We start from the raw sequence: 454,697 nt of genomic DNA, 5'->3' as shown, positions 1-454,697 counted from the left end.
ACCTGCGTCAGCCGGGCTTCATCCACCTCGGGTTGGCTCTGCCGTTCGGCAAAAAATGCTGCCACCTGTCGTTCGTTTTGCCACATGCGGTTCAGGTAGAGGCGATCCCCCCTCAGCACCAGCGGCGCTGGCGTTTCGCCTTCGCTGACGGCATGCGATGCCAGCAGCGTTTGCCGCCAGTCTTCAGGGTTTCCGGCCTGCTCAAACAGCGGGCTAAAGATCGTTCCTGCACTGGCATAGGCTTCTGGCGTCAGGCGCGAAAGTGGCAAACAGACGTGACCTTCACCGGCGTCGTGGCTGAGTAGCGCCGCAGCCAGCATCACCGCCGGTTCATCTTCTGTTGCCACCGTCAGAGCGAACTGCACATCCAGCGGGCGCAGCAGCTTCAGCTCTGCCGCTTCACGTAATTTTGTTGTCATACTCATGGCGTCGCCTCCTGCGTCTCTCCGGCAAATAACGCATCCATCTGTTCGATCAGTGCCGCGTCAGGACGCGTGGTGAAGATACCCTGCTGCGGGTTTTGCGCCTCAACGCCACGTAAAAAGAGGTAGATTACGCCGCCGAAATGCTGTTCATAGCGGTAATCCGCGATGCGGTGGCGCAAGTAACGATGCAGCGCCAGGCTATATAATTGATACTGCAAGTCGTAGCGGTGCGACTGCATTGCCGTCGCCATCGCCTCCTGCGTATAGGCCTCCGCGCTTTCGCCCAGCCAGTTGGATTTGTAATCCAGCAGGTAGTAGCGCCCGTCGTGGCGAAAGACGAGATCGATAAAGCCTTTCAGCATGCCGCGCACATCGCGGAAATCGAGCGGCGGGCACCCTGCCGACAGCGGATCGTAGCGCCGGATTAGCGCATCCAGTGCCTGAGCGCTCATCGTCTTCGTCACAGGCAAGTAGAACTCCATCTCCACCTGTTTCTCCTTCGCCGTAAGCTGGCTCAGCGAAATGCCCGTTCCGGCCAGCGGTGCATGCAGCACGCTCTCCAGCCAGCGCCTCAGTACCGGCTCCCAGTGCTCTTCGTAACCCCCTGCCAGCACTCTTTCTGCCACCCATTGCGGCGAGATTGGCTGGGTAAAATCCAGATCTTCAAACAGGCTGTGTAAAAAGGTTCCCGGCGCTGCGCCACGCGGAAACTGGTGCGGCGTCAGCATCGGTTCAGCCACAACCTCACGCTCACCGGCTGCATCGATATCCAGACGCGGCAGTAGATCCTGGGCGATGCCGTGAGCACGCTGCTGCAAGCCGGAATAGCTGGTCACGCGCCAGTCGTCGGCAATTTTACGCGTCACTTCCCGTGCGCTCAGAGCAGGCAACGCCGTTTGCGGCAGCTGCCAGCGGTCGCTATCAGCGGCTGACGGCGTGCAAAGGGCGATATCGTCATTGCACAGCGCCTGTAATGCACGCTGCAAACCGGCAGCATCGAGCGCTTCACCTTTCTGAATCAGCCGCCCAAGCGCGCTCTGATGGAAATCAGTTTCGCCCGTTTTGCCACCGCGACGGCGAATCAGCGGCGCAATCCCCAGGCTGCAATGCCAGACCGAGCGCGTTAATGCCACATAGAGCAGGCGCAAATCTTCCGCCAGGCGCTCGGTTTCCGCCAGTTCGACACTCTCGTCGCCGTGGCTTAAATCGAGCATCGCCGCAAACGATTCGCGGTCATGATAGAAACCCTGATCCTGTACGCGGAAATTCGCAATAAACGGCAGCCAGACCAGCGGGTACTCAAGGCCTTTGGATTTGTGGATGGTGACAATCTGCACCAGATGTTTGTCGCTCTCCAGACGCAACTGCTCGCTGGAGGCATTGGCATTCGGTTCGGCGATGCGCTGCGCCAGCCAGCGGGTAAGTGCATGCTCACTTTCAAGCTGCGTTCCGGCTTCCTGCAACAGCTCGCTGATATGCAGAATATCGGTTAACCGCCGCTCACCGCCAGGCGTCGCCAGTAAATTCTCTGCCACATTGCGCGCACTCATCAACGTGCGCAGCATCGCCATCACACCGCGTTTTTGCCATAGTTCGCGGTAGTGAGAGAACTCCTCAACTTTCTCATCCCACGCCTGTTCATCGAGATTCAGCGCTTCAATATCCTGTGCGGTCAACCCCAGCATGGAGGTGGCTAATGCGCTACGCAACGTACTCTCTCGCTCCGGCGCCAGCACGGCATGCAACAGCCACAACAGCTCCTGCGCTTCCGGCGTGTCGAACACGCTGTCGCGGTTAGAGAGATAGACGGAGGGGATATCCAGTAGCATCAGGGCATCACGAATAAGCGACGCTTCGTGGCGGCTACGCACCAGCACGGTGATATCCGAGGCTCTGACCGGACGCACTTTCTCATGCTCGCCCTCACCTTCGTACAGCAGTGCCTCGCCCTGCTGGCCAGCACTCAGCCAGTCGCGGATCTGCGAGGCGCAGAGCTGCGCCATAAACCCCTGGTAATCGCCGACGCCGACGCCTTCGCCGTCCATCAGCCACATTTTCATGGCTGGCTGCATTTCCCCACGAAAGGTAAAGCGCAGGCCCGCATTTTTAGCGGCGGATTTAACCGGCAGGAATGGGATCTGGCGAAACATAAAGGCGTCTTCCATCTGCATAAACAGGCGGTTAACGCTGGCAATCATTCCCGGCGACGAGCGCCAGTTGGTATCAAGGGTATAGCGAGCGCTCACTTCATCGCGCGCTTTCATATAGGTAAAAATATCGGCGCCGCGAAACGCATAGATGGCCTGCTTCGGGTCGCCAATCAACAACAGACCGCACTCTGGCTGCTCATGCCAGATACGGCTGAAAATACGGTATTGCTGCGGATCGGTATCCTGAAATTCATCGATCATCGCCACCGGGAAGCGTTCGCGGATCGCAGCGGCCAGCGCCTCGCCGTTCGGGCTGCGCAATGCGCTATCCAGACGGCTGAGCATATCGTCAAAGCCCAGTTCGCCGCGACGACGCTTCTCTTTCGCCACCGCCTCGCGGATTTCACGCATTGCGCTGGTCAGCACCAGATCGTCAAGCGTTAACGGCTGAGCCAGTAGTTCCTCGATTGCGACAAAAAGCGGATGTTCCGGCACCACGCCATCCGCTTTGGTGCGTTCAGCAAGGAAAGACTGAGCAAACTTCTCCAGTGCCTCCGGCAGCAGGTAACTGCGCGTTTCTTCCTGCGCCCAGGCGGACACTCGCTCAATATACTTTGCCTGGTTGCCGCGGTTGAATTTGCGCCTGTCGATGCCGGACGCTTCAATCACCGGTTCCACTTCGGCCACCGCGGCATTCCACTGCTGCTTGATAGCTTCAATCCGGGCGATAATGCGCTGATGGCGGGAAACCAGCGTTTCATCTGCCGGCGGTGGAGATTTGATTTGCGGCGCTTCGCCCTGCAGGTAGCGGTCGATCGCCTTCAGCAGTTCCTGCGGTCCTTTCCACGAGGCATGAATCGCCTGGGCAATCTCGCGCGGCAGCGGGTAGCAGTGACGCCGCCAGAAATCCGCGCAGGCCTGATAGCGCAACAGGGATTCATCTTCCACCAGTTGCTGTTCAAACAGCATGCCGGATTCGAACGCGTTCAGGCTGAGCATGCGCTGGCAGAAGCCATGAATGGTAAAGACTGCCGCTTCATCCATTTGCCGCTCGGCCAGCATCAGCCAGTACGCCGCCTGCTGCTTATCGGCGATCTCCTCCAGCAAACGGGCATATAAGGGGTTGCTGCTGCTTTCCCGCAGGCAGGCAATACGTAACTCATGGATATTACTGCGGATACGGCCACGCAGCTCTTCGGTCGCGGCCTCGGTGAAAGTCACCACCAGCAGCTCTTCAACGCTGAGTGGTCGAGGGAAGGCGGCATTGCCGCCCAGCCCTAATAGCAGCCGCAAATAGAGTGCGGCGATGGTGAATGTCTTGCCGGTGCCCGCCGAGGCTTCAATCAGGCGCTCGCCGGTAAGCGGCAAGCGCAGGGGATCAAGGGTCTCAGCAGTGGTTTCACTCATCTTTCTCGGTCATCTTCGGTAAGGATTGCTGCAGGGCGCTGACGCTGTCCCAGACCTTCCAGCCTTGCGGTTGAGCATATTCCGCTTTCCCGCTCTGGCTACCGGAGATCTGCGACAATATCGCCATGCCTTGCGGCTCTACCACCGCCTGATGGAAGAAGTCGGCAAGTTTCTGCGGCGTCAGCAGTTTTATCTGAGCGACTACTTTATCACGTGAATCGAAGCGCATATTGCCGCGATCGAAATCTTTGCTGAGTTTGGAAGCCTCTTCACCTAACGTTTGCGGCGCTTGCACTATTTGCGCAATCACCCCCTGCTGAATTTGGGCAAACTCTTCCGGTTTCATCGCCCGCAGCTTCGCTTCCGCTGTCGGGAAGAAGGCCTTATAGCGCTCCCAGAGATACGCCGGTTGCTTATCATTGCTCTGTAGCAGGAAACCCATGCCCCACTGACGGCCAACGCTCATCGGGAAAGCAAACACGGCGTAGCCAAGCTGTTCCTCAGTACGTAACTGGTTATAGAACCACGGCTGTACAATTTGCCCCAGCATCGCGCTGTAGGCTGAACTGCTGTACTCATCAAAACCCGGTGGTACGAACACCGCGGCCAGCGCGGAATCCGTGCTGTTGCCCGCCTTTTCAAAGCTCACATTCTGCTGTTTATCAACCACGACGTCCTGGTTACGGCACCACACTGTGCCATTGGCACCCAGCTGTTTTTGTACCGCATGAGCAAGGTCTTTCGCCTGCTGCTCGCCAAGGTTACCAACCACGAGAAATTCCGGACGCGCATTGCTCTTCAGTGCATCGCGATAGTGCAAAATGTCCTGCAGAGAGATTGATGGCAACAGTGCACGACGATCTTCACGCAGGAAGTACGGGACCTGCGACAGCATCTGCACTGGCATAATCGCCTGATCGAAGGCTTTACCCTTCTCTGCCGAATCCATCATTTGCGCGTACCAGGATTTGGCCTGCGCAAGCTGTTCTTCCGTCGGTGTATAGCTGAAATATCCGCTCAACAGCGCCTGGAAAAGCTGTGGCAGGCGCTGGGTGTAACCATTGGCGTTAAGCATCAAGCCATTGTTGGCATTCGTAGAGAAGGTGATGCCCCCGACAGCCGCCTGGTTGCTCAGTTGATCGAGCGCAAGCCCCGCCAGATAGTCATTCAGCGCAAACATCACCTGGCTCTTCGCAGTATCCATCGCCTGTGGATTACGCAGCACCACGCTGACATCCGCCTTCGGTTCGCTGGCAAAATAGCGGCTCGGCATATACACCACGCGTAGCGTCGGCTCATCGACAATCAGCTCGGGATGCTCGTACTGCTTCTGCGGTTTGATCAGCGTGAAATCGTCCGGAATATAGGGGTTCAGCTCGGGGAATTTCAGCGTAATGCTGCTCTCCCGCTTCTGCCAGTCGGCAAAGGTTTCCGGGGAAATTTTATCGACCTGATAAGGCGCATCGACAAAATAGGCAGTTTTATTGTGCGGCTCATCCGGGCTGATATACCAGATGCGGGCGTTTTGCGGCGTCATTTCGTTAAGACGCGCCTGCACCGCTTTGGCATCAAACTGGTCGGCGATATTTACCGAATCCAGCGTATGCGCAACCGGTACGCGGATCATGGTATCCGCCAGCCACTCAACATAATCCATATCGCGGGTAATGGAGGGGTAGCGAAAATCAAGGTCAAGAATATGGGAAAGCTCGTCGAAATAACGCTTATCGATGCCTTTTTCACGCAGCAGTTGCAGGTAGCTGAAAATCGCCGCCACCACCTGATCGCGATTCGCCTGACCTTTATCTGTCAGAGTAGCGGAAATCGCCAGCACGCCGCTGTTGCCGTTGACCACTGGATCGGAGTCGCCACGGATCCCTTCAACCAGCCCCTGGCTTTGTAGCCAGTCAGAGAGCGTGCCCGGACTGCGATTGCCAATCAGATAGGTGATCAACTCGTCCGTTTTACTGCGAAACGCAGCGGTGTTGTTATCGATACGGAACTCAACACGCAGCACTTTGCGCGGCACAGCCGGAACATAGTGAATGATGACACCTTTCTGCGCGTCGGTGACGACGGGAACGGTGATTTCCGGCTTCGTGATGTTTTTATTCGGCACACGGCCATAGGTCTGTACCGCAAGCGTCGCCAGTTCGTTCAGCGGACGGTTGCTGTAGATGACCGCTTTCATCAGGTTCGCAGAGTAGAATTTATCGCGAAACGCCAGCAGCGCCTGGTGTACCGGGCTGCCCGGTTTGTCGCTCAGCGTTTCGAGGTTGCCGCCGGAGAAGCGCGCTCCCGGATGCGCCGGGTTAATGGTCTCAGCGCTGACCTGCGCCATCCGCATCCCGTCACGGGTACGCGCCATGGTCAGCTCGGCGTTGACCGCGTTGCGTTCGCGCTCGCCATATTTTTTATCCAGCAACGGGGCGGCAATCGCATCCGCCAGACGATCAACGGCGCCGTCCAGCGCGTTATTTTCCACTTCCAGGTAGTAAGCGGTGCGGTAAGGCGCAGTACTGGCGTTATGGCTGCCACCATGCAACTTGAGGTATTCGGCAAGGCTGTCCGGTTGCGGGTATTTTTTGGAACCCATCAGGGTCATGTGTTCCAGGTAATGCGCAAGGCCAGGATGGGAATCAGGATCCTCCAGCGAACCGATCGGTACGACCAGCGCGGAGAGAGATTTCACCGCCTGCGGATCGGATACCAACAGCACAACCATGCCATTATCCAGACGAATCGCCTGATACTGGCGGGTATCTTTATCGCTCTTGTGGATCGTTTCCTGAACCGGTTGCCAACCATTGTCGGCCTGACTGAATGGCGCCCAGAGGGCAAAAAACAGGACGAAAACTTTTAACCAGGTGCTGCGGGGCATTCACGAACCTCATCATTAACGTTTCTGGCGGCTCCAGTAACTGTGGAACTGCCAGATATACTCGCACTGGCTTTGCCAGCACTCTTGTTATATCAGTCCGTGACCGTCGCGCATAATAATGGATGCTTACGGCTTGCGCAATTTTTATACAATCAGTCGGACTGATTATGTCGATAAAGCGGTAACAGGAAACGGCGCGCCTGTTCGGTGATTTCAGCGTAACACTCTGGCTCAAGGGTACGCCACAACCGCTGATACCATATATCTTCGCCTTCACCGCGAACCATCATATTGCCCTCCCAGGCTTGCAGAAATTTGCTTTGCGCTTTCTGTAGCGTTTCCTCGTCCATTAACATGGCATCATTTGCGGCGTCATAACAGGCTTTTATCCACGCGCCGCCGCTTTCCGGCACCAGTAGCAGCGGTTTCGTCATCCCTTCCCGGTAACCGTCGATCATCAGTGCCAGAGAGTCCATCGCCTGCTCTGGTTTCAGCGGCGGGAATCGCCACTCACCTTCTTTACGCACAAACAACCGGCTTTCGCCGGTACCACCGCTGGCACAGTAGACAAGATGCTCAAGCCAAAGTTGCAGCCCCTGAGAAACGCTCAATAAAGAGGGTCGCCAGCGTAGCAGGCCATCCGGCTGCACACGTGACAACCAGCCCGTCAAATGAACGCCTGCACAGTGAAGATCGATCTCCTGGCTTACGGCAGGTTGACGATGCTCGATGACGCGACCAGCAAGTTCCTGCATCTCCTGGCACTGTGTTTCCCAGATAATTTCGCCAAAAGCGCCATAAGGCAGCAGGCCCGCAGCGCGATAACGGCGGAATAATTTATCTTCGTCCTGCTGCTCCACTAATGTGTTGAGCAGTTCAAGATTCAACTGGTACCGGTCTAAACCATCAAGGATAAACGGCTCGGCATCAGGGATCTCACTCTCTTCCGGACGGAAGTTGACCCGTAAACGCATCTGGAAAAAAGCCCTTACCGGATGCGCCCAGAAGCGCTGAAGCTGATCGAAGGAGAGCGTTTCCAGCGGCTGACTTTCCAGCGTCTGGATAAACGGTGAATGCGCTTCACCCTGCGAACTCGCCGCAGGCAGCCATTCACGGGCATAACTCTGCCACTCGTCAGCAGTAAAGTTCGCCGGATCGAACGGCATACGGGTATGTAAATGCGTGATATGCGCTTTCACCCGACGCTCGCTGTCATCGCAGTTCAGCGCTTCATCCCCCACCAGGCAGTGGCTTTGGCCAATGTAATCGACCAGTTCCTGCACCAACACGGAAGGGAAACGCTCTTTGTTATCCTGGATAGAACGGCCGATATAGCTGATGTAGAGCTGCTGCTGCGCCGAAATCAGCGCTTCCAGGAAGAGATAACGGTCGTCGTCGCGGCGGCTGCGATCGCCGCGCTGCGGCTTCTGGCTCATCAAATCAAACCCCAGCGGCGGGAGCGTGCGCGGGTAAACGCCGTCATTCATGCCTAACAGACAAACAACTTTAAAGGGAATGGAACGCATCGGCATCAGGGTACAGATATTGACCGGACCGGCGAGAAAACGCTGGCTGATACGCTCCTGATCCAGGCGCTGGGCCAGCTCATCGCGGAGTAAAGAAAGCGGGATCGATTCGCCATACTTCGCGCCAACACCCTGAGTGATGATCGCCTGCCACTCCTGCTCGATCAGCGCCAGCGCCGCTTCGGTATCCTGATCGGGCAGGAAAAAGTCGTTGAGCATATCACGGCAAACCGGAAGCCACTCCTCCAGCGGACGCGCTTCAGAAAGCCCGCGACGCCAGATATTCAATTGCATCAGCAGCGTTGCCAGATGCCCCACCAGTTCAGCAATCAGCCCACTTGATTCATCGTAGGGCAGAACGGATTGCCATTCGCCGTGGCGGCTCTCCATAGCATAACCGATGAGCATACGCGTGAGGCCAAACTGCCAGGTGTGCTGCCCGGTCGGCGGCAACTCAAGCTCGCGCATGTTGTCATCATCCATCCCCCAGCGAATACCGGACTCATTAACCCACAACCGCAGGTAACGCAGCCCCTCTTCATCGATGTTAAAACGCGCAGCCAGCACCGGAACATCCAGCAGCGCCAGCACATCTTCAGAAACAAAGCGGCTGTCCGGCAGCGATAGCAGGCTAATAAAAGCCTGCAGCGCCGGATGCGCCTGCCGGGCGCGGCGGTCGGAAATAGCATAGGGAAGATAGCGCTCGCCGCTGGCACTGCCGAAAACGGCCTGGATGTAGGGGCTATAACTGTCGATATCCGCCACCATCACCACAATATCGCGCGGCGTCAGTTCCGGATCGGCTTCCAGCATCGCCAGTAAACGATCGTGCAGGATCTCCACTTCACGCTGCGGGCTATGGCAGACATGTACCGTCACGCTGCGATCGTCGAGTGATAGCGTTCGCTTTTTGTCGCTGTGGGCAAACTCTTCCGCAGTCACGCCAGCCACGGCGCTGTTTTGCAACTCAAGGATGTCGTACTTCAGGTTTTGCAGCAGGGAACCGGGCGTGATATCAACAAAAGCATCCAGTTCCTCGTAACGATCCATGCCTGCCAGCAGAAAAATGTTATCGCGCCCCAGCTTTCCCCACGAGGCCAACAACGGGTTTCCTACATCCTGTTCACCGTCGTCATTAAACAGACCACCTGCGTTTTGCGTATCGCGAAACAGCGGAAACAGACGATCTTCCCGGTGATGGCGACGCTGGCGGGTAACCAGCCTTGCCAGAAATGCGGGATCTTTGATATCTCCCCAGTAGTAACGACAGGGATTGGTAAACAGCAGATGAACATCAATGTGCTTACCCAGCGCCTGCAGAGCCTGTAAATAGACTGGCGGCAGAGCAGAAATACCGCAGATGAAGACGCGGGACGGCAGACCTGCGGGCGGCGTCTGTGCCGATTCGAGTGTGTTGATAAAACGTTGATAGAGGTTGGCGCGGTGCCAGTGAGGCTGACCAAGCGCAGCGGTATGTTCCACCAGAGCACGCCAGAGCGGAGCCTGCCACTGTTGCGCCTCGCCCAACCCATCAACGGTTTCGCCCGCTTCCCAGCGTGTCAGCCATTCCGGACGGTAGACAAGGTACTGGTCGTAAAGATCCGCCACCCGCGACGAAAGCTGAAACAGTTTGCGCTTGTCGTCATCGTCATTCAGGTAGTGACGCAACATGGCGAACTCTTCGCGCTCCAGCATGTCCGGCAACAGCGACATGAGCTTCCAGCCCATGCTCTGCTTGCTAAAAGCGCTCTCTTTGGGAATGTCATAGAGCACGCTGACAAACATGTCCCAGATGAAACTAGCCGGGAGCGGAAAGGTGATATTGGCGGCGATGCCAAACTTTTGCGCCAGCGTCATCTGAAGCCATTGCGCCATGCCGGTGCTTTGCACCAGAACCACTTCCGGTTCAAAGGGATCGTCGAGTCTGTCTCGCTCAACGATAAACTCCATCAATGCTTCCAGCACATCCAGGCGATTGGAGTGGTAAACCCTTAACATAAGCGCTCCTGACTACTGACGGTTCGGACAAAATAATCGCGTCATCTGCCCCTGCCTGCCCACTGGTGAGGTGACGGTGACGTTGATGCTGACACATCCCTCTGCCGTTGTCTGCCCCCGGTTTACCTGCCAGCCAGGCGGCAAAGGCGGTGCGTCGGGTTGCGCCTGTTGCCATGCATATCGCCACAACTGCCGCCACTGGCTGGCAGACCAGAACCCTGATGCCAGTGCCCGATGATAACCGCCCAGTGCGGTAACCACCATCACCATCAGCAGCATCGCCAGCAATACCTCCGTCAGGCTGAAACCCCGTTGCTTGTTCAGGGAAGCAGACATAGCGCCACCTCGTTTAGCGGACAAAAATCACTCCAGCCATGCGGCAAAAAGCGGATATTACCACCGCTTACTGCCCCCAGATGCCACAGTACATCCTCTTCGTTCGCAACGATCAGCAACGCGGAACCATCGCTGAAAATGCGCAGACAACTGCGCCAACCCGCGCCAGAAGGTTGCCGACACTGTAACAAGGGTTGCGATGGCCATACCTGATGTTGCGCCCACGCCATCGCCGAGTGGATTTCAGCAATATTGCGTAATCCGTGAATCTCACGATTTACGCGCCACAAATGGCTGGAAAGTTGCTGATTCAGGCCATTCAGCATCAGGCTTCCGAGCACCAGTAGCAGCAATACCAGTGCCAGCGATGACATTCCCCGTTGACGATTCATAAGTTATATCCGATGACGTCCATCACAGCGTTCGCCGTCGTTCCTGCATCACCGGGAAGAGAGGCGGTGAGCGCGACACTAAGCTGTGGGGCATATCCTGTCGTCTCGCGCCTGGTCACGTTAAAACGCGAGACAGACATCTGGGCAGGATCGGTCGTTTTTTCCCAGCCCCGTCCGGTACAGGACGTTGCGCCACGCAATGTCTCCAGCGCACCATTTTGCAGACGAAACCCCGTTTGCTCCGGTTCGCTGCTCGCAGAAGATTCCCAGCGTCCGTTGCTGTTGGCATCCCACTGCATTATCACGCACTCTCCGCTACTGCTGATAACCAGCGGCTGGCCAGTGCAACTGCCGTTGCAGTAGCCCGCCCGCTGTAACTGTTTTGCTACCGCCCAGAGTCGTTGCCAGAGATCGTCCTCCAGCGTCTGGATACGAGTATGTTGCAAAACGGCGGCTTGCAGTGCCGGTAAAAAGCGGGCAGAAGCCAGCAGTAATATGCTGCCGATAGCCATTGCCAGTACGGTTTCTAGCAATGAAAAACCCCGTTGACTGTTCAACATTGATCGTCCTTCGCGTTCTGACACATTCTGATGCGCCCCCAGGCTGAAACCACGATCCGCCACTCTCCGGCACTGCTGCGAACGCGAATATGCCCGGGCCATGCGGTGTTGCGCAAACCAAAGAAGCCGAGCGACGGCGTCACATCCAGGAGCGTCACCTCAGGCCAGGCGGGCATAACGGCGAGCGGGCCTGGCGTGGCGCATCCCGCAGAGGGCATATTGAGCAGGCACCAGCCTTCGCTCCCCCGTGCCGAATAAACCCGTTGCGCCTGATTATGCCAGTTCGCCTCCTCGCGTAACCGTTCCAGAAAGTGGCGAACTTGTAGCGCGGTCTGCCATAACCGCTGCTGCGCCTGCCAGTGCTGCCAGCCCGAGAGCCCCATACCGCTCAGGATCGCGATCAGCGCAACGGCAATAAGCGTTTCAATAAGGGTAAAACCCGCTTCGTTTTTCATGGCGGCAGTGTGCAAGCGGTGGATGTTCAGGTCGAGGCAGAAAAGGGAAAATTACGAGGTGTTACGAGAGAAAAAAATGCATTTGCAGTGGCTTGCACAGCGGTTGCGAGCAACGCCGAAAAACCGTTTTTTGATGAAAAAAAACCGGCGCATTACTGCACCGGTTGTGTAATGTTCAGCCTGGTCAGACAGCGACCGGCGCTTTAATTGCCGGGTGCGGATCGTAACCTTCAATGTCGAAATCTTCGAAGCGGTAATCAAACAGCGACTCTGGCTTACGTTTGATCACCAGTTTCGGCAGCGCGCGGGGTTCGCGGCTGAGTTGCAGATGCGTCTGCTCAAGGTGGTTGCTGTAGAGGTGCGTATCGCCCCCCGTCCAGACAAAATCACCCGGCTCCAAATCGCACTGCTGCGCCATCATATGTACCAGCAATGCATAGCTGGCGATATTGAACGGCAGCCCAAGGAACACATCACAGGAACGCTGATAGAGCTGGCAGGAGAGCTTGCCGTCCGCTACATAGAACTGGAAGAACGCATGGCAAGGCGCCAGCGCCATTTTGTCCAGTTCGCCGACGTTCCAGGCAGAAACGATAATACGGCGAGAGTCCGGATCGTTTTTCAACTGGTTGATAACCGTTGAAATCTGATCGATATGGCGGCCATCCGGTGTTGGCCATGCGCGCCACTGTTTACCGTATACCGGTCCGAGATCACCCCGCTCGTTGGCCCATTCATCCCAGATGGTGACGTTGTTTTCGCGCAGATAAGCGATATTGGTATCGCCCTGCAGGAACCACAGCAGTTCATGGATAATTGAACGCAAATGGCAGCGCTTGGTGGTCACCAGCGGGAAACCGTCCTGCAGATTAAAACGCATCTGATGGCCAAAAATAGACAGCGTGCCTGTCCCGGTGCGGTCATTTTTCGGGGTGCCTTCGGTCAGCACCTTTTGCATCAATTCTAAATACTGTTTCATGGTTCCTCAGGAAACGTGTTGCGGCGAACGATGGCGGTACGCCCAGATCATCATAATAGCGCCTGCGACAATCATTGGAATGGAGAGGATCTGCCCCATGCTGATGTACTGCACCCATTCGCCGGTAAACTGCGCATCGGGCTGGCGGAAAAATTCAACAATGATACGGAACGCACCGTAGCCAATCAGGAACAAGCCGGAGACCGCGCCGGTCGGGCGTGGTTTACGGATAAACAGGTTAAGGATGATAAACAGGACAACGCCTTCCAGCGCCAGCTCATAGAGCTGTGACATATGACGTGGCAGCACGCCGTATGTATCAAAAATCGACTGCCATTCCGGATGCGCTGGCAGCAACGCGACATCTTCCGCACGCGAGCCGGGGAACAACATAGTAAAAGGGAATGAGGGATCAACGCGGCCCCATAATTCACCATTGATAAAGTTGCCCAGACGTCCGGCCCCCAGACCAAATGGGATCAGCGGCGCAATAAAATCAGAGACCTGGAAGAAGCTGCGTTTAGTACGACGCGCGAAAATCACCATCACGACGATAACGCCAATCAGGCCGCCGTGGAAGGACATACCGCCATCCCACACGCGGAACAGATAGAGCGGATCGGCAAGGAATAGAGGGAAATTGTAGAACAACACGTAGCCGAGGCGGCCCCCCAGAAATACCCCCAGGAAACCTGCATAGAGCAGATTTTCCACTTCGTTTTTCGTCCAGCCGCTGCCCGGACGGTTCGCCCGACGCGTAGCCAGCCACATTGCAAAAACGAACCCTACGAGGTACATCAACCCGTACCAGTGCAGGGAGACGGGTCCAATGGAAAAAATCACCGGATCAAAATCGGGAAAACGCAGATAGCCACTGTTCATCTGTCACCACAACTTGTTGTTCTTCCGCCGAAAGTGGACAGCGGTTTACATATGCGGTCGCAACCGGCGGCCGCTCCAAAGGGGCGAATCATAGCATAAGGGGGATGCATGAGTTGCGCCGAAGTTGTAAAAGATATGTATAGTCAAACAGCCACGCGCTTATTTTACCTCTGAACAAGCAGACGCTTAAATCCCGCCGCGGATCAGGCCGCCCAACCCGCGCCGCTCCATAAAAGCGGCAATCTGATGGCGAACTTCGGCAGTTAATTGCGCCTCAAGCGTGCGATTTGCCAGCACCTGCGCCTCTTCAGCATCAATACGCCGCAGCAAATATTTGATGCGCGCGACCGAACGCCCATTCATCGACAAATGGCGATAACCAAGGCCTATCAGCACGGCGACACACATCGGATCCCCGGCCATTTCACCGCACAGGCAAAGGTCGATGCCTAACCGTTCCGCCTCAGTAGCCACCATCGACAGCGCACGCAGCACGGCCGGATGCAGACTGTCATACATTGTCGCTACGCGGGTATTGTTGCGATCCACCGCCAGAATATACTGTGTCAGATCGTTAGTGCCGATGGAGATAAAATCAACGCGGCTTGCCAGATGCGACAACATAAACACCATTGAGGGCACTTCCAGCATCACGCCAATACGCGGGCGTGGAATGGCGTAGCCGATCATCTCTTCGACTTCACGTCCGGCGCGTTCAATGAGCCGTTTTGCCTCATCCACCTCGTCAATGCTGGTGATCATCGGCAGCAGAATACTGAGGTTGCCGGTCGCCGCATTAGCGCGCAGCATGGCGCGCACCTGCACGAGGAAAATTTCCGGCTGATCGAGCGTAATACGAATGCCTCGCCAGCCAAGACAGGGATTTTCCTCGCTGATGGGCATATAGGGCAGTTGTTTATCGGCGCCAATATCCAGCGTACGCAGCGTTACCGGCTTGTCGTTGAACATTTGCAGCATGCCCTGATATTGCGCCACCTGCTCCTCTTCCGACGGAAAGCCGCTTTGCAGCATAAAGGGAATTTCAGTGCGGTACAGCCCGATACCGTCGATGCGGCTGCCGAGTTTCTCTTCATGCTCCGGGCTTAAGCCAGCATTCAGCATCACTTTCACCCGCTCGCCGCTTTTAAGCTGCGCCGCCAGATTGACATCATCTTCGGCGAGACGGCTGAGCTCATTTTCCTCAGTGATGAGACGCTGGTATTCCTGTAGCAGAACCGGTTCCGGATCCACCAGCAATTCGCCGCGGTAACCATCGACAATCAGCGTACGGCGATGCAGCGCAGAAGGCTGGATATCCGCCCCCATCACCGTCGGAATGCCAAGCGCGCGCACCATGATCGCGGCATGAGAGTTGGCGGCACCGTCGCGCACCACTACGCCCACCAGCCGATCGTGCGGCAACTCTGCCAGCGTTGTCGCCGAAAGCTCATCGGCGACCAGCACAAAGCGCTCCGGCCAGGTATTCGGCCCCTGAATATTGTCATCAAGGTGGAACAGCAGACGCTGGCCGAGGGTCCGGAGATCGCCGGCCCGTTCTTTCAGATAACCATCGCTGAGCGCGGCAAACTGTTCGGCGAAACTTTCAATCACCGTTTTCACCGCCCATTCGGCCACCACGCCTCTGTCCACTTCTTCGAACAGCTCACGGCGCAAACGCGCATCGGAGAGCAGGTGGGAATAGAGATCGAAAATCGCCGCCGTCTCTTTTTGCGCACCGGCGGAAAAACGCTTGCTGTAACGGCGGAATTCGTTGGCAGCCTCTTCCAGCGCGCTGGTCAGCCTTTCACGCTCAAGCGAGGTATCCAGCGTCGATGCCGGATAAACCTGCTCCATCAACGGCAGGGTTTGATCCATCCAACCTTCGGCAATGGCAACCCCCGGCGAAGCAGGCAGCGCGCGAATACGAGTCTGCCGATACTGACCAAACAAGGCATTTAATTGTGACTGGGAAAGGATCCCGGCGACCTGGGTAGCCAGTGTGACCAGAAAGGACTCTTCGCTTTCATTGTACTGGCGCAGCTCACGCTGCTGCACAACCAGTACGCCAAGCAACTGACGACGCTGGATAATTGGTACGCCGAGAAACGCGCGAAAACGCTCCTCTTTTACCGCAGGAATATATTTAAAGCTGGGATGTTTCTGCGCATCGGCAAGGTTGATAGGCTCCGCCAGTCGGCCAACCAGGCCCACGATCCCCTGATCGAATGCGAGCGTGACAGTGCGGCCACGCGGCTTTTTTAAGCCGCGCGTCGCCATCAGATAAAAACAGCGCCTGTCGTGATCTGCAAGATAGACCGAGCATACTTCGGTTTCCATCGCCAGACACACGTCGGTAACCAGTATCTCCAGCGCTTCGTTAAGACGCGGCGCGCTGGCAACTTTCTCAACTATTTCTCGCAGTCGGGTGAGCATAATGTGGGTGGCTTAACCTCGTTTACGTCGCCAGGCAGGTGCGTTTTGTGGCTTAGGAGGCGTTTCCTGAAGCGATAACACCGCACTTGCAAACTCTTTCATCACCCGTCGGTAGACGTCGCGTTTAAACGAGACTACCTGACGAACAGGATACCAGTAGCTTACCCAACGCCAGCCATCAAACTCAGGAGTGCTACTGGTTTGCATATTGATTTCTGCATCATTACCAATCAACTGCAAAAGAAACCATTTTTGTTTCTGGCCGATACAAACCGGCTTTGTGTCCCAACGCACCAAACGTTTCGGTAACTTGTAACGCAACCAGTTACGGGTAGAAGCAAGGATACGAACATCTTTACGACTTAAGCCCACTTCCTCGAACAGTTCCCGGTACATCGCCTGCTCCGGGGTCTCGCCTGGGTTGATTCCCCCCTGGGGAAATTGCCATGAGTGCTGCCCGAAGCGTCTGGCCCACATCACCTGGCCCTGTCGATTGCAGATTACGATTCCCACATTTGGGCGGTAGCCATCGTCATCAATCACCGGACTACCTCAAAATAAACCTGAATGACGAGATTGTTTCACACTCCCGGAAAACGGTAAACCACTCTATGACAGGGATACGAACGGATAACGATTGAATAACTCACAGTTTGCATAAGAGTTATAAACATCACCCCCTGCCTCAGACGGGTTTTATTCACCTTTTCTGTGGATAGAGTTGTGAAAAAGTATGGAATTACCCAGGGAAAACCCAGAACAGTCTGAATAACCCATTTATCGGGTAAAAAAATAAAACTCGGTGATTCATTTAGTTAAGTGACTTATCACCGGTTTTTTGCAGCATTACGTGACGATCATCACTCTTAGGATCCTGGCGCTGATGAAAGATCGAACAGAGCCGTTTTTATCCACAGATTATGCCAATAAGTTAGGCATATTTTGTGCAGAAACTCGATTTTCATCGCACGTCAAGGCTGTAAATGGAAACAGTAGTGAGGGTTTTCATCAGTTATCCCATTTTTCTGTGGATAACATGGTGTAAGATCCTGTTCATTGTCAGTGACCAGATTTGGAAAACCTGGCAGGCTGTTGCGCAACACATTACAAACACAAATAAATTATCTTTTAAATCATTGCGTTGCCTATATTCCACTGAAAACGGTAAACTACCAGACTACAGTGGAAAACTACTGCCTGTTTTTTAATCAAAAGGTTAGTGACATGTTCGCGTTGTCTCCCTTCACTTCGCCACCAGAATCCGAGGCTCAGTTACTCGCTCAGGCACAGCGCCTGGCAGGCTATTCGCTTGGCGAACTGGCGGCATTGGTGGGACTGCCGGTGCCGCGCGATCTGAAACGGGATAAAGGCTGGATCGGTGTGTTGCTTGAGCTATGGCTGGGCGCCAGCGCCGGAAGCAAACCCGAACAGGACTTCGCCGCGCTGGGCGTCGAGTTAAAAACCATTCCGGTGGATAACCAGGGCCGCCCGCTGGAAACCACCTTTGTTTGCGTCGCGCCACTCACCGGGAATAGCGGCGTGGTGTGGGAAACCAGCCATGTCCGGCACAAGCTGAAACGCGTGTTATGGATCCCGATAGAGGGTTCACGCGAGATCCCGGTAGCCGATCGCCGTGTCGGATCGCCGTTGCTCTGGAGCCCCAATGAGGAAGAAGAGCAGCAGTTGCGCCAGGACTGGGAAGAGTTGATGGATCTGATTGTGTTGGGCCAGGTCACGCGTATTACCGCCCGTCACGGCGAAGTCCTGCAATTACGTCCCAAGGCCGCCAACAGCAAAGCGTTAACGGAAGCGATTGGCGAACATGGGGAGCCTATTCTCACGCTACCTCGCGGTTTCTACCTGAAAAAGAACTTCACCCGCTCGCTGCTGGCTCGCCACTTTTTTCTATCCGGCTATTAATTTTTTGCCACAGCCTCACCGACGCTTATAATTAGCGCTTCTTTTTTTGCAGGACTTTTATTGATGTTATTTGCATGGATCACCGACCCTAACGCCTGGCTTGCGCTCGGTACGCTGACGCTGCTGGAGATCGTGTTAGGGATCGATAATATTATTTTCCTCTCTCTGGTTGTTGCAAAGTTACCTACCGCGCAACGTAATCACGCCCGTCGGCTTGGGCTGGCAGCGGCAATGCTGATGCGACTGCTGCTGCTGGCTTCTATTGCCTGGGTAACAAGACTGACGCATCCGTTATTCACCCTTTTTGATCACAGCGTTTCGGCGCGTGACATGATCCTTTTTCTCGGCGGATTGTTCCTGATCTGGAAAGCGAGCAAAGAGATCCACGAGTCGATCGAAGGTGAAGAAGAAGGGCTGAAAACTAACGTTCACTCTTTCCTCGGCGCTATCGTGCAGATCATGCTGCTGGATATCATTTTCAGTCTCGATTCGGTGATTACCGCAGTGGGTCTCTCCGATCATCTGTTCATCATGATGGCCGCCGTCGTGATCGCTGTTGGCGTGATGATGTTTGCCGCGCGTCCGATTGGCGAATTTGTCGATCGCCATCCGTCGGTCAAAATGCTGGCGCTGTCGTTTTTGATTCTGGTCGGCTTTACGCTGATCCTCGAAAGCGTTTCGATTCATGTGCCGAAAGGTTATATCTACTTCGCGATGTTCTTCTCTATCGCTGTCGAGTGGCTTAACCTGTTGCGCAACAAAAAAAATCCACTGTAAGCAAAGCGCTTCCCCGGTCGGGGAAGCGCTTTTCACTTCCTTACCTGCTCTAACCGCTATTTTCAGAAAATCTCCCTTTTCCATCGCGAAACAGCGGGTTATTACTAGACTGTGTGTGACGCATGCAATGAGAGGGTCTGAGTGATGAAAAAATGGGCGGTGATTATTTCCGCAGTAGGTTTAGCTTTTGCGGTTTCCGGATGCAGTAGCGATTACGTAATGGCAACAAAAGACGGCAGAATGATCCTGACGGATGGTAAGCCGGAAATTGATGATGATACCGGGCTGGTCAGCTATCGCGATCAGCAAGGCAACAAAATGCAGATTAACCGTGATGATGTCTCCCAGATTATCGAACGCTAAGAAATATCTTTAAAGGTCAGTGACCTGCTGACCTTTTTGTGAATTTTCCCTTTCCCTTTTGCTTCCCCTCTGCCATGTTTATAGTCCTTTGTCAGGACTACTGACGTTGTATTTTTAAGGAAGCCGGCTATGCAGTATCACCGTATCCCCCACAGTTCGCTGGAAATCAGCACCCTGGGGCTGGGCACAATGACGTTTGGTGAACAAAACAGCGAAGCCGACGCCCATGCACAGCTCGATTACGCCGTCAGCCAGGGAATCAACCTGATTGATGTCGCAGAGATGTACCCTGTTCCGCCACGCCCGGAAACGCAGGGTTTAACCGAAACCTATGTCGGCAACTGGCTGGCAAAACGCGGCAACCGCGAAAAGCTGGTTATCGCCTCTAAAGTCAGCGGCCCAAGCCGCAACAATGACAGCGGGATCCGTCCGGATCAGGCGCTCGATCGTAAAAACATCCGCAGCGCGCTGGATGAAAGTTTAAAACGTCTGCAAACCGATTATCTCGATCTCTACCAGGTTCACTGGCCGCAGCGCGCCACTAACTGCTTCGGCAAGCTGGGTTATAGCTGGGTAGAGAGCGCGCCGGTCATAACGCTGCTGGAAACGCTGGAAGCGCTGACTGAGTTTCAGCGCGCGGGCAAAATTCGTTATATCGGCGTCTCGAACGAAACCGCCTTTGGCGTGATGCGCTATCTGCATCTGGCGGAAAAGCATGAACTGCCGCGCATTGTCACCATCCAGAACCCGTACAGTCTGCTAAACCGCAGCTTTGAAGTGGGCCTTGCGGAAGTGAGCCAGTATGAAGGTGTAGAACTGCTGGCCTACTCCTGCCTCGCCTTCGGCACGCTGACCGGGAAATACCTCAACGGGGCGAAACCCGCAGGCGCGCGCAACACGCTGTTCAGCCGCTTTACGCGTTACAGCGGTGAGCAGGCGCAAAAAGCGGTGGCGGCTTATGTGGATATTGCGAAGCGACACAATCTCGATCCGGCGCAGATGGCGCTGGCGTTTGTCCGTCGCCAGCCCTTCGTCGCCAGCACCCTGCTGGGCGCGACGACGATGGAACAGTTGAAAACCAATGTGGAAAGCCTGCATCTGGATCTGAGCCAGGATGTGCTGGCGGAGATTGAAGCGGCGCACCAGATATATACCTACCCGGCGCCGTAAACTTACCGGCGGCGCTGCCAGAACCACAGCGCCGCTATCGCCAGCGCAAAGATCACGCCAAAGCCGACGCCCGTTCCCACTACCGGAGCGCCGGCTTTTACCGCCAGCGAGTACAGCCCCAGCATTACCAGCATTGCCATGTTTTCGCCGAGATTCTGCACGGCAATCGCATTGCCCGCCCCGACCGACGCTTTACCAATCGCCTGTAGCAACGCATTCAGTGGCACGACAAAAAAGCCGCCCAGCATGCCGATCAGCATCAGAACGCCATAAGCAGGCAGCAAAGCATGTTGTAACGAAAACAGCACCACCGCGACGCCAATCAAAACCCCTGCAGGCATACAGCGCGCGACAGTTTCCAGCGTGACCAGCTTCGCCGCCAGCCCGGCACCGACCACAATCCCGACCGCCACCATCGCGTTCAGATAGGTCGGCGTGGCGTTGTCAGTAATACCCAGCGCTACCGGCACCCACAGCACCAGCAGGAAGCGCAGCGTCACACCCGCCCCCCAGAACAGGCTGGTGCCAACCAGCGAAAAGCGGGTTTCACCGTTGCGCCACAAACTTTTGCAGGCGCTAAAGAAGCTGTACGTCATCGGCGTAAAACGCCAGGACTGCCCCGGCCGCGCAGCGGGCAGCTTTGGGATCAGTAAATTTGCGACGACCGCGCCCGCATAAACCAGCGTACAAACGCCCAGCGCAGCAAGCACATGCCAGTCGGCCAGCACGCCACCCGCCACAGAACCGAGCAGAATGGCGGCAATAGTTGATGACTCCATCAGCCCATTGGCTTTAACCAGCTTATCCCCGGAAGTGATCTCGCCGAGGATGCCGTACTTCGCCGGAGAGTAAGCCGCCGCGCCAATGCCCACCAGCAGATAGCCGACAAAGGGATTCACGCCAAAGCAAATGCTCGCAGCGCCCAGCAGCTTTAAGCCGTTCGCCATCATCATTACCCGGCCTTTGGCGAAACTATCCGCCACCTGACCGACAAATGGGGCAAACAGGATGTAAGCGCCCACAAACACCATTTGCAGGATCGGCTGGCTCCAGTCCGGGTAAAACTCAGCCTTCAGCAGCGCCAGCGTGGCAAACAGCAGCGCATTGTCGCCAAATGCCGAAAGGAACTGGGCGGCGATCACCGCCATCATTCCGCGCGACCACAGCGAGGCGTTGATCTCAGGTTTAAGCATGTTGGGTTTCCGCCTCGTCAACCATCGTTTTGAGCGTGACAAAATCTGGCTTGCCGCTGCCCAGCACCGGCAGTTGCTTGAGATAACGAATGTCACGCGGTACCGCCAGTTCAGGGATACCCTGCGCACGCGCATACTGCAGAAGTTTATCGCGCGTCAGCGATTCATCGTTCGTAAACATCACCAGCGCTTCACCTTTGCTGGCATCACTTTTAATCACCGTGGCATGCATTTTCTCCGGCGACACCGCCAGCGCCAGCTGTTCCACCGTCTCCAGCGAGATCATCTCACCGGCAATTTTGGCAAAACGCTTCGCGCGCCCCTGAATCTGCACAAATCCTTGCTCATCAAAACGCACAATATCGCCAGTGTCGTACCAGCCAGCTTCCTGCTCGCCATGAATATTCTCCGCCGACGGCGCTTCCAGCACGCCGGGGTTTTCTACCCGCAGATAGCCGGCCATCACGTTCGGCCCTTTCAGTTGCAGGCGTCCGCCCTCTTCAATACCCGGCACTGCCATCAGACGCGCATCCATTCCCGGCAGAATACGGCCAACCGTGTCCGGTTTCGCCGCCATCGGCACGTTAATCGAAACCACCGGCGCACATTCGGTTACGCCATAACCTTCCAGAATGCGCAGGCCGAATTTGTCCTGCCACAACTGGCGCGTGCTCTCCTGGAGCTTTTCGGCGCCAGCCACAACATACCGCAGGCGGAAAAAGTCGTAAGGATTGGCGAAACGCGCATAGTTGCCGAGAAAGGTCGAGGTGCCAAACAGCACGGTACAGTTGCGGTCATAGACCAGTTCCGGCACCACGCGATAGTGCAGCGGGCTGGGATAGAGAAACACTTCCGCCCCGGTCAGCAGCGGCGTAAACAACCCTACCGTCAGGCCAAACGAGTGGAACAGCGGTAGCGCCGACATAAAGCGGTCGTTGGCGGTAAAGTCAGCGATGGTTTTGATCTGCTCAACGTTAGCCAGAATGCTCTTGTGGCTATGCACCACGCCTTTCGGGTTGCCTTCAGAACCGGAGGTAAAGAGCACCAGCGCTGGATCCTCCGGTTTCTGCGCCACCTGCGCTTTTAGCGGCGTCAGCAAATGGCGAAAAATCCACACTTTATCTTGCAGCGTAACATCGCCCTTCAGATCTTCCAGATAGACCCAACGCACCTGGGTAAGCTGCTCCGGCAGATGCCAGAGCTTGCCTTTATCTATAAAGGTTCGCGAGGTGAAGATGGTTTTGATTTGCGCTGCCGTGATGGCGCTGCCAAGCCCTTTCACCCCGGCAGTGTAGTTCATCATCGCCGGAATTCGGCCACGGGCAATCGCCCCAAAAATGACCGCCGCGCTGATGCCTGCATTAGGCAGCATCAGGCCAATTTTCTCCCCCTGCTCACTGTATTTTTCCAGGATGCGCGCAACGAACAGCGTCTTGGTCAGCAGCTTGCGGTAGCTGTCGGGAGTAAAGTTAATGTCTTCGACGCAGGGCTTGTTGGCACCGAAACGGTACTGCGCGGCGAGAAATGCTTCAAACAGCGTTTCGCGCGGGCGCACGGCCATGCGCGCTTCCATCATGATTTGGTGCAACATCTCACCGGCGATTTTGCGGCGATCGCGCGCGCGCGGTGCTTCCGGCATCGGTAAAGATGTCGGCGGCAGAATATGCAGCGTAATGCGCGGAAACAGACGCTGTTTAACCAGCCCTTTCAGGCGGCTGAAATAAGTCAGCTCGGCGCCATCAATACGCAGCGGTATTACCGTTGCGCCCGATTTGGCGGCGACAAAACCCGCGCCGTCATAGATTTTCATCAGCGAACCCGAGAGCGAAATGCGCCCTTCCGGGAAAATCACCACCGGGCGGCCCTGCTCGATCAGGCGCACCAGATATTTAATCGACATCGGTTTGGTGGGGTCGAGAGGGACAAAGTCAACGATAGAGCGGATCCAGCGCATATACCACTGGCTGCTAATCGAGGAATAAACCGCAAAAACCGGGCGTACAGGCAGGAACAGCGCCAGCAGAATGCCATCAATAAAGGAGACATGGTTAGGGGTAATCAACACACGTTCGCCGTGTAGTGCTTCAGTGCTGCCGGTCAACTGCACCCGGAACAAAACGCGAAACAGTTCGCGAAAAAAGCCCAGTAGCATCTCAACTCCTTTTGCCAGAGAAATAAGTAAGTTTGCAAATTGTGGCAGATTACACGAGAAGTGCTGGAGGAGAAATTCAGGGCAAAAAAAAACCTGCGCGTCCGCGCAGGTTGGTGCAAGAAATGAGTACGAAGAGCGTACCGAATAAATCACCAATCAATACCTCTGGGATCTTGATTGTGGCGTTGGCGCGGGCGTACCGCCAGCGGGAAAAAGCAAGGGAATGAGCCGAAGTGAAACGAGGTGTGTCGATTCGCTTTGCTTGTAACAACGCGGGCAAAAAAAAACCTGCGCATCTGCGCAGGTTGGTGTAATTCGAGTATGCAACCCGGGGGCTGCGCTCACCTATCAATACCTCTGGGATAACCACTCTGTCATGGGGGAGAACGCGCCACCAGCAGACAATCGAAACAGCTTTGCGCAAAGTGTAACTAAAGGTTTTACCTGTATTAATCGGCAAAACTTTTTTGTGTAACGGTTCCACGGCTTTCCAACGCGTCACTTCACGTTTGCACACTACCAGCAGGTAACTGCCTTGATTAGCCATTCCTTTTCCGTAACACTACACAGTGTGTAAACGCTTACCCCTAAGGAAGGTGCGCCATGGCGACCATTAAAGATGTAGCACTGCTGGCAGGCGTCTCCGTTGCAACGGTTTCCCGTGTGATTAACGACTCGCCAAAAGCGAGCGAATCTTCACGGCTGGCGGTGCAAAGTGCAATGGATGCGCTGAATTATCACCCGAACGCCAACGCCCGCGCGCTGGCGCAGCAATCGACGGAAACCGTCGGTCTGGTGGTCGGCGATGTTTCAGATCCTTTTTTCGGCGCGATGGTGAAAGCCGTTGAGCAAGTCGCTTCCGCCACCGGTAATTTTCTGCTGATTGGCAACGGCTACCACAACGAAGAGAAAGAGCGCAAAGCCATCGAGCAGTTGATCCGCCATCGCTGCGGCGCGCTGGTGGTACACGCCAAAACTATCCCCGATGAAGAGCTGGCTTCGCTGATGAAGCAAATTCCTGGCATGGTACTGATCAACCGTATTCTGCCGGGTTTTGAACAGCGCTGCGTGGCGCTCGACGACCGCTACGGCGCGTGGCTGGCAACCCGCCACCTGATCCAGCAAGGCCATACGCGCATTGGCTACCTTTGCTCCAACCACGCCATTTCCGACGCGGAAGATCGTTTGCAGGGTTATTACGATGCGCTGAAAGAGAATGGCCTGCCCTGCAATGACCGACTGGTGACCTTCGCCGAGCCGGATGAAAGCGGCGGCGAACAGGCGATGACTGAACTGCTAGGTCGCGGCAGAAACTTTACCGCCGTTGCCTGTTACAACGATTCGATGGCGGCGGGCGCAATGGGCGTACTGAATGATAATGGCATTGATGTGCCGGGCGAGATTTCACTGATTGGTTTCGATGATGTGCTGGTGTCGCGCTATGTGCGTCCCCGGCTGACCACCGTCCGTTACCCGATTGTCACCATGGCGACACAGGCCGCCGAGCTGGCGCTGGCGCTGGCGGAAAACCGTCCGCTGCCGGAGATAACGCATCTGTTTAACCCGACGCTGGTGCGCCGCCATTCAGTGATTGCCCCGCAGGAGAGTTAACGCGGGTTGCCCTGAGCCTGATTGCTTGCCGGAAGGCGTTAATGCTTATCCGGCCTGCATATTCTTCTGCGTTTAGCCGAAAAACTCACAGCGCAATGCGATACAAATGCACATGCGTGTTCGGGTAATCCAGCCCGTCGCCAATATACTCCCAGCCGTAGCGCTCATAAAAATCGCGGCAGGCGGAATAGAGATGTAACTGGCTAAATCCCATTGCTTTTGCCTGCGCCATTACATGATGCTGTAGCTGCCCGGCCAGCCCCTGCCCGCGCGCGCTTTCTTTTACATACAACGCGGCCAGCCACGGGAAAAGATCCTGACGGCTGATCAAATCGCAACGCCACAGCCCCACGGTCGCCAGCAGTTCATCGCCGTCAACCAGCACAAACGTCAACGGTAACGCGCCCGGCGTCTGGCTGTGATCAATAATGCTGGCAAAGAAATCGCGCGGCAGGGAATCGCCAAACTCATGCCACAGCCACTCGATAACCTGCGGCGCAAAGCGCGGCGCTTCGTAGAGAGGAAGGATTTTCACATCAATTTTCCCTGGAAGATGGGGACGGATTCAAACAGATAGCCGTCGAAATCCGGCGCATCTTCATCAGATAGCTCCAGCAGGCTTTTTTTGACATTTTCCAGATGCTGCCACATCGCCTGCCATGCGCCCATCACATCGCGGCGACGCACCGCTGCCAGCAGCGTTTGCCGGTCGCCCAGCCATTTCAGGCGATACGGACGGCTGGCGATATGCACATTAAACTGTTGCCACAGCGGGCTACTGTCCATCTGGTGCCAGATGCTCTCTACCGTTGCCAGCAGCATCTGGTTTTGCGAAGCCCCGGCCAGCACCAGATGAAACATCTTGCTGTTGTCCTGGGTGGTGTCATTCAGGGCGATGGCGCGCTGCTCTTGTTCGAGAATCCGCCGCAGGTTGTCAACATCCGCCCGCGTCGCCATAGTCGCCGCAAAGGCAGCAATATTGCTCTCCAGCAACTGACGCGCTTGCAGGATCTCGAACGGGCCAACATCGCTACTGAGAAAGCGCTCTTCCTCGTTTTCATGGGCCTGCGGAATACGCATCACATAGACGCCCGACCCCTGGCGAATATCAACCGTGCCCTGCAATTCCAGCATCAGCAGCGCTTCGCGCACAATGGTGCGGCTGACGCCATATTTTTCGGCGATATTGCGCTCCGGCGGCAGGCGGGAGCCAACGGGATAGTGCCCCTGGATGATTTGCTCGCGTAAATCCTCGCCAATCTCCTGGTACTGTTTTTTTTCCGGCGGAACGACGGCCTTCTCCACAATATCACCTGCACTTATTAGTTATTGCGCGCTATCTTACTTCATCATCGAGGGTAAGGGTCAACCGGCGCTCATCGCTCAGCGCGCGGAACCAGTGCAGCGACTTTTTCGCCCGCCGATCGCGGTTGTGCTGCAGATCGATCTCCACCAGCCCATAGCGGTTTTTAAAGGCGTTCATCGGCGAAACGTTGTCGGTAAACGCCCACAGCATATAGCCGTGGCAGTTCGCGCCTTCTTCCCGCGCCCGCAGCGTCTGATACAGATGCGCGGCGATGAACTCAATGCGGTAATCATCCTCAATGGTTCCCTCAGCATTGCGGAACTGCCCTTCGTTCTCCACGCCCATGCCGCTTTCCGCAACAAACCACGGAATATTGCCGTACTCGTTTTTGATGCGCATCGCCATGTCATAGATGATCTCCGGCAGGATCTCCCAGCCGCGCGATTTGTTCATCTTTCTGCCCGGCAGCTCAAACGGCTCATAGTAATACGCCGGGTGGAACGGTGTCTCCGGGTGCCAGGCGCGCGATGGCGCTTTCACACGGTGCGGATAGTAAAGATTGATGCCCAGTTCATCGACGGTGTTGTCGCGAATGATCGCCAGTTCCTCTGCGCTGTAATCCCATTTAACGTTCTGTTTTTCCAGCAGATCCACCAGCTCCTGCGGATAGTAGCCTTTCACCAGCGGATCGAGGAACACGCGGTTATAGAACAGATCGTAACGCTGTGCCGCCAGTACATCGTGCGGAGCGCTGGAACGTGGGTAAGTCACTTCCGGGTTGAGAATGCAACCGACAGTTCCGGCGTACCCCTTCTCGCGAAACAGCTTCACCACTTTTGCCGTCGCCAGGTTTTTGTGGTGGTTCCACTGCATCCAGGTGCTGGTGTTCTGCTCATACGGCCAGCGCAGCGCATCAAGATAGACGCGGGTTTGCACCACAATCGGCTCATTAAAGGTAAACCAGCGCGTCACTTTATGGTGGAAGCGCGCAAACACTTTCTCAACGTACAGCAGATAGAGTTCGACCACTCTCTTTGAGGCCCAGCCGCCGTAGGTTTCCAGCAGATAACCGGGCAGCTCGTAGTGCTCCAGACAGATCATCGGCGTTATGCCATGGCGCTGCATCTCATCAAAAAGCTGGTCGTAATAGCTGGCGTAAGTCTCATCCACCACGCCCTGCTCGTAATCGGTAAGAAAGCGCGACCAGTTGATCGAGGTGCGGTAGTGGGTTAACCCCGCCTGCTTCATCAGTTGCACATCTTCGCGAAAACGCTGGTAGAAATTCGTGGCCACCGCCGGGCCATAACCCTCATGCCAGACGTGGCGATCGTTTTTGTACCAGAGATCAGGCCACGAATCCTGGCCCGCCTTTTTCCCTTCCCAGCCTTCGGTTTGCCAGGCCGATGCCGCCGCGCCCAGAATAAACGACGGCGGGATGGCAATGGTTTTTGTACTCATAACATCCTCAGGCATTGTTGGCGGCTTGCGCCTGTAATTGCGCCTGTTCCGCGCGGCGGGAGGCGATCTTCACAAACGGCAGATAGATAACGACGGCGGTAACAATGCAGATTAACTGGGTAACCACCGCCCCCATTGAGCCTGCGGTAGAGAGCCAGGCATTGATCAACGGCGGCGTCGTCCAGGGCACCATCACCACGGCTTTCCCGGCAAAACCGGTTACCGTCGCGAAGTAGCCGATCGAGCCGGTCACCAGCGGGGTGATAATGAACGGAATGGCGAGGATCGGGTTCAGCATGATCGGCATACCGAAGATCACCGGCTCGTTAATATTGAAGATCCCAGGACCTATCGACAGCTTGGCGATCTCTTTCATCTCTTTGCGTTTCGTGGCGATCATTACCGCAATCAGCAGGCCGATGGTCAGGCCGGAACCGCCGATGCTCATGTACACATCCCAGAACGGCATGGTGATGATGTTCGGCACCTCTTTCCCTTGCTCAAAGGCGCTCATATTGACGGTGATCGCCCCCAGCAGCAGCGGTTCGCGGATCGGTTTGATCATTTGGTTGCCGTGAATACCGATCACCCAGAACAATTGCGCGACAAACATCAGCAGCAGAATGCCGGGCAGGCTTTGTACCACGCGCTCCAGCGGTTGCTGCACCACCTGATACACGGCGTCATACAGATACATGCCGGTCACCTGATGGAAGACGAAGCCGAAAGTGGCGATCAGCGTGGTGGTAATGATCGCCGGGATCAGCGCCGAGAACGAGGCAGAAACGTTCGGCGGTACGGTATCCGGCATTTTGATCTTCAGGCTCTCGCGGTTTTCCAGCCAGCAGTAGACTTCCACCGACAAAATAGCGATAAACATGCCGAGGAACAGGCTGCGGGTATCGGAGAACTGGCGCAGCAGCACATCTTTCACCACGTGCATCTGGCCATCCACCATCATCTCGACAGTAGTGGGCGTCACGCAGATAAAGCAGATCACCGCCAGCAGACCGGGAAACAGCGACTTGATGCCGTTAATACGCCCCAGTTCAATACCAATTAAAAACACCGCACCAATGTTGAGGAAGTTCAGCGTGGCATAGTTAATGGCGCTGGTAATCGGTTTGAGCGCGGCGAGAAACGACAGCGCCTGGAAGCTGGCGAGACCGTTTTTCGGGTCCAGTACCATGTTGGAAATTAATACCGAGAACGCGCCGACAATAATGACCGGCATCAGCGTAATAAACGAAGATTTGATCGCCATGATATAGCGATAGCTGTTGAACTTGGTGGCGAAACTACCCAGAGAATCAATGAGTTTTTCTTGTAGGGCCATAGGGTCACACCTCAGTTAAGGGGGGCTTTTTTTATCGGTACAGGTATACAGCCGGATTCCATTTGGCATACCAAAAATAGCCACAGCGTTAGAAAAGTTCTGTGACCCGGCTCGCAAGCCCTCTACTGGTATTCCAAAACGAAGCGATTACTCACATTGGCATGCCACCTTAGCTTTTTCAGGGATATTTCCGTACTTAAGCCAAACCCACCCGCTACGCCTTAACCCGCGAAATGAGTGTGTTAAACTGCCTCTCATTAATGCGGAGAGCTTGTCATGGTCACAATGCTGGATGTTTCACTGCGCGCAGGCGTGTCGAAAGCGACGGTTTCCCGGGTGCTCAACAAAACGGGGCAAGTCAAAGAGAGCACCCGCGCTCAGGTTTTTAAAGCGATGGAAGAGCTGGGGTACCGCCCCAATTTTCTGGCGCAATCGCTGGCGAATCGTACCAGTAATAGCATTGGCCTGGTGGTTTCCAGCTTTGACGGTTTCTATTTTGGCCGCCTGCTACAGCAGGCTTCCCGCCGGACGGAATTTCACGGTAAGCAACTGATTGTCACCGACGGTCACGACACGCCGGAGCGGGAAACGCTGGCGGTGCAGATGCTGGCGGACCGTCGCTGCGACGCCATTATTCTCTATACCCGTTTTATGAGTGAAAACAGCATCCTGCGTTTGATCGATGAAACGCCGATGCCGCTGATCGTGATCAACCGCGAATTATCCCAGGCGCATGATAAATGTGTCTTCTTCGAGCAGCAGGATGCCGCCTTCCAGGCGGTGGATTATCTGGCGGGCCTTGGCCACCGCGAGATCGCCTGCATCACCGTGCCAATTCATACTCCCACCGGCAAAGCGCGACTAATGGGGTATCGCAAGGCGCTGGAAAAACATGGAATTAGCTGGGATGCGGGAAGAGTAAAATACGGCGACGCCACCATGACGCGCGGCTATGAGTTGTGCCGTGAGATGTTGCAGGAAGGGGCGCATTTCAGTGCCTTGTTCGCCTGTAACGATGATATGGCGCTCGGCGCATCGAAGGCACTCTACCAGGCCGGTTTGCGCATTCCGCAGGATATTTCGCTGTTTGGTTTTGATGATGCGCCCAGCGCTCGCTGGCTGGAGCCTGGGCTGTCAACGGTCTATCTGCCGATCGATACCATGATCGCCACGGCTATCGATCAGGCAATCAAACTGGCGAATGCCGACGAGATTGAACCGATCCCCCCGTTTACCGGCACGCTGGTATTGCGCGATTCGGTGGCGGCGGGACCGTATCAGGATTAGAACTGCTCCAGCGCCAGCAGCTCGTCGATGGTCTGACGGCGGCGGATCAGGCGCGCAACGCCATGATCAAACAGCACTTCCGGCAGCAGCGGGCGGCTGTTGTAGTTTGACGACATCGATGCGCCGTACGCGCCGGTATCATGCAGCACCAGATAATCCCCCGCTTTTACCGCAGGCAGCGCGCGGGTTTCCACTTTCCCGCCCTCTTGTTGGGTAAAGACATCGCCGGATTCACACAGCGGCCCTGCAACCACGGTGTCGATAAGTTCAGCCTGATGCAGATCGCGGCCATCGCCAGCCAGCGCGGTAATGTGATGATAGCTGCCGTACATCGCCGGGCGCATCAGATCGTTAAAACCGGCGTCAATCAGCACAAAGTGGCGGCTACCCATATTCTTCACGCTGCGCACCTGCGATACCAGTACGCCGGATTCAGCAACCAGGAAGCGTCCCGGTTCGATCTCCAGTTTCACCGCATGGCCGAGATGTTTGGCGATTTGCTCGCGAGCGGCATTCCACAAACCAAAATAGTGAGCCGTATCAACCTGATCTTCCCCTTCATGGTAGGGAATGGAAAGCCCGCCACCGGCGGAGATAGCCGGCAGATCCTGGCCGAAATCCACCACCTGACGCACCATTGCGCCGCACACCTGCTCAAGATGGCCGTAATCAACGCCGGAACCGATGTGCATATGAATGCCCGCCAGTTTTAGCTGATAGCGCTGCATCACCGCCAGAGCCGCATTGAGATCGCTGTACCAGATACCGTGTTTGCTATTTTCACCGCCGGTATTGGTTTTCTGGCTGTGGCCGTGGCCAAAACCCGGATTGACGCGCAGCCAGACGCGATGGCCCGGCGACACAGCGCCGAGCTGTTCCAGCATATCGACGGAACCGGCGTTCACCGCAATGCCCAGCTCGCTGACGCGCGCCAGCGTGGCGTCATCAATCACATCGGCAGTGAAAACAATATCGTCCGGATGCGTTTGCGGATCGTAACCCGCTGCTAACGCACGCTCGATCTCGCCCAGCGACACCGAATCAACTTTCACGCCCTGCTCGCGCATCAGGCGCAGAATATGAATATTTGAGCACGCCTTTTGCGCGAAACGCACCACATCAAACGCGCTGAGTTTGGCGATTTGCGCGCGAATAATTTGCGCATCATAAACCCATACCGGGCAGCCAAATTCAGCAGGCAGCCGCAGCAGGTTTTCGGCATTCAGGTCGGTATCGGTCTGGTGTAGTGAGCGTGGCATGGTGAACTCCGTCAGCAATTTTTACTGATTACGCCACAGCGCGAAGGGAATAAAAAATATCGTTTTATCGCGACTCTATGCAAAAATGATATGGATAACCCACAGCAACGAGATCCCGCGATGCCAGTTGTTAACTTGCGCCATATCGAAATTTTTCACGCGGTGATGACCACCGGCAATCTGACTGAAGCCGCAGCCTTGCTGCATACCTCGCAGCCGACGGTCAGCCGCGAGCTGGCGCGCTGTGAAAAGGTGCTGGGGCTGAAGCTGTTTGAACGTTCGCGCGGGCGTTTGCATCCTACGGTACAAGGGCTGCGGCTGTTTGAAGAGGTGCAGCGCTCATGGTACGGGCTGGACCGAATTGTCAGCGTCGCCGAAAGCCTGCGCGAGTTTCGCCAGGGGGAACTCTCCGTCGCCTGTTTGCCCGTCTTCTCGCAATCTTTTTTACCGCTGCTGTTACAACCTTTTCTCGCCCGCTATCCGGATGTCAGCCTGAACATTGTGCCGCAGGAGTCGCCGTTGCTGGAGGAGTGGCTGTCGGCACAGCGCCATGATTTAGGCCTGACCGAAACGCTGAGCACCCCGGCGGGCACCGAACGTACGCCGTTGCTGACCTGTAATGAAGTGTGCGTGATGCCGCAGGAGCACCCGCTGGCCAGCAAAACGGTGCTGACGCCAGCCGATTTTCAGGGGGAGAATTACATCAGCCTGTCGCGTACCGATAGCTACCGGCAACTGCTGGATGCGCTGTTTACGGAACATCAGGTGAAACGGCGAATGGTGCTGGAAACCCACAGCGCCGCCTCGGTTTGTGCAATGGTGCGCGCGGGCGTTGGGCTTTCTGTGGTTAACCCGCTGACAGCGCTGGATTACGCCGCCAGCGGTATCGCCGTGCGCCGTTTTAGTATCGACGTCCCCTTTACCGTCAGTCTGATCCGCCCACTGCATCGTCCGGCGTCGGCGCTGGTGGATGCTTTCGCGCGCCATTTACAGGCAGCCATGCCGCTGATCGCCCAGCCGCTGGCCGCCATGCTGGGCGAGTCCTAAGAGAGCATAAAATTCACTGCATCGGCCGCGTGCAGCGCGGCGGTGTCAAACACCTTAATCGGGCTGCTCTTTTCCGGTATCAGCAGGCCAATCTCGGTACAGCCGAAAATCACCCCTTCGGCGCCTTCACTCGCCATTTGTTTGATCAGATTGATAAAATAGTAACGCGACTCATCGCTGAATGTGCCAAGGCACAGCTCTTCAAAGATGATTTCATTCACGCGTTCGCGATCTTCCGGGCCGGGTACGCAGGTTTCGATACCAAACTGTTTTTCCAGCCGCCCGCGATAAAAATCCTGCTCCATGGTGTAACGCGTGCCCAGCAGCGCGACGTTGCGCATGCCCGCGCTTTCAATGGCGCGCCCGGTGGCATCGGCAATATGCAGGAACGGAATATGGCAACGCTCTTCAATTTGCCCGGCCACTTTGTGCATGGTGTTGGTACAAAGCACAATGGCTTGCGCGCCAGCCTGCTCCAGACCCGCAGCGGCCTGCGCGAGGATCTCACCCGCTTTATGCCACTGTGCCGTTGCCTGGCAGGCTTCGATTTCGTGAAAATCCAGGCTGTGCAGCAACAAACTGGCGGAGTGCAGACCTCCCATCCGGGCCTTCACACCCTCGTTAATCAGGCGATAGTAAGGGATGGTCGATTCCCAGCTCATCCCACCCAGCAGCCCTATCGTTTTCATAGCGTTTCTCCGTCAGGTTTTGCAATCAGTCAATCAAAGTTGTGATCGACTTTCAACTTCTCTGGTCTCGCGTTTATTTTTGCGGAACGCTGAGATAAATTATTTTGAAACAACGTTTCACTAACTCTTTTCTTCACTACAGGACAGCCCGATGTTTATCTTCCATAAAGACACTCAGCTTGACGATCTGGGCAACGGCGTAACGCGTCGTATCCTCGCCCATGGCGGCAAAATGATGGCGGTCGAAGTCATGTTCGAACAAGGTGCCATCGGCCCGATGCACAACCATCCTCACGAACAGCTCACGTATGTCTTATCCGGTGAATTCGAATTTACCATCGGTGATGAGAAACATATCGTCACCGCAGGCGATACTCTTTATAAGCAACCGCACATTATGCACGGCTGCGTCTGCCTGAAGGCGGGAACCCTGCTTGATACCTTCACCCCGGTGCGCGAAGATTTCTTAAAATAATGATAGTAAGCACCCTAATTAACGCCCCCATTATTGGGGGCGTTTTTTATTTCCCACAGACAGTAAAATAATTCGCCAGATCATCGTTTTCATTTTGAATGGTTTCATTCTGCGATACTTAATCCGCGGCAACAATAGGTGTTTATTTCCCCTGGATGATTCTGTAAACCCCGTGTTTTTCGGGCGAAAAACGCTACCACCTCACTTTATTGAAACATCGTTTCGACTTTGATCACATTTCGCGAATTAATCGAATGACGCGAATTTAAAACCCAATAAAATATTTTAAAACGATGTTTTACAAATCAAGAATGCATGTTCAGACGTTATTAAAACCAGGGGTTTTACTAATAATTTCTGGTAGTTAGACCTACATTGCGCTGGCTACGGCAAATATTGTGAGCGAGCGCACATACAGACGCTGTTTTTATCCCCGCGGCTACGGCGGCGGGAGAAAGTAACTCTCCGAATCCGTATTACACATTGTTCGCCAGGTAGGTATGTATGAATGAAAACAGACTACTGGGATTGGCCTGGATATCGCCCTACATTATTGGGTTGATAGTCTTTACGGCTTTCCCATTCATTTCATCATTCTTTCTCAGTTTTACTGAGTACGATTTGATGAGCCCGCCGGTATTTAACGGCATCGAAAACTATCGCTACATGTTTACGGAAGATACCCTCTTCTGGAAATCGATGGGCGTGACTTTTGCTTATGTCTTTTTGACCATCCCGCTGAAACTGGCCTTTGCGCTGGGTATTGCCTTTGTGCTGAATTTTAAACTTCGCGGCATCGGCTTTTTCCGTACGGCTTACTACATTCCGTCCATTCTCGGCAGCTCTGTCGCCATTGCCGTACTGTGGCGCGCGCTGTTCGCCATTGATGGCCTGCTGAACAGCTTTATCGGCGTGTTCGGCCTGGATCCGGTGAACTGGCTGGGCGAACCGTCGCTGGCGCTGATGTCGGTGACGCTGCTGCGCGTGTGGCAGTTTGGCTCTGCAATGGTGATCTTCCTTGCCGCACTGCAAAACGTCCCGCAATCCCAGTACGAAGCGGCAATGATCGACGGTGCCAGCAAGTGGCAGATGTTCATGAAAGTGACCGTACCGCTGATTACGCCGGTGATTTTCTTCAACTTTATTATGCAGACCACGCAGGCGTTTCAGGAGTTTACCGGCCCGTATGTCATCACCGGCGGCGGCCCGACCTATTACACCTATCTGTTCTCGCTCTACATCTACGATACCGCCTTCAAATATTTCGATATGGGCTACGGTGCGGCGCTGGCCTGGGTTCTGTTCCTGGTCGTGGCGGTCTTTGCCTCCATCGCCTTTAAATCCTCGAAATATTGGGTGTTCTACTCTGCCGATAAGGGAGGCAAAAATGGCTGATATCCAACATCTCACGCCGGGCATGAAGGAAGCCGAACGTGAAGTGGCGCGCACCCTGCGCCGCGAGAAAATCAGCGCCTGGATCCGCTATACGATCCTGCTCTTTGTCGGCCTGTTAATGCTTTACCCGCTGGCGTGGATGTTCTCTGCGTCGTTCAAACCGAACCATGAAATCTTCACCACGCTGGGGCTGTGGCCGACGCACGCAACGTGGGACGGTTTTATCAACGGCTGGAAAACAGGGACGGAGTACACCTTCGGCCATTACATGCTGAACACCTTCAAGTATGTGATCCCGAAAGTGATCCTGACGATTATCTCTTCAACGGTGGTGGCTTACGGTTTCGCCCGCTTTGAAATCCCGTGGAAGAACTTCTGGTTCGGTACGCTGATCGCCACCATGCTGCTGCCAAGCACCGTGCTGCTGATCCCGCAGTACCTGATGTTCCGTGAAATGGGCATGCTCAACAGCTATATGCCGCTCTATCTGCCACTGGCTTTCGCCACACAAGGTTTCTTCGTCTTTATGTTGATTCAGTTCTTACGCGGCGTGCCGCGCGACATGGAAGAAGCGGCGCAGATCGACGGGTGTAACTCCTGGCAGGTACTGTGGTACGTGGTGGTGCCGATCCTGAAACCGGCCATTATCTCTGTCGCGCTGTTCCAGTTCATGTGGTCAATGAACGACTTTATCGGGCCGCTGATTTACGTCTACAGCGTGGATAAATACCCGATCGCACTGGCGCTGAAAATGTCCATCGACGTGACCGAAGGTGCGCCGTGGAACGAAATTCTGGCAATGGCGAGTATCTCCATTCTGCCGTCCATCATTGTCTTCTTCCTGGCACAACGCTACTTCGTACAGGGCGTAACCAGCAGCGGAATTAAAGGTTAAGAGGGAAGTATCATGGCTGAAGTGATTTTCAACAAACTGGAAAAGGTCTACTCCAACGGCTTCAAAGCGGTACATGGTATCGACCTGAAAATTGCCGACGGTGAATTTATGGTCATTGTCGGACCAAGCGGCTGCGCCAAATCCACCACCCTGCGTATGCTGGCAGGCCTTGAAACCATCAGCGGCGGCGAAGTGCGCATCGGCGAGAAGATCGTCAATAACCTCGCACCGAAGGCGCGCGGTATTGCCATGGTGTTCCAGAACTACGCGCTCTACCCGCATATGACCGTGCGGGAAAACCTCGCCTTCGGCCTGAAGCTGAGCAAGCTGCCGAAAGATGAGATCACCAAACAGGTGGATGAAGCGGCGAAAATCCTCGAACTGGAAGAGCTGATGGACCGGCTGCCGCGTCAGCTTTCCGGCGGCCAGGCGCAGCGTGTAGCGGTCGGCCGCGCGATTGTGAAAAAGCCGGATGTGTTCCTGTTCGACGAACCGCTGTCGAACCTCGATGCCAAACTGCGTGCTTCCATGCGCATCCGTATTTCCGACCTGCACAAGCAGTTGAAGAAATCCGGTAAACCGGCAACCACTGTGTATGTCACCCACGATCAGACCGAAGCGATGACCATGGGCGATCGCATCTGCGTGATGAAGCTCGGCCATATCATGCAGGTCGATACCCCGGACAACCTCTATCACTACCCGAAAAACATGTTCGTGGCGGGCTTTATCGGCGCGCCGGAAATGAACATCAAACCAGCGAAAATTGTGAAAAAGGGTGAGCAACTGCATATCACCCTCGGCCACGAAACGCTGGCGCTGAATGCGCGTCAGCAGGAGAAAGTGGTGGGCTATGCCGACAAAGAGGTGTTCTTCGGCGTACGTCCGGAATTTGTCTCCGTTGCCGATGAGCCGTTCGATGAAGACTGCGGCAGCGGCGATCTGGTGCGTGTCGAAAACATGGGGCACGAGTTCTTTATTTACCTGAAAGTCGCTGACTACGAGTTAACGGCACGAATTCCTTCCGATGAAGCTAAGCCAATGATTGCAAAGGGACTTCATCGTAAGGTGTATTTTAAGTTTGATATGAATAAGTGTCATATTTTTGACGCAAAAACAGAACAGAACATTTCCCTATAAAAAACGAAATCCTTCGGGATGCGTCGAGGCGGCAAGCCGGTGCATCCCCGGGAGCTTATATCAGTAAGTGACCGGGGTGCGCAGGCGCAGTCAACAACGCAGCAGCCTGAAGAATAAAGTTTAAACAAACTCTGGAGTATAAAAATGAAAAAAGTGCTTATAGGCGCCGTTATCTCCGCAACTCTGGGCATGTGCGCTGTACCCGCAACTGCTGCTGATAATGTTGACCTGCGTATGTCCTGGTGGGGGGGCAACGGTCGTCATCAGGTCACATTAAAAGCGCTGGAAGAGTTTCACAAACAGCATCCGAACATTAACGTTAAATCCGAATATACCGGCTGGGACGGCCACCTCTCCCGTCTGACCACACAAATCGCAGGCGGTACCGAACCGGATGTAATGCAAACCAACTGGAACTGGCTGCCGATTTTCTCGAAAAATGGCGAAGGCTTCTACGACCTGAACCAGGTGAAAGACATCATCGATTTGAGCCAGTTCGACGCCAAAGAGCTGCAATCCACCACCGTTGACGGCAAGCTGAACGGCATTCCGATCTCCGTTACCGCGCGCGTCTTCTACTTTAACGATGAGCAGTGGAAAAAAGCGGGCGTCACCTTCCCGAAAACCTGGGATGAGCTGTTAGCCGCAGGCAAAACTTTCGAAAGCAAGCTCGGCAAACAGTATTACCCGGTGGTGCTGGAGCATCAGGATACGCTGGCGCTGCTGAACTCTTACATGGTGCAGAAGTACAACATTCCGGCCGTTGACGAAAAAGCGAAGAAATTCAGCTACAGCAGCGAGCAGTGGGTGGAATTCTTCCAGATGTATAAAAAACTGGTCGATAGCCATGTGATGCCGGATGCCAAATATTATGCGTCGTTCGGTAAGAGCAACATGTATGAGATGAAACCGTGGATCGAAGGTGAATGGGCCGGTACTTATATGTGGAACTCCACCATCACCAAATACTCCGACAACCTGAAGCCGCCAGCCAAACTGGTGCTGGGTGATTACCCGATGTTGCCGGGTGCAACGGACGCGGGTCTGTTCTTCAAACCGGCGCAGATGCTGTCGATTGGTAAATCCACCAAACATCCGAAAGAAGCGGCAGAAGTGATTAACTTCCTGCTCAACAGCAAAGAGGGTGTGGAAACTCTGGGTCTGGAGCGTGGCGTGCCGCTGAGCAAAGCCGCAGTGCAAACGCTGACCGCCAACGGTGCAATCAAAGAGAACGATCCCTCGGTGGCGGGTCTGCGCCTGGCGCAGTCTCTGCCGACCAAACTCTCTGTGTCGCCGTACTTTGACGATCCGCAGATTGTTGCCCAGTTCGGCACGGCGATTCAGTACATCGATTATGGTCAGAAATCCGTGGAAGAAACAGCCGCTGATTTCCAGCGCCAGGCTGAACGAATCCTGAAACGCGCGATGCGCTAACGTTTTTCCGTCACGACATACCCTGCCTGCCCGCGGCAGGGTATTTTTTTATCTAAGGAGCCGCAGATGGCAAAGGGGAAAATTGTTCCACTCACCTTCCGTCACCAGCACGATGAAAAAACGGGGCACGAGGTTATTCGTCTGACGCCGCCGCACATTATTTGTCACCGTAATTACTTCTACCAAAAATGCTTTACCCGCGACGGCGGGAAACTCCTTTTCGGCGGCGCATTTGAAGGCCACTGGAATTACTATTTACTGGATCTCGCCCGTCACGAAGCAACACAGTTAACCGAAGGCGCCGGGGATAATACTTTCGGCGGCTTTTTATCGGCGGACGATCGTTCACTGTGGTATGTAAAAAACACCCGCGAATTACGGCGCGTTGATCTGCACACACTGGAAGAGCATATCGTTTATCAGGTCGATGACGACTGGGTGGCTTACGGCACCTGGGTGGCGAATTCAACCTGCACAAAACTGGTGGGTATCGAAATCAAGAAAAGCGACTGGCAACCGCTGACCGACTGGCAAAAATTCCGCGACTTCTACTTTACGCAGCCGGAATGCCGGTTGATCCGCATCGATTTACACAGCGGCGAACGCGACACGTTGCTGCAGGAAAAACGCTGGCTGGGGCACCCGATTTACCGTCCGTTTGATGATTCCACCGTGGCATTTTGTCATGAAGGGCCGCGCGATGTGATTGATGCGCGTATGTGGTTGATTAATGAAGATGGCAGCAACCTGCGCAAAGTCCGCCAGCACCAGCCGGGAGAGAGCTTTACCCATGAATTCTGGGTACCGGACGGCTCCGCGCTCTATTACGTGGCACATCAGGAGAACGATCCGCGGCGCTACCTGTTCAGCGCCGATCCGCAGACGCTGGAAAACCGTCAGTTAATGGCGATCCCACCCTGCTCGCATTTGATGAGTAACGAAGATGGCAGTTTAGTGGTGGGCGACGGCGCGCCGCACCATACCGGCGCTATTCATCTTAACGATCCGTTTATCTGGGTTTTCGATATCAACAGCGGCGAGCAGACCGCGATTTGCCAGCATAACAGTAGCTGGAAAGTGCTGGACGGCGACCGCCAGGTGACGCATCCGCATCCGTCGTTTACGCCGGATAATCAATGGGTGCTCTACACCTCGGATGCCGAAGGAATGCCAGCGCTCTATCTGGCGCGGGTGTAATGGTTATTGCGGGTGTAATGGTTATTGCCCGGTGGCGCTGCGCTTACCGGGCCTACGCGCTGCAACACCTTCAGCGATGAGACAATTTTTGGTTACACCAGGCTCACAGCCGGGGTTGTGTCCCCCGCGGGGATTGAGAAGGGGTGCGCGGCAGCATCCCTTCTCCCGTTCACGAGCCACAGAGCTTACGCGTCTGCTAAACATATGATGAACGGAACAATTCCACATACGTCAAACCGTTAAACCCCAATATCCCGCAGCTTCTCGCCGGACATCAGACGACGCTCGATATGCTCCAGCGTGACGTTTTTGGTTTCCGGTACCAGCCAGAACGTGACGCCGACAAACACCAGATTCAGCGCCGTATAGAGCCAGAACGTCCCGGCCGCGCCAATCGCATCCAGCAACGTCAGGAAACTCGCGCCAATAATCATGTTCGACACCCAGTTAGTGGTGGTTGAACAGGTGATACCAAAGTCACGGCATTTCAGCGGCTGGATCTCCGAGCAGAGGATCCACACGACCGGCGCGGCGCTCATCGCATATCCGGCGATGCACATCATAGTCATGCCGACCGACAGCCAGGACAAACCGCTGGACGCCGTGCCGTTATCAAACTGCATCAGACAGTAACCGAGGATCAGCGTGCCAATCGCCATCACGCTGAAACCAATTTTCAGCGCCGGTTTACGCCCTGCTTTATCCACCGTAAATACCGCGATAAAGGTGGCGAACATAAAGGTCAACCCGACCACCAGCGTGGCGATCATCTGCTCCTCAGTGGTCGTAAACCCGGCCATTTTAAAGATGCGCGGCGCGTAATACATGATGATGTTCATCCCGGTAAACTGCTGCATCGCCTGCAACAACATGCCGAGGAACACCGCGCGGCGCACATTGCGGTTGGTTTTAAACAACTGAAAACCGCCCTGTTTCAGTTTCAGGCTTTCGCGGATCTCGTTCAGCTCCTCGCGCGCTTTTTCCGAGGTATCGCGCAGCATCCGCAGCACCTCTTCCGCTTCGATATGACGCCCTTTTTGCGCCAGCCAGCGCGGGCTGTTGGGGAGGAAAATCACCAGAATAATCAAAAGCACCGCCGGCAACGCCAGCACGCCGAGCATCGCCCGCCAGTTACCGCTGTAGCTGAACGCCGTATCGGAGAGGAATGCCAGCACAATCCCCAGCGTTACCATCAACTGGTACATGCTGATCATCTTGCCGCGTACGTTTTCGCTGGCCATTTCTGAGAGATAGAGCGGTGCAGTGTATGAAGCAATCCCCACCGCAATGCCCAACAGCACGCGAGAAAGGAGCAGCATTTCCACGCTACCGGCAAACGCCGAACCGAGTGAACCGGCAACAAACAGCACCGCACCGGCCATCAGGCTGTATTTACGCCCCAGGCGGAACGAGAGCCAGCCGTTAAACAGTGCGCCCAGCGCTGCGCCAAGCATCATGCTGCTCACCACCCACTCCTGCAGGCGGCTGCTCAACACAAAATGATCGGTAATAAACGGCAGCGCACCGGCGATCACGCCGATATCAAGGCCAAACAACAGCCCGGCGACCGCTGCCGAAACAGAAACAAACAGGTTCATCCGCCGGGTGTCACGCAACGCGCGCGGAAGTGTTACAGAGTCATTACTGATAGAAGTCATTTTTTCCCTGCCTGCACAAAGTAAGGTGTTCTATGAAAGTAAGTCAGCAACCGCAGGGAGCGTCAGTGAGGAACTCGCGAAGATATGGATTAATTCGCTATGGCATAGTGTTTTGTGATGGAGTTTACAATTTTGAAAATATAGTTTAAGCACTAAACTAATTTTAAATATCTAATTTTTATAAAATTTATAAAGAAGAGTGTGATTTCACGAGAAATAGATATGGATTTTTCAATTAAACACATATGGACAAACATTATGCAGATATAAAAAAGCCTGCCCGCAGGCAGGCTTTTTCAGGCGCCGGCAGGCGAGTTAGCGTGCCAGCCAGCCGCCATCAACGGCCACGGTGTAACCGTTGATATAGTCAGATGCTTTCGACGCGAGGAACACCACCGGCCCTTTCAGATCGCTCGGCAGACCCCAACGCGCAGCCGGGATACGATCGAGGATCTCGGCGCTGCGCTGTTCGTCGGCGCGCAGTTGCTGGGTGTTGTTGGTCGCCATGTAGCCCGGCGCAATCGCATTGACGTTGATATTGTGCTTCGCCCATTCGTTAGCCAGCAGACGGGTGATGCCCATTACGCCGCTTTTTGACGCGGTGTAAGACGGAACGCGAATGCCGCCCTGGAAGGAGAGCATGGAAGCGATGTTGATGATCTTGCCGCCGTTACCCTGAGCGATAAAGTGTTTCGCCGCCGCCTGAGACATAAAGAATACGCTCTTGATGTTCAGGTTCATGACGTCATCCCAGTCCCGCTCGCTGAAGTTGATCGCGTCTTCACGGCGGATCAAACCGGCGTTATTTACCAGAATATCGATCTTACCGAACTCTGCGACCGCACGTTCCAGCAGTGCCGGAATGCCGTCGATCTTACGCAGATCGGCGGTCAGGCTGAGAAAACGACGGCCCAGCGCGGTCACGCGCTCGATGGTTTCTGTTGGTTCAACGATGTTGATGCCAACGATGTCGCAGCCTGCTTCCGCCAGACCCAGCGCCATCCCCTGACCGAGACCGGTATCGCAACCGCTCACCACCGCAACCTTACCTTGAAGAGAAAATGCATCCAGAATCATGTTAGTTCCTTAATCTATCAGCGCCTGTACCGGACAGGCATGGTTTTATGCTGCCCGCAATTAGCGCAGATCTTTTACAGCGACGTGATCCATGTCATCAAAGACCTGGTTCTCACCCACCATTCCCCAGATGAAGGTGTACGCACGCGTACCGACACCCGAGTGAATGGACCAGCTTGGAGAAATGACGGCTTGCTCGTTGTGCATCACGATATGACGCGTTTGCTGCGGTTCTCCCATCATGTGGAAAACGCAGGCATCCTCTTCCATGTTGAAGTAGAAATAGACTTCCATGCGGCGTTCATGGGTATGGCACGGCATGGTGTTCCACAAGTTGCCCGGCGCAAGCTCGGTCAGCCCCATGCTTAACTGGCAGGTTTCCAGCACATCCGGCACGAAATATTTATTGATGGTGCGGCGGTTACTGGTGAGCGGATCGCCAAGGGTGACCGGCGCGACATCCGCAGGGGTCACTTTTTTCGTTGGGAAGGTCATGTGCGCCGGCGCGCAGTTGTAGTAGAACTTGGCCGGTTTTGCGCTATCGATGCTGGCGAAAACCACTTCTTTCGCGCCTTTGCCAACGTATAACGCATCGCGGTGACCAATTTCATAGCACTGGCCGTCAACGGTAATGGTACCCGGACCGCCAATGTTGATGACCCCCAGCTCGCGGCGTTCGAGGAAATAGGTCACGCCAAGTTGCTTACCCACTTCGCCGCCGACAGAAACGTTTTTCTGTACCGGCTTAATGCCGCCGACAATGATGCGGTCGATGTGGCTGTAGACCATGGTGTATTCGTCATCAACGAACACTTTTTCAACTAAAAACTCATTGCGCAGGCCCTGGGTATCCAGCGTTTTGGCGTGCGCACTGTGGATGCTTTGTCTGACTTCCACAATAACCTCCGACGTAAATTTGACCGAAACGGCGCAAAACGGAACTGGAAACGTCGTTCCGTTTTTTCTTTAGACGCATCTTATCCCGGCTAAAACATGTTTTCAATTATTAATAAAACAACGTTTCAATTTTTATGCTGATTATTATGAAATCTGTAAGTGCGATCACGATTGTTTGGCGTTGACAGCGCCAGCGGAGGGGTTTCTTTACATCCTGAGCTTGAAATTAATAATATCAAACAATAAGTTAAGCTAATCTTTGAATTCCGGCAGCCGATCAGCACTTTTCCTGTTTAAAATCAAAGTTCGCTTTCACCCGGCTTCTTCTTCTCTCCACATACTGCGTAATAGCTGGAATTTTCTTATAAAGTGCGTCAGCAATCACACATACTGAAACAATGTTTTGATAATTTAATACCCTGTTTTTAAACTTATGAGAATCAGTGGTCATCATTGGGACGCACGCTTTCCCAGCAGACCCGAAAAAGGAGCGAAATAATGGCGAAAGGCATGCGGGTAAAACTCAATTATGCAATCAGCCGCGATCCGGATACCGGCGCGGAAGTCACCCGCTTAACCCCACCGGAAGTGACCTGTCACCGGAATTACTTTTATCAAAAGTGTTTCTTTAATGATGGCAGCCATCTGCTATTCGCCGGTGAATTTGACGGACACTGGAACTACTACCTGCTGGATATCGCCAAAGCCGAAGCCATTCAGTTAACGGAAGGCGCGGGCGACAACACCTTCGGTGGTTTTCTCTCTCCGGATGACAGCGCGCTCTACTATGTGAAAAACGATCGCACCCTGCGCGAAGTGAATTTGCAGACGCTGGCAGAGCGTGAAGTTTATCGCGTGCCGGATGAGTGGGTCGGTTACGGCACCTGGGTTGCCAATAGCGATTGCAGCAAACTGGTGGGGATCGAGATTGCCGCCAGCGACTGGACGCCGCTGAATGACTGGAAACTGTTCCATGATTTCTTCCACAAAGGGCCGCACTGCCGCCTGCTGCGTGTCGATCTGAAAAGCGGCGCAAGCAGCGTAATCCATGAAGAGAAAAACTGGCTCGGACATCCCATTTACCGTCCGTTCGATGACAATACCGTCGCGTTCTGCCATGAAGGCCCACACGATCTGGTGGATGCGCGGATGTGGCTGGTGAATGAAGACGGCAGCAACGTGCGCAAAGTGAAAGATCACGCTGAAGGCGAAAGCTGCACGCACGAATTCTGGGTGCCGAACGGTTCTGCGCTGGTGTATGTCTCGTATCTGAAGGGAGAACAGGGCCGCATGATTTACCGTTTCAACCCGGATACCGGCGTCAATGAAGCTGTAATGCCCATGCCTGCCTGCTCGCATCTGATGAGTAATTTCGACGGCACGCTGCTGGTTGGTGATGGTTCCGGTACGCCGGTGGATGTGAAAGATACCAGCGGTTACACCATCGATAACGATCCTTATTTGTACGTTTTCGACGTGGCGCAAAAAGGCTATTTCCGCGTGGCGCGCCACGACACCTCATGGGCGACGTTTGCCAACAGCCGCCAGGTGACTCATCCACATCCGTCGTTCACACCGGACGACAGCGCGATTTTGTTTAGTTCGGATAAAGACGGCAAACCGGCGCTCTATATCGCGAAACTTCCGGAACAACGCACCTTGTTGCAAGCATAGATTTTGAGTAAGTGTTTCTGTAACTGGCCTTGCCCTCCCCGGAGGGCTTTTTTTTACCTCCCTATGCCCTATGCCCGTCATACTTCGCGTTGCAGATGCGTTGGCTTTCCTCGCGAACCCCAGTCACTTACTTCAGTAAGCTCCTGGGGATTCGCTGCGTCGCCGCCTTCCTGCAACGCGAATTATTTAAGGCATACATTCACGAGAACATAAAAAGACCGTCTTGTTGTAGGCCGGATACGCGTTCGCGCCATCCGGCATGCAACGCACCTGCAGCGTGAAGTATGACGGGCATATGACGGGCATAAAAATCCCCGGCCAAAAGCTCCGGGGAATTTATTGAGGGTAATGCAGACAATCAGAAAGAGTACGCGACACCGACGCGGAAACGGGTCTGGCGTTCGTCAGTGGTTTTCACGCCAACGTTGCCGACTTCCACATACGGAGACCAGTTTTTATCCAGTTTATAGGCCACTTTAGCGTTGTATTCGTTGGAATAGGTTTTGTTGTTTTCGCGAATAACATCTTCGGTGCTTTTGGCGTAAACATAGTTCAGCTCAACGCGATAATCGCCCATCGCCCAGCCGAGCCATGCATCGAATTTGTTGACCTTGTTATCAACGGTGCTGGAATCCGGGTTACGTGTGTATTCATAGCGGTAACGGCCGGCAATATAAACGCCGTTATCGAAGCTGTACTGCGCATGAATATAGGGTTTATAGATAGAGTTGGTATCTTTACTTTCGATATTAAAGCCTGGTGTTAACGCAATATTTTTGGTCGCTGCCCAGCGCCAGTTAATGGATTCTTCGTGACCGTTACCGACGATTTCCGTTAGCGGTTTATCCGCATCGTCGCCGCCCGATTTCCATTTCGCTTCCACACCAAAACCAACGCCATTTTCAAAGCGGTGAGAAACCGCAACGCGATCGGCGTTTGAACCGCTATCGATGTATTCATGACGTAAGTCTACAGTGACCGCTTGTGAAGCGAAGGATGCGCCAAGGAGTGAAGCAAGAGCCAGAGATTTTTTAAACATGAGTTACCCCAAGAAATTAAAATTATGTTCCATTTTTATGGAATTCTATTTTATTTTTATGAGAACTTTATTTTAGTGATCGCGATCGTAAATATTTGTCTGCGGCGGAACTATGTATAACGGCGTGATGAATATCAATAAATTGCAGTTAAAAGCAGTAACAAACAGGGTCAAGATCACACCATTTTTCTATTAACGGTTATCTTACATAGTTAAATACAAATAAAAAACACAATGCAAAACATAGAGCTACAACCAAAACCGACTAATAATAAGCCAGCTTATCTTGATCATTTCAAATTGTAACGCGGGGGATAATATAGATATAGAGATTTAAATAAATGATTTAATTAAATCGAGCATGTTATTAGCGCGAGAAAGAGAAGTTTTATTTTAATTGAAACAACACTTGCGATGGGTGTCACAAATAATAAAGCCTTCCGGATGGAAGGCTTTATTCGCAATAAGGAAGAGATTAATCGCGTTCAACGGCCAACGCCACGCCCTGCCCGCCGCCGATACAAAGTGTCGCCAGCCCTTTGCGGACATTGCGCTTTTGCATCTCATGCAGCAACGAAACCAGAATTCGGCAACCGGAAGCGCCAATCGGATGGCCCAGCGCAATAGCGCCGCCGTTGACGTTAACGCGCTTCTCATCCCATTCGAGGATTTTCCCCACCGACAGCGCCTGCGCCGCATAAGCTTCGTTGGCTTCGATCAGATCGACATCGTCAAGCTGCCAGCCTGCGCGCTCCAGACAGCGACGCATGGCATAAACCGGCGCGATCCCCATCAACGCCGGATCGACGCCAACGCTGGCAAAGGCGCGAATTCGCGCCAGCACCGGTAAATTCAGTTCGGCCGCTTTGCCTTCGCTCATCATCAGCACGGCAGCAGCGCCATCGTTCAGCGGCGACGCATTTCCGGCAGTGACTGAACCCGTCTGTTCAAAGGCGGGCGTCAGTTTCGCCAGCGCTTCCGCACTGGGATCGGTGCGCGGCTGCTCATCGGTCTCCACCAGCAGCGGTTGCCCGTCCGCGCTCTGCGTCTTCACCGGGACTATTTCATCACGAAAACGGCCAGCATCAATCGCCGCACGCGCTTTATGCTGCGAACTTAACGCCCACTCATCCTGCCGCTCGCGGCTGATGCCATACTCGCGCGCCAGATTCTCGGCGGTAACGCCCATATGATAATCATTGAACGCATCCCACAGGCCATCATGCACCAGGCTGTCAATCAACTGGCTGTTACCCAGTCGCGCCCCGGTGCGGCTGTCGGTCAGAACATGCGGCGCGCGGCTCATATTTTCCTGACCGCCCGCGATCACCACATCCGCCTCGCCGCACTGAATCGCTTGCGATGCCAGATGCAGCGCCTTTAGCCCGGAACCGCACACGTCGTTGATGGTAATGGCGGAAACGGTGTTCGGCAGGCCGCCTTTGATGGCCGACTGGCGGGCAGGGTTTTGCCCGGCTCCGGCGGTCAGCACCTGGCCTAAAATCACTTCATCAATATCCTGTGGCTGTACGCCGCTGCGTTCCACCAGCGCCTGCACCACCAGGCTACCCAGTTCTACGGCAGAATGGCGCGACAGCGCTCCCTGAAAACAGCCGATCGGCGTACGCACCGCCGCCACAATCACGACATCTTTCATTGCTGGCTCCCGCAGTCACTGAACCTGGCAATAGTAGTGCATTGTTAATGAGTGTTAACGCAGATGTTTAAAATTGGTGAGATTAATCACAAGGAATAAGAGAAGGGGCAGAAGGAAATGGCGCGCGGCCAGGTAAAACCGCGCGCGAAGGGGATCAGTTGTTAACCGGGATCACCGCACCTTTATATTTGGTGCGGATCCAGTCCTGAATCTCTTTGGAGTGCAGCACGTTCACCAGCGCCACGATATCTTTTTTCTTCTCGTCGCCGCGGTGTACGGTAATGATGTTGGCATACGGGTTGTTTTCACCGCTCTCAACGGCGATCGGATCGTGTACCGGATCCAGGCCCGCATCGATGGCGTAGTTGGCGTTGATCACCACCGCATCGCCTTCATTGTTGTTATACATCTGCGGCAGCAGTGCGGCTTCCACGTTCGGCAGGAACTTCAGCTTTTTCGGGTTCTCAACGATATCGTCGATACGCGCCGTCACTTTATCCACGCCCGGTTTCAGCTTGATCACGCCCGCTTTTTCGAAGATGGAGAGAATACGCCCCTCTTCAGAAACGGCATCACGCATGATCACTTTGCCGCCTACCGGCAGGTCTTTCAGCGATTTGTATTTTTTAGAGTAGATACCAATCGGCTCGATATGAATCGCGCCGGCGCTGACGAAATCATAAGATTTGTCGCCCGCATGATCTTTGATAACGCTGTTCAGGTACGGAATGTGCTGGAAGTAGTTCGCATCCAGTTCGCGGCTTGCCAGCGCGGTGTTCGGCAGGATGTAATCCTGGAACGGTTTGATCTCAAGATCGATGCCCTGCTTCGCCAGAATCGGTTTCGCCTGCTCAAGGATTTCCGCGTGCGGCACGTTGGATGCGCCGACGGTCAGTGTATCCGCCCAGGAGGAGAAGCTCAGAACGCTAAGGGTTGCTGCGGCAATCAGTGTCAGTGTTTTTTTCATGATGGTGGTTTCCAATAATTATCGTTTATCTAACAGAGAAGTGATCACGTCGCCGCAGAACTGAATAATGAAGACGATGATAAGAATCGTCACCGTCGCCACCAGCGTGACGTCGTTGTGGTTGCGCTGGAATCCTTCCAGATAAGCAAGATTACCCAACCCGCCCGCGCCAATAACTCCGGCCATGGCGCTATAACTCACCAGCGCAATCAGCGTCACGGTAATACCGGACACCAGCGCAGGCGATGATTCAGGCAGTAATACCCGGAAGACCAGTGTGCTCAGCCGCGCGCCCATTGAACGCGTCGCCTCGATCACCCCTTTATCCACCTCGCGCAGCGCAATCTCGACTAAGCGCGCGTAAAACGGCGCCGCACCGACAATCAGCGCGGGCAGCGCGGCATTCGCGCCGAGAATGGTCCCGACGATGGTTTTGGTAAAAGGGATCAACAGCACAATCAAAATGATGAACGGGATAGAGCGGAAAACATTCACCACAATCGAAATCACGCTATACAGCGTGCGGTTCTGGAACAGCCCGCCGCGCGCCGTCAGAAACAGCGCCAGTCCCAGCAAAATACCCAGTACGAATGTTGCCGCGCCGGAGAGCGCCGTCATATATAACGTCTCTTGCGTCGCCGCCCAGAGTTGTTCCCATTTCAGATGCGGGAAGAAAGAGTCAGCCATGTGTTACGACCTCGCTTGCAATATCGGTGTTGCGCAAATCCGCAAGGATATTGTCCAGTTGTTCCGGGGTCGCCTTCACGTGCACCCATAATTGTCCAAAAACACCGTGTGCCGTCTGCGACATCTTGCCGTGCAGAATATTGAACGGCAGACCGTAACGCAGCGTCAGTTCGCCAACGATCGGCTGGTGCGTACTGTGGCCGGTAAACGTCAGCTTAATAACCGTGCCGTCGAGATCGCTGTTCAACTCCGGGTTGAACGTCTCTTCTTCTTTATACTGGCTTACCTGGCGCACAAACTGACGGGTAATCGGCTGCTGCGGATGGGTAAAGACGTTCAGCACGTCGCCCTCTTCCACTACTTTGCCGTTCTCCATTACCGCGACCCGATCGCAGATTTTGCGCACCACGTGCATTTCATGGGTGATCAGCACGATGGTCAGTTTGAAACGGCGATTAATATCCAGCAGCAGATCGAGGATCTGATCGGTGGTCTGCGGATCCAGTGCCGAGGTCGCTTCATCGCACAGCAGGACGTCCGGGTTATTCGCCAGCGCGCGCGCAATGCCAACGCGCTGTTTCTGCCCGCCGCTAAGCTGCGACGGATAGGCATTCTCGCGGCCTTTCAGCCCCACCAGCTCGATCAGTTCCGCCACGCGGGCCTGAATTTTCGCTTTTGGCGCACCGGCAATCTGCATTGAAAAGGCGATGTTTTCGCTGACCGTGCGCGACCACAATAAATTGAAGTGCTGGAAGACCATGCTGATCTTCAGACGCGCCTGACGCAGGGCTTCGCCCTTTGCTTGCGCAATGTCCTGACCGTTAATCACCACGCTGCCGCTGGTCGGCTTTTCCAGGCCATTCAGTAAACGGATCAGCGTACTTTTTCCAGCACCGCTGTAGCCAATAATTCCGTAAATTTGCCCCTGCTCAACCGTCAGATTGACGCTATCGACGGCGGTAATCGATGCCTTTCCCTGGTCGAAAATTTTGGAAATATTCCTTAGCACGATCATTCGTTGGTGTTTCCGTTTGGCGGTTTAGCAGTATGGATGTCCAGGTGATAATAATCAGCCGCAGTTATATTTCAAATAACTAAATGTCACTCGCTTATAACCAAAAGCGCTAAAAGCGGCAGAATGCGGAATTTGGCCATAAGGATTTTTTTCGCAATCTATTACCGAAAAACGCATAACTCCGGCAAAGAAGCGGCAAAAAGTGCATGAAATCAGCGCAAAAAGGCGTTTTTTAGCTATTAACACGTCCGGACGACTATACGGCTCTCCTTCCCGATGGCTAAACAGAGCTTTATATTTCCGTTTGTTCTAAACGCCGAATAAAGATTCTTTAAAAGCGAAAAATGACAGACCTATCATCCGTGCATCAGTTTTTTCCACGGGTGAATACACAATGTCTGTCTTCCATTCAGTAACCGAATTGATCGGCCAAACGCCGCTGTTGCAGTTGCATAAACTGGCAAGCGGCCCCTGCGAATTATTTCTCAAACTGGAAAACCAGAACCCCGGTGGTTCGATTAAAGATCGCGTGGCGTTGTCGATGATCAATGAAGCCGAGCGGCTGGGTCTGCTCGCGCCTGGCGGTACGATTATTGAAGCTACGGCTGGCAATACCGGGCTGGGGCTGGCGCTGATCGCCGCGCAAAAAGGCTATTCGCTGATCCTGGTGGTGCCGGACAAAATGAGCCGCGAGAAGATTTTCCACCTGCGCGCGCTGGGTGCAAAAGTGGTGCTGACGCGTTCCGACGTCAACAAAGGCCATCCGGCTTATTACCAGGATTACGCCCGTCGTCTGGCACAAGAAACGCCGGGAGCGTTTTACATCGATCAGTTCAATAACGAAGCCAACCCTCTGGCGCACGCGACCACGACCGCTCCAGAAATTTTTGCCCAGCTCGACGGGCGAATTGACGCCATCGTTGTCGGCGTTGGTTCCGGCGGCACGCTTGGCGGTTTACAGGCCTGGTTCGCGCAACACTCACCGCATACCGAGTTCGTCCTGGCGGATCCGGCAGGATCGATCCTCGCCGATCAGGTTGAAACCGGTCGTTATGGTGAGCCGGGTTCCTGGCTGGTTGAAGGTATCGGTGAGGATTTTATTCCGCCGCTGGCGCAGATCGACGGCGTGCATAAAGCCTTCCGCGTCACTGACCGTGAAGCCTTTGCCACCGCACGCGAGTTGCTGCAACAGGAGGGTATTCTGGCGGGATCGTCCACCGGCACCCTGCTCAGCGCCGCGCTGCGTTACTGCCAGGCGCAAACTTCGCCAAAACGCGTGGTCACTTTCGCCTGCGATAGCGGCAACAAATACCTGTCGAAAATGTTTAATGACGACTGGATGCGCCAGCAAGGTCTGCTGACCCGCCCGTCGAATGGCGATCTCACGGATTTTATCGCCCTGCGTCACGACGAAGGTGCCACCGTGACCGCCGCGCCGGAAGACAGCCTCGCCGCCGTACTGGCGCGCATGCGGCTGTATGACATTTCGCAACTGCCGGTGCTGGAAAACGGCCAACTGGTCGGCATCGTCGATGAGTGGGATTTGATAAGCCACGTGCAGGGCGACAGCCAGCGCTTCTCCCTGCCGGTTCGCCAGGCGATGACACGTAACGTAGAAATTCTCGATAAGCATGCGCCGGAAAGCGCACTGCGCAACATTTTCGATCGCGGCCTGGTGGCGGTGATCGCCGATAACGGCCGCTTTGTCGGCCTGATAACCCGTAGCGATGTGCTGACGACCTGGCGCAACCGTCTTGAACAATAAGGAAAACAAAATGAAAAACCTGGCAACGCAAAGCGTCCACAGCGGCGTCTTCAACGACCAACACGGCGCGGTCATGCCGCCGATTTATGCCACCTCCACCTTTGCACAGCCTGCGCCGGGCCAGCACACCGGTTATGAATATTCGCGCAGCGGCAACCCGACGCGCCACGCGCTGGAAACAGCTATCGCCGAACTGGAAGGCGGTACACGCGGTTATGCTTTTGCCTCCGGCCTCGCCAGTATCTCCACGGTGCTGGAACTGCTGGATAAAGACAGCCATCTGGTGGCGATTGATGATGTCTATGGCGGCACGTATCGCCTGATTGAAAACGTGCGCCGCCGCAGCGCCGGGTTGCAGGTAAGCTGGGTGAAGCCGGACGATCTGGCCGGGCTGGAAGCCGCCATTCGCCCGGAGACTAAAATGATCTGGGTGGAAACGCCCACCAACCCGCTGTTGAAGCTGGCGGATCTGGCCGCTATCGCCGCCATCGCCAAACGTCACAACGTGCTGAGCGTGGCGGATAACACCTTCGCATCGCCGGTGATCCATCGCCCGCTGGAGCTGGGTTTCGATATTGTGGTGCACTCCGCCACCAAATACCTGAACGGCCATTCGGATGTGGTTGCCGGTCTGGCGGTCGTCGGTGATAACCCGCAACTGGCGGAAAAACTCGGTTATCTGCAAAACGCCGTCGGCGGCGTGCTCGATCCCTTCAGTAGTTTCCTGACGCTGCGCGGTATCCGCACCCTTTCCCTGCGCGTGGAGCGCCACAGCAGCAACGCGCTGGCGCTTGCACGCTGGCTGGAGCAGCAACCGCAGGTGGAAAAAGTGTGGTTTCCGTGGCTGGAATCCCACCCGCAATATCAACTGGCCCGCACGCAGATGGCGCTGCCGGGCGGCATGATTTCCGTGGTGGTGAAAGGCGACGATGCGCGGGCAAGCGAGATCATCAAAAAATTAACACTGTTTACGCTGGCTGAGAGCCTGGGCGGCGTCGAAAGCCTGGTCAGCCAGCCATTCAGCATGACCCACGCTTCAATCCCGCTGGAACAGCGGCTGGCGAACGGCATTACGCCACAGTTGATTCGCCTGTCGGTGGGTATTGAAGATGAAAAGGATCTGATTGCCGACTGGAAACAGGCGCTGGCCTGAGACGTTAAAAGGGAGCCTGATGGCTCCCTTTTAGCTGCAAGAGGTATCCCGCGCGGAAACAACCTGGTTGCGTCCCTGTCTTTTCGCCGCATAGAGTGCGGTATCAGCCCGATGGATCAGGCCGCTGGCAATCATATGCAGCGGTTTATCTTCATATTCCGGCTGCCCGGCCCGCAATGTCGCCACGCCAATGCTGATGGTAATAAAGCCGATGGGGCTGGCGTCATGCGGCATCTGTAGCGCGCTGACACGACTGCGCACGCCTTCAGCCATCCCCATCGCCTGCGCCAAATCGGTGCCAGGTAAGATAATCAGAAACTCTTCGCCGCCATAGCGGCTGACATTATTGTCGCTGCGCAGTTGCGATGCGGTCAGGGTTTTGGCAACGATGCGCAGGCAGTCATCTCCGGCCTGATGCCCCTGGCTGTCGTTGTAATTTTTGAAGTAATCGATATCCGCCAGGCAAACCGACAGCGGAAAATCCTCCTGCAACGCGCGGGCAATCTCCGCCAGCAGACACTCATCCATATAGCGACGGTTAAACAAACCGGTCAGATGGTCGAGCTGGGCGTACTGTTGCAGCACTTTATTCGCGCTGGCGAGCTTATGTTCCGCATGACGACGCTCGGTGATATCCACCCAGGTCACCGATAAACCGACGACCGCATCCATCGCATCGCGCACCGGCACCGACTGAATATCGTAGCAGCGATCGCGCCAGCCGAGTTCGCGCGAAGGCAACTCTTCGCCATTGTCAGCAAGGGCAAAATCGGTAAGGAAAAAGGGCCAGTAGTCAGGCATCAACTGCTGAACATGGCTTTCAAAGCCCTGCGGTACAGTGTTCCCCAACAACTTCGCCATCGCTTTGTTGGACATCACCATTCGCCCCTGGCGATCGATCATGCACAGCGCCACCGGCGTGGTTTCATAGATGGTTTCCAGTTGCAGAACCCGCTCGCCAAGGTTGGAGATATTGCGATCGATGCCGCGATAGCCTCGCAGTTCCCCCTGCTCATCAAAGAGCGGAACGCCGCTGGTCTCAAGCACCACAATGCTGCCATCAGCACGCTGGTTACGGTTTACCAGGCCGGAGAAGGCCCGTTTTTCCATCACGATCGCGCCAAACGCGCCTGCCACGCGCTCAGCTTCCCCCGGCGGCATAAAATCGAAGGGCGTTTTGCCAATGACCTCTTTCGGCGACACGCCAAGCAGTTCCGTGACCACCTCGGAAGACCAGGTATAACGTCCCTGCGCATCCACTTCCCAAACCCAGTCCGAATTATTGTTCAGCAGCTCGAAGAGGTGCCTGGTATCTTCATCCTGGTGATCGACTTTTTTTTCATTATTCATGATCTTGTTCCGCATGACTCGCGATGCGCTTAACGACTCTTTGGTGAGCGAGATAGCGTTTCTCGCCGATCCCTGCGTCCTGATATTCACCCTGCCAGAATGCGCCCAGGTCGCAAGAGAACCACCATAATATAACTACCTGTAATACATAAACTGCCGACTATGCACAGGAAAGTGAATCATATTCGCACGTATTTGCGTAATGGCGGTCGGCGATCCCCGATCCTGCAGGTCTATTGCGGCCCTACCTGCGCTGTCGTCCAGCAAGAGAAGTCATCATAGCCTCGTTGCGCAACATTGCGTCAGGCTTTTTCGTTATCGCCGCTCCGTATTCGCCGCTGGCAGTATTTATTTATGCAATCACTGTTATTAACGCTGAATAATAGAAAGTAGCTATCGCTATAAATTAATTTCCCTAAAGCTAAATTTACTCGTGGATTTTTCATTTTTTACAGGTAAGATAATTTATCTTTATTTATTCAGCATAGCTGCAAAAGAAATATTTTCGAACGGTATTTCTATATATATAAGTGAATTAATAAACATCATCTATAAAACAAAAAAATGACGCCCAGCTTGCTGGCGCGCCATCATTCATCGTTTTTCATACATGCCCGCCCGGCAAGGGATGGCATCGGTTTATTATCGATCAGGGTAATATTTCATTATGAACATCGACACGAGCAAAAATAAAACCACCAGTACCAATCCTTCACGGCAAGCGCATCGTCAAATGTCATGGGGAATGCTATTTTTCTGCTTATTTCTGGTGGCACTGAAATTCTTCAGTTAGGCGGCAGGATAATATTATTAAAAAAGGAATAAAATAATCCCCCGGCACTGGACGCGCACCGGGGGTTATTCCGGCCTGATATTCCTTTCAGACCTGGGCCACTGCTACCTTGCGATTTCACTCATAACGCATTTCGGGTTGTAACCGGCTTTGCAACCATCCCGCCAGCGCAGAAGCATTCAGGGCGCGGGAGTAGAGATAGCCCTGGGCAATGTCGCACTGCAAATCACGCAGTTGATTACGCTGCTGCTCGGTTTCCACCCCTTCGGCAACCACGGTCTGATGCAGACTTTGGCCGATTTTCACCACCGTAGTGGCGATGGCTTTCATTTTGCTGCCTTCGCTGAGATCGCGCATAAAGCTCTGGTCGATTTTCAGCTCTGTCATCGGTAAATGCGCCAGACGCGACAGGCAGGAGAAACCGGTGCCAAAATCGTCCATCGACAGCCCGACGCCCAGTTCGCGCACCGCGCAGATCACTTCCATCGTTTCCGGGCGCTTGTCCATCATCACCCCTTCGGTGATCTCGATGGTCAGGCAGCTCGACGGAATGCGGTATTGCCGCAGCAGATAGGAGATGTAATGCGGCAGGCTGCTGTTATAAAAGTTGATCGGCGAAAGATTTACCGATACCACCGGCACATGAATGCCGTTACTGCGCCATTCCGCCATCTGACGGCAAGCTTCATGGAGTGTCCAGCGACCAATGGCTTCAATCTCGCCGGTCTCTTCGGCCAGGGTGATAAATTTTCCAGGGGGAATATCGCCCAGTACCGGATCGGTCCAGCGCGCCAGCGCTTCTACACCATAAAGCTCACCATTCTTCAGCCATATTTGCGGTTGATAGTGCAAATGCAGCAAATTGCTGGCGATGGCGAGCTTCAGCGCCGCCGCCAGTTTTAAACGTTCCTGGTCGACCTGATTCATCTCGGTGCTGAAGAACAGGTAACCGCCGGACGCCGCCGCCTTCGCCAGATGTGAGGCGTGGTTGGCATGTTTGATCAAGCCATCGCGCGAAACGCCGTGATCCGGGTACAGGCTGATACCGGTGCTGACCGTCACATTCAGCGCCAGATCGGCAACATTAAACGGCATACGGAACAGCGCCTGGATCTTCTGCGCAATGCTGGTGGCGCGGGTGTAATCGCAATCCGGGATCACCAGCACAAACGCATCGCTGTCGGCGTGGCTGACAAATCCCTGGCGGGAGAATTCCGTCATCAGGCGTTGCGCAATCACCACCAGCACGTTATCCCCTGCGGCGTAGCCCAGCGCATCATTGACGTCTTTAAAATGATCGAGATCGAGGAAGAAAAACGCCGCGCGATCGCACACGCTGCTGGCCAGCGTCTGATCAATATACTGGTGCAGCGCGCCACGATTCGGCAGGCCGGTAAGCCGATCAAAGGTCGAGAGCTTCGTGACACGCTCCTGATCGATGTGTACGACAATACGACAGGGAGAACCGATGCTGCCGCTACCTTCATAACTAATGGTCGCGGCCAGCGATGTCTCTTCACCGGTAGCGGAGATCACCGTTAACGCACGCTCACTTTCGGTGCCCGTCGGCATCACATCGAGTGAGCCAAACAACGGAATCGCAGAGGCTTTACATCCTAGCACAGAAATTCGCGGGTAGCCCCATAATTTCTCCGCCGCACGATTAAAGAAAAACACGGTTTCCATACTATCCAGTAGTACGACAGCATCGTGAACATTTTCGAGTGCGGCAAGCATATTATCAGAGCCGAAAATATCATTTTCAGAATGCATAATCTTTTTTTCTTAAAGAAGAGTTCGTCGACATCCTAATTGAAAAAATAACCAGGTTCAATATCAACCAGCCGCAATATTAATAGACAACGACATTTATAGACAAATTCTATATATAAAATGCAATTTATCGTTAAAGAAACAACACAGGTGGCCGACAAATAAAAAGTGATTTAAAAAAGTGAATTATGGATAAATAATGAAGATTGCAACCTTTCGTAATTATCAATTAAAAGACTGACTTTCCGCACAGCGATAACTTTTCCCTCTACGCTGGCTATAATGCCCATGCAGGCTGGGTTTGCTTCACGATGCCGTTATAAATAAAGAAATCATTCATAGACACATTAAATAAGTTCATTACCATTTATCGATAACGTCACTTGACCTTAACTGACCGCCGCCGACAGTATATAAGGAAATTCTCATTTAAAGCGCATGACGGGAATTTTTATTGATGCCGTCTATTTAGCTTTAGCGCCCTGCACAGTCGCACGGTAATAGAGAAGGCGTATTGCTTATTATAGTTCGTATTCAACACATCGGGGTCAGGCAAACACTATGTACGATGATTTAGGTTCTTTGGCTGAAAAACTGAAAATGTCCGGTGTTTCTTTCCAGGAAATGACTGAAGATGGTGAAACAATGCAAGCAGTAACCACAACAGCAGTAGCACCCGGCATCAGCAATGAAGTGCAGGAATCGACGGTTGCCGTCAGCCCGGCAGCAAGCCGTAAGGAAACCAGTAATGCCAGCGCTCCGGCGGACATCCCGGCCAACACCCTCTCCTGGCCGAAAAGCAAACCGGTACCCGTTGCCGCGCCGGAGGCCTTCGCGACACCGGCCGGAGGTATTCTGGACAGCGTTGCGGCCATCAGCCGCCCGGCTGAGGTTGAAATTCGCGAACGCAATCCTGTTCGTCTGGATATGTTATTTACGGTCATTGGCAAATAAATGCCAACAGGTGAAATCGCCGTGTGGCAATAATAAAGCACGATTTATCATGTCCTGCCAGCCAATAATGTCGCTGCATTTCGTGCGACAAAGATGAGTCGGCCAGGTTGTGAATTTTAACAGGTCACCGGAACAGTTTTGTGCCGGTCTGCCTTTATTCTATTCTGTGCAAGATTATAAACATGAAAAAAATCATCAGATTTATTTTCACGCTGGTACTACTTTTATTATCGCTGCTGGTGGTCATCACACCGATGAACAGCGATAAACAATACCTCTTTGGCCTGAGCGTGATGGCTGTTGTATTAATTCTTGGGCGGGTGAAAGGAAAAAAAGCGGTGTTAGCAATGCTGACACTCTCGGTACTGATGTCCACGCGCTATATCTGGTGGCGCGCCACCACAACGTTGCATTTCGATTCAACGCTGGAAATGCTGCTCGGCAGCTTGCTGTTTGCGGCAGAAATATATTCGTGGACGATTCTGTTGCTCGGTTATATTCAAATGGCCTGGCCATTAGAACGCCCTATTGCGCCATTACCGCCGGATAAATCCACCTGGCCGACGGTCGATATTTATGTGCCGTCATATAATGAAAGTCTCGATGTCGTGCGCGATACCGTGCTGGCGGCGCAGTGTATTGAATATCCGCAGGACAAGGTCAAAGTCTATATTCTTGACGATGGAAAACGCGATGAATTCCGCGATTTCGCCGCCGAAGCGGGCGTCCATTACATCATCCGCCCGGATAACAGCCACGCGAAGGCGGGCAACCTGAACCACGCCATGACCCTCACCCAGGGTGAGCTGATTTGCGTGTTCGATTGCGACCACGTTGCCACCCGCGTCTTTTTGCAGGCTACCGTCGGCGAGTTTTTCCGCGATGAAAAACTGGCGCTAATCCAGACGCCGCACCACTTCTACTCCCTCGATCCGTTTGAACGCAACCTGACGGCAGCAAAACGCGTTCCGCACGAAGGTGCGCTGTTCTATGGCCCGGTACAGAAAGGGAACGATAACTGGAATGCCACCTTCTTCTGCGGTTCCTGCGCGGTGATCCGTCGCAGCGCGTTAAATGAAGTTGGCGGTTTTGCGGTAGAAACGGTGACCGAAGATGCCCACACCGCGCTGAAATTACAGCGTCGCGGCTGGAACACAGCATTCCTTGATATCCCACTGGCGGCCGGGCTGGCAACCGAACGGCTGGCGCTGCATGTGAACCAGCGTATTCGCTGGGCGCGCGGCATGACGCAAATTTTCCGTATTGATAACCCGCTGCTCGGGCGCGGCCTGAAGCTGACCCAGCGCATTTGTTACCTTAATGCAATGCTGCACTTCCAGTATGGCCTGCCGCGCGTGGTGTTCCTCACCTCGCCGTTGGTGTTTATGTTGTTCAACCTCAACATTATTTCCTCCTCAGCGACGCTGATTTTTGCCTACGTGCTGCCGCACCTGGTGCTCTCCACGATGGTGAACTCGCGCATCACCGGGCGTTATCGTTACGCGTTCTGGGGCGAAATTTACGAAACGGTGATGGCATTCCACCTGATCCTGCCGACACTGCTGAGCCTGATTTCACCGCGGCTGGGGAAATTCAACGTGACCGACAAAGGCGATCTGACGGACCGCGACTACTTCGACTCTCACACCGTACGCCCGCTGATCATCACCACGCTACTGATGGTCGGCAGCATGATCTGGGTGGGCGTGCGCTACTTCATGCACGACTACGCCGGGATCGATCCGCGCGTCATTCTGTTCAATATCGCGTGGGGCACTTTCAGTACCATCATTTTGCTGGCCTCGATTGCCGTGGCGAAAGAGACCAAACAGATCCGCAAAACCATCCGTATTTACGCCCGCCTGCCGGTGACCGTGCTCTTTTCCGACGGCTCGCAAATGCAGACCCGTACCTTTGATATCTCGATGGGTGGCGCGCGCGTGGCGCTGGTGAAAGGGGAAGATCTGAGCAGCAAAACTCCGGTCCGTATCGAACTGGGTCTGGGCGGTGAGATTGCCCATGTGCCTATTCTCTCTGCGGGTACCGGCGTCGGCGATATTCGTCTGGAGTTTGACACGCTGCCGCTGAGCGAACGCCGCAAGCTGGTCCGCGTGGTGCTTTCCCGCGCCGATGCCTGGTATCGTCCGCCGCATGCGCCGGATCGCCCACTCGCTTCCTTTCTGGGGATTTTGCAGTGTGTGTTTGAGCTGTTTTTCGGTCGCAAAAAAATGGCGGGCGGTTTTAACAGCCAGATGAAGGTCGTCGCGAAAAAGCAGGAAGAGGTTAACAATGCGCTGTAAGCCTATCGCACTTGCCACCCTGCTTGCCTGTTCGGTGAATACCCCGGCGTTTGCGCTCTCAAGCGATAACGACGCGCCGCCGACGCTGCCGACACCGCTTTCGCTGCAAGGAACAACGCCTGCGCAGCCGCAGCAGATGGTTCCGGCGAATACCAGCAACCAGAATATCACCAGCACCCTGAGCTTTGGCGATATGGGCGCAACCGGCGGGCTGACGCTCTCCGGTCAGCAGTTGCAAAACGGCGTGTCGTTCAACCTGCCGGGCGATCTGGTGATCACCGACGCACATATCAGTCTGAATGTGCAGGTCAACCGCAGCGATGTCAGCGGCGAAAACCTGCAACTGATGCTGAATGGTCAGCCGCTGGGCGCCATCCCGCTCGATCAGTTGCAGCAGGATAAAGGTTACTGGCAACTGGATGTCCCGGCCTCGATGGTCGCGTCCAGCAACAACCTCAGCTTCCAGCTGAAAACCGGCGACGACATTATTAATAATGTCTGGAGCTGCCAGCGCCCGCTGCCCGCAGATTATAAAGTGACGTTACAGCCAGAATCGTCGCTGAACTATCAGGGATTGTGGCTGAACGTTCGCAAAACGCTGGGCACATTCCCGCGCCCCTTCGTCGATATCAAACAGACCAAAGATCTGGCGATCAGCATAGCTTACCCGGCGACGCCAGATGCGGACGTGCTGACCGCGTCAGCGATTGTCGCCTCGCAGTTTGGCGCATTAAGCAACGGCAAACCCAGCCGCTTTGACGTGCAGTACGATGCCCTGCCCGTCGGCAACGGCATTCTGATTGGCAAACCGGGCCAGACCATTGGCGGCATCACCCTGCCGGAAACCAACGGCGCAGCGTTGCAGGTGATTGATAACCCGCAAAACCCGGCCTGGAAATTGCTGATCATTAGCGGCCACAACGAGATGCAGCTACGCCAGGCGGCGTGGCGTCTGACATTACCGGCGCTGCCAGACAGCGACACGCTGGATGTGCCGACGCTGAAAATCGCCCAGCGAGCCGCCTACGATGCGCCGCGCTGGATCAACACTGAACACCCGGTTGCCGTGCGCTCGCTGCTGACGGATGAGGGCGCGCTGATTGCCCACGGCGTCTGGCACGGCGAGAACCGTCTGCCGTTTCGTACCGCGCCGGATCTGTTCCTGTGGGATGGCTCCTCCGTACCGCTGCACCTCAACTACAGCTTTGCGCAGAAAAACTGGATTGACGATCAGGACTCCTTCCTCAACGTCAGCCTGAACGGCGAGTTCCTTAAACGTCTGCCGGTCAGCAAAGAGGGAATGCTGGCGCCGGTGCTGTCGATGCTCGGTTTATCGCAGCGCCAGCAGAGCGCAGTGGTCAACATCGATCCGCGCGCCATTCTCGGCAGCAATCAACTCGGTTTCTGGTTCGGCCTGAAACCGCAGAAAAACGCTCCCTGCAACGCCATGGCGGATGAGAACATCCAGAGCCGGATTGACGGTGATTCAACGCTCGATTTCAGCCGCGCATGGCACTTCGGCAAGCTGCCGAACCTAGCGTGGTTCAGCGGCGCAATGTTCCCGTTCACGCGCCATGCTGACCTCGCGCAAACCACGGTACTGATGCCTGCGCACCCTACGGTTGATGACGCCACCGTGCTGCTGAACCTGATGGCACAATCCGGGCGCGACACGGGCGTTACCGCCAACTATCTACACCTCTATACCGGCCTGCCCGGACAGGAAGAGGCGCAACAGCAGCTGGCCGACAGCGATGTGCTGGCGATTGGCAGCCTGAGCAACGGCGAGATGCTGAATCCGCTGCTGCAAAACAGCGCCTTTGCGTTGAATGAAAATACGCTGGAAGTGAAAACCGCCAGTGCCGTAAGCCGCGTGTTATCGCTGCTGCGCGGCGATCAGGCGCGCACGGATATGGATGCGGCTGAGTATCTCAGCGACAACAATCAGTGGCGCGGCTTGCTGAGCATGCGCTCGCCGTGGAACGCACAGCGCGTGGTGGTAGTCGCGACAGCGACCGACAACCACCAGCTTTCGCAACTGGCGGAAGACATGAACAAACCGGCCTTTCTCTCCATCGCCGGGGGCGATTTCACCGCCGTTAATAGCGCCGGGGAGATCAAAAGCTGGCGGGTGGGCGAGCAATTCACCAGCGGCAACCTGCCCGGTTATATGAAAATTTTGTGGTTTGCCAGCGAGCATATTTTCTGGCTGGTCGCCCTTGCCTGCCTGATTGCTGCGGTTTCCGGCCCGATGCTGTTCACCCTACTTCAGCGCCACGCCCAACAACGCCTGCAGGATAAAACAAAAAAATGAATACGCGTAAACAACTGACGCAGGCTTTTTACCTGCTGTGCCTGGTGGGCGCCAGCCATCCTGCTGCTGCCGATACCGCTGACGCCAGCGCGAATGCGGCCGCAGTGAAAAAATTGCTGGCGCAGGCCAGCTACTGGCACAGCAAAGCGCACGACGATATGGCCATCGATGCGCTGCAAAAAGTGCTGGCTGCGGATGATAAGAATATCGATGCCATGTATCTGATGGCGCTTTATCAACTGCAACAAGGCAACGTGCAGCAATCGGAAGTGTGGCGCAAAAAAATCGCCGATATTTCGCCGCAGGACCCGCGCCTGAGCGCGCTGACCAGCGCCAACACTCTGCGCAATATCCCGCAGGATAAACTCAACGCGGCGCGTCAGCTGGCAAGCCGTGGGCAGATTAAAGAGTCCATTGCCGCCTGGCGCGCGCTATTTAATGGCAATCCGCCGCCGGATGACGTGGCGCTGGAGTATTACCAGACCATGGCCGGTGACAGCGCCAGTTGGGGCGAGGCAGTCGCCGCCATGCGTCAGCGTGCCAGCGTGATGCCGGACGATGAGCCAACGAAAAAGGCGCTGGCGATGGCGCTCACTTATCAGGAATCCACGCGCCGGGAAGGGATCGCCCTGCTCAGCACGCTGGCTGCCGATGATAAAAGCGCCGACAAAGCCTTGCAGCAAGCGCTGCTGTGGCTGGATGCCAAAGCCAGCGATCTGCCAGCGTATACTGCCTGGGCGCAGCGCCATCCGGAAGACAGTGCACCAATGGATCACTACCGTAAAAGCGTGGAAGGCGATGCCACCAAAGCGGGCTTTGATGCATTGAACGGCGGCGATCTCGGCAGCGCCAAAGATCGCTTCTCCGAAGCGCTGCAAACCCGCGCCAATAATGGCAACGCGCTGGCCGGGATGGGCTATGTCGCACTGCGGCAGAACAACTTTGCCGATGCCGAGAAATTCCTGCGTCGTGCGGCGCAAGAAGATGCCAGTAACCAGAACAGCGCGCAGTGGATAAAAGATGCCGATAACGCCCGTTTCTACGCCGCGCTGGGCCAGGCCCGTAGCCTGAGCCAGAAAGGCAGCTACGACCAGGCGCTGGCAAGTTTGCAGAGCGCCGACAGCCACGATGAAAACCAGCAGCAGGCGGCGGGTATGCTGCGGGCCGATATCCTGCGGCGTCAGGGCAAGCTGTCGCAATCCGAAGAGGAGTACCGCCAGTTGCTGGCGCAGCGTCCACAGAATACCGATATCAGAACGGGTTTGTGGTGGGTGCTGAAGCAGCAGAATAAACAGGCAGAAGCAGACGCCATGCTGCAAACCCTGCCCGCCAGTCTGCGTACCCGTTACGCCGCCGTTGGCGATAACGGCGACAACGAACGCAAAGCCGCGCAGGCCGCGTTGCAGGCCGGAAACAGCTCACGGGCGATGCAGATCCTGCAAAACGCCTCCGGCAAATACCCGCGCAATGTCTGGCTGCAACTCGATTACGCCCGCGCGCTGCGCAAAGCGGGCCAGAAACAGCAGGCCTCGGCGTTAATGTCTGGCGTGGCGCAACGCGACAGCAGCAATAAAGAAGCGCTGTATGCCGCTGCGGTCTATGCCGCCGAAGAGAGCGACTGGTCGCGCGCGCAAAGCCTGCTCGCCCGCGTGCCGCGCAGCAGTTACAGCGCCGATATGACCGCACTGTACACGCGCGTGCAGATCAACCAACAACTGGATATTGCCCGCAACTATCTGCGTCTTGGCAATGCGACCGCGGCGCGCAACTCGTTACTGGCTCTGCAACGTAATCCGCCGCAATCGCCGGTCGATGCGGGCCGTCTTGCTGAGTTATTGATGCAGAGCGGCGACAGCGCTGGCGCGCTGCAACTGGTACGCGGCAGCCAGGCGCAGGGGTTACACGGTTCGGTACTGGATTATGCCGGGCAGATCCGCGTGCTGAACCAGGCCGGGCAGTTTGCTGAAGCCGAAAGCCTGCTGAATGCGCCGGTATTGCAGAACGGTGCCAGCGAGCAGGAGATGAGCGCGATCCGCTTAGGCGGTTTGATCGTTCGCGCCGATCGCCTGCGGGAAAAGGGGCAAATCGGCAAAGCCTGGTCACTGTTAATGCCGGAACTGCAAAACAATCCGACCAATACCGATCTGTTGCTGGCCGTGGCGCGCGTCTACCAGGCCGATCATATGGATGACAAAGCCACGGAAATCTATCAGTACGTGCTGCGAAAATCGCCACGGGATAAGCAAGCGCTGACCGGAATGGTGAATATGGCGCTGGCCCGCGGCGATAACGACGAAGCGCGGCGAACCTTTGCCGGGCTGGAGCCGAGCCAGGATGCCGATTATATGCTGCTGGCCGCGCGCGTGGCGGCGGCCAACGGTGAAAATCAGCGGGCGATGTCGCTGCTGCGCACTGCCCAGTGGCGTCTGCAACAGGGCGGCGATGACGATAGCGATGAACTGAGTTCGGTGATGTCGCTGCCGTCGCCAACGCGTCAGGCGCAGCTCACTGCAATGAGCGGCATCAACACCATGATGCGCGATCTGCAAGAGAAAAGTGCCACCTGGACCAGCGGCGGCGTTTCATTGCGTAGCCGTAATGGTGAATCGGGTCTTGGCGCGCTGGATGAAGTGCAGGCACCGCTGATCCTTTCGGGCGCGGTGGGCGACAGCACGCGCCTGAGCCTGAACATCACGCCAACATCGCTAAACGCTGGCGAGATGTCCGGTGAGGCGGCGAACCGCTTCGGTTCCGGGGCGCTGGAACATGCGGAGAAACTGGCAGAAGCGGCGGCCAGTACCAGCACAACGACCACTTCAACCAACGCCTCCAGCCAGGGTTCACAGCAGGCAAACGGCGTGGCAGCAAGCCTCAGCCTGAGCGGTGACAGCTACAAACTGGATGTTGGCAGCACACCGACCGGCGGCGAGTTCACCCGTCTGGTGGGCGGCGTGGAGTGGAACCCGAAACTGACGCAGAACAGTTCGCTGAACCTGAAAGCAGAACGCCGTGCCGTCACCGACAGCCTGCTGTCGTATGTTGGGGTAAAGGATAAGAGCACCGGTGAAAGCTGGGGCGGCATCACCCGTAACGGCGTTTCGGCGCAGTACGCCTGGGATAACGACCTGATCGGGCTTTATACCCGTCTGGGCTTCGATACCTACGTCGGAACAAATGTGCCGACCAACCACGCCGTCACCGCGCAGGCGGGCAGCTATCTGCGGCCCTGGAAAACCAGCGACAGCGAGCTGAAAGTGGGGGTGAACGTCAACTATATGAACTTTGACCGCAACCTGAGCTACTACACCCTCGGCCAGGGCGGTTACTTCAGCCCGCAAGATTTTATGGCGGTATCGCTGCCGGTGACGCTGACGCGCCACATTAACGACTGGGATCTGACGCTCAATGGCGCAGTGGGTTATCAGTCTTATAAGCAGGATAAAAGCGATTACTTCCCGGGCCACAGTAGCCTGCAATCAGAATTAAACAGTTACGCCAGCGACGATGACGATGTGGACGCTGTCTACAAAGCCACTTCGAAAAACGGCATTGGCTATACGCTGGGCGTGGATGCGCGTTACCACCTCAGCAACAACCTGGCTCTCGGTGCGAACTTAGGGTACGACACCTTCGGCAGTTATAACGAAGGCAAGGCGTTGGTGTATTTCAAATATTACGTCGATCAAGACAAATAACCCGTGGGATAGATGATGTTTAGCAATCAGGACACTTATTTACAACGCAATTATCAGGCTGGCTGGCATGACCTGGTGTATCTGTTTTTTAACGAATACACCGAAGGCCGGGGTGATAAAGATCCCGAAGCCCTGAGACGTATCGGCCAGATGATGGCCCAGTGGTATCCCATTGATGGCGCCGCCACGGTGAACGAACTGGAAGCGAGCATTAACCGGGTGCTGGAGCTGTTCAACTGGGGCTTTGTCAAAATGGCGCCCGCCCAGCGCGAACTGATCCTGCTGCACTGCGCGTGGCCGCATGCGCCGGAATACCGTGACGAAGCGGGCTGGCGTCGCGCCAGCGCCTATGTGCTGGAAGGCGCGTATTCGCAGTGGCTGGTGTCACAGGGCGCGGGCAATCAGGTGCCGGTGCGCTGGAAGGATAACGCCACCGAAGATGTGCTGATTTTCCGCTACGCCATTAACGAATGACGTCGCAAAGGCATATCCACCCTATATCAACGATCAGGTGACCATCATGTTTAATGAAATCATGGTTTCAGGCAGGAAACTTGAAATCGAGGCAGTTAATTATATGGAGGATAATGCCTTTGTTTCGCTGGTTCTCGATACCTCCGGCCAGCTTATTCACGCCAGTCCGTTTTTCTATCAATTAACGGGTTTCAGTCGTGATGAGGTGCTGGGCAAAGTATTGTTTCAGTCGACGGATGAAACGGTTGCTATTTCACTGGCGATGGCGATTAGTATTGCGAAAAAAACCGGTGATAACTGGCAGGGCGAAATATCGCAGCAGAAAAAAAACGGCGAGATGCTTTGGCTTGATACCCGCTTAATGCCGCGTCGCGATGAAACGGGTGAAATATTTGCCTTTATCCTGCTGGGGTTTGATATTACCCGGCATATGGCGATCCGCGAGAAATTACATTTTCGTGCGCACAATGATGCATTAACCAAAACCCTGAATCGCCAGGGTTACTATATTCGTAGCCGCAAAAAAATCCGTGCCGCTAACGCGCGCGGCGCACAGATTGTGGTGGCGATACTGGATCTCGATAACTTTAAAAATATTAACGACGATCTGGGGCATGCGGCAGGCGATGAAGTGCTGCGCTGCTTTATCAGCCGGGTAAAACAGTGTATTTCCCGCACCACACTGCTTGGCCGGCTTGGCGGTGACGAATTCGCCCTCACCTATATTGATGGCGTTGACGAACCTGCCGGTCGCGGCGTGCTGCAATTAATTGTCGAAGCCACGCGCCAGCCGATGTATTTGCATTACCTGCAACAAACCGTGGAATTATCGGTGAGTATTGGTGTTGCCAGTTATCCGGAACACGGGCCGAACTTTTCCTCTATTTTAAAAGCCGCTGATACCGCCCTTTATAAAGTGAAGGCGCGAGGCGGTGATGATTTTATTAACTACCAGGTTCCAGGCGTAAATGAATCGGGTGGCATCATCAACAGCATTGTGTGTTGATTTTTAAACAGCAAAATAAATAACAGGAAACAATTATGTTAAAGGCTGTAATCCCAGTGGCAGGGCTCGGTACGCGTATGCTTCCGGCAACCAAGGCTATCCCGAAAGAGATGTTACCGATCGTGGATAAGCCGCTTATTCAGTATATCGTGCAGGAGTGTTACGCCTGCGGGATCCGCGAAATCGTACTGGTTACGCACTCTTCCAAAAACGCCATCGAAAACCATTTCGATACCTCTTTTGAACTGGAGTCGCTGCTGGAATCGCGCGTGAAAAATCAGCTGCTGGAAGAGGTGCGGACTATCTGTCCGGCAGGCATGAACATTATGCATGTGCGCCAGGGGCACTCCAAAGGTCTGGGCCACGCGGTGCTGTGCGCGGAACCGCTAATTGGCGATAACGACTTCGTGGTGCTGCTGCCGGACGTGTTGATCGACGACAGCCGTTGCGATCTGTCGCAGGATAACCTGGCGGCAATGATCGATCGCTTCACCACGACGGGCGCCAGCCAGTTAATGATTGAAACCGTTAACCACGAAGATGTTTCCCGCTATGGCGTGGTGGATTGCGGCGGCATGAACCTCCCGGCAGGTGGTTTTGGTCTGGTAAAAGGCATGGTGGAAAAACCGGCCGTTGACGAAGCGCCGTCCGACATGGCGGTGGTTGGCCGCTATGTGCTTTCAAAAGCGATTTGGCCGCTGCTGCGTAAAACGCCGATCGGCGCAGGCGGTGAAATCCAGTTGACCGATGCTATCGCGATGCTGCTGGAGAACGCGCCTGTAGAAGCTTACGCCCTGACCGGTAAATCTCACGACTGCGGCGACAAGATTGGCTATATGAAAGCTTTTGTGGAGTACGGCTTACGTCACGGCGCGACCGGCCCGGCTTTCCGCCAGTGGTTGCAGCACGAATTGACGTTAAAACCCGTGGCTGACGCCGTTGAACGCATCGCCGAAGCGGTATAACGACTGAGCCGGTAACTGCCCTATTTTCACCACAGGATGTCTCATGTTAAGAACCACCTGGCTCATGCCGTGCCTGCTATTGTCGCTGGCCATGACCGCTTTTTCAGCCCGCTGTCAGGACAGCAACTGGGGGCTGTTTAAACAGAACTACCTGAGTCAGGATGGCCGCATTATCGACCATGAAAATGGCGATATTAGCCATTCGGAAGGTCAGGGATATGGCATGTTACTGGCCGTCGTTAACGACGATCCCGCCACATTTGAAAAAGTGTGGCGCTGGACGCGCAACACCTTATTACGCCCATCGCTGTGGCTGTTTGCCTGGCGCTACGATCCACGCGAACGCAAAGTGACGGACGATAATAACGCCAGCGACGGCGACACATTGATCGCCTGGGCGTTATTGCTGGCGGGCAATAAATGGCACGATGAGAGTTATCTCACTGCCTCGGAAAATATTCAGGATGCAATTATCAACTGCCTGGTGATTGAACAGGATTCCCGGACATTACTCCTGCCGGGCCTCACTGGGTTTACCAAAGACGATGGGTATATTCTCAACCCATCCTATTTTGTTTTTCCGGCCTGGGAGAGTTTCTGGCAGCAACGGCATAACAATATTTGGTTAAAACTGAAGAAATCGAGCCTCGAATTACTCAATAAAGCGCGTTTTGGTAAGAGCCAACTGCCCAGCGACTGGATTTTTGTTAAGAATAGTGGTGAAGTCATGCCAGCCGCGAACTGGCCGGCAAGATTCAGCTACGATGCGATTCGCATTCCGCTTTATTTAAGCCTCAGCGATGCGCAGCAACATTCGATGGAAAATTTCCGTCATTTTTGGGCGGGCTACACTCGCAATGACACGCCCGCGTGGGTGGATGTCTCAGACAACGAACGGGCAAGTTATCCGATGTCTGGCGGCATTCTGGCGGTGCGTGATTTAACCATGGGCGACTATCCACAGATGGAAACGTCTTTGCGTTCGGGTGAAGGTTATTATTTGTCCGCATTACATATGTTGTCGTTATTTGCGGCTTCGTTGAAGACGCATTAGTGGTATTACACGCAATGTCCGGCGCGGGAGTGCACCGGAGTCGGGCAGGATGCCGCTGAAAGTGAAAGCAATAATAAAAACCATCAAATCTCATGTACAGGCATGAGGGGGAAACCTGATGACAGAGTTGAAAATAATAAGACGTCATTTACACAACACGTTGCTACAGGTGGGCTCTCAACTACGCGGAAATTTGCGCCCCGGGGACCATAATGAACATCCGTAATCTTGAGTATCTTGTCGCGCTGGCGAAGCACCGACATTTTCAGCGCGCCGCTGAAGCCTGCAACGTCAGTCAACCGACGTTAAGCGCTCAGTTGCGTAAACTGGAAAACGAACTCGGTTTACAACTGCTGGAACGTACGACGCGCAAGATCCGCTTTACGCAAACCGGGCTGCGGCTGGTTGAGCAAACCCAGGTGGTGCTGCGGGAGATTGAAGCGCTGAAAAATATGGCCAGCAGCAGCCACTATCAGAGCCTGATGCAGACGCTGGATGTCGGCATTATTCCGACGCTGGCACCCTATATTTTTTCCCATTTGAATGCCGTTTGCCGCGAGAATTTCCCGGAAATTGAGCTGGAGATCCACGAAGCGCAGACCAACCAGTTGCTGTATATGCTGGAGTCCGACACCATCAAATGCGCGATCATGACTTCCAATAAAGACACCAGTAAATACGTTGAACTGCCGCTGTTCGACGAGCCGCTGGTGCTGGGCGTCAGCCATCAACACCCCTACTCGCGCATGAACGAAATCGATATGGGGCATTTGAAAAATAATAAGATTCTGATGATTGACGATGGCAACTGTCTGCACAGCCAGGTGCTGCGCTACTGTTATCAGTTCGAGCTGGAACCGGATTCACGTTTTGTGGCGATGCACCTGGAAACCCTGCGGCGCGGCGTGGCGTTTAATCGCGGCGTGTCCTTCTTCCCGTTGCTCTCGACCCAGCAAGGGAGCAACGAAAATATTCGTTATATCCGCTGTGTCAGCCCGGAACCGAAACGTAAAGTGGTGTTGATATTTCATCGCAGCGATCCAATGCGTAAGAAATATGAAATTCTGCGTAATGCGATCGCACGTTATATGGAGCGCTACCTGATCGACTATAACGCGATGGCGTAATGCTAACGGCGCGGCGCTGAAGCGGCGACGGAATCGCGATTATGACGGCAATCTTGCGCCTGCGAGGTTGCCGATTTTTTTATCAGCCCCTGCATTAATTCTTCCGGTAATAACGTCCCCCGGTGGTACATCTCTTCGATATTCAGCCACAGGCTTACCAGCATGATGGTGTAATCCGCCACCGAGGCGGGCGCATGCAGAGGGGCCATAAACGGAAAATGAACCAGCAGTTGCTGTTTATCCTCCTCCGTTACGACTCCCTGATACCAGGGCGCAGAGAGTTGGCGATAAACGTCGGCCTCCTCCAGCGAACAGGCCCAGCTCAGGCGCACTGCGATGGTTTTCACGAACGGCGGGATCGAGGTGTTTTCCTCCGCAAGCGGAGTCAGACTCGACGTAAGATCGTGACCGTGCGATTCAGCGTTCATTTTTTCCCTCAATGCCTGGCGGGTAGCAAACTATATTCATCGACCCGTGCGGAAAATACTTTAGGCTTATTATTTAAAATAGAGAATAAAATGAAAATGATCCATGCGGATTGTCTTAAATCTTAAAAAAAATCATATAAAGCAATGGGTTATTTTACAACCAATTATTGATGGCATCGATCTAAAATAGCCTTTTTGATTTATTCCATAAATTAAACCACACCATTAATCGATTCACCTCCAGGGTTATTGCACTTATTTCATTATTTACGTGAAAATCTATCCCCGCCATCTGCAAGCTTGATGACGTTATCGGCAAACGGATTCCGCACGAGGCGTTTTTACCGACAAATACCGCGCTTTATTCCATCTATTTGCTGCATCAATGGGTGAGATCCTGTGCTCTGATAACCTGATATTTTTCCCTTTGCCGCTCACAACAGGAACAGTGACTCATGGATCCGTTTCAGCAAATTTTGAAGTCTACGCTCGCCCGCACAGAGAGCGTGCCGCAGACCACCACGCCGCCGACGCTGCCGGAAGCGGAGCGTGTTTCCTGGACTGCCAGTGTCGCGGCGGAAGATTTTCTGGCGCTGGCTAAAGCACGGCGCACCATTTATACGCTGGGCAAAGATCTGCCGGTCGCGGAAGAGACGGTGATCGATACCATTAAAGAGGCGATTCGCCAGGCGCCATCGGCGTTCAATTCGCAAAGTTCGCGCGCGCTGATCCTGCTGGGCAAGGAGCACGATCGCTTCTGGGGGCTGGTGCGCGAACAGTTGCGTAAAGTGATCCCGGCAGAAAGTTTCCACGCCACTTCCGACAAACTCGACGGCTTTACCGCCGCTGCCGGTTCGGTGCTGTTTTTTGAAGATCAGGAAATAGTGACCGCGCTGCAACGCCAGTACATCGCCTATGCGGATAACTTCCCTGTCTGGTCAGAACAGAGCAGCGGTATTGCCCAGTATGCCGTCTGGCTGGCGCTGGCAGAGAAAAGCATTGGCGCTAACCTGCAACACTACAACCCGCTGATCGATCAGGATGTGCGCGAGACATGGAATATTCCGCCGAGCTGGAAACTGCGCGCGGAGATGAACTTCGGCAGCATCATTGCGCCCGCCGATGAGAAAACCTAGATTGATGACGACAGGCGTTTTATCGTCGCCAGATAATTCGCTGTAAATAGCTGCCTGCGGGCAGCTATTTTGTTTTTAGGGTAAATATTCAGCACAGCCTGTCGCACAAAGCGAAACCCTCTTTTTGTGGTTGCTGAGTTAATTTCGTCGGATAAGATATTTCTAATTTCATTATTCATTGCAGAAGGAAGAAACATGAACCTGCAAAGCATTTTGGGTAAACAGGTGCTGGGGGTACTGGCTTATTATTGCGGCGAAAAGATTACCGTTAATATTTGCGCCACTTACCCGAACAGCGATAATTCATTACGCGTTTTTTTCCATAACGGCCACCAGCTCGCCGTTGATGATTTTGCCACAGTCCATCTTGATAACCGTACCGGCGTTGACGAATTTGACGCCAACATCTCCGTATACCGTAGTTCTTACAAAGGACGGGTGATCGCCATTGATGGCGACTGGGTGGTGCTGGCGCCGCGGGAATGCCAGTTGCTGCACGGCTTTAAGAAGGTTATCGATATTAAAGAAACGGGCTATCGCTACCCGGACGATCCGCGCGCCGATACGCTGGTCCCGTTCACTACATTAACGGCATTACCGCCACTGGAAATAAAAGATCATCATAATAAAGTCGGCGTATTAATTACCCACGCGCAGGAACAACCGCATACGACGGTGCTGGCTTTTCTTTCGTCTTCAGATAACGACATATTTTTAATCACGTTCCCTGAGACATTTAAATCGAAAGTGCTGAAAAAAGATAACCGCTGCCTTTTCGCCATGGATGAGCGTGCAAATTATATTTTCGAGAACGCCATTCACTGGAATTACACCACCTTTGAAGGCCGCGCATTTTTAATTCCCAACGGCAGCCCATTATTTCTGCAAGTTCGTGAAGCGTTTATCGAGAAAAACCCGTGGGAGATGGCCTTTTTCCTGCGTGAAGATCTGGAGATGTACCACATCAAGAGCGACCATCTGGTCTGCTCCGGCGAAAGCGCCTGACAGAAAACCCTCCGCGGCCAGGCGCGGCGCGGAGGGCGTAGCTTACTCGTCGAAGAACCAGTAGCCCTGATTTACCAGCCAGGCCAGCTCTTCGGCAAAGTCCGGGTTGTCCAGCGCGTTACCCAGCTCTTTCTGCCCGATCACCGTATAACGGCACAGCGCGTCGGCGGCCTGCGGCTCGGTCGTTTCCAGGCATTCGCTGTTCACAAAGAAGCTGTCGCCGATATGGAGTACTCGCAGCCCGCTCAGGCGAGTCAGCACCTGCCCTTCCTGCAACGCCGCAACAATCTCGTCGGCGCTGTAGTCGTCCGGCTCGGGCGACACATCCAGTTCATGGCGCGGCGTGGTAATAAAGCTGCCAAACCACTGTTTGAAATGAACCGGATCGTTGATCATGTCGATCATCATGCCGCGCAGGCGATCGAGTTCATACTCTTCCACCCGCCCCGGATGTTCACGACAGGTTAAATCCGGATCGCTGTAGTGCTCGTTACCGAGATCGTTTTCCAGTGCGTAGTCGGCAAAGCTGCTGATCAGATCGCGACCGTTCGGCCCGCGAAAACCGATCGAGTAGTTGAACGCCGCTTCGTGAGTGAAACCATCGTGAGGGAATCCAGGCGGAATGTAGAGGATATCGCCCGGCTCCAGATCTTCATCAATGATCGGCTCGAAAGGATCGACGTGCAGCAGCGCCGGATGCGGGCAAAACTGGCGCATCGGCAACTTATCGCCCACGCGCCAGCGGCGGCTGCCCATCCCCTGAATAATAAATACATCGTACTGGTCGATATGCGGACCAACGCCGCCGCCCGGTACGGAATAAGAGATCATCAGATCGTCAAAGCGCCACTCCGGCAACACGCGAAACGGCTTCACCAGTTCGGCGGAAGGTGCGTGCCAGTGGTTTACCGCCTGCGCCAACAGCGACCAGTCGGTTTCGCCCAGATGATCAAACTCCTCGAAGGGGCCATGCCACGCCTGCCATTGCCCATTTTTGTGGCTGACAATGCGGCTGTCGATTTCCGGTTCCATCGCCAGACCAGCCAGTTCATCAGGCGTGATCGGATCAACGAAGTCCGGGAAGGCGCGTTTCAGAACGACAGGTTTCTTTTGCCAGTATTTTTCAAGAAATTCCGGCCAGTTCAGGTTGAGTTGGTAAGCCATGGATTCACACCAGTAAGAAGGGACACCAGCAGATTATAAAGAGCGCGACGGGTTGCCCGCCTTGTCATTGGTCAAGCGCATGCAGGACTTATGATGGCGCAATATCCAGTTGGCCCAACACCGCAAGTAACGCATCCACCTTCGGCAGTAGCTGCTTGCGTCGCGGCCACACCAGGGTCAGCGCCAGCCCCTCCGGTTGATGCTGTGGCAGGATCACTACCAGCTCGCCGCGCTGCAATTGCGTATGCACCAGCCAGGTGGGCAACTGGCCGACGCCCAGCCCGGCGCAAATCGCCTGCACCTGCGCATCAACATCGCCCAGCGCCATGCGCCAGGGCACCGTGCGCCACTCCGGATAGCCGTCGGCGGTGGTGAAGATCCAGGGTTTGCTGCTGCCATCGACCCGCTCGTAAAGGATCGCTTTATGCCGCAACAGTTGTGCCTCATCCTGCGGCATGCCTTCACGTTGCAGGTAATCGGGCGATGCGCAAAACACCATCTTTTCGCGCCCAATGTGTCGGCACCCCAGCGAGGCGGGCAGTTCAGAGGTTTGGCCGATCCGCACGGCAACGTCGATGCCCTCTTCAAACAGATCGACGAAGCGATCGGAAAAGGTCAGGCTGAGTTCGATCTCCGGGTGCTGCTGGCAAAAAGGGATCAGCAGTGGCATCACGCCCAGCCGTCCGTAAGTATTCGGTACCGCCAGCCGCAAACGACCGGAAGGGATGGTGCGGTGCGCCGCCAGCACCGATTCGGCTTCCGCCAGGTCTTCCAGAATGCGCAGACAGGTCTGGTAATAAGCCTGCCCGGCGTCGGTTAACTCCAGCCGCCGGGTGGTGCGCTCCAGCAGCCGCGAACCCAGCCGGGCCTCCAGACGACCGACGCTTTTACTGATCGCCGACCCTGTCAGATGCAGCCGTTCGGCGGCGGCGGTAAAGCTCCCTGCTTCGACGCAGGCGACAAAGGGGATGATATCTTTAAGACGTTGGTCGCGCATAGATTCGTGAATTCAGGTCAGTAATAGTGTGAATTAATACCAGAGATAAGAAATAAATTCTTCATTAGTCTGTACTCATCACGATAGAGGAGAACATTCATATGCAGAAGAAAGCATTAATTGTCGGCATCAGCGGCGTTATTGGCCGCGCACTGGCCGAACAACTGCTCAGCGAAGGGTGGCAGGTTTGCGGATTGTCACGCGGGCGCGGCGCTGTCCCCGCAGGCTGCATCAGCCTGACGGCGGATCTGACCGATGCGGCAGCCGTGGCTGCGGCGCTTCAAACGCAGCAGCCGGATGCGCTGTTTTTCAGTGTCTGGGCACGCCAGGAAAACGAAAAAGCCAATATTCGCGTCAATGGTGCGATGGTGAAAAATGTTATTGCAGCGCTGGGTGAACGGCTGGCCGGGAAACACGTGGCGCTGGTCACTGGCATGAAACACTACCTCGGCCCGTTCGAGGCCTATGGCAAGGGCAATGTTCCGGTCACGCCGTTTCGCGAGGAACAGGGCCGCCAGGATGTGGAGAATTTCTATTATGCCCAGGAGGATGAAGTGTTCGCCGGGGCGCAAAAATATGGCTATCGCTGGAGTGTTCATCGCCCGCACAGCATCATTGGTTATGCCGTCGGCAATGCTATGAATATGGGGTTGACGCTGGCGGTTTACGCCACACTTTGTCGTGAAAAAGGCTGGCCGTTTATCTTCCCCGGCTCGCCGGAGCAGTGGAACGGCGTGTCGGACGTGACGGACGCTGGCCTGCTGGCAGAACAACTGAGCTGGGCGGCGCAAAGCGAAAACGCGGCAAATGAAGATTTTAACGCCGTTAATGGCGATGTTTTCCGCTGGAACTGGCTCTGGCCTCGGCTGGCTGCTTATTTTGCCATTGAATCTGCGCCCTACCCGGAAAGCATGCAACCGCTGGAAGGAAGAATGCAGGATGCGCAAGCCGCGTGGACAGAGATTGCAGCGAAATACCATTTGCGCGAAGCGGATATCAGCAAACTTGCCTCCTGGTGGCATACCGACGCCGATCTTGGTCGTCCAATGGAGGCGTTCGCCGATATGAGCAAAAGCCGCAAAGCGGGCTTTACTGGTTATCGCAGCACGCTGGATGCGTTCACCGCGTTGTTCGATCGCCTGAAAGCGGAAAATATTATTCCGCGCTAAGACAATGCCCGGAGGCGCAACGCGCTCCGGGCGCAGTGTCGGCTAAGTTTGGCGAGTAAGCCGGGTTATTGATGCTGACCGTACACCTCAATATCAGCACTATTGCCGATGAAAAATTTGCTGGCTGGCTCTCAGCTTTTGGCACGGAAACGGGCCACTTTCGCCCGGTTGCCGCACAGCGCCATGCTGCACCAGCGGCGGCGATGCGCTTTGGTGCGGTCGTAAAACCAGAGTATGCACTCCGGATGCTCGCACTGGCGAACATACTCAAATTGCCCGTGTGTGATTAGCTCTGCCGCCTGCTCTGCTACTGGTGCCAGCGCCCGTAGCGGCGTATCCCGTTGATACAAACGCTGGATCTGTAACGCGCCTTCGGCGTCAGTATTCACCTGCAAATAGCTCTGCGCCTGCGCCAGATAATCGTTAAGCTGCGCCAGCGACGGCGTATGGCCGTTTTTTTTCTCTTCTACCAGTTGCAGGATCAACGCGCGCAACTTACGCGCTTCAGCCAGCAGCTCTCCCGGTTTAGCGATAAAGGTGTCTGACAGTGTTCCCTGCCCGCTCTGTTGCAACCAGTTTTTGACATCCTCATCGGACTGCCAAAAGTCGTGCGTGCCTTGCTCCGCCCAGGCCTGCGTATTGATAAAGTCCAGCGCGCCTTGCTCGGCGATAAACCACGGGCCTTCGGTACCTGTTGTCGAGGGTGCTGCCATGTTGCGACTCCAGTAAGGTATTCATTTCGTCATTGTAACCGATAAAATTAATTTTACACAGTTACATTAATCCACCATACTCAATCCCGACGTAACCCCTTAAATTCAATTTAAACGGTTTCAAGTGAGGTATTGATATGGCTGGCAACACCCATTTCCCTGTTCGTTATCAGTTCGTTGACGCCGATGGCGTCCGGGTTTTCTACCGTGAAGCAGGTACGCCGGGTAACCCGGTACTTTTGCTGCTGCATGGTTTTCCCAGCTCATCACACCAGTATCGAGAGCTGATCCCGCTGCTGGCGGATCGGTTCCACATCATCGCTCCGGATCTGCCAGGTTTCGGTTTTACGGAAGTGCCCGCCGAACGGAATTATGTTTACCGTTTTGATACGCTGGCTGCGACGATGGTGGCTTTTGTCGATGCGCTGGATCTGCAACGTTTTGCGATGTATGTCTTTGATTACGGCGCGCCGACCGGCCTGCGTCTGGCGCTGCATTACCCCGAACGCATCAGCGGGCTCATTTCGCAAAACGGTAATGCCTATCTGGAAGGATTAGGGGATGCATGGGCGCCAGTACGCGCTTACTGGGATGCACCCACAGCCGAAAACCGCCAGGCGGTGAATGATGCGATTTTGCATTTAGAAGGCACGAAATGGCAGTATCTGCACGGCGTTAGCGATCCTGCGCAGGTTGCGCCAGAAGGTTACCAACTGGATGCCCTGTTGATGGAACGGCCCGGCAATAAAGCGATCCAGTTGGATCTGTTTCTGGATTATGCCAATAACCTGAAACGTTATCCGGAATTTCAGGCTTTCTTCCGCGCCTGGCAGCCACCAGCGCTGATTATCTGGGGCAAACACGATCCGTTCTTTATTCCGCCGGGGGCTGAAGCCTGGAAACGCGATAACCCAAACGCAGTGGTCGAACTGCTCGATACTGGCCACTTCGCGCTGGAAACCCATGCCGGTTACATCGCACAACGCATTCGCGAAGTCATCGGCGAGGCGCTGGGCTAAGGAAAGTGTGCGCCCACTTATCGTGGGCGCAGATTGTCAGGCCTGAGTCTGGAACATAATGGTGTCCGACGTAAACGAGCCATCTTCGCCGATCAGGAAGTGCTGCTTCACCTCTTCCGACGTTTGCTGTTGCAGAAAGCGAATTGCCGCACGCAATACTTCCGGCGTTTTCATGCGTTCAACCCATGAGTTGTATTCCAGCGCCAGGCGATCGGTTAACAGCTTATCGACCGTCATCCCGCTCTGCTGCGTCATTTGCAGCCACTCCGCCGCCGAGTAGTTGCGCACGTGAGACGGATCGCGCAGTACTTCGATAGTTTGCAGCCAGATATCCAGCACCGGACGGCCCGGCGAGGCGATATCCATTAAGATAAATTTACCACCAGGCTTCAGCACACGTTTCACCTCACGCAGCGCCAGCGCAACATCATGCCAGTGATGAGCAGAGTAACGGCTGATCACCACATCAAACGCGCCATCGGCAAAGGGCAATTGTTCCGCCGCGCCATGTACCGTGTTGATATTGCTCAGTTGACGATCGCGGGCCGCCTGGCGCACCACGTCGAGCATTTTTTCTGACAGATCGTAAGCCGTCACTTCACGGACGACGCCAGCCGCGACAAAACTGGCATGCCCGGCACCGCAGCCCAGATCCAGAACTGCGGCAGCAGGATTTTCACTGAGCCACTCCGCCAGCCGCACCAAATCTGCGCCCTGCGCGTGAACCTGGCTGGTGAGGTAGGCCTGCGCCTGGTCGCCAAACTGTTGTTTCGTTAATTCATGATGATTGACCGCCATTCTCTTGTTCCTTTTTTAGCTCGACAAAAATTTGCTCTTTGCCGACTATACGACCCTCTTTATAGGGGTACAATATGGCTACTTATACTGGTATTAATGAGTACCACCATGGAAAATACTCTCTTTGCCGGGCCAAAAACTCTCGGCGCCTTTTTACGTGCACAGCGGGAAAAAACCGCGCCGGCCGATATTGGCCTGCCGGCGCAAGGTCGGCGGCGCACCCGTGGATTACGCCGGGAAGAAGTGGCGCAGCTCAGCGGTATCAGCACCACCTGGTATACCTGGATTGAACAGGGGCGCGACATTGTCGTGTCACCGCAAACCTTGTCCAATATTGCTGGCGTATTAAAAATGACGCAGGCGGAGCGGAAGTATCTGTTCCACCTGGCGCTGCAAAACGATCCGCAGGAAGAGCATGTCATTACCGTGGAAGAATCGGTGCTGGCGACGGTGAATCAGGTGCAGTGCCCCTGTTATTTGCTGGATGTAACCTGGAATATGGTAGCGTGGAATACGCCCGCTGAAGCGCTATTTAGCGGCTGGCTGGATAAGGATACCCAGCCGAATATGATGAGTTTTATGTTTCGTCATCCCCTTGCGCAAACGCTGGTGGTTGACTGGGAGACGCGCGCCAGCCGGATTGTCGCAGAATTGCGTGCCGATGCGATGCACTATCCGCACGATCAGGGATTGAATCATTTAGTGCAGAGTCTGAGTAACGACAGCGAACTGTTTCGCACTTTCTGGTCGCGCCAGCAGGTGGTGGTGCGCGAAGGCGGCGAACGCGTTTTTCATCATCCGCAGCAGGGGGAGCTGCATTTCCGGCAGATGACCTGGCAATTAACCAGTAATCGCGCGATCAAAATGATTATGTTAATGGCGGAATAATGCAGAATAAAAAAAGCAGATCAGAAATCTGACCTGCTTTTTTTTATTTACGGAATTCGACAGTATTCGAACCGGCCTGGAAAAACGCGGCGATATTATCAAATGTGTTCATTGCAGATTTGCAAAAAATACATTTAGCACCGACCGGGTTTTTCTCAGTGACATCAAAACTGGAAATTCGGTATTGCGACCCGTGGCAGCACGGGCAGCGAAAATGGATACGATTCGTAATGGTAAATCCTTAGCGCGGAACCACGTTGGCCGCAGCCGGACCTTTCGGGCCGTTTTCGATAGTAAATTCAACCTCTTGATTTTCTTCAAGAGTACGGTACGCATTGCTCTGGATAGCAGAGAAATGTACGAATACATCTTTGCTGCCATCTTTCGGAGTAATGAAACCGAAGCCTTTCTCAGCGTTGAACCATTTAACGATACCGTTCATTTTAGTAGACATGCTTGTTACCTTCTTTTTTGTTCGCCGAATACGGCAGTAATGGTCTGAGACATTATTTTTTATCAGAGTGTAAAGCGAAGACCCAAAAAGAAGTAGCAAGGAGGTACTTAGAGATGAGAAAGACTTTAGTGAACTACTGGAGATAATGATTTATCAAACCGACGACGCATTAACTCATGGCTGCACTTATTTCGCAAGCGTTAATTTTAAAAAATTTGTCAGCGCCCTTTTTCACCAACATAACCAAACACATCGGGCACTCTCTTGCCAGCAACCGCAAACCAAACGGCTTATGTGTGAAGCCGATCGCAAAACCAGGCACAGGCAAACGTTACTATAAATACTAGTATGGTAGTTGAGTGTTTTCTTTTAGAGGTGCAATGAGCATGCAAATGACAATGCGCTGGTTTGGGCCAGTTGAAGACAAAATCCCACTGGAATATATCCGCCAGGTACCGGGCGTCGAAGGAGTAGTAGGAGCGTTGTACGATGTGCCGGTAGGTGAAGTATGGCCAAAAGAGAAAATCAACGCGCTTGCCGGGCAAGTCCGTGATGCCGGGCTTAAGATGGAAGTCATTGAAAGCGTTAATATTCATGACGATATTAAGATCGGTCTCCCCAGCCGCGATCGGCTGATTGCCAATTACCAGCAAACCATCCGCAACCTTGCAGAAGTAGGGATAAAAGTCATCTGCTACAACTTTATGCCGGTTTTTGACTGGATGAAGACCGAGATGAATTACGTATTGCCGGACGGCTCGCTGACGATGGCGTTCGAAAAGAAAGGCATCGATAAAACGCTGGATGAAGTGGTTAAAGAGGTGCTGGAAAATTCCAACGGCTTTGCGCTTCCAGGTTGGGAACCAGAACGTCTGGCGAAAGTACAAGAGCTGTTTGCCAAATATAAAGATGTTGATGACCAGAAATTACGTGAAAACCTGGTTTACTTCCTTGAGCGCGTTATTCCGGTCTGTGAAGAAGTCGGTATTAAAATGGCGATTCATCCGGACGATCCGCCGTATTCTATTTTTGGTCTTCCGCGCATCGTTAAAAATCGTGACGATCTCGACTGGATTTGTAATGCAGTCGATTCTGAAGCCAACGGTATTACTTTATGTACCGGTTCGATTGCCGAGGATCCCGAAAATAACGTGTGCCAAATCCTGGCCGAATTTACACGCCGAAAACGTATTCACTTTGCGCACGTGCGCAATATCAAACTGATTAAAGATAAAGATTTCTATGAATCCGCGCACTTATCCCGCTACGGTTCGCTGGATATGTACGAGGTCATGAAAGCCTTGCATGACAACGGGTTTGACGGTTACATCCGTCCGGATCACGGGCGTTTCATCTGGGGCGAAACCGGTCGGCCAGGCTACGGTCTTTACGATCGGGCGCTCGGCGTAACCTATTTACACGGTCTCTGGGAAGCACTCGAAAAACAAAACTAATTTTATTCGGGCCGGTGGTTCCACCGGCTTTTCTTGATAGCCAATCCGTAAGGTATTCTCTATGTCCCCGCTGTTAGCCTTATTCTGGGTGCTGGTAGGTATTGCACTTCTGGTTCTTATGAACCTGAAATACAAATTTCACAATATTTTCGCGCTACTGATTGCAGGTATATTTGTCGCAATCATGGAAGGTATTCCACTCGATAAAATTGTGTCTGTCGTTCAGGACGGTCTGGGCAGTATTCTCGGCCATCTTGCACTTATTATTTTGTTCGGCGCGATTATCGGTAAATTTATGACCGAATCCGGTGCCAGCCAGAGGATTGCCGATAGTGTTATTGAGCACTGCGGCACACGTTTCCTCACCGTCGGTTTGATGTTTATTGGCGTGATTTTCGGCATCGCCATGTTTTATGAAGTCGCTTTCCTGATTGCCATGCCACTGGTATTAAACATCGCCAAAAAAGCCCATATTCCCTATATGAAACTGGTTGTGCCAACGGTGGTCGGCGCAACCATGGGGCACAGTTTGTTCCCACCGCAGCCAGGACCGGTCGCGCTGATCAGTGCGTTTAATGCCGATATTGTGCAGGTCTATCTGTATGGCATCCTGGTCATTATTCCGGCGCTGTTTTGTGCAGGTATTTTATTACCGAAATATTTACCGGGAATCAAAACGATCCCGCTAAATTCACTGCTAAAACCCGTGGAGGAAAAAACAGCCCAGGATCTGCCGCCGTTTAGCATCAGTATTTTGATTCCGCTGATCCCGGCGGTACTGATGATTGTGGCCTCGCTGGTAAAAGGTCTGATGCCCGCTGGCTCGGAGCTGGTAAAGGTCTGTGTTTTTTTCGGCAGCGCGGAAATCAGTATGCTGCTTGCAACGCTTGCGGCAATCTGGTTTCTCGGCATTAAGCGCGGCATGACGCCGGACGGAGTAACCCATTGCGTCAGCGATGCGATTGCTAAAATTGCCAACGTCCTGTTTGTGATTAGCGCCGGAGGGATCCTGAAGCAGGTGATTGTGGTTTCCGGCGTTGGCAATCATATCGTGGACATTATGAGTAACGTCCCGCTGTCACCGTTTATCGTGGCGTGGATCATCACGGCCATCATCCGTATTCTGACCGGGCAAGGCGCCGTTGCGGCGATTACCTCCGCAGGCATCGTCGCGCCGATGGTCAGCGCTTTTCATTTAAACCCGGCGTTGATGTGCCTGGCTGTCGCCTGCGGCAGTAACACCATTACGCTGATGTATGACGGCGGCTTCCTGCTGTTTAAAGAAACCTTTGGCATCTCCATGAAAGATACCTTTAAAACCTGGGGGCTGCTGGAACTGATTAACTCGGTTGTCGGGTTAGGCATGGTGCTGCTGCTTAGCCTGTTTATCGCCTGACGTTTGCACTTAGGGGAAAAGGGAAGTCCCCATCACAATAACCTGCCCTTCTCATTCGCCATTCGGGATGCTACGTTTATCAGCAATAACATCCAACCCGGCCAGCCAATGTAACGACATCTCGTTGTAAACACACTTTTTTCATCGTGCAGCGCATGCTGTACGCAGAGTTCTGTTTGCCTGAGATGTTAACAATGAAGACGTTATTGATGGTATTAGTGCAGGCACTACGCCAGCACCGCTGGCTGTGCCTTTTCGGCTGCGCGTATATTTTCTCTTCTGTCGGTAATGGGCTGACGCAGACCATTATTCTGGGCCAGCTTCTGCGCTGGCACGCCTCTCCAGCGACACTCACGCTCACCTATATGCTGGCGACGTTGCCTGGTTTTTTTGGCAGCCTCCTCGGCGAGCGTTTATGCCGCCATGTTTCACCGCTGCGTTTACTGCTGCTAAGCGAGCTGGCGGGACTGGCCGGTTTACTGCTACCACTTTACGGTCTGCTGGCACACAGCATCCCCGCGCTTCTGGCTTTGCAATCCATCGAAGCGTTTGTCGCCGGGTTATCCTGGCCCGCCATGAGCCTGGTGTTCAAACGTGGTTTAAGTACTGCGGAACTGCCCGCGGCGACCAGCATGGAGACCGTGATCTTCGCCGCGCAGGTTCTGCTCGGAACCGGGATTGGCGTTTTGCTGTTCGGCAGAATGTCGCCGCTCGTCCTGCTCGGCATCGATGCCACAAGTTTTGTGTTGGCGATCGCACTGTTAGGCATCACCTCTCGCTATTTACGGTTGCCCCCGGGGGATGCAGAAGAGATGCGTCACAAAGTGAGCTGGAGCAGGTTATCCACCTTGCAGCAACGAAGCCTGCTTATGTTGCCTGCTCTTGCCGCCGTTGGCGCGCCTGCGATGGCACTCTTGCCCGCGCTGATACAGCAAACTCAGCCAGATACCGCCGCCGGGCTGGCGCTGCCGCTAATTTTTGCCCGCAGCCTGGGGCAACTGTGCGGTCCACTACTGCTGAAGGCCAACCGGCTGGAACAGTACGCCGCAAGTAATCGTTATCTGCTCTGTTGCCTGCTGGCTTTTCTTGCCGCCTATTGTCTGTTGCCGGGATTATCGGCATGGACGGCTGCTGCGCTGGTGATGATCTTTCTGGCGCATCTGGCGTCGAATGTCGTATTCGCTCTTGGAACCTTCAGTTTGTTGCATACATTCCCGGAAGAGTCGGTCTCTGCCGCCAGCGCAAAAGCGTGGCGCTGGCAGGCGATGAGTGCGGCTCTGGCAACGCTGACGGCGGCGTTTTTGTCCGAAAAATGGGGAGCAGCACAAGCGTTATACAGTGTGTCGTTTATGGCGCTGGTGCTGGTAATGGCCGTACTGATTCGCTACCGACGGTAACGATGAAGGGTGTGCACCGGCTAACACCGGTGCACATTTTTATGCGCGGATATCGTCATATTCACGAGTGTTATCAAACTCGTGTTTGGCAAACGGGCACAGCGGAATAATTTTACGGTTCTCGGCCCGCATTTTTTCCACCACGCGCGCCACAAGCTGTTTACCCACGCCTTGCCCTTTCAGGCTGGGATCAACATCAGTGTGTTCAATAATACTGAGATGTTCGCCCGTCGGCACAAATACAATCTCGGCAACCTGAACGCCCTGGGCGTCGTTGACGTAAAATTTGTTGTGACCTTCCAGTATTTCCATCTTTTTCTCACTCAGTTATGGCGGTATTTGAGCGCACCGCTTGGGCAGGTATCAATCACGTTGATCACCGTCTCAACATCCACTTCGTCCGGAATGATCCACGGTTTACGTTTCAGGTTAAAAAGCTTCGCATTACCGCGTACACAGTTTCCTGAGTGCTTACAAATGGCCGTATTGAAGTAAACATCAATTTTTTCACCGGTATACACGCGATAACCCGCGTCCAGTAGATCTTTATCCACGACATTGCCTCCGCTGTTTTTATCGGGTGTTGAAGACATCATAACCTTGTTACGGGATTGTGAATATCGTGACGCAAGATATGAAATCCTTCTTCAGCACCCGGCTCAACAAAGTAGCGGGTGATCGCTTCAAACTGTGCATCAGAAGCAGCAAAATCATGGTTACCCGCCGCATTCCGCCGCCGCAATCGCGCTTTGCACTCCTCGTCAGCCACCGGCAAATAGTGCAGGCAATGCGCTGCGCCCGAAGTGTGAATCAAAGACATCATCCACTGGCGACTGGCAAGCGTATTAGCAGGAAAATCCAGCACGACGCTGACACCCGCTTTAAGCAGTGCAACGGTATGCGGACCGATAGCGCTCCTGAGTTTTTCCGAGTAGTGAACGTAGTCCCCTACGCTGCTCATCACATCCTTAAACAGCAACGCCAGCCAGCGATCTTCACTTAAGAGCACGGTGCCCGGTGTTTTTGCCAGCCCAGCGGCAAGCGTTGATTTACCGGACGCAATTTTGCCGCACAGGATATGCAGAGTTGGTGCAGAATGCGCCATCGTTTCTCCTTTATATATACGCGACTTTTATCAACCTGGCCCGTCGCTGGCCGCCGCAAGCAACGGCACAATCAGATCGCTTAACGGCGTTGGAATACCCTGCTTCCGCCCGTACCGCTGTATAACGCCGTTACGGATATCCCACTCAAGCACTCGTCCGGCCTGGCGGTCAGCGAGAATAGAGGTACCCAGATCCGCCGGTGCACGATGAAAAACATCAACGATCTCCTGCGGCACGTCATCACTTAATACCGCACCTTCCGCACGCGCCACCGCAAGACATTCGCGTAAATAAGCTAATGCCACCTCTGTGATATCGGAGCGTGAAAACATTCCGGCGCGACGCCCTGACAGCACCATCAAGCCCGCAACCGCATTCTGCAACAACTTGCGCCATGCAATAGAGGTGAAATCAGCAGCGAGATCGACTTCACAGCGCGTGCCCTGCAACACCTCGACCACACGTTGGGCCGCTGGCGTATCAGGCAATGTCAGGCGCGGCTTAGCACGCAGCCAGACAGAAGCATCGGGTTCTCGCTGCGCAGGAAACCATACCACTGATGGCAGAATCGTCGCACCTGCAACATAAGCGGCAAATTGTAATTTCTGCTCAACGCCATTTTGTAACACGCAAACCACCGTATGCTCGTCGCACAAAACATTCAGCCAGGCCGCGGTGGCGTCCAGTTGCGTTGTCTTCACTGCGACAAACACCAGATCAAACGGCTGTTTGATTTCGGCAGGCTCGGTCAACACCGGGCCCGGCACAATAATGCGCCCCTCGTCAAAACGTAATTCGAGCTGAGGATACGCCGTACGTCCACAAATTACAGGAGTTCGACCTACTTCGTGCAGGGCCGCAACCACAGTCGTTCCGATGGCCCCCGGCCCAATGAGGGCCACTTTAGGATTTTCAGAAATCATGAACTTCCTCCAGATGATCTTTCACTGCCCTTGCGTCTGTATAAAAGGATGAAAAACAATACCACCGGCAATCAACGCGGTGACAGATGCTCTGCTTATCACGCTCAAATCGGCATTGTCTGGTGGTTATGAATACGCTTAATCTAATACAACTTTTTTACAAGTTTACGCCAGATGCTCTCAGCCGCCCCTTGTTTCGATAACGCGTCAAAGGCCTGTGGTCAGCAATGGGCTCATGACAGGATAGAGAGAAAAGCGTCAACAACATATTCGTATTTATTACCCATTCATTTGCTCGAAAAAATCTTAATTATTAGTTCTTAAAACCTCATAACCAATTACAGACAAATAATTAAGAACCATTTAAAAAATCATATCAGTTTAGATTTGTAAAATATTCGTAACTATATAAAATCATGATAGAAAAAACGTCATAATAAACATCTGCGCATCATTCCAGTATGTCTGTAAATGCTGTGAATGAAGTTTAATTTAATTGATCTCGTTACTCCGCCTGTAATATCATCCTGGTATTGCAACAGCTAAATTGTTACTACTCTGTTTTTATTGATGTCGAAAACAGAGCTTGTCCCTATTGACATTTGACAAGGAAGATATTTGTGGGAGTATTCAATTACAAAGATCACGGAGAAGAAGAAACAGCGCATTATTTTATAACACACTGATAATGTTAACAAAGCATGACAATAATACTGATGATGGTTTCGCTGACAACCTGGGGTTTTATGTTCCCACGAACAACCTTTGTTACGAATTGATGGAGCGCAGAGTGGCTCACTTTTATTGAGTATCGACGCTCACGCTCCCGACCTTGATTCGGAATCTATGTTAATTGAAGCGATGAATAACTCAGACTGGCCCGCAGCATCTGAAAAAAATCGAATAACATTACCAGTCTGAATAATACACCTAACATTTACTGAATTTATGAAATAATTAATGCTATGAAACTTTTTTCTCATAAAATGACCGCCATATATTGTATGGCATTGGTTTTTATCACTGGTTGCCGTGATGAAAATAAAAAAAATCTGCAAGGGTATATTGAAGGTGAATTCGTCTATATTTCGTCTGAAAGTTCCGCGCTGATTTCAAAAGTGATGGTTAAGCGTGGCCAAAATGTAGCTGCAGGACAAACGTTGATTGTTCTGGATGATGATTATGAAAAAAAACAGGTCGAAATAGCGAATCAAACGCATGCAAGCGAGGTCTCGACTCTGGCCGATCTGGGTAAAGGCGGTCGCGATACCGAACTGGAAATTCTGAAAGCACAGCTCTCACAGGCGCAGCATGACGCCGAAGTGTCCCGTTCGAAATTTGGCCGCTACCAGAAGCTGCAATCCAAAGGCTACGTGTCCGAGCAGGAACTTGAGCAGTCCGAGGCAGATAACAAAATGAAATGGGACAGAGTGCAGGAATTGACCTCCCAACTGAAAAATAAATCCCTGCCTTCGCGCGTCGATCAAATTGAGGCTCAAAAGGCCAGAGTGGAAAGTTCTTTATTACAGGTCAAACAGAGCCAAATCGCGCTGAACAAACGCATTTTACGCAGCACCGGTAGCGCCAAGGTTTACGACATTATGTATCACACTGGCGAAGTGGCCTCACCTGGCGCGCCACTCATCTCATTACTGCCGGAAGATACCATTAAAATCCGCTTTTTTGTCCGCACCCCTCAGCTTTATAAAATCGCGCAGGGTATGCTAATCGCAGTCAAAATCGAAGGCCGTGAAGAACCGGTGCCAGCAAAAGTGACCTATATTTCGCCCAAAGCCGAATTCACGCCACCGGTTATTTTCACCTCTGCGCACAAAGAGCGAATGGTCTTTATGATCGAAGCGATGCCGATCGAACCGGATGAAAAGCTCCATCCGGGTCAGCCCGTCGAGGTCATATTATGATGGATTATTGCATCAAACTTCAGAACGTGAATAAGTCATTCGGCTCCAGGCATGTCGTGAAAGATCTCACGCTGAATATCCCTACCGGTAAAATCACCGGTTTTCTCGGGCCAAATGGCAGCGGGAAAACAACAGCAATGCGCATGATGTGCGGGCTACTGAAGCCGGACAGCGGTTCAGGTAGCTGTTTTGATTTCGATATTTTTAAGCAGCGAGAGTCCATTAAACCGATGATCGGTTATATGACGCAGTATTTCTCACTGTGGGAAAATCTTACGGTCCGGGAAAACCTGCTATTTCTGGCCAAAATACGGAATATTCCCCAACCGATAAAACGCGTCGAAGAGCTTATTAACGAATTTGCTCTACAGCGCTTTCGGGATGTTCTGACGCACCATTTATCCGGCGGCTGGAAACAACGCGTCTCGCTCTCGGCCAGCATCTTGCACGATCCGAAGATAATATTGCTGGATGAACCGACGGCGGGTGTCGATCCCTATGCCCGCCGGGAATTCTGGAAAATTTTGCATTATCTTTCCAGCAAAGGCATGACGATTCTGGTCAGCACGCACTATATGGACGAGGCTGAACGCTGTAACCATCTGGCGTGGATGTCCTATGGTAATTTGCTGGCTTCTGGTTCGGCCGAAAGCATTATTCAATCCCAGGGGCTGACAACATTCGCTATTAAAGGTCCGAATCTGCACGATCTGGAATACCGCTTCAGCGATATCGACGAGATCGAACAGACAGTGATCTTCAGCAACACGCTGTTTGTTACCAGCAAACAGAGCAACACACTTAATACTATTGTTGGCGCCTTGCCCGATAACTACCACGTTGAAAAAACTGCCACCACACTTGAAGATTCGTTCGCACATTTGATGAAACAGGCTGTACCAATATGAATAAATTAAAATTGATATACGAGCGCGTCATGGCAATTATCGTGAAAGAGCTCTTCGAGCTACGCCGCGATAAGGTCAGCTTGCTGATGATCTTTGCGATTCCGTTAATCAACCTCTGTATTATTGGTTTTTCGGTAAATACTGACCCTAAATTTGTACGCACCGCGCTGATCGATCACGACGTCTCTTCCTTCAGCCGTACGCTGGTAACCGGGATGACCAATACGGATTATTTTGCCATCCAGCGGGTTACCAGTGAGCAAGAGGCCGATAAGCTATTTCGTGAAGGTGCAGTGCAGTTGGTCGTCATTATTCCAGCCGGGTTTTCCAGAGATCTCATCGCCGCCAGGAAGCCACAGCTGTTAGTCCAGACCGATGCCAGCGATCCCGCTGCCACAGCAAACGCTACACAGGCACTGACAACATTGCTTAACGATGTGTTCAGACACGATACGAAAAACTTACCGGGTCTGCAAAAAGAGAACATACAGTTGGTCGATGTTGTAGTGCATAAACTCTATAACCCGGAGGGAATAACCCGTCTAAATATTGTACCAGGGCTTGCGGGGGTCATACTCTCCATGATCCTGATTCTGATGACCAGTCTTTCCATCATTCGTGAAAGAGAGAAAGACTCCATCATGCACATCATCAATTCGCCAGTCACCGCATGGGAAATCATGCTGGGTAAGGTTTTCCCCTATTTTTGTGTTGGTCTGTTACAAGCTGCGTTTATCGTTATGATGGCGGTTTATGTCATGGATGTTCCGATCATGGGATCGTTTATTTCCCTGGCATTGCTGCTAACGATCTTCATCATTCTCTGTCTGGCAATCGGCGTCATATTTTCTACGGTCACGAAAAGTCAGCTCCAGGTGATGCAACTGGCTTCATTTTACTTTTTATTATCGACCATGCTTTCCGGTTTCATGAACACGTTCTATGGCATGCCTTTCTGGTCGCAACTGTTGGGTTCAGTGCTTCCGCTCACATATTTTTTACGCCTTGTCAGAGGGATTATACTGAAGGGTTACGCTCTGAATGAAATGTCACCTGATTTCATGTCGCTGTTATTTCTTACCGTATTCTTATCGTTACTCTGTTGCATTCTTTTTCATCGTGTGGTTAAAAAGCTCTAGATCATCATTGGTAAACGCATTATCTGCTCTTATTTTTCCCCGTCCATAATATGGTTGTGTGTTGAGCACACCAGTCAATAATGCAGAAAATAACTCAAGCATCCGTTATGAAAATACTTATCGGATGCCTGGCACTCGTCCAGCCTCCCTTCTATATCAGGCAATCAAATCACACTTATCACCTCTTCAGTTATCACACGAGCTTCATCACTTGCCTTTTTAACAAACTATGAATAGCCGCAAATCAAAATTACCCCAGTCAAACAAAATCATCTTCTGCAAGACGCTATAATTTGGTGCATTAATATTTTCCGCCAAAGAATACCATTCACTATAATAACCAAACAAAAAGTAATATTTAGTTCGTAAACCATTATGAAATGACCTTAAATAAATATAAAACACACGTATAAAAAATCCTGCACGCCCCCTCCACAACTTAATCTAGCTATTGAAAATGAAGATATTTTTTAGATAAGAACCAATACAGACAATTGTGACCAGATAATAATTTTCTTAAAAATAGAACAACTAAGAAAAGACATCTTTGCAATATAAAAAACTGCATATAGAATTCTCACTGCAATCACGAGATGATTCTTCGAAATGTAAAATATCGTAGCTGCAAATCATAATGCCGCATAAAAGAATGCGACAATAAAAATGATAAAACAGCCTGCGATTATCTCTGACGCGCTACACAAATATATCTTTTATATACCTGATGATAATCATTAGATTCGTCATCTTTATTAAACAAGGACTATGTTATGAAAAATCTGAAAACTACCGCACTGGCATCATTTGTTGTACTGGCATTATCTTCTATTTCTTCTGTAAGTGCAGCTGACGGTACAATTAACTTTACCGGTGAAATTACCGATGCAGGTTGCAACACTTCCGTTAACGGTTCAAGCGCTACGACTGGCGACGTTGATATGGGTAAAGTTGTAAAAACTTCCTTTAAAGGCGTTGGTTCAACTGTTGACGGTTCTGCAAGCAGCACTGGCTTCACCATCGAAATGGATGACTGCCCGTCTACCATAACGTCTGTAACCTTCAAGTTTGATGGTCAGAACGAAAATGGCGACGACACTGTACTTGCTCTGACCGCAGGCGCTAATTCCGCTACCGGCGTTGGCATCCAGTTGTACGATAAAGATCGTAATGTTATCCAGCTGGCTAAAGCTTCCGCACCGTACACCATTACCAACACTGGCGCAGGCAGCACCAACTCCCTGCCGTTCTACGCCAAATACATCCAGACTCAAAATACGGTAACCACCGGTCCGGCTAACTCTGTTGCGACCTTTACCGTTAACTACTAATCACCTTTGGCCTGTTCTCGTGAGGGAACAGGCCTCTTTTTTAAAAGATGTTAACCATGCTCAAAATATCTGCATATGCACTTTCCCTTATTTTTTGCTGCGCTTCGGCACAGGCTGGCGTGGTGCTTGGCGGTACGCGCATCATTTATGAAGAAGGGAAAAAAGAAGTCTCCATCGACATCGAAAATAAAGGGTCAGTGCCTTATCTCATTCAATCCTGGGTTGAAAATCAGGATGGAGTGAAAACCGGTGATTTTTTAGTAACTCCGCCATTATTTCGCCTTGACGGTGATAAAAAAAATGCGTTACGTATTTTTAAACTGGTAAAAGAACTCCCAGTCGACCGGGAATCGCTCTTTTTCCTTAACGCAAAATCTATTCCAGGCGGCATGCCGGACAGCAACACGTTGCAGATTGCAATCCGCAATCGTTTAAAACTTATTTATCGCCCTACAGCTTTGAAAAAAGAAACACCAGAGAACCGAACTGAGGAATTAATCTGGAGCAGAACGGGTAATAAATTAAAAGTCACAAATCCTGGTCCGTATTATCAGAATTTCATGTTTATCAAAATCAATGATAAAGACATTGAGCTGAAAGATAAAAACTATGCAGCCCCTTTTACAGATACCTGGTTTGATATTGGTGCCATCAATGGTAATCAAATTAGCTGGAAAATCATAAATGATTATGGTTCGGCTGGCCCTCTCCACAGGAAAAACTTATAGTAATACATGAGGTTATAAAAATGAAAGATGAGTCTTTCAGCGCCAATTATAAGACGGGGTTAAGCCTGTTGATTCGCGTTACTCTTGTGTCATTTTTTTTTCAGATTGTGTCGCAGCCAAAAGCTTCTTCAACCCTGAATTTTTAAAAAATAGCGATCAGCAAAATGAAGTCGGCGACCTCTCTTATTTTGACATGGGATTGCGCCAGATCCCTGGTACCTACCGTGTTGACATTTGGTTAAATGGTAAAGCAATTGAAACAAGTGACGTTGAATTCAGGGCCCAGAAAGATGAAACAAGCGATGCTATTGAGCTGTCTCCTTGCCTTAATCTGCAAAAATTGATTTCATTAGGTTTAAATGAAAATTACATCAAGCAGAATGCATGGCTGGCAAAAGACCCTCAGCGTTGTGATATTCTTTCACTTATTCCAGAAGCTACGGCACAGTATGATACGGAACACCAACGTCTTAATTTAAGCATACCTCAAGCCGCATTAGTCCGTAAAAACCTGAATATTGTTCCTCCTGAACAATTTGATCAGGGGATTCCGGCATTTCTGCTAAATTATAAATTTCTGGCCAGCCAGACAAGTTCCAGGCAAACCTCTGCCAGACAGGATAGTTACCATCTGAACCTGCGGCCAGGTCTGAATATTGGAGCATGGCGTTTACGTCATTATTCTACCTGGTCAAGAACAACCGATAATTATCGAAATAATGATTCGTGGGATAACATTTATACCTACGCGCAGCGCGATATTATTCCGTTACGTAGCTCTCTCGTTTTAGGACAGAGTACGTCACCCGGGGATATTTTCGACAGCGTTGGTTTTACGGGTATGCAACTGGCAACAGACGAGACAATGTCTCCCGAAAACGTTACTGGCTATGCTCCAATCATCCGGGGTATTGCTAAAAGTAATGCCAAAATTGTTATTCGACAAAACGGTTACCAGATTTATGAAACTTATGTTTCTCCTGGTGCATTTGAAATTGATGATTTGTACCAAACGAACTCTAATGGCGATTTACAAGTTACCGTCCAGGAGTCCGATGGTAGTCAGCAAATCTTCACGGTGCCTTACGCCTCGCTACCCATCATGCGCCGGGAAGGCAGTCTCAAGTACAGCCTGACCTCTGGTGTTTATCGCACCTATGACAACAGTATTGCTAAAACGCCCTTTACACAGGCCAACGCCAGCTATGGTCTACCGTTTAATGCCACCCTCTACGGCGGGATTCAGGCTGCGTCGAAATATCAGGCTCTGGCTACCGGTATTGGGAAAAATATGGGAAAAATTGGCGCAGTATCAGTTGACGTGACGCAGGCGTGGTCAAAAAAACAGGATACCGATAAAAGTGATGGCCAATCCTGGCGTATTCGCTATAGCAAAAATGTTACCCAGACAGGTACTAATTTCGCTATTGCGGGTTATCGATACTCAACCTCTGGTTTCTATACGCTCGCTGATGTGCTGAATACGTACCGCGATGATCACCGCAGATATCAGATGTATCGTGTCAGAAACCGCACCGAAATGAATATCAACCAGAACATTGGCGATCGCCTTGGCTACGTTTCCGTAGGCGGGGTCGTTGAAGATTACTGGGATAATAACCGGCAAAACAGATCGATCAGTACCAGCTACAGCAATAGCTGGAACAACATTAGCTACAGCCTGAACTATAGCTACGTGCGATCCATACAGAACAGAGGGCATTTCGAGAAAACGTACAATGATCAGATAATTAGCCTGACGGTTAGTCTTCCTTTCGATCAGTGGCTGCACACAAATCATAGTCTCTATGCCTTTAATAACATGAATATCGCCAGGCCTGGTGAGGCCTCGTTTATGGCTGGTCTGGCCGGTACCGCGCTTGAAGAGAATAACCTCAACTGGAGCATCCAGCAGGGCTATGGGAATAAATCGAATGCCAGCGGCAACCTCGATCTCTCCTGGCAGGGAACGTATGGCGAACTGGTTTCCTCTTATGGTTACAGCCAGCAGTCACGCCGCTTCAGCTATGGCGCTTCAGGGGGAATGGTTGTCCATGAACGCGGCCTGACGTTAAGCCAGTCGCTTGGGGAAAGCGTGGCTCTGGTTGAAGCACCGGGAGCGGCGGGAACCAGTGTGTCAAATCATACCGGCGTGAAGACAGATTTCCGGGGTTATACCGTGGTGCCGTATGTTACCCCGTATCGCCTGAACGATATTGTACTTAACAGCGAGACGCTTCCCGATAACATGGAACTGAACAGCAACACTGCAACGGTTGTACCGACGCGCGGGGCGGTTGTGCGTTCAAGTTTTGCCGGAAAAGTGGGGATAAAAGGATTCATCAGATTACTGGACCGTTCAGGAAAAATTCTCCCCTTCGGTGCGACAGTAACGCTACAGGATGCAGAAAATAACGAGTCCAACTTCGTGGGTGAAGATGGGCAAGTCTATTTAACTGGTCTGAGCGAACAAGGTTCTCTTCTCGCGAAATGGGGCAATGAAGCCAATAAACAGTGCAAAGCTTCTTACGACTTCCGTGACACCCCTACGCCACCAACTGGCATCCAGCAAGTTGAGGCTATCTGCCAGTAAGATTTCAGGAAAGTTAATATATGAAGAGATATATTTTTATCACATCCGTAGTGATGTTATCACTATTCCATTCTGCTTCGTCCTGGGCTGTTGGATGTCGAGCCATAGCTTCTGGCATGGGAGTGGAAGGTAATAAGCTCGAGTACCGTCTGAATAGTCCATTAATTGCCATTGATCCTAATGCCCCCATAGGGGAAATATTATGGACCCGCAATATAGATACTTCGGGAAGGAAATGGAGTTGCAATTCCACTGCGCAACGCCCCTATATTTCATCAATGGGCCCGGCATACTCGACGATTATTGGTAGCAATACAAGAGGGAATATTTATTCGACGGGTGTAGAGGGGCTTGGTATTCAGATCAGCGATCTCTACCAACCTAACAGAGTTGTTCCCAATAAAGCCTGGCCTACAGCACCACAAACCTCAGACTGGACAAGTAACAGTTACACGCGCATTGACTTTATTAAAGTTGGTAAGATTGGCTCCGGAAGTATGCCCAATGGTCCTGTAGCAACATATTCGATGGACGGGGTAACTGTTATGACAGTTTCTGCCTACAGTTCAACATTAAAATTTAAAAGTTGCACTATTGATGGCAGCTATAATCGCACGATTAACCTGGGAAAACTTAATTTGCGTGATATAAATCCAACATCTAAAGATGTTCCTTTTACATTAACACTCACCTGCCAGGCGGATTCTGTTCCTGCATATGTCCAGTTTGATGCGCTCCATGGCAGCAGCGGTGATGGTCTATTAAACATCGATTCAAACGTTGCCAATCCGGCGACAGGTGTTGCAGTAGAGATTGTTGATGCCTATAGCCACGTACCATTAAAATTTGCAAAAGAAACTAAATATCACTTGAACAACGAAACAGAAATTTATATCTCACTCGCTGCAAGGTACAAAAAAATCTCATCCATGATTACACCAGGCCAGGCTAATGCAGGGATGACTATTACAATTAACGAGCGTTAGCCTCTTTTTTAAAGTCTTAAACAACACACATGTTATTTAACAACAAGTATTTTCAGAGACTTCATTAAATATTAAATGGCTGGATTTCACAAAATTTAAGTTGTTTTTAAGATATGACATCCTGAAAATAACGACTATCAGCACGGGACTCATTACCGAACGCTGAATTTTGTCAGTTGAAAAATTTGCAATACTACAATTATCTGAAAACACACTTAAGGTAAACTATGAAAACATTATCTGTTCAAGACATGAATAATGTGTCTGGGGCTTATTCCTGGAATAACTGGACTTCTATTTTTAGTAACACTGTTGAAGCCATTGCAAGCGCAGCTATGGGCGCAGCTATGGGTTTTGCTGGTGGTGCCGCCATTGGTGGTAAACATGGTGGTGACGGCGGCGGTCTGCTGGGTATTGGTTCAATCGGACAGGGTGTTGGTATGATTGGCGCCGGTATTATCGGTAGCATTTCATGTGCAGTTGGCGCAACGATTGTAGGTTTCGACAAAACCTGGGAATATTCTAAAAAATTCCTGGATGGTCTTTTCAGCGGTACTTTTGTTCCGTGATTAAGTTTTAATCCTGAATCCAGGCCCGACATGTTCGGGCCTTTTTTAACCTCCAGGTAATATGCCAATGGGCCAGAAATTATTCAGACAAGAAGCCGTCGATCACCAACGAAGTTACTGGAAAGGCAAGGTCATTTTATTTAAAGGCGTATCACCTTTTATTATTTCAGCGTGCTGCATCGCTTTTATGGCAATTCTTATCGTCATGCTTTGCTTCTTTAAATTCACACAACGCATCGATGTTGTAGGTGAAGTGATTACCCTCCCCCATCCATTAAATATTTCATCACCTCAGATGGGTTTTATATCTCAACAATTTATTCAGGTTGGTGATACGGTTAAAAAAGGCGATATGCTTTTTGAACTGGATGTATCTAAAAGCACCAATGCGGGTAATGTATCCGATACGAATATTTCGATGATAAAGGCTAAAATTGCCAATGCCGAAGAAATCATCAATAAACTGAAAGTGAACAAAGATGATTTTATCGCTACAACAAAACGGCAAATCCAGCGTTATGAGCGTTCACTTGCGGAAACTGATGGGCTGCTAACTACGGCGAAGCAGGGTTTAACGAAAATGGAGGGCGCGCTTCAGAACTATAATCAGTACCTGAAGAAAGGGCTCATTAACAAAGATCAGTACAATAACCAGCATTCACTTTATGTGCAGCAGCAGAATGCCTTTCAGTCATTATCGACGCAGAAAATGCAGCTTGAACTACAACTCACCCAGTCGCGCAGTGATATTACGGTTAAATCTGCAGAACTGGATAACCAGATTGCATCGCAATATAACCAGCTGAGTGATTTCCAATCTCAGCTCATTGAAACGAATGCTAATGGAAAAATTCTGGTAAAATCGACCATTGCTGGCAGAGTGGAGTCCATTGCTGTTACTCCTGGCCAAATGGTTGATGCAGGAAGCAGTCTGGCCCAGATCAAACAATTAACAGATATTAAGTACTACTTATTATTATGGCTTCCCGATAACAGCCTGCCTTATGTGAAAATCGGCGACACTGTGAATATCCGCTATGATGCATTCCCTTCAGATAAATTTGGACAGTTCTCTGGAAAGATAAAATCAATATCATCCATACCGGCAACACGGCGAGAACTGTCTGAATATAGCGCAGGCCAGACCAACACCAATTCACAGCTTACACTTTACAAAGCAATAATAGATATCAAAGAAAATGAATTTATTTATAAAAATAAAAAACTAGCATTATCAAATGGCCTGAAAGCCAAAAGTATTGTCTTCATGGAAGAAAGACCATTTTATCAGTGGCTGTTCTCGCCCGCGTATAAAGTTGCACAGAGTTTGACAGGGCCAAAAAATGAATAAAGCCATTATTGATACTATATTTAAAAGAATCAATTTCTCCATTAGAAATAAAGTACCCGTTATTATTCAGTCTGAAGCGGCAGAGTGCGGCAATGCTTGTTTATCCATGATCTGCGGTTACTACGGTAAAAACATCGATCTCTTTAATTTTCGCAATCGCTATGGTTCGCCCGCGCAAGGGGCAACGTTAACCGATCTTAACCAGGTTGCGCAGACGACAGGGTTGAAAACACGCGCCCTCTCACTCGACATGGATGAAATAAAAGAGCTACGCCTTCCTTGTGTCCTGCACTGGTCATTGAATCACTTTGTGGTACTGGTCGCGATAAAAGGCAAACGTTTCGTGATTAACGACCCGGCAATGGGTCGGCGCGTTATTCATCAGAAAGAGATGTCTGAGAATTTCAGCGGCATCGCCCTCGAAGCGTGGCCCGACAGCCATTTTACACAGGAAAAACAGCGCTCGCGGCTCAACTTACTGGATTTAATGTGCAATATTGTTGGCCTGAAATCGGCGCTGAGTAAAATCTTTATGCTTTCCATTGTCATTGAGGCGGTCAACCTTCTCATGCCAATGGGCACGCAGCTGGTCACCGACCACGTTATCACCGCCCATGACAACAACCTGCTGCTGGTGATCTGCGCCGGGCTGCTGTTTTTTACCCTATTCAAGACCGCAGTCAGCATGATAAGGGCATGGGTATCTCTGAAGCTGAATACGCTAACCGATATACAGTGGAAGACCAGCTTTTTTGATCATCTGTTGAGTTTGCCGCTCGCCTTTTTTGAAAAGCGCAATCTGGGCGATATCCAGTCACGATTTTCTTCTCTGGATACCATCCGCGCCACCTTCACAAATAACATTGTGATGGGAACAATCGACTCCATTATGACCGTGGGCGTACTGATTATGATGAGTCTGTACGGTGGCTGGTTGGTCTGGGTCGTGCTCGGCTTTACCGTGTGTTACGCGGCAATGCGTATTATCACTTACAAATTTTACCGTACGATCAGCGAAGAGCTGATCGTTAAACGCGCGCGTTCGGGTTCCCATTTTATGGAGACGCTGTACGGTATTGCGACCATAAAATCACTGAACCTTAAAAACCGCCGTTCTCAGCACTGGCTCAATACCAATATCGACGTCAGCAACGCCAGCCTGAGGCAGACGCGCTTTGATATGTTATTCGGCGGTATCAATACTTTTATCAACTCTGTCGATCAGGTAGTTATTCTGTGGCTTGGCGCATTGATGGTAATGGATAACACCATGACCATCGGTATGTTTATGGCGTTTAACGCCTATCGTGGCCAGTTTGCCCAGCGCGCCTCGTCGCTTATTGACCTGGCAATGCAGTTCAAGATGCTATCGCTGCATAACGAGCGTATTTCAGAAATTATCTTCAGCAAACCGGAAGCGGAATCACCGCCGCGGAAAGTTTTCGAGGACAGCGCTGGCGTCCCGCTGCAGGTGCAGAATTTGTCGTATCAATATGACAAATTGACCAGGCCGGTGTTTTCCAATGTGAATATTACCGTTGCCGCGGGCGAATCCGTGGCATTAACGGGTGCCTCCGGAATTGGTAAAACCACTCTGCTGAAAGTGATGTCCGGCCTGCTTACACCCGATCAGGGAGATATTTTCGTCGGTGATTTTGACGTCAAAAAAATCGGTGTAAATAATTACCGCGCTTGTACTGCCTGTGTATTGCAGGAAGATCGCCTTTTTTCAGGTTCTATTGCCGATAATATTTCCGGCTTTGAAGATAATGCCGATCGGCAACTGATTATTGAATGTGCCATAAAGTGCAATATCCATGAAGAGATCATGCGCATGCCAATGGGTTACGAGACGATTATCGGTGAATTAGGCAGTGGCATCTCTGGTGGTCAGAAACAACGTTTATTGATCGCTCGTGCACTTTATCAGAAACCTAATATTTTATTTATGGATGAGGCCACCAGCCATCTTGATGCAAATAATGAAAGAATGATTAACAACGCGATTGAGTCATTAAATATTACGCGCATTATTGTGGCTCACCGTCCGTCTACTATTGCCTGTGCAGACAGGGTTATTGATCTTTCCAAAATATCATCGCTATAAAGGAGAATGATAAATGAATATGTTAAAGGGAATAAACACGGGAGTTATCAACTCGGCAGATGGTGTACCTGTAATTGCGCTGAAAGTGATTGATTCTACCGATAGCGAGCAGTTACTTTTACTGCCACCTAATCAGTTGCAGGAGGTGATGTTTGCTCTGTTTAGCTGTTACCGCTCTTTGCATCGGCTCTACCAACAATCGCCAGACCAGATTCGTGAGCAGGTGAACGCTCACTCACAAACATTGAGCACCCATGTTCCGGCAATTTTTCTCGATGAGGTACAAAGCACCAGTGCTGAACGTTGCGTAACGAATTTTGTGCTCAAGCAGCGGCAGGACAGAATTAATTTCTTATTTTTATTACAGAATGGTGAAAATCTGTTACTGGTCTTAGACTATACGCAAATAGAATATGTTCTCAGTCTGCTGACAAACACTATCCAGAATGCGGGTAACGAGCAATTAATGGCACTGTGTTTGACTATGAATGACTTTATCCCGTTTTATGTCACCACCTTTAATAAGGATGAAAATAAAGGGATCGATTACAATCAATTTTCGGCGCCAGACTGGAAATCAGAGATTTTCGACACATTTCATTCCATTTTATTTATCCAGCCTGATGGCACAATTGCCTGTGGCGCGATCATTAAAGCAGAACCTGCATTTCCGACAGGTCGTATTGAGTTCATTGCAAAAATTTTATTGCATAATAATAAAATTTTCGTGCCGTATAAGAATCACACTATGAGTATCGATCATACCCGACTGGATATACCTGCGGGCGATGAGAGTATGGAAACGCTATTACGCGCGCATATAGAGCATCGGACAACGAAGCAGGGATAACAGGCTAACAGAGGAATATGGAGCGGGCGAAGGGAATCGAACAAAAATCCATTCCACTTCTGTAACCTACTGACAGATAACGATATTGCGATCAGCATAGGTAACTGATTACGTGATAATAGAGGATCATTATCGTGTCAATCAAGGGCCAGGCTTACCTTTACAAGCGAAAAGATGGAATCTGGATGTTTCAGATCTTCGTCCCGAAGTACCTCAGATTTTTATATCCGTGCCGGATGTGGCGCAAAACCACTTCAACCCGCGATTTCAATGAGGCTCGACGGTTTAGAAACCACCTGTTATTAGAATGGGAAGACAGACAGATCCGCGCTCAACCATGTATTACATCGGGTACGGTCAGGACGTGCAGGACGATTTAACAGAGGAGTTTTCTTTAGAATGGTGATCGATATGAAACACTTGATTGTGCTGATAGTGGCGCTATTACCAGCCCTGGCGAATGCCGGACAGATAACCCTGATTCTCAGTGATGAAGAGGAGACAGGCAACGCGAAGATTTGCGTATACAGCAACGCCAATTATACGGAGATAGTGACGATCAGACCGTCGCAGCAATGCCGCTACACAATGACCTTTGAGGAGGAGTAACCCCCTTTACTGGTTGTTACGAAACATAATTTTGCTTAAGTCTAATACTTGTTGCCCATGTGGTCATTGCTTGTAAAATAGCCACTGAAATTATTTCCATAGCAAGTAGAGGGACTTATGAAGCAATACACCAATGAACTCACCGCCGAAATGCTGGCAGCATTTGACCAGTCACCATTAACAGCTGAACAGCTCGCGGAAATGAACGAAGAAGCCCGTAATCTGATCGCTGAAAGAAACGCCTACAACCTCGCTCACCCAGTTACAGCCGCTTATCTGATTGCTACAGAGGGTAGCTTAACCCGCAACGGGGGAACGGTTATCAGTGAATACAACGGGCAGCAGATCGAAATTGAAGACGGAACACGCCTAAATGTATCTCTTGTGGGTGATGAAGTTCGTTATCCAGATGGAACCACCGCGAAAATCAGCACTGGAGTAGGCAATACCTCTGGTGACTCCGCCGCTCTTGTCGGTAGCTTACTCGACAACGGCGACGAAATTATCAGTAGCCCACAGAATGCCGGAAGAAGAGTAGTCCGAGCAGGGGAATCGTTGCCAGAAAACTTTCTGAAATAAGGCGGTCACTATGGCATCGGTTAACAGAGGCTGCACAGTTCACGGTAAGAACGTTGGTCTACATGGAGATAAAACATCTACAGGCGCACAATGTATTGCCGCCCGCCCCGGTATGTCTGTCATGGGCAAGTGGAAACTCTATATCGGCGATAAGACCACCCCTTGCCCGAAATGCGGGAAAGTGGGGGTGATAGTGAGCGGTGATCCTCGCTGCTCAAATAGCGCCGCAGTCGCCGTGGACGGTGCAGAAATCCACTGCGGTTGTCCACAGGGTACTAATTTTCTTATCGCGCCTGGCACCGTTGAGGTGAATACCCCTTCTTGGGCGACAGCGCCTGTAGAGCCAGTGCAACATGCACAGGCAGCGAAGAAGCAAAACACCTTTGCTGATACCTGCAAGCCAGAAGATAACCAGCTATTGAACGGCGTTTACCTCTGGACTGAAACAACAAGTGCAGGTCATGCTTTCGTTTCAGTGCATGAGAATAACAGCATCTATCTCTACACCTATGGACGCTATGGATGAATCGCCACGGATAATCTAGACACTTCCGAGCCGTTGATAATACTGGTTTTCATATTCTGTCGGTGACATCTGTTCGCTAGAACCATGCCGACGCTTACTGTTATAAAACATTTCGATGTAATCAAAAATATCACTGCGGGCTTCTTCCCGCGTTCCGTAGATCTTTTTCTTTATCCGTTCACGTTTCAACAACTGGAAAAAACTTTCTGCAACCGCATTATCATGGCAGTTACCGCGACGGCTCATGCTACCCTCCAGGCCGTGTGATTTCAGGAACGACTGCCACTCATGGCTTGTGTACTGACTGCCCTGATCCGAATGAACCAGCACCTGTTTTTCGGGATTACGCCGCCATACAGCCATCAGCAGTGCGTTCAGGACAATGTCCTTTGTCATCCGGGATTGCATGGACCAGCCGATAATTTTGCGTGAGAACAGATCAACAACAACGGCAAGATACAGCCAGCCTTCGTGGGTCCTGATGTAGGTTATGTCCGTTACCCAACGCTCATCAGGAGCATCCGGATTGAACTGTCGCTGGAGCCTGTTGGGTGACACGATACTGGCCTCGCCTTTACGTGCCCGCGGGCTTCGGTATCCGACCTGAGCCTTTATTCCGACACGTTTCATCAGTCTCCAGACTCTGTTTACTCCGCACTGTTGCCCGCTGTCACGCAGATCCAGATGGATTTTGCGATAACCATAGACGCATCCCGACTCCAGCCAGAACTGTTTAATCTGTCCTGTCAGTCTCAGGTCTGCCTGATGGCGTTGTGAATGCGGCTGCTGAAGCCAGGCGTAAAAACCACTGGGATGAACATCCAGCACCCGACAGAGCAGGCGAACAGGCCAGCAACAGGAGTTGTCACGGATAAAGGCGTACCTCAGTCGGACAGCTTTGCGAAGTACGCCGCGGCTTTTTTTAATATGTCCCGTTCGTCGGTAACCCGTTTCAGCTCTTTCTGGAGACGGCGGATCTCGGCCTGAGCATCTGACTGTTCTTTATTAGTGGAAGAATCCGGACCGTACTTCTTTATCCAGGCATAAAGGCTGTGGGTGGTGATATCGAGACGTGTTGCAACGCTGGCAACAGAATAACCGCGATCAACAACCTGTTTGACTGCTTCAGTTTTAAACTCTTCGGGATAACGCTTACCGCTCATGGGCACCTCTCTTTAAGCCATCTTAAATGACTCTGAGGTGTCTGTTAAACCCGTGGCGATTCAGGACGCACTGATAAAAGTACCTTCACTGGGGATGGGATTTTAGACTTTTTCCAAGATGAAGATGCGCGTAAGTATTACCGATACGAACTTTATGAAATGGGTGCTCGCGCTTTCCGCATTGATGATGCAGATCCTAAAATAACCCGTAACTTCTTCGAAAACCTTTGGAATGGCGGTGTAGCACCAATTCAAACGCCAAACATGCAAGACGGTACAAAGCGAAGAGGCCGCACGATTGATAAGTATGATGTGACTGGTAGCAACTGTACCACCCACTCAGTTGAGGGGATCAAGTTTGCTGGCTCAAAGTTATTCGATCACGGTTACACATCCACGACAACACAGCTACCAATCGACATAGAAGAAGATTTCACTATTCCGGTATCACTGCAAAGTTATCTTGAATCAAAGAGTGCAGACTTCTCCTCAATGCTCGTTGTCGAAATGACTAATACATTCAAACAGCAGTACCCTAACACCGAGAACAAAAGCCCTCAACCAATGGGAGGGAGTGCAAAAATTCAACAAGCTGCTGCCGATTCCGCTGCTGTTGCTGGCTCAACATCCCCATACTCAGGCGGTACAGTAGGCGGTTCATTGGGAAGCACTTACGATGATGAATAAGAAGTTCTGGATCAGGTGGATGAGTATCGCGCTGATCTGCGTAGCGTATTACGTTATCGTGCTTTATTTCGATCTGGTCTTCGCTCTTAACTTTTCAGAGACAATGAGCCAAGGAGGAGAATTTACCCCTTCTCAATGCACTTGGTTTGTTAAGGAGCTATCGCAAAATCACTCTGATTCGGCTTTAGCCTCTATCATTGGTTTCGCTGTCTGCGTCCCTCTGATCCTGCTTATCTTCAAGAAAGTGAGATGACCGCCAAAGGCTGGAGAGATCCTGCCTTTCCCCTTTTCCCTAATTTTAGACAATAGAAGCCATAAAGCCCCGTTGGTGATACAGCAACAAGCGTAGCGACTTCATCAGACTGTCAGAGGGATCACACCTTATCAGGATAACCGTGTACCCTTGCGGGAGCGTGGCTGAAGCGCTGATAGAGCCTACATGTCGTTTGTAGGTACGTTATCACCATAAACCTGTTTACGTGGCTCATAGGGCCGCACGTCGGGCTTTAATGCGTGTGTTCAATCTGTCGATGACATAACGATGCCTGGATGGGCTTTTTCTTCACGTTTTCTATCGCGGTGTGAGGATGCAACTGCCGCCAACGCTGAGTTATACTGTCATCTCACCATGTAACTTAGCGTGACAGTTACCAAGGGCGGATCACAATGGTAGAACCCATAGGCGACTAAAATAGGTAACTATTTAAGTTGCTGATAGAGAAGGCTTTTAAGGCTTCTCCACAAGGGGAAATTCTGGAGCGGGCGAAGGGAATCGAACCCTCGTATAGAGCTTGGGAAGCTCTCGTTCTACCATTGAACTACGCCCGCGTCGAAGTGCGTAACGCATTATAGTCTTTACGCACCGTCTGGCAAGATACGCCTGCGCTAACAGGTTAATTTATCGTCTGTTCGGCGCATTTTTAACATTTGGGTGGGCTGCCCTGCGGCGGTAAATAACGCAGCGGATCAATCGCCGTTGCCCGGTAGCGCAGCTGGAAGTGCAAGCGAACAGAATCCGCATCACTGCTGCCCATGGTGGCGATCTTCTGCCCCGCTTTCACGTTCTGTCCGTTATTCACCAGCATCGTATCGTTGTGCGCGTAGGCCGTAATGTAATCTTCGCTGTGCTTAATCATGATCAGATTACCGTAGCCACGAAGCTGGCTACCAACGTATACCACCTTCCCTGCACCAGCAGCATAGATGGCTTGCCCGCGCGAACCTGCAATATCAATCCCCTTATTCCCGCCGTCGGACGTGGAGTAACCCATAATCACTTTCCCGCTGGTCGGCCATCGCCAGCAGCGTTGCCCTACCGGCGGCCATGAGGATTGCGGCACGGCGGAGGAAGGCGTGACTTTAGCGGTTTTCGTGCTGGTTTTACCCGAGGATGCGCTGGCTTTAGAACCATTAACCTTCAACCGCTGCCCCACTTCGATGGTATATGGCGGGGAGATCCCGTTCATGCTGGCGAGATCTTTCACGCTGGTTCCGGTAATGCGTGAAATACGGTACAGCGTATCGCCCCGCTTAACCGTATAGGTGGAGCCGGAATAATTGCCTCCGGAAGAGGATTTCCCGGCGCAACCTGCCAGCAATAAAGCGAACGCCAGGCAAAAGGCAATGCGGAACGGGTTACTCATCAGGCGTCCTGCGCGCAAAACAGATCCTCGATTAAAATAAATGGCGACCTATGATAACAGCCACAATCCGGATGCCAATACTTTCACGATGAATGGCGCGGCATCGGGTAGCCCTGAGCAATGATTTCCATCATTTCCGGCAGATACGGCATCGCCGGCATCTTCACCAGAGCCGGGTAAAATACCTGTGGCGACGGAAAAACATCCACTACGTGGCAGTTTATTAATTTAGCTGCATCCACCTCTGATGACGGCAGCAGCGTTGCCGCAGCAAGACCAGACTCCAGCCATTCCAGAATCACACCAGGCTGGGTGATATGCATGATCACCCGCGGATTCCCACCCGCTTTACGGAACAGGTCGATTAACATCTCATACGTTCCGGCATCTTTTGCCCGGTGCAGCAGCACCAGCGGAAATGCCGCCAGCGCCTGGTAATCAAATGGGCTCGCTGGCATTTCAGGCAAACACTGTTTGCTGATCACCGCAACCAGCCGTACCGGATCGAAGGAGACATAATCAAAGCCTTCACTGCGGTAGGGGCGCTGGATCAACGCCAGATCGATCGCACCTTCGTTAAGCATGGTTTCCAGATGGCTGGAATCCGTTACCGAAATATTAATCTCCGCATCGGGATGACGCTTATAAAGCTCCAGCAACAATGGCTTGAAATACGATTGAAAAAGATGGGTTAAGCCGATTCTTAACTTGAATTTTTCTTTATTAGCAATAGCGATCGTTTCGCGGGCGGTGTCTTCAACCTGACGTAATATTTCGCATGCTTTACGATAAAGAAAATATCCGGCATCGGTTGGCTCAATACGATTTCCCTGGCGGGTAAACAGTGAAACCTGTAGCTCTTCTTCCAGTTCCTGGATCCGTTTACTCAATGGCGGCTGCGCCATATTCAGCACTTTCGCGGCCTGGCTTACGGATCCCTGCTCTATAACGCGGCAAAAATAGCGCAACCTTTTCAAATCCATACAGATCTACTCCACGATCCCCCGGCGCTCAGTATCACACTTAGCGCAGCAAAGGAAAAGTCTGGTTTTTTAATCAAATTAGAAACCTAAATTTAACAATTTTATAAATAGTACTTTTTTGATCTGGTCTGAGTCAGGAAAACGGTATTTGTTTAATGTTCCCTGGAAAAATAAGGTAGCCACCGACAGTAAACCCTTTTTCCGATGGAACAGACTATGTCAAATAGCGAAAATAAAAATACCAGCGGCGTTACAGATTTACGCTCGGCGATTGAATTATTAAAAACACTGCCCGGCGAATATGTCGAAACCGATACTGAAGTTGATCCACACGCCGAACTTTCCGGTGTTTACCGTTACGTTGGCGCGGGCGGCACCTGCCAGCGCCCAACACGTAAAAACGGCCCGGTGATGATGTTCAACAAAGTGAAGGGCTTCCAGGATATCAGCGTGGCTATCGGCCTGAACGGCTCGCGTAAACGCGTCAGCCATTTCCTCAACTGCGCGCCGGAAAAATTGGGCCACCTGCTGAAAGATTCCGTGCAGAACCCTATTCCGCCAGTACTGACCAAAGACAATGCCGTCTGCCAACAGGTGGTTCATCTGGCCAGCGACGCTAACTTCGACCTGCGCAAACTGCTACCAGCACCAACCAATACCGAAGAGGATGCCGGCCCGTACATCACAATGGGTCTATGCTACGCTTCCGATCCTGAAACACACGAATCCGATATCACCATTCATCGCCTTTGCGTACAGAGCCGCGACGAGCTGTCGATGTGGTTAACCCCGGGTCGCCATATCGATGCATTCCGCATGAAAGCGGAAGCCGCCGGGAAACCACTGCCGATCTCGATCAGCATTGGCGTCGATCCTGCTATCGAAATCGCCGCCTGCTTTGAGCCACCAACCACCCCGCTGGGTTATGACGAACTGAGCGTTGCCGGTGCCCTGCGCGGCAAGGCTGTAGAAATGGTGCAGTGTAAAACCATCAACGAACGCGCCATTGCGCATGCGGAGATCGTTATCGAAGGCGAACTGCTGCCGAACGTACGTCTGCGTGAAGATCAGAACACCAATACCGGTAAAGCGATGCCTGAATTTCCCGGCTATACCGGCGAGGCCAAAGATGCACTGCCGGTAATCAAAGTCAAAGCCGTCACCCATCGCTACAACCCGATCTGGCGTACCACTGTGGGTCCAGGCGAAGAACACGTCAATATGGCGGGCATCCCGACGGAAGCCAGTATCCTCGATATGGTGGGCCGTGCAATGCCGGGCAAGCTGCTCAACGTGTTCGCTCACTCTGCGGGTGGCGGTAAACTTCTGGCGGTGATGCAATTCAAAAAATTCTCCCCGGCGGATGAAGGCCGTCAGCGCCAGGCAGCCCTGCTGGCATTCTCTGCCTTCCCGGAACTGAAACACGTGATTCTGGTTGATGAAGACGTGGATATTTTCGACAGCGACGATGTGCTGTGGGCGATGCAAACCCGATATCAGGGTGATGTCGATACCGTCACGATTCCCGGGGTTCGCTGTCATCCGCTCGATCCCTCGCAGATCCCGGCTTACAGCCCGAGCATTTTGCAGCAGGGAATGTCCTGCAAAACCCTCTTTGACTGTACGGTGCCATTCCACCTGAAAAGCCATTTTGAACGCTCGAAGTTTAAAGAGGTTGATGTGAAACGCTTCCTGCCAGATTTCGAGTAAGGGGAACAATGTGGCGGCATCTCAACGCATCATTGTCGGCATTAGCGGTGCTTCTGGTTTTCAGTATGGCGTAAAGGCACTTGAGCTTTTACGTGCGCAGGCTCCTGAAGTCCACCTGGTTATCTCAAAAGGGGCGGAAAAAACCTGTGAGCTGGAAACGGACTATCAGTTGGATGAGGTGATGGCACTGGCAGATGTGGTTCACCCTATTGGTAATCTTGGCGCAGCCATTTCCAGCGGATCGTTTAAAACAATGGGCATGCTCGTTGCCCCCTGTTCCATGCGTTCGCTGGGATCCATCGCAAACTGCCTGACAGATAACCTGCTAACCCGGGCCGCCGACGTGGTGCTTAAAGAGCGCCGCCGTCTGGTGCTGCTGGCGCGCGAAACGCCACTTAACCTCGGACATATTCGCAACATGTTGGCGGTAACAGAAATGGGCGGAATTATTTTCCCGCCGGTTCCGGCGCTATACCAGCGCCCGCAAACCACTGATGAAATCATTACCCACAGCGTCAGCCGCGCGTTAGACCTGTTTGGTATTGATGTGAAAAACCTTCCGCGTTGGGGCGAGGGCAACCTGGCTCATAACGCGTAATCATGCAGGAAATATTATGTTAATCGGTCCTTATGTGAATGGCGCTGCCGTTATTGTCGGCGGTTTGCTGGGTTCACTCGTTGGCAAACGTATTCCGGAGCGCGTGAAAGTGGCGCTGCCCCTGACCTTTGGTCTCTGTTCGGTCGGTCTTGGTATCAACCTGGTGATAAAAGTGAAGTTCATGCCTGCCGTGGTTCTGGCGATGGTGCTGGGCGCAGTCATTGGCGAAGCATTCTTTCTGGAAAAACAGATCGGTAGAGCGGCAGGCACAACACGCGGCTTAATCAACCGCGTGTTCCCACCGGTTCAGGGCCTGGGCCACGATGAATTTACGGAGAAATTTGTCGCGATTCTGGTGCTGTTTTGCGCCAGCGGCACCGGTATCTTCGGTGCGATGCATGAAGGCATGACTGGCGATCCCTCCATCCTGTATATCAAAACGGTGCTCGATTTGTTTACCGCCGCCATTTTCGCCACCATGCTGGGCTTCTCAGTCATGACCATCGGTTTACCACTGATTGCCGTGCAGGTTGCGCTGGCAACGCTGGCGGTTTACATCCTGCACATGATCACTCCGGACATGATGGGGGATTTCTCCTGCGCGGGAGGGCTAATCATGGTCGCAACGGGGCTGCGGATTTGTAATATCAAGCCGTTCCCGGTGGCGAATATGTTGCCCGGACTGGTACTGGTAATGCCCTTTTCCGCTCTCTGGGCAAAACTTTTCGCCTGATAGTTGGTTATAATCGCGTTTGCCCGGTGGCGCTGTGGCTGGCTGGTTTGCAGAGATCGTGTTCCCTGTAAACTGGCTAAGTCCAGCGCCACCCGGCGTTTTACGTTCGGGAGCCGTTATGGGTAAACAAGAGCACGTTATTTTAGTGAATGAGCAGGGAGTGGTAACCGGTACGCAGGAAAAGTACGCCGCACATACATCGCAAACGCCGTTACATCTGGCTTTTTCATGCTGGATTTTTAATGCCGCAGGGCAGTCTCTGGTGACACGGCGTGCATTAAGCAAAAAAGCCTGGCCAGGCGTCTGGACGAACTCCGTATGCGGGCATCCGCAAAAAGGGGAAACCACCGAACAGGCTCTTATTCGCCGCTGCCGTTATGAAGTCGGCGCCGGGCTCGGGCACATTACCGCCATCGCACCAGAGTTCCGTTACCGTGAAACCGATCCTTCCGGCATCGTGGAAAACGAAATCTGCCCGGTCTTCGCCGCACAAATCACAACGCCGTTGACGATTAACTACGATGAAGTGATGGAATATCAGTGGGTGGATCTGGAAGCGTTATTGCAGGCGCTCAATGCTACGCCCTGGGCTTTTAGCCCCTGGATGGTGGCAGAAGCAGCCACTGCGCAGCCCGCGCTCAGAAATTTTGCCGCCACATTGCAGGTATAAAAAAGCCCCGACGTTGTTCACGCCGGGGCTTTTTTTATCGCTGGGCGATTACTTCACCGGACGCATTGCCGGGAACAGAATCACGTCGCGAATGGTGTGGCTGTTGGTAAACAGCATTACCATACGGTCGATACCAATGCCCAGACCCGCCGTCGGCGGCAGACCGTGTTCCAGCGCGGTCACGTAGTCTTCGTCGAAGAACATCGCTTCGTCGTCGCCCGCATCCTTCGCTGCAACCTGGTCAGCAAAACGCTGCGCCTGATCTTCCGCGTCATTCAGCTCGCTAAAGCCGTTACCAATTTCACGACCGCCGATGAAGAACTCGAAGCGATCGGTGATTTCCGGATTAACGTCGTTACGGCGCGCCAGCGGGGAAACTTCCGCCGGGTATTCCGTAATAAAGGTCGGTTGAATAAGATGTGCTTCGGCCACTTCTTCGAAGATTTCGGTCACGATACGGCCCAGACCCCAGCTCTTCTCAACTTTGATACCGATGCTTTCAGCAATCGCCTTCGCGCTGTCGAAGTTATCCAGATCCGCCATGTTGGTTTCCGGACGGTATTTCTTGATCGCTTCGCGCATGGTCAGTTTTTCGAACGGTTTGCCGAAGTCGAAAACTTCATCGCCGTAAGGCACTTCGGTTTTGCCGAGGATGTTCTGCGCCAGCGTGCGGAACAACGATTCGGTCAGTTCGATCAGATCTTTATAATCCGCATACGCCATATAGAGTTCCATCATGGTGAACTCAGGGTTATGGCGAACGGAGATACCTTCGTTACGGAAGTTACGGTTGATTTCGAACACGCGCTCGAAGCCGCCAACCACCAGACGTTTGAGGTACAGTTCCGGCGCGATACGCAGATACATGTCCAGATCAAGCGCGTTATGATGAGTGATAAACGGACGCGCGGACGCACCGCCAGGGATCACTTGCATCATCGGCGTTTCAACTTCCATAAAGTCGCGGCTCACCATAAACTGGCGAATACCGGCCAGGATCTGCGAACGCACTTTAAAGGTATTGCGGGATTCATCGTTAGAGATGAGGTCCAGGTAACGCTGGCGATAACGCGCTTCCTGATCCTGCAAGCCGTGGAATTTATCCGGCAGCGGACGCAGAGCTTTAGTCAACAGACGCAGTTCGGTGCAGTGAATGGAAAGTTCGCCGGTCTTGGTTTTGAACAGCTTGCCGCGCGCGCCGAGGATATCGCCGAGGTCCCATTTTTTGAACTGCTCGTTATACACGCCTTCTGCAAGATCATCGCGCGCAACGTACAGCTGAATTCGACCGCCCACATCCTGCAAGGTTACGAATGAGGCTTTACCCATAATGCGGCGGGTCATCATGCGGCCAGCAACGGCCACTTCAATGCCCAGGGCTTCCAGTTCTTCGTTCTCTTTGCCATCAAATTCAGCGTGCAGCTTGTCAGAGGTCTGGTCACGACGGAAATCGTTCGGGAACGGCACACCCTGCTCGCGCAGTTGCGCCAGCTTCTCGCGGCGGGTTTTCAGTTCATTGTTAAGATCGACTGCCGCGTCAGCGCCCTGTGCTTGTTGTTCAGACATGTTGGTTCCTCATAACCCTGCTTTCAAACTTGCTTCGATGAATTGATCCAGGCTGCCGTCCAGCACCGCCTGCGTATTGCGGGTTTCAACCCCGGTACGCAGATCTTTGATGCGGGAATCATCCAGGACATAAGAACGGATCTGGCTTCCCCAGCCGATATCGGACTTGGTGTCTTCCATCGCCTGTTTCTCCGCATTTTTCTTCTGCATTTCCAGTTCATAAAGCTTCGCTTTCATCTGCTTCATGGCCTGGTCTTTGTTTTTATGCTGAGAACGGTCGTTCTGGCACTGCGTTACCAGTCCGGTCGGAATATGGGTAATACGTACCGCAGATTCCGTACGGTTAACGTGCTGGCCGCCCGCGCCGGATGCGCGATAGACGTCAATACGCAGATCCGCCGGGTTAATCTCGATATCAATATCGTCTTCCACTTCCGGGTAGACAAATGCGGAGCTAAAGGAGGTATGACGACGGCCGCCGGAGTCGAACGGGCTCTTACGCACCAGGCGGTGAACGCCGGTTTCGGTACGCAGCCAGCCGTAGGCGTAATCGCCGATAATCTTGATGGTCACAGATTTAATACCCGCGACTTCACCTTCAGATTCTTCGATAATTTCAGTTTTGAAGCCGCGAGCTTCCGCCCAGCGCAGATACATGCGCATCAGCATGCTCGCCCAGTCCTGCGCTTCGGTACCACCGGAGCCCGCCTGGATATCGAGGTAGCAATCGGCGCTGTCATACTCGCCGGAGAACATGCGACGGAACTCAAGTTGCGCCAGCTTCTCTTCCAGCCCGTCCAGCTCGGCGACCGCTTCGTTAAAGGTTTCTTCGTCGTCAGCTTCTACCGCCAGCTCCAGCAGGCCGGAGACATCTTCCAGCCCCTGCGACATTTGATCGAGGGTATCGACGATAGCTTCAAGTGAGGAGCGCTCTTTGCCCAGCGCCTGTGCGCGCTCTGGCTCATTCCAGACGTCCGGCTGCTCCAGCTCGGCGTTTACTTCTTCCAGACGCTCTTTCTTGGCGTCATAGTCAAAGATACCCCCTAAGAACGTCGGAGCGCTCCGTGAGGTCCTGAATACGATTTTTTACCGGGTTAATTTCAAACATGGTCTGATTTCTTTTAATGGACTTGTCAAAATGCGGTGATAAGGGCGGGAGTTTACCGGATCCACGCCCTTTTTTGTAGCGAATACTGGCGCTAAAGTGGCCAGAGATTTTCGATGATAAGCTGTACGCTACGATTCCCGCGGAACTCGTTGACATCAAGTTTATAAGCAATATTCACCTGCCGCACGCCGTTATCCGGCCAGCAGGTGGTATCGACGTTAAATGCAATGCCATCAAGCAGCGGACCGCCTCCAACCGGCTCAAGCATCACCTTCAGGTGATGCTCGCCCACCAGCCGCTGCTGCAACAGCCGAAACTCGCCATCGAACAGCGGCTCCGGGAACATTTGCCCCCACGGCCCGGCTTCACGCAGCATTTCGGCGACATCCAGCGTCATCTCTTGCGGCGTTAGCGGGCCGTCAGAAACAATTTCACCCTGCAACAGCGCCGGATCCAGCCATTCCGTCACCAGTTCGCCGAAGCGCTGTTGAAACTCTTCAAAACGCTGCTCTTCGAGCGTCAAACCGGCAGCCATCGCATGACCGCCGAATTTAAGCATCATGCCAGGATAGAGCATATCCAGGCGCTCCAGCGCATCACGCATGTGCAGCCCCTGAATCGAACGCCCGGAACCTTTCAGAACGCCATCGCCAGCAGGCGCAAAGGCAATCACCGGCCGATGAAAACGCTCTTTGATTCGCGAGGCAAGAATCCCCACCACACCCTGATGCCATTCGGGATGGTACATCGCCAGCCCACCGGGCAAGGTATCGCGGCTTCGTTCAAGCTGCTCGCACAAGGTTAGCGCCTCGGCCTGCATACCTTGTTCGATCTCTTTGCGCGTCTGATTCAGCGCATCCAGATCGTTAGCCAACTGACGTGCTTCGCCGAGGTTATCGCATAACAGCAGCGCAACACCCACCGACATATCATCCAGCCTGCCCGCCGCATTCAGGCGTGGACCCAGCGCAAAACCCAGGTCGCTCGCCGCCAGTTTCTGCGCGTCACGGTTGGCGATTTCAAGCAGCGCTTTAATGCCAGGCCGACAGCGCCCGGCGCGGATCCGGCTCAGGCCCTGCCAGGTGAGAATACGGTTGTTGGCATCAAGCGGCACCACGTCTGCTACTGTTCCCAGAGCGACAAGATCGAGCAGTTCCGCAAGATTCGGCATAGCCAGCCCGCGCGATTCAAACCAGCCGTTGTCGCGCAGAAAAGCGCGTAGCGCCAGCATCAGATAAAAAGCGACACCGACGCCCGCCAGCGATTTCGACGGAAAATCACAGTCGCGCAGGTTGGGGTTCACGATGGCTTCCGCATCAGGCAGGGTATCACCAGGCAAGTGGTGATCCGTCACGACCACAGGAATACCCAGTTCGTGCGCCCGCTCCACCCCGGCATGCGAGGAAATACCGTTGTCGACTGTCAGGATCAACTGCGCGCCGCGCGCATGCGCCTGATCGACCACTTCCGGGCTGAGACCGTAACCGTCATCAAAACGATTCGGCACCAGGTAGCTCACATTTTCACAGCCCAGCGCGCGCAGCGCCAGGACGCTGAGCGCCGTGCTGGTTGCGCCATCGGCGTCAAAATCACCGACCACGATAATGCGTAAACCTTCGCGCAGCGCGTGATAAAGGTGCGAAACCGCCTCATCAATGCCGGTAAGTTGCTGCCAGGGCAGCATGCCTTTTACGCTGCGCTCCAGTTCGCTGGCCTTACGCACGCCGCGGCTGGCGTAGAGCCGACGCAGTAACGGCGGTAAGTCTTCCGCCAGTTCCGCCGAATCATCCACCTTACGGCGGCGAAGTTGTATCTGAGCTTTCACGCGTCTTATTTACCGCTGGTGGCTTGCTGATGTTTGTCGAGGAAGGCTTTCATCTCAGCCGGTGCCTGATAGCCCGGAACAAGGTAGCCATCGTTCAGCACAATGGCCGGTGTTCCGTTGACGCCAAACTGCACACCCAGCGCATAGTGGTTAGCAATATCAATATCGCAACTGGCCGGTTTGATGCCTTTGCCATCCATCGCGTCATCAAAGGCTTTATTGCGATCTTTAGCACACCAGATCGCTTTCATCTGGTTTTCAACTTCACTCGGCACACCCTGACGCGGGAACGCCAGATAGCGGACGGTGATACCCAGCGCGTTGTAATCCGCCATCTCACTGTGCAGTTTCTGGCAGTAGCCGCAGGTGATGTCGGTGAACACAGTGATCACATGTTTTTCTTTCGGCGCTTTGTAGACAATCATCTCTTTTTCCAGCGCGTTAAGATGCGGCAACAGCATTTGCGTGGTGACGTTCACCGGCTGCGCGCCGCTGACATCGTACATCGGCCCCTGGATAATATGTTTGCCGTCTTCGGTCACATACAGCACGCCGCTGTTGGTCAATACCGCTTTCATTCCGGCGACGGGAGCGGGCAATATCTCAGAGCTCTGTACACCCAGTTTTGCCAACGACTGCTTGATAGCGGCGTCGTCTGCATGCGCAACGCCAGAAAAAGCCGCTGCCAGCAGGGTGAACATAATCAAACCATTTTTCATAAAACATCCTTTAATTATCAGCCATCACGCCCGCGGGTGATGCTGTTCATGAAGCTTACGCAGCCGCTCGGTAGCCACATGCGTATAAATTTGCGTTGTAGAAAGATCCTGATGCCCCAGTAGCATTTGCACCACGCGCAGATCCGCGCCGTGATTGAGCAAATGCGTGGCAAAAGCATGACGTAAAACGTGAGGGGAAAGCTTTTCGCTGTCAATCCCCGCCAGCACAGCATAGTGCTTGATACGGTGCCAGAAAGTCTGGCGCGTCATCTGCTGAGCGCGCTGGCTGGGGAATAGCACATCAATCGATACGCCGTTCAGCAGCCACGGACGCCCGTGTTCAAGGTAGTTTTCCACCCAGTACACCGCATTTTCACCCAACGGTACCAGCCGTTCTTTATTACCTTTACCAATCACCCGCAACACGCCCTGGCGCAGGCTAATATCGCTCATGGTCAACCCGACCAGTTCAGAGACGCGAAGCCCGGTGGCATATAAAACCTCAAGCATGGCTTTATCGCGTAACTCCAGCGGTTGGTCAACTACCGGCGCCTGTAAAAGTCTCTCAACCTGCGCTTCCGTTAAGTCTTTTGGCAGACGCTGCGGCAGCTTCGGCGAGGCCAGTTGCGCGCTGGGATCGTCACTACGGATTTTCTCCCGGTACAGGTACTGGAAGAGTCTTCGCACGGCGCTGAGCAGACGCGCTGAACTGGTAGCTTTGTAGCCACCATCCACGCGTTCGGCCAGCAGCGCATGTAAATCATCACTTCTCGCCAGGGCCAGACTACTTCCACGATGATGCAGCCACTCGGCCACGCCTTGCAAATCGCGACGGTAGGCGCTGAGCGTGTTGTCCGCCAGATTGTTTTCCAGCCAGAGCGCATCAAGAAATTGTTCGATACGTGCGAAATCCTGTTCCATTGAAACGCCTCCGTTTCTCAATCGCTGCATTATGCCTGATAGCCGTACGATTCTGGTACACTGCTCACAAAGAGACATCCGGAATTGAGAAGTTTACGTTATGAATATTGGCCTGTTTTACGGTTCCAGCACTTGCTATACCGAAATGGCGGCGGAGAAAATTCGCGAAATTATCGGGCCGGAACTGGTGACGCTGCACAATCTGAAAGATGACGCACCCGCGCTGATGGAGCAATATGATGCGCTTATCCTCGGCATTCCGACCTGGGATTTTGGCGAATTGCAGGAAGACTGGGAAGCCATCTGGGATCAGCTTGATGACCTCAATCTTGACGGCAAAATCATCGCGCTATACGGCATGGGCGATCAGCTCGGCTACGGCGAATGGTTCCTTGATGCACTGGGCATGCTGCATGACAAACTGGCACCCAAAGGCGTGACGTTCATCGGCTACTGGCCGACGGAAGGTTACGAATTTACCAGCAGCAAACCGGTAATTGCCAATGGTCAACTGTTTGTCGGCCTGGCGCTGGACGAAACCAATCAGTATGACCTGAGCGATTCGCGCATTCAGTCATGGTGTGAGCAAATCCTGACAGAGATGGCGGAACGGCTGGTTTAAAGGCAGCCACATCCCCTGTTAATGCAGCCCCTGCGCCGGTTTCTGTGATATCACCCGGCGCAGATCGCGCCACTCCTGCGCATCCATGCTGTCTGCCGCCAGCCATAAATGTTGACGGCGCCCATCCTCTTCACGGCGCAAGCGCAGCATCATTCCACTACGTAACATCCACGGCGTTCCGATGATATCCCATTCCATGCCCTGCCAGCGCAGGCGGGAATCCATCAGCAGTTTGAGTTCGCCATGACAGGCATTGATCCGCCGCTGGCTGCGCACGCAATCAAAAACCACCAGCGACAGCAACAGCAGCCACAGCGGTGTGTAACTCAAAGGCCAGGGCATCAGCAAAATGAGTGCAGCGCCCAGACCGTGGAGCAAAAGCGAAATCCATTGTGCGCGCCAGGAGACGCGTAACTCAGATTGCCACAGGACCACGATCCCGATTCCGTGTCTGGATTAACTGCACCATTCTTTGTAACTCCGTGTCCTGAGGCTTACCGTGATTCATTAACCAGTTGAATAAATCAGGATCGTCACTTTCCAGCAGACGAACAAACAGCTGTTTGTCATCATCGCTCAGCGTGTCGTACTCATGTTCGAAAAAAGGCATTATTGAGATGTCGAGTTCACGCATTCCACGGCGGCACGCCCAGTGGATACGGGCTTTGTTGTTAATATCCATGATCTTCTCCCTTCATCGGCATAATGGCCCATTGTAACGTGTTTTTAATATTCCTTTTGCGGAATATTTCGCTTCGCGGGGCCGCTTCCAGAATTAATCGCACCCACTGCAAAAAATATCATTGCGCTGCGTAATGCTTCGCAACGCATGCACAATGGCACAAAACGCATGCTTTATTACTTGCATTGAACAACGGCTCTTTTACCATTAAGAACCAACACAGCGTTAAGCTAATCAGGACATTATTATGCCTTTTACTCCGTTTCCTCCGCGCCAGCCGACCGCATCATCACGTCTGCCGCTGACGCTTATGACGCTCGATGACTGGGCGCTGGCAACGATTACCGGCGCAGATAGCGAAAAATACCTGCAAGGCCAGGTGACCGCCGATGTCACCACTATGATGGCTGAACAGCACCTGCTGGCGGCACACTGTGATTCTAAAGGGAAAATGTGGAGCAATATGCGGTTGTTCCACTTTCAGGACGGTTTTGCCTGGATCCTGCGCCGCAGCGTGCGTGAAGCGCAGCTTCGTGAACTGAAGAAATACGCCGTATTCTCTAAAGTCGCCATTGCACAAGACGATGAACACGTGCTACTGGGCGTGGCCGGTTTTCAGGCGCGCGCGGCGCTGGCGAATCTCTTTACCATCCTTCCGGACAGTGAAAAACAGGTTGTGCAGGAAGGCGATACCACCCTGTTGTGGTTTGCACACCCTGCCGAGCGTTTCCTGCTGGTAACCAACGCAGCAACAGCGGAACTGGTGGCCGAAAAACTGCGTGGCGAAGCGCAGCTTAATAACAGTCAACAGTGGCTGGCGCTGAATATCGAAGCGGGCTTGCCGGTTATTGATGCGCCAAACAGCGGGCAGTTTATCCCACAGGCCACTAACCTACAGGCGCTGGGCGGCATCAGCTTTAAAAAAGGCTGTTACACCGGCCAGGAGATGGTGGCACGAGCAAAATTCCGCGGCGCCAACAAGCGCGCATTGTGGTATCTGGCAGGGACAGCCAGCCGGGTGCCGGAAGCGGGAGAAGATCTTGAGTTGAAGATGGGAGACAACTGGCGCCGTACCGGTACCGTGCTGGCATCTGTGCAGCTTGATGACGGACGCCTTCTGGTTCAGGTGGTGATGAACAACGATATGGAACCTGGCAGCGTTTTCCGCGTGCGCGACGATGCGAATACGTTGAGCATCGAGCCGCTGCCTTATTCACTGGAAGAGTAAACGCGCTAAGCCGGGGCGGAAACCGCCACCGGCTTTAACTTAAAGCTGTCCGACGTACAAATAAATCGCCAGGAAGTGACAGACGCTGCCGCCCAGCACGAAGCCGTGCCAGATTGCGTGGTTATAAGGGATGCGTTTGCAGACGTAAAAAATCACGCCGAGCGAATAGACCAGGCCACCCACAGCCAGTAGCGTTACGCCTCCAACCGACAGGCGCGTGGCAAGCTGATAAATCACAATTAGCGACAGCCAGCCCATGGTCAGGTAGGTCACCAGCGACAGCACTTTAAAGCGATGGGCAATGGTAAGTTTAAATAAGATCCCCAGCAGAGCGAGGCTCCAGATGACGATCATCAGCCCGCGCGCCAGCGGCGAATCCAGCCCAACCAGCAGAAACGGTGTATACGTTCCGGCAATCAGCAGATAAATGGCACAGTGGTCAAATTTCTTCAGCCACGCCTTGGCACGCTGGTACGGAATGGCATGGTAAAGCGTAGAGGCAAGGAACAGCAAAATCATGCTACCGCCATAAAGCGAGTAACTGGTGATAGCCATTGTACTGGCCTTTGCATCTACCGCCTGTACCAGCAGCAGTACCAGCCCGACGATACCGAACACCAGCCCAATTCCGTGGCTAATGCTGTTGGCGATTTCTTCTGCCAGTGTGTATCCCTGTGCGATTAAGGGTTTCTTGGCCATAGCTAACTCCGGGAGAACTCAAAAAAACATTGCGTCACTAGAGTAACTGAGAATGATTCCAGTGCACACCTGTACGCTAAAAAAATTCGTATCAATATATATTCACGGCAGCATTTAAGCCGACGACTGGCGTTACAACTGTTCAACCTTCTCGCAAGGAACATACGCCCATAAAACGTGAATGTAGGATGAAAGTATGAAGCGGAAATGACAATATGCAGGCCGCTAAATCAGATTCTTATGCCGGGAACAAAACTCAGGGCAAGCCAGCCAGAGTTATGGCAGCATGTAGTCACGCAATTACACACTGGCTGGCAACGTTAACAGAGAGTAAAGGACACCACCGTGACGATGTTTACCCACTCTGCCATCGCCAGCCTCAATAATCTGGAGATGATGGTCTATCACTATGTAGTCAAAAACCGCGACAAAGTGATGTATATGACGATCCGCGAACTGGCCGATGCGGCGGGCGTCTCCACCACTACGGTGCTACGCTTTTGCCGCAAGCTCAACTGTGAAGGCTATTCGGAGTTTCGCGTCCGCTTCAAATTATATTTAGAGCAAAATGAGTTACCACAGGCGAATTTTGGTGCCAGTGAAGTTATTAGTTTTTTTAAAAGCGTAAATAACGATGAATTTGATGCCCTGCTGAATAAAGCCGTCGATATAATATTATCCTCAGAGCGTATTATCTTTGTTGGCGCTGGCACATCCGGCGCACTGGCAAAATATGGCGCCCGTTTCTTCTCTAATATTGGAAAATTCAGCAACCATATTGATGACCCTTATTTCCCGGTCACCAATGATATGGCAAAAAATGCCCTGGCAATTGTCCTTTCCGTCTCTGGTGAGACCGAGGAGATCCTGCGTTTTGCCGGGCAGTTCAGCCTGCATCACTGCAAAGTGCTGTCGATTACCAGCCACGAACAGTCGCGCCTGGCGAAACTGGCGGATTTCAATCTCTCCTGGCATATTCCTCCTACGCGTATTCCCGGCGGCTACGATATTACGACGCAAATTCCGGTCATTTATATTCTGGAATCGCTGGGGCGCAAGCTGGCGAAGAAAATAGCATAAAAAAACAGAGTGTTTTTCTGGTGTAACAAATTACCCAGATGGCAATTTGTTATATCGTGACATTTAAATCACCTTTGTTAGACTCGTTAATAGCCAATATGACGAGAAGAGCAAAGATGAAAAAACTGACCTTACCAAAAGATTTTCTATGGGGCGGCGCCGTTGCCGCGCACCAGGTTGAAGGTGGCTGGAATAAAGGCGGCAAAGGCCCAAGCATTTGTGACGTGCTGACCGGCGGCGCACACGGCGTACCGCGCGAGATCACCAGCGAAGTGGTGGCCGGGAAATATTACCCGAACCATGAAGCGATCGATTTCCACGGTCACTATAAAGAAGACATCAAGCTATTCGCCGAAATGGGCTTTAAATGCTTTCGCACCTCGATCGCCTGGACCCGTATCTTTCCGAAAGGGGATGAGCAGCAGCCTAACGAAGAAGGGCTGAAATTCTACGACGATATGTTCGATGAGCTGCTGAAATATAACATCGAACCGGTGATCACCCTCTCCCACTTCGAGATGCCGCTGCATCTGGTGCAGGAATATGGCGGCTGGACCAACCGTAAAGTAGTCGATTTCTTCGTACGCTTCGCGGAAGTGGTTTTCGAACGCTACAAGCACAAGGTCAAATACTGGATGACCTTCAATGAAATCAACAACCAGCGTAACTGGCGCGCACCGCTGTTCGGCTACTGCTGCTCCGGCGTGGTCTATACCGATCATGAGAACCCGGAAGAGACCATGTACCAGGTGCTGCACCATCAGTTCGTCGCCAGCGCCCTGGCAGTGAAAGCGGCCCGCCGCATCAACCCGGAAATGAAAGTCGGCTGTATGCTGGCGATGGTTGCGCTCTATCCCTTCTCCTGTAAGCCGGAAGATGTCATGTTTGCGCAGGAATCAATGCGCGAGCGCTATGTCTTTACCGACGTACAACTGCGTGGTTACTACCCGTCCTATGTGCTGAACGAATGGGAGCGCCGCGGCTTCTCCATCAAAATGGAAAACGGCGACGAGCAGATCCTGCGTGAAGGCACCTGCGATTACCTGGGTTTCAGCTATTACATGACCAATGCGGTGAAAGCGGAAGGCGGCAGCGGCGATGCTATCTCCGGCTTCGAAGGCAGCGTGCCGAACCCGCACGTCAAAGCCTCCGACTGGGGCTGGCAGATCGATCCCGTCGGGCTGCGCTACTCTCTGTGCGAACTGTATGAACGCTACCAGAAACCGTTGTTCATCGTTGAAAACGGCTTTGGCGCTTACGACAAAGTCGAAGCCGATGGCAGCATCAACGATGACTACCGCATCGATTATCTGCGCGCGCACGTTGAAGAGATGATGAAAGCAGTCACTTACGATGGCGTGGATCTGATGGGCTATACACCGTGGGGCTGCATCGACTGCGTCTCCTTCACCACCGGCCAGTACAGCAAGCGTTACGGTTTTATCTATGTGAACAAGCACGACGACGGTACGGGTGATATGTCCCGCTCCCGCAAGAAGAGCTTTAACTGGTACAAAGAGGTGATCGCCAGCAATGGCGAAAAGCTGTGATGCTTTGAGACGTTGCCGGATGCCAGCGGCACAAAGCATCGTGGGCTAACCAGAGCGGGACATGTTTTCTTTGTGCGGTGCTCAGTAAAATGACACGCGGGTTCACGGTGCTCTCGTCGCCGGGTCGGCAAGCAGCGTATCGGCGATATCCAGCATGGCGCGCAAGCGGTCCATATGCCGGAGATCCTGGTGGTAGCCGACCCATATCTCTCTGGATGGCAGTTGATCTTCAGTCTGAATACGTTGCAGCCCGGAAACGGCGTCTCCCAGTGGCCGTGGTAGCACGGCCACTCCCATCCCTCGCAGGCACATTTGCGCCTGAACAGCCCGGCTTGTGCTGGTGAAAACACGCCTGGAGCGGGGAAATCTGTCGAGCAACCATGTGACGTCAGGAAAATGTGACTGGGCGGTGTTCATCAGAATAAGCCCCACTGACGCCGGATCGTGGTGCAGTGTCTGTGCGGTTTCAGGCGTACCGTAAAGACCATAGGAAATGGTCATCAGGCGACGCTGGACAATGTCCGGCTCGGTAAAAGGCACGAGACGAAAGGCCACATCGGCATCGCGCCGGGATAAATTAAGTAAGCGGTAGCTGGCGATGATCTCCGGTACCACGGCCGGATGACGGCGCGTCAATTCGACCAGCACCGGTGCCAGCACATAACCCGCAAACCACTCGGCACATGAAATCCGCAAAATACCTTCGAGCCGTTGGTGATTACCCGCCAGGCGTCTTTCCAGTGCCAGCGCAGAATTTTCCATCGATTCCGCCAGGTTCAGCACCGCGTCTCCGGCATCGGTCAGCACCAGCCCCTCACGCGTGCGGCGAAACAGCGGCTGTTGTGCCTCATCTTCGAGCGCTTTGATCCGTCGGCCCACCGTCGGATGGCTCACGCCCAGGCTTCGGGCGGCCTCGCCGAACGATCCTTTGCGGATCACCGCCAGAAATATCCGTACGTCGCTCCACTCCATACCCGCCCCCATTCAAAAATGAACATCAAATATACATAAATGGCAGTTCCCTAACAATTATGCAGGCATCACCATAATGTCTCTTCACTGAACCGGCTGCTATGGCCTCATCCAGGATCTGAAAGTATGAACAAATTAAAAAACAAAGTTGCCATCGTCACAGGTGCATCCAAAGGTATCGGTGCCGGGATTGCCCGCCAACTGGCAGCGGAGGGAGCAAGGGTTATCGTCAACTACGCCACCAGCAAAACCGGTGCAGACAGCGTGGTTGCGGATATCAAAGCCGCAGGCGGAGAGGCCGTGGCGGCCGCCGCAGACGTTACCAACCAGCGCGAGGTTGAGGCGCTGGTTAGCTCAGCGATTGAACATTTTGGGCGGCTGGACATTGTGGTGAATAACTCGGGGATTTATCAGTTCGCCAGGATCGAAGAAACCACCGAAGCGCTGTACCGCAAGCAGTTCGACATCAATGTGCTTGGCCCGTTGCTGGTCTGCGCCGCCGCCGTGCCACATCTGGAGAAAGGCGGGAGCATCATCAACATCAGTTCGTTCGTCACACGCGTATTTATGCCAGAGAGCGCTATTTATAGCGGCTCCAAAGGTGCCATTGACGCCATTACCGGCGTACTCGCGCGCGAGCTTGGTCCGCGCGGCATCCGCGTTAACGCCGTTAACCCTGGTCTTGTCGAAACTGAAGGTACGCACGCTACCGGGGCGATGGGTTCGGACTTCCAGACCTGGAACGAAGCGCAGACGCCGCTTGGTCGTATCGGTCAGGTGCAGGACATCGCGCCGATAGTCTCTTACCTTGCATCAGACGACTCAGGATGGGTGACCGGCGAGGTCATTATGGCGTCTGGCGGCATGCGCTAACCCGCCGCAATTCAATAAAGGCTGCCAGGCTGTTCGCATGCAGGAGAGAGCCGGGATACCTCCGCACACGAATCCACATGTTTCATTTGTTCTACCCATTTTGCTTGATTGGAAACCGCAGGGTTTCCGGGAGGGGTTATGTCAGCACATAACATGACGCACGCTGAACCTCGTCGCTGGGCGATGTTCGTAATTTTATTGGTGGGAGCTTTCCTGCCACCACTCGATTTTTTTATCGTTAATGTGGCGCTCCCGTCAATCCAGAGCGATTTAGCCTCTTCGTCTTCTGCGGAGCAACTGGTTATCTCATCGTATGCCGCGGTATATGCGACCACCTTAATCACTGGTGGACGGCTGGGTGATCTGTATGGTCGTGGCAGGATGTTTTTCCTTGGGCTGATTGGTTTTGCGGCTGCATCACTGTTGTGCGGGATCGCCGGATCGCCGTGGGTGTTGATTGTCGGGCGCGCACTCCAGGGCGCTTCGGCCGCCGTCATGGCTCCGCAGGCACTTGCATCCGTGCAGGCCATTTTTCCTGAAACAGAGAAGCCGTTAGCGCTGGGTTTATATGGTGCCGTGTTTGGCCTTGCCTCCGTTATCGGACAGGCGCTGGGCGGCATCCTGATTACATTGAATCTGTTCAACCTGGGATGGCGGGCCATTTTTCTTGTTAACCTGCCAGTGGCGCTGCTGGTGATTGTTTTTGGTATTCCATTGCTGAAAGAGACACGGGCGCCACATGCCCGCAAACTTGATCCCGGCGGCATGCTGCTGGCAACAGCAACGTTGAGCGCACTGATTATTCCGTTGATTGAAGGCCGTGAGGCGGGCTGGCCCTGGTGGACGTGCCTGTTATTCCTTGCAGCTCCGCTGCTGGCCTCGCTGTTATGGCGTTATGAAATACGCCTCAGCCGTCATGGCGGCTCACCGCTGCTGGATCCTGTCGCGTTACGAGCGCCAGGGCTGGGTTGCGGGCTGGCGATCGCGCTGTTGTTCTATTCCATCGCCGCATTCTTTTTACTGTTTTCGGTTTACCTGCAAAGCGCACTGCATGTCGATGCGCTAACGGCTGGCCTGATTTTTCTGCCTTTTGGTGCCGGTTTTCTGATTGGGCCGTTGCTCACCCCGTACCTGCGGCGTTTTGCCGGAAATTACCTGAGCACGATCGGGATGGGATGCGAAACCATCGGGTTAGCAGGACTGGCATGGCTGGTAACCGCAACGGCGACGGGCGCGACTCCCGCAATGACGCTACTCGCCGCGCTACTGTTTATCACCGGTTTTGGCCAGGGTCTGGCGATGCCAATGCTGATGCGCATGCTAACAGGCCGCGTCGCACCGGAATTTGCAGGCATGATTGCCGGCATCACCAGCTCAGCTTTGCAAGTCAGCACCGCGCTCAGCGTCGCGGTGATGGGCGGTATTTTTTACAGTATTGTGGGCGACAGCCATAGCGCGACGGATATCACCCATGCGTTTGTCGTCGCAGTCCTGACAATGGCGTGCTGCCTCGCTGCGGGAGCAGGGTTAAGTATCAGACTTATCCGGCAACCTGTTGGGTTAACGCCGGTGACGAAGGGTTTTCCCTGAGCTGCTGCAGATCAAAACATAACGAGCACTGCAGTATGTGAATCATGGTAAAGCGTTCAGCTGCTTCTTGCCTGACGCGGCGCGCATCACTACTACAATCATCACCGTTCCCCAAAAGCAAAGGGCGCCGAAGCGCCCTTAAAAAATAGCTGAATCAGCGAATTACTGATATTCGCTCATCGGTACACAGGAGCAGAACAGGTTACGGTCGCCGTAGACATCATCCAGACGTTTGACGGTTGGCCAGTATTTGTTTGTGAAGCCTGCCGGGAATACGGCCAGCTCGCGGGTATAACCGTGGTTCCACTCCGCCACCAGCTCATTCTGGGTGTGCGGCGCGTTCACCAGCGGGTTATCTTCCAGCGTCCATTCGCCCTGCTTCACGCGGTCGATTTCGCCACGGATCGCCAGCATCGCATCGATAAAACGATCCAGTTCGACTTTGCTTTCCGATTCTGTCGGCTCCACCATCAGCGTACCAGCAACCGGGAAAGACATGGTTGGAGCATGGAAACCATAGTCAATCAAACGCTTAGCAATATCCAGTTCACTAATCCCGGTCTCTTCTTTCAACGGACGAATATCGAGAATGCATTCATGCGCCACACGGCCATCGCGCCCGGTATACAGCACCGGGAACGCCTCTTTCAGACGGCTGGCGATGTAGTTAGCATTGAGAATCGCCACCTGGCTGGCCTGCTTCAACCCTTCCGCGCCCATCATCCGGATATACATCCAGCTAATCGGCAGAATCGACGCGCTGCCAAACGGTGCGGCAGAAACCGCCCCCTGGCGCGTCAACATGCCTTCGATTTGCACCACGCTGTGCCCCGGAACAAACGGCGCCAGATGCGCTTTCACGCCGATCGGCCCCATACCCGGACCGCCACCGCCGTGCGGAATACAGAACGTTTTATGCAGGTTGAGGTGGGACACATCCGCGCCGATAAAGCCCGGCGAAGTAATGCCCACCTGGGCGTTCATGTTTGCGCCATCGAGGTAAACCTGGCCGCCAAACTGATGCACCACTTCGCACACGTCACGGATCGTCTCTTCATATACGCCGTGAGTGGACGGATAGGTCACCATAATGCAGGAGAGGTTATCACCCGCCTGCTCAGCTTTCGCGCGCAAATCGGCAAGGTCGATGTTGCCGTTTTTATCACAGGCAACGACCACCACCTGCATCCCCGCCATCTGCGCCGACGCAGGGTTAGTGCCGTGCGCGGAACTTGGGATCAGACAGATATCGCGATGGCCTTCGTTGCGGCTTTCGTGGTAGTGGCGAATGGCCAGCAGGCCTGCGTATTCTCCCTGCGCGCCGGAGTTTGGCTGCATGCAGAGCGCATCGTAACCGGTGAGCTTGACCAGCCACTCGGAAAGCTGAGTAATCATCTGATGATAGCCTTCAGCCTGTTCCGGCGGGCAGAACGGATGCAGTTCCGCGAACTCCGGCCAGGTGATAGGGATCATTTCGGCTGCCGCGTTCAGTTTCATGGTGCAGGAACCCAGCGGGATCATCGCCTGATTCAGCGCCAGATCTTTGCGTTCCAGAGAGTGCATATAGCGCATCATCTCGGTTTCGCTGTGATAACGGTTGAAAACCGGGTGCGTCAGGAACGCATCATCGCGCAGCATCCCCTGCGGAATGGAACGGCTATCGAGCGCAACATCTTTGTCCAGCGCATCAATATCCAGACCATGATTGTCACCCAGCAGAACACTAAACAGCGCCAGCACATCTTCGCGAGTGGTCGTTTCGTCCAGCGTAATACCCACCGCGTTCAGAATGTCGCTGCGCAGGTTGATCTCATGCGCCTGAGCGCGCGCCAGCACGGCGGCTTTATCCGCGACCTCAACGCACAGCGTATCGAAGTAGTGCGCATGACGCAGTTTCAGCCCCTTATGCTGCAAGCCGGTAGCGAGAATGTCGGCCAGGCGGTGAATGCGGCCCGCAATGCGTTTCAGCCCTTCCGGGCCGTGGAACACCGCGTACAGGCTGGCGATATTGGCCAGCAGCACCTGTGAAGTACAGATGTTAGAGTTGGCTTTCTCGCGGCGGATATGCTGTTCGCGGGTCTGCATCGCCATGCGCAGCGCAGTGTTACCGGCAGCATCTTTGGAAACCCCGATAATGCGCCCAGGCATGGAGCGTTTGAATTCATCTTTAGCAGCAAAGAATGCCGCGTGCGGACCGCCGTAGCCCATCGGCACGCCGAAACGCTGAGCGGAGCCAAACACGATGTCGGCACCCTGCTTGCCTGGCGCCGTCAACTGTACCAGCGCCATAAAATCGGCGGCGACGCTAACCACGATTTTGCGGGCTTTCAGCTCCGCAATCAGCGCACTGTAATTGTGTACTTCGCCGGTGGTGCCAACCTGTTGCAGCAGAACACCGAAAACATCCTGGTGATCCAGCACTTTGTCAGCCGCATCAACAATCACCTCAAACCCGAAGGTTTCGGCGCGCGTGCGCACGACATCCAGCGTTTGCGGGTGCACATCATCGGCAACGAAGAAACGGTTAGCGCCTTTCAGTTTGCTCACGCGCTTCGCCATCGCCATCGCTTCAGCAGCGGCGGTCGCTTCATCCAGCAGGGAAGCAGAGGCGATATCCAGGCCGGTCAAATCCAGCGTCACCTGCTGAAAGTTGAGCAGCGCTTCCAGGCGCCCTTGCGATACTTCCGGCTGATACGGCGTATACGCGGTGTACCAGCCTGGATTTTCCAGCATATTACGCAGGATCACCGGCGGTAACTGCACTGCGGTGTAGCCCATGCCAATGTAAGACTTAAAGCGCTTGTTGCGGCCCGCGATGGCTTTCAGTTCGGCAAGCGCGGCGAATTCGGTGGTAGCTTCACCCACCTGCGGCGGCGTGGCGAGCTGAATATCTTTCGGTACGATCTGCGCAATCAGGGCATTTAGCGAATCTGCCCCTACGGTGTTCAGCATCTCCTGCTGTTGCGATGCGTCCGGGCCAATATGCCTGCCGATAAATGCGGCGCGATTTTCAAGCTGACTTAACGTCTGAGTCATGAGCGATGGTTCCTGAAACGTGCGGTGAATCGTATTCGGAAATTATCTGAATACGCTAAAGCTTTCGCGTTGCAGGAAGGCGGCGATGCTGCAAATCCCCAGGCGCTTACATCAGTAAGTAACTGGGTGAGCGAGCAAGCCAACGCGCCTGCAACGTGAAGGATGACGCGTATTTATTCGTCTTCTAACAATGCGGCGTATGCCGTTGCATCCAGCAGCGCAGCAACTTCCGATTCGTCACTGGCTTTGATTTTGAAGATCCAGCCTTCGCCGTACGGCTCGCTGTTAACCAGCTCCGGAGAGTCATTCAGCGCATCGTTAACGGCTACGATTTCACCGCCAATCGGCGCGTAGATATCAGAAGCGGCTTTTACCGATTCGGCAACGGCGCAGTCATCGCCAGCACTAACGGTCGCGCCCACTTCCGGCAGGTCGACAAACACCATATCACCCAGCAGTTCCTGAGCATGCTCAGTGATGCCAACGGTATAACTACCGTCTGCTTCTTTGCGCAGCCATTCGTGTTCTTTGCTGTATTTCAGTTCGCCCGGTACGTTGCTCATTTTATTCTCTCCAGATAAAAATTACGTTACGCGACAGCTTTGCCGTTGCGCACAAAAACAGGTTTGGTCACTTTGACCGGCATTTCGCGGTTACGGATCTGCACAATTGCCGTTTCGCCAATTCCGGCCGGAACGCGCGCCAGTGCAATACTGTAGCCAAGCGTCGGCGAGAAGGTCCCGCTGGTGATCACACCTTTTTGCACGTTGCCGTGCGCATCAGTAAAGTGCACAGGTAACTCATTACGCAGCACACCTTTTTCCGTCATCACCAGACCAACCAGCTGTTCGGTGCCTTTTTCGCGCTGTTGCTCCAGCGCTTCACGACCGATGAACTGGCGATCCTGCGGTTCCCAGGCGATGGTCCAGCCCATATTGGCAGCCAGCGGAGAGATGCTTTCATCCATCTCCTGGCCATAAAGATTCATGCCCGCTTCCAGGCGCAGCGTATCGCGGGCGCCGAGTCCGCAAGGTTTTACGCCCGCTTTCAGCAGATCCTGCCAAAAGCTGGCGGCTTTTTCGTTCGGCAAGGCAATCTCGTAACCCGCTTCACCGGTGTAGCCCGTGGTCGCGATAAACAGCTCGCCCTCTTCAACGCCGAAGAACGGTTTCATTCCCTCGACCGCGCTGCGCTGCGCATCGGTAAACAGGCTGGCGGCTTTCGCCTGCGCGTTTGGCCCCTGAACCGCGATCAGCGACAGGTCGTCACGGACGGTGATATCAATGGCAAAAGGTTCGGCGTGTTGGGTAATCCAGGAGAGGTCTTTTTCGCGGGTGGCGGAGTTTACAACGAGGCGGAAGAAGTCTTCGGTAAAGTAGTAGACGATCAAATCATCAATCACGCCGCCCGAGGCATTCAGCATGCCGGTGTAGAGGGCTTTGCCGGGCTTCGTGAGTTTGGCCACATCGTTTGCCAGCAAATATTGCAGAAACTCCCGGGTGCGGCTGCCTTTCAGATCGACGATAGTCATGTGCGAAACATCGAACATCCCGGCATCGCTACGCACTGCGTGGTGCTCATCAATCTGCGAGCCGTAATGCAGCGGCATCATCCAGCCATGGAAATCCACCATGCGGGCGCCGCATAGCTTGTGTTGTTCATACAAAGGGGTCTGCTGAGCCATCTTGTCCTCGTCGAATAAGCTGCGCTATCACGTTTTTCGGCGGCGTTCATTTCGCCAAAACGACCAGCGTCAACGGCCATTTCGGACGCCGACGCAAACGTTATCTTTTGCCTGAACTTAACACCGAAAGCGGCACTTAACCATAAGAGAAAATGGGCCATCACATTAGCTTATGACCTATTTAGCTAAAAACAGCAACAGAATTTTGTGCCAGATAAAAACGAAATCACCCACACAAAACATCAATAAAGCGACGTAGTTGCGCCCTATTTCAATATTTCACTCCGCAAAAGCATCATTTTTTCTGCAGTGCGAAAAATCATACATGAGTAAATCTAATCCGAAAAACGAGGTGAAATTAGAATATTTCAAATGAGGCAGGGAGTCCCCTTCCCGTTTGCGGGAAGGGAAATGTGATGGGGTTAACGTAACCACTCCGGAAGGTCATTCAGGCCGAGCGCCTGGCGCAGCAGTTGTGTTTTTACCCCCGGAAGGGTATCCGCCAGTTTCAGACCAATATCACGCAGCAGCTTCTTCGCCGGGTTCGATCCGGCAAACAGTTCGCGGAAGCCCTGCATTCCCGCCAGCATTAGCGCCGCACTGTGTTTACGGCTGCGCTCGTAGCGACGCAGATAGAGATGCTGGCCGATATCTTTTCCTTCACGGCGAAGACGGCGCAGCTCGGTAATCAATTCCGCAACATCCATAAAGCCCAGATTTACGCCCTGCCCGGCCAGCGGATGGATGGTATGCGCAGCATCGCCCACCAGCGCCAGACGATGACCGGCGAAGTGGCGCGCATAGCGACCGGTGAGCGGATAGACCTGGCGCTCGCTTTCCACGCGGCACAGACCAAGACGATTATCAAAGGCCACGCACAGCGCCTGGTTGAACGTCTCATCGCTGGCCTGTTGCAGCGTTTTCGCTTGATCCGGCGGCAACGACCAGACGATCGAGCATAAATGTGGATCGTTCAGCGGCAGAAACGCCAGAATGCCATCGTTATCGAACACCTGCCGCGCGACGGCCTGATGTGGCTCCTCGGTGCGAATGGTCGCTACCAGCGCGTGATGGTGATAATCCCAGAAAGTTAGCGGAATATCCGCTTTGTTACGCAACCAGGAGTTCGCGCCATCCGCCCCGACCACCAGCCGGGCCGTGAGCATCGTGCCATCTTTTAAGGTGAGGAACGCGTCGTTCTCACCCCAGGCCACCTGCTGTAATTCGGCAGGGGCAATCATAGTGACATCCTGACACTGCTGAGCTTTATCCCACAGCGCCTGATGAATCACTGCGTTTTCAATAATATAGCCAAGGTGAGGATAGCCCATGCTTTGGTCGTCAAAGGAGATGCGGCCAAAGCTGTCTTTGTCCCACACCTCCATGCCGTGATAGCGTCCCGCGCGATGGGCAATGATGTTTGACCACACGCCAAGATGCGTCAGAAGTTTTTCGCTGGCGGCGTTAATCGCCGATACGCGCAGCGCCGGTGGTGCATCTTCCGCCAGCGGCTGCGGAACATTCTGCTCCAGCACCGCAACCCGTAAACCACTCCCCTGCAACCCGCAAGCCAGCGCCAGACCAACCATGCCGCCGCCGACAATCGCAACATCAACACTCTGCACTCTTTGCTCCTTTGATTAACGGGCTACCCAACCGAGGGTACGCTGCGCCAGCACATCGCGCGCCGGGGTAAATAGTTCCATCGCCATCAGCCCGATATTGCGCCCGACGACAAGCGGCGCCCAGCGGTTGGCAAACAGATGCACCAGCCCGTCGGTAACGCCTATGGTGGCGCTTTTGTCCGCCTGGCGCTGGTGACGGTAGCGCGTCAGCACCGGATAACAGCCGACATCTTTCTGCTTCGCCCATGCCTCCGCCAGCGTTTCCGCCAGCGTCATAACATCGCGCATGCCGAGGTTAAACCCTTGTCCGGCGATAGGATGCAGCGTCTGAGCCGCATTGCCGACCAGCACCGCGCGATGAGAAACCGGCGACGACGCGTTAGTCAACATCAGGGGATAAACGCTGCGTTTTCCGGCGTGTTCAATACGTCCCAGACGCCAGCCGAAAGCTTTTTGTAGCTCATGGCAAAAACGTTCGTCAGACCAGCCAGTCACCTGCTGCTGTTTTTCCAGCGGATGACACCACACCAGTGAGCAGCGCCCCTGCGACATCGGCAACATCGCCAGCGGCCCGTGCTCGGTGAAACGTTCGAATGCGCGTCCCTGGTGCGGAACAGAGGTAGTGACGTTGGCAATGACTGCGGCCTGGTGATAGGGCGTTTTCTGCCAGAGGATCCCCAGTTGCTCGCCCATGCCCGAACGGGAACCGTCCGCCGCGACCAGCAACTGGCCAATAATCAGCTCGCCGCTTTCCAGCGTTACCGATACCTGTTGCTCATTACGGGTAAAACTGCTGACCCGATCGGGGCAATGCAGCGTCACGCCCGGCGCATTTTGCAGCAAGGTAAAGAGCCGCTGGCCGATATCATGCAGCTCAACCACCTGGCCCAGCGCATCAAGGTGATAATCCTGCGCATCCAGCGTGACAAAACCGGCGTGACCACGATCGCTGACATGAACGGTTGAAATGGGCGTTGCACAACGGGCTATCGCCTGCCAGATCCCGACGCGCGCAAGCTGCTGGCACGTGCCTGCCGCCAGCGCAATAGCACGGGCATCAAAACCAGGATGATGGTGAGCACCCGGTGCTGTAGCCTCTACCAGGTGAACCGGTAATTTCCCCTGCGTCAGATGTGAAATGACCAGCGCGAGCGTCGCACCGGCCATGCCGCCGCCAACAATAATCACACTCATGAACGGCTCGCCGCCATCAGTGCTTCGATATCATCCGCCTTTTTAACCACGCTGGCGGTGAGATTCTCGTTACCCTCTTCGGTAATAACGATGTCATCTTCCACGCGAATACCAATGCCGCGATACTGCTCGGGAACATCCGCATCCGGGGCAATATAGAGGCCCGGCTCAACGGTCAACACCATGCCTGGCGCCAGCTCGCGGGAACGGTCCTGGCCGTAAACGCCGACGTCATGAACATCCAGCCCCAGCCAGTGGCTTAACCCGTGCATAAAGAATGGGCGGTGGGCATTTTTTGCGATCAATTCATCGACTTCGCCCTGCAGAATGCCAAGCTTCGCCAGACCGGTGATCATAATGCGCACTACTTCGCCGGTGACGGCCTGGATGGAGGTGCCCGGACGAAACAGTTCCAGCGCACGTTCCAGCGATGCCAGCACAATGTCGTAAATTTCACGCTGCGCCGGGCTGAATTTCCCGTTTACCGGGAAGGTGCGGGTAATATCCCCGGCGTATCCCATATATTCGCAGCCAGCATCAATCAGCACTAAATCGCCGTCACGCATCTGGCTTTCATTTTCGGTGTAGTGCAGGATGCAGCCGTTCTCCCCCGAACCGACGATGGTGTTGTAGGACGGGAAACGCGCGCCGTGGCGGTTAAATTCATGCTGAATTTCACCCTCAAGCTGATATTCGAACAGGCCAGGTCGGCAAACCTGCATGGCACGGGTATGAGCCAGCGCGGAGATCTCCCCGGCGCGACGCATCACCTCGATCTCTTCGGCCGACTTAAACAGACGCATCTCGTGGACGATCGGACGCCAGTCAGTCAGCGTGGCAGGCGCTGTCAGATTCTGTCGCGCGCCTTTGCGCAGCTTCTCCAGCGCAGTGAACAGGATGGTATCCGCGTACTCATACTCACCCTGCGCGTGATAAACCGCGTCGAGGCCATTGAGCAACTGATAAAGGTGGGTGTTGATCTCCGGGAACGCCAGCGCACGGTCGACGCCCAGCTTTGCCGGCGCGGCTTCCTGACCAAGGCGGCGGCCAAACCAGATCTCGGCGGTTTTATCACGCACACGGTTGAACAGCACGCTATGGTTGTGGGTGTCATCGCTCTTTATCAGCACCAGCACCGCTTCGGGTTCGTGAAAACCGGTGAAGTACCAGAAATCGCTGTTCTGACGATACGGGTATTCACTGTCTGCGCTGCGGGTCGCTTCCGGCGCGGCAAAGATCAATGCCGCGCTACCCGGAACCATCTGCGCCAGCAATGTCTGGCGACGACGGAGAAACTCAAGCTGTGTCATGACACCTCCTTCCTACAAGACGAATTAATGTAACGTCGGCTTACGCACTTCCGGCGCGGTCGGCTGCGGGTGCGTGAACGTATCGTGGCACAGCAACGCAGCAACGCGGACGTATTCGATGATCTCTTCAAGCGACATTTCCAGCTCTTCCTGATCTTCTTCTTCGTCATAACCCAGTTGTGCGATGTTACGCAAATCGTCAATCGCTTCGCCGGTTTCGCCAGTCACTTTGTCGAGCTTCGGTTGCGAGACGCCTAACCCGAGCAGGAAATGGTTTACCCAGCCAGCCAGTGCATCGGCTCTGTCGAAAACGCTAACATCATCGCCCTCCGGCAAATAGAGCTGGAACAAAAAGCCGTCGTCTTCCAGTGAATCGCTGGTCGCCGCGTGCATTGCCCGCAGTGCCTGTGCCAGCTCATGACCAAAAGCCAGCCCGTCATTAGTTAAATCATGCAGCAACGGCTGCCAGGAGCTGTCATTGTTGCCACCGCAGATCATCCCCGCGATAAGCCCATGCATTTCGGCAGGAAGCAGCCCCACGCCCTGTTGGTTAAGCAACTGGCCTACATCGTTGTAACCAGGTATTTCGTTCTGTATAGACATACGCATTCGTCGTCGTTGGGGGGAATATTCATGATATGCTACCACTTTGGCCCCTGGTGATATACCCGTGATACTTCACGTTACATGCCATTGCATGTGACATGAGTCATTAAGGTATAGACGCAAAAAACTTGAAAGTGCTCACCAGGCTAGCTTATAGTGTCGCCCCTTCGCAGCCCAGGACTCGGATGCGAAGGCAGAGCGCAGTCAAACAGCAGGAAGGTGGCATGTCTGCACAACCCGTCGATATCCAAATTTTTGGTCGTTCACTGCGAGTGAACTGCCCGCCTGAACAGAGGGACGCTCTTAACCAGGCTGCGGAGGATCTGAATCAGCGGTTGCAAGATCTGAAAGTTCGCACTAGAGTCACAAATACTGAGCAGTTGGTGTTTATCGCCGCGCTGAACATCAGCTACGAGCTAACTCAGGAAAAGGCAAAAACCCGCGAATACGCAGCCAACATGGAACAGCGTATCCGAATGTTACAGCAGACCATCGAACAGGCATTGCTTGATCAGGGTCGCATAACAGACAGGCCGGGGCCTAAGTTTGAATAACACTTCAGGATCAACTGTGGTAGAGTGATCGTGAAGACAAAATTTCTCTGAGATGTTTGCAAGCGGGCCAGTCCCCTGAGCCGATATTTCATACCACAAGAATGTGGCGATCCATGGTTGGTGAGCATGCTCGGTCCGTCCGAGAAGCCTTAAAATCATGACGACGCATTCACCTTGAACCAAGGGTTCAAGGGTTACAGCCTGCGGCGGCATCTCGGAGATTCCCTTCTTTTTCTACCCAAAACCATGACACAACTTCCTGATTTTCCCTCTTCGCGACAAGAAATCCGCAAACTTATCCGCCAGCGTCGACGTGCGCTAAGCAGCGAGCAGCAGGCGCATTTTGCCCAGCAGGCCGCCGCGCGCATGATGGCATATCCGCCCGTCGTGATGGCGCATACCGTGGCGTTGTTTCTCTCTTTCGATGGTGAACTGGATACCCAGCCGTTGATTGAACAACTCTGGCGCAGCGGAAAACGGGTTTACCTGCCGGTGCTGCACCCGTTTAGCCCGGGCAATCTGCTCTTTCTGCATTACCACCCGCACAGCGAACTGGTGATTAATCGCCTGAAGATTCAGGAGCCGAAACTGGACGTGCGCGATGTCCTGCCGCTTAATCAGTTGGATGTGTTGGTTACGCCGCTGGTGGCGTTCGACGAACAAGGCCAGCGTTTAGGTATGGGCGGCGGTTTTTACGATCGCACCCTGCAAAACTGGCGCGCTTACAACTTACAGCCCGTGGGCTACGCGCATGACTGTCAGGGCGTTCAGGCCCTGCCTGTGGAAGAGTGGGATATTCCGCTACCTGCGGTAGTCACACCATCAAAAGTGTGGGAGTGGTAACAGGTTTCCCCCTCCCTTGTGGGAGAGGAAAACACAATACTTATCAGAACAGCAGACGGGCGCGAATCGTGCCGGGAATCGCTTTCATGCTCTGCAACGCTTTTTGCGCAACATCTTCTTCCGCTTCGATATCAACCACGACATAACCCATGTACGGCGTTGTTTGCAGGTACTGCGCCGCGATGTTGATATTCTGGCTGGCAAAGATTTGGTTGAGTGCAGTCAGCACGCCAGGACGGTTTTCGTGGATGTGCAGCAGGCGACGGCCGCCGTGCATCGGCAAAGAAACTTCCGGGAAGTTAACAGCCGACAACGTAGAACCGTTGTCAGAATATTTAATCAGTTTACCTGCTACTTCAAGACCGATATTTTCCTGCGCTTCTTGCGTTGAACCGCCGATGTGCGGCGTCAACAGCACGTTGTCAAACTCACACAGCGGGGAATCAAACGGATCGCTGTTGGTGGCAGGTTCCGTCGGGAAGACGTCAATTGCCGCACCGGCCAGATGTTTGCTTTTCAGCGCATCACATAGCGCCGGAATATCGACCACCGTGCCGCGAGAAGCGTTGATCAGCAGCGCGCCAGGCTTCATCAATTTCAGCTCCTCAACGCCAATCATATCTTTGGTTGACGGGGTTTCCGGCACATGCAGGCTCACCACATCGCTCATGTTCAGCAGATCAGAAAGATGCTGTACCTGCGTGGCGTTGCCCAGCGGCAGTTTGCTTTCAATATCGTAGAAGAAAACGTGCATCCCCAGCGATTCCGCCAGAATACCCAACTGCGTACCGATATGACCATAACCGATAATACCGAGCTTTTTACCGCGCGCTTCGTAAGAACCGACCGCCAGTTTGTTCCAGACACCACGGTGCGCTTTCGCGTTCGCTTCAGGAATACCACGCATCAGCAGCAACAGTTCGCCAATAACCAGTTCCGCCACGGAACGGGTGTTGGAGAACGGTGCATTGAACACCGGGATACCACGTTTTGCAGCCGCGTCCAGATTCACCTGGTTAGTACCAATACAGAAACAGCCCACAGCGACTAATTTTTCCGCCGCCGCGATAACATCTTCAGTCAGTTGAGTACGGGATCGCAGGCCGATAAAGTGGGCATCACGGATGGACTCTTTAAGCTGCTCGGTGTCCAGCGCACCTTTGTGGAATTCAATGTTGGTATAACCCGCCGCACGGAGGCTATCCAGTGCTTTCTGATGCACCCCTTCGACGAGCAGAAATTTAATCTTGTCTTTCTCCAGTGATACCTTTGCCATTTACCCGACCCTGTTTTTTGTCTTGACTGTGATGTTGTGCGAAATGCAATTTTCTTCAGTCAACATATCAAAAAAAACTATTGCAGCAATATGAACGTTTGCGTGCGCACTCTGAAGAAATGTCATACAGCGAGGAATGGCAGATAAAAATGCTGTTAAAGCGTGGAGTAGTGGCAGGTAGTGCATAATCAGCGGATAAATGTGACAGATATCACCAAATTTGCCGATCGTGTTTTTTTACAGGGAGGCGAACGCCTCCCCGTCAGATCATTTTATGATGGTTTTCACACCATCGGCGGTGCCGATCAGCGCCACATCCGCGCCACGATTGGCGAATAACCCTACAGTGACTACGCCCGGGATGCTATTGATGCTGTTTTCCAGTGCAATCGGATCGATGATCTCCAGCCCATAAACGTCGAGGATCACGTTGCCATTATCGGTGACAACGTTCTGACGATATTCCGGGCGACCGCCCAGCTTCACCAGTTGACGCGCAACGGCGCTGCGAGCCATCGGGATAACCTCCACCGGCAGCGGGAATTTCCCCAGGATATCAACCTGCTTGGATGCATCAGCGATACAGATAAATTTATCCGCTACCGAGGCGATAATTTTCTCACGCGTCAGCGCTGCGCCGCCGCCTTTGATCATCTGCATCTGGCCGTTGATTTCGTCCGCGCCATCAACGTAGATACCCAGTTTATCCACTTCGTTGAGATCGAACACGGTAATGCCAAGACTTTTCAGTTTCGCGGTGGAGGCATCCGAACTGGAAACCGCGCCTTCGATCTGGCCTTTCATCGTGCCGAGCGCATCAATAAAGTGCGTCGCAGTGGAGCCAGTGCCTACGCCGACAATAGTTCCGGGCTCAACATACTTGAGTGCCGCCCAGCCCACTGCCTTTTTGAGTTCATCCTGCGTCATGGTCGTTCGCCTGTGGTGTGAAATTTCAGGCGCATTATAGACCACCCTTCGCCTAAATGTCCCTGTGACCAGTGTCACATTACGCGACGTCCAATTTCGTCTGATTCTAATAAAAATTTATGTCATAGTGCTGAGTAATCATTTTTCAGGAGATTGGCCGAGCAATGAAACGTCCGGACTACAGAACCTTACAGGCGCTTGATGCGGTCATTCGTGAGCGTGGGTTTGAGCGCGCCGCGCAAAAACTGTGTATTACTCAGTCCGCCGTGTCGCAGCGCATAAAACAGCTCGAAAACATGTTCGGCCAGCCATTGCTGGTACGTACTGTTCCGCCGCGTCCCACCGAACAAGGGCAGAAACTGCTGGCGCTGTTGCGTCAGGTCGAGCTGCTGGAAGAAGAGTGGCTGGGCGATGAGCAAACAGGCTCGACGCCGTTGCTGTTGTCGCTGGCGGTCAATGCCGACAGCCTGGCAACCTGGCTGCTGCCTGCGCTGGCGCCGGTACTGGTGGATTCGCCTATCCGGCTGAACTTGCAGGTTGAGGATGAAACCCGCACCCAGGAGCGACTGCGTCGCGGCGAAGTGGTTGGTGCGGTCAGTATTCAGCCGCAGGCGCTGCCGAGCTGCCTTGTCGATCAACTTGGCGCGCTGGATTACCTGTTTGTCGGTTCCAGAGAATTCGCCGAACGCTATTTTCCTAATGGCGTAACCCGCTCAGCGCTGCTGAAAGCCCCGGCGGTGGCGTTCGACCATCTGGATGATATGCATCAGGCATTTTTGCAGCAATATTTCGATTTACCGCCGGGTAGCGTGCCCTGTCATATCGTGAATTCATCGGAAGCGTTTGTGCAACTGGCGCGCCAGGGCACGACCTGCTGTATGATCCCGCACCTGCAAATCGAGAAAGAGTTAAAGAGCGGTGATTTGATCGATCTGACGCCAGGCCTGTTACAGCGCCGTATGCTCTACTGGCACCGTTTTGCGCCGGAAAGCCGGATGATGCGCAACGTGACGGATGCGCTGCTGGAGTATGGACATCGGGTATTAAGGCAGGATTGAACAGCTAACCTCTCCCCGACCGGGGAGAGGATGAACAACTTTACTTCGCCGCGGTGGCTGCCGGCTGCTCAGCTTGAGCAGGCTCAAGCTGGAACACCACATCAACCTGATCGTCAAACTGAATCGTCGGCTGCTCGTAGGTTTCCTGGGTGGAAACCGGCGCGGCATCCGCTTTCATCATCCGGACCATTGGGCTTGGCTGATAATTAGAAACATGGTAGCGAATGCTGTAAACCGGGCCGAGTTTGGCATTGAAACCGGCTGCCAGCTGCTGCGCCTGATGGGTCGCATCATCGATCGCTGCTTTGCGCGCTTTATCTTTGAAAGAGTCCGCTTGCGCAACGCCCAGCGACACGGAGCGAATCTCGTTCAGACCCGCTTTCAGCGCGCCATCCAGCAGTGAGTTAAGCTTATCCAGCTCGCGCAATGTCACTTCAACCGTACGCACAGCGCGATAACCTTTCAGGATGCTTTTGCCGTTCTGGTAATCGTAATCTGGCTGGGTGCGTAAGTTTGCGGAATTAATGTCTTTCCTGGCAATACCATTTTGCTCAAGAAAACTCAGGTATTGCGCAACGCGGTCATCGGCCTGTTTTTTCGCTGATGCGGCGTCTTTTGCAGCGACGTTCACTTCAATCGCCAGCGTGGCGATATCCGGAGTCGCATCCACGCTAGCCGTGCCTGAGGTGACGATATGCGGACCGTCAGGCAATTCGTTTGCCTGTACCGCCATTGCGCTGAAACCGACTGCCGCCGCCAGGGCCATCACTTTAAATTTCACAGTTGCTCCTCCATGTTGCGTTAATACGTCCGAATACGCAGACGCCTTGGCAGCAAGCTTAGCGGCTCAGCGTGAATTGTCCATCGGACTTACCCTAACTGAATAATCCCTGTACATGATGAATACCTTCATGCGCAAGCTGGAAGGCAATAAACCACATCACCAACCCAACCACAGCATTGATTAGCCGCTGCGCTTTCGCCGTGCGCAAACGCGGAGCAAGCCAGGCAGCGAGTAACGCAAGGCTGAAGAACCACAGGAAAGAAGCGCTCACCGTTCCCAGCGCGAACCAGCGCTTTGGCTCCGCATCCAGCTGTCCGCCGAGACTACCCAGCACCACGAAAGTGTCGAGATAGACATGCGGGTTGAGCCAGGTAACCGCCAGCATGGTCGCAATGATACGCCAGCGCCCCTGGCGTAATGCTTCGGCGCTTGCCAGTTCGAGATGACTACTCAGTGCCGTTTTCAGTGCGCCAAAACCGTACCATAGCAGAAACGCCACACCGCCCCAGGTCACCAGCGCCAGCAGCCACGGGGATTGCATCAACAGCGCGCTGCCGCCAAACACGCCAGCGCAGATCAGCACCACATCGCTCATCGTGCATAAAAAGGCAGTCATGATGTGATACTGCCTGCGGATCCCCTGGTTCATCACAAAAGCGTTTTGCGGCCCAAGCGGCAGGATCAACGCGGCCCCAAGCATAAGGCCTTGAAAGTAATAAGATAACACGTCGTAATTCCGTCAGATTGTTTCGGAAGCAGACTATAGCGCGGGAACATCATTAGCGGAAATTGATAATTTTAATCGTTAAGTAGCAATGCTAATGTTGATGAGCAAAAAGAAGGCCGGCGCCGCCGGCCCCATATCTTACTGCTCTGTCTGCTCATGAGAACGTTTGAGGTTTACGTCCATCTGCGGGAACGGGAAGCTGATGCCATTCTCGTCAAAGCGACGTTTGATCAGCTCCAGCACATCCCAGTAAACGGCTTGCAGATCGCTACTCTTACTCCAGACACGCACCACAAAGTTAATGGAGGACGGCCCCAGTTCATTCAGACGCACCGTCATTTCGCGATCTTTGATAATGCGTTCATCAGCCTGGATAATTTCAGTCAGAATGCGTTTCACCTGGTCGATATCAGAATCGTAAGCCACACCGATAATAAATTCGTTGCGACGCACCGGCTCACGAGAGAAGTTCACGATATTTCCGGCAATGATTTTACCATTTGGGATCACCACGATACGCCCGTCCACCGTACGCATAGTGGTGGAGAAAATCTGCACCTGCAACACGGTTCCGGCAACGCCACCCAAATCGACATATTCCCCCGAACGGAACGGGCGGAAAGTCACCAGCAGCACGCCAGCGGCGAGGTTCGAAAGCGAACCCTGCAACGCCAGACCGATGGCTAAACCGGCGGCACCCAGTACGGCAATCACCGAGGCCGTCTGCACGCCGACGCGACCCAACGCGGCAATCAGGGTAAAGGCGATAATGCCATAGCGTACCAGCGCGGAGAGAAAATCAGCCACGGTAGCGTCGATGTGTCGCGCAACCATCACGCGATTAACCGTATTCGAGACAATACGCGCCACAATCATACCGACAATAATGATGGCGATAGCCGCCACAATGTTAACGGCATAGCTCAGCAGCAGCGCCTGATTGTTCACCAGCCACGAGCCTGCGTCGTTAATGCTGTCAACAACGTTAAGATCTTCCATTCGTGCTTCCTTATGTTGTTCCAAAATGGGAAAACCACCCCTTCAAGCAAGGAGAGATCCCTAAAGGGTAAACAAAAAGCCGCATTTACGCCAAGTAGATCACACTTTGTGCTCTACGCCAGCTTATTGAAATGGCAATAAAAAAGGCCCGCATTTTGCGGGCCTTTTCAGATAAAGCAGCGGAAATTACAGAACGTCTACTGCATTCAGTTCTTTGAAAGCCTGCTCCAGACGAGTCACCATGCTGGTCTGCGCTGCACGCAGCCATACACGCGGATCGTAGTATTTTTTGTTCGGCTGGTCTGCGCCTTTCGGGTTGCCCAGTTGGCCCTGCAGGTAGCCTTCGTTTTCTTTGTAGTACTTCAGGATACCTTCCCAGGTTGCCCATTGGGTGTCGGTATCGATGTTCATTTTGATAACGCCGTAGCTTACAGAGTCTTTGATTTCCTGAGCAGTAGAACCGGAACCGCCATGGAATACGAAGTTCAGGCTGTTGTGCGGCAGGTTATGTTTTTTGGAAACATATTCCTGAGAATCGCGCAGGATAGTCGGGGTCAGTTTCACGTTACCCGGTTTGTAGACACCGTGTACGTTACCGAAGGAAGCTGCGATGGTGAAACGCGGGCTGATTTTGCTCAGCTCAGTGTAAGCGTAATCAACGTCTTCCGGCTGGGTGTACAGTGCAGAAGCGTCCATATGGCTGTTGTCCACGCCATCTTCTTCACCACCAGTGCAACCCAGTTCGATTTCCAGAGTCATGCCCATTTTGGACATGCGCGCCAGATATTTGGAGCTAATGGCAATGTTCTCTTCCAGAGACTCTTCGGAAAGGTCGATCATGTGAGAAGAGAACAGCGGTTTACCGGTTGCAGCGAAGTGTTTTTCACCCGCGTCCAGCAGACCGTCAATCCACGGCAGCAGTTTTTTCGCGCAGTGGTCAGTGTGCAGAATGACCGGAACGCCGTAATGTTCTGCCATCTGATGAACATGGTGGGCGCCAGAGATTGCGCCGAGGATTGCTGCGCCCTGAGGAACGTCAGTTTTCACGCCTTTACCGGCAATAAACGCAGCGCCGCCGTTAGAGAACTGAACGATAACCGGTGCTTTAACTTTGGCAGCAGCTTCCAGAACGGCGTTGATGGAATCAGTACCCACGCAGTTAACCGCTGGCAGAGCAAAGTTATTTTCTTTAGCTACCTGGAACACTTTCTGAACGTCATCACCAGTGATCACGCCAGGTTTTACGAAATCAAAAATTTTAGACATGTACGTAGTCCTGTATCTTCGGCCGTTTCAGCTCGTCATAATTCGTGCTGCCAGTGGGCTGGCTTCTCTCGCGCCTCCAGTGACTCACTATGGCGAGTTTTTGGAGTTTCGCTGCGTCACCGTCTTCTGGCAGCGCGAATTAGTTAGAGCAACAATTGAATCGTTTTGAAAAACAGGCGGGGTTATCCCGCCTGAACAATTTTACTTCTTAGCACGCTCTTCGAGCATGGCTACTGCAGGCAGAACTTTGCCTTCCACGAATTCGAGGAATGCGCCGCCGCCAGTAGAGATGTAGGAAATCTTGTCAGCAATACCGAACAGGTCGATAGCAGCCAGAGTGTCACCACCGCCTGCGATGGAGAACGCGTCGCTGTCGGCGATAGCGTTAGCCACGATTTCAGTACCTTTACGGAAGTTCGGGAATTCAAACACGCCAACCGGACCATTCCACAGAATAGTTTTGGCATTTTTCAGAATTTCAGCCAGTTTTTCAGCAGATGCATCGCCCAGATCCAGAATTTGCTCATCATCTTTGATGTCATTGACGGATTTCAGGGTTGCCGTTGCGGTTTCAGAGAACTCGGTGGCTACGCGAACATCAGTCGGGACCGGAATATCGCAAGTGCCCAGCAGACGTTTTGCTTCGTCAACCAGGTCAGCTTCGTACAGGGATTTACCTACGTTGTGGCCCTGAGCAGCGACGAAGGTGTTAGCGATACCGCCACCAACGATCAGCTGGTCAGCAATTTTGGACAGAGAGTCCAGAACGGTCAGCTTAGTGGAAACTTTAGAACCGCCAACAATAGCAACCATCGGACGAGCCGGTTCTTTCAGCGCTTTACCCAGCGCGTCCAGTTCGTCAGCCAGCAGCGGGCCTGCGCACGCTACGTCAGCGAATTTGCCGATACCGTGAGTAGAAGCCTGCGCACGGTGAGCAGTACCGAATGCGTCCATAACGAATACGTCGCACAGCGCAGCGTATTTTTTCGCCAGCGCTTCGTCGTCTTTCTTCTCGCCTTTGTTGAAGCGAACGTTTTCCAGAACAACCAGTTCACCGGCAGCCACTTCAACGCCGTCCAGGTAATCTTTAACCAGACGAACCGGGTTGGAGAGTTTGTCTTTCAGATAGTTAACAACCGGCAGCAGAGAGAATTCTTCGTTGTACTCGCCTTCGGTCGGACGACCCAGATGGGAAGTTACCATCACTTTCGCACCCTGCTTCAGCGCCAGTTCAATAGTTGGCAGGGAAGCACGGATACGCGCGTCGCTGGTGACTTTGCCATCTTTAACCGGCACGTTCAGATCAGCACGGATGAAAACGCGTTTACCAGCCAGATCCAGATCGGTCATCTTAATTACAGACATGGTGAATCCTCTCAATGATTCTTAAAGTTTTGCGAGCGCTGTCGCGCCCTACCTGAAACCAATAGCCGACATTGCTAACGTCGTGTCGAGCATCCGGTTAGCAAAGCCCCATTCGTTGTCGCACCACACAAGGGTTTTAATAAGGTGCGCACCACTTACCCGCGTCTGTGTGCCATCAACAATGGCGCTGTGCGGATCGTGATTAAAATCGGTTGAAACCAACGGTAATTCCGTATAATCAACTATACCATGAAATGTCCCACGCGCTGCTTTTTGCAGCAACATGTTGACTTCCATAGCTTTTACAGGTTTTTTCACCGTTACGCTCAGATCGATCGCGGTCACGTTAATTGTCGGTACGCGCACCGCTATCGCTTCAAATCTGTCATTAAACTGCGGGAAAATTCGCGTGATGCCCGCCGCCAGTTTGGTATCCACCGGAATGATCGACTGGCTGGCCGCACGCGTACGCCGCAGATCGGAATGGTAAGCGTCAATCACTTGCTGGTCATGCATCGCGGAGTGAATAGTTGTCACCGTTCCCGACTCAATGCCATAAGCATCGTCGAGCAGTTTTATGACCGGAATAATACAGTTTGTCGTACAGGAGGCATTAGAGACCAGAAGGTCTTCAGAGCGAAGGGTTTCCTGGTTAACACCGAAAACAATCGTTGCGTCGAGATCGTGGCTGCCAGGATGGGAAAAGAGCACTTTTTTCGCGCCTGCCGCCAGATGCGCCTCGCCATCCTCACGGTTGCCGTATACGCCGGTACAGTCGAGCACCACATCTACACCCAGCTCGCGCCACGGCAGTGCCGCAATTGAGCGCTCATGCAGGATGCGAATTACGTCGTCACCCACAAACAATTGTTCGCGCTCCTGGCGAACATCCCAGGCAAAACGCCCGTGGCTGGTGTCATATTTCAATAAATGCGCCATGCCCACAGCATCGGCCAGTTCATTGATTGCCACCACGGTGATTTCCGCCCGACGCCCGGATTCATATAAAGCACGAACCACGTTGCGCCCAATGCGACCGAAACCATTAATCGCTATGCGTACGGTCATAATTCTCCTGCAAGGCTAGCTGGCCTGAAGTGGATGACAGAGTAATCCAGCCACCACAGAAGGGGAATCCTCGCCTGCCTTAAACTGCGTTTGTTTGGTTAATTGTCGAACATTTAATCGACTGAAACGCTTCAGCTAGAATAAGCGAAACAAGGAATAAAAGGAATGATTGTCCAGACGGTTTCGCCAGTAATCTGACTTGCATCACATTTTTGCAGGAATAATCAGCGCGGCCAGAAGGTTCTTTCGTGAGGAAAATAACCGACAGAAAGAGGATGAGCGCAACAAAGCGTCCCTGCATGACCCGGTTGATGAAGAAAAGCAAAATCCTTTTCTGGCGCTGATTAAAACCAGCTATGCTCCAGCGCCTTCGGCTCGGTGCGTTCTGCGCGCGGCATCTCAACCGGCTGCGACGAGAGTTGCTTAGCCCACAGATCGGCCACCCACTTCACCCCCTTCGCGGTGAAACGCGCCTGAGACCAGCTACGTTTGTTTTCCCCGACGCCACCATGGACAGTGAAGTAACCTTCATCAATATGGTACTGCTGCGGCATCAATGCACCGTTTACACGCTGCATAATATTGCGCTCAAGCAAAAAGCGTCGGAACAGAGACTCTTTCACGCGCAGCATCTTGCAAAGCTGACGAAAACCAAGCGACTCTTCAACCCTGACATAGCGGTCAAAGAACTCCGCCTTTGGGGCTGAGAGAGCAAGTAACTCTTCCGCTCGCTGACGTTTTTCGTACTGCTCAGCCCAGGCGCGTGCGGCGGCGGCAGGATTCGTAAAATCGGGCAGACTGATAAGCTTCTCTTTCTCCTGCCAGCGATCGAGCATTTCTGCCGTAAAGGTCGGCGAGAGGCGCGAAACCGTCAGCAATGAGTCTCGTTTATTAAGCAAAAATTCTTGTCGCATCTCGCCTTCTCGCTCGTACGGGTGCTCTTTCACCGGCTGGGAGAGCCGCTGCGCGGTTTCCAGGCTTTTCACCATCCGCTTCACTTCGCCATGCGTCACGCCTGTCAATTTTGCGATTTCACGGCTGCTGATTGTCGCCAGCACAGGCTGAGAATTGAGATTGTCACCAGGAATTATCATAGGTTCACTCCTTACTCACATTCACCCTGGATAATTTGCAGAATTATTATACAACTTACTGGATGTATATCCAGTATATTTTTCATGCACGGATCAATGTCGTTTTAGTCGAGTCACTAAGAAGAGAGTGTTGGGTCAGGAGGCAGAAGATTAGGGGTATAGCTGAATGACGGATGGCGCTTCGCTTATCCGGTCTACATATTCTGCAACCCCGTAGACTTGATAATGCTCAAGCGCCATCCGAAATGACTTTTCATGCAGGCCCGGCAGGCGGAGCGCCGCCGGGCAAGAGTGGTTACAGCAGCGCTTTCGCTTTTGCCACCACATTGTCAACGGTAAAACCAAACTCTTCAAACAACAGTTCTGCCGGAGCAGATTCGCCGAAGGTGGTCATACCCACTACCGCGCCGTTCAGGCCGACGTATTTGTACCAGAAGTCCGCAATGCCGGCTTCGATAGCCACACGGGCAGAAACCGCTTTCGGCAGCACGGATTCACGGTATGCCGCATCCTGTTTGTCGAAGGTGTCGGTCGACGGCATGGAAACCACGCGCGCCTTCACGCCTTCGGCAGTCAGTTTTTCATAAGCAGCAACCGCCAGTTCCACTTCGGAACCGGTAGCAATCAGGATCAGTTCCGGCTGACCAGCACTCTCTTTCAGCACGTAGGCGCCACGGGCGACATCTGCCAGTTGCTGTGCCGTACGCTCCTGCTGCGCCAGGTTCTGACGGGAAAGGATCAGCGCAGTCGGACCGTCAGCACGTTCAACGCCATATTTCCACGCCACTGCGGATTCCACCTGGTCACACGGACGCCAGGTGCTGACGTTCGGGGTCAGGCGCAGGGAAGCTACCTGCTCGACCGGCTGGTGCGTCGGGCCGTCTTCGCCCAGACCGATGGAGTCGTGGGTGTAAACCAGCACCTGACGCTGTTTCATCAGCGCCGCCATACGCACCGCATTACGGGCATATTCAACGAACATCAGGAAGGTCGAGGTATACGGCAGGAAACCGCCATGCAGCGAGATACCATTGGCAATTGCCGTCATACCGAACTCGCGCACGCCGTAGTGAATGTAGTTACCGGCAGTGTCTTCGTTAATCGCTTTCGAACCGGACCAGATAGTCAGGTTGGATGGCGCCAGGTCAGCGGAGCCGCCGAGGAATTCCGGCAACAGCGGACCGAAAGCTTCAATGGCATTTTGCGACGCTTTGCGGCTGGCGATTTTCGCCGGGTTAGCCTGAAGCTTCTCGACAAACGCCTGCGCTTTGGCATCGAAATCAGACGGCAGTTCGCCCTTCATACGGCGGGTGAACTCAGCGGCTTCCTGCGGGAAGGCTTTGGCGTAAGCGGCGAATTTGTCGTTCCACGCCGCTTCTTTGGCCTGGCCGGCTTCTTTCGCATCCCACTGTGCATAGATTTCAGACGGGATTTCAAACGGCGCGTATTTCCAGCCGAGCGCTTCACGGGTCAGAGCGATTTCAGCATCGCCCAGCGGCGCACCGTGGGAATCGTGGGTACCGGCTTTGTTCGGCGAACCGAAACCGATGATGGTTTTGCACATCAGCAGCGACGGTTTATCGGTAACAGCACGGGCTTCTTCCACTGCACGTTTGATGGCGTCCGCGTCGTGGCCGTCAATGCCGCGCACTACGTGCCAGCCGTAGGCTTCAAAGCGTTTCGCCGTGTCATCGGTGAACCAGCCTTCAACATGGCCGTCGATGGAGATGCCGTTGTCATCGTAGAACGCAACCAGTTTGCCCAGTTTCAGCGTACCGGCCAGGGAGCAGGCTTCATGGGAAATGCCTTCCATCATGCAGCCGTCGCCCATAAAGGCGTAGGTGAAGTGGTCAACAATCTCGTGCCCAGGACGGTTGAACTGCGCTGCGAGAGTTTTCTCTGCAATCGCCATGCCCACGGCGTTGGCAATGCCCTGCCCCAGCGGACCAGTGGTAGTTTCCACACCCGCGGTGTAACCCACTTCCGGGTGGCCCGGAGTTTTCGAGTGCAGCTGACGGAAGTTCTGCAGCTCGGACATCGGCAGATCATAGCCGGTGAGGTGCAGCAGGCTGTAAATCAGCATCGAACCGTGGCCGTTGGACAGCACAAAGCGGTCGCGATCGGCCCAGGCCGGATTCGTCGGGTTGTGGTTCAGAAAATCACGCCACAGGACCTCGGCGATGTCCGCCATACCCATCGGGGCTCCCGGGTGACCGGATTTGGCTTTCTGTACCGCGTCCATGCTCAGCGCACGAATAGCATTGGCAAGCTCTTTACGTGAGGACATTTTGACTCCAGATCGGACTGTTAAGGGCTGTTCCCGTAACGACTTGACGACAGCGCGTTTTGGGCTACGCCGGAAAAAAGTGCCAACAATGTAACCCAAGCGGCATGCCATGTACATGGAGCATCCTTTTGCCGATTCAGAAATCTCTGGAAGCCGCTCGCATGTTGCGCAATCTACTCGCCTGGCACTCTGACTCTTCCTTATACTGACAATCTGCAGGTTCGTCTTGAGCCGGCGTAGTTAGCAGCATATTGACTCAACCATTACGGAAAATAACAAATGAAAATTCGCCCGCTTCTCTTTGCTCTGGGAATAACAACCGTCCTTGCTGGCTGCCAGAATATGGACTCAAATGCTTTTCTCAGCTCCGGCGCAGAAGCTTTTCAGGCCTACACGCTGAGCGATGCGCAAGTAAAAGCATTAAGTGATGACGCCTGTAAACAGATGGACAGTAAAGCAACCATCGCGCCCGCCAGCAGCACCTACAGCCAGCGCCTGGCTAAAATTGCTGCTGCGCTCGGCGATAACATCAACGGCCAGCCGGTCAACTACAAGATTTATGTGGCAAAAGACGTGAATGCTTTTGCCATGGCAAACGGCTGCATCCGCGTCTACAGCGCGCTGATGGATATGATGACCGACAACGAAGTTGAAGCGGTGATCGGCCACGAAATGGGCCACGTTGCGCTGGGCCATGTGAAAAAAGGGATGCAGGTGGCGCTGGGCACCAATGCGATACGCGCAGCCGCAGCGTCAGCAGGCGGTATTGTCGGCAGCCTGTCGCAGTCGCAGCTCGGCGCACTGGGCGAACAACTGGTAAATTCACAGTTCTCTCAGCGCCAGGAATCCGAAGCGGATGACTACTCCTACGATCTGTTGCGCAAACGCGGCATCAACCCGGCAGGGCTGGCGACCAGCTTTGAGAAACTGGCAAAAATGGAAGAGGGTCGGCAGAGTTCGATGTTTGACGATCATCCGGCATCGGCGGAGCGCGCCCAGCATATTCGCGATCGCATGGCCGCAGACGGAATTAAATAATCGCATTGGGAGGCAATATAGCCTCCCTTTTTGCCAGGCCTGAAAAATATTCATCTCAGAAAAAACGCATTAATTGCCAAAACAATAGCACGGAACGCCAAATAGAAATCCCGTTACCACAAGTGTATTATTTTTTAAAAAAATCTGATGCAGTAATTTATTTCGCAGAGCAGAATCACAAACATATTTCCCCACTTAAATATTGGGGTATGTCCAGATAATAAATAATCTACCCCTGCTCTGCTACTTTCTGGGACAAGCCGATGGCAAGCCAGCAGTGCAGCAGACAACGATTGCTTTCGGGATCGTTTCAGGTAACTATAAATCAGCAAGTTATTTCTTTTGGCATTCTACAGACAGAGAAGTTCCCTCAGTGAAAAAACAATTATCCTTACTCGCTTTAAGTATTATTCTGGCAGTTCCGGCATTCGCCAGTCAGCAATCCTCAAGCCAGGGTTTTATTGACGACAGTCATTTAGATCTCTTTTTACGCAATGCTTATATTAATCGTGATTATCGCAGCGGCGCAGATAATAAAGCGGAATGGGGTCAGGGATTTATTACCACCTTTCAATCTGGCTTCACTCAGGGGCTGGTAGGTTTTGGTGTTGACGGTATTGCGCAATACGGAGTACGCCTCGATGGCGGCCGTGGCCGCAGCGGCGCAGGCGGTATCGACTTCTTTGCTCAGGATAATGACGGCAAAGCAAAATCCGATCTGGCTAAATTTGGTGCGACCGCCAAAATGCGTATCTCCAATACCGTACTGAGCTATGGTACCCAGCGCCCGGAACTGCCCATCCTGAATGCCGACAGCTCCCGTTTACTGTACGAAACCTATACCGGTACGATGCTGACCTCGAAAGAGGTTGACGGTCTGGAAGTAAACGCCGGTTACTTCACTGATGAGCAGCGTAAAAGTGATGACAGCCACAACACTGGGCTGAAAAGCCTGAGCTTCGGCGGAGCCAGCTATCAATTTAACGATCAATTCAGCGGTGCGCTCTATGCATCCCGCGTGGAAGACGTACTGAATAAACAATACCTCGGTCTGAATTTCAAACAACCGTTCAGCACCGGCCAGCAGGTGGTTCTGGATTTCAACGGTTATAACTCGCGTCTGGATCAGGGTTATGCAGACAGCCAGAATACCGGCCGCAGCAACAGTATCTAGAGCCTGGCCGCCAGCTATATTTGGGATATTCACACCTTTAAACTGGCGTACCAGCAGAGTAGCGGCAGCACCGGCTATCACTACGGCAGCTACAAAAACGTGGGCGGCGTCGGCGATGGTGGCAACACCATCTGGCTGGCGAACTCCTACTGGTCGGATTTTAACGGTGAAGATGAGCGTTCGTGGCAGGCTTCTTACGGGCTGGATTTTGCCGGTCTGGGCTTACCGGGTCTGAGTTGGACCACCGCTTATGTACGCGGCGACAACATCAAAACCACCGAAACCAGTAACGGTAAAGAGCATGAATGGTTCAACCAGCTTCAGTACCAGGTGCAGAGTGGCCCGGCGAAAGATCTGAAACTGAAAGTGCGCTACTCCGTACTGCGCGTTTCCGACAATGCCAGCGATTACAATATTGGCGGCAACGAAGTTCGCCTCTACGCAGAATATCCGTTCAACGTATTCTGATAAAAAAATCCCTTCCGCGCCTGCTGGCGGGAAGGGATTTATTTCATCACAGCGTCATTACTGTGTTATTCATCTTCCAGATAGGTGTAACCGTACAGGCCCGATTCGAACTCTTCAAGGAACTGCTGTTGCAGCGCTTCGTCCAGACCGGTCTGCTTCACCTGATCGCGGAACTGCGTCAGTAACGTATTCGGATCGAGTTGCACATACTGCAACATATCCGCCACCGTATCCCCTTCGTCAGACAGTTCAACTTCCACACTGCCATCCGGGAAGACAAACACGTCAACCGCTTCGGTATCACCAAACAGGTTATGCATGTTGCCGAGGATCTCCTGATACGCGCCCACCATAAAGAAGCCCAGGATTGGTGGGTTCTCCGGATCGTACTCCGGGATCGGCATGGTGGTCGCGATGCCGTCGCCATCCACGTAATGATCAATGGCGCCGTCTGAATCACAGGTGATATCGAGCAGCACCGCGCGGCGTTCCGGCGCATGGTTCAGCCCTTCCAGCGGCAGCACCGGGAACAGTTGATCGATACCCCAGGCATCCGGCATCGACTGGAACAGCGAGAAGTTGACGTACATTTTGTCCGCCATACGTTCCTGCAATTCGTCGATAATCGGGCGATGCGCGCGGTTGCTCGGATCGAGCTGCTTCTGCACTTCATGGCACATATTCAGATAGAGCTGCTCGGCCCAGGCTCGTTCTTGCAGGCTGAAAGCGCCAGAGGAATAGCCGACATGAATATCATGCAGATCCATCTGGCTGTCATGCAGCCATTCACGCAGCGAACGGCGGGTGCCAGGCTCGTGCATCTCCTGCCAGGTTTCCCACATGCTTTGCAGCGCACGCGGCGCATCTTCCGCCGGTGGAGTCGCTTGCGTGTACTCGTTACGTTCAACGCCAATAATGTTAGAAACCAGCACAGTGTGATGCGCCGTCACCGCGCGACCGGATTCGGTGATTACCGTCGGATGCGGCAAGCCATGCTCTTCGCAGGCATCGCCAATCGCCCAAATGATGTTGTTGGCATACTCGTTCAGGCCATAGTTGACCGAGCAGTCGGACTGCGAGCGTGTACCTTCATAATCCACGCCCAGACCGCCGCCGACATCGAAGCACTGGATATTGACGCCCAGCTTATGCAGCTCGACGTAGAAACGCGCGGATTCACGCACGCCCGTCGCGATATCACGGATGTTGGCCATCTGCGAACCGAGGTGGAAGTGCAGCAACTGAATGCTGTCGAGACGCCCGCGCTCGCGCAGGATCTCCACCAGTTGCAGCACCTGCGTTGCCGCAAGGCCAAATTTCGATTTCTCGCCGCCGGAGGATTGCCATTTGCCGGAACCTTGCGATGCCAGACGCGCGCGTACGCCGAGGCGTGGCACCACGTTCAGGCGTTCAGCTTCTTCCAGTACGATGGCGATTTCGGTCATTTTCTCAATCACCAGATAGACCTTGTGGCCCATCTTTTCGCCAATCAGCGCAAGACGAATGTATTCACGATCTTTATAACCGTTACAGACAATCACCGAACGGGTCATGCCGGCATGTGCCAGAACGGCCATCAATTCCGCTTTGGAACCGGCTTCCAGCCCCAGCGGTTCGCCGGAATGGATCAGGGATTCAATCACACGGCGATGCTGGTTCACCTTGATCGGGTAAACCAGGAAATAATCGCCGTTGTAGCCGTAGGACTCACGCGCTCGTTTGAACGCGGCATTAATCGAGCGCAGACGGTGTTGCAGGATCTGCGGGAAGCAGAACAATGCGGGCAGACGTTGCCCCTGTGCTTCACGTGCTTTTACCAGCTGTGCCAGGTCGACACGGGCTTCCGGGACGTCCGGATCCGGGCAAACGCTGATATGGCCCAGCTCGTTGACGTCGTAGTAGTTATTGCCCCACCAGGCAATGTTATAAGTACGAAGCATCTTGCTGGCTTCCTGGGAGCTCATCGCAACCTCCTGCATGGAACGTAGTACACCCTGTTCGCCTGCTGACGAAGGCGAAAACGAAGACATGTCGTCAGACATAGCGAACCTCAATCTATAAAAGTGTATACCCTGCGCACATCACGCTGAGCGATTGCCGAAGCGCGAAGAGACACAGGAATAAAATAGTTGACTACTATCGCAGTGACACATAGCGATAACAACCCATAAACAGCCTGGCATAGCCTGATTTCAGGCCAACGCCACGCCTGTGCGACCGGTTTCTTTTTCATATCATTGTAAAACACGCATCCGAACGTCTGTATGACAGCCCGGCGAAACCACGAGAAAACTCCTGTATTAGCAGGAGAGCCCTTGTTCAGGTATCACAACGCCTTACCGGCCCTGGAGTCCTGGGAAGCGCCGAAATGGGTATAACATCGGCAGGTTTGCAGATTAGAAATGCAGGTTGCGGGGAATAAACGCACGCCAGAACGGCGCGACAGATTCTGCGGAAAACGACGGTTCATTATCTCTTATCACCTCCAACGCAAGCCATAGCGACCCGCGACAAGCCAAAGCCCTGAATCAACTGCTTAACCCGGCTGGAAGTGGCGACACGGCGTTTTGGCCGTGCGCTTTTTTTTAAGAGCCGCGCGCGGCGTTTTATACCGACAACGGGGTGAAAATGCAAAATAAAAAAGCTGTGTTTGCCGCATTGTCAGGAAAAATTTCCGTCACTATTTGTGTCAGGATGAGGTCAGGATCAAAAAAAGGCTGGAAATGGGTTCAACAAGTGACCTAAAATAGCCGTCCAGATGTTAATCCATCCAGATTGATTAACTCTCAGACTTCTTGTGCCATCATCTGCAATCTGCGCCGCCAGGCGTGAAAACATCCGGGCACAGAATTCGAGCTAACCGTATTACTCCAGGGTGAAAACTTACTATGGCAAAACACCTTTTTACGTCCGAGTCCGTTTCTGAAGGGCATCCTGACAAAATTGCTGACCAAATTTCAGACGCCGTGCTGGATGCCATCCTCGAACAGGATCCGAAAGCGCGCGTTGCATGCGAAACCTATGTTAAAACCGGTATGGTACTGGTTGGCGGTGAAATCACTACCAGCGCATGGGTCGATATCGAAGAGATCACCCGTAACACCGTACGCGAAATCGGCTATGTGCACTCCGACATGGGCTTTGATGCCAATTCTTGCGCCGTACTGAGCGCCATTGGTAAGCAATCTCCGGACATCAATCAGGGTGTTGACCGTGCCGATCCGCTGGAACAGGGCGCAGGCGACCAGGGCCTGATGTTTGGTTACGCGACCAATGAAACTGACGTGTTGATGCCAGCACCGATCACCTACGCCCACCGTCTGGTAGAGCGTCAGGCTGAAGTGCGTAAAAACGGCACCCTGCCGTGGCTGCGCCCGGACGCAAAAAGCCAGGTCACTTTCCAGTATGATGACGGCAAAATCGCCGGCATCGATGCTGTCGTTCTGTCTACACAGCACGCTGAAGAGATTGACCAGAAATCGCTGCAAGAAGCGGTCATGGAAGAGATCATCAAGCCGATCCTGCCAGCCGAGTGGCTGAACGCGTCCACCAAATTCTTTATCAACCCGACCGGCCGTTTCGTTATCGGCGGCCCAATGGGCGATTGTGGTCTGACCGGCCGTAAAATCATCGTTGATACCTACGGCGGTATGGCTCGTCACGGTGGCGGCGCGTTCTCCGGTAAAGATCCGTCGAAAGTGGACCGTTCCGCAGCATATGCCGCTCGTTACGTGGCGAAAAACATCGTTGCTGCAGGTCTGGCCGATCGTTGTGAAATTCAGGTTTCCTACGCTATCGGTATCGCAGAACCGACGTCCATCATGGTGGAAACATTCGGTACTGAGAAAGTGCCAACCGAGCAACTGACGCTGCTGGTCCGCGAATTCTTCGACCTGCGTCCGTATGGCCTGATCCAGATGCTGGATCTGCTGCACCCGATCTACAAACAAACCGCTGCATACGGTCACTTTGGTCGCGAAACTTTCCCATGGGAAAAAACCGACAAAGCCGCTCTGCTGCGTGAAGCTGCCGGCCTGTAATAATCCGCTGACAGTTTTCTTCTAAAGGCCAGCCTCGTGCTGGCCTTTTGCATTTCTCGTCCGGTTATTTTCGCCGTCTATACTGTTAACGCCTGCCTGGTATTTTTCTGAAAGCGATTACACCTCACCGCTTCGCTGATTTTTTCAGATTTTTCCTTTTGAAAAAGGAATGAAGCAGAGTTGTTACATTAAGTTTCGGCTTAGTCTGAAACTTCTCCTTGGCACTCACCTTTCAACGTAAACAATCCTATAATATTTAACACTTTTATTTACATTACCGTTCTTAGCGTAATGTAACCGATTACACTCATGTGATGTGAATCACGTAATTTTGCCGGTAACTGGCCTACTTTTGTCACCGGAAAAACCAATACATCAATGGAGGGCATCATGCCTGACAATAAAAAACAGGGGCATTCAAATAAGGCGATGACCTTTTTTGTTTGTTTCCTCGCTGCACTGGCAGGATTACTTTTTGGTCTGGATATTGGGGTTATTGCTGGTGCGCTGCCCTTTATCACCAAAGACTTTCAAATTAGCTCACATACCCAGGAGTGGGTGGTCAGTTCAATGATGTTCGGCGCCGCCGTCGGTGCTGTTGGTAGCGGCTGGCTCTCCTGGCGCCTGGGGCGTAAAAAAAGTTTGATGATTGGCGCCGTGTTGTTTGTGGCGGGATCGCTGTGCTCTGCCGCTGCGCCAAATGTGGAAGTGTTGATTATTTCCCGCGTGCTGCTTGGTCTGGCCGTTGGGATCGCCTCCTACACCGCGCCGCTCTACCTTTCCGAGATCGCACCGGAAAAAATTCGCGGCAGCATGATCTCCATGTATCAGTTAATGATCACCATCGGGATTCTCGGCGCGTATCTCTCGGACACGGCCTTTAGCTACAGCGGTGCATGGCGCTGGATGCTGGGCGTGATCATCATTCCGGCGATTCTGCTGCTGATTGGGGTCTTCTTCCTGCCGGACAGTCCGCGCTGGTTTGCCGCTAAACGCCGCTTCCACGATGCCGAACGCGTGCTGCTACGCCTGCGCGACACCAGCGCGGAAGCGAAAAATGAACTGGAAGAGATTCGCGAAAGCCTGAAAGTGAAACAGACCGGCTGGGCGCTGTTTAAAGAGAACAGCAATTTCCGCCGCGCGGTGTTCCTCGGCGTGCTGTTGCAAATCATGCAACAGTTCACCGGTATGAATGTCATCATGTACTACGCGCCGAAAATCTTCGAACTGGCGGGTTACAGCAATACCAACGAGCAGATGTGGGGCACCGTTATCGTTGGTCTGACCAACGTGCTGGCAACCTTTATCGCTATCGGTCTGGTAGACCGCTGGGGACGTAAACCGACGCTGGTGCTGGGCTTCCTGGTAATGGCCGCCGGGATGGGTATTCTCGGTACGATGCTGCACCTCGGCATCCACTCACCATCAGCGCAGTACTTTGCGGTCGCCATGTTGCTGATGTTCATTGTGGGTTTTGCCATGAGCGCCGGTCCGCTGATCTGGGTACTGTGCTCCGAAATCCAGCCGCTGAAAGGCCGCGACTTCGGTATCACCTGCTCCACCGCCACTAACTGGATTGCCAATATGATCGTCGGCGCAACTTTCCTGACGATGCTGAACTCACTGGGCAATGCCAATACCTTCTGGGTTTACGGCGCGCTGAACCTGTTGTTCATTGTACTGACCCTGTGGCTGGTGCCGGAAACCAAACACGTTTCGCTGGAGCACATCGAGCGTAACCTGATGCGCGGCCGTCCGCTGCGCGAGATCGGTTCCCACAATTAACCCTTCAGGCTTCCTCTGCGGAGGAAGCCTCTGTTTTGCCTGTTGCACTCGCGCTTCGCCGATCCTATTCTCAGCACTTATGAAAACTCCCCGTCTCCCCATCGCCATCCAGCAAGCCGTCATGCAGAGCCTGCGGGATAAACTTGCCCTTGCGAACCAGAAACTGGAGCGCAGCTATCCCGAACCTAAAGTGGTGTATCAACAGCGTGGCACAGCTGCGGGCACGGCCTGGCTGGCGGATTACGAAATCCGTCTCAACCCTGTGCTGCTGCTGGAAAACCAGCAGGCATTTGTTGAAGAAGTGGTTCCGCATGAGCTGGCGCATCTGCTGGTGTGGAAACACTTCGGTCGCGTTGCGCCGCACGGTAAAGAGTGGAAATGGATGATGGAGGGCGTGCTTGGCGTTCCTGCCCGCCGCACGCACCAGTTCGAACTGGAATCGGTAAGACGCAATACTTTCCCATACCATTGTCGGTGCCAGCAGCACCAGCTTACGGTACGCCGACACAACCGCGTGCTGCGCGGCGAGGCCGTTTACCGCTGTGTACGCTGTGGCGAACCGCTCATTGCCGACGCGACTAACTGAATCCATTAAGAAATTTTCTGCTCTTACTGATTGCATCAGACAACGCCTTCCGCTACGTTGCGAACTCGTTTCACAGGGAGTTCGCTATGTTTCGTCTTTTCTCACTTTTCATCGCACTGATCGCCATTCCCGCTTTCGCAGCAGATGGCATAAACAGCTTTGCCCAGGCAAAAGCGGCGGGAGCCAAAGTTAACGCCGACGCACCGGGCGACTTCTATTGCGGCTGCAAAATTAACTGGCAGGGTAAAAAAGGCGTGGTTGACCTTGCTTCCTGCGGCTACAAGGTGCGAAAAAATGAAAACCGCGCCAGCCGCATTGAATGGGAGCACGTGATGCCTGCATGGCAGTTCGGCCATCTGCGCCAGTGCTGGCAGGATGGCGGCCGGAAAAACTGCGCCAAAGATCCGGTCTACCGCAAAATTGAAAGCGATATGCACAACCTGCAACCTGCCGTCGGTGAAGTGAATGGCGATCGCGGCAACTTTATGTATAGCCAGTGGAATGGCGGCGACGGTCAGTATGGCCAGTGCGGCATGAAGATTGATTTCAAAGAGAAGCTTGCTGAGCCGCCAGCCCGCGCCCGCGGTGCGATTGCCCGTACCTACTTCTATATGCGCGATCAATATCAGCTCAGCCTTTCACGACAGCAAACGCAACTGTTTACTGCGTGGGATAAGCAGTATCCGGTGACCGACTGGGAATGCACGCGCGATGCGCGCATTGCCGAGGTGCAGGGCAACCACAACCCTTACGTGCAGCGCGCTTGCATGGCGCGAAAGAGCTAACCTACACTAGCGACAATTGATTATCGACAGGTGCAGTGGCGCACTTTCCACCCATGAGCCGCTGCATCTCCTGACAGACGGAATTTCAAAACATGCGTATTCCCCGCATCCATCACCCTGAACCTCTCCAGCCGGGCCATGAAATCGCGCTGAGCGAAGATGCTGCAAACCACGTTGGCCGCGTGCTGCGTATGGGGCCGGGCCAGGCTATTCAACTGTTCGACGGATCCAATCAGGTGTTCGACGCCGAGATTGTTCGCGCGGATAAGAAAAGCGTGATGGTCAACATTTTGCGTAGCGAAGTGGACGACCGTGAATCCCCGCTGCATATCCATCTGGGCCAGGTGATGTCGCGCGGCGAAAAGATGGAATTCACCATTCAGAAGTCGATAGAGCTGGGTGTAAGCCTCATTACGCCACTTTTTTCTGAGCGCTGCGGGGTTAAACTGGATGCCGAACGCCTGAACAAAAAGCTCCAGCAGTGGCAGAAAATCGCCATTGCCGCTTGCGAACAGTGCGGTCGTAACCGTATTCCGGATATTCGCCCGGCGATGGATCTGGAAGCGTGGTGCGCCGAAGAAGATGCTGGTCTGAAACTGAACCTGCATCCGCGTGCCAGCCAGAGCATCAACACGCTTCCGCTGCCGGTTGAGCGCATTCGATTGCTGATAGGCCCGGAAGGCGGCCTCTCTGCCGATGAGATCGCCATGACCGCTCGCTACCAGTTTACGGATATTTTGTTAGGGCCACGCGTACTGCGTACAGAAACTACGGCGCTTACCGCCATCACCGCGCTTCAGGTCCGCTTTGGCGACCTGGGTTGAAAGGAGAAGCAGAATGATCAAGCTTGGCATCGTGATGGATCCCATCGCGGACATTAACATCAAAAAAGACACCAGCTTCGCCATGCTGCTGGAAGCACAGCGCCGCGGCTATGAGCTGCACTATATGGAGATGGCGGATCTTTACCTGATCAATGGTGAAGCCCGCGCCCGCACCCGCACGCTTTCCGTCGAACAGAACTACGACAAATGGTACGAATTCGGCAGCGAGCAGGATATTGCGCTGGCCGATCTGGACACCATCCTGATGCGTAAAGATCCGCCGTTCGACACCGAGTATATCTATGCGACCTACATTCTTGAGCGTGCGGAAGAGAAAGGCACGCTGATCGTTAACAAGCCGCAGAGCCTGCGTGACTGTAATGAAAAATTGTTCACCGCCTGGTTCCCGGATCTGACACCGGAAACGCTGGTTACGCGCAACAAAGCGCAGTTGAAAGCGTTCTGGCAAAAGCACACCGACATCATCCTTAAACCGCTGGACGGCATGGGCGGCACGTCGATTTTCCGCGTCAAAGAGGGCGATCCGAACCTGTCGGTGATTACGGAAACGCTGACCGAACTGGGTAGCCGCTATTGCATGGCGCAAAACTATCTGCCAGCGATCAAAGACGGCGACAAACGCGTGCTGGTGGTTGACGGTGAACCGGTGCCTTACTGCCTGGCGCGCATCCCGCAGGGCGGCGAAACCCGCGGCAATCTGGCGGCGGGCGGCCGCGGCGAACCACGTCCGTTAAGCGAAAGCGACTGGGCGATTGCGCGCAAAGTTGCGCCGGTGTTGAAAGCCAAAGGGCTGATTTTTGTTGGCCTGGATATTATCGGCGACCGCCTGACCGAAATTAACGTAACCAGCCCAACCTGCGTACGTGAAATTGAGGCTGAATTCCCGATCTCCATCACCGGCATGCTGATGGATGCCATCGAAAAACGTCTGGGTAAATAATCTCAGCGCACGGGGCGGGAAGGATCCCGCCCATGACAGCATTGCCAGGTGACAGATCTGCGCTTTCCCCCCATACTAGGCTGTCGCTTTTTTGAACCAGGAAACAGAACCTCTGACAATGAATTTACAGCATCACTTTCTTATTGCCATGCCTGCTCTTCAGGATCCTCTCTTTCGGCGCTCGGTAGTCTATATCTGCGAGTACAACGACGAAGGTGCAATGGGGCTGATTATTAATAAGCCGCTGGAAAACCTGAAAGTTGACGGTGTCCTGGAAAAACTCAAAATCCAGCCAGAAGCGCGGGATCCAGCCATCCGTCTGGACAAACCGGTGCTGCTGGGCGGCCCGCTGGCGGAAGATCGTGGTTTTATCCTGCATACGCCGCCCGCCACATTCGCTTCCAGCATTCGCGTTTCGGATAACACCGTGGTCACCACCTCACGCGATGTGCTGGAAACCCTTGGAACGGCAGAACAGCCGAGCGAAGTGCTGGTCGCGCTGGGATACGCCTCGTGGGAAAAAGGGCAACTGGAGCAAGAGATCATGGATAACGCCTGGCTCACCGCCCCGGCCGATCTCAACATTCTGTTCAAAACGCCGATCGCCGACCGCTGGCGCGAAGCGGCAAAACTTATCGGTATTGATATCTCCACCATGCCTGGCGTAGCGGGGCATGCCTGATGAGCGGAACCTTGCTGGCCTTTGATTTTGGCACCAAAAGTATTGGCGTCGCCATTGGGCAACGCATCACCGGCACGGCGCGTCCGCTCACCGCGCTGAAAGCGCAGGACGGCACGCCAGACTGGAAGCTTATCGAAAAACTACTGAAAGAGTGGCAGCCGGAAACGGTCATCGTCGGTTTGCCGCTCAATATGGATGGCACCGAACAGCCGCTGACGGCGCGCGCGCGCAATTTCGCCAATAAAGTGCACGGTCGTTTTGGCGTGAAAGTTACGCTGCATGATGAGCGGTTAAGTACCGTAGAAGCGCGCGCCGGTTTGTTCGAACGCGGCGGTTTTCGCGCACTCGACAAAGGCAGCGTTGATTCCGCCTCCGCCGTGATCATCCTCGAAAGCTATTTCGAGCAGCACGCCTGATCCTCGCTTCAATTCAATTTTGTAACAACCTCACCTGAATAAAGCCGCGCCTCGACCGCGGCTTTTTGCCGATCGTTTTCACAGTTTCTGACCGCCCTTTTTGCATTCCTCTGATTGTTTCTATAAAAGAAACATAACAGAGCGATAAATCTGTCAGGCCTTTTCCGTCAGATGGCTGGCCAGTGTATGAAGCGCCTGCAAGCGGGTTTCGACCTCAGCGTCTTCGATGTTCCACATTCCGGCAAAGGCCAGCGCCGCAGAGTGCGCGCCGAGGGGTTTGGCCATCGACACTTCGCCGTCGTCATGATGCCAGACCACATGGCCCTGCTGACGCTGAAGAGCGACATGCGGGCCAAGCTGCTGCCACTGCTCGTCGGTAAAGCGTTTTTGCAGTTCATCATCGCTTTCCGCCGCCAGCAGCGACATGCCGATGACAGATTGCCAGGCGGGCAGCATATGAAAACCAGCCAGCGCCTGGCTGACCTGACTACCGGGTTCGGAGTGATAGATATAGATGACCTGATCCTCCCACAGCACGCCCATCGCCACCACGATGTCTTTCGGGGCGTGGCGTTCAAGCAGGGGGAGCGCCTGGGAGAAAAGCGCCGAGCCGCGAATCGCCTGCGCCGCCAGCGCATGGATACCAGGCCCCGGCAGATAGCGTCGCTGAGCATCCTGCATGGTCAGGCCGATCGACGCCATGGTCATCAGCAACCGGTTGACACGCGTAGTGTTAATGCCCATCAGGCGAGCCAGCTCGCGGCAACCAATGGCGCGGCCACTGGAAACCAGATACTGCAGGCAGCGGATACCATCAATCAGGCTTTGGTTAGGTTGTGAGGACATTCAGGATTCGCTCATCAGATTGCTCAAAATTCGATTTTACCGTCAGTAAAGAAGGATACAAGGTTATGAAGATCTTTCCCCATAGCGAGGCAAGAACCTTTCCGACGCAGCATCTTCGCTGCGATCTGTTGGTCGCAGGCGGCGGCCTTGCCGGTCTTTGCGCCGCTCTTGCAGCTGCCCGCGACGGCTTACAAGTGGTGCTGATTCAGGACAGGCCAGTACTTGGCGGGAATGCCTCCAGCGAAGTAAGACTGTGGGCGAATGGCGCCACGTCGCATATGGGGAACAATAACCGCTGGGCGCGCGAAGGCGGCATCATGGGCGAAATCATGGAAGAGAACCTCTGGCGCAACAAAGAGGGTAACCCGGTGATGTTCGATCTGGTCCTGCTGGATCTGGCAAAAAGCCAGTCGGGGTTAACGCTTTTGCTGAATACCGCCGTTTATGAAGTGGAAAAAGAGCAGCAGCGCATTACCCGGATCAAAGCCTTCAATCCGATCAACGAAACCTTTTACAGCGTAAATGCAGCGCAGTTTTGCGACGCCACTGGCGATGGCGTGCTGGGTTTTCTGGCGGGCGCTGAATATCGCGAGGGCGCGGAAGAGGCACAAGAGCTGGGCGAGAAAATGGCGCCGGGGGATCATTTCGGCCATAAGCTGGGTCATTCGATCTACTTCTACACCAAACAAACCGATGGACCGGTCAACTTTGTACCGCCCTCTTTTGCGCTGCAAGATATAACCGAAATCCCGCGCTACAAGCGGCTGACATCGACGCTGAACGGTTGCGATCTGTGGTGGCTGGAGTGGGGAGGCCGTCTGGATACCGTGCATGAAAGCGAAGAGATCAAATGGGAACTGTGGAAAATCGTCTGGGGCGTCTGGGATCATATTAAAAACTCCGGCAACTTCCCGGAAGCTGCGAATATGACCATCGAATGGGTGGGCGCAATTCCTGGCAAGCGCGAAAGCCGCCGCTTCCTCGGCGATCATTTACTGTGCCAGCAGGATATTATCGAACAACGCGATCACTACGATGCCGTGGCTTACGGAGGCTGGTCGATCGACCTGCATCCGGCAGATGGCGTTTACAGCACGCACGACGGCTGCCGCCAGTTTCACAGCAAAGGTACCTATACCATTCCATTTCGCTGCCTTTATAGCCGCTCGCTGGACAATCTGTTCCTCACCGGCAGGCTGATTTCCGCCTCCCATGTCGCGTTTGGCAGCGCCCGCGTGATGTGCACCTGCGGTCTGCTGGGTGAAGTGGTGGGCCGCGCCGCCGCTCTTTGTAAAACAGAGCGCCTTACCCCGCGTGAACTGGCGGAGCCTGCACACATCGGCTTACTGCAACAGCAGTTACAGGCTAACGGCTGCTATATTGCACGACGCTGGCTGAACGATCCGGCGGCCGGAGCGGAGGTCAGCGCCAGTAGTGAATATCAACTGACTGAACTTCCTGCCAGTGGTCGCTGGCACGCATTAATGGGGCGGATGGCGCTGCTGCTGCCGGTACAGGCTGGTGCGCAGTTGCCGGATATCGCGCTGTTTCTGCGGGCCAAAACGCCGCAAACGCTGGCAGTATCCCTGCTCGGCAGCGCGCGTGCCGGAAATTTTACCCCCGATTATCAATACGCCGAGTCTGTATTACAGGTTTCCGGCGAAGCCTGGCACACCTTGTCATTCCGCTGGCAGAGTGACCGCGACCAGTATCTGTTTATCGCCTTCGACGTGCAGGATGTGGTCGAGATCGCTCTGACGGATACGCATCTGCCCGGCATGATGACGGTATTTAACAGCCTGAATGCACGCGTGGCGAAACACACTCGTCAGGTTGTCGATGGCGATTATGGCGTCGACGAGTTCGACTTCTGGCTGCCGCGCCGTCATCCGCAACAAATTATGCCTGCCCTGCGTTTCAGCCAGCCATTAATGGCCTGGAGCGTACAAAATGTGCTCAACGGACGCCTGCGCCCGGAGCAGCAGATCAACGGCTGGACGCCGGATGCTAACGATCCAACGCCGGAAATCGTCTGGCGTTGGGCGACGCCGCGCCAGATCCACCATCTGACGCTGGTACAGGACAACGACTTTGATAACGCCATGGAGTCGGTGCAAATGGGCCATCACTACGCGGTGACGCCACACTGTATTACGCACTACCGCCTGTGGGCGGACGATAAACTTCTGGCTGAAGTGCGGGAGAATCACCACTCCGTCTGCCAGCACCGGTTCCCCGAACCGCTGACAGCATTGAGCGTTCGGCTGGAGATCCTCGCGACAGCAGGCGCCCTGCCTGCGGTGTATTCGCTAAACGTATGTTAAAGCCACCCCTGCTGAACGCGCTGTTGGTGACTTTGCGCAAAGGTCTGCATGCCCGCCTGCTGCCCGGTCTGCATCACGCCGGGCAACTGGTGCGTTTTGCCTTCGCGGATCAGATTCGCGATCGCCGGAGAGTTAATCAGCAGCTCAAACAGCGCGATCCGCCCACCCCGCGTGTCTGCTTCCAGCCTCTGCGCCAGCACCGCTTGCAGGCTTCCGGCCAACTGGCTGCGTACCGGATCTTTCTCCTGCGCCGGAAACGTATCCACCAGACGTTCCACCGCCTGCGCTGCCCCACGTGTATGCAGCGTGGCCAGCACCAGATGCCCGGTCTCTGCAGCAGTCAAAGCCAGGCGGATGGTTTCACTGTCGCGCAGCTCGCCCAGCAGGATCACATCCGGATCTTCACGTAGCGCCGCACGCAAACCGGCAGCGAATGAGCTACAGTGCTGGCCGATCTCCCGCTGCTGGATCAGGCACCGCTTGCTGGTATGGACAAATTCAATCGGATCTTCCAGCGTCAAAATATGCCCGTCATGATGTTGGTTGAGATGCTCAACCATCGCCGCCAGGGTCGTGGATTTACCGCTGCCAGTGGCCCCGGTAACCAGAATCAGCCCGTTATCCCGCTCTAGCAGAGTGTTCAGCGCGACGGGCACATCCAGTTCAGCAAGCAATGGGCTGCTTTGCGCCAGCAGTCGCAGCGCCAGCGAGACGCCCTGATGATGGCTGAACGCACCAGCACGCAAGCGCTGTCCGCGCGCGGTGGTCAGGGCAAAATCAACCTGCCCCTGTTCTCGCCATTGCTGCTGCAGCGCGCTGCTCAGATAAGCATTGAGAAACCCGCTGATGTCAGGCGCGGTAAAAGGCGCAGGCACCAGCCGTCCCTGCTGTCGCCAGCGCGGTGGACAATGACTGCACAGGTGTAGATCCGAGACATTATGCTTTACACTAAGCTCCACTATTTCATCTATATCCATAACGCTATCCTGGAAACATGAACGATATTGCGCACAACCTGGCACAGGTCCGGGACAAAATCTCCGCTGCCGCAACACAATGCGGCCGTGCTCCAGCAGAAGTTACTTTACTTGCAGTGAGCAAAACCAAGCCTGCGAGCGCTGTCGCAGAAGCCATCGACGCCGGACAGCGCGCGTTTGGAGAAAACTATGTTCAGGAAGGGGTCGATAAGATCCTTCACTTCCGCGAGGCGGGCGTAGATGACCTGCAATGGCACTTTATCGGGCCGTTGCAGTCCAACAAAAGCCGTCTGGTAGCCGAACATTTCGACTGGTGCCACACCATAGATCGTTTGCGGATCGCCAGCCGCTTAAGCGAACAGCGCCCCGCCGACCTGCCGCCACTGAATGTGCTGATTCAGGTCAACATCAGCGACGAACAGAGCAAATCGGGCATTGCCCTCGGCGAGCTGGATGCGCTGGCGGCACAGGTTGTTGAATTACCTGGCATTTGTCTGCGAGGTTTGATGGCGATCCCCGCGCCGGAAACGGAGTACGCGCGGCAGTTTGCCGTAGCACGGCAAATGGCTGTAGCATTTGAAGCGCTCAAAACACGTTATCCAACGGTGGATACCCTGTCGCTGGGCATGACGGACGACATGACCGCCGCCATTGCGGCTGGCAGCACGATGGTGCGCATCGGGACAGCCATTTTTGGTGCGCGCGATTACACGAAAAATTAAGGAATACTGAGGAACGCCATGAAGACGTTGACTTTCCTGCTCTCGACAGTGCTTGAACTCTATACGATGGTTCTGCTGTTGCGCGTCTGGATGCAGTGGGCACGCTGCGATTTTTACAACCCGTTTTCGCAGTTTGTAGTGAAAGCTACACAGCCGATTGTCGGGCCGCTGCGCCGTGTCATTCCGCCACTGGGGCCGCTGGATAGCGCCTCGCTGCTGATCGCTTTTGTACTCAGTTTTATCAAGGCGATCGTGCTGTTTATGGTGATCACGTTCCAGCCGATCATCTGGATTTCCGCGCTGCTGATTTTACTGAAAACCATCGGTCTGATGATTTTCTGGGTACTGCTGGTCATGGCGATCATGAGTTGGGTCAGCCAGGGCCGTAGCCCGGTCGAGTACGTTTTAATACAGTTGACGGAACCGCTGCTGCGCCCAATCCGTAATCTGCTGCCAGCGATGGGCGGCATCGACTTCTCGCCGATGATCCTGGTGCTGCTGCTGTACGTCATCAATATGGGCGTTGCGGAGCTACTGCAATCCACCGGCGATATTCTTCTGCCGGGGTTGTGGATGGCACTATGAGTGCCGTTTTTACCTGTGAAGAGGGGCTGGTTTTGCGGCTGTACATTCAGCCGAAAGCCAGCCGCGACAACATTATCGGGTTGCATGGCGACGAACTGAAAGTCGCCATCACCGCTCCGCCTGTAGACGGCCAGGCAAATGCGCACCTGGTCAAATACCTCGCAAAGCAGTTTCGCGTGGCAAAAAACCAGGTGGTGATTGAAAAAGGCGAGCTGGGCCGCCATAAGCAGATTAAAATTACCCACCCGCAACAGATCCCGACGGAAGTCGCGGCGCTAATCGATTAGGATCCACTATGCAAAAAGTTGTCCTCGCGACCGGTAATGCCGGTAAAGTGCGCGAGCTTGCCTCGCTATTGAATGATTTCGGCCTCGACGTGGTCGCACAAACTGAACTGGGCGTTGAGTCCGCAGAAGAGACCGGGCTGACGTTTATTGAGAACGCCATCCTCAAAGCTCGCCACGCGGCGCAGGTTACCGGTTTGCCCGCCATCGCTGACGATTCCGGCCTGGCGGTTGATGCATTGCAGGGCGCCCCGGGGATCTATTCGGCGCGCTATTCCGGCGTGGATGCAACCGATCAGCAGAATCTGGAAAAGCTGCTCGATGCGCTGAAATCGGTCCCGGATGAACAACGTACCGCACAGTTCCACTGTGTGCTGGTCTATATGCGTCATGCGAACGATCCGACGCCGTTGGTATGTCACGGTAGCTGGTCAGGCGTGATCGCGCAGCAACCGGCTGGCAGCGGCGGTTTTGGCTACGATCCGATTTTCTTTGTTCCTTCCAGGGGTAAAACCGCTGCGGAACTTACTCGCGAAGAGAAAAGCGCCATTTCCCATCGCGGTCAGGCGTTAAAATTGTTACTGGAAGCACTGCGTAATGGCTGATTTGCCACCTTTGAGCCTTTATATCCATATTCCCTGGTGCGTGCAGAAATGCCCGTACTGCGACTTCAACTCGCACGCGCTGAAGGGCGAAGTGCCGCACGACGATTACGTTCAGCATCTGCTGAACGACCTCGATGCTGACGCGCCCCGGGCGCAGGGACGTGAAATAAAGACCATCTTTATTGGTGGCGGCACACCGAGCCTGCTGTCCGGCCCGGCGATGCAAACGCTGCTGGATGGCGTGCGCGCCCGGCTGCCGATGGCGGCCGATGCGGAAATTACCATGGAAGCCAACCCAGGCACCGTGGAAGCCGACCGTTTTGTCGATTACCAGCGTGCGGGCGTGAACCGTATCTCCATCGGCGTACAAAGCTTCAGTGAAACCAAGCTTCAGCGGCTCGGGCGAATTCACGGCCCGGAGGAAGCGAAACGCGCGGCAAAGCTGGCAAGCGGGCTGGGGTTGCGCAGCTTTAACCTCGATTTGATGCACGGCCTGCCGGATCAGTCGCTGGAAGAGGCGCTGGACGATCTGCGTCAGGCCATCGAACTTAACCCACCGCACCTGTCGTGGTATCAACTGACTATCGAACCCAATACGCTGTTTGGCTCGCGCCCGCCGGTGCTGCCGGATGACGATGCACTGTGGGATATTTTCGAGCAGGGACACCAGATCCTTACCGCGGCCGGCTATCAGCAGTATGAAACCTCAGCCTATGCGAAACCGGGCTATCAGTGTCAGCATAACCTCAACTACTGGCGCTTTGGCGATTACCTGGGTATTGGTTGCGGCGCGCACGGTAAAGTCACTTTTCCGGATGGGCGCATCCTGCGCACGGCGAAAACCCGCCATCCGCGTGGGTATATGCAGGGAAAATACCTTGATAAGCAGCATGATGTTGAAGCGCAGGATAAACCGTTCGAATTCTTTATGAATCGCTTTCGCCTGCTGGAGCCTGCGCCACGCGCTGAATTCACCCGCTACACCGGGCTGGATGAAAGTACAATACGCCCGCAGATCGAGCAGGCGCTGGCATTAAATTATTTGAATGAATGTGACACGTACTGGCAAATAACCGAACACGGTAAGCTGTTTCTCAATTCTCTGCTTGAGTTGTTTCTGACTGAATAAAGACTTTGGCCCTCTGCGCAGAACGCAGAGGGCCAAAGTACTACAGAAAGATTAATGATTCCGTTGCTGCAAAGCGTGTCGAACTAATACCACAGCACTGGCAATAACCCCACCACACAGCGCCGCTAAAATAATAAATAAAACCCGACCCGCCCCCTCTTTTTTGGTAGGTAAAGACGGGGAAAGCTGATATTTAAACGGCGTAAAGGTGATATCTTTAATATCCAGTTTTTCCAGTTCCGCCAGGCGATGTTCACGATAACGGAAATCCGCATTAAGCCGGGTAACATCGACAATTGACTGTTCGATTTTAAGCTTTTCAGCAATGCCATCAGCCCCCAGAGCGATGGAATAATCCGGGTCATCCTGTACGGATTGCCCATTACTGTAAACAGGACGCTTAATACCGGCAGCATTTGCCACTTCCAGCGAGTAATTTAGGCGCTTCAACTTGGTGTCATGCAGCGTATTCATCCGCTCACGCTCCATCGCCAGCGACTCCCTCTCCGTATCCTTTTTTAAATCCACTTCTTCGCGCAGATAATCTAATGTTTCTTTAACAACCAACGCAGAAATATAATTGATATAGCTGTTAAGAATTTCCTTAGCCTCGCCAGCCGTCGGGGCGGTGAAGCTTAATGTCCAGGACTGGTAAGGCACGTTATCGGCACTTTTCACCGGCGTGTTATTGACCGCCTTGATCTTCCCGGACAGCAGTACAATGCCGCGGCGTAACTCTTCAGCATCGGGATTAGAAGCCATCAGCTTGCCGGCCACCAGCGGAGACGATGCCAGGAACTCTTCACGCAGCGACTCAGAATTAAACTTTTTCAGGAACAGGTTAAATACTTCAACCTTATCAAGAGAAGGTTTAACATCGAGAACCTGCAAAGTAGAAAGGGTCTTTTGCAGCTGGCTCCATTGCGGTTTTTCTGCTGGCGTGATTTCTGCCTGGCTGGTCCATTTTGGCGTTAATAACGCACTAATGAAGAATCCGACCAGAGAAAACATCAGAATAGTCGAGATAATGATTCGCTTACTTTCCCACAAGGTACTAATTAAACCGAGCAGATCAAGCTCGGTATTTTTGTACCGCTCAGGAAAATCTTCATAGATTGAGGCGTCATTTTTCGATTGAATATGTAGTGATGTCATACAAGTAAGTATCGATTCCATGATTTGAAATTCGATACTATCATCAATAAGAGAGTTCTTAAAGTAAATTAATTCTCTATATTTCAGTCACATTAATACAAGCTCCTGTCAACCTACCTTAATTAATATCATAAGGCGGCTTGAAAGGATTCCAGAGATATAATACAGCGGGTAAAATAATAAGCCCGACTAATATAGCCGGGCTTTATTTGACTATTCCGAAAATAAAAAACTATAAGAGCGGATCACTTCAATCCGGCGGTCAACGCTTTGCGGTTTTCTTCCAGCGAGACGACGCGCTTACACACGTCTTTGCCAAACTGCTGGAAATCCGCTTCCTGGTTTTTCCACTCATCCTGAATAGCCGTCTGTAAACCGCCGAGGCTCCCCAGCACGCTCTGTAGCGGATTACCGCCGCTCTTCAGCACGGCTTTAGCACCCATTTCGTTGATGCTGTCCTGCAGAATGCCGCCCATTGTCTGGTTCACCAGTTGCTGACCATTGGCGCGCACTTCATCAATCGCTTTGTAGTGGAATGTCAGGCCATCGTTGCGATGTTCAATAATGCGGTTCATCTGCTCTTTCAGTTGCGCATCCAGCCTGGTCAGACGGTTGCGCATGCTGCTATTCTCTCCCACCTGTTTGACAATGATCGTATCCAGCGCTGCACGGCTTTTCTCCACGCGACTGCGCGCGCCATCGTCAATCCATGGCAGAGCACTGCGCAATTCGGCCTGGTAATCCTTCGCCTGTTCGCGCTGCGCAGCGGTTAGCGAAGGTTGCTTGCCGTTAAACATGACATTGCCGTCCGGGGTGATCACCAGGTTACCGTTCTCACCTTTCACCTGCACGGTTTGCGGGCTGATGATCACATCGTCACGCGGCGTCACGCCACATTGATAATCAGCCTGAGCCGCAAATGCGGTAACCGTAAGAGCCGCCGCCAACAGCGTTTTGCGCATCATAAAAAACTCCTGTAGAGACAAAACGGGCCAGCTAATGCTGGCCCCTTATGCTTTATTAGTCCCACCAAACGTCGAAAAGTTCGCTGATGCGTACCTCGCTCAGTTTGCGGTCTTCCAGCCACTTACGCACAATGGCCTGATGTTCTTCGGTACATTTACCGATTTCCTGCAAACAAATCAGACCGTCCCAGGCCAGATAACCACTGCCGTCAAACGCCAGCTTATTCGGCTCGATCACTTCCTGAATAAAGTCATCAACGGTTTTATCGATCTGCTCTTCGCTGGTACCTTCCGGAAAACGCCATGCAACGGAAAAACCCAGTTCCTGGAACTCGTCGATATGCATTTTTTTACGCAAGCGACGACTGCGGTTTGTTGCCATTATTTCACCCTCTCGAACATTAAGTCCCATACGCCGTGACCAAGACGGTGGCCACGCTGTTCAAATTTAGTCACTGGACGCGAATCCGGACGCGGCACAAAGTCATTCGTCGCCGACAAGTTTTTATAACCGTCGATAGAGGACATCACTTCAAGCATATGTTGCGCATAGGCTTCCCAGTCAGTCGCCATATGGAACACGCCGCCCAGCTTGAGCTTGCTTTTCACCAGTTCAGCAAACGGTACCTGAACGATGCGGCGTTTATTATGACGCGCTTTATGCCACGGGTCAGGGAAAAACAGCTGCACCATATTTAAAGAATTGTCAGGAATCATTTTATGCAGCACTTCGACCGCGTCATGGCACATCACGCGTAGGTTCTCAACGCCCTCTTCATGCGCAGAAGAGAGGCAAGCGCCGACGCCCGGCGAGTGCACTTCAATACCAAGGAAGTTCTGCTCCGGACGCATTTTCGCCATCTCCACCAGCGAAGCGCCCATGCCGAAACCAATTTCCAGCGTCACCGGCGCCGTGCGACCAAACAGCGCGACGAGATCCAGCGGCTGTTCGCTGAACTCAACGCCCATCACCGGCCAGTAATTTTCCAGCGCGTGCTGCTGCCCTTTGGTCAGGCGGCCCTGGCGACGGACAAAGCTACGAATCCGGCGCAATGGGCGGCCGTTTTCATCAAATTCCGGTGAAATGACGTCGTTATTCATAAAATGATCTGCTCGTGAGAGTGTTCAGGAAACGGGCATTATCCAAAGTTAATCGCATGATGCAAGCACCGGAAAGTTCCGGTTTACAGGCCAACGCCTCTGTGCTGCAATCTTCGCCCCTGACAACGCGATTCTGGTGACCATGCAAGCGTCTCAATTTTCAGCCCAGGTTCTGGACTGGTACGATAAATACGGGCGAAAAACCCTGCCCTGGCAAATTGAAAAAACGCCTTACAAAGTATGGCTGTCGGAAGTGATGTTGCAACAGACGCAGGTTGCAACCGTTATTCCTTATTTCCAGCGTTTTATGGCCCGTTTCCCGACGGTGACCGATCTGGCAAACGCTCCGCTGGATGAAGTGCTGCATCTGTGGACCGGGCTCGGCTACTACGCCCGCGCCCGCAATCTGCATAAAGCCGCACAGCAGGTGGCGAACCTGCATGGCGGTCGTTTCCCGGAAACCTTTGATGAAGTGGCCGCGCTTCCTGGCGTTGGCCGTTCCACTGCAGGCGCGATCCTCTCACTGTCGCTGGGTAAACATTTTCCCATCCTCGACGGTAACGTTAAACGTGTGCTGGCACGCTGCTACGCCGTTGCGGGCTGGCCGGGTAAAAAAGAGGTGGAAAAGCGGCTGTGGGATATCAGCACTGAAGTCACACCGGCAAAAGGGGTGGAGCGCTTTAACCAGGCGATGATGGATCTCGGTGCTATCGTCTGTACACGTTCCAGACCGAAGTGCGAATTGTGCCCGTTGCAAACCTGCTGCGAAGCAAAAGCGGCGCAGTCGTGGGCACAATATCCCGGTAAAAAACCCAAACAGACGCTGCCTGAACGCAGCGGCTATTTCCTGCTGATGCAGCATGAAGGCGAGGTTTATCTCGAACAGCGCCCGCCCAGCGGGCTGTGGGGCGGTCTGTTCTGTTTCCCGCAGTTCAGCGATGAAGCGGGTCTGCGCGACTGGCTGGCGCAGAGGAACATTAGCGCCGATAATCTCAGCCAGCTTGTGGCGTTCCGCCATACCTTCAGCCATTTCCATCTGGATATTGTGCCTATGTGGCTTGGCGTGTCCTCGTTCTCATCCTGCATGGATGATGGCGCGGGTCTCTGGTATAACTTGGCGCAGCCGCCATCCGTCGGTCTGGCGGCTCCAGTGGAACGCCTGATACAGCAATTACGCGCCGAAGCGAAGTAGCACGGCGCGCAAGTAGAGAGGATTTTTTATGAGCAGAACCATTTTTTGTACCTTCCTGCAACGCGAAGCAGAGGGACAAGACTTCCAGCTCTATCCGGGCGATCTGGGTAAACGCATTTATAACGAGATCTCGAAAGAGGCCTGGAAGCAGTGGCAGCAGAAGCAAACCATGCTGATTAACGAGAAAAAGCTCAACATGATGAATACCGAGCACCGCAAACTGCTGGAACAGGAGATGGTGAATTTCCTGTTTGAAGGTAAAGACGTGCATATCGAAGGCTATACGCCGCAAGAGAAAAAATAAGCGGCTAAATACCTGCACGGCTGGCAATGTCGCGAAACAGGGAGATATTGCCAGCGCCCGGGCGTCACAGGCGCGTTTTCCCCAAACACAATTGCATCCGGAATGATGAAAAAATTTTTAGCGCTAGTGATGATCGCGCCGTTACTGATTTCTTGTTCCAGCTCTAACAAATCGGGCGAAGCCTATAACGAAGCCTGGATTAAAGACACTAACGGTTTTGATATTTTGATGGGGCAGTTCGCCCACAACATTGAGAATCTTTGGGGATTTAACGAAGTCCTGATCGCCGGGCCGAAGGACTACGTTAAATACACCGACCAGTACCAGACTCGCAGCCACATCAACTTTGATGCAGGTACCATCACCATCGAAACGATCTCCGGCACCGATCCGGCTGCACATCTGCGCCAGGCGATTATCAAAACCCTGCTGATGGGCGACGATCCCGGATCTATCGACCTCTATTCTGATACCGATGATATCCCGATCTCCAAAGAACCGTTCCTTTACGGCCAGGTGCTGGATAACAACGGTGAAGCGATCCGCTGGGAGTGGCGCGCGGCGCGCTTTGCGGATTACCTGCTGCAAACCCGGCTGAAAAAACGCAGTAACGGCTTACGCGTTATCTATAGTGTGACGATCAATCTGGTGCCGAATCATCTGGACAAACGTGCGCATAAATATATCGGTATGGTACGCCAGGCCTCGCGGAAATATGGCGTCGATGAGTCGCTGATTCTGGCGATTATGCAGACGGAGTCGTCGTTTAACCCGTACGCGGTTAGCCGCTCTGACGCGCTGGGCCTGATGCAGGTGGTACAGCACAGCGCCGGGAAAGATGTCTTCCGCGCCCAGGGCAGATCCGGTACGCCGGATCGCAGCTATCTGTTCGATCCGCAGAGCAATATTGATATCGGCACCGCATATCTGGCGATGCTGAATAATGTTTATCTCTCCGGCATCAGTAACCCGACATCCCGGCGTTATGCAGTGATCACCGCCTATAACGGTGGTGCGGGCAGCGTACTTCGCGTCTTTTCCAGCGATAAGATGCAGGCCGCCAATATCATCAACACCATGACTCCAGGTGATGTTTACCAGACACTGACCACCCGCCATCCGTCGGCGGAATCCCGCCGCTACCTCTATAAAGTCAATTCGGCTCAGAAGACCTGGCGTCGCAACTGATCTTGTGCCTCTTTCGTGCATTTGTGCGAAAGAGGCATAAGGTATTCATCTGCGTGATGCAAACGGTTGCGCTAAAGTGTGATATCCGTCACCATATGTAAATGCAATCAGAGGAAGTTTGCATTTTTATGTCGGGCATAACAAATTCGCCACCCAGGTGATGATAGAATCCTGACACATAACAATATTAATTGTGCCCATTCCAACATCTGTCCGTCTCCTTTGTGAGGAAATTAGCATGAATCTTAAGCTGCAGCTGAAAGTCATTATCTTTCTGCAGTTCTGCCTGTGGGGAAGCTGGCTGACGACGCTTGGCTCGTATATGTTCGTCACGCTGAAATTTGATGGTGCATCCATTGGTGCGGTATATAGTTCGCTGGGCATTGCCTCGCTGCTGATGCCGCCGCTGCTCGGTATCATTGCCGACAAATGGCTGAGCGCGAAATGGGTTTATGCTCTGTGCCACCTGGTCGGTGCGATCACCCTGTTTATTGCCGCAGGTGTTACCACGCCGGGCGCGATGTTTGCCATTATTCTGCTCAACTCGCTGGCCTATATGCCAACGCTGAGCCTGGTAAACACCATCTCTTACTTCCGCCTGAAATCCGCCGGGCACGATATCGTTACCGATTTCCCGCCAATCCGTATCTGGGGCACCATTGGCTTTATCCTGGCGATGTGGGTGGTGAGCTTCTCCGGCTTCGAACTGAGCCATATGCAGCTCTATATCGGTGCTGTGTTGTCGCTGGTGCTGAGCCTGTTCTCCCTGACGTTGCCGCACATGCCGGTTGCGAAAAGCACCGAGAAACAGACCTGGGTGGAAATGCTGGGCCTGAACGCTTTCGCGCTGTTTAAAAACAAGCGCATGGCGATCTTCTTCATCTTCTCGATGATGCTGGGCGCAGAGTTGCAGATCACCAACATGTTCGGCAACACCTTCCTGCACAGCTTCGATGCCAACCCGCTGTTTGCGAATAGCTTCATCGTGACCCATGCGTCAGTGATGATGTCTATTTCGCAGATTTCCGAAACTGTCTTCATCCTCGCGATTCCGTTCTTTATGAGCCGCTACGGCATCAAGAACGTAATGATGATCAGTATCTTCGCCTGGGTTCTGCGTTTTGGTCTGTTCGCCTATGGCGACCCGACACCGTTCGGTACCGTGCTGCTGGTGCTGTCGATGATTGTCTACGGCTGCGCATTCGACTTCTTCAACATCTCCGGTTCGGTGTTCGTTGAGAAAGAGGTAAACCCGGCGATCCGCGCCAGTGCACAGGGTATGCTGCTGATGATGACCAACGGCTTCGGCTGTATCCTCGGCGGTATGGCCAGCGGTAAAGTGGTAGAGATCTACACCACCGCAGGCGTTACCGACTGGAAAACCGTATGGCTGATTTTTGCCGGTTATTCGCTGGTACTGGCTTTTGCCTTCGTGACACTGTTTAAATACAAACATGTGCGCGAACCTGCGGCAGTCGCCCAGAAAGCGTAAGACAAAAAACCCGGCCTGAGCGCCGGGTTTTTTTATGCCTTTTTAATACCTCTCGGCCTGTTCCGGCCGGGTAAATCCACAGACCGGAGAATCCAGCGCCATCCGGCAATGGGGCAGCCGCTATCTCAATCGACTTATCTGTGCTGGAAAAGCCCGGATGAATAACGCCGCCCGATGCAGCGCTATGGAAGTTGCGCCAACACGTACGCGACCGCCAGCAAATCGGCGCTGCCGCCGGGGCTTAAGCGTCGGGACATCAGCGCCCTGTCCATTTCAGACAACGCATCGTTATCCCAGCCGACCGCCAGTAAAGTCGCCGCATAATCCTGCACATAGCGCAGCCCGGCAATGCCGCCGCGCGACACCAGATTGCTGTCCGGGTTTGCCGCCATCAGACGCAATAACGCATGCTGCAGCCGCCTTTCGCCCTGCTCCTGATGCCAGAACGGCAATACTGCGCGGCGCACGGTGGCAAAACCCTGTTCGGCCTCGCCGCGCGCCCCAGTAAGACCATACTCCAGAAACTGTTTCTCACCTGCCGTCACAGCCTGTGGCCGGGCCGCCAGTTCACGCGCCACCAGCCCGCGACAGATTTCACTGACCTGCCGGCACAACGTTTCGGCCTGTAGCGGCCGGCGTTGTCCCTGCAATCGTCCGGCGGCAAAACAGAGCAGCCCCAGCGAAAAAATCCCGCCTTTGTGGGTATTCACCCCGCCGGTGGCAGCAAACATCGCCTGTTCGCACGCAATGCCCGCCGGGCGCAGCAGGCGCAACTGGACTCCTGCCGCCTTGTGGGCATGTTCACGCCCGGCCTGTTCAAAGACGGAAAACCATGGCGTGATGGCCGCAATGCTGCGTAAAAACAGCGCATGATCCATATCCTGGTGCGAGCCGTTGTTCGCCCGGTCCACCAGCCCCGGTTTCGGCGTGAGATCCAGTTCGAGGCGCAGCGCCCGGGCAGCAAGCTCCGGTACGCTGATAACCACGGATTTAGTCGCGAGCAAACCAGCCATCAATCAGTTTCTCCACGCGGGCAACCACTTCATCTACCGGGTGGCGGCGCGAACGCGCGCAGCCGTGCGCCGGCTCATCGCACACCAGGCAACGGCGGGTAGTCAGATCCAGTGAATGTCGTCCAACCTGTCCCGCCTGCGGGCACAGCACATCAAAGTCCCACAGACGTCCCAGCGGATGCGTCTGTTCCATCTCAACGCACTGCGCCTTGATTTCCACCGCCGGATGCGCAACACACCACAGGGCTTCTGCGCCGGTCGGCAGCCACAGTACCTGCCGGTCCAGCACCTGCCAGCGGTTCTGCCACAGCAGTTGATCGCAGGCCTGTAACGCCACTCCCATAGTATTGCGATAGCGAATACTATCTTTTACCGCGCCGGGCGTCACCAGCGTCAGTGAAATGACCGGTTGTTGATAGTGAGCGAGCCAGTCAGCCTGACGCGCTGCACGGCTGTCTTTCGCCGCCAGCAGCGCTTCAAGGCTGACGCCCGCCCGGACGGGCGTCAGTGTCGTCATGCATTTTCCTCTTTAACCTGACGGACAACGTCAATGACGGTGCCATCACGGTAGCGGATCACCCCGACAATACGGTCAGTAAAGGCGATCGGTTTAGGTTCACCGGTCAGCGAGATGGCGCGTTGATACAGTGCTTCGATATCAACAATTTTCAGCCCCGCCGCCAGCAGGCGTTCGCGGATTTCCGGACGCGCCGGGTTCACCGCAATCCCGTGGTCCGTCACCAGCACGTCGATGCTTTCCCCTGGCGTCAACAGTGTGGTCACGCGTTTCACTACCGTCGGAATACGGCTGCGCAGTAACGGCGCCACGACAATGGTCAGGTTTGCCGCGGCCGCCACATCACAGTGACCACCGGATGCGCCGCGCATCACACCGTCTGAACCGGTAATCACATTGACGTTAAACTCCGTGTCGATCTCCAGCGCGCTGAGGATCACCACGTCCAGCTGGTCGCAGCTGGCCGCTTTGCCGCCAGGATTGGCATAGACATCAGTCGAGATCTCAACGTGATTCGGATTACGGCGCAGCGATGCCGCCGCTTCGCCGTCAAAACACTGCGTATCCAGCAGTTTGCCGATCAGCCCTTTCTCATGCAGCTCCACCAGCCCGCCAGTGATACCGCCGAGCGCGAAACTGGCCTTCACTCCGTGGCGCTCCATTTTCTCTTCCATAAAGCGGGTCGCCGCCGTCGCCGCGGCTCCGGAGCCGGTCTGCATGGAAAAGCCATCTTTGAAATAGCCGGAGTGCTCGATCACATCCGCCGCATAGCGCGCGATCATCAGTTCTCGCGGGTTGCTGGTGACGCGCGCCGCGCCGACGCTGATTTTTGCCGGATCGCCCACGCTCTCCACCTGCACAATCAGATCCACCTGATCCTGACCGAGGCTGGCGGGCATATTCGGGAACGGCACCAGCGCTTCGGTCAGCAGCACCACTTTACGGGCGAACTTCGCATCCACCATCGCGTAGCCCAGCGAACCGCAGCAGGATTTCCCCTGTGTGCCGTTGGCGTTGCCAAACTCATCGCTGCAGGGTACGCCAAGAAAGGCGACGTCAATCTTCAGTTCGCCATCCTGTAACAGTCTGACGCGCCCGCCATGGGAGTGAATTTGTACCGGTTCCGCCATCAGGCCATGAGAGATGGCATCCGCCAGCCTGCCGCGCATGCCGGAGGTGTAAATGCGGGTAATCACGCCACTCTCAATGTGTTCGATGAGCGCATCGTTGCAGGTCATCAGCGAACTGGAAGCCAGCGTCAGATTTTTAAACCCCAGACGCGCCAGCGTGGCGACAACGTTGTTAATCACCCGGTCGCCTTCGCGAAAGGCGTGGTGGAACGAAATGGTCATCCCGTCTTTCAGGCCGCTGCGGGCGATGGCGTCTTCCAGCGTGGCGCAGAGTTTGCGCGTGTGTTTGCTGTTAACGTCCGCCAGCCACGGCGTGGCGGCATGAGCGCTGTCGAAGGGTTTTAATTCACGCAGATGGGGAAAATTAACGTGAAGAAGCTCTGTCTGATTCATTGTTCTGTCCTTACCGACGCACGCCGGACGCGGCCGCACGTTCCAGCACCATCTGCGCGTGATTAATAATCGGGGCGTCGATCATTTTGCCGTTCAGCGAGACGACGCCAAGCCCGTTGCGTTCACCCTCTTCCGCCGCTTCAATAACCCGCTGCGCGTGGTCCACTTCCTGCTGCGTTGGCGCATAGGCGTTATGCAACAGATCGATTTGCCGCGGGTTTATCAGCGACTTGCCGTTGAAGCCCATTTTGCGGATCAACTCGACTTCGCGCAGGAATCCGGCTTCGTCGTTAACGTCTGACCACACCACATCGAAAGCATCGATACCGGCAGCGCGCGCGGCATGCAGCACGGCGCAGCGGGCATAAAACAGCTCGGTGCCGTCGCCGCGTTCAGTCTGCATATCCATCACATAGTCGAAAGCGGCCAGCGCAATACCGATCAGGCGCTGAGAGCTGCGGGCAATCGCCACGGCATTAATAACGCCGATCGCAGATTCGATGGCCGCCATCACGCGGGTCGATCCCACTTCACGTCCGCAGGCCAGCTCGATACGTTCGAGGTGGCGCTCCAGTTCGTAGATATCTTCCGGGGTATCCGTTTTCGGTAAGCGCACCACATCCACACCGGCACGCACGACCGCTTCCAGATCCGGCAGGCCAAACGGCGTGTTCAGCGGGTTGATACGCACCACGGTTTCGATATCCTGGTACATCGGGTGTTGCAGGGCATGAAACACCAGCAGGCGCGCGGTGTCTTTTTCACGCAGGGCGACGGCGTCTTCCAGATCGAACATGATCGAATCCGGACGATAGATAAACGCGGTGGAGAGCATGGCGGCGTTAGCGCCCGGCAGAAACAGCATGCTACGACGGAGTTTTTTCACAGCAGTTTCCCCCAGTCGATCCCGGTTCCTTCCGATGCGCGCAGTACCGCACTCTGTAAGCGTGCGCGGATAACGCAGTCCAGCGCGCCTTTATCTTCAATGATGATCAAGCCCTGGTGAACCGCCATTGCCCGCAGCGTGTCGTTCACCACCTTGCGGATCTGATCGCCAAACTGCTTGATAACCTCGCTGTGAACAACGACTTCCAGCTCGCCTTCGGCGGGGGCTATTTTCACCATCAGGTCGCTGGACTCCATGGTTCCGGCCAGCGCCTCCCTCACAATTTTCATATTTTGATTCCTGATTTTTAAACGGCTTCCGCGCTGTAGTGGGATTCGAGATGCGCGAAAGTGGTATCCGGTACAATTTCCCGAATACGGGAAAACTGGTGTGTTTGCAGTAAACGGCGCACTTCAGACGCGGAGATGGCATTACCGGTCGCTTTAATGCGCGGGATCTCCACCACCTCCACCGCCCCGGCCAGCAGCTGATGCATGGTCTGGTTGTACTGGCGGGTGATGTCGCAAAAAGGTTCGCTGCCGATAAAGCGGTGAGTGATGCCCAGCGCCGGCGCGATGTGGTTACGGAAAATCAACAGGTCTATTTCGCTCCACGCCTGCTGCACTTTGCCGGACTCTTTCAGGAAATAAGCCGGGAAAGTGGCGCGGGAAATAATGTACTGGGAGCCTTCGTGAACGATGACGTTCGGCAGATGCGCCACGCCCGCTTTCACCATCTTCAGCCGCGCGGCAAAGGGGAAGAACGAGGCGTCTTCGCGTACCACGAACAGGTGCAGCCAGTCGCAGGCCTGTGCGGCCTGCTCCACCAGGTGGCGGTGCCCCAGCGTAAAGGGATTGGCATTCATCACAATCGCGCCGGTGCGTTTGCCCGGCATGCGATCGACCTGCAACGTGCGGCAGTAACGCTGAATCCCCGACGGGGTATTCTCCATCAGCACCGCGTTGTTGCCGCTTTGCGCCACCGGCCAGAAGCCGCTGTGGCGAAAACGTTCCAGGTTGCAGGGGCGCGTGCAGAGGAACAGATGAAAATGTCCCCGCGCCAGCGCCAGATGGGATACCTCCGCCAGCAGGTGCGCACTGAGATTCTCGCCGCGTAGCTGTTCATCCACTGCAACACACTTGATGACGTTGGCGGCCAGGCCCGCACAACCCACCAGCCGGTTTCCCGACCAGGCTTCAACGAAGGTGGTGATGTCACTGTCCATGCCTAATCCGCTGTCTGCGAGCAACGTGCGGACTGAGGCCAGCCGTTGAGTATTGCCGTTGACTTCCGCCACGCGGAAGTCGATGGAGGGTCGTGCCTGCATGGTGTTGCCTTCGTCCTTAGTGTGCCGCCGTCAGCGAATGGGCTGGCGCTGGCGCATCAATAATCACATTACTGAGGTGACCGATATTCTCGATCTCCACTTCGATGCGATCGCCCGCTTTCATAAACAGCGGCGGGTTGCGTTTTTTGCCGACGCCACCCGGCGAGCCGGTGATGATGACATCGCCCGGCGTCAGGCTGGTGAAGGTACTGATGTACTCGATAAGCTCGGCAACCTTATGGATCATGCTGGCGGTGTTATCGTCCTGCACCATGCGGCCATTCAGCCAGGTACGGATCGCTAACTGATGCGGATCAGGGATCTCATCCGCCGTCGTCATCCACGGGCCAAACGCGCCGGTCTGCCGCCAGTTTTTCCCGGCGGTAAACCAGGTGTGCTGCCAGTCGCGCGCCGAACCATCCATGTAGCAGCTGTAACCGGCAACGTGGCTTAACGCCGCCTCACGGGAGATATCCTCCCCACCTTTGCCGATGATCACGGCCAGCTCGCCTTCGTAGTCGAATTCACTGGAGTGGCGCGGCTTCAGTACCGGCGCGTTATGGCCGGTTTGCGAATCCGCAAAGCGAACAAACAGCGTCGGCGCCGGGTTGTGCTGATCAAACTCTTTGCGCTTTTCGGCGTAGTTCATGCCAACGCAGAGAATTTTGGCCGGGTTATCGATGACCGGCAGAAATTGCAGGTCGTCGAAGCGGATATCCGGCGTTTCACCGTTCAGTTGTTGCGCTTCATTCAGCGCGTTGGCAGCGAGCAGTGATTTCAAATCACCGTAACGATCGCCCAGACGCTGCCCCAGATTGATCACGCCATCAGCCTTGACGATGCCGTAACTCCGGACCCCCTGATGGACAAAGCTTGCGAGTTTCATATCAGTTCCTGTAACACTTGAATCAAACGAGGAAATTGCCGAGCACCAACAGCGATACCGAGACGTTGATCGCGCCGCCGATACGGGTAGCGATCTGCGCGAACGGCATCAGGCTCATGCGGTTACCCGCCGTCAGGATGGCAACATCCCCTGTACCGCCCTGGCCACTCTGGCAGCAGGAAACGATGGCCACATCAATCGGATGCATGCCGATCTTTTTGCCCACGAAAAAGCCGGTGGCAACCAGTGCGGAAACGGTACTCACTATCACCAGCAGGTTGTCGATGGTGAACGCGTGAACCAGCTCTTCCCATGGCGTGATAGCTACACCGACGGCGAAGAGGATGGGATAGGTAACGGAGGTCTGGAAGAATTTGTATACCACCTGAGAGCCTTCCAGCAGACGCGGAGAAACACCGTGCGCCAGCTTGATCAGAACGGCAACAAACAACATACCGACCGGCGCAGGCAGGCCAATCAACTTGTGGCCGAGCATGCCGATCATGTACAGCAGCACAGCCAGCAGCGCGCCAGCCGCGATAGTGGTGACATCGGTTTTACCAGAGAAAGCCGGTGCAGCCGGAGCCTGTTCATCACCGTTGCTGCGATTCGGCATTAACTGCCCTTCGCCGGTCAGGTGCGGGAAGCGTTTCCCCAATTGATTCAGACAGCCAGAGATGATGATGGCAGTCAGGCCGCCGAGCATAACCATCGGCAATACGCGACCGAGCGCAACGCCCTGATCCATATGCAGCAGCGTCGCGTAACCGATGGAGAGCGGGATCGCCCCTTCACCGACACCACCCGCCATAATCGGCAGAATGATAAAGAAGAAGATCTGGAACGGCTCCATACCGAGCGCCAGGCCCACACCCATCCCCACCAGCATGCCGACGATTTCGCCGCACAGCATCGGGAAGAAAATACGCAGGAAGCCCTGGATCAACGTGGTGCGGTTCATGCTCATGATGCTGCCGACAATGATGCAGCAGATATAGAGATAAAGAATGTTGGTGGATTTGTAGAACTTGGTGGTGGATTCCACGACCACATCCGGCAGCAAGCCGTAGTAAACCATCGCCGACGGAATAAAGGTGGCGCAAATGGCCGCCGCGCCCAGTTTGCCGACGATCGGCAGACGTTTGCCGAACTCACCGCAGGCAAAACCGAAGAATGCCAGCGTGGCCACCATCACCACGATATCGCTCGGTAACTTACCGCCCAGGCAGTCGACGGCAATTAATGCTCCGGCTAACAGGAATAATGGCAGCGGAATAATCCCAATTTTCCAGGTATCCATAATGTGCCACCATTTCTCTTTCAGTGGTTTCTTTTGAATCTCAAGCGATTCAGAGGTAACAGAGAATGAATCGTCAGTTGTGCTCATAATTAAGCCCCTTGGTTATTTTGTGCGTACAGAGTAAAGGGCTAAAAACGCACTTTATGTGAGGGAATGCATAATAAAATCGTTGTTTTAATGGCACCTATGGTTTTTATGGTTTCTTTTATTTTGTGTGATTCATCGCTTATTTATTGCTGTGGTTTTTATGGTTTTTTTATATAGAAATACAACTTAATAACATTTCCAAAAAAGAATATTTAACAGGCCGTTTTTAAGCACCAGACCACGCTGTGCAAGGGATCACAAGTTTCCAGTAAACTCCGCACGCATGTTAGAAAAGATGCTACATTGGCGCATTGTTGGCTGCCGTGCGTGATGTCATGAAAGTCTCTTTCCAAATCAAACTTTTTATTTCACTGGTGCTTTTTTTCTCCGGCCTCTTCGTTTTATTAGGCGTTTATTATTACAAGGATGTTGGTCGCCAGCTATACCAGGAGATGAGCGCAAGAGCCAAAATACAGGCGGAAGAAATAGCGATCATTCCGAATTTACGCCGGTCGGTTGCTGATAAAGATATTCGAGCCATCGCGCAATTTATGCATAAAGTAGTAGCGCACAGCGATGCAAGCTTTATTGTTATCGGCGATGACAAAGGGCTGCATCTATTTCACTCAGTGCATTCTGATGTCGTCGGAAAAACGTTGATTGGCGGTGACAATGCCGAGGTACTACAGGGAAAAAGTACAACGACCATTCGCAAAGGAGGGCTGGGGATTTCACTACGCAGCAAAGCGCCAATATTTGATGATACCGGGCATGTGGTGGGGATTGTTTCCGTCGGCTACCTGACCAGCTATCTCGACACGATCACACTGGGTAAAGTGATCAACATTTTTATCGCCGCAGTGCTGTTACTGGTCGCACTGTTTGTTTTTTCCTGGTTTTTTACCCGCAGCATCAAAAAGCAGATCTTCTCACTGGAGCCGCGCGAAATTGGCCTGCTGGTGCGCCAGCAGAAAGCGATGATGGAGTCGATCTACGAAGGGGTAATCGCCATTGATAGCGAACTGCGTATTGAGGTGATTAACCAGGCGGCGCGTAAACTGTTGGGTTTAAGCCAGCCGACGCGCGCGCTACGCGGACAAACCATCGCCGAAGTCATTGCACCAGTGCCCTTTTTCGCCCGCGAGGTGATGCTGGAGAATGACACGCACGATGAGATTTGCCGGTTCAACCAGTTGACAGTCATTGCCAGCCGGGTGCGCATTATGCTGGAGAATAAGTTACAGGGCTGGGTGATCACCTTCCGCGACCGCAATGAGATCGACAGCCTCAGCGCGCAACTAAGCCAGGTAAAACGCTATGTCGATAACCTGCGCATTATGCGCCATGAGCAACTCAATCGCATGGCCACGCTGTCGGGGTTGCTGCACATGGAGCGTTACGACGACGCCATTCGCTATATTCAGGCGCAGTCAGAGCATGCGCAGGAACTGCTGGACTTTATCTCATCGCACTTTAGTTCGCCGACATTGTGCGGCCTGTTGTTGGGTAAAGCGGCACGCGCCCGCGAAAAAGGTGTCGAACTGGCGTTTGATCCGTCGTGCCGGATGGATCGCCCCTGCCGCACGCTGGGCGAGGCAGAGCTGATTTCGATCATTGGCAATCTGCTGGATAACGCCATTGAAGCGACACAGCGCGCAGAGTTGCCGCACGAGCCGGTCGAGGTGCTGATCCTGCAGCATGAACACGAGTTGATTATTGAGGTGGCGGATCGCGGCGTGGGGATCGCGCCAGAAATCCGCGAGCACATTTTTGAGCGCGGGATAACCACCAAACGCCGTGGCGATCATGGTATCGGGCTGTACCTGATCGCCAACTATGTCGCGCATGTCGGCGGGTCGATTGAGGTCTCGGCCAACGAACCGCGCGGTACCATTTTCTCTTTGTTTATTCCTGAAACGGGCAACGTACTGCGTCCCGTACCGACCCTGGAAGATCAGAATTATGCAACATGAACTGATAGACGTGCTGATAGTGGAAGATGAACACGCCCTTGCGCAGCTTCATGCGGAGCTTATCGGCAAACATCCGCGCTTGCGGCTGGTGGGAATCGCCTCGTCGCTGGCAGAAGCAAAAGTCATGCTGGACAGCATGCAACCGCAGCTGGTTCTGCTGGATAACTATCTGCCGGATGGCAAAGGCATTACGCTGATTAGCGATACGCAAATTATCCGCGCCAACTGCTCAGTGATTTTTATTACCGCCGCCAGCGACATGGATACCTGTAGCCAGGCGATCCGCAATGGCGCGTTCGACTATATCCTCAAACCGGTGTCGTGGAAGCGGTTGAGCCAGTCGCTGGAGCGCTTTGTACAGTTTGCCGACCAGCAACGGGTGTGGAAAATCGTCGATCAGCAAAACGTCGATTCACTCTATCAATTGCAGGCCAAAAACTACCGCCAAGACAATGGCAGTAAGGGCATTGAGGAGAACACGCTGGCGCTGGTACAAAAGCTGTTTGCCGACGATGCCGAACGCTGTTTTTCCGTTGATGAGGTGGTCAGTGAGACAGGATTAAGTAAAACCACTACCCGTCGCTACCTCGAACACTGCGTGGAGGCTGGTTTTCTGGTGGTCGAGATGCAGTACGGAAAAATCGGCCACCCGCGCCGTATGTATCGCCGGGTGGCCGCGTAATGCTGTCCCTTATCGGACAAAGGAGCGAGGTTACTTCAGCACATAGCCGTACAGGCGTTTGATCCCGTCGGCATCGGTTTCGGAATAGACGCCCTGCAACTCCGGAGAAAAGCCCGGTAGCAGATTGACGCCTTCTTCCAGCGCCAGGAAGTAGCGCTGGACGGCCCCGCCCCACACTTCACCCGGCACCACGCACAGCACGCCCGGCGGGTAAGGCAGCGCGCCTTCAGCGGCGATGCGCCCTTCTGCCTCACTGATACGCACCAGTTCAACGTTACCGCGAATAAACTCGCTGTTGGCGTCCTGAGGATTCATCACCACCGCTGGCAGGCTCTCTTTGCGGAACATCGCTTTTTGCAGATCCTTCACATCAAAGCTGACATACAGATCGTGCATCTCCTGGCACAGCTCACGCAGGGTGTAATCGCGGTAGCGCACCGGGTATTTGTTAAATATAGTCGGCAACACATCGGCGAGCGGCGTGTCATCCTCAATATGCTGTTCAAACTGACCGAGCATCGCCACCAACTGCGCCATCTTCTCTGCGCTCTCGGCTGGCGTCAGCAGGAACAGGATCGAGTTGAGATCGCACTTCTCCGGTACAATGCCGTTCTCGCGCAGGAAGTGCGCCAGAATGGTCGCCGGGATCCCAAAATCGGCGTATTCCCCGGTTTCCGCATCGATACCGGGCGTGGTCAGCAGCAGCTTGCAGGGATCGACAAAGTACTGTTCGCGCGCATAGCCCTCAAAGCCGTGCCATTTGTCACCCGGCTCAAAGCTGAAGAAGCGGCGTTCGCGGGCAATCACCTCGGTGGGATGATCCTGCCACGGGCGGCCAGCGATCTCTGGCGGCACGAAAGGTTTGATCATTTTGCAGTTGGCAATGATCGCCTTGCGCGCTTCGATCCCCAGCGCCACACACTCGGCCCACAGGCGGCGCCCGCTCTCGCCCTGATGGATTTTGGCGTTCACATCCAGCGCGGCGAACAGTGGATAGAACGGGCTGGTCGAGGCATGCAGCATAAAGGCGTTATTCAACCGCTTATGCGGGCAGAATCGCGCCTGACCGCGCAGATGGTTATCCTTCTTGTGGATCTGCGAGGTTTGCGAGAAACCGGCCTGCTGTTTGTGCACCGACTGCGTGACAAAAATACCCGGATCGTTTTCGTTCAGATCCAGCAGCAGCGGCGAGCAGTCCGCCATCATCGGGATAAACTGCTCGTAACCAACCCACGCCGAGTCAAACAGAATGTAATCACACAGGCTGCCAATCTTGTCGATCACCTGACGGGCGTTGTAGATAGTGCCATCGTAAGTCCCTAGCTGGATCACTGCCAGGCGAAACGGACGTGGATGATCAGCCTTATGCGGTGCGACATCGCGGATCAGATCGCGCAGGTATTTCTCATCGAAACAGTGCTCGTCGATGCCGCCGATAAAACCAAACGGGTTACGTGCCGCTTCCAGGTAAACCGGCGTTGCTCCGGCCTGGATCAGCGCGCCGTGATGATTGGATTTATGGTTATTGCGGTCGAACAGCACCAGATCGCCGCGAGTCAGCAGCGCGTTGGTCACCACCTTATTAGCGGCGGATGTACCGTTGAGGACGAAATAGGTTTTGTCAGCGTTAAACACTTTCGCCGCGAATTTCTGCGCATGCTTCGCCGATCCTTCATGGATCAACAGATCGCCCAGTTTGACGTCGGCGTTACACATGTCGGCGCGAAAGACGTTCTCGCCGAAGAATTCATAGAACTGGCGTCCTGCCGGATGCTTTTTGAAAAATTCACCGTGCTGATGACCCGGACAGGCAAAGGTGCTGTTGTCCATCTCGACATACTGGCGCAGCGTATCGAAAAACGGCGGCAGTAAATTGTTTTCATAATCGACGGCGGCAGCTTCCAGCTCCAGCCACTCCTGATCTTTACCAGAGATAACCGCCGTAATGCCTTCCGGCATATCGACCGGCTCACCGGAAAACAAGAATACCGGCACGTTAAAGCCTGTCCGTTTGAGCAGCGCCAGAATGCCGCTACGACTCTCCGCAACTGTTATGACGACTGCCGCCACATCCGTAAAGTCGGTACTCTCCAGCGTCACCACTTCTCGGTGGGTGGAAAGCAGGGATACCAGCTCGCAGCTGACGGCAATTTTCATCGATTTCATAAGCACGAATACCCGTTTCAGGGGAGTAAAAGACCCCGGACGAAGCTGCAGCTTCGCCCAACGAACGTGTCTGACTGGAACCAGCTCCAACCGCCAGACATCAGTAAAAGCAGAACGTCTCTGATCTTACTGTTGTCCTACAGTGAGCGTGCGTTACCCTCACCGCATGGTGAGTGAAGTAGGCGATAAAATGAGACGGGCGCCCGTTTGCGCAGGCGCGCAATCTCTCTGGCTAACGGCTGAATGGTGCGTCATCAGGCGGCCCCGTTGAGGTAGAAGAAAATTCGCGCAATCATGGCACCTTTCCCCCACTGGCGCAACCAACGCAGCCTCAACCGCGCATAAAAATGCTATTCTGCGCGGCATATTATTCAGTTATATGAAACACAGGAGTGATGGCGTGTTAACAGGTCCTTTTATCAATGCCGCCGCCGTATTGATCGGTGGAACAATTGGCGCCTTGCTCAGCCACCGGCTGCCGGAGCGGGTGCGTAATTCAATGCCGTCGATTTTTGGACTCGCCTCGTTAGGTATCGGCATCCTGCTGGTCATCAAGTGCGTGAACCTGCCGGTGATGGTGCTGGCGACGCTGGTGGGTACGCTTATTGGCGAGCTTTGCTACGTGGAACGCGGGATCAGCGGCGGTGTCAACGCGCTGCGCAATCTGGTGCAAAAACGCAAAGACGGTGAAGCCAACAGCGCGCATGAATCTTTTATTCAGAGCCTGGTGGCGATCATCATTCTGTTCTGCGCCAGCGGCACCGGGATTTTTGGCGCCATGCGTGAAGGGATGACCGGCGATCCGAGCATTTTGATCGCCAAAGCGTTTCTCGACTTCTTTACGGCGGTGATCTTCGCCACTTCACTGGGTTTTGCCGTCGCGGTGATTTCCGTGCCGATGCTGATTATTCAACTGACGCTCGCCACCTGCGCAACGCTGATCCTGCCGCTGACCACACCTGCGATGATGGGCGATTTCACCGCCGTGGGCGGTGTTTTACTGCTGGCGACCGGGCTACGTATTTGCGGCATCAAGATGTTTGCGGTGGCGAATATGCTGCCTGCGCTGGTGATTGCGATGCCCGTATCCGCGCTGTGGACGGCATTTTTTGCCTGAGTTAGCGTGTAGTATCAACAAAGTGGTGATAGATTGTGCAGTCCGCTACGAATTAAAGAAATTTCGTTGACGGAGCGTGGGGAATCAGGTTTAATGCGCCCCGTTGCCCGGATAGCTCAGTCGGTAGAGCAGGGGATTGAAAATCCCCGTGTCCTTGGTTCGATTCCGAGTCCGGGCACCACTATTTAAAGAACCCAGCCTATGGCTGGGTTTTTGCTTTTCTGCTTCCGGACTCTCCATCGAACTCCGTTCGATTATTCGCCGCAAGCGGCTCACCCCTTCGGGGCCAGCGCGACAAGCGCGCTGTTCAACGCCTGACGGCGTTAGTCCGGGTCCGGGCACCACTATTTAAAGAACCCAGCCTATGGCTGGGTTTTTGCTTTTCTGCTTCCGGACTCTCCATCGAACTCCGTTCGATTATTCGCCGCAAGCGGCTCACCCCTTCGGGGCCAGCGCGACAAGCGCGCTGTTCAACGCCTGACGGCGTTAGTCCGGGTCCGGGCACCACTTCTTCAAAGAACCCGCTCAAAAGGCGGTTTTTGCTTTTCTGGCTACGGTCAGACTGCTTATGGCGTCAGGGGCTGATTATGTGGATTTGCCTCAACTTTACCGGCAGAAAACGCCTCAAGTGAGAAATTAATAAAGGCGCGAATCTTGGGTGTCATTCTTTTATCCCTGAGATATAACAGCCATACCTGTCTTTCTCTTATATGCCATTCCTGAAACAGGCGTACCAGTCTCCCTGAAATCATGTCCTCCGACAGAAGTATTTCTGGCTGCATAACAATCCCAAGACCTGACCGGGCCGCTACCCTCAGCGCCTGTCCATTGTTAATCGTCAGTTTACTGTTTACCGGGATTTCAATTTTTTCCTCACCTCTGCTCAGCCTCCATGGCGAACGGGACGACGTCGAGAGAGAAAGCAACTGATGCTCGAAAAGCTCAGAAGGATGTGCCGGTGTGCCATATGCTTGCAGATATTCCGGTGATGCACAGACTGCCATCCGGTATGGCATCAATGGTCTGCCAATCATACTGCTGTCATTCAGCTCCCCAATTCTGAAAGCAATGTCGATCCCTTCATCAACCAAATCGATAACCCGATCGGTCAGAGTAATGTCAATCTCAACATCCAGTGCCATTTTCCTGTAACGCTGCAGCGCGGGTATGAGACATTCGGTACCAAAAGATATGGGAGCGGTTAGCCTCAGTTTCCCGGCAAAGGAGTGCTGCAATCCTTCAGCCTGCGTTTCGGAGGCCGCCACCCTTTCCAGAATGTCATGGCACTGCTCCAGATAACTGAGGCCAAAATCGGTCAGCTTTTGCTTCCGCGTTGTCCGGTTCAGCAATCGCATTCCCAACCGATCCTCCAGTGCCGCTATATACTGACCCACCATCGCCGGAGTAATGAGCAGCTTTCTTGAGGCAGCACTCATCGATCCGGATCTGGCCACTTCAGCAAAAACCGTCATCGCCCGGAAAAGATCCATTCGATACCTTTACTTTAAAGTCATTAAATTTATAGGCTGATTATCCTTAAAAAACTATTTTATTACTATCCCGGTTGAACTTAATGACACCCGGAGAATTTATGAACAGATTGCGTTTCGTGGACAAAGCCGTTGTGGTTACCGGTGCCGGTAGTGGGATGGGACGGACAGCAGCAATAAGGCTGGCATCAGAAGGCGCAAAGGTTATGCTCCTTGGCCGGCAGGCAGGGATGCTCGAAGAAGTACGTGATGAAATAAAACGAGCAGATGGCCTTTCTTATGTTTTCCCCTGTGATATCAGAAGCCAAAGCCAGGTGGAAAAGACCTTTACCGCTGTTGCTTCTGTTTGCGGGCAAGTTGATGCCCTGTTTGCGAATGCAGGGTATCTCGGGGCTTTTAAACCGCTGGCTGAAGCAGATATCGCGGACTTCAGTGAGCCACTGGAAACCAATCTCAATGGAACATTTCTGACGATCCGCCACTGTCTGCCCCTGATAAAGAAAGGCGCAATTCTGATCAATGCTTCCTGGACCACCGGAAGTGTGATGCCCGGCGCAGGGATTTATGCAGCAACGAAAGCAGCATTGCTTGCAATAATGCGTACACTGGCCGTGGAATGTGGCCCCCGAGGTATAAGAGTCAATGCTGTCAGCCCCGGAGTTATTCTCACCCCGATGGCAGCATCAGCACTACCCGAAGAAACGGTTAACGCGCTGGCTTCACGTTCATTATTACAACGCAATGGTGTTCCTGAAGACATCTCAGGGACAGTGGCATGGTTACTTTCTGATGATGCCAGTTATGTTACAGGGCAGGAAATTATGGTGGATGGCGGTTTCACTATCGGTGGAATGAGGTAACCACTTTTCGTTCAGGACCATGTGATGAAAATCATTTTTATGACATGGTCGCTGGCAATCACTGTGATTTCTCCTGACCTTCCTCGGCTTCCATCCCGTCATCTACTACAGCCGCTCATTCTCTGTCAGGGGAATATCCTGCACCATCCGAATCAGGTGATTCTGGCATTCCGGATACTGTACTTCAGATGACGTTTTCGGAAGGTAAACAGTACCTTGCGCAGGCCATGTGGTGCGGACATTGCTCAAAAAAATCATAGATACAGAAACCATGCCCCCGATGGTACCAGCGCCAGGATTTGCCTCCTGCTGCCTGGCCTGCAGCTATGGCACCTTGCTCAGGTATACCAGCCTTTTATTTCGTCGCGCCAAACCACATATCCCGGTTACCGTTAAGTTTTTTGCCACACGACGGTAATTCTCCTACGGCACGGGTGATGACAAACAACCCATGCCGGAACAGATAACCGAGAAACGGGAAAGTTATGAGGGAGTCTAAGCCACAGTTAATCTGCCGCTGGAACGGCTGGTCGTATCATGATTGACACGAAAAGTGGATATCGCCTCCGCCAGCGCGCTGGCTTGCAGCTCCAGTGAATTGGCTGCGGCAGCGGCTTGTTCAACCAGCGAGGCGTTCTGCTGAGTGACACCATCCATCTGCGAAACGGCAAGATTAACCTGATCTATCCCGGAGGCTTGTTCGCGCGAAGCGTGGGATATTTCCGCAACGGTATCAGTAACATGTTTAACGGATGTCACAATTTCGAGCATGGCAGCCCCTGCCCGCCCGACTTGCTCAGTTCCCGCATTCACCCTGTCCGTTGAGTTTTGGATCAAATCTTTGATCTCTTTAGCGGCTGAAGCGGAACGCTGAGCCAGCGTACGCACTTCACTGGCGACGACCGCGAAACCTTTCCCTTGCTCTCCGGCCCTGGCTGCTTCAACGGCGGCATTGAGCGCCAGAATATTCGTCTGGAAAGAGATGCTGTCAATCATGGAGACAATGTCAGCGATTTTGCTGGAGCTTGTAGCAATTTCATCCATGGTCTGAACCACTTCCGATACCGCTTTTCCGCCCGATTCGGCAATTTCTGACGCCTTAAGGGCCAGCAAATTCGCCTGGTACGCGTTGTCAGCATTCTGCTTCACGATGGAGGCAAGCTGTTCCATTGATGCCGCCGTTTCTTCAAGCGAGGATGCCTGTTCTTCCGTGCGGGATGAAAGATCTAAATTCCCTGCAGCAATCTCCCGGGAACCCACATGTATTTCATCCACCCCGTTTCGAACCTGCGCCACTAAATTACGCAGACTCTCCTGCATACCGCGAATAGCGTTGAGAAGTTTGCCGATTTCATTATTACCGGCCATCTGAATATTTGTTGTTAAATCGCCTTTGGCGACAGTATCAAGATGTTCAATAGCATAATTTAGAGGCCGTAATATTACATTACGAAGAACATACAAAACAGCAACACTAATTAAAAGAGCGAGCAACAATCCCACAAACATAACCCATAATAACTGACGGTATTGTTTTTGTTGCTCATCTACCAAATTATTAACAATTTCATTGGTGCTTTTTTGATATTTTTCCAGTGCGGCTGAGAAACGCCCGCCAGCTTTATCAATTTGCTGCACGTTAACATCGTAGTAACCTTGTACGTCCCCAGCCTTAAGTAATTGCTCAGCCTTATCAAGGAGTGTATTCAGCGCGCCAGCCGAGGTAACCAACTCGGTTTTTATCTCTTCATCCCGGCTATCCATCACCGGCAGAGTTTCAAATCTTCGCAGGTTGACCAGCATCCTTTCGTGGGTGGTCTGAATATTTTTAAATACCCATGCCTCGGTTTTTCCCTCTTTTAACAAGCTTGCATAGACCAGCGCAAAACCAGCACGCGTACGGGCTGAGTCTTTGTAGATATCATTAATCAGGATCACCCGACTGTCAGAATTGTGAATAAATTCAGTCGTGTTTGTTGAACGGGTAAATGCGAAAAAACCCACGGATGAGATAGCCACAATAATCAATACAAATATCGATATTGCGCCTGACAGCGCCACCCTGACAGAAATGTTTTTCATTAATACATCCTTACCTGCGTGTTCCGTAAACCCTCGTGTTATCGGTAACACCATCATCGGCAAGGCCGCTGAATTGTTTAACCTCTTTCTGTAAATTTTGCGAGTCTGCCATTACGCTCCTCTTATTGACTATTACCCCCTGAGCCGCGGCATGAAAAAGCTTAAAAATTAATACTGGCTGCAATTGAACTTGTGGTATGTCGGAATAACAAGTTTACTTCCACAGTGTTTACAAACGCGATGGCTTTCGACCATTAGCAACATTAATCAATCAGGAGGAAAAATGCATACGTTAGGAATGATTACCGATGCAGCAATTGTGCTCATTATTTATTTTTTGGTTAAAAAAAGACGCCATTCAGCCGCAGGCAACAAAACTCAGAAAAAACAGAATTAAACTTTTCACCGGGGTCACTTCCTGGCCCTATAGTACGCCGCTACTTTTCATGCCGTGCCGCGAACCGGTCTTTCCCACGACAGACAGACAATCGTTAAGCTCGTTACCTGACTACAAAAGAATAGTTCCCTGTCGATAATTATATTTCTTATCATTCTGAAGAAATTACTGATATTCATAGCGCCTTCCACTCATACTTTCTCGTTTTCCTTGCCAGTAAACTCCCATCATTATTTAACGCAAGGAAAGGGTTATTCATGAAAATTAAAATTATCGCACTGGCCGTGGCGCTATTCAGTGCCAATAATGCATTGGCTACCGAAAATATCTCTCTTGATATGTATCGCCAGTTATTACCCAAAGATTCCTCTGGCCAGATTGATTATGATCTACATCTGGCAGATAAATTATCACTGCCGTATCACTGCAATATTAAGCAAGACAGTGAAGGCCGTTATGAAATTGATCTGGATAACTGCGAACATCATGATCTTAACTGGAAAAAAGATCGTTCCGGCGTGGTGAAACTGGATCTGCTGGGTGATAGCTCCGATGCCACCATGGTTGAACATAAGTTGTGGGCGATGGCCTTCGCGCAAGCCTATGTCAGCACCATGATCCAGATGCAGTTCGGGCTGGACAAAGAGAACGGTACCTTTGATTTGCAGCGTCCTTTCGGCGTGGGCGAGAGCTTTGGTAACTATTTCGCGCGTAATATGGGACCGAACTACTTTGTCTCTAAAGGGCTTCAGGAAAGTTCATTAGGCCGCGATCTTCCTGCTCCATCGGAAGAAGGAGATGACGGCGTCCTACAAATTGAATATCCGGGCAGCGCCTGGAGTGAATTACAGGGAACTGGCGGCGGCGGTTTCCCGCGTATTTTTGGTATGATGCAACCGAAAAAAATCCTCGACTCCTTCTCCGGCCCGGCACGCAATATTATTGGTTCAGCCGTAACCAGCGGCTTTTATAACGGTTCGGTGATTGGGATTAACACCGGTTCTCTGCCGTGGGATAAAAATAAGACCGATACGACAGTGCGTATTCAGGACTTTATTCAGGACAGTAAGGATAAAGATACATTAGCGATGGTAATGAGCTACATGTACAACCGTGGCCCCTATTCCGTTAAAGAATTGCTGCTGAAAAGCGAGCAAAGTTTCCAGCATTGTATGGCTCTGACAGACCATCTGGAGAGCGATCCGGCCTGTTTCGTTCAGTTGAATGATTTCGGGACTCGCTATATTCGCCAGATCCCATATGTCACTCAAATGCTTAACGAAGCAAGCCTGAAAGAAGAAACCCGCTATGAAACGCAACTGACGCGCCTTGATGTCAGCAACTACTTTGACCTGCTGGCCCGCTATGGTTTCTACAGCAATGCGGAGATGGCGAAAGCCAAGCCTGCCGCGATGGCCCGCTTCGATGAACTGGCGAAAAACGGCGAGATTTCCTGGTCTCACGATTTTGCCAAAGTTCTGGAAGCGCTGATGGTGGAACTGCCGGTCACCCAGTTTGCAGAGAAGAGCCCTATTGACGAGTCGCTGGTTTCTACGCTGACTAACAGTGACGACCAACGTCTGTTCCTCTCCGTGGCGGATAATGTGGGTACGATCGTCTCGCACGACTGGCTGGAGCCGAATGCTAAAATCGCGCTGATGCCGGGTAGCCAGGTGCAGCAGGCCGCATTTGAAAATGGCGCAGGTATGGATTGTGCAACGCTGATCCAGGATCAGCTCAGCAGCCTGGACGGCACGGCACCGGTGCATCTTTTCATTCAGCAGGAGAATGGCCAGTGCTCGATCAGCCAGGAAGGGGATGAAACCCCGTCCGAAAAACCGGGCATTCCGCAGAACGTTCAGGCCAGCAATATCACCACCACCACTGTGACCTTAAGCTGGAAAAAAGTGGCCGGTGATGTCGCTCGCTATCAGGTATACCGTAATGGCGAGCTGCTCGAAAGCCCGAAGTCAGAGTCGTTTACCGACAGCAATCTGAAGCCAGGCACTGCATACGTTTACCAGGTCGCAGCAGAGTTCAGCAACGGTTTAGTGTCCAACCTCAGCGCTTCGCTGAATGTGAAAACGTTAGCGGATGATGCGGAAGAAACGCCAGCGCCGGGTGATGTTACGCCATGGGCAGAGGGCGCCGTATATAAAGTCGGCGATCGCGTGTCGTTCAACGGCAAAACCTATTCCTGCCTGCAAGCGCATAGCGCTATTGTCGGCTGGGATCCGGTCAGCGTTCCGGCACTCTGGAAGCTTGAAAGCGCTCGTTAATAGCGAGCATTGACAATAAAAAAGCCCGGTACGCAAGTATCGGGCTTTTTCCGTGGTGATAAAAAATTAGAACAGCGCTTTACCCGAAGCGTCTTTGACATTCGCTTTCCAGGCGGCACGAACCTGGCTGGTTACAGACTCCGGCAGCGGCGCATAATCGAGGCTGCTCGCAATCGCGTTACCGTTTTTGTAAGACCAGTCGAAGAATTTCAGCACTTCTGCGCCTTTCGCTGCGTCATCCTGTTTTTTGTAGACCAGGATAAAGGTCGTGGAGGAGATCGGCCACGCGTCTTTGCCTTTCTGGAAGGTCAGATCCTGGGCGAAAGATTTGCTCCAGTCAGCCCCTTTGGCGCTGTTACTGAAGCTCTGCTGCGACGGTTCAACCACTTTACCGTCGGCATCAAACAGTTTGGTCCAGGTCAGGTTGTTCTGTTTGGCATAGGCGTATTCCACGTAACCAATGGAACCAGGCAGACGCTGTACGAAAGCGGCTACGCCATCGTTGCCTTTACCACCGAGACCGACTGGCCAGTTAACGGTTGAACCTTTACCAATTTTGCTTGCCCAGTCTGCGTTCACTTTAGACAGGTAGCTGGTGAAGACGAATGACGTGCCGGAGCCATCTGCACGACGCACAACGTTGATATTGGTGTCCGGCAGTTTTACTTTTGGGTTCAGCTTAGTGATTTCCGGATCGTTCCATTTTTTGATGGTGCCCAGGTAGATATCACCCAGCGTTTTACCATCCAGCGTCAGCTCGCCGGATTTCACGCCCGGGATGTTCACTGCCAGCACCACACCGCCAATCACAGTCGGAAACTGGAACAGGCCATTTTTTGCCAAATCTTCATCGCTCATCGGGGCGTCGGATGCGCCAAAATCAACGGTTTTTGCAATGATCTGTTTGATACCACCAGACGAACCAATTCCCTGGTAGTTGACCTGAGAACCCACTTGTTTCTGATATTCAGCGGCCCACTTTGCGTATACCGGGGCCGGGAAGGTACCGCCTGCGCCAGTGACATTGGTTGCTGCGAAAACGGTAGTCGTAGAAAGCGCAAGTGCTGCGGCCATCAGGCGAACAGATGCATTAAACGTTGCCATAATCTCTCCAAAAACGAAAAAGTTGATAGATTTTTGAATAATTTTGCGGACGGAGGGAAGGATAGAGCGCTTATATGACAATTTTGTGTCATGACAAAAAATAGAGCGGTATCAATCAGCAGAAAAAAACCTCCGGGCAATTACCCGGAGGAGTGAATGAAAAGCAAAATAAAAATGAAATTAACCTAAGGGTTAAAATGTGCAACCCGGCAATCACAGATTGGGCGAAGTTGCAGTAGCCGGGGATTATTAGATAGTGAAAAAATCGCAGCTATATGACAAAAGCCCCAAAAGAGTGTAAGCGTATTTTTCTACACATGACCGTATCGTTACAATTCGCGACTGACGGCGCTGACGATATTTATCGCCGCCCGGAAGACTTTCCATCCTGTTATTTTCCGGGCGGGTCTTTACTTACACTTGTTATTTCCGCAGTGCTATCGCGTTATTTAGCGTGACCGGTTCAGACTGGCCCGCAGAATCTTTACACCACAGTTTTTCATAGGTATAACCGGTCAGATCTTCCACCACCGCCCGCGCTTGCGGCGCAACATTCTGTTTCAGACCGTTCGCCTTCAGACGATCGAGTTCATCAACGAAAATCTTGTGCGTGCGCTTGTTCAAATGGAATGTCAGCGCCTGCCACAATGCCACCAGCAATAACCCAACGGTGCCGACAAACAGCAGCAGCACAATGGTGGTCACCGCTTCCTGCGGCTGTACCTGGCTGCCTTTAACGAAACCACCGCTTTGCAGTAACAGACCGACAATAAAGGTGGCAATCGCGACGGTGGTTTTGCGTGAGAAGGTCATTACGGCGGCAAACAGCCCTTCCCGGCGCTGGCCGGAAATCATTTCGTCAATATCCGGAATGAACGGGAAAACGTTCCACGGCGTGAACTCCAGCACACAGCGGCCAACCTGATACACCCCGGCAAGAATCACCAGCAATAGCACCTTGTTCTCCGTCGGGAACTGGTACACCAGGAAGAAACCGCCCAGACACAGGATCATTACGCTGTAGGCGAAAACATAAAGCCGCGATGGGCCATATTTAATCATCGCCACACCCGCCGCCAGCGTTACCGGCAGCCCGACGATACTCATCGACAACAGGGTTCCCGCCAGTGAAGAGGAGACGTGCAGGCAGTAGACACAGAAGAAAACAAACACTGTGTTATAGACATCTTTTGCCGTGAATGAGAACAGATAGATAGCCAGATGTTTACGAAAAGCCCGCACTTTAAGCGTTGAAGCGTAATCTTTAAACAGGGTGAAAACCGCCTGCAATTTCTGGCTCGCGCTGGTCGGCTGGTAGCCTTTTTCCATCTCCGTCAGCATTTCCGGCGTTAATTCACGTTCCCAGGTGACTCGCCAGGAAATAAACACACAGAGCATAAACAGCACGGCAAAAACGATACCGTTAATCAGATAGGCATCGGCATTTTTCTCCCCCAGCCAGCCAATCAACACGCCAGGAATAAACGTGGCGAGGAATGTACCAGCAGCGGAAAGAAACATACGACAGGTGGAAAGTTTAGTGCGTTCATTAAAATCTTTGGTCATTTCCGAGGGCAGCGTTTCCCAGGGAATAAGCACCATTGCCGCGATCACTTCAAATGCCAGGTACACGGCGAGATAAAAGAGAAAATTCATCCCGTCGAGCCATAACAAAATATAAACCAGCATTAATGGTGCGCCGATTAGCAAGAAAAACCGGCGGCGGCCAAATTTCTTGCCGAAATAGTTTTTGTAAAAGTGGTCGGTGAAGCGCCCCATAAATAAGCTGACGATAGCATCAACAATACGGGCAATCGCCACAATCGAAGCCGCTTCAATCGGTGACAGGCCAACAAAGGTGGTATAGAAAAAGAGTAACCATGCACCAATAACGGTAAATGCGCCGCCGCCCATAATATCCGTCATGCCGTAGCCGATACTGACGGGAATAGTGACTTTCCGGTTTTTGCGGATCATAGCGTCTCTCCGCGTTTATGCAGCTTACCCGCCAGCGGGAAACCGTTAACCCAATGAGTTTGTTGTTTATTTTTCATGGACATCAAAACTCCATAAGCAAATCTTCATTCAACCATGTCCAGCGTAAAGCCGGGGGCGTTAAGGCAAATACATCACGGCTTTCACGGTATCTCCCTTACGGTTTTTGTGTCTACTACCATACAAGATAAGGTGTTTGAATTGTGACCGGGGGCGAAGGGTGCAGAAAAAAATCCCTTAAAAAGACGGAAATGAGAGGTGAAACGCAATTTCAAAATGGATTTTGGTGGGGTAAGAAAATAAAAAACCCGCCTGTTTTAGGGCGGGTTCTAATCCGGTACGCACAGTTCATTCCAGTAGCTGTAGCGCATCACCAGATGGAAGCGCTCATTTTTCATCGTAAATCCATACAGAAGGATGATAATCAAGGCCGTAGAGCAGGCCGAATGGGATCATCAGCGCCACATGGCGACCAGAATCATATTCCCCCTCCTCCACGTGTACAGGCAGCACGGGAGCAAGGCGCTCAAGCCACTGTTGCAATATTTTCTTCATCCGCAAGTTCTCCGGCTAAGGTTGACCTTTTCAGTTAAGCGCAAACGCTTCCATAACCAAAACGAGAATTTTTGCGCTGGATTGCCGAAAATCGCATATACCACAGCAGATCATTGTCGCTAACAGTGTTTATTGATGAGAATGACCTTCATTGCGGGATATAAAAAAGCCCCTGCACGATCGCAGAGGCAAGGCTGTGTCCGAGCCATCAAACGTATTAGTTAAATACCATACCGCCATCAATCAGCAGGGACTGACCGGTCATATAGTCTGAATCCGGCCCTGCAAGATATGAGACGCAAGCTGCCACATCTTCGGGTTCTGACAAGCGCCCAAGCGTGATGCGTTTGGCGAACTGTTCGGTGCCGTAACCGAGCGGTTTGCCCGCGGCATCAGAGACCTGGCGATCGATTTCGGCCCACATCGGGGTTTTCACAATCCCCGGACAGTAACCGTTAACCGTAATGCCCAGCGGCGCCAGATCGCGCGCGGCGGTCTGGGTTAAACCGCGCACGGCGAATTTGCTCGAACTGTAAACCGCCAGTTCCGGGTTGCCGACATGCCCCGCCTGCGAGCAGGCATTGATGATTTTGCCACCGTGTTTTTCCGCTTTAAAAGCGCTGACCGCAGCCTGAATCCCCCAAATCACACCTTTAACATTGATGTTATAAACCTTATCCACCACTTCCGGGGTGATCGATTCAATGGGGGTTGAAGGCGCAACGCCTGCGTTATTGACGATGACATCAAAGCCTTTTAGCTTGCTTCTGGCCTCTTCCACCGCGGCAAAAACCTGTTCGCGATCGGAAACATCTACTGTTACAGCAATCGCGCTGCCCTGATGGCTATTGATCTCGTCGGCCACGGCTTTGGCGGTGGCGGCGTTATAGTCGGCAACGGCGACGGCAAAACCATCTTTCGCCAGACGCAGCGCAATGGCTTTACCAATTCCCTGACCGGCGCCGGTCACGAATGCGACTTTTTTCATCACTTCTCCTTGGTTATTCAAAGAATCTGGTTAAGGTTGAGCTGGCCCATCAACAGCGGGTTATCGCTGTAATCCACCGGAATGGCGACGACTGCCGGGCCCTCTGTGTCCATCGCTGCACGCAGGGTCGGTTCAAGTTCCGCCGTGCTCCCGACGGCAAAACCTTTCGCGCCAAATGCTTCGGCATAGGCTTTAAAATCCACCGGGCCGAAATTCACCCCGGAGAGACGCTGGTATTTTTTCTCTTCCTGAATCGCCACCATGTTGTAGGCGTTATCCACCCAGATGATGTGCAACACATTCGCGCCGAGACGCACAGCGGTTTCCAGCTCCATGCTGGATTGCAGAAAACCGCCATCGCCGGAAACCGACACCACTTTGCGCCCGGGGTTAACCAGCCAGGCGCCAATCGCCCACGGCAGTGAGACGCCCATCGTCTGTTGACCGTTAGAAATCATCATCTGGCGAGCGCGGAAGCTATAGAGATAGCGGGCGATCCAGATGTGAAAACTGCCCATATCGACTGTCAGCGTCACGTCGTTATTCACGATGTCCTGCATCGCCCGCACAATGCGCAGCGGATGAATGGCAAACTGGTTAAGCTGCGCGCCTTTGCGATTGAGCAAATCGCGCTGGTTGCAGCGATCAATCAAAATCTCCGACGCGCGCGGGGTGAGGATCAGCGGTTTTTCAATCTTCGCCGCCAGTTTGTCCAGCGTGCTGGCGATGTCGCCAATCAGCTCAACGTCCGGAATATAGTTTCGCTCTTCATAGGCGGGCAGCACATCAATATGCACCAGTCTGGCGTTGCCGGTGTTCCACATCGCAGGTTCATATTCCACCGGGCTGTAACCAATACAGATAACCAGATCCGCCAGATGCAGAAGCCGATCCCCGGCCTGGTTATTGAATAAGCCAACGCGTCCGGCGAAACGGCTGAAATGTTGCTGGTTGACTGCGCCTGCCGCCTGGTAAGTACTGGTGACCGGAATGTGGCTTTTTTCCAGCAGCAGATGCAGCGCCTCGATATTCTCCTGTCGGCTGGCCATCAGCCCCAGCAGAAACACCGGGTTTTCCGCCGCGGCGATCATTTTTGCCACGTCGTTGATCATCGCATCCGGCGCAGCGCCTAACGCAGGAGGCGAGCCGGCAGGCAGGATCGCGCCGCTGGCGGGTTGATCGGCAATATCCTGCGGAAGGCTGACAAAAGAGCTGCCCGGGCGCCCCTGCTCTGCGGCGCGAAACGCATTCGACACCACTTCTGCAATGGCATCAGAAGAAGGGACTTCCACGGCGTATTTGGTTACCGGGCTAAACATCGCGACGGTATCCATGCTTTGGTGCACCAGTTTGGCTTTGTCGGCGCGTTTAACCGCGCCGCCCAGCGCCACCACCGGATCGCCTTCGCTGTTCGCGGTCGCCATGCCGGTGATAAGGTTGGAGCAGCCGGGCCCGGAGGTGACCAGCGCCACACCCGCCTTGCCGGTAATACGTCCGACTGCACCCGCCATAAAGGCGGCATTGGCTTCGTGACGAACCGGAATTATTTGGATGGATGAATCCAGAAGGGAGTCAAAAACTTTATCGATTTTCGCGCCTGGAATGCCGAAAACCTGTTTAACGCCCTGAGCTTCCAGTTGTTTCACCACCATGTCGGCGCCATGCGCCCACTGCTGCGTATGGTTTTCATTGCTCATTAGTCACTCCTTTGTCCGTGTCTCAGCTCTCTACCGAACGAATTGCGGCATCGAGATTATCCGGGTGCAGATCGGCCTGAAGAAACGCCTCATCCGCTGGCAAATCAACCATCAGTTTGTGAATCTCACCGAAGGTCAACGTGCCGTGATCCAACTGATAATCCAGCAAATGACCACCGCCGCGTCGATCGTCGGTAATAAAGTGTTCGTGATAACCGGCAACATTGATTCCCTGCATATGCTGCGGTGTGCGGAAACCAACCAATACGCCCGCGCGGCTGTTAAAGCGAAAGACCGGCTGATCGTCGAGTACGTCGGTCATCGCCCGATAAGGTGGCGTCTGGCGCGGCACGGTGCGGGTGTGCGCGTGGCGAAAATGGCCCTCAATGCGCAGGGCGCAAAAGAGGTTGTCGGAAGGAATCTGTTTATCAACGATCTCGTGCAGTTGTTGACGGCTGACGGGAGCATCGAACTGCTGGCTGTAGCTCGGCCGGAACCAGGTCATCACGGCGAACGGTGTTTTTTGATCCGGACGCGCCTCCCTGGCGCTGCCATCTGCACGCAACTGATAGACTTCGCTGTTGAAGGCAATCAGTTCGCCATCCAGTTCATTAAACGTGCCGAGTCCAAAGTCGCCGTGATTGAGTAAATCCTTAATCGTGGTATTTCCTTCGTAAACCCCACTTAATAGCGCACTCATTAGCGATGTTTGATATATCACACATTCAGGTTTGCTTTTAGAAAAAGCACGAATTGTTTCACTTAAATTTTCTTTGCAGGAACAATCATTTAGATTAGTCATCCTCTAATACCTCATTGAGTAGACCTTTAGAAAAGCTGATTAAATATTGACTCGCTTCAGCGAGAGATTCCAATATACAAACCATCAAGGTTTGAGATGTTTTCGATATGGAACTTCGTTATCTACGCTATTTTGTCGCCGTTGCGCAGACGCAACATTTCACCCGCGCGGCGGAAATGCTGGGCATGTCGCAGCCGCCGCTGAGCCAGCAAATTCGCCGTCTTGAGCAGGAAGTGGGGACGCCGTTATTTCACCGTTTAACGCGCGGTGTGGAGCTTACCGAGGCGGGCGAAGCCTTCTACGAAGATGCCTGCCAGATCCTCGCCTTAAGTGATGCCGCACTGGAAAAAGCCAAAGGTATCGCGCGGGGGATCAACGGCAAACTCTATCTCGGCGTGACCAGTTCCAACGCTTTTCACATCCGCATTTTTGCCGTGCTGCGCCAGTTTCAGCATGACTATCCGCAGGTCATGCTCCATCAGAAAGAGGACAATATGGCGACGCTCATGCAGGAGCTGGATGAAGGGCTGATCGATGTCGCTTTTGTGCGCCTGCCCTGTGAAAACAGCAAAATCTTTAATCTGAAATTGATTGATGAAGAGCCGATGCTAATTGCGTTACACCGCTCACATCCGCTGGCTGATGAAGCCGATCTCGCGCTGTCGGAGCTGCGTGATACGCCTTTGGTGATCTTCCCGCAGGCGGTGGCGCCAGGGCTGTACGAACTGATTTACAACGCCTGTCTGCGCGCCGGCATTAATATGAGCCACCCGCAGCAGGCATCGCAATTTTCTTCATCGCTGAGCATGGTCAGCGCAGGATTTGGTTTCGCCATTGTCCCGCAATCCATGTCCTGCTTTAGTCATCCGCTGGTGACGTTCCACCGCATCAAAGGTGAAGTGTTGAAAACAGACGTGGCGCTGGCATGGAGAAAATTCGAGCGTTCACCGGCGGTGAAGCGGTTTATTGATAACTTCTGAACAAAAACGCCCGGTCTGCGCCGGGCGCGTGGCATTTAGCGGCGATGCGTATTGACCACCTGACCGATCCCTTTTCCTTCCAGCGCTTCGTGCGGATCGGCAAAGAAATCGATATTGAAGTACGTATCATCGGTAAGTAATTCAATGTGATACCAGTATTGCGGCGGGCTGATGCCAAAGTGCCCGGCCTCAATCACCACTTCCACTTCCGGCGTGGTGTCGTACTCACCGGCAAAACCGAAATACTTCACTGCGCCCTGCATTACCGATAAACGGCCATAAACGCCCTTTTTCGTATTGTGATGGGTGAGCAGCGCCTGCGGTACCGTCTCTTTCGTCCAGAAAGGCGTGGAGCGGGTATGGCGGAAGTGAACCGGAATTTGATATGCCATCGTGAACCTCCTGAAGTGTCGTATTACCAGCCGCACACATTGGTTTCTTCATCCGATTCGTAACCACGGACAATGTTAATCAACTCTTTTACCGAATCGGCGGCATTAAGCGGATCTTTCAACACTTCAAGGCTGGAAAATTCTTTATCAACAGAAACGCCATTATTATTGTTCGTGACCGTCAGAATATATTCACTGTTATTTTCGCTAAACCCGGAAGTCAGCTCCGCAACCGCTTCTGCGGCGACATCCGGTACATATAACGACATCGGCTTCAGCCATATTTTTTCTTTCGTTTCATGCTTGCCGGAATGAGAAACCGCTAAAGAATATCCTTTATTTTCAGTCGTCATGATAAATATCTCACTCTTCCAGCAAAATTTTCGGGTCAACATAGAAATCGACGCTAAATATTGTGTCGTCGGTTAATGCTTCAATGTTGTGCCATTTTTCCGGCGGAAAGACGGCAAATTCCCCGGCATTGATCGTCACGGTTTCCACCGGCTGCGGGCTGGTTTCATCCGCGTAACCGTTATAGCGGATCGCCCCTTGCGACACGCTCAGTCGCGGGTAAACACCCTGCCGGGTACCGGCGTCCAGATGGCGTTTCCAGATAGACGCCGGGGCGGTTTCTTTCGTCCACAATGGCGTCGTACGAGTGTGAACATAGTTTGCGGGTATGGTGATACGTTGCATGTTTCATCCTCAAAGTTCTCAGCAAGCGGAGCTCACCGGGAGGGGGAAAAGCATATGTTGCATATCATATACCTCTTTTATGATTTGTAGACTACTTTTTTTAGTGGTTATTTCTTGCTAATTTTCGCTACTCAAAAAGGGTTATTGTAAAAGACCATCAACAGGGTGAAAAATAGTCTCATTACGGCTTTAAATATAAGAGAAAAGGGACAATGAAAAGCAAATCAAAACTCAATTCATTCTATTACGGCTTTCCCGTTTTTATGGTCACAACGCAAGATAGCGAAGGGAAAAATAATATTTGCGCAGCTTCATCATCAATTTCACTTGGCGAGAAAATTATTATTGGAATAAGTAAAGGTAGCAAAACACATAGCAATTTAATTGCCGGTTCCGATGCGGTCATCAATATTCCCGATCATACCCTGTGGGAGAAAGTCGAGCAGGTTGGCAGGCTGACTGGCGGCGATACGCTGTCGGAAAACCAGACCAAATGGGGCGTGGAAATTTGCCATGATAAATTCGCCAAAGCCGGGTTGACTGCGGAAGCCTCAATTGACGTGGCGCCGCCGCGCATTGCTGAATGCCCGATTCAGGCGGAATGCCGTTTAGTGTCCATCAGCGATAAAGGCCGTTTTATTCTCGCCGAGCTGGATATTGTCAATCTGTGGGTAGAAAACCCACTCTTAGGTGAAAACGGCATTGTTGATTCCACCCAATGGAAGCCGCTTATTTTTAATTTCCGCGAATACGACACGGTCGGTGATGCGCTGGGCTTTAACGTTAAATACGGCAACTGATAACGAAAATTGCCCCCGTTGCCGGGGGCAATGCCTGAAAATTTACTCCAGCAGGGTTTTATCCCAGCCATCGAAAATCGCAGCCAGGCTGTATTGCGCTGCGTTCGCCTTCGTGAGCTGGTAGCGCGCGCCGCCCTGCCCGGCGCCAGGCCCGCGATTATCGGATTCATAAAAACGGCTATCTTCCGGGTAGAACCAGATTTTATTCCCGGCTTTATCTTTGCCGGACATTTTGTCCCAGCCGTAAATATGGTCGTCAATCTCGCAGTGAATAAATGCCGCCAGGCCAATGGCATGCGGATCGGCATAACGCCCGTCACTGAATTCAGTGGTTGGATGCCACGGACGCCCAAGCGCAAAGCTGTTTGCCGGCACGCCCGGCTCTTTGCTTAATTTACTGTTGATAATAAACAGGCCAAATTTCTGATCCTGTTGGGTGGCGGGCGCGGTGATATAGCCGTACGGCGGGTCGATATCATTGCGGTTGCGGGCAATAATGTCGCAGCGGTCAAACACCGCAATGCCAGGGCCAAAGATAAAATCGACATGACCGCTAACTTCACAATCGGTGAAATAACTGCGGCTGCCGCTTTTGCTGTAGAACGTGTCCTGATACCCCTCCAGCCGGACATGGCGGAAACGCGCCTTATCTGCACCTTCTGAAATCATCAGCGCTACCGCCTGCGTATCTTTCAGTTTTTTCGGATCGGTATCCGCCAGAGCGGCATTGGCCGGAAAATCAAAGCTGTTGCGGATGGTCAGGTTCTCGATCGTCACGCCGGTGGCGCGGATCTCCACCGTACTGGTACGCCCGGTTCCCCACTTTTTCCCGCTGGCATCCAGCGCGCCCGCAGGGGTATTCGCTTCAATCTGCGTCCGATCTTTTGACTGCCCCACCAGCGTGACCGGTTTTTCAATCACCAGCCGCTCGTTCCAGCGTCCCTCTTTGATCAGAATGCGCCACGGCGTACCGCTTTTCGGCGCAGCGGCCAACGCCTGGCTGATGGTGGCAAACTCGCCCGCCTGCGGTGTGGCGGAAACGACCGCGTTCCACTCTTCTGCCAGTGCAGAGAACGGGCTGGTGCCAATACAAGCCAGCAACAGCACGGAATAGTGCAGTGTCCTCATCAAAACTCTCCTTCGTTTTTCAGTGTGTCAGTCAGCACGCACAACGAAGGTGTCTGGCGAATTTGCCGGGCCACCAGCGTGACAGCATTTGCCATTACGGGCAGACAGCCCAACAGCGCAGTAAATCCCAGAGGGTATTGCATAGGTATTCTCCTGAAACAGATCCTCCCGGCCTTACAGCCCGGTGTAATTGAAAATTTCTGTTTCCTGGAAAATGCGAACTTAACAAAATGCCGGAGCGCGCAATGCATATCCGGCTAAAAGAAGGTGTTAATTATTATAGAGATAAAAACGAAACGAAGTTTTACACATTAAAAAACACTGTTTTGAGATCAGATTCAAAAATATGACAGATGGCAAACAAGCCCGCAGCAAAGCGGGCGGGAGATCACAAAGCAAACACGCGCGCGCAGCCGTTAATCTGGATATTGACCTTCATACCCGGCAACCAGCCTGGCCGGGTAACGGTCTGCACGGTGATGCGTTCATCTGTATGCGCAAAAGCGAGCGTCAGCGCGGAGAGATAACCCACGAAATCGATATCCACAATGTGCGCCTGCGGCAGCCCCGCTGCGCTATCGCACGGCTCAACGCTGATTTGCTCCGGGCGCAGCATAATGCGCCGCGTGCCGGAAGCAGATACATCATCAACCGGAATATCGCCAAGCTGGCAGCGCGCTTTCCCTTGCGTCACCTCGGCAGGCAGAATCAGCGCGTCGCCTAAAAACAGCGCCGTTTCTTCATCCGCAGGCTGCGAATAGACCTCAAAGGGCGAGCCAATCTGGGCAAAGCGCCCGTGACGAATCACCGCAATCTGGCTGGCGAATGACAGTGCCTCTTTCTGATCGTGAGTGACCAGAATCGACGCCACACCCGCCTGAGTGAGTAAATCTGCCGTCGCTTTACGCGTGGCGGCACGCAAACCAGTATCAAGCGCGGAGAAAGGCTCATCGAGCAGCATCAGCGCCGGTTGTTGCGCCAGCGCACGCGCCAGAGCAACGCGCTGCTGTTGACCGCCGGAGATCTCATGCGGCCAGCGCTGGGCCAGTTTGCTATCCAGCGACACCATTGCCATTAACGCATCCACGCGCGCACGCTTCCCATGACGGGAGCCGCTCAGCCCCCAGGCAATGTTTTCCCCCACGCGCAAATGCGGGAACAACGCACCTTCTTGCGGAACAAAACCAATTTTACGTTGATGAGCGGGAACAAACTGATCGCCAGCAAATAGCGGCTTTCCGTGCATCATTATCTGTCCGCTGTCCGGCCGCTCAAACCCGGCAATCAACCGCAATAACGTGGTTTTCCCCGAGCCAGACGGACCAACAATCGCCGTACGGCTGCCGGGAGGAATAAGCAGGTTCACACTGTCCAGCACACGTGCGGAGCCAAAGGATTTGGAAATATTGCTCAGTTCTAACATCTTAAAGACCCGACAGTTTTTGTGATTGCTTATAAAGAAGGCCGGTCAACGGCAGGGAAATCAAAATCATCAGCAGCGCGTAAGGTGAGGCCGCAACATAATCGATCTCGCTGGTGAGCGCCCAGAAACCGGTCGCCAGCGTGCGAGTACCAAGGGGTGAAAGCAGCAGCGTGGCGGTCAGTTCATTGCTGACACCGAGAAAGACCAGCGCTGCAGCCGCCGCAGCACCAGGAGCCGCCAGCCGCAGCGTGACGCTCAGTAGCGCTCTGCCGGGCGAAGTACCAAGGCTTTGCGCCACCTGTTCCAGTTCCACCGGCGCTTGCGCAATCCCGGCGCGCAGATTGATGAGCGCTCTGGGCATCAGCATCAGCATATACGCCAGAAACAGCGTCACTTCAGTCTGGTAGATTGGCCTTGCGTAATGAATGGTGACGGTGACCAGCGCCAGCGCGACAACAATGCCCGGCAGCGAACTGGTGACGTAGTTACATCCCTCCAGCACGCGAATCAGCGGACGCGGATGGCGCACCGCAAGCCAGGCCGTCGGCAGCGCAAATGCCGTTGTCAGCAGCGCGCCGCAAAATGCCAGAAATAACGTCTGACGCAAAGAGAGCCACAAATCGGCGCTGGACCAGTTCGCCAACCCGCCAAGCCACAGCCAGCGGGCGAGCACTATCATCGGCGTACCGAGCGCAAGGATCGCCATCACCAGCATCAGCGCGAATCCACACGCTGAACTCCCGCGGCCAAGCACAACGCGGTGCTGTTTACGCGCCGCGCCTGCGCCGACGCGAGCATAACGCGCTTTACCGCGCGCGGCGGTCTCCAGTAATAGCAACGCCAGACAGCAGAGGGCGAGCACGCCCGCCAGCATGTTGGCAGCCGGACCACTAAAGGTGGATTGAAACTGGTCATAAATGGCGGTGGTGAAGGTATCAAAACGGATCATCACGAACAGGCCATATTCCGCCAGTAAATGCAGCGCAACCAGCAGCGCGCCGCCGCAAATCGCCAGCTTGAGTTGCGGCAAAACCACGCGGAAAAAGATGCGCCACGGCGGTGTGCCCAGCGAGGCGGCTACATCTTCAAGACCCGGATCCAGCCGACGTAATACGGCGGCTACCGGCATATAAATAAAGGGAAAATAGGCCAGCACTGCGAGAAAAACGGCGGCGGGCAAACCATTGAAACCCGGCGCGACGCTGACCCAGGCATAACTTTGCACAAACGCCGGGATCGCCAGCGGCGCAACGGCCAGCAGCGACCAGACGCGTCGCCCAGGCAGCGTGGTTCGCTCCGTCAGCCATGCCATGGCAATTCCTGCCGCCACACAGGCCGGAACAGCGCAGGCAATCAGCAAAAAGGTGTTGTTGAGCAGCTCGCCAACGCGCGGGCGGAAAATGAGCGCCTTCACCGTTGACCACCCGGTATCAATACCCACCCCAATAACAAATCCCACGGGCAGTAAAGCAAGCAGTGCCGCAAAAGTGGCTAATACCACCAGCACCCCGGAAGGGCGGCGCCGGACGGTTTGGCTGGCCGCGCGGCGTGTCGCCGGAAGACTCAAACTGGACATAAAACGCTCATTCATACCGCAATTACAGGAGACCGGCCTCGGTCATTAACTCGCTCACTTTTTTGCTGTTCAGCGCAGAAGGCTCGACCTTTGGCGCATCCAGTTGATTCAGCGGCACCAATTTCGCGTTGGAAGCCGCGCCCGCACCGACGGCATATTCAAAAGCGGTATTGGTACGCAGCATATCCTGCCCGGTTTTACCGGTGATCCACTTGATGAAGGCCTGCGCCTGTTTCTGGTGCTTACTGGAGGCTAAAACACCACCGCCGGAAATGCTGACGAAAGCGCCCGGATCCTGATGCTTAAAGTAGTAAAGCTGGGTGTTTTTGCTGTTCTCGCCGGTTTTGGCCTGATCAACAAAGTAGTAGTAGTGGTAGATAACACCGCCATCAATCTGCCCGGCATTAACCGCTTTTAAGACGGTGCTGTTACCTTTATAAGGCACGAAATTAGTCTTCATGGCTTTCAGCCAGTCGAGCGTGGCCTTTTCGCCTTTCAGCGTGAGCATCGCGCTGACAATCGCCTGGAAGTCTGCGCCTGACGGAGATGCCGCCCAACGGCCTTTCCATTCCGGTTTGGCTAAATCCATTATCGATGCCGGAAGCTGCGCCGCGCTGATTTTTGTCGGGTTATAAACAAACACCGTGCTGCGCGCGGCAATACCGATCCAGCGGCCATGCGCCGGGCGGAACTGCGCTGGCACCTGCTTCAGGGTATCGGCATCCAGCGGCGCGAACAGGTTGGCATTATCGACCAGCGTCATTGCTGGTGAGTTTTCGGTGAGGAAGACATCAGCAGGAGAAACCTTTCCTTCCTGAACAAGCTGGTTGCCCAGTTCCGTGTCGCCACCGTTACGCAGCGTCACTTTAATACCCGTTTCTTTGGTGAATTCATCAACCCAGGATTTTGTCAGGTTTTCGTGCTGCGCGTTGTACACCACGATCCCGTCGTCGTTATTGGCGGCAGATGCCGCAGACGCGGCGAAAACCGAAGAGATGACCAGTGCGATTGAACAGAACGGCAAAAAGCGATTCTTCATCCTCATTCCTTTTAAAATAAGTGTAATAGTCAGCGCATGCGAGCCGCCAGAAGTTTAATACTAGCAAAGGTGAAATGAGAATCGAAATAATTATCAAAAAGAGCGTTTCGAAATTAAATCCCATAAAAATATGGTTAACTAAATTAATCCTCCAGTTATTAACTACAGGATATTCTTAAGATTAAGACAACCTTAAGTTACGCAGAAATATTTCATCTATTATTAAGCATGAGGTTCTGGCAACTGTTGATTTTCTTTGAGAGGATAACAAATTAGCACCTGAACACGCGGAATAAAATACAGGCATCGCATAACAGCCTGAAAAGGTAAAGAAAATAGCTATGAAAAATAAAAAGATAGATACAATGGCAAAAGTGGCTATGCGCAGCAGAGGCTTGTCGGTGAAGGAGAGACGCGTTCGCTATCAGGGGAAAATTTTCACTTTTAAATATGTATCCGGCCACTATGAAGTGTTCTTTAATGATGAAAAGGTCGATGTTATCGAAACAGAAAACATCAATCAGGCAATTGCCGACTACAAAGAAAAACACAACAAAACCAAACGCCAGATACCGTAGAAATTAACCACATAATTAATGTGGCTGTACCACTCATCTTCATCATAATAACCCACCGTTTATCCCGGCAAATTCCTCATAAAGCCAATATTAAGCATGCTAAGTAAATGGCGCATTCTGTCGTCCCAAAAACGGCAGCGATGTGCCCTCTCTCGCAGCAAAACGCCAGACAGCCGCAATCCTCAGCATTAAATTGCTGAAGCAAAATGGCACCGATACTGACTTAAACTAAATACACAACAACACAGCTATGATATTCAGCTCAGGCCACCCATAACATATAAGATATATTTTATGGATAAATTCTGAATAGCCTTCGCCTTTATTACAAATTTACCGCCAGAGGATTATTCCAGATCCGTTGGCTGCGATTCTCCAGGCGTGAATGTCTGCACTTCCTGCGCGACTTTTTTGGCTTCCTGCTTGCGTTGTACATGTTCGCTGTTTTCTTTCTCGGCCCGGGCGATGTCCAGTTCCTGTTGTGTTACTTTTTTGCCGGAAAAGGCGTCAATCATTTCCGTACTACCGTCAGGATATTTAACAACCGTTACCAGACGTCCACCAAATTGCGGAATGCCGGTCATCGCCAGCGAATAATCAATTTGATGATTTTCGACTTCTTTCTTTTCTGCGAGCTGCTGCTCCGCCTTTATAGCCTTCGCCTCTTTATGGCTTTCGGCGCGGCTGGAGAGCGTCACTTTAGTACTTTCATCCTGATGAGATTTGTTACCCGCTCCGCTTTCACTGGTGGTGTGTGGATCGGCTTTGGCCGCCGTACTTTCTTGTGTTGCATTGGCAAGGTGCGTGGTTGCCTGAATCGCCTGAATCTCCTGCATCATTATCTCCGCTGATGGTTACCCAGATAATCCGCTAATGACTCCTCCGATCTGAGTCGAAAAAAACCCCTCATAACGATTATCGACAGCAGAGAGAAACGGATTAATAACAAATAATGATGAAATAATCAGCGCTACAGACAAAATTTAAATAAGCAAATACCGATCAATAATATAATAATTTACGTTAAGGTGAAGTTACTAAGTTAAATATTATTTAAGTCATCTCTTAAAAATTAATTATGCACATTACAGCAGTATTTATTTCTTATTGTTAAAACGTTCGCGTGTGGAAATGCTACGGCCGTCGAACACCGCACGATAACCGCATCCGACGCAAAACGAACTCCCCGCGTCTGCGGCATGCTGCTACTCTCAAACTCTCACAAAATGAAAAACAGCAGGAGTGACCATGAGTCAACAACCTTTACATGCCGCACCGCTAAGCTGGGGCCACGGCCCCCGAACTTTCGAGATCTTTATCGAACCCACCTGCCCCTTCTCCGTCCGGGCGTTTAACAAACTGGAAGCGCTGTTAGAAACTGTCGGCGAAGAGAACGTGACGGTCAAAATTCGCCTGCAATCACAGCCCTGGCATCTCTTCTCTGGTGTGATTGTGCGCTGTATCCTCGCGGCTTCGACGCTACCCGATGGCAAAAACGCCGCGCATAAGGTACTGCGTGCAGTTGCCGATCATCGTGAAGAGTTTGAATTTACGGATCATTGCAGCGGCCCGAATATGGATGCCACACCGCAGCAGATTATTGAGCGCATTGAAAACTACAGTGGCGTGAAACTGGCAGACGCTTTTGCCCGTCCGGAGCTGCAAACCGAAATCAAATGGCACTGCAAATATGCGCGCCAGAACGGCATTCATGTTTCCCCAACTTTTATGGTCAATGGGCTGGTGCAGGCCGATCTTGGCAGCGGTGATGATATCAGTGTCTGGGCGCAGCGCATCCTTGCCTGAACCCGCAACCATTTATACTCACTTAACCTGAACTTCAACACATCAACGAAAAGGCGGACCAAAATGTCAGACAACTACCAGCCACCGAAGGTCTGGACGTGGGATAAATCCAGCGGCGGCGCTTTCGCGAATATCAACCGCCCGGTTTCCGGCCCGACGCACGACAAAACATTGCCGGTGGGCAAACATCCGCTCCAGCTCTATTCGCTCGGCACGCCGAATGGTCAGAAAGTCACGATCATGCTGGAAGAACTGCTGGCAAAAGGGGTTAGCGAGGCGGAGTACGACGCCTGGCTGATTCGTATCGGCGAAGGGGATCAATTCTCCAGCGGTTTTGTCGACGTCAACCCGAACTCCAAAATCCCGGCGCTGCGCGATCACAGCACGACGCCGCCGACGCGCGTATTTGAATCCGGTGCCATCCTGCTGTATCTGGCAGAAAAATTCGGCCACTTCCTGCCAAAAGATCCGGCAGGACGCACAGAAACGTTGAACTGGTTGTTCTGGTTACAAGGCTCTGCGCCATTCCTCGGCGGCGGTTTTGGCCACTTCTACAACTATGCGCCGGTTAAAATTGAGTACGCCATCAACCGCTTTACCATGGAAGCCAAACGCCAGCTGGACGTGCTGGATAAACAACTGGCCAACCATAAATTCATCGCGGGTGATGAGTACACCATTGCCGATATGGCGATTTGGCCGTGGTACGGCAACGTGGTACTTGGCAATGTGTATGACGCCGCCGAATTCCTCGATGCGGGCAGCTACAAAAATGTGCAGCGCTGGGCACAGGAGATTTTCGCCCGCCCGGCAGTGAAACGCGGTCGCATCGTTAACCGTACGTTCGGCGCGCCGAACGAGCAGTTGCACGAGCGCCATGACGCCAGCGATTTCGATACGCAGACCGAAGATAAACGCAACGCCTAATCTTCCACACCGGGTGGAATGCCGCCCGGTTTCTTATCCCGCCGCCAGCTCGTCGCTCTCCATTTGCCGAAGCGCCGCAAGCGTCGCCAGCGCCTCTTGCTCATCAATAATGCTCATAGCAAAACCGACATGTACCAGCACCCACTGGCCGAGCAATTGCTGTGGCGATTCTTCGCACACCAGCGCGATATTAACGTCGCGACGCACACCACACACATCGACCTGCGCCAGTTGATGAAAATCTTCGCCAACGGCCACCACCTGGCCCGGTACGCCTATACACATCGTTGTCTTACTCCACTTCAATACTTTTGATCTGCACGCCGTCGCTGTGCTCAATATGCAACGTCGGGCAGTGACAGCGCGGGCACTCGTCGTGCCGGGTGATCTCTACCGACGCGCTACAGTTCCAGCACCACGCTTGCGCGGGTTTATGGATGATATGCAGCGCGCACCCCTGTGCCAGCGTATCGCGACAGGCAATATCGAAACCGAACCGCAGGGCGCTCTCTTCGATACAGGCCAGCGCGCCGATTTCCAGCCAGACGCCGGTCACGCGCTGCGCGCCATGCTGCTTCGCCTGCTGTTCGATAATTTCCACCGCATTCTGGCACAGCGATAACTCATGCATGCTGCGCGCCTCGCTGGCCGAACAGCAGCGCGCGGCGGCTCAAGCTGGCATCCGTTACTGGTAGCGAGAGCGCCATCTTCAGGCAGTTATCCGCCAGTTGTACGCCCTGTTGCGGACTGAGATCGGGCGTTAATGGCGACATCAAGGAGCAACTCAGGTACTGCCCCAGCGCCGGTAATTCGCCAACGGAAAAGGTCATCTCGCCGTAGGGCAGTTGCAACCCCAGCCGCTCGCTAACGCGCCGCACCGGCCAGCATTGCTGCGGGCCGGGATAGATGTGCAAGCTCAGCATCCACGGCGTCAACACGCAGCCAAGCCACTGGTTTTCAAACAGAGTAAATGGTGTGGAGTACACGTCCATTTGCGGATGCACAAACGGCAGCCCCTGCATTTCATGGGCTGCAATCGCCTTAAAAGCCTGCTGCACTTCGCGGTGCGGCGAAACGTCAAATCCTGGTAATTCATCATTATGCATGAGCAGTCTCCCGTGGCGTCAGCACAACGCCGGATTCAGCCAACGCATCAATCACCGCCGCCAGCGCGCTATCAAGGCTGGCTTCCACGATTGGCGTCATGCCGATATGCGGCTCCAGCGAGGCTGGCGTAACGCCAATCAGCGTCAGTTTCGCCGGAAACTCACCGGTAAAACGCAGTGCCGACAGTACGTCCGCCAGCCCCAACTGGTGCGGGGAAATTTTATTGCTGAACAGCGTCGGCACTTCGTCATCACGCAGGATGATGACCCTTCCAGGCTCGCTTTTCCGGCTGACGATCGCGTCGGCAATAATCAGGTGATCGCGGTTAGCCATCGCGTCGAGCAATTCCATTCCGGCGGTACCGCCATCCAGCGCTTCAACCTCTTCAGGCAGATGGAAGCGCTGCGCCAGCGCCTCCACAACCCGTACGCCAATCGCTTCGTCGGTCAATAAAATGTTGCCGACGCCCAGCACTAAAATCGACATCACAGCACCTTCACCGACACAACGTCGTTGCCATCCGCGTCCAGCACATGCACTGCGCAGGACATGCAGGGATCGAACGAATGCACGGTGCGCACCACTTCCAGCGGTTTTTGCACGTCCGCAACCGGCGTGCCCACCAGCGACAGTTCGTACGGCCCGGCATCATCATTAAAGTTGCGCGGCCCGGCATTCCAGGTCGAGGGTACAACCGCCTGATAGTTCGCGATTTTACCGTCTTTGATCACCACCCAGTGGGAAAGCATGCCGCGCGGCGCTTCCAGAAAGCCGACGCCTTTAAACTCGCCGCTCTGCGGAATGTCGGTTTTCGCATAGGTTTGCATGTCGCCTTTGCCGATATTATCGATCAGCGCCTGATACTGATTTTGCAACACGCCGTGCAGTTCGCAGGCGTGAACGGTGCGGCCAATAATGCGCCCCAGCGTTGAATGTAGCTGCGCCACGCCGATCGTTTTGCCGGTCAGTTTCTGGTAGATAGCGACAATATCATTCAGCTTCGTCGCTGTGGTTTCGTGCTTCGCCGCCAGTTTGCAGAGCATATTAGCCAGCGGACCAACCTCCACCGTTTTGCCGTAAAAGGTAGGCGATTTCACCCAGGAATATTTGCCCTCTTCCTGCCAACCGGTGTACTGCGGTAATGTCGTGCCCTGCCACGGCTCCTGTGGCGCCTCGTCTTTGTACCAGGCGTGTTTTGCGCTCTCCTGGATCCCTTTCACCATAAAGGGATCGTCACCGGTGGTGATCGCCCGGAAGGTGCTGAGATCGGCGTTTTCAATGTACCCGCCAGCGAACAGGAAGCTGCCATTTTTCGCATCGGTGGGGAATTCCGGCGTACTGAGGTAATTTACCGCACCTTTGCCGAGCGACAACCACTCGGGATAGAACGCAGCAATGACAGCGGTATCGACTTTATAAACCTGTTCAATAAAGCCTTCGAGGCGATCGATAAACGACTTCAGGTACATCAGGCGTTCAAGGTTCAGCACTTCAATACCGTCGAGATTGATCGGGTTGGCGACACCGCCGACCGCCAGATTCTGGATATGCGGTGACTTGCCGCCGAGCAGCGCCACAATGCGGTTAGCATCGCGCTGGCACTCCAGCGCCTGCAGGTAGTGTGCGACGGCTATCAGGTTCACTTCCGGCGGTAACTTCATTGCCGGATGTCCCCAGTAACCGTTGGCAAAAATACCCAACTGGCCGCTGGCAACCAGCGCTTTGATCTTATCCTGCACCGCTTTGAACTCGCCTTCGCTGTTCAGCGGCCAGTCAGAGATCCCTTTCAGCAGCGCGGCGGCTTTTGCCGGATCGGCCTGCAATGCCGAGGTGATATCCACCCAGTCGAGCGCTGAAAGCTGATAGAAGTGGACGATGTGATCGTGGATCGAGTGCGCGGCAAGAATGATATTGCGGATGTACTGCGCATTCAGCGGCACATTAACCTTCAGCGCACTTTCTACTGCCCGCACCGAGGCGATCGCGTGAATGGTGGTACAAACACCACAAATACGCTGCATGATGATCCAGGCATCGCGCGGATCGCGATCCTTCACAATCTCTTCCATTCCGCGCCACATGGTGCCCGATGACCAGGCCTTTGATACAACGCCGTTTTCAATTTCGCAATCAATGCGTAAATGACCCTCAATGCGGGTCACCGGATCGATGGTGATACGTTGACTCATGCTTCGCTCGCCTCATGTCGCGCAGATGTTTTTAACGGAGGAATAATCGGCAACAGACGTATGAGTAAGATGTATGCACAGACTTCAATTGCCACAAAACCAATAGAGATCATCAGCTCCTCCCAGGTCGGGAAGTAGCCGTATCCGTTGCCGGGATTGAACGCCAGCAGCGAATAGGAGAGTCGCCACAGCGCGCAGCCTAACAGCATGCTGAGCGCGGCCAGGAACAGAACGCGGGAATCATTGCGCCAGCGGGAAACGCGCAGTGCCAGCAGCGGGAAAGCCAGCAGTGCCAGTTCCAGCCAGAATATCAGGCTGTAAAAATCCCCGGCGAATGCGTAATGCCACTTGCCGCGCCAGCTGATTTCACCGACGCGCAGCAGCAGGAACAGCGCCAGCAGGACGCTTAGCACGCCCATCAGTTTATTGAACAGGCGCTTCTCATCCGGGCCGTTGCCGCGCAGGCTGGCCTGCATTAAGGAGCCTTCAAAGATAACGATCGAAAAGCCCATAATAAAAGCAGTCAGCAGTGAGAAGAGCGGCAGCATTTCGTAGCTTTGCCACAGCGGATAGACTTTGTATCCGGCGGCAATCATCAGCGATCCCATCGATGACTGGTGCATCGTCGGCAGCAGCGCGCCAAGGGCGATGATAAAAAACATCACCTTGTTTAGACGGCGCAGCGAGACCTTCCAGCCCAGCCTTTCCAGCAGCGCAGGCGCAAATTCCAGCGCCATCACGCCGATATAGATGGTCATACAGACTGCCGTTTCGAACAGCACCGAATTGACGTTGAAGTATCCGGGAATATAGAAATACGGCAGATTCCAGTAACGGCCAACATCGATAGTGATGGATAACCCACCCAGCGAGTAACCGAACAGGCTGCACAACAGCGCCGGACGTACCAGCGGATGGTAATCGCCGCGGTTGAAGACATAGACCGCCCACGCCAGCGCCCAGCCGCCGCAGGCAAAACCGGTGCCGATCAGCAGGTCGAAGGCGATCCAGATCCCCCACGGATAACCGCCGTTCAGATCGGAGACCGATCCAAGGCCGAAGATCAGACGCTTGAGAATAAAGATCGCGCACAGCACGATCAGCGGGGCGAACAGTAGCACAGGTTTGCTCAGCAGCTTACCGCCCATGGCTTGTGGATCATGACTCATGGTCATCCTCCTCGTGGTGCGCCTTTGTATTACGCCGTACCAGCGCCGTCAGACCTGCCAGCACCGCCAGCGGCAACATCATGCCTTTGTACACCGTATGCTGAACGTGTTCGGATCGCGCGCCGGTCGCCAGGGAGTCCAGCGCCGGTAAACCAAGATCCGTATAAGGCACGCCTGTCAGCACCAGCACCTGTGTGCCGCCGCCCTCTTTCTCGCCGTACAAGTGCGGGTAATAGTGCGGGACATCGTGAAGGTAAACATCGTCGGCATGCAGCGTCTGGCGGGGATAGCGATATTCGGAACCCGGCTTCAGCGTGAGGCGTTTTTTGGCTTCGGCCAGTAACTCCTCGCGGGTGCCGTAAATCACCGCCCCTGCCGGGCAAACTTCCACGCAGCCGGGAAGCTCGCCTTTATCAAGACGTTCGACGCCTTTCTGATTGCAGAGCTGGCATTTGTGGATCTGGCCGAACGGGTTGTCGTAATCATATTTCGGCACGTCGAAAGGACAGGCGACCATACAGTAGCGGCAGCCGGTACAGACATCCGGGTTGTAATGAACAATGCCGGTGACAGCGTCTTTCTTCAGCGCCTGTACCGGGCAGACCGACACGCAGTTGGCATCCACACAGTGCATGCACTGCTTTTTGATGTAGGCATAGCCATTTTCGGTCTGGTCTTTGTTTTGCCCGTTACCGCTGTGCCAGACCTGAATAATGTTGTTGGTATACGGAGAGAGTTTGTCGTTGTTCGACCAGGTTTGTTCACCCTGCGGATTAGGCACCGGCGAGTTGATCGCCTGGCAGCGTGAGACGCAGGCCTGGCAGCCGACACAGAGCGTCGAGTCATATAGCATTCCCAGCGCTCCGGGGATCGGCGGCCGGTTTTGCGCAGCAGCAAAACTGGCGGACGATCCCCCCACCAGCAGCGCCCCGCCGGACGCTACTTTGAGAAAATCACGTCTGTTCACGGCTATTCTCCCTGCGAATCAGCGTCGTTTTTCTTCTGTTGCCGTCCCAGCTCGCGCACCGTCATCACGCCAACGCCCGCCACCAGACCGACTACGCCACCCAGCAGACCGACGGCCGTTGCTGACACCGTGCCGCCCTCTTTCAGTTGCACGTCAGGTTTTTCAGCGCGCGGTGTTGGATTTTCGACATGAGCAAGCTGAGAGATGCCTTTATGAAAGCCAACGCCTTCTTCATTACAGCCGTAACAAGGGTGACCAATAGCAACTGGCCATGCGCCGCCGACATCGCAGAACTGTAACGTCGAGCAGTTGCCCCAGGTTTCCGGTCCTTTACAGCCGAGGTGATAAAGACACCAGCCCTGCCGGTGCCCGGCATCGCCGAACTCTTTCGCAAAACGCCCGGCATCGAAGTGCGGACGGCGTTCGCAGTGTTCATGGATCAAGCGCCCATAAGCAAACGCGGGCCGGTTTTTGCTGTCCAGCGCCGGAGGTTTGCCAAAGGTGATGAGATGCGCCACGGTAGCAAGGAAATTCTGTGGGTTCGGCGGACAGCCAGGAATATTAATCACCGTTTTCCCCGGCAGCACCGCCTGCAAACTGACCGCGCCGGTAGGATTCACACCTGCCGCCGCCACACCACCCCAGGCGGCGCAGGAACCGATCGCAATAATAGCGGCTGCGTTTTCTGCCGCCTTACGAATATGGTCAACAATAGGCTCGCCGGCCACCATGCAGTAAATGCCGCCGTCTTTCATCGGAATAGAGCCGTCAACCACCAGCACGTACTGGCCTTTATACTGCTCCAGCGCATGGTGTTTGTTCTCTTCGGCCTGATGCCCGAACGCGGCGGAAAGCACTTCGTGGTACTCCAGCGAAATGGTTTCCAGCACAAGGTTTTCAACGGTGGGATGAGTGGCGCGAAGCAACGATTCGGTACATCCGGTGCACTCCTGCGCACCAATCCAGACAACCGGAGGACGTTGCGGATGGCTGATGGCTTCTGCCATCTCTGCTGCCGCTTTTCCGCTCAGTCCCATCGTGGCCGCCAGCGCGGCACACAGCTTCATAAAATCACGACGACTCACACCCTGGGATGCTAAATGTAAATTATCTCCTGCCATTTATTTTTATTCCTCAGCCCGAACTAAGAATATTCTCCATCCAACAGGAAGAAGAGTGCTGCGATCGCTCCGACAATTAAGCACATAAAAATCAGGGGCATTATGCAAAAATGAGACGGGGATTACAGTACACGGACTCAGCGTAGGGGTATTAGGGCACAAATGAACAAAAAAAAATGAAAGTCACCCTCGACAAAAGTGACCTTCATAAAAGAGAACTACATATTGAGCGAAGCGTATTGTTATGTTTCGAGGCGGTATCCCGCTATAAAAAATCGGAGCACTATGCTTGAGTGACTCTCGCGAAAGAAGTCCATCACCATCTCTTTATCCAGCCCGTAGCGGCGAGTGAGAATACCTGCTTCCCACGCGCTGAGCTGTCGATCGCCTGTCTTTTCAAACATGCGGTGCGAAAACCCAAGGACAAAACCCCGCTTATAGTCCGGGCAGAAATGCGCCACATTGCTGGCGCTATCCGCCTGCGCTGCATTCAGCCCGGCCATTAAACCTTTACCAAAATGGTTTTCCATCGTTATCACCCCCAATCGCTATATAAAAAATTATATAACGATCTGTTGCGGGGGTGATAGCGCTGATTAAAACGCCACCCATTCATCCGACGATGCGGCAGATTTAGAAGTAGTTTTGCGCGACAAATCCGGTTTTACCAGCGCTGTCGTCGCAGGGTTATGCTGCTCGTTACTGGAAAGACGGAACTTCTGAACAGAACGTTGCAGCTCTTCTGTCTGGCGCTCCAGCGCCGCCGCTGCCGCAGAGATCTGCTCCACCAGCGAGGCGTTCTGCTGCGTGACGCTATCCATCTGGCTGATCGCGACGCCCACCTGAGAGATACCTTTACTCTGCTCTGCAGAGGCCGAGGCAATTTCTTTCATAATGGTGGTCACTTCGGTCACGGCCTTAAGGATACTTTCCATGGTGGTGCCGGTGTCATTAACCAGTTGCGCCCCTTTCTCGACGCGGCTGACTGAATCGGCGATCAGCGTTTCGATCTCTTTCGCCGCGCCCGCACTGCGGCTGGCAAGATTACGGACTTCCCCGGCGACGACGGCAAAGCCACGCCCTTGCTCACCTGCCCGCGCCGCTTCAACCGCAGCGTTCAGCGCCAGAATGTTCGTCTGGAAGGCAATGCTGTTAATGACAGTGGTGATCTCAGCAATTTTCTTCGAGCTACCGGAAATACCGTCCATCGTGCTGATAACGTCTTTAACCAGCGCGCCGCCTTTACTGGCGGTGGCTGACGCCACTTCCGCCAGTTGGCTGGCCTGACTGGCGTTATCCGCATTCAGTTTGACCGTTGAAGTCAGTTCTTCCATGCTGGCTGCCGTCTGCTCCAGCGCGGCGGCCTGTTCTTCGGTACGGGAAGAGAGATCATTATTGCCGGAAGAGATCTCGCTCGCCCCGCGCCAGATATTTTCGCTACCGTTGCGGATACTGCTAACCGCTTCACGCAGGCTATCCTGCATTGCCAGCAACAGCGGCACGACTTTGCCGACGCAGTTACGACCAAAATCTTCCAGCGGCTGGCTGAGATCGCCCTGCGCCATCACCGTGAAATGCGCGCGGATACGATCCAGCGGGCGCACCAGCATGTTGACCAGATAGCGATCGGTAAAGAGCAGGATCAACAGGCCAATCACCATCGCTGAAATAATTGCCACGCGAGTAGTTTTCGTCTGGCTATCAACGACAACGCGCGTCTGATCGAGCATCTCACCCGCGGCTTTATTAAAGTTTTCCGTCGCTGAACCAAAGCTGCGGCTTAAACCCGGCGTAACATTATTCGCTTGCTGGCGATAAGCGTCAGATGTTCCCTGCTGCGCCAGTTGAAATTGCGGCGTGATCCCCTGCTCCAGCAGCGCCTGCCAGTTACTGATCACTTGTTCAGAGATTTTCGCATCTATCGGCCCTGGTGAAATCGCTTTAAACGCCGCCAGATAACGGGTCATATTGTCCAGCGCCTGTTGAACCGGCGCCATATCCGGCGAGCCACCCGCAGCTTTGGCTTCCATCACGCGACTGAGACGAGTCACAAACCGAAAGTACTGATCATTGCCCTGGCTAAGCAGAGTCATCTGTGACACTAACTGGCGATCTACCTCATTACCGTCGGCCACTTTTGACAGAGAAAAAACGCTATACAAACCAACGCCTGACCACAGCAGACCGAAGATCCCGAGGATCGCCAGCATAACGGCTCGTATAGTAAAGTTACGAAGCATACTCATAATATTATCCTTGCGGTGAAGGTACATTCTCGCCTGCGGGCGAGAGTTATCTCCGTTATCGGCATGGACAAGAAAATTCTGCATGGTAAAAGTGAAAAAAATGATAAAAAAAATTTCACCCTTCTCTTTTTTCGTCAGCCTGCATCGGGGCCGTACAGAATCTTATTCCGTCTCATCATTGGGTTATTAATCGTTGTCATCACCACGGCATTTATTTACAATAAATAAACATAACCTATTGTTTTTTAACAAAATGAAAATAAAAATTAATCAGCTAATTATTTCTTTAGGTAATGATTTAAAAATCTTTAATTAATAAGACGGAAAAGAGAATTCCCTCGTTTATATATAAAAAAAGAAAAATTAAAATGTTACCGAAAGTTAAAATAAGAATTTTTAAAAAGTTAAAAAATGAATAAAAAAACGCAGGAAAATAATGCCATTAATAATGGAAAAAGGTTTTTTACAACAAATAAAAATGATGATTAAGGAGTATTAAAATTTATTTTAAGTATGGTTAACTAATTATTTATCATTCTGACCATTGTGATGTTTTTACACACTTACTGACGCGGAAACATCGCCGTAAGCCGCATGAATACAGGCCTGAAGCGATACAGCAGTGAACTTACGAACGCTATCATACGCCCGGTTTCAGCCGCAGCGAGAAGAAATATTTATATTCAGCGCGGCATCCGTGCTATTTCCGATCGCTCACTGGCATTTCGCCCGAAAGATTTTTCGCAGACATTTATCCAGGAATTTTCGCAGAAGAACGAGAGCACCTAACGTAAATTAATAGCGCAGTTTTACTTGCAAACCGGATAATAAAAATGCGCCATTATCTTTACAGAATGTGTCATTCGCCACTTAACAGCATAAAAATCGACAATAAATCCATCTTATAAAGTTATAAATCAATAATTACCGATTAACGATACATTCAGCCAATGGAGATTCCCTGCTATTTTTTCAGGAACGATCCACTCAATGCAGATATTTTTCAAACCATCCAAGGGTTCGTTGCCAGGCCAGTTCCGCCGCCGCACGATCGTAGCGCGGCGTTGAATCGTTATGAAAACCGTGGTTAACGGCCGGGTAGATGTAAGCTTCAAACACCTTGTGGTTGGCCTTCAGCGCCTGTTCATAGGCAGGCCAGCCTTCGTTAATGTTTTTGTCCAGCGCAGCGTAGTGGAGCAGTAACGGCGCCTTGATTTTTGCCACCCCGTCGACTGGCGGCTGGCGGCCATAAAACGGCACCGCACAGGCCAGCTCCGGGTAAGCAACCGCCGCTGCGTTAGCAACGCCGCCGCCATAACAAAAGCCGGTGATGCCTACTTTGCCAGTGGCATCCGGATGCTTTTGCAGAAACTCAATGGCGGCAAAGAAGTCATTCATCAGTTTTGTAGGATCGACTTTTTGTTGCAGCTCGCGTCCTTCATCATCATTGCCGGGATAGCCGCCAACGGAGCTTAAACCATCCGGAGCCAGCGCGATGTAACCGGCTTTGGCAACGCGGCGGGCAACATCTTCGATATACGGATTCAGCCCGCGATTTTCATGTACCACCACTACGGCTGGCACTTTACCCGTCGCTTTTGTCGGTTTAACCAGATAACCGCGAACCTCACCGTGACCGTTGGACGAGGGATAGGTAATGTACTCGGGGCGAATATCCGGATCGGTAAATTCGACCTGCGTTGCCAGCGCGTAGTTGGGCTTTAGCAGGTTGAACAACGCCAGCGCGGTCATGCCGCCGACCGTGTATTTGCCAGCTATCTGTAAAAACTCGCGCTTGTTGATCTTGCCGTGCGCGTAGTAATCATAGTAGTCGAGCAACTCTTGCGGGAAATCTTTCGCTGTCAAACGCGTCATTCTCTGTCTCCTCCATTTAGCCATTCTAAGCAAAGCATAGCGTTACGGTTCTTGCCCAAAAAATGCGCAGATATAACCATAACCTTTTGATAAGCAGAAAACGGACGTAAGATAAAAACGCTGTTTCGATTTTCATATAAAAGCCAGATAAGAAAGGAGACATCATGCCCGGTTTCGCCAATCCGAATCGCTACGAACAGATGCAGTATCGATACTGCGGTAAAAGCGGCCTGCAACTACCCGCGCTTTCCCTCGGTTTGTGGCACAGTTTTGGTTATGGGCAGGCGCGGGACTCGCAACGCGCCCTGCTGCGTAAAGCGTTTGACCTTGGCATTACCCACTTTGATTTAGCCAACAACTACGGGCCGCCGGCGGGCAGTGCGGAAGAGAATTTTGGTCGCCTGCTGCGCGATGACTTTGCCGCTTATCGCGACGAAATCATTATCTCCACCAAGGCTGGCTACGATATGTGGCCTGGCCCGTATGGTTCCGGCGGCTCACGTAAATACCTGCTGGCCAGCCTCGATCAGAGCCTGAAACGCATGGGCGTTGAATACGTGGATATTTTTTATTCGCACCGCGTAGATGAAAAAACGCCGATGGAAGAGACCGCAGCAGCGCTCGCCCAGGCGGTGCAAAGCGGTAAAGCGCTGTACGTCGGCATCTCTTCTTACTCCACTGAACGTACGCAACAGATGGCAGCGTTGCTGCGCGAGTGGAAGATCCCGCTACTTATCCATCAGCCTTCGTACAACCTGCTGAACCGCTGGGTCGACAAAACCGGCCTGCTCGATACGCTGGAAGATAATGGCGTGGGATGTATCGCGTTTACCCCGCTGGCGCAGGGGCTGTTGACCGGCAAATACCTGAACGGCATTCCGGAAGGTTCCCGTATGCAGCGTGAAGGCAAGAAAGTGCGCGGTTTGACGGAGAAAATGCTGACAGAGAGCAACCTCAACAGCCTGCGGTTACTCAATGAGATGGCGCAACATCGTGGGCAGTCGATGGCGCAAATGGCGTTGAGCTGGTTATTGAAAGATCAGCGCGTTACCTCCGTGCTGATTGGCGCAAGCCGTCCGGAGCAGATTGAAGAGAACGTACTGGCGCTGAATAACCTGACGTTCAGTGAAGAGGAACTGGCGCAAATCGATCAACATGTTGCCGACGGCGAGTTGAATCTGTGGCAGGCATCGTCAGATAAGTAACAAAAAAGCCGGGTAGCGCTGCTTGCCCGGCTTTCAACTCTCTTGCGGTTTTTATCAGTGATTATGGCGCGTCAGGCGATCCAGATATCCCATGACGAAAGCAGACAAAACAAACGTCAGATGAATTATCACGTACCACATCAGTTTATTGTCCGGGACGTTTTTCGCGTCCATAAACACACGCAGCAGATGAATCGAAGAGATCGCTACAATGGAAGCCGCCACTTTATTCTTAAGCGAAGTCGCGTCCATTTTGCCGAGCCAGTTCAGCTTCTCTTTGTGCTCGGCAATATCCAGTTGCGACACGAAATTCTCATAGCCGGAAAACATCACCATCACCAGCAACCCACCCACCAGCGTCATATCCACCAGCGACAGCAGCGTCAGGATCAGATCGGCTTCCGCCAGGTTGAAGACATTAGGCAGGACGTGAATAATCTCCTGAAAGAATTTCAGCGTCAGCGCAAGTAAAGCGAGGGAAAGGCCAAAGTAGACCGGGGCGAGCAACCAGCGCGAGGCGTACATTGCGTTTTCCAGAAAGCGTTCCATGTGGCGTTAGTGTCCTGTCAGATAGCGAAACCGACGCCCAGTATATCTCAGGATGGCAAACAATTTGCAACACCCGGCCTGGCGGGGTTACACATCCTCCGGGTTCACCCATGGCCGCTGATTCTCAGGCCAGACCAGCACCACCAGCGCCGGATAAGCTTCCATACTGAACTCGCGAAAACACTGGCGCAGATTGAGGACATCCAGATCGGACTGCGAGACTTTTTCACCGTTGATACAGCGTTTTTTTATATTGTCGTAATACTTATACACCGCTGAATTGAGATCGCTACAGCGACGCTGTGCTTCAAATAAACCCGGCGTACTATTTAATTCCGCCATGTTCATACGTTTAATTGTCGCATGAAGAAAATCAATATATTCATGGTTGACGCGCCAGTACCATACCGGAGTAATCGCGTTCATTAATACCGAGAAATGATCTTCGCCCTCCTCTTTCGACAATGGCTGATACTGCGGAGGGCGATTGTCAATTTCACTAAGGGGAGTTTTTTTATTGTACTCACGCATCAATAAAAGTACGCCGCCCGTCAGCAGCAATATAGCAATAACAGAATAAAAAATACTGTTCATGAGCAGGCTCCTTTTTTTTGATTTTAAAAGTGCGCCGTGATATTGTCAACGAACCTCACGCCCGCACTCCCTCTTCCTTGTTGATATTAAAGGACATTAGAAATGCTTCCCGAGAATCTTGTCCCGGCACGATTTCATATTTCTACTGCTGAAACCAGCCCTGGAGAAGAAGGAACAGAAGCTAATTTAGCTCAGGGGAAAACAACCCTCGACGATCATGCCAACGATATATTAGCTAATGCCAGCCGCGGTGGGCAGTCAAGAAATATGTTACTTGAAGAGCGTGATCGCCATATAAAAGAGCGTCTGCTGCGGGTAGTAAAAATCGAGACATTCGCTCGTCTGCTTAATGACTTACAGGAAGAGGGCGAGATTGAACCCCAGGCATTAAGCCAAATAATTACCGAAAAAACGCAGCAAATTAATGAAAACGGGAATGAGATTTGGCTTAACCTGATTACTCGCGAAAAGGACGGGCCACTATTTTATAAGCTTGGGGATGAATAACGTGAGCGATGTCGATAATAATGTTTATTTAACTTTAAATGACAAAAATAGCGATGAATTTATCTTAGAGCACAATAAAGAGGCGCTGATACTCAGTAAAAATGAAACCATTGCCCGTATTGCCCATGAGCTGGTTTCCATTCCTGCGGCGCTTGTGCGCCTGAAATGGCAGAACCGCCGTGAAATCTACCCGTTACAGGTGAAAGAGGAAATTTACGGCGCGGTGATCAATGCCATCATCGAGCTAAAGCCGGAACTGCGCGACAAAATCATGGGGCGGCTGGAGGCTAACTACCAGCATTTACTGGCGCGGGAAACCGCGACGCTGCGCCTGAGCCGCAAACTCAGCGACGGCGAATACCATACGACGACGGTCACCACCGTCGCGCCAGAATCAGGCAACCAAAAAACCGCGCCGGAGAAGCAAGAAAAAACCGCAGGCACAAAATTAAAATAAGCGTGTCGCTTTTTTTATTCCTTCATATATCCGATATAAAAAAAGCTGGCCTTTGCCAGCTTTTCTCGCTTATCAGCACCGCGTTTAGTGTGCTTTAACCGTCTCTTCGCCCACCAGACCGATTTTGAGATAGCCCGCCTGATGCAGGGTATCCATCACTTTCATCATCGTCTCGTAATCCACGGTTTTATCCGCACGGAAGAAGATCGTGGTGTCCTTTTTACCTTCCGTCACAGCATTGAGCTGGTTAACCATCGTCTCGTCGGTTACCGGATCGTTGCCGATGAACATGGTGTTATCCGCTTTCACCGACAGGTAGACCGGTTTTTCCGGACGCGGCTGCGGCTGGCTGGTAGAGGCCGGAAGATTCACTTTTACATCAACGGTGGCAAGCGGCGCGGCCACCATAAAGATAATCAGCAGCACCAACATAACGTCGATAAACGGCGTCACGTTAATTTCATGCATTTCGCCGTTATCATCCAGGTTTTCATTAAGACGCATTGCCATGGAGAATCAACCTACACGTAATTTCGACGCGGCGCGAACCGGCTGCGCATTGCTGGCCGCCAGGTCAAGATCGCGGCTTTGCAGCAGCAGAACCTGTGCAGCAACATCGCCAAGCATAGCTTTGTAATTGCCAATCATGCGGGCAAAGACGTTATAAATTACCACCGCCGGAATTGCCGCTACCAGGCCGATAGCCGTTGCCAGCAGCGCTTCTGCGATACCGGGTGCCACAACAGCAAGGTTAGTGGTCTGCGTCTGCGCAATACCAATAAAGCTGTTCATGATGCCCCAGACCGTACCAAACAGGCCAATAAACGGTGAAATCGCGCCAATCGTCGCGAGATAGCCGTTGCCGCGCCCCATATGGCGGCCTGTCGCCGCAACACGGCGTTCGAGGCGGAAACCGGTACGCTCTTTAATGCCTTCGTTGTCTTCGCTGCCTGCGGATAACTCCAGTTCATTCTGGGCTTCATTAATTAATGACAGGCTCAGACTTCTGGCGTGGAAAGAGGAGGCAATTTCGCTGGCCTGATCCAAAGAACGCGCTTCAGCCAGTTTCTGCTGCTCGCGCTTAAGGCGGCGCTTCTGCGAGATCATCTCCGCGCTTTTACTGAAGAACAGCGCCCATGTAACGACTGACGCGAGAATCAGGCCGATCATCACAATTTTTACGACGATGTCGGCATGGTGATACATACCCCACACGGATAGATCCGTCTGCATCAAATTATTACCCACTGTGTATCTCCGAGACGCAAATCACAAAATCTGCGCGTAATAATATCAAAATGCCACCGAATTGATAGTGGTTCTCATTAGTATTTACATAGTGCCGTAAAGAGAAGCCTGTTTCTTTGCGCTAACACAGCAAACCGCCGCGCAAGGCACGGAATGCGAAAAAATTAACGCTCAGCCGCCAACATGGCGATGCATCAATGCGCAATCATGGTAGTCTGGACATCCAGACGTATAAAAACAGGTTGAGCAACAATGACGGCGAAGCATATAGATACCGCTCTGGTAAACGCAGGGCGCAGTAAAAAATACACGCAGGGTTCGGTGAACAGCGTTATCCAGCGCGCGTCTTCACTGGTATTCGACACGGTTGAAGCCAAAAAACATGCCACGCGCAATCGCGCCAATGGTGAATTGTTTTACGGCCGTCGCGGTACACTGACGCACTTCTCATTACAGGAAGCGATGTGCGAACTTGAAGGCGGTGCGGGCTGTGCGCTCTTCCCCTGCGGAGCGGCAGCGGTGGCCAATACCATTCTGGCGTTTGTCGAACAGGGCGATCATGTGTTGATGACCAACACGGCCTACGAGCCAAGCCAGGATTTCTGCACCAAAATTCTCGCCAAACTAGGCGTCACTACCAGTTGGTTTGACCCGCTGATCGGCGCCAGTATCGTCAAGCTGATCCAGCCCAACACCAAAGTGGTATTTCTCGAATCTCCCGGTTCAATCACCATGGAAGTCCACGACGTTCCGGCCATCGTTCAGGCGGTAAGAAGCGTCGCGCCAGAGGCGATCATCATGATCGATAACACCTGGGCGGCGGGGATCCTGTTTAAGGCGCTGGAATTCGACATTGATATCTCCATTCAGGCCGCCACTAAATATCTGATTGGCCACTCCGACGGCATGATCGGTACGGCGGTATCCAATGCACGTTGTTGGGAACAGCTGCGCGAAAATGCCTACCTGATGGGACAAATGGTCGATGCCGACACCGCCTATATGACCAGCCGGGGTCTGCGTACGCTGGGCGTCCGTTTGCGTCAGCATCATGAAAGCAGCCTGAAGATTGCCGAATGGCTGGCAACGCATCCGCAAGTGGCGCGCGTTAACCATCCCGCACTGCCTGGCAGTAAAGGCCATGAATACTGGAAACGCGACTTCACCGGCAGCAGCGGTCTGTTCTCGTTCGTGCTTAATAAACGACTGAGTAATGAAGAGTTATCGCAATATCTCGACCACTTCAAACTGTTCAGCATGGCCTATTCATGGGGCGGCTATGAATCCCTGATTCTGGCGAACCAGCCAGAACAGCTCGCGGCGATTCGCCCGGATGGCGGCGTCGATTTCAGCGGAACATTAATCCGTCTGCATATCGGTTTAGAGAATGTTGATGATCTGATTGAAGATTTAGTGGCAGGCTTCCAGCGCATCGTGTAAACCTGGCGACCGGGGCAGCAAGGCGGGAAATTTCTTATTTCTTGCGCCCCGGATCAAGGTGTTTCAGGCGAGTTGGAGTACAATAGCCTCCTCTACGCAGTACCACAGGAAAGTCCATGGCTGTTATTCAAGATATTATTGCTGCGCTCTGGCATCACGACTTTGCTGCGCTGGCAAATCCACATGTTGTCGGTGTCGTTTATCTGGTTATGTTTGCTACGTTGTTTTTAGAAAACGGCTTGCTTCCTGCCTCATTTTTACCGGGCGACAGCCTTTTACTGCTCGCGGGCGCACTGGTTGCGCGCGGCTGCATGGACTTCATCTCCACCCTCGCGATCCTCACCACCGCTGCCAGCCTCGGCTGCTGGCTGAGTTATCTGCAAGGGAAATGGCTCGGCAATACGCGGGTGGTAAAGAGCTGGCTATCGCATCTGCCAGTGAAATATCACGAACGGGCGACTTATATGTTTGACCGTCATGGTCTGCTGGCGCTGCTGGCCGGTCGCTTTCTTGCGTTTGTGCGCACGCTGCTGCCTACCATGGCGGGTATTTCCGGCCTGTCGAACCGCCGCTTCCAGCTGTTTAACTGGCTGAGCGCGCTGCTGTGGGTTGGCGTGGTGATGTCGCTGGGCTATGCCATCAGCATGATCCCTTTCGTCAAACGTCATGAAGACCAGGTGATGACCTTCCTGATGCTGCTGCCGCTGTTCCTGCTGGTGATTGGCCTTGTCGGCGCGGTCACCGTGGTGCTGAAGAAAAAGTATTGCAACGCCTGATTCTCCCCTCTCCGCTTTGGGAGAGGGTAAATTACGCGCCCTGTATCAGGCGGATCCTTGCCACATCTTCACCCGGCGTCAGGCCGAAATACCGCTTAAATTCGCGGCTGAATTGCGACGGGCTTTCATACCCTACGCGTATTGCCGCCGCGCTGGCTTTCATGCCGTCATGCACCATCAGCATCCGCGCTTTGTGCAGGCGAAATGTTTTCAAATACTGCAACGGCGACGTGCTGGTAACTGACTTAAAGTTGTGGTGAAACGCCGAGACGCTCATATTGGCTTCCGCCGCCAGCTGATCCACGCTCAGGTTTTCCGTGTACTGGCTTTCAATACGTTTCAGCACGCGGCTGATCAGGCTGAAATGCGTTTGACGGCTGACCAACGCCAGCAGCGCTTCGCCGCGCGGCCCGGTCAGCACGTGGTACAGCATTTCGCGGATAATCTGCTTACCGAGAATACGGGCATCCAGCGGATGCTCCATCACATCCAGCAAACGTTCTGCCGCGCAGAGGATCTCTTCCGACAGCACCGCTGAGTTGATACCGCTGGCCGCAGCGCCAGGGTGGAAATATTCGTCTTCACCAATATCCATCAGCAGCTCCTGCAATTGCAGGATATCGACATTTAGGCGCAGCCCCGCCAACGGCACCTCCGGCGTAGCGAAGGTTTCGCACTCAAACGGCAGCGGAACCGTCAGCAGCAAATATTCATTGGTGTCATAACGGAACACCCTTTCATTGATATAACCAATTTTATGGCCGGAAAAGAGAAAAACGATCCCTGGCTGGTACATCACCGGCGTACGGGTTCCCGGCTGCGTACCATACAGCAGGCGAATATCCGGCAATAACTCAGCCAGACGGTTTTCATTAATTTTCAGTCGTTTAATTTTTTCTGTCAGTTGCAGGCAAATCTCTTCACGCTTCATTTTTCGCTACTCCGGCAAGACATTTTGACGAACACAGTGTGCAGAGTTTTGTGCTTTTTCTCCAGCCGCATGGAGAAACAGGCAAGACATCGGCAGGAATGTGCATTGAGAGAGTGGACGCGCACGCCCACAATAACCGTCATCAGGCAGTCCGCTGCCTCCTTTTTCTTTCACCTCTAGTTAGAAGGGAACGAGCAATGAACAACTTCAATCTGCATACCCCGACCCGCATTCTGTTTGGTAAAGGCGCGATTGCCGACCTGCGTGGGCAAATCCCAACTGGCGCGCGCGTGCTGATCACTTATGGTGGCGGCAGCGTGAAGAAAAACGGCGTACTGGATCAGGTTTACAGCGCACTGGAAGGGCTGGACATTCTTGAATTCAGCGGTATCGAACCAAACCCGACGTACGAAACCCTGATGAAAGCCGTAAAAATTGTCCGCGAAGAAAACGTTACCTTCCTGCTGGCCGTGGGCGGGGGCTCTGTGCTGGACGGCACCAAATTTATCGCCGCTGCGGCAAACTATGCTGATGGCGTTGATCCGTGGCACATCCTGCAAACCGGCGGCAGAGAAATCAAAAGCGCCATTCCGATGGGTTCCGTGCTGACACTGCCCGCTACCGGCTCTGAATCCAATGCCGGTGCCGTGGTTTCACGCAAAGCCACGGGTGACAAGCAGGCATTCCACTCGGCGTTCGTCCAGCCGGTGTTTGCCGTGCTGGATCCGGTTTACACCTACACTCTGCCGCCGCGCCAGGTGGCGAATGGTGTGGTCGATGCGTTCGTGCACACCGTTGAGCAGTACGTCACTTATCCGGTGAACGGCAAAATTCAGGATCGCTTTGCCGAAGGTATTCTGCTGACGCTTATCGAAGAAGGCCCGAAAGCATTGCAGGAACCGGAAAACTACGATGTTCGTGCCAACGTGATGTGGGCAGCGACACAGGCGCTGAACGGTCTGATTGGCGCGGGCGTCCCGCAGGACTGGGCAACCCATATGCTGGGCCATGAACTGACTGCAATGCACGGGCTGGATCACGCGCAGACACTGGCGATTGTGCTGCCGGCGCTGTGGAATGAAAAACGTGAAACCAAACGCGAAAAACTGCTGCAATACGCAGAACGCGTATGGAATATCACTGAAGGTTCCGAAAATGAGCGCATTGATGCCGCAATCGCAGCCACCCGCAACTTCTTCGAACGCATGGGCGTACCGACGCGCCTTTCCGGCTACGGCCTTGACGGTAGCTCCATCCCGGCGCTGCTGGCGAAACTGGAAGAACATGGCATGACGCAACTTGGCGAACATCACGATATTACGCTGGATGTCAGCCGTCGTATCTACGAAGCGGCACGCTAAGCACTGAAAAGCCCGGCTTCCGTTTTTGGTTTTTTCGACCACACTTAAGGCAAACCACCTTACCGGGCTTGTCCCGGTAAGCCCATTGAAAGGAGAAATGCATGACACATCCCACCGTGATTAAGCTTTCCGATGGCAACCTGATGCCGCAGCTCGGCCTTGGCGTGTGGAAAGCAAGCAACGAGGAAGTGGTAACCGCCATTCATAAAGCACTGGAAGTGGGCTATCGTTCTATCGATACCGCAACGGCCTACAAAAATGAAGACGGCGTTGGCAAAGCATTAGCCAGTGCAGGCGTGGCGCGCGAGGAACTCTTTATCACCACCAAACTGTGGAACGATGATCAGAAACGACCGGCAGAAGCCCTGCAGGAGAGCCTGAAAAAGCTCCAGCTCGACTATATCGATCTCTGGCTGATGCACTGGCCGGTTCCGGCGATCGATCATTACGTGGACGCCTGGAAGGGCATGATCGAACTGCAAAAACAGGGACTGGTGAAGAGCATCGGCGTGTGCAACTTCCAGGTTCATCATCTGCAAAAGATCATCGATGAAACCGGCGTAGTGCCAGTGATCAACCAGATCGAGTTGCATCCGCTGATGCAGCAGCGCCAGCTCCATGCCTGGAATGCCACACACAAGATCCAGACTGAATCCTGGAGCCCGCTGGCGCAGGGCGGCGAAGGGGTTTTTGATCAGAAAATTATCCGCGATCTGGCGGATAAATACGGCAAAACACCGGCGCAGGTGGTGATCCGCTGGCATCTCGACAGCGGGCTGATAGTGATCCCGAAATCGGTCACGCCGGCGCGTATTGCCGAGAACTTCAATGTCTGGGATTTCCGTCTGGACAAAGATGAGCTGGCGGAAATCGCCAAACTGGAACAGGGCAAACGGCTGGGGCCAGATCCGGATCAGTTCGGTGGTTAATGTCTTATCCGGTTTATTGATAAACAAAACCCGGCTTTTTTGCCGGGTTTTTTATTGCGCTTAACGAACGCGCGGTGCGCGCTTTTTCGCCGGTGCCGCAGCGGCGCTCTTGCCGTTGCTGCGCTGGTGCACAATCGGCGTGTGTTTGGTCAGTGCCGGGCGCGACTGGCGATTCTGGCGGCGTGCTTCGCACATCTCGTCCATCGTCGGCGCAGGCACCAGACAATCACGGCGTGAACCGATCAGATGTTTTTTGCCCATCGCTTCCAGCGCTTCGCGCAGCAGCGGCCAGTTCGCCGGATCGTGGTAACGCAGCAGCGCTTTATGCAGACGACGCTGTTTATCCCCTTTCGGCACCACCACTTCCTCGCTCTTGTAGTCGATTTTCGACAGCGGGTTTTTGCCGGTGTAATACATGGTGGTTGAGTTAGCCAGCGGCGAAGGATAGAAGTTCTGCACCTGGTCGAGACGGAAACGGTGGCGTTTCAGCCACAGCGCCAGGTTCACCATATCCTCATCACGCGTGCCCGGGTGCGCCGAGATAAAGTACGGGATCAGATACTGCTCCTTACCCGCCTCTTTCGAATAGGTATCGAACAGCTGTTTAAAGCGATCGTAGCTGCCCATGCCCGGCTTCATCATTTTCGACAGCGGCCCCTCTTCGGTATGCTCAGGGGCGATCTTCAGGTAACCACCAACGTGGTGCGTCGCCAGTTCCTTCACATAACGCGGATCTTCCACCGCCAGATCGTAACGCACACCAGAGGCAATCAGGATCTTCTTGATACCTTTCAGGCTACGCGCACGGCGATAAAGATCGATAGTCGGCTGATGGTTGGTGTCCATGTGCGGACAGATATCCGGATAAACACAGGAGAGACGACGGCAGGTTTGCTCCGCGCGCGGCGATTTGCAGCGCAACATATACATGTTGGCCGTCGGGCCGCCCAGATCGGAAATCACGCCGGTAAAACCTGGCACCGAATCACGGATCGCTTCGATTTCATTGATAATCGAATCTTCAGAGCGGCTCTGAATAATGCGCCCTTCATGCTCGGTGATGGAACAGAAAGAGCAACCGCCAAAACAGCCGCGCATGATGTTGATCGAAAAGCGGATCATCTCGTACGCCGGAATACGGCTCTTACCGTATGACGGATGCGGCACGCGCTGGTACGGCAGTGCAAAAACGCTGTCCATCTCTTCAGTGGAGAGCGGAATCGCTGGCGGGTTGATCCAGATATAACGATCGCCATGCTTTTGTAACAGCGCACGGGCGCAACCGGGGTTAGTTTCATGATGCAAAATACGCGACGCATGCGCGTAGAGCACCTTGTCGCTTTTTACCTTCTCGTAGGAAGGCAACAGCACGTAGGTTTTCTCCCACGGTTTCGGGCGCGGCGGCTGAACGGTGACGCGCTTCACTTCCTGTGCCTGCGGTGCGACCGGTTTATTATCCGCGCACGGCAGATCTTCACCATAAGGATGCGGGATCGGATCGATTTTGCCCGGCGTATCCAGACGGGTGGAATCCACCCCGCTCCAGCCCGGCAACGCTTCCTTAACTATGATCGCCGTGTTACGAACATCGCGGATCTCCGCGATCGGTTCTCCGGCGGCAAGGCGGTGCGCCACTTCAACCAGCGGGCGTTCACCGTTGCCGAACATCAGCATGTCCGCTTTGGCATCGATCAACACCGAGCGGCGCACGGTATCAGACCAGTAATCGTAATGCGCGGTACGTCGCAGGCTGGCTTCAATACCGCCAAGGATCACCGGCACATCTTTCCACGCCTCTTTGCAGCGCTGGGTATACACCAGCGTGGCGCGATCCGGACGTTTACCGGCAACGTTATCTGCCGTGTAGGCATCGTCGTGGCGCAGCTTACGATCGGCGGTATAGCGGTTGATCATCGAGTCCATGTTTCCGGCGGTTACGCCGAAGAACAGGTTTGGTTTGCCCAGACGCATAAAGTCGTCTTTGCTGTTCCAGTCCGGCTGCGAAATGATGCCGACGCGGAAACCCTGCGCTTCCAGCATACGGCCGCAAATCGCCATGCCGAAGCTCGGGTGATCGACATACGCATCGCCGGTAACCAGAATAATGTCGCAGCTATCCCAGCCAAGTTGATCCATCTCTTCGCGCATCATCGGCAAAAAAGGCGCAGGGCCGAAGCAGGCCGCCCAGTACTGGGGCCAGGAGAAAAGGTCACGATCCGGCTGGATCAGGGATATTGCGCTCATTTTGCTTCCAAAATTGGTAAAAAAATAATCAAAGGCCGGCGATTATACGCCGGATTGTAGCGGGAAATGAAGGAGTATTACGCGCTTGTTTCCGGTGCCCAAAAAGCTCAGGAAACATAAGCCTGATAAGTGCTTTATCAGGCTGTGGAATTTACGCCGACGGGTTGACCAGCAGTTGCCCCACCGAGCCACGATCGGCCATTTCCAGCGTCTGGCTCTGGAACTGAAAAGGAAAGTGCGGCCATGAAGGCTGACCAAACCACACCAGCAGTTCAACCTGCCCGTCGATCCACACCGTGTCTTTCCAGCCCCGATCTTCCGGGAACGGCAGCGCGCCGTTCACGTTGCGCACGAGGAACATTACGCCTTCAATGTGGAACGACTGCGGCATTTCTGCGCGCACGGTCCAGCGTTCCCATATCCCTTGCTGTGTGGTGATATCAATACGCTGCGTGTCCCACAATTGACCGTTAATGCCCGGATCGCTGCCCAACGTAATATCGCGGCTGCGCGTCGGCGTGCCGGCCAGGACATCGGACGGCAGCAGACGCATCGGCAGCGTATCAGTTACCAGCGGCAGCAGCCCGGTCGGACGCAGCGTCAGCACCAGCGTAGAGATTAAAATGCTGGACGGCTCAAAAATGCCGCGCAGTCTGTCCATCAAACTCGCCGCCTCACCGCAGGTGATCGACACTTCATCGCCGTTGGTCATATCCACCAGCACTTCGCGACGCTCGCCGGGCGCCAGCGACAGTTGTTTCACGGAAACGGGCGCAGGTAAAAACCCCTGATCGCCCGCAATCACATGCAGCGCGCGGCCATCGCTCATTTGCAACTGATAGCGGCGGGAATTGGAGGCATTCAGTAAGCGCAGGCGCACCCACCCGCGCGAGACTTCAACATACGGGCTTTGCGCGCCGTTCACCATCAGGGTATCGCCGACAAATCCGCCGCTCCCCGGCTCGCTGTACTCCGGCGTACCGAAGTTATCCAGCCTTTTGTCCTGAATAATGACCGGAAAATCATCCACGCCGTAGTGGTTCGGCACCGGCAGCGATTTGCTGATTTCATCTTCCACCAGCCACATACCGGCAAGGCCGCTGTAAACCTGTTGAGCGCTGCGGTTCGGCGTGTTGGCGTGATACCACAGCGTCGCCGCGCTCTGGCGGATCGGCAGCACCGGCGCCCAGTCGTTGTTCGCCGTCATCATCCGCGCGGCACCGCCCATTAGCGGGCCTGGCACCTGCAAACCGCTGACGGTCATGGCGACATTCTCCGCCAGCCGGTTACTGTAAATCAGCTTAACGTCGTCACCGTTCCAGACGCGAATGGTCGGCCCCAGATAACGCCCATTAATGCCGGAAACCTGCGCGCGGGTACCGGTAGCAAATGACCAGTGCGCGCGTTGCAGCGTCATAAATAGCGGCTGGCCGCGTCGCGATTCCAGTAGAGGAGGAACCGGCAGCGGGGGTTGCTGCCCGGCAGCATTTGCCCTCAGCGGCACCGCGCCTGCACAAAGCGCAACTCCTGATGCCTGAAGAAACTGACGCCGACTGAGTGACATATTTGCTCCGTGTAAAACTAACTCAATACGCCGAAAGCGATACCGCCGCCGGACTTGCTTTGTGACGAAAGATTAAACCCGGCCGGCTGCTTCGCGTTCGGCAACTTCTTTATCAAGCTCTTCAATCTTCTTTGCCATCAGATCATGGCAGTGCATCGCCAACTGGCGAACCTGATCTTTACCAAACTGCGCCACATCAATAGGCGGCAGCATCTCAACAATCGCCAGCCCGTTGCGCAGGCGGTTAAGGTTGATTTTGTTAGAGGTGGTAGAAACACAAACCGGGATAATCGGCACGCCCGCCGCAATCGCCGCGTGAAATGCGCCGGTTTTAAACGGCAGCAGACCGCGTCCACGGCTACGGGTGCCTTCCGGGAACATCCAGACAGAGATATTGCGTTTCTGGATCTGTTTCACCACCTGAGCAATGGTGCCGTGCGCTTTCGCACGGTTATCACGGTCGATCAGCAGGTTGCCAGCCAGCCAGTAAAGCTGGCCGAAAAACGGGATCCACAGCAGGCTCTTTTTGCCCACCGTCACCGTTGGCGGCAGCACAATGCTGGACGCCGTAACCATATCGTAGTTGTTCTGGTGGTTGGCGATGTAAATCGCGTTACCGAATTTCTCAGCGCCCGGCGGCAGGCGAGTTTCTACTTTCAGCCCAAGTACCGGCGCAAGCCGACCAAACATATGGCCGAACGTGGCGACATGCTTAGGATTACGCGGACTGAACAGACAGTAGATTGACCCGAATACGCACACCAGAATGGAGTAAATAACAACGATGATTACACGAAAAATGAATAGCATAGCGACCTCTGAAGCCCATACCTTTGAGCATAATATCCATGCCTGCAATGATGCTAAAACAGGCTGTGCCACCAATGACCATTACCTGGTCTGGACTTTTTGTTATGCGGCCTTTAAAACAACGTATTGTTAATCGCAATGCACGAATAAACAACGCTTTTACGGGAAATTTTACGTGTACATGCGCCCCTCCAGGAAGGAGAGGCGCACACTTTAGGAAGATTATTCTTCGCTATCGCCTACCGTCGGACGGGAAGGTGCATCAATCTCCACGCGGTCGATTTTCTGCAAGCCGCGCATCAACGTACCGCGGCGTCCGCGCTCGCCCTGCACTTTCTGCAACTCTTCCGGACGCAGTTTGATTTTACGTTTGCCGACGTGGATGGTCAGCGTGCTGAGCGGCGGCAGCAAATAGAGATGCGCCAGACTATCAACACCTTTCGCCGCATCCGCCGACGGAATGCCAATGATCTTGTTGCCTTTGCCTTTCGACAACTGCGGCAACTCGCTCACCGGGAACATCAGCATACGCCCTGCGGTGGTGATGGCCAGCAGCATATCGTCATCGTTGTCGATCGCCAGCGGCGGCATCACTTTCGCCCCATCCGGCAGGCTGATCAGCGTTTTACCGGCGCGGTTGCGCGCCACTAAATCGTTGAAGGTGCAGACAAAGCCGTAACCAGCATCGGAAGCCATCAGCAGCTTCTGATCGTCGTTACTCATGATCATATGCTCAACCGTCGCGCCCGGCGGCAGCGTCAGCTTACCGGTTAACGGTTCGCCCTGGCCGCGCGCAGACGGCAGCGTAATCGGATCGATAGCGTAACTGCGCCCGGTGGTATCAATAAACACCACGGGCTGGTTGCTCTTACCTTTTACCGACGCCTTCCAGCTGTCTCCGGCTTTGTAGCTCAGACCCTGCGCATCGATGTCATGGCCTTTGGCGCTGCGCACCCAGCCCATTTGCGACAGCACGATAGTAACCGGCTCGGACGGCTGCATGTCATGCTCGTTCATCGCTTTCGCTTCTTCACGCTCATGCAGCGGCGAACGGCGATCGTCGCCAAATGCTGTGGCATCAGCCTGCAGCTCTTTCTTCAGCAGATTGTCCATCTTGCGCTCGGAAGCCAGGATCGCCTGCAACTGATCGCGCTCTTTTTCCAGATCGTTTTGCTCACCGCGAATTTTCATCTCTTCCAGTTTGGCGAGATGACGCAGTTTTAACTCAAGGATCGCTTCCGCCTGCGTTTCACTGATGCCAAAACGCGACATCAACGCCGGTTTCGGATCATCTTCAGTACGGATAATTTCGATCACTTCGTCGATATTGAGAAACGCCACCAGCAAACCTTCAAGGATATGCAGGCGTTTAAGCACTTTCTCCAGACGATGGTTCAGACGGCGACGTACGGTATCGCGGCGGAACGCCAGCCATTCGGTAAGGATCTCCAGCAGGTTTTTCACCGCCGGGCGACCATCCAGACCGATCATGTTCAGGTTAATGCGATAGCTCTTTTCCAGATCGGTGGTGGCGAACAGGTGATTCATCACCTGCTCCATATCCACGCGATTAGAGCGCGGCACAATCACCAGACGCGTCGGGTTTTCATGATCCGACTCGTCACGCAGATCATCGACCATCGGCAGCTTTTTATTGCGCATCTGGGCGGCAATCTGCTCCAGCACGCGCGCGCCGGAAACCTGATGCGGCAGCGCCGTGATCACTACTGCGCCATCCTCTTTTTTCCACACCGCGCGCATGCGCACCGAGCCGCGACCGTTCTGGTAAATTTTACGAATTTCAGCGCGGGAGGTGATGATCTCTGCTTCAGTCGGATAATCCGGCCCCTGCACAATATCCAGCAGTTGATCGAGCGTGGTTTTCGGCTGTTCAATCAGGGCGATGGCGGCATTCGCCACTTCACGCAGGTTGTGCGGCGGAATGTCTGTCGCCATCCCAACCGCAATACCGGTAGTGCCGTTCAGCAGGATGTTCGGCAACCGTGCAGGCAGCATTTTCGGCTCCTGCAACGTACCATCGAAGTTCGGCACCCAGTCAACGGTGCCCTGGCCCAGTTCACTGAGCAGCAGTTCGGCGTATTTCGACAGGCGGGATTCGGTATAACGCATGGCGGCGAAGGATTTCGGATCGTCCGGCGCGCCCCAGTTGCCCTGGCCATCCACCAGCGGATAGCGGTAGGAGAACGGCTGCGCCATCAGCACCATCGCTTCGTAACAGGCGCTATCGCCGTGCGGATGGTATTTACCCAATACATCGCCGACCGTACGGGCGGATTTTTTAAACTTCGCGCTGGCGTTCAACCCCAGCTCTGACATTGCGTAAACGATGCGGCGCTGAACCGGTTTCAGGCCATCACCGATAAACGGCAACGCACGATCCATGATGACGTACATGGAGTAGTTCAGGTATGCGTTTTCCGTAAATTCATGCAGCGCAAGGCGCTCTGCCATATCGCTCATTAATCGAGATTCCTCAACGTATGCGGCCGCCTGTGCGGCGGCAATATTGCCGCAGATACTACCTTATCTGCGGCGAAGAGTCATAGCGATGAGCGATTTTTCGCGCACAACAGGCGCTTACTGAGTGACTTTGCGAATCTCTTTGACGTCGATTTCCACTGAATTCCAGTCTTTATCGACTTCGCCCTGAATTTCGACCACATCCTGTGGCCCGACCGTCACGCCATTCCAGCGTTTACGGTTGATATCGACATTGATGGTGCCGGTTGCATCCTTAAATAAATAAGTATCGTCAGAGAGGCGCTCGACAATGTTGCCACGCAGCGTAACCCAGGCATCGTCACGCAGCGACTTAGCGCTTTCGACGGTCGCTTTGCTGCTGTCCGGGCCGGTAAATCCACCGCTCTGCTGCGCAGATCCCGGACCGGTAAAGCCCCCCTGATTTGCCGCGAAAGCGGGGGCGGAACACAGTGCAATAGCGGCGATAATTGCAGAAATCTTCTTCATCTTTTCTCTCCCTTTTCCTGTGGTTTCCGCTCATTTAACCTGCAACTTCTTAACAACTTCTTAAGGGGAGAAAAGAAAAATTTCCGCTGTACATTACCTGTCGCAAGCGGTTTAACTGCGTGAGAGTCTAGTGAGAAAGGAGGCCATGTGCGCATTTTATTGATTGAAGATGACACGCTCATCGGCGATGGCATCAAAGCCGGGCTGAGCAAAAAAGGATTTAGCATTGACTGGTTCACCGAAGGCAAGCAGGGTCAGGCCGCGCTGTTTGCCGCGCCTTACGATGCGGTGATCCTGGATTTAACGCTGCCAGGCATTGACGGGCTGGATATTCTTCGCCACTGGCGCAGCCAAAAACGCAGCGAACCGGTATTAATCCTCACCGCCCGCGATGCCATTGACCAGCGTGTCGAAGGTTTGCGCCTGGGCGCGGATGATTATCTGTGCAAACCTTTTGCGCTGGTCGAAGTCGCCGCCCGGCTGGAAGTGCTTATTCGCCGCACCCACGGGCAGACGCAAAGCGTGCTGCAACACGGCCCAGTAACCCTTGATCCTGTCAGCCTGATTGCCACGCTTGAGGGCGAAACGCTGGTGTTAAAGCCAAAAGAGTTTGCCCTGCTGGAGCTGTTGCTGCGCAACGCCGGACGCGTGTTGCCGCGTAAATTAATCGAAGAAAAACTCTATAACTGGGACGATGAAGTCTCCAGCAACGCGGTTGAAGTGCATGTCCACCACTTGCGGCGCAAGCTCGGTAGCGCGTTTATCCGCACCGTTCATGGCATCGGTTATACGCTGGGAGACGCATGAAAATTGCCCGTCCACTGAGTCTGCGTCTGCGCCTGACCCTACTCTTCTTTCTGCTGGCTATGGCGGCCTGGCTGTGCGCCAGCCTGGTGGCCTGGGATCAGACGCGTTCAAAGCTCGATAAATTGTTCGATACGCAGCAAATGTTGTTTGCCAAACGCTTAAGCGTGATGGAATTTGAACAGCTTAAAAATCCCGCGCCGCAGATCGCCAGCAAGAAGATCAAACACGGTCATCTGGACGATGATGCGCTGGCATTCGCCATCTATTCAACCGACGGCAAAATGCTGCTGCACGACGGCGAAAACGGCAAAGAGATCCCTTACAGCTATCGGCGAGAAGGCTTTGATAATGGTCATTTGCGCGATGATGACGAACGCTGGCGTTTTCTCTGGCTGACCGCACCGGACAATACCTTCCGCATTGTGGTCGGCCAGGAGTGGGAATATCGCCAGGAGATGGCACTGGAGATCATTACCTCCCAGCTCACGCCCTGGCTGGTGGCCCTGCCATTAATGCTGATCTTACTGATCGTGCTGCTGAGTATTGAATTGCGGCCACTGAAAAAACTGGCGCTGGCACTGCGGCATCGCGCGCCGGATCTCGCTCAACCACTCAATACGCAAGGCGTGCCCAGCGAGGTGCGGCCGCTAGTCGATGCGCTGAATCAGCTTTTTGCCCGCACGCACACCATGATGCTGCGCGAGCGGCGCTTCACCTCAGATGCCGCGCATGAGCTGCGTAGCCCGCTGGCGGCGCTGAAAGTACAAACCGAAGTGGCGCAGCTTTCCGATGACGACCCCGAAGCGCTGCAAAAGGCGCTCTCCCAGCTGCATCGCGGTATTGATCGCGCCACACGCCTGGTTGATCAGTTACTCACCTTATCAAGGCTGGATTCGCTGGATAATCTGGCGGATATCGAAACCGTTGCGCTGGAGAACGTATTGCAATCGGCCATCATGGATATTTATCACCCGGCGCAACAAGCGGGTATTGAAGTGCGTTTACATCTGAATACGCCCTCCGTCAGCCGCGAAGGCCAGCCGCTGTTGCTCAGCCTGCTGATCCGCAATCTGCTGGATAATGCGATCCGCTACAGCCCGCCGGGAAGCACGGTGGATGTCACGCTCGATAGCCACTCACTGACCGTGCGGGATAACGGCCCCGGCATGAGCGATGAGATGCAAAAGCGCGCCGGTGAGCGTTTCTACCGCCCGCCAGGGCAAAGCGCCACCGGCAGCGGGCTCGGTTTGTCGATTGTTAAACGCATCGCCAGGCTGCATCACATGTCGGTTTCCTTCAGCAATCATCCTGAGGGAGGCTTTGTCGCGCAAATAACGTGGTAACGCGATTATTGCCCCCAACGTAAAAGTCTTTGCACTTTTTGCCAATTTTTCCGTGCCGATGTTCAGGGTAACATTGCCGTCATTCGATTTTGATTGAGGACATCCCATGAGCAATATTCTGATTATCAACGGTGCGAAAAAATTCGCGCACTCTAATGGTCAACTGAACGACACCCTGACCGAAGTCGCGGAAAGCTATCTGCGCGACCTCGGACATGATGTTAAAACCGTGCGTACCGACGGCGAGTACGACATCAAGGCGGAAGTGCAGAACTTCCTGTGGGCCGACACCATTATCTGGCAGATGCCGGGCTGGTGGATGGGCGCGCCGTGGACGGTGAAGAAATATATGGATGACGTGTTCACCGAAGGTCACGGTTCACTGTACGCCAGCGATGGCCGTACCCGTTCCGATGCCTCCAAAAAATACGGTTCCGGCGGTCTGATTCAGGGCAAAACCTATATGCTGTCGCTGACCTGGAATGCGCCGATGGAAGCGTTCACCGAGAAAGATCAGTTCTTCCACGGTGTCGGCGTTGATGGTGTTTACCTGCCGTTCCACAAAGCGAATCAGTTCCTCGGCATGGAAGCGCTGCCGACCTTTATCACCAATGACGTGATTAAAATGCCTGACGTGCCGCGCTATATCGCAGAATATCGCAAGCATCTGGCGGAGATTTTTGCTTAACTGTGTAGCTGGACTTAGAAGGAGTTAGCCAATTATGTTGACAGTTATTGCCGAAATCCGTACCCGTCCCGGGCAGCATCATCGCCAGGCGGTGCTCGATCAGTTCGCGAAAATCGTTCCTGTTGTGTTGCAGGAAGAGGGTTGTCACGGCTATGAGCCGCTGGTCGATCACGCTGCGGGCGTTAGTTTCCAGGCTACTGCGCCGGATTCCATTATGATGGTGGAGCTGTGGGAAAGCGTGGCGCATCTTGAAGCGCACCTGCAAACGCCGCACATGAAAGCGTGGAGCGAAGCGGTCAAAAGCGACGTGCTGGAAACGCATATCCGCATTCTGCAAGCGGGTCTTTGAGCATGCGACCCTCACCGCACGGCGAGGGGAAGTGACGAAAGCCGGATAAGCGCAGCCGCTATCCGGCATTTTTATTTCTACCAGTACAGTTTCCAGCTCTGCGAAAAGCGCGCCAGCGCCTCCACATAGAAGTAATCCCCCCAGCTACAGCACTCATCCACCCCTTTATTGCCCGACAGATGGTAGACCGAATGTTTCAGCAGCCCGGTCGTGGCTTCATTTTTCCCGGCCAGGTAGTGCTTACCCAGCGACGACATAATGCGCATCGCCCATTGTTGATAGCGCGCGCGATCGGGATCGGTCACCGGCAGATGTTTAATCAGTTCCAGCAAGCCGCACACCGCAATCGCCGCCGAAGAGGAGTCACGCAGCGCATCGCTGCCCACCAGCGCCAGATCCCAGTGGCACACCGCATCTTCCGGTAGACGGTTGAGGAAGTAATTCGCCAGCCGTTTCGACAGCGCCACCATCTCTTTATCACCGGTGTAAATAAAGCTCAGCAGGAAACCATAAATCCCCCACGCCTGGCCGCGCGACCAGCAGGAGTCATCGGCATACCCCTGCTGCGTGTTGCCATAGCACGGTGCGCCCGTTTGCACGTCCATATAATACGTGTGAAAAGTGGAAGCATCTTCACGGATCAGGTATTTCGCCGCTTGCTGTACATGTGCCTGCGCAGCCTGGGCAAAGCGCCGATCCCCGGTCTGCTCACTGGCCCAGTAAAGCAGCGGCAGATTCATGTTGCAGTCGATGATCATGCGCCCGGCCTGCTCAGGATCCTGCAAATCGCCCCACGCCTGGATGATCTGCGCTTTCTCGTGAAAGCGTTCCAGCAGTGCTTCGGCAGCCAGCAGGGCAAACCCGCGCGCCTCATGATTGCTGGTCAGACGCCAGGCCGCCACGCAGGAGAGCGTATATAAGAAGCCCAGATCGTGTGTGTTGGTATCGTGACGTCCGGCAATGCGCAGACCAAACGAGCGCACGTGGCGCTCCGCCATCGCACGGAAACCGTCATCGCCGCTCATCTCCCACGCCAGCCACAATTGCCCGGTCCAGAAGCTGGTGGTCCACTCAACATTTTCGGTCAGCGGATAATACCCCTGGACGCAGGTTTCGGCGGGGAATTTATCACCGAAATCCGTTAAATGACGGCGAATCAGTTCAAGGGTATGCGCACGCGCGGAATCCAGTTCATCTTTAAACGACTGCACATCCATCGGCGTGCCCGGATAATCGCGTAACGTTTCCTCAACGATTTTACTTAACATATTTCGGTTCCTTGTTGTTACAGAAAATAAGATCAGCGCGCTGCATTATCGCGGGCAATATCTAATGGTCCATGTTGTCGCCATTTGCTCTGGCAGGCAGACAAGGTAAATAACGAAATAAAAGTAAAGCTCAGTGCAATACAGCCCATAATGATGTAGGTATTTTCAAAGCCGATACGGTCATATAATATTCCGGCCGGAGAAGAGACCACCACATTACCGACATACAGCATGGCCTGATAACCTAATAAATACATGGTGGCGTTAACCCGCTTATCAAAATGCTCGGCGATATATTTAAATACCGACACCAACAGCAGGCAGATTTCCAGACCGTACAGCGGTTTTAATACCGAAATCAGCAGATGCGATTCGCACAGCCCGGAAATAATCAGCCGCGCGCCCACTACCAACCCGACAATCAGCAACCCGCGCTTTGCACCGATAAAATTAACGAACAGCGGGATCACCATATACATGACAAATTCCATGCCGGACTGCACCGTGCCCAGGTAACCAAACACCGCGTTGCCCTGGTGGATATCCGTAAAGAAGGTGACAAAGTAGCGGGAGAACTGCTGTTCCGCGATAAACATCATCCACGCCACGCCTGCAACATACAGGCAGAAAGCCCAGAATTTGCGGTTACGCAGCAGCGCGTAAACATCCGCTGGCACGATTTTCTCTTTCGTCAGCACATCGCTGGCGTGAGCGGAGTGGACATTCACTTTCAGGCTCAGTAGAACCACCAGCATGATCAGCGAGGCAACAGAACCCATGATGAAGTTATAAGCTGGCGAGAGGTTAAACAGCAGGCCGGAAAACGACGATGCAACAGCCCAGCCGAGCGATCCCCACATGCGGATTTGCCCGAACTCCATGCCGTTTAAGCGACTGTAACGATCGGTATAGGATTCGCAGGCAGCAACCCCGGCATACCAGGCAAAACTTAAATAAATCGCGCCGACAATAATGCCCACTAAGGTATTGGAAATAAGTAGCGGTTGATACACGTAGATAAAAAATGGTGCCATCAGCGCAGACATCAGCACAACAAAATAGAGCAAATATTTGCTCATGCCGATTTTATCCAGGATATAACCATATATTGGTTTCAGGATCACTGAAAATATCCCATTAATAGCAAATACAGTACCAATTACCGTTCCGCTAAGATTGGCTTTTTGCCCCAACCAGATAGCCAGCAAACCAATACTGGCGGACCAGGTAAAAAAGTAGAGAAATATAAAGCTGCTGATTTTGTAATACTCTGCTTTATTATTAATGGCTATTCTTTCCATACTATCCTCGACGAAAGCATGTAGGGTTCAGAGATATTTACCCGGCCGCAGCCGGGCGTTTAATTAAAATGTAATGACGATTTTTTCCTGCGCGGGCGAATGGATCACCAGCGCATCTTCTTCTATGGATAATTGCGGTAAGTGCGAATGAAACACCTGCTCTGTCACGGCCGCCTGCACCGCACAGGCCAGCCATTGCCGGCCCGGCATTATCGTGCCGCGCAGCACAGGAATGGAGGCGCAAGGAGCAAACATAATGCTGCTGTTCGGCGGCGTTACCACGCTGTCAGCTTCCCGCGGATTATCAGCCAGCAGTTCGAAAATACCGCTGACGCCATTTTCCGCCGCTACCAGGCTGCCGTTTTGCTCATGACGATGCGGGGCTTTCAGCACCGCAAAACCGCCCTCGACGCTCTGTAAATGGCGTTGTGAATCAATGCGATGCACGCGTAAATGCCAGTTTTCACAGGGAATAAGCCACGTCGAGATCTGCACGTCATGCCACGGTGACCAGCGGGAGAAAATCGCCTGTGGGCTGACCACAACCTCGTCACATTCGCGGCGGCCGCGGAAGTAGTTATCACCTTCACTGAGTAACAGCATCGAATCACAGGCCGCATGCTTGATGCCATAGCGCCCACGTTCAATGGTGAAACCGAACCGGCTGGAGTAGGCAAATTTGGTGTATTTCGCCTCGGTATTGACGTAGTTGTTCAGTTCCAACTGACCGGACGTCAGCATCCAGACATGCCGTGATTGATCGGTATGCACGAGGATCTGCCCCGCCGGCGGAATAACGCGCTGTGGAGCCAGCGCGGGCAGCGGCAGCTCTTCCGATCGCCAGAAGGTATGGGATTCCGGCAGCGCAAGGATCAAAAAGACTTTCAGCGCCCAGTAGGGCGAGCCCGGCGAGTTGTAGTCTTCGCACATCGCCAGGTTCGGATAAGCAAAACCGAGCGTCAGGATGCCGTCGCGATCGAAAATCGGCTGCCGTAGCCACCAGCGCAAATGGCGCAGGATCAGCCCTTTCACCACGCCGGGTGAAAAGACCTCCAGCCCGGAGAACGCCACCGCGCTCCAGAAAGCCACCATCGCAAAACGGTAGGTCAGGCTGCGGCCAAACGGCACGGACTCCCCTTCTGCCGCCGACATATAGATAAAGTCCTGTGCAAACAGGCTGGCTCGCTGGCGGATAATCGCCGCGCGTTCTGCATCCTCTTCCCCATTCAGCGTGGCGTAGATCAGGCCATAGAAATGGAACGCCATCGAAATGTAGTAATCCTTTGGTCGGCCAGGACCATCGGAATACCAGCCGTCGCCAAGGTAATAGGCATCCATCAGGCGAAAACGGTGTGCGATAGCTGCTGGCTCCCAGGGTAATCCGGCGCGTTTAAACCCCAGTTGCACCATGATGGCAAAGAAATTCCAGTTACTGTCGGGCATCTCAGCATCGGTGATTTGATTAAGCCACTGATGCAGATTATCGGCCTCAGTCTCGCTGAATTTCACCGCCAGCTTATCGCCGAGTAACGCCAGCCCCAGACCGTAAGCGGCCATCTCCACCAGCCGCTGATCGTACGGCCCTGTTTTCCCCCAGAAACCGGCACATTGTGGATCGGTACCGCGCTTAATGGCCGTCAGATATTTATCGCTGAACGTTTCCACATCGCCGCCCGCCATCAACGGAAACAACCCCCACAACGCGCGGGACAGCCCCTCCATTTCGGCAATATCTACGCTGTAATGCGCGCTGGTTGCTCCCAGCGAAAATCGCGCTGCGCCCTGTGGAAACTGCTTATCAAGCGCGTCCAGCATCTGCGTCAACGCGCAGGCTACCTCCGCGCGGGATGACAATGGATTTGAGGTTTTCACTTCCGCCGCCTGCATAGGTTTCTCTCCCGTATCGTGTGGCAGAAGCATAGTGAATCGCCAGGAAGGGGAAATGTTAGCTCTGTCACACCGCCAAGCTTTAGCTGAACCCGTTGTTGAGGAAATTTAAAACTGTGGTTTATAAATAGCGACATCGGGGCAAAAGTTGAGTTTGGTTGCACTATGGCAGACAACTGGCAAACAGAGAGACTGGAACTGATCACCCTCAACGATGCGGTTGCATCGTTCAGCCGCCTGTTTGCCAATACGGTGCGCTATCACCACTGGCATCAGTGCCTGGAAGTGCTGTACGTCGAGGAGGGGTTTGGCGTGGTGATCGTCGATAACCGCCAGTACACCATGCGCCCTGGACGGCTGTTTTTCTTTCCACCGCTCACCATCCATAAAGTGATGGTCGATGAGCAGGCGCAGGCGAGTTATCGCCGCACTATCATTCATGTTGACCACCACGCGATCCTCCGTTATTTCCGCGATTTTCCGCACAATCACAGCCGTTTGCAGCGACTTTCTCAGCGCGGCGGCGCGGCGGTGGTGATGGATGCAGCAACTATTCACGCCCATATCGACCATCTGTTCAGCGGCTACGCCAAGCTGGCCGCCAGCGCGAAACTGAACGGCGAACAAGTCGCCTGCCTGTTGTTGAATTTGCTAAGTATGTTGCCGGAAGAGAGTGAGAAATTGCCGGAAGAAGGTTGCGGCATTGCCACGCCAGTGATGTTCTGGCTGGAAGAGAACTACCAGCAAAAATTCAGCCTGGAAAAGCTGGCGCAGGAGCTGGGGAAATCGCGCAGCTACATCTCGCGCCGCTTCCATGAAGAAACCGGCGAGCCGATTAATCACTATCTCAACACCATTCGCCTGCGCAAAGCCTGCGACTATCTGCTGCACAGCCCGCACAGCATTCGCGACATCGCCGCACTGGTGGGATTTTCTGACGTCACCTGGTTTATTAGCGCTTTCAGGAAAGGTATCGGTGAAACACCGCTGCAATACCGTAAAAATCACGCGTCGCAACGGCGCTGACTGTTGCCCGTGGCGCGCTTTTGCTATGGTGAGGCACTGATAATTCTGCGGAAAAGACGTATGGAACGGCTGGATTGCGATCGCATGTTTGTGGCGGTGATGGAAACGGGTAGCTTTACCGGTGCGGCGCTACGCTGCGGTACCAGCCACGGCCAGGCGTCAAAACTCATCTCCCGCCTGGAACAGGAGTTGGGCGTTAATCTGCTGCGACGCAGCACCCGCTCGTTGACGCCAACCGAAGTTGGGCTGGCCTATTACGACCGTATCCGCCAGTTGTTGATTGATTACGATGCGCTTAACGATGCAGTGCGCAATATCGCCAATGCCCCCTCTGGTTTGCTGCGCATCTCTGCGCCCGTCACGTTTGGTACTTCCCAGCTCACGCCGCATCTGGTGGCGTTTGCCCGTAGCTACCCGGAAATCGAACTGGATGTCAGCTTTGCCGACCGGCTGGTCAACGTGGTGGATGAAGGGTTCGATGTTGCCCTGCGCATTGGCGCGCTTTCCGACAGCAGCCTGGTGGCCCGCCGCCTGTGCGCAATCCGCAATGTGGTGGTTGCCTCGCCGGATTACCTTGCCCGACAGGGTGAGCCCACGCACTGGCAGCAACTTGAGCAACACAGCCTGATTGTGGATACCAACTTCCGCGATCCCTGGCACTGGCCTTTTCTCGATGAGCACAAACAACAGCATCTTCAGCCGGTGCGCGGACATATTAAATTTTCCAACGCTGAAGTGTGCCTTGAAGCCGCCTGCGCCGGCCTGGGCATAGCGCGCATTCCGGTGTTTGTCGCCGGTAAGGCATTGAAAGAGCAGCGCGTAAAACCCGTACTGGCTGCCTATGAAGCCCCGCCGCTGGCGCTGTTCGCCGTTTATCCGCCCGCTCGTTACCTGGCGCAGAAATCCCGCGTGCTGATCGATTTTCTGGTGGACGCTTTCTCGCTGCAACCGGAATGGGAACAGGGGTGGTGATAATTTCCAAAATGGAAATAAACATCCCTGTTTTACGCAGATAATTTTCCAGCTGGAAAGACTTTACACTCCTCTCATCAACTGACTGAGAGGAACACTACCATGTTTGACCAACGCACTACCCCGTATGCCGCACTGATTATGCGCCTGGCGCTCGGTATTCTGTTTCTGGCGCACTTTAGTCTGAAATTTTTCGCCTTCACCCCAGCGGGCACCGCGAAGTTCTTCGCCTCGCTCGGTCTGCCAGGCTGGCTGGCGTATGTCACCATGGCGGTTGAACTGGTAGGGGCGATTGCCCTGATCCTCGGTGTTTACGCACGTATTGTGGCGATTGTGCTGATCCCGATTCTGCTCGGCGCGATCTTCACCGTTCATGGCCCGGCCGGTTTCTTCTTTACTAACCCGAACGGCGGTTGGGAGTTCCCGGCCTTCTGGATTGTTGGTCTGTTAACACTGGCGCTGACGGGCGACGGCAAATTTGCCCTGAAGCCCACCCCGGTAAAAGGCTAACGGAGGCAGCATGCTGATTGAGGGTAAATGGACGGCCGACTGGCACCCGGTTCAGGCCACCGACGAGAAAGGCGGTTTTGTTCGCCAGACCTCCAGCTTTCGCCACTGGGTGACCCCGGACGGGGCGCCCGGTATCACTGGCGAAGGCGGATTTATCGCCGAACCTGGCCGCTACCATCTGTATGTGGCGCTCATTTGCCCCTGGGCCTCGCGCACGCTGATTGCCCGCAAGCTGAAAGGGCTGGAATCGGTGATCAGCGTGTCAGTGGTTGAACCGTGGCTGCTGGATGAAGGCTGGCACTTTGGCGACTACCCAGGCGCCGACCGTGACACACTGAATCAGGCCGAATGGCTGCACCAGCTCTATACCCGCGCCGACCCGCGCTTTACCGGGCGCGCAACGGTGCCGGTGCTGTGGGATAAGCAAACCCACACCATCGTCAATAACGAGTCGGCCGACATTGTCCGTATGCTGAACAGCGGCTTTGGTTCGCTGGCAAATAACGCGGTCGATCTCTATCCGGCGCACCTGCACGATGAGATCGACCAGTTGAATGCGGAGATCTACCCGAACCTCAATAACGGGGTCTATCGCGCAGGTTTTGCCACCACCCAGGTGAGTTACGAAGAAGCGGTGAACGATGTGTTCAGCCAGCTTGATAAGCTGGAAAACCACCTCGTCCAGCGCACGTTCCTGTGCGGCACGCAGCTTACCGAGGCAGATATTCGCCTGTTCGTCACGCTGGTTCGCTTCGATACGGCTTACCACGGATTGTTTAAATGCAATCTTCGTAAGCTGACGGAGTATCCGCATCTGGATCGCTATCTGCGCGAGATGCTGGCAGTTCCTGGTATTCGCGAGACGGTGAATATTGACCATATCAAGCAGGGTTATTACTCGATTAAAGCCCTCAACCCCAATGGTATTGTTCCACAAGGGCCGGATTTACGCGCTTACGGGCTGTGACAGGAAGCGATAATGAAAAAATTGATTGTGCTGTTGCATGGCGTCGGTAGCCGTGGCTCGGATTTGCAAGGTCTGGGGAAATACTGGTCGCAAACTCTCGACGATGTGATTATCGCCACGCCGGACGGGCCGTCGCCTTTTGATATGGGGCCGGGTTTCCAGTGGTTCAGCGTTAACGGCATCACCGATGAAACGCGCGCCGCACGCATTGCCGAAGCCCGCAGTGCCTTTAACGCCACCATTAATGGCCTGCTGGAGAAACACGATGTGCAGCCCGGGCGAGACAAGCTGGTGCTGAGCGGTTTTTCGCAAGGAGCGATTATGTCGCTGGATGCGTTGGTCAACGCCCGGTGGCCGCTGGCAGCGGTGGTGGCGTTTTCCGGTCGTCTGGCCTCGGCACAGCCATGGCAGCCTGCGCCGCACACGCCGGTGCTGCTGGTGCATGGAGCGAGCGATCCGGTGATTCACTATCAGCAGAGCCAGCACGCTGCCGAACTGCTTGGCGCGGCGGGTGTCGATGTTGATACCTATTTTGAGCCTGGCGTGCCGCACACCATTACGGCGAACGGCGCGATGAAAGCAGCGAACTTCCTGCTGCCGCTGCTTAACCGCGTAGATTAAGAGACAAAAAGGGATGCCGCCCGGCATCCCTTGTCTTACGCCACCAGTTGCTGCATGACTTTGATAAACGCAGCTGTCACCTGTTCTTCCTGCGCGTGACGCCCCGCTTCAATCACCCAGCGTCCTCCGGTCATCACCCTTTTTATCGGGTTCGTCGAACAGGCGAAAATCCAGCGATTCAGACGTTCACGATCGCCTGCGGCAGCAAGGAAAGGATCGCGGCTGTCGAGCAACAGCATATCCGCGCGATGACCGGTCGCCAGTTGACCAATCGCCTGCCCCAGCGCGCGGCGTCCGCCCTGCAATGCGCCCTGATACAGCACATTGCCGATATAAGGTTCATCCGGCAGATGAAGCAAGTTGCGCCGCCGTTTGTTTAACCGCTGCCCGTACTCAAACCAGCGCAAATCCTCGCTGACGCTGACGCTGATATGGCTGTCGGAGCCAATCCCCCAGCGCCCCTGCTGCGCAAGATAGTCCGGCCCCGGGAAAATACCGTCGCCAAGATTGGCTTCAGTGGTCAGGCAGAGGCCCGCCACTGCGCCGGAAGCGGCAATCTGTTGGGTTTCCTGCGGCGTAAGGTGCGTGGCGTGAATCAAACACCACTGCTCATCCACCGGCATATGCTGGTAAAGCCACTCTACCGGACGCAGCCCGGACCAGGCCACGCAGTCATCGACCTCTTTTTGCTGCTCGGCAATATGAATATGCACCGGCTGCGCTTGCAGGCAGGCGTTGAGCACGCGCTGCATCTGCTCCGGCGTAACGGCCCGTAGCGAGTGGAAGCACAGCCCGGTACGCTGCATCGGCTCAGCGGCAAGCTGCGACGTCAGCGCCTCATGTAGCGCGAGATAGCCTTCCGTATCGTGAATAAAGCGGCTCTGCCCGGCGGTCGCTGGCTGCCCGCCAAATCCGGAGAAGCTGTAAAGCACCGGCAGTAACGTCAGGCCAATGCCCGCCGTTTTCGCCGCTTGCGAAATACGCAACGCCAGCTCTGCAGGCTGCGCATAAGGTTTTCCGCCGCGATCGTGGTGCAAATAGTGAAACTCGGCCACCGAGGTATAACCGGCCTTCAGCATTTCGATGTACAGATAGCTGGCGATGGTTTCCAGTTGCTCGGGGGTGATTTTATCCACCAGCCGGTACATCAAATCGCGCCATGTCCAGAAGCTGTCTGCCGGATCGCCCACCACTTCGGTCAGCCCGGCCATTGCGCGCTGAAAGGCGTGCGAATGCAGGTTTGGCATGCCCGGCACCAGGAAACCGTCCAGGCGAATCGTATTGTCGTCTGGCTGACTACCGCTTTCCAGCGCGGTGATGATGCCCTGTGCGGAAACCGTAATGCGGACATTCTCCGCCCAGCCCTGCGGCAACAATGCTTTTGCCGCGAAATATACCGTCATATATCCCCTCACCGCCTGCCGTTATTTAAGATGTATATACATGTTTATATATATACATCCAATTGTGCGTAGAGTAAACTTCAACGGTCATCCGGCCGAGGAAAGGGTTAATGGAGCAAAGCGAAATTTTTAAAGCAGCCGCAAGCGAGACGCATCTCGATCAGCCCGCCCCTTTTTATGAAAGGGTGAAGAGCATGATCAAAACCAATATCCACAGCGGCGCCTGGCCGGTGAACTACCGTGTGCCTTCCGAAAGCGAGCTGGTCAGTCAGTTTGGCTATAGCCGGATGACGATTAACCGCGCGCTGCGTGAACTGACCGCCGAAGGGCTGCTGGTGCGCATGCAGGGCGTGGGCACCTTTGTCGCCGAAGTGCGCGGACAGTCGGCGCTGCTGGAAATTAACAACATTGCCGATGAGATTGCCAGCCGCGGCCATCGCCATCACGCCAGAGTGCTGGAGCTGACCCAACTGCATGCAGATGCCCAGCAAGCGCTGGCTTTTAATCTGCCGAAAGGCAGCCGCCTGTTCCATTCGCTAATTTGCCATTATGAAAACGGCGTTCCGGTGATGCTGGAAGACAGGCTGGTGAATGCGCTGATTGTGCCGGACTATCTGCAACAGGATTTCACCCGTATCACCCCGAATGCCTATCTCTCTTCCATCGCGCCGATTGTCGAGGGCGAGCATATAATCGAAGCCGTGAACGTGCCCCGCAGCGAGTGCGTTTATCTGGAAATTGATGAGCACACCCCCTGCCTGCAAGTGAACCGCCGCACCTGGACCGGTCGTCAGGACAAAAAAATCGTCACCAGCGTGCGCCTGGTCTATCCCGGTTCGCGCTACCGCCTGGAAGGAAGTATGCGCAAATGAAGCGCCTACCTTATAGCGGCTACGCTGAGATGCGCTGGAAAAATGGCCTGGGCGTCACCCGTGAAGTGTGCCGTTTTCCCGCCAGCGAACAGTATGACTGGCGTATATCGGTTGCAACGATCCGCGAAGACGGTGCGTTCTCACGTTTCTCCGGTTACCTGCGAAATATCAGCGTGCTGGAAGGCGAAGGTATGTTTCTGACGGTTGATGGCCAGCGCAGCGCGTTAATTCCACCGTTTCAGGCGACGGATTTCAACGGCGACAGCGAGGTGTTTTGCGAGGTTGTCGGCGGGCCGTTACTCGATTTCAACGTGATTTATCGCCGTGAAACCACTCAGGCAACAGTGCGCTGGCTGCGCGATGGCGCATGGCAACATCAACAGGGAACAATGCTGCTGTTCAATGCCGGGAATTTACTTGATGTTATCGTCGAGGGAGAACGCCATACTCTGCAACATTACGACAGCCTGCTAATTGATAACCCGGCGACGGTTGCCGTCCACGCAGGCAGCGACACGCTTTTCGCCTGCGTGACGCTGACATTCCGTTAACGCCCGCTAAACTGCGGCGTCTGCCTGTTCTGAAACGCCGCCAGCCCGGCGGCACGATCCTCACTATCGGCAATCAACGCCGAGAGCGCCCGCTCATAAGCCACTCCCGCACTTAATGGCATTTCGTAGCTGGCCAGCACCGCTTTTTTGATCATCGCGGCCGCCAGCGGCGCGGCTTTGGCGATTTGTCGCGCGACGCTTAGCGCCTGCGTTTCCAGTTCGTCAGGCTGAACCAACTGGCTAATCAGCCCCGCCTGGCGCGCCTCCTCGCCATTGATGCGTCTGGCACAAAGCAGCATCTCCATCGCCAGTGATTTCCCTACCGCACGCACCAGCCGCTGGGTGCCTCCGGCGCCGGGAATAATGCCGATGTGGCTTTCCGGTAACCCAAACTGTGCCGTGGTGTCGGCAATAATAATGTCGCACAGCAGCGCCAGCTCCAGCCCACCGCCGAGCGCATAACCTGAAACGGCAGCAATCACTGGTTTTTCGATGGCGGCAATGCGATCCCATTTCTCGCTAAAACCGCTGCGCCATAAAGTGATGGCGGAAGCCGACGCCAGCGTGCCGGTATCTGCCCCGGCAGAGAAGGCCTTCGGGCCGCCCAACAGCACAATGGCACGCACCTGCGGATCCTGCTCAAGCTGCTGAAGCGTGGTGACCAGCGCATCCAGCATCTCTGCGGTCAGGGCGTTATATTTCTGCGGGCGGTTCAGCGTCACCACGGCGACGGCATCTTCATGACGGCACACAACATCACTCATCGTCTGTACCCCTTGCCGTCAGGCTGGTGACGATCGCTTCACGGTGACGCATTGCCGCCGCCGCGCTTTGCCCGTCCCAGCAATAAAAGCCTTCCCCGCTTTTCACCCCCAGTTGTTTCGCGGCGACTTTCTCCAGCAGCCAGGGCGGCAGCGTCGTGCTGTTATCCAGCGCGGGCAGCAATATCCCGGCGACTTTCTCAACCGTATCCAGCCCGGCGAAATCCATCAGTTTCATTGGCCCCATCGCCGCCCAGCGCGGTGCCAGCGTACGCTGCACTGCACGGTCAACATCCTCAACCGAGCCAATCCCGGCGCTCACCAGGTAGAGCGCCTCGCGCAGCATGGCGTATTGCAGGCGGTTGATAATAAAGCCCGGAATGTCCTGATTCACGGTGATGGTCTCTTTGCCAAGCTGTGTGCACAAATCGCGAACGCGCTGGCAAACGTCGTCGGCGGTTTTCTCGCCGCGCACAATTTCAATCATCGGCATGGTATCCGCCGGGTTAAACCAGTGCATACCAATCAGCCGCTGCGGGTTACTGAGTACCGATGCCAGCTGCGTGATGGAGACGCTGGAAGTATTGGTCGTCAGCAGGCAGTCTGCGGAAACCTGTGACTCAATAAGGCTGAACAGATGCTGTTTGAGCGCCACCTCTTCCGCCACGTTTTCCGACACCATATCCGCGCCCGCCAGGCAGCTTTCCAGCGACGTGCTGTACTGCACATCGGCCTGGGCGACCCGCGATTCAACGATCGCCTGAGCTTTATCCAGCGTTTCCTGCGAGCGGGAATAGAGGCTGACGCGATAACCCGCGCGGGCCATGACGACAGCAATGCGTGCGCCCATGGTTCCGGCGCCAATCACCGCCACTTTATTAATTTGCGACATGCTGTTTTCCCCTAAATCACACCCTGCGTTTGCAGTTGCGCAAGCGTTGCCTCATCCATACCCAACACTTCACGCAATACTGTAAGCGTATGTTCCCCCAGCACCGGCGGGATCAGCGCCGGTTCGCCCGGCGCACCACTCATTTTCACCGGCTGCGGCACAATGGAGATCGCGCCTGCTCGCGGGTGCTGGATCTGTTTCACCAGCTCACGTTCGTGGGCGTAATCACTGTCGAGGATCTGGTCGAGGCGCAGCACCGGCGAGGCCGGAACGCCAGCGCTATCCAGCAGCGCCTGCGCGTCGCTGACGCTTTTATCTGCCAGCCAGCGTTCAATCTCTTCCCGCAAGGGCTGTTGATGCGCCAGCCGCTGCGGATCGCTGGCAAAGCGAGGATCGTCCACCAGTGCGGGATTTCCCATTGCGCTGGCAAGCTGGCGGAAGAGTTTGTCGTTGGCGACGGCAATAACAATATGTCCATCCTGCGCCCGGTAGCTGTCCATCGGCGCGCTGATCGGGTGCGCATTACCAAGCCGCCCGGCGCTGGGCTGGCCGCCGATCCACTGGGTTAACGACACCATTTGCAGCGTCACCATGGTATCGAGCATCGAAACATCCAGATGCTGGCCCTTGCCGGTAATGCCACGCTGAAGCAGCGCCGCCAGTACCGCCCAACTGCCATATAGCCCGGCGACCACATCACCAATCGCATCGCCAACGCGCGTGGGTTCGCCGTTTGCCCAGCCGGTGACCTGCATAATGCCGCCAATCGCCTGGATGATATGGTCGTAAGCCGCTTTATGCGCCAGCGAGCCTTGCTGACCAAAACCGGAGATGCTGACGTAAACCAGACGCGGATTGATGGCCTGTAGCGTCGCATAATCAATCCCCAGCCGCTGGGTTACACCGGGGCGAAAGTTCTCCACCAGCACGTCCGAACAGGCGACCAGATCTTTGAGGATCGCTAAGCCCTGCGGGCTTTTCAGATCCAGCGTGACGCTTTTTTTGCCGTGGTTGAGCTGCATAAAGTAGCTGCTCTCGCCGTTGATATGCGGCGTAAAAGCGCGGGAATCGTCGCCGCTGCCTGGCATCTCGATCTTGATAACTTCAGCGCCAAGATCGTTAAGCAGCGAGGCGCACCACGGGCCCGCCAACACGCGCGACAGATCGAGTACCCGTACACCACTGAGCGGCTTAATGGCTTCACTCATCAGCTCCCTCCTGAATCAGTAAAGTGAGCTGGCGGCTCAATTCGCCATCAGCAATCAGATCCCGGACGGCGTGCATATCCGTGTACAGCGGCGTGTCGGTTTCACGAAATGCCACTTGCTGGCGCACCTTCGCCAGCGTCAGTTCCGCCCCCACCGAGGCGCGTAGCGGGCGGTGAAATTCAATCGCCTGACAAGCGCACAGCAGTTCAATAGCCACGATATCCACTGCGTTTGCCACCGCCTGCATCGCTTTTCGCGCCGAAGAGACACCCATGCTGATATGGTCTTCCTGCCCGGCACAGGTGGAAACCGTATGTACGCTGGCGGGCGCCGCCAGGCTGCGGTTATCCCCGGCGAGCGCGGCGGCGACATACGGCGGGATCATCATCCCGGAATTAGCCCCGCTTTTGCCGACCAGAAACGCCGGCAACCCGCTGAGATGCACGTTAGTGATACGGTCAGAACGCGCTTGCGACGCGGTACTCAGTTGCGCGATAGCCACCGCCAGCGCATCGAGCGCCAGCGCCAGCGGCGCACCGTGACCGTTGCCACCAGGCAAAATCGCCAGCGCATCGTCTTCGATTAAAAATACCGGGTTGTCAGTCACCGAATTGAGTTCAGTGGTGACGATATGACGGCAGTGCGCCAGTTGATCGCGCACTGCGCCATGGATTTGCGGGATGCAGCGCAAGCTGAGAGCATCCTGCACCCGGTGGTCGCGGTAACGCTGAAGGATCTCGCTGCCGCGCAGTAAGCGGCGCAAAATCTGCGCCGTTTCTTGTTGCCCGTCATGGGGACGCAAAGCGTGCAGACGCGCGTCATAGCCGCGGGTGTTGCCTTTCAGCGCTTCGAGACACATGCCGCCTGCCATATCCGCGACCGGCAGCAACTGCTCGAAATCCCGCACCGCCAGACAGGCCAGTGCGGTAATTTCGTAGGTGCCGCTGATCAGCGCGTGCCCTTCGCGTGGGCCGGGAATGCGTGGCGCAATGCCCGCTTTCGCCAGCGCTTCGGCGGAGGGCAACAACTCACCCTGATACCAGCACTGCCCTTCGCCAAACAGCGATAAGCCGATATGTGCGGTAGCAATCAGATACCCCACGGAACCGCTGGCAGGTGACCACGGCGTCACCTGCCGGTTCAGCATCAGGCACATCCGCTGCGCCAGTTCAGCGCTGACGCCGCTGTAACCCTGCAATAACGATTTCAGCATCACCGCCATCATCGCCCGCACTTCCCGCACCGACAGATCCGGCCCCATCCCGCAGGCGTGGCTGCGCAGCATATTGAGCTGTACGCTGGCAATTTGATCCGCAGAGAGACGCTCAGTCACCAGGTCTCCCACGCCGGTCGTCAGACCATAAATCACCTTCCCTTCAGCAATCGCGTTGTGAATGTAGCCGCTGACCTTATCCATTTGCGCCAGCGCATCATCAGCCAGAACAACCGGCGCGCCATCGGCAATGCGTACCAGTTCATCAATGGTAGTGGCAACAGTGCCTAAGGTGACCGCATCCGCCTGCGGCGTGGAAGAACGGGTTGTCGTCGTCATCTCGCAGCCGTTCCTTACTTGCTCAGTTGGTGTTTAACCAGCCACTGGTGCGCCACATCATCAATGCTGGCGAACTCAGAAAGCTGTTCGTTCATGGAAATCAGATCTTCGGTGGTAAGCTGCGCGGAGATTTTGTTCAGCGTGCTTTCAATGGTCGGGTTCAGCGTGCTGCTGGCGACAATCGGCACGATGTTCTGCGCGGCAAACAGGTGCTTCGGATCTTCCAGCGCGACAAGGTGATCTTTTTTGATCTCCGGCGTTGTGGAAGTCAGGTCAGCGACCTGAATCTGGTTGTTTTTCAGCGCCGTCAGCGTCAGCGGGCCAGCGACATCCAGCACCTTGAAAGTTTTGAAATTCAGGCCGTATACTTCACGCAGGCCGGGAACGCCTTCATGACGGGTTTTCCACTCCGCCGGGCCGCCAAGCACTAATTGCCCGGCGACAGGCTTCAGGTCATCGATGGTTTTCAGTTTGTATTTTTCTGCTGTTTTCTTCGTTACCGCCAGTACATCGCTGTTCTGCGCCGTAGAAGTGTTGAGCATTTTCAGTTTTTCCGGCAGCTTAGCGGCCAGCGCTTTTGCCACATCTTCCGAGCTGTGCGCTTCATTTTTCGCATCCAGATAGCTCAGCAGCGCGCCGCTGTACTCCGGGATCACGGTGATGGAACCGTCCAGCAGCGCCGGGATATAGACTTCACGGCTACCAATATTGAGTTTTTTCTCAACTGGAATATTTTGTGCTTCCAGCGCCCCGGCGTAGATGGTCGCCAGCAGTTGGTTTTCCGGAAAATCCGCCGAACCAATAATCACTTTCTGGCCGGCATCAGCAGCCCAGACAGAAGAAGCGACAGACAGCAGCGCGGCACTGAACAACGTTAAATAGCGTTTCTTAATCATCTTATTAACCTTCTGTAATTAAAGGATTCAACATCACTGGTTTTTGGTTTTCCGGGTGATGCCCGGTGAAACCACGACTTTCCCTGAAAGCGAAAAAAAGAGATCAATGATCAATGCCAGCAGCGCGACGAGGATGGCCCCGGCGGTCATCTGCGCAAAGTCGTTGGCGGCACGCCCGTCGATAATCAATCGTCCCAGGCCCCCGAGTGAAACATATGCCGCGATGGTCGCGGTGGAGACAATTTGCAGTGCGGCGCTGCGGATCCCGGAGAGGATCAGCGGCATTGCGCAGGGCAACTCGACCTGCAACAGCACCTGAAGCGGCGTCAGGCCAATCCCTTTTGCCGCGTCATGCACGCTGGGATCGACAGAACGGATCCCGGCATGTACGCCCAGCGCCACTGGCGGCAGCGCCAGCACCACCAGCACGATAATGCAGGGCAAAACAAAGGCCATATCCGATTCGAAATAACCCGCCAGCAGGATCACCAGCAAAATAATCAGGCCAAAAGAGGGCAGCGAACGCAGGGCGTTGGTGGTGCCAATCAGCAGCGCCTCCCCTTTCCCGGTATGGCCGGTATAGCAGCCGACCGGAAAAGCAATGGCAACGGCAATCGCCAGCGCCGCAGCGCTGTAACCGATATGCTGCAACAGCAGCGGCACAATGCCGTCGTCGCCATACCAGTGGCTGAGATCGAGAAACCATTCACTCATCAGTTATCCCCTTTGTGGTTGCCAGCGGCTTAATGAACGGGTTATCGCCACCACCAGGCAATCCAGAATGAAGGCCAGCGCGATGCACAGCACAATCCCGGCGATAATCGGGGTGAGGAACTGAAGCTGAAAGCCCTGGGTAAACAGCGAACCTAACTGCGGTGCGCCAATCAGCGCAGCCACCGAAACAATGCTGACGTTAGAAACCACCGCCACGCGTAGCCCGGAACCGATCACCGGCACGGCAAGCGGCAGGTCGATCTGCAAAAATTGCTGTAGCGGTTTGTACCCCAGCGCGAAAGCGGACTGGCGGGTATCTTCGGCAACGGAATCCAGCCCGTCGCACACGGTTCTTACCAGTAGCGCGAAGCTGTAAATGGTCAGCGCCACGACCACGTTGATCGGGTCGAGAATCTGCGTATTCAGCAGCGGCGGCAGCAGCACGAACAGCGCCAGCGAAGGAATGGTGTACAGCAAGCCGAACAGGTTCAGCACGATCCCTTTCACTTTCGGCAGGTTATTGACCGCCCAGCCCACCGGGATCGCCAGCAGCAGGCCGATCAGGATCGGCGTAATCGACAAATAGCAGTGCCAGAGCAGCAGGTTGAGGATCCTGTCACTTTGCCCCCACAGCCAGTCAAATCTCATAGCGCCTCCTGCGTCAGCGACTTGCAGGCATCCAGCACATTTTCCAGCGCCAGCGATCCCTGCGGGGCAAGCTGTTCATCAACCACCACAGCGCGATGGCAGGGAGAGCTGAGCGCCGAATCCAGCAACTGGCGCAGCGTGCCGCCCTGCGGAGAAAACGTCGCGCCGAGATTCACGTTCTCCGGCGTAATCACCGCTACCTGCTGATGCGTGTCAAACCAGCCGCAGGCTTTGCCCTGCTGCGTCACCAGCAGCCAGCGCTGCGCGCTGATACCACGCGCCTGCGCAAGGGTTGCGCCCATTTCGATGGCCGGTTCCGCCTGCAACGCCGTCAGCGGTGCGGAGGTGTGAAAACTGAGTTTGCGATAACCGCGGTCGCGGCCAATGAAATCGGCAACAAATTCACTCTGCGGCGCATTCAGCAATTCGCCCGGCGTCGCCAGTTGCGCCAGCTTGCCGCCGGGTTTCAGCACCGCAACGCAATCACCCAGTTTCATCGCTTCATCGATATCGTGGGTGACCATAATGATGGTCTTACTGACCTCTTTCTGAATGCGCAGAAATTCTTCCTGCAATTGTTCACGCACAACGGGATCGACTGCACTGAAGGGTTCGTCCATCAGCATAAATTCCGGGTCGGCCGCCAGCGCGCGTGCCACGCCGACGCGCTGCTGTTGCCCGCCGGAGAGTTGCCACGGGTAGCGTTTCGCCAGTTGCGGCGCCAGGCCGACCACTTCCAGTAATTCCGCCGCTCTGGCCCTGGCTTTGCTTTTCGCCGCGCCATTAAGAATGGCGGTCGTAGCGATGTTATCGATGATGGTTTTATGCGGGAACAACCCGGCATTCTGGATCACGTAACCAATGCGCCGACGCAACTGCACCACATCCATCTGCGCGGTGGATTCGCCATTGAGCAAAATCGTGCCGGAAGAGGGTTCGACCAGCCGGTTGATCATGCGTAATGAGGTGGTTTTGCCGCAGCCCGACGGCCCTACCAGCACGGTAATTTTGCCTCCTGGCGCGACAAAGTTCAGGCCATCGACCACGACGGTACCGTCGTCGTAATGCTTGGTCACATTGTTGAAAGTAATCATCGTTACGCCTTATGGTCATCATTTGCCGTCCCGTTATGACGGCGATGCAAAATGCTTTATGTATATCCTTGTATGTACAACTTGCAAGCCATGTGCCATAACGTAATCGCAACATATATCGATAAATTAAAATGCATCAAAAACAATAAGATAATTATATTTCGTTAATAAAATCAGTCTAACCTGGCGGATTAGTCCTGCTTTATTGCCCTGCTCTCTCGCCATAAAACAGCGCATGAATGCACTTAAAATGATCGTTTTTCTGCCGTTAAGCACAATAATAGTGCAGTAAAGCGCGCTAAAATATCTTCCCCCAACACCACGCAAAAAACAGATAATTACAACTAACTGTTTTATATAGATAATAAATAAATCGATCAAAGTGGCACCATATGTGCTTATCATGTATATACAAGACAACATCAGTAAGCATTTATTCCGCTATCAAACAAAGAAGGTAAACCGCATGAGTAGTGAATTTTCCCGTTATCGTGATGTTGAGATCAGAGCGCCGCGCGGCACGACATTGAATGCGAAAAGCTGGCTGACCGAAGCGCCGCTGCGCATGCTGATGAACAACCTTGATCCCGAAGTCGCGGAAAACCCGAAAGAGCTGGTGGTTTACGGGGGGATTGGACGGGCAGCGCGTAACTGGGAGTGCTTTGACAAAATGGTGGAAGCGCTGAAACAGCTTAACGATGACGAAACGCTGCTGGTGCAGTCCGGCAAACCGGTCGGCGTGTTTAAAACCCACAGCAATGCGCCGCGCGTACTGATAGCCAACTCCAACCTGGTTCCCCACTGGGCTAACTGGGAGCACTTCAACGAACTGGACGCTAAAGGGCTGGCGATGTACGGCCAGATGACCGCTGGCTCCTGGATCTATATCGGTAGCCAGGGGATCGTTCAGGGCACGTATGAGACCTTCGTCGAAGCGGGTCGCCAGCATTATGACGGTTCGCTGGTTGGTCGCTGGGTGCTGACTGCTGGTCTGGGCGGTATGGGCGGCGCACAGCCGTTGGCCGCCACGCTGGCGGGCGCCTGCTCGCTGAACATTGAGTGTCAGCAATCCCGCATCGATTTCCGCCTGCGTACCGGTTATGTGGATGAGCAGGCAACGGATCTGGATGATGCACTGGCGCGTATTGAACGCTACACCCGCGAAGGCAAAGCTATCTCTGTCGCGCTGCACGGCAATGCGGCGGAAGTCTTACCGGAATTGGTTAAACGCGGTGTTCGTCCGGATATCGTGACCGATCAAACCAGCGCCCACGATCCGCTGAACGGCTATCTGCCGATTGGCTGGCAGTGGGAAGAGTATCGCGAACGCGCGAAGGCGGAGCCAGCGGTAGTGATTCAGGCGGCGAAAGCTTCAATGGCGGAGCACGTTAAAGCGATGCTCGCCTTCCAGCAGCAGGGCATCCCAACCTTCGATTACGGCAACAATATTCGCCAGATGGCGAAAGAGATGGGCGTCAGCAACGCCTTCGATTTCCCGGGTTTTGTACCCGCTTATATTCGCCCACTGTTCTGCCGCGGTATCGGGCCGTTCCGCTGGGCCGCGCTCTCCGGCGATCCGGAAGATATCTATCGCACCGATGAAAAGGTGAAAGAGCTGATCGCGGATGATGCGCATCTGCACCGCTGGCTGGATATGGCGAAAGAGCGCATCAGTTTCCAGGGCCTGCCAGCACGTATTTGCTGGGTGGGTCTGGGGCAGCGCGCGCGTCTGGGGCTGGCGTTTAACGAAATGGTGCGTCGCGGTGAAGTCTCGGCGCCGATTGTCATTGGCCGCGATCACCTGGACTCCGGCTCCGTTGCCAGCCCGAACCGCGAAACCGAAGCGATGAAAGATGGTTCCGATGCAGTTTCCGACTGGCCGCTGCTGAACGCATTGCTTAATACTGCCAGCGGCGCAACCTGGGTTTCCCTGCACCACGGCGGCGGCGTCGGCATGGGCTTCTCACAGCATTCGGGGATGGTTATCGTCTGCGATGGCACGGATGAAGCGGCAGAACGTATCGCCCGCGTACTGCATAACGATCCGGCGACGGGCGTGATGCGCCATGCCGATGCAGGCTATGATTCCGCTGTCGCCTGTGCCAAAGAGCACGGCCTCAACCTGCCGATGATTGCAAAGTAAAACCGGCGGCGCGGCGATGGCCGCGCCGAACCATGACGGGAGAACGCGGATGCGCATTTTATGGCGTCACTGCCAGATTGCCACCATGGAAGCGGGCAAATATAACCTGATTCCACACGCGGCGATGATCACCGATGGCCCGCGCATTGTATGGCTGGGCGAAGAGGGAACGCAGCCGGACGATGCGATTGATCGTGAAGTGGATCTGCACGGACGGCTGGTTACGCCAGGGCTAATCGATTGCCATAGCCACAGCGTATTTGGCGGCGATCGCAGCCAGGAGTTTGAGATGCGTCTCAACGGCGCGAGTTACGCGGAGATCGCCGCAGCCGGCGGTGGCATTATCAGTACCGTGAACGCCACCCGCAACGCCAGCCAGCAACAACTGCTGGAAAGCGCCCGCAAGCGCATTCACGCGCTGCGCAAAGATGGCGTTACCACGCTTGAGATCAAATCCGGCTACGGCCTCAGCTTTGCCGATGAAGGCAAAATGTTGCAGGTGATCCGCGCGCTTGGCGCAGAAATGCCACTCACTATCTTTAGCACCTGTCTCGCGGCGCATGCATTGCCGGGCGAGTATCAGGGGCGCGCCGACGACTATATCGACGAGATTTGCCAGCACTGGCTGCCCGCCTGGCACGTACAAGGGCTGGTCGATGCGGTCGATGCTTTTTGTGAACATCTGGCCTTTTCACCGCAGCAAGTGGAACGGGTTTTCCATAAAGCGCAGCAACTTGGCTTACCGGTAAAACTGCATGCCGAACAGCTTTCACTGCTGCATGGCGCTGGTCTGGCCGCCCGCTACAACGCGCTTTCCGCCGATCATCTGGAGTATTTGTGTGAAGAGGATATCGTGCTGATGGCGGAGCATGGCACCACAGCTGTTCTGCTGCCGGGTGCCTTTTACTTTTTACGCGAGAGCCAGCAGCCACCGGTGGCGCTGCTGCGTCAGCACCAGGTGCCGATGGCCATTTCCAGCGATCTGAACCCCGGCACGTCGCCCGTGTTGTCTCTGCGCCTGATGATGAACATGGCCTGCACGTTGTTCCGTCTGACGCCTGAAGAAGCGCTGGCGGGAGTGACCTGTCATGCCGCCCGCGCATTAGGTATCAGCGATCGCTGCGGTACGCTACAGGCAGGTAAAGAGGCCAGCTTTGTCGCGTGGGATGTTGCTCATCCGGCAGAACTCAGCTACTGGCTGGGTGGAACGCTGTCGAAACAGGTTATTTATCAGGGGGAGGAAGTGTGGCATGACTAACGGATTCGAATTACATCAGGGTCGGCTGCCGCTGCTGGTCAGCATGCCCCATCCTGGCACGCACCTGACGCCGGAGATCGCCCGCGGTCTTACTGCGCGGGCGCAGCGCCTGGAGGATACGGACTGGCATATTCCGCTGCTGTATCAGCCGATTCGCGAGCTTGGCGCCAGTGTGTTGAGCGCCAGGTATTCCCGCTATGTCGTGGATTTAAACCGCCCGGCGGATGACAAACCGCTATACAGCACGGCCACCACCGGCCTGTTTCCGGGGACTTTTTTTGACGGCGAGCCGCTGTTCGAAGCGGGCAAAGCGCCGGATGACGCCACGAAAGCCGCCATTTTGCACAACGTATGGCAGCCTTATCACCAGGCGCTGGCGCAGGAACTGGCGCGGTTGCGTGATACCTTTGGCTACGCGTTGCTGTGGGATGCGCACTCCATCAAATCGGTGGTTCCGCGTCTGTTTGAAGGCAAACTGCCGGATCTGAATTTCGGCACTGCCGATGGGGCAAGCTGCGCGCCGGAGCTGAGCCGCGCATTGCTGGACTGCTGCGAGGCGTTTCCGCACTACAGCAAAGTGCTCAACGGCCGCTTTAAAGGCGGGTATATCACCCGCCATTACGGCGCACCGCAACAGAACATTCATGCGGTACAACTGGAAGTGGCGCAGTGCTGCTACATGGATGAGACGAGCTTTGCGTTCTGCGAAGAGAAGAGCGAACGCTTTCGCGAGCTGCTGAGCGCCCTGATAAACACGGCGCTTGCATGGGGCGAACAGAACCTGAGCCGCTAAGTAAAAAGGGATGCGCTAAGCATCCCTTTTTCGTGATGGGTTTTATCAGGCTTCGATATCGGCCATATCGCCTTTTTCTTGCAGCCAGTTGCGGCGATCTTCGGAACGCTTTTTGGCCAGCAGCATATCCATCATGGCGGTGGTTTGCTGCTCATCTTCATCGCTGATGATCAGCTGTACCAGACGGCGGGTGTTCGGATCGAGCGTGGTTTCACGAAGCTGCATCGGGTTCATCTCGCCCAGCCCTTTAAAGCGCTGCACGTTCGGTTTGCCTTTCTTGCGCTTAAGTTGCTCCAGCACGCCGGTTTTCTCTTCTTCCGTCAGCGCGTAATACACCTCTTTGCCGAGGTCGATACGGTACAACGGCGGCAGCGCCACGTAGACGTGACCATGCTTCACCAGCGCGCGGAAGTGACGCACGAACAGCGCGCACAGCAGTGTGGCAATGTGCAGACCATCGGAATCCGCATCGGCGAGGATACAGATCTTGCCGTAGCGTAGCTGGCTGAGATCGTCGCTGTCCGGATCAATGCCGATCGCCACGGAAATGTCGTGCACTTCCTGCGAGGCCAGCACTTCGTCCGAAGAGACTTCCCAGGTGTTCAGGATTTTACCTTTCAGCGGCATGATCGCCTGATATTCACGATCGCGCGCCTGCTTAGCGGAGCCGCCCGCCGAGTCACCCTCCACGAGGAACAGCTCGGTACGGTTCAGATCCTGCGCGGTGCAATCCGCCAGTTTACCCGGCAGCGCCGGACCGCTGGTCAGCTTTTTACGCACCACTTTTTTGGCGGCGCGCATACGACGCTGGGCGCTGGAAATCGCCATTTCGGCCAGCAGTTCAGCAGTCTGAATATTCTGGTTCAGCCACAGGCTGAACGCATCTTTCACCACGCCGGAGACAAACGCGGCGCACTGACGAGAAGAAAGGCGTTCTTTAGTCTGCCCGGCGAACTGTGGATCCTGCATTTTTACCGACAACACGTACGCGCAGCGTTCCCAGATATCTTCCGCCGAAAGCTTCACGCCGCGCGGCAGAATATTGCGGTATTCGCAGAACTCGCGCATGGCATCCAGCAACCCCTGGCGCAGGCCGTTAACGTGCGTCCCACCCTGCAAGGTCGGGATCAGGTTGACGTAGCTTTCCGTCAGCAGCTCACCGCCTTCCGGCAGCCACAGTAGCGCCCAGTCCACCGCTTCGGTTTCAGCAGAGAAATTGCCAATAAACGGTTTCTCCGGCAGCGTCTGCAGGCCGTTGACTGCTTCGCACAGGTAGTCGTTCAGGCCATCCTGATAACACCAGCGCTGCTCGGCGTTGTTCACTTCATCTTTGAAGATAATTTCCACGCCGGGGCAGAGTACCGCTTTTGCTTTCAGCAGATGCGTCAGGCGGGAAACCGAGAAACGCGGGCTATCAAAGAAGGATTCATCCGGCCAGAAATGGACGCTGGTCCCGGTATTGCGTTTGCCGCAGGTACCGATAACCTGCAGATCCTCGACCTTTTCGCCATTTTCAAACGCAATGCTATAAATCTGTCCGTCACGTTTTACCTGTACTTCCACGCGACGCGACAGGGCGTTCACCACGGAAATGCCAACGCCGTGCAAGCCACCGGAGAACTGATAGTTCTTATTTGAGAATTTACCGCCCGCGTGCAGGCGGCAGAGGATCAGCTCAACGGCCGGAACGCCCTCTTCCGGGTGAATGTCCACCGGCATGCCGCGCCCGTCGTCGATAACTTCCAGCGACTGGTCGGCGTGCAGGATCACCTCCACGCGTTTGGCGTGCCCCGCCAGCGCCTCATCGACACTGTTATCAATGACTTCCTGCCCGAGGTGGTTCGGGCGAGTGGTATCGGTGTACATCCCCGGACGGCGGCGAACCGGCTCAAGCCCGGTGAGTACCTCTATGGCATCAGCGTTATAGGATTGCGTCATGGTTTGTTCGTAGATAGTGACCGCATCGTTTCCCTGTTGGCTCAATGCAGCCCAAGGAAATCGATAATCTGTGTGAAATGATTCTCAAAGCCCACAAAGGCATGATTCCCGCCCTCTTCTACAGTCTGGCGACAGGCATCGTAATAGGCCACCGCCTGGCGGTAATCGAGCACTTCGTCCCCGGTCTGTTGCAGCAGCCAGATAAGATCCGGCGCTTCAAGCGGGTCAACTTGCATCACTTTGAGCTCGTAAATATGGCGAGACTCTAGCACATATTGTTCCCCAGTGTAGGGATTCTCGTTATTGCCGAGGTAATCGGCCAGTAACTCAAACGGACGCACAGCCGGGTTGATCACCACCGCTGGCAGCATAAAGCATTGCGAGAGCCAGGTTGCGTAGTAACCGCCCAGCGACGATCCGACGACGCCAAGCTGCCGCCCGCCCTGCTCAAGCACCAGCGACTCCAGCAATTCAGCTGCAGCAGCGGGATAAGGCGGCAATTGCGGCACCAGCACGGCGATGTCGGGATAGTGCTGCGACAGCCATTGCGACAACTGCGTGGCCTTCGCCGAACGCGGCGAACTGTTAAAGCCATGCAGATAGAGAAGAGTGGACATTAGTAGCCTTCTGAAGCCGTATCGGGGCGGAACTGCGTGCTCTCCAGCCGGCAGACTTCGGTATGCAGCGTTCCGTCATCATAGAGCTCCAGCCAGCGCCATCCCGGTGCAATGGTATCGAGCGTAAAGTTAGCGCAGTGCGGTTTGAACTGCACACAGGTTGACGGCGTCGCCAGCAGGCGGCGGCCATTCCAGTCGAGATCCAGCTCCTGGTGAATATGCCCGCACAGCAGGTGGCGCACTTTCGGAAAGCGCTGAAGCACATTATTCAGTTCGCCCGCGTTACGCAGGCTGTGCTGATCGAGCCAGCTACAACCGGATGGCAGCGGATGATGATGAAGCAGCAGCAAAGTGTGCCGCTCCGGGCTGTCGGAGAGTTTATTCTCCAGCCACTCAAGCTGAAATTCGCTCAGTTCGCCATGAGGGACGCCAAACACCTGGCTATCCAGCAGTAGAATTTGCCAATGATCGCCGATAAATACGCGTTTTGCCGGTGATATTCCCGCATCCTGCAACGCGCTGTACATGGCGGGCTGGAAATCGTGATTACCCGGTAACCAGACGCAAGGCGCAGTGAATCTTGCGATGCCTTCAGCAAAATGCTGATAAGCCGCAGCGGAGTGATCCTGTGCCAGGTCGCCGGTGGCGACGATCAGATCGCAAGGGCGCTGCTGGGCCTGGATAGCCTCCAGTACCGCCTGATAACTTTCCCAGGTATTGACCCCTAACAGCGTCTCGTGCTTTTCGGCAAACAGGTGAGAATCAGTAATTTGTAAGACCCTGACTCTGGACTCACCGGCCAGAGAGAGGTTTAACAGGCTTTCCAAATGGTGTCCTTAGGTTTCATGACGCTAACAAACCGGAATCGCCATTGCTCCATGTGCTAAACAGTAACGTAGCCAATCGGCCAGAAACTGATTAATTTGATGCTTTTCGTCGCGTTGATGCAACTTTTTATTAGGATAATCATAACGCGCTTTGAAACGAAAGATCTGCTGACTTGAACACACTTCAGCGACCATCGCGTCGTGGTACAGGCGCACCGTCATGGACGGCAGGCTCCAGTAGCTCACGGCAGGCACCGTCTGTTCAATTTCCACCAGCGTCGTATAACGCGTCGCTTCTACTATCGTTAACCGATATTGTGCGTTAGTCACCTGATAGCTCACCGTTTGGCCCGCTTCATCATTACGCGGCAACAGACGACGCAACTGAGCGAAATTGGTTTCGCACAGGCGCATCATTTCAGGGAAGTCAGGTGTATAGCGCTTCATTTTTTCCACTCGTTTCGTAAGCTCTCATGATGCAGTTGCAGCCATTGCAGGGCGATGACAGATGCTGCGTTATCGATTTTCCCCTCTTCTACCCACTGGTAAGCCTGCTCCCGACTCACCACATGAACCCGAATATCTTCGTTTTCATCCACCAGACCATGAACACCTTCGGCCTGAGTGGCATCCACTTCACCGACAAAGACGGCGGAACGCTCGCTGGTGCCGCCAGGACTTGCCAGATAGCTCAATACTTTTTTTGCGCGCCCGACGGTTAACCCCGCCTCTTCAACAGCTTCGCGGCGCACAACGTCTTCTTCGGTTTCGCCCTCTTCAATCATACCGGCGACCATCTCCAGCAGCCATGGGCTTTCGCTGGTATCGAATGCCGCAATACGGATCTGTTCGATCAGCACAACTTCGTCGCGCACTGGGTCAAAGGGTAGCAAGACTGCGGCGTGACCGCGTTCAAAAATTTCACGACGTACTTCGCCGCTCATCTCACCATTGAATAAACGGTGGCGAAAGCGGTAAAGATCAAGCGAAAAAAAACCGCTATAGAGTGTTTCTCGTGCAATAATTTCTACATCGTTTTTTGTGAAAGTCATTTCGGGTGATATTGGCTTACTCATTGGCGGCATCTCATTCGAAAATAATGACAAAAATCTGGATTTCAGACCCGTTTAATTACTGTTGCAAGCGCTATATGGTACATTGGTGCAAATTTATGCCAATGGCACGGAACGCCAAGCTGAGGCGATGCCCGTTTCTGCTAGAATCGGCGATTATTTTTCCCAATTTAGACCAGCGCTAATACTGCTTCACAACAAGGAATGCAAATGAAGAAATTGCTCTCCCTCCTTATCGGTCTGAGCCTCACCGGTTTCAGCACCATGAGCCAGGCAGAAAACCTGCTTCAGGTATACCAGCAGGCTCGTTTGAGTAACCCGGATCTGCGTAAATCCGCCGCTGATCGCGATGCCGCCTTTGAGAAAATTAATGAAGCGCGCAGCCCTTTATTACCTCAGCTCGGTTTGGGCGCTGATTATACGTATACCAATGGCTTTCGTGATAGTAATGGTGTCGATTCGAATGTAACCAGTGGCTCTTTGCAACTGACGCAAACTATTTTTGATATGTCGAAATGGCGCGCGCTGACGCTGCAAGAAAAAACGGCTGGCATTCAGGATGTCACCTGGCAAACCGATCAGCAAACCCTGATTCTGAACACGGCGACTGCCTATTTTAACGTGCTGAGCGCGATTGATGCGCTCTCCTACACGGAAGCGCAGAAACAGGCGATTTACCGTCAGTTGGATCAAACCACCCAGCGTTTTAACGTTGGCCTGGTCGCCATTACCGACGTACAGAACGCCCGTTCCCAGTATGACAGCGTGCTGGCGAACGAAGTGACCGCCCGCAACAACCTCGACAATGCCCTGGAATCACTGCGTCAGGTTACCGGCAACTACTATCCGGAGCTGGCGTCACTGAATGTCGACGGCTTTAAAACCGACAAACCGAAACCGGTGAACGCTCTGCTGAAGGAAGCGGAAAGCCGTAACCTGACGCTGCTGCAGGCGCGTCTGAGCCAGGATCTGGCGCGTGAGCAAATCCGCCAGGCGCAGGACGGCCATCTGCCAACACTTAATTTAACGGCGTCCACCAGCGTTTCGAATACCAAATACAGCGGTTCCGCGACACGTGGCAACGCAGTTTCCTCCTCCTCCTATGCGGATCGGGACATCGGTCAGAACTCTGTTGGCCTGAGCTTCAGCCTGCCGCTTTATAGCGGTGGTTCGGTAACGTCACAGGTTAAACAGGCGCAGTACAACTTTGTTGGCGCAAGCGAACAGTTGGAAAGCGCGCATCGTAGCGTCGTACAGAACGTGCGCTCCTCTTTCAACAACGTGAACGCGTCTATCAGCAGCATCAACGCCTACAAACAAGCGGTTGTTTCTGCCCAAAGCTCCCTGGATGCGATGGAAGCAGGTTACTCCGTGGGTACGCGTACCATTGTTGATGTGCTGGATGCGACCACCACGCTGTATAACGCCAAACAGCAGCTCTCCAGCGCACGTTATAACTACCTGATCAATGAGCTGAATATCAAATCAGCGCTGGGTACGTTGAACGAGCAGGATTTGCAGGCGCTGAACAACTCGCTGGGTAAAAACGTCTCCACGACGCCGGAAAGCGTCGCACCGGAGAACCCGCAGCAGGATGCAAGCGTTGATAACTTCAACGGCAACGTACAGCCTGCCGCAGCACGCACCAGCGTTAAACGCTAATCAGCACCAATCCGCAACGGGGGCAATCCAGCCCCCGTTTTTACGTAAGGCAACGTAAAGGCCTCCCCTCCTCGCTTTAACTTCAACCACTCATCCTCTATCCTGAGCGTTTTACATATGCCTTTGGGATCCAGGAAGATAACAATGAAACGGACAAAAAACATCCAACACGCGACGTTCCGCAAAAGCTGGAGCGCACGTCATTTAACACCTGTCGCACTGGCGGTGACTGCCGTTTTCATGCTGGCAGGCTGTGAAAAAAGCGACGAAACGGTTTCCCTGTACCAGAATGCGGACGATTGTTCGTCGGCAAACCCGGGGAAAAGCGCTGAGTGTAAAACCGCGTACAACAACGCGCTGAAAGAAGCTGAGCGTACGGCGCCGAAATACGCGACGCGCGAAGACTGCGTGGCAGAATTCGGTGAAGGCCAGTGCCAGCAGACGCCGGTTCAGGCGGGCATGACGCCGGAAAATCAGGCACAGGCACAGTCCGGCGGCAGCTTCTGGATGCCGCTGATGGCGGGCTATATGATGGGCCGCCTGATGGGCGGTGGCGCAGGTTTTGCCCAGCAGCCGCTGTTCAGCTCGCGTAATCCGGCAAGCCCGGCTTACGGCCAGTACACCGATGCATCCGGTAAAGGCTATGGCGCAGCGCAGCCGGGCCGCACCATGACCGTACCGAAAACAGCGATGGCGCCAAAACCGGCGACCACAACCACGGTGACCCGTGGCGGCTTTGGTGAATCTGTTGCGAAGCAGAACACGATGCAGCGCCGCGTAAGCGGTACGCCGACCCGCTCGATGGGCGGTTGATGGTCATGGAAAGAATCGCAATTACCGAACGCCCGGACTGGCGCGAAAAAGCCACCGAATATGGTTTTAATTTTCACACCATGTACGGAGAACCGTACTGGTGTGAAGAAGCGTACTACAAGCTGACGCTTGCTCAGGTTGAGAAGCTGGAAGAGGTTACCGCTGAGCTGCACCAGATGTGTCTGAAAGTGGTGGAAAAAGTGGTTGCCAGCGACGAGCTGATGGCCAAATTCCGCATTCCAAAACACACCTGGGGCTTTGTACGCCAGTCCTGGGCAACGCAGCAACCGTCGCTCTATTCGCGTCTCGATCTCGCCTGGGATGGCGTGGGCGAACCCAAATTGCTGGAGAATAATGCAGATACACCAACGTCTCTGTATGAAGCCGCTTTTTTCCAGTGGATCTGGCTGGAAGACCAGCTTAACGCCGGAAACTTGCCAACGGGCAGCGATCAATTCAACAGCCTGCAAGAGCAGCTCATTGCGCGTTTCGCCGAGCTTCGCGAGCAGCATGGTTTCCAGTTGCTGCACTTCACCTGCTGCCGGGATACCGTTGAAGATCGCGGTACCGTGCAGTATTTGCAGGATTGCGCGGCAGAAGCGGAGCTGGCGTCGGAGTTCCTCTATATCGAGGATATCGGCCTTGGCGAGAAAGGCCAGTTTACCGACCTTCAGGATCAGGTGATTGGCAACCTGTTCAAGCTTTATCCGTGGGAATACATGCTGCGCGAAATGTTCTCCACCAAGCTGGAAGATGCCGGTGTTCGCTGGCTGGAACCCGCCTGGAAGAGCATTATTTCCAATAAAGCGCTGTTGCCGCTGCTGTGGGAGATGTTCCCCAATCATCCCAATCTGCTGCCTGCGTACTTTGCCGAAGACAATTATCCGCAAATGGAAAAGTACGTCGTGAAACCGATTTTCTCCCGTGAAGGCGCAAATGTGTCGATCGTTGAGAACGGAAAAACGGTCGAGGCGGTTGAAGGGCCGTACGGCGAAGAGGGCATGATTGTGCAGCAGTTCCACCCGCTGCCAAAATTCGGCGACAGTTATACGCTGATCGGCAGTTGGCTGATCAACGATCAACCCGCAGGAATCGGCATTCGTGAAGATCGCGCGCTGATCACCCAGGACCTGTCACGTTTCTATCCGCATATCTTTACCGAATAACGTAAAAGAGCATCTACGTGGTGACAATAACAACCCGGCCAAACGCGCCGGGTTTGTTTTTACAGGCCCAGTCGACATCCCTAAAGTACGCCAAACAGTTTCGGCAGAAACAGCGAGATCGCCGGAATATAAGTCACCAGCATCAGCACGAAGAACAGGATCGCATAGAACGGCAGCATCGCTTTCACCACCTGCTCGATCTTCTGTTTACTCACCGCGCTGGCGACAAACAATACCGATCCCACCGGCGGCGTAATCAACCCAATGCCGAGGTTGACCAGCATAATCATGCCGAAGTGCACCGGATCGATCCCCAGCGCATTTGTCACCGGCAGCAACACCGGCGTGAGGATCAGGATCAGCGGTGCCATATCCATCAGCGTGCCAATCAGTAACAGCATGATATTGATGCACATCAGAATAACGTACTTGTTATCTGAGATGCTGGTGAACGCTTCGGTGATGCGGGCAGGAAGCTGCATGTAGGTCATGATCGCGCCGAATGCAGCGGCAAAACCAATCAGGATCATCACAATGCTCACCGTTTTTACGGTGCGATACATCAGCTTCGGTAACTCCGACCATTTGTAATCGCGGTAAATAAACATAGTGACGAAGAAAGCCCACAGGCAGGCAATTGCCGCTGACTCCGTGGCGGTAAAGATCCCCGAGAGAATGCCACCCATGATGATCACTACCGTCATCAGCCCCCATAACGTATCAACAAAAATCTTTAACGCCTGGCGAAACGGTATGCGCTCTCCCTTCGGATAACCGCGTTTGTGGGCAAATGCCACGCACATCACCATCAGAGTAAAACTCAGCAGCAATCCCGGCAGGATCCCGGCGATAAACAGCGCAGCAATCGAGACTGTGCCGCCGGTTGCCAGCGAATAGATTACCGAGTTATGACTGGGCGGCGTCAGGATCGCCTGTACCGAGCCGCTGGCAGTTACGGCCGCAGCAAAATCGCGCGGATACCCTTTTTTGTCCATCTCCGGGATCATCACCGAGCCGATCGAGGCAGTATCTGCAACCGATGATCCGGAAATTGCGCCGAAGAATGTCGATGCAACGATATTCACCAGCGACAGGCCGCCGCGAATAAAACCGACAAATATATAAGCAAAATTCACCAGCCGACGCGCAATACCGCCCTCGGCCATAATCGCTCCGGCGAGAATAAAGAAAGGGATCGCCAGCAGTGAGAATTTATTGACGCCGTTGGTCAGTTGGATCATCACTGCTTCCAGCGGAATATCAATATACCATGCGCCCAGTACCGCGCTGATCCCCACGGCATAAGCGACCGGAACACCCACCGCCAGCATAATGGCTAACGTAAAAACGAGAATAAATGCATCCATAAACGTTCCTTACTGGATGATCGGATTAACCCGACGAGCCCACCATCACCACCGATCGGTGATATTGCGCGCCACACAACATCTTTTCGAGAATAAACAGCAACGTGATTGCTGAGCCGATCGGCAGCGGCAAATAGGTTTCACCGGCGGTAAAAAACGGGAATTCAGCAACAGGCTGCTCCCATAATTCCGCACACAGCGCGCTGCTGTACCAGAGAATAAAGAGGCTAATCGCCATCAGCATCAGGTCGGCGACCACAAAACAGATCTTACGCGCGCGTTCGCTTAAGCGGTCAGTGACCATACTGACGGCGATATGTGAACCCGCGCGGTAACTTACCGCTGCGCCGACAAAGGTAAACGTCACCATGCAAATAATGGCTATCGGTTCCGGCCAGGATAAAGCGCTGTTCATTACGTAGCGCGCAAAGATCCCCAGCGGAATAATCGCCACCATAATCAGCAGCGCAATTCCGGCGATCCACATTGATATTCGGTAAAGGATATCCATCAACAACGAATAGCGTTCAGCCATAACGATTTTCCCGCGGCAGAAAATAAAGATATAACAGACAAAATAATTATCGGGGCAAGGCTTCCCCTGCCCGTAGCTGTTATTGCACGTCTTTAATGCGGGTCATCAGATCCTGATGGTCTTTGCCGTATTTATCGCGTACTGATTGTGTCGCCTCGTAAAAGGCGGTGGTATCCATATCATGGAATTGCACGCCGCCCGCTTTCATGGCTTCCAGCGACTTCTGATTGTAGGTTTTCCACAATTCACGCTGTTCGTCCTGGGCTTCTTTCGCCAGCTTGAGGATCAATTCCTGATCCTCTTTTTTCAACTTATCCCATTTAACTTTAGAAAATAAAAACAGCTCCGGAATAATAAAGTGCTTACTCCAGGTGTAATTCTTCACAACGGGTAAATAGTTATGCGCAACAAAGGTTGGAGGGTTATTTTCTGTGCCATCAATCACGCCGGTTTGCATACCGCTAAATACTTCGCTAACGCCCATGGCGACCGAGTTGGCTCCCATGGCTTTCAGCGTATCAAGCGCAATCGGGCTGCCCTGCACGCGAATTTTCATCCCTTTCAGGTCTTCCGCTTTCGTGACTGGCGCTTTGGTAATCAAATTACGCGTACCGGCATCCATCCAGCCAAGGAAAACCAACCGCGATTTACTGCTTTCCGACAGGCGATTGCCAATCTCCTGGCCAATCATTCCGTCGAGCACTTTATGCATATGATCTTCATCGCGAAAAATATAGGGCAGCGTAAAGACATTGATCTCCGGTAATATTGCTGCCACTGGCGTCATCGACACGCGAATAATATCTATTGCACCGATTTGCGCCTGTTCAATAACCTGTTTCTCATCGCCTAACACACCGCCAGGAAAGGTTTTAATATCCAGTCGACCATCCGTAGCTGCACTGAGTTTTTCTCCCATATGTTTTACCGCAACAACATTGGGGTAATCTGCCGGGTGAACATCGGCTGCACGAAAAGTTTGGGCTAAAGAGGCGTGAGAGATAAACAGCAGAGCGGAACTAATACAGACTTTTAGTAAGGTTTTCGCTGAATTCATATTTCCGTGTCTCCAGAGGTTTACTGCTTTTTAGGTAAATAAGAGCGACCACGAACAGGGGTTCGAGGTACAACACCAGATAATTTTTATGGGATTGTCTGAGACATTAGACTCTTTGAGAGTAGTCACTCGGCGGGATTCTTGCGACGATAATGTTCACAAAAAAGAGTAAATTCAGCACAGCGTTTTATTTTTGCAGCACAGGTCTTTTTATTTTCAAAAAAACCGTATTTCAGATGTGATTTTTTGCGATCTTCCTCGAATTTTTCCACATCCAGGAGAATGAAAAGGGTGGCTGCCAGAGCCACCCTTTATTTTAACCAACCTGAACCGAAAGCATACTCAGCGAACCCATCTCAATACCGTCTATCGGGATAGTAATGGCCTCGGTGCCGTTCCATGCGCCCAGCACATACAGCAGCGGCAGGTAGTGATCCGGGGTTGGGTTAGATAACGCTCCGCCTTCATGATCGAGGTAATTTACCAGCGGATGCTGCTCAACCGGGCCCTGCCAGGTGAGGTTCGCTTTCACATAATCGTTGAACGATGTGGCCCACGGATACGGCGTATTTTCGCCATGCCAGCGTGCGGTACGCAGGTTATGCACCACGTTGCCGCTGGCCACCAGCATAATGCCCTCATCACGCAGCGCCGCCAGCTTGCGGCCCATCTCAAAATGCCATGCTGCGGGTTTCGTGCTGTCGATACTGAGTTGCACCATCGGGATGTCGGCATTCGGGTACATTTTAATCAGCACGCCCCAGGAGCCGTGGTCAAAGCCCCAGGCTTCCTTATCAAGCACAACGGGCACAGGTGCCAGTAAATCAACCAGATGCTGAGCCAGTTCCGGCGAACCCGGTGCCGGATAATGAGTATCGTACAACGCTTGCGGGAAACCACCGAAATCATGGATAGTTTTCGGCGCTTCCATCGCGGTAACGCCAGTACCACGGGTAAACCAGTGGGCGGATACCACCACAATCGCTTTCGGGCGCGGCAGCGTCTCGCCTAACATTCCCCAGGCGCGGGTATAAACGTTATCTTCCAGAACATTCATTGGGCTACCGTGGCCCAGGAACAGTGCTGGCATACGAGGTGCAGACATGGTGATATCCTTACTGAGTGTGTCAATTTGATAACGACACATTACGCCTTTTCATGGTGCGAAGAACTCAGATAACCATGATGAAGATCTTCAGTAATTTTGAATGTAAGCATCAAGTAAAGATAAGGCTCCGGCCTCGCTTTTCAGGTAACAAACTCTTACATTAATGAGAATGATTATCATAAAGGAGTAATTCATGTCGGTACCGTTGATTCTGACCATCCTGGCTGGCGCAGCGACCTTTATCGGCGCGATTCTTGGCGTGTTAGGCCAGAAACCATCAAACCGCGTACTGGCGTTCTCGCTCGGCTTTGCTGCCGGAATCATGTTATTGATTTCGTTAATGGAGATGCTGCCCGCTGCACTGGCGACGGAAAATATGTCACCGATGCTCGGCTATGGCATGTTTGTCGTGGGCCTGCTGGGGTATTTCGCGCTGGATCGCATGTTACCCCATGCACACCCGCAGGATTTAATGCAGGGTACGCGGCGAACCTTTCCGCGCGGCCTGCGCCGTACCGCCATTTTGCTGACGATGGGTATCAGTCTCCATAACTTCCCGGAAGGCATCGCCACCTATGTCACCGCCAGTAACGACCTGGAATTAGGCCTCGGTATCGCCTTTGCGGTCGCGTTGCACAATATTCCTGAAGGACTTGCGGTTGCCGGGCCGGTTTACGCGGCAACCGGTTCAAAACGCAGCGCGGTATTCTGGGCGGGAATCTCAGGGCTGGCGGAGATCCTCGGCGGCGTCCTGGCATGGTTGATCCTCGGCAGTCTGCTCTCGCCAGTGGTGATGGCGGCCATTATGGCAACCGTCGCCGGGATTATGGTGGCATTGTCGGTGGATGAACTGATGCCGCTGGCGAAAGAGATCGATCCCAACAACAATCCCAGCTATGGCGTGCTGTGCGGTATGTCGGTGATGGGCTTAAGCCTTGTGGCGTTGCAGGCGATGGGATTTAGCGGCTGAGGATCGGGACGCTCTTGCAGAGGGCAGGCGCGTCTTATTCGCCCTGCCCGACGCGGCGAGTTTTCTTCAGCTCTTCGAGCACCCGTTGATAAGCTTTATAGATCGCTTCGCGATCGTGGCGGCAGGCTTTGCAATGGCGTTTAAGTACGTGGACATAGCCGAAAACGACGATGACAATCGCCAGAAGCCAGTACCATGAGATAAACATATTGCCTCCCTTATTTCCGGCAAACATTGGTTAACAAACCAATGACAAAATAGCGTTAACTTAATGAATTATAATGCTTTAAAACTGTTTTTTATGTCCGTAGAGCAGGTACCACTTTATAAGTAGCACCGCGAAATTTCAATGCGTGAATATTATAAATGCGACAAACATTGACGCAGGACAGGCAAAAAAAATCCGCAGCTTTCGGCCGAGGATTTTTTATCACTAACGCAAGTTAGCTGGCTTTACGCTCATGTTCCTGGCGGTAAGCCACCAGATCTTCAATGGTCACAACAGCCATATTGTGTTGCTTAGCAAATTCGATGCACTCCGGCGCGCGCGCCATTGAGCCATCATCATTGGTTAATTCACACAGCACGCCCGCCGGTTTAAAACCCGCCAGCGTCACTAAATCGATCGTTGCTTCAGTATGACCGCCACGGGTCAATACGCCGCCAAGCTGCGCGCGCAGCGGGAAAACGTGGCCAGGACGGTTCAGATCGGAAGGTTTCGCGCCATCGGCAATCGCCGCGCGAACGGTGGTAAGACGGTCAGCCGCCGAAACACCGGTTGTTACGCCATGCGCCGCTTCGATAGTAACGGTAAAACCGGTGCCGTAGGCGCTGGTATTGTTCTCGACCATCATCGGCAGATCGAGCTGTTTCCGGCGTTCGTCGGTCAGGCACAGGCAAACAATGCCGCTGCCGTGGCGAATAGTCAGCGCCATTTGCTCAACGGTCATGGTTTCTGCGGCGAAAATCATATCGCCTTCATTTTCACGGTCCTCGTCGTCGAGCACCATCACACCACGGCCTTCGCGCAGCGCGGCGAGAGCATGTTCAATACGTTCGAAAGGCGTGCCAAAAGAAGAAAGCAGCGTCTGATTCATGGTAAAAGACCTCAATAAAGTTATGGTTACCAGAATCAGGGCAGTCTTAGGAGTGTCGCAATGCGGCAAAAAAATAACGCGAGCGGGCGTCATTGCCCGACAGATTCGTTACTCTCTCCCATCCGGACTTTAACCGTCGGCCCCGGAATTACACCGGATCTGCTGACCTTCAAACGTTAGCCTGAAGCGCTCGCGGGCTTTCAGCATCTGCTGATTTACCGCCGGTGGGGAATTTCGCCCCGCCCTGAGAATAAGCGGGATAACTATAACGCCATTGATAATCTTCGGCAATGCATAAGCTTCAAACAATTCTGGTTTATCACCTGGGTTTATCACACTACAATGACTTATTGAGCCTATCCGAGCAGGGAACCTAAAATGATTGACCCAAAGAAAATTGAACAGATTGCGCGTCAGGTTCACGAATCCATGCCCAAGGGGATCCGTGAGTTCGGGGAAGATGTGGAAAAGAAAATTCGTCAGACGTTACAGGCACAGTTAACTCGCCTGGATCTGGTGAGCCGCGAAGAGTTTGACGTGCAAACGCAGGTATTGCTGCGCACCCGCGAGAAACTGGCGCTGCTGGAGCAACGCCTGAGTGAACTCGAAAATCAGGGGAAAAGCGCAGAAGTCAAACCCGCTCCGGCCATTCCACCGGTAGACGATCAGGCGTAATAGCTTTTGCGCCGAATGGCGCGAGCGCTTTCCGGGCCTGCTCATTATGCAGGCCCGATAACAGGTTTAATCGCCCTGCTTCTGGATCTTTTTGATGATATTGGTGGTTGAACAACCATCTTCAAAGTTGAGCACCAGCACTTCCCCGCCGTTAGCCCAGACTTCTTTGCTGCCCGCAATATCTTCCGCTTTGTAGTCGCCACCTTTTACCAGCAGATCCGGCAAAATTCCGGCAATCAGACGCTGCGGCGTATCTTCTTCAAACGATACAACCCAGTCCACCGCTTCCAGCGCGCTCAGCACGATCATGCGCTGCTCCAGCGGGTTCACCGGGCGGGTTTCGCCTTTCAGCCGTTTGGTGGAAGCGTCGCTGTTAACCGCAACAATCAGGCGATCGCCGAGCTTGCGCGCATTCGCCAGATAAGAGACATGCCCGGCGTGCAAAATGTCGAAGACTCCGTTCGTCATCACCACCTTTTCACCGCGCTTACGCGCCGCAGCGACTGCCGCTTTCAGCTCTTCTTCGCTCATCACGCCGAAGCCGGTTTCTGCACGGCCGCGCACGGCGTTTTCCAGCTCGATAGGCGATACCGTTGAGGTACCGAGTTTACCAACCACTACGCCTGCGGCTGCGTTCGCAAAGTAGCAGGCTTCTTCCAGCGAATTACCCGCCGCCAGCGTTGCTGCCAGCACGCCAATCACCGTATCGCCGGCACCGGTCACGTCATACACTTCCTGTGCCTGGGTCGGCATGTGCAGCGGCGCTTTGCCCGGTTGCAGCAGCGTCATACCTTGCTCGGAGCGGGTCACCAGCAGCGCAGAAAGGTCGTAATCGGCAATCACTTTCATGCCGCGTTCAACGATCTCGTCTTCGTTTTTGCATTTCCCGGCCACCGCTTCAAACTCCGACAGGTTCGGGGTCAGCAGCGTAGCGCCGCGATAGCGCTCAAAATCAGTGCCTTTCGGATCGATCAGTACCGGCACGCCCGCTTTACGCGCCAGCGCAATCATCTGCTGAACGCTGGCCAGCGCGCCTTTGGCGTAATCAGAAAGCACCAGCGCGCCAATGCTGCCGAGCGCCTGGCTGATGCGCTCATGCATCGGCAGGGGATCGACGCCTTCAAACCCTTCTTCAAAGTCCAGGCGGATCAGTTGCTGGTTGCGCGACAGAACGCGCAGTTTGGTAATGGTGGGATGAGTGGGAACAGAAACGAAGTCGCATTTTACATTGACATCCGCCAGCGCCTTGCTCAGTGCGCGAGCCGCATCATCAATACCTGTCAGACCCACCAGACGCGCCGTTGCGCCCAGCGAAGCAATGTTCATCGCCACGTTCGCCGCGCCGCCCGGGCGTTCTTCAATCGTATCGACTTTCACCACCGGCACCGGGGCTTCCGGAGAGATGCGGCTGGTTGGCCCGTACCAGTAACGGTCCAGCATCACATCGCCAACCACCATTACACCCGCCTGGTTAAACTCTGGCAGCGTCACTTTCATTCCTGTCTCCTGAGAGATACAAAATTTGCGCGCGATAATATCATACTTACGCCGGAGCGCACGGTTCCACCAGCCACTTGTCCCAGCTGGTTTTGATCAGCTGGCGTTCGGCGACAAAACACGACAACGCCACATGCCCCGGCAACTCCTGTAATGCCAGGTGGTGCAACTCATCGCGCAGCGTGGTGTAAGCCTGCGTCAGCGCCAGCGCTTCCTGTTCATCCATGATGTTGTTCTGCGCCAGCCCTTCCAGAATGCGCACGTTATCAGACCAGCGCGTCAGCTTCGGTTTGTCATGCGCATAGCGCAGCACCAGATACTGAGCGATAAACTCAATGTCGGTGATACCGCCTTCATCGGCTTTCAGATCGAAGCGATCTTTATGCTTGTTACCAAGGTGAGCACGCATCTTCTCGCGCATCTCGCGCACCTCGGTTTGCAATGTTGCGCCATCGCGCGGGATCATCAGAATATCGCGGCGAATGGCATCAAACTCCACGGCCAGTTGCGGATCGCCGTACACCACGCGCGCGCGCGCCAACGCCTGATGTTCCCACGTCCAGGCTTCATTTTTCTGGTAATCCGCGAAGGATTCGGTGGTCGTCACTAACATTCCCGCCGCGCCGGACGGGCGCAGGCGCGCATCCACTTCATAGAGAATGCCGGACGAAGTACGTGTGCTGAACAGGTGCATGATGCGCTGGGCAAGACGCAGATAGAACTGGCGGCCATCGATCTCCCGCTCGCCGTCGGTCATCACATCCATCGGGCAATCGTGCAAAAAGACCAGGTCGAGATCGGAGCTGTAACCCAACTCCCAGCCGCCAAGTTTGCCGTAACCAACGACGGCAAACCCACGCCCTTCCCGATCGCGCAGATGCATTGGCTGACCATAACGCGCCACCATTTGTCCCCATGCCTGCTGCACTACCGCATCGATAATCGCTTCCGCAAGCCACGTCAGATGATCGCTCACTTTCATTACCGGGAGCGTACCGGCAATATCCGCCGCGGCGACGCGCAGCAACTGCGCCTGTTTAAACTGCCGCAGCGCTTCCAGTTGTTGCTCTTCATCATCCTCCGGCACGCGGAGCAGATATTGCCGCAGTTCGTCGCGGTAGGCGTTCATCGCCGTCGGCTGATAAAGCGTAGTGGGATCGAGCAGCTCATCGAGCAGGATTGGGTAACGCGCCAGCTGGCTGGCCACCATCGGCGATGCCGCACAAAGGGAAATAAGATGCTTCAGCGCGCCGGGGAATTCGCTCAGCAGTTCAAGATAAGTGGTACGCGTAATGATGCCTGTCAGCAGCGGCGTCAGGCGCGACAACGGCACTGGCGCGTCGTCTCGCGAGCAGACATCGCTCAGCAAATGCGGCATCAGATGATCCAGCACCTGGCGCCCGCGCGGGCCGATGGTGCGCTTATCCATCTCTTTACGGAAATCAGCAATCAGCGCCACTACGCGGCGGCGATCGTCATCGGAAAGATGTGCCAGCACCGGCGTGGTGTCATCTTCCTGCAGCGCATCCTGCCACAGTTCACGCCAGTTTTCGGAAAGCACATCTTCCGGCGAGTCGCTCTCGTCGTCGCCGATCAGCTCATTGAAGACGCGACGTACAGCGGCCATATGCGTTTCCAGCGTACTGCTGAGTTCATCCCAGCTTGCCACGCCCATTCCCCAGGCCAGCCGGGCGCGGTTGAGATCGTCGCCCGGCAAGGTCTGCGTCTGTTCGTCATTAATGCTTTGCAGCAGGTTTTCCAGACGCCGTAACCAAAGGTAGGCCGCCCGTAACCTGCCAGCTTCGCCTTCAGGTAACAGGTGCAGCTGATCGATGGCTTCCAGCGTTGGCAACAGTGAGCGGGATTGCAGCGCCGGTTCACGGCCACCGCGAATCAACTGAAAAACCTGCACGATAAATTCGATTTCACGAATGCCACCCGCGCCCAGCTTAATGTTGTCTTTCAGGCCACGGCGGCGGACTTCGCGGGCAATCATGCCTTTCATATTACGCAGCGACTGGATCACGCTGAAATCAATGTAGCGGCGGAAAACAAAGGGACGCAGCATGGCACGCAGCTCACGGGCGTGTTTACCGTCGTTATCGCCCATAATTCGCGCTTTCACCATCGCATAGCGCTCCCAGTCGCGCCCCTGCTCCTGGTAATAATCCTCCAGCGCGGCAAAGCTGAGCACCAGCGGGCCGCTATCGCCGAAGGGGCGTAAACGCATATCTACGCGATAGACAAAACCATCCTGCGTTGGCTGGTCGAGTACCTTGATCAGCCGTTGCCCCAGGCGGGTGAAGAACTGAGCGTTATCCAGCTCGCGCCGGCCGCCACGGGTTGCCCCGTTTTCCGGCCAGGCGAAGATCAGATCGATATCGGAAGAGAAATTGAGTTCGCCGCCGCCAAGTTTGCCCATGCCTAAAATCAGCATCGGCTGCGCAACGCCCTGCGGGTTACAGGGCGTTCCCCATTCGCGGCAACAGGCGTCGTACAGCCAGTCGCGCGCGGCGACGATCAGCGTTTCCGCCAGCACGCTCAGTTGCTGCAAGACATCTTCTTCTGCCACCAGCCGCAGCGCCTGCACCCAGGCAATACGCACCATTACCCGACGGCGGAACTGGCGCAGAACGCGCATCAGTGCCGCTTCATCCGTGACATCCCGCAGTGCCGCACTGAGCCATTGCGCGTAGTGCTGCCACTCCGTTGCCTGCGGCGGCGCGCTTTCCAGCTCGGCCAGCCATTCAGGATATGTGATGATACTGTCCTGAACGAAATCACTAAAAGTGAGTACTGACTGCGCCTGCGCACTGAGTGGCTGTGCGGTTAGCACCTCCGGCAGACGGGAAAGCACAGTGTGCCAGTGCTGCGATAACGGCGAGGCATGCGGCATCCGAAGTATCCTTTAGTTAGCGTTTTCCGCTGTGCAGCCAGAACGGCTCCTGCGTAATTGCGGTATTACGAAAGTGTTCGATCTCGATTCTCTGGCGCGTTTCAATGGCGTGGTACAGCCCCTGCCAGTTCTCCAGCCATTCGTTTGCCAGCGCGCGATCGTAATGGCCTGCCAGCAGCAATGCGCTGTCGATGTCACGCGCCAGGCGTGGCAACTGGTCGCGATAGCTGTCGCCCAGCGGTTGCGCGAAGGCTTTTTTCAGCTCCGCCGCGCTGCGCGAAAGATGTACATCGGCGAAGCGTTTAAATGAATCGGCAAATTTTGCCTGCGCTTTTTCATCAAGGAAGGCGCGCCAGCCCTGCGTTACCAGCCACTCGGTCAACAGCAGTTTTGCCATTGCCGAAGGCGCATCCCATACCGCAGTGTCGGCAGAAACCGCCGAAGTCAGCGTGGCTTCCACCTGCGTCAGTAAATCACGTAAGTGAGCGCTCGCTTTACGCGGCACAATACCGCCAAAAAGCGCCAGCGTATGGCGGATTAACGCAATCGCACGCAGTACATCCTGCTTTGCCGCGTTGTTGCCGCGCACCCACAACTCTTCATGGTATTGCCACTGGGAAAGCGCCAGTTCCAGCGCGGCAGCAAAAGCTTGCTCAACGCTGGCCTTCGGGACGGTTTGCAGAATGTCCGTTGGACGGCGCTCGCGTGGGGCATTGCCCTGCGCCAGATGGTAACCACGCGCGGCTTTGCTCAGACTTCCCTGACGCAAAACGGAGAGCGTCACTAGCTGGCGCGCCAGCTTAAGGATATCCGCAGGATCGCCACTCAGCAGCTCCAGCTCCAGCTCGCAAATCGGCTCAGCGGATTCCCCGGCTTTCACTTCGCCGAGATCAAGGCCAATCTCAATTCGGCTCTCACCTACATTGACCAGCCATTTTTCACGGTAAAAATCGGTGCTGAACAGCGGACGCGTACGCGCTTGTAAATCGGCAGGCAGCTCGCCATCGGGCCATACTTCGGCAGGGAAGCGCGACAGATCAAGCTCCGGGCTGGCAAGCGGAATATTGTATTCAGGACGCTGATGTAAACCGCCAATCACCCGTCCGGCAATTTTCATCGTCATCTCATACTGACCGTCAAAACCCCGGATGCGCAGCCCCATATCATGGCCGCGCAGCCAGTTGTCAGGTGTCTCATAGTAAATATTCAGTAACTGGCTGGCGGCGATATGTTCTTCGGTCAGCGTATGTAGATGGTGACGAAGCGTTTCCACGCTGTCGGCATTAACGATAAACTTTAATTCGATTTCCTGAGCCATGGCCTTGCACTTATGGTTATGTCACATCAGTGAAAATTTCGGCGAACTAACGCCCCTGATGTTTGTCAGTAGATAGTATTGTGTGCCAAATTGCCATGCAATGCGCAATTTGCTGGGTGCAAAAGTTCGTATAAGCGCGCAGTTTGACCCGGAAGATTCCGATTGATGCCACCTGCCAGGTGTCGTCAGACTGATGTCACTGTTTCCCATTCACATTTAACGAAAATAATGACTGCCTGATGCCAAAATTACGCCTGATTGGATTGACCCTGGTTGCACTGAGTGTGTCCGTTGGGATCCACGCTGAAGAAAAACGGTATGTTTCCGACGAACTGAATACCTGGGTACGTAGTGGCCCTGGCGATAATTATCGCCTTGTCGGTACGGTAAATGCCGGCGAGGAAGTGACTCTGCTGCAACAAAACAACGATTACGGCCAGGTGCGCGACAGCACCGGGCGCACCTCCTGGATCCCGCTGAAAGAGTTGAATGTAGAGCCAAGCCTGCGTACTCGCGTACCGGAGCTGGAGAACCAGGTCAAAACGTTGACCGATAAACTGAACAATATCGATAACACCTGGAACCAGCGCACGGCTGAAATGCAGCAAAAAGTGGCGCAGAGCGACGGGGTGATCAACGGCCTGAAAGATGAAAACCAGAAGCTGAAAAATGAGTTAATCGTCGCGCAGAAGAAAGTGAACGCGGCGAATCTGCAACTGGACGACAAGCAGCGCACCATCATTATGCAGTGGTTTATGTATGGCGGCGGCGTGCTGGGCGCGGGTTTAATCCTCGGCCTGCTGTTGCCGCATATGATCCCAAGCCGCAAGCGCAAAGATCGCTGGATGAGTTAAGGACATTCGCCATCTTCTCTACACTTACGTATTATCTGTCGACTTATGTGTAGAGGAGAGTGGTGTGAAGAGTTATCTGGTCGGTGGTGCTGTACGTGATTCGTTGTTAGGCCTGCCAGTCAAAGACAGAGACTGGGTTGTGGTCGGCGCCACGCCGGAAGAGATGCTCAACGCGGGCTACCAGCAGGTAGGTCGCGATTTCCCTGTGTTTCTCCACCCGCAAAGCCGCGAAGAGTATGCGCTGGCCCGCACCGAACGTAAATCCGGCTCGGGTTATACCGGGTTTATCGTTCATGCCGCCCCCGATGTCTCCCTTGAACAAGATTTACTGCGCCGGGATTTAACCGTCAACGCACTGGCGCAGGACGAAAACGGGCACATCATCGACCCGTTTAATGGTCAGCACGATCTACGTAACCGCATTTTGCGTCATGTCTCCCCGGCTTTTAGCGAAGATCCGCTGCGCGTACTGCGCGTAGCCCGCTTCGCAGCCCGCTATGCTCACCTTAGTTTTCGGATTGCCGACGAAACGATGTCGCTGATGCGCGCCATGACCGATGCTGGCGAACTGGCGCATCTGACCACAGAGCGCGTCTGGAAAGAGACCGAGAACGCGCTGCATGCCCGTAATCCTCAGGTCTATTTCCAGGTACTGCGCGACTGCGGCGCGCTGAAGGTGCTGTTCCCGGAGGTCGATGCGCTGTTTGGCGTGCCCGCTCCGGCGAAGTGGCACCCGGAAATCGACACCGGCGTTCACACGCTGATGACACTGACGATGGCCGCGATGCTCAGCCCGGAAGTGGACGTGCGTTTCGCCACGTTATGTCACGATCTGGGCAAAGCGCTGACGCCAAAAGAGCTCTGGCCGCGCCATCATGGCCACGGCCCGGCGGGCGTCAAACTGGTCGCAGGGCTGTGCCAGCGTCTGCGCGTACCAAACGAGATCCGCGATCTGGCAAAACTGGTGGCGGAGTTTCACGATCTGATCCACACCTTCCCCATTTTGCAGCCCAAAACCATTGTGAAGTTGTTCGACTCAATTGATGCGTGGCGTAAACCGCAGCGCGTAGAGCAAATTGCCCTGACCAGCGAAGCCGATGTGCGTGGACGTACCGGTTTTGAAGCCTGCGACTATCCGCAAGGACGTTTACTGCGTGAAGCGTGGGAAGTGGCTCGTGCCGTTCCAACCAAAGCGGTGATTGAAGCCGGTTTTAAGGGGGCGGAAGTCCGCGAAGAGTTGACGCGCCGCCGGATAGCCGCGCTGGCGCAGTGGAAAGCGCATCGTTGCCCTCAGCCCGCAGACTGAGGGCGCGAGCCTTAGAAGAAGACCAGATACACAGCCGCTGCGACGATAAAACGGTAAATCGCGAACGGAATAAAAGAGATGCGTTTAATCAGCTCAAGGAAGGTTTTGATGGCGATCAGCGCGACAATAAAAGCGGTGATGAAACCCACGGCAAACATCGGAATATCGCCGGTGGTGAGAAACCCCATGCTCTTATAGAGATCCAGTGCGGTTGCGCCCAGCATCATTGGCACAGCCAGCAGGAAAGAGAACTCTGATGCGGCATAGCGGCTAACGCCCATCAGCATCCCACCGGAAATGGTCGCCCCGGAGCGGGAGAATCCAGGCCATAGCGCCAGACACTGGAAACAACCAATAATGAACGCCTGGCGATAAGTCATATCATCCACGCCCTGCGCGCGCGGCACTTTCGGCTTCAGCACTTCTGCGGCAATCAGCAGAAAGCCGCCGACCACCAGCGCATAAGTCACGTTGAGCGGGTTAAACAGCGACTTGATGGTGTCATGGAATACCAGACCCATCACCACCGCCGGAATCATACCTAAAATGATATGAATCAGCGAAAGGCGTCCCGTACCGGTGCCTTCATGCGGTTGCTTGCCGAAGTGAATGCCAATTAAACCAAACAGGCGTCGCCAGAACATCACGACAACCGCCAGAATCGAGCCCAACTGAATCACAACCTCGAACGTTTTTGCTGTATCACCTTCAAATCCCAGCAAATGTCCGACGATAATCATGTGACCAGTGCTGGAAACCGGCAGGAACTCCGTCAATCCTTCAACGACACCCAAAATGGCTGCCACCAGCAGCGAATGCAGATCGCTCATCAATAAACCCCTAAAAAAGATATAAAAAACGGCCCCCCGAGGAGTAGCCGTGAATGGCCATCATCTATGACCTGAATACTAGCGCTTGGTTTAACTATTATGAATTTAAATACTTTCTTTCAGATTTAACCCACGCTCAATGATTACACCGACGCTCTGCGCCCGCGCCACGGCACCTGGTTTGCTCAGTTTGATGCGTATCCACGGCGACTGAAAACGCGCCAGCAGCAGTTCGGCCACCTCTTCCGCAACACGTTCAACCAGCGCAAAACGTCCCCCTTCCACATGACCGACAACCGCATCGGCGATATCGGCATAGCTGAGACAATCATTCACATCATCACTTTTCGCCGCCTGACGGTTATCCCAGGCCATTTCGATATCGAACACCAGTTTCTGCTCAATGGTCTGTTCCCAGTCGTAAACACCAATAGTGGTGATTACCGAAAGCTGCTCAATAAATACAATATCCATCACATTCCACCCGCAGTTTGTTTCAACACTGTGCTGCCAGGCCCGATCTTTCCTGCGGTCTGGCAGATTTTGCGCATTCACTGGATACCACTTTCCAGAATTTATGCGTATTATCCATCGATGCAGAGAATAAAACGACTTTTTCACAACGGAACAGCGTCATGAGTGCAATCGCGCCTGGAATGATCCTCCTTGCGTACCTTTGTGGCTCAATCTCCAGCGCCATTCTGGTCTGCCGCCTCGCCGGTCTTCCCGATCCGCGAGCAAGCGGTTCCGGCAATCCCGGAGCGACCAACGTTTTACGCATTGGCGGCAAGGGAGCAGCCGTAACGGTATTGATTTTCGATATTCTGAAAGGAATGCTGCCCGTCTGGGGCGCTTATGCGCTTGGCGTAACCCCGTTTTGGCTGGGGCTTATTGCTATCGCCGCCTGTCTTGGTCATATCTGGCCGGTATTTTTTAAATTTCAGGGTGGTAAAGGCGTAGCAACGGCGTTTGGCGCGATTGCGCCGATAGGCTGGGATTTAACGGGCGTCATGGCGGGAACCTGGCTTTTAACCGTGTTGTTGAGCGGTTACTCATCGCTGGGCGCGATTGTCAGCGCGCTGATCGCGCCGTTCTATGTCTGGTGGTTCAAACCGCAGTTCACCTTCCCGGTGGCGATGCTTTCCTGTCTGATTCTGCTGCGCCATCATGACAATATTCAGCGCCTGTGGCGCCGCCAGGAAACCAAAATCTGGTCGAAGCTGAAGAAGAAAAAAGAAGAGTAAGCCCGGCGGCATCTCAGCAACCGGGCTGTTGCAGTTTACGCCGCCGGCAGATCCGCCAGTGGCCAGCGCGGACGAACCGTTACGCCAAGCCCGACATCATTTCCTGCTTTCAGACGTACCATGCCCGCATAGGCGATCATCGCACCATTATCGGTACAAAACTCCGGACGCGCATAAAAGACTTCGCCGCGACGCTTTTGCATCATTTCCGCCAGTTTTGCCCGCAGAGTGCGGTTGGCGCTCACGCCGCCCGCCATCACCAGACGCGTAAAACCGGTCTGATCCAGCGCGCGTTTGCATTTGATCATCAGCGTATCAACCACGGCATCCTCAAATGCTCGTGCAATGTCGGCACGGGTTTGCTCGTCATCGCCATTGGTGCGAATGGTGTTTGCAGCAAACGTTTTCAGCCCGGAAAAGCTAAAATCCAGCCCTGGACGATCGGTCATCGGGCGCGGGAAGACAAAACGGCCTTCAGTGCCCTGCGACGCCAGTTTTGACAGCATCGGCCCGCCGGGGTAATCAAGCCCCAACAGTTTGGCAGTTTTATCAAATGCTTCACCGGCGGCATCGTCAATTGACTCGCCCAGCAGTTCGTAATGACCAATACCGGTGACACTGATGAGCTGCGTGTGCCCGCCGGAAACCAGCAGTGCTACAAACGGGAAAGCCGGAGGGTTTTCTTCCAGCATCGGCGCCAGCAGATGCCCTTCCATATGGTGAACCGGAATCGCCGGGACATCCCAGGCGAAAGCCAGCGAACGTCCGACCGTCGCGCCAACCAGCAGCGCGCCAACCAGGCCTGGTCCAGCCGTGTAGGCCACAGCATCGATATCTTTTGCCGCTAGCCCGGCTTCTTTCAGCGCAGCCTGAATCAGCGGCACGGTTTTACGCACATGGTCGCGGGAAGCCAGTTCCGGCACCACACCACCGTAATCCGCGTGCAGTTTTACTTGACTATACAGTTGGTTGGCTAAAAGCCCCTGGTGGTCGTCATAAATTGCGATGCCAGTTTCATCGCAGGATGTTTCAATGCCCAGTACGCGCATGGATCTGTTTACCTCTTTGCAATACCGCGCAGTGTAGGGCGAATACCGGTCGATGTAAAACTTTGCTCACCCCAGGTGAGGAGTTCGTGTATACTCCTCACCCTTACAAAAGTCCCTTTCAAAAAGCGCGTCGGTGCTTTACAAAGCAGCAGTAGTTGCAGTAAAATTCCGCACCATTTTGAAATATGCTGGTGTGAACGCCAGCGGCAAACCGAATTAATCAAAGGTGAGAGGCACATGCCGGTAATTAAAGTACGTGAAAACGAGCCGTTCGACGTAGCTCTGCGTCGCTTCAAACGTTCCTGCGAAAAAGCAGGTGTTCTGGCGGAAGTTCGTCGTCGTGAGTTCTATGAAAAACCGACTACCGAACGCAAACGCGCTAAAGCATCCGCAGTGAAACGTCACGCGAAGAAACTGGCTCGCGAAAACGCACGCCGTACTCGTCTGTACTAATCTCTGGAGAGCGGCACGCTCTCAGATTTAGACCGAGTTGTAGTTGTAAGGCCGTGCTTCCGAAAGGAATGCGCGGCTTATTTTCGTTTATAACCTGATATAACCAGCGTGATTTGTGCCACATTCAGCGGCCTGAAGAACGAGGGCTATAAAAGATCAAAACGGGGCCTATGGCTGGACGAATCCCACGTGTTTTTATCAATGACCTGCTGGCGCGCACCGACATCGTCGATCTCATCGACGCGCGTGTAAAGCTGAAAAAGCAGGGCAAGAACTACCACGCGTGTTGTCCATTCCATAATGAAAAAACCCCTTCTTTCACCGTAAACGGTGAAAAACAGTTTTATCACTGCTTTGGCTGCGGCGCGCACGGTAACGCCCTCGACTTTTTAATGAACTACGACAAGCTCGAGTTCGTGGAAAGCGTCGAAGAACTGGCTGCCATGCACAACCTTGAAGTGCCTTTTGAAGCAGGCAGCGGGCCCAGCCTGATAGAGCGCCATCAACGACAAACGCTCTACCAGTTGATGGACGGGCTCAACGCATTTTATCAGCAATCTCTGACGCAACCTGCTGCTGAACCGGCGCGCCAGTATCTGGCAAGGCGCGGTTTGAGTAGCGAAATTATTGCGCGTTTCGCCATTGGTTACGCCCCTCCCGGCTGGGACAACGTGTTAAAGCGTTTTGGCGGCAATAGCGAAAACCGCAAATCTCTGATCGATGCCGGCATGCTGGTAACGAACGATCAGGGGCGCAGTTACGATCGCTTCCGTGAACGGGTAATGTTCCCCATTCGCGACAAGCGTGGCCGGGTGATTGGTTTTGGCGGGCGTGTTCTAGGTAACGATACGCCCAAATACCTCAACTCCCCGGAGACCGATATTTTTCATAAAGGCCGCCAGTTGTATGGCCTTTATGAAGCGCAATTGGATAACGATGAACCTCAGCGTCTGTTGGTCGTCGAAGGCTATATGGACGTGGTTGCGCTGGCGCAGTACGGCATCAACTATGCGGTTGCTTCGCTGGGCACCTCCACCACGGCAGATCATATCCAGTTGCTGTTCAGAGTGACGAAAAACGTCATCTGTTGTTATGACGGTGACCGGGCTGGTCGTGATGCCGCCTGGCGTGCGCTGGAAACCGCGCTACCTTATATGAGCGACGGTCGTCAACTGCGGTTTATGTTCCTGCCGGATGGTGAAGATCCGGATACGCTGGTGCGTAAAGAGGGCAAAGCAGCGTTCGAAGCGCGGATGGAGCAGGCTCAGCCGCTCTCCACGTTTTTGTTTAACAGCCTGTTGCCGCAGGCGGATTTGACGACGCCGGATGGCACCACGCAACTTGCCGCACTGGCGCTGCCGTTAATCAATCAGGTGCCAGGCGAGACGTTACGCATTCAGTTGCGACAGCTGCTGGGGAACAAGATTGGTATTTTCGACGATGCGCAACTTGATCGTTTAATGCCAAAACAAGCGGAAAACAGCGCTCCGCGCCCCGCTCCGCAGCTAAAACGCACAACCATGCGTATACTTATAGGGTTATTGATCCAGAACCCGGAGCTGGCATCAGCGGTTCCGTCATTAGAAGGGCTGGATCAATCCAGGCTCCCCGGGCTTGGCTTATTTGCAGAACTGGTCAACACTTGTTTGTCTCAGCCAGGCCTGACTACCGGACAGCTGCTGGAGCACTATCGCGGCACCAAAGAGGCGGCAACCCTTGAAAAACTGTCGATGTGGGACGATATAGCAGATAAGGAAATCGCAGAAGAAGCGTTTACCGACTCGCTCAATCATATGTTTGATTCGATGCTTGAACGGCGACAGGAAGAGCTGATAGCTCGCGATCGTACGCACGGTTTAAGCAGCGAAGAACGCCGGGAGCTCTGGCAGTTAAACCAGGAACTGGCGAAAAAATGAATTCAACGGCTTAAGTGCCGATAACCGATCGGGTTGATCCCGACAGCCGCGATGAGGGCCAGCGGCAAAAATATAAATACACCCTCGCGTTAAATGTTGGCTGTTTATTTCGCCGACCGACACCAACCCTCATGAATTTAAGTGTGGATACCGTCTTATGGAGCAAAACCCGCAGTCACAGCTGAAGCTACTTGTCACCCGTGGTAAGGAGCAAGGCTATCTGACCTATGCCGAGGTCAATGACCATCTGCCGGAAGATATCGTCGACTCCGATCAGATCGAAGACATCATCCAAATGATCAACGACATGGGCATTCAGGTGATGGAAGAAGCACCGGATGCTGATGATTTGCTGCTGGCTGAGACCACTGCCGACACGGACGATGACGCTGCCGAAGCGGCTGCGCAAGTGCTTTCCAGCGTGGAATCTGAAATCGGGCGCACGACCGACCCGGTTCGCATGTATATGCGTGAAATGGGTACCGTTGAACTGCTGACCCGTGAAGGCGAAATTGACATCGCCAAACGTATCGAAGACGGGATTAACCAGGTTCAGTGCTCCGTTGCCGAGTACCCGGAAGCCATTACCTATCTGTTAGAACAATACGACCGCGTCGAAGCGGAACAGGCGCGTCTGTCCGATTTGATCACCGGCTTTGTCGATCCAAATGCGGAAGAAGATCTTGCGCCAACGGCAACGCATGTCGGCTCTGAGCTCTCCAGCGAAGAGATGGATGACGACGATGATGACGAAGATGAAGACGACGATGACAGCAGCGACGATGACAACAGCATCGATCCTGAGCTGGCCCGTGAAAAATTCGGCGAGCTGCGTACCCAGTACGAACTGACCCGCGACACGATCAAAGCCAAAGGCCGCAGCCACGCTGCAGCACAGGAAGAGATCCTCAAGCTGTCTGAAGTCTTCAAGCAGTTCCGTCTGGTGCCGAAACAGTTCGACTACCTGGTGAACAGCATGCGTATCATGATGGATCGCGTGCGCACTCAGGAACGCATCATCATGAAGCTGTGCGTTGAACAGTGCAAAATGCCGAAGAAAAACTTCATTACGCTGTTCACCGGCAATGAAACCAGCGAAACCTGGTTCAATGCTGCGCTGGCGATGAACAAACCGTGGTCCGAAAAGCTGCATGAAGTGACAGAAGAAGTTCAGCGCAGCCTGCAAAAACTGCAACAGATTGAAGAAGAAACCGGCCTGACCATCGAGCAGGTAAAAGATATCAACCGTCGTATGTCCATCGGCGAAGCGAAAGCGCGCCGTGCGAAGAAAGAGATGGTGGAAGCGAACCTGCGTCTGGTTATTTCTATCGCCAAGAAATACACCAACCGTGGTCTGCAATTCCTCGATCTAATTCAGGAAGGCAACATCGGTCTGATGAAAGCGGTTGATAAGTTCGAATACCGCCGTGGTTACAAGTTCTCCACCTACGCAACCTGGTGGATCCGTCAGGCGATTACCCGCTCCATCGCGGATCAGGCGCGCACCATCCGTATTCCGGTGCATATGATTGAGACCATTAACAAACTCAACCGTATCTCCCGCCAGATGCTGCAGGAAATGGGTCGTGAGCCGACGCCGGAAGAGCTGGCCGAACGCATGTTGATGCCGGAAGATAAAATCCGCAAAGTGCTGAAAATCGCCAAAGAGCCAATCTCCATGGAAACACCGATTGGTGATGATGAAGATTCGCATCTGGGTGATTTTATCGAGGATACCACCCTCGAGCTGCCGCTGGACTCAGCCACCACCGAGAGCCTGCGTGCGGCAACGCACGACGTGCTGGCTGGTCTGACAGCCCGTGAAGCGAAAGTACTGCGTATGCGTTTCGGTATCGATATGAACACCGACCACACGCTGGAAGAAGTGGGTAAACAGTTTGACGTTACCCGCGAACGTATCCGTCAGATCGAAGCGAAAGCGCTGCGTAAACTGCGCCATCCGAGCCGATCTGAAGTGCTGCGTAGCTTCCTCGACGATTAATTTATCGCATCGTTATAACGAAAGGCTCCCACGGGAGCCTTTTTTATTTCCGCCGCACTACAGCCCTCTTGTCACCAGCGCATCATCCAGTTCGCGGTAAGCGGCTACCAGTTTATCCAGCGTCGCGCGATTTAACCCACTGGGATTGGGCAGCACCCAAATTTGCGTCACGCCAATGCTCATTGTCTGCTTGCCCCAGTTAGCACCTCTGACGCTGAATGCCTGCTCGAAGGCCTGTTTACCGAGGATCGCCAGCGCTGCAGGCTGATACTCTTCGATCTTCATAACCAGCTCTCTGCCGCCGGTACGCAGCTCATGCAGCGCCACTTCGCTGGCCTGTACCGTCGGGCGCTCCACCAGCATGGTGATGCCACAGCGCGTATCCAGCAAATGAATCTCCTCTTCCGGTCGCAGCAGCCTGTCGGTAAAGCCGGCCTGATGGATTACCTTCCAGAAACGGTTGCCAGGATGCGCAAAGTGGAAGCCGGTATGCGCGGAAGATTTACCCGGATTGATACCACAAAACACCACGCGCAGCCCGGGAGCGAGAATATCATTGATCATAGTTATTCCTGGTCAATTGTCATAAACACCAGTATAAGGGATTGAAAATCCGCTGTTTATAAAAACATCAGCCAGGATATTCATGCTGGATTGCAGGGGTAAGTTACTTTATAATCCCCCCGCTGTGGCCCCTTAGCTCAGTGGTTAGAGCAGGCGACTCATAATCGCTTGGTCGTTGGTTCAAACCCAACAGGGGCCACCAAATTTTAGCTTTAAAATCATGTGATTAAGCCACCTCCTGCGGTGGCTTTTTTGTTTCTTGATTTCTAATTGGCAGCAAAATGGCAGCAGGTTTTATAACGCTTACCAGCAAAGCCAATAAAAAACCCGCTCAAGGCGGGTAATTTTAGAACCATAACTGACGCTGTCCGGTCTGGTTTGGGTGCGGTGGCGCGGGATTTATTTTACCAGGGGTAACTATATAGCGCTCTATCGATTCCATCGTCACGAAGGTGCAACTGCAATTAATATTCGTGCACTGATGATACCTTTCTTTTGTGTTCTCACTTAGATAGCGGCTGGTACGTGCATGCGCGGCGTGCTTACACTGTGGACAATGGAACATGATTCACCCTCTTCACGAAACGTGAATGCATAATACTCAAAAATTCACATATTGATAATAAAAAACACAAAACCTACCAGAAAGAGATTTCAATATCTCTAAACACGTCAGCAGATAACCTACCCCGCCATATGGCTGGCTATCTCTTTTATTCCCCCTCATCATCACTATCTGCAACGGCATCATACTCAACATTTGATAGTTTCACCTCAAGCTCTACCCCCGTCGTGAAACCGCTGTTGTTTAACGTGTGAGTCACTTTGGTAATAATCCACGCCTGCTCATCGATAATGCTCTTAAACCCCGAGACTTTCACCGGCGTTTCCGGGTAAAGATCGGCGCGGCCGACGGCCAGACTTATCGAGAATTCCGCGACACCGCGCTGCAGCTTGTCCCACTTCGCCTGAGCCGCCCGCATGGCCTGGGCTTTTGTGGCATACACCGTTGTAAGTGCAAACACGTTATCCGCCTCACCGGCCAGATATTCGCCCTCACGGGCTTCCGGTACTTTAGCTTCCTTCTTTTTGGCTTTGGCTTTCGGATGCTGTAGCGCGCGTAAATGCTGCTCTCTGGGCTTGCGCTTCACCTTCACTTTTTTCGGTTTCGGGTCTTTGGTGTGAAGCCACTGCGCCGTAACGCCGGTGTAAGCGCCCCGGTCGGCAATCGCAAACTGGTGCCGGTCGCCATCGCGGCGGGTGATCGTCACCTGCGGAATGGGCTTGCCGCTGGCGGTTGTGGCATTCCCGGCTCTGAGAAACAGCAGCTTCCCCGCCTTGACCGACACCTCGCCACCGTTCCGGTCAGCCAGCCGTGTCAGAAATTTAGCGTCGGATTCCTGCGTCTGGTCGATATGCGGGATATGAATCCCGGCCAGCGCCGGGGTGACACTCGCCGTCAGTTTGTTACGTGCGGCGATCGCCGCCACGATATCGCCGAGGGTTTTGTCGTGCCAGGACTCTTCACGCCGGGAATTCAGCGTACCGCGAAAATCAGCGCTGCGGGCGCGTATGGTCACGGTATCAGGCGCGCCCCGGTGCTCAACCTCATCAACGGTAAAACTGCCCTTGCCGACCAGCGCGGAATCTTTCCAGCCGAGATACAGGGTCAGTACCGCGCCGCGCACCGGCAACTGCACAAGGCCGTCGCTGTCATCGAGCTCAATATCAAGCTGGTCAGCCTCAAAGCCCCGGTTATCCGTCATCGTGAGGTTTATCAGCCGGTTGCTGATGGTGCCGGTGATATCCTTACTGTCCAGTTTCAGCATAAATGCGGGAGTGAGTGAGCTCCCCGCCTGGCTGTAGAGTATTTCTGACATCATAACCCCGGCATGGTGATTAATCTGGTGGCGGCGTCTTTTGCTTTACCGGCCAGCATGTCAGCCTGCTGACTCAGGTCGCCATATACCGCCGCCAGCGACTCATCCACGCGCGTTAACGCCAGCGTAAAATCAATCTTGCGGGGTGAGCCGTCCGAAAAAAACTCCGCGCCGGTTTCGTTAATGCTGTTGATGACATACATGCCGTAAATCTGGCCGGTTCCGGCTATCAGCGGCCACGCCTTACCCTGTTCGGCCATCTGCCTGAGCGCGGTCAGCGTCAGCGTCCCGCCGGTGATTTCCGGGTAAAGCGTGCCGTTGAGCGTGATTTTTTCCTCCCCGACGCCGAGGAACTGGAAAGCATCGCGCCTGCCGACGCGGCTGTTTGACGGCCAGCGATATTCCGCGTCGCGCTGCATGCCCTGAAACGGCAGTGTCTGGCGCATAAAGACAAAGAAACCTAATGCGAGCATCATCTCTGAATGTCTCCCTTATCCGTCGTGGCGCATGCTGGAACGTTCGCGGGCGCGTTTCTCACGGTCAGCCTTTTCAACGGCATCCTGCAACTGCCGCCCGAGTTCGCCGCCCGGTGCGCCGCCGTTCTGCATCGTGATGTTGTAATGGCTTTGCCGGTTATCGACATAGGATTTACCACCGGGGGCAACGGCGGGCTGATATCCCTGATAACCGCCATAGGTACTGGTTGCCGGGATATAGGTGCCGTTCTGCGCCGCCGCGCCAGCTTTTACGGCTTTCTGGTCAAGATCGCTGGATTCTTTATTGATGAGACCGAGTTTATCGAGCACCCAGTCTATGCCCTGTTTCAGTTTGTTAAACGCGGTAAGCGGCATCAGCAGTGCATCTGCCAGCGCCTGTCCAAACAGGACGCCGGTATCCCTGCAGGCGTTAAGCGTGTCCTGCGTGGATTTGACCGGCGCAATCAGGTTTGTGAACCAGTCCCACACCGCCTTTAATTTCCCGCCGAGCCAGTCAAAAACGGGCTTAAGCGGCGAAAACAGTTCCCCGACCGGCGCAAATGCGGCGCTTAGCCCCTCAACAACCCCGCTGAAAAAGGCGCTGATGGGCTCCCAGTATTTACGGATGAGCAGCGCACCGGCGACAATCGCCACCCCGATCGCCACAATCGGCCATGTCAGCGCACCGAGCACCGTCATAATTGCCCCGCCCGCCACACTGAAGACCGTCCCGAGCACACCGGCAGCGGCGATAATCGCGTTAACGCCCATCACAACCGGCCAGGCAACCAGACCAATAGCGCCGACCAGCCCCACCACGCCGACAGCCACCGCCGCAATCACGCCCAGCGTCTGCGCCAGCCCTTTGTTTTTCTGTATCCAGCCATCAAGCCTGAGCACGTAACCTGTAGCGGTCTGCACCAGTTTTCGGAGCGAGGATTCCTGCTGATCAAACAGGTCAGTACCGACCGCCTCATAAGCCGACTGGAACTCTTTAAAGTCGCCGCCAAGGTTGTCCTGCATGACGTTGACCAGTTCCTCCGTTTTCCCGTCCGAGGCTTTAAACGCAGCGGTCAGTGCATCCAGTTTCCCGCCCGATGCGGCGGCCATTAACACCGCCGCTGATGAGCTGGCTTCTTCGCCGAATATCGTTTTCAGGTATTCGGCGCGCTGGCCGGTGCCGAGTTTGTTTTTCTCAAAACTGGCCTGCATTTCTTTCAGGATGCTGAAGATGGGCCGGGTGTTACCTTTTTTATCTGCCGTGGTGATACCGAGCTCTTTAATCGCCCGGTACGCCTCGCCGGTCGGTGCCTGTAAGCGCGTTATCACCGCGCGGCTCCCCGTACCGGCCATCGAGCCGGTGATTTTCGCATCATGTAACGCGCCCACCATGGCGGCGGCCTGCTCGATACTCACCCCGGCATTTTTTGCCACCGGCGCGGCATAGGTCAGCGCATCACTCAGCCCGTCAAAGTCAGCGGCGGTTTTGTTCATCGTCATGGAGAGAACATCACCGATGTGCGCGACCTTATCGTTTGAGAGCTGAAACGCGGATTTCATCCCCATCAACAGACCGGCGTTCTCTTCCATCGTGCGCCGGTTAGCCAGCGCCATATTCAGGGTCACCGGCGTGACAGCCTGAATCGCGGCCGCATCACCGCCCCCTTTGGCGATGATGATTTGCGCCCCGGCAGCGTCGTCAGCCGAGGCGGCTGTGTTGTCGCCGAGCTGGCGCGCCTGTTTGCGCAATGCAGTCATTTCCGCCGAGTCTTTACCCACGCCGAGCACCGCCTGAAGCTCCGAGTTTTTTTGCGCGAAGTCATAGCCCGGTTTCAGCAGCGCCGCCCCGGCAAGCGTTGCCGTGGTTGCCATTCCCGCCCCTGCCGCGCCCACCGCTGCCGCATTCCCGGCGAGCGCCTTTCCGGCCTGATAGCGCTGTTTTACCCGGCTGAGTTTCTCCTGTTGCGCACTGACGCGCGCCAGCGCCTCACGCTGCCGGTTGAGCTGTGACGTGGTTTCACTGATGGTGGCTTTGAGTTTTCGCTCGTCAGCGGCCAGCGTGCGGGTGTTTATCCCGGCAAGGCTGAGCTCCTGCCGCTGACGCTGCACGGATTCACGCAGGCTGTTGTGTTTAAGCTGGAGCGCGGCGGCGCTTTTGCGTGCCGTCTCCATTGCCTGCGCCTGCGCGCGGGTCGGCTGTTCAGTGTTTTTAAACTGAATCGCCAGCGCGGCGGCTTCGTCTCTGGCTTTTTTCAGCGCCTGCTCAGTGACCGCCAGTTGTGCGCGGGTTTTGCGAAAGCCGTCAATCTTTGACGCCTGTCCGTTGAGCTCACGCAATGCGGTTTGTGTTGTGCGCATCCCTCCGGCCAGCTCCTTGCTGGCCTTGTCGATGGATTTTAACGGGCGGGTCGCCTGGTCAACAGCTTTGAGTAATACCTGTAATTTCACGCTACTCATTCGTGTTTCCGCTTCGCTGGATGGCTTTTTCTCGCCATGTAATGAGCTCTGTCAGGCTCAGGGGATAGATCTCTGAGGGCGGCCAGTGAAAAATCACCGCGATATCCGCCATCAGGTCATCAACAGAGAGAGTGTCGGGGAAATTTACTGCGCCGAATTCGGTGACAAAAAACCGATCACCTTACCCGCCAGGGCAACAAGGTCGGGCAGCTCAAGCGCGGCGACTTCCTGCTCGGTGAGCGAGGGGGCGCTCATACGCGGCAGCACTTTAATCAGGGCGTCAACTTCGGAGTTTGCCACCGCCGCAAGGCTGACGCCGCGCAGCGTCCCGGCGTTCGGTTTAATCAGGGTGATGGCGTCAATAATCTGCTCACCGCGCTTAACAGGATTTTCCAGGGTGATCACGTTGTCGTTATTCATGGTTTTCTCTTTTTAATCAGGTTTTCGGGTTAACCGGCCAGCGCACCGGCCGGGGTGAACATTACAGGCCGATATTGCGACGGTGCTGCTCCAGCCGGTCGGTGCCGTTGACCTTCTCCACCATGTTGAGGGTGTCGATTTCAACCAGCTCTTTGCCATCCATCGTCAGTTTGAAATAAGTACAGACGACCGAAATTTTCGCTTCGGTGTCTTCGCCGGGTTTGTTCTCGCCGGTGTCGATTTCCTTCTGACGGCCACGCATCACCACTTCAACGGCGACCGTTTCGCCGGTGTCGTCGCGCTGGAAGGAACCGGCAAAGCGAACCGGCACGGCATCGACGCCGGTCGCACCGTACAGCTCCCAGATAACCGAATCCGGGAAGCCGCCGAGCGACCATTCCATCGACAGCGCATCATCATCAAGGCCGAGGTCAACCGGCGCGACGCCGTTCATACCCGCCCCGCGATAGTTTTCGAGCTTGCGTGTCAGCTTCGGCAGGGTGATCGACTTCGCGATACCCTGATAGCTGTAGCCATTGAGAAACACATTCATGTATTTCAGCTTGCGTGGCATTGCCATTCAGTCAGGCTCCTTAATTGCTGTTAACCGAGGAGACCAGTGTCGCCAGATATTTATCGGTGATGCGCTGGCGCAGGGTCAGGTTTTCGAGTGGGGGAACCGGCGTATAGTCATAATCGATATACAGTTTCCCGGCTTTCAGTGTTTCCGCGTCGTTGGCGTCCTCGTCAAACCAGCAGGTCGCATCCACGATGTAGCCGTTACTTTTCAGCTCACGGAATTTCGCGTTAATACCGTCCACGATGTCGCGGATAAGCGTCGCGGTGATCGGCTTATCAACCGCCCACATATGCGCTTCGGTCATCGTGTCAGCGATAACCTGCGCCGTGCGGGTATAGTTCTCAAACAGGAAAAGCGGGTCATCGGAACAGGTGCGGTTGCCCCAGAAGCGAAAGCCATCCTTGCGGATAAGCGTGGTCACGCCCGCCTCGTTGAGCAAATCGGCATCGGTGCCCGGCTCCTGCAAATCCCAGAACACCGAGGCGCTGATGCCGGTCACGCCGTTGACGCCGACGTTAGACAGGGTTTTATGCCAGCCGACAGACTGGTCGATATACGCACGCAGACCGAGGGCGCGGGCGGTGGCGTAAGCCGTAGCGGTCGCATTTTTCACGGTGTCCCAGGCGAGAAAATCCGGCCAGATAACCATGAGTTCACGCTGGCTGAAGTTGTCGCGGTATCTGATGGCATCAGAGATGGTTTTACAGCCCCACGCGCTGACATAGCCGAACGCGCGCAGCTTCTGGCAAACGGGCGCAAGCGCGGTCGCCACCTCCGGCGTGTCGAATCCCGGCACACCGAGGATGCGGGGTTTAACGCCGGTAACGGCTTCGGCAGTCAGCAGCGCTTTCAGGCCGGTGTATTTGCCGTTCTCGTCCGTGGTGCCGATGATGTTGGAAATGGTCTGCGCGATCGCCTCTTCTTCATCGTCGCCGGTTCCCTCCGCCACGCGTACGACGACGGTCACCGGTTTTGACTGGTCGGCGATGGCCCGGAGTGACGCGGCCAGCGTGCCTTTTTTACCGGCTTTGGCGATGGCGCTTTGCACGCTGGTGATCAGCACCGGCTCATTGAGGGGGAAAGTGGCCGCGTCGGCATCGCTGGCGGTACACACCATGCCGACGATTGCCGTTGAGACCGTGGAAATGACGCGCGTGCCGTCGTTAATTTCGACGACCTGCACACCATGATGATAATCACTCATCCGTTTAACTCCGAGGGGTTGGGGTGAGTGTTATTGTCTGGTGTGCCACAGCCGGACGCTATTTATCAGGGTTGGTTAAGTTGCAATACAACTCCCGGAAAATATATCGCTCAATAATCCCTCACGCGATTTGGCTTACGGGATTCATTCAGCCCGGAATTCATTTTTTACAGCTGGTATCCTTTACTAACCATTTGCAATATACGAGAATTCTGAATTGTTGAATTACGGATAACTTACAGCTCGACCAAATAATTAGAGAATACAAACATGATTTATGATTGTTTTTTGTATTACGATGAAGACATGTTGCTTGACATTCGTTTGAATACTCTCATGGACGTTGTTGATCGCTTTGTGATTGTGGAATCAACTCATACGTTTACCGGAAAACCAAGAAACCTGCACTTCAATATTGAAAAATTTGCCCGTTTTAAAGACAAAATTATCTATGTCGTCCATGATGAGGAACCTCTTAAGAAAGAAACTAAGGGGGTTGCGGACGAAGTCGATGCATGGGCTAACGAAGCGGCACAGAGAAACGCGATTATGCAAGGCCTTAAGTATGCACAGGATGATGATCTGATCCTGGTCTCTGATGTTGACGAAATATTTTCACCGGAAGCCATCAGAGCAATTAATCCTAAAAAACTCTGTACGACGCTGCATATGGGTTTTTATAACTACCAGTTTAACTTACAGGTATTTAATACTGATGGCAGTAAAAGGCTGTGTAAGTTGCCGCGAGCAACGACTTTTCGCAATTTAAAGGGCTATTTCAAAGGCAAGCCGGAAGACTTCAGGAACATTAAGAAGTCCTGCCTGAACAAAGGTTTTATTTTGAAGACTCTCTTTAAATTCCGTCATACGGTTATGTCTGATGCTGGCTGGCACTTCTCATGGATTATGAGCCCGGAACGCATTTCGGAGAAAATGTCTACGATCTCGCATACTGAGTATGATCTCCCCCACCTCAACAATAAAGAACATATTATTGATGCCCTTACCAATGCAAAGGATATATGGGGGCGAGATCGTAAAATGGCGCGACAGGAATTAACAAAAGCTAAATTCCCGTCCTACCTTGTGGATAATGCTGATAAATTTAAACACTTCATCCTGTAACCCCTCAGCCAGTTAAATAAAACATTTAACTGGCTGGCTTATCAGGCCATTCAGGATTATGGGTATCAACGCGGCTCAGCATAACCCGGTATGTTTTCCAGGCAATCAGGCTACTTTCATCATCTTCCGTAGCCATCCCTAAATCAACAGCATCCTGCAAAACTGAAATCATTGTTGTGGCTTGACTGATGAGCCGGTTTTTCTCTTGCTCCGCTATATCCCGGGTTGATGGCTCCTGCGACAGAAATTTACCACCCTGATATTTATAGACCGCAGTTGATATGTCATCAGGATAATCAACGACCTCATAAACGTTCATTCCCTCAGCAAGGGTGAGAAAATTTGGATTATCAGAAAACGTTACCACAAATTCACTTTCATCAGTGGCAATGAATTTATTAACGCCTTTCCACTCTTTATCACGAATTTCATACCAGTCGCGATTATGTTCGTCTTCAAAATATATATAAGAATACCCTGAGCCATCCTCTTTCACATTTTTTGAGATTTTTATATTTTTGAATTCAATCATAACTAGTTACCTACCTGTCGCCAGCTTCCGCTCGCAGTCTTGACCATAAGGGCGCGATAGTAGTACCCCATAAAACGACTGTCGCCTAAATCCGTTCTGATATTTACCCCGGTAATAAAGCATCCTGAGGGTGCTTCCCATGATGTCATACTGTTATGAGCTCCGTTTTGTAACGCCTGGCTACCTCGCTGAGCATCATTTAAATATCGGCCATCCATTTCCGATTTCGTGAAATAACGGGCATCGAAATTTGCATAGTTGCCCGGAATGATTTGTCCGGCCATTTGTAATAGACCGGTTCGGACATTGATATAACCCGCCATCCCTTCATTCCCGGTGAGCGTGGAATAAAAACCGATCCCGTACCAGGATTTAATCAACATGTTGGCGCTGTTAAAGCTGGCATCATCCTTGCCAAAGGTAATGCCGGTCTGCTTATCCGATATCCAGAATCCACTGTGAAGATTCAGCTCGCCGTTTATGGTTCCTCCGGCGGCATCGATACTGGAAACCCATGCGCTCCAGACGTTGTTCCAGTATGTACGGATATAGCTGCGCGAATTATTATAAATACGGTAAATCTGCGTAATACCGGCGTGTTTATAGACCTCAAGTGAACCAGCACTAGCTTCCGGGTAGTTAGCGCCAGCCGCTGCAAAATCATTTGTATTCTGATAATACAGCCCTGGTGTCATAAACGTGTTGAGATCCGCCGCATTACCAATAGCCACCGCCTGACCGTTAAAAATATCCTGCGCCGTCACGTTAATATCAGCGGATAATTCCCGGCCATTAACCTTACGGGTTAGTGGAACCCGGCTGTTTGCATTGTCATTTGCTGTCCTGACGGCTTTCGGTGTCGCGGCCTGCGCTTCGCTGTTACTGTCCGTCGCGCTGCTGAGCTGGACAATCCCCTTCTGCGTCGTGGTCGCGTCCTGCGCGGTGTATTTGCTGCCTGCAAGGTCATACGCCGCTTTCACCGCTTTGGGCGTGGCGGCAAGATTCTCCGCCGCGCTGTTTGTGGCACTGCTGAGCTGTGTGAAGCCTTTTTCCGTCAGGGTGGCATCGGGATGGCGTCGCGATTGCTCATGCTCCGCGAGTCTGTCATCGACATAATCCTGTGTGGCCATCACGACGGAACCGTCAATAGCCAGCTCAACAGACGCAACATCGGACAGCATAATCACCATGCGCAGGGTCTGCGCCCGCCCGGAACCCTCTTCGAGCTTTGGCTTGTAGCTTTCGGCCATATTGCCGACGGCGACCAGTGTGCCGGTGTCGTCATAAAGCCCCATTTCACGCAGCCAGAAACCGCCCGTTTCCGGCGGGATAACCAGCTCGGCCACCACGTAATTTTTATGTTTATTGTCCTGGCTGATTTTATTCAGCGTATGGCGCCAGACTTCATTGATAAGTTTTGTCTGCCCGGCCTCCGGTTGCGGCAGCGAACCGCCGCCATCGCCAACGGCCATCGCGGTAATATTCACCTTTTTCCCGCCCGGCGTGAGGGCTGCCGCAAATTTTGCCACCCCTGCCGTGGTGACGACGGTTTTGTATTTCGTTGCCATGTTCTTTCACTCACTCCGGGTAAACAGTGGTCACGTCGCCGCTGTAATTCACGCCACCGGCAAAGAGATACCCGGCAACGTCCTGAATAATATTGAGGCCGATAAGATGACGGCTGGCGGGCTTCGCATCATCAATAAGCCGCTCCATCTCGGTATACATCTCTTCGGTGATGCCGGTTTCCAGTACGCCAATATCAAGCCGGAATGTGCCTGGCGGATCGCCGGTTTCCCACCACTCGGTAACATTAATGAGATAACCCAGCGGCTCGACCACGCGCCGCACTGCGCCGATGGTGCCTTTATGACAGTGGATAAAATAGGCGCTGCGGATAACGTCACGTTTCGTCTCTTCCGGCCAGTTCTCGTCCCACCGGTCAACGGAAAACGCCCAGGCCAGCCACGGCAACAGGCTGACCGGACAAACGTCAGGGTTCCACAGGCGGCGCAGCGGTATCGGGGTGTTTTCGATTTCAGCACAGGCACGCGCGGCGGCCACCTCCAGCGCCGAGGAGCCCACCGGCAACAACCGAGAATCACTCATCGGAGCCCCCGACAACTATCCGGTAATCAGTGCAAAAAGAAGCCTGTGTTTTATCGAGTACGATGTCAGCCGCCGGGGCGGCCAGTTCAACACGCTGCACACCTTCAACATGGAGCGCGGCATAAATGGCAGATTTGCGGATATCACGACCGAGGCGATGTTGTGCGCTGATATACGCTTTGAGTTTGGCCTCTGCCGCACTGCGAACCGGCTCACTTTCCGGGCCAGGGTAGAGATAAAGCGTGGCATCAATCCGGTAATCAACAATCGCCGCTGACTGCACTGTCACGCGGTCGGCAACCGGCCTCACATCCTCATCGTTAAGGGCATTTCGCACGACTGTCAGCAAATCAGCCGACGCCGCGCCGTTATCCTCACGCGACAACACCGACACGGTCACGCAAGCGGGCTCCGGGCTGATAACGGAAATATCCGCGACACGCCCGTCGGCGCTGCGACCATGAAATTCATAAGCCCCGGTTGAGCCCGCCACGCTCAGCCCTTCCATTGCCTGCTGAATGCGTAGCCGGTAATCGTTGTCGGCTTCCGTCACTGCCGCGACGGGCGGGAGTGCGGTTTCATCAGCCGGGGTGATCACCAGCCTCGCGACGTCATAATTCGCGCCAATAACGTCGAGGTCATTGCCGGTGGCATAGGCCAGCATCGTCGCGCGGGCGGCTTCGTTCACGCGCTGACGCCAGATAACCTCCCTGTAGGCGTTCTCCTCAAGGAACTTGGTCAGCGGCTCGGATTCCAGCGCCAGCGTGCGGGCAACGGCATCCTGCTCATCAGCAGGGAACAGCGAAACCAGTGTCGCCTTGCGCTCAGCGAGGATGCTCTCGTAATCGAGCTCCTCAACCACATCCGGGGCGGGTAACTCGCTCAGGTCAACAATCGGCATGGGTTCAACTCACAGGAAGGGTTAATGAAAGGGTTTCACCGGTGCTGACGAGCTGGCCGGTCACATTGACGGTCATCCGGCCTTCGGTCTGTTCGGTTGTGATTTCACTCAGCGTGATGCGCGGCTCCCACTTCAGCAGCGCCATATAGCAGGCCACGCGGATTTGCAGCGTGAGCGCCGGTGTCTGCGGCTGGTCAATCAGCGTGGAGAGCAACGAGCCATATTCCCGGCGCATCACGCGGGAGCCGACCGGCGTTCGCAGAATATCGCCCATGCTCTGACTGACGTGCTGTGAATCGGTAAGCGCGCGGCCATTTACACGGCTCATGCCAATATAGTTCACTGTCACAGGGGTGCTCCTGTTGTGCCGCCGCTGTCGCCGGGGTGTTGATGGGTATGCAATACCTTGCCGTTGGAGGACAACGCGCCGCCGCTGTGCTCGATATCGCCGCGCATGGTGCCGCCTTTCTGCACTTCCAGCGAGCCGGTGATGAGCTTACTGGTGCAGACCACCTCCGGCGTGTCGAGTGTGATGCGCGAAGAGGCCTTGACCAGCACCACCGGCACGGTGGCGGTAAGGGATTCAGACGCGGTAACGTCGGCGGTTTTAATACCGCTGACGGTCAGCGCGCTGGTCGCCGGTTCGTATTCGATGACCGCGCCATCCGGGAAAGCAATATGCAGGGCATCAGCCGAGGCCGACGGCGCAGGATGGTCATCGGAGAAAATACCGGGCAACACAAACGCGGTATCGAGCTCGCCACCCACAGCCAGAATTAATACCTGTTCACCGACGGAAGGAGCCCACCATGTACGGGAGCGACCGGCGCGCTGCGTCAGCCACTGGAGCCAGTCGGTGATATTGCCGCCGGTCTGCACGCGACAGCGACCGGCACCGGGGTCAGTTTCGACAATGACACCGGTGCGTATCATGTTGCGCAGCGCGCGGGCAAGTTCGTTAATGTTTGCTGGTATGTTCATACAACGAAGAATGCCGCTGATATTAATAAGCGGCAATCTTCAAATGTTATATAGTGCTCCACACAACCCGGGCTCTCATTTATCTCCTGCAACAGTAACCTGATGAGTAAAATAAATTGGCTCCTTTATTTCCTCACAAATAATTTTAAATTTAATAACCCCCTCCCCCTCCTTAATAGGGAAAAGAGTTATATCATCAAATTTTAAGGACAGACTTTGTAAGAGTTTTTTCGCCCTGAGCGTTATGCAATTCCTTTCATAATTCACCCAACTCGACGCATCCTTTCGGTATATACGAGGCATAATTCTTGATTGAGCATTTAAAAATACACCTTTACCATCAATAAAATCACCTTCATTCATTTTCACCCTTTCTGTCCCAATAAAATTAAAAATCCTCCTTGCCTTCGCTCTTTTTTCTGCAATTTCTATTGGATGCAAAGGAAGATTGATAACCGGAGGTGATTTGAAAAAACCCTCATTAGAATCATTTAATGCAACAATAAATTCCGGCAACTCTATTTCCACATAAATATCGGTTGCAACCTTCCTCCCTTTATTCTCAAGTACAGGAGTTACAGTTATAAAGTTTTCCAAACGATTAGTGTAAAGAATTAGGCTGCGATTATACTTATCAATTACATTATTTTGAGGAAGATTGCCGTTAAATTCATCTAAATCAGTATCAGTTAACTCCTCTATCAGTGATTCAGGAATATCTTTCCAAGTTACAGGTTCATAATAATCGAGAGTCTCAACTTTATTATTAAAACCAAACAAAAAATCCTGATTTATTCCCACAAGGGCAAGAACAGGTACATCAGTTGACAACTGGCTTTCCAGTTCTCGCAGTTTTTTTCTTAAATCTCGATTTTCGGTTGATAGTCCCGCAAGCTCATTAGAAACCTCGGTAGATATTAACTGATTGCCTCTCACCCATCCAACCCTAGGTTTTCTTCTCATAATTTTCGGAAGAGCAACAGCAACCTTGGTAGCCAAGTCTTCAAGCGAAATCCAAAAGTCACAAACTTTGCTGGACTGTGCTTTATCAATAAAAGAGTTCAATCGTTCTGTTTTACTGAAATCTGCCTCTCGTTCATCAGGTGAAGTTAAAACATCCCTTTCCCGAATAAATGCCAATACAGGAACACCTATTGATTTTGCATAATCATATTCCATTTCAGTGTAACTAATGCCTGTGGAAGGGGATATTGAACCGTATTTATGACCAATAATAACAATATAATAATCGCTAGCATCGATCGTTTCTTTTATTATCTCCCATTGTTCAGAATCATCGGCACTAAACATTTCCATTCCGACTGGAAAATGATACAGATTTAAAACCGTTTCAATGATTTTCTTTCTAGCTTCGATAAGATCAACGTAAGTTGAGCTAACAAAGATTTGATACTTCTTCTCATCCATAAAAACCTCGCTTTTTTTTGACAAATTACCTCAAAAAGCGAGAAAAAAGCTATGCCTCACCGCACACTTAACTTAATGAGAATCATGTTTTCAACAAGACTGCAATCTTCTTCAGAAAAACCCAGCAATGGGCGTTCTGGGTACTGAGTTTCTGCGCTGTTGCGCCCCGGTCTGTCTTTTAATCCATACTGATGCACCTGCGCGATGCGCTGCACTTTGCCGGTAAACTCCACCACAGCCGCGCTGTCATCGCCGCTGGCTTTCATATAGCGGTTAGTACGCAGCTTCGCGAACATCTCGCGCTTGATACGGCCTTTCTTTGCCCGCAGTGGCTGGCGTTTGCGCGGGGTATACGCCGTGCCGTCGGGGGCTTTTTGCGATTTAATTCGCTGTTGCTGGCGCTGGCGCAGCTTCTTCACAATCTCCACGGTGAGACGCCGACGGCCAGCGGGTGACAGTGCCGCCAGCAGCCCGGCAAGCTCATTCTCAAACGGTTTAAACTCAGTCATCCCATTTACTCACCAGTTCGCCATTGATGTACATCTCTGTCGGTGGAGTGACCAGCTCCGGCGGGGGCGGTTCCGGGAGGCACCGGACGTGAAGCGCTGAGCCGACCTCGTTAACCAGCGTTCGCTCGGTCAGGGCAAGACTAATGCTGATATCAAAACTGCTGTCATTATTGAGATCGGCCTCAAAGGTGAAGCCTTTCGCCTGGCCTGCGTCGGTTTCCATAATGTCGGGCTGGTTCTCGCGCAGCCATGCCAGCACCGGCACAAGCAGTAAATCCGCGTCGCCGGTGAAGTCCGTCACCACCACATTGAGCGTGTAACGCTTTTCGAATGACAGCGAGGCGGCGAGCGTGGCGACAAGGTTGCCACTGTCCACAAACAGCCGCAGCATCTCAGGGTTGGTTTTCAGCACCGGCACGGCATCAGCCAGGGCTTTTCTCAGGCTTTCGGGTTTCAGCATCTGTATCATCCTGGCATTGTTTAACGGCTTCGACCTGGAGCGCACAGCTTTCTAATGCACGCTCAAGGTTTCGGATATCGGCACTTAAATCACCGTTCGTGTGCGGATCGCTGCCCGGCATCGGGCACAGGCTGACTTTCGGGCAACCGTTGTAAACAGTCACTGGCACTGGCGCAGGCGGCGCGTTTGTGCAACCGGCGCACAGCATCAGGCAGATCAGCGCTGTACCAGCGGCGAAAGGCGTCATTTTCATTGAGTAACCTCGTTATGGTTTGTTCCCGCCGGGCTTCCCGTTCACCGGCAGCATTCAGCTTCTGGCGCAAATCCACCTGCGCCCGTTCGTTTTTATCTGCCCGGTCGCGGGCAACAATGAGCTGGTTTTTCAGCATGCCGATCGTCAGCTTTTGCTCGCCTGCGACGCGGTTCGCTTTCTCAAAAGATTCGCGCAGGGTGTCATTCTCATGACGCAGCCACAGCAGCCCCACCACCGCAAGCGCCAGCACCACCATTAACGTTTTCATCGCGCCCCCTTCAGGCAGTAATCCCGCTCACGCTTGCGCCGGTTCTCCAGCCCTTTATTTTTGATTCCGTTGATGTAGACCCAGCGAGGCAGTTGATCACAGGCCTGTTGCCACTTTTTCTGGTTCAGGAAATAGACCAGCGTCGATTGACAGGCCGCACCGGTGCCGACATTAAACGCAAAGCTGACCACCGCGTCGTAAACGGCGGACGGCATCGCAACCGGCGCGCACACTGCAAGACGACGCTCAACCGTCAGCACGTCGGAAACCAGATTTCGCGCCGCTTCACGCTCCGTGATATCGCGTTTTGGCGCGACCCCGGCAGTGTGGCCGATACCCGATGTCCATACCCCCGCGCTGCACTGGTAGGGGCGCAGGCGGCACCCTTCAAGGTCGGCAATCAGCGCCAGCCCCTGTTGCGAGGTATGGAGTAAACGAAAATCAGGCACCAGTGCCGCCAGCGCCAGCACGGCGGCCACACTGCAACGCTTAACGATTGATGACATTGCTGATATCCCCGTTAGTGAGGTGCTGCTGATGAAGCTGCGTTGACAGCAACACATAGCTTTTGCGCCGGTAATACCAGTTAACGCCGACCGTCAGCACCACGCCCAGCGCACCAAAGTACGCGGCAAAATCCTGCGGTGTCATTGCCCCGAAAAAGGTCAGCGCGACGCTTATCCAGTAGGCCAGCGACGAGGTGATTTTCTCCATGCTCAGTCCCATAAATTCACCGTTTCGGCAGTGGGTGCCGTGTCAGTGTCCGGCAGCTCGACGCCGGTGCCATAGGGCAGCACCACGCCGAGTTCGGCCAGCCCCGGATTAGCGGCGAGCACCGTTTCGACCACGCCCTCTGTGCGCCCGTAATAGCGGTTACAAATCACATCCAGCGTGTCGCCCTGATGCGCATAAACCTTCATCAGATTTGCCCCACAATGCAGCGCGGTTTGTCCTGAATACGGGCGACTGACCAGCGCATGTCGCGCCACAGGTCATCAACCGTGGTGTCGATGCTGTCCGCTTTTTTGTCGCCTTTCGCGCTGGCATCCACACCGCGATAGCGCTCATACAGCGTGGCGGCCGTCATCGCACACACCGCGCTCAGATAGTGAAAAATACGCATACTCTCGCCGTCGATGTCATCTGCCGGCACATCAGCGAGGTGCGTAAAACCGGCTTTCATCTGGCTTTCGCGCCAGTCAAAAAGCTCCGCGTTGGTTTCGGCTATCCCGGCCTTAATGGCATGGCGCAGCCGTGCCGGGGCGATGGTCTGCTCAAGGCGCATCAGCTCGCGCACGCGCTTCGGCTCGATGTCGGGAAAGAAAAAGGTGTTTTTAATCACCGGCTCGTCACTGACAGGCGGCGGAATGACCACCGTGCCGCGCTCCGGCTGTTCGTTATTTTTTTCAATAATCAGTGTCGTCATGACTGCCTCTGAAAAGGGTGGGCGGTGGACGCCGGTCGCAGATAAGGTGAACCACCCTCATTGACCGGCGTGCCGCCCTGGCGCGGGGCGCATTCGGTTAACCGGCGGCTTTGCGGGGGCGACCCCGCCCGCGTTTCGCCGGTGTGGCTGTTTTTTTCTGCTGTGCGGTTTTCGCGGGCGTCTTTGGCGCAGGCTTCGCGACAACAGGCTTCGGATTCAGTTCGCGGGTAAGGCGCTCAATATCCTTGCGTACTCCCGCGTTACGGTCGAGCTGGTTCGCACGTTGCAGATGAGCCATGGCGTCAGCAGGCTGACCGGCATCGCGCAGCGTCAGACCGGCGACCTTATGCAGCCGGGCGCGTACCTCGTCGGGCATGTCGGCGGTGCGGGTCAGGGCAATGGTCTCCAGAATGCCCGCCATATCAACCGGCTCACCGGCATCACGGGCGCGCAGCACCGCAAGGGCGACTTCTTCGGCCAGCATGTAAGGCGCGGTGCGGGTGTGGGGTTCCGGCATCGCGAGGTTGTGGCGCAGCGCGTAGCGGGCAATTTCCAGCGCGCCGGGAATATCACCGGCATCGAGACGCCACAGCATCACGGTCATCAGGATGTCATCCTGTGCGCCGGTGCCATTTTCCAGTGCGCCCGCCACCCACGGCAGGTACAGCGGCAGCAGCTCACGCTTTTTCTCTGCCTTGCGCTCTTTTGAGTGGATGCCTTTCAGCGTCCGGCGGTCTGCGGCCAGCTTAACGAGCATCTGCTCATAAGCGGTGGCATGGCGCAGCGGGGCGTTATCCCGCTGCGCGGCCAGCATGGCCGAGACCCGCATCGCGTGACGCTGTGCGGGACTCGCCATCGGTTACGCTCCTTCGCCGGTACTGGCCGGGGTTGTGGTGGCGGTTGCCAGTGTTTTCATGGCTTCAGCCAGTTCAGCCGCGAACACTTTCGCGATATCCGCTTCCGGGGTGTCGCCCTCAGCCTGTTCAAGGATCTCAATGTTTTCAATCAGGCACCCGGCTTCGTAGTCTTCAATCACGAAATCGACCTTCACCTGTTCGTAGTTTTCCACCTGGTCGAGCTTCGGATTCTCGATGATGTGGCGGCGGTGACCGTCCTCGTAGAGATAAATCGAGATGTTATCGAGTGTGGTGATGAAAATGCTGTTGGCCGGGAAGAACGGCGCGCGCACCGCCTGCAACTGGCCGATGGTTTTCTGGCTGATAATCAGCTCACCGGCGAGCTGTTCACTGTTCGCCTGGAATTTGTTGATCATCGGGAAATATTTGTCGGTCAGAATACGGCGACCGCAAATCACCACCATTTCCGGGTTTTCGCGGTGAATCTCTTCAATCAGGGACTCATGCGCATCCATCACCAGCGCGTCGAGGTTTTTATAAACGCCGTTTTTACCAACGGTGATTTTTTCCGAAATCACCTTGCCGTCTTCGTCGACAACCCTGCTCATGACGCGCTCCGGCGCGTCGTTGCGGTATTTCTGCAACCAGCCGACAGCGACATCCTGTAACAGGGGATTTGCCTTGCGGTCAGAGGTGGCCGCACGGCTCACGCCGTTAAAGCCAATAGTGATGTAGTCCAGCGCCTGGCGTTTGATGATCGCGTTACGGATGCGAATCTGAAAATCCTGAAAACGCGCCCACAAATCGAGTTTGTTATAGCTCAGGTGATAATCGAAGTTCACCGGATGGCAGAAATAGCGGTACGCGTCCAGCTTCGAGAAATCAGCGGTTTTACGCTCAACGCCGTTGGCCGTGTCAGCGGTGCTGGCAATGGTGCCGTTGACGTCAATGCCGACTTTTTCCTCGGTCAGCTCGCGCACCACGACCATATTAATCTGTTGCAGGAAGGAGGAAGACTGCTGGACTTTGTCGAACAGCGTCTGAGTGACCGACGGCTCGACGCTGAATTTCTTGCTCAGGTCTTCCACGCCGACGCCGTTCAGCTCCGCAAGGCGGCTCAGCCAGGCATTAAATTTAAAACGGGTTTCTTTACGCATTGTGTCTGTGTTCCTGTTCTGAAAAAGGGCTGATTAGCAGTCGGTCAGCGCAGCAGATGCACCTTCACCGCCGGTGCTCAGTTTCCGGCGCGGCTGCGTCTCGCTGGGGGTTTTGTCCAGGGTGGCGGTGATCGCACTGAATTGCTCAGTCGTGGACAGGGTTTGCGCTTCAAGCCCCTGCTTAACTTCCGCGAGCTGGCTTTCGAGCGCGCTGAAACGGGCATCAATGCCATCGCCGCTGGTCTGGACACGTTCAGCAATCGCCGTCACGGCTTCATGCACATCGTTAAAACGCGCATCGGTGCTGGTCTGCTGACGGCTGAAAATGACCTTAACCGAGTCGGTCAGCCGGTTAAGCAGGGTGTCGGGCTCCTCTTCAAACTCAATTTCCGCCAGCGTGGCCGCCGAGAAGAAATTCTCAGGGCTGGCTTTGCGGGAGCTCAGCGGGTTGTGTTTTGCGGTGCGGCAGAATTCCAGATATTCGGTGCCGAGGCTTGCCGGATCATCGGTCACGGCCAGGCCAGTGAGGTAGCACTTGCCGCTGTTGCCGAAATTCGGCTGGATCTCCATCGAGGTGTAAACCTTCTGAAGCGCCTTATTCATGGCGACCAGTTCATCGGTCGGGGTGATTTTCGCGAACAGCGCCAGCTTGCCCTTCAGCGCGGAATCGTCCTCGATTTTCTCCGCTTTCAGCTCCACCACATCGCCATAGCGTTTAAACGGGCTGTCCGGCATAAGTCCCTTGATGTGCTCAAGGTTGATGCGGCAGCCATAGACACGCGGATCAAACGTGTCGGCCATTTCCTGAATTTCCGTCGCGCCAATAATGCGACCGTCGCAGGTGTCACCCTCGACGCCGATGCGAAACCATTTTGAAACTACTTTTTTTGCCATCGTCAGGAGTCCTGATTGTCTGTGAAGGATTCACGGTTTTGTCAGGAGGTAGTTTCCCGGCTCGTCCGTTGCTTCGCCATCAGTCACGGATGGCTTGACCCCGACACATCAGTACATTAGCGAATCGCTGACCGCGCTTAAGTAGCCTTGCCCTGTATTCATCACGGCGAGGCATGCATGACCATCACCACCGACACCACACTCTTAAACGACCCGCGGCGCCAGGCGGCGCTGTTGTACTGGCAGGGGTTTTCCGTGCCGCAAATCGCGGAAATGTTGCAGGCCAAACGCCCGACGGTACAGAGCTGGAAACAGCGCGACGGCTGGGACGAAACCGCCCCGTTAGACCGGGTGGGAAACACACTGGAGGCGCGGTTAATCCAGCTTTACGCCAAACCGGAGCTGACCGCGCACGACTTCAAGGTCGCTGACTTTCTGGCGCGTCAGATGGAGCGCTTCGCGCGTATAAACCGCTACGGCCAGACCGGCAACGAGGCGGATCTCAATCCGAACGTGGCAAACCGCAACAAGGGCGATCGCAAAAAGCCGAAAAAGAATTTTTTCAGCGAGGAGGCGGTCGAAAAACTGGAGGAGATTTTCTTTGACCAGTCCTTCGCCTATCAGCTCGGCTGGCATAAAGCCGGGCTTGAGCACCGCATCCGGCACATTCTCAAATCCCGCCAGATTGGCGCGACGTTTTATTTCGCCCGCGAGGCGCTGTTACGCGCCCTGAAAACCGGCCATAACCAGATATTTTTATCCGCCTCAAAAACGCAGGCTTATGTGTTCCGAAAATACATCATCGCGTTTGCCCGGCTGGTTGATGTTGACCTTACCGGCGACCCGATTGTCATCGGCAACAACGGCGCGGAATTGCTGTTTCTTGGCACCAACTCCAACACCGCGCAGAGCCACAACGGCGACCTGTATGTCGATGAAATTTTCTGGATACCCAACTTCCAGCGGCTACGCAAAGTGGCATCGGGCATGGCTTCGCAAAAACACCTGCGCACAACCTATTTTTCGACACCCTCCTCGCTCGGTCATGGCGCGTATCCGTTCTGGTCTGGGGAGCTGTTTAACCGGGGGCGCGCCAGCGCCAGCGAGCGGGTTGATATTGATATCAGCCATGCGGCATTAGCGCGCGGCGTGGCCTGCGCAGACGGGCAGTGGCGACAGATTGTCACCATTGAGGACGCGCTCGCCGGGGGCTGTACCCTGTTTGACCTTGACGCGCTGCGCCAGGAGAACAGCGCGGACGACTTCCGCAACCTGTTTATGTGCGAGTTTGTCGATGACAAGGCGTCGGTGTTCCCGTTCGAGGAGCTGCAACGCTGCATGGTTGACAGCATGGAGGAGTGGGAGGATTACGCGCCGTTCGCCGACCGGCCATTCGGTCAGCGCGTGGTGTGGATTGGTTACGACCCGTCGCACCGTGGCGACAGTGCCGGTTGCGTGGTTATCGCGCCGCCGCTGGTTGCCGGGGGTAAATTTCGCATTCTGGAGCGCCATCAGTGGAAAGGGATGGATTTTGCGACACAGGCCGAATCCATTCGCGCGCTCACGCAAAAATATAACGTCGAATACATCGGGATTGATGCGACCGGGCTCGGTCAGGGCGTCTTTCAGCTCGTGCGCTCGTTTTACCCGGCAGCGCGTGACATTCGCTACACGCCAGAGATGAAAACCGCAATGGTGCTGAAAGCCAAAGACACCATCACGCGCGGTTGCCTCGAATACGACGTCAGCGCAACCGACATCACGCAGTCGTTTATGTCCATCCGCAAAACCATGACCAGCAGCGGGCGTAGCGCCACCTATGAGGCCAGCCGCACCGAAGAAGCCAGCCACGCGGATTTAGCCTGGGCGACCATGCACGTACTGATTAACGAACCGCTGACCGCCGCAAGCGGTCAGCCCTCATCCTCAATTCTGGAGTTTTATTAATGGCTAAACGCAACAAACGCCACCACACCCAACCGCGCCAGCATACCGCCGCGCCCGCGCAGAGCATGGAGGCATTCACCTTCGGCGAGCCGGTGCCGGTGCTCGATAAACGCGACATTCTGGATTATGTGGAGTGTATCGATAACGGGCAGTGGTACGAGCCGCCGGTGAGCTTTTCCGGGCTGGCGAAAAGCATGCGCGCCGCCGTTCACCACAGCTCGCCGATCTACGTCAAACGTAACATTCTGGTATCAACCTACATTCCGCACCCGCTGTTATCCCGGCAGGACTTTACCCGCTTCGCGCTTGATTACATGGTGTTTGGCAATGCGTTTATTGAGCAGCGCCGGAGCGTGACAGGCAGGCCGCTAAAATATGAAACCTCTCCGGCCAAATACACCCGGCGCGGGGTGGAGCAGGATACCTACTGGTATATTCAGAACTACACAAAACCGCATCAGTTTGCGCCCGGCTCGGTGTTCCACCTGCTGGAGCCCGATATTAACCAGGAGCTTTACGGGATGCCGGAATATCTGAGCGCGCTTAATTCGGCCTGGCTGAATGAGTCGGCGACGCTGTTTCGGCGCAAGTATTACCAGAACGGCGCGCACGCGGGTTACATCATGTATGTCACTGATGCGGCGCAAAGCAGCACGGATGTTGAGGCGCTGCGTAAGGCGATGCGGGACTCGAAAGGGCTCGGCAATTTTAAGAACCTGTTTTTCTACGCGCCGAACGGAAAAGCCGACGGGATTAAAATTGTGCCGCTGAGCGAGGTCGCCACCAAAGACGATTTTTTCAATATCAAAAAAGTCAGCGCCACCGACCTGCTGGACGCGCACCGCATCCCGTTCCAGTTGATGGGCGGCAAACCAGAAAATGCGGGCTCGATCGGCGACGTTGAGAAGGTGGCAAAAGTGTTTGTGCGTAACGAGCTGATGCCGCTACAGGCCAGATTTCTTGAACTCAACGAATGGGCGGGAGAGGAAATTATTAGATTTATGAAATACACACTTGACATAGGATGAGCAAACGCAACCGCCTGCGGGCGGTTTTTAACATGATGCCCAAATGCATATACCGTTAATATACGGTCAAATTATACTTATTTTATTTTTAAACTGATGGCGAATACTTTTACATATCCCATTAGGATATGCCTCCATAGAATACTCAAAAAAAACACGAGCCAAATTAATAATAAATTTATTGTTATTTATTAAATTCTGAATTCTATCACTCCTATTAAACAAGTCGTAATCATCATCAATTAACTCCTGATTAATCATATTAATCCTATCATTTGTTTTTTCTTCGAAACACCAAGAATCACCTCTAAACTGATAATTAACTTCACCACGAATATCCGAAGGGTTAAATTTTTTATCATTAACGGCAATAAACCGTCTATGTTCGATCAATTTAATTGCCGTAGACGCGTACTCGACCGGATCACTTTGACAAGCAATAATCAAATTATTTAATATCTTTGTCCAAATACTCCAAGCATCTTTATGAGACCCTCCTCCTTTATCATTCTTTATTATAGTTATATCTCGGCAATCTTCAGTAAACTCTAACGTCGAAAGGCCTGCTTGAAGTTTATCAAGAGGAACCAACGCGCTTTTTTTGAATGCTTTAACAGCCTTATCATCAAGATTGCTCAAGCTAAAACCTGAAATCCTCATAAGATAATGTACCGAATAATAAGCTGCATAGTAATGCTCAACTACTTGCCACGCTAAATTATGAGGCTGTGACTGTCGAGACCTTTCTAATGAAACTAAAGATGCCAAATAAAATCTGTGAGCCTCGCTTGCAATAAATTTCCCAAACTTTGCTTCTTCGAGCATTAATATTTTCATTATCTGTGGTGAAGCAGATACTGCTGGCATAGTCGCAGTGGCTTCAATCCTCTTTTGAGCAGGATCGAAGTCTGTAACTATAAAGTGCATTTTTTCTAAGCTGTCATTAAATCTTGTGACGCTTTTTTTCCGAGCTCCAGCTACAAGTTCCCTTGCCGTAATGGAAAACAAACGAAGCAATTCAGTTTCATTATTCATATCGTCAACGTTGTTTTTAGTAGTTTTTTGTCAAGGGTTTCAATAGATTTACCAGTGGTTCTACTATTCAACAGAGCTGCTGCACTATTATCAATACTTCTTGACAAATAACGCTTATGCTCACTTATTAACGTCAAACTCCCCGGAGCATTGTCAGAGATTATTGAAATAATAGCCTTACTATGACCAATAAGAATTTTAAATGATGTGGGTTTTGTGATCACCGAGTTGAAATCGATAGATTGCTTTTGCAATAAATCCTTTGCAGCATATAAATATGCATTTATTATATTATAGAGATTATCAGGGCTATTGATATTGAATGTTTTCAGTAAGGGTTTAAAAGCCTCATAAAATGTAACCTTCGATAATTTTGAGCGTTGTTTTTCAAACCTTGAAAGTTTATTTTTAAGACAACTATCATTTTGCTCTTCAAACAAAGTAAAAATCACATCCAATAAAGCTTCGTCGCTCGTTTCTGTCTCAGCTAATTTTTTAATATCGAGTAATAATTCTTTTGGCACTGGCTTCTGTTGTGTATTTACATCAATAAAAATTTTAGCCTCTTGGACAGGAGTTAGTTCTGTAAAAATAACTACAGGTACTCTAAGCTTTATCTCGTCAAACCCCATATCATTTAACATTCTGAAGCCATAAACACGGTGCTGCCCATCAATAATGAGAAATGACGATGGTGAGACATTAAAACCAACCGTTTTGTTCTTACTAAGGTATTCAAAACCAGAGTTTGATTGGGCTGAAAGAATTATGCTAGAAGGGATAACACCACCTTTGCGTACATATTCTGCAATGCTGGCTGCTCTTTTTTCGTCAAGGGAACGTTGAAACCCGCTAACTGGATCTTCTGATCTTGGGTTTGTTGAACAGCATTCCGCGATAACATCAATAGGTATAGTCAATGTGTAAAATCTATGCTGCCCTTGAGTCACGAGCGATGCACTAAAAAATTCTTTCTGAACCATTTTCGTTCCTCATGTGTTTTTTTGCGATTTTTAACCTTTCCGTTAGGAAAAACAAGATCCCCAGAGGGTTTATGGCGCGCAGTGCTTTCCCCGCCTCGCCTGCCCGCTTTGTGGGTCGGTTTTAATGCAGTTGCAACAGGTCATCGGATCCTTGCCAGAACTGGCCTTGATCCTCATTCAACGAAAGATAAAACAAATGCGAAATGACGCACCTGATGCATGCGCCGCAGAATTTCTGCGGTAAGGCATGTTGATTAGCTTCTGTCGCGCGTTAAATGCCGGTAGATTTTTTTCGTTAAAAAAATGGCGAGCACCCCCAGCAAAATAGAAGCTAAGCCCAGAAAAATCAGTAATGAAAGGAGATGACTGAACAGCCCTCCGAAGCTTGTGAAATCACTCAGCCGGGCAAACTGTTCCGGTGTCAGTACGCGAATCACGATTTCAGGAATAGTTAGAAAGAAAACAATCACCACCAGAACATAAATGGTCGCCTTACCGCTTTTTTTCATTATCTTCCTTGCCCCTTCTGACGATGATGATCAATTATTGACTCGTTAATGTTATATCAAGGGAAATTAAAATGGCAGAAAGCTACTTAAAAATGAAGGCTCAGTCTGACAGACAGATGGCCTTAGCGTTAACAAAAGCATTACGAGAAATACAAGCAACCAATATGAGCACTATTGAAAGTTTGAAACTCGGCACGCAGCGTTTGATCAACTATGGTTCGTGCTTAATACCAGATGATTACTACCGCAACACCTGTCGTGAGTTAATGAATGAAGACCGACGGCTCGTATTGGCGCTTGCTGAAATCTATAACCGAAATGATGTTGCTCTCGATATGGTTGAGATCTATTTTCGGAAAACTCTTAAAAAACTTGGTACACAAAAGAGTACAAATCTTGCCGAATTCCTCAAAAAAGAATTAGGGGACAAGGCTTATGAATACGCAGAAAAATCCAGTAAATTAGCGCTATCCTTGACTATCGCAAAGTTGGTAATCAGTAGTGGTGACTTTCAGGAATCCCATATTAAAATGGTGAATTCATTGTCATCGATGTATGTTAACGGTGCCATAATATATTCAAAAGCACAAATAGCGGCAATGGCAGCTAACAAACTCAAATTTCAGGACGCAACATATTATCAGGATCTGTACAAAGAAAACCTTGAGATGCTTTACTTTCTTATTGAACCGCAAATGACAAAGATAATTTATCAGGTAGAGTCAGGCGGCAACAATGAAGAAATAATCGGTGATGCTTTGTATGAGCTATTAAAAAGATGAAGCGAGCGATTTTATGGTTTCTACAATCATATATTTATTATATACCTCTGATACTGATTGTAGCAGGCGCTTATATTTTTGCGCGTTTCATACCTGACTATTTCGGCATCCTTACCTTTATATGGATTATTATCGTTACATATTTCTATGTGAAATATAATAGATGGTATTAGGATTACCAATCCATTGATAATTACTTCCTATCGCCTCGCAAGGCTCGTTGCTCAACCTTGCTGACGCCAGATTAAGTCCTGCCGTCAGCAACGTTTTCCAATGCAGTCAGCTAACTGGCAACATCTATTGAGCAGCTGTATTCATGGCTGCGGATTTTCGCCATCAAATCATCCGTCAGTTCCGATACCCACTGAATAGCTAATCCCTTCTCTTCTTCACTACACTCACTCGCTGCAACAAGCTTGATGAAAAAATCAATACGCTGGAGTTTCAGCGACTCCAAAAGATAATCCTGCATCTTCCCTCCAATCACTACTTTTGCCCCTAAATAGGCACACACATCTACTGTATATGCATACAGTATAATAAGAGCTTTCTAAATGTAAAATGTTTTTTGCCTGTTAATTGGATTACTCGCAACTGGCTAAATAGTTGCATTAATTTTTAAAATATCTTACCAGCAAGCATTGAGACGCGTAGGAGAATGCTTTTCGCCTTTTCATTGTCAGAAGGTGAAGCCGGGAAAATATCCCCCTCGGCAGATCCCCTGCACCATTTCTTGTTAAAACAGCTTTTCCCGTGTGCCATTAGATGCAGCGCTTCACCCCGGCTGATTTCGCAACCGGTTAATATTTGTATCTCGTCAATAGTTCGCGCTATGGCCTTCTCTTGCCCTGGCGTTCCGTGGACAAATTTACGCCTCAACGCCGTTTTTTTATCCCTGAGCCGGTTCGTTAATTGCCGTCGCTCGTATCGGCTCAGGGATTTTGATAAATCCAGCTCCAGGGGATCGCTTTCGCTTCCCGTACAGTTATTGACAGAACTCCGAGAGGGCGCGGTCGCGCCCTTAAGGTCAACGGCCAAATCAACGGCGCGTTTCGGGACAATCTTCCATTGCGTGAGACGGGTCAGAACCGGCGAACCAGCGCCGACCGTGGCGTCGTACACGCCGCGAATGCAGACAGTCTCCTCGCCGTACTGGTTGAACTCGGATCGCGCTTCGTAGAGCGTGCGAACCTGCAAATCGTCACGACGGACAAACGCGCCGCCCTGGGCGTTAACGTAACCCGCCCAATCACCGGCATCAGCCGCATCATGCACCGCAGCAAATTCAACGCTAAGACCGTGGGCGGTTTCGGTGTCGGCCATGCGGCGTAATTCGCGGTAGACCGTCACCGGCGCACCGCCGATAAACTGGAATTGCCGGATATGCCAGCGCGCCGCCCAGGCAGAAACGGCGGGCGCGGTATCTTTTAACAGCTCGCCGCTTTCGTCGTCTGTTTCACCGTCGAGCGCATAGCCATCGATATTCTTTGAGATGTATTTTGCGACATAGCCCGTTGCACTCCCCTTCTCCGGGTCGATTGCTTCTGCGTGGAATCTGGCCTTTCTGGCCTTATCGCTGCTGAGCTCGTTGCCGTCCTCCTGCCACGCATAATACCGGATGACAGTGCGCACACGTTCAGCATGTTCCGGCAGCATAAACATCAGCATATGCCAGTGCGGGGTAGCGTCGTGGTGAGGTTCTGCAACGCGGATCCCAAAGATGCGGATATCTTCCCGGTGGAGCTTGGCGCGAATGCGCGCCCAGAGTGAGGTTAAATAGCTTTGCGTGTCGGACGGGTTTGCCCCGTTCCATTTGTGGTTACGGTAGCCCGCTTTTGTCGTGGCGTGATATTTCGACGGGGCTGTCAGCGTATAGAACTCTCCCATGTAACCGAGCTCGTTACAGATATTTTCAAAGCCGCGAATACGTGTCATCAGCTCGCATCGACGAATGGCCGGGTTAGCGACCGATCCGTCGTATTTTTCAATCAGGCTGATGCGGTTCCCGTCCTCGTCTTCGAGCTCCAGCCCTTTAAGAAATTCACGCGTGCGCCTTTTTTGCTCGCGCCACTCGGCTACGCATGTTTTGCTGGCGTAGGCATGTTTTTTCTTGCTGACGTTACCAACAGCGATTTGCAGATGCTCACGCCATGCAGCAGCAATGCGACGCAACCGCCCGCGCCACCACGTTTCATTGAACATGCGCATAACTGCCGGTGCGAGATCCTGCTCATTGGCATATTTTTTTGTTACACGCTCCCAATGAGGCGGGGTCACGTTAAATTGCAGGGCAATCAGCCCGGCGCGCATATACCACGAATGCAGTGTTTTCAGTTCACCGGCGCTGGCATCGTCTATATCTGCAAGCTCCGCGCGGATGAAATTAGCGATATCAGCGGCCAGCAGTTCAATATCTGCCTTTGCCATATCAGGGAGCCGGTTATAACGGGCGACCATATTAACGAGGCGTGAGGCGATGTATTGCAGCATTTCCGTATCGAAATGACCGGAAAAAATGGCAGCCGAAACATCGTTTTTAACACCAGTGGCCTGGTATTTTTTGGCGACCAGCTCAAGGCGCGGCAATGCTTTTTTGCAAAAGCTGATTAAAAAAGCATTGGCTCGCTGGCTGTCGTGATGTTGCTCCAGCGCGGCGGCGGTTCGGTATACGTCATAGCGTACACATTCCGGCTGGAGGGAAAGCGCTTTGCGCGCATGCAGCACCGCCGCAATCATACGATCGCGGCGGTGCTGTTCTGAGTAGGTCAGATAGGGGCTGGCTATTGCTGAGCGAGGAGCATTCCACGCATAAGCGTAAGAAATTGCCACTTAAACGCCCCGATAATGTCTGGATTTGAGCTCTGTTATTTGCTGACAGGTCACACAAAGTGACACGCCATCAATTGCCCTGCGGCGCGCTTCCGGGATTGGTGCGTCGCATTCTTCGCAGGTAAAACGTGAAGGTGTCATAACGCGGCTGCGTGCTTTATTGATATGGCGCTCGCGCTCTTCCTGCTCACGCTGTTGGATGTGATCCATTGCGTCGGCCATCAGTGCAGCTCCTGTGATTCGTTTTCGTAGCGAATAGCCTCGCGGCGCAGAAGCTCGGCGGCTTCGACTCCGTTCAGCCCTTCTCTTGCGATATGAATAGCCAGAGCCTCAAGACGAATGGAAACAGCAAGAGCACGATCACGACGCTCCTCGTTTTTAGCTTTATTCAGCATGCTGACCAGTACATCGTTATCAGCTTCAAAATTGCGGGTTTCGATATTTTGCATAACGCTTTCTCCTGAATTTAGGCAAAAGAATGCCCGGCGGGTTGACGCCTTTTAATTACGGTTTGTGTTAATTCGGCATGGTTAGCCGTTTGGGAAATAAGCTCACAACTGCGCGAAAATGATTCATTGCTGAAATAAGCGCTTTTTTCTCGTCAGTAGTCAGCTCACTTAATTTGAGCCCGTGACGAGCTGCCGGTATTTTTGCTAGAAAGAAAATCGCTGCCAGCGCGCGCTCGTTGTCTTCATGCTGCGGGTCGCGCGTATCGCGCATATTCGCAACGAATTGCTCGACCTCTTTCCAGCTATCACCCCAGAAGCGCCCGCGTATTTCAGCGATATGATTCAGGCCGGCCATGCGCGCGCCAGTGCTCAGCGGAACCGTTGCGGAAACAGCTTCGATAGCCATGCAGCCCCCTTAAAAGAAACAGGCTTTGCCTGAGTTTGTGAGCGCACCGGATGCCAGCGCTTACCGTTCTCACCAACAATCCAGCCGTGGCCGTAATGCATGGCTGGGCTTTGCTTAATAAGTAGCGATGCGAAAGAAGGTTCGTTATTCAACATACTCACCTCACATCAGCCCAAAAGATGCGCCGAGGCCGCTAACGGTATCGACGACACTGGACATTGCCGGATTGGCCTGGAGGCGCGCCTGTAATGCGAGCGCTGTCAGCGAAAGCATGCGGATGCCAGAATTAACGCTTTCAACCATTCTGTATTTTTTCGCCTGGGTTAATCGCTCTGTTGACACTGTGCCGCCAGCCAGATCGCCAAGCTCAGCCATTGCCCGCATGACGTAGGTTTGCACCTTATCCTTCGCCATCTCATTAACCGGCACGCACGGCAGACAATGGATCTGAGCCAGAAAACCATCAACCAGCGTTGAATCTTCGGTGAGGTCTGTCAGTAACCAGATCTCACGTGGTGTTAACTGGTGCGGTTGTTCCGGGTTGAGTTTGTTGTAAAGAGTGTGCGGCTTGATACCTGCCTTAACTGCCAATTCTTTGATGTTATGAGTTACGGCAAACTTTCTGCATGCATCATCGAAATGTGCATGTGACGAAACGCGAAAATCTAACATGCTGGAAATTCCTTTTTATCCCAAAATGGATTTATCAGGCTTGCATTGTGATTTCACAGCCAGCAGCAGCTTCAATAGTGAGAGCAACCATGTTGATTTCGATAAGTCCGTTTAAGCCCTCTTTCTTCCTGATAGGTAAACGGTTTTCGCGGTACATTTGGCGAACGGTGCCTTCCTTGTAACCCGTACGGCGACAGAACTCTTCTACGGTAATGTACGGTTCGGAAATCACGAGATTGATTGAAGGGCGCATTGAAAGTTTACGGGTCATGATGCACTATCCTCTGTTGAGTTCTAGCCAACTCTATTTATCACTATTAAACACGTCTTGATACGATGAGTGAATATTAGGATCACAAATTGGAAAGGTCAACGAAAGATTTTACGAGTCGTAAAGCACCAACTTTACCAGAGGGTGGTAAAGATCCCATTGAGCGTATCGTTCAGGCATATGGTTTTTCATCGCGTCAGGCTCTGTGTCGTCACTTAGATGTATCACAAAGCACAATGGCTAACCGCATAATGCGTGGGAATTTTCCTGCCGACTGGGTGCTAATTTGCGCGATGGAGACGGGTACGTCTTTAGAGTGGTTAACCTATGGGCGTGGGGATCCAAACATCACAAATCAGGATAGTTCACCAACGAAAATCGAACTCAAAAACATCACAAATGGGAAGTTCTCACCATCAGATTGGGTTGGGTATGATGTACATCTCCTGCCTAGTGAAGTTAACGCGCCATTACTGATCCGATTTGAGAAACAGACCTTCTTGGTTGATGAAACTGAGGCCGAAGTCACCGATGGCCTTTGGTTGATTGAGATTGATGGACTTGTCAGCGTGAAAGAACTTTATCGTTTCCCCGGCGGACGTATCCGCGTAGAGAACGGCAAAGCATCGTTTGAATGTAAAGCAGAAGAGATCAAAGTGCTGGGGAAGGTGGTCGCTCGCACTGAATATTTTTAAGGAAAGAAATGGCTGTTAGTAAATTACCCTCCGGCAAATGGCAAGCGCAGGTTTTCCCCAACGGACGGGATGGAAAACGTATCCGTCGCCAGTTTGCGACGAAAGGCGAAGCACTGTCCTATGAGAAGTACGTAAAAGAACAGGCTCAGGATAAGCCCTGGCTGGGTGAGAAAGCGGATAAACGACGGGTAATTGACTTGGTTGAACTCTGGTTCAACACGCACGGTATCACGTTAGCGGATGGTGAGAAGCGGCGAACCACGATGGCATTCGCCTGCGAGGCGATGGGTAACCCACTCGCAACCGAGTTTAACGCGAAAATTTTTGCGTCTTATCGCGAACAGCGGTTAAGCGGGAAGATCACCCGCTCCAGTCGAGTGAAGACGGTTACGCCGCGCACGGTTAATTTAGAGCTGGCGTATTTCAGAGCTATGTTTAACGAACTGCGCCGGTTTGATGAATGGACTGCACCGAACCCGTTAGAGAATGTGCGCGAATTTAAAATCAGTGAATCGGAGATGGCGTATCTCACCATTGAGGAAATCAGAACCCTCCTCGCCGAATGTGAGAACAGCCGGTCAAAGGACTTATCGACAGTAGTTAAAATCTGCCTAGCAACTGGAGCTCGCTGGAGTGAAGCGGAAAGTTTGAAAGGGAACCAGATCCGCGCAGGGCAAATCATCTACGTGAAAACTAAAGGCAAGAAAAACCGCGCAGTGCCGATAACAGAGAAGCTACAGGCAGAGCTACCATCGAGTAGAAAAGCACAACCGCTTTTTGCAGCTTGCTATTCAGGCTTTAGAAAGGCAATGCAACGTGCCGGTATCGAGACGCCAGCTGGGCAACTAACACACGTCTTGCGCCACACTTTTGCATCTCACTTCATGATGAATGGTGGAAATATTCTTGTGCTTCAGCGGATACTTGGGCACACGGATATAAAGGTAACTATGCGATATGCACACTTTGCGCCAGATCATTTATCAGAAGCAATGTCATTAAACCCATTAACTATTGGTAAATTATGAAAAGACTCTTAATATCAATAATGAATAATACAGCACCCTGATAGTTAGGTTTAAAGTGAGTTTGATATCCACATATATTAATGCCTAATTAACTTTTCATCTTTTCAAAAGGAGATTATCTTGCTAAGCAGCATAAAAATTGAAAGATTTAAAAACATCGTTGATATCGAGATCCCATTAGTAGGAATAAATCTATTAATAGGTTCTAATAATGCTGGTAAAAGTAGCATACAACAGGCAATACAATTTGCGGTTTCTATTGCCCAATCGACAAACCAACAAGGTGCAAGATGGACAGAGGATAGATGCCCTTCATCACTTTCGAGTGAGTCCTTAATCTATTCTCCATTAAGGGACATTGATGCTTTGGCACCTAACGGAAAGCTTCAAACATCAATGGAACATGCAATCAAAGTTACTTTTAACGAACAAACAAGTTCAACTGTAACTATACGTAAGGGGAAAAATAGAAATATAGCAACCTCGCTTGAAGGAAAAGAGTTGGGAGAGCATCTTCAGAATATCGAACACCCATATTCAATGATTGTTCCTGGCCTGGCAGGCATACCATCTTTTGAAGAATATCGGCCTCCATCAGTTGTACGCAAAGCTGCGGCTAAGGGGGATTCAAACAGCGTATTTAGGAATATTCTCTTACTCTTATCTAAAGATCTAAATTCATGGAGAGCATTTGAGAATAAGTTCAAAGCAGTTTTTCCCGATTATGAAATTAGCGTAAGATTTGATCCTAATGTTGACGAACACATTAATGCAAGAGTAACAAGTAATGAAGTTTCATTACCCATTGATTCTTGTGGCACAGGGATTTTACAAGCAATACAGATACTTGCATATTACTACTTATACAAACCAAAATTATTAATATTGGATGAGCCTGATTCTCACCTTCATCCTAACAACCAAAGAACCCTCGCTATTTTATTAAAAGAACTCCATCAAGAAACCGAATGCCAAATTATTATATCAACCCACTCAAGGCATTTTTTCGAAGCATTAAAAAATGACTCAAGTGTATTTTGGATAAACAATTGTTCATTAGTTGAAAATTCTGGAGACCTTGAAAGAAGTATATTATTGGAAATAGGAGCTCTTGATAAAGGTGATCAGCTAAGGAATGGAGAAATACCTTGCATATTATTAACTGAAGACACAAATGTAGAATATATTAAAATCATCGCAGAATCATCTGGTTTTTTACAAGATGAGTATCAAATATGGTCATATAATGGATGTTCTAATATACACATTGCATTAGCTCTGAATTCTTTTATTATCCAACACGCTCCCGGAACTTCTGTCGTAGTTCATCGAGATCGTGATTATATGACAGATGCAGAAGTATCATCTTACGTAGAAAACTTACAGGAAATGGGAATAAAAGTATTCGTGACGAATGGTAATGATGCAGAAAGCCACTTTGTGAACGAGAATCATATTCATGAGCTTTACCCTACACTCACACTCGAACAGATTACTAATTTAATTGATGAATGTCTAGTCGAGAAGCGAGACGATATAATAAAGAAATATATTAATACGATTTACAACCGCTGTTTGCAAGCCTCTTATCGAGGCGGTGATAAACCAGATGCTGGAGAAATTTCTCAAAATTGCACTCGAAATTTTGACAGCAACAATCGTGACTTCATGCATGGGAAATTTGTGGAACGTGCTTTGAGAAATAAGCTGCAACAGCAATTAGGGCAGAACATTAATCTATGTCGGACAACATTGGCTATCAAAGATCCCACATTAACTTCATTTGCAGCAGAAATATGGGATGAATAAATTTCTCAAATATGAATTGATTGGAGTTTTTTAATTAATCTCGGATTTTCTGCATCATTGCATTGTGGTAAAAGTGGCAGCAAAGTGGCAGCAGAGCGCAACGCTATGTGCCACTTTTCATCACTATTCGGCCTAAAGAAAACATAAAAATCAGTAACTTACTGATTTTACTCGTTTCAAATTGGGACTCATAATCGCTTGGTCGTTGGTTCAAACCCAACAGGGGCCACCAAATTTTAAATTTAGAAACAGATACTTAAGCCACCTCTTATGGTGGTTTTTTTGTTTTTTAAATCCTGAATGTCCCAAAAGTATCGCCCCAACTTTTGGTAATCCCCATCACTCTGTCGCTTCTATCGCTACAACAACAGTCGCAGAATGGCACAATGCGTTCCTTCCCGATGAAGCCATCACTCAAGCGACAACACTTTTCATGCGGTGTCTTCCGAATCTTAATAAGATCCGCATCTTTTCACACGAGAATAACGTATTACCGGTACCAACATAAAAAGTTAATCAACGCTTTACTATAAATAATTACTCTCCACATTATAATTTCCTTAATAAATTACCTCTCTGATATATCTTAATAGAATAAATAATATAATAAAAACGTGACAGCAACTATTAATAACCACCATCGTATACGCTAGAATAAATGCCTTAGCACTGTATAAATCGCTCCAGCGGCGTGAATTATAGATTATTTTTCCACGTACCATGTTATAAGGCAGAAACGTATAATGTATCGCTATAATGCTTTTAGCTATCCGTATTGAGATAACCACTCATATAAAATATATCCAGGATGATTCAATGAAGAAAATGATATTCGGAAACAATACGCCGCCAGGAACCCCGGCCAATCAACCTGAATTTAAAGCGAGATATGGCGCACCTCCGGTGATGCACAGCGGTTTTCCCAAACAAGGTTACCTGTATATTCCTTTTGCAGCAGAGGATATGATCCATCAAAGTCTGGGCTTAAATTTAATCCGCCACCTGAAGGGAAAAAGCCTCTATCCACTAATTGTGCCAAATCAGAAAATTCGAAATGAAATAATGGAACTACGTGCTGCAGAAATAAACAACCTGGTTACTCAGATAAACACTGTCAGCGATAAATTGCAGGAGGTCGATGCTGGTTTACAAGTGCATGAAGACTGGAATGGTGAGACATTAAGAAAAGCGCTGTCACCGGATATATTTGATAAATTCACAGCCAGTATTGCGAGATTATCACAACAACTGGTTGTATTAAAAAATACAAACTTTGCACATATACCATTAAGTCAATTATCCGCTACCACGGATAAACTCTATATTCTTGGGCACGGAACGGCCGGTGCAGACGTACTGGCAGCCGATGAAGCGGCAACCCTGGGGTTGATGACGGCCGCAACCCTCGCTGAACAATTGCATTCATGTGGGCTACCTAAAACATTCGAGGATATCCGTATAACTGCCTGTTATAGCGCTGATTCTTTCAAGCCAACGTCTTTTGCTGCTGTCGAGCTGGAAGCATCGTCAGGTGCAAAAAGAAAAGGAATAATAGGAAAATTCATCTCCCTGAAAGGCACTCAACCTCTGGCGCAAACCATAAGCAGAGAGCTTCAGCGTCTCGGTTACAACAGCATTCAGGTAACCGGATACCATGGTGCCGGAGTAACATACAGCCAGACAGAATTCAGGGCCCGCCGAATTCCAGGGGCGCCAGATATTCGCCGCTCACTTGTCAGTCATACTTTCCGCTGACCTTTCGCAGGGGCGTTCCGACAAGCAGAACGCCCCGTTTCAGGAGGCTAATGCTCTTTCAGCCTCTGCAGATTTTTGATCATACTCATCCTGCGCCGCCGTCAATTGCGGCCCATATTCCAGCGCCCAGCGATACAGTGCCTCAAATGGCTGTCGAAGTGATTCGCCAAGCGGCGTAATACGGTATTCAACACCCACCGGCATTGTCGGCAACACTTCCCGGTGCACCAGCCCGTTGCGCTCCAGCCGTTTCAGAGCGTCGGCCAGCGCTTTATGGGTGATACCATCCAGCCTGCGACGGATCTCATTGAAACGAGAAGGTTTTGTACACAGCACAGTCAGGATCAAAATCGACCATTTATTGGTGATGTGCTCAAGTATCGGGCGCGTTTTGCCCACATTTCCTAAAACGCAGTCATCGATTTTTGTCATAGCGGTATATCCAATGATATCTAATATAAACAAAGTGCGTAATTGATACTAAATATAAAACTTATATCATCGATTTTCCACTCAACAGGAGAATCATCATGAACAGACTGCACAACAAAACGGCCCTCATACTGGGTGGCGCAAAAGGAATTGGCCTGGCGATAACCCAGCGTTTTGCCCATGAAGGCGCCACGACCTGGTTTACCTCCCGCCGCGAGGAAGAGTTACAGAACACTGCCGCTAAAATCGAAGGAAATGCGTTGCCGCTGCGTGCTGATGTCAGCCAGCACAGCGAACTGGCGCGCATAATGGAAAATATTCAGCAACTGGATGTGCTGGTGATTAATGCCGGCATGTCAGAGTACGCCACCCTGGAGCAGGTTTCAGAAACGCACTTTGAAAGCACCTTCGGGTTGAATGTCCGCTCGCCGCTATTTGCCCTGCAAGCTGCGCTGCCGCTGCTCAAACCCGGTTCCAGCGTGGTGCTGATAGGGTCGATTGCCGATGTTATCGGAACGGAAGGTTATGGTGTCTATAGCGCCAGCAAAGCCGCGCTGCGCTCTTTTGCCCGAACCTGGACGCGCGAACTGGCAGCCAGAGGCATTCGCGTTAACGTCGTCGCGCCCGGCCCTATTGATACGGAAATGATGGCTGCGGCCTCGGAAAATGTTCGTCAGGGATTAACGCAGGCAATTCCACTGGGTCGCATGGGCCAGCCGGAAGAAGTGGCCAACGCCGCGCTGTTTCTTGCGAGTGACGAAAGCAGCTATATCGCTGGTGCCGAGATTTGTGTCGATGGCGGGTTAACGCAAGTGTAAGGGATCCTTTCAGGCCGCAAAGCATGTCAGCAGAGTGGCCTGAAAGCCGCAATGCGCGCACTTTTTCGCGTATTTCGCCGATTTAAGCCCCCATAAGCGCAATTTTCACAGAAACACTAACGCATTGAAATATGTCCAATGTAATATGGATGCAGACTATTGCGATATTCACATCTATAGTCCAGATTTGATGAATAACCACACCCCCTTAATAAACTCTTAAGCGCTTTGACGAAACGCCATGAACAAACCTATAAAACGGCTTGAAATCATCAAATACGCCATCGAACTGGAGGATGACGGCATCATCCTCAGTCAGCTTCCTTTGTTGAAAAATGAAGTTACGGATCCGGAGTTAGCGTTTATCGTCCATGCGCTTGAAGAGAAGAATTACAGCGAAGCGATGCGCGCCATAACGAACTGGTTGCAAAGCCAGCGTTCCGTCGTAAGCTGGCAGGATCCGCAAGTGGCCGCCAGTAAGCTGGAACTGAAAGCCCTGGAAGAACAACTGCGCGAACTGATTGATAAACGCAACGCGCGCATCCAGCTGCTCGACGAGTTCAACGATCTCTACTTAACCCGCCTTGGGCCGCTGATGTCACAGATCCTGCGCCTGCGCAAAACCCTGGCAGAAGCCGCCGTTCGCCGCCAGGAAGCGGAAGCGCGCCGTCGCGAAGCCGATTATTTGCGTTGCCAGAAGTATCTGTCGCAGGCGGTGGAAGTGCTGGTTACCTTGACGCAGCGCTGGCAAAGTATGCCGCCGCACTCATTGCAGGCTGCCGAAGCACGTAAACATCTGCAACAGCAAAGCGAGTTGATAGCCTCGTTGCTGGCCGAAGCGCAGGAGCTGGAACGCGGTCTTACGCGTGAAGAAGAACCGGCACGCCAGGCGCGTGACGAAGCGCGTCAGGAATACGAGAGCTATCAGGAACAGCAGCACGATGCCGAAAAACGTTTCAGCTTCGAGCAGAAGATGTCAGAGGATGAGCGTCACGAGCTGAAGCGCCTGTGGCGCCAGGCCAGCAAACTCTGCCACCCGGATCTGGTGGACAACGATTTAAAAAATGAAGCGCACGGCATGATGGTGCAGCTCAACCAGGCGCGCCAGCGCGGCGATCTTAGCGCTATCCGTGCCATTCTGACCCGCCTGCAGAAAGGGCTGGAGCCGCTGATGGCAAGCGATCGTTTAAACGATCTGCAGCGCCTGCGTCAGCGTATTGCTGAAGTGAAGCAGCATATTGCCAGCCTGATTGAAGAGCTGGCAACGCTCGAGAAAGAGGAGTCCTGGCAACTTGTGTCGTCGCTGGGCGATCGGGAAACCTACTTCCGCCAGCAGGAAAAAGCGCTGGGTGAAATTCGCCAGACGCTGGAGCAGCAAGTCAGCGAAGCCGAATACGACGAAGTGGCCTGAAAGCAGCAAGCCCGGTGAAATACCGGGCTTCGTCATTATTTCTTGTGCCAGTACGCCTGCGCACGCACCCGTTGCTGATCGATATTGTCGGTCGCATAGCGCTCCATCAGCGATTTCACCACCTCACCTTCCCCGGTCAGCCAGATAAAATAGTCCTCATCGGCGACGGTCAGCGAAGCCAGTTTATCGTGCAGCGCCTGCGGGTTATGGCCAACCACCCATTGAATATCAAAGCCGCTCAGATGCGCCAGATAATCCTGATACGCCGCATCGGCAACCGTCACCACTGCCGTCACCTTCGGGCGAACTGCGAGCAGGCTTAGCGCTTCCAGACGGCGACGCAGCGCAGGCATACCGGATTCATCGCACACATAGAGTTGCCAGGCATAATCTTCCGGCACCACCAGCGAACCGCGCGGCCCGCCGATCGTCAGTGTATCCCCAGCCTGCGCATTCACCGCCCAGTGGCTCGCCACGCCGCCGTCGTGAATATAGAAATCCACCACCAGTTCGTGCCGGCTGGCGTCATAGATCGGCGTGTAATCGCGGGATGCCGGGCGTGGTCCATCGCCCCAAACGATGCCTTCGTCAGTCACCGTCGGCGGTACAAAGTGCGATCCCGGCTGCGGAAAGAAGACTTTTGTGTGATCGTCAAAACCGCGCGACGTAAAGCCTTCCAGTTGTTCACCGCCCAGCACAATGCGCTGAAAACCACTGCCAGCGCGTTCCGCGCGCAGAACAGTTAACTCGCGAAAGCGCAGTTCATTGCGTACGCGTTGGGGATAACGTGGAGAATGAGTTGTCATAATCGGCCTTCGTGAAAGTGAATACGATATATCTAAATGTTGTGCAAATGATAATGATTGTTGATTGCGCAGAAGACAAGGAATTTTTATGATATAAACACAGGGAAAGCACCGATTGCCAAAGCATAAAATAATTTCTTTTATTATCAATAAAATAAAAAAATCCTCACTCCAGCACTGTCTAAACAGTTAATTTAGATATAAATTAGATATATCAATTTATCAGGAGTACAGCATGCGCCATCATCACGAACGGACCGACCGCGAACATCCGCACCACGGCGGCGGACGACGCCAGCGCTTTTTTGGTCACGGTGAGTTACGTCTGGTCATCCTCTACTTGCTGAGCAGCAACGCCAGCCACGGCTATGAGTTGATCAAAGCCATCGAATCCCTGACTCAGGGCAACTATACGCCCAGCCCTGGCGTGATTTATCCCACGCTCGATTACCTGCAAGAGCAGGGGTTCATTACCGTTGGCGATGAAGAGAATGGGCGCAGAACTATTGCGATAACGCCGCAGGGTTTGCGCTGGCTGGAAGAGAGCCAGGCGCAGATTGCGGAGATTCAGGAACGCATCCGGGTGCGTAACGTCGGTTATCAGCTACGCAGAAACCCGCAAATGAAGCGGGCGCTGGATAACTTTAAAGCAGTGCTGGATTTACGGGTAAATCAGGGGGAACTCAGCGCCGCACAGCTTAAGCAGATAATTGGCATTATCGACCGCGCGGCGCTGGATATTTCACAACTCGATTAAGCCATTTCTGGCGTATCGCGCAGACGGAAGACCTGAACCAGTTCGCGCAGGTGCAGCGCCTGATCGTTCAGGGCCGCCGCCGCCGCAACCGACTCCTCCACCAGGCTGGAGTTCTGCTGGGTGGTTGAGTCAATCAGGCCAATGGCGCTATTAATCTGCGAAATGCCATCGGTCTGTTCGCGGCTCGCCTGGCCGATCTCACGCAGGATCACATCCATCTCCTGCACATTGCTCACCATGCCGTTAATCAACCCACTGGCTTTTTCCACCAGCGCCATCCCTTCACGGGTCTGGCTGGTGGAATTTTCGATCAGATGGCGAATATCATTCGCCGACGAGGCGCTTTTCTGCGCCAGCTGACGAACTTCGCCCGCAACCACCGCAAAACCACGTCCGTGTTCCCCTGCGCGCGCAGCTTCAACGGCTGCGTTCAGCGCGAGGATGTTGGTCTGAAACGCAATGGAATCAATCAGGTTGATAATGTCAGACATCCGGTTTGAGGTGTCGTTAATGACGCGCATCTTCTCCGTGACCTGTTTCATCATCTCGCCGTTATTTTTCACCACTGTCGCTGCGCCCGCGGAAAGCTGCGTGGCTTCTGAGGTGTGATCGGCGGTATTTTTTACCGTGGCGGTGATTTGCTCCATCGATGCTGCAGTCTGTTCCACCGAGCTTGCCTGCTCTTCCGTTCTTGCCGCCAGATCCTGGTTACCGGCAACAATCTGCGCCGCCGCGCTGGAGATACTCTCCGAACCGTTCTGTACCTGATGAACAATCTCCACGAGGCGCTCTTTCATCTCCATTAATGCCTGTAGCAGAACCCCCGTTTCGTCGCGGTGGTGTGAGTCGATCGAGCGGGTCAAATCGCCATTAGCAATGGCTTCTGCGAAGGTGACAGCCTCACGCAATGGACGCGTGATCATACGGACAATGATCCAGCCGATCAGGCTGCCGAAGCCAATGCTCAAGACTGCGAGCAGAATGAGGATCAAGCGGCTCGCGGCAAAATCGTGCTGCACGACCTCACCCGCCCCTTTCATCTGCGCATCCTGGATAGCAATCAGCTCCAGCACCTTTGCTTTGTAGGCGTTCTGGATATTCACCGTGTTGCTCATCATCTCCTGTATCGCAGCCGCACGATCGTTATTTTTCACGGCGTCGAGGATACGAAAGCGAGAATCAAGGTACTGCTGGCGTACGGTGCGGATTTCAGCAAGGATTTTCTGCGACTTGTCATCATGCAGGTTTTTCGCCAGATCTTCGAGCAACGCGGTAATGTGGCTGCTGATCTCAGAAAGCTGCTTCTGCGACTCGGAGGTCCACTTCCCTTCGCTATCAAGTAGCATCAGTTGCTGAATGCTGACAAAAGAGTTGAAGTTATCGATCAGCTGATTGGCTTTAACAGTGGTTGGATAGTCATCACGCACGATTTCTTGCATTCCATTATTTGCGCGATCCAGGCTGGTGAGTGACATTGAGGAACTCACCACCATCAACACAATAAAAAAGCCGAACGCCAGAAATAATTTCGTGCCTATTTTTACATTATGTAAAAACATATTTTCTCCATGGGTTTGATTATTTTACCGACGAAAGTGTCGGGCGCTTAACCCTAAAGGCCCGCTTAAGTCCCTGGCGCAAATTAAACATATGCAGCCAAAACACGTTATCGGTAACCAAATCGCTAACTTTATGAGTTTGATCGTTTTTTTAATTATTTATTGATGAATCTGATAGTTAATAACTATTAATCGCTGTTTATCGATCGTTATATTCTCGAGAAGAATGATTTGCGCAACATATATTAATGCCACTTAAATGAATTTAATTCATGATTAAACAGAAAGGTGTGAAATATATTAATGGCCCATATCAACAACAATAAATTAATAATATTTTAACAAAAAACAAAAAATATAATTACATATGCGTATAGATATTTACTCTGGAGAGATAAAAAAACCGCCACGGCATTACATGGCGGTTTTTAATAGGGCAACAAAACATTAATGCAAAACGGATACAGCGTCCTGCAGGCGGCCTGCGCGATGTTTCACCATCGCCGAGACGGTAGCACTTTCTTCTACTAAACCGGCATTCTTCTGGGTGATTGCATCCAGCTCAGCGACCGCACGCGTCAGATCGGAAAGCCCGTCAACCTGTTCGGAAGTGGAGCGGCTAATCTGCCCAATCAGCGACGTCACGTTCTGTACCTGGCTGACAATATCTTCCATCGTACGGCCAGCGGCATGCACCTGATCGTAACCCGACTGCACTTTGCTGGCGCTGGCATCGATAAGCTTACGGATGTCGTTTGCCGCGCTGGCGCTGCGGCTGGCGAGATGGCGAACTTCACCCGCCACCACAGCAAAGCCTTTACCCTGCTCCCCGGCCCGCGCCGCTTCCACCGCCGCGTTCAGTGCGAGGATATTGGTCTGGAAAGCAATGTCGTTAATCAGCGTCGTAATGGAGCCGATACGTTGCGTGCTGTCGGCAATCTCATCCATGGTTTTCACCACCGTCTCCATCGCTTTACCGCCGTGGGTTGCTGCGCTGCTGGCGGAACTGGAGAGCTGATCGGCTGCCGAAGCAGTTTCCGAGTTAGTTTGCAGTGATGCCGCCATCTGGCTCATGGTCGCCACTGTCTGCTGCACATTCACCACGGTTTGGCGGGTGCGTTCATTCAAATCATCATTGCCTTTCGCCAGCGTCTCGCTGCCGTTAAGCACGCTGTTAACCTGGCCAGAAACATCATTGATCAACCAGCGGCACATCAGCCCAAGCTGGCCGATGGCGCGTAACGTCAGCCCGAGTTCATCACTACGGTTCAGCGGCTGTATGCTGTTGCTCTCGCCGGTAGCCACGCTGAGCGCCTGCCGGGCAACATTCTCCGCCGGACGGACAATCTGCCATTCAACAGCCATACAGCCCACCAGCATCGCCAGCGTACCGATCGCCAGCGCCATCCCGCCTGCGCCACTCAGCCACAGCCCGGCCATCTGCGCAAGCCACAGCAGCGACACCACGCTGCGCGTACGCCAGCGCAGCGATAAGGAAGCGAGTTTCCCCCACCAGCCTTTGCTGATCACCAACCCTTTATGCACCCGTTTATTACAGCGCCCTTCATTCAGGGCCTTGTACAACGGTTCAACCGCGGCAATCTCCTCATCGGTCGCCTGGGTACGAATCGACATATAGCCGATAGTCTTACCGTTGCGCACCATCGGTATGGCGTTAGCGCGCACCCAGTAGTGATCGCCATTCTTGCGGCGGTTTTTCACCACACCGCTCCACGGCTCGCCCTGTTTGAGGGTGTACCACATATCGGCAAATGCCGCTTTGGGCATATCAGGATGCCGCACCACGTTATGGGGCTGGTCGAGCAGTTCGCCCAGGGTGTAACCGCTGGCATGGATAAAAGCATCGTTCGCGTGAGTAATGTAGCTTTGCTGGTCAGTCGTTGACATCAGAGTTGTATCAGCATCCAGCATAAAACGCTGCTGGCTGACATAAGGAGGAGAAGACATGGTTGCGTCCTGTGCGGGTTATATTGCTGTTAAAAATTGGTGCGAATGTTATTTCGGCGATAATGAATTTATCTTTAGATGTTAAATTTGATTTAGATCGCAATTCGCAATAAAACCCTGGTTTTTATGGGTTCGTTAACTCTCTGATTTTAATAGTTTCACTATGTTACCACTAAATGGCCTTAACATAATTGCTCCATCATCGCGCATTAAGCGCACCATATTGGCGCAACGCCGCGATAACCCGGCTAAATACGTACAACTTTTAATCACAAAAGATACAAAATATTAACGTAGCGGCATGATTAAATTTTGTACGCTCGCGTTTTCCCCTGGTGTTTATCCCGATTTCACCTGCCCACGCCGATGTGGCGCAATCCCTGCAATACTTAAATCGGTATCATGTGATACGCCAGCCCCCGGAGGCCATTTTGAACAGGTTACCTTCCAGCGCATCGGCATTAGCGTGCAGCGCTCACGCCCTGAATCTCATTGAGAAGCGAACGCTTGATCATGAGGAGATGAAAGCATTAAACCGAGAGGTAGTGGATTACTTTAAAGAGCATGTCAATCCGGGGTTTTTGGAGTACCGCAAATCTGTTACCGCCGGCGGGGATTACGGAGCCGTAGAGTGGCAAGCGAGCAGTCTTAATACGCTTGTCGACACCCAGGGACAGGAGTTTTTAGATTGCCTGGGTGGTTTTGGAATATTTAATGTGGGGCACCGTAATCCAGTTGTGGTTTCCGCCGTACAGAATCAACTCGCCAAACAACCTCTTCATAGTCAGGAACTGCTCGACCCACTGCGGGCGATGCTGGCAAAAACGCTGGCGGCCCTTGCGCCAGGCAAACTGAAATACAGCTTCTTTAGTAATAGCGGGACGGAATCCGTCGAAGCCGCCCTGAAACTCGCCAAGGCGTACCAGTCGCCGCGCGGCAAATTCACCTTTGTCGCGACCAGCGGCGCGTTTCATGGCAAATCATTAGGCGCGCTGTCCGCGACCGCAAAATCCACCTTCCGCAAACCCTTTATGCCGCTGCTGCCGGGCTTTCGCCACGTGCCGTTCGGCGATATCGAGGCAATGCGTACCCTGCTTAGCGAATGCCGTAAAACCGGCGACGATGTGGCGGCGGTGATCCTGGAACCTATTCAGGGTGAAGGCGGCGTGATCCTGCCGCCGGTCGGTTATCTGCCTGCAGTTCGCAAGCTGTGCGACGAGTTTGGCGCACTGTTGATCCTCGACGAAGTGCAAACCGGCATGGGCCGCACCGGTAAAATGTTCGCCTGTGAACATGAAAACGTGCAGCCGGACATTCTGTGCCTCGCCAAAGCACTGGGCGGCGGCGTGATGCCGATTGGCGCGACGATCGCCACGGAAGAGGTTTTCTCTGTGTTGTTTGATAACCCGTTCCTGCATACCACCACCTTTGGCGGTAACCCTCTGGCCTGTGCAGCGGCGCTGGCGACCATCAATGTGTTGCTGGAGGAGAACCTCCCGGCGCAGGCGGAGCAGAAAGGCGATATGTTGCTGGATGGCTTCCTGGCGCTGGCGCGCGCGTACCCGGATTTGGTACACACCGCGCGGGGTCGTGGCATGCTGATGGCTATCGAATTTGTCGATAACGAAACAGGTTACAACTTCGCCAGCGAAATGTTCCGCCAGCGCGTGCTGGTTGCCGGAACGCTCAACAACGCGAAAACCATTCGCATCGAACCGCCGCTGACACTGACCATTGAGCAGTGTGAGCAGGTGCTGAAAGCGGCAAGCAATGCGCTGGCAGCGCTGCGGGTGGCGGTAAACGCTGAGTAATCCGGTGCCCGGTAGCGTCCGCGCTTACCGGGCCTGCAAATCATGAATGCCGGTGAGGCAACGGTGCTCTCCGGCATTTTTTTGATGCTATTCCGGCAGCAAACCAATGAAACTGCGTTTTTTGCGCGGCTCGGACATCAGCGCCTCCAGCTTCTCCACGCACGCCAGATAATGCGGTGTCTTCTTATGCGCCTCAACAGCCGCATCATCCTGATAGGCCTCGTAAATAAAAAAGCGGGTCTTCACTTTGGGATCCTGCAACACATCAAAACGCAGATTGCCCGGCTCGCGGATTGCGCCTTCATGATTGGCGCGAAACACGTGCAAAAAATCCTCCACGCAATCGGGTTTAATATTGATTTCCACCAGCGTCACATTCATGGTTGCTCTCCTTGTTTTTCTTCCAGCCAGAACTGATAAGCCTCATGGGCGCTCATATTGTCGTGAACCACTTTTTTCACCGCTTTCAGCATGGCGAGCGGCGCGCTGGACTGGAAGATGTTGCGCCCCATATCCACGCCGGATGCGCCCTGATCGATGGCGCGGAAACACATCTCCAGCGCCTCCTGCTCCGGCAATTTCTTGCCGCCAGCAATCACAATCGGCACCGGGCAACTGGCGGTGACTTTTTCAAACCCCTGCTCCACAAAATAGGTTTTCACAAACTGCGCGCCCATTTCAGCGGCGATACGGCTGGCAAGCGAGAAATAACGGGCATCGCGCGTCATCTCTTTACCAACGCCGGTCACCGCAAGCACCGGAATACCATAGCGGCTCCCCGCATCGACAAGCTTGATAACGTTGCCGATTGACTGATGTTCATATTCGCTGCCGATATACACCTGTGCCGCTACGGCCGATACATTCAGGCGCAGCGCATCTTCCATCGCCACCGCGACGCATTCATGGGAAAGCTCCGTCAGCATCGAATTCCCGCCGGAGGCGCGCAGCACCACGGGTTTGTTAGTGGCCGGAGGCACCACGCTGCGTAAGATCCCCCGCGTACACATCAGCACATCCGTTTCACCAAACAGCGGCGCAAGGGAGAGATCGATACGTTCAAGCCCGGTGGTTGGCCCCTGAAAGTATCCGTGATCGAAGGCCAGCATTACCGTGCGATTGCTCTTCGGGTTAAAGATCCTTGCCAGTCGCGACTGCATGCCCCAGTCCAGCGCGCCGCAACCTTTCAGAGTAAAGGGCACATTCTGTTGCGGTATGCCAACGCCAAAATCCTTCCCCTCTTTGTGATCGTCCAGGTCCGCCATCTCTCCTCCCGCGCAAAGCTGTGATTGAACTATTGATTTTGTGATTGAAGATTGTTCAAAAGCGTAGGCGCTGAACTATATTTTCGACCATACGAGGATCACAGTTTTATCTATAACGCTGGTCGAGGGGGCCAAACCCATGAGTTACCTGATGGCACTGGATGCAGGAACCGGCAGCATTCGCGCAGTGATCTTCGACTTATCCGGGCGGCAAATCGCCGCCGGCCAGGCCGAATGGAAACACCTGAGCATCGAAAACGTGCCGGGATCAATGGAGTTCGATCTCGACAGCAACTGGCAACTCGCCTGCCAGTGCATCCGCAAGGCGCTGGACAGCGCGGGCCTGAGTGGTGCCGATATTCAGTCCATCGCCTGCTGCTCAATGCGTGAAGGCATTGTGCTCTACGATCGCAACGGTGATGCCATCTGGGCCTGCGCCAATGTCGATTCCCGCGCCAGCCACGAAGTGGCTGAGCTCAAAGAGATCCACGACTGGCAGTTTGAATCCGAAGTCTACAGCGTCTCCGGGCAGACGCTGGCGCTCAGCGCCATGCCGCGCCTGCTGTGGCTGGCGCACCATCGTCCCGATATCTACCGCGATACCGCGACCATGACCATGATCAGCGACTGGCTGGCGTCACGCCTCTCCGGCTGGCTGGCGGTCGATCCTTCCAACGCCGGAACCACCGGCATGCTGGATCTCTTCACCCGCGACTGGCGACCAGAGCTGCTGGATATGGCCGGGCTGCGCGCGGATCTTCTGTCGCCGGTGAAAGAGACCGGCAGCCTGCTCGGCGAAGTGACGCAGCAGGCGGCACAAGAGTGCGGGCTGCGCGAAGGAACGCCCGTGATCATGGGCGGCGGAGATGTGCAGCTTGGCTGCCTCGGGCTTGGCGTGGTTCGCGCCGGGCAAACTGCGGTGCTCGGTGGCACATTCTGGCAGCAGGTGGTTAATCTGCCGCAGGTGCGTACCGATCCGGAGATGAATATCCGCGTGAATCCGCATGTGATCCCCGGCATGGCGCAGGCGGAATCCATCAGCTTTTTTACCGGGCTGACCATGCGCTGGTTCCGCGACGCGTTCTGCGCGGAAGAGAAGCTGATCGCCGAACGTCTCGGCACCGATGCGTATCACCTGCTGGAAGAGATGGCCAGCCGGGTACCCGCCGGTTCGTGGGGCGTGATGCCAATCTTCTCCGACGCTATGCATTTTAAGCAGTGGTATCACGCTGCGCCGTCGTTTATTAACCTCTCCATCGATGCGGAAAAATGCAATAAAGCCACGCTGTTTCGCGCGCTGGAAGAGAATGCCGCCATCGTCTCGGCCTGTAACCTGGCGCAGATCTCACGCTTCTCCGGCGTGCAATTCGACAGCCTGGTGTTCGCTGGCGGCGGCGCAAAAGGGGCGCTGTGGAGCCAGATTTTAAGTGACGTTACCGGCCTGCCGGTACGCGTGCCGGAAGTGAAAGAGGCCACTGCGCTGGGCTGCGCAATTGCGGCCGGTTTCGGTGCCGGGCTGTATGACGACATGGCGGCAACCGGCGAGCGGCTGGTGCGCTGGAGCCAGACCTACATGCCAAACCCGGCGCATCGAGAGCTGTACGACAACATGATGCTGAAGTGGCAAAAAATCTATGCCGATCAGCTGGGTCTGGTCGATAGCGGGCTGACGACATCAATGTGGCGCGCGCCCGGCCTTGCGGAAAAAGCCTGACGTCCCTTCTCACCTGGCCCCCTTCCCTGCGGGAAGCGGGGTCACTATTTTGAATCCCATCACAATCATTACCTCCCGCTTTTCCCTTTTTGACGGCGACGGCTAAAGTAGAACTCATCCGACCACATAACAATAATTTTACACTGGAAGCGCGCATGAGCCATTACCCATCGTTATTCGCCCCACTCGATCTGGGCTTTACCACATTGAAAAACCGTGTGCTGATGGGATCGATGCACACCGGTCTGGAGGAGCGCCCGGACGGCGCTGAACGGCTGGCGGCCTTCTACGCGGAACGCGCACGCCACGGCGTAGCGCTGATTGTGACGGGCGGAGTCGCGCCTGCGCTCTCCGGCGTGACGATGGAGGGCGGTGCTGTGTTGCAGGATGCCAGCCAGCTTCCACATCATCGGCTGATCACCGATGCCGTGCATCAGGAAGGCGGCAAAATCGCGCTACAAATTCTGCATACCGGCCGTTACAGCTATCAGCCGCATCTGGTGGCGCCCTCGGCGTTACAGGCGCCGATTAACCGCTTTACGCCGCATGCCCTGAGCCACGACGAGATCCTCGCGCTGATCGATGACTTCGCCCATTGCGCGCAACTGGCGCAGCAGGCCGGTTATGATGGCGTGGAAATTATGGGCTCCGAAGGCTATCTGATTAATGAATTCCTCGCCGCCCGCACCAACCAGCGGGAAGATGAATGGGGAGGCGATGAAGCCCGCCGCCGCCGTTTTGCGCTGGACGTGGTGCGCAAGATGCGTGAACGGGTCGGCCGCGAGTTTATTATTATTTACCGTCTGTCGATGCTGGATCTGGTCGAAGGCGGCGGCACGCTGGAACAGACCATCACGCTGGCGCAGGCAGTCGAAGCGGCAGGCGCGAACCTCATTAATACCGGCATCGGCTGGCATGAAGCGCGGATCCCGACGATCGCCACGCCGGTTCCGCGCGGAGCCTTTAGCTGGGTGACGCGCAAACTGAAAGGGAAAGTGGGCATTCCACTGGTCACCACTAACCGCATCAACGATCCGCAGGTTGCCGAAACGATCCTGAGTAACGGCGATGCTGATATGGTGTCGATGGCGCGTCCGTTCCTTGCCGATGCCGAGCTACTTTCTAAAGCGCAAAGTGGTCGCGCAGATGAGATCAACACCTGTATCGGGTGCAACCAGGCGTGCCTCGATCAGATCTTCGTCGGCAAGGTAACCTCCTGCCTGGTCAACCCGCGCGCCTGCCATGAAACGCAAATGCCGGTACTTCCGGCATTACGCAAGAAAAACCTTGCCGTTGTCGGCGCTGGTCCCGCCGGGCTGGCGTTTGCCGTGAATGCCGCGGCACGCGGGCACAGCGTGACGCTGTTTGACGCCCAGGCGGAGATCGGCGGGCAGTTTAACGTTGCCAAACAGATCCCCGGCAAAGAGGAGTTTTACGAAACCCTGCGCTACTACCGGCGCATGCTTGAACTGACAGGCGTGGCGCTGTGCCTGAACCAGCGCGTCGATCCTTCGATGCTGATGCTTTTCGATGAGGTGATCCTCGCCTGCGGTATTGAACCGCGCATTCCGCCGATCGCAGGCATCGATCATCCTAAGGTGCTGAGCTACCTCGACGTGCTGCGCGACAAAGCCCCGGTAGGCGAAAGTGTGGCGATCATCGGCTGTGGCGGGATCGGTTTTGATACCGCAATGTATTTAAGCCAGCCTGGCGAACCGACCAGCCAGAACATTGCCGAGTTTTGCGTGGAATGGGGGATCGACACCAGCCTGAAGGAAGTCGGCGGGTTGCGCCCGGAAGGGCCGCAACTGGCGAAAAGCCCGCGGCGCATTGTGATGCTGCAACGTAAAGCCGGTAAGCCGGGAGAAAATCTGGGTAAAACGACCGGCTGGATCCATCGCGCTACGCTGCTGTCACGCGGGGTGAAAATGATCCCGTCGGTCAGTTATCAGAAGATCGATGATGCCGGGCTGCACCTGTTGGTTGGTGGCGAACCGCAACTGTTGGCGGTGGATAATATCGTGATCTGCGCCGGTCAGGAGCCAAAGCGCGAGCTGGCGGAACCGCTGCGTGAGGCGGGCAAAATAGTGCATCTGATTGGCGGCTGCGATGTGGCGCTGGAGCTGGACGCTCGCCGGGCGATTGCCCAGGGCACCACGCTGGCGCTGGAGATTTAATTGGCGGCTTCGCCTTACCCGGCCTGGAACCGCGGCAAACATCGCATGCCTGATAAGCGAAGCGCCATCAGGCATGCGGTTCATTCAACCGTTAGCGCTTCTTACGCACTTTCACTGCTTTAAGGATCACGAATTTGTTGTTCGTCGCGATCGTTTCGCAGTTACCAAATACGCGCTTCAGCTTGCGGAAGTAATCCAGGTGGCGGTTGCCGACAATCCGCAGCTCGCCGCCATATTTCAGGCAAAAGCGCGCATCATTAAACATCTGCCAGGCAATATGATCGGTGATGGCGCTTTGTTGATGAAACGGCGGGTTGCACAGCACCGCATCAAAACGATCCGGCTCAATCCCGGCGAGCGAGTTGTTGATCATAAAGTCGCTGCGCGCGCTCGCTTCCGGGAGATTGCTTTCCACATTCAGCCGCGCGGATGCCACAGCCATTGCCGACTCATCGGCAAACAGCACGCGGCCAGGGTTTTGCGCCAGCAGTTGCAGGCCAATCACCCCGTTGCCGCAGCCGAGATCCACCATCTCGCCTTCTATCCCTTCCGGCAGATGTTGCAGGAAGAAGCGCGCGCCGATATCCAGCCCGCTGCGTGAAAAGACATTGGCATGATTATGGATAGTCCAGTCGGTGCCATCCAGCTTCCAGCTGGCGAGCTGCAACCCACTGGCGAGCGCAGGCGCAGTAAAAGTGCAGTTGATCAAACGCGCCTTTTTCCATGCCAGCGTGGTCGTCGTTGGGCCAAGAATTTTCTCGAACAGCGCCAGCGTCGAATTGTGAATATCGCGCGCTTTCGCCCCGGCGATAATCCGCGTATTCGGCGTCACCACATCGCGCAGCGCGAACAATTGTTGCTCCAGCAGCGCCAGTTGTTTCGGGACTTTGATCAGCACCAGCGCCGGGTTGGCAGGCAGCGGGCTAAGGCTGTCTTGCAGCGTGACGGCGTTTTCATCCATCGCATTGATACGCAGATTATGCTGCGTCGCTAATTCGGCAATGTACGAATCATTAATGCAGACCGGGTGATGCTCCGCCAGCGCGCAGGCCAGCGCACCGAAGCTGTCGTTAAAGATCAGAACCGGGCCTTCGACCTCATTCACCTGTTGCAGCAGATATTCGTCCGCCGCGTCCCACGCCTGTAATGACGCCTCTTCCACGCCGACAGGAAAGCGGTCTAAAGTAAATGATTGTCCGTTTAACTCAACCTGGCTCATCGCCCCTCCGAAGTGCTAAAATTCGCGCGTTTTATCGCTTAATTATCCGGAGATGTAAACACATTTCGCCATGAACACGCTTACCTACCTTCAGGGCTATCCTGAATCCCTGCTGGCGCAGGTAACCACGCTTATTGAACAGAACCGGCTGGGCGAGGTGCTGCAAAAACGCTATCCGCTCAGCCATGACATCACCACCGATAAAGCGCTGTATCAGTACACGCAGGAGATGAAAAACCAGTATCTGCGTAACGCCGCGCCGGTCAATAAAGTGATGTATGACAGCAAAATTCATGTGCTGAATAATGCGCTCGGCCTGCATACGGCAGTCTCGCGCGTGCAGGGCGGCAAACTAAAGGCGAAAGCGGAAATCCGCGTAGCGACAGTGTTTCGCGAAGCGCCGGAAGCGTTCCTGCGGATGATTGTGGTGCATGAGCTGGCGCATCTGAAAGAGAAAGATCACAACAAAGCGTTCTATCAACTCTGCTGCCATATGGAGCCGCAATACCACCAGCTTGAGTTTGATACCCGCCTGTGGCTGACGCACCTGGCGCTGAAATAATCCCGCCTTTGCACCGGGCAAAAAACTGGTAGTCTGTTAGCCACTCTTTTTTGTCCGCCAGGCAGACCTATGTACAACATTGATGACTTCGATCTGAAGATCCTGACGCTGCTACAGTCCAACGGCCGTTTAACCAACCAGGAGCTGAGCGAGCTGATTGGCCTCTCCGCCTCGCAGTGTTCCCGCCGCCGTATTGCGCTGGAACAGGCACAGTTGATTCTCGGTTATCACGCAAGACTCGCGCCGGATGCCGCAGGCCAGGAGATGCTGGGCCTGATCGAGGTGCGTCTGCTGAACCATACGCCGGAGTGCGTGGCGAGCTTTCATCAGATGGTCAGCGGCGTGGATGCAATCATTGACGCCTATAAAACGACCGGTGACGCGGATTATTTACTCAAAGTGGCGGTTGCCGATCTGCCGGGGTTAAACCACTTAATTAGCGGTATCCTCGCGCAAAATAAAAGCGTCGCGCATCTGAAAACCTCGGTGGTGCTGAATCGCCTGAAAGAGAACGGTTTGCTGATGCCAGGCAGCAGCGCATTGCCCTAAAATGGGGCATAACGCCTTTTTTTGGTGCGACGCGGCGATATTTTCACGCATAAATCATAGCTAATGCGCACACATCACCCGAAAGTAACGCCATATACGCACGTAACGTGCAAAATTCTCTTTTCCGACATTTCAAGATGTTAGCGAGTGTGTCGTCGGTTTATTCGCCATTAGCGCTTCGCAACCCTGCCATCTGGTGTATTTATTGCAGGTGATACTTATCTTTATCACTGAAATAATTGTGCACACTTATGGATAACGTCCTTACCCCAAATAAACTCGCCCATAGCTGGCTGGAAGATGCGCTGGCGCTGCTGTTTGGTACGCTGATGATCTCTTTTGGCGTCGTGCTGTTTCGTCAGTCCGGCGCGCTGACCGGCGGGACGGCAGGGCTGGCGTTTTTGATCCACTACACCACCCATGTTTCGTTTGGCGTGGCGTTCTTCCTGATTAACCTGCCGTTTTACTGGCTTTCCGTGCGCCGCATGGGCGCGCAGTTTACGTTGAAGACCTTCTGCGCGGTGGCGATGGTATCGCTCTTTTCCGATCTGCATGGCCGCTTTATTCATATCGATCAGCTCAATCCGTTCTACGCCACGCTGTTTGGCAACATCATGATGGGTATTGGTTTTGTGGTGCTGTTCCGCCATAAAGCCAGCCTCGGCGGCATGAATATTCTGGCGCTCTGGCTTCAGGAAAAGAGTGGCATCCGCGCCGGGAAATTCCAGATGGTGGTGGATGCCTGCATCGTCACCGCTTCGCTGTTTGTGGTGAATTGGCCGATGCTGGTGGTGTCGGTTGTCGGCGCAACCATCCTCAATTTGATTATCGCCATGAACCACCGCCCCGGACGCTACGCGGTGTAATGGATTGAACCTCTGACCAACCCCAGGAGTTGTAACGTGTTCCAGAATGTTGATGCCTATGCGGGCGATCCGATCCTCTCTCTGATGGAAGCGTTCCATCAGGATAACCGTAGCGACAAGGTCAATCTCAGTATCGGTCTTTATTACAATGAGCAGGCGATCATTCCGCGCCTCAAGGCCGTACAGCAGGCGGAAGAGCGCCTGCAAAGCCAGCCGCAAAGCGCCAGCCTCTATCTGCCGATGGAAGGTTTTGCGCCTTACCGCAGTGCAGTGCAAACGCTGCTGTTCGGTGAGTTACATCCGGCGCTGCGTGCCGGGCGTATCGCAGCCATCCAGACGCTGGGCGGTTCCGGAGCGCTGAAAGTGGGTGCGGACTTTCTGAAAAGCTACTTCCCGGATTCCGAAGTCTGGGTCAGCGATCCGACCTGGGAAAACCATATCGCGATTTTCGCCGGTGCCGGGTTCACGGTGCATAGCTATCCCTACTTTGATAACGCCAGCCGCGGCGTCGATTTCGCAGCTCTGCTCGCCACGCTGAAAACGCTGCCGCCGCGCAGTATCGTGCTGTTGCATCCTTGCTGCCATAACCCAACCGGGGCGGATCTGACGCGTAACCAGTGGGATCAGGTCATTGAAGTGCTGATTGCCCGCGAACTGATCCCGTTCCTCGACATCGCCTATCAAGGCTTTGGCGCCGGGCTGGATGACGATGCCTATGCCATTCGCGCCATTGCCAGCGCCGGTTTGCCTGCGCTGGTCAGCAACTCGTTCTCGAAAATCTTCTCACTCTATGGCGAGCGCGTCGGCGGATTGTCAGTAGTGTGTGAAGATGCGGACGCCGCCGCCCGCGTGCTTGGGCAGCTTAAAGCCACGGTGCGTCGCAACTACTCAAGCCCGCCTAATTTCGGCGCACAGGTGGTTTCGCTGGTGCTTAACGACCCGCAACTGAATGTACTCTGGCGTGCTGAAGTGGAAGCGATGCGTACCCGTATCAGCGAGATGCGTCACGCGCTGGTGGCGGCGCTGAAAACCGCGTTACCGCAGCAGGATTTCAGCTTCCTGCTAAACCAGCGCGGCATGTTCAGTTACACCGGTTTTAGCCCTGAGCAGGTGGAAAAACTGCGTGAAATATTTGGCGTCTATCTGATCGCCAGCGGCCGGGTTTGCATGGCGGGGCTGAACCACCACAATATCGCCCGCGTGGCGCAGGCGTTCGCCGCCGTTCAATAATCCCTGGCGGGTTCCGCAAGGACGCGGAACCCGGCTTTTAATGCATGGTCATGCCACCGGTGACATTGATGGCCTGCCCGGTCATATACGAGGCTAAAGGACTGGCGAGAAAGGCGACCACGTTGGCGACATCCAGCGGCTGCGCCGTGCGCCCGAGCAGCACTTGCGAACAATCTTCTGCGTAGATATCTTCCGCCGTTAAACCGCGCAAAACCGCACCTTCGCGGCGTTCGCGCCACTTCATTTCGGTCTCAACAATACCGGGGCAAACGGCGTTCACCAGAATGTTATGCCGCGCCAGTTCGATAGCCATCACCCGCGTCAGCCCCAGCACCGCATGCTTGGTGGCGACATATTGCCCCATCAACCGGTAACCGTTTTTCCCGGCCTGCGACGCAATATTGATGATGCGCCCGGCGGATTGCGGTTTCATCACGCGGATCGCCGCTTCTGACAGGTAACTCAGCCCCTTAACATTGATGTCCAGCAGCCGCTGCCAGTCGCTGTCGCGCATTGCATCTACCGGACTCATCGCCGAAACGCCGCAACTATTGACCAGAATATCCACCCCGCCAAACGTACTCATCGCAGCGTCGATCAAGGCCTCCGCCTGCGGACGCGAAGCCACATCGCAGGGTTGCAGCAGATAGCGTGAATGCAATTGTGCGGCTGTCGCAGCGATATCGCCGACAACAACATTCGCGCCGCCATGATGCAGCAGATCGGCAATCGCTTTGCCGATCCCCTGTAACCCACCGCTCACCACGGCGGTTTGCCCGCTAAAGTCGAGGGCAATCATGGTTAGTTACGCCGGAACGGGTCATCGCTGATCCCGGCGTCAAGCACCTGTTTTGCGTACTCCCGCGCCGAGAAAAGCGAATGGTCGCGATAGTTGCCACAGGCCAGCGGCGTCACAGCCGGAACATCGGTCGCGTCAAGTACGCGGCGCAGGACGCGCGTCAGAGCGGCAGCCACATCGGCAGGTTTGTGCTCATCCCACAGGATCAGGTAGAAACCGGTGCGGCAGCCCATCGGCGAAATATCGATAATGCGGTCCAGCTCCTCGCGCAGGCCAAAGGCCAGCAGATGCTCCAGCGTGTGCAGCGCCGCCGTGGGAATGGCGTCGGTATTCGGTTGCAGCAAACGCAAATCAAACTTTTGCACCACGCTGCCCAGCGCGTGACGTTCAACACCAGCAACGCGAACGTAAGGGGCTTTTACTTTGGTGTGGTCGAGCGTAAAGCTTTCAACAACAGGCATGATTTTCTCCTCAGGGTTACCGCGACGACTCGCGGCGCAGACGGCGCGCCAGGCGGGTGCCGAGGGTCTGGATTAACTGCACAATGACAATCAGAACAAGGGCGGTCACCAGCGTGGCAAACGCATCAAAACGCTGGTAACCGTAAGTAATGGCGAGATCGCCGATACCGCCGCCGCCGACCGTTCCGGCCATCGCGGTGGCGCCCAGCAGGCCAATGGTGGCGGTCGTTAATGCGAGGACCAGCGAAGAGGCGGCTTCCGGCAGCATAAAGTGCCAGATCGTTTGCAACGGAGAAGCGCCCATCGCATCCGCCGCTTCCAGAATGCCGTCATCAATATCCAGCAGTGAGCTCTCCACCAGCCGCGAAATATACGGGGCGATAAAGACAATCAGCGGCACAATCGCCCCGGCAGTACCGATGGTGGTGCCAACCAGCAAACGGGTGAAAGGCAGAATGGTGATCAGCAAAATGATAAAAGGCAGCGAGCGCACGACGTTGATCACCGGGTTTAGCACCTGATGAACCACGCGATTAGGCACAATGCCGCCGGGTCGGCAAATCACCAGTACAATTCCCAGCGGAATGCCGAGCAGGGAGCCAAACCCTAACGACACGCACACCATCACCAGCGTGTCATGCAGCGCCAGCACAAACTGGTCGCCGGTTACGGCAGTATCAAATAACTCAAACATCGCTGATTTTTACCCCCGCCTCGTGAAGATCGGCAATCGCGCTCGTTATCGCCGCGTCATCTCCCTGAATTTGCACAATCATAAAACCGATAATGCGGTTCTGGACTTCTGACATGCTGGCAAAAAGGATATTGATTTCAATCGTATAACTTTTAATGATGCGGTTGATGATCGGCTGTTGCGCGGTGCTGCCGACAAACTCCAGCCGCAACCCGCGCCCGTGCGCCTGAAGTAATGCATCAACGCGCGCCGGAAGCCGGTCATGGATCACCGACTGCACAAAGCTGGCGGTTACGGCGTGACGGGGTTCAGCAAACAACGTAAACACCTCGCCGTGCTCCACGACCCGGCCCCGCTCCATCACCGCCACTTTGTTGCAAATCTTTTGCACCACTGACATTTCATGGGTAATCAACACGATAGTGATGCCATAGCGCTGATTGATCTCTTTCAGTAGCAGCAGGATCTGCACGGTGGTGTGCGGATCCAGCGCCGAGGTCGCTTCGTCGCACAGCAGCACTGAAGGGTTGGTTGCCAGCGCACGGGCGATGCCAACGCGCTGTTTCTGCCCGCCGGATAACTCGTCCGGATAGCTGTGCGCCTTGTCGCCAAGGCTGACGAAATCAAGCAGTTCCGTAACACGCGCCTGAATAAAAGCTTTATCTTTGCCTTGCAGAATCAACGGGATGGCCACGTTATGGAAAACGGTTTTCGCATTCAGCAAATTAAAATTCTGAAAGATCATGCCGATGTTTTTTTTGATCGCCTGCAAGCGCTTTCCGGTTACGCCCTGCAACGATTCGCCATTCAGCACGACATCGCCTTTCCCTGGCGATTCAAGACGATTGATTAAACGTAGCAAGGTACTTTTCCCTGCACCGCTGTAACCAATAATCCCGAAAATATCGCCCTTTTCAATTTTCAGCGTAATGTTATCCAGCGCCTGGATTTGGTGGCCGTTACGCGCAAAGGTTTTACTGACGTTACGAAACTCAATCATCGGATTATTTATTTAAAGTAATCAGGCAACAGATAGCCGCTATATTGCGATTGTCCGTGAATATAATTTTTAAATTCGGCCGAGTGATAGCCAGCAATAATATCTTTGGCAAACTGCGCATCTTTATTTTTGCCCGCGATGGTCACCACATTAATAAAGTTGCTGGTGGGATCTTCCAGTTTTAATGCCGAAGCCAGTTTCATTCCGCTGGAGACCGCAAAATTCCCCTGAATTAATCCATAATCCACATCCGGCAGGGCGCGAACCTGCTGGGCGTTATCCATCTCTTTCAACACGATTTTATACGGGTTTTCGCTGATATTGCGCTGGGAGAAGGTTGCCGGATCGCTCTTTGGATCGATCTTTATCCAGCCCAGGCTTTGCAGCACCAGCGCGGCGCGATACTCGTTCGAGGGCTGATTCGGTACCGATACCGTGGTGCCCGCTTCGGGTTTCACCAGTTGTTTTATCTTCGCGGAATAGAGGCCCATCGGCGGCGTTGGCACCTGCACAATGCCGATATTATCGATGCCTAACCGTTCATTCACCGATTTTAGATACACCGGATGCTGCATGATATTGGCTTCAATATTCCCGCGCGCCACCGCATCATTCACCTGAATACCGTCGCTAAAATCTTTAAATTCGACGGTGTAGCCTTTGGCCTGCAGGAAAGGGACAACACCTTTTTCAAACTGTTCTTTATAAGGCCCAGGGTTAAAACCCACGCGGATGAGTTTGGTTTGTGCATCCGCCGCCAGCGCCAGCGAAGAGGAAGTGGCTAATAATGCAAAGATAACACCCAATATGACTGGCCTGCTCATTAATAATGTCCCCATCAGAGTAAATTTCGATCTGATTAAATCACAGGCGATATATTTTTATTTTGCTTTTTTGTCATAACGATAATTGCCCACAGAATATTCAAAAAATAAAAAAACATTGCCGCTTTTATTCTTTAGCGAATCCGCCATTTGCTGTTATGCCATAGGGAATAATGGATACTATGTTGAGCAAACTATGCCTGATTTTTCCCCTTCACCGTTGATCGATGCGCTGGAAGAGAACCTGTTTAGCGCGCTGGAAAAGGTGGCGGCAACCATTGATACCGCCGCGTTGCCGCTCGTGGATCTCTCCAGCGGCAGCCCTGGGCAACCCACACCGCCGGAAATCATTGCCCGCCTGCAACACGCCGTTGCCGACGAGCAGAACCACGGTTATCCCTCGTTCTGGGGCAAGACACAGGTGCGCCAGGCGATTGCCGATTTTTACCAGCAACGTTATGGCGTCGAACTGGATCCGGGGCGGGAAGTGGCAGTTTTTCAGGGATCACATATCGGCGTCAGCGGTCTGCCGCGCGCGCTGCTCAAGCCCGGGCAATACCTGATCTCCACCGATCCTTGTTACCCCATTTATCGCTCAGCCGCGCTACAGGCACAGGCTCGCTTTTATGGCATCCCGCTGGAGGAAGCCGATGACTTTTTACCGGACTTCAGCCGCGTGCCCGCCGATGTCGCCCGTCATGCCGGTTTGTTGATGCTCAATTATCCGCACAACCCCACCGGCGCGCTGGCCACGCCAGCGTTGTTCTCGGCGGCGCTCGATTTCGCCCGCGAATACCATATTCCGGTGGTGCATGATTTTGCCTATGCGGCGATTGGCAGCCACGCGGAAGAAGCGCCATTAAGCCTGCTGGCGATGCCCGGCGCTAAAGCGTGGGGTGTAGAGACCTATACGCTGTCGAAAACCTTCAGCATGGCAGGCTGGCGCTTTGGTTTTGCCGTCGGCAATGCATCTGTCATTCAGGCGTTTAAAAAGCTGCATACCCACAGCTACAGCACCGTTTTTGGTGCGGTACAGGATGCGGCAATCGCGGCGTTAGCGCTGCCGCCACAGCGTACGCAGCAACTGGTGGCGGTTTACCATCAGCGACGCAAATGGGTGCTGGAAATGCTGGCCGCGATGTCATGGCCGGTACACGCAAGGCAAGGCACGTTTTTTCTCTGGCTGCCCGTACCTGCGGGCTTTAACGCCGCTACGTTTTCCGCTTTACTGCTCAACGAGGCGCATGTGCTGGTTGCGCCGGGTTCAGGCTTTGGTAAAGGAGGCGAGCAGTTTATTCGTATCAGCCTGACGGCCAGCGATGAGGCGCTCGAAACCGCGCTTTCGCGTATTGCTGCGCTGCGTCTCTTCCCCGGTTGAGGCCATTTGTGCTTCTGCGTAGCAGTGCACTGGTTTTGTCATTATGACGTGGTAGAGTGCACAAATACCCCCTTTACGGAGAAATTGCGCCCTTATGATACGTTTCGCTGTCATAGGTACAAACTGGATCACCCGCCAGTTTGTCGACGCCGCCCATGAGACGGGCAAATATAAACTCACCGCCGTTTTTTCCCGCAGCCTTGAACAGGCGCAAACGTTCGCCAACGACTACCCGGTAGAACATCTGTTTACCTCTCTGGAAGAGATGGCGAAAAGCGATGCCATTGATGCGGTGTATATTGCCAGCCCGAACTCTCTGCATTTCCCGCAGACCCGGCTGTTTCTGAGCCACAAAAAGCATGTGATCTGTGAAAAACCGCTGGCCTCGAACTTACAGGAAGTCGAAGCGGCGATTGCCTGTGCGCGGGAAAATCAGGTGGTGCTGTTTGAAGCCTTCAAAACCGCCAGCCTGCCGAACTTCATCCTGCTGAAACAGTCGCTGACGAAAGTGGGCAAAGTGCGAAAAGCCTTTATCAACTACTGCCAGTACTCTTCGCGCTACCAGCGTTATCTGGATGGCGAAAACCCGAATACCTTTAATCCGGCGTTCTCTAACGGTTCGATTATGGATATCGGCTTCTACTGCCTGGCATCTGCGGTAGCGCTGTGGGGCGAGCCGCACAGCGTACAGGCCACCGCCAGCCTGCTCGACAGCGGCGTTGATGCGCACGGCGTGGTGGTGATGGATTACGGCGATTTCAGCGTTACGCTGCAACACTCGAAAGTGAGCGACTCCGTTTTGCCAAGCGAGATCCAGGGTGAAGCCGGTTCGCTGGTGGTGGAAAAGATCTCCGAATGCCAGAAAGTGTCGTTCGTGCCGCGCGGCAGTAAAGCGCAGGAGCTGACGCAGCCGCAGCATATCAACACCATGCTCTATGAAGCGGAGACCTTTGCGCGGCTGGTGGAAGAGAATGAGATCAACCATCCGGGGCTGGCTATCAGCCGTACCACGGCCAAACTGCAAACGGAAATCCGCCGTCAGACCGGCGTGAAATTCCCGGCAGATGACGTTGGCGTCGAACTCACTGCGTAAAGGTTCGTAAACCAGGCAAGCCGAATCATTGACGGCACGAATAGACTGACATATTTTGTTACTCGCAAAGGGGAGTAACTTCATTGCCGGTGGATCGTCATTACGATGCGTTATTGCATCCGGTCGCCGGGCGTCTTCGCAGACGTAAGTGAGACCTTGCCGGAAGGCGAGACTCCCTGCATCTAAAGCAAGCGGCTGACGTCTTTCGACGTTAGCCGTTTTTTGTTTTAGGTAAGGAATTCATTATGAATACAGTCGGCACACCGATGTTATGGGGCGGGTTCGCTGTCGTGGTCGTGATTATGCTGGCCATCGACCTCTTGCTTCAGGGACGACGCGGCGCGCACACCATGTCCATGAAGCAAGCGGCCGTATGGTCGATCGTCTGGGTTAGCCTCTCGTTACTCTTCAATGCCGCGTTCTGGTGGTATCTGACGCAAACCGAAGGGCGCGCAGTGGCAGATACGCAGGCGCTGGCGTTTCTCACCGGTTACCTGATTGAAAAAGCGCTGGCGGTGGATAACGTCTTTGTCTGGCTGATGCTGTTCAGCTACTTTGCGGTTCCGGCGGCGCTCCAGCGTCGGGTACTAGTTTACGGCGTACTCGGCGCGATTGTGCTGCGTACCATCATGATCTTCGCCGGTAGCTGGCTGATCTCGCAATTCTCATGGTTGCTGTATGTGTTTGGCGCTTTCCTGCTGTTTACCGGCGTGAAGATGGCGCTGGCGAAAGAAGATGAAACCGGGATCGGCGATAAGCCGCTGGTGCGCTGGCTGCGCGGGCATTTGCGCATGACGGATCGCATCGAAAGCGAGCACTTCTTTGTGCGTAAAAATGGCCTGCTGTTCGCCACGCCGCTGTTGCTGGTGCTGATTCTGGTGGAACTGAGCGATGTGATTTTTGCCGTCGACAGCATTCCGGCGATCTTTGCGGTGACCACCGATCCCTTTATCGTACTGACCTCAAACCTGTTCGCGATTCTGGGTCTGCGCGCCATGTACTTCCTGCTGGCGGGCGTCGCGGAGCGCTTCTCAATGCTTAAGTACGGGCTGTCGGTGATCCTGGTGTTTATTGGTATCAAGATGCTGATCGTGGATTTCTTCCATATCCCTATCGCCATTTCGCTGGGGGTGGTCGGCGGGATCCTGGCGCTGACGCTGCTGATCAACGCCTGGGTTAACTACCAGAACGACAAGAAAAAAGCGCAGGAATAGCAAACCTGCCGTCAGCGGGCGGCAGGCTCTTTATGCACCGCGGTTTCGATTTTAAACGGATCGATACCGCGTCGCTGCATACGCCAGAAACGAATAATGTTCAGGCCGTTCATCACCAGAAAACTGCCTTCGATCAGCGTACCGCCAATCGATCCGAGCCAGAAGTTGTGGATCACCCAGCATCCGGTCGAACACCAGATGACACAGCGCATCGGTAAACCTTTAAAGCGGAACAGCGCCCAGGTACTGACGATCGTTCCCGCCACCGGCAACAACTCGATCGGATTGTGGAATTTTGCCAGCCCCAACCCGCCGGTCAGCACAATGAACAGCACCATCACCCACACATTGCGGGTGCGCAGCGTGATCAGCGTTCGTATTGCGTTGAGCATGGCGCTCGATCCGGCGGGAAATGCGCCCATGAGAAAAAAGTGCACGCCGATGATGGCGCTGTAGAGCGAGAGCTGCTTTTTGAAGCGGCGCTCATCACGATTGATGAAAGTTGTAATACCAATCAGAAAGGCAATGACACCAACGCCCTGGGCAAGCCAATACGTGGTCATGAAAAATCCTTGTCAGGTCCAAAAGAGAAGATGTTACAACATGCCAGCGCTAACGTATTTACCAAAATATTTCGCGCCAGGGCTACAACGGCGACCCCGGGCGCGAAAGATAAAGGCCAATCAGAGCGTAACGCCGCTTTTGAAAATGGCTAACTCGCGGAAATCGTTCTTCTCGTTACAGGTTTGCTTACCGTTAGCGATATCGACAATCACATCAACAAACTCGTTCAGCAGTTGCGGCATCGCTTTGCCGTGAATCAGTTGACCTGCATCGAAGTCGATCCAGTGTTTTTTCTTCCCGGCCAGTTCGCTGTTGGTGGCGATTTTTACCGTTGGCACAAAACCACCGTACGGCGTACCGCGACCGGTACTGAACAGCACCATATGGCAACCAGCACCTGCCAGTGCACTGGTGGCAACGGCATCGTTACCCGGAGCGCTCAGCAGATTCAGGCCGTGAGTTTTCAAACGCTCGCCGTAACGCAGCACATCCACGACCTGGCTGGCCCCTGCTTTCTGTGTACAGCCGAGGGACTTCTCTTCCAGCGTGGTGATACCGCCTGCTTTGTTACCCGGCGATGGGTTCTCATAAATCGGCTGATTATGAGCGATAAAGTACTGTTTGAAGTCGTTCACCATGGTGACGGTCTTCTCAAAGGTGCTTTCGTCGCGGCAATGGCTCATCAGAATACGCTCAGCACCGAACATTTCCGGCACTTCGGTCAGCACGGTAGTACCGCCGTTACCGATCACATAATCGGAGAAACGACCGAGCATCGGGTTCGCGGTAATACCGGACAGGCCATCTGAGCCGCCGCATTCCAGACCGAATTTCAGCTCGCTCAGTTTACCCGGCTCGCGTTTGTCGTTACGCATCGCCTGATAGAGCTCATGCAAATGTTCAAGCCCGGCTTCCACTTCGTCGTCCTGGTGTTGGCAAATCATAAAGTGAACGCGTTCCGGGTCGAACTCACCCAGTGTCTCGCGGAAGGCATCGACCTGGTTGTTTTCACAACCCAGACCAATTACCAGCACCGCTCCGGCGTTAGGGTGACGCACCATGTTTTGCAGCATGGTGCGGGTGTTGATGTGGTCGTCGCCCAACTGGGAACAACCATAGGTGTGGCTGAACAGGTAAACGCCGTCGATACCTTCGGCATCCTGGGTCTCTTTCAGGAAACGGTTCTGGATCTGGCGGGCGATGCCGTTAACACAGCCCACGGTCGGCAGGATCCACAGTTCGTTGCGGATCCCGACTTCACCCTTTGCGCGACGGTAGATCTGAATGTCCCGATCCACCGCCTGTGCGCCTTCATCCTGAAAATCAGGTTGATAGCTATACTCGTCCAGATCGCTCAGATTGGTACGCGCGTTATGGGAATGAATGTGCTCGCCCGGCGCGATATCTGATGTCGCATGACCAATTGGCAGACCATACTTGACAACATTTTCACCTTCGGCAATGGGTTGCAGAGCAAACTTATGCCCGCGCACCACTGCCTGGCGCAGCCGAACGGTCTGGTTGTCGACAACGACTTCCGTCCCTTCGGCGAGATCCGCCAGTGCTACCGCAACGTTATCCAGCGAATGGATCTTGATGTATTGCATATCAACCTCAAACGGCCTTAGTTCAGTTCAATTGCGAAGTAATCACGCGCATTGTTAAAGCAGATATTTTTCACCATCTCGCCCAGCAGCTGGATATCTGCCGGCGCTTCGCCTGCTTCCACCCAGCGGCCAATCATCTGGCACAGAATGCGGCGGAAATACTCGTGACGGGTGTAAGACAGGAAGCTGCGGCTGTCGGTCAACATGCCGACGAAACGGCTCAGCAGGCCGAGCTGCGCAAGCTGGGTCATCTGACGTTCCATGCCATCTTTCTGGTCGTTAAACCACCAGCCGGAGCCGAACTGCATTTTGCCCGGCATACCTTCACCCTGGAAGTTACCGACCATGGTGCCCAGCACTTCGTTGTCGCGCGGGTTCAGGCAGTAGAGGATGGTTTTCGGCAGCAGGTTTTCTTCATTCTGCTTGCTCAGCAGTCTGGAGAGCTCTTCTGCCAGCGGACGGTCATTGATGGAGTCAAAGCCAACATCCGGCCCCAGCAGTTTGAACTGGCGCAGGTTGTTGTTACGCAGCGCGCCAATGTGGTACTGCTGCACCCAACCGCGACGCGCGTATTCCGCACCCAGCCAGACCAGTACTGCGGTTTTGAACTGCGCGATCTCTTTTTCATTCAGGCTTTCACCAGCCAGGCGGCGGGCCAGGATGCTATCCAGCTCTGCTTCGCTGGCTTCGGCGAACAGCACAACATCCAGCGCATGGTCGGAAACTTTACAGCCGTGCGCCGCAAAGTGATCCAGACGTTTGGCCAGTGCAGTTTGCAGATCGGCAAAGCGGCGAATGTCGGTATCGGACACTTCACCCAGTTTCGCCATGTAATCGTTAAAGGTCGCCTGTTCAATATTGAACGCTTTATCCGGGCGCCAGCTTGGCAGCACTTTGACGTTAAAGGTTTTGTCTTTGGCGACAGATGCGTGATGCTCCAGAGAGTCGATCGGATCGTCGGTGGTGCCGACCATTTTCACATTCATCTGCTGCATGATGCCGCGCGCGGAGAATTTATCCTGCGCCAGCAGTGCATTGCCCTGCTCCCAGATTTCATCCGCAGTCGCCGGAGAAAACAGCTTACCTGTAATACCAAATGGGCGACGCAGCTCAAGATGTGTCCAGTGGTATAACGGGTTACCGATCGTGTGCGGCACCGTCGCCGCCCAGGCGTCAAACTTCTCACGATCGGACGCATCGCCGGTACACAGGCGCTCAGGCACACCATTGGTACGCATCGCGCGCCACTTGTAGTGGTCACCTTTCAGCCAGATGTCATACAGGTTTTTAAAACGGTAGTTTTCAGCGATCTGTTGCGGCGGTAAGTGGCAGTGATAGTCGAAAATCGGTTGGTCTTTGGCGTAGTCGTGGTACAGGCGGCGCGCAAATTCGGTATCTAATAGAAAATCTTCAGTCATAAACGGGGTCATTATCGTCTTCCTCTCAACGAGTGCGTCTGATGCTTACCTTTGATGCTGACAAAGTTATCACACCAATTTCTATAGACCGAAGATATTTTCGTGAGTTGGATCAATAAAAACGGACAAAAATTTACGCTTCTGCGCGATAAATACCCCGCCAGACCGCGCCAAATCTGGCTTCTCCCGGCAAAGTTAAAGACCACACAAAGAAAAACACTTTTGTGATATCACTCACCTTTTCAAGTTGTATGACAAGTTATCTTTCAGCCGTCGAACACATAGCCGACGGAATGCATTCCCGATAACTCATTAAATCGGTCTTGACGGTACGGATGCCGGATTAAAAAAACGCTTACTTGTGGCAAGGTTTGGGCCGTACCGGGGACTCTCCCGGTTACGTCCTCCCGTTTTCATCCTCCGAACACGATCGAAGGGTGACCGCGCTAGCGGTAATAACATAACGATGAGGTTTACATGCGTAAAATCAAAGGATTACGTTGGTACATGATAGCTCTGGTGACGGTCGGCACCGTATTGGGCTATCTGACACGTAACACAGTGGCAGCCGCGGCTCCAACATTAATGGAAGAGCTGCACATTTCTACCCAGCAATATTCTTACATCATTGCAGCGTATTCCGCGGCTTATACTGTTATGCAGCCTGTGGCCGGCTATGTGCTGGATATTTTGGGCACCAAAATTGGTTACGCCTTCTTCGCGATCACCTGGGCTGTATTCTGTGGCGCTACAGCGCTGGCAGGCAGCTGGGGCGGCCTGGCGCTGGCGCGTGGTGCGGTAGGTGCGGCTGAAGCAGCCATGATTCCGGCAGGCCTGAAAGCCGCGTCTGAATGGTTCCCGGCGAAAGAACGTTCTATCGCCGTTGGCTACTTTAACGTCGGTTCTTCTATCGGTGCTATGATCGCTCCGCCGCTGGTGGTGTGGGCAATTGTGATGCACAGCTGGGAAATGGCGTTCATCATCTCTGGTGTGCTGAGTTTCGCATGGGCAATGGCCTGGTTGTTCTTCTATAAACACCCGCGTGACCAGAAAAAACTGAGCGAAGAAGAACGCGAATACATCATTGGCGGTCAGGAAGCACAGCACCAGACCAACAACGGCAAGAAAATGTCCGTCTGGCAGATTCTGGGCACCCGTCAGTTCTGGGGTATCGCACTGCCGCGCTTCCTGGCAGAACCGGCCTGGGGTACCTTCAACGCCTGGATCCCGCTGTTCATGTTTAAAGTGTACGGTTTCAACCTGAAAGAAATCGCCATGTTCGCCTGGATGCCGATGCTGTTCGCTGACCTGGGTTGCATCGTGGGGGGTTATCTGCCGCCGCTGTTCCAGCGCGTGTTTGGTGTCAACCTGATCGTTTCCCGTAAAATGGTGGTGACCATGGGCGCACTGCTGATGATCGGCCCAGGCATGATCGGCCTGTTCACCAGCCCGTACGTTGCAATTGGTCTGCTGTGCATCGGTGGTTTTGCTCACCAGTCTCTGTCCGGCGCACTGATTACGCTCTCTTCTGACGTCTTTGGTCGTAATGAAGTGGCAACGGCAAATGGCCTGACCGGTATGGCTGCCTGGACCGCAAGTACGCTGTTCGCTCTGGTCGTCGGTGCACTTGCGGATACCATCGGTTTCAGCCCGCTGTTCGCCGTGCTGGCACTGTTTGACCTGATGGGCGCCGTGGTGATTTGGACGGTGCTGAAAAACCAGACCGCCGAAGAGGTGGTGAATCATACGGTTGGCGGAACCGCTGCGCAAAATTAGCGATTCACGGAAGTATGACAGAACGATGTAAAAGCCGCCTCAAGGCGGCTTTTTCGTCACAGATGATGGTGAGAATGCGGTAAAAGTGGTATAACAAATCTACTCTCGCCTTTCTTTTCCCTGGAGCCTATATGGAAATTTCCGAGTCACGTCGTTTGTACCAGCAGCTTGCCGCCGAGCTTAAGAGCCGTATTGAGCAAGGCGTGTATCTTGTGGGGGACAAACTGCCCGCTGAGCGCTTTATTGCCGATGAGAAAAGCGTCAGCCGGACCGTGGTTCGCGAAGCGATCATTATGCTGGAAGTGGAAGGGTACGTTGAAGTTCGCAAAGGCTCCGGCATCCATGTCATTTCCAACCAGCCGCGCCATACGCAAGCGCCGGATGAGAGCCTGGAGTTTGCCAATTACGGCCCGTTTGAACTGTTGCAGGCTCGTCAGCTTATCGAGAGTAATATCGCTGAGTTCGCCGCCACTCAGGTGACGAAACAGGACATTATGAAGCTGATGGAAATCCAGGATAACGCCCGCAAAGAGAAGTGCTTCCGCGATTCAGAATGGGATTTGCAATTCCATGTTCAGGTCGCACTGGCAACGCAAAATAGCGCACTGGCGGCGATTGTCGAGAAGATGTGGACGCAGCGCGTACATAACCCGTACTGGAAAAAACTGCACGATCATATCGATTTACGCACCGTCGATAACTGGTGTGACGATCATGACCAAATTCTGAAGGCGCTGATCCGCAAAGATCCGCACGCGGCGAAAGTGGCGATGTGGCAACACCTGGAAAATACCAAGCAGATGCTGTTTAACGAAACCAGTGATGATTTTGAGTTCAACGCTGACCGCTACCTGTTTGCCGAAAACCCGGTGGTCCATCTTGATGCTGCCGCTACCGGCACGAAATAAAAACCGCTATGCAGGCGCACACTTACGCTGCGCCGCCCCCTTTTTGGGTCAGTGAATGGTATAGAGTGTCAGCCTTTGTAAATACCCTCGCCACCCCCTCTCCTGGCAAGCAAAATCGTTTGCGAGCGTTATTCTGACTGACGCACATGGTCAGCTTTTGTTACAATTAGATGCATTTCGCCATTGAATGAGTTAGCGCTTACTCACAGCGTCTTTTAGCTGCATAACAATCGCACCCGGATGTGCCATGCGCGGTCATAATATATTAGAGCCCGCCGCCGTGTTGTTCTGTGCCAGTAACAGACTGACGTAAACCGATGTACCAGGAACACCGAATGGAACTTTTAAGCCAATTACTTCATGCCCTCTGGAGCCAGGATTTCGAAACGCTTTCGCATCCCGGCATGATCGGCATGCTCTATTTTGTTTTATTTGTCATCTTATTTCTGGAAAACGGTCTGCTTCCGGCGGCGTTTCTGCCTGGTGATAGTCTTCTGGTGCTGATCGGCGTGTTGATTGCCAAAGGCGCGCTGGGCTACCCGCAAACCATCCTCCTCCTGACCGTTGCGGCCAGCCTTGGCTGCTGGCTGAGCTACATCCAGGGACGATGGCTTGGCAATACGCGCATCGTACAAAACTGGCTGTCGCATCTGCCCGCGCATTATCACCAACGCGCGCACCACCTGTTCCATAAGCATGGCCTTTCCGCACTGTTAATCGGGCGTTTTATTGCTTTTGTTCGCACATTGTTGCCAACGATTGCCGGACTTTCTGGTCTGAGTAATGCACGCTTTCAGTTCTTCAACTGGATGAGCGGCCTGCTGTGGGTGTTGATTCTGACATCGCTCGGTTACCTGCTGGGTAAGACGCCAGTGTTTCGTAAGTATGAAGACGCGCTGATGTCCTGCCTGATGTTGCTTCCGGTCGTATTGCTGGTGATTGGCCTTGTCGGCTCACTGGTAGTGCTGTGGAAGAAAAAATATCGCGATCGAGGCTAAGAAACATGGAATTGCAACGTCCCTTCCTGCGCCGGTTATTAATGGGTTTCATTACGATGGCGATTTTCAGCGTCATGTTCATTGCCTGGGCGACGCTGCAAAACCGTGAATCCACGCTGGCGATTCGCCCGGCGACGCAGAACGTCAGCGTGCCGGATGGTTTCTCCGTCTGGCACCATCTGGATGCCAACGGCATCCAATTCAAAAGTATTACGCCGAAAAACGATACGTTATTGATTACTTTCGAATCCAGCGACCAAAGCGCAGCGGCGAAAGCCGTCCTCGATCGTACCTTGCCCCGTGGCTATATCATCGCCGCCCAGGATGATGAAAACGGCCAACCCTCTGCGTGGCTGGCGCTTCTGCGCACTACCACTCACCGATTCGGTTAATCCTTCCAGGATTCTGAATCTTTTCACTCACTTTGGTGTTTATCGGTTTACTTACTATGCTTGAGTAAACGGAACCAGGGTTCACTTTGTACAACTGGATGCTGGCGCAACGACCGTTTCGCTGGCCAACAATGGAAGGTTTCGATGATGAAAAACCGCATCGCACTGGCGTTGGTTCTTCTTTCTCTGAGCGCTGTTGCACAGGCTGCAAGCCCCTGTCAGGAGAAAGAACATGATATCCAGCGCGAAATCAGTTATGCCGAAAAGCATAACAACCAGAGCCGAATTGAGGGGCTGAAAAAGGCGCTGCATGAAATGCGCGCTAACTGTTCAGATACCCAACTCCGCGCCGCCCACCAGAAAAAAATAGCCGAGCAGAAAGAAGAGGTTGCCGAGCGCCGTCGCGATCTGGCGGAAGCAAAGCAGAAAGGCGATGCGGAGAAAATAAGCAAACGCGAACACAAGCTGAAAGAAGCACAGCTTGAACTGAAAGAGCTGGAGGCTCGCGATTACTGATTTTTAAGGACGTTACCACTCACTCACCTGGAGAAAATTATGTCAAAAGATAATGCCGATCATTTGCGCGCTGAACTGAAATCCCTCGCGGATACGCTGGAAGAAGTGCTGAGTAATTCTGGTGAAAAATCGAAAGAAGAGCTGAGTAAATTGCGGGGAAAAGCTGAGCAGGCTTTGCGTGAGAGTCGTCATCGCCTCGGCGAAACGGGCGATGTTATCGCCAAACAAACGCGTGAAGCCGCCGCCCGTACTGATGAATATGTCCGCGAAAACCCATGGGCCAGTGTAGGCATCGGTGCCGCTATTGGGGTGGTGTTGGGCGTGCTGCTGACGCGTCGTTGATATGACGGAGCCACGACACGCGCAGGGGCCAGGCAAAAGCGCACTGGGGATTGGTCAGCGTATTCTGACGATCCTTGTAGAGATGGTTGAGACCCGCCTGCGGCTGGCGGTTGTCGAGCTGGAAGAAGAGAAAGCCAATCTGTTCCAGCTGTTGATGATGCTGGGTCTGACCATGCTTTTTGCCGCATTTGGCCTGATGAGTCTGATGGTGCTGATTATTTGGGCCATTGATCCGCAATATCGCCTGAACGCGATGATTGCCACCACGGTAGTGTTACTGGTGCTGGCGCTGATTGGCGGCATCTGGACGCTACGCAAAGCGCGCGCATCAACACTGCTGCGCCATACCCGGCAGGAGCTTGAAAATGACCGCGCCCTGCTGGAGGACGATAAATCGTGAGTAGCAAAGCAGAGCGTCTGAAACGTAAAGCGCGCCTGCTCAGCGAGATCCAGCAGCAACGGCTGGATCTCACCGCCGGGCGTCGTGACTGGCTTGAAGCGACCAGCCCTTACGATCGCGGCTGGAATACCTTGCTCAGCCTGCGTTCATGGGCATTAATTGGCAGCAGCGCGCTCGCTGTCTGGTCGGTTCGCCATCCTAATATGCTGGTGCGCTGGGGTAAACGCGGTCTCGGCATCTGGAGCCTGTGGCGCCTGGTTAAAACCACGCTTAACTCACCGCGTTAATGCGTTAAGGGCGGTCCTGACGACCGCCCTTCTCTTCTTACTCAGTTTTTTTGAAAAGATTCGACAGTTTTCCTTGCTAACAATCTTTTCCCGCCACGATTACTATCCTCTCCATCAACAGCAAGCACGCGGCATATGCCCGTAATTGCACACTATTTACTGATAGCCGCGGTAGTGGCCCCCTGGAGAGAAAGATGAAAAAATTAGAAGATGTTGGTTTTCTGGTCGCACGTATCCTGATGCCGATTCTGTTTATCGTGGCTGGCTGGGGAAAAATCACCGGTTATGCAGGTACACAGCAATATATGGAAGCAATGGGCGTGCCGGGGTTCCTGCTGCCGTTGACCATCCTGCTTGAGTTCGGCGGCGGTCTGGCAATTCTGTTCGGTTTCCTGACCCGTACCACCGCGCTGTTCACTGCGGGCTTCACACTACTGACCGCATTCATCTTCCACAGCAACTTTGCGGAAGGCGTGAACTCTCTGATGTTTATGAAAAACCTGACCATTGCTGGCGGCTATCTGCTGCTGGGTATCACCGGTCCGGGTGCCATCAGCATCGACCGCGTGCTGAATAAAAAATGGTAAGCACTCTATACTGAGTAAAGAGATCAAAGCGAGGAGTTCACTCCTCGCTTTTTTGCTATCAGAAGGAGGAAGCAAAATGGGACAACTGATTGACGGCGTCTGGCACGACACCTGGTATGACACCAAATCCACCGGTGGGCGGTTTAAGCGCTCCGTTTCCGCATTTCGCAACTGGCTCACTGCCGACGGCGCGGCTGGCCCCTCCGGCGAAGGGGGCTTCGCCGCAGAGAAAGATCGCTATCATCTCTATGTTTCACTGGCTTGCCCATGGGCGCACCGCACTCTGATCCTGCGTAAACTGAAAGGTCTGGAGCCGTTTATCTCAGTTTCCGTCGTTCACCCTTTGATGCTGGAAAATGGCTGGACGTTTGATGACGATTTCCCGGCAGCGACCGGTGATACCCTCTATCAGCACGAATTTCTCTATCAGCTTTATCTGCATGCCGATCCACACTACAGCGGCCGCGTCACCGTGCCGGTGCTGTGGGATAAAAAGAATCACACCATTGTCAGTAATGAATCAGCGGAAATTATCCGCATGTTCAATACCGCCTTTGACGGGCTGGGCGCCAGAGCCGGGGATTACTACCCGCCGGAACTGCGCGCGCAAATCGATGAGCTTAATAGCTGGATCTACGACAACGTCAACAATGGCGTTTATAAAGCGGGTTTCGCCACCAGCCAGCAGGCATACGACGAAGCCGTGACGAATGTCTTTACCTCGCTGGAACGGCTGGAGCAGATCCTGGGTCAGCACCGTTATCTGACCGGCGATCGGCTGACAGAAGCTGATATTCGCCTGTGGACTACGCTTATCCGCTTCGATCCGGTATATGTCACCCATTTTAAATGCGATAAACACCGCATCAGCGACTACCTCAATCTGCACGGTTTTCTGCGCGATATTTACCAGATGCCGGGCGTTGCGGAAACCGTCGATTTTGCGCATATCCGCAATCACTATTTCCGCAGCCACAAAACCATCAACCCAACCGGGATTATCTCTGTCGGGCCGTGGCAGGATCTGGATGAACCTCACGGGCGCGACATTCGTTTCGCCTGATCTTTCGGGCGCGTTAGCGCGCCCAAATTATTTCCCGCCGGATTTATCGCTTTGTATTTTTGCCGTCTATTCTTACTTTGATCGTTTAGAAAACAACGAATTGACCGTTGATCGAGGTTAAAAATGGACTGGTATTTTAAGGTACTGGGTAACTATGCCACCTTCCACGGACGGGCGCACCGACGCGAGTTTTGGATGTTCGCGCTGGTCAACATCATCCTTTGCGGCGTGCTGATGACGGTGGACCACATTCTTGGCTGGCACTTTGACGGCGGGTTTGGCCCATTGAGCCTGATTTACACGTTACTGGTACTGGTGCCTTCGCTGGCGGTGCAGGTTCGCCGCCTGCACGATACCGATCGCCGCGGTCGCTGGTTGTTGTTGCTCCTGCTTCCGGTGCTGGGCTGGTTAATGTTGCTGGCCTTTTACAGCCAGCGCAGTACGCCGGAGGAGAACCGTTTTGGGCCGCAGCCGAAAGCGTTTCCCTGAAAGCTTTATTTACCGGCAAACAACCTGGGGATTTCACGCAGGCACCAGGCTTTCCCTTCACCCATGCTGTCGCGACGCCACGCCATAATGATATCCACCTGGCTGGTATATTCCGGGCTCACCACCCGCAACCGGCCTTCGGCAATATCCTGTTCCACCAGCGGGTAAGGCATTGTCGCCACGCCGAGGCCGGCCAGCAACGCCTGGCGTTTATCTTCAATGGTACTGACCGTCAGACGCGGCTGTTTATCCAGCAGTTGTACTGTTAATACCGGCCGTTCGCGAGCGGTATCCGCCACCGCCACGCCACGGTATTTCACGCGAGTGACTTCCGACAGCGGTTCCGGCTCCTGATGAATCGGGTGATCCGGCGCGGCAACATACACATTCATTACCGAGTAGAGCTTGCGGGAGTTAATTTCCGAGGAGGAACGAAAGTGCATATCCGGCGCGACAACGATATCCGCACGCCCCTGCTCCAGACGCTCCCACGCCCCGGCCAGCACTTCGGTAATAATCGATAATTGCGTATTGGCTTTCGCCGCCAGCCTCTCCACCAGCGGGAAGAGTTCAACCGTCGGCACCAGCGCTTCGGTGACCAGCGTCAGATGCGTTTCCCAACCGCGCGCCAGCGCTTCGGCATCGGTCGTCAGTTTATCTGCCGCTTCCAGCAGCACGCGCCCGCGCTCCAGCAGCATACGCCCGACGTTAGTGAATTTGGTCCGGTGGCCGGAGCGGTCAAACAGCACCACATCCAGTTCTTCTTCCAGTTTTTGCATGGTGTAGCTGAGTGCGGAAGGAACGCGCCCCAACTCATCCGCCGCAGCGGCAAAGCTTCCGCGTCGATCAATCGCATCCATCACGCGCAACGCTTCCAGCGTAAGTGCCCTTTCTTTCGCCATTTATTGTTCTCATTCAGTAAATTTGAACATACCGGGCAGAATATCTGGCTAACAATGCATCGTCCATACCTTTAACATTGTTTTAAGTAAAGAGAGGTCAATAACGATGATTACTACCCGTACTGCAAAACAATGCGGACAAGCTGACTTCGGCTGGCTTCAGGCCCGCTACACTTTTTCTTTTGGACATTACTTTGACCCGAAACTGTTAGGTTATGCCTCCCTGCGTGTACTGAACCAGGAAGTCCTTGCTCCAGGTGCCTCCTTCCAGCCACGGGCCTACCCGAAAGTGGATATTCTGAACCTGATCCTTGAAGGTGAAGCGGAATACCGCGACAGCGAAGGGAACCATGTCCAGGCGAAAGCCGGTGAAGCGCTGCTTATTGCCACTCAGCCAGGCATCAGCTATAGCGAACATAACCTGAGCAAAGACAAGTCGTTAACGCGTATGCAGTTGTGGCTTGATGCCTGCCCGGAGCGCGAAAATCCGCCGGTACAGAAAATGACGATTGCCGATGCAGCGCAACAACTGCTGGCTTCGCCGGATGGCAACCAGGGCAGTTTGCAACTGCGCCAACAAGTGTGGCTGCACCATATCGAGTTGAAAAAAGGCGAAGAGCTGACAATTCAGTTACATGGCCCGCGCGCCTATCTGCAATCGATCCACGGCACGGTGCATGCGGTTACGCATTGCGAAGCGAAGGAAGCCCTGACCTGCGGCGACGGCGCTTTTATTCGTGATGAGGCTAACATAACGTTAGTTGCCGATACGCCGTTGCGCGCTTTGCTGATAGATTTACCAGTGTGACAGTTATGTTTTAGCAGGTGAGTATATGAATAGCAGCGTAACTAAAATATCTGTTGAGAGCGTCCACACACAGCCTACGCTCCATGAACCGCTTCCGGCCTTTGGGTTTGAAGAGATGCTGACCGAGCTGGAAGCCATCGTCGCCGAAGCCGAAATCCGGCAGGCGGAAGAAGACGCCGCCTAATCTCCCGCCCCGGTTTATGCCGGGGCATCTTTATACATTTCCCCAGCGATACTTCTCTACGACAATAAAGCTGTTTTCCCAAAACGGGGAAGGCAGAAGCGCAAGAGATTTAATTCGCATGCTCTGTTCAGTGGAATATCGCCATGCGCCTGGCGTAGCGGGAGTGTGGGATTGCAGGTCCGGGCGTAGGCCGGGTAAGCGGAGTGGACAGTCATTCATCTCTCGCCGCAAGGCCGCAGAAAAGCAAAAACCCGCCGAAGCGGGTTTTTACCTGAAAAACTGAAGCTGACCGGTAAGCCGCGTTCTTTACATAGAAAGCGGAGTGGACAGTCATTCATCTCTCGCCGCAGAGCCGCAGAAAAGCAAAAAAGCAAAAAAGCAAAAAAGCAAAAACCCGCCGAAGCGGGTTTTGCCTGAAAAATTGAAACTGACCGATAAGCCGGGTTCTGTCGTGGACAGTCATTCATCTAGGCCAGCAATCGCTCACTGGCTCAAGCAGCCTACCCGGGTTCAGTACGGGCCGTACCTTGTGAACCCCTATTTGGCCTTGCTCCGGGTGGAGTTTACCGTGCCGCGAACTGTTGCCAGACGCGCGGTGCGCTCTTACCGCACCCTTTCACCCTTACCTGATCCCACTTGCGTGGGCCATCGGCGGTTTGCTCTCTGTTGCACTGGTCGTAGGCTTGCGCCCCCCAGGCGTTACCTGGCACCCTGCCCTATGGAGCCCGGACTTTCCTCCCCTCTGCCCGTCTCCCCCGAAGGAGGACTGCAACAAAGCGGCGACTGTCTGGTCAGCTTCGGCGCGCAGTATAGTGGGTTTGCGCGCGCCTGTCACCCTTCCGTCAGCATTCCGACCTGCAATGTGGCCGCAATATTGCGTGACGCGCGGTAAATATTATCAAACGCGCCGCGGAACGCCTCTTCCAGCGTGGTAATGCCGGTCAACACGCTGAACACCGCATCGATACCGTACTGGTGAACCACGCCAACATCGCTGGTCAGACTGCCGGCAATCCCGATGACTGGTTTGTGGTATTTTTTAGCAACATGTGCCACGCCGACCGGCACTTTACCGTGAATGCTCTGACTGTCGATACGCCCTTCGCCGGTCACCACCAGCGTACAGTCATGAATATGCTCTTCGAGATTCAACGCCTGGGTCACAATCTCAATACCGCTGCGCAGTTCCGCGCCGAGAAAAGCCATCAGCGCCGCGCCCATACCGCCTGCCGCGCCGGAGCCTGGCACCTCTTTCACATCCACTCGCAGCGATTTTTTGATGACGTCGGCGAAGTGACCAAGGTTTCGATCCAGCTCAACGATCAGCGCTTCGGTGGCCCCTTTTTGCGGCCCAAAAATACGCGATGCGCCCTGCTCGCCGGTCAGCGGGTTAGTCACATCGCAGGCCACGCGAATCGTACAATCGCTCAGGCGCGGATCCAGCCCGGAAATATCAATCGCATTCAGGCTCATCAGGCTGCCGCCGCCGTAACCAATCTCGGTGCCGTTCGCATCGGTCAGTTTGGCGCCCAGCGCCTGTACCATGCCCGCACCGCCATCGTTGGTCGCACTGCCGCCAATGCCGATAATAATATTGTTCGCCCCATGTTCCAGCGCCTGCAAAATAAGTTCCCCGGTGCCGCGCGAAGTGGTAATCAAAGGGTTACGTAATTCCGGTGGCACCAGCGCCAGACCGCTGGCCGCCGCCATTTCAATAAAAGCGGTTTTCCCGTCGCCGGACATCCCCCACCGGGCATCAACATCATTCCCCAGCGGGCCTGTAACGTGCGCGGTATGCACAATACCTTTAGTGGCAGCAATCATGGCTTCAACTGTTCCCTCACCACCGTCGGCAACCGGAACTGACACGTAGTGAGCATCAGGAAAAATTTCCCGAAATCCTTTTTCTATCGCCTGAGCTACTTCAGTAGCGGAAAGGCTTTCTTTATAAGAGTCTGGGGCGATTACGATTTTCATAATTGTGAGCCTGATAGTGCCGCGCACTTCACTCTTCAGGCCCACTGCGGCCCGAAGATGTGGATGTACAAGAAATCCAGGGCGCAGAGCCGCGCCCTTCTTAATTAACGAGTAACTTCGATTTTCGCCAGTTTCTCGTAGTAGCAAGCAATGGCGCTGTGGTCGGCGTTGCCCAGACCATCAGCGCGCAGCGCCTGCATCATTTCCATCACTGCAGCGGTCAGCGGCAGTTGAGCGCCCACGCCATGCGACGTATCCAGCGCGTTGGAGAGATCTTTGATGTGCAGATCGATACGGAAACCCGGTTTGAAGTTGCGATCCATCACCATTGGCGCTTTCGCATCCAGCACGGTACTACCTGCCAGACCACCACGGATAGCCTGATACACCAGATCCGGATTAACGCCGGCTTTGGTTGCCAGTGTCAGCGCCTCAGACATCGCAGCGATGTTCAGCGCCACAATCACCTGGTTTGCCAGTTTGGTGACGTTGCCCGCACCGATATCACCGGTGTGCACGACAGAACCGGCCATGGATTTCAGCAGGTCGTAGTATTTGTCGAAGACAGCTTTGTCGCCGCCAACCATCACAGACAGCGTACCGTCGATCGCCTTCGGTTCGCCGCCGCTTACCGGCGCATCAAGCATTTGCACGCCTTTCGCTTTCAGCGCGTCACTGATTTCACGGCTGGCCAGCGGTGCGATGGAACTCATGTCGATCAGCACGGTACCGGCTTTAGCACCTTCAATAATGCCGCCCTCACCCAGTGCCACTTCTTTCACGTGTGGGGAGTTCGGCAGCATGGTGATGATGACATCGCACTTCTCAGCAATCGCTTTCCCGTTCGCTGCCGTTTCCGCGCCTGCAGCGATAAGTTCAGCCACCGCTTCCTGGTTACGGTCCACGACCACCAGTGAGTAACCTGCTTTAATGAGGTTTTTACTCATTGGTTTACCCATGATGCCAAGGCCAATGAAACCAACTTTCATCGTCATAATTGCGTCTCTCTTTTAAAGGGTGGTTTGGTTATTTTTTAAAGGTGTCGGCCAGTTTCTGCGTCGCCGAACGGAACACGCCCAAATCGCTGCCAACCGCAACGACGGTCGCGCCCCATTCCAGGTAGCGGCGAGCATCAGCTTCTACCGGCGCCAGAATGCCGCTCGGTTTGTTGTGTGCTTTCGCGCGGGCAAAAATGTGCTGAATGGTGCGCTGGACTTCCGGGTGCGCCGCGTTACCGATATAACCCAGCGTCGCCGCCAGATCGCTTGGGCCGACAAACACGCCATCCACGCCGTCGGTGGCAAGGATTGCATCAAGATTATCCACACCGGCCTGGCTTTCGATCTGTACCAGGATGGTGATGTTGGCGTTGGACTGACGGAAGTAATCCGGCACGGTGCCGAACATATTGGCGCGATGCGAAACCGACACGCCGCGAATGCCTTCCGGCGGATAACGGGTTGCCGCTACCGCATTTACCGCTTCTTCTTCGGTTTCCACGAACGGGATCAAGAAGTTGTAGAAGCCGATATCCAGCAGGCGCTTGATAACCACCGGCTCGTTAGTCGGTACACGCACGACCGGTGCGCTGACGCTGCCTTTCAACGCCATTAATTGCGGTACAAAAGTGAGCACGTCGTTTGGGGCGTGTTCGCCGTCCAGAAGCAGCCAGTCAAAGCCTGCCAGGCCCAGAACTTCAGTGCTGATATGACTACCCAGCGCAGACCAACAACCGATTTGAATCTGTTGGGCCGCCAGCGCGGCCTTGAATTTGTTTGGGAAGATATCGTTATTCATCTTTTGTACCTTAAATGTGTCGTTGCTTATTTCTTCAATTCCATACGTTTGATGTCGCCGACCACGAACAGATAGCAGACCATCATCATCAGCGCTGAACAGCCTACGAACACCAACGCACCGTTGAAAGAATGCAACTCTTTAACCATGTATCCGATGACCAGCGGCGTCACGATAGAAGCCACGTTACCAAATACGTTGAATACACCACCGCACAGACCGACAATCTCTTTCGGCGCGACGTCGGAGATAACCGGCCAACCCAGCGCGCCAAAACCTTTACCGAAGAAAGCGAGCGCCATCAGTGCGACCACCATCACCGTGTTATCGGTGTAGTTACACAGAATGATGCTGGAAGCCAGTAACATCCCGACCACAATCGGGAATTTACGCGCCATCGTCAGGGTTGAACCGCGCTTGATCAGATAATCAGAGAACAGCCCGCCCAGTACGCCACCGGCAAAACCACACAGCGCCGGAATGGAAGCAACAAATCCCACTTTCAGGATCGACATGCCTTTTTCCTGCACCAGGTAAATCGGGAACCATGTCAGGAAGAACCAGGTAATGGTGTTCAGGAAGTATTGCCCGAAGAACACGCCGAGCATCATGCGGTTGCACAGCAACTGCTTGATATAATCCATTTTTGGACCCGCATTTTTGCCATCGTCGGCTTTTTTGTGGTCCATATCGACAACCGCGCCATTTTTCTCAATATACTCCAGCTCTTCGCGGCTCATACGCGGGTGATCGGTCGGGTTGTGAACAAATTTCACCCAGGCGAAGGTCAGCACAAAACCGATCACGCCCATCACAGTGAAGACATGTTCCCAGCCCCAGGCAAAGGTCAGCCAGCCCAGCAACGGCGAGAACAGCGCCAGTGAGAAGTACTGCGCAGAGTTAAAAATCGCTGATGCCGTGCCGCGCTCTTTCGCCGGGAACCAGGCCGCAACGATGCGGGCATTCGCCGGGAATGACGGCGCTTCAGAGAAGCCCAGCATAAAGCGCATGAAAAACATGGAAATGCCGGCCCAGGCGATCGGGAAAACGTCGACAAAACCTTGCAGGAAAGTAAAGAGCGACCAGAAAAAGAGGCTCCATGTATACACTTTTTTAGAGCCGAAGCGGTCAAGCAGCCAGCCGCCAGGGATTTGCATCAGCAGGTAAGCCCAGCCGAAAGCCGAAAAAATGTAGCCCATCGATACAGCGTCAAGTTGCAGCTCTTTCGCCACTTCGGTCCCGGCAATGGACAATGTGGCGCGGTCTGCATAATTCACTGCGGTTACAATAAATATAATCAGCAGAATTAAATAACGGGTCGGCAACCCCCGTTTTGTTTCCACGACAGAATCTTCGATAGTCATTTTTAATTTCCTTGGGCGCCGCTAACTTTAAAATATAATTATTGAGACGTTTCTTATCTGATTTTATTTAAGCACTCGAAACTTATTATCAGATAATGGCACTTTGATTTTATTAGCCTTCAGTATAATCACCGACAAGGCACCACACACTGGTGGGTTGCTCAATTTTAACATTATCTGAAAAGATTATTTTGAGCATTTGCACATAAGCCTGGGCGCTGATGCACAGATCTTGCAATATGCAGCCCCGCCAGATGGGGAATCGAGATAATAAGTGATTTAGATCACATTTTAATATTTAAACTCCTGACATTCTTATTTCAGCAAACAAGATTTTTATTCCCGATATTAATTCCAGAATAAAGAATGATTCCGCTTTTATAGAGCAATGCATCGTATAAGTTAGCTGGAGATTACTTGACAATGTCCAACATTGAAATTAGACAGCAACCGCCAGGGGCGTTTTATATTAAGGTACACGACACGGATAATGTCGCTATCATCGTCAATGACAATGGCTTAAAGGCGGGAACCCGTTTTCCGGACGGTCTCGAGCTAATTGAGCATATTCCGCAAGGCCATAAAGTGGCGCTGGTTGATATCCCCCATCACGGCGAAATCGTGCGCTATGGTGAGATCATTGGCTACGCCATGCGCGATATCCCCCGCGGTAGCTGGATTGATGAATCCATGGTTGAGCTGCCAAAAGCACCGCCGCTGAATACACTGCCGCTGGCGACGAAAGTCCCGGAGCCACTGCCGCCGCTGGAGGGGTATACCTTTGAAGGTTACCGCAACGCGGATGGAAGCGTCGGCACCAAGAACCTGCTCGGCCTGACCACCAGCGTGCACTGCGTTGCGGGCGTGGTGGATTATGTCGTGAAGATCATTGAGCGCGATCTGCTGCCGAAATACCCGAACGTTGACGGCGTGGTCGGCCTGAATCACCTGTATGGCTGCGGCGTAGCCATTAATGCACCGGCGGCAGTCATTCCCATTCGCACCATTCATAACATTTCGCTGAACCCGAACTTCGGCGGCGAAGTCATGGTAATTGGCCTGGGCTGTGAAAAATTGCAGCCGGAACGTCTGCTGGAAGGGACCGAGGATGTGACAGCCATTCCGGTTGACAGCGCCAGTATTGTTCGTTTGCAGGATGAGCAGCATGTGGGCTTCCGCTCAATGGTTGACGATATTCTGCAGGTTGCCGAGCGCCACCTGGCGAAGCTGAACCAGCGTAAACGTGAAACCTGCCCGGCTTCTGAACTGGTAGTCGGTATGCAGTGTGGCGGCAGCGATGCATTCTCCGGCGTGACGGCGAACCCGGCGGTGGGCTATGCCTCCGACCTGATTATTCGCTGCGGTGGTACGGTGATGTTCTCCGAAGTGACCGAAGTACGTGATGCGATTCACCTGCTGACGCCGCGTGCCATCAACGAAGAAGTGGGCAAACGCCTGCTGGAAGAGATGGCCTGGTACGATAACTATCTCGATATGGGTAAAACCGACCGCAGCGCCAACCCTTCTCCGGGGAACAAAAAAGGCGGCCTGGCGAATATCGTGGAAAAAGCGCTGGGTTCGATCGCGAAATCCGGTAAGAGCGCCATCTCTGAAGTGCTCTCTCCGGGACAACGTCCGACCAAACGCGGGCTGATTTATGCCGCAACACCGGCGAGCGACTTCGTCTGCGGTACGCAGCAGGTGGCTTCCGGGATCACCGTACAAGTGTTTACCACCGGGCGTGGCACGCCGTACGGCCTGGTTGCCGTACCGGTAATCAAAATGGCGACCCGCACCGAGCTGGCAAATCGCTGGTATGACTTAATGGATATCAATGCCGGGACGATCGCAACCGGCGAAGAGACTATCGAGGATGTGGGCTGGAAGCTGTTCCACTTTATCCTTGATGTCGCCAGCGGTCGTAAGAAAACCTTCTCCGATCAGTGGGGGCTGCATAACCAGCTGGCAGTATTTAACCCGGCTCCGGTGACTTGATTTTAATAACAAAAACGTAAACCTCACTTTTAAGCATGGCTTCGGCCATGCTTTTTTTTGCCTGCTTTTCCTTTCACAAACTTCCTTTCACTTTCGAAATTTTCATTTTCCAGACACCAATCACAAAAAAACATTACGAAAGCCTATAGATTCTTTCGAAGAAAACAAACGAAAGATTTCGGAGGCTGTGTGTATATTATTTCGACGAAAACCATGCTTAACAAAGCACAACGTGAAGGTTACGCGGTGCCCGCCTTCAATATCCACAATCTCGAAACCTTACAAGTGGTAGTCGAAACTGCTGCCGAATTGCGCTCTCCGCTGATTGTTGCGGGCACACCAGGGACATTCAGTTATGCAGGCGTCGGCAATCTGGTCGCTATCGCCGGTAATCTGGCCAGCCACTTCAACCAGCCACTGGCCATTCATCTCGATCACCATGAAACATTCAGCGACATAGAAACCAAAGTTCAGGCCGGTATTCGTTCGGTGATGATTGACGGTTCCCACTTCCCCTACCACGACAATGTTGCGCTGGTGAAAGCGGTAACGGATTTATGCCATCGCTACGACGCCAGCGTGGAAGCGGAGCTGGGCCGCCTCGGCGGACAGGAAGACGATCTGATTGTCGATGCAAAAGACACCCGCTACACCAATCCGCAACAGGCTAAAGATTTCGTCGAGAAAACCGGTATTGATTCGCTCGCAGTGGCGATTGGCACCGCACACGGCCTTTATACCGCCGAGCCGAAACTCGATTTTGAACGGCTGGCGGAAATACGCCAACAGGTTGATATTCCTATGGTTTTACACGGCGCATCCGGGCTGCCCGCAGCGGATATTCGCCGTGCCATCGCGCTGGGCGTTTGCAAGGTGAACGTCGCTACCGAACTGAAAATCGCCTTCTCGGACGCGTTAAAGGCCTGGTTTGCTTCGCACCCGGATGCCAGCGATCCGCGCCACTACATGGTTCCGGCCAAAACGGCCATGAAAGAGGTGGTGCGCAAAGTGATCGGCGTCTGCGGCTGCGAAGGCAAGCTGTAACGCCACAACCTTTTGAAAATATTGCGTAATAACCGGAGGAAGAAGTGAAAGAGATTATTGCCCGCCATAAAGCGGGGGAGCACCTCGGTATCTGTTCTGTTTGCTCAGCGCACCCGCTGGTCATTGAAGCCGCGCTGCGCTTTGATTTATCGACCGACGCGAAAGTATTGATCGAAGCAACCTCGAACCAGGTCAATCAGTTTGGCGGCTATACAGGCATGAAACCCGCCGATTTCCGCGACTTTGTCTACCGCATCGCCGATGAGGTTGGCTTTCCACGGGAGCGGCTGATCCTTGGCGGCGATCACCTTGGGCCTAACTGCTGGCAAAACGAAACCGCTACCGCCGCGATGGAAAAATCCGTGGCGCTGATCAAAGCCTATGTGGCTGCCGGTTTCAGCAAGATCCATCTGGATGCATCGATGTCCTGCGCCGACGATCCGGTTCCGCTGGAACCGCATGTTGTCGCCGAACGTGCCGCACGTCTGTGCCAGACAGCGGAAGAAACCGCCAGCGACGCGCTGAAAAAAAACCTGACCTATGTGATTGGCACTGAAGTACCGGTTCCCGGCGGCGAAGCCAGCAGTATCAATACGGTTCACGTTACGCGCGTCGAAGATGCTGCTCGTACGCTGGAAACACACCGTGTCGCTTTCCATGCATTAGGGCTGGATGATGCGATGAACCGCGTTATTGCTATCGTCGTGCAGCCAGGCGTTGAATTCGATCATACCCAGGTGATCCACTATCAGCCGCAGGCAGCAGAAGCGCTTTCCGGCTGGATCCGCCAGACGCCGATGGTCTACGAAGCGCACTCCACTGATTACCAGTCCCGCCAGGCTTACCGCGCGCTGGTACGCGACCACTTCGCCATTCTGAAAGTGGGTCCCGCGCTGACCTTTGCGCTACGCGAAGCCATTTTTGCGCTGGCGCAGATGGAAAACGAACTGATTGCGCCGGAAAACCGCAGCCGCGTACTGGAGGTGATCGATGAAGTGATGCTTAACGAACCGGATTACTGGAAAAAGTATTACCGTCCGACCTGGAGCCAGTCGATGGTGGATATCCACTTCAGCCTTTCGGATCGTATTCGCTACTACTGGCCGCACCCGCGCATTCGCCAGAGCGTCGGGAAACTGCTGGCAAATCTCAGCGCCACGACGCTGCCGTTGGGGCTGATCAGCCAGTATTTACCCGTACAACTGGAACGCGCGTCGCTAAATGAGATCGCCGCAACGCCGCACAGCCTGATCATTGACAAAATACAGGATGTATTGCGCGCCTATCGCTATGGATGCGCCCCTGAAATTGCCTGATGACCGGAGAATGTATGAGCCAACTGTTTGTCTGTACCGGAATTGAATTTACCTCGCGACAGCATGTGCTGACGCATATTGGCGAGGAGATGCTGGCGCAGGGCGTCGTGCATGAAAGCTATCCGGCAGCCCTCCTGGCGCGCGAAGCGATTTACCCGACCGGCATTGCCCTTGAACACCACGCGGTGGCCATCCCGCACTGCGAGGCGGTACATACTAAGTCCCCGGCACTGTATCTGATCCGCCCGGATAAACCGGTTTATTTTCAACAAGCTGACGATGATACCGAAATCGCCGTCTCGCTGATTATCGCCCTGATTGTGGAAAACCCGGCCGAGCAATTGAAGTTGTTACGACGTCTTTTTAGTGAGCTGCAAAACCCGAACACGCTGGAAGCGCTGCTGGATACGCCTGCCGATAACCTGGCGACGCTTTTTCGGGACACGATCCTGGAGCCTGAGAAGTGCGAGCAGGCTTAATAACATACTGATAATAAAAGGAGTACCCTATGAAACGTAAAGTAATCGTCGCCTGCGGCGGTGCGGTCGCCACCTCCACCATGGCAGCGGAAGAGATCAAAGAGCTCTGCGCCGACCACCAGATCGAACTCGACCTCGTGCAGTGTCGGGTGAATGAAATTGAAACCTATATGGATGGCGCAGATATGATCTGCACCACTGCGAGAGTCGATCGTACCTTTGGCGATATACCTGTTGTGCACGGCATGCCTTTCGTCTCCGGCGTGGGCATTGAAGCGCTGCAACAAAAAATCCTGACGATCCTCAGGGGGTAACGCGATGTTTAGCGAAATTATGCGTTATATCCTCGATTTAGGTCCTACCGTCATGCTGCCGGCGGTGATCATCATCTTCTCGAAATTACTGGGGATGAAGCTCGGGGATTGCTTTAAATCGGGCCTGCACATCGGGATTGGCTTTGTCGGTATTGGGCTGGTGATTGGCCTGATGCTGGACTCCATAGGCCCGGCGGCAAAAGCAATGGCTGAACATTTCCAGATTAACCTGCATGTGATTGATGTCGGCTGGCCTGGCTCGTCACCGATGACATGGGCGTCACAGATCGCGCTGGTCGCCATCCCGGTCGCGATTGCCGTGAATATCCTGATGCTGGTCACCCGCATGACGCGCGTGGTGAACGTCGATATCTGGAATATCTGGCACATGACCTTTACCGGCGCCATGCTGCACCTCGCTACCGGCTCTTACTGGATCGGCATACTCGGCGTCGTGGCGCATGCGGCGTTCGTCTTCAAGCTGGGCGACTGGTTTGCAAAGGACACGCGGGATTTCTTTGGGCTGGAAGGGATTGCCATCCCACACGGTACCTCTGCTTACCTCGGCCCCATTGCCGTGCTGGTTGATACAATCATCGAAAAAATCCCCGGCCTTAACCGCGTTCACTTTAGCGCCGACGATATTCAGAAGCGCTTTGGCCCGTTTGGCGAGCCGGTCACCGTGGGGTTTGTGATGGGGATTGTCATTGGTCTGCTGGCAGGCTACGACCTGAAAGGCGTGCTGCAACTGGCGGTGAAAACGGCTGCCGTGATGCTGCTGATGCCGCGCGTCATCAAACCGATTATGGATGGGCTAACGCCTATCGCGAAACAGGCGCGTAAACGGCTACAGGCTAAATTTGGCAGCCAGGAATTCCTGATTGGTCTCGATCCGGCGTTGCTGCTTGGCCACACCTCAGTGGTCTCCGCCAGTTTGATCTTTATTCCGCTAACCATTTTGATTGCGGTGCTGGTGCCGGGTAACCAGGTGTTGCCCTTCGGCGACCTGGCAACCATCGGGTTCTTTGTGGCGATGGCGGTTGCGGTACATCAGGGCAACCTGTTCCGCACGCTGATCTCCGGCATTATTATCATGAGCATCACGCTGTGGGTCGCCACGCAAACCATCGGCCTGCATACGCAACTTGCCGCCAACGCAGGCGCGCTGAAATCGGGCAGTCTGGTGGCATCAATGGACCAGGGCGGTTCGCCATTCACCTGGCTGCTTATTCAGCTTTTCACCTGGCAAAACGTGGTGGGTTTTGTGGTGATTGCCACCCTTTATCTGGCCGGTGTGCTGCTGACATGGCGCAGAGCACGCAACTTCAGAGCGGCCGAAAAGGCCTCGCTCGCCGCACAAAGCCAGACCGTATCCTGATCCCCGGGGAGCCCTGCTCCCCCGTTGTTGTTCCTGGAGAGTATTATGAAATCAGTGGTTATCCATGCTGAGGGCCACGTCTGCGTTGAAGAACGCCCGGAACCTCAGTTGCAGCACGATGACGATGTCAAAGTCAAGGTTGTCAGCTCCGGCCTGTGCGGTTCTGACATCCCGCGTATCTTTGCTGGTGGCGCGCATTTTTACCCAATTACCCTGGGACATGAATTCAGCGGCTATGTCGAAGCCTGTGGCGCGGCAATCAACGATTTACACGCCGGGGATGCAGTGGCATGCGTGCCGCTGCTGCCATGCTTTGATTGCCTGGAGTGCCGCCGCGAGTACTTCTCCTTGTGCAAGCGCTACCAGTTTGTCGGCTCGCGCAGCGATGGCGGTAATGCCGAATACATCGTAGTGAAACGGGCGAATCTGATCGCGTTGCCGAAGGATATGACGATTGAAGATGGCGCATTTATTGAACCCATCACCGTCGGCCTGCATGCCTTCCATCTTGCTGGCGGTTGTGAAAACAAAAACGTGATCATTGTCGGTGCCGGTACCATTGGCCTGCTGGCCATGCAGTGCGCACGGGCGCTTGGTGCCAAAAGCGTTACCGCTATCGATATCAACCCCGACAAGCTGCAACTGGCAAACGAACTCGGCGCAACCTTCACCTTCAATAGCAGCAAGCAGGATGTAAGGGCGATTACCGCAGGCCTGGAAGAGGCACGTTTCGACCAGTTGGTACTGGAAACGGCAGGAACACCGCAAACCGTCTCACTGGCAATCGAAATCGCCGGGCCGCGCGCCCAGCTGGCATTGATCGGTACCCTGCATCACGACCTGACGTTAACCGCGCCCGTGTTCGGCCAAATTCTGCGCAAAGAGATGATCCTGATTGGCAGCTGGATGAACTACTCCGGCCCGTGGCCGGGTGAAGAGTGGACAACGGCTACAAGCCTGCTGACAGAGAAAAAGCTGATGCTGGAGCCGTTGATCGCCCATCGCGGCGATCCGGACAGTTACGCCCGTGCAGTACAGAACCTTAACGGTGCGCCGATGCAGGGCAAAATCCTGTTACGGCTCGATTAAGCGAGAGAGCCAGCAACCTGCGCTGGCTCACATTTCCTTTCGAAAGTTAGCGTTCAACTTTCACAATCCTTCGATTACACTAGAGGAAGTTAATTATCAGGCAAATTAATATGAACTCATTTGAACGAAGGAATAAGATCGTCGAACTGGTTAACTCACAGGGAAGTGTGCTGGTGATTGACCTTTCGAACAGCTTTGGCATTTCTGAAGTCACCATCCGCGCAGATCTGCGTCTGCTGGAAGAGAAAGGCCTGGTAACACGCTTTCACGGCGGCGCCGCGAAACCCGGCGCAACGGTGCTGGATAACGAAAATCAGGAAGTGGTGCTGGAAGAACGCTACCGACTGGCGAGCGATCCGAAAAAACGTATCGCCCAGGCCGCCGCCAGCATGATTGAAGAGGGTATGACGGTGATCCTCGACAGCGGCAGCACCACCATGCTGATTGCTGAGGCCCTGACGAAAAGAACCAACATTACCGTTATTACCAACAGCCTTCCCGCTGCATTTGCCCTGTCGGAAAACAAAGACATCACCCTTGTGGTTTGCGGCGGTACCGTACGGCATAAAACGCACTCCATGCACGGCACTATTGCTGAACGCTCTTTGCAGGGCATCAGCGCAGATTTAATGTTCGTCGGTGCGGATGGCATTGATGCGACGAACGGCATCACCACTTTTAATGAAGGCTACTCCATTAGCAGCGTGATGGCCGCCGCCGCGCATAAAGTCATTGCTGTCGTGGATGCCAGTAAATTCAACCGTCGCGGTTTTAATCAGGTGCTGCCGATGGAGAAAATCGATGTGGTGATCACCGATGACAGCATCAGCGACAAGGACAGATCCGCGTTTCGCAAAATGGAGAAGGAACTGGCTGTGGTGTAAAAAGCGGGTCTACGGCGCTGTGATCGCTGACGCGACTCTCCAGCGCCTGTATTGATCGGGTTATTGCTGATCCAGCGCGTACTTGTACAACGCATTTTTCTTCACGCCGTGGATCTCCGCCGCGAGGGCTGCGGCTTTCTTCAGCGGCAGTTCGGCCTGCAGCAGCGCCAGCGTACGCAGCGCATCGGCGGGCAACTCATCTTCCTGCGCTTTATGGCCTTCGACAATCAGCACCATCTCACCTTTACGGCGGTTTTCATCCTCTTTCACCCATGCCAGCAGTTCGCCTACTGGCGCGCCCTGAATGGTTTCCCAGGTTTTGGTCAGCTCGCGGGCCAACACGACATAGCGGCTCTCGCCCCACACTGCGACCATATCCTCCAGGCTTTCCAGTAAACGGTGGGTGGATTCATAGAAAATCAGCGTGCGGCTTTCCGTTTCCAGCGCTTTTAACGTATCGCGACGCCCTTTCGATTTGGCAGGCAGAAACCCTTCGTAACAAAAACGATCCGACGGCAGCCCGGCGGCGCTCAACGCGGCAATCGCAGCGCACGGGCCGGGCAAAGGTACAACGCGAATGCCCGCTTCACGGCAGGTGCGCACCAGGTGATAGCCCGGATCGTTGATCAGCGGTGTTCCGGCATCCGAGACGAGGGCAATGTTCTGCCCCTCTTTCAGCTTTGCCACCAGCGTTTCCGCTTTCTGCTGCTCGTTATGGTCATGCAGGGCGAACAGGCGGGCATTAATGGCAAAATGTTGAAGCAATAAACCGGTGTGGCGGGTATCTTCCGCCGCAATTAAATCAACGGCCTGCAACACGTTGAGGGCGCGTTGCGTAATATCAGCCAAATTCCCAATGGGAGTAGGTACAATATAAAGCTGACCCTGAGAATTCTCCGCCGATTCGTGTTGTTTCATTGTTTCATCCGTATTGCCGATTTAATATTGAGCATTGCGTAAAAATTATCACTGGATACAGTATGCTACCGTCAAGATTTCTACGTTCGAAAGCCACGCGCTGCGTGCCTGTGGTGCTGGCCGCCCTGCTGTTTGCAGGCTGCGGTACCCAGTCGACAGACCAGAGCACCACGCATCTGCAAGGCGCGGCGCAAGCCGATTCTGGCTATTACCTGCAGCAGATGCAGCAAAGCACAGATGATAGCAAGACCAACTGGCAATTACTCGCCATTCGTGCACTGCTTAAAGAGGGTAAAACCCAGCAGGCAAGCGAACTCTTCAGCCAGCTACCGCAGAATCTGAACGACAATCAGCGTAAAGAATATTCTCTGCTCGCCGCCGAAATGAAACTGGTGCAGAAAGATTTCGCCGGCGCACAGGCGCTGCTGAGTAAGATCGATCCTGCCGATCTGGAGCAAAATCAGCAGGCGCGTTACTGGCAGTTAGGGATTGAAGCCGCGCAAGGCAAGCCGTCCCTGACATTGCTGCGCGCGCTGATTGCCCAGGAGCCACTGTTAACGAAACCCGAAGAGAAGCAGAAAAACATCGATGCCACCTGGCAGGCGCTGGCTTCGATGACGCAGGATCAAGCCAGAGCGCTGGTGATCAACGCCGATGAAGTCACCCTGCAGGGCTGGCTCGATCTGCAACGCGTCTGGTTTGATAACCGCAACGATCCCAACATGCTGAAAGCGGGCATCACCGACTGGCAGACCCGCTACCCGCAAAACCCGGCGGCGAAAATGCTGCCGACCCAACTGTCGAATCTGCAAAACTTCAAACCGGCATCAGCCAATAAAATCGCGCTGCTGCTGCCGTTAAATGGCCAGGCCGCTGTTTTTGGCCGGGCGATTCAGCAGGGGTTTGAAGCCGCTAAAAACGGTGTTTCCACCGTTTCCGGCCCGGCCGTTCCGCAGCAGGTGGCTCAGGCAGCCAATGCTGCGGTGGTTAGCCCATCGCAGACCAGCGTTAATGATTTAACCAGCGCTGCTGCGCCGGATGCACAGCAGGTGCAGGCACCGGATAGCGCCGCGCAGAGCGAAACAGACACGCAATCCAACACCACAGCAGAGCAGGATCCCGCAGCGGTAACGCCGCCTCAACCAGCCGATGCCAATGCGACGCAGCCGGTTGCCGCGCCAGCCGTTGCCGGTACGCCAGCAAACCCGGGCGCTGAACTGAAAATTTACGATACCAGCGCGCAGCCGATGGATCAGATCCTCAATCAGGTGCAGCAAGATGGCGCGAGTATCGTGGTCGGCCCGCTGCTGAAAAACAATGTTGAAGAGTTGATGCGCAGCCACACCACGCTGAACGTGCTGGCGCTCAACCAGCCGGAAAGCGTCGAAAACCGTGCAAATATCTGCTACTTCGCACTCTCGCCGGAAGATGAAGCACACGATGCCGCGCGCCACATCCATGAACAGGGCCGTCATGCGCCGCTACTGTTGGTGCCGCGTAGCAATCTGGGCGAACGAATCAGTAAAGCCTTTGCCGAAGAGTGGCTGAAACTCGGCGGCGGCGTGGTGCTGGAGCAGAAATTTGGTTCCACCGCCGAACTGCGGATGGGCCTGAATGGCGGTTCCGGTATTGCTATGACCGGCAGCCCGGTGGTTGCCAGCCTGCCGCAGCAGCAGGGCGTGACTATTGGCGGTCTGAACATTCCGGCTCCGCCGACCGACGCGCAAATCAGCGGCAGCGGCAGCGTGGATTCGGTTTATATCGTGGCGACGCAGGATGAGATCGCGCTGATTAAACCGATGATTACCCTGCGCACCGGCAGCCAGAGCAACGTGATGCTCTATGCCAGCTCGCGCAGCGCGCAGGGCGGCGCAGGCCCGGATTTCCGTCTGGAGATGGAAGGCCTGCAATTTAACGAAATCCCGATGCTGGCAGGCGCGAACCCATCGTTAATGCAGCAGGCGCTGAAAAGCGTTAACAATGACTACTCACTGGCGCGCCTGTATGCCATGGGCGCGGATGCCTGGTCGCTGGCGAATAACTTCTCGCAGATGCGCCAGGTTCCGGGGTTTGAACTGAACGGAAATACCGGTGATTTAACCGCCACCCAGGATTGCGTGATCAACAGGAAGTTGTCATGGCTCAAATACCAGCAGGGACAAATCGTCCCGGCCAGTTAACCCGTAAACAGACCGGCGACGTGTGGGAAGCCAAAGCGCGTCGCTGGCTGGAAAGCAAAGGACTGCATTTTTTAGCCGCCAATGTGCGCGAGCGCGGCGGCGAAATAGATCTGATAATGCGGCACAAAACTACCACCGTCTTTATTGAAGTGCGCTATCGCAGATCGTCACGTTTTGGCGGCGCTGCGAGCAGTGTCACACGCGCGAAACAGGTCAGGCTCCTGCAAGCAGCCCGTTTGTGGCTCGCCCGGCACAATGGGAGTTTTGATACTGTGGATTGCCGGTTTGATGTGGTAGCCTGCACCGAAAATGACGTTGAGTGGATACAAAACGCCTTTAACGACCACTCATAATTGCAAAATGATAGGGATTACTGTGCTCGAACGAATTAAAGACTGCTTTACGGAAAGCATTCAAACCCAAATTGCGGCGGCGGAAGCGTTGCCTGATGCCATTTCCCGCGCAGCCATGACGATGGTTCACTCCCTGCTTAACGGCAACAAAATCCTCTGTTGTGGCAACGGCACTTCTGCCGCCAATGCACAGCATTTTGCTGCCAGCATGATCAACCGTTTTGAAACAGAACGTCCCAGTTTACCTGCCATTGCACTTAATACCGATAATGTGGTCTTAACCGCGATAGCAAATGATCGTCTGCATGATGAGATTTACGCCAAGCAGGTTCGCGCGCTCGGCCACAGCGGGGATATCCTGCTGGCCATCTCCACGCGCGGCAACAGCCGCGATATCGTTAAAGCCGTGGAAGCAGCGGTAACGCGTGATATGTCCATCATAGCGCTGACCGGCTACGACGGTGGCGAGCTGGCGGGTCTGCTGGGGCCGCAGGATGTCGAAATCCGTATTCCTTCCCATCGCAGCGCGCGCATCCAGGAAATGCACATGCTGACAGTGAATTGCTTATGCGATCTGATTGATAACACGCTTTTTCCTCACCAGGATGATTAAGGAGTACACATGAAGGCATTCACGCCCCTCGCAGTCCTTATTTCCGCGCTGCTGTTACAAGGTTGTGTTGGCGCAGTCGTGGTCGGTTCTGCCGCCGTTGGCACTAAAGCCGCGACGGATCCGCGAACCGTTGGCACCCAGGTGGATGACAGCACGCTGGAACTGCGCGTCAACAGCGCGTTGTCCAAAGATGAGCAGCTTAAAAAAGAAGCGCGTGTCAACGTTACCGCGTATCAGGGGAAAGTTCTGCTGACCGGGCAGGCCCCGAATACCGAACTCTCTTCCAGAGCGAAACAGATTGCCGTGGGCGTTGAGGGTGCAACCGAAGTATTCAACGAAATTCGCCAGGGTCAGCCGATCGGCCTCGGTACGGCGTCTTCAGATACCTGGATAACCACTAAAGTCCGCTCGCAACTATTGGGCAGCGATCAGGTGAAATCCTCTAACGTGAAAGTGACCACCGAAAATGGCGAAGTGTTCCTGATGGGTCTGGTCACCCAGCGTGAAGGCCAGGCAGCGGCAGATATCGCCAGCCGCGTCAGCGGTGTGAAACACGTAACTACGGCATTTACCCTGCTGAAATAACAAAAAAGCCCGGCAAATTCGCCGGGCTTTTTTTACTCTGTCAAAACTCAGAACAACGCAATAGCGCCAGTGACCGCCCCGCACAGCGCCACCAGCCCGCCGGTCAGCCACAACGCTTTTAATGGAAACGATTTACGCAGCATGATCAGCGACGGCAGGCTTACCGCCGGTAGCGTGATCAACAGCGCCAGCGCAGGCGCCATTCCCATACCCGCCAACATCATGGTCTGCACAATCGGGATCTCGGCTGCCGTCGGGATCACAAACAGGCAACCGGCAATCGCCATCGCAATCACCCACAACAGCGTGTTATCGATCGCGCCATCCGCATGCGGGAATAACCAGACACGCGCCGCACCCAGCACCAGAACAGCGAGAATATAGACCGGAATGGTGCTCCAGAAGAGTTGCCATAAGGCTTTGCCCCAGCGCGCCATAAAGCTGCCCTGCGGCTCCGTAAGCGTAATATCCACCGCTTCAGCCTGCTGCTGGCCCTCTTTGACCAGCGCCTGTACCAGCATCGCAACGCCCAGCACCGTCACCAGACCTGCAACCAGACGGATTGCGGCAAAATGCCAGCCAAGAACAAAGCCCATAAACACCAGCGTAGCCGGGTTAAGCAGCGGGTTGCCCATCCAGAATGCCAGTGCGCCGCCCATTGAGACGCGCTGACGGCGCATGCCCGCCGCCACCGGCGCGGCACAGCAGGTGCACATCATGCCAGGCAGAGAGAACAGCGTACCAAACAGCGTGCCGCTAAAGCGTTTTTGCCCCAGCGTGCGCAGTAACCAGTCGCGCGGAATCAAAACCTGAATCAACGAGCCCAGCACTACGCCCAGTACGGCCGCTTTCCAGACGGCAAGAAAATAGACCAGCGCATAATCCCACGCCGCCTGAATCGGGCTGGAATCGGCCTGAGCAAGAATAGATTTACCAATGCTGTGCGTCTCGGCAGCAGTGAAGGCTTTACCGTAATAAGGCTGCCATTTCACGTACCAAAGACCAACGATAACCACAAGAAAGAATAGCGCGGGTTTCCACCACTGAATGGGTGTTGCCGCCTGAGGTGAAGACTGACCAGTCATAACATTCCCCGGGGAAATAGGTGATAAGCCGGGGAATAGTACGCCGGGAAAACTATTTTGCCAATTGCGAGCCTGCAGCAATCGCGCGTAACTGCGCAGAGGAGACGACCTCGACGCGATTTTCCGCGGGCGTGAAGGACAATGTCAGCAGCGCGCGGGCGACATCCTGCGCGCGGATCGACTTCCAGTTGCCCGGCAGCAGACGAAACAGCGGTGCTAGCAGAGATTCACTGAAGCGCTGCTTTTCGCGCTCCCCCAGCAGCATCGACGGACGGGCAATAACCAGCCGGGGCCACTCCTGCGCGATGAGCGCTTTTTCCATCTCGCCTTTTACCCGGTTATAGAAAAATGGTGAACGCGCGTTTGCGCCCATCGAGCTGACCACCAGCATCTGCCGGGCGCCAAGCCGCAACCCGGTTAATGCCGTATCGACCACCAGCGTATAGTCCGCATGTATGAATGCCTCTTCACTTCCTGCTTCACGCCGCGTGCTACCAAGGCAGCAAAAAACCGTATCCACCGCTCCTGTTACCTGCGCCAGCGCATCGCTTAACTGCGGATCGTGCGGGTTCTCCACGTCGGAGAAGCCCAATAATGGGCGGCGAGTTGGCGCAACAAGAGTACCGACTCGCGCATCGTTACTCAGTAATCGCAGCAGGTGTCCGCCAACCAGACCCGTTGCACCAGTGATCATTACGCGTGGCATTTACTCTCCTTTTGCAGATGAATCTGTCTTGCAATACCCGCCAGCTAAACCAGGCTTAGTAGTCTGATGGGTTATCAGTATGGATAACAACGAGCGCTGAAGCCAAAACAACGGAGGAATTATGAGCAAGAAAATTGCAGTCTTGATCACCGACGAGTTTGAAGATTCAGAATTCACCTCTCCGGCACAGGAATTTCGTCAGGCCGGCCATGAGGTGATCACTATAGAGAAACAGGCGGGGAAAACCATCCACGGCAAACAAGGCGAAGCTGAAGTGGTGATTGATAAAGCCATTGATGAGGTGCGGCCAGCGGATTTTGACGCCCTGCTGCTACCGGGCGGCCACTCACCCGATCATTTGCGCGGCGACGACCGGTTTGTTACCTTCACCCGCGATTTTATCAGCAGCGGTAAACCCGTCTTCGCCATTTGTCACGGCCCGCAGTTGCTGATCAGCGCGGACGCCATCCGCGGACGCAAGCTGACAGCGGTGAAACCTATTGTCGTCGATGTGAAAAACGCCGGGGGTGAGTTCTATGACCAGGAAGTGGTGATCGATAAGGATCAACTGGTGACCAGCCGCACCCCCGAAGATTTGCCTGCGTTTAACCGCGAGGCATTGCGTTTACTGGGTGCCTGAGTCGCGGATCCAGTGTAATTTTTTACCAAAACCCAGCGTGTTGTCAGTGAATTTCAATTCGTGAAGGCGAATCTCCCACATAGGGGCTGACAACATGCGCGCAACAGGAAAGCGACGGTTGTACTGCGCACGCGGCACCTCGCTTTCCTCCCCTTCCAGACGACGGATCTCGCCGGTAAATTGCACGCCGCGAATCAGCGCTACGGTTTTCGGCTGGCCGTTGACGGTTCCCGCCACCTTCGCCTGAAGCCCTGTCATCTGCGAGTGGCGCGTATGATCTTCACTGAGGATATAAAACGCCACTTTCTGCGCATCGTAAACGTAAAACGCATTAGCACACCACAATTCGCCCCGGTTCGCCACGCACCAACTGACAACATGCTGTTTCGCCAGCCAGCGGTTAATGGCTGCAAGCGTCTCCATTTTTTCTCTTCCTCGTGTTATTTTTTCGTTCACATTAACACAATGAATAATGCCATGACGCTCTGGTTTCTTTATCTTATCCGCACCGCCGACAACATGCTGTATACCGGCATTACCACCGATGTGGCGCGTCGCTTTACGCAGCATCAAAACGGGAAAGGGGCAAAAGCGCTGCGGGGAAAAGGCGCACTGGCGCTGGTTTTTTCAGCTCAGGTAGGAGAAAGATCGCTGGCGTTACGGCTGGAGTATCGCATCAAGCAGTTAACCAAACGCCAGAAAGAGCGCCTCGTCGCCGGAGATGGCACGTTCGAGGCGCTACGGGAAAGCCTGCAAGCAACCGTCGTTAAAGGCGATTGAAGTGATCGCTGTATTCCACCAGCCCACTGACGCCATTCAGCGCATCATCAGCAAGAGGGTGAACTAAAAACGCCTCATCCGTTTGCGGCCAGCGGCAACGCAGATCGTACTGCGAGGCATTTTTAAACCCCAGACGGCTATAGAACGCCGGATCGCCCAACGTGACGACTGCGGCATAACCAAACTCATTCAGCGAATCCAGCCCTTCATAGACAAGCTGGCGCGCAATGCCCTGGCCGCGATACTGCTCATCGACTGCCAGCGGCGCAAGCCCAACCCATTGCAGCTCTTCACCGGCAACCGTAACCGGGCTAAAGGCCACATAGCCCACAACCTGACCTTCATCATCGGTTGCGACAAATCCCAGCGTGATCAAACCATCCTCACGCAGATTGTGCACCAGCGTGGCTTCGCCTTCACCACCAAAACTACGACGCAATAACGCGTCGATACCGGGTGCATCAATGGGAATTTCAACTCTAATCAGCATGGCTCACCTATAGAAGGTTGTGTCGTTGCGGGCGGCGCTTGCAGGCCGGCCTCAACAAAATCCGCCAGTTGCAGCAGCATCACCCGCAGGGGTTTTGGCATCTGCTCCAGTTCAATGGCGTCCATCAGATTTTTTACGTACAGCCCAAGCTCCGTATCGCCTTCAATCGCCAGCCGACGCTGGAAAAAGAGCGTGTCCGGATCCTGCTTGCGCGCGGCAATCATTAGCAAATCGCTGGCGTCCGCACTGAAGCTGACATCAGCATCAGCTGACTCACGAACAATCAACTGACCATTCTCAACAGAGGTATACCACGTCAGGCCGATATCCCGTACCTGAATACTTAACCAGCGCCCTTCGAGAAACTCAAGCTCTCCGTCCGCCAGCGCCTGCTGGAATTGCCATCGCAGCACCTGCTCCAGCACCTGACGCTTGATGGCGAAAGGTGTGAGCTTAACCGGAACACTTAGTAATGCCGGGCCGAAGTGAACAAGACGTGAGCGCAATGAATCCAACACGGGCTTAACTCCCAGAAATGATAATTGCGGCTATTTTGCCACATTCCCGTAATGGTATAGCGGCGCAAATCAACAATCAGGCAATAAATAGACGGCGGTTATGGCTCCATCAATACGCATTTAACTGCCTCAAATCAAAAATTGTCGCCAGCAGGTTAACTAAAATCCCAGTTCGTTAACAATTTGGCGACCCTGCGGGGTACGTCCGGGCCATCTGGCCCGCTGATTGCAGGATACACTATGGAGTTGCTCTGCCCTGCCGGAAACCTTCCGGCATTGAAGGCGGCTATCGAAAACGGTGCCGATGCGGTTTATATCGGCCTGAAAGATGATACGAACGCCCGCCATTTCGCCGGACTCAACTTTACGGAGAAAAAACTCCAGGAGGCGGTGAGTTTTGTTCATCAGCACCGCCGCAAACTGCATATCGCCATTAATACTTTTGCGCACCCGGATGGTTACCAGCGCTGGGAGCGGGCCGTGGATATGGCCGCACAGATTGGTGCCGATGCGCTGATCCTCGCCGATCTGGCGATGCTGGAATACGCCGCCGAGCGTTATCCGCATATTGAGCGTCATGTCTCCGTGCAGGCCTCCGCCACTAACGAAGAAGCAATTCGCTTTTATCATCGTCACTTTGATGTCGCACGTGTGGTACTGCCGCGCGTTTTATCCATTCATCAGGTGAAACAACTGGCGCGCGTAACGCCCGTTCCGCTGGAGGTCTTCGCTTTCGGCAGCCTGTGCATTATGGCCGAAGGCCGTTGCTACCTCTCCTCCTATCTCACCGGCGAATCGCCCAATACCGTTGGCGCCTGTTCGCCCGCGCGTTTTGTCCGCTGGCAGCAAACGCCGCAAGGGCTGGAATCTCGTCTGAATGACGTGCTGATCGATCGCTATCAGGAGGGTGAAAACGCAGGTTATCCCACGCTGTGCAAAGGGCGTTATCTGGTGGATGGCGAGCGTTATCATGCGCTGGAAGAGCCTACCAGCCTGAATACGCTGGAGCTGTTGCCGGAATTGTTGGCAGCAAATATCGCCTCGGTAAAAATCGAAGGCCGCCAGCGCAGCCCGGCGTACGTCAGCCAGGTGGCGAAGGTGTGGCGTCAGGCTATTGATCGTTGCATAGCCGCGCCGCAGGACTTTGTCCCGCAATCCGCATGGATGGAGACGTTAGGAGCCATGTCGGAAGGCACACAAACCACGCTCGGCGCATATCACCGTAAATGGCAGTAGGTAGACAATGAAATATTCATTAGGGCCGGTCCTTTATTACTGGCCAAAAGAGACGCTGGAAGATTTTTACCGCCAGGCGGCTACCAGCAGCGCTGATGTGATTTATCTTGGCGAGGCGGTGTGCAGCAAGCGTCGCGCGACCAAAGTGGGCGACTGGCTGGATATGGCAAAAGCGCTCGCCAGTAGCGGCAAACAGGTGGTGCTCTCCACGCTGGCGCTGGTGCAAGCCTCTTCAGAATTAAATGAACTGAAGCGCTATGTTGATAACGGCGAATTTCTGCTGGAAGCCAGCGATCTGGGCGTAGTGAACATGTGCGCCGACCGTAAACTGCCGTTCGTCGCCGGGCATGCCCTTAACTGCTATAACGCCGTGACGCTGCGTCTGCTGCTCAAGCAAGGCATGGTGCGCTGGTGTATGCCGGTCGAGCTTTCCCGGGACTGGCTGGTCAATCTGCTCGAACAGTGTGAAACGCTGGGCATTCGTCGGCAGTTTGAGGTAGAAGTGTTGAGCTACGGCCACCTGCCGCTGGCGTATTCCGCCCGCTGCTTTACCGCTCGCTCGGAAGACAGACCAAAAGATGAGTGCGAAACCTGCTGCATTAAATACCCGAACGGGCGCGGCATGGTGTCGCAGGAGAACCAGCAAGTATTTGTTCTCAATGGCATCCAGACGATGAGCGGCTATGTCTATAACCTCGGCAATGAACTGGTTTCGATGAAAGATGTTGTCGATATCGTGCGTCTGTCGCCGATGGGACCGGAAACGTTCGCCATGCTCGACGCGTTTAAAGCGAATGAAACGGGCAACGCGCCGCTGCCGCTCGCCGCTCACAGCGACTGTAATGGCTACTGGCGCAGGCTGCCCGGCTTGCAGTTAGAACTTTAATAAAGCTCACTTTGTTAACAGCTTTTCAGCAAAGGTTAATGCACTATAAAAGTTGCAGCTTTTCTGGCCTGTCCCGCCACTCTGGGCCAGGCTGGAAGAAGACCTTCAATCTGATGACGATGCTGTAGCAAAGTGAGTTTCTATGTCTGAGAAAACAATTCCCTTTTCGGTGCTGGATCTCGCGCCGATCCCACAAGGCTCCTCTGCCCGCGAGGCGTTTACCCATTCGCTGGATCTGGCGAAATTGGCTGAGAAGCGTGGCTATCACCGTTACTGGCTGGCCGAACACCACAATATGACTGGCATCGCCAGCGCCGCGACGTCGGTGCTGATTGGCTACCTTGCCGCCAATACGCAAACCCTGCACCTGGGTTCCGGCGGCGTGATGCTGCCGAACCATTCGCCGCTGGTGATTGCCGAGCAGTTTGGCACGCTGAATACGCTCTATCCGGGACGCATTGATCTGGGTCTCGGCCGCGCGCCGGGTAGCGATCAGCGCACCATGATGGCGTTACGTCGCCATATGAGCGGCGATATCGATAACTTCCCGCGCGATGTAGCCGAACTGGTGGACTGGTTTGACGCCCGCGATCCGAACCCGCATGTCCGCCCTGTGCCGGGTTACGGCGAGCAGATCCCGGTCTGGTTGCTGGGTTCCAGCCTGTACAGTGCGCAACTGGCCGCACAACTCGGCCTGCCGTTTGCTTTTGCCTCGCATTTTGCGCCGGATATGTTGTTCCAGGCGCTGCATCTCTATCGCACGAATTTCAAACCTTCCGCGCGGCTGGAGAAACCTTATGCGATGGTGTGCATCAACATTGTTGTCGCCGACAGCAACCGCGATGCGGAATTCCTCTTTACTTCCATGCAGCAGGCGTTTGTGAAACTGCGTCGGGGTGAAACAGCGCAGTTGCCACCGCCGATCGCCAATATGGATCAGTTCTGGTCACCGTCGGAGCAGTACGGTGTACAGCAAGCGCTGAGCATGTCGCTGGTCGGGGATAAAGCGAAGGTGCGCCACGGGCTGGAGTCGATCCTGCGGGAAACCGACGCGGACGAGATTATGGTTAACGGGCAAATTTTCGATCACCAGGCGCGGCTCTATTCGTTTGAACTGGCGATGCAGGTGAAAGAAGCACTGCTCGGGTAGTTTTTGTCGTGCCGGATGACGGCGTGCGCCTTATCCGGCACGGTGGATTTGCAGGCCGGGTAAGCGCAACGCCACCCGGACTGAAATTACTGATAAACCGGCAGCAGATTAAAGCTGGAAAGCAGGTGTACTGCGGCGTTACCGACGCCAAACAGCAGAATCAGGATAATCATTGGCTTGCCGCCCCAGACGCGAAATGCCGGGCTGCCAAAGCGTTTACGTGACGCATTCGCCAGCAGCGCAGGAACAATTGCCGCCCAAATCGTCGCCGCCAGCCCCGCATAGCCAATGGCATACAGAAAACCATTCGGCCACAGTAAACCACCGACAATCGGCGGTACGAACGTCAGCAAAGCCGTTTTGAAACGTCCAGCCGGTGAATCATCAAACCCAAACAGATCCGCCAGATAATCGAACAGCCCCAAAGTCACACCCAGGAATGAGCTGGCAACCGCAAAGTTTGAGAAAATCACTAACAGCAGATCCAGGCTACGGCTGTTCAACACACCGCTGAGCGCCTGCACCAGTACATCAATGTTGCCGCCCTTCGCTGCAATCTCAATAAATGCCGGACGCGGGATATTGCCCATCGTCACCAGCAGCCAGACAACATACAGCCCCAGCGCCAGTAACGTGCCGTAGACCAGGCAACGGGTGATGGTGCGCGGATCTTTGCCGTAGTATTTCATCAGGCTTGGAACGTTGCCGTGATAGCCAAATGAGGCAAGACAAAACGGCAGCGTCATCAGCAAATAGGGCGTATAGGATGCGTCGCTTTGCGCCACATTAAATAACGTCGCGGGCTGCACGTGCCCGAGCAGGCTGCCAAAGGTGAGGAAAAAAGTGATCACTTTCGCCCCCAGCACAATCGCCGTCATGCGGCTGACTGCGTGCGTGGAGAGCCAAACGATAAAAGCAACACCCAACGCAAAACACAATCCCGCCAGACGCGGCGACACGTCCAGCGACATTTCGGCAAAGGTGTGATGCAGAATGGAGCCGCTCGCTGAAATGTAAGCGTAAGTCAGAATATAGAGCACGAAGGCAATCGAGACGCCATTCACCAGATTCCAGCTTTTTCCCAGCAGATCTTTGGTGATGGTGTCGAAACTTGCCCCGCTGTGATAGTTAAGGTTGGCCTCAAGGATCATTAAACCCGAGTGCAGCATACAGAACCAGGTAAACAACAGTGCCAGCAGTGACCAAAAGAACCACGCGCCGGACATCACTACGGGCAATGAGAACATGCCTGCGCCAATGATGGTGCCGCCGATAATTACCACCCCGCCGAACAGCGAAGGGGAAGCCTGTGTGGTTGTCAGTGTCGACATCTGAAATATTCTCCTGTGGATTCAAAGCCTGGATTCAGGCCGCCGCATTGTACCAGTACAAGAGTACATTTCAGATAAAAAAAGCCCCGATCGTTTTGACCGGGGCTGTATCTTTTTCTTTACAGATCGTAAGGAAAATTATGCGTCGTTGCGACGACGGCTGGAGCTTTCGTCACGATCGCGGCGCGGCGCACGACGTTCGCCAGCAAAACTACGGCCTTCCTGACGCTCACCGCTGAAACGACGGCCTTCGCCACGACCGCCTTCACGACGTTCGCCACCGAAGCCACCACGGCGCTCACCGGCACCGGCACCGCCACCGCGACGTTCGTTACGCTCGCGCGGCTGTGCATCGCCCAGCAACTGCATATTCATCGGTTTGTTGAGAATACGCGTACGCGTGAAGTGCTGCAGAACTTCACCCGGCATACCTTTCGGCAGCTCAATGGTGGAGTGGGAACCAAACAGCTTGATGTTACCAATATAACGGCTGCTGATATCGCCTTCATTAGCAATCGCGCCGACGATATGACGAACTTCAACACCGTCATCACGGCCCACTTCAATGCGGTACAGTTCCATTTCACCAACGTCACGACGTTCACGACGCGGGCGATCTTCACCACCGCGCTCGGAACGCTCGCCACGCGGGCTGCGGTCATTGCGATCGCCACGGCGTTCGAAACGGTCATCACGCTCGCGGAATTCACGCTTAGGACGCATCGGCGCATCCGGCGGCAGAATCAGCGGACGTTCGCCCTGTGCCATTTTCAGCAGCGCAGCGGCCAGCGTTTCAATGTCCATCTCTTCTTCAGAAGAAGGCTGGATTTTTGCCAGCAGCGCGCGGTATTGATCCAGATCGCTGCTTTCCAGCTGCTGCTGTACTTTCGCGGCGAATTTTTCCAGACGGCGTTTGCCAAGCAGTTCTGCGTTCGGCAGTTCAACTTCCGGAATGGTCAGCTTCATGGTGCGTTCAATGTTGCGCAGCAGACGGCGCTCGCGGTTCTCAACGAACAGCAGTGCGCGGCCAGCGCGACCCGCACGACCGGTACGGCCGATACGGTGAACGTAGGATTCAGAATCCATCGGAATGTCGTAGTTAACGACCAGGCTGATACGCTCTACGTCCAGACCACGCGCCGCAACGTCTGTTGCGATCAGGATATCAAGACGACCATCTTTCAGGCGTTCCAGGGTCTGCTCACGCAGCGCCTGGTTCATGTCGCCGTTCAGCGCAGCGCTGTTATAGCCGCTGCGCTCCAGGGCTTCAGCCACTTCCAGCGTCGCGTTTTTGGTACGAACGAAGATGATCGCCGCATCAAAATCTTCCGATTCGAGGAAACGAACCAGCGCTTCGTTTTTGCGCATGCCGTACACCGTCCAGTAGCTCTGGCTGATGTCCGGGCGAGTGGTTACGCTGGACTGAATGCGCACTTCCTGCGGCTCTTTCATAAAGCGGCGGGTAATGCGACGGATCGCTTCCGGCATGGTTGCAGAGAACAGCGCGGTCTGATGACCTTCCGGGATCTGCGCCATAATCGTTTCAACGTCTTCGATAAAGCCCATGCGCAGCATTTCGTCGGCTTCATCCAGAACCAGACCGCTCAGTTTAGAGAGATCCAGCGTACCGCGTTTCAGGTGATCCAGCAGACGCCCCGGCGTACCGACGACGATCTGCGGCCCCTGGCGCAGGGCACGTAATTGCACGTCATAACGTTGGCCGCCGTACAGAGCAACCACGTTTACGCCATGCATATGTTTAGAAAAATCGGTCATTGCTTCAGCTACCTGAACCGCCAGTTCGCGGGTCGGAGCAAGCACAAGGATCTGCGGCGCACGCAGGTCCGGATCGATGTTATGGAGCAGCGGAAGAGAAAACGCTGCGGTTTTACCGCTACCAGTCTGGGCCATGCCCAGTACGTCACGACCAGATAGCAGGTGCGGAATGCACTCAGCCTGGATCGGAGATGGTTTTTCGTAACCGAGATCGTTCAGGGCTTCAAGGATAGGAGCCTTCAGCCCCAGATCTGCAAAAGTGGTTTCGAATTCAGCCATGTAGTACAAGTGCCTCTATGTCATTGGCGGCCAGTCTACATAACTCATCGTGAAAATGATTAGCAATTTTCATTGAAAAGTGTGAACCGGCTCAAAGTAGGTTAATTAACGAACAATGAAGCCCTCACCCGCGAAGATGATGGCAATCAAAAGAGATTACGGGCTGATATGTTCGTCAGCTATTGCTGGTCCGATTCTGCCAGGTCATCGTGCTCCTGGCCCAAGAGCGCTAATTCCAACAATGCGTAACGGTGCTCAACAAAATTATGGACGTTGTTGGCAACCGTTAGTTTGAACAGTGCCATGGCGCTGTCCTTATCCCCCAGACTTAGGTAATACTTACCTAAATAGAAGTTGGTTTCACTGAGATGCTCAGCGAGCGAGGTGTTATCCGTTGCGTCTGCCTTCAGGCGATCCATCAGCGTTGCTTCGCTAATGTCACCGAGGTAGAACTCGACAATATTCCATCCCCATTGTTCCTTATCCGATTTTTCGAAGCGCTGTTTCAGTGCTTCTTTTGCCTGCTTCTCATCAAGCTTTCGCTCAACGATGTAAAGCCACAGGCTACGGAAAGGATCATTAGGATCGTCTTGATAAAACGCCAGCAGATCATCTTGCGCTAACTTATCGCGACCGCCGTAATACAATGCGATCCCGCGATTTAAGTGCGCGTAGTTGTAAGTTGGATCAAGCTCAAGTACAGAATCAAACGCTTCATAGGCAGCATCAAAATTGCCTGCCTGCGTTAAATAAATGCCTAAGTAGTTGAATACTTCGGGCATATCCGGTCGAATTGCCAGCGCTTGTGAGAAATCATTCCGCGCTAAGGCCCTCAGACCGAGACTATCATACAACACTCCGCGCTCATATAAAAGCTGTGCGCGTTCGTCATCGGTTAAAGCCCGACTGGCAAGAATTTGTTCCATGCGTGCCAGAATCACTTCTTGCTGCAAAGTCGGTTGCAATGGCACCGCGAGGACTTCGCTCTTACGCCAGGCAGAGTTGCTGCATCCTGCCAGCGTTAAAGCTGTCGCAACGAAACACCAGCGCAAAAAAGGCTTCATTTCCCACTCCCGAAGACAACAATTGGATGAACGTCCTGTCCCCCGGCTGCAAACATGGCGTCCTGCCTGCAAATAAGCCCTCCGCCTGATGGCGGAGGGCAAAGGCAACCTTACTCGCCCTGCTCTGCTTGCGGCGCTTCTAACGCTTCAGCAGGCTGAGTTTGTTCAGTCGCTTCTTTGATACTCAGACGAATACGGCCCTGGCGATCAACCTCCAGAACTTTCACCGGAACTTCCTGGCCCATCTGCAGATAATCGGTCACTTTCTCAACGCGCTTATCAGCGATCTGAGAGATGTGTACCAGACCTTCTTTACCGCCGCCGATGGCAACAAACGCACCAAAGTCAACGATACGGGTCACTTTACCATTGTAGATACGGCCCACTTCGATCTCAGCGGTGATTTCTTCGATACGGCGAATAGCGAATTTCGCTTTTTCACCGTCGGTGGCCGCGATTTTCACGGTACCGTCGTCTTCGATTTCAATAGTGGTGCCCGTTTCTTCGGTCAATGCACGGATAACAGAACCGCCTTTACCGATAACGTCTTTGATTTTGTCCGGGTTGATCTTAATGGTGTGGATACGCGGTGCGAACTCAGAGATATCGCCACGCGGCGCGTTAATCGCCTGCTCCATCACGCTCAGGATATGCAGACGTGCACCTTTAGCCTGGTTCAGCGCGACCTGCATGATCTCTTTGGTGATACCTTCAATTTTGATATCCATCTGCAGTGCAGAGATACCGTCGCGGGAACCCGCTACTTTGAAGTCCATATCGCCCAGGTGATCTTCATCGCCAAGGATGTCAGACAGAACAACAAAGTTGTCGCCTTCTTTCACCAGACCCATTGCGATACCTGCAACGGCTGCTTTCACCGGCACGCCCGCATCCATCAGCGCCAGAGAAGCGCCACACACGGAAGCCATGGAAGAAGAACCGTTGGATTCGGTGATTTCAGAAACCACACGAACGGTGTACGGGAATTTTTCCGCATCCGGCATTACTGCCAGCACGCCGCGTTTTGCCAGACGACCGTGACCGATTTCACGACGCTTCGGCGAACCAACCATCCCGGTTTCCCCTACGGAGTACGGAGGGAAGTTATAGTGGAACAGGAAAGAGTCAGTGCGCTCGCCCATCAGCTCGTCGATGATCTGAGCATCACGCGCAGTGCCCAGCGTTGCCGTTACCAGCGCCTGAGTTTCACCACGGGTGAACAGTGCAGAACCGTGAGTACGCGGCAGAACACCGGTACGAACGTCCAGACCACGGATCATATCTTTTTCGCGGCCATCGATGCGCGGTTCGCCAGCCAGTACGCGGCTACGGACGACATTTTTCTCGATAGCGTGCAGGATTTCGCCCAGCTCGTTAGCGTCCAGCGTTTCGTCTTCGGCTGTCAGAGTCGCGATAGTTTCAGATTTGATCACATCAACCTGAGCGTAACGTTCCTGTTTGTCGGTGATGCGGTAGGCATCGCTCAGACGAGATTCTGCCAAAGCAGCAACGCGCGCGTTCAGCGCTTCGTTTACCGCTTCCGGCTGCCAGTCCCAACGCGGTTTACCGGCTTCTTTCACCAGATCGTTGATGTTCTGGATAACAACTTGCTGCTGCTCGTGGCCAAATACCACAGCGCCCAGCATTTGATCTTCGCTCAGCAGTTCTGCTTCGGATTCCACCATCAGAACAGCCGCTTCAGTACCGGCAACAACCAGGTCCAGCTTGCTCGCTTTCAGCTCTTCCTGGGTCGGGTTCAGCACGTACTGGTCGTTGATATAGCCCACGCGAGCAGCGCCGATCGGACCATTGAACGGGATACCGGACAGAGACAGGGCTGCGGAGGCACCGATCATCGCGACGATATCCGGGTTAACCTGCGGGTTAACGGAAACGACGGTGGCAATAACCTGAACTTCATTAACGAAGCCTTCCGGGAACAGCGGGCGAACCGGGCGGTCAATCAGACGCGCAATCAGGGTTTCACCTTCGCTCGGACGGCCTTCACGACGGAAGAAACCACCGGGGATTTTACCAGCAGCGTAGGTACGCTCCTGATAGTTAACGGTCAACGGGAAAAAGTCCTGACCTGGTTTCGCTTTTTTCTGGCCAACAACGGTCACAAATACCGCGGTGTCATCCATGCTTACCATTACGGCAGCGGTGGCCTGACGCGCCATCATGCCGGTTTCCAGCGTAACGGTATGTTGACCGTACTGGAATTTACGAACGATCGGATTCAGCAAAATTCTGTCCTTTCTTAATGAATGTCAGCACACCAAAGGCGTGCTGACAATTAAACCGAATCTTCATGCATCCTCGCGACTAATGACAACCCTAACCCGCCCCATTGCGGATAAAGCCTCTCATTAGCCGCGCGAACCTCTGCAGTGAAGACATACATGGCAACAATACATTAGTTTACTGCCAATTGCTGCCGCCTGGTTGAAAAAAGGGGCCATAAAGGCCCCTTCTTGAAACTCGCCAGACTTAGCGACGCAGACCCAAACGCTCGATCAGCGAGGTGTAGCGTGCAACATCTTTGCGTTTCAGGTAGTCGAGCAGTTTACGACGCTGAGAAACCATGCGCAGCAGACCACGACGGCTGTGGTGATCTTTTTTGTGCTCTGCAAAGTGACCCTGCAGGTGGTTGATCTGTGCAGTCAGCAGAGCAACCTGGACATCGGTAGAACCGGTGTCGTTTGCATCACGACCAAACTCAGAAACGATTTTAGCTGTAGCTTCAGTACTTAGAGACATTTTAAAACTCCAAAGTATTTATAAATGAAAGGGCGCCGATCTCTAATTCAGCGCTCCAGGGTTTAGCGCCGGGCAATGTTAAATACATGGCCCAACGTTAAGCGGCAATATTCTACTCGTAGTGACAGGTTCTCGCAAGGTAAGCCCGTTATACAGCAGGATACTCTACAACCAGACGACGCGGCGCCACACGGCCATCATCATCCATCTCACCCATACCGATAAATTTACCTTCATCACCTTCCGTCACGCGTACCAGGCCCTCTTTGGGCGCGGCTGATGCACGTACCGGCTGACCGTTTTTGAAATACGCGGCCACGACAGAAGGAATATTGACGACAGGAAAATCGGATGCCGGGCTGTCCATCGGCATCAACAGCGGATCCAGTAGCTGCGCCGCCGGAATATTCTGCTGCTCAGCCTGGGCAACCAGCTCGTGCAGGTGCTCCAGGGTGACCATCCGCTCAACCGGGTATTTGCTCACCGCCAGACGACGCAGATAGATAACATGCGCGCCACAACCCAGCTTCTCACCCAGATCGTCAATAATGGTGCGGATGTAAGTCCCTTTAGAGCAGTGGATTTCCAGCTCCAGCTCATTACCTTCATGACGAATAAATAGCAGCTCATAAACGGTTATAGGCCGGGCTTCACGCGGCACTTCAATACCCTGCCGTGCATACTCGTAGAGTTTCTTTCCCTGATATTTCAGCGCGGAATACATTGACGGCACTTGCTGCGTATCACCACGGAAACTCTCCAGCGCCGCAGCCAATTGCTCGTCGGTAAAGATTACCGGACGCTCTTCGACAATTTGCCCGTCCGCATCAGAAGTATCAGTTCGCTGGCCCAGCCGCGCAATGACCCGATAGCGTTTATCAGAATCCAGCAGATACTGGGAAAACTTTGTCGCTTCGCCCAGACAAATCGGCAACATACCGGTCGCCAGCGGATCCAGCGCCCCGGTATGCCCGGCACGGTTAGCATTGTAGAGGCGTTTGACCTTTTGCAGCACATCATTGCTCGACGCGCCCTGCTGTTTATCAAGCAGCAGCACGCCATGCACGTCGCGACCACGACGACGAGGACGACTCATCAGTCCTCCTTGCTGTCGTCCGGATTCACACGACGTTCGTCATCGTGCTTCACCACGCTGGTCACCAGGTTGGACATACGCATTCCTTCCACCAGCGAATTGTCGTAGAAGAAGGTCAATTCCGGCACGATACGCAGACGCATCGCTTTACCCAGCAGGGTACGAATAAAACCGGAAGCGTCCTGTAGCGCTTTGATGCCCGCTTTAACAAAAGCTTCATCTTTGTCGTTAAGGAAGGTAACAAACACTTTGGCATAAGCCAGATCGCGGGAAACTTCAACACCGGATACGGTGGTCATCATCCCCAGTCGCGGATCTTTGATTTCACGCTGCAGGATAATCGCAATTTCTTTTTGCAGTTCCTGGGCTACGCGCTGCGGGCGACCGAATTCTTTCGCCATAATAATTCTCCAGACTAAAAAGGGGCCGTAGCCCCTTTTGATATACTGCCGGGTGGCGCTTCGCTTACCCGGCCTACAATATTTGTATCCACGATGAATTGCGGGTTACAGCAGTGCGGCAACTTCGTGCCCCCCAGGAGCACAGATACCTCTCTAACTGGGGGTACAAAACATGCCGCCAACGCAGCAGCCCGAAAGGCGATGCGGATTACTCGATTGTGCGCTGAATTTCGATAATCTCGAACACTTCGATCATATCGCCAGTGCGCACATCGTTGTAGTTCTTCACGCCAATACCACATTCCATGCCGTTACGGACTTCGTTCACGTCATCTTTGAAGCGACGCAGGGATTCCAGTTCGCCTTCATAGATAACCACGTTGTCGCGCAGGACGCGGATCGGGTTGTGACGTTTAACCACGCCTTCAGTAACCATACAGCCTGCGATCGCGCCGAATTTCGGTGATTTGAACACATCACGAACTTCCGCCAGACCGATGATCTGCTGTTTCAGTTCTGGAGAGAGCATACCGCTCATCGCTGCTTTCACTTCGTCGATCAGGTTATAGATGACCGAGTAGTAACGCAGATCCAGGCCTTCAGCTTCGATCACACGACGCGCAGAAGCATCAGCACGAACGTTAAAGCCAACCAGAATAGCGTTGGACGCAGCAGCCAGAGTCGCGTCGGTTTCGGTGATACCACCTACGCCGGAACCCACGATCTTCACTTTCACTTCTTCAGTAGAGAGTTTCAGCAGAGAATCGGAGATCGCTTCCACAGAGCCCTGAACGTCAGCCTTCAGTACGATGTTCACTTCATGAACTTCGCCTTCAGTCATGTTGGCAAACATGTTTTCCAGTTTGGATTTCTGCTGACGCGCCAGTTTAACTTCACGGAATTTGCCCTGACGATACAGCGCAACTTCACGCGCTTTCTTCTCGTCACGCACAACGGTTGCTTCATCACCCGCAGCCGGAACGCCGGAAAGACCGAGGATTTCCACCGGAATAGACGGACCCGCTTCAGTGACTTCACGGCCCAGCTCGTCACGCATCGCACGCACACGACCGTATTCGAAGCCGCACAGAACGATATCGCCTTTATGCAGTGTACCTTCGCGAACCAGAACGGAAGCCACCGGACCACGACCTTTATCCAGGAAGGATTCGATAACTACACCGCTCGCCATACCTTTACGGACAGCTTTCAGCTCCAGGACTTCGGCCTGCAGCAGGATTGCATCCAGCAGGTCGTCGATACCTGTACCAGCTTTCGCGGAAACGTGTACGAACTGGCTTTCGCCGCCCCACTCTTCCGGGATGATGCCGTACTGAGCCAGTTCGTTTTTAACGCGATCTGGATCGGCTTCAGGTTTATCAATCTTGTTCACTGCAACCACCACCGGCACCTGCGCTGCTTTCGCATGCTGGATAGCTTCGATGGTTTGCGGCATGACGCCGTCATCGGCAGCAACAACCAGAACAACGATATCCGTTGCCTGAGCACCACGGGCACGCATTGCGGTAAACGCGGCGTGGCCTGGGGTATCCAGGAAGGTGATCATGCCGTTGTCGGTTTCGACGTGGTATGCACCAATGTGCTGAGTAATGCCGCCCGCTTCGCCGGAGGCTACTTTCGTCGAACGAATGTAGTCCAGCAGAGAGGTTTTACCATGGTCAACGTGACCCATGATGGTCACGACCGGCGCGCGCGGTTCGGCCGCTGCACCAGTATCACGGTCGCTCATTACCGCTTCTTCCAGCTCGTTTTCACGACGCAGGATAACTTTGTGGCCCATTTCTTCAGCAACGAGCTGCGCGGTTTCCTGATCGATAACCTGGTTGATGGTGGCCATCGCACCCAGTTTCATCATAGCTTTGATGACCTGAGAGCCTTTAACGGCCATCTTGTTCGCCAGTTCGCCAACGGTGAGGGTTTCACCGATTACCACGTCACGGTTAACCGCCTGCGCCGGCTTCTGGAAGCCCTGCTGCAGAGTGGAACCTTTACGCTGTCTGTTGCCTTTACCGCCGCGTACGGCTGCACGCGCTTCTTCACGGTCGGCTTTGCTTTCAGCGTGCTTGTTACCTTTTTTCGGACGCGGAGCTTTAGCGGTACGACCACGACCACGACCGCCTTCAACTTCGCGATCGCTATCATCTTCCGCCTGACGAGCGTGCTGAGAGGTGGTCACGTGATAATCACCGACAGTCTCTTCTTCATCGCTGCTGGCTACCCAGCCATTTTCATTTTGTTCCGCCATACGACGAGCTTCTTCCGCTACGCGGCGCGCATTTTCTTCCAGTTTGCGGCGAGCCTCTTCTTCCGCTTTGCGCTTGAGTTCTTGCGCTTCAGCTTCGCGACGGGCTTTCTCCGTCTGGGCTGCCCTGGTCATTTCGTCAGATTGTTGGTTGCTCACTTTGCTATTTTCCGCAGCCTCGCGTTTTGCATTTTCAGCATGTTCGCGTTTAGCTTTTTCTTCAGCTTCACGTTTCAGGCGACTTTCGGCCTCACGCTTCGCTTTTTCCTCGGCTTCGCGCTCAGCGGCTTCCTCTGCTTCACGACGGGCCTTCTCTTCCGCTTCACGCATCGCCTCTTCTTCCGCAGCGAGACGTTCAGCCTCTTGTGGATCGCGTTTTACAAAGGTGCGTTTTTTACGGACTTCGATCTGCACCGATTTACTTTTACCACCGGTGCCCTGGATACTTAATGTGCTGCGCGTTTTGCGCTGCAGCGTCAGCTTATCAGGCGACGAACCATGTTCACGGTTCAGGTGCGCCAGGAGCGTCTGCTTTTCTTGTGCCGTCACTGAGTCTTCAGCGGACTTGCGGATCCCTGCATCAGCAAATTGCTGTACCAGGCGGTCCACAGAGGTCTGAATCTCAGCGGCCAGCGTTTTTACGGTTACATCTGTCATGCTGTTCCTTCCTGCTACAGTTTATTACGCTTCGTCACCAAACCAGCAAATATTACGTGCGGCCATGATGAGCTCACCTGCTTTCTCGTCGGTTAACCCTTCGATATCACTCAGGTCATCCACGCCTTGCTCGGCGAGGTCTTCAAGCGTACAAACACCACGAGCAGCCAGTTTGAAAGCCAATGCACGATCCAGACCTTCCAGATTCAGCAGGTCTTCAGCCGGCTCTTTATTGCCGAGACTCTCTTCCTGCGCCAATGCCAGAGTAGTCAGGGCATTTTTCGCACGGTCGCGCAGGGCTTCAACGGTGTCTTCATCCAGACCGTCGATTTCCAGCAGCTCTTTAATTGGCACATAGGCCAGTTCTTCCAGCGTAGAGAAACCTTCTTCGACCAGGACGGTAGCGAAATCTTCGTCAATATCCAGGTAACGGGTGAAGGTATCAATTGCCGCATGCGCTTCAGCCTGATGCTTGGACTGCAGATCTTCAACGGTCATAACGTTGAGTTCCCAGCCGCTCAGCTGAGACGCAAGACGCACGTTCTGACCATTACGGCCGATAGCTTGCGCCAGGTTACCCGCCTCAACGGCGATATCCATGGTGTGCTTGTCTTCATCCACAACGATAGAAGCAACATCTGCCGGCGCCATTGCGTTGATCACGAACTGAGCCGGATTGTCATCCCACAGCACGATATCGATACGCTCGCCGCCCAGCTCGGTTGAAACCGCCTGAACGCGCGCGCCACGCATACCAACGCAAGCGCCGACCGGATCGATACGCTTATCGTTGGTCTTCACAGCGATTTTGGCGCGTGAACCCGGATCGCGGGCTGCAGCTTTAATCTCAATCACTTCTTCGCCGATTTCCGGCACTTCGATGCGGAACAATTCGATCAGCATTTCCGGTTTGGAACGCGTGACGAACAGTTGAGCGCCGCGCGCTTCAGGACGCACTGCATACAGTACGCCACGGATTCGGTCGCCCGGACGGAAGTTTTCACGCGGCAGCATATCCTCACGCAGGATCACGGCTTCAGCGTTGTTACCGAGGTCAAGAGTGATGTTATCGCGGTTAACTTTCTTCACCACGCCAGTGATGATTTCGCCTTCGTGTTCACGGAACTGATCGACCACCATAGCGCGCTCAGCTTCACGCACTTTCTGTACGATAACCTGCTTCGCAGTTTGCGTGGTGATACGGTCAAAGGTCACGGATTCAATCTGATCTTCGACGTAGTCGCCGACATTCAGACTTTCGTCTTCGTAGCGTGCCGCTTCAAGCGTGATTTCACGCGTCGGTTGAGTTACCTCTTCAACAACCATCCAGCGACGGAAAGTATCGAAATCACCACTTTTACGATCGATGCTTACGCGTACATCGATTTCTTGTTCATATTTTTTCTTGGTTGCTGTAGCTAAAGCACTTTCCAGCGCTTCAAAGATTTTTTCACGCGGAAGCGACTTTTCGTTAGAAACAGCTTCAACAACAGCCAAAATTTCTTTGTTCATCGGGGGCCTTTCACCTCAATCCAGACTGTTAAAAGTGGGGGACCAGGTTCGCTTTCTGAATATTACTCAATGCGAACACTTCATCTTTACCTTCGACCGTAACGGTGATCATCTCGCCATCGACATCTTTAATGATGCCCTGCCATTTACGGCGGTTCTGTACCGCCATACGTAGCACCAGCGAGACTTCGTCGCCCTTAAAGCGCGCATAGTGCTCAGCCGTAAACAAAGGACGCTCAAGACCTGGTGAGGAAACTTCCAGGTTGTAAGCAACGGTAATCGGATCTTCAACATCCAGTACCGCACTGACCTGGTGGCTGACATCAGCGCAATCATCAACATTGATGCCATCTTCACTATCAATATAGATGCGCAGCGTAGATGTGCGACCACGCACAAATTCGATACCGACCAGTTCATAGCCCAGTGCTTCAACCGGCGCCGTAATCATCTCTGTTAATTTTTGCTCTAATGTGGACAAGTCCACCCCCAAGACATAAAAAAAGGGCGTATAGCCCAGTTATTTCGTACTCAGATAACAAAAAACCCCGATAAATCGGGGCTTTAAATAACTGAACCCTATAGCCGCAACTGCGGCCTGGAGAACCTTCCGTGAGTATTTTTCTCAAATCCAGCTACGAAGGCGTTAAGTCTTCATAGTATATTTGAAAAAAAAAACACTTAGGGAAAGTGGTTGCGGGGGCCGGATTTGAACCGACGACCTTCGGGTTATGAGCCCGACGAGCTACCAGGCTGCTCCACCCCGCGCCTGAAACGTGGCAAATTCTACCCGGTTGAGCGCGAATTTGCAAATAATGCTGGGATTTGGTACCGAAGACGGGACGTAAAATCGGCCTACATTATATTGATAAATATAACTATCTGTCAACCGTATGTTATGTGCATCCTGTACACTTCCGACTATGCATTTTATTGCGGCAAATTATGCCTGTATAAAAGATGTCTTATACCAATAATTCCGATGAAAATTGCACTCTTCTCTTCCGGTCATCGCCAAAAAATGATTAAATGAAAACTCATTTATTTTGCATAACCATTCACTGAGATTTTCAAAATGAGTGGCAAATAGTATGGCGTGGCTGTTAAGTCTCTCACCATCTGTCTATCAAGCAGGGATTTTTTTATGACGACGATTCTCAAGCATCTTCCTACAGGTCAACGTATTGGTATCGCTTTCTCCGGCGGCCTGGACACCAGTGCAGCGCTGCTGTGGATGCGCCAGAAAGGCGCGGTTCCATATGCATACACCGCAAATCTGGGTCAACCGGATGAGGATGACTATGACGCGATTCCCCGTCGCGCGAAGGAATATGGTGCGGAAAATGCCCGCCTGATCGACTGCCGCAAGCAACTGGTCGCTGAAGGCATCGCAGCCATTCAGTGCGGCGCGTTCCACAATACCACGGGCGGTTTGACCTATTTCAACACCACCCCGCTCGGCCGCGCAGTTACCGGTACCATGCTGGTTGCAGCAATGAAAGAAGATGGCGTGAATATCTGGGGTGATGGCAGCACCTACAAAGGAAACGATATTGAGCGTTTCTATCGCTACGGGCTGCTGACCAACGCGGAGCTGAAAATCTACAAGCCATGGCTTGATACTGATTTTATCGATGAACTGGGCGGTCGTCAGGAAATGTCTGAATTCATGACTGCCTCCGGTTTTGATTACAAAATGTCAGCAGAAAAAGCGTACTCAACCGATTCCAACATGCTGGGCGCGACGCATGAAGCGAAGGATCTCGAATTCCTTAACTCCAGCGTTAAAATCGTCAACCCAATCATGGGCGTTAAATTCTGGGACGAGAGCGTCAAAATTCAGGCCGAAGAAGTGACTGTCCGTTTTGAACGTGGTCATCCGGTAGCGTTGAATGGTAAAACCTTTGCCGATGACGTTGAACTGATGCTCGAAGCGAACCGCATTGGCGGACGTCATGGTCTGGGCATGAGTGACCAGATTGAAAACCGTATCATCGAAGCGAAAAGCCGTGGTATTTACGAAGCACCGGGGATGGCTCTACTGCATATCGCATATGAACGTCTGTTAACCGGTATTCACAATGAAGATACCATCGAGCAGTATCACGCTCATGGCCGTCAATTGGGTCGTCTGCTGTATCAGGGCCGTTGGTTCGATCCGCAAGCGCTGATGCTGCGTGACTCTTTACAACGTTGGGTGGCCAGTGCGATCACGGGTGAGGTAACGCTGGAGCTGCGTCGCGGCAATGATTACTCGATCCTCAATACCGTATCCGACAATCTGACTTACAAAGCAGAACGCCTGACGATGGAAAAAGGCGAGTCTGTGTTCTCTCCGGATGACCGTATTGGGCAGTTAACTATGCGCAACCTGGATATCACTGATACCCGCGAGAAACTCTTCAATTACGTGCAAACCGGATTGATCTCCACCACTTCCGGCAATGGTCTGCCGCAGGTAGAGAATCAGGAGAACAGCGAGAAGAAATAATCGCTGACGGATTAAAAAAGACGCCTGATGGCGTCTTTTTTATTGTCTCTCTTTCCGGATTACAGACGAAAAAAAAGACATCTTACGATGTCTTTTTTCCGGAATATTGGTACCGAGGACGGGACTTGAACCCGTAAGCCCAATCGGGCACTACCACCTCAAGGTAGCGTGTCTACCAATTCCACCACCTCGGCACGACTTACTTAATGCGGGATATCGCTTGTCGGCTGCGCCGGCGCTGCAGGCTGAGTTTGTTCACTCTTCGCCGGTGCGCTCAGATTTTCCCACTCGCTTCCTTTATTGGTTTTATTGCTGTTAACGTTACCCAGCACAAGGCTGATGATAAAAAACAGGGTTGCCAGTATACCAGTCGTGCGAGTCATGAAGTTGCCAGAACCACTTGAACCGAACAACGTGCCAGACGCGCCAGCGCCAAAGGAGGCTCCCATATCAGCGCCTTTACCTTGTTGCAGCATAATCATGGCAACAAGCGCCAGTGCCACAATAAGGAAAACAACTAAAAGAGCTTCGTACATAATCAACCTGTTCCTTGCGGTATTGCCGCAGCAAATGCTTCAACCAATAAAAGTGGGGCGTTTTCTGCTTTCCCACTGAAGCGGGTGTGAATACTAACCAAAGCGAATGACCTTCGCAAGGGCAATTTCAGTGCATTTTATCAAGTGCGGAAAAAAACAGCAAAACTACAACTTCTGTCCCGTTAAAAGGCAGCAATAGCCGCCTTTTTAAGCACTTATCACACCATTATACGGCTTTCACCGCGTCGGCAATGCGATTTGCCATCTCCGTCACCTGAGCTTCGTCTTCGCCTTCCACCATCACACGGATTAACGGCTCGGTCCCCGACTTACGCAACAGCACGCGTCCACGGTTACCCAGGGTAGCTTCCACCTCAGATGTCGTCGTTTTTACATGCTCATCTTCCAGGGGATCACCTTTGCCAGCCGTAAAGCGCACGTTGACAAGCACCTGCGGGAACATCTTCATACCGCTACATAAATCGTGCAGTGACATATGGTTGCGTACCATTGCCGCCACAACCTGCAAACCAGCAACGATACCATCTCCGGTCGTCGTTTTATCCAGCAGGATCACATGCCCGGAGTTCTCTGCACCAATGCGCCAGCCTTTTTCCTGCATTTTTTCGAGGACATAGCGATCGCCTACTTTGGCACGAGCAAAAGGAATGCCCAATTGCTTGAGCGCCAGCTCCAGCCCCATATTGCTCATCAGCGTGCCTACAGCGCCGCCACGCAATTGCCCCTGACGCAAACCTTCACGCGCAATGATATACATGATCTGGTCGCCATCCACTTTGTTACCTTCATGGTCCACCATGATGACGCGATCGCCATCGCCATCAAAAGCGATGCCAAGATCCGCTTTCTCTGCCAGAACGCGTTGCTGCAATGCACTGACATCCGTGGCACCGCATTTTTCATTGATATTTACGCCATCAGGTTCACAACCCATGGCGATGACTTTCGCGCCCAGCTCGCGGAACACATTCGGTGCGATGTGGTAAGTTGCCCCGTTAGCGCAATCAACGACGATTTTTAGCTCATTCAGGCTCAGTTCATTGGGGAATGTGGCTTTGCAGAATTCAATATAACGTCCTGCAGCATCAACAATGCGGCTTGCTTTACCCAGTTCAGCGGAATCGACGCAGGTCAGTTCTTTCTCCATTTCTGCTTCAATCGCCTCTTCAACCGCATCAGGCAATTTAGTGCCATCGATTGAGAAGAACTTGATACCGTTGTCATAAAACGGGTTATGCGATGCGGAAATAACAATACCGGCTTCAGCACGGAAAGTGCGGGTCAGATAGGCCACAGCCGGTGTCGGCATCGGCCCGGTAAAGGAGGCGGACAACCCCGCTGCCGCCAGCCCGGCTTCAAGAGCGGATTCCAGCATATAACCGGAAATACGGGTGTCCTTACCAATAATAATCTTCCGTGAACCGTGGCGTGCCAGTACTTTTCCGGCAGCCCAACCCAGCTTGAGAACAAAATCCGGGGTGATCGGTGCGTCGCCTACTCGGCCACGAATGCCATCGGTGCCAAAATATTTACGATTACTCATAGCGTTTATTTTCCTTCGCTGACAGCGTGGCTTCAACCACCCGCATAGCTTCTACCGTTTCTTTTACATCGTGAACACGAATAATCTGCGCGCCCTGCATTGCCGCAATCACCGCACACGCAAGACTCCCACTTAAACGCTCAGAAGGACCGACATTGAGCAGTTGTCCTACCATGGATTTACGTGACATCCCAACCAGCAGCGGCAACCCAAAGTGATGAAATTCCGCCAGGCTGGCCAGCAGCGCATAATTGTGCGAGAGATTCTTACCGAAACCGAATCCCGGGTCGAGTATCAATTTCTCTTTTGCGATACCTGCCTTTTCGCAACGGGCAATATGTTCGACAAAGAAGCGATTTACATCAGCAAACACATCGTCGTACTTCGGCGCTTCTTGCATTGTTTTTGGTTGTCCCTGCATATGCATCAGACACACCGGTAAACCGGTCTCAGCGGCAGCGTCTATTGCACCCGGCTCCGTCAACGAGCGGATATCATTAATAATATGTGCGCCTGCTCGCGCGGATTCGCGGATCACTTCAGGCTTCGACGTATCAACAGAGATCCAGACCTCAAAACGCTGGGCTATCGCCTCAACCACCGGGATCACACGCTCCAGCTCCTCTTCAACGCTAACTTCCGTCGCACCCGGCCTTGTGGACTCCCCACCAACATCAACAATTGTCGCCCCGGCGTTGATCATCAAATTGGCATGTTTGACTGCCTCAACCAACGTATTATGCGTGCCGCCATCGGAAAATGAGTCCGGCGTAACGTTGAGGATCCCCATCACGTGCGGGTGGGAGAGATCGAGTATGGTGCCATGGGCGTCGAGTTTCATGACTTAAAGTCCCTGCGTTGTTGCGGTTAATACAATAAAGAAAACCCCGGAGCATGCCCCAGGGTTTTTCAGTTAGAACAGGTCCAGCAACGGATAACTTATTTGTCGCCCAGTTGCTCAGACATGGTGTTGCCCGGGTTCGGCGTACGCGGTTCATCAACCGGACGCGGTGCACGCGGAGTACCATTGTTGTCAGAGTTGTTCGCGCCAGGATCTTCCCAACCTGCCGGCGGACGTACCTCGCGGCGCGCCATCAGGTCATCAATCTGCGGTGCATCGATGGTCTCATATTTCATCAGAGCATCCTTCATTGCATGCAGAATATCCATGTTATCGTTCAGGATCTGACGTGCACGATCGTAGTTACGCTCGATCAACGCTTTCACTTCCTGGTCGATAATACGCGCAGTTTCATCGGACATATGTTTCGCTTTCGCTACAGAACGGCCAAGGAAAACCTCACCCTCTTCTTCGGCGTAGAGCAACGGACCGAGTTTGTCGGAAAAGCCCCACTGGGTAACCATGTTACGCGCCAGGTTGGTCGCAACTTTAATATCGTTGGACGCACCGGTAGAAACATGTTCAACACCATAGATAATCTCTTCAGCCAGGCGACCGCCGTACAGCGTTGAGATCTGGCTTTCCAGTTTCCGACGGCTGGCGCTGATCGCATCACCTTCCGGCAGGAAGAACGTCACACCCAATGCACGACCACGCGGGATAATCGTCACTTTATGCACCGGATCGTGTTCCGGCACCAGACGGCCGATAATCGCATGACCAGCTTCATGGTAGGCCGTGGACTCTTTCTGCGCTTCCGTCATCACCATGGAGCGGCGTTCCGCACCCATCATGATTTTGTCTTTCGCTTTTTCGAACTCGACCATCGAAACCACGCGTTTATTACCGCGAGCGGCAAACAGTGCAGCTTCGTTGACCAGGTTCGCCAGATCGGCACCAGAGAAGCCCGGCGTACCGCGCGCGATAATCGCGGCATCAATATCCGGCGACAGCGGCACGCGACGCATATGGACTTTCAGGATCTGTTCACGACCGCGAACATCCGGCAAACCAACCACAACCTGACGGTCAAAACGGCCAGGACGCAGTAACGCAGGGTCGAGCACATCCGGACGGTTCGTTGCAGCGATAACGATAATACCTTCGTTACCTTCGAAACCATCCATCTCAACCAGCATCTGGTTCAGCGTTTGTTCGCGTTCATCGTGACCACCACCGAGGCCTGCGCCACGCTGGCGGCCAACGGCGTCGATTTCATCGATGAAGATAATGCACGGTGCCGCTTTCTTGGCCTGCTCGAACATGTCGCGCACACGAGAAGCACCAACACCCACAAACATTTCAACGAAGTCAGAACCGGAAATTGTGAAGAATGGAACCTTCGCTTCCCCCGCAATAGCTTTCGCCAGCAGCGTTTTACCAGTGCCCGGAGGACCGACCATCAGTACGCCTTTGGGGATCTTACCGCCCAGTTTCTGGAACCGGCTCGGCTCACGCAGATATTCGACCAGTTCACCAACTTCTTCTTTCGCTTCGTCGCAGCCAGCAACATCAGCGAAAGTCGTTTTGATCTGATCTTCCGTGAGCATGCGCGCTTTACTTTTACCGAACGACATGGCGCCTTTGCCACCGCCGCCCTGCATCTGGCGCATAAAGAAAATCCAGACACCAATCAGCAACAGCATCGGGAACCAGGAAATGAAGATGTTAGCCAGCAGGCTCGGCTCTTCAGGCGGCTCACCAACAACCTTGACGTTTTTCGTCAGCAGGTTATCAAGCAGTTTCGGATCGTTGACCGGGATGTAAGTCGTGTAACGGTTACTATCTTTCTTGGTAACGTTGATCTCACGTCCGTTGATACGCGCTTCGCGAACCTGGTCCTGGTTGACCTCTTGCAGGAAGGTAGAATAATCCACCTTGCGGCCATTAGACTCGCTGGGCCCAAAGCTCTGGAATACTGACATCAGCACAACGGCAATGACCAGCCAGAGTATTAGGTTTTTCGCCATGTCACTCAAGGGATTAACCTCATATTACAACTGTGTTAAAAACAGCGTCAGGATACAACATATCCAGTTTCTTTCAAACCAAAGGCCGAAATCAACGGGGTATCATTTTCGCCCGGTCGCTACAATATACACTTCGCGTGAACGCGCACGCGAAGAGTCCGGTTTACGCACTTTTACCTTCGTAAACATGGAACGAATTTCCGTGAGATATTCATCGAAACCTTCGCCCTGAAACACCTTAACTAAAAAACTTCCGCCTGGTGCCAGCACATCGCGGCACATATCCAGCGCCAACTCAACCAGATACATCGAGCGGGGAATATCCACCGCTGGCGTTCCGCTCATGTTCGGCGCCATATCAGACATGACAACCTGGACTTTACTGTCGCCAACACGTTCCAGTAATGCTTTCAGGACTAATTCATCACGAAAATCGCCCTGAAGGAAGTCCACACCAACGATTGGATCCATCGGTAAAAGATCGCAAGCGATAATGCGGCCATTGCCGCCAATCTGCGTGACCGCATATTGCGACCACCCACCAGGCGCCGCACCGAGATCAACAACTGTCATCCCCGGCTTAAAAAGTTTGTCACTTTGCTGTATTTCATCAAGTTTAAACCAGGCACGGGAACGCAACCCTTTTTTCTGCGCCTGTTGAACATATTTATCGCTAAAGTGTTCCTGAAGCCAGCGGCTCGAGCTGGCAGAACGCTTTTTACCTGTCATTTAACTTTCCATCCGGGTTCATCGTCGACATCGATAAATTTCGACGCGCAATTTGGCGATACACAGGAGATGGCGGTAGAATGACCCGTTTTCAATCCCAACGTAAGCAAAATATACGATGAATCTGAGTACTAAACAAAAACAGCACCTGAAAGGTCTGGCACATCCGCTCAAGCCGGTAGTTATGCTTGGCAATAATGGTTTGACCGAAGGGGTACTGGCCGAGATTGAACAAGCGTTAGAGCACCATGAACTTATCAAGGTGAAGATCGCCTCTGAAGACAGAGAAACTAAGACCTTGATTGTGGAAGCTATCGTTCGCGAAACCGGCGCCTGCAATGTACAGGTCATCGGTAAAACGCTGGTGCTTTATCGCCCAACCGCGGAGCGTAAAATTTCGCTGCCACGCTAAGGATATCCTGAATTGAACACAAAAGCTGTGTAAAACGAGGGGTTTCCGCCAGCAGACGAGCAAAATGCCACGCTCCTGGTATTGATAAAAGGCCGCGATGCGGCCTTTTTCTTTTCTTTACAATAGATCAACAAACGTGACCTGTATTGTCATCATAAGTATTCCACTTTGATGATTTCGTATTCAACTTCGCCGCCAGGTGTGTGGATAACCACAACATCATCTTGCTCTTTGCCTACCAGGCCACGCGCGATCGGTGAATTTACAGAGATGAGGTTCTGTTTAAAGTCAGCCTCATCATCACCCACAATGCGGTAAGTCTGTTCTTCGTCGTTATCCAGATTCAAAACAGTAACCGTTGCGCCAAAAATAACGCGGCCGTTTTTCGGCATTTTCGTGATATCGATAACCTGCGCATTGGAGAGCTTCGCTTCAATGTCTTTGATTCGGCCTTCGCAAAAACCCTGCTGTTCACGTGCAGCATGGTATTCAGCGTTCTCTTTTAGATCGCCATGTTCGCGGGCTTCCGCAATAGCGGCGATGATTTCAGGGCGGCGAACGGATTTCAGAAACTCCAGCTCTTCGCGCAGTTTTTCGGCACCACGTAAGGTCATCGGAATAGCTTGCATTTGTTATACCTCTTAAACATTCCTGTAAGGAGCGTTAACCCGCCCCGTCTGCTCTGTCTCCCCGCGGACAGGGCTTCTCGCCGGGCAGGAGCAAAAGAAAACTGACCCGGGGACAAAGCCCCAGGTCAGCTACAATTTTTCAATTTGATACGTATTTTACCCGGAAGTTCACTATGGGTCATCGTTTACTTTCCGGGGCGTTGCGCCGTAGTATGACGGCTTGTTTCCAGGTTGTTAGCGCGAGATTATGCGATTTTCTAGCTTTATCATCGGATTGACCACTAGTATAGCCCTGACTGCTCAGGCCGCGAATGTTGACGAATATATTAATCAACTTCCGGACGGCGCGAATTTAGCACTGATGGTTCAAAAGGTAGGCGCGCAGGCGCCCGAGATTGATTACCACGGTAAGCAAATGGCGCTTCCCGCGAGTACGCAAAAGGTGATCACCGCACTGGCGGCACTTTTGCAACTCGGGCCGGACTTTCGCTTTACAACCACGCTGGAAAGCAAAGGTTCTGTCGAGAATGGGGTATTAAAAGGCGACTTAATTGCACGATTTGGCGGCGATCCGACGTTAAAACGCCAGGATGTTCGCAATATGATTAACGCTCTGAAAAAGTCAGGCGTGCAGAAAATCGAGGGTAATGTACTGATTGATACTTCCATTTTCGCCAGCCACGATAAAGCCCCGGGCTGGCCCTGGAATGATATGACGCAGTGCTTTAGCGCTCCCCCGGCTGCGGCGATTATCGATCGAAACTGCTTCTCTATATCACTTTATAGTGCGCAAAAACCAGGCGATCTGGCCTATATCCGTATCGCCTCTTACTACCCGGTCAATATGTTCAGCCAGGTTCGCACCCTCGCGCGTGGTTCATCAGAAGCACAATATTGTGAACTCGACGTTGTGCCCGGCGATTTAAACCGCTTCACACTCACCGGCTGCCTGCCACAACGAGCAGACCCACTCCCGCTGGCTTTCGCCATCCAGGACGGTGCCAGCTATGCTGGTGCCATTATTAAAGACGAACTCAAAACCGCAGGCATCACTTACACCGGCACACTGCTGCGACAAACGCTGGAAAACCAGCCAGGCACGGTGATCGCCAGTAAGCAATCTGCCCCATTACACGACCTGCTGAAGATCATGCTGAAGAAATCGGACAATATGATTGCCGATACCGTCTTTCGCATGATCGGACATGCTCGTTTTGGCGTGCCCGGCACCTGGAGAGCGGGCTCAGATGCAGTTCGTCAGATTCTGCGCCAGCAGGCCGGTGTTGATTTGGGAAATACGATTATTGCGGATGGTTCAGGTCTGTCGCGCCATAATCTGCTGGCGCCGTCAACCATGATGCAGGTACTGCAATATATTGCGCAGCATGATACTGAGCTTAATTTTATCTCGATGCTGCCGTTGGCTGGCTATGATGGTTCGCTGCAATACCGTGCGGGTCTGCATGAAGCAGGCGTGGACGGTAAGGTTTCTGCGAAAACCGGGTCATTGCAGGGCGTGTATAACCTGGCCGGATTTATTACTACCGCCAGCGGTCAACGGATGGCTTTTGTGCAGTACCTTTCAGGCTATGCGGTAGAACCTGCGGATCAACGAAACCGTCGTATTCCGTTGGTTCGTTTTGAGAGCCGTTTGTACAAAGATATCTACCAGAACAACTAATAAAAAATGCCGGGGTAGTTCACACTGTCCCGGCATTTCACAGATTACAGCGCCCCGCTAAACCGGGGCGTTTCAGGTATTAACGCTTGTAGATGAACTCGACACCTTCTTCGTCGTCTTCGTCCCAGTCGTCATCCCACTCTTCATCATCTTCAGCAACCGCTTCAGCATCTTCGAGTTGTTGGCGATGATAATCATCCCACATAAATTCAACTTTCTCAGGCTGCTGTTCTTCCTGTGCCTGCGCGATCGGGTTTTCAATGATGAACGTCATCACGTCCCAGCACAGCTCTTTGACGCCCTGCTGGCTGGCAGCAGAAATCAGGTAGAATTTATCTTTCCAGCCCAGTGCTTCAGCGATCGCTTTCGCTTTCTCTTCCGCTTCGGCTTTGTCCATCAGGTCAATCTTGTTGAACACCAGCCAGCGCGGCTTAGAAGCCAGCTTTTCGCTGTATTTTTCCAGTTCACCGACGATAACGCGCGCGTTTTCAGCCGGATCGGAACCATCGATCGGATCGATATCGATCAGATGCAGCAACACACGGCAGCGTTCCAGATGTTTCAGGAAGCGGATACCAAGACCTGCGCCATCGGCAGCCCCTTCAATCAGCCCCGGAATATCAGCAACCACAAAGCTCTTCTCGTTATCCATACGGACAACGCCCAGGCTCGGAACCAGAGTAGTAAACGGATAATCCGCCACTTTCGGTTTTGCAGCAGACACGGCACGAATAAAGGTTGATTTACCCGCATTCGGCATCCCCAGCATTCCCACATCCGCCAGCAGCATCAGCTCTAGTTGCAGATCGCGTTTATCACCCGGTGTACCCATCGTTTTCTGACGCGGAGTACGGTTAACGGATGATTTAAAACGGGTATTGCCCAGACCGTGCCAGCCGCCTTTGGCGACCATCAGACGCTGACCATGTTTGGTCATATCACCCATGGTTTCGCCAGTGCCCTGATCGATAACACGCGTACCAACAGGCACCTTCACGGTGATGTCTTTACCGCGCTTCCCGGTACAATCACGGCTCTGACCGTTCTGACCACGCTCTGCGCGGAAAGATTTTTCAAAACGGTAGTCAATCAGCGTGTTCAGGTTTTCGTCCGCTTCCAGCCAGACATCACCACCATCACCGCCATCGCCGCCGTCAGGGCCACCTTTCGGAATATATTTCTCGCGGCGGAAGCTTACACAGCCGTTACCACCATCGCCCGCCACGACAAGGATCGTAGCTTCATCAACAAACTTCATTTTACTCTCCGTAACTCATTCGCCTGAGCGGGGCACAGTGACGACCACTTCACGACTGCGCCAACGTCCCAGCAGACGATGGCCAATAGCGGAAAACATGGCGCCCGCAACCACGACAAACGCACCGAGATAACCGACCAGGTTTAACATCGGTCTGGCGAAAACATCGGGCCAGGCCATTGATAACACATCTGAAAATAACAACGTAAACAGCGGCGTCAACGTAATCAATGCGCTTACCTGCGCCGCCTGCCAGCGCGCCATTGCTTCCGCCAGCGCACCGTACCCAACCAGCGTATTCAGCCCGCAAAAAATCAGGCAAGCGAGTTGCCATTCGCTCAACTGGAACAGTACACCGGGCTTTGCCAGCGGCAATAATGCTATCGTACATAAAGTGTACAGCAAAAAGAGGATTTGCTGAGACGCCAGTCGACGCAATAATATTTTTTGCGCGACGCCGTAGCTCACCCACACCATTGCCGCACCGACCCCGAAAATAACACCCCAGGTGTAATCGGTCAGTCGGGTAAAAATCTCCACCAGGCTGGTATTGAAAAACATCACCAGACCACTGATTAGCATCAATGCACCAATCACTTGAGTACCACGCATCTTCTCTTTCAGAATAAAGACGCTGGCAATCATCATACCTACGGGAGAAAGCTGACCTATCACCTGCGAGGCCGTCGGGCTGACATACTGCAGGGAAGAGCTGAACAGAATAAAGTTTCCGAACAACCCACCAGTGGCAATAGCCAACAAAATTAACCAACGCGGCTTACGAAACATTTGCAGTGGAGGAAATTTCCTCTTGTAGCCCAGAATCAGGCCGAGGCCGATCCCTGCCATTAAAAAGCGATAAAATACCACCGTAGGCGGCTCCATCACTTCCAGCACCTGCTTCATCGCAATAGGTAGCGCCCCCCAGCACATCGCAGTGATGAGCGCCAGGACGATACCTATGCCTGCCTGCTGTTTCATGCCCGTATTCCCTGCCAGAAATTTTACCGGACTTCTAATGTAAAAAGCCCCGCAACCTGTGCGGGGCTTTCTTCCGTTACCGGGACGCGAAAAACTTATTCAGCAACGATGCTGATAAATGTACGGTTTTTCGGGCCTTTAACTTCGAACTTAACTTTACCGTCAGTCAAAGCGAACAGAGTATGGTCACGGCCGCAACCTACGTTAGGGCCAGCATGGAACTTGGTGCCACGCTGACGAACGATAATGCTACCTGCCAGAACTGCTTCTCCGCCAAAGCGTTTTACGCCCAGACGTTTAGCTTCTGAATCGCGACCGTTACGAGTTGAGCCGCCAGCCTTTTTATGTGCCATTTAAATCTACTCCTCAGGTCTTAGGCGCTGATGCCAGTAATTTTCACATCAGTGAACCACTGACGATGGCCCTGCTGCTTACGATAGTGTTTACGACGACGAAACTTAACGATTTTAACTTTCTCGCCACGACCGTGAGCAACAACTTCAGCTTTGATTAGGCCGCCATCAACGAAAGGAACGCCGATTTTGACTTCTTCACCGTTTGCGATCATCAGAACTTCAGCAAATTCAACAGATTCGCCAGTTGCGATGTCCAGCTTTTCCAGGCGAATGGTCTGACCTTCGCTTACTCGGTGTTGTTTACCACCACTTTGGAAAACCGCGTACATATAAAACTCCGCTTCCGCGCACATATTCTGATCAATCAGAGTGCGCTATAAATATTCACAATAGGGCGCGAATATTACGCAAATCGCGAGCCTTTGACAAGAGAGATCGTCACTCAACGAAGAAAAAAAACACAACTTGTAAGGTATCGTTTATCTGGCGCGTTTTTACAGTACAATCAACAATACTATTCTAACCCGTAACCCTTTGTTATCCCATTTTGATATGTGGTAAACAGGACTGAAAGCCCGGCTTTTGCGATGAATTTAGAAAAAATCAATGAGTTAACCGCGCAAGATATGGCGGGTGTGAATGCGACGATCCTGCAACAACTCAACTCGGATGTTCAGTTAATTAACCAGTTGGGTTATTACATCGTAAGCGGCGGTGGCAAACGCATCCGCCCAATGATAGCAGTACTGGCGGCGCGCGCCGTTGGATATGAAGGCAATTCACACATCACGATCGCAGCGCTGATCGAATTTATTCACACTGCGACACTTCTGCATGACGATGTTGTGGATGAATCTGACATGCGTCGCGGCAAAGCGACAGCCAATGCCGCATTTGGTAATGCAGCCAGCGTGCTGGTCGGGGATTTTATCTATACTCGCGCTTTTCAGATGATGACCAGTCTCGGTTCGCTGAGGGTGCTGGAACTGATGTCAGAAGCCGTGAACGTCATTGCCGAAGGTGAAGTGCTGCAATTGATGAACGTCAACGACCCGAACATCACCGAAGAAAACTACATGCGCGTCATCTATAGCAAAACCGCACGTCTGTTTGAAGCGGCGGCGCAGTGTTCCGGTCTGCTGGCCGGCTGCAACGAAGCAGAGGAAAAAGGGTTACAGGATTACGGCCGTTATCTGGGAACCGCGTTCCAGTTGATCGACGACTTGCTGGATTACAGCGCTGATGGCGAGACATTAGGTAAAAACACCGGTGATGACCTGAACGAGGGGAAACCGACGTTGCCACTGTTGCATGCTATGCATCACGGTACTCCGGAACAGGCGCAGATGATTCGCGAAGCCATTGAGCAAGGTAATGGTCGGCATCTTCTGGAACCTGTACTGGAAGCAATGGCAGCTTGCGGCTCACTGGAGTGGACTCGTCGTCGCGCCGAAGAGGAAGCGGATAAAGCGATTTCTGCTCTACAGGTTCTGCCTGATACCCCATGGAGAGAGGCACTGATCGGCCTGGCCCATATCGCGGTGCAGCGCGATCGTTAATCCTTCCAGATTCCCGCGCTTTGTCGCGGGAAAGTTCTTGTAAGTTTCCATAAATAAATCAAAACCTTTCAAATCACCTGACATCATTGCTTTGTCAAAATCCTAAAACACAAAATATACATGAACTTTTTAGAACAAAAATTCCTGTATGAGTATAGTAAGTATCACAAAAGGATTGGTATCAACTTCTATCAGGGAGATGTTATGGAAACGAAATTTATCGACTGGCATCAAGCCGATATTATTGCAGGGCTGCGTAAAAAAGGGACATCGCTGGCCGCAGAATCGCGAAAAAACGGGTTAAGCTCATCCACCCTTGCGAATGCATTGACCCGTTCCTGGCCGAAAGGAGAGTTGATTATCGCCAGGGCGCTGGGAACAGAGCCGTGGGTAATATGGCCATCGCGCTATTACGATCCCGTCACGCATGCTTTTATTGATAAAACAAAGCTGATGCGCAAAAAGCGCGGCGATAAGTAAGTAAAACCGGCCAGTAAAAAAGGGAGCAGAGGCTCCCTTTTTTGTCGCTAACTGTCGCTTACTCGCCTTTAACGCGCTCGATGTTTGCACCGAGAGCGCTGAGCTTATCTTCAATGCGTTCATAGCCGCGATCGATATGATAGATACGATCGACGATGGTTGTCCCTTCAGCAATACACCCCGCGAGCACCAGGCTTGCGGAAGCACGCAGATCGGTCGCCATTACCTGAGCGCCGGAGAGAACTTCTACGCCGTGGCAAATCGCCGTATTGCTTTCGATTTCCGCATGCGCGCCCATGCGGATCAGCTCCGGAATGTGCATGAAACGGTTTTCGAAAATGGTTTCAGTGATGACGCCGGTTCCTTCAGCGACCAGATTCAGCAGCGTAAATTGCGCCTGCATGTCGGTCGGGAACCCCGGATGCGGCGCAGTCCGCACATTCACTGCTTTCGGGCGTTTGCCGTGCATATCGAGGCTAATCCAGTCTTCACCGACCTCGATTTCAGCCCCTGCATCACGCAGTTTCGCCAGCACTGCATCCAGCGTATCCGGCTGAGCATTACGACAGACAATTTTGCCGCCGGAGATCGCCGCTGCAACGAGGAAAGTCCCCGTTTCAATACGGTCGGGCAACACGCGATAAACACCACCGCCAAGGCGTTGTACGCCTTCGATAGTAATGCGGTCAGTACCCATACCGGAGATTTTCGCACCAAGCGTGTTGAGGAAGTTTGCCGTATCGACAATTTCCGGCTCGCGGGCAGCATTCTCGATGATGGTTGTACCTTCCGCCAGCGTGGCTGCGGACATAATCGTAACCGTCGCGCCGACGCTCACTTTATCCATCACAATATGTGCGCCTTTCAGGCGGCCATTGACAGAGGCTTTTACATAACCCTCTTCCAGTTTGATCTCGGCACCCAACTGCTCCAGGCCGGTAATGTGCAAATCAACCGGACGCGCGCCGATTGCACAACCACCTGGCAGTGAAACCTGCCCCTGGCCGAAACGGGCAACCAGCGGCCCCAGCGCCCAAATAGAGGCACGCATGGTTTTCACCAGATCGTACGGCGCGCAGAACACATTCACTTTGCTGGCGTCGATCCATACGGACCCATTACGCTCCACCTTCGTACCCAGCTGGCTCAGCAGCTTCATGGTGGTGTCGATATCTTTCAGTTTCGGAACGTTGCGGATTTCGACCGGTTCTTCTGCCAGCAGGGCGGCAAAGAGGATCGGCAGTGCGGCATTTTTCGCACCTGAAATTGTCACTTCGCCCTGGAGACGCGTTGGCCCCTGTACACGAAACTTATCCATTCATCTGATCTCTGTTAAGAATTCACACGCGCAGCGGGACGAGCCCCACCTACGCTCAAAAGCCGTTTAATTTGCGATCGCGAGCCCACTCTTGCGGTGTATACGCTTTGATCGACAGGGCATGAATACGGTTATCCGCGATGTATTCCATCAGCGGGCCATAGATGGTTTGTTGTTTCTTTACCCGGCTCATGCCGTCAAAAATCTCACCCACAGCGACAACCTGAAAGTGGCTGCCATCGCCAGTGACGTGGGCTTCCTGGAGAGAGAGTGCGTTCATAAGCACTGTCTGGATTTCATGATTTTCCATGGGTGTAAATATCATCTGATAGTGAAAACAGTCACACATCTTAGAGGAAAGTGACGCGGTCTTAAACAAGCAAAAAGCCCCATCAATATAAAGGATGGGGCTTTAGATAGTAACGCTTTGAAAAAATTAGCGAGGGAGTACATCCTCGGGCAGGTTATACAGTGCTGCGAGCGTTGTGACATTATCGCTCATACCAGCCAACGAAATAGCGGTGCCCTGCTTTTTCCCCTCAGCGATAAGATGAATCAATAAAGCGACACCAGCCGTATCAACACGAGTTACGCCCTGTAAATCGATGCACGTTACACCTTTCATTGCCTCGACGCGTGCATTATACAGCGGGTTGAGGACATCCTGGTCCAGTTCCCCCTGCAACGTCAGGCTTTCACCCTCGCGCGACCAGCTGAGCTGCGGCGTCATTGTTTCTTCTCGTCCAGGGTAATTTTCTGGCGGGAAATAGACTGCAATTCCGCAGTCAGACCATCGATACCTTTCGTACGCAGCAGATCGCTCCACTCATTCTGTTTAGTGGTGATCATGCTGACCCCTTCGGCAATCATGTCGAAGGCCTGCCAGTTTCCGGTCTGCGTGTTTTTACGCCACTGGAAATCCAGTCGCACAGGCGGACGGCCGTTCGGATCAATGATGGTTACGCGGATCGGCACAATCGTGGCATCGCCCAGCGGCTGTTCCGGTGCAATCTGATAAGTCTGGCCGTGATACATCGCCAGCGCCTGGCCATAAGCCTGTTTCAGATACTCGCGGAAAGCGGCGAAATACGCGTCGCGCTGCGCCGGCGTAGCTTCTTTATAGTAACGACCCAGCACCAACGCACCAGCATACTTCACCTGTACATACGGCAGCAGTTCCTGATCGACGACATCACGCAAGTAGTCCGGGTTAGCGCGGATCTGCGGTTGCTCATTTTTGAGGCGATCGAACGTTTTCTGCGCCGCATCTTTCATTGCAGCATACGGGTTGCTTTGATCGGCAGCGACTGCCGCACCCAGCGGCGCCACTACTAACAGGGCAACCATTAATAAGCGTTTAAACATAACTCGATTCTCCTCTTAATTCGTCTGACCAGCAGACGGTGCGGCTTGAGTATTCCCTTCACCATGCGCTACCGCATCGCCTGAATTCTTATTGTCACCGCCTTTACTGTTGTAAAGGAATTGTCCGATGAGATCCTCAAGCACTATCGCGGACTTGGTGTCCTGAATTGTGCTGCCATCTTTAAGCATCGAGGTTCCCATTTCTGGATCGTCAAACCCGACATTCAACGCCAGATACTGTTCCCCCAGCAAACCCGACGTACGGATAGCCAGCGAACTGGTATCCGGGATCTGGTTGTAACGATCTTCGATATCCAGCGCCACGCGCGGCAGATAGGTTTTAGGATCGAGGGAGATATCAGCAACGCGACCAATCACTACCCCACCAATGCGGACCGGCGAGCGCGCTTTCAGGCCGCCGATATTGTCGAATGTCGCGTAAACGCGGTAGGTCGGTTCAGTACGCATTGACGTGACATCCGCCGCCTTCAGGCAGATGAAGAGTGCAGCCAGCAGCGCCAGCACCAGAAAAACACCTACCCAGATTTCACTTTTTTTCGTTTGCATGAACTCAATTCCCAAACATCAATGCGGTGAGCACAAAATCAAGACCGAGTACGGCCAGCGAGGAGTGCACAACGGTGCGCGTTGTCGCACGGCTAATCCCGGCAGAAGTCGGGATTGCATCGTAACCGTTAAACAACGCAATCCAGGTTACGGTAATAGCAAAGACCACGCTTTTTATCAGGCAGTTAACCAGGTCCCGCCGCAGTTCAACGGCGTTTTGCATCGCCGTCCAGAAAAAGCCGCTATCAATACCTTTCCAGTTAACCCCAACCAGCGAACCGCCCCAAATCCCGACCGCGACAAAAATGATCGTCAGCAGCGGCAGCGAGATAACACCAGCCCAAAAACGGGGAGAAATCACGCGACGTAACGGATCAACCGCCATCATCTCCAGGCTGGAGATCTGCTCAGTAGCGCGCATCAGGCCAATCTCGGCCGTCAACGCAGAACCCGCGCGGCCGGCAAACAGCAGTGCAGCAACCACCGGCCCCAATTCACGCAGCAGCGACAGCGCCACCAGCATGCCAAGGCTCGTTTCTGCGCTGTAAGTCGTCAGCACCAGATAACCCTGCAGGCCGAGCACCATACCAATAAACACGCCGGAGACAATAATGATGAGCATGGATAACACGCCGACGTTATAAAGCTGGCGAACCAGCAACGGCGCATGCTTACGGAATTCTGGCTTGCCAATCACCGCGTTGAACAACATCAAACCGGCACGCCCAAATGTGGCGATCGTTTTGATGCCGCGATGTCCTAGCGCCGCCAGTGCATTTAACAGCATGAGCGTCTTAACTCCCTGAATCTAATAAATCGAGCTGGTAATCACCAGCCGGATAGCGGAACGGCACCGGGCCATCGGCAATGCCATCAAGGAACTGACGCACGCGAGGATCGCTATTTTCCTGTAACCCCTGCGCACTACCGTGGGCAATGATCTTACGGTCAGCCACGATGTAGGCATAATCAGCAATGCTCAGCACTTCAGGCACATCATGAGAAACCACGATGCATGTGACGCCAAGCGCGCTATTGAGTTCAGAAATTAATTTTACCAGCACGCCCATAGTGATTGGATCCTGACCAACAAACGGCTCATCGAACATGATCAGATCCGGCTCCAGCGCGATAGCGCGCGCCAGCGCAGCACGTCGCGCCATGCCACCAGAGAGCTCCGAAGGCATCAGCCGTGCGGCGCCGCGCAAACCGACGGCTTCCAGCTTCATCATCACCGTGCTGTGCAATAGCGGCGCGGGCAGATGCGTATGCTCACGCAAGGGATAAGCAACGTTGTCAAAAACGTTCATATCCGTGAACAGCGCGCCAGACTGGAACAGCATGCTCATTCGTTTACGTACGGTAAAAAGACGCGAACGGCTCATTGCCGGCACGTTCTCGCCATCAAACAATATCTCGCCTTTGTCTGGCGGGATCTGGCCGCCAATCAAGCGCAGCAGCGTTGTTTTGCCGATCCCCGACGGCCCCATGATCGCGGTGATCTTACCGCGCGGTACCGTCAGTGAAATATTGTCGAAGATGGATCGATTGCCGCGGGAAAAACTCACGCCACGGACATCGACCAGATTCGCCACAGTCTGGCTCATTTTCTTTTCCTTTCGACCTTATCGGATATAAGCATGACGCTTGCTAACATCTAAAACCCAATATTTTTACAGAATATTACCCGCGGAGGTTAGCGAAAGCTGGCATTTGTTTTACTTTTGAGCCGCATAAAGTCAAAATTAGGAATCATTACGCTATGCGTAACGTCCGGTTTCGCACGACATGGCGGCCTGCAAACCGGCAGAATTATACCTTAAGAAAGGACGTTAGATGCTTTTAGCCACGGCGCTATTGATAATTGGTTTACTCCTGGTGGTCTACAGCGCCGATCGTCTGGTGTTCGCAGCTTCGATACTTTGCCGGGCATTAGGCGTACCCCCTTTAATCATCGGGATGACCGTTGTCAGTATCGGCACGTCATTACCAGAAATTATCACCTCGGTTGCAGCCTCCTTTCATGGCCAGCTTGATCTGGCTATCGGTACCGCCATCGGCTCCAACATTACCAATATCTTATTGATTCTCGGCGTCGCGGCGCTGCTGCACCCTTTTACCGTGCATTCCGATATTCTGCGTCGAGAATTACCGCTAACCTTGTTAGCCAGCTTGCTGGCTGGCGCTGTGCTTTACGATGGGCAGCTAACGCGCGTAGATGGCATTATTTTACTGTTATTAGCCGTGCTATGGCTGGTGTTCATTGTTAAAATTGCCCGCCACGCCGAGCGTCAGGGCAATGATAGCCTGACACGCGAGCAACTGGCTGAATTGCCACGCGATGGCACGCTCTCTGTCGCCTGCCTGTGGCTGGGCGTCGCGCTGATTATTATGCCGATGGCAACACGCATGGTGGTGGATAACGCCACCGTGGTGGCGAACTATTTTGCGATCAGCGAACTCACCATTGGCCTGACGGTTATTGCCATCGGCACCGGGCTTCCGGAACTGGCAACAGCCATTGCGGGAGCACGCAAGGGGGAAGACGATATTGCGATAGGCAATATCATTGGCTCCAACATTTTTAATATTGCTATCGTGCTTGGCTTGCCCGCGCTGATTGCGCCGGGCACGTTTAACCCGATGGCTTTTACGCGTGATTATGGCGTGATGTTACTGGTCAGCGCCATTTTTGCCCTTACCTGCTGGAAACGTAAGCAGATCAGTAAGGGCGTGGGCGCGCTGCTGTTTAGCGGGTTTATCGTATGGCTGGCGATGCTGTACTGGCTGTCGCCGCTTTTGACTGGATAATCGGATACGCATTATGTCGCAAATAGATTTGCAGCCGGGTTTTGACTTTCAACAAGCAGGCAAAGACGTCCTCGAGATTGAACGTGAAGGCCTCGCACAGCTTGATCAATACATCAACCATGACTTCGCTCAGGCGTGCGAGAAAATGTTCTATTGCGCCGGCAAAGTAGTGGTGATGGGGATGGGAAAATCCGGCCATATCGGCAGAAAAATGGCGGCCACATTCGCCAGCACGGGCACCCCTTCCTTTTTTGTCCATCCCGGCGAGGCGGCTCATGGCGATCTGGGTATGGTCAGCCCGCAGGATGTGGTGATCGCCCTGTCTAACTCTGGCGAATCAAACGAAATACTGGCGCTGATCCCGGTACTGAAACGGCTAAAAGTTTCGCTGATCTGTATGACCAGCCGCCCGGAAAGCAGTATGGCGCGCGCGGCGGATATTCATCTCTGCGTGAAGGTGCCTAAAGAAGCCTGCCCGCTTGGCCTGGCGCCGACTTCCAGTACCACAGCCGCGTTGGTCATGGGTGATGCGCTGGCGGTTGCGCTATTGAAAGCGCGTGGGTTTACCGCAGAGGATTTCGCCCTTTCTCACCCTGGCGGCGCGCTGGGACGCAAGCTGTTGTTGCGCGTCAACGATATCATGCACACCGGCGATGAGATCCCGCATGTCAGCAAGGCCGCCAGTTTGCGCGATGCGCTGCTGGAGATCACACGCAAAAATTTAGGTATGACGGTGATCTGCGACGATCTGATGAAGATCGAAGGCATTTTTACCGACGGCGACTTACGTCGCGTGTTTGATATGGGCGGAGATGTACGCAACATGGGTATTGCTGACGTGATGACACCGGGCGGCATTCGCGTACGGCCTAATACGCTTGCGGTTGATGCGCTGAACCTGATGCAGTCCCGCCACATTACCTCGGTGATGGTTGCCGATGGCGACCAGTTGCTGGGTGTGTTACATATGCATGATTTGCTGCGCGCTGGCGTAGTGTAAAGAAGGACATCAGAATGAGTAATGCTGGCGCGTCGCTTCCAACCTGTTATGGGCCGGTTAGCGCGCAAGTCATGAGTAAAGCGGAAAAAATTCGCCTGCTGATCCTCGATGTGGACGGCGTGCTATCCGATGGCCTCATCTATATGGGCAACAATGGGGAAGAGCTAAAAGCGTTTAACGTTCGCGATGGCTACGGGATCCGCTGTGCATTAACTTCCGGCATTGAGATCGCCATTATTACCGGTCGAAAAGCTAAACTGGTAGAAGATCGTTGTGAAACCCTGAAGATTAAGCACCTGTATCAGGGACAGTCGGATAAACTACTGGCCTACCATGAATTACTGGCCAGGCTGGCGCTAACGCCGGAGCAGGTTGCCTATGTGGGTGATGATTTAATTGACTGGCCGGTGATGGCCGAAATTGGTCTAAGCATTGCCGTCGCCGATGCGCATCCCTTGCTGCTTCCGCGTGCCGATTATGTTACGCGCATCAATGGAGGCCGCGGCGCAGTCCGTGAAGTGTGTGATTTGTTGCTGCTGGCGCAGGGCAAGCTGGATGAGGCCAAAGGGCAATCGATATGAGTAAAACCAGACGTTGGGTCATTATTCTACTGGCGCTGGTCGCTTTGGTACTGATTGGTATTAACCTGACCTCTCAGGATGAACCTGAACAAACCACAACTGACGACAAAGCGCCAACCTACACCAGCAAACACACCGACACGGTGGTTTATAGCCCGGAAGGTGCGCTCAACTACCGCTTGATTGCGCAAAATGTCGAATACTACTCCGTCGATGGCGTGAGTTGGTACGCGAAACCGGTGCTGACAACCTTTGACCAGAACAAAATACCGACCTGGTCAATTAAGTCAGATAAAGCGAAATTAACAAGCGACAGAATGCTTTACCTTTACGGACATGTTGAGGTCAACGCATTGACAGCAGATGCACAGCTACGAAAAATCACCACGGATAACGCCCAGATCAATCTGGTAACGCAGGATGTTACTTCCGATGATCAGGTAACATTGTACGGAACAACATTTAATTCCACCGGCCTGAAAATGCGCGGCAACTTACGCAGCAAAAACGCCGAGCTGATTGAAAAGGTTAGAAGCTCCTATGAAATTCAAAACAAACAAACTCAGCCTTAACCTGGTTCTTGCCAGTACGCTTTTTGCCGCTGCGCTTCCGGCTTTTGCCGTGACCGGTGATACCGAACAGCCGATCCATATCGACTCCGATCAGCAGTCGCTGGATATGCAGGGCAATATTGTCACCTTCACCGGCAATGTCGTGGTGACGCAGGGAACCATTAAAATCAACGCCGATAAAGTGGTGGTGACGCGTCCGGGCGGCCAGCAAGGCAAAGAGATCATTGATGGTTATGGCAACCCGGCTACGTTTTATCAGATGCAGGACAACGGCAAACCGGTGAAAGGCCACGCTTTACAGATGCACTACGAGCTGGAAAAAGATTTTGTCGTGCTGACCGGTAAGGCCTATCTCGAGCAGCTGGACAGCAACATCACAGGCGACAAGATCACCTACCTGGTGAAAGAGCAGAAAATGCAGGCGTTCAGCGACAAAGGTAAACGCGTCACCACCGTACTGGTGCCGTCGCAGTTGCAGGACAAGGGCAACACCCAAACCCCGGCTCCTAAGAAGAGTAACTAATTCGTTATGGCAACATTAACTGCAAAGAATCTCGCGAAAGCCTATAAGGGTCGCCGCGTGGTTGAAGACGTCAGCCTGACCGTTAACTCTGGCGAAATTGTTGGGCTACTTGGCCCTAACGGCGCAGGGAAAACGACCACCTTCTATATGGTGGTCGGGATTGTTCCGCGTGACGCGGGCAATATCATTATTGATGACGACGATATCAGCTTACTGCCACTGCATGCGCGCGCACGTCGCGGCATCGGTTATTTGCCGCAGGAAGCGTCTATTTTTCGTCGTTTGAGCGTGTACGACAACCTGATGGCGGTGCTTCAGATCCGTGACGATCTGACTTCCGAACAGCGCGAGGATCGCGCTAACGAGTTGATGGAAGAGTTCCATATTGAGCATCTGCGCGACAATATGGGACAGTCCCTTTCCGGTGGTGAACGTCGCCGCGTTGAAATTGCGCGCGCACTGGCGGCAAATCCTAAATTTATCTTGCTGGATGAACCCTTTGCGGGCGTCGATCCTATTTCGGTTATCGACATCAAACGCATCATTGAACACTTACGTGACAGTGGGTTAGGCGTGTTAATTACTGATCACAATGTTCGCGAAACGCTGGCGGTGTGTGAACGTGCTTATATCGTCAGCCAGGGGCATTTAATTGCTCATGGTACACCGCAGCAAATCCTTGAAGACGAACACGTTAAGCGCGTATATCTTGGGGAAGACTTCAGACTCTGATAGGGTAGAGTTTATTGAGGTATTTTGGCGGAGAGTGCTGCTCTGAATATGAAGCAAGGTTTGCAATTAAGGCTTAGCCAACAGCTAGCTATGACGCCGCAACTGCAACAGGCTATCCGTCTGTTGCAGCTGTCTACGTTAGAACTTCAGCAGGAACTTCAGCAAGCGCTGGAGAGTAACCCATTGCTGGAACAAGCCGATCTTCATGAAGAAGTGGATAGCCAACAAACCCAGGAAAATGAAGGCCTGGATACTGTAGACGCGCTCGAACAGAAAGAGATGCCTGAAGAGCTGCCGCTGGACGCCAGCTGGGATGAGATTTATACCGCCGGAACGCCTTCCGGCAGCAGCCACGATTATATTGATGACGAACTGCCGATTTATCAGGGTGAAACGACACAGTCTCTTCAGGATTACCTGATGTGGCAGGTAGAGTTAACGCCGTTTTCCGATACCGATCGCGCAATCGCAACCTCTATTGTCGATGCTGTCGATGAGACCGGCTACCTTACCGTGTCGCTTGAGGATGTGCTGGAAAGCATGGGCGATGAAGAAATCGGTCTCGATGAAGTTGAAGCGGTATTAAAGCGCGTTCAGCGTTTCGATCCGGTTGGCGTCGCTGCGCGCGATCTGCGCGACTGCCTGTTGATCCAACTGTCCCAATTCGCGAAAGATACGCCCTGGTGTGAAGAGGCTCGCCTGATTATCAGCGATCACCTTGATCTGCTCGCTAACCATGATTTCCGCTCTCTCATGCGCGTCACACGTCTTAAAGAGGATGTGCTGAAAGAAGCAGTAAATCTGATCCAGTCGCTGGATCCGCGCCCCGGCCAGTCGATCCAGACCGGTGAACCAGAATATGTCATCCCGGATGTGCTGGTGCGTAAGCACAACGGGCGCTGGACGGTAGAACTGAACTCCGACAGCATTCCGCGTCTGCAAATCAACCAGCACTACGCTTCAATGGGCGGCGGCGCGCGCAATGACGCCGACACCCAGTTTATCCGCAGTAATTTGCAGGAAGCGAAGTGGCTGATCAAAAGCCTTGAAAGCCGTAATGACACGCTATTGCGCGTCAGCCGCTGCATCGTCGAGCAGCAGCAGGCATTCTTTGAACAGGGCGAAGAGTTTATGAAACCGATGGTGCTGGCGGATATCGCTCAGGCCGTCGAAATGCACGAGTCCACGATTTCCCGTGTGACAACGCAGAAGTACCTGCACAGTCCTCGCGGCATTTTTGAACTGAAGTATTTCTTCTCCAGCCATGTGAATACGGAAGGCGGCGGCGAAGCCTCGTCAACAGCCATTCGCGCACTGGTTAAGAAATTAATCGCCGCAGAAAACCCTGCAAAACCACTGAGCGACAGTAAGCTGACGACGCTCCTTTCCGATCAAGGAATTATGGTAGCGCGGCGTACCGTTGCGAAGTATCGAGAGTCTTTATCCATTCCGCCGTCTAACCAGCGTAAACAGCTGGTGTGACCCAACCGATAAGGAAGACACTATGCAGCTTAACATCACAGGACAAAACGTCGAAATCACTGATGCCTTACGTGAATTTGTGAACAGCAAATTTGCCAAGCTTGAGCAGTATTTCGAAAGGATTAATCAGGTCTATATTGTGTTGAAAGTGGAGAAAGTGATCCATACCTCGGATGCAACCCTGCATGTTAATGGAGGCGAGTTGCATGCCAGCGCGGAAGGACAGGATATGTACGCTGCCATCGACGGTTTGATCGATAAACTGTCGCGGCAGCTCACGAAACATAAAGATAAACTGAAACAACACTAATTGTCCGGGCGTTCGTTTGGCGCGTTGCACCCTACCGCAACCCGGTAGGGTGCGTGGCTCTGACGGCGCTTAGGTGAAATTATGATGAATAACGATTCCGCTCTTCAACTGAGCAATGTCCTTAACCAGGAATGTACACGTAGCGGCGTTCACTGCCAGAGCAAAAAACGTGCTCTGGAAATCATCAGTGAACTGGCGGCAAAACAGCTTGGCCTGCCGCCACAGGTCGTTTTCGAAGCCATTCTTACGCGTGAGAAGATGGGCAGTACCGGTATTGGTAACGGTATAGCCATCCCCCACGGTAAGCTGGAAGAGGACACGCTGCGCGCCGTCGGCGTTTTTGTACAACTCGAAACGCCCATTGCTTTCGACGCTATCGATAATCAGCCTGTCGATCTGCTGTTTGCACTACTGGTGCCGGCCGATCAAACCAAAACGCATCTGCATACGCTCTCGCTGGTGGCCAAACGGCTGGCGGATAAAACCATTTGCCGTCGCCTGCGCAGTGCGCAGAACGATGAAGAGCTGTATCAGATAATCACGCAGACAGAAGGCGAAAGCGACGATGCGTAACGGGAAGAACACCTTTTTTGTCGTTATGGGGAGAAACGGTTCATGGTCCTGATGATCGTAAGTGGTCGTTCGGGTTCAGGCAAATCCGTGGCCCTGCGCGCCCTGGAAGATATGGGCTTCTATTGTGTCGATAACCTGCCGGTAGTGCTGCTGCCGCAACTGGCGCAGACACTCGCCGATCGTCAGACCTCTGCCGCCGTCAGTATTGATGTGCGTAATATGCCGGAATCACCGGAAATTTTTGAACAGGCGATGAGCAGCCTGCCTGACGCCTTCTCGCCGCAGTTGCTGTTCCTTGATGCTGACCGCAACACGCTGATTCGTCGCTACAGTGATACGCGCCGCTTACATCCGCTCTCCAGCAAAAATTTATCGCTGGAAAGTGCTATCGATGAAGAGAGCAACCTGCTGGAGCCACTGCGTTCCCGCGCGGACCTGATTGTCGATACCTCCGAAATGTCGGTACATGAGCTGGCCGAAATGCTGCGCACTCGCCTGCTCGGCAAGCGCGAGCGCGAACTGACCATGGTCTTTGAGTCGTTCGGCTTTAAGCACGGGATTCCTATCGATGCTGACTACGTCTTTGACGTTCGCTTTCTGCCCAACCCGCACTGGGATCCGAAACTGCGCCCGATGACCGGTCTCGACAAACCTGTCGCGGCGTTCCTTGACCGGCATACCGAAGTGCACAATTTTATTTACCAGACCCGCAGTTATCTTGAACTGTGGTTACCGATGCTGGAAACCAACAACCGTAGCTATCTGACCGTCGCTATCGGCTGTACTGGCGGTAAGCATCGTTCTGTTTATGTCGCCGAACAGCTGGCAGATTATTTCCGCTCGCGCGGTAAAAACGTTCAGTCCCGTCACCGTACGCTGGAAAAACGCAAAACATGACCGTAAAACAAACCGTTGAGATCACCAATAAACTGGGCATGCATGCGCGCCCGGCGATGAAACTGTTTGAGCTGGTACAGGGGTTTGACGCAGAAGTGTTACTGCGTAACGACGAAGGCACCGAAGCGGAAGCCAGCAGCGTGATTGCATTGCTGATGCTGGATTCCGCAAAAGGGCGGCAAATTGAAGTCGAAGCCAGCGGCCCGCAGGAAGAAGAAGCCCTGGCAGCCGTGATTGCCCTGTTTAACGCGGGCTTTGACGAAGACTGAGTTAGTACAGCTTATTGTTCTGCAAAAAGCCTTCGCCTCCGAGCTGGCGCATCTGGCGCAGGATCCACGCCTGACGGCTGCGGACATAGCCGGATGGCGCTGCCGCCTGGAAACGTATTGGGTTTGGCAGTACTGCCGCCAGCAATGCCGCTTCCGACATGGTTAACCGGCTGGCCGGTTTGTGAAAATAGCGCTGAGCCGCCTCTTCCACGCCAAACACGCCGTCGCCAAACTCCGCAATATTAAGATACACCGTCAGGATACGCCGTTTCGTCCACACCGCTTCCATCCCCAGCGTCAGCCCGGCTTCCAGCCCTTTTCGCACCCAACTTTTTCCATCCCATAACAGCAGGTTTTTCACCGTTTGCTGAGAGATAGTCGACGCGCCGCGAATACGGTTCTCATGGCGTTCATTATGTGAAAGTGCCTTCTGGATCGCGCCAAAATCCAGCCCCCAGTGATCGGGGAAACGCTGATCCTCTGCTGCGACAACAGCCAGCGCCATCCACGGCGAAATTTCATCCATACTGACCCAGTCGGAATGAGCAACATAACCAAAGTTACCTGTCAGCCAGGCCCCAATTTGCCGCTCGACCATCACGGCAGAAAATGGCACCGGCAGAAAGCTGAACAGCACAATGCCGCCGCCCCAGAAAATGGCCAGTACCAGTAAAACCCGCAGCGCAATACGTTTCAGCATAGTTTTCAGCGGGCCGCGAAAGCCATTTCTCATTCCGCCAGCACCAGTATGCGCGCAACCAGCTTTTCGATCCCCGCCGCAGCCTGCGCAATATCCTCAGCAAGCATATACGCTGGCGTGGTTACCACTTTATTCTCTTCATCCACCACAATATCGTCCACCGGGCACGGCACATGTTCCGCGCCCATCTCTTCCAGCACTTCAGCGATATCGACATCCGTACCGATTGTCAGACGCAGCGGGAAGTCGAAAATTTTCGGCAGCAACGCCGGAGCGATACACATAAATCCCAGCGGTTTACCCGCCTGATGCATCTCCAGCACTCGCTGTTTAAGCGTATTATCGACAACACACGCGCTGCCCTGGCTGGCAAAATTACTCAAATTTTTGGCCGCACCAAAACCACCAGGCACAATCAGCGCATCCAGATCATTTACTGATAGTTGTGCCAGCGGCCGGATATTTCCACGCGCAATTCGGGCCGCTTCGACCAGCACATTGCGGCTCTCCGTCATGACATCACCTGTCAGGTGATTCACCACATCGCTCTGCCATTTATCCGGCGCGAAACAAACTGCCTCAGCACCTGAACGGGCGATCGCCAGTAACGTGATCACCGCTTCATGGATTTCCGCACCGTCATAGACACCCGCGCCGCTAAGAATCACGCCTACTTTTTTCATTTTGCTCATCCTTTATGCAGCGTACTGTCGATAATTAAAAATTTTGATAAGGGAGCCTTGCTTCACACATTTCACTGATTGATGTAACAAATCATTTAAGATTTGCTATCTTATGTGCGTGTGGTCGAATTTTTTCAGGCTACGCCCTTGCAAAAAAGAGTAAAAACTACGGCGCAGCTACGGTTTCCCTGGTGTTGGCGCAGTATTCGCGCACCCCGGTTAATCCGGGGTCATTTTTTTCCAGCGTCCACTGCCGCAACCCAGGCTTTCAGTACCGCCACATCGTTCTGCCACTCCTGTTTCATCTCTTCCACCCATTCGCCGACATTGTCCCACCACGCCGGAAGATCGGGAGACTGGATCTGTTGCCCCAGTTGCTGCAGATGACGTAAACCGACAGAGCCTGCCGCGCCCTTAATCTTATGTCCCTCTTCGGTTATGCCTTTCTGATCGCGGGCCGTAAGATTTGACTCAAGCACATTGAGATAGCCCGGCATCATTTTCTCAAAGACAGCCAGCCCATCGGTGATTAATTTAGGCCCAACCAGCTCGATATATTGCTCAAGCATGGCCGTATCCAGCACCGTTTGTACTTTGCTGTTATCGACAGTTGTCACCTGCTTCTCCTCATTGGCGTTTGTATCCCAGAACTTTTTAATCATGGCAGTTAATGCCGGGACCGCCAGCGGTTTGCTCAATACGTCATTCATGCCCGCATCGAGATACTCCTGTTTGTTTTTCAGCACGTTGGCTGTCAGTGCTACCAGTGGCGGCAGATCTTCGCGCGGGTAACGGCTGGTTAGCGTGCGGGAAATATCCAGCCCGGTCATGTCCGGCAACTGAATATCCAGCAGCAGCAGATCGTATTCGCCAGGGGCGAACATCTCCAGCGCGGCGCTTCCGGTCATCGCCACATCGACGCTACAACCCAGCTTTTCCAGCACCGAGCGCGCGACAATGACATTCAGCTCAATGTCCTCAACCAGCAGCACATGCAGCGCAGGCAACGGCATATCATCATCTTCGAAAGCGTCATCAACTTCTTCCGCCACTGCGGGCGCATGAACGGTCAGCGTAAAGATGGACCCGGCGCCTGGCTGGCTGCTGACAGAGATATCCCCCCCCATATTTTTGGCGAGGCGACGTGAAACGGCCAGCCCGATACCCGTTCCCGTGGCCGGTTTGCCACCGTGGCTATCTTTGACCTGGTAATACATGGCAAAGATCTTATCCTGCTCGTCGCGCGGAATACCGATACCGGAATCCTGCACTTCGAAGTGCAGGATTTCACCTTCATCGTAGCGAACGCGCACTTCAACCTGACCTTGCGGAGTAAATTTCACCGCATTGCTGATCAGGTTCCACAGAATCTGCCGCAGACGCGTACCGTCGGTAATCACCTTGTGCGGCAGCGGCAACGTTGGCTCCAGTACAAAACGCAGCCCTTTTTGATGCGCCTGCAAACCGGAAAGGTTTTCCAGATCGGCAAGGAAGCTGGTGAAATCCAGTGGCTGGTTATCAAGCTGAACTTTACGGCGCTCCATTTTATCCATGTCGATAATATCGTTGAAGATATTCCCCAGCGTCACGGCTGAGACATGGATTGTCTTCAGGTATTTCTCTTGCTCCTGCGTCAAATCCGTGTCGAGCAGGATCCGGCTCAGGCCGACGATGCCATTCAGCGGTGTACGCAGTTCATGGCTAATCGTGGAAATGAAGGTGGTCTTATCCCGACTGGCCCGCTCCAGCGCATCCTGGTAGCGTTTACGCTCAGTAATATCGCGGCCAAAGCCCATCAGCCCGTGGCGTTTACCCACGCGGTCGTAATAAGGCACTTTACGGATTTCGAAACAGGCTTTGCGCCCGTCCGGATAATCCAGCCACTGTTCGTAGGTCAGCGATACGTTATGACGAAAGACTTTTTCATCGGTTTCAATAACTTTCGCTGCGGCTTCCTCAGAATAGACATCCTGCGGTTTCAGGTGAATGAGCTGCTTCTCGCTTTTGCCGGTCAGCAGTTCCATCGCCCGGTTACAGCCAGAAAACTCTTTATCTTCGTTACGGTAGAAAACCAAATCCGGTGAGGCATCAAGGAAAGAGCGCAGAAAGGAGGATTGTTGTTCGAGCTGGATCTGCGTTTGCTCGCGCTCCTGCATCTCTATTTTTAGCTGTTCAAAGGTCTCCTGGCGCTCCGCTTCAGCCTTTTCACGATCGCTGATCTCCTGGTTAAGCTGGGCAATATTATCTTTTAACTGCACATTGAGCTTCAGATCGCGATCGCGCATCTCTTCGAGTTTTTCTACCAGCCGCGATAACCGCTGACGGGATTCTTCCAGCTGCTCAACCACCACCGATAAAAAGTAGACCGCCCACGGAGTGATCAGCAGACCAAAAAAGATCGAGCGGATAACATCAATGCTCTCCACCTGACCCTGCAATACCATGGTGACCGCCATCTGCACGACGATTGCCAGCACCACCAGCGCTAAAGCCAGCAGCAAGGAAAAGCGCACCAGACCAAGCTTCATCATCAGATCGACGTAGTATTGCGCCAGTAAACGGATTTGCTTCATAGAGTTTCCCTCGGACAATTGCGCTCAATAATACTCAATTCTGGGCAAGGGATTGAAGCTTGTGTGAAAAATGCGGTGAGAGTTAAGGTTTTGTTGCCGGTTCAGGCGGGCAATTGCCAGCAACGTCCAAGCGCCGAACCTTGTCCGCCCTGCTCATTCAGATAGCGATCCAGCTCCACCATGCCGGTCCAGCGGTTTTCGCACCACAGCGGCGCCAGCAGGGTCGGACGGCGCGCGCTGGCGGAAACGCGGTGATAGACAACCTCCGGCGGCGTATGGCGAATCATCTCTCCGGCAATAACGGTATACTCTTCCAGGCCAATACCATTCAGGCGGCCAGCTTCCCATGCCTTCGCCATAATACTGCCTTTTACGATATGCAGCGGATGCAGCTTAATGCCATCAACGCCAGCATCTGTAACGCGCTGTAGGGTCTCCAGGCAATCCACGCGACGTTCCCCCGGTAACCCGACAATCAAATGCGTGCAGACTTTCAGACCGCGTTGACGGGCCTGTTGCGCCGTTTTCCGATAGCAGGCGAAATCATGCCCACGGTTGATGCGATGCAGCGTTTTATCGTGAGCAGTTTGCAGGCCCAATTCCAGCCACACTTCATAACCCTGTTGATGGTTTTCACAAAGCAAATCCAGCACCGCTTCCGGCACGCAATCAGGGCGCGTGCCGACGCACAAACCCACAATGTTCGCCTGGCTTATCGCCTGCTGGTACATCGACCGTAGCACCTGCACTTCCGCCCAGGTGCTGGTGTAAGCCTGGAAATAGGCGAGATAGCGACGTGCGCGATTGACGAGGTTCGCCTGATGAGCAAGCTGGTCAGCAATGGATTGGTGCTGCTGTGCCTCATCGGCAAAAGAAGCGACATTACAGAACGTACACCCACCGCGTCCAATGGTGCCATCGCGGTTTGGGCAGCTAAAACCGCCATGCAAAGTGAGTTTATGGACTTTTTCTCCATACCGGCGAGCAAGATCCCCACCAAACATATTGACTAATTTCTGTAACTGCATAATCTGAAAGGCCGCCCTGACGAAAGGGTGTAGCCTGCCACTTTTAGCTTTCATCGGCGATGACCTGGATCAATCGCCCCGGAAGGCTTTTATTCATTGCATAAAAAGTCAATATAATCGCAATTTCATTCACCTCAAAGGCGATTACTTTTCCTTATATTCCTGCCTTATTTTGCAGAAATACGTGCGTAAGTGAAAAACAGTGTCTTCATGCAACTCTCACCCACACAGCAGAATAAAAATCTGCCGTTAAATACATACTCAGGACAGAACATCAGAAACTACGCTTTGGTATAGTGAGTCAGATCACACTCCGCTACCGCTTGTCGCTGCGCTCCATGAATGTAAAAAAGCTTAAATAAATATAAATATCAAATATATAAACCATCTTTAGCACATTTTTGTATAAATAAGCTCGGCATTTGACCTGTGTACGGATTCCCGATAACTTGGGAATCCGCTGGAAGCTTTCTGGATGAGCAGTCTGCTCATCATATTTATGCAGTAATTGAGATTCCCTCTTAAGCAAGTCCTCAACACTTGTGTATCGATGCGAAAAGGAAATTAAAGAGGGCGACATGCGAGGCATATGCCCCGTCGCCATGCTCTTTTTGCGCCTGTGCGTATCGATCAACGGAGGGTGTCTCGTAGAGCCTGGGGAGGTTCACTGATATGTTGTACGATAAATCTCTCGAGAGAGATAACTGTGGTTTCGGCCTGATCGCCCACATAGAAGGCGAACCTAGCCACAAGGTAGTGCGTACCGCTATTCACGCACTGGCCCGAATGCAGCACCGTGGCGCAATCCTTGCCGATGGTAAAACCGGCGATGGTTGCGGCCTGCTGCTGCAAAAACCCGACCGTTTCTTCCGTATTGTGGCGGAAGAGCGCGGCTGGCGCTTAGCCAAAAATTACGCCGTGGGCATGCTGTTCCTGAATCAGGATCCAGAAAAAGCCAGCGCGTCACGTCGCGTTGTTGAAGAAGAGCTGCAACAAGAAACCCTGTCGATCGTCGGCTGGCGCGATGTGCCAACCAACGAAGGGGTGCTCGGTGAAATCGCCCTCTCCTCGCTGCCTCGTATTGAACAAATTTTCGTGAACGCCCCCGCAGGCTGGCGCCCGCGCGATATGGAGCGTCGTCTGTTTATCGCTCGTCGCCGCATTGAAAAACGCCTGCAGGAAGATAAAGAGTTCTACGTTTGTAGCCTCTCCAATCTGGTGAACATCTATAAAGGTCTGTGTATGCCGGCGGATCTGCCGCGCTTTTACCTGGATCTGGCGGATCTGCGTCTGGAATCGGCCATTTGCCTGTTCCACCAGCGCTTCTCCACCAACACCGTGCCACGCTGGCCGCTGGCGCAACCGTTCCGCTACCTGGCGCACAACGGTGAAATCAACACCATTACCGGTAACCGCCAGTGGGCGCGCGCGCGTACCTACAAATTCAAAACGCCGTTGATCCCGGATCTTCATGATGCCGCGCCGTTCGTCAACGAAACCGGCTCTGACTCCAGTTCAATGGATAACATGCTCGAGCTGCTGTTGGCAGGCGGGATGGATATTGTGCGCGCCATGCGTTTGCTGGTGCCGCCAGCCTGGCAGAATAACCCGGATATGGATCCGGACCTGCGCAGCTTCTTCGACTTTAACTCCATGCACATGGAACCGTGGGACGGCCCGGCGGGCATCGTGATGTCTGACGGGCGTTTCGCTGCCTGTAACCTCGACCGTAACGGTCTGCGCCCGGCGCGCTATGTCGTTACCAAAGATAAGCTGATCACCTGTGCTTCAGAAGTGGGGATCTGGGATTATCAGCCGGACGAAGTGGTCGAAAAAGGCCGTGTCGGCCCGGGCGAACTGATGGTTATCGATACCCGAGACGGGCGCATTCTGCACTCTGCCGAAACCGATGACGATCTGAAAAGCCGCCACCCGTATAAAGAGTGGATGGCGAAAAACGTTCGCCGTCTGGTGCCGTTTGAAGATCTGCCTGATGAAGAAGTCGGTACCCGCGAGATGGACGACGATCTGCTGGCAAGCTACCAGAAGCAGTTTAACTACAGCTTTGAAGAGCTGGATTCGGTTATCCGCGTGCTGGGCGAAAATGGCCAGGAAGCGGTCGGCTCCATGGGCGATGACACCCCGTTTGCGGTGCTTTCCAGCCAGCCACGCATTATTTATGACTACTTCCGTCAGCAGTTCGCGCAGGTCACCAACCCGCCGATCGATCCGCTGCGTGAAGCCCACGTTATGTCGCTGGCTACCAGCATCGGTCGCGAAATGAACGTCTTCTGCGAAGCGGAAGGCCAGGCGCACCGCCTGAGCTTCAAATCACCGATCCTGCTGTACTCCGATTTCAAGCAACTGACGACGATGGAAGAGGAGCACTACCGCGCCGACACGCTGGACATCACCTTCGACGTGACTGAAACGTCGCTGGAAGAGACCGTCAAAGCGCTGTGTG

443 protein-coding genes, 5 tRNA genes, 2 other RNA genes, 6 pseudogenes and 1 riboswitch (2 of these 457 only partly in view) are annotated in these 454,697 nt (G+C 53.5%); of the genes and pseudogenes, 199 read left to right on the top strand and 257 right to left on the bottom strand.

The features are described 5' to 3' along the window. The 8 genes from recD to Y71_RS04800 form a co-directional block, all read right to left on the bottom strand. Positions 1-425 carry the start of an exodeoxyribonuclease V subunit alpha gene (gene recD, locus Y71_RS04835; RefSeq protein WP_007370367.1) on the bottom strand. The gene continues 1,408 nt to the left of window position 1, outside the view, so the window shows 425 of its 1,833 coding nt (coding positions 1-425); its start codon is at positions 423-425; the stop codon falls past the left edge of the window. Then, on the bottom strand, positions 422-3,982 hold the full coding sequence (gene recB, locus Y71_RS04830; RefSeq protein WP_081120702.1) for an exodeoxyribonuclease V subunit beta: 3,561 nt from the start codon (positions 3,980-3,982) through the stop codon (positions 422-424). Before recB ends, recD begins: the two co-directional genes overlap by 4 nt. Beyond that, positions 3,975-6,863: a pitrilysin gene (ptrA, locus tag Y71_RS04825; RefSeq protein WP_007370364.1), complete on the bottom strand. Its 2,889-nt coding sequence runs from the start codon at positions 6,861-6,863 to the stop codon at positions 3,975-3,977. The genes recB and ptrA overlap by 8 nt, the downstream gene beginning before the upstream one ends. Before the next feature lie 152 nt (positions 6,864-7,015). Then, positions 7,016-10,387 carry an exodeoxyribonuclease V subunit gamma gene (gene recC, locus Y71_RS04820; RefSeq protein ID WP_007370363.1) on the bottom strand — a complete coding sequence of 1,124 codons (3,372 nt, stop codon included), beginning with the start codon at positions 10,385-10,387 and terminating at the stop codon, positions 7,016-7,018. Positions 10,388-10,399: 12 nt separating this feature from the next. Continuing rightward, positions 10,400-10,723 carry a prepilin-type N-terminal cleavage/methylation domain-containing protein gene (locus Y71_RS04815; RefSeq protein WP_007370362.1) on the bottom strand — a complete coding sequence of 108 codons (324 nt, stop codon included), beginning with the start codon at positions 10,721-10,723 and terminating at the stop codon, positions 10,400-10,402. Next, entirely contained in the window at positions 10,708-11,115 is a 408-nt protein-coding gene (locus tag Y71_RS04810) for a DUF2509 family protein (protein ID WP_035942078.1), read from the bottom strand. The genes Y71_RS04815 and Y71_RS04810 overlap by 16 nt, the downstream gene beginning before the upstream one ends. Further along, positions 11,112-11,675 carry a prepilin peptidase-dependent protein gene (locus Y71_RS04805; protein WP_007370360.1) on the bottom strand — a complete coding sequence of 188 codons (564 nt, stop codon included), beginning with the start codon at positions 11,673-11,675 and terminating at the stop codon, positions 11,112-11,114. The genes Y71_RS04810 and Y71_RS04805 overlap by 4 nt, the downstream gene beginning before the upstream one ends. Next, positions 11,669-12,130 carry a prepilin peptidase-dependent protein gene (locus Y71_RS04800; protein ID WP_007370359.1) on the bottom strand — a complete coding sequence of 154 codons (462 nt, stop codon included), beginning with the start codon at positions 12,128-12,130 and terminating at the stop codon, positions 11,669-11,671. Before Y71_RS04800 ends, Y71_RS04805 begins: the two co-directional genes overlap by 7 nt. A gap of 9 nt (positions 12,131-12,139) precedes the next feature. On the opposite strand from Y71_RS04800, the gene Y71_RS04795 reads away from it, so the two are divergent. Further along, positions 12,140-12,337: a hypothetical protein gene (locus Y71_RS04795; RefSeq protein WP_035942075.1), complete on the top strand. Its 198-nt coding sequence runs from the start codon at positions 12,140-12,142 to the stop codon at positions 12,335-12,337. Here Y71_RS04795 and thyA read toward each other — a convergent pair. The 4 genes from thyA to rppH all read right to left on the bottom strand — a co-directional run bounded on the left by thyA (position 12,315) and on the right by rppH (position 16,967). Beyond that, complete coding sequence (gene thyA / locus Y71_RS04790) at positions 12,315-13,109, bottom strand: thymidylate synthase (protein WP_007370357.1); 795 nt, start codon at positions 13,107-13,109, stop codon at positions 12,315-12,317. The two genes, Y71_RS04795 and thyA, sit on opposite strands and share 23 nt — an antisense overlap. A 6-nt stretch (positions 13,110-13,115) precedes the next feature. Beyond that, positions 13,116-13,991: a prolipoprotein diacylglyceryl transferase gene (lgt, locus tag Y71_RS04785; protein ID WP_007370356.1), complete on the bottom strand. Its 876-nt coding sequence runs from the start codon at positions 13,989-13,991 to the stop codon at positions 13,116-13,118. A 186-nt stretch (positions 13,992-14,177) separates the two neighbouring features. Beyond that, positions 14,178-16,424: a phosphoenolpyruvate--protein phosphotransferase gene (ptsP, locus tag Y71_RS04780; protein ID WP_007370355.1), complete on the bottom strand. Its 2,247-nt coding sequence runs from the start codon at positions 16,422-16,424 to the stop codon at positions 14,178-14,180. Positions 16,425-16,436: 12 nt separating this feature from the next. Beyond that, positions 16,437-16,967, bottom strand: a complete 531-nt coding sequence (gene rppH / locus Y71_RS04775) for an RNA pyrophosphohydrolase (protein ID WP_035887639.1) — start codon at positions 16,965-16,967, stop codon at positions 16,437-16,439. A 681-nt stretch (positions 16,968-17,648) separates the two neighbouring features. On the opposite strand from rppH, the gene mutH reads away from it, so the two are divergent. The 4 genes from mutH (at position 17,649) to Y71_RS04750 (ending at position 20,654) form a co-directional block, all read left to right on the top strand. After that, complete coding sequence (mutH, locus tag Y71_RS04765; protein ID WP_007370353.1) at positions 17,649-18,344, top strand: DNA mismatch repair endonuclease MutH; 696 nt, start codon at positions 17,649-17,651, stop codon at positions 18,342-18,344. A 63-nt stretch (positions 18,345-18,407) separates the two neighbouring features. Beyond that, positions 18,408-19,121 (top strand): TerC family protein, encoded by a 714-nt coding sequence (locus tag Y71_RS04760; RefSeq protein ID WP_007370352.1) that lies wholly within the window; start codon positions 18,408-18,410, stop codon positions 19,119-19,121. A 144-nt stretch (positions 19,122-19,265) separates the two neighbouring features. After that, entirely contained in the window at positions 19,266-19,484 is a 219-nt protein-coding gene (ygdR, locus tag Y71_RS04755; RefSeq protein ID WP_007370351.1) for a lipoprotein YgdR, read from the top strand. A gap of 129 nt (positions 19,485-19,613) precedes the next feature. Beyond that, complete coding sequence (locus Y71_RS04750; RefSeq protein ID WP_007370350.1) at positions 19,614-20,654, top strand: NADP(H)-dependent aldo-keto reductase; 1,041 nt, start codon at positions 19,614-19,616, stop codon at positions 20,652-20,654. Between the two features lie 2 nt (positions 20,655-20,656). Here Y71_RS04750 and lplT read toward each other — a convergent pair whose 3' ends face one another. The 3 genes from lplT to Y71_RS29885 all read right to left on the bottom strand — a co-directional run bounded on the left by lplT (position 20,657) and on the right by Y71_RS29885 (position 24,546). Next, positions 20,657-21,847, bottom strand: coding sequence for a lysophospholipid transporter LplT (gene lplT, locus Y71_RS04745; protein ID WP_035887635.1), 1,191 nt, complete (start codon positions 21,845-21,847; stop codon positions 20,657-20,659). Further along, entirely contained in the window at positions 21,840-23,999 is a 2,160-nt protein-coding gene (gene aas, locus Y71_RS04740; RefSeq protein ID WP_007370348.1) for a bifunctional acyl-ACP--phospholipid O-acyltransferase/long-chain-fatty-acid--ACP ligase, read from the bottom strand. The genes lplT and aas overlap by 8 nt, the downstream gene beginning before the upstream one ends. Positions 24,000-24,075: 76 nt before the next feature. Further along, positions 24,076-24,546: a hypothetical protein gene (locus tag Y71_RS29885; RefSeq protein ID WP_035887630.1), complete on the bottom strand. Its 471-nt coding sequence runs from the start codon at positions 24,544-24,546 to the stop codon at positions 24,076-24,078. 56 nt (positions 24,547-24,602) lie between these two features. Here Y71_RS29885 and galR point away from each other — a divergent pair, with 56 nt between their 5' ends. After that, positions 24,603-25,610: an HTH-type transcriptional regulator GalR gene (gene galR / locus Y71_RS04735; RefSeq protein WP_007370347.1), complete on the top strand. Its 1,008-nt coding sequence runs from the start codon at positions 24,603-24,605 to the stop codon at positions 25,608-25,610. Positions 25,611-25,695: 85 nt separating this feature from the next. On the opposite strand, the gene Y71_RS04730 is transcribed toward galR, so the two are convergent. From Y71_RS04730 to Y71_RS04715, 4 genes are read right to left on the bottom strand one after another with little or no spacing between them, the layout of a single operon-like run. Next, the gene (locus tag Y71_RS04730; RefSeq protein ID WP_007370346.1) at positions 25,696-26,145 is read right to left on the bottom strand and encodes a GNAT family N-acetyltransferase; all 450 of its coding nucleotides are present in this window, start codon (positions 26,143-26,145) and stop codon (positions 25,696-25,698) included. Continuing rightward, a complete protein-coding gene (locus Y71_RS04725; protein ID WP_007370345.1) occupies positions 26,142-26,915 on the bottom strand; it encodes a GntR family transcriptional regulator in 774 nt (257 codons plus the stop codon). Before Y71_RS04725 ends, Y71_RS04730 begins: the two co-directional genes overlap by 4 nt. 31 nt (positions 26,916-26,946) lie before the next feature. Further along, positions 26,947-28,374, bottom strand: a complete 1,428-nt coding sequence (locus tag Y71_RS04720; protein ID WP_007370344.1) for a glycoside hydrolase family 1 protein — start codon at positions 28,372-28,374, stop codon at positions 26,947-26,949. 7 nt (positions 28,375-28,381) lie between these two features. Next, positions 28,382-29,710: a PTS sugar transporter subunit IIC gene (locus Y71_RS04715; RefSeq protein WP_007370343.1), complete on the bottom strand. Its 1,329-nt coding sequence runs from the start codon at positions 29,708-29,710 to the stop codon at positions 28,382-28,384. Positions 29,711-29,986: 276 nt separating this feature from the next. On the opposite strand from Y71_RS04715, the gene Y71_RS04710 reads away from it, so the two are divergent. Then, on the top strand, positions 29,987-30,997 hold the full coding sequence (locus Y71_RS04710) for a LacI family DNA-binding transcriptional regulator (protein ID WP_007370342.1): 1,011 nt from the start codon (positions 29,987-29,989) through the stop codon (positions 30,995-30,997). On the opposite strand, the gene lysA is transcribed toward Y71_RS04710, so the two are convergent. Continuing rightward, positions 30,994-32,256: a diaminopimelate decarboxylase gene (gene lysA, locus Y71_RS04705; RefSeq protein WP_007370341.1), complete on the bottom strand. Its 1,263-nt coding sequence runs from the start codon at positions 32,254-32,256 to the stop codon at positions 30,994-30,996. The two genes, Y71_RS04710 and lysA, sit on opposite strands and share 4 nt — an antisense overlap. A gap of 120 nt (positions 32,257-32,376) precedes the next feature. Between lysA and Y71_RS04700 the strand changes: the two genes are divergently transcribed. Then, positions 32,377-33,303, top strand: a complete 927-nt coding sequence (locus Y71_RS04700) for a LysR family transcriptional regulator (protein WP_035942074.1) — start codon at positions 32,377-32,379, stop codon at positions 33,301-33,303. On the opposite strand, the gene Y71_RS04695 is transcribed toward Y71_RS04700, so the two are convergent. Then, a complete protein-coding gene (locus Y71_RS04695) occupies positions 33,300-33,992 on the bottom strand; it encodes an aspartate/glutamate racemase (RefSeq protein WP_007370338.1) in 693 nt (230 codons plus the stop codon). The two genes, Y71_RS04700 and Y71_RS04695, sit on opposite strands and share 4 nt — an antisense overlap. 151 nt (positions 33,993-34,143) lie before the next feature. Here Y71_RS04695 and Y71_RS04690 point away from each other — a divergent pair, with 151 nt between their 5' ends. The 6 genes from Y71_RS04690 to Y71_RS04665 all read left to right on the top strand — a co-directional run bounded on the left by Y71_RS04690 (position 34,144) and on the right by Y71_RS04665 (position 40,528). Continuing rightward, on the top strand, positions 34,144-34,467 hold the full coding sequence (locus Y71_RS04690) for a cupin domain-containing protein (RefSeq protein WP_007370337.1): 324 nt from the start codon (positions 34,144-34,146) through the stop codon (positions 34,465-34,467). Between the two features lie 504 nt (positions 34,468-34,971). Next, the gene (locus tag Y71_RS04685; protein ID WP_007370336.1) at positions 34,972-35,862 is read left to right on the top strand and encodes a carbohydrate ABC transporter permease; all 891 of its coding nucleotides are present in this window, start codon (positions 34,972-34,974) and stop codon (positions 35,860-35,862) included. After that, positions 35,855-36,757 carry a carbohydrate ABC transporter permease gene (locus Y71_RS04680; protein ID WP_007370335.1) on the top strand — a complete coding sequence of 301 codons (903 nt, stop codon included), beginning with the start codon at positions 35,855-35,857 and terminating at the stop codon, positions 36,755-36,757. Before Y71_RS04685 ends, Y71_RS04680 begins: the two co-directional genes overlap by 8 nt. A gap of 12 nt (positions 36,758-36,769) precedes the next feature. Next, positions 36,770-37,897 (top strand): ABC transporter ATP-binding protein, encoded by a 1,128-nt coding sequence (locus Y71_RS04675; protein WP_007370334.1) that lies wholly within the window; start codon positions 36,770-36,772, stop codon positions 37,895-37,897. Between the two features lie 144 nt (positions 37,898-38,041). Then, entirely contained in the window at positions 38,042-39,331 is a 1,290-nt protein-coding gene (locus tag Y71_RS04670) for an ABC transporter substrate-binding protein (RefSeq protein ID WP_007370333.1), read from the top strand. Between the two features lie 66 nt (positions 39,332-39,397). Then, entirely contained in the window at positions 39,398-40,528 is a 1,131-nt protein-coding gene (locus tag Y71_RS04665; RefSeq protein ID WP_007370332.1) for an oligogalacturonate lyase family protein, read from the top strand. Positions 40,529-40,767: 239 nt separating this feature from the next. On the opposite strand, the gene araE is transcribed toward Y71_RS04665, so the two are convergent. The 3 genes from araE to kduI all read right to left on the bottom strand — a co-directional run bounded on the left by araE (position 40,768) and on the right by kduI (position 44,160). Continuing rightward, on the bottom strand, positions 40,768-42,186 hold the full coding sequence (araE, locus tag Y71_RS04660; RefSeq protein ID WP_007370331.1) for an arabinose-proton symporter AraE: 1,419 nt from the start codon (positions 42,184-42,186) through the stop codon (positions 40,768-40,770). A gap of 315 nt (positions 42,187-42,501) precedes the next feature. After that, positions 42,502-43,263: a 2-dehydro-3-deoxy-D-gluconate 5-dehydrogenase KduD gene (kduD, locus tag Y71_RS04655; RefSeq protein WP_007370330.1), complete on the bottom strand. Its 762-nt coding sequence runs from the start codon at positions 43,261-43,263 to the stop codon at positions 42,502-42,504. A gap of 60 nt (positions 43,264-43,323) precedes the next feature. Beyond that, on the bottom strand, positions 43,324-44,160 hold the full coding sequence (kduI, locus tag Y71_RS04650; protein ID WP_007370329.1) for a 5-dehydro-4-deoxy-D-glucuronate isomerase: 837 nt from the start codon (positions 44,158-44,160) through the stop codon (positions 43,324-43,326). A 498-nt stretch (positions 44,161-44,658) separates the two neighbouring features. Here kduI and Y71_RS04645 point away from each other — a divergent pair, with 498 nt between their 5' ends. Next, positions 44,659-45,834, top strand: a complete 1,176-nt coding sequence (locus Y71_RS04645; RefSeq protein WP_007370327.1) for an oligogalacturonate lyase family protein — start codon at positions 44,659-44,661, stop codon at positions 45,832-45,834. Positions 45,835-46,192: 358 nt separating this feature from the next. On the opposite strand, the gene Y71_RS04635 is transcribed toward Y71_RS04645, so the two are convergent. The 5 genes from Y71_RS04635 to Y71_RS04615 all read right to left on the bottom strand — a co-directional run bounded on the left by Y71_RS04635 (position 46,193) and on the right by Y71_RS04615 (position 51,199). After that, positions 46,193-46,873, bottom strand: coding sequence for an oligogalacturonate-specific porin KdgM family protein (locus Y71_RS04635; RefSeq protein WP_007370326.1), 681 nt, complete (start codon positions 46,871-46,873; stop codon positions 46,193-46,195). Positions 46,874-47,348: 475 nt separating this feature from the next. Beyond that, entirely contained in the window at positions 47,349-48,530 is a 1,182-nt protein-coding gene (locus Y71_RS04630) for an acetyl-CoA C-acetyltransferase (protein WP_007370325.1), read from the bottom strand. Between the two features lie 154 nt (positions 48,531-48,684). Next, complete coding sequence (locus tag Y71_RS04625) at positions 48,685-49,497, bottom strand: MetQ/NlpA family ABC transporter substrate-binding protein (protein WP_007370324.1); 813 nt, start codon at positions 49,495-49,497, stop codon at positions 48,685-48,687. Positions 49,498-49,515: 18 nt separating this feature from the next. After that, positions 49,516-50,184, bottom strand: a complete 669-nt coding sequence (locus Y71_RS04620; protein WP_007370323.1) for a methionine ABC transporter permease — start codon at positions 50,182-50,184, stop codon at positions 49,516-49,518. Continuing rightward, positions 50,177-51,199: a methionine ABC transporter ATP-binding protein gene (locus Y71_RS04615; protein WP_007370322.1), complete on the bottom strand. Its 1,023-nt coding sequence runs from the start codon at positions 51,197-51,199 to the stop codon at positions 50,177-50,179. The genes Y71_RS04620 and Y71_RS04615 overlap by 8 nt, the downstream gene beginning before the upstream one ends. 394 nt (positions 51,200-51,593) lie before the next feature. Between Y71_RS04615 and Y71_RS04610 the strand changes: the two genes are divergently transcribed. Both Y71_RS04610 and Y71_RS04605 read left to right on the top strand, forming a co-directional pair. Continuing rightward, entirely contained in the window at positions 51,594-52,964 is a 1,371-nt protein-coding gene (locus tag Y71_RS04610) for a pyridoxal-phosphate dependent enzyme (protein ID WP_007370320.1), read from the top strand. Between the two features lie 10 nt (positions 52,965-52,974). Further along, positions 52,975-54,117, top strand: a complete 1,143-nt coding sequence (locus Y71_RS04605) for a trans-sulfuration enzyme family protein (protein ID WP_007370319.1) — start codon at positions 52,975-52,977, stop codon at positions 54,115-54,117. Positions 54,118-54,147: 30 nt separating this feature from the next. Here the strand turns inward: Y71_RS04605 and Y71_RS04600 are convergent, their stop codons facing one another. Beyond that, positions 54,148-55,467 (bottom strand): sensor domain-containing diguanylate cyclase, encoded by a 1,320-nt coding sequence (locus Y71_RS04600; RefSeq protein ID WP_007370318.1) that lies wholly within the window; start codon positions 55,465-55,467, stop codon positions 54,148-54,150. 910 nt (positions 55,468-56,377) lie between these two features. Next, the gene (locus Y71_RS04595) at positions 56,378-58,033 is read right to left on the bottom strand and encodes a sensor domain-containing protein (protein ID WP_007370314.1); all 1,656 of its coding nucleotides are present in this window, start codon (positions 58,031-58,033) and stop codon (positions 56,378-56,380) included. Positions 58,034-58,594: 561 nt separating this feature from the next. On the opposite strand from Y71_RS04595, the gene Y71_RS04590 reads away from it, so the two are divergent. The 9 genes from Y71_RS04590 (at position 58,595) to oxyR (ending at position 71,922) form a co-directional block, all read left to right on the top strand. Next, entirely contained in the window at positions 58,595-58,987 is a 393-nt protein-coding gene (locus tag Y71_RS04590) for a hypothetical protein (RefSeq protein ID WP_007370312.1), read from the top strand. A gap of 182 nt (positions 58,988-59,169) precedes the next feature. Then, positions 59,170-61,287: a UDP-forming cellulose synthase catalytic subunit gene (gene bcsA, locus Y71_RS04585; protein WP_007370311.1), complete on the top strand. Its 2,118-nt coding sequence runs from the start codon at positions 59,170-59,172 to the stop codon at positions 61,285-61,287. Continuing rightward, positions 61,277-63,601: a cellulose biosynthesis cyclic di-GMP-binding regulatory protein BcsB gene (gene bcsB / locus Y71_RS04580; protein ID WP_007370310.1), complete on the top strand. Its 2,325-nt coding sequence runs from the start codon at positions 61,277-61,279 to the stop codon at positions 63,599-63,601. The genes bcsA and bcsB overlap by 11 nt, the downstream gene beginning before the upstream one ends. After that, a complete protein-coding gene (locus tag Y71_RS04575; RefSeq protein ID WP_007370309.1) occupies positions 63,598-67,296 on the top strand; it encodes a cellulose biosynthesis protein BcsC in 3,699 nt (1,232 codons plus the stop codon). The genes bcsB and Y71_RS04575 overlap by 4 nt, the downstream gene beginning before the upstream one ends. A 12-nt stretch (positions 67,297-67,308) precedes the next feature. Beyond that, positions 67,309-67,770 carry a cellulose biosynthesis protein BcsD gene (gene bcsD / locus Y71_RS04570; RefSeq protein ID WP_035887601.1) on the top strand — a complete coding sequence of 154 codons (462 nt, stop codon included), beginning with the start codon at positions 67,309-67,311 and terminating at the stop codon, positions 67,768-67,770. A gap of 46 nt (positions 67,771-67,816) precedes the next feature. Then, a complete protein-coding gene (locus Y71_RS04565; RefSeq protein ID WP_007370307.1) occupies positions 67,817-68,776 on the top strand; it encodes a sensor domain-containing diguanylate cyclase in 960 nt (319 codons plus the stop codon). 35 nt (positions 68,777-68,811) lie between these two features. Continuing rightward, positions 68,812-69,741, top strand: coding sequence for a UTP--glucose-1-phosphate uridylyltransferase GalU (gene galU / locus Y71_RS04560; protein ID WP_007370306.1), 930 nt, complete (start codon positions 68,812-68,814; stop codon positions 69,739-69,741). A 43-nt stretch (positions 69,742-69,784) separates the two neighbouring features. Then, on the top strand, positions 69,785-70,795 hold the full coding sequence (locus Y71_RS04555; protein ID WP_007370305.1) for a family 8 glycosyl hydrolase: 1,011 nt from the start codon (positions 69,785-69,787) through the stop codon (positions 70,793-70,795). A gap of 212 nt (positions 70,796-71,007) precedes the next feature. Beyond that, on the top strand, positions 71,008-71,922 hold the full coding sequence (oxyR, locus tag Y71_RS04550) for a DNA-binding transcriptional regulator OxyR (RefSeq protein ID WP_007370304.1): 915 nt from the start codon (positions 71,008-71,010) through the stop codon (positions 71,920-71,922). Between the two features lie 2 nt (positions 71,923-71,924). Here the strand turns inward: oxyR and Y71_RS04545 are convergent, their stop codons facing one another. Next, entirely contained in the window at positions 71,925-72,350 is a 426-nt protein-coding gene (locus Y71_RS04545) for a hypothetical protein (protein WP_007370303.1), read from the bottom strand. Positions 72,351-72,805: 455 nt separating this feature from the next. Here Y71_RS04545 and Y71_RS04540 point away from each other — a divergent pair, with 455 nt between their 5' ends. After that, a complete protein-coding gene (locus tag Y71_RS04540) occupies positions 72,806-73,486 on the top strand; it encodes a nitroreductase family protein (protein WP_007370302.1) in 681 nt (226 codons plus the stop codon). 195 nt (positions 73,487-73,681) lie between these two features. Beyond that, positions 73,682-74,491: a hypothetical protein gene (locus Y71_RS04535; protein ID WP_007370300.1), complete on the top strand. Its 810-nt coding sequence runs from the start codon at positions 73,682-73,684 to the stop codon at positions 74,489-74,491. A 42-nt stretch (positions 74,492-74,533) separates the two neighbouring features. On the opposite strand, the gene Y71_RS04530 is transcribed toward Y71_RS04535, so the two are convergent. Both Y71_RS04530 and Y71_RS04525 read right to left on the bottom strand, forming a co-directional pair. Continuing rightward, entirely contained in the window at positions 74,534-75,655 is a 1,122-nt protein-coding gene (locus Y71_RS04530) for a ribosomal protein uL16 3-hydroxylase (protein WP_007370299.1), read from the bottom strand. An 88-nt stretch (positions 75,656-75,743) separates the two neighbouring features. After that, positions 75,744-76,652 carry a LysR family transcriptional regulator gene (locus Y71_RS04525; protein WP_007370298.1) on the bottom strand — a complete coding sequence of 303 codons (909 nt, stop codon included), beginning with the start codon at positions 76,650-76,652 and terminating at the stop codon, positions 75,744-75,746. Positions 76,653-76,753: 101 nt separating this feature from the next. On the opposite strand from Y71_RS04525, the gene Y71_RS04520 reads away from it, so the two are divergent. Continuing rightward, complete coding sequence (locus Y71_RS04520; RefSeq protein ID WP_007370297.1) at positions 76,754-77,821, top strand: SDR family oxidoreductase; 1,068 nt, start codon at positions 76,754-76,756, stop codon at positions 77,819-77,821. Between the two features lie 131 nt (positions 77,822-77,952). Here the strand turns inward: Y71_RS04520 and Y71_RS04515 are convergent, their stop codons facing one another. After that, positions 77,953-78,534 carry a CGNR zinc finger domain-containing protein gene (locus tag Y71_RS04515; RefSeq protein ID WP_007370296.1) on the bottom strand — a complete coding sequence of 194 codons (582 nt, stop codon included), beginning with the start codon at positions 78,532-78,534 and terminating at the stop codon, positions 77,953-77,955. A 137-nt stretch (positions 78,535-78,671) separates the two neighbouring features. Here Y71_RS04515 and Y71_RS04510 point away from each other — a divergent pair, with 137 nt between their 5' ends. Further along, a complete protein-coding gene (locus Y71_RS04510; RefSeq protein ID WP_007370295.1) occupies positions 78,672-79,553 on the top strand; it encodes an alpha/beta fold hydrolase in 882 nt (293 codons plus the stop codon). Positions 79,554-79,589: 36 nt separating this feature from the next. Here the strand turns inward: Y71_RS04510 and Y71_RS04505 are convergent, their stop codons facing one another. Next, a complete protein-coding gene (locus Y71_RS04505) occupies positions 79,590-80,351 on the bottom strand; it encodes a class I SAM-dependent methyltransferase (protein WP_007370294.1) in 762 nt (253 codons plus the stop codon). Between the two features lie 108 nt (positions 80,352-80,459). Here Y71_RS04505 and Y71_RS04500 point away from each other — a divergent pair, with 108 nt between their 5' ends. Continuing rightward, on the top strand, positions 80,460-81,239 hold the full coding sequence (locus Y71_RS04500) for a helix-turn-helix transcriptional regulator (protein WP_007370293.1): 780 nt from the start codon (positions 80,460-80,462) through the stop codon (positions 81,237-81,239). A 43-nt stretch (positions 81,240-81,282) separates the two neighbouring features. Here the strand turns inward: Y71_RS04500 and ymcF are convergent, their stop codons facing one another. Together ymcF and cspE are read right to left on the bottom strand one after the other, a co-directional pair. After that, complete coding sequence (gene ymcF / locus Y71_RS04495; protein WP_071532013.1) at positions 81,283-81,471, bottom strand: cold shock small protein YmcF; 189 nt, start codon at positions 81,469-81,471, stop codon at positions 81,283-81,285. 9 nt (positions 81,472-81,480) lie between these two features. Continuing rightward, the gene (gene cspE / locus Y71_RS04490; RefSeq protein ID WP_035887590.1) at positions 81,481-81,693 is read right to left on the bottom strand and encodes a transcription antiterminator/RNA stability regulator CspE; all 213 of its coding nucleotides are present in this window, start codon (positions 81,691-81,693) and stop codon (positions 81,481-81,483) included. Positions 81,694-82,079: 386 nt separating this feature from the next. On the opposite strand from cspE, the gene uxuA reads away from it, so the two are divergent. From uxuA to Y71_RS04475, 3 genes are all read left to right on the top strand, one after another. After that, positions 82,080-83,147: a mannonate dehydratase gene (uxuA, locus tag Y71_RS04485; protein WP_007370290.1), complete on the top strand. Its 1,068-nt coding sequence runs from the start codon at positions 82,080-82,082 to the stop codon at positions 83,145-83,147. Between the two features lie 61 nt (positions 83,148-83,208). Beyond that, positions 83,209-84,543, top strand: a complete 1,335-nt coding sequence (locus tag Y71_RS04480) for a gluconate:H+ symporter (RefSeq protein ID WP_007370289.1) — start codon at positions 83,209-83,211, stop codon at positions 84,541-84,543. A gap of 194 nt (positions 84,544-84,737) precedes the next feature. Further along, on the top strand, positions 84,738-85,940 hold the full coding sequence (locus tag Y71_RS04475; protein WP_035942072.1) for an MFS transporter: 1,203 nt from the start codon (positions 84,738-84,740) through the stop codon (positions 85,938-85,940). Between the two features lie 39 nt (positions 85,941-85,979). Here the strand turns inward: Y71_RS04475 and Y71_RS04470 are convergent, their stop codons facing one another. Genes Y71_RS04470 through Y71_RS04455 form a run of 4 tightly spaced genes read right to left on the bottom strand, consistent with a single transcriptional unit; the run spans position 85,980 to position 87,969 of the window. Continuing rightward, entirely contained in the window at positions 85,980-86,252 is a 273-nt protein-coding gene (locus tag Y71_RS04470) for a GNAT family N-acetyltransferase (RefSeq protein ID WP_007370287.1), read from the bottom strand. A gap of 11 nt (positions 86,253-86,263) precedes the next feature. Continuing rightward, complete coding sequence (yjdI, locus tag Y71_RS04465; RefSeq protein ID WP_007370286.1) at positions 86,264-86,494, bottom strand: 4Fe-4S mono-cluster protein YjdI; 231 nt, start codon at positions 86,492-86,494, stop codon at positions 86,264-86,266. Positions 86,495-86,532: 38 nt separating this feature from the next. Then, complete coding sequence (locus Y71_RS04460; protein WP_007370285.1) at positions 86,533-87,045, bottom strand: P-loop nucleotide/nucleoside kinase family protein; 513 nt, start codon at positions 87,043-87,045, stop codon at positions 86,533-86,535. Positions 87,046-87,075: 30 nt separating this feature from the next. Continuing rightward, positions 87,076-87,969: an oxidoreductase gene (locus Y71_RS04455; RefSeq protein ID WP_007370284.1), complete on the bottom strand. Its 894-nt coding sequence runs from the start codon at positions 87,967-87,969 to the stop codon at positions 87,076-87,078. 965 nt (positions 87,970-88,934) lie between these two features. On the opposite strand from Y71_RS04455, the gene Y71_RS04450 reads away from it, so the two are divergent. The 17 genes and pseudogenes from Y71_RS04450 to Y71_RS30610 form a co-directional block, all read left to right on the top strand. After that, entirely contained in the window at positions 88,935-89,891 is a 957-nt protein-coding gene (locus tag Y71_RS04450) for an HlyD family secretion protein (protein WP_007370282.1), read from the top strand. Further along, complete coding sequence (locus Y71_RS04445) at positions 89,888-90,799, top strand: ABC transporter ATP-binding protein (protein ID WP_007370281.1); 912 nt, start codon at positions 89,888-89,890, stop codon at positions 90,797-90,799. Before Y71_RS04450 ends, Y71_RS04445 begins: the two co-directional genes overlap by 4 nt. Continuing rightward, entirely contained in the window at positions 90,796-91,938 is a 1,143-nt protein-coding gene (locus Y71_RS04440) for an ABC transporter permease (protein WP_007370280.1), read from the top strand. The genes Y71_RS04445 and Y71_RS04440 overlap by 4 nt, the downstream gene beginning before the upstream one ends. A 770-nt stretch (positions 91,939-92,708) precedes the next feature. Next, the gene (locus Y71_RS04435; RefSeq protein ID WP_007370279.1) at positions 92,709-93,266 is read left to right on the top strand and encodes a fimbrial protein; all 558 of its coding nucleotides are present in this window, start codon (positions 92,709-92,711) and stop codon (positions 93,264-93,266) included. Positions 93,267-93,322: 56 nt separating this feature from the next. Then, a complete protein-coding gene (locus tag Y71_RS04430) occupies positions 93,323-93,994 on the top strand; it encodes a fimbrial biogenesis chaperone (RefSeq protein WP_107147143.1) in 672 nt (223 codons plus the stop codon). A 91-nt stretch (positions 93,995-94,085) separates the two neighbouring features. Beyond that, positions 94,086-96,587 carry a fimbria/pilus outer membrane usher protein gene (locus Y71_RS04425; RefSeq protein ID WP_035942068.1) on the top strand — a complete coding sequence of 834 codons (2,502 nt, stop codon included), beginning with the start codon at positions 94,086-94,088 and terminating at the stop codon, positions 96,585-96,587. Positions 96,588-96,607: 20 nt separating this feature from the next. Continuing rightward, entirely contained in the window at positions 96,608-97,573 is a 966-nt protein-coding gene (locus Y71_RS04420; protein WP_007370275.1) for a fimbrial protein, read from the top strand. Between the two features lie 227 nt (positions 97,574-97,800). Beyond that, positions 97,801-98,142, top strand: a complete 342-nt coding sequence (locus Y71_RS04415; protein WP_035889618.1) for a hypothetical protein — start codon at positions 97,801-97,803, stop codon at positions 98,140-98,142. A gap of 67 nt (positions 98,143-98,209) precedes the next feature. Continuing rightward, positions 98,210-99,493 (top strand): HlyD family secretion protein, encoded by a 1,284-nt coding sequence (locus Y71_RS04410; RefSeq protein ID WP_081120700.1) that lies wholly within the window; start codon positions 98,210-98,212, stop codon positions 99,491-99,493. Continuing rightward, on the top strand, positions 99,486-101,600 hold the full coding sequence (locus Y71_RS04405) for a peptidase domain-containing ABC transporter (RefSeq protein WP_007370272.1): 2,115 nt from the start codon (positions 99,486-99,488) through the stop codon (positions 101,598-101,600). Before Y71_RS04410 ends, Y71_RS04405 begins: the two co-directional genes overlap by 8 nt. A 13-nt stretch (positions 101,601-101,613) precedes the next feature. Then, a complete protein-coding gene (gene yjeJ, locus Y71_RS04400) occupies positions 101,614-102,450 on the top strand; it encodes a YjeJ family protein (protein ID WP_081120699.1) in 837 nt (278 codons plus the stop codon). A gap of 185 nt (positions 102,451-102,635) precedes the next feature. Continuing rightward, positions 102,636-102,707: pseudogene (locus Y71_RS31075) on the top strand (hypothetical protein); the annotation flags it as partial. A 59-nt stretch (positions 102,708-102,766) separates the two neighbouring features. After that, positions 102,767-102,856: pseudogene (locus Y71_RS30620) on the top strand (tyrosine-type recombinase/integrase); the annotation flags it as partial. Then, positions 102,850-103,059: a hypothetical protein gene (locus tag Y71_RS04390; RefSeq protein ID WP_007370270.1), complete on the top strand. Its 210-nt coding sequence runs from the start codon at positions 102,850-102,852 to the stop codon at positions 103,057-103,059. The pseudogene Y71_RS30620 and the gene Y71_RS04390, both read left to right, overlap by 7 nt. A 117-nt stretch (positions 103,060-103,176) precedes the next feature. Beyond that, entirely contained in the window at positions 103,177-103,638 is a 462-nt protein-coding gene (locus tag Y71_RS04385; protein WP_007370269.1) for a PAAR domain-containing protein, read from the top strand. Positions 103,639-103,648: 10 nt separating this feature from the next. Continuing rightward, positions 103,649-103,846: pseudogene (locus tag Y71_RS30975) on the top strand (PAAR domain-containing protein); the annotation flags it as partial. A gap of 138 nt (positions 103,847-103,984) precedes the next feature. Beyond that, a pseudogene (locus Y71_RS30610) lies at positions 103,985-104,161 on the top strand (PAAR domain-containing protein); the annotation flags it as partial. A gap of 18 nt (positions 104,162-104,179) precedes the next feature. Here the strand turns inward: Y71_RS30610 and Y71_RS04375 are convergent. Beyond that, a protein-coding gene (locus Y71_RS04375) for an IS3 family transposase (protein ID WP_085949497.1) occupies positions 104,180-105,327 on the bottom strand; the annotation gives its coding sequence in 2 pieces (ribosomal slippage) (positions 104,180-105,090 and positions 105,090-105,327; 1,149 coding nt in all). 159 nt (positions 105,328-105,486) lie between these two features. Between Y71_RS04375 and Y71_RS04370 the strand changes: the two genes are divergently transcribed. Continuing rightward, entirely contained in the window at positions 105,487-106,014 is a 528-nt protein-coding gene (locus tag Y71_RS04370; RefSeq protein ID WP_007370267.1) for a hypothetical protein, read from the top strand. Further along, complete coding sequence (locus Y71_RS30970; protein WP_035942059.1) at positions 106,004-106,267, top strand: hypothetical protein; 264 nt, start codon at positions 106,004-106,006, stop codon at positions 106,265-106,267. The genes Y71_RS04370 and Y71_RS30970 overlap by 11 nt, the downstream gene beginning before the upstream one ends. 501 nt (positions 106,268-106,768) lie before the next feature. On the opposite strand, the gene Y71_RS04360 is transcribed toward Y71_RS30970, so the two are convergent. The 3 genes from Y71_RS04360 to Y71_RS04350 form a co-directional block, all read right to left on the bottom strand. Continuing rightward, positions 106,769-106,842 (bottom strand) — tRNA-Gly (locus tag Y71_RS04360). A gap of 92 nt (positions 106,843-106,934) precedes the next feature. Continuing rightward, entirely contained in the window at positions 106,935-107,675 is a 741-nt protein-coding gene (actS, locus tag Y71_RS04355; protein ID WP_007370266.1) for an amidase activator ActS, read from the bottom strand. Positions 107,676-107,740: 65 nt separating this feature from the next. Then, positions 107,741-108,640, bottom strand: a complete 900-nt coding sequence (locus tag Y71_RS04350; protein WP_007370265.1) for a LysR family transcriptional regulator — start codon at positions 108,638-108,640, stop codon at positions 107,741-107,743. A gap of 216 nt (positions 108,641-108,856) precedes the next feature. Between Y71_RS04350 and Y71_RS04345 the strand changes: the two genes are divergently transcribed. The 4 genes from Y71_RS04345 (at position 108,857) to idi (ending at position 112,351) form a co-directional block, all read left to right on the top strand. Then, positions 108,857-110,350 (top strand): UbiD family decarboxylase, encoded by a 1,494-nt coding sequence (locus Y71_RS04345; RefSeq protein ID WP_007370264.1) that lies wholly within the window; start codon positions 108,857-108,859, stop codon positions 110,348-110,350. A gap of 10 nt (positions 110,351-110,360) precedes the next feature. Next, positions 110,361-110,948, top strand: a complete 588-nt coding sequence (locus Y71_RS04340) for a UbiX family flavin prenyltransferase (protein ID WP_007370263.1) — start codon at positions 110,361-110,363, stop codon at positions 110,946-110,948. 16 nt (positions 110,949-110,964) lie between these two features. Continuing rightward, positions 110,965-111,681, top strand: a complete 717-nt coding sequence (locus Y71_RS04335; protein WP_007370262.1) for a DUF554 domain-containing protein — start codon at positions 110,965-110,967, stop codon at positions 111,679-111,681. 118 nt (positions 111,682-111,799) lie between these two features. Continuing rightward, the gene (gene idi / locus Y71_RS04330) at positions 111,800-112,351 is read left to right on the top strand and encodes an isopentenyl-diphosphate Delta-isomerase (RefSeq protein WP_007370261.1); all 552 of its coding nucleotides are present in this window, start codon (positions 111,800-111,802) and stop codon (positions 112,349-112,351) included. A 48-nt stretch (positions 112,352-112,399) separates the two neighbouring features. On the opposite strand, the gene lysS is transcribed toward idi, so the two are convergent. From lysS to xerD, 5 genes are all read right to left on the bottom strand, one after another. After that, positions 112,400-113,917, bottom strand: a complete 1,518-nt coding sequence (gene lysS, locus Y71_RS04325) for a lysine--tRNA ligase (protein ID WP_007370260.1) — start codon at positions 113,915-113,917, stop codon at positions 112,400-112,402. 9 nt (positions 113,918-113,926) lie between these two features. Beyond that, positions 113,927-115,025, bottom strand: a protein-coding gene (prfB, locus tag Y71_RS04320; RefSeq protein WP_107147091.1) for a peptide chain release factor 2 whose coding sequence is annotated in 2 segments (ribosomal slippage) — positions 113,927-114,949 and positions 114,951-115,025 — 1,098 coding nt in all. Because the reading frame shifts where the segments join, the coding sequence is not laid out codon by codon here. 91 nt (positions 115,026-115,116) lie between these two features. Then, positions 115,117-116,850, bottom strand: a complete 1,734-nt coding sequence (recJ, locus tag Y71_RS04315; protein ID WP_007370258.1) for a single-stranded-DNA-specific exonuclease RecJ — start codon at positions 116,848-116,850, stop codon at positions 115,117-115,119. A gap of 5 nt (positions 116,851-116,855) precedes the next feature. Then, entirely contained in the window at positions 116,856-117,569 is a 714-nt protein-coding gene (gene dsbC / locus Y71_RS04310) for a bifunctional protein-disulfide isomerase/oxidoreductase DsbC (protein ID WP_007370257.1), read from the bottom strand. 24 nt (positions 117,570-117,593) lie between these two features. Next, complete coding sequence (gene xerD, locus Y71_RS04305; protein ID WP_007370256.1) at positions 117,594-118,490, bottom strand: site-specific tyrosine recombinase XerD; 897 nt, start codon at positions 118,488-118,490, stop codon at positions 117,594-117,596. 100 nt (positions 118,491-118,590) lie between these two features. Here xerD and fldB point away from each other — a divergent pair, with 100 nt between their 5' ends. Further along, positions 118,591-119,112, top strand: coding sequence for a flavodoxin FldB (gene fldB, locus Y71_RS04300; RefSeq protein WP_007370255.1), 522 nt, complete (start codon positions 118,591-118,593; stop codon positions 119,110-119,112). 18 nt (positions 119,113-119,130) lie between these two features. Here fldB and Y71_RS04295 read toward each other — a convergent pair whose 3' ends face one another. Together Y71_RS04295 and sdhE are read right to left on the bottom strand one after the other, a co-directional pair. Continuing rightward, complete coding sequence (locus tag Y71_RS04295; RefSeq protein ID WP_007370254.1) at positions 119,131-119,547, bottom strand: protein YgfX; 417 nt, start codon at positions 119,545-119,547, stop codon at positions 119,131-119,133. Then, a complete protein-coding gene (gene sdhE, locus Y71_RS04290) occupies positions 119,528-119,794 on the bottom strand; it encodes an FAD assembly factor SdhE (protein ID WP_007370253.1) in 267 nt (88 codons plus the stop codon). Before sdhE ends, Y71_RS04295 begins: the two co-directional genes overlap by 20 nt. A gap of 247 nt (positions 119,795-120,041) precedes the next feature. Here sdhE and ygfZ point away from each other — a divergent pair, with 247 nt between their 5' ends. Then, the gene (gene ygfZ, locus Y71_RS04285) at positions 120,042-121,022 is read left to right on the top strand and encodes a tRNA-modifying protein YgfZ (RefSeq protein WP_007370252.1); all 981 of its coding nucleotides are present in this window, start codon (positions 120,042-120,044) and stop codon (positions 121,020-121,022) included. A gap of 39 nt (positions 121,023-121,061) precedes the next feature. Here the strand turns inward: ygfZ and trhA are convergent, their stop codons facing one another. Next, complete coding sequence (gene trhA / locus Y71_RS04280; protein WP_007370251.1) at positions 121,062-121,721, bottom strand: PAQR family membrane homeostasis protein TrhA; 660 nt, start codon at positions 121,719-121,721, stop codon at positions 121,062-121,064. Positions 121,722-122,072: 351 nt separating this feature from the next. Here trhA and Y71_RS04275 point away from each other — a divergent pair, with 351 nt between their 5' ends. Beyond that, positions 122,073-122,801 (top strand): MurR/RpiR family transcriptional regulator, encoded by a 729-nt coding sequence (locus tag Y71_RS04275; RefSeq protein WP_007370250.1) that lies wholly within the window; start codon positions 122,073-122,075, stop codon positions 122,799-122,801. Between the two features lie 116 nt (positions 122,802-122,917). Next, positions 122,918-124,351: a 6-phospho-beta-glucosidase BglA gene (bglA, locus tag Y71_RS04270; RefSeq protein ID WP_007370249.1), complete on the top strand. Its 1,434-nt coding sequence runs from the start codon at positions 122,918-122,920 to the stop codon at positions 124,349-124,351. A gap of 102 nt (positions 124,352-124,453) precedes the next feature. Here the strand turns inward: bglA and Y71_RS04265 are convergent, their stop codons facing one another. Further along, the gene (locus tag Y71_RS04265; RefSeq protein WP_007370248.1) at positions 124,454-125,323 is read right to left on the bottom strand and encodes a LysR family transcriptional regulator; all 870 of its coding nucleotides are present in this window, start codon (positions 125,321-125,323) and stop codon (positions 124,454-124,456) included. A gap of 126 nt (positions 125,324-125,449) precedes the next feature. Between Y71_RS04265 and Y71_RS04260 the strand changes: the two genes are divergently transcribed. Together Y71_RS04260 and Y71_RS04255 are read left to right on the top strand one after the other, a co-directional pair. Then, positions 125,450-126,196, top strand: a complete 747-nt coding sequence (locus Y71_RS04260; RefSeq protein WP_007370247.1) for an SDR family NAD(P)-dependent oxidoreductase — start codon at positions 125,450-125,452, stop codon at positions 126,194-126,196. A 138-nt stretch (positions 126,197-126,334) separates the two neighbouring features. Continuing rightward, positions 126,335-127,786 carry an MFS transporter gene (locus tag Y71_RS04255; RefSeq protein WP_035942047.1) on the top strand — a complete coding sequence of 484 codons (1,452 nt, stop codon included), beginning with the start codon at positions 126,335-126,337 and terminating at the stop codon, positions 127,784-127,786. A 162-nt stretch (positions 127,787-127,948) separates the two neighbouring features. Here the strand turns inward: Y71_RS04255 and gcvP are convergent, their stop codons facing one another. The 7 genes from gcvP to Y71_RS04220 all read right to left on the bottom strand — a co-directional run bounded on the left by gcvP (position 127,949) and on the right by Y71_RS04220 (position 137,238). After that, positions 127,949-130,822, bottom strand: coding sequence for an aminomethyl-transferring glycine dehydrogenase (gene gcvP, locus Y71_RS04250; RefSeq protein ID WP_007370244.1), 2,874 nt, complete (start codon positions 130,820-130,822; stop codon positions 127,949-127,951). A 173-nt stretch (positions 130,823-130,995) separates the two neighbouring features. Next, positions 130,996-131,385, bottom strand: coding sequence for a glycine cleavage system protein GcvH (gene gcvH / locus Y71_RS04245; RefSeq protein WP_007370242.1), 390 nt, complete (start codon positions 131,383-131,385; stop codon positions 130,996-130,998). Between the two features lie 26 nt (positions 131,386-131,411). Then, a complete protein-coding gene (gene gcvT, locus Y71_RS04240) occupies positions 131,412-132,506 on the bottom strand; it encodes a glycine cleavage system aminomethyltransferase GcvT (RefSeq protein WP_007370241.1) in 1,095 nt (364 codons plus the stop codon). 422 nt (positions 132,507-132,928) lie between these two features. Next, entirely contained in the window at positions 132,929-134,131 is a 1,203-nt protein-coding gene (gene ubiI, locus Y71_RS04235) for an FAD-dependent 2-octaprenylphenol hydroxylase (RefSeq protein WP_007370240.1), read from the bottom strand. Between the two features lie 15 nt (positions 134,132-134,146). Beyond that, positions 134,147-135,325 carry a 2-octaprenyl-6-methoxyphenyl hydroxylase gene (ubiH, locus tag Y71_RS04230; RefSeq protein WP_007370239.1) on the bottom strand — a complete coding sequence of 393 codons (1,179 nt, stop codon included), beginning with the start codon at positions 135,323-135,325 and terminating at the stop codon, positions 134,147-134,149. Beyond that, positions 135,322-136,635 (bottom strand): Xaa-Pro aminopeptidase, encoded by a 1,314-nt coding sequence (pepP, locus tag Y71_RS04225; RefSeq protein ID WP_007370238.1) that lies wholly within the window; start codon positions 136,633-136,635, stop codon positions 135,322-135,324. The genes ubiH and pepP overlap by 4 nt, the downstream gene beginning before the upstream one ends. 24 nt (positions 136,636-136,659) lie before the next feature. Continuing rightward, positions 136,660-137,238 carry a YecA/YgfB family protein gene (locus tag Y71_RS04220; RefSeq protein ID WP_007370237.1) on the bottom strand — a complete coding sequence of 193 codons (579 nt, stop codon included), beginning with the start codon at positions 137,236-137,238 and terminating at the stop codon, positions 136,660-136,662. Positions 137,239-137,465: 227 nt separating this feature from the next. On the opposite strand from Y71_RS04220, the gene zapA reads away from it, so the two are divergent. The 3 genes from zapA (at position 137,466) to Y71_RS04205 (ending at position 138,638) form a co-directional block, all read left to right on the top strand. Beyond that, complete coding sequence (gene zapA, locus Y71_RS04215) at positions 137,466-137,795, top strand: cell division protein ZapA (RefSeq protein ID WP_035889588.1); 330 nt, start codon at positions 137,466-137,468, stop codon at positions 137,793-137,795. A gap of 41 nt (positions 137,796-137,836) precedes the next feature. Then, positions 137,837-138,020, top strand: a non-coding RNA gene (ssrS, locus tag Y71_RS04210) — 6S RNA. A 21-nt stretch (positions 138,021-138,041) separates the two neighbouring features. Next, positions 138,042-138,638, top strand: coding sequence for a 5-formyltetrahydrofolate cyclo-ligase (locus Y71_RS04205; protein WP_007370235.1), 597 nt, complete (start codon positions 138,042-138,044; stop codon positions 138,636-138,638). A gap of 43 nt (positions 138,639-138,681) precedes the next feature. Here Y71_RS04205 and serA read toward each other — a convergent pair whose 3' ends face one another. Next, on the bottom strand, positions 138,682-139,914 hold the full coding sequence (gene serA / locus Y71_RS04200; RefSeq protein WP_007370234.1) for a phosphoglycerate dehydrogenase: 1,233 nt from the start codon (positions 139,912-139,914) through the stop codon (positions 138,682-138,684). A gap of 267 nt (positions 139,915-140,181) precedes the next feature. Next, positions 140,182-140,841 (bottom strand): ribose-5-phosphate isomerase RpiA, encoded by a 660-nt coding sequence (gene rpiA / locus Y71_RS04190; protein WP_007370233.1) that lies wholly within the window; start codon positions 140,839-140,841, stop codon positions 140,182-140,184. A gap of 164 nt (positions 140,842-141,005) precedes the next feature. On the opposite strand from rpiA, the gene argP reads away from it, so the two are divergent. Then, positions 141,006-141,899: a DNA-binding transcriptional regulator ArgP gene (gene argP / locus Y71_RS04185; RefSeq protein WP_007370232.1), complete on the top strand. Its 894-nt coding sequence runs from the start codon at positions 141,006-141,008 to the stop codon at positions 141,897-141,899. A 40-nt stretch (positions 141,900-141,939) separates the two neighbouring features. Here the strand turns inward: argP and Y71_RS04180 are convergent, their stop codons facing one another. From Y71_RS04180 to tkt, 8 genes are all read right to left on the bottom strand, one after another. Beyond that, the gene (locus tag Y71_RS04180) at positions 141,940-142,680 is read right to left on the bottom strand and encodes an oxidative stress defense protein (RefSeq protein WP_007370231.1); all 741 of its coding nucleotides are present in this window, start codon (positions 142,678-142,680) and stop codon (positions 141,940-141,942) included. Between the two features lie 94 nt (positions 142,681-142,774). Continuing rightward, positions 142,775-143,410, bottom strand: a complete 636-nt coding sequence (gene argO / locus Y71_RS04175; RefSeq protein ID WP_035942045.1) for an arginine exporter ArgO — start codon at positions 143,408-143,410, stop codon at positions 142,775-142,777. A 138-nt stretch (positions 143,411-143,548) separates the two neighbouring features. Further along, a complete protein-coding gene (gene mscS, locus Y71_RS04170) occupies positions 143,549-144,409 on the bottom strand; it encodes a small-conductance mechanosensitive channel MscS (protein WP_007370229.1) in 861 nt (286 codons plus the stop codon). Positions 144,410-144,595: 186 nt separating this feature from the next. Next, positions 144,596-145,675 carry a class II fructose-bisphosphate aldolase gene (gene fbaA, locus Y71_RS04165; protein WP_007370228.1) on the bottom strand — a complete coding sequence of 360 codons (1,080 nt, stop codon included), beginning with the start codon at positions 145,673-145,675 and terminating at the stop codon, positions 144,596-144,598. Between the two features lie 201 nt (positions 145,676-145,876). Continuing rightward, complete coding sequence (pgk, locus tag Y71_RS04160; protein WP_007370227.1) at positions 145,877-147,040, bottom strand: phosphoglycerate kinase; 1,164 nt, start codon at positions 147,038-147,040, stop codon at positions 145,877-145,879. Positions 147,041-147,088: 48 nt separating this feature from the next. Next, entirely contained in the window at positions 147,089-148,108 is a 1,020-nt protein-coding gene (gene epd / locus Y71_RS04155; RefSeq protein WP_007370226.1) for an erythrose-4-phosphate dehydrogenase, read from the bottom strand. Between the two features lie 344 nt (positions 148,109-148,452). Continuing rightward, positions 148,453-149,202 (bottom strand): phage antirepressor KilAC domain-containing protein, encoded by a 750-nt coding sequence (locus tag Y71_RS04150; RefSeq protein WP_007370225.1) that lies wholly within the window; start codon positions 149,200-149,202, stop codon positions 148,453-148,455. Positions 149,203-149,497: 295 nt separating this feature from the next. Beyond that, positions 149,498-151,489 carry a transketolase gene (tkt, locus tag Y71_RS04145; RefSeq protein ID WP_007370224.1) on the bottom strand — a complete coding sequence of 664 codons (1,992 nt, stop codon included), beginning with the start codon at positions 151,487-151,489 and terminating at the stop codon, positions 149,498-149,500. Between the two features lie 279 nt (positions 151,490-151,768). On the opposite strand from tkt, the gene loiP reads away from it, so the two are divergent. Together loiP and Y71_RS04135 are read left to right on the top strand one after the other, a co-directional pair. Next, entirely contained in the window at positions 151,769-152,527 is a 759-nt protein-coding gene (loiP, locus tag Y71_RS04140; RefSeq protein WP_007370223.1) for a metalloprotease LoiP, read from the top strand. 373 nt (positions 152,528-152,900) lie between these two features. Beyond that, positions 152,901-154,169, top strand: a pseudogene (locus Y71_RS04135) (OprD family outer membrane porin). 65 nt (positions 154,170-154,234) lie between these two features. Here Y71_RS04135 and speA read toward each other — a convergent pair. From speA to yqgG, 3 genes are all read right to left on the bottom strand, one after another. Continuing rightward, the gene (speA, locus tag Y71_RS04130; RefSeq protein WP_071531973.1) at positions 154,235-156,211 is read right to left on the bottom strand and encodes a biosynthetic arginine decarboxylase; all 1,977 of its coding nucleotides are present in this window, start codon (positions 156,209-156,211) and stop codon (positions 154,235-154,237) included. Between the two features lie 8 nt (positions 156,212-156,219). Then, the gene (gene yqgB / locus Y71_RS30965; RefSeq protein WP_139201280.1) at positions 156,220-156,402 is read right to left on the bottom strand and encodes an acid stress response protein YqgB; all 183 of its coding nucleotides are present in this window, start codon (positions 156,400-156,402) and stop codon (positions 156,220-156,222) included. A 93-nt stretch (positions 156,403-156,495) separates the two neighbouring features. After that, entirely contained in the window at positions 156,496-156,639 is a 144-nt protein-coding gene (gene yqgG, locus Y71_RS31070; protein ID WP_007370218.1) for a small protein YqgG, read from the bottom strand. Between the two features lie 418 nt (positions 156,640-157,057). On the opposite strand from yqgG, the gene metK reads away from it, so the two are divergent. The 8 genes from metK to ruvX all read left to right on the top strand — a co-directional run bounded on the left by metK (position 157,058) and on the right by ruvX (position 164,248). Further along, entirely contained in the window at positions 157,058-158,209 is a 1,152-nt protein-coding gene (gene metK, locus Y71_RS04115; protein ID WP_007370216.1) for a methionine adenosyltransferase, read from the top strand. A 390-nt stretch (positions 158,210-158,599) separates the two neighbouring features. Beyond that, on the top strand, positions 158,600-159,994 hold the full coding sequence (locus Y71_RS04110) for a sugar porter family MFS transporter (protein ID WP_007370214.1): 1,395 nt from the start codon (positions 158,600-158,602) through the stop codon (positions 159,992-159,994). Between the two features lie 79 nt (positions 159,995-160,073). Then, positions 160,074-160,580 carry a SprT family zinc-dependent metalloprotease gene (locus tag Y71_RS04105; protein WP_071531972.1) on the top strand — a complete coding sequence of 169 codons (507 nt, stop codon included), beginning with the start codon at positions 160,074-160,076 and terminating at the stop codon, positions 160,578-160,580. A gap of 86 nt (positions 160,581-160,666) precedes the next feature. After that, the gene (gene endA, locus Y71_RS04100) at positions 160,667-161,365 is read left to right on the top strand and encodes a deoxyribonuclease I (RefSeq protein WP_007370212.1); all 699 of its coding nucleotides are present in this window, start codon (positions 160,667-160,669) and stop codon (positions 161,363-161,365) included. A 92-nt stretch (positions 161,366-161,457) separates the two neighbouring features. Next, on the top strand, positions 161,458-162,189 hold the full coding sequence (gene rsmE, locus Y71_RS04095) for a 16S rRNA (uracil(1498)-N(3))-methyltransferase (protein WP_007370211.1): 732 nt from the start codon (positions 161,458-161,460) through the stop codon (positions 162,187-162,189). Between the two features lie 13 nt (positions 162,190-162,202). Then, positions 162,203-163,150 (top strand): glutathione synthase, encoded by a 948-nt coding sequence (gshB, locus tag Y71_RS04090; protein WP_007370210.1) that lies wholly within the window; start codon positions 162,203-162,205, stop codon positions 163,148-163,150. 118 nt (positions 163,151-163,268) lie between these two features. Beyond that, entirely contained in the window at positions 163,269-163,832 is a 564-nt protein-coding gene (locus Y71_RS04085; RefSeq protein WP_007370209.1) for a YqgE/AlgH family protein, read from the top strand. After that, positions 163,832-164,248 carry a Holliday junction resolvase RuvX gene (gene ruvX / locus Y71_RS04080; protein WP_007370208.1) on the top strand — a complete coding sequence of 139 codons (417 nt, stop codon included), beginning with the start codon at positions 163,832-163,834 and terminating at the stop codon, positions 164,246-164,248. The genes Y71_RS04085 and ruvX overlap by 1 nt, the downstream gene beginning before the upstream one ends. A 153-nt stretch (positions 164,249-164,401) precedes the next feature. Here the strand turns inward: ruvX and Y71_RS04075 are convergent, their stop codons facing one another. Next, a complete protein-coding gene (locus tag Y71_RS04075) occupies positions 164,402-165,094 on the bottom strand; it encodes an IclR family transcriptional regulator domain-containing protein (RefSeq protein WP_007370207.1) in 693 nt (230 codons plus the stop codon). A 65-nt stretch (positions 165,095-165,159) separates the two neighbouring features. On the opposite strand from Y71_RS04075, the gene Y71_RS04070 reads away from it, so the two are divergent. Further along, entirely contained in the window at positions 165,160-167,418 is a 2,259-nt protein-coding gene (locus Y71_RS04070) for an FAD-dependent oxidoreductase (RefSeq protein WP_007370206.1), read from the top strand. On the opposite strand, the gene Y71_RS04065 is transcribed toward Y71_RS04070, so the two are convergent. Continuing rightward, positions 167,415-168,395 (bottom strand): type IV pilus twitching motility protein PilT, encoded by a 981-nt coding sequence (locus Y71_RS04065; protein ID WP_035889571.1) that lies wholly within the window; start codon positions 168,393-168,395, stop codon positions 167,415-167,417. The genes Y71_RS04070 and Y71_RS04065 overlap by 4 nt on opposite strands. Before the next feature lie 17 nt (positions 168,396-168,412). Here Y71_RS04065 and Y71_RS04060 point away from each other — a divergent pair, with 17 nt between their 5' ends. From Y71_RS04060 to hemW, 5 genes are read left to right on the top strand one after another with little or no spacing between them, the layout of a single operon-like run. Beyond that, positions 168,413-169,117, top strand: coding sequence for a YggS family pyridoxal phosphate-dependent enzyme (locus Y71_RS04060; protein WP_007370204.1), 705 nt, complete (start codon positions 168,413-168,415; stop codon positions 169,115-169,117). 18 nt (positions 169,118-169,135) lie between these two features. Continuing rightward, the gene (locus Y71_RS04055; RefSeq protein ID WP_007370203.1) at positions 169,136-169,702 is read left to right on the top strand and encodes a YggT family protein; all 567 of its coding nucleotides are present in this window, start codon (positions 169,136-169,138) and stop codon (positions 169,700-169,702) included. Next, positions 169,699-169,989 carry a DUF167 family protein YggU gene (gene yggU, locus Y71_RS04050; protein ID WP_007370202.1) on the top strand — a complete coding sequence of 97 codons (291 nt, stop codon included), beginning with the start codon at positions 169,699-169,701 and terminating at the stop codon, positions 169,987-169,989. Before Y71_RS04055 ends, yggU begins: the two co-directional genes overlap by 4 nt. An 8-nt stretch (positions 169,990-169,997) precedes the next feature. After that, positions 169,998-170,591 (top strand): XTP/dITP diphosphatase, encoded by a 594-nt coding sequence (locus Y71_RS04045; RefSeq protein WP_007370201.1) that lies wholly within the window; start codon positions 169,998-170,000, stop codon positions 170,589-170,591. Continuing rightward, the gene (gene hemW, locus Y71_RS04040) at positions 170,584-171,720 is read left to right on the top strand and encodes a radical SAM family heme chaperone HemW (RefSeq protein WP_007370200.1); all 1,137 of its coding nucleotides are present in this window, start codon (positions 170,584-170,586) and stop codon (positions 171,718-171,720) included. The genes Y71_RS04045 and hemW overlap by 8 nt, the downstream gene beginning before the upstream one ends. 51 nt (positions 171,721-171,771) lie before the next feature. On the opposite strand, the gene wzz(fepE) is transcribed toward hemW, so the two are convergent. The 4 genes from wzz(fepE) to trmB all read right to left on the bottom strand — a co-directional run bounded on the left by wzz(fepE) (position 171,772) and on the right by trmB (position 174,941). Next, on the bottom strand, positions 171,772-172,875 hold the full coding sequence (gene wzz(fepE), locus Y71_RS04035; protein ID WP_007370199.1) for an LPS O-antigen length regulator Wzz(fepE): 1,104 nt from the start codon (positions 172,873-172,875) through the stop codon (positions 171,772-171,774). A gap of 245 nt (positions 172,876-173,120) precedes the next feature. Further along, complete coding sequence (locus Y71_RS04030) at positions 173,121-173,840, bottom strand: YggN family protein (protein ID WP_007370198.1); 720 nt, start codon at positions 173,838-173,840, stop codon at positions 173,121-173,123. Between the two features lie 55 nt (positions 173,841-173,895). Next, positions 173,896-174,222: a YggL family protein gene (locus Y71_RS04025; RefSeq protein WP_007370197.1), complete on the bottom strand. Its 327-nt coding sequence runs from the start codon at positions 174,220-174,222 to the stop codon at positions 173,896-173,898. Next, positions 174,222-174,941 carry a tRNA (guanosine(46)-N7)-methyltransferase TrmB gene (gene trmB / locus Y71_RS04020; RefSeq protein ID WP_007370196.1) on the bottom strand — a complete coding sequence of 240 codons (720 nt, stop codon included), beginning with the start codon at positions 174,939-174,941 and terminating at the stop codon, positions 174,222-174,224. Before trmB ends, Y71_RS04025 begins: the two co-directional genes overlap by 1 nt. Before the next feature lie 142 nt (positions 174,942-175,083). Here trmB and mutY point away from each other — a divergent pair, with 142 nt between their 5' ends. From mutY to Y71_RS04000, 4 genes are all read left to right on the top strand, one after another. After that, positions 175,084-176,133: an A/G-specific adenine glycosylase gene (mutY, locus tag Y71_RS04015; RefSeq protein ID WP_007370194.1), complete on the top strand. Its 1,050-nt coding sequence runs from the start codon at positions 175,084-175,086 to the stop codon at positions 176,131-176,133. A 28-nt stretch (positions 176,134-176,161) separates the two neighbouring features. Next, the gene (locus Y71_RS04010; RefSeq protein ID WP_007370193.1) at positions 176,162-176,437 is read left to right on the top strand and encodes an oxidative damage protection protein; all 276 of its coding nucleotides are present in this window, start codon (positions 176,162-176,164) and stop codon (positions 176,435-176,437) included. A gap of 105 nt (positions 176,438-176,542) precedes the next feature. Next, complete coding sequence (gene mltC / locus Y71_RS04005; protein WP_007370192.1) at positions 176,543-177,625, top strand: membrane-bound lytic murein transglycosylase MltC; 1,083 nt, start codon at positions 176,543-176,545, stop codon at positions 177,623-177,625. A 238-nt stretch (positions 177,626-177,863) separates the two neighbouring features. Continuing rightward, entirely contained in the window at positions 177,864-179,117 is a 1,254-nt protein-coding gene (locus Y71_RS04000) for a nucleoside permease (RefSeq protein ID WP_007370191.1), read from the top strand. 182 nt (positions 179,118-179,299) lie between these two features. Here Y71_RS04000 and citG read toward each other — a convergent pair whose 3' ends face one another. Genes citG through Y71_RS03960 form a run of 8 tightly spaced genes read right to left on the bottom strand, consistent with a single transcriptional unit; the run spans position 179,300 to position 186,656 of the window. Further along, positions 179,300-180,130: a triphosphoribosyl-dephospho-CoA synthase CitG gene (gene citG / locus Y71_RS03995; protein ID WP_007370190.1), complete on the bottom strand. Its 831-nt coding sequence runs from the start codon at positions 180,128-180,130 to the stop codon at positions 179,300-179,302. Further along, the gene (citX, locus tag Y71_RS03990; protein WP_007370189.1) at positions 180,108-180,647 is read right to left on the bottom strand and encodes a citrate lyase holo-[acyl-carrier protein] synthase; all 540 of its coding nucleotides are present in this window, start codon (positions 180,645-180,647) and stop codon (positions 180,108-180,110) included. The genes citG and citX overlap by 23 nt, the downstream gene beginning before the upstream one ends. Next, entirely contained in the window at positions 180,644-182,170 is a 1,527-nt protein-coding gene (citF, locus tag Y71_RS03985) for a citrate lyase subunit alpha (RefSeq protein ID WP_007370188.1), read from the bottom strand. The genes citX and citF overlap by 4 nt, the downstream gene beginning before the upstream one ends. A 10-nt stretch (positions 182,171-182,180) precedes the next feature. Continuing rightward, entirely contained in the window at positions 182,181-183,056 is an 876-nt protein-coding gene (gene citE, locus Y71_RS03980) for a citrate (pro-3S)-lyase subunit beta (protein WP_007370187.1), read from the bottom strand. Continuing rightward, positions 183,053-183,346 (bottom strand): citrate lyase acyl carrier protein, encoded by a 294-nt coding sequence (gene citD / locus Y71_RS03975; protein WP_007370186.1) that lies wholly within the window; start codon positions 183,344-183,346, stop codon positions 183,053-183,055. Before citD ends, citE begins: the two co-directional genes overlap by 4 nt. Positions 183,347-183,363: 17 nt before the next feature. Then, complete coding sequence (gene citC / locus Y71_RS03970) at positions 183,364-184,383, bottom strand: [citrate (pro-3S)-lyase] ligase (RefSeq protein WP_007370185.1); 1,020 nt, start codon at positions 184,381-184,383, stop codon at positions 183,364-183,366. A gap of 16 nt (positions 184,384-184,399) precedes the next feature. Next, entirely contained in the window at positions 184,400-185,269 is an 870-nt protein-coding gene (locus tag Y71_RS03965; protein WP_007370184.1) for a fumarylacetoacetate hydrolase family protein, read from the bottom strand. Positions 185,270-185,291: 22 nt separating this feature from the next. After that, a complete protein-coding gene (locus Y71_RS03960; RefSeq protein WP_035889290.1) occupies positions 185,292-186,656 on the bottom strand; it encodes a 2-hydroxycarboxylate transporter family protein in 1,365 nt (454 codons plus the stop codon). A 335-nt stretch (positions 186,657-186,991) separates the two neighbouring features. Between Y71_RS03960 and Y71_RS03955 the strand changes: the two genes are divergently transcribed. Continuing rightward, complete coding sequence (locus Y71_RS03955) at positions 186,992-188,629, top strand: ATP-binding protein (protein ID WP_007370182.1); 1,638 nt, start codon at positions 186,992-186,994, stop codon at positions 188,627-188,629. Then, positions 188,619-189,311 (top strand): response regulator, encoded by a 693-nt coding sequence (locus Y71_RS03950; protein ID WP_007370181.1) that lies wholly within the window; start codon positions 188,619-188,621, stop codon positions 189,309-189,311. Before Y71_RS03955 ends, Y71_RS03950 begins: the two co-directional genes overlap by 11 nt. A 30-nt stretch (positions 189,312-189,341) precedes the next feature. On the opposite strand, the gene Y71_RS03945 is transcribed toward Y71_RS03950, so the two are convergent. Then, a complete protein-coding gene (locus Y71_RS03945) occupies positions 189,342-191,477 on the bottom strand; it encodes an ornithine decarboxylase (RefSeq protein ID WP_007370180.1) in 2,136 nt (711 codons plus the stop codon). A gap of 400 nt (positions 191,478-191,877) precedes the next feature. Here Y71_RS03945 and Y71_RS03940 point away from each other — a divergent pair, with 400 nt between their 5' ends. Together Y71_RS03940 and Y71_RS03935 are read left to right on the top strand one after the other, a co-directional pair. Beyond that, positions 191,878-192,594: a DUF554 domain-containing protein gene (locus Y71_RS03940; RefSeq protein WP_007370179.1), complete on the top strand. Its 717-nt coding sequence runs from the start codon at positions 191,878-191,880 to the stop codon at positions 192,592-192,594. A gap of 105 nt (positions 192,595-192,699) precedes the next feature. Continuing rightward, positions 192,700-192,775: transfer RNA gene (locus Y71_RS03935), tRNA-Phe, on the top strand. A 385-nt stretch (positions 192,776-193,160) separates the two neighbouring features. Here the strand turns inward: Y71_RS03935 and Y71_RS03925 are convergent. Next, a complete protein-coding gene (locus tag Y71_RS03925) occupies positions 193,161-194,084 on the bottom strand; it encodes a LysR family transcriptional regulator (protein WP_007370178.1) in 924 nt (307 codons plus the stop codon). Positions 194,085-194,185: 101 nt separating this feature from the next. On the opposite strand from Y71_RS03925, the gene Y71_RS03920 reads away from it, so the two are divergent. Further along, positions 194,186-194,944: an SDR family NAD(P)-dependent oxidoreductase gene (locus Y71_RS03920; RefSeq protein WP_007370177.1), complete on the top strand. Its 759-nt coding sequence runs from the start codon at positions 194,186-194,188 to the stop codon at positions 194,942-194,944. A 495-nt stretch (positions 194,945-195,439) separates the two neighbouring features. Here the strand turns inward: Y71_RS03920 and Y71_RS30940 are convergent, their stop codons facing one another. After that, positions 195,440-197,026 (bottom strand): methyl-accepting chemotaxis protein, encoded by a 1,587-nt coding sequence (locus tag Y71_RS30940; RefSeq protein ID WP_007370175.1) that lies wholly within the window; start codon positions 197,024-197,026, stop codon positions 195,440-195,442. 654 nt (positions 197,027-197,680) lie between these two features. On the opposite strand from Y71_RS30940, the gene Y71_RS03910 reads away from it, so the two are divergent. Then, complete coding sequence (locus tag Y71_RS03910; RefSeq protein ID WP_007370173.1) at positions 197,681-199,702, top strand: carbohydrate-binding protein; 2,022 nt, start codon at positions 197,681-197,683, stop codon at positions 199,700-199,702. A gap of 66 nt (positions 199,703-199,768) precedes the next feature. Here the strand turns inward: Y71_RS03910 and pstS are convergent, their stop codons facing one another. From pstS to budA, 6 genes are all read right to left on the bottom strand, one after another. Further along, a complete protein-coding gene (gene pstS / locus Y71_RS03905) occupies positions 199,769-200,806 on the bottom strand; it encodes a phosphate ABC transporter substrate-binding protein PstS (RefSeq protein WP_035889631.1) in 1,038 nt (345 codons plus the stop codon). Positions 200,807-201,229: 423 nt separating this feature from the next. After that, positions 201,230-202,783 carry an MFS transporter gene (locus tag Y71_RS03900; protein WP_007370171.1) on the bottom strand — a complete coding sequence of 518 codons (1,554 nt, stop codon included), beginning with the start codon at positions 202,781-202,783 and terminating at the stop codon, positions 201,230-201,232. A gap of 405 nt (positions 202,784-203,188) precedes the next feature. After that, positions 203,189-203,356 (bottom strand): hypothetical protein, encoded by a 168-nt coding sequence (locus tag Y71_RS30335; RefSeq protein WP_007370169.1) that lies wholly within the window; start codon positions 203,354-203,356, stop codon positions 203,189-203,191. Positions 203,357-203,573: 217 nt separating this feature from the next. Then, a complete protein-coding gene (locus Y71_RS03895; RefSeq protein WP_007370168.1) occupies positions 203,574-204,344 on the bottom strand; it encodes a (S)-acetoin forming diacetyl reductase in 771 nt (256 codons plus the stop codon). A gap of 17 nt (positions 204,345-204,361) precedes the next feature. Further along, positions 204,362-206,041 (bottom strand): acetolactate synthase AlsS, encoded by a 1,680-nt coding sequence (alsS, locus tag Y71_RS03890; RefSeq protein WP_007370167.1) that lies wholly within the window; start codon positions 206,039-206,041, stop codon positions 204,362-204,364. A gap of 22 nt (positions 206,042-206,063) precedes the next feature. Continuing rightward, positions 206,064-206,843, bottom strand: coding sequence for an acetolactate decarboxylase (budA, locus tag Y71_RS03885; RefSeq protein WP_007370166.1), 780 nt, complete (start codon positions 206,841-206,843; stop codon positions 206,064-206,066). A 107-nt stretch (positions 206,844-206,950) separates the two neighbouring features. Between budA and Y71_RS03880 the strand changes: the two genes are divergently transcribed. Beyond that, positions 206,951-207,823: a LysR family transcriptional regulator gene (locus Y71_RS03880; protein ID WP_007370165.1), complete on the top strand. Its 873-nt coding sequence runs from the start codon at positions 206,951-206,953 to the stop codon at positions 207,821-207,823. A gap of 35 nt (positions 207,824-207,858) precedes the next feature. Here the strand turns inward: Y71_RS03880 and Y71_RS03875 are convergent, their stop codons facing one another. From Y71_RS03875 to Y71_RS03865, 3 genes are read right to left on the bottom strand one after another with little or no spacing between them, the layout of a single operon-like run. Beyond that, complete coding sequence (locus Y71_RS03875; protein WP_007370164.1) at positions 207,859-208,215, bottom strand: TehB family protein; 357 nt, start codon at positions 208,213-208,215, stop codon at positions 207,859-207,861. 23 nt (positions 208,216-208,238) lie between these two features. Next, complete coding sequence (locus Y71_RS03870) at positions 208,239-208,568, bottom strand: DUF1869 domain-containing protein (RefSeq protein WP_007370163.1); 330 nt, start codon at positions 208,566-208,568, stop codon at positions 208,239-208,241. A gap of 10 nt (positions 208,569-208,578) precedes the next feature. Beyond that, positions 208,579-208,911 (bottom strand): TehB family protein, encoded by a 333-nt coding sequence (locus Y71_RS03865; RefSeq protein ID WP_007370162.1) that lies wholly within the window; start codon positions 208,909-208,911, stop codon positions 208,579-208,581. A 212-nt stretch (positions 208,912-209,123) separates the two neighbouring features. Between Y71_RS03865 and Y71_RS03860 the strand changes: the two genes are divergently transcribed. Further along, positions 209,124-209,711: a flavin reductase family protein gene (locus tag Y71_RS03860; RefSeq protein WP_007370161.1), complete on the top strand. Its 588-nt coding sequence runs from the start codon at positions 209,124-209,126 to the stop codon at positions 209,709-209,711. 42 nt (positions 209,712-209,753) lie between these two features. Here the strand turns inward: Y71_RS03860 and Y71_RS03855 are convergent, their stop codons facing one another. The 5 genes from Y71_RS03855 to Y71_RS03840 form a co-directional block, all read right to left on the bottom strand. Then, on the bottom strand, positions 209,754-210,839 hold the full coding sequence (locus tag Y71_RS03855) for a pectinesterase family protein (RefSeq protein WP_007370160.1): 1,086 nt from the start codon (positions 210,837-210,839) through the stop codon (positions 209,754-209,756). Next, the gene (locus Y71_RS30330; RefSeq protein ID WP_007370159.1) at positions 210,839-210,982 is read right to left on the bottom strand and encodes a hypothetical protein; all 144 of its coding nucleotides are present in this window, start codon (positions 210,980-210,982) and stop codon (positions 210,839-210,841) included. The genes Y71_RS03855 and Y71_RS30330 overlap by 1 nt, the downstream gene beginning before the upstream one ends. A gap of 245 nt (positions 210,983-211,227) precedes the next feature. Then, positions 211,228-212,262, bottom strand: coding sequence for an ABC transporter ATP-binding protein (locus Y71_RS03850; protein WP_007370157.1), 1,035 nt, complete (start codon positions 212,260-212,262; stop codon positions 211,228-211,230). A gap of 1 nt (position 212,263) precedes the next feature. Beyond that, entirely contained in the window at positions 212,264-213,838 is a 1,575-nt protein-coding gene (locus Y71_RS03845; RefSeq protein ID WP_007370156.1) for an ABC transporter permease, read from the bottom strand. A 22-nt stretch (positions 213,839-213,860) separates the two neighbouring features. Further along, positions 213,861-214,877 carry an iron ABC transporter substrate-binding protein gene (locus Y71_RS03840; protein WP_007370155.1) on the bottom strand — a complete coding sequence of 339 codons (1,017 nt, stop codon included), beginning with the start codon at positions 214,875-214,877 and terminating at the stop codon, positions 213,861-213,863. 341 nt (positions 214,878-215,218) lie between these two features. On the opposite strand from Y71_RS03840, the gene Y71_RS03835 reads away from it, so the two are divergent. Then, entirely contained in the window at positions 215,219-215,455 is a 237-nt protein-coding gene (locus Y71_RS03835; RefSeq protein WP_007370154.1) for a hypothetical protein, read from the top strand. 347 nt (positions 215,456-215,802) lie between these two features. Here the strand turns inward: Y71_RS03835 and Y71_RS03830 are convergent, their stop codons facing one another. Then, entirely contained in the window at positions 215,803-216,294 is a 492-nt protein-coding gene (locus Y71_RS03830; protein ID WP_233218402.1) for a hypothetical protein, read from the bottom strand. 409 nt (positions 216,295-216,703) lie between these two features. On the opposite strand from Y71_RS03830, the gene Y71_RS03825 reads away from it, so the two are divergent. Together Y71_RS03825 and yghU are read left to right on the top strand one after the other, a co-directional pair. Further along, positions 216,704-217,261 carry a DsbA family protein gene (locus Y71_RS03825; RefSeq protein WP_007370152.1) on the top strand — a complete coding sequence of 186 codons (558 nt, stop codon included), beginning with the start codon at positions 216,704-216,706 and terminating at the stop codon, positions 217,259-217,261. Positions 217,262-217,324: 63 nt separating this feature from the next. After that, complete coding sequence (gene yghU, locus Y71_RS03820; protein ID WP_007370151.1) at positions 217,325-218,188, top strand: glutathione-dependent disulfide-bond oxidoreductase; 864 nt, start codon at positions 217,325-217,327, stop codon at positions 218,186-218,188. A 33-nt stretch (positions 218,189-218,221) separates the two neighbouring features. Here yghU and hybG read toward each other — a convergent pair whose 3' ends face one another. The 11 genes from hybG to yghX all read right to left on the bottom strand — a co-directional run bounded on the left by hybG (position 218,222) and on the right by yghX (position 228,862). Then, a complete protein-coding gene (gene hybG, locus Y71_RS03815) occupies positions 218,222-218,473 on the bottom strand; it encodes a hydrogenase maturation factor HybG (RefSeq protein ID WP_007370150.1) in 252 nt (83 codons plus the stop codon). A 7-nt stretch (positions 218,474-218,480) separates the two neighbouring features. Next, positions 218,481-218,819, bottom strand: a complete 339-nt coding sequence (hypA, locus tag Y71_RS03810; RefSeq protein ID WP_007370149.1) for a hydrogenase maturation nickel metallochaperone HypA — start codon at positions 218,817-218,819, stop codon at positions 218,481-218,483. Then, a complete protein-coding gene (gene hybE, locus Y71_RS03805; protein WP_007370148.1) occupies positions 218,812-219,294 on the bottom strand; it encodes a hydrogenase-2 assembly chaperone in 483 nt (160 codons plus the stop codon). The genes hypA and hybE overlap by 8 nt, the downstream gene beginning before the upstream one ends. After that, on the bottom strand, positions 219,287-219,781 hold the full coding sequence (locus Y71_RS03800) for a HyaD/HybD family hydrogenase maturation endopeptidase (RefSeq protein WP_007370147.1): 495 nt from the start codon (positions 219,779-219,781) through the stop codon (positions 219,287-219,289). Before Y71_RS03800 ends, hybE begins: the two co-directional genes overlap by 8 nt. Further along, positions 219,781-221,484, bottom strand: a complete 1,704-nt coding sequence (hybC, locus tag Y71_RS03795; RefSeq protein WP_007370146.1) for a hydrogenase 2 large subunit — start codon at positions 221,482-221,484, stop codon at positions 219,781-219,783. The genes Y71_RS03800 and hybC overlap by 1 nt, the downstream gene beginning before the upstream one ends. After that, positions 221,481-222,653, bottom strand: coding sequence for a Ni/Fe-hydrogenase cytochrome b subunit (hybB, locus tag Y71_RS03790; RefSeq protein ID WP_007370145.1), 1,173 nt, complete (start codon positions 222,651-222,653; stop codon positions 221,481-221,483). The genes hybC and hybB overlap by 4 nt, the downstream gene beginning before the upstream one ends. Then, positions 222,643-223,620 (bottom strand): hydrogenase 2 operon protein HybA, encoded by a 978-nt coding sequence (hybA, locus tag Y71_RS03785; RefSeq protein ID WP_007370144.1) that lies wholly within the window; start codon positions 223,618-223,620, stop codon positions 222,643-222,645. Before hybA ends, hybB begins: the two co-directional genes overlap by 11 nt. Before the next feature lie 2 nt (positions 223,621-223,622). Continuing rightward, the gene (gene hybO / locus Y71_RS03780; RefSeq protein WP_007370143.1) at positions 223,623-224,741 is read right to left on the bottom strand and encodes a hydrogenase 2 small subunit; all 1,119 of its coding nucleotides are present in this window, start codon (positions 224,739-224,741) and stop codon (positions 223,623-223,625) included. 242 nt (positions 224,742-224,983) lie between these two features. Then, positions 224,984-225,271 (bottom strand): DUF2623 family protein, encoded by a 288-nt coding sequence (locus Y71_RS03775; RefSeq protein ID WP_007370142.1) that lies wholly within the window; start codon positions 225,269-225,271, stop codon positions 224,984-224,986. A gap of 66 nt (positions 225,272-225,337) precedes the next feature. After that, positions 225,338-226,987 carry a methyl-accepting chemotaxis protein gene (locus tag Y71_RS03770; protein ID WP_007370141.1) on the bottom strand — a complete coding sequence of 550 codons (1,650 nt, stop codon included), beginning with the start codon at positions 226,985-226,987 and terminating at the stop codon, positions 225,338-225,340. Positions 226,988-227,974: 987 nt separating this feature from the next. After that, positions 227,975-228,862 (bottom strand): YghX family hydrolase, encoded by an 888-nt coding sequence (gene yghX, locus Y71_RS03760; RefSeq protein WP_007370138.1) that lies wholly within the window; start codon positions 228,860-228,862, stop codon positions 227,975-227,977. A gap of 164 nt (positions 228,863-229,026) precedes the next feature. On the opposite strand from yghX, the gene Y71_RS03755 reads away from it, so the two are divergent. Beyond that, positions 229,027-230,067 carry an aldo/keto reductase gene (locus Y71_RS03755; RefSeq protein ID WP_007370136.1) on the top strand — a complete coding sequence of 347 codons (1,041 nt, stop codon included), beginning with the start codon at positions 229,027-229,029 and terminating at the stop codon, positions 230,065-230,067. A gap of 54 nt (positions 230,068-230,121) precedes the next feature. Here Y71_RS03755 and Y71_RS03750 read toward each other — a convergent pair whose 3' ends face one another. Both Y71_RS03750 and Y71_RS03745 read right to left on the bottom strand, forming a co-directional pair. Beyond that, positions 230,122-230,616, bottom strand: coding sequence for a TIGR00645 family protein (locus Y71_RS03750; protein ID WP_007370135.1), 495 nt, complete (start codon positions 230,614-230,616; stop codon positions 230,122-230,124). 87 nt (positions 230,617-230,703) lie between these two features. Continuing rightward, the gene (locus tag Y71_RS03745) at positions 230,704-231,210 is read right to left on the bottom strand and encodes an ESA_00282 family adhesion-associated protein (protein ID WP_007370134.1); all 507 of its coding nucleotides are present in this window, start codon (positions 231,208-231,210) and stop codon (positions 230,704-230,706) included. 102 nt (positions 231,211-231,312) lie between these two features. On the opposite strand from Y71_RS03745, the gene Y71_RS03740 reads away from it, so the two are divergent. Together Y71_RS03740 and Y71_RS03735 are read left to right on the top strand one after the other, a co-directional pair. Beyond that, positions 231,313-231,717, top strand: a complete 405-nt coding sequence (locus tag Y71_RS03740) for a hypothetical protein (RefSeq protein WP_007370133.1) — start codon at positions 231,313-231,315, stop codon at positions 231,715-231,717. Beyond that, positions 231,710-232,174, top strand: a complete 465-nt coding sequence (locus Y71_RS03735) for a hypothetical protein (RefSeq protein ID WP_035889654.1) — start codon at positions 231,710-231,712, stop codon at positions 232,172-232,174. Before Y71_RS03740 ends, Y71_RS03735 begins: the two co-directional genes overlap by 8 nt. A gap of 84 nt (positions 232,175-232,258) precedes the next feature. Here the strand turns inward: Y71_RS03735 and exbD are convergent, their stop codons facing one another. Together exbD and exbB are read right to left on the bottom strand one after the other, a co-directional pair. Further along, entirely contained in the window at positions 232,259-232,684 is a 426-nt protein-coding gene (gene exbD / locus Y71_RS03730; RefSeq protein ID WP_007370131.1) for a TonB system transport protein ExbD, read from the bottom strand. 6 nt (positions 232,685-232,690) lie between these two features. After that, positions 232,691-233,422, bottom strand: coding sequence for a tol-pal system-associated acyl-CoA thioesterase (gene exbB, locus Y71_RS03725; protein WP_035889656.1), 732 nt, complete (start codon positions 233,420-233,422; stop codon positions 232,691-232,693). Between the two features lie 252 nt (positions 233,423-233,674). Between exbB and metC the strand changes: the two genes are divergently transcribed. Together metC and Y71_RS03710 are read left to right on the top strand one after the other, a co-directional pair. Further along, complete coding sequence (gene metC / locus Y71_RS03715) at positions 233,675-234,862, top strand: cystathionine beta-lyase (RefSeq protein WP_007370129.1); 1,188 nt, start codon at positions 233,675-233,677, stop codon at positions 234,860-234,862. A 116-nt stretch (positions 234,863-234,978) separates the two neighbouring features. Further along, the gene (locus Y71_RS03710; protein WP_007370128.1) at positions 234,979-235,638 is read left to right on the top strand and encodes a DedA family protein; all 660 of its coding nucleotides are present in this window, start codon (positions 234,979-234,981) and stop codon (positions 235,636-235,638) included. 31 nt (positions 235,639-235,669) lie between these two features. On the opposite strand, the gene Y71_RS03705 is transcribed toward Y71_RS03710, so the two are convergent. Continuing rightward, the gene (locus Y71_RS03705) at positions 235,670-236,569 is read right to left on the bottom strand and encodes an AraC family transcriptional regulator (RefSeq protein ID WP_007370127.1); all 900 of its coding nucleotides are present in this window, start codon (positions 236,567-236,569) and stop codon (positions 235,670-235,672) included. A 197-nt stretch (positions 236,570-236,766) separates the two neighbouring features. Between Y71_RS03705 and yqhD the strand changes: the two genes are divergently transcribed. Together yqhD and dkgA are read left to right on the top strand one after the other, a co-directional pair. After that, complete coding sequence (gene yqhD, locus Y71_RS03700; protein ID WP_007370125.1) at positions 236,767-237,930, top strand: alcohol dehydrogenase; 1,164 nt, start codon at positions 236,767-236,769, stop codon at positions 237,928-237,930. Positions 237,931-238,031: 101 nt separating this feature from the next. Next, a complete protein-coding gene (dkgA, locus tag Y71_RS03695) occupies positions 238,032-238,859 on the top strand; it encodes a 2,5-didehydrogluconate reductase DkgA (RefSeq protein ID WP_007370124.1) in 828 nt (275 codons plus the stop codon). A gap of 60 nt (positions 238,860-238,919) precedes the next feature. Here the strand turns inward: dkgA and Y71_RS03690 are convergent. From Y71_RS03690 to Y71_RS03670, 5 genes and pseudogenes are all read right to left on the bottom strand, one after another. Continuing rightward, positions 238,920-241,171, bottom strand: a pseudogene (locus tag Y71_RS03690) (YgiQ family radical SAM protein). An 83-nt stretch (positions 241,172-241,254) separates the two neighbouring features. Next, entirely contained in the window at positions 241,255-242,667 is a 1,413-nt protein-coding gene (ftsP, locus tag Y71_RS03685; RefSeq protein ID WP_007370122.1) for a cell division protein FtsP, read from the bottom strand. A 72-nt stretch (positions 242,668-242,739) separates the two neighbouring features. Continuing rightward, the gene (locus Y71_RS03680; RefSeq protein WP_035889663.1) at positions 242,740-243,477 is read right to left on the bottom strand and encodes a 1-acylglycerol-3-phosphate O-acyltransferase; all 738 of its coding nucleotides are present in this window, start codon (positions 243,475-243,477) and stop codon (positions 242,740-242,742) included. 222 nt (positions 243,478-243,699) lie between these two features. Beyond that, positions 243,700-245,958 (bottom strand): DNA topoisomerase IV subunit A, encoded by a 2,259-nt coding sequence (gene parC, locus Y71_RS03675; protein WP_007370120.1) that lies wholly within the window; start codon positions 245,956-245,958, stop codon positions 243,700-243,702. A gap of 117 nt (positions 245,959-246,075) precedes the next feature. Continuing rightward, entirely contained in the window at positions 246,076-246,465 is a 390-nt protein-coding gene (locus tag Y71_RS03670; RefSeq protein ID WP_007370119.1) for a YgiW/YdeI family stress tolerance OB fold protein, read from the bottom strand. A 147-nt stretch (positions 246,466-246,612) separates the two neighbouring features. On the opposite strand from Y71_RS03670, the gene qseB reads away from it, so the two are divergent. The 4 genes from qseB (at position 246,613) to Y71_RS03650 (ending at position 249,652) form a co-directional block, all read left to right on the top strand. Beyond that, positions 246,613-247,272: a quorum sensing response regulator transcription factor QseB gene (gene qseB, locus Y71_RS03665; RefSeq protein ID WP_007370118.1), complete on the top strand. Its 660-nt coding sequence runs from the start codon at positions 246,613-246,615 to the stop codon at positions 247,270-247,272. Next, positions 247,269-248,615 carry a quorum sensing histidine kinase QseC gene (gene qseC / locus Y71_RS03660; protein ID WP_007370117.1) on the top strand — a complete coding sequence of 449 codons (1,347 nt, stop codon included), beginning with the start codon at positions 247,269-247,271 and terminating at the stop codon, positions 248,613-248,615. Before qseB ends, qseC begins: the two co-directional genes overlap by 4 nt. A gap of 106 nt (positions 248,616-248,721) precedes the next feature. Then, positions 248,722-249,303 carry an NAD(P)H-dependent oxidoreductase gene (locus Y71_RS03655; protein ID WP_007370116.1) on the top strand — a complete coding sequence of 194 codons (582 nt, stop codon included), beginning with the start codon at positions 248,722-248,724 and terminating at the stop codon, positions 249,301-249,303. A 34-nt stretch (positions 249,304-249,337) separates the two neighbouring features. Then, positions 249,338-249,652 carry a putative quinol monooxygenase gene (locus Y71_RS03650; RefSeq protein WP_007370115.1) on the top strand — a complete coding sequence of 105 codons (315 nt, stop codon included), beginning with the start codon at positions 249,338-249,340 and terminating at the stop codon, positions 249,650-249,652. Positions 249,653-249,729: 77 nt separating this feature from the next. Here the strand turns inward: Y71_RS03650 and Y71_RS03645 are convergent, their stop codons facing one another. The 3 genes from Y71_RS03645 to Y71_RS03635 form a co-directional block, all read right to left on the bottom strand. Next, positions 249,730-250,920: a glycoside hydrolase family 88 protein gene (locus Y71_RS03645; RefSeq protein WP_007370114.1), complete on the bottom strand. Its 1,191-nt coding sequence runs from the start codon at positions 250,918-250,920 to the stop codon at positions 249,730-249,732. A gap of 32 nt (positions 250,921-250,952) precedes the next feature. Further along, complete coding sequence (locus tag Y71_RS03640) at positions 250,953-252,221, bottom strand: oligosaccharide MFS transporter (protein ID WP_007370113.1); 1,269 nt, start codon at positions 252,219-252,221, stop codon at positions 250,953-250,955. A 63-nt stretch (positions 252,222-252,284) separates the two neighbouring features. After that, positions 252,285-254,108 (bottom strand): DUF2264 domain-containing protein, encoded by a 1,824-nt coding sequence (locus tag Y71_RS03635; RefSeq protein WP_007370112.1) that lies wholly within the window; start codon positions 254,106-254,108, stop codon positions 252,285-252,287. 165 nt (positions 254,109-254,273) lie between these two features. Between Y71_RS03635 and Y71_RS03630 the strand changes: the two genes are divergently transcribed. The 5 genes from Y71_RS03630 (at position 254,274) to Y71_RS03610 (ending at position 258,204) form a co-directional block, all read left to right on the top strand. After that, complete coding sequence (locus tag Y71_RS03630; RefSeq protein WP_007370111.1) at positions 254,274-255,134, top strand: helix-turn-helix transcriptional regulator; 861 nt, start codon at positions 254,274-254,276, stop codon at positions 255,132-255,134. A gap of 60 nt (positions 255,135-255,194) precedes the next feature. Continuing rightward, positions 255,195-256,106, top strand: a complete 912-nt coding sequence (locus Y71_RS03625) for a LysR family transcriptional regulator (protein ID WP_007370110.1) — start codon at positions 255,195-255,197, stop codon at positions 256,104-256,106. 102 nt (positions 256,107-256,208) lie between these two features. After that, entirely contained in the window at positions 256,209-256,616 is a 408-nt protein-coding gene (locus Y71_RS03620; RefSeq protein ID WP_007370109.1) for a DoxX family protein, read from the top strand. A gap of 10 nt (positions 256,617-256,626) precedes the next feature. Continuing rightward, complete coding sequence (locus Y71_RS03615) at positions 256,627-257,583, top strand: glutathione S-transferase family protein (RefSeq protein ID WP_007370108.1); 957 nt, start codon at positions 256,627-256,629, stop codon at positions 257,581-257,583. 12 nt (positions 257,584-257,595) lie between these two features. Next, entirely contained in the window at positions 257,596-258,204 is a 609-nt protein-coding gene (locus Y71_RS03610; RefSeq protein WP_007370107.1) for an alpha/beta hydrolase, read from the top strand. Between the two features lie 35 nt (positions 258,205-258,239). Here the strand turns inward: Y71_RS03610 and Y71_RS03605 are convergent, their stop codons facing one another. Then, a complete protein-coding gene (locus Y71_RS03605; RefSeq protein ID WP_007370106.1) occupies positions 258,240-259,607 on the bottom strand; it encodes a formimidoylglutamate deiminase in 1,368 nt (455 codons plus the stop codon). Between the two features lie 110 nt (positions 259,608-259,717). Here Y71_RS03605 and hutC point away from each other — a divergent pair, with 110 nt between their 5' ends. Together hutC and Y71_RS03595 are read left to right on the top strand one after the other, a co-directional pair. Next, positions 259,718-260,479, top strand: coding sequence for a histidine utilization transcriptional repressor HutC (gene hutC, locus Y71_RS03600; protein ID WP_007370105.1), 762 nt, complete (start codon positions 259,718-259,720; stop codon positions 260,477-260,479). Next, positions 260,476-261,030: a HutD/Ves family protein gene (locus Y71_RS03595; RefSeq protein ID WP_007370104.1), complete on the top strand. Its 555-nt coding sequence runs from the start codon at positions 260,476-260,478 to the stop codon at positions 261,028-261,030. The genes hutC and Y71_RS03595 overlap by 4 nt, the downstream gene beginning before the upstream one ends. Here Y71_RS03595 and Y71_RS03590 read toward each other — a convergent pair. The 9 genes from Y71_RS03590 to Y71_RS03550 all read right to left on the bottom strand — a co-directional run bounded on the left by Y71_RS03590 (position 261,027) and on the right by Y71_RS03550 (position 269,176). After that, positions 261,027-261,794, bottom strand: coding sequence for an enoyl-CoA hydratase-related protein (locus Y71_RS03590; protein ID WP_035942036.1), 768 nt, complete (start codon positions 261,792-261,794; stop codon positions 261,027-261,029). The two genes, Y71_RS03595 and Y71_RS03590, sit on opposite strands and share 4 nt — an antisense overlap. Next, entirely contained in the window at positions 261,787-262,683 is an 897-nt protein-coding gene (locus Y71_RS03585; protein ID WP_007370102.1) for a 3-hydroxyacyl-CoA dehydrogenase family protein, read from the bottom strand. Before Y71_RS03585 ends, Y71_RS03590 begins: the two co-directional genes overlap by 8 nt. A gap of 11 nt (positions 262,684-262,694) precedes the next feature. Continuing rightward, positions 262,695-263,891, bottom strand: a complete 1,197-nt coding sequence (locus Y71_RS03580) for a CaiB/BaiF CoA transferase family protein (RefSeq protein WP_007370101.1) — start codon at positions 263,889-263,891, stop codon at positions 262,695-262,697. After that, positions 263,884-265,443 carry an HAL/PAL/TAL family ammonia-lyase gene (locus Y71_RS03575; protein ID WP_007370100.1) on the bottom strand — a complete coding sequence of 520 codons (1,560 nt, stop codon included), beginning with the start codon at positions 265,441-265,443 and terminating at the stop codon, positions 263,884-263,886. The genes Y71_RS03580 and Y71_RS03575 overlap by 8 nt, the downstream gene beginning before the upstream one ends. Before the next feature lie 14 nt (positions 265,444-265,457). Further along, positions 265,458-266,339, bottom strand: coding sequence for an ABC transporter substrate-binding protein (locus tag Y71_RS03570; RefSeq protein WP_007370099.1), 882 nt, complete (start codon positions 266,337-266,339; stop codon positions 265,458-265,460). Positions 266,340-266,372: 33 nt separating this feature from the next. After that, on the bottom strand, positions 266,373-267,053 hold the full coding sequence (locus Y71_RS03565; RefSeq protein WP_007370098.1) for an ABC transporter permease: 681 nt from the start codon (positions 267,051-267,053) through the stop codon (positions 266,373-266,375). Positions 267,054-267,056: 3 nt separating this feature from the next. Beyond that, a complete protein-coding gene (locus Y71_RS03560) occupies positions 267,057-267,701 on the bottom strand; it encodes an ABC transporter permease (RefSeq protein WP_007370097.1) in 645 nt (214 codons plus the stop codon). After that, the gene (locus Y71_RS03555) at positions 267,698-268,795 is read right to left on the bottom strand and encodes an ABC transporter ATP-binding protein (protein WP_007370096.1); all 1,098 of its coding nucleotides are present in this window, start codon (positions 268,793-268,795) and stop codon (positions 267,698-267,700) included. The genes Y71_RS03560 and Y71_RS03555 overlap by 4 nt, the downstream gene beginning before the upstream one ends. Positions 268,796-268,921: 126 nt before the next feature. Next, positions 268,922-269,176: a hypothetical protein gene (locus Y71_RS03550; RefSeq protein WP_007370095.1), complete on the bottom strand. Its 255-nt coding sequence runs from the start codon at positions 269,174-269,176 to the stop codon at positions 268,922-268,924. An 85-nt stretch (positions 269,177-269,261) separates the two neighbouring features. On the opposite strand from Y71_RS03550, the gene hutU reads away from it, so the two are divergent. The 3 genes from hutU to hutG are packed head-to-tail and all read left to right on the top strand — an operon-like array spanning position 269,262 to position 272,989. Next, a complete protein-coding gene (hutU, locus tag Y71_RS03545) occupies positions 269,262-270,938 on the top strand; it encodes a urocanate hydratase (RefSeq protein ID WP_007370094.1) in 1,677 nt (558 codons plus the stop codon). Between the two features lie 49 nt (positions 270,939-270,987). After that, positions 270,988-272,196, top strand: a complete 1,209-nt coding sequence (gene hutI, locus Y71_RS03540; RefSeq protein WP_007370093.1) for an imidazolonepropionase — start codon at positions 270,988-270,990, stop codon at positions 272,194-272,196. Continuing rightward, on the top strand, positions 272,189-272,989 hold the full coding sequence (gene hutG / locus Y71_RS03535; protein ID WP_007370092.1) for an N-formylglutamate deformylase: 801 nt from the start codon (positions 272,189-272,191) through the stop codon (positions 272,987-272,989). Before hutI ends, hutG begins: the two co-directional genes overlap by 8 nt. 45 nt (positions 272,990-273,034) lie before the next feature. On the opposite strand, the gene parE is transcribed toward hutG, so the two are convergent. From parE to nudF, 5 genes are read right to left on the bottom strand one after another with little or no spacing between them, the layout of a single operon-like run. Next, complete coding sequence (gene parE, locus Y71_RS03530; RefSeq protein ID WP_007370091.1) at positions 273,035-274,927, bottom strand: DNA topoisomerase IV subunit B; 1,893 nt, start codon at positions 274,925-274,927, stop codon at positions 273,035-273,037. Between the two features lie 41 nt (positions 274,928-274,968). After that, on the bottom strand, positions 274,969-275,544 hold the full coding sequence (gene yqiA, locus Y71_RS03525; RefSeq protein WP_007370090.1) for an esterase YqiA: 576 nt from the start codon (positions 275,542-275,544) through the stop codon (positions 274,969-274,971). Next, a complete protein-coding gene (cpdA, locus tag Y71_RS03520) occupies positions 275,544-276,371 on the bottom strand; it encodes a 3',5'-cyclic-AMP phosphodiesterase (RefSeq protein WP_007370089.1) in 828 nt (275 codons plus the stop codon). The genes yqiA and cpdA overlap by 1 nt, the downstream gene beginning before the upstream one ends. Before the next feature lie 24 nt (positions 276,372-276,395). Beyond that, positions 276,396-276,818 (bottom strand): DUF1249 family protein, encoded by a 423-nt coding sequence (locus Y71_RS03515; protein ID WP_007370088.1) that lies wholly within the window; start codon positions 276,816-276,818, stop codon positions 276,396-276,398. Further along, positions 276,815-277,447, bottom strand: coding sequence for an ADP-ribose diphosphatase (nudF, locus tag Y71_RS03510; RefSeq protein ID WP_007370087.1), 633 nt, complete (start codon positions 277,445-277,447; stop codon positions 276,815-276,817). Before nudF ends, Y71_RS03515 begins: the two co-directional genes overlap by 4 nt. Positions 277,448-277,654: 207 nt before the next feature. Between nudF and tolC the strand changes: the two genes are divergently transcribed. The 3 genes from tolC (at position 277,655) to Y71_RS03495 (ending at position 281,085) form a co-directional block, all read left to right on the top strand. Further along, complete coding sequence (gene tolC, locus Y71_RS03505; protein ID WP_007370086.1) at positions 277,655-279,106, top strand: outer membrane channel protein TolC; 1,452 nt, start codon at positions 277,655-277,657, stop codon at positions 279,104-279,106. A gap of 144 nt (positions 279,107-279,250) precedes the next feature. Continuing rightward, positions 279,251-279,919 (top strand): DUF1190 family protein, encoded by a 669-nt coding sequence (locus Y71_RS03500; RefSeq protein ID WP_007370085.1) that lies wholly within the window; start codon positions 279,251-279,253, stop codon positions 279,917-279,919. Between the two features lie 5 nt (positions 279,920-279,924). Further along, on the top strand, positions 279,925-281,085 hold the full coding sequence (locus tag Y71_RS03495; RefSeq protein ID WP_007370084.1) for a glutathionylspermidine synthase family protein: 1,161 nt from the start codon (positions 279,925-279,927) through the stop codon (positions 281,083-281,085). Positions 281,086-281,165: 80 nt separating this feature from the next. Here the strand turns inward: Y71_RS03495 and Y71_RS03490 are convergent, their stop codons facing one another. From Y71_RS03490 to ygiD, 4 genes are all read right to left on the bottom strand, one after another. Then, positions 281,166-282,452 carry a TRAP transporter large permease gene (locus Y71_RS03490; protein WP_007370083.1) on the bottom strand — a complete coding sequence of 429 codons (1,287 nt, stop codon included), beginning with the start codon at positions 282,450-282,452 and terminating at the stop codon, positions 281,166-281,168. Between the two features lie 25 nt (positions 282,453-282,477). Beyond that, positions 282,478-282,987 carry a TRAP transporter small permease gene (locus tag Y71_RS03485; RefSeq protein ID WP_007370082.1) on the bottom strand — a complete coding sequence of 170 codons (510 nt, stop codon included), beginning with the start codon at positions 282,985-282,987 and terminating at the stop codon, positions 282,478-282,480. A 79-nt stretch (positions 282,988-283,066) separates the two neighbouring features. Continuing rightward, a complete protein-coding gene (locus Y71_RS03480; protein WP_007370081.1) occupies positions 283,067-284,044 on the bottom strand; it encodes a TRAP transporter substrate-binding protein in 978 nt (325 codons plus the stop codon). A gap of 316 nt (positions 284,045-284,360) precedes the next feature. Continuing rightward, positions 284,361-285,149 carry a 4,5-DOPA-extradiol-dioxygenase gene (gene ygiD / locus Y71_RS03470; protein WP_007370079.1) on the bottom strand — a complete coding sequence of 263 codons (789 nt, stop codon included), beginning with the start codon at positions 285,147-285,149 and terminating at the stop codon, positions 284,361-284,363. 196 nt (positions 285,150-285,345) lie between these two features. On the opposite strand from ygiD, the gene zupT reads away from it, so the two are divergent. Then, positions 285,346-286,122, top strand: coding sequence for a zinc transporter ZupT (gene zupT / locus Y71_RS03465; RefSeq protein WP_007370078.1), 777 nt, complete (start codon positions 285,346-285,348; stop codon positions 286,120-286,122). Positions 286,123-286,156: 34 nt separating this feature from the next. Here the strand turns inward: zupT and Y71_RS30325 are convergent, their stop codons facing one another. Then, on the bottom strand, positions 286,157-286,330 hold the full coding sequence (locus Y71_RS30325; protein WP_007370077.1) for a hypothetical protein: 174 nt from the start codon (positions 286,328-286,330) through the stop codon (positions 286,157-286,159). 235 nt (positions 286,331-286,565) lie between these two features. Continuing rightward, the gene (ribB, locus tag Y71_RS03455) at positions 286,566-287,219 is read right to left on the bottom strand and encodes a 3,4-dihydroxy-2-butanone-4-phosphate synthase (RefSeq protein ID WP_007370076.1); all 654 of its coding nucleotides are present in this window, start codon (positions 287,217-287,219) and stop codon (positions 286,566-286,568) included. 106 nt (positions 287,220-287,325) lie between these two features. Then, positions 287,326-287,475, bottom strand: a riboswitch (FMN riboswitch). A 122-nt stretch (positions 287,476-287,597) separates the two neighbouring features. Between ribB and ubiK the strand changes: the two genes are divergently transcribed. After that, positions 287,598-287,894 (top strand): ubiquinone biosynthesis accessory factor UbiK, encoded by a 297-nt coding sequence (gene ubiK, locus Y71_RS03450; protein ID WP_007370074.1) that lies wholly within the window; start codon positions 287,598-287,600, stop codon positions 287,892-287,894. Between the two features lie 66 nt (positions 287,895-287,960). On the opposite strand, the gene hldE is transcribed toward ubiK, so the two are convergent. From hldE to Y71_RS03435, 3 genes are read right to left on the bottom strand one after another with little or no spacing between them, the layout of a single operon-like run. Further along, positions 287,961-289,391 carry a bifunctional D-glycero-beta-D-manno-heptose-7-phosphate kinase/D-glycero-beta-D-manno-heptose 1-phosphate adenylyltransferase HldE gene (gene hldE / locus Y71_RS03445; protein ID WP_007370073.1) on the bottom strand — a complete coding sequence of 477 codons (1,431 nt, stop codon included), beginning with the start codon at positions 289,389-289,391 and terminating at the stop codon, positions 287,961-287,963. Positions 289,392-289,437: 46 nt separating this feature from the next. After that, a complete protein-coding gene (gene glnE, locus Y71_RS03440) occupies positions 289,438-292,287 on the bottom strand; it encodes a bifunctional [glutamate--ammonia ligase]-adenylyl-L-tyrosine phosphorylase/[glutamate--ammonia-ligase] adenylyltransferase (RefSeq protein ID WP_007370072.1) in 2,850 nt (949 codons plus the stop codon). A gap of 16 nt (positions 292,288-292,303) precedes the next feature. Further along, on the bottom strand, positions 292,304-293,605 hold the full coding sequence (locus Y71_RS03435) for a CYTH domain-containing protein (protein WP_007370071.1): 1,302 nt from the start codon (positions 293,603-293,605) through the stop codon (positions 292,304-292,306). 239 nt (positions 293,606-293,844) lie between these two features. On the opposite strand from Y71_RS03435, the gene Y71_RS03430 reads away from it, so the two are divergent. Both Y71_RS03430 and Y71_RS03425 read left to right on the top strand, forming a co-directional pair. Then, entirely contained in the window at positions 293,845-294,459 is a 615-nt protein-coding gene (locus Y71_RS03430) for a TIGR04211 family SH3 domain-containing protein (RefSeq protein WP_007370070.1), read from the top strand. Positions 294,460-294,523: 64 nt separating this feature from the next. Next, positions 294,524-295,765 carry a multifunctional CCA addition/repair protein gene (locus Y71_RS03425; RefSeq protein ID WP_007370069.1) on the top strand — a complete coding sequence of 414 codons (1,242 nt, stop codon included), beginning with the start codon at positions 294,524-294,526 and terminating at the stop codon, positions 295,763-295,765. A gap of 11 nt (positions 295,766-295,776) precedes the next feature. Here Y71_RS03425 and bacA read toward each other — a convergent pair whose 3' ends face one another. Beyond that, a complete protein-coding gene (bacA, locus tag Y71_RS03420) occupies positions 295,777-296,595 on the bottom strand; it encodes an undecaprenyl-diphosphate phosphatase (RefSeq protein ID WP_007370068.1) in 819 nt (272 codons plus the stop codon). Between the two features lie 105 nt (positions 296,596-296,700). Continuing rightward, entirely contained in the window at positions 296,701-297,069 is a 369-nt protein-coding gene (gene folB, locus Y71_RS03415; RefSeq protein ID WP_007370067.1) for a bifunctional dihydroneopterin aldolase/7,8-dihydroneopterin epimerase, read from the bottom strand. Between the two features lie 161 nt (positions 297,070-297,230). On the opposite strand from folB, the gene plsY reads away from it, so the two are divergent. Then, positions 297,231-297,839, top strand: a complete 609-nt coding sequence (gene plsY, locus Y71_RS03410) for a glycerol-3-phosphate 1-O-acyltransferase PlsY (protein WP_007370065.1) — start codon at positions 297,231-297,233, stop codon at positions 297,837-297,839. A gap of 35 nt (positions 297,840-297,874) precedes the next feature. Here the strand turns inward: plsY and tsaD are convergent, their stop codons facing one another. Next, positions 297,875-298,888: a tRNA (adenosine(37)-N6)-threonylcarbamoyltransferase complex transferase subunit TsaD gene (gene tsaD, locus Y71_RS03405; protein ID WP_007370064.1), complete on the bottom strand. Its 1,014-nt coding sequence runs from the start codon at positions 298,886-298,888 to the stop codon at positions 297,875-297,877. Positions 298,889-299,125: 237 nt separating this feature from the next. Between tsaD and rpsU the strand changes: the two genes are divergently transcribed. The 3 genes from rpsU to rpoD all read left to right on the top strand — a co-directional run bounded on the left by rpsU (position 299,126) and on the right by rpoD (position 303,259). Next, a complete protein-coding gene (gene rpsU, locus Y71_RS03395; RefSeq protein WP_001144069.1) occupies positions 299,126-299,341 on the top strand; it encodes a 30S ribosomal protein S21 in 216 nt (71 codons plus the stop codon). A gap of 170 nt (positions 299,342-299,511) precedes the next feature. Then, positions 299,512-301,257, top strand: a complete 1,746-nt coding sequence (gene dnaG, locus Y71_RS03390) for a DNA primase (RefSeq protein WP_007370063.1) — start codon at positions 299,512-299,514, stop codon at positions 301,255-301,257. Positions 301,258-301,414: 157 nt separating this feature from the next. Then, the gene (gene rpoD, locus Y71_RS03385; protein WP_007370062.1) at positions 301,415-303,259 is read left to right on the top strand and encodes an RNA polymerase sigma factor RpoD; all 1,845 of its coding nucleotides are present in this window, start codon (positions 301,415-301,417) and stop codon (positions 303,257-303,259) included. Positions 303,260-303,316: 57 nt separating this feature from the next. Here rpoD and mug read toward each other — a convergent pair whose 3' ends face one another. Continuing rightward, a complete protein-coding gene (gene mug / locus Y71_RS03380) occupies positions 303,317-303,823 on the bottom strand; it encodes a G/U mismatch-specific DNA glycosylase (RefSeq protein WP_007370061.1) in 507 nt (168 codons plus the stop codon). Between the two features lie 126 nt (positions 303,824-303,949). On the opposite strand from mug, the gene Y71_RS03375 reads away from it, so the two are divergent. Beyond that, positions 303,950-304,025 (top strand) — tRNA-Ile (locus tag Y71_RS03375). 144 nt (positions 304,026-304,169) lie between these two features. Here Y71_RS03375 and Y71_RS03370 read toward each other — a convergent pair. The 8 genes from Y71_RS03370 to Y71_RS03335 form a co-directional block, all read right to left on the bottom strand. After that, complete coding sequence (locus Y71_RS03370; RefSeq protein ID WP_071531970.1) at positions 304,170-304,388, bottom strand: DNA-binding transcriptional regulator; 219 nt, start codon at positions 304,386-304,388, stop codon at positions 304,170-304,172. A gap of 148 nt (positions 304,389-304,536) precedes the next feature. Next, positions 304,537-305,703 carry a phage late control D family protein gene (locus Y71_RS03365; protein WP_007370060.1) on the bottom strand — a complete coding sequence of 389 codons (1,167 nt, stop codon included), beginning with the start codon at positions 305,701-305,703 and terminating at the stop codon, positions 304,537-304,539. Next, positions 305,703-306,179, bottom strand: coding sequence for a phage tail protein (locus Y71_RS03360; protein ID WP_007370059.1), 477 nt, complete (start codon positions 306,177-306,179; stop codon positions 305,703-305,705). The genes Y71_RS03365 and Y71_RS03360 overlap by 1 nt, the downstream gene beginning before the upstream one ends. Before the next feature lie 15 nt (positions 306,180-306,194). Further along, complete coding sequence (locus tag Y71_RS03355; RefSeq protein WP_081120695.1) at positions 306,195-308,636, bottom strand: phage tail tape measure protein; 2,442 nt, start codon at positions 308,634-308,636, stop codon at positions 306,195-306,197. After that, positions 308,629-308,748, bottom strand: a complete 120-nt coding sequence (locus Y71_RS03350) for a GpE family phage tail protein (protein WP_007370055.1) — start codon at positions 308,746-308,748, stop codon at positions 308,629-308,631. The genes Y71_RS03355 and Y71_RS03350 overlap by 8 nt, the downstream gene beginning before the upstream one ends. Positions 308,749-308,780: 32 nt before the next feature. After that, the gene (locus Y71_RS03345) at positions 308,781-309,056 is read right to left on the bottom strand and encodes a phage tail assembly protein (RefSeq protein ID WP_007370054.1); all 276 of its coding nucleotides are present in this window, start codon (positions 309,054-309,056) and stop codon (positions 308,781-308,783) included. A 61-nt stretch (positions 309,057-309,117) separates the two neighbouring features. After that, on the bottom strand, positions 309,118-309,636 hold the full coding sequence (locus Y71_RS03340; protein ID WP_007370053.1) for a phage major tail tube protein: 519 nt from the start codon (positions 309,634-309,636) through the stop codon (positions 309,118-309,120). Positions 309,637-309,649: 13 nt separating this feature from the next. After that, complete coding sequence (locus tag Y71_RS03335; RefSeq protein WP_007370052.1) at positions 309,650-310,840, bottom strand: phage tail sheath protein; 1,191 nt, start codon at positions 310,838-310,840, stop codon at positions 309,650-309,652. 270 nt (positions 310,841-311,110) lie between these two features. Here Y71_RS03335 and Y71_RS03330 point away from each other — a divergent pair, with 270 nt between their 5' ends. After that, positions 311,111-311,965, top strand: a complete 855-nt coding sequence (locus tag Y71_RS03330; protein WP_007370051.1) for a glycosyltransferase family 17 protein — start codon at positions 311,111-311,113, stop codon at positions 311,963-311,965. Between the two features lie 25 nt (positions 311,966-311,990). On the opposite strand, the gene Y71_RS03325 is transcribed toward Y71_RS03330, so the two are convergent. The 18 genes from Y71_RS03325 to Y71_RS03245 form a co-directional block, all read right to left on the bottom strand. Then, positions 311,991-312,497 carry a tail fiber assembly protein gene (locus Y71_RS03325; protein ID WP_007370050.1) on the bottom strand — a complete coding sequence of 169 codons (507 nt, stop codon included), beginning with the start codon at positions 312,495-312,497 and terminating at the stop codon, positions 311,991-311,993. Positions 312,498-312,499: 2 nt separating this feature from the next. After that, positions 312,500-314,065 (bottom strand): phage tail-collar fiber domain-containing protein, encoded by a 1,566-nt coding sequence (locus Y71_RS03320; protein ID WP_007370049.1) that lies wholly within the window; start codon positions 314,063-314,065, stop codon positions 312,500-312,502. A 10-nt stretch (positions 314,066-314,075) separates the two neighbouring features. Further along, positions 314,076-314,606, bottom strand: coding sequence for a phage tail protein I (locus Y71_RS03315; RefSeq protein ID WP_035942029.1), 531 nt, complete (start codon positions 314,604-314,606; stop codon positions 314,076-314,078). Then, on the bottom strand, positions 314,599-315,507 hold the full coding sequence (locus tag Y71_RS03310) for a baseplate assembly protein (RefSeq protein ID WP_007370047.1): 909 nt from the start codon (positions 315,505-315,507) through the stop codon (positions 314,599-314,601). The genes Y71_RS03315 and Y71_RS03310 overlap by 8 nt, the downstream gene beginning before the upstream one ends. Before the next feature lie 4 nt (positions 315,508-315,511). Then, the gene (locus tag Y71_RS03305) at positions 315,512-315,856 is read right to left on the bottom strand and encodes a GPW/gp25 family protein (RefSeq protein WP_007370046.1); all 345 of its coding nucleotides are present in this window, start codon (positions 315,854-315,856) and stop codon (positions 315,512-315,514) included. After that, on the bottom strand, positions 315,853-316,488 hold the full coding sequence (locus Y71_RS03300) for a phage baseplate assembly protein V (protein ID WP_007370045.1): 636 nt from the start codon (positions 316,486-316,488) through the stop codon (positions 315,853-315,855). The genes Y71_RS03305 and Y71_RS03300 overlap by 4 nt, the downstream gene beginning before the upstream one ends. 75 nt (positions 316,489-316,563) lie before the next feature. Next, positions 316,564-317,916: a DUF4062 domain-containing protein gene (locus Y71_RS03295; protein WP_007370044.1), complete on the bottom strand. Its 1,353-nt coding sequence runs from the start codon at positions 317,914-317,916 to the stop codon at positions 316,564-316,566. A gap of 56 nt (positions 317,917-317,972) precedes the next feature. Beyond that, a complete protein-coding gene (locus Y71_RS03290; RefSeq protein WP_007370043.1) occupies positions 317,973-318,425 on the bottom strand; it encodes a phage virion morphogenesis protein in 453 nt (150 codons plus the stop codon). Further along, positions 318,418-318,885: a phage tail protein gene (locus Y71_RS03285; protein WP_007370042.1), complete on the bottom strand. Its 468-nt coding sequence runs from the start codon at positions 318,883-318,885 to the stop codon at positions 318,418-318,420. Before Y71_RS03285 ends, Y71_RS03290 begins: the two co-directional genes overlap by 8 nt. Then, complete coding sequence (gene lysC / locus Y71_RS30595; protein ID WP_236946449.1) at positions 318,848-319,093, bottom strand: Rz1-like lysis system protein LysC; 246 nt, start codon at positions 319,091-319,093, stop codon at positions 318,848-318,850. The genes Y71_RS03285 and lysC overlap by 38 nt, the downstream gene beginning before the upstream one ends. Further along, positions 318,975-319,406, bottom strand: coding sequence for an Rz-like lysis system protein LysB (lysB, locus tag Y71_RS03280; protein WP_081120694.1), 432 nt, complete (start codon positions 319,404-319,406; stop codon positions 318,975-318,977). Before lysB ends, lysC begins: the two co-directional genes overlap by 119 nt. Further along, positions 319,403-319,912: a lysozyme gene (locus Y71_RS03275; protein WP_007370038.1), complete on the bottom strand. Its 510-nt coding sequence runs from the start codon at positions 319,910-319,912 to the stop codon at positions 319,403-319,405. The genes lysB and Y71_RS03275 overlap by 4 nt, the downstream gene beginning before the upstream one ends. After that, a complete protein-coding gene (locus Y71_RS03270) occupies positions 319,896-320,132 on the bottom strand; it encodes an HP1 family phage holin (protein ID WP_007370037.1) in 237 nt (78 codons plus the stop codon). Before Y71_RS03270 ends, Y71_RS03275 begins: the two co-directional genes overlap by 17 nt. Further along, positions 320,123-320,326, bottom strand: a complete 204-nt coding sequence (locus Y71_RS03265) for a tail protein X (RefSeq protein ID WP_007370036.1) — start codon at positions 320,324-320,326, stop codon at positions 320,123-320,125. Before Y71_RS03265 ends, Y71_RS03270 begins: the two co-directional genes overlap by 10 nt. Then, positions 320,326-320,832, bottom strand: a complete 507-nt coding sequence (locus tag Y71_RS03260) for a head completion/stabilization protein (protein ID WP_081120692.1) — start codon at positions 320,830-320,832, stop codon at positions 320,326-320,328. The genes Y71_RS03265 and Y71_RS03260 overlap by 1 nt, the downstream gene beginning before the upstream one ends. Before the next feature lie 97 nt (positions 320,833-320,929). Next, positions 320,930-321,688 carry a phage terminase small subunit gene (locus tag Y71_RS03255; protein ID WP_081120691.1) on the bottom strand — a complete coding sequence of 253 codons (759 nt, stop codon included), beginning with the start codon at positions 321,686-321,688 and terminating at the stop codon, positions 320,930-320,932. Between the two features lie 3 nt (positions 321,689-321,691). After that, positions 321,692-322,846, bottom strand: coding sequence for a phage major capsid protein, P2 family (locus Y71_RS03250; protein WP_007370032.1), 1,155 nt, complete (start codon positions 322,844-322,846; stop codon positions 321,692-321,694). 33 nt (positions 322,847-322,879) lie between these two features. After that, the gene (locus Y71_RS03245) at positions 322,880-323,740 is read right to left on the bottom strand and encodes a GPO family capsid scaffolding protein (RefSeq protein WP_007370031.1); all 861 of its coding nucleotides are present in this window, start codon (positions 323,738-323,740) and stop codon (positions 322,880-322,882) included. A 177-nt stretch (positions 323,741-323,917) separates the two neighbouring features. Between Y71_RS03245 and Y71_RS03240 the strand changes: the two genes are divergently transcribed. Both Y71_RS03240 and Y71_RS03235 read left to right on the top strand, forming a co-directional pair. Continuing rightward, on the top strand, positions 323,918-325,687 hold the full coding sequence (locus Y71_RS03240) for a terminase ATPase subunit family protein (RefSeq protein ID WP_007370030.1): 1,770 nt from the start codon (positions 323,918-323,920) through the stop codon (positions 325,685-325,687). Next, complete coding sequence (locus Y71_RS03235; protein ID WP_007370029.1) at positions 325,687-326,715, top strand: phage portal protein; 1,029 nt, start codon at positions 325,687-325,689, stop codon at positions 326,713-326,715. The genes Y71_RS03240 and Y71_RS03235 overlap by 1 nt, the downstream gene beginning before the upstream one ends. Before the next feature lie 66 nt (positions 326,716-326,781). Here Y71_RS03235 and Y71_RS03230 read toward each other — a convergent pair whose 3' ends face one another. The 3 genes from Y71_RS03230 to Y71_RS03215 all read right to left on the bottom strand — a co-directional run bounded on the left by Y71_RS03230 (position 326,782) and on the right by Y71_RS03215 (position 329,242). Next, entirely contained in the window at positions 326,782-327,750 is a 969-nt protein-coding gene (locus Y71_RS03230) for a hypothetical protein (RefSeq protein ID WP_007370028.1), read from the bottom strand. Further along, positions 327,747-328,733 carry a DGQHR domain-containing protein gene (locus Y71_RS03225; RefSeq protein ID WP_007370027.1) on the bottom strand — a complete coding sequence of 329 codons (987 nt, stop codon included), beginning with the start codon at positions 328,731-328,733 and terminating at the stop codon, positions 327,747-327,749. Before Y71_RS03225 ends, Y71_RS03230 begins: the two co-directional genes overlap by 4 nt. Before the next feature lie 254 nt (positions 328,734-328,987). After that, the gene (locus Y71_RS03215; protein WP_007370026.1) at positions 328,988-329,242 is read right to left on the bottom strand and encodes a hypothetical protein; all 255 of its coding nucleotides are present in this window, start codon (positions 329,240-329,242) and stop codon (positions 328,988-328,990) included. A gap of 71 nt (positions 329,243-329,313) precedes the next feature. Between Y71_RS03215 and Y71_RS03210 the strand changes: the two genes are divergently transcribed. Beyond that, positions 329,314-330,024 (top strand): hypothetical protein, encoded by a 711-nt coding sequence (locus Y71_RS03210; RefSeq protein ID WP_081120689.1) that lies wholly within the window; start codon positions 329,314-329,316, stop codon positions 330,022-330,024. A 283-nt stretch (positions 330,025-330,307) separates the two neighbouring features. On the opposite strand, the gene Y71_RS03205 is transcribed toward Y71_RS03210, so the two are convergent. From Y71_RS03205 to Y71_RS03170, 8 genes are all read right to left on the bottom strand, one after another. Beyond that, positions 330,308-330,496 (bottom strand): hypothetical protein, encoded by a 189-nt coding sequence (locus tag Y71_RS03205; RefSeq protein WP_035942020.1) that lies wholly within the window; start codon positions 330,494-330,496, stop codon positions 330,308-330,310. A 146-nt stretch (positions 330,497-330,642) separates the two neighbouring features. Then, a complete protein-coding gene (locus tag Y71_RS03200; RefSeq protein WP_007370023.1) occupies positions 330,643-332,853 on the bottom strand; it encodes a replication endonuclease in 2,211 nt (736 codons plus the stop codon). Continuing rightward, positions 332,854-333,075: a TraR/DksA family transcriptional regulator gene (locus Y71_RS03195; RefSeq protein ID WP_007370022.1), complete on the bottom strand. Its 222-nt coding sequence runs from the start codon at positions 333,073-333,075 to the stop codon at positions 332,854-332,856. After that, positions 333,075-333,302: a DUF2732 domain-containing protein gene (locus Y71_RS03190; protein ID WP_007370021.1), complete on the bottom strand. Its 228-nt coding sequence runs from the start codon at positions 333,300-333,302 to the stop codon at positions 333,075-333,077. Before Y71_RS03190 ends, Y71_RS03195 begins: the two co-directional genes overlap by 1 nt. A 67-nt stretch (positions 333,303-333,369) precedes the next feature. After that, positions 333,370-333,708, bottom strand: coding sequence for a DUF5347 domain-containing protein (locus Y71_RS03185; protein WP_007370020.1), 339 nt, complete (start codon positions 333,706-333,708; stop codon positions 333,370-333,372). Further along, positions 333,672-333,863 (bottom strand): phage filamentation protein Fil family protein, encoded by a 192-nt coding sequence (locus tag Y71_RS03180; RefSeq protein WP_071531968.1) that lies wholly within the window; start codon positions 333,861-333,863, stop codon positions 333,672-333,674. Before Y71_RS03180 ends, Y71_RS03185 begins: the two co-directional genes overlap by 37 nt. A 7-nt stretch (positions 333,864-333,870) precedes the next feature. Next, on the bottom strand, positions 333,871-334,380 hold the full coding sequence (locus Y71_RS03175) for a phage regulatory CII family protein (RefSeq protein WP_007370018.1): 510 nt from the start codon (positions 334,378-334,380) through the stop codon (positions 333,871-333,873). A gap of 34 nt (positions 334,381-334,414) precedes the next feature. Continuing rightward, positions 334,415-334,651: a hypothetical protein gene (locus Y71_RS03170; RefSeq protein ID WP_034911927.1), complete on the bottom strand. Its 237-nt coding sequence runs from the start codon at positions 334,649-334,651 to the stop codon at positions 334,415-334,417. Between the two features lie 89 nt (positions 334,652-334,740). Between Y71_RS03170 and Y71_RS03165 the strand changes: the two genes are divergently transcribed. The 4 genes from Y71_RS03165 (at position 334,741) to Y71_RS03150 (ending at position 339,938) form a co-directional block, all read left to right on the top strand. Then, positions 334,741-335,346, top strand: a complete 606-nt coding sequence (locus Y71_RS03165) for a phage repressor protein CI (RefSeq protein ID WP_035942017.1) — start codon at positions 334,741-334,743, stop codon at positions 335,344-335,346. A gap of 8 nt (positions 335,347-335,354) precedes the next feature. Continuing rightward, positions 335,355-336,374 carry a phage integrase gene (locus tag Y71_RS03160; protein WP_007370015.1) on the top strand — a complete coding sequence of 340 codons (1,020 nt, stop codon included), beginning with the start codon at positions 335,355-335,357 and terminating at the stop codon, positions 336,372-336,374. A 120-nt stretch (positions 336,375-336,494) separates the two neighbouring features. Continuing rightward, positions 336,495-338,183, top strand: coding sequence for an ATP-dependent nuclease (locus tag Y71_RS03155; RefSeq protein ID WP_172745713.1), 1,689 nt, complete (start codon positions 336,495-336,497; stop codon positions 338,181-338,183). 816 nt (positions 338,184-338,999) lie between these two features. Further along, the gene (locus Y71_RS03150) at positions 339,000-339,938 is read left to right on the top strand and encodes a hypothetical protein (RefSeq protein ID WP_007370013.1); all 939 of its coding nucleotides are present in this window, start codon (positions 339,000-339,002) and stop codon (positions 339,936-339,938) included. 39 nt (positions 339,939-339,977) lie between these two features. On the opposite strand, the gene Y71_RS03145 is transcribed toward Y71_RS03150, so the two are convergent. Further along, positions 339,978-340,370, bottom strand: coding sequence for a winged helix-turn-helix transcriptional regulator (locus Y71_RS03145; RefSeq protein ID WP_007370012.1), 393 nt, complete (start codon positions 340,368-340,370; stop codon positions 339,978-339,980). 98 nt (positions 340,371-340,468) lie between these two features. Between Y71_RS03145 and Y71_RS03140 the strand changes: the two genes are divergently transcribed. Both Y71_RS03140 and Y71_RS03135 read left to right on the top strand, forming a co-directional pair. Further along, positions 340,469-341,188 carry an SDR family NAD(P)-dependent oxidoreductase gene (locus tag Y71_RS03140; protein WP_007370011.1) on the top strand — a complete coding sequence of 240 codons (720 nt, stop codon included), beginning with the start codon at positions 340,469-340,471 and terminating at the stop codon, positions 341,186-341,188. Between the two features lie 241 nt (positions 341,189-341,429). Continuing rightward, on the top strand, positions 341,430-342,599 hold the full coding sequence (locus Y71_RS03135; protein ID WP_007370010.1) for a hypothetical protein: 1,170 nt from the start codon (positions 341,430-341,432) through the stop codon (positions 342,597-342,599). 35 nt (positions 342,600-342,634) lie between these two features. Here Y71_RS03135 and Y71_RS03130 read toward each other — a convergent pair whose 3' ends face one another. After that, complete coding sequence (locus tag Y71_RS03130; RefSeq protein ID WP_007370009.1) at positions 342,635-343,405, bottom strand: siderophore-interacting protein; 771 nt, start codon at positions 343,403-343,405, stop codon at positions 342,635-342,637. 235 nt (positions 343,406-343,640) lie between these two features. Between Y71_RS03130 and Y71_RS03125 the strand changes: the two genes are divergently transcribed. After that, complete coding sequence (locus tag Y71_RS03125) at positions 343,641-344,162, top strand: PadR family transcriptional regulator (RefSeq protein ID WP_007370008.1); 522 nt, start codon at positions 343,641-343,643, stop codon at positions 344,160-344,162. Here the strand turns inward: Y71_RS03125 and Y71_RS03120 are convergent. Further along, a complete protein-coding gene (locus Y71_RS03120; RefSeq protein ID WP_035887869.1) occupies positions 344,159-345,721 on the bottom strand; it encodes a methyl-accepting chemotaxis protein in 1,563 nt (520 codons plus the stop codon). The genes Y71_RS03125 and Y71_RS03120 overlap by 4 nt on opposite strands. 447 nt (positions 345,722-346,168) lie before the next feature. After that, positions 346,169-347,689, bottom strand: coding sequence for a methyl-accepting chemotaxis protein (locus Y71_RS03115; RefSeq protein WP_071921575.1), 1,521 nt, complete (start codon positions 347,687-347,689; stop codon positions 346,169-346,171). Positions 347,690-348,120: 431 nt separating this feature from the next. Here Y71_RS03115 and ygjG point away from each other — a divergent pair, with 431 nt between their 5' ends. Continuing rightward, a complete protein-coding gene (gene ygjG, locus Y71_RS03110) occupies positions 348,121-349,500 on the top strand; it encodes a putrescine aminotransferase (protein ID WP_172745712.1) in 1,380 nt (459 codons plus the stop codon). 87 nt (positions 349,501-349,587) lie between these two features. Here ygjG and lsrG read toward each other — a convergent pair whose 3' ends face one another. Then, positions 349,588-349,881 (bottom strand): (4S)-4-hydroxy-5-phosphonooxypentane-2,3-dione isomerase, encoded by a 294-nt coding sequence (gene lsrG, locus Y71_RS03105; RefSeq protein ID WP_007370002.1) that lies wholly within the window; start codon positions 349,879-349,881, stop codon positions 349,588-349,590. Beyond that, positions 349,878-350,765, bottom strand: coding sequence for a 3-hydroxy-5-phosphonooxypentane-2,4-dione thiolase (gene lsrF, locus Y71_RS03100; RefSeq protein ID WP_007370001.1), 888 nt, complete (start codon positions 350,763-350,765; stop codon positions 349,878-349,880). The genes lsrG and lsrF overlap by 4 nt, the downstream gene beginning before the upstream one ends. A gap of 139 nt (positions 350,766-350,904) precedes the next feature. Between lsrF and lsrK the strand changes: the two genes are divergently transcribed. After that, positions 350,905-352,479, top strand: a complete 1,575-nt coding sequence (lsrK, locus tag Y71_RS03095) for an autoinducer-2 kinase (RefSeq protein WP_035887873.1) — start codon at positions 350,905-350,907, stop codon at positions 352,477-352,479. A 155-nt stretch (positions 352,480-352,634) separates the two neighbouring features. After that, positions 352,635-354,656 carry an NADPH-dependent 2,4-dienoyl-CoA reductase gene (locus tag Y71_RS03090; RefSeq protein WP_007369998.1) on the top strand — a complete coding sequence of 674 codons (2,022 nt, stop codon included), beginning with the start codon at positions 352,635-352,637 and terminating at the stop codon, positions 354,654-354,656. Between the two features lie 91 nt (positions 354,657-354,747). Here the strand turns inward: Y71_RS03090 and rlmG are convergent, their stop codons facing one another. Continuing rightward, the gene (gene rlmG, locus Y71_RS03085; protein ID WP_007369997.1) at positions 354,748-355,875 is read right to left on the bottom strand and encodes a 23S rRNA (guanine(1835)-N(2))-methyltransferase RlmG; all 1,128 of its coding nucleotides are present in this window, start codon (positions 355,873-355,875) and stop codon (positions 354,748-354,750) included. Between the two features lie 70 nt (positions 355,876-355,945). On the opposite strand from rlmG, the gene Y71_RS03080 reads away from it, so the two are divergent. The 4 genes from Y71_RS03080 to Y71_RS03065 all read left to right on the top strand — a co-directional run bounded on the left by Y71_RS03080 (position 355,946) and on the right by Y71_RS03065 (position 359,082). After that, positions 355,946-356,437, top strand: coding sequence for a M48 metallopeptidase family protein (locus tag Y71_RS03080; RefSeq protein ID WP_007369996.1), 492 nt, complete (start codon positions 355,946-355,948; stop codon positions 356,435-356,437). Between the two features lie 69 nt (positions 356,438-356,506). Continuing rightward, a complete protein-coding gene (locus tag Y71_RS03075) occupies positions 356,507-356,986 on the top strand; it encodes an Lrp/AsnC family transcriptional regulator (protein ID WP_007369995.1) in 480 nt (159 codons plus the stop codon). A gap of 251 nt (positions 356,987-357,237) precedes the next feature. After that, a complete protein-coding gene (locus Y71_RS03070; RefSeq protein ID WP_007369994.1) occupies positions 357,238-357,852 on the top strand; it encodes a YitT family protein in 615 nt (204 codons plus the stop codon). 36 nt (positions 357,853-357,888) lie between these two features. Then, positions 357,889-359,082, top strand: coding sequence for an amino acid aminotransferase (locus tag Y71_RS03065; protein WP_007369993.1), 1,194 nt, complete (start codon positions 357,889-357,891; stop codon positions 359,080-359,082). A gap of 37 nt (positions 359,083-359,119) precedes the next feature. Here the strand turns inward: Y71_RS03065 and Y71_RS03060 are convergent, their stop codons facing one another. Genes Y71_RS03060 through Y71_RS03040 form a run of 5 tightly spaced genes read right to left on the bottom strand, consistent with a single transcriptional unit; the run spans position 359,120 to position 362,860 of the window. Beyond that, complete coding sequence (locus Y71_RS03060; RefSeq protein WP_007369992.1) at positions 359,120-359,881, bottom strand: SDR family NAD(P)-dependent oxidoreductase; 762 nt, start codon at positions 359,879-359,881, stop codon at positions 359,120-359,122. 2 nt (positions 359,882-359,883) lie between these two features. Next, a complete protein-coding gene (locus tag Y71_RS03055) occupies positions 359,884-360,342 on the bottom strand; it encodes an S-ribosylhomocysteine lyase (RefSeq protein WP_007369991.1) in 459 nt (152 codons plus the stop codon). Positions 360,343-360,358: 16 nt separating this feature from the next. Continuing rightward, entirely contained in the window at positions 360,359-361,036 is a 678-nt protein-coding gene (locus tag Y71_RS03050) for a methionine ABC transporter permease (RefSeq protein ID WP_007369990.1), read from the bottom strand. Further along, positions 361,029-362,036 (bottom strand): methionine ABC transporter ATP-binding protein, encoded by a 1,008-nt coding sequence (locus Y71_RS03045; protein WP_007369989.1) that lies wholly within the window; start codon positions 362,034-362,036, stop codon positions 361,029-361,031. Before Y71_RS03045 ends, Y71_RS03050 begins: the two co-directional genes overlap by 8 nt. An 8-nt stretch (positions 362,037-362,044) precedes the next feature. Further along, a complete protein-coding gene (locus Y71_RS03040) occupies positions 362,045-362,860 on the bottom strand; it encodes a MetQ/NlpA family ABC transporter substrate-binding protein (RefSeq protein ID WP_035887889.1) in 816 nt (271 codons plus the stop codon). 196 nt (positions 362,861-363,056) lie between these two features. Between Y71_RS03040 and Y71_RS03035 the strand changes: the two genes are divergently transcribed. The 3 genes from Y71_RS03035 (at position 363,057) to Y71_RS03025 (ending at position 366,545) form a co-directional block, all read left to right on the top strand. Continuing rightward, on the top strand, positions 363,057-364,238 hold the full coding sequence (locus Y71_RS03035; protein WP_007369986.1) for an aminotransferase class I/II-fold pyridoxal phosphate-dependent enzyme: 1,182 nt from the start codon (positions 363,057-363,059) through the stop codon (positions 364,236-364,238). A 94-nt stretch (positions 364,239-364,332) separates the two neighbouring features. Further along, a complete protein-coding gene (locus tag Y71_RS03030) occupies positions 364,333-365,331 on the top strand; it encodes a Gfo/Idh/MocA family protein (RefSeq protein WP_007369985.1) in 999 nt (332 codons plus the stop codon). A 245-nt stretch (positions 365,332-365,576) separates the two neighbouring features. After that, on the top strand, positions 365,577-366,545 hold the full coding sequence (locus Y71_RS03025; protein WP_007369984.1) for a TerC family protein: 969 nt from the start codon (positions 365,577-365,579) through the stop codon (positions 366,543-366,545). 11 nt (positions 366,546-366,556) lie between these two features. On the opposite strand, the gene Y71_RS03020 is transcribed toward Y71_RS03025, so the two are convergent. From Y71_RS03020 to uxaC, 3 genes are all read right to left on the bottom strand, one after another. After that, a complete protein-coding gene (locus Y71_RS03020; RefSeq protein WP_007369983.1) occupies positions 366,557-367,108 on the bottom strand; it encodes a YgjV family protein in 552 nt (183 codons plus the stop codon). A 120-nt stretch (positions 367,109-367,228) separates the two neighbouring features. After that, positions 367,229-368,716: a UxaA family hydrolase gene (locus Y71_RS03015; RefSeq protein ID WP_007369982.1), complete on the bottom strand. Its 1,488-nt coding sequence runs from the start codon at positions 368,714-368,716 to the stop codon at positions 367,229-367,231. A gap of 17 nt (positions 368,717-368,733) precedes the next feature. Beyond that, on the bottom strand, positions 368,734-370,146 hold the full coding sequence (gene uxaC / locus Y71_RS03010) for a glucuronate isomerase (protein WP_007369981.1): 1,413 nt from the start codon (positions 370,144-370,146) through the stop codon (positions 368,734-368,736). A 465-nt stretch (positions 370,147-370,611) separates the two neighbouring features. Here uxaC and Y71_RS03005 point away from each other — a divergent pair, with 465 nt between their 5' ends. The 11 genes from Y71_RS03005 (at position 370,612) to Y71_RS02955 (ending at position 377,892) form a co-directional block, all read left to right on the top strand. Then, positions 370,612-371,910, top strand: a complete 1,299-nt coding sequence (locus tag Y71_RS03005) for an MFS transporter (RefSeq protein WP_007369979.1) — start codon at positions 370,612-370,614, stop codon at positions 371,908-371,910. Between the two features lie 131 nt (positions 371,911-372,041). Next, a complete protein-coding gene (gene exuR, locus Y71_RS03000; protein WP_007369978.1) occupies positions 372,042-372,818 on the top strand; it encodes a transcriptional regulator ExuR in 777 nt (258 codons plus the stop codon). Between the two features lie 335 nt (positions 372,819-373,153). Next, entirely contained in the window at positions 373,154-373,816 is a 663-nt protein-coding gene (gene yqjA, locus Y71_RS02995) for a DedA family general envelope maintenance protein YqjA (RefSeq protein ID WP_007369977.1), read from the top strand. Positions 373,817-373,821: 5 nt separating this feature from the next. Further along, positions 373,822-374,208, top strand: a complete 387-nt coding sequence (gene mzrA, locus Y71_RS02990; protein ID WP_007369976.1) for an EnvZ/OmpR regulon moderator MzrA — start codon at positions 373,822-373,824, stop codon at positions 374,206-374,208. A gap of 147 nt (positions 374,209-374,355) precedes the next feature. Further along, positions 374,356-374,724 (top strand): DUF1090 domain-containing protein, encoded by a 369-nt coding sequence (locus Y71_RS02985; protein ID WP_007369975.1) that lies wholly within the window; start codon positions 374,356-374,358, stop codon positions 374,722-374,724. A gap of 39 nt (positions 374,725-374,763) precedes the next feature. Further along, the gene (locus tag Y71_RS02980) at positions 374,764-375,066 is read left to right on the top strand and encodes an ElaB/YgaM/YqjD family protein (protein WP_007369974.1); all 303 of its coding nucleotides are present in this window, start codon (positions 374,764-374,766) and stop codon (positions 375,064-375,066) included. A gap of 1 nt (position 375,067) precedes the next feature. After that, positions 375,068-375,466, top strand: coding sequence for a phage holin family protein (locus Y71_RS02975; RefSeq protein ID WP_007369973.1), 399 nt, complete (start codon positions 375,068-375,070; stop codon positions 375,464-375,466). Then, on the top strand, positions 375,463-375,753 hold the full coding sequence (locus Y71_RS02970) for a YqjK-like family protein (protein WP_007369972.1): 291 nt from the start codon (positions 375,463-375,465) through the stop codon (positions 375,751-375,753). Before Y71_RS02975 ends, Y71_RS02970 begins: the two co-directional genes overlap by 4 nt. A gap of 194 nt (positions 375,754-375,947) precedes the next feature. Next, positions 375,948-376,340: a DoxX family protein gene (locus Y71_RS02965; RefSeq protein WP_007369971.1), complete on the top strand. Its 393-nt coding sequence runs from the start codon at positions 375,948-375,950 to the stop codon at positions 376,338-376,340. Between the two features lie 76 nt (positions 376,341-376,416). Beyond that, entirely contained in the window at positions 376,417-377,403 is a 987-nt protein-coding gene (locus Y71_RS02960; protein ID WP_007369970.1) for a glutathione S-transferase family protein, read from the top strand. A 123-nt stretch (positions 377,404-377,526) separates the two neighbouring features. Beyond that, the gene (locus tag Y71_RS02955; RefSeq protein WP_007369969.1) at positions 377,527-377,892 is read left to right on the top strand and encodes a DUF805 domain-containing protein; all 366 of its coding nucleotides are present in this window, start codon (positions 377,527-377,529) and stop codon (positions 377,890-377,892) included. A gap of 5 nt (positions 377,893-377,897) precedes the next feature. On the opposite strand, the gene Y71_RS02950 is transcribed toward Y71_RS02955, so the two are convergent. Beyond that, entirely contained in the window at positions 377,898-378,794 is an 897-nt protein-coding gene (locus Y71_RS02950) for a LysR family transcriptional regulator (protein ID WP_007369968.1), read from the bottom strand. 106 nt (positions 378,795-378,900) lie between these two features. On the opposite strand from Y71_RS02950, the gene Y71_RS02945 reads away from it, so the two are divergent. Further along, a complete protein-coding gene (locus tag Y71_RS02945) occupies positions 378,901-379,602 on the top strand; it encodes a pirin family protein (RefSeq protein ID WP_007369967.1) in 702 nt (233 codons plus the stop codon). Positions 379,603-379,627: 25 nt separating this feature from the next. After that, positions 379,628-379,786 carry a protein YhaL gene (locus Y71_RS30320; protein WP_007369966.1) on the top strand — a complete coding sequence of 53 codons (159 nt, stop codon included), beginning with the start codon at positions 379,628-379,630 and terminating at the stop codon, positions 379,784-379,786. Between the two features lie 419 nt (positions 379,787-380,205). Here the strand turns inward: Y71_RS30320 and rnpB are convergent. The 5 genes from rnpB to Y71_RS02920 form a co-directional block, all read right to left on the bottom strand. Beyond that, positions 380,206-380,585: RNase P RNA component class A (gene rnpB, locus Y71_RS02940), an RNA gene on the bottom strand. A 32-nt stretch (positions 380,586-380,617) separates the two neighbouring features. Beyond that, on the bottom strand, positions 380,618-381,763 hold the full coding sequence (gene garK, locus Y71_RS02935; RefSeq protein WP_035887910.1) for a glycerate 2-kinase: 1,146 nt from the start codon (positions 381,761-381,763) through the stop codon (positions 380,618-380,620). Between the two features lie 104 nt (positions 381,764-381,867). After that, complete coding sequence (gene garR, locus Y71_RS02930) at positions 381,868-382,758, bottom strand: 2-hydroxy-3-oxopropionate reductase (protein WP_035887912.1); 891 nt, start codon at positions 382,756-382,758, stop codon at positions 381,868-381,870. Positions 382,759-382,789: 31 nt separating this feature from the next. Next, entirely contained in the window at positions 382,790-383,560 is a 771-nt protein-coding gene (gene garL, locus Y71_RS02925) for a 2-dehydro-3-deoxyglucarate aldolase (protein ID WP_007369961.1), read from the bottom strand. Between the two features lie 26 nt (positions 383,561-383,586). Then, positions 383,587-384,924, bottom strand: a complete 1,338-nt coding sequence (locus Y71_RS02920) for an MFS transporter (protein WP_007369960.1) — start codon at positions 384,922-384,924, stop codon at positions 383,587-383,589. Positions 384,925-385,347: 423 nt separating this feature from the next. On the opposite strand from Y71_RS02920, the gene garD reads away from it, so the two are divergent. The 8 genes from garD to Y71_RS02880 all read left to right on the top strand — a co-directional run bounded on the left by garD (position 385,348) and on the right by Y71_RS02880 (position 393,423). Then, positions 385,348-386,919: a galactarate dehydratase gene (gene garD, locus Y71_RS02915; RefSeq protein WP_007369958.1), complete on the top strand. Its 1,572-nt coding sequence runs from the start codon at positions 385,348-385,350 to the stop codon at positions 386,917-386,919. Between the two features lie 189 nt (positions 386,920-387,108). Beyond that, positions 387,109-387,963: a tagatose bisphosphate family class II aldolase gene (locus tag Y71_RS02910; RefSeq protein ID WP_007369957.1), complete on the top strand. Its 855-nt coding sequence runs from the start codon at positions 387,109-387,111 to the stop codon at positions 387,961-387,963. A 44-nt stretch (positions 387,964-388,007) separates the two neighbouring features. Further along, on the top strand, positions 388,008-389,279 hold the full coding sequence (gene gatZ / locus Y71_RS02905) for a tagatose-bisphosphate aldolase subunit GatZ (RefSeq protein WP_007369956.1): 1,272 nt from the start codon (positions 388,008-388,010) through the stop codon (positions 389,277-389,279). A 14-nt stretch (positions 389,280-389,293) separates the two neighbouring features. Next, on the top strand, positions 389,294-389,758 hold the full coding sequence (gatA, locus tag Y71_RS02900; RefSeq protein ID WP_007369955.1) for a PTS galactitol transporter subunit IIA: 465 nt from the start codon (positions 389,294-389,296) through the stop codon (positions 389,756-389,758). Positions 389,759-389,787: 29 nt separating this feature from the next. Further along, entirely contained in the window at positions 389,788-390,072 is a 285-nt protein-coding gene (gatB, locus tag Y71_RS02895; RefSeq protein ID WP_007369954.1) for a PTS galactitol transporter subunit IIB, read from the top strand. Between the two features lie 4 nt (positions 390,073-390,076). Then, the gene (locus Y71_RS02890; protein ID WP_007369953.1) at positions 390,077-391,450 is read left to right on the top strand and encodes a galactitol-specific PTS transporter subunit IIC; all 1,374 of its coding nucleotides are present in this window, start codon (positions 390,077-390,079) and stop codon (positions 391,448-391,450) included. Positions 391,451-391,495: 45 nt separating this feature from the next. After that, on the top strand, positions 391,496-392,539 hold the full coding sequence (gene gatD / locus Y71_RS02885; RefSeq protein WP_007369952.1) for a galactitol-1-phosphate 5-dehydrogenase: 1,044 nt from the start codon (positions 391,496-391,498) through the stop codon (positions 392,537-392,539). 110 nt (positions 392,540-392,649) lie between these two features. Further along, positions 392,650-393,423 (top strand): DeoR/GlpR family DNA-binding transcription regulator, encoded by a 774-nt coding sequence (locus Y71_RS02880; RefSeq protein WP_007369951.1) that lies wholly within the window; start codon positions 392,650-392,652, stop codon positions 393,421-393,423. Positions 393,424-393,483: 60 nt separating this feature from the next. On the opposite strand, the gene rsmI is transcribed toward Y71_RS02880, so the two are convergent. Continuing rightward, positions 393,484-394,341: a 16S rRNA (cytidine(1402)-2'-O)-methyltransferase gene (gene rsmI, locus Y71_RS02875; protein ID WP_007369950.1), complete on the bottom strand. Its 858-nt coding sequence runs from the start codon at positions 394,339-394,341 to the stop codon at positions 393,484-393,486. A 62-nt stretch (positions 394,342-394,403) separates the two neighbouring features. Between rsmI and Y71_RS02870 the strand changes: the two genes are divergently transcribed. The 4 genes from Y71_RS02870 to dolP are packed head-to-tail and all read left to right on the top strand — an operon-like array spanning position 394,404 to position 398,072. Beyond that, positions 394,404-396,521: a penicillin-binding protein activator gene (locus Y71_RS02870; RefSeq protein ID WP_035887925.1), complete on the top strand. Its 2,118-nt coding sequence runs from the start codon at positions 394,404-394,406 to the stop codon at positions 396,519-396,521. After that, entirely contained in the window at positions 396,479-396,874 is a 396-nt protein-coding gene (locus tag Y71_RS02865) for a YraN family protein (protein ID WP_007369948.1), read from the top strand. The genes Y71_RS02870 and Y71_RS02865 overlap by 43 nt, the downstream gene beginning before the upstream one ends. Before the next feature lie 22 nt (positions 396,875-396,896). Beyond that, the gene (gene diaA, locus Y71_RS02860) at positions 396,897-397,487 is read left to right on the top strand and encodes a DnaA initiator-associating protein DiaA (protein ID WP_007369947.1); all 591 of its coding nucleotides are present in this window, start codon (positions 396,897-396,899) and stop codon (positions 397,485-397,487) included. Positions 397,488-397,496: 9 nt separating this feature from the next. After that, a complete protein-coding gene (dolP, locus tag Y71_RS02855) occupies positions 397,497-398,072 on the top strand; it encodes a division/outer membrane stress-associated lipid-binding lipoprotein (protein ID WP_007369946.1) in 576 nt (191 codons plus the stop codon). A gap of 47 nt (positions 398,073-398,119) precedes the next feature. Here dolP and Y71_RS02850 read toward each other — a convergent pair whose 3' ends face one another. Both Y71_RS02850 and Y71_RS02845 read right to left on the bottom strand, forming a co-directional pair. Further along, entirely contained in the window at positions 398,120-399,157 is a 1,038-nt protein-coding gene (locus Y71_RS02850) for a permease (protein ID WP_007369945.1), read from the bottom strand. Between the two features lie 52 nt (positions 399,158-399,209). Next, positions 399,210-399,863: an NAD-dependent epimerase/dehydratase family protein gene (locus Y71_RS02845; RefSeq protein WP_007369944.1), complete on the bottom strand. Its 654-nt coding sequence runs from the start codon at positions 399,861-399,863 to the stop codon at positions 399,210-399,212. Positions 399,864-399,984: 121 nt separating this feature from the next. Here Y71_RS02845 and Y71_RS02840 point away from each other — a divergent pair, with 121 nt between their 5' ends. Beyond that, positions 399,985-400,503, top strand: a complete 519-nt coding sequence (locus Y71_RS02840; RefSeq protein ID WP_007369943.1) for a type 1 glutamine amidotransferase domain-containing protein — start codon at positions 399,985-399,987, stop codon at positions 400,501-400,503. On the opposite strand, the gene Y71_RS02835 is transcribed toward Y71_RS02840, so the two are convergent. Further along, positions 400,489-400,926, bottom strand: a complete 438-nt coding sequence (locus tag Y71_RS02835; RefSeq protein ID WP_007369942.1) for a YhbP family protein — start codon at positions 400,924-400,926, stop codon at positions 400,489-400,491. The genes Y71_RS02840 and Y71_RS02835 overlap by 15 nt on opposite strands. A 54-nt stretch (positions 400,927-400,980) precedes the next feature. Here Y71_RS02835 and Y71_RS02830 point away from each other — a divergent pair, with 54 nt between their 5' ends. Further along, positions 400,981-401,283, top strand: a complete 303-nt coding sequence (locus Y71_RS02830; protein ID WP_007369941.1) for a GIY-YIG nuclease family protein — start codon at positions 400,981-400,983, stop codon at positions 401,281-401,283. Here Y71_RS02830 and Y71_RS02825 read toward each other — a convergent pair. Further along, the gene (locus Y71_RS02825) at positions 401,270-401,773 is read right to left on the bottom strand and encodes a GNAT family N-acetyltransferase (protein WP_007369940.1); all 504 of its coding nucleotides are present in this window, start codon (positions 401,771-401,773) and stop codon (positions 401,270-401,272) included. The two genes, Y71_RS02830 and Y71_RS02825, sit on opposite strands and share 14 nt — an antisense overlap. Beyond that, entirely contained in the window at positions 401,767-402,291 is a 525-nt protein-coding gene (ubiT, locus tag Y71_RS02820; protein ID WP_035887934.1) for a ubiquinone anaerobic biosynthesis accessory factor UbiT, read from the bottom strand. The genes Y71_RS02825 and ubiT overlap by 7 nt, the downstream gene beginning before the upstream one ends. A 240-nt stretch (positions 402,292-402,531) precedes the next feature. On the opposite strand from ubiT, the gene ubiU reads away from it, so the two are divergent. From ubiU to Y71_RS02805, 3 genes are all read left to right on the top strand, one after another. Next, positions 402,532-403,527 carry a ubiquinone anaerobic biosynthesis protein UbiU gene (gene ubiU / locus Y71_RS02815; RefSeq protein ID WP_007369938.1) on the top strand — a complete coding sequence of 332 codons (996 nt, stop codon included), beginning with the start codon at positions 402,532-402,534 and terminating at the stop codon, positions 403,525-403,527. 7 nt (positions 403,528-403,534) lie between these two features. Then, on the top strand, positions 403,535-404,413 hold the full coding sequence (locus Y71_RS02810) for a U32 family peptidase (RefSeq protein ID WP_007369937.1): 879 nt from the start codon (positions 403,535-403,537) through the stop codon (positions 404,411-404,413). Between the two features lie 142 nt (positions 404,414-404,555). Continuing rightward, positions 404,556-405,563 carry a luciferase-like monooxygenase gene (locus Y71_RS02805; protein ID WP_007369936.1) on the top strand — a complete coding sequence of 336 codons (1,008 nt, stop codon included), beginning with the start codon at positions 404,556-404,558 and terminating at the stop codon, positions 405,561-405,563. Positions 405,564-405,649: 86 nt separating this feature from the next. Here Y71_RS02805 and mtr read toward each other — a convergent pair whose 3' ends face one another. From mtr to Y71_RS02750, 12 genes are all read right to left on the bottom strand, one after another. Then, positions 405,650-406,894 (bottom strand): tryptophan permease, encoded by a 1,245-nt coding sequence (mtr, locus tag Y71_RS02800; RefSeq protein ID WP_007369935.1) that lies wholly within the window; start codon positions 406,892-406,894, stop codon positions 405,650-405,652. 138 nt (positions 406,895-407,032) lie between these two features. Next, complete coding sequence (locus tag Y71_RS02795; protein WP_007369934.1) at positions 407,033-408,949, bottom strand: DEAD/DEAH family ATP-dependent RNA helicase; 1,917 nt, start codon at positions 408,947-408,949, stop codon at positions 407,033-407,035. Continuing rightward, entirely contained in the window at positions 408,942-409,022 is an 81-nt protein-coding gene (gene yrbN / locus Y71_RS30960) for a protein YrbN (protein ID WP_107147034.1), read from the bottom strand. Before yrbN ends, Y71_RS02795 begins: the two co-directional genes overlap by 8 nt. Before the next feature lie 106 nt (positions 409,023-409,128). Beyond that, positions 409,129-410,013 carry a lipoprotein NlpI gene (gene nlpI / locus Y71_RS02790; RefSeq protein ID WP_007369933.1) on the bottom strand — a complete coding sequence of 295 codons (885 nt, stop codon included), beginning with the start codon at positions 410,011-410,013 and terminating at the stop codon, positions 409,129-409,131. Positions 410,014-410,123: 110 nt separating this feature from the next. Beyond that, positions 410,124-412,259 carry a polyribonucleotide nucleotidyltransferase gene (gene pnp / locus Y71_RS02785; RefSeq protein WP_007369932.1) on the bottom strand — a complete coding sequence of 712 codons (2,136 nt, stop codon included), beginning with the start codon at positions 412,257-412,259 and terminating at the stop codon, positions 410,124-410,126. Between the two features lie 244 nt (positions 412,260-412,503). Continuing rightward, the gene (gene rpsO, locus Y71_RS02780) at positions 412,504-412,773 is read right to left on the bottom strand and encodes a 30S ribosomal protein S15 (RefSeq protein WP_007369931.1); all 270 of its coding nucleotides are present in this window, start codon (positions 412,771-412,773) and stop codon (positions 412,504-412,506) included. A 148-nt stretch (positions 412,774-412,921) separates the two neighbouring features. After that, entirely contained in the window at positions 412,922-413,869 is a 948-nt protein-coding gene (gene truB, locus Y71_RS02775; RefSeq protein ID WP_007369930.1) for a tRNA pseudouridine(55) synthase TruB, read from the bottom strand. Next, positions 413,869-414,270 (bottom strand): 30S ribosome-binding factor RbfA, encoded by a 402-nt coding sequence (gene rbfA, locus Y71_RS02770; RefSeq protein WP_007369929.1) that lies wholly within the window; start codon positions 414,268-414,270, stop codon positions 413,869-413,871. Before rbfA ends, truB begins: the two co-directional genes overlap by 1 nt. Before the next feature lie 208 nt (positions 414,271-414,478). Continuing rightward, positions 414,479-417,190: a translation initiation factor IF-2 gene (infB, locus tag Y71_RS02765; protein WP_007369928.1), complete on the bottom strand. Its 2,712-nt coding sequence runs from the start codon at positions 417,188-417,190 to the stop codon at positions 414,479-414,481. A 24-nt stretch (positions 417,191-417,214) separates the two neighbouring features. Continuing rightward, the gene (nusA, locus tag Y71_RS02760) at positions 417,215-418,702 is read right to left on the bottom strand and encodes a transcription termination factor NusA (protein ID WP_007369927.1); all 1,488 of its coding nucleotides are present in this window, start codon (positions 418,700-418,702) and stop codon (positions 417,215-417,217) included. A 28-nt stretch (positions 418,703-418,730) separates the two neighbouring features. Next, on the bottom strand, positions 418,731-419,183 hold the full coding sequence (gene rimP, locus Y71_RS02755) for a ribosome maturation factor RimP (protein WP_017457352.1): 453 nt from the start codon (positions 419,181-419,183) through the stop codon (positions 418,731-418,733). Between the two features lie 210 nt (positions 419,184-419,393). Beyond that, a tRNA-Met gene (locus Y71_RS02750) sits at positions 419,394-419,470 on the bottom strand. A gap of 376 nt (positions 419,471-419,846) precedes the next feature. Between Y71_RS02750 and argG the strand changes: the two genes are divergently transcribed. Continuing rightward, positions 419,847-421,193 (top strand): argininosuccinate synthase, encoded by a 1,347-nt coding sequence (gene argG, locus Y71_RS02745; RefSeq protein WP_007369925.1) that lies wholly within the window; start codon positions 419,847-419,849, stop codon positions 421,191-421,193. A gap of 107 nt (positions 421,194-421,300) precedes the next feature. Here the strand turns inward: argG and Y71_RS02740 are convergent. The 6 genes from Y71_RS02740 to rlmE form a co-directional block, all read right to left on the bottom strand. After that, a tRNA-Leu gene (locus tag Y71_RS02740) sits at positions 421,301-421,387 on the bottom strand. A 9-nt stretch (positions 421,388-421,396) separates the two neighbouring features. Next, a complete protein-coding gene (gene secG, locus Y71_RS02735; RefSeq protein WP_007369924.1) occupies positions 421,397-421,729 on the bottom strand; it encodes a preprotein translocase subunit SecG in 333 nt (110 codons plus the stop codon). Between the two features lie 226 nt (positions 421,730-421,955). Next, positions 421,956-423,293: a phosphoglucosamine mutase gene (gene glmM, locus Y71_RS02730; RefSeq protein ID WP_007369923.1), complete on the bottom strand. Its 1,338-nt coding sequence runs from the start codon at positions 423,291-423,293 to the stop codon at positions 421,956-421,958. Continuing rightward, a complete protein-coding gene (gene folP, locus Y71_RS02725; protein ID WP_007369922.1) occupies positions 423,286-424,134 on the bottom strand; it encodes a dihydropteroate synthase in 849 nt (282 codons plus the stop codon). Before folP ends, glmM begins: the two co-directional genes overlap by 8 nt. Positions 424,135-424,232: 98 nt before the next feature. Then, complete coding sequence (ftsH, locus tag Y71_RS02720) at positions 424,233-426,164, bottom strand: ATP-dependent zinc metalloprotease FtsH (protein WP_007369921.1); 1,932 nt, start codon at positions 426,162-426,164, stop codon at positions 424,233-424,235. 102 nt (positions 426,165-426,266) lie between these two features. Continuing rightward, the gene (gene rlmE, locus Y71_RS02715; RefSeq protein WP_007369920.1) at positions 426,267-426,893 is read right to left on the bottom strand and encodes a 23S rRNA (uridine(2552)-2'-O)-methyltransferase RlmE; all 627 of its coding nucleotides are present in this window, start codon (positions 426,891-426,893) and stop codon (positions 426,267-426,269) included. A gap of 118 nt (positions 426,894-427,011) precedes the next feature. Between rlmE and yhbY the strand changes: the two genes are divergently transcribed. Continuing rightward, on the top strand, positions 427,012-427,305 hold the full coding sequence (gene yhbY / locus Y71_RS02710; RefSeq protein WP_007369919.1) for a ribosome assembly RNA-binding protein YhbY: 294 nt from the start codon (positions 427,012-427,014) through the stop codon (positions 427,303-427,305). A 152-nt stretch (positions 427,306-427,457) separates the two neighbouring features. On the opposite strand, the gene greA is transcribed toward yhbY, so the two are convergent. Beyond that, a complete protein-coding gene (greA, locus tag Y71_RS02700; protein WP_007369918.1) occupies positions 427,458-427,934 on the bottom strand; it encodes a transcription elongation factor GreA in 477 nt (158 codons plus the stop codon). Positions 427,935-428,181: 247 nt separating this feature from the next. On the opposite strand from greA, the gene dacB reads away from it, so the two are divergent. After that, entirely contained in the window at positions 428,182-429,615 is a 1,434-nt protein-coding gene (dacB, locus tag Y71_RS02695; RefSeq protein ID WP_035887962.1) for a serine-type D-Ala-D-Ala carboxypeptidase, read from the top strand. A 79-nt stretch (positions 429,616-429,694) separates the two neighbouring features. On the opposite strand, the gene cgtA is transcribed toward dacB, so the two are convergent. The 4 genes from cgtA to rplU form a co-directional block, all read right to left on the bottom strand. Next, on the bottom strand, positions 429,695-430,873 hold the full coding sequence (cgtA, locus tag Y71_RS02690) for an Obg family GTPase CgtA (protein ID WP_007369916.1): 1,179 nt from the start codon (positions 430,871-430,873) through the stop codon (positions 429,695-429,697). A 15-nt stretch (positions 430,874-430,888) separates the two neighbouring features. After that, the gene (locus tag Y71_RS02685) at positions 430,889-431,854 is read right to left on the bottom strand and encodes a DMT family transporter (protein ID WP_007369915.1); all 966 of its coding nucleotides are present in this window, start codon (positions 431,852-431,854) and stop codon (positions 430,889-430,891) included. A 95-nt stretch (positions 431,855-431,949) separates the two neighbouring features. Continuing rightward, positions 431,950-432,207, bottom strand: coding sequence for a 50S ribosomal protein L27 (gene rpmA / locus Y71_RS02680; RefSeq protein ID WP_007369914.1), 258 nt, complete (start codon positions 432,205-432,207; stop codon positions 431,950-431,952). Between the two features lie 20 nt (positions 432,208-432,227). Continuing rightward, complete coding sequence (gene rplU, locus Y71_RS02675; protein WP_007369913.1) at positions 432,228-432,539, bottom strand: 50S ribosomal protein L21; 312 nt, start codon at positions 432,537-432,539, stop codon at positions 432,228-432,230. A gap of 258 nt (positions 432,540-432,797) precedes the next feature. Between rplU and ispB the strand changes: the two genes are divergently transcribed. Further along, positions 432,798-433,769, top strand: a complete 972-nt coding sequence (gene ispB, locus Y71_RS02670; protein WP_007369912.1) for an octaprenyl diphosphate synthase — start codon at positions 432,798-432,800, stop codon at positions 433,767-433,769. A gap of 204 nt (positions 433,770-433,973) precedes the next feature. Then, on the top strand, positions 433,974-434,249 hold the full coding sequence (gene sfsB, locus Y71_RS02665; protein ID WP_007369911.1) for a DNA-binding transcriptional regulator SfsB: 276 nt from the start codon (positions 433,974-433,976) through the stop codon (positions 434,247-434,249). A 58-nt stretch (positions 434,250-434,307) separates the two neighbouring features. Here sfsB and murA read toward each other — a convergent pair whose 3' ends face one another. From murA to mlaF, 7 genes are all read right to left on the bottom strand, one after another. Then, positions 434,308-435,567, bottom strand: coding sequence for a UDP-N-acetylglucosamine 1-carboxyvinyltransferase (murA, locus tag Y71_RS02660; RefSeq protein WP_007369910.1), 1,260 nt, complete (start codon positions 435,565-435,567; stop codon positions 434,308-434,310). 55 nt (positions 435,568-435,622) lie between these two features. Continuing rightward, the gene (gene ibaG, locus Y71_RS02655; RefSeq protein WP_007369909.1) at positions 435,623-435,877 is read right to left on the bottom strand and encodes a BolA family iron metabolism protein IbaG; all 255 of its coding nucleotides are present in this window, start codon (positions 435,875-435,877) and stop codon (positions 435,623-435,625) included. 126 nt (positions 435,878-436,003) lie between these two features. Then, on the bottom strand, positions 436,004-436,297 hold the full coding sequence (gene mlaB, locus Y71_RS02650; protein ID WP_007369908.1) for a lipid asymmetry maintenance protein MlaB: 294 nt from the start codon (positions 436,295-436,297) through the stop codon (positions 436,004-436,006). Beyond that, positions 436,294-436,932, bottom strand: coding sequence for a phospholipid-binding protein MlaC (gene mlaC, locus Y71_RS02645; RefSeq protein WP_007369907.1), 639 nt, complete (start codon positions 436,930-436,932; stop codon positions 436,294-436,296). The genes mlaB and mlaC overlap by 4 nt, the downstream gene beginning before the upstream one ends. A gap of 15 nt (positions 436,933-436,947) precedes the next feature. Then, positions 436,948-437,499, bottom strand: a complete 552-nt coding sequence (gene mlaD / locus Y71_RS02640; protein ID WP_007369906.1) for an outer membrane lipid asymmetry maintenance protein MlaD — start codon at positions 437,497-437,499, stop codon at positions 436,948-436,950. Between the two features lie 4 nt (positions 437,500-437,503). Then, positions 437,504-438,286 carry a lipid asymmetry maintenance ABC transporter permease subunit MlaE gene (gene mlaE / locus Y71_RS02635; RefSeq protein ID WP_007369905.1) on the bottom strand — a complete coding sequence of 261 codons (783 nt, stop codon included), beginning with the start codon at positions 438,284-438,286 and terminating at the stop codon, positions 437,504-437,506. Between the two features lie 7 nt (positions 438,287-438,293). Then, the gene (gene mlaF, locus Y71_RS02630) at positions 438,294-439,106 is read right to left on the bottom strand and encodes a phospholipid ABC transporter ATP-binding protein MlaF (RefSeq protein ID WP_007369904.1); all 813 of its coding nucleotides are present in this window, start codon (positions 439,104-439,106) and stop codon (positions 438,294-438,296) included. 229 nt (positions 439,107-439,335) lie between these two features. Here mlaF and Y71_RS02625 point away from each other — a divergent pair, with 229 nt between their 5' ends. From Y71_RS02625 to npr, 11 genes are all read left to right on the top strand, one after another. Further along, positions 439,336-440,310 (top strand): calcium/sodium antiporter, encoded by a 975-nt coding sequence (locus tag Y71_RS02625; RefSeq protein WP_007369903.1) that lies wholly within the window; start codon positions 439,336-439,338, stop codon positions 440,308-440,310. Positions 440,311-440,323: 13 nt separating this feature from the next. Continuing rightward, positions 440,324-441,310 (top strand): arabinose-5-phosphate isomerase KdsD, encoded by a 987-nt coding sequence (kdsD, locus tag Y71_RS02620; protein WP_007369902.1) that lies wholly within the window; start codon positions 440,324-440,326, stop codon positions 441,308-441,310. 14 nt (positions 441,311-441,324) lie between these two features. After that, positions 441,325-441,891 carry a 3-deoxy-manno-octulosonate-8-phosphatase KdsC gene (kdsC, locus tag Y71_RS02615; RefSeq protein WP_007369901.1) on the top strand — a complete coding sequence of 189 codons (567 nt, stop codon included), beginning with the start codon at positions 441,325-441,327 and terminating at the stop codon, positions 441,889-441,891. After that, complete coding sequence (gene lptC / locus Y71_RS02610) at positions 441,888-442,463, top strand: LPS export ABC transporter periplasmic protein LptC (RefSeq protein ID WP_007369900.1); 576 nt, start codon at positions 441,888-441,890, stop codon at positions 442,461-442,463. The genes kdsC and lptC overlap by 4 nt, the downstream gene beginning before the upstream one ends. Next, positions 442,432-442,986 carry a lipopolysaccharide ABC transporter substrate-binding protein LptA gene (gene lptA / locus Y71_RS02605; protein WP_007369899.1) on the top strand — a complete coding sequence of 185 codons (555 nt, stop codon included), beginning with the start codon at positions 442,432-442,434 and terminating at the stop codon, positions 442,984-442,986. The genes lptC and lptA overlap by 32 nt, the downstream gene beginning before the upstream one ends. Before the next feature lie 6 nt (positions 442,987-442,992). Then, positions 442,993-443,718, top strand: a complete 726-nt coding sequence (gene lptB, locus Y71_RS02600; RefSeq protein ID WP_007369898.1) for an LPS export ABC transporter ATP-binding protein — start codon at positions 442,993-442,995, stop codon at positions 443,716-443,718. Positions 443,719-443,766: 48 nt separating this feature from the next. Then, entirely contained in the window at positions 443,767-445,200 is a 1,434-nt protein-coding gene (gene rpoN / locus Y71_RS02595) for an RNA polymerase factor sigma-54 (RefSeq protein ID WP_035887975.1), read from the top strand. A 22-nt stretch (positions 445,201-445,222) separates the two neighbouring features. Beyond that, positions 445,223-445,510, top strand: a complete 288-nt coding sequence (gene hpf, locus Y71_RS02590) for a ribosome hibernation promoting factor (protein WP_007369896.1) — start codon at positions 445,223-445,225, stop codon at positions 445,508-445,510. An 81-nt stretch (positions 445,511-445,591) separates the two neighbouring features. After that, a complete protein-coding gene (gene ptsN / locus Y71_RS02585) occupies positions 445,592-446,083 on the top strand; it encodes a PTS IIA-like nitrogen regulatory protein PtsN (protein WP_007369895.1) in 492 nt (163 codons plus the stop codon). A gap of 42 nt (positions 446,084-446,125) precedes the next feature. Then, a complete protein-coding gene (gene rapZ / locus Y71_RS02580) occupies positions 446,126-446,980 on the top strand; it encodes an RNase adapter RapZ (protein ID WP_007369894.1) in 855 nt (284 codons plus the stop codon). Further along, a complete protein-coding gene (npr, locus tag Y71_RS02575; protein WP_007369893.1) occupies positions 446,977-447,249 on the top strand; it encodes a PTS phosphocarrier protein NPr in 273 nt (90 codons plus the stop codon). Before rapZ ends, npr begins: the two co-directional genes overlap by 4 nt. A gap of 1 nt (position 447,250) precedes the next feature. On the opposite strand, the gene mtgA is transcribed toward npr, so the two are convergent. From mtgA to mnmL, 4 genes are all read right to left on the bottom strand, one after another. Continuing rightward, on the bottom strand, positions 447,251-447,982 hold the full coding sequence (gene mtgA, locus Y71_RS02570; RefSeq protein WP_035942012.1) for a monofunctional biosynthetic peptidoglycan transglycosylase: 732 nt from the start codon (positions 447,980-447,982) through the stop codon (positions 447,251-447,253). Further along, positions 447,979-448,632 carry an isoprenoid biosynthesis glyoxalase ElbB gene (gene elbB / locus Y71_RS02565; protein WP_007369891.1) on the bottom strand — a complete coding sequence of 218 codons (654 nt, stop codon included), beginning with the start codon at positions 448,630-448,632 and terminating at the stop codon, positions 447,979-447,981. The genes mtgA and elbB overlap by 4 nt, the downstream gene beginning before the upstream one ends. Positions 448,633-448,862: 230 nt before the next feature. Then, entirely contained in the window at positions 448,863-451,205 is a 2,343-nt protein-coding gene (gene arcB / locus Y71_RS02560) for an aerobic respiration two-component sensor histidine kinase ArcB (RefSeq protein ID WP_007369890.1), read from the bottom strand. A gap of 101 nt (positions 451,206-451,306) precedes the next feature. After that, positions 451,307-452,233: a tRNA modification radical SAM protein MnmL/YtqA gene (gene mnmL, locus Y71_RS02555; RefSeq protein ID WP_007369889.1), complete on the bottom strand. Its 927-nt coding sequence runs from the start codon at positions 452,231-452,233 to the stop codon at positions 451,307-451,309. A 672-nt stretch (positions 452,234-452,905) separates the two neighbouring features. Between mnmL and gltB the strand changes: the two genes are divergently transcribed. Beyond that, positions 452,906-454,697, top strand: the beginning of a protein-coding gene (gltB, locus tag Y71_RS02540) for a glutamate synthase large subunit (protein WP_007369888.1). 2,669 nt of this gene lie beyond the right edge of the window; only the first 1,792 of its 4,461 coding nucleotides appear in the window; the start codon lies at positions 452,906-452,908; the stop codon falls past the right edge of the window.

Source organism: Kosakonia radicincitans DSM 16656 (genome assembly GCF_000280495.2).
Classification (GTDB): Bacteria; Pseudomonadota; Gammaproteobacteria; order Enterobacterales; family Enterobacteriaceae; genus Kosakonia; species Kosakonia radicincitans.
Note: the sequence above shows the minus strand (reverse complement) of the source record. Positions and strands in the feature narration are given on the sequence as shown.

What these genes read in the sequence shown, in the direction of transcription:
- recB (WP_081120702.1), bottom strand. Translation starts at nt 3,982, where the DNA reads ATGAGTGAAACCACTGCTGAGACCCTTGATCCCCTGCGCTTGCCGCTT.
- ptrA (WP_007370364.1), bottom strand. Translation starts at nt 6,863, where the DNA reads ATGCCCCGCAGCACCTGGTTAAAAGTTTTCGTCCTGTTTTTTGCCCTC.
- recC (WP_007370363.1), bottom strand. Translation starts at nt 10,387, where the DNA reads ATGTTAAGGGTTTACCACTCCAATCGCCTGGATGTGCTGGAAGCATTG.
- Y71_RS04815 (WP_007370362.1), bottom strand. Translation starts at nt 10,723, where the DNA reads ATGTCTGCTTCCCTGAACAAGCAACGGGGTTTCAGCCTGACGGAGGTA.
- Y71_RS04810 (WP_035942078.1), bottom strand. Translation starts at nt 11,115, where the DNA reads ATGAATCGTCAACGGGGAATGTCATCGCTGGCACTGGTATTGCTGCTA.
- Y71_RS04805 (WP_007370360.1), bottom strand. Translation starts at nt 11,675, where the DNA reads ATGTTGAACAGTCAACGGGGTTTTTCATTGCTAGAAACCGTACTGGCA.
- Y71_RS04800 (WP_007370359.1), bottom strand. Translation starts at nt 12,130, where the DNA reads ATGAAAAACGAAGCGGGTTTTACCCTTATTGAAACGCTTATTGCCGTT.
- thyA (WP_007370357.1), bottom strand. Translation starts at nt 13,109, where the DNA reads ATGAAACAGTATTTAGAATTGATGCAAAAGGTGCTGACCGAAGGCACC.
- lgt (WP_007370356.1), bottom strand. Translation starts at nt 13,991, where the DNA reads ATGAACAGTGGCTATCTGCGTTTTCCCGATTTTGATCCGGTGATTTTT.
- ptsP (WP_007370355.1), bottom strand. Translation starts at nt 16,424, where the DNA reads ATGCTCACCCGACTGCGAGAAATAGTTGAGAAAGTTGCCAGCGCGCCG.
- mutH (WP_007370353.1), top strand. Translation starts at nt 17,649, where the DNA reads ATGTTCGCGTTGTCTCCCTTCACTTCGCCACCAGAATCCGAGGCTCAG.
- Y71_RS04760 (WP_007370352.1), top strand. Translation starts at nt 18,408, where the DNA reads ATGTTATTTGCATGGATCACCGACCCTAACGCCTGGCTTGCGCTCGGT.
- ygdR (WP_007370351.1), top strand. Translation starts at nt 19,266, where the DNA reads ATGAAAAAATGGGCGGTGATTATTTCCGCAGTAGGTTTAGCTTTTGCG.
- Y71_RS04750 (WP_007370350.1), top strand. Translation starts at nt 19,614, where the DNA reads ATGCAGTATCACCGTATCCCCCACAGTTCGCTGGAAATCAGCACCCTG.
- lplT (WP_035887635.1), bottom strand. Translation starts at nt 21,847, where the DNA reads ATGCTTAAACCTGAGATCAACGCCTCGCTGTGGTCGCGCGGAATGATG.
- aas (WP_007370348.1), bottom strand. Translation starts at nt 23,999, where the DNA reads ATGCTACTGGGCTTTTTTCGCGAACTGTTTCGCGTTTTGTTCCGGGTG.
- Y71_RS29885 (WP_035887630.1), bottom strand. Translation starts at nt 24,546, where the DNA reads ATGGCTAATCAAGGCAGTTACCTGCTGGTAGTGTGCAAACGTGAAGTG.
- galR (WP_007370347.1), top strand. Translation starts at nt 24,603, where the DNA reads ATGGCGACCATTAAAGATGTAGCACTGCTGGCAGGCGTCTCCGTTGCA.
- Y71_RS04720 (WP_007370344.1), bottom strand. Translation starts at nt 28,374, where the DNA reads ATGAGTACAAAAACCATTGCCATCCCGCCGTCGTTTATTCTGGGCGCG.
- Y71_RS04715 (WP_007370343.1), bottom strand. Translation starts at nt 29,710, where the DNA reads ATGGCCCTACAAGAAAAACTCATTGATTCTCTGGGTAGTTTCGCCACC.
- Y71_RS04710 (WP_007370342.1), top strand. Translation starts at nt 29,987, where the DNA reads ATGGTCACAATGCTGGATGTTTCACTGCGCGCAGGCGTGTCGAAAGCG.
- lysA (WP_007370341.1), bottom strand. Translation starts at nt 32,256, where the DNA reads ATGCCACGCTCACTACACCAGACCGATACCGACCTGAATGCCGAAAAC.
- Y71_RS04700 (WP_035942074.1), top strand. Translation starts at nt 32,377, where the DNA reads ATGCCAGTTGTTAACTTGCGCCATATCGAAATTTTTCACGCGGTGATG.
- Y71_RS04695 (WP_007370338.1), bottom strand. Translation starts at nt 33,992, where the DNA reads ATGAAAACGATAGGGCTGCTGGGTGGGATGAGCTGGGAATCGACCATC.
- Y71_RS04690 (WP_007370337.1), top strand. Translation starts at nt 34,144, where the DNA reads ATGTTTATCTTCCATAAAGACACTCAGCTTGACGATCTGGGCAACGGC.
- Y71_RS04685 (WP_007370336.1), top strand. Translation starts at nt 34,972, where the DNA reads ATGAATGAAAACAGACTACTGGGATTGGCCTGGATATCGCCCTACATT.
- Y71_RS04680 (WP_007370335.1), top strand. Translation starts at nt 35,855, where the DNA reads ATGGCTGATATCCAACATCTCACGCCGGGCATGAAGGAAGCCGAACGT.
- Y71_RS04675 (WP_007370334.1), top strand. Translation starts at nt 36,770, where the DNA reads ATGGCTGAAGTGATTTTCAACAAACTGGAAAAGGTCTACTCCAACGGC.
- Y71_RS04670 (WP_007370333.1), top strand. Translation starts at nt 38,042, where the DNA reads ATGAAAAAAGTGCTTATAGGCGCCGTTATCTCCGCAACTCTGGGCATG.
- Y71_RS04665 (WP_007370332.1), top strand. Translation starts at nt 39,398, where the DNA reads ATGGCAAAGGGGAAAATTGTTCCACTCACCTTCCGTCACCAGCACGAT.
- araE (WP_007370331.1), bottom strand. Translation starts at nt 42,186, where the DNA reads ATGACTTCTATCAGTAATGACTCTGTAACACTTCCGCGCGCGTTGCGT.
- kduD (WP_007370330.1), bottom strand. Translation starts at nt 43,263, where the DNA reads ATGATTCTGGATGCATTTTCTCTTCAAGGTAAGGTTGCGGTGGTGAGC.
- Y71_RS04645 (WP_007370327.1), top strand. Translation starts at nt 44,659, where the DNA reads ATGGCGAAAGGCATGCGGGTAAAACTCAATTATGCAATCAGCCGCGAT.
- Y71_RS04635 (WP_007370326.1), bottom strand. Translation starts at nt 46,873, where the DNA reads ATGTTTAAAAAATCTCTGGCTCTTGCTTCACTCCTTGGCGCATCCTTC.
- Y71_RS04630 (WP_007370325.1), bottom strand. Translation starts at nt 48,530, where the DNA reads ATGAAAGATGTCGTGATTGTGGCGGCGGTGCGTACGCCGATCGGCTGT.
- Y71_RS04625 (WP_007370324.1), bottom strand. Translation starts at nt 49,497, where the DNA reads ATGAAAAAAACACTGACACTGATTGCCGCAGCAACCCTTAGCGTTCTG.
- Y71_RS04620 (WP_007370323.1), bottom strand. Translation starts at nt 50,184, where the DNA reads ATGGCTGACTCTTTCTTCCCGCATCTGAAATGGGAACAACTCTGGGCG.
- Y71_RS04615 (WP_007370322.1), bottom strand. Translation starts at nt 51,199, where the DNA reads ATGATCGTGCTAAGGAATATTTCCAAAATTTTCGACCAGGGAAAGGCA.
- Y71_RS04610 (WP_007370320.1), top strand. Translation starts at nt 51,594, where the DNA reads ATGTCTGTCTTCCATTCAGTAACCGAATTGATCGGCCAAACGCCGCTG.
- Y71_RS04605 (WP_007370319.1), top strand. Translation starts at nt 52,975, where the DNA reads ATGAAAAACCTGGCAACGCAAAGCGTCCACAGCGGCGTCTTCAACGAC.
- Y71_RS04600 (WP_007370318.1), bottom strand. Translation starts at nt 55,467, where the DNA reads ATGAATAATGAAAAAAAAGTCGATCACCAGGATGAAGATACCAGGCAC.
- Y71_RS04595 (WP_007370314.1), bottom strand. Translation starts at nt 58,033, where the DNA reads ATGCATTCTGAAAATGATATTTTCGGCTCTGATAATATGCTTGCCGCA.
- Y71_RS04590 (WP_007370312.1), top strand. Translation starts at nt 58,595, where the DNA reads ATGTACGATGATTTAGGTTCTTTGGCTGAAAAACTGAAAATGTCCGGT.
- bcsA (WP_007370311.1), top strand. Translation starts at nt 59,170, where the DNA reads ATGAAAAAAATCATCAGATTTATTTTCACGCTGGTACTACTTTTATTA.
- bcsB (WP_007370310.1), top strand. Translation starts at nt 61,277, where the DNA reads ATGCGCTGTAAGCCTATCGCACTTGCCACCCTGCTTGCCTGTTCGGTG.
- Y71_RS04575 (WP_007370309.1), top strand. Translation starts at nt 63,598, where the DNA reads ATGAATACGCGTAAACAACTGACGCAGGCTTTTTACCTGCTGTGCCTG.
- bcsD (WP_035887601.1), top strand. Translation starts at nt 67,309, where the DNA reads ATGATGTTTAGCAATCAGGACACTTATTTACAACGCAATTATCAGGCT.
- Y71_RS04565 (WP_007370307.1), top strand. Translation starts at nt 67,817, where the DNA reads ATGTTTAATGAAATCATGGTTTCAGGCAGGAAACTTGAAATCGAGGCA.
- galU (WP_007370306.1), top strand. Translation starts at nt 68,812, where the DNA reads ATGTTAAAGGCTGTAATCCCAGTGGCAGGGCTCGGTACGCGTATGCTT.
- Y71_RS04555 (WP_007370305.1), top strand. Translation starts at nt 69,785, where the DNA reads ATGTTAAGAACCACCTGGCTCATGCCGTGCCTGCTATTGTCGCTGGCC.
- oxyR (WP_007370304.1), top strand. Translation starts at nt 71,008, where the DNA reads ATGAACATCCGTAATCTTGAGTATCTTGTCGCGCTGGCGAAGCACCGA.
- Y71_RS04545 (WP_007370303.1), bottom strand. Translation starts at nt 72,350, where the DNA reads ATGAACGCTGAATCGCACGGTCACGATCTTACGTCGAGTCTGACTCCG.
- Y71_RS04540 (WP_007370302.1), top strand. Translation starts at nt 72,806, where the DNA reads ATGGATCCGTTTCAGCAAATTTTGAAGTCTACGCTCGCCCGCACAGAG.
- Y71_RS04535 (WP_007370300.1), top strand. Translation starts at nt 73,682, where the DNA reads ATGAACCTGCAAAGCATTTTGGGTAAACAGGTGCTGGGGGTACTGGCT.
- Y71_RS04530 (WP_007370299.1), bottom strand. Translation starts at nt 75,655, where the DNA reads ATGGCTTACCAACTCAACCTGAACTGGCCGGAATTTCTTGAAAAATAC.
- Y71_RS04525 (WP_007370298.1), bottom strand. Translation starts at nt 76,652, where the DNA reads ATGCGCGACCAACGTCTTAAAGATATCATCCCCTTTGTCGCCTGCGTC.
- Y71_RS04520 (WP_007370297.1), top strand. Translation starts at nt 76,754, where the DNA reads ATGCAGAAGAAAGCATTAATTGTCGGCATCAGCGGCGTTATTGGCCGC.
- Y71_RS04515 (WP_007370296.1), bottom strand. Translation starts at nt 78,534, where the DNA reads ATGGCAGCACCCTCGACAACAGGTACCGAAGGCCCGTGGTTTATCGCC.
- Y71_RS04510 (WP_007370295.1), top strand. Translation starts at nt 78,672, where the DNA reads ATGGCTGGCAACACCCATTTCCCTGTTCGTTATCAGTTCGTTGACGCC.
- Y71_RS04505 (WP_007370294.1), bottom strand. Translation starts at nt 80,351, where the DNA reads ATGGCGGTCAATCATCATGAATTAACGAAACAACAGTTTGGCGACCAG.
- Y71_RS04500 (WP_007370293.1), top strand. Translation starts at nt 80,460, where the DNA reads ATGGAAAATACTCTCTTTGCCGGGCCAAAAACTCTCGGCGCCTTTTTA.
- cspE (WP_035887590.1), bottom strand. Translation starts at nt 81,693, where the DNA reads ATGTCTACTAAAATGAACGGTATCGTTAAATGGTTCAACGCTGAGAAA.
- uxuA (WP_007370290.1), top strand. Translation starts at nt 82,080, where the DNA reads ATGCAAATGACAATGCGCTGGTTTGGGCCAGTTGAAGACAAAATCCCA.
- Y71_RS04480 (WP_007370289.1), top strand. Translation starts at nt 83,209, where the DNA reads ATGTCCCCGCTGTTAGCCTTATTCTGGGTGCTGGTAGGTATTGCACTT.
- Y71_RS04475 (WP_035942072.1), top strand. Translation starts at nt 84,738, where the DNA reads ATGAAGACGTTATTGATGGTATTAGTGCAGGCACTACGCCAGCACCGC.
- Y71_RS04470 (WP_007370287.1), bottom strand. Translation starts at nt 86,252, where the DNA reads ATGGAAATACTGGAAGGTCACAACAAATTTTACGTCAACGACGCCCAG.
- Y71_RS04460 (WP_007370285.1), bottom strand. Translation starts at nt 87,045, where the DNA reads ATGGCGCATTCTGCACCAACTCTGCATATCCTGTGCGGCAAAATTGCG.
- Y71_RS04455 (WP_007370284.1), bottom strand. Translation starts at nt 87,969, where the DNA reads ATGATTTCTGAAAATCCTAAAGTGGCCCTCATTGGGCCGGGGGCCATC.
- Y71_RS04450 (WP_007370282.1), top strand. Translation starts at nt 88,935, where the DNA reads ATGAAACTTTTTTCTCATAAAATGACCGCCATATATTGTATGGCATTG.
- Y71_RS04445 (WP_007370281.1), top strand. Translation starts at nt 89,888, where the DNA reads ATGATGGATTATTGCATCAAACTTCAGAACGTGAATAAGTCATTCGGC.
- Y71_RS04440 (WP_007370280.1), top strand. Translation starts at nt 90,796, where the DNA reads ATGAATAAATTAAAATTGATATACGAGCGCGTCATGGCAATTATCGTG.
- Y71_RS04435 (WP_007370279.1), top strand. Translation starts at nt 92,709, where the DNA reads ATGAAAAATCTGAAAACTACCGCACTGGCATCATTTGTTGTACTGGCA.
- Y71_RS04430 (WP_107147143.1), top strand. Translation starts at nt 93,323, where the DNA reads ATGCTCAAAATATCTGCATATGCACTTTCCCTTATTTTTTGCTGCGCT.
- Y71_RS04420 (WP_007370275.1), top strand. Translation starts at nt 96,608, where the DNA reads ATGAAGAGATATATTTTTATCACATCCGTAGTGATGTTATCACTATTC.
- Y71_RS04415 (WP_035889618.1), top strand. Translation starts at nt 97,801, where the DNA reads ATGAAAACATTATCTGTTCAAGACATGAATAATGTGTCTGGGGCTTAT.
- Y71_RS04410 (WP_081120700.1), top strand. Translation starts at nt 98,210, where the DNA reads ATGGGCCAGAAATTATTCAGACAAGAAGCCGTCGATCACCAACGAAGT.
- Y71_RS04405 (WP_007370272.1), top strand. Translation starts at nt 99,486, where the DNA reads ATGAATAAAGCCATTATTGATACTATATTTAAAAGAATCAATTTCTCC.
- yjeJ (WP_081120699.1), top strand. Translation starts at nt 101,614, where the DNA reads ATGAATATGTTAAAGGGAATAAACACGGGAGTTATCAACTCGGCAGAT.
- Y71_RS04390 (WP_007370270.1), top strand. Translation starts at nt 102,850, where the DNA reads ATGGTGATCGATATGAAACACTTGATTGTGCTGATAGTGGCGCTATTA.
- Y71_RS04385 (WP_007370269.1), top strand. Translation starts at nt 103,177, where the DNA reads ATGAAGCAATACACCAATGAACTCACCGCCGAAATGCTGGCAGCATTT.
- Y71_RS04370 (WP_007370267.1), top strand. Translation starts at nt 105,487, where the DNA reads ATGGGTGCTCGCGCTTTCCGCATTGATGATGCAGATCCTAAAATAACC.
- Y71_RS30970 (WP_035942059.1), top strand. Translation starts at nt 106,004, where the DNA reads ATGATGAATAAGAAGTTCTGGATCAGGTGGATGAGTATCGCGCTGATC.
- Y71_RS04350 (WP_007370265.1), bottom strand. Translation starts at nt 108,640, where the DNA reads ATGGATTTGAAAAGGTTGCGCTATTTTTGCCGCGTTATAGAGCAGGGA.
- Y71_RS04345 (WP_007370264.1), top strand. Translation starts at nt 108,857, where the DNA reads ATGTCAAATAGCGAAAATAAAAATACCAGCGGCGTTACAGATTTACGC.
- Y71_RS04335 (WP_007370262.1), top strand. Translation starts at nt 110,965, where the DNA reads ATGTTAATCGGTCCTTATGTGAATGGCGCTGCCGTTATTGTCGGCGGT.
- idi (WP_007370261.1), top strand. Translation starts at nt 111,800, where the DNA reads ATGGGTAAACAAGAGCACGTTATTTTAGTGAATGAGCAGGGAGTGGTA.
- lysS (WP_007370260.1), bottom strand. Translation starts at nt 113,917, where the DNA reads ATGTCTGAACAACAAGCACAGGGCGCTGACGCGGCAGTCGATCTTAAC.
- dsbC (WP_007370257.1), bottom strand. Translation starts at nt 117,569, where the DNA reads ATGAAAAATGGTTTGATTATGTTCACCCTGCTGGCAGCGGCTTTTTCT.
- xerD (WP_007370256.1), bottom strand. Translation starts at nt 118,490, where the DNA reads ATGGAACAGGATTTCGCACGTATCGAACAATTTCTTGATGCGCTCTGG.
- fldB (WP_007370255.1), top strand. Translation starts at nt 118,591, where the DNA reads ATGAATATTGGCCTGTTTTACGGTTCCAGCACTTGCTATACCGAAATG.
- sdhE (WP_007370253.1), bottom strand. Translation starts at nt 119,794, where the DNA reads ATGGATATTAACAACAAAGCCCGTATCCACTGGGCGTGCCGCCGTGGA.
- ygfZ (WP_007370252.1), top strand. Translation starts at nt 120,042, where the DNA reads ATGCCTTTTACTCCGTTTCCTCCGCGCCAGCCGACCGCATCATCACGT.
- trhA (WP_007370251.1), bottom strand. Translation starts at nt 121,721, where the DNA reads ATGGCCAAGAAACCCTTAATCGCACAGGGATACACACTGGCAGAAGAA.
- Y71_RS04275 (WP_007370250.1), top strand. Translation starts at nt 122,073, where the DNA reads ATGTTTACCCACTCTGCCATCGCCAGCCTCAATAATCTGGAGATGATG.
- bglA (WP_007370249.1), top strand. Translation starts at nt 122,918, where the DNA reads ATGAAAAAACTGACCTTACCAAAAGATTTTCTATGGGGCGGCGCCGTT.
- Y71_RS04265 (WP_007370248.1), bottom strand. Translation starts at nt 125,323, where the DNA reads ATGGAGTGGAGCGACGTACGGATATTTCTGGCGGTGATCCGCAAAGGA.
- Y71_RS04260 (WP_007370247.1), top strand. Translation starts at nt 125,450, where the DNA reads ATGAACAAATTAAAAAACAAAGTTGCCATCGTCACAGGTGCATCCAAA.
- Y71_RS04255 (WP_035942047.1), top strand. Translation starts at nt 126,335, where the DNA reads ATGTCAGCACATAACATGACGCACGCTGAACCTCGTCGCTGGGCGATG.
- gcvP (WP_007370244.1), bottom strand. Translation starts at nt 130,822, where the DNA reads ATGACTCAGACGTTAAGTCAGCTTGAAAATCGCGCCGCATTTATCGGC.
- gcvH (WP_007370242.1), bottom strand. Translation starts at nt 131,385, where the DNA reads ATGAGCAACGTACCGGGCGAACTGAAATACAGCAAAGAACACGAATGG.
- gcvT (WP_007370241.1), bottom strand. Translation starts at nt 132,506, where the DNA reads ATGGCTCAGCAGACCCCTTTGTATGAACAACACAAGCTATGCGGCGCC.
- ubiH (WP_007370239.1), bottom strand. Translation starts at nt 135,325, where the DNA reads ATGAGTGTGATTATTGTTGGCGGCGGCATGGCCGGTGCGACGCTCGCG.
- pepP (WP_007370238.1), bottom strand. Translation starts at nt 136,635, where the DNA reads ATGACACAGCTTGAGTTTCTCCGTCGTCGCCAGACATTGCTGGCGCAG.
- Y71_RS04220 (WP_007370237.1), bottom strand. Translation starts at nt 137,238, where the DNA reads ATGTCTATACAGAACGAAATACCTGGTTACAACGATGTAGGCCAGTTG.
- zapA (WP_035889588.1), top strand. Translation starts at nt 137,466, where the DNA reads ATGTCTGCACAACCCGTCGATATCCAAATTTTTGGTCGTTCACTGCGA.
- Y71_RS04205 (WP_007370235.1), top strand. Translation starts at nt 138,042, where the DNA reads ATGACACAACTTCCTGATTTTCCCTCTTCGCGACAAGAAATCCGCAAA.
- serA (WP_007370234.1), bottom strand. Translation starts at nt 139,914, where the DNA reads ATGGCAAAGGTATCACTGGAGAAAGACAAGATTAAATTTCTGCTCGTC.
- rpiA (WP_007370233.1), bottom strand. Translation starts at nt 140,841, where the DNA reads ATGACGCAGGATGAACTCAAAAAGGCAGTGGGCTGGGCGGCACTCAAG.
- argP (WP_007370232.1), top strand. Translation starts at nt 141,006, where the DNA reads ATGAAACGTCCGGACTACAGAACCTTACAGGCGCTTGATGCGGTCATT.
- mscS (WP_007370229.1), bottom strand. Translation starts at nt 144,409, where the DNA reads ATGGAAGATCTTAACGTTGTTGACAGCATTAACGACGCAGGCTCGTGG.
- fbaA (WP_007370228.1), bottom strand. Translation starts at nt 145,675, where the DNA reads ATGTCTAAAATTTTTGATTTCGTAAAACCTGGCGTGATCACTGGTGAT.
- pgk (WP_007370227.1), bottom strand. Translation starts at nt 147,040, where the DNA reads ATGTCTGTAATTAAGATGACCGATCTGGATCTGGCTGGTAAACGCGTT.
- epd (WP_007370226.1), bottom strand. Translation starts at nt 148,108, where the DNA reads ATGACCGTACGCATAGCGATTAATGGTTTCGGTCGCATTGGGCGCAAC.
- Y71_RS04150 (WP_007370225.1), bottom strand. Translation starts at nt 149,202, where the DNA reads ATGATAATTCCTGGTGACAATCTCAATTCTCAGCCTGTGCTGGCGACA.
- tkt (WP_007370224.1), bottom strand. Translation starts at nt 151,489, where the DNA reads ATGTCCTCACGTAAAGAGCTTGCCAATGCTATTCGTGCGCTGAGCATG.
- loiP (WP_007370223.1), top strand. Translation starts at nt 151,769, where the DNA reads ATGAAAATTCGCCCGCTTCTCTTTGCTCTGGGAATAACAACCGTCCTT.
- speA (WP_071531973.1), bottom strand. Translation starts at nt 156,211, where the DNA reads ATGTCTGACGACATGTCTTCGTTTTCGCCTTCGTCAGCAGGCGAACAG.
- yqgB (WP_139201280.1), bottom strand. Translation starts at nt 156,402, where the DNA reads ATGAAAAAGAAACCGGTCGCACAGGCGTGGCGTTGGCCTGAAATCAGG.
- yqgG (WP_007370218.1), bottom strand. Translation starts at nt 156,639, where the DNA reads ATGAACCGTCGTTTTCCGCAGAATCTGTCGCGCCGTTCTGGCGTGCGT.
- metK (WP_007370216.1), top strand. Translation starts at nt 157,058, where the DNA reads ATGGCAAAACACCTTTTTACGTCCGAGTCCGTTTCTGAAGGGCATCCT.
- Y71_RS04110 (WP_007370214.1), top strand. Translation starts at nt 158,600, where the DNA reads ATGCCTGACAATAAAAAACAGGGGCATTCAAATAAGGCGATGACCTTT.
- Y71_RS04105 (WP_071531972.1), top strand. Translation starts at nt 160,074, where the DNA reads ATGAAAACTCCCCGTCTCCCCATCGCCATCCAGCAAGCCGTCATGCAG.
- endA (WP_007370212.1), top strand. Translation starts at nt 160,667, where the DNA reads ATGTTTCGTCTTTTCTCACTTTTCATCGCACTGATCGCCATTCCCGCT.
- rsmE (WP_007370211.1), top strand. Translation starts at nt 161,458, where the DNA reads ATGCGTATTCCCCGCATCCATCACCCTGAACCTCTCCAGCCGGGCCAT.
- gshB (WP_007370210.1), top strand. Translation starts at nt 162,203, where the DNA reads ATGATCAAGCTTGGCATCGTGATGGATCCCATCGCGGACATTAACATC.
- Y71_RS04085 (WP_007370209.1), top strand. Translation starts at nt 163,269, where the DNA reads ATGAATTTACAGCATCACTTTCTTATTGCCATGCCTGCTCTTCAGGAT.
- ruvX (WP_007370208.1), top strand. Translation starts at nt 163,832, where the DNA reads ATGAGCGGAACCTTGCTGGCCTTTGATTTTGGCACCAAAAGTATTGGC.
- Y71_RS04075 (WP_007370207.1), bottom strand. Translation starts at nt 165,094, where the DNA reads ATGTCCTCACAACCTAACCAAAGCCTGATTGATGGTATCCGCTGCCTG.
- Y71_RS04070 (WP_007370206.1), top strand. Translation starts at nt 165,160, where the DNA reads ATGAAGATCTTTCCCCATAGCGAGGCAAGAACCTTTCCGACGCAGCAT.
- Y71_RS04065 (WP_035889571.1), bottom strand. Translation starts at nt 168,395, where the DNA reads ATGGATATAGATGAAATAGTGGAGCTTAGTGTAAAGCATAATGTCTCG.
- Y71_RS04060 (WP_007370204.1), top strand. Translation starts at nt 168,413, where the DNA reads ATGAACGATATTGCGCACAACCTGGCACAGGTCCGGGACAAAATCTCC.
- Y71_RS04055 (WP_007370203.1), top strand. Translation starts at nt 169,136, where the DNA reads ATGAAGACGTTGACTTTCCTGCTCTCGACAGTGCTTGAACTCTATACG.
- yggU (WP_007370202.1), top strand. Translation starts at nt 169,699, where the DNA reads ATGAGTGCCGTTTTTACCTGTGAAGAGGGGCTGGTTTTGCGGCTGTAC.
- Y71_RS04045 (WP_007370201.1), top strand. Translation starts at nt 169,998, where the DNA reads ATGCAAAAAGTTGTCCTCGCGACCGGTAATGCCGGTAAAGTGCGCGAG.
- hemW (WP_007370200.1), top strand. Translation starts at nt 170,584, where the DNA reads ATGGCTGATTTGCCACCTTTGAGCCTTTATATCCATATTCCCTGGTGC.
- Y71_RS04030 (WP_007370198.1), bottom strand. Translation starts at nt 173,840, where the DNA reads ATGATGCGCAAAACGCTGTTGGCGGCGGCTCTTACGGTTACCGCATTT.
- Y71_RS04025 (WP_007370197.1), bottom strand. Translation starts at nt 174,222, where the DNA reads ATGGCAACAAACCGCAGTCGTCGCTTGCGTAAAAAAATGCATATCGAC.
- trmB (WP_007370196.1), bottom strand. Translation starts at nt 174,941, where the DNA reads ATGAATAACGACGTCATTTCACCGGAATTTGATGAAAACGGCCGCCCA.
- mutY (WP_007370194.1), top strand. Translation starts at nt 175,084, where the DNA reads ATGCAAGCGTCTCAATTTTCAGCCCAGGTTCTGGACTGGTACGATAAA.
- Y71_RS04010 (WP_007370193.1), top strand. Translation starts at nt 176,162, where the DNA reads ATGAGCAGAACCATTTTTTGTACCTTCCTGCAACGCGAAGCAGAGGGA.
- mltC (WP_007370192.1), top strand. Translation starts at nt 176,543, where the DNA reads ATGAAAAAATTTTTAGCGCTAGTGATGATCGCGCCGTTACTGATTTCT.
- Y71_RS04000 (WP_007370191.1), top strand. Translation starts at nt 177,864, where the DNA reads ATGAATCTTAAGCTGCAGCTGAAAGTCATTATCTTTCTGCAGTTCTGC.
- citG (WP_007370190.1), bottom strand. Translation starts at nt 180,130, where the DNA reads ATGGCTGGTTTGCTCGCGACTAAATCCGTGGTTATCAGCGTACCGGAG.
- citX (WP_007370189.1), bottom strand. Translation starts at nt 180,647, where the DNA reads ATGACGACACTGACGCCCGTCCGGGCGGGCGTCAGCCTTGAAGCGCTG.
- citF (WP_007370188.1), bottom strand. Translation starts at nt 182,170, where the DNA reads ATGAATCAGACAGAGCTTCTTCACGTTAATTTTCCCCATCTGCGTGAA.
- citD (WP_007370186.1), bottom strand. Translation starts at nt 183,346, where the DNA reads ATGAAAATTGTGAGGGAGGCGCTGGCCGGAACCATGGAGTCCAGCGAC.
- citC (WP_007370185.1), bottom strand. Translation starts at nt 184,383, where the DNA reads ATGCAGGCACGACCCTCCATCGACTTCCGCGTGGCGGAAGTCAACGGC.
- Y71_RS03965 (WP_007370184.1), bottom strand. Translation starts at nt 185,269, where the DNA reads ATGAAACTCGCAAGCTTTGTCCATCAGGGGGTCCGGAGTTACGGCATC.
- Y71_RS03960 (WP_035889290.1), bottom strand. Translation starts at nt 186,656, where the DNA reads ATGAGCACAACTGACGATTCATTCTCTGTTACCTCTGAATCGCTTGAG.
- Y71_RS03955 (WP_007370182.1), top strand. Translation starts at nt 186,992, where the DNA reads ATGAAAGTCTCTTTCCAAATCAAACTTTTTATTTCACTGGTGCTTTTT.
- Y71_RS03950 (WP_007370181.1), top strand. Translation starts at nt 188,619, where the DNA reads ATGCAACATGAACTGATAGACGTGCTGATAGTGGAAGATGAACACGCC.
- Y71_RS03945 (WP_007370180.1), bottom strand. Translation starts at nt 191,477, where the DNA reads ATGAAATCGATGAAAATTGCCGTCAGCTGCGAGCTGGTATCCCTGCTT.
- Y71_RS03925 (WP_007370178.1), bottom strand. Translation starts at nt 194,084, where the DNA reads ATGGATCTTTTCCGGGCGATGACGGTTTTTGCTGAAGTGGCCAGATCC.
- Y71_RS03920 (WP_007370177.1), top strand. Translation starts at nt 194,186, where the DNA reads ATGAACAGATTGCGTTTCGTGGACAAAGCCGTTGTGGTTACCGGTGCC.
- Y71_RS30940 (WP_007370175.1), bottom strand. Translation starts at nt 197,026, where the DNA reads ATGAAAAACATTTCTGTCAGGGTGGCGCTGTCAGGCGCAATATCGATA.
- Y71_RS03910 (WP_007370173.1), top strand. Translation starts at nt 197,681, where the DNA reads ATGAAAATTAAAATTATCGCACTGGCCGTGGCGCTATTCAGTGCCAAT.
- pstS (WP_035889631.1), bottom strand. Translation starts at nt 200,806, where the DNA reads ATGGCAACGTTTAATGCATCTGTTCGCCTGATGGCCGCAGCACTTGCG.
- Y71_RS03900 (WP_007370171.1), bottom strand. Translation starts at nt 202,783, where the DNA reads ATGATCCGCAAAAACCGGAAAGTCACTATTCCCGTCAGTATCGGCTAC.
- Y71_RS30335 (WP_007370169.1), bottom strand. Translation starts at nt 203,356, where the DNA reads ATGAAGAAAATATTGCAACAGTGGCTTGAGCGCCTTGCTCCCGTGCTG.
- Y71_RS03895 (WP_007370168.1), bottom strand. Translation starts at nt 204,344, where the DNA reads ATGAAAAAAGTCGCATTCGTGACCGGCGCCGGTCAGGGAATTGGTAAA.
- alsS (WP_007370167.1), bottom strand. Translation starts at nt 206,041, where the DNA reads ATGAGCAATGAAAACCATACGCAGCAGTGGGCGCATGGCGCCGACATG.
- budA (WP_007370166.1), bottom strand. Translation starts at nt 206,843, where the DNA reads ATGACTAATCTAAATGATTGTTCCTGCAAAGAAAATTTAAGTGAAACA.
- Y71_RS03880 (WP_007370165.1), top strand. Translation starts at nt 206,951, where the DNA reads ATGGAACTTCGTTATCTACGCTATTTTGTCGCCGTTGCGCAGACGCAA.
- Y71_RS03875 (WP_007370164.1), bottom strand. Translation starts at nt 208,215, where the DNA reads ATGGCATATCAAATTCCGGTTCACTTCCGCCATACCCGCTCCACGCCT.
- Y71_RS03870 (WP_007370163.1), bottom strand. Translation starts at nt 208,568, where the DNA reads ATGACGACTGAAAATAAAGGATATTCTTTAGCGGTTTCTCATTCCGGC.
- Y71_RS03865 (WP_007370162.1), bottom strand. Translation starts at nt 208,911, where the DNA reads ATGCAACGTATCACCATACCCGCAAACTATGTTCACACTCGTACGACG.
- Y71_RS03860 (WP_007370161.1), top strand. Translation starts at nt 209,124, where the DNA reads ATGAAAAGCAAATCAAAACTCAATTCATTCTATTACGGCTTTCCCGTT.
- Y71_RS03855 (WP_007370160.1), bottom strand. Translation starts at nt 210,839, where the DNA reads ATGAGGACACTGCACTATTCCGTGCTGTTGCTGGCTTGTATTGGCACC.
- Y71_RS30330 (WP_007370159.1), bottom strand. Translation starts at nt 210,982, where the DNA reads ATGCAATACCCTCTGGGATTTACTGCGCTGTTGGGCTGTCTGCCCGTA.
- Y71_RS03850 (WP_007370157.1), bottom strand. Translation starts at nt 212,262, where the DNA reads ATGTTAGAACTGAGCAATATTTCCAAATCCTTTGGCTCCGCACGTGTG.
- Y71_RS03845 (WP_007370156.1), bottom strand. Translation starts at nt 213,838, where the DNA reads ATGTCCAGTTTGAGTCTTCCGGCGACACGCCGCGCGGCCAGCCAAACC.
- Y71_RS03840 (WP_007370155.1), bottom strand. Translation starts at nt 214,877, where the DNA reads ATGAAGAATCGCTTTTTGCCGTTCTGTTCAATCGCACTGGTCATCTCT.
- Y71_RS03835 (WP_007370154.1), top strand. Translation starts at nt 215,219, where the DNA reads ATGAAAAATAAAAAGATAGATACAATGGCAAAAGTGGCTATGCGCAGC.
- Y71_RS03830 (WP_233218402.1), bottom strand. Translation starts at nt 216,294, where the DNA reads ATGATGCAGGAGATTCAGGCGATTCAGGCAACCACGCACCTTGCCAAT.
- Y71_RS03825 (WP_007370152.1), top strand. Translation starts at nt 216,704, where the DNA reads ATGAGTCAACAACCTTTACATGCCGCACCGCTAAGCTGGGGCCACGGC.
- yghU (WP_007370151.1), top strand. Translation starts at nt 217,325, where the DNA reads ATGTCAGACAACTACCAGCCACCGAAGGTCTGGACGTGGGATAAATCC.
- hybG (WP_007370150.1), bottom strand. Translation starts at nt 218,473, where the DNA reads ATGTGTATAGGCGTACCGGGCCAGGTGGTGGCCGTTGGCGAAGATTTT.
- hypA (WP_007370149.1), bottom strand. Translation starts at nt 218,819, where the DNA reads ATGCATGAGTTATCGCTGTGCCAGAATGCGGTGGAAATTATCGAACAG.
- hybE (WP_007370148.1), bottom strand. Translation starts at nt 219,294, where the DNA reads ATGCATAATGATGAATTACCAGGATTTGACGTTTCGCCGCACCGCGAA.
- Y71_RS03800 (WP_007370147.1), bottom strand. Translation starts at nt 219,781, where the DNA reads ATGTCGATTTTAGTGCTGGGCGTCGGCAACATTTTATTGACCGACGAA.
- hybC (WP_007370146.1), bottom strand. Translation starts at nt 221,484, where the DNA reads ATGAGTCAACGTATCACCATCGATCCGGTGACCCGCATTGAGGGTCAT.
- hybB (WP_007370145.1), bottom strand. Translation starts at nt 222,653, where the DNA reads ATGAGTCATGATCCACAAGCCATGGGCGGTAAGCTGCTGAGCAAACCT.
- hybO (WP_007370143.1), bottom strand. Translation starts at nt 224,741, where the DNA reads ATGGCAGGAGATAATTTACATTTAGCATCCCAGGGTGTGAGTCGTCGT.
- Y71_RS03775 (WP_007370142.1), bottom strand. Translation starts at nt 225,271, where the DNA reads ATGGAAAACCATTTTGGTAAAGGTTTAATGGCCGGGCTGAATGCAGCG.
- Y71_RS03770 (WP_007370141.1), bottom strand. Translation starts at nt 226,987, where the DNA reads ATGAGTATGCTTCGTAACTTTACTATACGAGCCGTTATGCTGGCGATC.
- yghX (WP_007370138.1), bottom strand. Translation starts at nt 228,862, where the DNA reads ATGACGCGTTTGACAGCGAAAGATTTCCCGCAAGAGTTGCTCGACTAC.
- Y71_RS03755 (WP_007370136.1), top strand. Translation starts at nt 229,027, where the DNA reads ATGCCCGGTTTCGCCAATCCGAATCGCTACGAACAGATGCAGTATCGA.
- Y71_RS03750 (WP_007370135.1), bottom strand. Translation starts at nt 230,616, where the DNA reads ATGGAACGCTTTCTGGAAAACGCAATGTACGCCTCGCGCTGGTTGCTC.
- Y71_RS03745 (WP_007370134.1), bottom strand. Translation starts at nt 231,210, where the DNA reads ATGAACAGTATTTTTTATTCTGTTATTGCTATATTGCTGCTGACGGGC.
- Y71_RS03740 (WP_007370133.1), top strand. Translation starts at nt 231,313, where the DNA reads ATGCTTCCCGAGAATCTTGTCCCGGCACGATTTCATATTTCTACTGCT.
- Y71_RS03735 (WP_035889654.1), top strand. Translation starts at nt 231,710, where the DNA reads ATGAATAACGTGAGCGATGTCGATAATAATGTTTATTTAACTTTAAAT.
- exbD (WP_007370131.1), bottom strand. Translation starts at nt 232,684, where the DNA reads ATGGCAATGCGTCTTAATGAAAACCTGGATGATAACGGCGAAATGCAT.
- metC (WP_007370129.1), top strand. Translation starts at nt 233,675, where the DNA reads ATGACGGCGAAGCATATAGATACCGCTCTGGTAAACGCAGGGCGCAGT.
- Y71_RS03710 (WP_007370128.1), top strand. Translation starts at nt 234,979, where the DNA reads ATGGCTGTTATTCAAGATATTATTGCTGCGCTCTGGCATCACGACTTT.
- Y71_RS03705 (WP_007370127.1), bottom strand. Translation starts at nt 236,569, where the DNA reads ATGAAGCGTGAAGAGATTTGCCTGCAACTGACAGAAAAAATTAAACGA.
- yqhD (WP_007370125.1), top strand. Translation starts at nt 236,767, where the DNA reads ATGAACAACTTCAATCTGCATACCCCGACCCGCATTCTGTTTGGTAAA.
- dkgA (WP_007370124.1), top strand. Translation starts at nt 238,032, where the DNA reads ATGACACATCCCACCGTGATTAAGCTTTCCGATGGCAACCTGATGCCG.
- ftsP (WP_007370122.1), bottom strand. Translation starts at nt 242,667, where the DNA reads ATGTCACTCAGTCGGCGTCAGTTTCTTCAGGCATCAGGAGTTGCGCTT.
- Y71_RS03680 (WP_035889663.1), bottom strand. Translation starts at nt 243,477, where the DNA reads ATGCTATTCATTTTTCGTGTAATCATCGTTGTTATTTACTCCATTCTG.
- parC (WP_007370120.1), bottom strand. Translation starts at nt 245,958, where the DNA reads ATGAGCGATATGGCAGAGCGCCTTGCGCTGCATGAATTTACGGAAAAC.
- Y71_RS03670 (WP_007370119.1), bottom strand. Translation starts at nt 246,465, where the DNA reads ATGAAGAAGATTTCTGCAATTATCGCCGCTATTGCACTGTGTTCCGCC.
- qseC (WP_007370117.1), top strand. Translation starts at nt 247,269, where the DNA reads ATGAAAATTGCCCGTCCACTGAGTCTGCGTCTGCGCCTGACCCTACTC.
- Y71_RS03655 (WP_007370116.1), top strand. Translation starts at nt 248,722, where the DNA reads ATGAGCAATATTCTGATTATCAACGGTGCGAAAAAATTCGCGCACTCT.
- Y71_RS03650 (WP_007370115.1), top strand. Translation starts at nt 249,338, where the DNA reads ATGTTGACAGTTATTGCCGAAATCCGTACCCGTCCCGGGCAGCATCAT.
- Y71_RS03645 (WP_007370114.1), bottom strand. Translation starts at nt 250,920, where the DNA reads ATGTTAAGTAAAATCGTTGAGGAAACGTTACGCGATTATCCGGGCACG.
- Y71_RS03640 (WP_007370113.1), bottom strand. Translation starts at nt 252,221, where the DNA reads ATGGAAAGAATAGCCATTAATAATAAAGCAGAGTATTACAAAATCAGC.
- Y71_RS03635 (WP_007370112.1), bottom strand. Translation starts at nt 254,108, where the DNA reads ATGCAGGCGGCGGAAGTGAAAACCTCAAATCCATTGTCATCCCGCGCG.
- Y71_RS03630 (WP_007370111.1), top strand. Translation starts at nt 254,274, where the DNA reads ATGGCAGACAACTGGCAAACAGAGAGACTGGAACTGATCACCCTCAAC.
- Y71_RS03625 (WP_007370110.1), top strand. Translation starts at nt 255,195, where the DNA reads ATGGAACGGCTGGATTGCGATCGCATGTTTGTGGCGGTGATGGAAACG.
- Y71_RS03620 (WP_007370109.1), top strand. Translation starts at nt 256,209, where the DNA reads ATGTTTGACCAACGCACTACCCCGTATGCCGCACTGATTATGCGCCTG.
- Y71_RS03615 (WP_007370108.1), top strand. Translation starts at nt 256,627, where the DNA reads ATGCTGATTGAGGGTAAATGGACGGCCGACTGGCACCCGGTTCAGGCC.
- Y71_RS03610 (WP_007370107.1), top strand. Translation starts at nt 257,596, where the DNA reads ATGAAAAAATTGATTGTGCTGTTGCATGGCGTCGGTAGCCGTGGCTCG.
- Y71_RS03605 (WP_007370106.1), bottom strand. Translation starts at nt 259,607, where the DNA reads ATGACGGTATATTTCGCGGCAAAAGCATTGTTGCCGCAGGGCTGGGCG.
- hutC (WP_007370105.1), top strand. Translation starts at nt 259,718, where the DNA reads ATGGAGCAAAGCGAAATTTTTAAAGCAGCCGCAAGCGAGACGCATCTC.
- Y71_RS03595 (WP_007370104.1), top strand. Translation starts at nt 260,476, where the DNA reads ATGAAGCGCCTACCTTATAGCGGCTACGCTGAGATGCGCTGGAAAAAT.
- Y71_RS03590 (WP_035942036.1), bottom strand. Translation starts at nt 261,794, where the DNA reads ATGAGTGATGTTGTGTGCCGTCATGAAGATGCCGTCGCCGTGGTGACG.
- Y71_RS03585 (WP_007370102.1), bottom strand. Translation starts at nt 262,683, where the DNA reads ATGTCGCAAATTAATAAAGTGGCGGTGATTGGCGCCGGAACCATGGGC.
- Y71_RS03580 (WP_007370101.1), bottom strand. Translation starts at nt 263,891, where the DNA reads ATGAGTGAAGCCATTAAGCCGCTCAGTGGTGTACGGGTACTCGATCTG.
- Y71_RS03575 (WP_007370100.1), bottom strand. Translation starts at nt 265,443, where the DNA reads ATGACGACGACAACCCGTTCTTCCACGCCGCAGGCGGATGCGGTCACC.
- Y71_RS03570 (WP_007370099.1), bottom strand. Translation starts at nt 266,339, where the DNA reads ATGATTAAGAAACGCTATTTAACGTTGTTCAGTGCCGCGCTGCTGTCT.
- Y71_RS03565 (WP_007370098.1), bottom strand. Translation starts at nt 267,053, where the DNA reads ATGAGTGAATGGTTTCTCGATCTCAGCCACTGGTATGGCGACGACGGC.
- Y71_RS03560 (WP_007370097.1), bottom strand. Translation starts at nt 267,701, where the DNA reads ATGAGATTTGACTGGCTGTGGGGGCAAAGTGACAGGATCCTCAACCTG.
- Y71_RS03555 (WP_007370096.1), bottom strand. Translation starts at nt 268,795, where the DNA reads ATGATTACTTTCAACAATGTGACCAAGCATTACGACGACGGTACCGTC.
- hutU (WP_007370094.1), top strand. Translation starts at nt 269,262, where the DNA reads ATGAGTAGTGAATTTTCCCGTTATCGTGATGTTGAGATCAGAGCGCCG.
- hutI (WP_007370093.1), top strand. Translation starts at nt 270,988, where the DNA reads ATGCGCATTTTATGGCGTCACTGCCAGATTGCCACCATGGAAGCGGGC.
- hutG (WP_007370092.1), top strand. Translation starts at nt 272,189, where the DNA reads ATGACTAACGGATTCGAATTACATCAGGGTCGGCTGCCGCTGCTGGTC.
- parE (WP_007370091.1), bottom strand. Translation starts at nt 274,927, where the DNA reads ATGACGCAATCCTATAACGCTGATGCCATAGAGGTACTCACCGGGCTT.
- yqiA (WP_007370090.1), bottom strand. Translation starts at nt 275,544, where the DNA reads ATGTCCACTCTTCTCTATCTGCATGGCTTTAACAGTTCGCCGCGTTCG.
- Y71_RS03515 (WP_007370088.1), bottom strand. Translation starts at nt 276,818, where the DNA reads ATGAAGCGCTATACACCTGACTTCCCTGAAATGATGCGCCTGTGCGAA.
- nudF (WP_007370087.1), bottom strand. Translation starts at nt 277,447, where the DNA reads ATGAGTAAGCCAATATCACCCGAAATGACTTTCACAAAAAACGATGTA.
- tolC (WP_007370086.1), top strand. Translation starts at nt 277,655, where the DNA reads ATGAAGAAATTGCTCTCCCTCCTTATCGGTCTGAGCCTCACCGGTTTC.
- Y71_RS03500 (WP_007370085.1), top strand. Translation starts at nt 279,251, where the DNA reads ATGAAACGGACAAAAAACATCCAACACGCGACGTTCCGCAAAAGCTGG.
- Y71_RS03495 (WP_007370084.1), top strand. Translation starts at nt 279,925, where the DNA reads ATGGAAAGAATCGCAATTACCGAACGCCCGGACTGGCGCGAAAAAGCC.
- Y71_RS03490 (WP_007370083.1), bottom strand. Translation starts at nt 282,452, where the DNA reads ATGGATGCATTTATTCTCGTTTTTACGTTAGCCATTATGCTGGCGGTG.
- Y71_RS03485 (WP_007370082.1), bottom strand. Translation starts at nt 282,987, where the DNA reads ATGGCTGAACGCTATTCGTTGTTGATGGATATCCTTTACCGAATATCA.
- Y71_RS03480 (WP_007370081.1), bottom strand. Translation starts at nt 284,044, where the DNA reads ATGAATTCAGCGAAAACCTTACTAAAAGTCTGTATTAGTTCCGCTCTG.
- ygiD (WP_007370079.1), bottom strand. Translation starts at nt 285,149, where the DNA reads ATGTCTGCACCTCGTATGCCAGCACTGTTCCTGGGCCACGGTAGCCCA.
- zupT (WP_007370078.1), top strand. Translation starts at nt 285,346, where the DNA reads ATGTCGGTACCGTTGATTCTGACCATCCTGGCTGGCGCAGCGACCTTT.
- Y71_RS30325 (WP_007370077.1), bottom strand. Translation starts at nt 286,330, where the DNA reads ATGTTTATCTCATGGTACTGGCTTCTGGCGATTGTCATCGTCGTTTTC.
- ribB (WP_007370076.1), bottom strand. Translation starts at nt 287,219, where the DNA reads ATGAATCAGACGCTGCTTTCTTCTTTTGGCACGCCTTTCGAACGTATT.
- ubiK (WP_007370074.1), top strand. Translation starts at nt 287,598, where the DNA reads ATGATTGACCCAAAGAAAATTGAACAGATTGCGCGTCAGGTTCACGAA.
- hldE (WP_007370073.1), bottom strand. Translation starts at nt 289,391, where the DNA reads ATGAAAGTGACGCTGCCAGAGTTTAACCAGGCGGGTGTAATGGTGGTT.
- glnE (WP_007370072.1), bottom strand. Translation starts at nt 292,287, where the DNA reads ATGCCGCATGCCTCGCCGTTATCGCAGCACTGGCACACTGTGCTTTCC.
- Y71_RS03435 (WP_007370071.1), bottom strand. Translation starts at nt 293,605, where the DNA reads ATGGCTCAGGAAATCGAATTAAAGTTTATCGTTAATGCCGACAGCGTG.
- Y71_RS03430 (WP_007370070.1), top strand. Translation starts at nt 293,845, where the DNA reads ATGCCAAAATTACGCCTGATTGGATTGACCCTGGTTGCACTGAGTGTG.
- bacA (WP_007370068.1), bottom strand. Translation starts at nt 296,595, where the DNA reads ATGAGCGATCTGCATTCGCTGCTGGTGGCAGCCATTTTGGGTGTCGTT.
- folB (WP_007370067.1), bottom strand. Translation starts at nt 297,069, where the DNA reads ATGGATATTGTATTTATTGAGCAGCTTTCGGTAATCACCACTATTGGT.
- plsY (WP_007370065.1), top strand. Translation starts at nt 297,231, where the DNA reads ATGAGTGCAATCGCGCCTGGAATGATCCTCCTTGCGTACCTTTGTGGC.
- tsaD (WP_007370064.1), bottom strand. Translation starts at nt 298,888, where the DNA reads ATGCGCGTACTGGGCATTGAAACATCCTGCGATGAAACTGGCATCGCA.
- rpsU (WP_001144069.1), top strand. Translation starts at nt 299,126, where the DNA reads ATGCCGGTAATTAAAGTACGTGAAAACGAGCCGTTCGACGTAGCTCTG.
- dnaG (WP_007370063.1), top strand. Translation starts at nt 299,512, where the DNA reads ATGGCTGGACGAATCCCACGTGTTTTTATCAATGACCTGCTGGCGCGC.
- rpoD (WP_007370062.1), top strand. Translation starts at nt 301,415, where the DNA reads ATGGAGCAAAACCCGCAGTCACAGCTGAAGCTACTTGTCACCCGTGGT.
- mug (WP_007370061.1), bottom strand. Translation starts at nt 303,823, where the DNA reads ATGATCAATGATATTCTCGCTCCCGGGCTGCGCGTGGTGTTTTGTGGT.
- Y71_RS03370 (WP_071531970.1), bottom strand. Translation starts at nt 304,388, where the DNA reads ATGTTCCATTGTCCACAGTGTAAGCACGCCGCGCATGCACGTACCAGC.
- Y71_RS03365 (WP_007370060.1), bottom strand. Translation starts at nt 305,703, where the DNA reads ATGTCAGAAATACTCTACAGCCAGGCGGGGAGCTCACTCACTCCCGCA.
- Y71_RS03360 (WP_007370059.1), bottom strand. Translation starts at nt 306,179, where the DNA reads ATGATGCTCGCATTAGGTTTCTTTGTCTTTATGCGCCAGACACTGCCG.
- Y71_RS03355 (WP_081120695.1), bottom strand. Translation starts at nt 308,636, where the DNA reads ATGAGTAGCGTGAAATTACAGGTATTACTCAAAGCTGTTGACCAGGCG.
- Y71_RS03350 (WP_007370055.1), bottom strand. Translation starts at nt 308,748, where the DNA reads ATGGCGGATATCGCGGTGATTTTTCACTGGCCGCCCTCAGAGATCTAT.
- Y71_RS03345 (WP_007370054.1), bottom strand. Translation starts at nt 309,056, where the DNA reads ATGAATAACGACAACGTGATCACCCTGGAAAATCCTGTTAAGCGCGGT.
- Y71_RS03340 (WP_007370053.1), bottom strand. Translation starts at nt 309,636, where the DNA reads ATGGCAATGCCACGCAAGCTGAAATACATGAATGTGTTTCTCAATGGC.
- Y71_RS03335 (WP_007370052.1), bottom strand. Translation starts at nt 310,840, where the DNA reads ATGAGTGATTATCATCATGGTGTGCAGGTCGTCGAAATTAACGACGGC.
- Y71_RS03330 (WP_007370051.1), top strand. Translation starts at nt 311,111, where the DNA reads ATGATTTATGATTGTTTTTTGTATTACGATGAAGACATGTTGCTTGAC.
- Y71_RS03325 (WP_007370050.1), bottom strand. Translation starts at nt 312,497, where the DNA reads ATGATTGAATTCAAAAATATAAAAATCTCAAAAAATGTGAAAGAGGAT.
- Y71_RS03320 (WP_007370049.1), bottom strand. Translation starts at nt 314,065, where the DNA reads ATGGCAACGAAATACAAAACCGTCGTCACCACGGCAGGGGTGGCAAAA.
- Y71_RS03315 (WP_035942029.1), bottom strand. Translation starts at nt 314,606, where the DNA reads ATGAGTGATTCTCGGTTGTTGCCGGTGGGCTCCTCGGCGCTGGAGGTG.
- Y71_RS03310 (WP_007370047.1), bottom strand. Translation starts at nt 315,507, where the DNA reads ATGCCGATTGTTGACCTGAGCGAGTTACCCGCCCCGGATGTGGTTGAG.
- Y71_RS03300 (WP_007370045.1), bottom strand. Translation starts at nt 316,488, where the DNA reads ATGAACATACCAGCAAACATTAACGAACTTGCCCGCGCGCTGCGCAAC.
- Y71_RS03295 (WP_007370044.1), bottom strand. Translation starts at nt 317,916, where the DNA reads ATGGATGAGAAGAAGTATCAAATCTTTGTTAGCTCAACTTACGTTGAT.
- Y71_RS03290 (WP_007370043.1), bottom strand. Translation starts at nt 318,425, where the DNA reads ATGACTGAGTTTAAACCGTTTGAGAATGAGCTTGCCGGGCTGCTGGCG.
- Y71_RS03285 (WP_007370042.1), bottom strand. Translation starts at nt 318,885, where the DNA reads ATGCTGAAACCCGAAAGCCTGAGAAAAGCCCTGGCTGATGCCGTGCCG.
- lysC (WP_236946449.1), bottom strand. Translation starts at nt 319,093, where the DNA reads ATGCTGTGCGCCGGTTGCACAAACGCGCCGCCTGCGCCAGTGCCAGTG.
- lysB (WP_081120694.1), bottom strand. Translation starts at nt 319,406, where the DNA reads ATGAAAACGTTAATGGTGGTGCTGGCGCTTGCGGTGGTGGGGCTGCTG.
- Y71_RS03275 (WP_007370038.1), bottom strand. Translation starts at nt 319,912, where the DNA reads ATGTCATCAATCGTTAAGCGTTGCAGTGTGGCCGCCGTGCTGGCGCTG.
- Y71_RS03270 (WP_007370037.1), bottom strand. Translation starts at nt 320,132, where the DNA reads ATGGGACTGAGCATGGAGAAAATCACCTCGTCGCTGGCCTACTGGATA.
- Y71_RS03265 (WP_007370036.1), bottom strand. Translation starts at nt 320,326, where the DNA reads ATGAAGGTTTATGCGCATCAGGGCGACACGCTGGATGTGATTTGTAAC.
- Y71_RS03260 (WP_081120692.1), bottom strand. Translation starts at nt 320,832, where the DNA reads ATGACGACACTGATTATTGAAAAAAATAACGAACAGCCGGAGCGCGGC.
- Y71_RS03255 (WP_081120691.1), bottom strand. Translation starts at nt 321,688, where the DNA reads ATGGCGAGTCCCGCACAGCGTCACGCGATGCGGGTCTCGGCCATGCTG.
- Y71_RS03250 (WP_007370032.1), bottom strand. Translation starts at nt 322,846, where the DNA reads ATGCGTAAAGAAACCCGTTTTAAATTTAATGCCTGGCTGAGCCGCCTT.
- Y71_RS03245 (WP_007370031.1), bottom strand. Translation starts at nt 323,740, where the DNA reads ATGGCAAAAAAAGTAGTTTCAAAATGGTTTCGCATCGGCGTCGAGGGT.
- Y71_RS03240 (WP_007370030.1), top strand. Translation starts at nt 323,918, where the DNA reads ATGACCATCACCACCGACACCACACTCTTAAACGACCCGCGGCGCCAG.
- Y71_RS03235 (WP_007370029.1), top strand. Translation starts at nt 325,687, where the DNA reads ATGGCTAAACGCAACAAACGCCACCACACCCAACCGCGCCAGCATACC.
- Y71_RS03230 (WP_007370028.1), bottom strand. Translation starts at nt 327,750, where the DNA reads ATGAATAATGAAACTGAATTGCTTCGTTTGTTTTCCATTACGGCAAGG.
- Y71_RS03225 (WP_007370027.1), bottom strand. Translation starts at nt 328,733, where the DNA reads ATGGTTCAGAAAGAATTTTTTAGTGCATCGCTCGTGACTCAAGGGCAG.
- Y71_RS03215 (WP_007370026.1), bottom strand. Translation starts at nt 329,242, where the DNA reads ATGAAAAAAAGCGGTAAGGCGACCATTTATGTTCTGGTGGTGATTGTT.
- Y71_RS03210 (WP_081120689.1), top strand. Translation starts at nt 329,314, where the DNA reads ATGGCAGAAAGCTACTTAAAAATGAAGGCTCAGTCTGACAGACAGATG.
- Y71_RS03205 (WP_035942020.1), bottom strand. Translation starts at nt 330,496, where the DNA reads ATGCAGGATTATCTTTTGGAGTCGCTGAAACTCCAGCGTATTGATTTT.
- Y71_RS03195 (WP_007370022.1), bottom strand. Translation starts at nt 333,075, where the DNA reads ATGGCCGACGCAATGGATCACATCCAACAGCGTGAGCAGGAAGAGCGC.
- Y71_RS03190 (WP_007370021.1), bottom strand. Translation starts at nt 333,302, where the DNA reads ATGCAAAATATCGAAACCCGCAATTTTGAAGCTGATAACGATGTACTG.
- Y71_RS03185 (WP_007370020.1), bottom strand. Translation starts at nt 333,708, where the DNA reads ATGGCTATCGAAGCTGTTTCCGCAACGGTTCCGCTGAGCACTGGCGCG.
- Y71_RS03180 (WP_071531968.1), bottom strand. Translation starts at nt 333,863, where the DNA reads ATGTTGAATAACGAACCTTCTTTCGCATCGCTACTTATTAAGCAAAGC.
- Y71_RS03175 (WP_007370018.1), bottom strand. Translation starts at nt 334,380, where the DNA reads ATGTTAGATTTTCGCGTTTCGTCACATGCACATTTCGATGATGCATGC.
- Y71_RS03170 (WP_034911927.1), bottom strand. Translation starts at nt 334,651, where the DNA reads ATGACCCGTAAACTTTCAATGCGCCCTTCAATCAATCTCGTGATTTCC.
- Y71_RS03160 (WP_007370015.1), top strand. Translation starts at nt 335,355, where the DNA reads ATGGCTGTTAGTAAATTACCCTCCGGCAAATGGCAAGCGCAGGTTTTC.
- Y71_RS03150 (WP_007370013.1), top strand. Translation starts at nt 339,000, where the DNA reads ATGAAGAAAATGATATTCGGAAACAATACGCCGCCAGGAACCCCGGCC.
- Y71_RS03145 (WP_007370012.1), bottom strand. Translation starts at nt 340,370, where the DNA reads ATGACAAAAATCGATGACTGCGTTTTAGGAAATGTGGGCAAAACGCGC.
- Y71_RS03140 (WP_007370011.1), top strand. Translation starts at nt 340,469, where the DNA reads ATGAACAGACTGCACAACAAAACGGCCCTCATACTGGGTGGCGCAAAA.
- Y71_RS03135 (WP_007370010.1), top strand. Translation starts at nt 341,430, where the DNA reads ATGAACAAACCTATAAAACGGCTTGAAATCATCAAATACGCCATCGAA.
- Y71_RS03130 (WP_007370009.1), bottom strand. Translation starts at nt 343,405, where the DNA reads ATGACAACTCATTCTCCACGTTATCCCCAACGCGTACGCAATGAACTG.
- Y71_RS03125 (WP_007370008.1), top strand. Translation starts at nt 343,641, where the DNA reads ATGCGCCATCATCACGAACGGACCGACCGCGAACATCCGCACCACGGC.
- Y71_RS03120 (WP_035887869.1), bottom strand. Translation starts at nt 345,721, where the DNA reads ATGTTTTTACATAATGTAAAAATAGGCACGAAATTATTTCTGGCGTTC.
- Y71_RS03115 (WP_071921575.1), bottom strand. Translation starts at nt 347,689, where the DNA reads ATGTCTTCTCCTCCTTATGTCAGCCAGCAGCGTTTTATGCTGGATGCT.
- lsrG (WP_007370002.1), bottom strand. Translation starts at nt 349,881, where the DNA reads ATGAATGTGACGCTGGTGGAAATCAATATTAAACCCGATTGCGTGGAG.
- lsrF (WP_007370001.1), bottom strand. Translation starts at nt 350,765, where the DNA reads ATGGCGGACCTGGACGATCACAAAGAGGGGAAGGATTTTGGCGTTGGC.
- lsrK (WP_035887873.1), top strand. Translation starts at nt 350,905, where the DNA reads ATGAGTTACCTGATGGCACTGGATGCAGGAACCGGCAGCATTCGCGCA.
- Y71_RS03090 (WP_007369998.1), top strand. Translation starts at nt 352,635, where the DNA reads ATGAGCCATTACCCATCGTTATTCGCCCCACTCGATCTGGGCTTTACC.
- rlmG (WP_007369997.1), bottom strand. Translation starts at nt 355,875, where the DNA reads ATGAGCCAGGTTGAGTTAAACGGACAATCATTTACTTTAGACCGCTTT.
- Y71_RS03080 (WP_007369996.1), top strand. Translation starts at nt 355,946, where the DNA reads ATGAACACGCTTACCTACCTTCAGGGCTATCCTGAATCCCTGCTGGCG.
- Y71_RS03075 (WP_007369995.1), top strand. Translation starts at nt 356,507, where the DNA reads ATGTACAACATTGATGACTTCGATCTGAAGATCCTGACGCTGCTACAG.
- Y71_RS03070 (WP_007369994.1), top strand. Translation starts at nt 357,238, where the DNA reads ATGGATAACGTCCTTACCCCAAATAAACTCGCCCATAGCTGGCTGGAA.
- Y71_RS03060 (WP_007369992.1), bottom strand. Translation starts at nt 359,881, where the DNA reads ATGATTGCCCTCGACTTTAGCGGGCAAACCGCCGTGGTGAGCGGTGGG.
- Y71_RS03055 (WP_007369991.1), bottom strand. Translation starts at nt 360,342, where the DNA reads ATGCCTGTTGTTGAAAGCTTTACGCTCGACCACACCAAAGTAAAAGCC.
- Y71_RS03050 (WP_007369990.1), bottom strand. Translation starts at nt 361,036, where the DNA reads ATGTTTGAGTTATTTGATACTGCCGTAACCGGCGACCAGTTTGTGCTG.
- Y71_RS03045 (WP_007369989.1), bottom strand. Translation starts at nt 362,036, where the DNA reads ATGATTGAGTTTCGTAACGTCAGTAAAACCTTTGCGCGTAACGGCCAC.
- Y71_RS03040 (WP_035887889.1), bottom strand. Translation starts at nt 362,860, where the DNA reads ATGAGCAGGCCAGTCATATTGGGTGTTATCTTTGCATTATTAGCCACT.
- Y71_RS03035 (WP_007369986.1), top strand. Translation starts at nt 363,057, where the DNA reads ATGCCTGATTTTTCCCCTTCACCGTTGATCGATGCGCTGGAAGAGAAC.
- Y71_RS03030 (WP_007369985.1), top strand. Translation starts at nt 364,333, where the DNA reads ATGATACGTTTCGCTGTCATAGGTACAAACTGGATCACCCGCCAGTTT.
- Y71_RS03025 (WP_007369984.1), top strand. Translation starts at nt 365,577, where the DNA reads ATGAATACAGTCGGCACACCGATGTTATGGGGCGGGTTCGCTGTCGTG.
- Y71_RS03020 (WP_007369983.1), bottom strand. Translation starts at nt 367,108, where the DNA reads ATGACCACGTATTGGCTTGCCCAGGGCGTTGGTGTCATTGCCTTTCTG.
- Y71_RS03015 (WP_007369982.1), bottom strand. Translation starts at nt 368,716, where the DNA reads ATGCAATACATCAAGATCCATTCGCTGGATAACGTTGCGGTAGCACTG.
- uxaC (WP_007369981.1), bottom strand. Translation starts at nt 370,146, where the DNA reads ATGACCCCGTTTATGACTGAAGATTTTCTATTAGATACCGAATTTGCG.
- Y71_RS03005 (WP_007369979.1), top strand. Translation starts at nt 370,612, where the DNA reads ATGCGTAAAATCAAAGGATTACGTTGGTACATGATAGCTCTGGTGACG.
- exuR (WP_007369978.1), top strand. Translation starts at nt 372,042, where the DNA reads ATGGAAATTTCCGAGTCACGTCGTTTGTACCAGCAGCTTGCCGCCGAG.
- yqjA (WP_007369977.1), top strand. Translation starts at nt 373,154, where the DNA reads ATGGAACTTTTAAGCCAATTACTTCATGCCCTCTGGAGCCAGGATTTC.
- mzrA (WP_007369976.1), top strand. Translation starts at nt 373,822, where the DNA reads ATGGAATTGCAACGTCCCTTCCTGCGCCGGTTATTAATGGGTTTCATT.
- Y71_RS02985 (WP_007369975.1), top strand. Translation starts at nt 374,356, where the DNA reads ATGAAAAACCGCATCGCACTGGCGTTGGTTCTTCTTTCTCTGAGCGCT.
- Y71_RS02980 (WP_007369974.1), top strand. Translation starts at nt 374,764, where the DNA reads ATGTCAAAAGATAATGCCGATCATTTGCGCGCTGAACTGAAATCCCTC.
- Y71_RS02975 (WP_007369973.1), top strand. Translation starts at nt 375,068, where the DNA reads ATGACGGAGCCACGACACGCGCAGGGGCCAGGCAAAAGCGCACTGGGG.
- Y71_RS02965 (WP_007369971.1), top strand. Translation starts at nt 375,948, where the DNA reads ATGAAAAAATTAGAAGATGTTGGTTTTCTGGTCGCACGTATCCTGATG.
- Y71_RS02960 (WP_007369970.1), top strand. Translation starts at nt 376,417, where the DNA reads ATGGGACAACTGATTGACGGCGTCTGGCACGACACCTGGTATGACACC.
- Y71_RS02955 (WP_007369969.1), top strand. Translation starts at nt 377,527, where the DNA reads ATGGACTGGTATTTTAAGGTACTGGGTAACTATGCCACCTTCCACGGA.
- Y71_RS02950 (WP_007369968.1), bottom strand. Translation starts at nt 378,794, where the DNA reads ATGGCGAAAGAAAGGGCACTTACGCTGGAAGCGTTGCGCGTGATGGAT.
- Y71_RS02945 (WP_007369967.1), top strand. Translation starts at nt 378,901, where the DNA reads ATGATTACTACCCGTACTGCAAAACAATGCGGACAAGCTGACTTCGGC.
- Y71_RS30320 (WP_007369966.1), top strand. Translation starts at nt 379,628, where the DNA reads ATGAATAGCAGCGTAACTAAAATATCTGTTGAGAGCGTCCACACACAG.
- garK (WP_035887910.1), bottom strand. Translation starts at nt 381,763, where the DNA reads ATGAAAATCGTAATCGCCCCAGACTCTTATAAAGAAAGCCTTTCCGCT.
- garR (WP_035887912.1), bottom strand. Translation starts at nt 382,758, where the DNA reads ATGACGATGAAAGTTGGTTTCATTGGCCTTGGCATCATGGGTAAACCA.
- garL (WP_007369961.1), bottom strand. Translation starts at nt 383,560, where the DNA reads ATGAATAACGATATCTTCCCAAACAAATTCAAGGCCGCGCTGGCGGCC.
- Y71_RS02920 (WP_007369960.1), bottom strand. Translation starts at nt 384,924, where the DNA reads ATGACTATCGAAGATTCTGTCGTGGAAACAAAACGGGGGTTGCCGACC.
- garD (WP_007369958.1), top strand. Translation starts at nt 385,348, where the DNA reads ATGTCCAACATTGAAATTAGACAGCAACCGCCAGGGGCGTTTTATATT.
- gatA (WP_007369955.1), top strand. Translation starts at nt 389,294, where the DNA reads ATGAGCCAACTGTTTGTCTGTACCGGAATTGAATTTACCTCGCGACAG.
- gatB (WP_007369954.1), top strand. Translation starts at nt 389,788, where the DNA reads ATGAAACGTAAAGTAATCGTCGCCTGCGGCGGTGCGGTCGCCACCTCC.
- Y71_RS02890 (WP_007369953.1), top strand. Translation starts at nt 390,077, where the DNA reads ATGTTTAGCGAAATTATGCGTTATATCCTCGATTTAGGTCCTACCGTC.
- gatD (WP_007369952.1), top strand. Translation starts at nt 391,496, where the DNA reads ATGAAATCAGTGGTTATCCATGCTGAGGGCCACGTCTGCGTTGAAGAA.
- Y71_RS02880 (WP_007369951.1), top strand. Translation starts at nt 392,650, where the DNA reads ATGAACTCATTTGAACGAAGGAATAAGATCGTCGAACTGGTTAACTCA.
- rsmI (WP_007369950.1), bottom strand. Translation starts at nt 394,341, where the DNA reads ATGAAACAACACGAATCGGCGGAGAATTCTCAGGGTCAGCTTTATATT.
- Y71_RS02870 (WP_035887925.1), top strand. Translation starts at nt 394,404, where the DNA reads ATGCTACCGTCAAGATTTCTACGTTCGAAAGCCACGCGCTGCGTGCCT.
- Y71_RS02865 (WP_007369948.1), top strand. Translation starts at nt 396,479, where the DNA reads ATGGCTCAAATACCAGCAGGGACAAATCGTCCCGGCCAGTTAACCCGT.
- dolP (WP_007369946.1), top strand. Translation starts at nt 397,497, where the DNA reads ATGAAGGCATTCACGCCCCTCGCAGTCCTTATTTCCGCGCTGCTGTTA.
- Y71_RS02850 (WP_007369945.1), bottom strand. Translation starts at nt 399,157, where the DNA reads ATGACTGGTCAGTCTTCACCTCAGGCGGCAACACCCATTCAGTGGTGG.
- Y71_RS02845 (WP_007369944.1), bottom strand. Translation starts at nt 399,863, where the DNA reads ATGCCACGCGTAATGATCACTGGTGCAACGGGTCTGGTTGGCGGACAC.
- Y71_RS02840 (WP_007369943.1), top strand. Translation starts at nt 399,985, where the DNA reads ATGAGCAAGAAAATTGCAGTCTTGATCACCGACGAGTTTGAAGATTCA.
- Y71_RS02835 (WP_007369942.1), bottom strand. Translation starts at nt 400,926, where the DNA reads ATGGAGACGCTTGCAGCCATTAACCGCTGGCTGGCGAAACAGCATGTT.
- Y71_RS02830 (WP_007369941.1), top strand. Translation starts at nt 400,981, where the DNA reads ATGACGCTCTGGTTTCTTTATCTTATCCGCACCGCCGACAACATGCTG.
- Y71_RS02825 (WP_007369940.1), bottom strand. Translation starts at nt 401,773, where the DNA reads ATGCTGATTAGAGTTGAAATTCCCATTGATGCACCCGGTATCGACGCG.
- ubiU (WP_007369938.1), top strand. Translation starts at nt 402,532, where the DNA reads ATGGAGTTGCTCTGCCCTGCCGGAAACCTTCCGGCATTGAAGGCGGCT.
- Y71_RS02810 (WP_007369937.1), top strand. Translation starts at nt 403,535, where the DNA reads ATGAAATATTCATTAGGGCCGGTCCTTTATTACTGGCCAAAAGAGACG.
- Y71_RS02805 (WP_007369936.1), top strand. Translation starts at nt 404,556, where the DNA reads ATGTCTGAGAAAACAATTCCCTTTTCGGTGCTGGATCTCGCGCCGATC.
- mtr (WP_007369935.1), bottom strand. Translation starts at nt 406,894, where the DNA reads ATGTCGACACTGACAACCACACAGGCTTCCCCTTCGCTGTTCGGCGGG.
- Y71_RS02795 (WP_007369934.1), bottom strand. Translation starts at nt 408,949, where the DNA reads ATGGCTGAATTCGAAACCACTTTTGCAGATCTGGGGCTGAAGGCTCCT.
- yrbN (WP_107147034.1), bottom strand. Translation starts at nt 409,022, where the DNA reads ATGAAAATTGCTAATCATTTTCACGATGAGTTATGTAGACTGGCCGCC.
- nlpI (WP_007369933.1), bottom strand. Translation starts at nt 410,013, where the DNA reads ATGAAGCCTTTTTTGCGCTGGTGTTTCGTTGCGACAGCTTTAACGCTG.
- rpsO (WP_007369931.1), bottom strand. Translation starts at nt 412,773, where the DNA reads ATGTCTCTAAGTACTGAAGCTACAGCTAAAATCGTTTCTGAGTTTGGT.
- truB (WP_007369930.1), bottom strand. Translation starts at nt 413,869, where the DNA reads ATGAGTCGTCCTCGTCGTCGTGGTCGCGACGTGCATGGCGTGCTGCTG.
- rbfA (WP_007369929.1), bottom strand. Translation starts at nt 414,270, where the DNA reads ATGGCGAAAGAATTCGGTCGCCCGCAGCGCGTAGCCCAGGAACTGCAA.
- infB (WP_007369928.1), bottom strand. Translation starts at nt 417,190, where the DNA reads ATGACAGATGTAACCGTAAAAACGCTGGCCGCTGAGATTCAGACCTCT.
- nusA (WP_007369927.1), bottom strand. Translation starts at nt 418,702, where the DNA reads ATGAACAAAGAAATTTTGGCTGTTGTTGAAGCTGTTTCTAACGAAAAG.
- argG (WP_007369925.1), top strand. Translation starts at nt 419,847, where the DNA reads ATGACGACGATTCTCAAGCATCTTCCTACAGGTCAACGTATTGGTATC.
- secG (WP_007369924.1), bottom strand. Translation starts at nt 421,729, where the DNA reads ATGTACGAAGCTCTTTTAGTTGTTTTCCTTATTGTGGCACTGGCGCTT.
- glmM (WP_007369923.1), bottom strand. Translation starts at nt 423,293, where the DNA reads ATGAGTAATCGTAAATATTTTGGCACCGATGGCATTCGTGGCCGAGTA.
- folP (WP_007369922.1), bottom strand. Translation starts at nt 424,134, where the DNA reads ATGAAACTCGACGCCCATGGCACCATACTCGATCTCTCCCACCCGCAC.
- ftsH (WP_007369921.1), bottom strand. Translation starts at nt 426,164, where the DNA reads ATGGCGAAAAACCTAATACTCTGGCTGGTCATTGCCGTTGTGCTGATG.
- rlmE (WP_007369920.1), bottom strand. Translation starts at nt 426,893, where the DNA reads ATGACAGGTAAAAAGCGTTCTGCCAGCTCGAGCCGCTGGCTTCAGGAA.
- yhbY (WP_007369919.1), top strand. Translation starts at nt 427,012, where the DNA reads ATGAATCTGAGTACTAAACAAAAACAGCACCTGAAAGGTCTGGCACAT.
- greA (WP_007369918.1), bottom strand. Translation starts at nt 427,934, where the DNA reads ATGCAAGCTATTCCGATGACCTTACGTGGTGCCGAAAAACTGCGCGAA.
- dacB (WP_035887962.1), top strand. Translation starts at nt 428,182, where the DNA reads ATGCGATTTTCTAGCTTTATCATCGGATTGACCACTAGTATAGCCCTG.
- cgtA (WP_007369916.1), bottom strand. Translation starts at nt 430,873, where the DNA reads ATGAAGTTTGTTGATGAAGCTACGATCCTTGTCGTGGCGGGCGATGGT.
- Y71_RS02685 (WP_007369915.1), bottom strand. Translation starts at nt 431,854, where the DNA reads ATGAAACAGCAGGCAGGCATAGGTATCGTCCTGGCGCTCATCACTGCG.
- rpmA (WP_007369914.1), bottom strand. Translation starts at nt 432,207, where the DNA reads ATGGCACATAAAAAGGCTGGCGGCTCAACTCGTAACGGTCGCGATTCA.
- rplU (WP_007369913.1), bottom strand. Translation starts at nt 432,539, where the DNA reads ATGTACGCGGTTTTCCAAAGTGGTGGTAAACAACACCGAGTAAGCGAA.
- ispB (WP_007369912.1), top strand. Translation starts at nt 432,798, where the DNA reads ATGAATTTAGAAAAAATCAATGAGTTAACCGCGCAAGATATGGCGGGT.
- sfsB (WP_007369911.1), top strand. Translation starts at nt 433,974, where the DNA reads ATGGAAACGAAATTTATCGACTGGCATCAAGCCGATATTATTGCAGGG.
- murA (WP_007369910.1), bottom strand. Translation starts at nt 435,567, where the DNA reads ATGGATAAGTTTCGTGTACAGGGGCCAACGCGTCTCCAGGGCGAAGTG.
- ibaG (WP_007369909.1), bottom strand. Translation starts at nt 435,877, where the DNA reads ATGGAAAATCATGAAATCCAGACAGTGCTTATGAACGCACTCTCTCTC.
- mlaB (WP_007369908.1), bottom strand. Translation starts at nt 436,297, where the DNA reads ATGACGCCGCAGCTCAGCTGGTCGCGCGAGGGTGAAAGCCTGACGTTG.
- mlaC (WP_007369907.1), bottom strand. Translation starts at nt 436,932, where the DNA reads ATGTTTAAACGCTTATTAATGGTTGCCCTGTTAGTAGTGGCGCCGCTG.
- mlaD (WP_007369906.1), bottom strand. Translation starts at nt 437,499, where the DNA reads ATGCAAACGAAAAAAAGTGAAATCTGGGTAGGTGTTTTTCTGGTGCTG.
- mlaE (WP_007369905.1), bottom strand. Translation starts at nt 438,286, where the DNA reads ATGCTGTTAAATGCACTGGCGGCGCTAGGACATCGCGGCATCAAAACG.
- mlaF (WP_007369904.1), bottom strand. Translation starts at nt 439,106, where the DNA reads ATGAGCCAGACTGTGGCGAATCTGGTCGATGTCCGTGGCGTGAGTTTT.
- Y71_RS02625 (WP_007369903.1), top strand. Translation starts at nt 439,336, where the DNA reads ATGCTTTTAGCCACGGCGCTATTGATAATTGGTTTACTCCTGGTGGTC.
- kdsD (WP_007369902.1), top strand. Translation starts at nt 440,324, where the DNA reads ATGTCGCAAATAGATTTGCAGCCGGGTTTTGACTTTCAACAAGCAGGC.
- kdsC (WP_007369901.1), top strand. Translation starts at nt 441,325, where the DNA reads ATGAGTAATGCTGGCGCGTCGCTTCCAACCTGTTATGGGCCGGTTAGC.
- lptC (WP_007369900.1), top strand. Translation starts at nt 441,888, where the DNA reads ATGAGTAAAACCAGACGTTGGGTCATTATTCTACTGGCGCTGGTCGCT.
- lptA (WP_007369899.1), top strand. Translation starts at nt 442,432, where the DNA reads ATGAAATTCAAAACAAACAAACTCAGCCTTAACCTGGTTCTTGCCAGT.
- lptB (WP_007369898.1), top strand. Translation starts at nt 442,993, where the DNA reads ATGGCAACATTAACTGCAAAGAATCTCGCGAAAGCCTATAAGGGTCGC.
- rpoN (WP_035887975.1), top strand. Translation starts at nt 443,767, where the DNA reads ATGAAGCAAGGTTTGCAATTAAGGCTTAGCCAACAGCTAGCTATGACG.
- hpf (WP_007369896.1), top strand. Translation starts at nt 445,223, where the DNA reads ATGCAGCTTAACATCACAGGACAAAACGTCGAAATCACTGATGCCTTA.
- ptsN (WP_007369895.1), top strand. Translation starts at nt 445,592, where the DNA reads ATGATGAATAACGATTCCGCTCTTCAACTGAGCAATGTCCTTAACCAG.
- rapZ (WP_007369894.1), top strand. Translation starts at nt 446,126, where the DNA reads ATGGTCCTGATGATCGTAAGTGGTCGTTCGGGTTCAGGCAAATCCGTG.
- npr (WP_007369893.1), top strand. Translation starts at nt 446,977, where the DNA reads ATGACCGTAAAACAAACCGTTGAGATCACCAATAAACTGGGCATGCAT.
- mtgA (WP_035942012.1), bottom strand. Translation starts at nt 447,982, where the DNA reads ATGAGAAATGGCTTTCGCGGCCCGCTGAAAACTATGCTGAAACGTATT.
- elbB (WP_007369891.1), bottom strand. Translation starts at nt 448,632, where the DNA reads ATGAAAAAAGTAGGCGTGATTCTTAGCGGCGCGGGTGTCTATGACGGT.
- arcB (WP_007369890.1), bottom strand. Translation starts at nt 451,205, where the DNA reads ATGAAGCAAATCCGTTTACTGGCGCAATACTACGTCGATCTGATGATG.
- mnmL (WP_007369889.1), bottom strand. Translation starts at nt 452,233, where the DNA reads ATGCAGTTACAGAAATTAGTCAATATGTTTGGTGGGGATCTTGCTCGC.